This window comes from Synechococcus sp. CS-1328 (genome assembly GCF_025128095.1).
Lineage (GTDB): Bacteria > Cyanobacteriota > Cyanobacteriia > PCC-6307 > Cyanobiaceae > CBW1002.
In genome coordinates, this window is record NZ_JAHLYT010000071.1 from 1 (window position 1) to 430,965 (window position 430,965).

380 protein-coding genes, 2 tRNA genes, 1 other RNA gene, 1 pseudogene and 1 riboswitch are annotated in these 430,965 nt (G+C 65.3%); of the genes and pseudogenes, 184 read left to right on the top strand and 200 right to left on the bottom strand.

The window, feature by feature from the left end:
• Positions 1–947: DUF6444 domain-containing protein (locus tag KQ310_RS13445; RefSeq protein ID WP_259722242.1), on the bottom strand; the 947-nt coding region annotated here is incomplete at its 3' end.
• 2,019 nt (positions 948–2,966) lie between these two features.
• On the opposite strand from KQ310_RS13445, the gene KQ310_RS13450 reads away from it, so the two are divergent.
• Together KQ310_RS13450 and KQ310_RS13455 are read left to right on the top strand one after the other, a co-directional pair.
• A complete protein-coding gene (locus KQ310_RS13450) occupies positions 2,967–3,425 on the top strand; it encodes a hypothetical protein (protein ID WP_259722243.1) in 459 nt (152 codons plus the stop codon).
• Positions 3,426–3,465: 40 nt separating this feature from the next.
• Complete coding sequence (locus KQ310_RS13455; protein WP_259722244.1) at positions 3,466–4,131, top strand: hypothetical protein; 666 nt, start codon at positions 3,466–3,468, stop codon at positions 4,129–4,131.
• An 83-nt stretch (positions 4,132–4,214) separates the two neighbouring features.
• Here the strand turns inward: KQ310_RS13455 and KQ310_RS13460 are convergent, their stop codons facing one another.
• Both KQ310_RS13460 and KQ310_RS13465 read right to left on the bottom strand, forming a co-directional pair.
• A complete protein-coding gene (locus KQ310_RS13460; protein ID WP_259722245.1) occupies positions 4,215–4,646 on the bottom strand; it encodes a hypothetical protein in 432 nt (143 codons plus the stop codon).
• A 239-nt stretch (positions 4,647–4,885) separates the two neighbouring features.
• Positions 4,886–6,412, bottom strand: a complete 1,527-nt coding sequence (locus KQ310_RS13465) for a dienelactone hydrolase (protein WP_259722246.1) — start codon at positions 6,410–6,412, stop codon at positions 4,886–4,888.
• 139 nt (positions 6,413–6,551) lie between these two features.
• On the opposite strand from KQ310_RS13465, the gene KQ310_RS13470 reads away from it, so the two are divergent.
• From KQ310_RS13470 to KQ310_RS13480, 3 genes are all read left to right on the top strand, one after another.
• On the top strand, positions 6,552–7,313 hold the full coding sequence (locus tag KQ310_RS13470) for a hypothetical protein (protein ID WP_259722247.1): 762 nt from the start codon (positions 6,552–6,554) through the stop codon (positions 7,311–7,313).
• Positions 7,314–7,569: 256 nt separating this feature from the next.
• On the top strand, positions 7,570–9,264 hold the full coding sequence (locus KQ310_RS13475) for a SulP family inorganic anion transporter (protein WP_259722248.1): 1,695 nt from the start codon (positions 7,570–7,572) through the stop codon (positions 9,262–9,264).
• 133 nt (positions 9,265–9,397) lie between these two features.
• The gene (locus KQ310_RS13480; RefSeq protein WP_259722249.1) at positions 9,398–10,315 is read left to right on the top strand and encodes a polyphosphate kinase 2 family protein; all 918 of its coding nucleotides are present in this window, start codon (positions 9,398–9,400) and stop codon (positions 10,313–10,315) included.
• A 187-nt stretch (positions 10,316–10,502) separates the two neighbouring features.
• Here the strand turns inward: KQ310_RS13480 and acs are convergent, their stop codons facing one another.
• Positions 10,503–12,470, bottom strand: a complete 1,968-nt coding sequence (gene acs / locus KQ310_RS13485; RefSeq protein ID WP_259722250.1) for an acetate--CoA ligase — start codon at positions 12,468–12,470, stop codon at positions 10,503–10,505.
• A 167-nt stretch (positions 12,471–12,637) separates the two neighbouring features.
• Here acs and KQ310_RS13490 point away from each other — a divergent pair, with 167 nt between their 5' ends.
• Positions 12,638–13,279, top strand: a complete 642-nt coding sequence (locus tag KQ310_RS13490) for an HAD family phosphatase (protein WP_259722251.1) — start codon at positions 12,638–12,640, stop codon at positions 13,277–13,279.
• A 127-nt stretch (positions 13,280–13,406) separates the two neighbouring features.
• Positions 13,407–13,832, top strand: a complete 426-nt coding sequence (locus tag KQ310_RS13495) for a hypothetical protein (RefSeq protein ID WP_259722252.1) — start codon at positions 13,407–13,409, stop codon at positions 13,830–13,832.
• Between the two features lie 33 nt (positions 13,833–13,865).
• Here the strand turns inward: KQ310_RS13495 and KQ310_RS13500 are convergent, their stop codons facing one another.
• The 10 genes from KQ310_RS13500 to KQ310_RS13545 all read right to left on the bottom strand — a co-directional run bounded on the left by KQ310_RS13500 (position 13,866) and on the right by KQ310_RS13545 (position 24,706).
• Entirely contained in the window at positions 13,866–14,366 is a 501-nt protein-coding gene (locus KQ310_RS13500) for an ATP-binding protein (protein WP_259722253.1), read from the bottom strand.
• 3 nt (positions 14,367–14,369) lie between these two features.
• On the bottom strand, positions 14,370–15,389 hold the full coding sequence (locus tag KQ310_RS13505; protein ID WP_259722254.1) for a sugar transferase: 1,020 nt from the start codon (positions 15,387–15,389) through the stop codon (positions 14,370–14,372).
• A 113-nt stretch (positions 15,390–15,502) separates the two neighbouring features.
• Positions 15,503–15,979 carry a glycosyltransferase gene (locus KQ310_RS13510; protein ID WP_259722255.1) on the bottom strand — a complete coding sequence of 159 codons (477 nt, stop codon included), beginning with the start codon at positions 15,977–15,979 and terminating at the stop codon, positions 15,503–15,505.
• Positions 15,976–16,452 carry a UDP-N-acetylglucosamine transferase subunit ALG14 gene (locus KQ310_RS13515; protein WP_259722256.1) on the bottom strand — a complete coding sequence of 159 codons (477 nt, stop codon included), beginning with the start codon at positions 16,450–16,452 and terminating at the stop codon, positions 15,976–15,978. The genes KQ310_RS13510 and KQ310_RS13515 overlap by 4 nt, the downstream gene beginning before the upstream one ends.
• A gap of 3 nt (positions 16,453–16,455) precedes the next feature.
• Entirely contained in the window at positions 16,456–17,547 is a 1,092-nt protein-coding gene (locus tag KQ310_RS13520; RefSeq protein ID WP_259722257.1) for a glycosyltransferase family 2 protein, read from the bottom strand.
• 42 nt (positions 17,548–17,589) lie between these two features.
• Complete coding sequence (locus KQ310_RS13525) at positions 17,590–18,588, bottom strand: glycosyltransferase family A protein (RefSeq protein ID WP_259722258.1); 999 nt, start codon at positions 18,586–18,588, stop codon at positions 17,590–17,592.
• A 62-nt stretch (positions 18,589–18,650) separates the two neighbouring features.
• Entirely contained in the window at positions 18,651–19,469 is an 819-nt protein-coding gene (locus KQ310_RS13530; RefSeq protein WP_259722259.1) for a glycosyltransferase family 2 protein, read from the bottom strand.
• A 665-nt stretch (positions 19,470–20,134) separates the two neighbouring features.
• Positions 20,135–21,043 carry a glycosyltransferase family 8 protein gene (locus KQ310_RS13535; protein WP_259722260.1) on the bottom strand — a complete coding sequence of 303 codons (909 nt, stop codon included), beginning with the start codon at positions 21,041–21,043 and terminating at the stop codon, positions 20,135–20,137.
• Positions 21,044–21,579: 536 nt separating this feature from the next.
• Complete coding sequence (locus KQ310_RS13540) at positions 21,580–22,851, bottom strand: lipopolysaccharide biosynthesis protein (protein ID WP_259722261.1); 1,272 nt, start codon at positions 22,849–22,851, stop codon at positions 21,580–21,582.
• 763 nt (positions 22,852–23,614) lie between these two features.
• Positions 23,615–24,706: a polysaccharide pyruvyl transferase family protein gene (locus tag KQ310_RS13545; protein ID WP_259722262.1), complete on the bottom strand. Its 1,092-nt coding sequence runs from the start codon at positions 24,704–24,706 to the stop codon at positions 23,615–23,617.
• 300 nt (positions 24,707–25,006) lie between these two features.
• On the opposite strand from KQ310_RS13545, the gene KQ310_RS13550 reads away from it, so the two are divergent.
• The 5 genes from KQ310_RS13550 (at position 25,007) to KQ310_RS13570 (ending at position 32,919) form a co-directional block, all read left to right on the top strand.
• Positions 25,007–26,050, top strand: coding sequence for a polysaccharide biosynthesis/export family protein (locus KQ310_RS13550; protein ID WP_259722263.1), 1,044 nt, complete (start codon positions 25,007–25,009; stop codon positions 26,048–26,050).
• A gap of 56 nt (positions 26,051–26,106) precedes the next feature.
• On the top strand, positions 26,107–27,567 hold the full coding sequence (locus tag KQ310_RS13555) for a hypothetical protein (RefSeq protein WP_259722264.1): 1,461 nt from the start codon (positions 26,107–26,109) through the stop codon (positions 27,565–27,567).
• A gap of 13 nt (positions 27,568–27,580) precedes the next feature.
• Complete coding sequence (locus KQ310_RS13560) at positions 27,581–28,903, top strand: O-antigen ligase domain-containing protein (RefSeq protein ID WP_259722265.1); 1,323 nt, start codon at positions 27,581–27,583, stop codon at positions 28,901–28,903.
• 253 nt (positions 28,904–29,156) lie between these two features.
• Positions 29,157–31,709, top strand: a complete 2,553-nt coding sequence (locus tag KQ310_RS13565; protein WP_259722266.1) for an ATP-binding protein — start codon at positions 29,157–29,159, stop codon at positions 31,707–31,709.
• 31 nt (positions 31,710–31,740) lie between these two features.
• The gene (locus KQ310_RS13570; RefSeq protein WP_259722267.1) at positions 31,741–32,919 is read left to right on the top strand and encodes a SpoIIE family protein phosphatase; all 1,179 of its coding nucleotides are present in this window, start codon (positions 31,741–31,743) and stop codon (positions 32,917–32,919) included.
• A gap of 5 nt (positions 32,920–32,924) precedes the next feature.
• Here KQ310_RS13570 and KQ310_RS13575 read toward each other — a convergent pair whose 3' ends face one another.
• The 10 genes from KQ310_RS13575 to KQ310_RS13620 form a co-directional block, all read right to left on the bottom strand.
• The gene (locus tag KQ310_RS13575) at positions 32,925–33,248 is read right to left on the bottom strand and encodes an STAS domain-containing protein (protein WP_259722268.1); all 324 of its coding nucleotides are present in this window, start codon (positions 33,246–33,248) and stop codon (positions 32,925–32,927) included.
• Between the two features lie 68 nt (positions 33,249–33,316).
• On the bottom strand, positions 33,317–34,900 hold the full coding sequence (locus KQ310_RS13580; RefSeq protein ID WP_259722269.1) for a diguanylate cyclase: 1,584 nt from the start codon (positions 34,898–34,900) through the stop codon (positions 33,317–33,319).
• Positions 34,897–37,353 carry a type II CAAX prenyl endopeptidase Rce1 family protein gene (locus KQ310_RS13585; protein ID WP_259722270.1) on the bottom strand — a complete coding sequence of 819 codons (2,457 nt, stop codon included), beginning with the start codon at positions 37,351–37,353 and terminating at the stop codon, positions 34,897–34,899. Before KQ310_RS13585 ends, KQ310_RS13580 begins: the two co-directional genes overlap by 4 nt.
• 143 nt (positions 37,354–37,496) lie before the next feature.
• Entirely contained in the window at positions 37,497–38,432 is a 936-nt protein-coding gene (locus KQ310_RS13590) for a helix-turn-helix domain-containing protein (protein ID WP_259722271.1), read from the bottom strand.
• Positions 38,433–38,434: 2 nt separating this feature from the next.
• Complete coding sequence (locus KQ310_RS13595) at positions 38,435–38,815, bottom strand: hypothetical protein (protein ID WP_259722272.1); 381 nt, start codon at positions 38,813–38,815, stop codon at positions 38,435–38,437.
• Between the two features lie 105 nt (positions 38,816–38,920).
• Positions 38,921–39,892 carry a solanesyl diphosphate synthase gene (sds, locus tag KQ310_RS13600; protein WP_259722273.1) on the bottom strand — a complete coding sequence of 324 codons (972 nt, stop codon included), beginning with the start codon at positions 39,890–39,892 and terminating at the stop codon, positions 38,921–38,923.
• A gap of 32 nt (positions 39,893–39,924) precedes the next feature.
• Positions 39,925–40,740, bottom strand: a complete 816-nt coding sequence (gene murI, locus KQ310_RS13605; RefSeq protein WP_259722274.1) for a glutamate racemase — start codon at positions 40,738–40,740, stop codon at positions 39,925–39,927.
• Positions 40,737–41,852: an N-acetylmuramoyl-L-alanine amidase gene (locus KQ310_RS13610; RefSeq protein ID WP_259722275.1), complete on the bottom strand. Its 1,116-nt coding sequence runs from the start codon at positions 41,850–41,852 to the stop codon at positions 40,737–40,739. Before KQ310_RS13610 ends, murI begins: the two co-directional genes overlap by 4 nt.
• 20 nt (positions 41,853–41,872) lie before the next feature.
• Positions 41,873–42,691: a carbon-nitrogen hydrolase family protein gene (locus KQ310_RS13615; protein ID WP_197155148.1), complete on the bottom strand. Its 819-nt coding sequence runs from the start codon at positions 42,689–42,691 to the stop codon at positions 41,873–41,875.
• Positions 42,692–42,776: 85 nt separating this feature from the next.
• A complete protein-coding gene (locus tag KQ310_RS13620; protein WP_259722573.1) occupies positions 42,777–43,532 on the bottom strand; it encodes a 2-phosphosulfolactate phosphatase family protein in 756 nt (251 codons plus the stop codon).
• Between the two features lie 52 nt (positions 43,533–43,584).
• On the opposite strand from KQ310_RS13620, the gene KQ310_RS13625 reads away from it, so the two are divergent.
• The 7 genes from KQ310_RS13625 to KQ310_RS13655 all read left to right on the top strand — a co-directional run bounded on the left by KQ310_RS13625 (position 43,585) and on the right by KQ310_RS13655 (position 52,554).
• Complete coding sequence (locus tag KQ310_RS13625) at positions 43,585–45,198, top strand: UbiD family decarboxylase (RefSeq protein ID WP_259722276.1); 1,614 nt, start codon at positions 43,585–43,587, stop codon at positions 45,196–45,198.
• 19 nt (positions 45,199–45,217) lie between these two features.
• Positions 45,218–45,655: an Rrf2 family transcriptional regulator gene (locus KQ310_RS13630; protein WP_259722277.1), complete on the top strand. Its 438-nt coding sequence runs from the start codon at positions 45,218–45,220 to the stop codon at positions 45,653–45,655.
• A 102-nt stretch (positions 45,656–45,757) separates the two neighbouring features.
• A complete protein-coding gene (locus tag KQ310_RS13635) occupies positions 45,758–47,377 on the top strand; it encodes an NCS2 family permease (RefSeq protein ID WP_259722574.1) in 1,620 nt (539 codons plus the stop codon).
• Positions 47,378–47,442: 65 nt separating this feature from the next.
• On the top strand, positions 47,443–48,771 hold the full coding sequence (gene aroA / locus KQ310_RS13640) for a 3-phosphoshikimate 1-carboxyvinyltransferase (protein ID WP_399238387.1): 1,329 nt from the start codon (positions 47,443–47,445) through the stop codon (positions 48,769–48,771).
• A 5-nt stretch (positions 48,772–48,776) separates the two neighbouring features.
• Positions 48,777–49,799, top strand: a complete 1,023-nt coding sequence (locus tag KQ310_RS13645; RefSeq protein ID WP_259722278.1) for an MnmC family methyltransferase — start codon at positions 48,777–48,779, stop codon at positions 49,797–49,799.
• Between the two features lie 27 nt (positions 49,800–49,826).
• A complete protein-coding gene (gene glmU / locus KQ310_RS13650) occupies positions 49,827–51,176 on the top strand; it encodes a bifunctional UDP-N-acetylglucosamine diphosphorylase/glucosamine-1-phosphate N-acetyltransferase GlmU (protein ID WP_259722279.1) in 1,350 nt (449 codons plus the stop codon).
• A 16-nt stretch (positions 51,177–51,192) separates the two neighbouring features.
• Positions 51,193–52,554: a chloride channel protein gene (locus tag KQ310_RS13655; protein WP_259722280.1), complete on the top strand. Its 1,362-nt coding sequence runs from the start codon at positions 51,193–51,195 to the stop codon at positions 52,552–52,554.
• Between the two features lie 27 nt (positions 52,555–52,581).
• Here KQ310_RS13655 and murF read toward each other — a convergent pair whose 3' ends face one another.
• The 6 genes from murF to menD all read right to left on the bottom strand — a co-directional run bounded on the left by murF (position 52,582) and on the right by menD (position 60,093).
• Positions 52,582–54,027, bottom strand: coding sequence for a UDP-N-acetylmuramoyl-tripeptide--D-alanyl-D-alanine ligase (gene murF / locus KQ310_RS13660; protein WP_259722281.1), 1,446 nt, complete (start codon positions 54,025–54,027; stop codon positions 52,582–52,584).
• The gene (locus tag KQ310_RS13665) at positions 54,012–54,896 is read right to left on the bottom strand and encodes a hypothetical protein (RefSeq protein ID WP_259722282.1); all 885 of its coding nucleotides are present in this window, start codon (positions 54,894–54,896) and stop codon (positions 54,012–54,014) included. The genes murF and KQ310_RS13665 overlap by 16 nt, the downstream gene beginning before the upstream one ends.
• Positions 54,889–56,430, bottom strand: a complete 1,542-nt coding sequence (glgA, locus tag KQ310_RS13670; protein WP_259722283.1) for a glycogen synthase GlgA — start codon at positions 56,428–56,430, stop codon at positions 54,889–54,891. Before glgA ends, KQ310_RS13665 begins: the two co-directional genes overlap by 8 nt.
• Positions 56,431–56,574: 144 nt before the next feature.
• Positions 56,575–57,261 (bottom strand): L,D-transpeptidase family protein, encoded by a 687-nt coding sequence (locus KQ310_RS13675; RefSeq protein ID WP_259722284.1) that lies wholly within the window; start codon positions 57,259–57,261, stop codon positions 56,575–56,577.
• 91 nt (positions 57,262–57,352) lie between these two features.
• The gene (gene menB, locus KQ310_RS13680) at positions 57,353–58,183 is read right to left on the bottom strand and encodes a 1,4-dihydroxy-2-naphthoyl-CoA synthase (protein WP_399238619.1); all 831 of its coding nucleotides are present in this window, start codon (positions 58,181–58,183) and stop codon (positions 57,353–57,355) included.
• 17 nt (positions 58,184–58,200) lie between these two features.
• Positions 58,201–60,093 carry a 2-succinyl-5-enolpyruvyl-6-hydroxy-3-cyclohexene-1-carboxylic-acid synthase gene (gene menD, locus KQ310_RS13685; RefSeq protein WP_259722286.1) on the bottom strand — a complete coding sequence of 631 codons (1,893 nt, stop codon included), beginning with the start codon at positions 60,091–60,093 and terminating at the stop codon, positions 58,201–58,203.
• Between the two features lie 69 nt (positions 60,094–60,162).
• On the opposite strand from menD, the gene lepB reads away from it, so the two are divergent.
• Positions 60,163–60,786 carry a signal peptidase I gene (gene lepB, locus KQ310_RS13690; RefSeq protein ID WP_259722287.1) on the top strand — a complete coding sequence of 208 codons (624 nt, stop codon included), beginning with the start codon at positions 60,163–60,165 and terminating at the stop codon, positions 60,784–60,786.
• A gap of 34 nt (positions 60,787–60,820) precedes the next feature.
• Positions 60,821–61,180 carry a DUF760 domain-containing protein gene (locus KQ310_RS13695; RefSeq protein WP_259722288.1) on the top strand — a complete coding sequence of 120 codons (360 nt, stop codon included), beginning with the start codon at positions 60,821–60,823 and terminating at the stop codon, positions 61,178–61,180.
• 21 nt (positions 61,181–61,201) lie between these two features.
• Here the strand turns inward: KQ310_RS13695 and KQ310_RS13700 are convergent, their stop codons facing one another.
• The 6 genes from KQ310_RS13700 to KQ310_RS13725 all read right to left on the bottom strand — a co-directional run bounded on the left by KQ310_RS13700 (position 61,202) and on the right by KQ310_RS13725 (position 67,921).
• Positions 61,202–62,362, bottom strand: a complete 1,161-nt coding sequence (locus tag KQ310_RS13700) for a DUF4336 domain-containing protein (RefSeq protein ID WP_259722289.1) — start codon at positions 62,360–62,362, stop codon at positions 61,202–61,204.
• Between the two features lie 8 nt (positions 62,363–62,370).
• Complete coding sequence (locus tag KQ310_RS13705) at positions 62,371–63,225, bottom strand: metal ABC transporter permease (protein ID WP_259722290.1); 855 nt, start codon at positions 63,223–63,225, stop codon at positions 62,371–62,373.
• 1 nt (position 63,226) lies between these two features.
• A complete protein-coding gene (locus KQ310_RS13710) occupies positions 63,227–64,033 on the bottom strand; it encodes a metal ABC transporter ATP-binding protein (RefSeq protein WP_259722291.1) in 807 nt (268 codons plus the stop codon).
• On the bottom strand, positions 64,026–64,967 hold the full coding sequence (locus tag KQ310_RS13715; protein ID WP_259722292.1) for a metal ABC transporter substrate-binding protein: 942 nt from the start codon (positions 64,965–64,967) through the stop codon (positions 64,026–64,028). Before KQ310_RS13715 ends, KQ310_RS13710 begins: the two co-directional genes overlap by 8 nt.
• A gap of 270 nt (positions 64,968–65,237) precedes the next feature.
• On the bottom strand, positions 65,238–66,314 hold the full coding sequence (gene psbA / locus KQ310_RS13720) for a photosystem II q(b) protein (RefSeq protein ID WP_197155171.1): 1,077 nt from the start codon (positions 66,312–66,314) through the stop codon (positions 65,238–65,240).
• 248 nt (positions 66,315–66,562) lie between these two features.
• Positions 66,563–67,921 (bottom strand): YcjF family protein, encoded by a 1,359-nt coding sequence (locus KQ310_RS13725; RefSeq protein ID WP_259722293.1) that lies wholly within the window; start codon positions 67,919–67,921, stop codon positions 66,563–66,565.
• Between the two features lie 254 nt (positions 67,922–68,175).
• On the opposite strand from KQ310_RS13725, the gene KQ310_RS13730 reads away from it, so the two are divergent.
• From KQ310_RS13730 to KQ310_RS13750, 5 genes are all read left to right on the top strand, one after another.
• Positions 68,176–69,093: a cation diffusion facilitator family transporter gene (locus KQ310_RS13730; protein ID WP_259722294.1), complete on the top strand. Its 918-nt coding sequence runs from the start codon at positions 68,176–68,178 to the stop codon at positions 69,091–69,093.
• Positions 69,086–69,619, top strand: a complete 534-nt coding sequence (locus tag KQ310_RS13735; RefSeq protein WP_259722295.1) for a hypothetical protein — start codon at positions 69,086–69,088, stop codon at positions 69,617–69,619. Before KQ310_RS13730 ends, KQ310_RS13735 begins: the two co-directional genes overlap by 8 nt.
• Before the next feature lie 15 nt (positions 69,620–69,634).
• Positions 69,635–70,297 carry a hypothetical protein gene (locus KQ310_RS16060; RefSeq protein WP_399238401.1) on the top strand — a complete coding sequence of 221 codons (663 nt, stop codon included), beginning with the start codon at positions 69,635–69,637 and terminating at the stop codon, positions 70,295–70,297.
• Between the two features lie 5 nt (positions 70,298–70,302).
• Positions 70,303–71,316 carry a tryptophan--tRNA ligase gene (gene trpS / locus KQ310_RS13745; protein ID WP_259722296.1) on the top strand — a complete coding sequence of 338 codons (1,014 nt, stop codon included), beginning with the start codon at positions 70,303–70,305 and terminating at the stop codon, positions 71,314–71,316.
• A gap of 363 nt (positions 71,317–71,679) precedes the next feature.
• The gene (locus tag KQ310_RS13750) at positions 71,680–72,270 is read left to right on the top strand and encodes a muramidase (RefSeq protein ID WP_399238404.1); all 591 of its coding nucleotides are present in this window, start codon (positions 71,680–71,682) and stop codon (positions 72,268–72,270) included.
• A 2-nt stretch (positions 72,271–72,272) separates the two neighbouring features.
• On the opposite strand, the gene KQ310_RS13755 is transcribed toward KQ310_RS13750, so the two are convergent.
• Entirely contained in the window at positions 72,273–72,743 is a 471-nt protein-coding gene (locus KQ310_RS13755; protein ID WP_259722297.1) for an NINE protein, read from the bottom strand.
• 17 nt (positions 72,744–72,760) lie between these two features.
• Positions 72,761–73,126 (bottom strand): DUF2605 family protein, encoded by a 366-nt coding sequence (locus tag KQ310_RS13760; RefSeq protein ID WP_311134757.1) that lies wholly within the window; start codon positions 73,124–73,126, stop codon positions 72,761–72,763.
• A 302-nt stretch (positions 73,127–73,428) separates the two neighbouring features.
• Between KQ310_RS13760 and thrS the strand changes: the two genes are divergently transcribed.
• The 5 genes from thrS (at position 73,429) to KQ310_RS13785 (ending at position 81,199) form a co-directional block, all read left to right on the top strand.
• A complete protein-coding gene (gene thrS / locus KQ310_RS13765; RefSeq protein WP_259722578.1) occupies positions 73,429–75,159 on the top strand; it encodes a threonine--tRNA ligase in 1,731 nt (576 codons plus the stop codon).
• 11 nt (positions 75,160–75,170) lie between these two features.
• A complete protein-coding gene (gene glk, locus KQ310_RS13770; protein ID WP_259722298.1) occupies positions 75,171–76,196 on the top strand; it encodes a glucokinase in 1,026 nt (341 codons plus the stop codon).
• A gap of 68 nt (positions 76,197–76,264) precedes the next feature.
• On the top strand, positions 76,265–77,212 hold the full coding sequence (gene thrB, locus KQ310_RS13775; RefSeq protein ID WP_259722299.1) for a homoserine kinase: 948 nt from the start codon (positions 76,265–76,267) through the stop codon (positions 77,210–77,212).
• 185 nt (positions 77,213–77,397) lie between these two features.
• Entirely contained in the window at positions 77,398–78,984 is a 1,587-nt protein-coding gene (locus KQ310_RS13780) for an NAD(P)H-quinone oxidoreductase subunit 4 (protein ID WP_259722300.1), read from the top strand.
• A gap of 52 nt (positions 78,985–79,036) precedes the next feature.
• Positions 79,037–81,199 (top strand): M3 family metallopeptidase, encoded by a 2,163-nt coding sequence (locus KQ310_RS13785; RefSeq protein ID WP_259722301.1) that lies wholly within the window; start codon positions 79,037–79,039, stop codon positions 81,197–81,199.
• Between the two features lie 6 nt (positions 81,200–81,205).
• Here the strand turns inward: KQ310_RS13785 and KQ310_RS13790 are convergent, their stop codons facing one another.
• From KQ310_RS13790 to KQ310_RS13810, 5 genes are read right to left on the bottom strand one after another with little or no spacing between them, the layout of a single operon-like run.
• The gene (locus KQ310_RS13790) at positions 81,206–81,796 is read right to left on the bottom strand and encodes a triacylglycerol lipase (RefSeq protein ID WP_259722302.1); all 591 of its coding nucleotides are present in this window, start codon (positions 81,794–81,796) and stop codon (positions 81,206–81,208) included.
• Between the two features lie 11 nt (positions 81,797–81,807).
• Positions 81,808–82,179 carry a dihydroneopterin aldolase gene (gene folB, locus KQ310_RS13795; RefSeq protein ID WP_259722303.1) on the bottom strand — a complete coding sequence of 124 codons (372 nt, stop codon included), beginning with the start codon at positions 82,177–82,179 and terminating at the stop codon, positions 81,808–81,810.
• 10 nt (positions 82,180–82,189) lie between these two features.
• Positions 82,190–83,500: a glutamate-5-semialdehyde dehydrogenase gene (locus KQ310_RS13800; protein WP_259722304.1), complete on the bottom strand. Its 1,311-nt coding sequence runs from the start codon at positions 83,498–83,500 to the stop codon at positions 82,190–82,192.
• 7 nt (positions 83,501–83,507) lie between these two features.
• Complete coding sequence (locus KQ310_RS13805) at positions 83,508–84,446, bottom strand: ROK family protein (protein ID WP_259722579.1); 939 nt, start codon at positions 84,444–84,446, stop codon at positions 83,508–83,510.
• 52 nt (positions 84,447–84,498) lie between these two features.
• Positions 84,499–88,923, bottom strand: a complete 4,425-nt coding sequence (locus tag KQ310_RS13810) for a translocation/assembly module TamB domain-containing protein (protein ID WP_259722305.1) — start codon at positions 88,921–88,923, stop codon at positions 84,499–84,501.
• Between the two features lie 67 nt (positions 88,924–88,990).
• On the opposite strand from KQ310_RS13810, the gene KQ310_RS13815 reads away from it, so the two are divergent.
• From KQ310_RS13815 to KQ310_RS16065, 10 genes are all read left to right on the top strand, one after another.
• Positions 88,991–89,458: a Ycf51 family protein gene (locus tag KQ310_RS13815; RefSeq protein ID WP_259722306.1), complete on the top strand. Its 468-nt coding sequence runs from the start codon at positions 88,991–88,993 to the stop codon at positions 89,456–89,458.
• 4 nt (positions 89,459–89,462) lie between these two features.
• Positions 89,463–89,855, top strand: coding sequence for a DUF4332 domain-containing protein (locus KQ310_RS13820; protein WP_259722307.1), 393 nt, complete (start codon positions 89,463–89,465; stop codon positions 89,853–89,855).
• A gap of 120 nt (positions 89,856–89,975) precedes the next feature.
• Positions 89,976–90,248, top strand: a complete 273-nt coding sequence (locus KQ310_RS13825; RefSeq protein ID WP_259722308.1) for a hypothetical protein — start codon at positions 89,976–89,978, stop codon at positions 90,246–90,248.
• Positions 90,249–90,265: 17 nt separating this feature from the next.
• Positions 90,266–91,879, top strand: coding sequence for a CocE/NonD family hydrolase (locus KQ310_RS13830; protein WP_259722309.1), 1,614 nt, complete (start codon positions 90,266–90,268; stop codon positions 91,877–91,879).
• A gap of 60 nt (positions 91,880–91,939) precedes the next feature.
• The gene (locus tag KQ310_RS13835; RefSeq protein WP_259722310.1) at positions 91,940–92,725 is read left to right on the top strand and encodes a DUF3887 domain-containing protein; all 786 of its coding nucleotides are present in this window, start codon (positions 91,940–91,942) and stop codon (positions 92,723–92,725) included.
• Between the two features lie 75 nt (positions 92,726–92,800).
• Positions 92,801–95,110, top strand: a complete 2,310-nt coding sequence (gene glgB, locus KQ310_RS13840) for a 1,4-alpha-glucan branching protein GlgB (RefSeq protein WP_399238415.1) — start codon at positions 92,801–92,803, stop codon at positions 95,108–95,110.
• 310 nt (positions 95,111–95,420) lie between these two features.
• Positions 95,421–96,479 carry a uroporphyrinogen decarboxylase gene (gene hemE / locus KQ310_RS13845; protein ID WP_259722311.1) on the top strand — a complete coding sequence of 353 codons (1,059 nt, stop codon included), beginning with the start codon at positions 95,421–95,423 and terminating at the stop codon, positions 96,477–96,479.
• Positions 96,476–97,528, top strand: coding sequence for an NAD-dependent epimerase/dehydratase family protein (locus KQ310_RS13850; protein WP_399238419.1), 1,053 nt, complete (start codon positions 96,476–96,478; stop codon positions 97,526–97,528). The genes hemE and KQ310_RS13850 overlap by 4 nt, the downstream gene beginning before the upstream one ends.
• Positions 97,529–97,625: 97 nt before the next feature.
• Positions 97,626–97,967: a c-type cytochrome gene (locus tag KQ310_RS13855; protein WP_259722312.1), complete on the top strand. Its 342-nt coding sequence runs from the start codon at positions 97,626–97,628 to the stop codon at positions 97,965–97,967.
• A 200-nt stretch (positions 97,968–98,167) separates the two neighbouring features.
• Complete coding sequence (locus tag KQ310_RS16065) at positions 98,168–98,470, top strand: Nif11-like leader peptide family natural product precursor (RefSeq protein WP_399238625.1); 303 nt, start codon at positions 98,168–98,170, stop codon at positions 98,468–98,470.
• Here the strand turns inward: KQ310_RS16065 and KQ310_RS13865 are convergent.
• Entirely contained in the window at positions 98,431–98,673 is a 243-nt protein-coding gene (locus KQ310_RS13865; protein ID WP_259722314.1) for a hypothetical protein, read from the bottom strand. The two genes, KQ310_RS16065 and KQ310_RS13865, sit on opposite strands and share 40 nt — an antisense overlap.
• Before the next feature lie 227 nt (positions 98,674–98,900).
• Between KQ310_RS13865 and KQ310_RS13870 the strand changes: the two genes are divergently transcribed.
• The gene (locus KQ310_RS13870) at positions 98,901–99,242 is read left to right on the top strand and encodes a hypothetical protein (protein ID WP_259722315.1); all 342 of its coding nucleotides are present in this window, start codon (positions 98,901–98,903) and stop codon (positions 99,240–99,242) included.
• 27 nt (positions 99,243–99,269) lie between these two features.
• Here the strand turns inward: KQ310_RS13870 and KQ310_RS13875 are convergent, their stop codons facing one another.
• On the bottom strand, positions 99,270–100,052 hold the full coding sequence (locus KQ310_RS13875; protein WP_259722316.1) for a hypothetical protein: 783 nt from the start codon (positions 100,050–100,052) through the stop codon (positions 99,270–99,272).
• Between the two features lie 214 nt (positions 100,053–100,266).
• Between KQ310_RS13875 and clpB the strand changes: the two genes are divergently transcribed.
• The 3 genes from clpB to KQ310_RS13890 all read left to right on the top strand — a co-directional run bounded on the left by clpB (position 100,267) and on the right by KQ310_RS13890 (position 103,677).
• Positions 100,267–102,885: an ATP-dependent chaperone ClpB gene (gene clpB / locus KQ310_RS13880; RefSeq protein ID WP_259722317.1), complete on the top strand. Its 2,619-nt coding sequence runs from the start codon at positions 100,267–100,269 to the stop codon at positions 102,883–102,885.
• 97 nt (positions 102,886–102,982) lie between these two features.
• Positions 102,983–103,138, top strand: coding sequence for a hypothetical protein (locus KQ310_RS13885; protein WP_259722318.1), 156 nt, complete (start codon positions 102,983–102,985; stop codon positions 103,136–103,138).
• A complete protein-coding gene (locus KQ310_RS13890; protein WP_259722319.1) occupies positions 103,138–103,677 on the top strand; it encodes a hypothetical protein in 540 nt (179 codons plus the stop codon). The genes KQ310_RS13885 and KQ310_RS13890 overlap by 1 nt, the downstream gene beginning before the upstream one ends.
• Before the next feature lie 58 nt (positions 103,678–103,735).
• On the opposite strand, the gene KQ310_RS13895 is transcribed toward KQ310_RS13890, so the two are convergent.
• The 4 genes from KQ310_RS13895 to KQ310_RS13910 all read right to left on the bottom strand — a co-directional run bounded on the left by KQ310_RS13895 (position 103,736) and on the right by KQ310_RS13910 (position 106,703).
• On the bottom strand, positions 103,736–105,238 hold the full coding sequence (locus tag KQ310_RS13895; protein WP_311134745.1) for an FAD-dependent oxidoreductase: 1,503 nt from the start codon (positions 105,236–105,238) through the stop codon (positions 103,736–103,738).
• A gap of 283 nt (positions 105,239–105,521) precedes the next feature.
• Positions 105,522–105,806: a 4a-hydroxytetrahydrobiopterin dehydratase gene (locus tag KQ310_RS13900; protein ID WP_259722320.1), complete on the bottom strand. Its 285-nt coding sequence runs from the start codon at positions 105,804–105,806 to the stop codon at positions 105,522–105,524.
• A gap of 79 nt (positions 105,807–105,885) precedes the next feature.
• Complete coding sequence (locus KQ310_RS13905) at positions 105,886–106,215, bottom strand: hypothetical protein (RefSeq protein WP_259722321.1); 330 nt, start codon at positions 106,213–106,215, stop codon at positions 105,886–105,888.
• Positions 106,216–106,223: 8 nt separating this feature from the next.
• Entirely contained in the window at positions 106,224–106,703 is a 480-nt protein-coding gene (locus KQ310_RS13910) for a secondary thiamine-phosphate synthase enzyme YjbQ (RefSeq protein WP_259722322.1), read from the bottom strand.
• A 34-nt stretch (positions 106,704–106,737) separates the two neighbouring features.
• Between KQ310_RS13910 and KQ310_RS13915 the strand changes: the two genes are divergently transcribed.
• The 5 genes from KQ310_RS13915 to KQ310_RS13935 all read left to right on the top strand — a co-directional run bounded on the left by KQ310_RS13915 (position 106,738) and on the right by KQ310_RS13935 (position 111,729).
• Entirely contained in the window at positions 106,738–106,977 is a 240-nt protein-coding gene (locus KQ310_RS13915; RefSeq protein WP_399238429.1) for a hypothetical protein, read from the top strand.
• An 80-nt stretch (positions 106,978–107,057) separates the two neighbouring features.
• Positions 107,058–107,444: a thiol-disulfide oxidoreductase DCC family protein gene (locus KQ310_RS13920; protein ID WP_259722583.1), complete on the top strand. Its 387-nt coding sequence runs from the start codon at positions 107,058–107,060 to the stop codon at positions 107,442–107,444.
• Positions 107,445–107,602: 158 nt separating this feature from the next.
• Positions 107,603–107,905, top strand: coding sequence for a hypothetical protein (locus KQ310_RS13925; protein ID WP_259722324.1), 303 nt, complete (start codon positions 107,603–107,605; stop codon positions 107,903–107,905).
• 195 nt (positions 107,906–108,100) lie between these two features.
• A complete protein-coding gene (locus KQ310_RS13930; RefSeq protein ID WP_259722325.1) occupies positions 108,101–110,551 on the top strand; it encodes a phosphoketolase in 2,451 nt (816 codons plus the stop codon).
• Between the two features lie 14 nt (positions 110,552–110,565).
• On the top strand, positions 110,566–111,729 hold the full coding sequence (locus KQ310_RS13935; RefSeq protein ID WP_311134746.1) for an acetate kinase: 1,164 nt from the start codon (positions 110,566–110,568) through the stop codon (positions 111,727–111,729).
• 16 nt (positions 111,730–111,745) lie between these two features.
• Here the strand turns inward: KQ310_RS13935 and KQ310_RS13940 are convergent, their stop codons facing one another.
• Complete coding sequence (locus tag KQ310_RS13940) at positions 111,746–112,108, bottom strand: hypothetical protein (protein WP_259722326.1); 363 nt, start codon at positions 112,106–112,108, stop codon at positions 111,746–111,748.
• Positions 112,109–112,975: 867 nt separating this feature from the next.
• Between KQ310_RS13940 and KQ310_RS13945 the strand changes: the two genes are divergently transcribed.
• Positions 112,976–113,770: a hypothetical protein gene (locus tag KQ310_RS13945; protein WP_259722327.1), complete on the top strand. Its 795-nt coding sequence runs from the start codon at positions 112,976–112,978 to the stop codon at positions 113,768–113,770.
• Here the strand turns inward: KQ310_RS13945 and KQ310_RS13950 are convergent.
• Positions 113,721–114,092, bottom strand: a complete 372-nt coding sequence (locus KQ310_RS13950) for a PilZ domain-containing protein (RefSeq protein ID WP_259722328.1) — start codon at positions 114,090–114,092, stop codon at positions 113,721–113,723. The genes KQ310_RS13945 and KQ310_RS13950 overlap by 50 nt on opposite strands.
• Positions 114,093–114,386: 294 nt before the next feature.
• Here KQ310_RS13950 and KQ310_RS13955 point away from each other — a divergent pair, with 294 nt between their 5' ends.
• The 7 genes from KQ310_RS13955 to KQ310_RS13985 all read left to right on the top strand — a co-directional run bounded on the left by KQ310_RS13955 (position 114,387) and on the right by KQ310_RS13985 (position 123,076).
• Positions 114,387–115,094 carry a DUF4079 domain-containing protein gene (locus tag KQ310_RS13955; RefSeq protein WP_259722329.1) on the top strand — a complete coding sequence of 236 codons (708 nt, stop codon included), beginning with the start codon at positions 114,387–114,389 and terminating at the stop codon, positions 115,092–115,094.
• The gene (locus tag KQ310_RS13960; RefSeq protein ID WP_259722330.1) at positions 115,094–117,331 is read left to right on the top strand and encodes a cellulose synthase catalytic subunit; all 2,238 of its coding nucleotides are present in this window, start codon (positions 115,094–115,096) and stop codon (positions 117,329–117,331) included. Before KQ310_RS13955 ends, KQ310_RS13960 begins: the two co-directional genes overlap by 1 nt.
• 16 nt (positions 117,332–117,347) lie before the next feature.
• Positions 117,348–118,079, top strand: coding sequence for a pirin-like bicupin family protein (locus tag KQ310_RS13965; protein ID WP_259722331.1), 732 nt, complete (start codon positions 117,348–117,350; stop codon positions 118,077–118,079).
• Between the two features lie 101 nt (positions 118,080–118,180).
• Positions 118,181–119,899 carry an NAD-dependent malic enzyme gene (locus KQ310_RS13970; protein WP_259722332.1) on the top strand — a complete coding sequence of 573 codons (1,719 nt, stop codon included), beginning with the start codon at positions 118,181–118,183 and terminating at the stop codon, positions 119,897–119,899.
• 32 nt (positions 119,900–119,931) lie between these two features.
• Positions 119,932–120,324 carry a Hepatitis C virus core protein gene (locus tag KQ310_RS13975; RefSeq protein WP_259722333.1) on the top strand — a complete coding sequence of 131 codons (393 nt, stop codon included), beginning with the start codon at positions 119,932–119,934 and terminating at the stop codon, positions 120,322–120,324.
• Positions 120,325–120,400: 76 nt separating this feature from the next.
• Positions 120,401–122,569, top strand: a complete 2,169-nt coding sequence (locus KQ310_RS13980; protein WP_259722334.1) for a glutamine synthetase III — start codon at positions 120,401–120,403, stop codon at positions 122,567–122,569.
• A gap of 198 nt (positions 122,570–122,767) precedes the next feature.
• On the top strand, positions 122,768–123,076 hold the full coding sequence (locus KQ310_RS13985) for a hypothetical protein (protein ID WP_311134747.1): 309 nt from the start codon (positions 122,768–122,770) through the stop codon (positions 123,074–123,076).
• 1 nt (position 123,077) lies between these two features.
• Here KQ310_RS13985 and KQ310_RS13990 read toward each other — a convergent pair whose 3' ends face one another.
• The 4 genes from KQ310_RS13990 to KQ310_RS14005 all read right to left on the bottom strand — a co-directional run bounded on the left by KQ310_RS13990 (position 123,078) and on the right by KQ310_RS14005 (position 126,284).
• A complete protein-coding gene (locus KQ310_RS13990; RefSeq protein ID WP_259722335.1) occupies positions 123,078–123,560 on the bottom strand; it encodes a DUF2808 domain-containing protein in 483 nt (160 codons plus the stop codon).
• A 188-nt stretch (positions 123,561–123,748) separates the two neighbouring features.
• Positions 123,749–124,471 (bottom strand): M23 family metallopeptidase, encoded by a 723-nt coding sequence (locus KQ310_RS13995; protein ID WP_259722336.1) that lies wholly within the window; start codon positions 124,469–124,471, stop codon positions 123,749–123,751.
• A gap of 81 nt (positions 124,472–124,552) precedes the next feature.
• Entirely contained in the window at positions 124,553–125,809 is a 1,257-nt protein-coding gene (locus tag KQ310_RS14000; RefSeq protein ID WP_259722337.1) for a glutathione S-transferase family protein, read from the bottom strand.
• A gap of 133 nt (positions 125,810–125,942) precedes the next feature.
• Positions 125,943–126,284, bottom strand: coding sequence for a P-II family nitrogen regulator (locus KQ310_RS14005; RefSeq protein WP_259722338.1), 342 nt, complete (start codon positions 126,282–126,284; stop codon positions 125,943–125,945).
• A 295-nt stretch (positions 126,285–126,579) separates the two neighbouring features.
• Between KQ310_RS14005 and KQ310_RS14010 the strand changes: the two genes are divergently transcribed.
• Positions 126,580–128,031 carry an ammonium transporter gene (locus tag KQ310_RS14010; protein WP_259722339.1) on the top strand — a complete coding sequence of 484 codons (1,452 nt, stop codon included), beginning with the start codon at positions 126,580–126,582 and terminating at the stop codon, positions 128,029–128,031.
• 47 nt (positions 128,032–128,078) lie between these two features.
• Positions 128,079–128,513 (top strand): hypothetical protein, encoded by a 435-nt coding sequence (locus KQ310_RS15890; protein WP_311134748.1) that lies wholly within the window; start codon positions 128,079–128,081, stop codon positions 128,511–128,513.
• Between the two features lie 242 nt (positions 128,514–128,755).
• Here KQ310_RS15890 and KQ310_RS14020 read toward each other — a convergent pair whose 3' ends face one another.
• The gene (locus tag KQ310_RS14020; RefSeq protein ID WP_259722341.1) at positions 128,756–129,205 is read right to left on the bottom strand and encodes a pentapeptide repeat-containing protein; all 450 of its coding nucleotides are present in this window, start codon (positions 129,203–129,205) and stop codon (positions 128,756–128,758) included.
• A 218-nt stretch (positions 129,206–129,423) separates the two neighbouring features.
• Between KQ310_RS14020 and KQ310_RS14025 the strand changes: the two genes are divergently transcribed.
• Positions 129,424–129,813, top strand: coding sequence for a YraN family protein (locus KQ310_RS14025; RefSeq protein ID WP_259722342.1), 390 nt, complete (start codon positions 129,424–129,426; stop codon positions 129,811–129,813).
• A gap of 62 nt (positions 129,814–129,875) precedes the next feature.
• Here the strand turns inward: KQ310_RS14025 and KQ310_RS14030 are convergent, their stop codons facing one another.
• A complete protein-coding gene (locus KQ310_RS14030; RefSeq protein WP_259722343.1) occupies positions 129,876–130,145 on the bottom strand; it encodes a hypothetical protein in 270 nt (89 codons plus the stop codon).
• A gap of 93 nt (positions 130,146–130,238) precedes the next feature.
• Here KQ310_RS14030 and rsmA point away from each other — a divergent pair, with 93 nt between their 5' ends.
• The 7 genes from rsmA (at position 130,239) to KQ310_RS14065 (ending at position 136,270) form a co-directional block, all read left to right on the top strand.
• Complete coding sequence (gene rsmA, locus KQ310_RS14035) at positions 130,239–131,093, top strand: 16S rRNA (adenine(1518)-N(6)/adenine(1519)-N(6))-dimethyltransferase RsmA (RefSeq protein ID WP_259722344.1); 855 nt, start codon at positions 130,239–130,241, stop codon at positions 131,091–131,093.
• Between the two features lie 60 nt (positions 131,094–131,153).
• Positions 131,154–132,107 (top strand): 4-(cytidine 5'-diphospho)-2-C-methyl-D-erythritol kinase, encoded by a 954-nt coding sequence (gene ispE, locus KQ310_RS14040; protein ID WP_259722345.1) that lies wholly within the window; start codon positions 131,154–131,156, stop codon positions 132,105–132,107.
• Entirely contained in the window at positions 132,104–132,418 is a 315-nt protein-coding gene (locus KQ310_RS14045; protein WP_259722346.1) for a DUF3082 domain-containing protein, read from the top strand. The genes ispE and KQ310_RS14045 overlap by 4 nt, the downstream gene beginning before the upstream one ends.
• Positions 132,419–132,593: 175 nt before the next feature.
• Entirely contained in the window at positions 132,594–133,577 is a 984-nt protein-coding gene (locus tag KQ310_RS14050) for a pyruvate dehydrogenase complex E1 component subunit beta (RefSeq protein ID WP_259722347.1), read from the top strand.
• 1 nt (position 133,578) lies between these two features.
• Complete coding sequence (gene secD / locus KQ310_RS14055) at positions 133,579–135,096, top strand: protein translocase subunit SecD (protein WP_259722348.1); 1,518 nt, start codon at positions 133,579–133,581, stop codon at positions 135,094–135,096.
• On the top strand, positions 135,093–136,064 hold the full coding sequence (gene secF / locus KQ310_RS14060) for a protein translocase subunit SecF (protein WP_259722349.1): 972 nt from the start codon (positions 135,093–135,095) through the stop codon (positions 136,062–136,064). Before secD ends, secF begins: the two co-directional genes overlap by 4 nt.
• The gene (locus KQ310_RS14065) at positions 136,064–136,270 is read left to right on the top strand and encodes a hypothetical protein (protein WP_259722350.1); all 207 of its coding nucleotides are present in this window, start codon (positions 136,064–136,066) and stop codon (positions 136,268–136,270) included. Before secF ends, KQ310_RS14065 begins: the two co-directional genes overlap by 1 nt.
• A gap of 102 nt (positions 136,271–136,372) precedes the next feature.
• Here KQ310_RS14065 and KQ310_RS14070 read toward each other — a convergent pair whose 3' ends face one another.
• The 4 genes from KQ310_RS14070 to mnmH are packed head-to-tail and all read right to left on the bottom strand — an operon-like array spanning position 136,373 to position 140,037.
• The gene (locus KQ310_RS14070) at positions 136,373–137,404 is read right to left on the bottom strand and encodes an AI-2E family transporter (RefSeq protein ID WP_259722351.1); all 1,032 of its coding nucleotides are present in this window, start codon (positions 137,402–137,404) and stop codon (positions 136,373–136,375) included.
• A complete protein-coding gene (locus KQ310_RS14075; protein ID WP_259722352.1) occupies positions 137,401–138,474 on the bottom strand; it encodes an AI-2E family transporter in 1,074 nt (357 codons plus the stop codon). The genes KQ310_RS14070 and KQ310_RS14075 overlap by 4 nt, the downstream gene beginning before the upstream one ends.
• Positions 138,475–138,514: 40 nt before the next feature.
• The gene (gene psb28, locus KQ310_RS14080) at positions 138,515–138,883 is read right to left on the bottom strand and encodes a photosystem II reaction center protein Psb28 (RefSeq protein ID WP_259722353.1); all 369 of its coding nucleotides are present in this window, start codon (positions 138,881–138,883) and stop codon (positions 138,515–138,517) included.
• Positions 138,884–138,906: 23 nt separating this feature from the next.
• Complete coding sequence (gene mnmH, locus KQ310_RS14085; RefSeq protein WP_259722354.1) at positions 138,907–140,037, bottom strand: tRNA 2-selenouridine(34) synthase MnmH; 1,131 nt, start codon at positions 140,035–140,037, stop codon at positions 138,907–138,909.
• 80 nt (positions 140,038–140,117) lie between these two features.
• On the opposite strand from mnmH, the gene KQ310_RS14090 reads away from it, so the two are divergent.
• Together KQ310_RS14090 and KQ310_RS14095 are read left to right on the top strand one after the other, a co-directional pair.
• Entirely contained in the window at positions 140,118–140,858 is a 741-nt protein-coding gene (locus tag KQ310_RS14090) for a GUN4 domain-containing protein (protein ID WP_259722355.1), read from the top strand.
• Positions 140,859–140,890: 32 nt separating this feature from the next.
• Entirely contained in the window at positions 140,891–141,334 is a 444-nt protein-coding gene (locus KQ310_RS14095) for an ATP-binding protein (RefSeq protein ID WP_259722356.1), read from the top strand.
• On the opposite strand, the gene KQ310_RS14100 is transcribed toward KQ310_RS14095, so the two are convergent.
• Positions 141,300–141,578, bottom strand: coding sequence for a DUF6439 family protein (locus KQ310_RS14100; RefSeq protein WP_311134749.1), 279 nt, complete (start codon positions 141,576–141,578; stop codon positions 141,300–141,302). The two genes, KQ310_RS14095 and KQ310_RS14100, sit on opposite strands and share 35 nt — an antisense overlap.
• 60 nt (positions 141,579–141,638) lie before the next feature.
• Between KQ310_RS14100 and KQ310_RS14105 the strand changes: the two genes are divergently transcribed.
• Positions 141,639–141,899, top strand: coding sequence for a hypothetical protein (locus tag KQ310_RS14105; RefSeq protein ID WP_259722358.1), 261 nt, complete (start codon positions 141,639–141,641; stop codon positions 141,897–141,899).
• 27 nt (positions 141,900–141,926) lie between these two features.
• Here KQ310_RS14105 and KQ310_RS14110 read toward each other — a convergent pair whose 3' ends face one another.
• Complete coding sequence (locus tag KQ310_RS14110; RefSeq protein ID WP_259722359.1) at positions 141,927–142,985, bottom strand: class I SAM-dependent methyltransferase; 1,059 nt, start codon at positions 142,983–142,985, stop codon at positions 141,927–141,929.
• A 207-nt stretch (positions 142,986–143,192) separates the two neighbouring features.
• Positions 143,193–144,602: a type I glutamate--ammonia ligase gene (glnA, locus tag KQ310_RS14115; protein WP_259722360.1), complete on the bottom strand. Its 1,410-nt coding sequence runs from the start codon at positions 144,600–144,602 to the stop codon at positions 143,193–143,195.
• A gap of 203 nt (positions 144,603–144,805) precedes the next feature.
• On the opposite strand from glnA, the gene KQ310_RS14120 reads away from it, so the two are divergent.
• Together KQ310_RS14120 and KQ310_RS14125 are read left to right on the top strand one after the other, a co-directional pair.
• The gene (locus KQ310_RS14120) at positions 144,806–145,336 is read left to right on the top strand and encodes an allophycocyanin subunit beta (protein ID WP_259722361.1); all 531 of its coding nucleotides are present in this window, start codon (positions 144,806–144,808) and stop codon (positions 145,334–145,336) included.
• Between the two features lie 54 nt (positions 145,337–145,390).
• On the top strand, positions 145,391–146,581 hold the full coding sequence (locus KQ310_RS14125; protein WP_259722362.1) for an alanine--glyoxylate aminotransferase family protein: 1,191 nt from the start codon (positions 145,391–145,393) through the stop codon (positions 146,579–146,581).
• Here KQ310_RS14125 and KQ310_RS14130 read toward each other — a convergent pair.
• Complete coding sequence (locus tag KQ310_RS14130) at positions 146,499–146,996, bottom strand: nucleoside deaminase (protein ID WP_259722363.1); 498 nt, start codon at positions 146,994–146,996, stop codon at positions 146,499–146,501. The two genes, KQ310_RS14125 and KQ310_RS14130, sit on opposite strands and share 83 nt — an antisense overlap.
• A gap of 261 nt (positions 146,997–147,257) precedes the next feature.
• Between KQ310_RS14130 and KQ310_RS14135 the strand changes: the two genes are divergently transcribed.
• Entirely contained in the window at positions 147,258–148,673 is a 1,416-nt protein-coding gene (locus KQ310_RS14135; protein ID WP_399238459.1) for a pyridoxal phosphate-dependent decarboxylase family protein, read from the top strand.
• Between the two features lie 360 nt (positions 148,674–149,033).
• On the opposite strand, the gene KQ310_RS14140 is transcribed toward KQ310_RS14135, so the two are convergent.
• Genes KQ310_RS14140 through KQ310_RS14155 form a run of 4 tightly spaced genes read right to left on the bottom strand, consistent with a single transcriptional unit; the run spans position 149,034 to position 154,075 of the window.
• On the bottom strand, positions 149,034–150,638 hold the full coding sequence (locus KQ310_RS14140; RefSeq protein WP_259722365.1) for a DUF697 domain-containing protein: 1,605 nt from the start codon (positions 150,636–150,638) through the stop codon (positions 149,034–149,036).
• Positions 150,639–150,645: 7 nt separating this feature from the next.
• The gene (locus tag KQ310_RS14145; protein WP_259722366.1) at positions 150,646–153,000 is read right to left on the bottom strand and encodes a transglycosylase domain-containing protein; all 2,355 of its coding nucleotides are present in this window, start codon (positions 152,998–153,000) and stop codon (positions 150,646–150,648) included.
• On the bottom strand, positions 152,997–153,488 hold the full coding sequence (lspA, locus tag KQ310_RS14150; protein ID WP_259722367.1) for a signal peptidase II: 492 nt from the start codon (positions 153,486–153,488) through the stop codon (positions 152,997–152,999). The genes KQ310_RS14145 and lspA overlap by 4 nt, the downstream gene beginning before the upstream one ends.
• On the bottom strand, positions 153,485–154,075 hold the full coding sequence (locus KQ310_RS14155) for a biotin transporter BioY (RefSeq protein ID WP_259722368.1): 591 nt from the start codon (positions 154,073–154,075) through the stop codon (positions 153,485–153,487). The genes lspA and KQ310_RS14155 overlap by 4 nt, the downstream gene beginning before the upstream one ends.
• Before the next feature lie 187 nt (positions 154,076–154,262).
• Here KQ310_RS14155 and KQ310_RS14160 point away from each other — a divergent pair, with 187 nt between their 5' ends.
• Positions 154,263–154,523 (top strand): hypothetical protein, encoded by a 261-nt coding sequence (locus KQ310_RS14160; RefSeq protein ID WP_259722610.1) that lies wholly within the window; start codon positions 154,263–154,265, stop codon positions 154,521–154,523.
• 38 nt (positions 154,524–154,561) lie between these two features.
• Positions 154,562–154,780 (top strand): DUF3148 domain-containing protein, encoded by a 219-nt coding sequence (locus tag KQ310_RS14165; protein ID WP_259722586.1) that lies wholly within the window; start codon positions 154,562–154,564, stop codon positions 154,778–154,780.
• 47 nt (positions 154,781–154,827) lie between these two features.
• Here KQ310_RS14165 and KQ310_RS14170 read toward each other — a convergent pair whose 3' ends face one another.
• Both KQ310_RS14170 and KQ310_RS14175 read right to left on the bottom strand, forming a co-directional pair.
• The gene (locus KQ310_RS14170) at positions 154,828–156,129 is read right to left on the bottom strand and encodes a pitrilysin family protein (protein WP_259722369.1); all 1,302 of its coding nucleotides are present in this window, start codon (positions 156,127–156,129) and stop codon (positions 154,828–154,830) included.
• On the bottom strand, positions 156,129–157,424 hold the full coding sequence (locus KQ310_RS14175) for a pitrilysin family protein (RefSeq protein WP_259722370.1): 1,296 nt from the start codon (positions 157,422–157,424) through the stop codon (positions 156,129–156,131). Before KQ310_RS14175 ends, KQ310_RS14170 begins: the two co-directional genes overlap by 1 nt.
• A gap of 70 nt (positions 157,425–157,494) precedes the next feature.
• Between KQ310_RS14175 and KQ310_RS14180 the strand changes: the two genes are divergently transcribed.
• The 11 genes from KQ310_RS14180 (at position 157,495) to KQ310_RS14230 (ending at position 169,331) form a co-directional block, all read left to right on the top strand.
• Positions 157,495–158,235, top strand: coding sequence for a phycocyanobilin:ferredoxin oxidoreductase (locus tag KQ310_RS14180; protein WP_259722371.1), 741 nt, complete (start codon positions 157,495–157,497; stop codon positions 158,233–158,235).
• A 131-nt stretch (positions 158,236–158,366) separates the two neighbouring features.
• Positions 158,367–159,152: an HlyD family efflux transporter periplasmic adaptor subunit gene (locus KQ310_RS14185; protein WP_259722372.1), complete on the top strand. Its 786-nt coding sequence runs from the start codon at positions 158,367–158,369 to the stop codon at positions 159,150–159,152.
• A gap of 10 nt (positions 159,153–159,162) precedes the next feature.
• Complete coding sequence (devC, locus tag KQ310_RS14190; RefSeq protein ID WP_399238468.1) at positions 159,163–160,350, top strand: ABC transporter permease DevC; 1,188 nt, start codon at positions 159,163–159,165, stop codon at positions 160,348–160,350.
• A gap of 109 nt (positions 160,351–160,459) precedes the next feature.
• Positions 160,460–161,212, top strand: coding sequence for a DevA family ABC transporter ATP-binding protein (locus tag KQ310_RS14195; protein ID WP_259722374.1), 753 nt, complete (start codon positions 160,460–160,462; stop codon positions 161,210–161,212).
• A gap of 133 nt (positions 161,213–161,345) precedes the next feature.
• Positions 161,346–161,501, top strand: a complete 156-nt coding sequence (locus KQ310_RS14200; RefSeq protein WP_011293689.1) for a hypothetical protein — start codon at positions 161,346–161,348, stop codon at positions 161,499–161,501.
• Positions 161,502–161,682: 181 nt separating this feature from the next.
• Positions 161,683–162,615 carry a glycosyltransferase family 2 protein gene (locus KQ310_RS14205; protein ID WP_259722375.1) on the top strand — a complete coding sequence of 311 codons (933 nt, stop codon included), beginning with the start codon at positions 161,683–161,685 and terminating at the stop codon, positions 162,613–162,615.
• A 179-nt stretch (positions 162,616–162,794) separates the two neighbouring features.
• The gene (gene rpsB / locus KQ310_RS14210) at positions 162,795–163,511 is read left to right on the top strand and encodes a 30S ribosomal protein S2 (protein ID WP_259722376.1); all 717 of its coding nucleotides are present in this window, start codon (positions 162,795–162,797) and stop codon (positions 163,509–163,511) included.
• Between the two features lie 332 nt (positions 163,512–163,843).
• Positions 163,844–164,506 (top strand): translation elongation factor Ts, encoded by a 663-nt coding sequence (tsf, locus tag KQ310_RS14215; RefSeq protein ID WP_259722377.1) that lies wholly within the window; start codon positions 163,844–163,846, stop codon positions 164,504–164,506.
• 25 nt (positions 164,507–164,531) lie between these two features.
• Positions 164,532–166,055, top strand: coding sequence for a hypothetical protein (locus KQ310_RS14220; RefSeq protein ID WP_259722378.1), 1,524 nt, complete (start codon positions 164,532–164,534; stop codon positions 166,053–166,055).
• The gene (gene recG / locus KQ310_RS14225; protein WP_399238475.1) at positions 165,971–168,547 is read left to right on the top strand and encodes an ATP-dependent DNA helicase RecG; all 2,577 of its coding nucleotides are present in this window, start codon (positions 165,971–165,973) and stop codon (positions 168,545–168,547) included. The genes KQ310_RS14220 and recG overlap by 85 nt, the downstream gene beginning before the upstream one ends.
• A gap of 40 nt (positions 168,548–168,587) precedes the next feature.
• Positions 168,588–169,331: a M15 family metallopeptidase gene (locus tag KQ310_RS14230; protein ID WP_259722379.1), complete on the top strand. Its 744-nt coding sequence runs from the start codon at positions 168,588–168,590 to the stop codon at positions 169,329–169,331.
• Between the two features lie 14 nt (positions 169,332–169,345).
• On the opposite strand, the gene KQ310_RS14235 is transcribed toward KQ310_RS14230, so the two are convergent.
• On the bottom strand, positions 169,346–169,699 hold the full coding sequence (locus tag KQ310_RS14235; protein WP_259722380.1) for a hypothetical protein: 354 nt from the start codon (positions 169,697–169,699) through the stop codon (positions 169,346–169,348).
• Between the two features lie 86 nt (positions 169,700–169,785).
• The gene (sir, locus tag KQ310_RS14240; RefSeq protein WP_259722381.1) at positions 169,786–171,603 is read right to left on the bottom strand and encodes a sulfite reductase, ferredoxin dependent; all 1,818 of its coding nucleotides are present in this window, start codon (positions 171,601–171,603) and stop codon (positions 169,786–169,788) included.
• Positions 171,604–171,710: 107 nt separating this feature from the next.
• Between sir and glyS the strand changes: the two genes are divergently transcribed.
• Entirely contained in the window at positions 171,711–173,888 is a 2,178-nt protein-coding gene (glyS, locus tag KQ310_RS14245; RefSeq protein ID WP_259722382.1) for a glycine--tRNA ligase subunit beta, read from the top strand.
• A gap of 25 nt (positions 173,889–173,913) precedes the next feature.
• On the opposite strand, the gene KQ310_RS14250 is transcribed toward glyS, so the two are convergent.
• The 3 genes from KQ310_RS14250 to chlP all read right to left on the bottom strand — a co-directional run bounded on the left by KQ310_RS14250 (position 173,914) and on the right by chlP (position 177,655).
• On the bottom strand, positions 173,914–175,236 hold the full coding sequence (locus KQ310_RS14250; protein WP_259722383.1) for a HAMP domain-containing sensor histidine kinase: 1,323 nt from the start codon (positions 175,234–175,236) through the stop codon (positions 173,914–173,916).
• On the bottom strand, positions 175,236–175,913 hold the full coding sequence (locus KQ310_RS14255) for a response regulator transcription factor (protein ID WP_259722384.1): 678 nt from the start codon (positions 175,911–175,913) through the stop codon (positions 175,236–175,238). Before KQ310_RS14255 ends, KQ310_RS14250 begins: the two co-directional genes overlap by 1 nt.
• A gap of 338 nt (positions 175,914–176,251) precedes the next feature.
• On the bottom strand, positions 176,252–177,655 hold the full coding sequence (gene chlP, locus KQ310_RS14260; protein ID WP_259722385.1) for a geranylgeranyl reductase: 1,404 nt from the start codon (positions 177,653–177,655) through the stop codon (positions 176,252–176,254).
• A gap of 115 nt (positions 177,656–177,770) precedes the next feature.
• Here chlP and KQ310_RS14265 point away from each other — a divergent pair, with 115 nt between their 5' ends.
• From KQ310_RS14265 to ccsB, 8 genes are all read left to right on the top strand, one after another.
• Positions 177,771–178,490, top strand: coding sequence for a D-alanyl-D-alanine carboxypeptidase family protein (locus KQ310_RS14265; protein ID WP_259722386.1), 720 nt, complete (start codon positions 177,771–177,773; stop codon positions 178,488–178,490).
• Complete coding sequence (locus KQ310_RS14270) at positions 178,487–181,105, top strand: U32 family peptidase (RefSeq protein ID WP_259722387.1); 2,619 nt, start codon at positions 178,487–178,489, stop codon at positions 181,103–181,105. The genes KQ310_RS14265 and KQ310_RS14270 overlap by 4 nt, the downstream gene beginning before the upstream one ends.
• A gap of 254 nt (positions 181,106–181,359) precedes the next feature.
• A complete protein-coding gene (typA, locus tag KQ310_RS14275; RefSeq protein ID WP_259722388.1) occupies positions 181,360–183,168 on the top strand; it encodes a translational GTPase TypA in 1,809 nt (602 codons plus the stop codon).
• 7 nt (positions 183,169–183,175) lie between these two features.
• Positions 183,176–183,580, top strand: a complete 405-nt coding sequence (locus tag KQ310_RS14280) for a DUF309 domain-containing protein (protein WP_259722389.1) — start codon at positions 183,176–183,178, stop codon at positions 183,578–183,580.
• Positions 183,581–184,048: 468 nt separating this feature from the next.
• Positions 184,049–184,603 carry a hypothetical protein gene (locus KQ310_RS15895; protein WP_311134750.1) on the top strand — a complete coding sequence of 185 codons (555 nt, stop codon included), beginning with the start codon at positions 184,049–184,051 and terminating at the stop codon, positions 184,601–184,603.
• Entirely contained in the window at positions 184,600–185,328 is a 729-nt protein-coding gene (gene lptB, locus KQ310_RS14290; RefSeq protein WP_259722390.1) for an LPS export ABC transporter ATP-binding protein, read from the top strand. Before KQ310_RS15895 ends, lptB begins: the two co-directional genes overlap by 4 nt.
• A gap of 11 nt (positions 185,329–185,339) precedes the next feature.
• Positions 185,340–186,512, top strand: a complete 1,173-nt coding sequence (locus tag KQ310_RS14295; RefSeq protein WP_259722588.1) for an LptF/LptG family permease — start codon at positions 185,340–185,342, stop codon at positions 186,510–186,512.
• A 33-nt stretch (positions 186,513–186,545) separates the two neighbouring features.
• On the top strand, positions 186,546–187,460 hold the full coding sequence (gene ccsB / locus KQ310_RS14300; RefSeq protein WP_259722391.1) for a c-type cytochrome biogenesis protein CcsB: 915 nt from the start codon (positions 186,546–186,548) through the stop codon (positions 187,458–187,460).
• A 107-nt stretch (positions 187,461–187,567) separates the two neighbouring features.
• Here the strand turns inward: ccsB and rpe are convergent, their stop codons facing one another.
• A complete protein-coding gene (rpe, locus tag KQ310_RS14305) occupies positions 187,568–188,251 on the bottom strand; it encodes a ribulose-phosphate 3-epimerase (RefSeq protein ID WP_259722392.1) in 684 nt (227 codons plus the stop codon).
• Positions 188,252–188,536: 285 nt separating this feature from the next.
• On the opposite strand from rpe, the gene glpX reads away from it, so the two are divergent.
• The 7 genes from glpX (at position 188,537) to KQ310_RS14340 (ending at position 195,691) form a co-directional block, all read left to right on the top strand.
• Positions 188,537–189,541, top strand: a complete 1,005-nt coding sequence (gene glpX / locus KQ310_RS14310) for a class II fructose-bisphosphatase (protein ID WP_259722393.1) — start codon at positions 188,537–188,539, stop codon at positions 189,539–189,541.
• 35 nt (positions 189,542–189,576) lie between these two features.
• On the top strand, positions 189,577–190,887 hold the full coding sequence (locus KQ310_RS14315) for a glutamyl-tRNA reductase (protein ID WP_259722394.1): 1,311 nt from the start codon (positions 189,577–189,579) through the stop codon (positions 190,885–190,887).
• Between the two features lie 104 nt (positions 190,888–190,991).
• A complete protein-coding gene (locus KQ310_RS14320) occupies positions 190,992–192,287 on the top strand; it encodes a glucose-1-phosphate adenylyltransferase (protein ID WP_259722395.1) in 1,296 nt (431 codons plus the stop codon).
• Between the two features lie 162 nt (positions 192,288–192,449).
• Positions 192,450–193,868, top strand: coding sequence for an NADP-dependent phosphogluconate dehydrogenase (gndA, locus tag KQ310_RS14325; RefSeq protein WP_259722396.1), 1,419 nt, complete (start codon positions 192,450–192,452; stop codon positions 193,866–193,868).
• A gap of 61 nt (positions 193,869–193,929) precedes the next feature.
• Positions 193,930–194,646 carry a 6-phosphogluconolactonase gene (gene pgl, locus KQ310_RS14330; RefSeq protein WP_259722589.1) on the top strand — a complete coding sequence of 239 codons (717 nt, stop codon included), beginning with the start codon at positions 193,930–193,932 and terminating at the stop codon, positions 194,644–194,646.
• A gap of 42 nt (positions 194,647–194,688) precedes the next feature.
• Positions 194,689–195,270 (top strand): CIA30 family protein, encoded by a 582-nt coding sequence (locus KQ310_RS14335; protein WP_259722397.1) that lies wholly within the window; start codon positions 194,689–194,691, stop codon positions 195,268–195,270.
• Between the two features lie 4 nt (positions 195,271–195,274).
• Complete coding sequence (locus tag KQ310_RS14340; RefSeq protein WP_259722398.1) at positions 195,275–195,691, top strand: hypothetical protein; 417 nt, start codon at positions 195,275–195,277, stop codon at positions 195,689–195,691.
• A gap of 23 nt (positions 195,692–195,714) precedes the next feature.
• Here the strand turns inward: KQ310_RS14340 and ilvD are convergent, their stop codons facing one another.
• Genes ilvD through upp form a run of 3 tightly spaced genes read right to left on the bottom strand, consistent with a single transcriptional unit; the run spans position 195,715 to position 198,520 of the window.
• Positions 195,715–197,385, bottom strand: coding sequence for a dihydroxy-acid dehydratase (gene ilvD / locus KQ310_RS14345; protein WP_259722399.1), 1,671 nt, complete (start codon positions 197,383–197,385; stop codon positions 195,715–195,717).
• 45 nt (positions 197,386–197,430) lie between these two features.
• The gene (locus KQ310_RS14350) at positions 197,431–197,823 is read right to left on the bottom strand and encodes a hypothetical protein (protein ID WP_259722400.1); all 393 of its coding nucleotides are present in this window, start codon (positions 197,821–197,823) and stop codon (positions 197,431–197,433) included.
• A 34-nt stretch (positions 197,824–197,857) separates the two neighbouring features.
• Complete coding sequence (gene upp / locus KQ310_RS14355; protein WP_259722401.1) at positions 197,858–198,520, bottom strand: uracil phosphoribosyltransferase; 663 nt, start codon at positions 198,518–198,520, stop codon at positions 197,858–197,860.
• A 125-nt stretch (positions 198,521–198,645) separates the two neighbouring features.
• On the opposite strand from upp, the gene KQ310_RS14360 reads away from it, so the two are divergent.
• The 3 genes from KQ310_RS14360 to cobW all read left to right on the top strand — a co-directional run bounded on the left by KQ310_RS14360 (position 198,646) and on the right by cobW (position 201,287).
• Complete coding sequence (locus KQ310_RS14360) at positions 198,646–199,161, top strand: pentapeptide repeat-containing protein (protein WP_259722402.1); 516 nt, start codon at positions 198,646–198,648, stop codon at positions 199,159–199,161.
• 127 nt (positions 199,162–199,288) lie between these two features.
• Positions 199,289–199,435: riboswitch (cobalamin riboswitch) on the top strand.
• A gap of 77 nt (positions 199,436–199,512) precedes the next feature.
• Positions 199,513–200,148, top strand: a complete 636-nt coding sequence (locus KQ310_RS14365) for a HupE/UreJ family protein (RefSeq protein WP_259722403.1) — start codon at positions 199,513–199,515, stop codon at positions 200,146–200,148.
• A gap of 8 nt (positions 200,149–200,156) precedes the next feature.
• Positions 200,157–201,287 carry a cobalamin biosynthesis protein CobW gene (cobW, locus tag KQ310_RS14370; RefSeq protein ID WP_259722404.1) on the top strand — a complete coding sequence of 377 codons (1,131 nt, stop codon included), beginning with the start codon at positions 200,157–200,159 and terminating at the stop codon, positions 201,285–201,287.
• Position 201,288: 1 nt separating this feature from the next.
• Here cobW and KQ310_RS14375 read toward each other — a convergent pair whose 3' ends face one another.
• Entirely contained in the window at positions 201,289–201,669 is a 381-nt protein-coding gene (locus KQ310_RS14375) for a hypothetical protein (RefSeq protein ID WP_259722405.1), read from the bottom strand.
• A 100-nt stretch (positions 201,670–201,769) separates the two neighbouring features.
• Here KQ310_RS14375 and purS point away from each other — a divergent pair, with 100 nt between their 5' ends.
• From purS to KQ310_RS14390, 3 genes are all read left to right on the top strand, one after another.
• On the top strand, positions 201,770–202,027 hold the full coding sequence (purS, locus tag KQ310_RS14380) for a phosphoribosylformylglycinamidine synthase subunit PurS (protein ID WP_259722406.1): 258 nt from the start codon (positions 201,770–201,772) through the stop codon (positions 202,025–202,027).
• A gap of 75 nt (positions 202,028–202,102) precedes the next feature.
• Positions 202,103–202,756, top strand: coding sequence for a phosphoribosylformylglycinamidine synthase subunit PurQ (gene purQ, locus KQ310_RS14385; protein WP_259722407.1), 654 nt, complete (start codon positions 202,103–202,105; stop codon positions 202,754–202,756).
• Positions 202,757–202,768: 12 nt separating this feature from the next.
• Positions 202,769–203,776: an LD-carboxypeptidase gene (locus tag KQ310_RS14390; RefSeq protein WP_259722408.1), complete on the top strand. Its 1,008-nt coding sequence runs from the start codon at positions 202,769–202,771 to the stop codon at positions 203,774–203,776.
• Positions 203,777–203,933: 157 nt separating this feature from the next.
• On the opposite strand, the gene KQ310_RS14395 is transcribed toward KQ310_RS14390, so the two are convergent.
• The 5 genes from KQ310_RS14395 to KQ310_RS14420 all read right to left on the bottom strand — a co-directional run bounded on the left by KQ310_RS14395 (position 203,934) and on the right by KQ310_RS14420 (position 208,144).
• Positions 203,934–204,524, bottom strand: coding sequence for a peroxiredoxin (locus KQ310_RS14395; protein WP_259722409.1), 591 nt, complete (start codon positions 204,522–204,524; stop codon positions 203,934–203,936).
• A gap of 640 nt (positions 204,525–205,164) precedes the next feature.
• Positions 205,165–205,482 (bottom strand): hypothetical protein, encoded by a 318-nt coding sequence (locus KQ310_RS14405; protein WP_259722411.1) that lies wholly within the window; start codon positions 205,480–205,482, stop codon positions 205,165–205,167.
• Positions 205,483–205,565: 83 nt separating this feature from the next.
• Positions 205,566–205,874: a chaperone modulator CbpM gene (locus KQ310_RS14410; RefSeq protein ID WP_259722412.1), complete on the bottom strand. Its 309-nt coding sequence runs from the start codon at positions 205,872–205,874 to the stop codon at positions 205,566–205,568.
• Positions 205,867–206,817, bottom strand: coding sequence for a DnaJ C-terminal domain-containing protein (locus KQ310_RS14415; protein ID WP_259722413.1), 951 nt, complete (start codon positions 206,815–206,817; stop codon positions 205,867–205,869). The genes KQ310_RS14410 and KQ310_RS14415 overlap by 8 nt, the downstream gene beginning before the upstream one ends.
• A gap of 16 nt (positions 206,818–206,833) precedes the next feature.
• Positions 206,834–208,144, bottom strand: a complete 1,311-nt coding sequence (locus KQ310_RS14420; protein WP_259722414.1) for a glutamate decarboxylase — start codon at positions 208,142–208,144, stop codon at positions 206,834–206,836.
• 149 nt (positions 208,145–208,293) lie between these two features.
• Here KQ310_RS14420 and KQ310_RS14425 point away from each other — a divergent pair, with 149 nt between their 5' ends.
• Complete coding sequence (locus KQ310_RS14425; RefSeq protein WP_259722415.1) at positions 208,294–209,229, top strand: carbon-nitrogen hydrolase family protein; 936 nt, start codon at positions 208,294–208,296, stop codon at positions 209,227–209,229.
• 303 nt (positions 209,230–209,532) lie between these two features.
• On the opposite strand, the gene KQ310_RS14430 is transcribed toward KQ310_RS14425, so the two are convergent.
• From KQ310_RS14430 to KQ310_RS14470, 9 genes are all read right to left on the bottom strand, one after another.
• Positions 209,533–210,285, bottom strand: a complete 753-nt coding sequence (locus KQ310_RS14430; protein WP_259722416.1) for a SapC family protein — start codon at positions 210,283–210,285, stop codon at positions 209,533–209,535.
• Positions 210,286–210,348: 63 nt separating this feature from the next.
• Positions 210,349–237,561 carry a DUF4347 domain-containing protein gene (locus KQ310_RS14435; protein ID WP_259722417.1) on the bottom strand — a complete coding sequence of 9,071 codons (27,213 nt, stop codon included), beginning with the start codon at positions 237,559–237,561 and terminating at the stop codon, positions 210,349–210,351.
• Positions 237,562–237,829: 268 nt separating this feature from the next.
• Positions 237,830–237,903, bottom strand: a tRNA-Met gene (locus KQ310_RS14440).
• 78 nt (positions 237,904–237,981) lie between these two features.
• The gene (locus KQ310_RS14445) at positions 237,982–238,938 is read right to left on the bottom strand and encodes a M23 family metallopeptidase (protein WP_259722418.1); all 957 of its coding nucleotides are present in this window, start codon (positions 238,936–238,938) and stop codon (positions 237,982–237,984) included.
• Between the two features lie 212 nt (positions 238,939–239,150).
• On the bottom strand, positions 239,151–239,621 hold the full coding sequence (locus KQ310_RS14450; RefSeq protein WP_259722419.1) for a tRNA (cytidine(34)-2'-O)-methyltransferase: 471 nt from the start codon (positions 239,619–239,621) through the stop codon (positions 239,151–239,153).
• A 3-nt stretch (positions 239,622–239,624) separates the two neighbouring features.
• Positions 239,625–240,179 (bottom strand): bifunctional adenosylcobinamide kinase/adenosylcobinamide-phosphate guanylyltransferase, encoded by a 555-nt coding sequence (gene cobU, locus KQ310_RS14455; RefSeq protein WP_311134751.1) that lies wholly within the window; start codon positions 240,177–240,179, stop codon positions 239,625–239,627.
• Between the two features lie 7 nt (positions 240,180–240,186).
• Positions 240,187–241,332: a proton extrusion protein PcxA gene (gene pxcA, locus KQ310_RS14460; protein WP_259722421.1), complete on the bottom strand. Its 1,146-nt coding sequence runs from the start codon at positions 241,330–241,332 to the stop codon at positions 240,187–240,189.
• 45 nt (positions 241,333–241,377) lie between these two features.
• On the bottom strand, positions 241,378–242,088 hold the full coding sequence (psb32, locus tag KQ310_RS14465; protein WP_259722590.1) for a photosystem II repair protein Psb32: 711 nt from the start codon (positions 242,086–242,088) through the stop codon (positions 241,378–241,380).
• 43 nt (positions 242,089–242,131) lie between these two features.
• Complete coding sequence (locus tag KQ310_RS14470) at positions 242,132–242,539, bottom strand: tellurite resistance TerB family protein (RefSeq protein ID WP_259722422.1); 408 nt, start codon at positions 242,537–242,539, stop codon at positions 242,132–242,134.
• An 86-nt stretch (positions 242,540–242,625) separates the two neighbouring features.
• On the opposite strand from KQ310_RS14470, the gene KQ310_RS14475 reads away from it, so the two are divergent.
• A complete protein-coding gene (locus KQ310_RS14475; protein WP_259722423.1) occupies positions 242,626–243,321 on the top strand; it encodes a cofactor assembly of complex C subunit B in 696 nt (231 codons plus the stop codon).
• Here the strand turns inward: KQ310_RS14475 and lptC are convergent.
• The gene (gene lptC, locus KQ310_RS14480) at positions 243,227–244,591 is read right to left on the bottom strand and encodes an LPS export ABC transporter periplasmic protein LptC (protein ID WP_259722424.1); all 1,365 of its coding nucleotides are present in this window, start codon (positions 244,589–244,591) and stop codon (positions 243,227–243,229) included. The two genes, KQ310_RS14475 and lptC, sit on opposite strands and share 95 nt — an antisense overlap.
• Positions 244,588–246,201: a methionine--tRNA ligase gene (metG, locus tag KQ310_RS14485; RefSeq protein ID WP_259722425.1), complete on the bottom strand. Its 1,614-nt coding sequence runs from the start codon at positions 246,199–246,201 to the stop codon at positions 244,588–244,590. Before metG ends, lptC begins: the two co-directional genes overlap by 4 nt.
• A gap of 173 nt (positions 246,202–246,374) precedes the next feature.
• Here metG and KQ310_RS14490 point away from each other — a divergent pair, with 173 nt between their 5' ends.
• Positions 246,375–247,022: a Mo-dependent nitrogenase C-terminal domain-containing protein gene (locus KQ310_RS14490; protein ID WP_259722426.1), complete on the top strand. Its 648-nt coding sequence runs from the start codon at positions 246,375–246,377 to the stop codon at positions 247,020–247,022.
• The gene (locus KQ310_RS14495; RefSeq protein ID WP_259722427.1) at positions 247,012–248,838 is read left to right on the top strand and encodes an FAD-dependent oxidoreductase; all 1,827 of its coding nucleotides are present in this window, start codon (positions 247,012–247,014) and stop codon (positions 248,836–248,838) included. The genes KQ310_RS14490 and KQ310_RS14495 overlap by 11 nt, the downstream gene beginning before the upstream one ends.
• On the opposite strand, the gene KQ310_RS14500 is transcribed toward KQ310_RS14495, so the two are convergent.
• From KQ310_RS14500 to rpmG, 3 genes are all read right to left on the bottom strand, one after another.
• Positions 248,821–250,764, bottom strand: coding sequence for a ribonuclease catalytic domain-containing protein (locus KQ310_RS14500; protein WP_259722428.1), 1,944 nt, complete (start codon positions 250,762–250,764; stop codon positions 248,821–248,823). The two genes, KQ310_RS14495 and KQ310_RS14500, sit on opposite strands and share 18 nt — an antisense overlap.
• 110 nt (positions 250,765–250,874) lie before the next feature.
• Complete coding sequence (rpsR, locus tag KQ310_RS14505) at positions 250,875–251,096, bottom strand: 30S ribosomal protein S18 (RefSeq protein ID WP_010308434.1); 222 nt, start codon at positions 251,094–251,096, stop codon at positions 250,875–250,877.
• 123 nt (positions 251,097–251,219) lie between these two features.
• Entirely contained in the window at positions 251,220–251,414 is a 195-nt protein-coding gene (gene rpmG, locus KQ310_RS14510) for a 50S ribosomal protein L33 (protein ID WP_259722429.1), read from the bottom strand.
• Positions 251,415–251,526: 112 nt separating this feature from the next.
• On the opposite strand from rpmG, the gene pheT reads away from it, so the two are divergent.
• Entirely contained in the window at positions 251,527–253,962 is a 2,436-nt protein-coding gene (gene pheT / locus KQ310_RS14515; RefSeq protein WP_259722430.1) for a phenylalanine--tRNA ligase subunit beta, read from the top strand.
• 31 nt (positions 253,963–253,993) lie between these two features.
• On the opposite strand, the gene rlmD is transcribed toward pheT, so the two are convergent.
• Positions 253,994–255,451 carry a 23S rRNA (uracil(1939)-C(5))-methyltransferase RlmD gene (rlmD, locus tag KQ310_RS14520; RefSeq protein WP_259722431.1) on the bottom strand — a complete coding sequence of 486 codons (1,458 nt, stop codon included), beginning with the start codon at positions 255,449–255,451 and terminating at the stop codon, positions 253,994–253,996.
• A gap of 215 nt (positions 255,452–255,666) precedes the next feature.
• On the opposite strand from rlmD, the gene KQ310_RS14525 reads away from it, so the two are divergent.
• Positions 255,667–256,161 carry an allophycocyanin subunit alpha-B gene (locus KQ310_RS14525; RefSeq protein ID WP_259722432.1) on the top strand — a complete coding sequence of 165 codons (495 nt, stop codon included), beginning with the start codon at positions 255,667–255,669 and terminating at the stop codon, positions 256,159–256,161.
• A 1,939-nt stretch (positions 256,162–258,100) separates the two neighbouring features.
• On the opposite strand, the gene KQ310_RS14530 is transcribed toward KQ310_RS14525, so the two are convergent.
• The 7 genes from KQ310_RS14530 to KQ310_RS14565 form a co-directional block, all read right to left on the bottom strand.
• Positions 258,101–259,522, bottom strand: coding sequence for a J domain-containing protein (locus tag KQ310_RS14530; RefSeq protein ID WP_259722433.1), 1,422 nt, complete (start codon positions 259,520–259,522; stop codon positions 258,101–258,103).
• Positions 259,503–261,251: a DUF3370 family protein gene (locus KQ310_RS14535; RefSeq protein WP_311134753.1), complete on the bottom strand. Its 1,749-nt coding sequence runs from the start codon at positions 261,249–261,251 to the stop codon at positions 259,503–259,505. Before KQ310_RS14535 ends, KQ310_RS14530 begins: the two co-directional genes overlap by 20 nt.
• A 394-nt stretch (positions 261,252–261,645) precedes the next feature.
• Positions 261,646–262,449 (bottom strand): sigma-70 family RNA polymerase sigma factor, encoded by an 804-nt coding sequence (locus KQ310_RS14545; protein ID WP_259722435.1) that lies wholly within the window; start codon positions 262,447–262,449, stop codon positions 261,646–261,648.
• Positions 262,450–262,707: 258 nt separating this feature from the next.
• The gene (locus tag KQ310_RS14550) at positions 262,708–263,619 is read right to left on the bottom strand and encodes an ATP adenylyltransferase (RefSeq protein WP_311134754.1); all 912 of its coding nucleotides are present in this window, start codon (positions 263,617–263,619) and stop codon (positions 262,708–262,710) included.
• Positions 263,609–264,538 carry a SpoIID/LytB domain-containing protein gene (locus KQ310_RS14555; RefSeq protein WP_259722436.1) on the bottom strand — a complete coding sequence of 310 codons (930 nt, stop codon included), beginning with the start codon at positions 264,536–264,538 and terminating at the stop codon, positions 263,609–263,611. Before KQ310_RS14555 ends, KQ310_RS14550 begins: the two co-directional genes overlap by 11 nt.
• 95 nt (positions 264,539–264,633) lie before the next feature.
• On the bottom strand, positions 264,634–265,551 hold the full coding sequence (locus KQ310_RS14560) for a PhzF family phenazine biosynthesis protein (protein ID WP_259722437.1): 918 nt from the start codon (positions 265,549–265,551) through the stop codon (positions 264,634–264,636).
• Between the two features lie 28 nt (positions 265,552–265,579).
• A complete protein-coding gene (locus tag KQ310_RS14565) occupies positions 265,580–266,491 on the bottom strand; it encodes an NAD(P)H-dependent glycerol-3-phosphate dehydrogenase (protein WP_259722438.1) in 912 nt (303 codons plus the stop codon).
• Positions 266,492–266,561: 70 nt separating this feature from the next.
• Between KQ310_RS14565 and KQ310_RS14570 the strand changes: the two genes are divergently transcribed.
• Positions 266,562–267,329 (top strand): SDR family NAD(P)-dependent oxidoreductase, encoded by a 768-nt coding sequence (locus KQ310_RS14570; protein ID WP_259722439.1) that lies wholly within the window; start codon positions 266,562–266,564, stop codon positions 267,327–267,329.
• Between the two features lie 9 nt (positions 267,330–267,338).
• Here the strand turns inward: KQ310_RS14570 and KQ310_RS14575 are convergent, their stop codons facing one another.
• A complete protein-coding gene (locus tag KQ310_RS14575) occupies positions 267,339–267,737 on the bottom strand; it encodes a DUF2237 family protein (RefSeq protein ID WP_259722440.1) in 399 nt (132 codons plus the stop codon).
• Positions 267,738–267,853: 116 nt separating this feature from the next.
• On the opposite strand from KQ310_RS14575, the gene KQ310_RS14580 reads away from it, so the two are divergent.
• Entirely contained in the window at positions 267,854–268,084 is a 231-nt protein-coding gene (locus tag KQ310_RS14580) for a hypothetical protein (RefSeq protein ID WP_197159286.1), read from the top strand.
• A gap of 111 nt (positions 268,085–268,195) precedes the next feature.
• Here the strand turns inward: KQ310_RS14580 and KQ310_RS14585 are convergent, their stop codons facing one another.
• The 3 genes from KQ310_RS14585 to KQ310_RS14595 all read right to left on the bottom strand — a co-directional run bounded on the left by KQ310_RS14585 (position 268,196) and on the right by KQ310_RS14595 (position 273,327).
• On the bottom strand, positions 268,196–268,468 hold the full coding sequence (locus KQ310_RS14585; RefSeq protein ID WP_259722441.1) for a DUF4090 family protein: 273 nt from the start codon (positions 268,466–268,468) through the stop codon (positions 268,196–268,198).
• An 81-nt stretch (positions 268,469–268,549) separates the two neighbouring features.
• Complete coding sequence (gene metH / locus KQ310_RS14590; RefSeq protein WP_259722442.1) at positions 268,550–272,389, bottom strand: methionine synthase; 3,840 nt, start codon at positions 272,387–272,389, stop codon at positions 268,550–268,552.
• Between the two features lie 20 nt (positions 272,390–272,409).
• Positions 272,410–273,327, bottom strand: a complete 918-nt coding sequence (locus KQ310_RS14595; protein WP_259722443.1) for a branched-chain amino acid transaminase — start codon at positions 273,325–273,327, stop codon at positions 272,410–272,412.
• A 74-nt stretch (positions 273,328–273,401) separates the two neighbouring features.
• On the opposite strand from KQ310_RS14595, the gene cobN reads away from it, so the two are divergent.
• Positions 273,402–277,235, top strand: coding sequence for a cobaltochelatase subunit CobN (gene cobN / locus KQ310_RS14600; RefSeq protein WP_259722593.1), 3,834 nt, complete (start codon positions 273,402–273,404; stop codon positions 277,233–277,235).
• A gap of 26 nt (positions 277,236–277,261) precedes the next feature.
• Here the strand turns inward: cobN and KQ310_RS14605 are convergent, their stop codons facing one another.
• From KQ310_RS14605 to hemJ, 3 genes are all read right to left on the bottom strand, one after another.
• A complete protein-coding gene (locus tag KQ310_RS14605) occupies positions 277,262–277,792 on the bottom strand; it encodes a hypothetical protein (RefSeq protein ID WP_259722444.1) in 531 nt (176 codons plus the stop codon).
• Between the two features lie 28 nt (positions 277,793–277,820).
• Positions 277,821–278,504, bottom strand: coding sequence for a PHP domain-containing protein (locus tag KQ310_RS14610; protein WP_259722445.1), 684 nt, complete (start codon positions 278,502–278,504; stop codon positions 277,821–277,823).
• 72 nt (positions 278,505–278,576) lie between these two features.
• Positions 278,577–279,182 carry a protoporphyrinogen oxidase HemJ gene (gene hemJ / locus KQ310_RS14615; protein WP_259722446.1) on the bottom strand — a complete coding sequence of 202 codons (606 nt, stop codon included), beginning with the start codon at positions 279,180–279,182 and terminating at the stop codon, positions 278,577–278,579.
• A 182-nt stretch (positions 279,183–279,364) separates the two neighbouring features.
• On the opposite strand from hemJ, the gene KQ310_RS14620 reads away from it, so the two are divergent.
• Positions 279,365–280,537: a DUF6398 domain-containing protein gene (locus KQ310_RS14620; protein WP_259722447.1), complete on the top strand. Its 1,173-nt coding sequence runs from the start codon at positions 279,365–279,367 to the stop codon at positions 280,535–280,537.
• Between the two features lie 81 nt (positions 280,538–280,618).
• Here the strand turns inward: KQ310_RS14620 and KQ310_RS14625 are convergent, their stop codons facing one another.
• The 5 genes from KQ310_RS14625 to KQ310_RS14645 form a co-directional block, all read right to left on the bottom strand.
• Positions 280,619–281,203, bottom strand: coding sequence for a thiamine pyrophosphate-binding protein (locus tag KQ310_RS14625; protein WP_259722448.1), 585 nt, complete (start codon positions 281,201–281,203; stop codon positions 280,619–280,621).
• A 449-nt stretch (positions 281,204–281,652) separates the two neighbouring features.
• Positions 281,653–282,858 carry a cyclophane-forming radical SAM/SPASM peptide maturase GrrM/OscB gene (gene grrM / locus KQ310_RS14630; RefSeq protein WP_259722594.1) on the bottom strand — a complete coding sequence of 402 codons (1,206 nt, stop codon included), beginning with the start codon at positions 282,856–282,858 and terminating at the stop codon, positions 281,653–281,655.
• Positions 282,852–283,265 (bottom strand): GrrA/OscA1 family cyclophane-containing rSAM-modified RiPP, encoded by a 414-nt coding sequence (grrA, locus tag KQ310_RS14635; RefSeq protein WP_259722449.1) that lies wholly within the window; start codon positions 283,263–283,265, stop codon positions 282,852–282,854. Before grrA ends, grrM begins: the two co-directional genes overlap by 7 nt.
• A 59-nt stretch (positions 283,266–283,324) precedes the next feature.
• Positions 283,325–284,143 (bottom strand): extracellular substrate binding-like orphan protein GrrP, encoded by an 819-nt coding sequence (grrP, locus tag KQ310_RS14640; RefSeq protein ID WP_259722450.1) that lies wholly within the window; start codon positions 284,141–284,143, stop codon positions 283,325–283,327.
• A 215-nt stretch (positions 284,144–284,358) separates the two neighbouring features.
• Positions 284,359–284,991 (bottom strand): hypothetical protein, encoded by a 633-nt coding sequence (locus KQ310_RS14645; protein ID WP_259722451.1) that lies wholly within the window; start codon positions 284,989–284,991, stop codon positions 284,359–284,361.
• Positions 284,992–285,143: 152 nt separating this feature from the next.
• Here KQ310_RS14645 and KQ310_RS14650 point away from each other — a divergent pair, with 152 nt between their 5' ends.
• Together KQ310_RS14650 and KQ310_RS14655 are read left to right on the top strand one after the other, a co-directional pair.
• Entirely contained in the window at positions 285,144–285,824 is a 681-nt protein-coding gene (locus KQ310_RS14650) for an EF-hand domain-containing protein (RefSeq protein ID WP_259722452.1), read from the top strand.
• Positions 285,825–286,353: 529 nt separating this feature from the next.
• Positions 286,354–287,469: a Rieske 2Fe-2S domain-containing protein gene (locus KQ310_RS14655; RefSeq protein WP_259722453.1), complete on the top strand. Its 1,116-nt coding sequence runs from the start codon at positions 286,354–286,356 to the stop codon at positions 287,467–287,469.
• Here the strand turns inward: KQ310_RS14655 and KQ310_RS14660 are convergent.
• The 5 genes from KQ310_RS14660 to KQ310_RS14680 form a co-directional block, all read right to left on the bottom strand.
• Positions 287,457–288,449 (bottom strand): aromatic ring-hydroxylating dioxygenase subunit alpha, encoded by a 993-nt coding sequence (locus KQ310_RS14660; protein WP_259722454.1) that lies wholly within the window; start codon positions 288,447–288,449, stop codon positions 287,457–287,459. The genes KQ310_RS14655 and KQ310_RS14660 overlap by 13 nt on opposite strands.
• A 221-nt stretch (positions 288,450–288,670) precedes the next feature.
• Positions 288,671–290,221, bottom strand: coding sequence for a cryptochrome/photolyase family protein (locus KQ310_RS14665; protein ID WP_259722455.1), 1,551 nt, complete (start codon positions 290,219–290,221; stop codon positions 288,671–288,673).
• Positions 290,205–290,495: a hypothetical protein gene (locus KQ310_RS14670; RefSeq protein WP_259722595.1), complete on the bottom strand. Its 291-nt coding sequence runs from the start codon at positions 290,493–290,495 to the stop codon at positions 290,205–290,207. The genes KQ310_RS14665 and KQ310_RS14670 overlap by 17 nt, the downstream gene beginning before the upstream one ends.
• Positions 290,496–290,560: 65 nt before the next feature.
• Positions 290,561–292,699, bottom strand: coding sequence for an excinuclease ABC subunit UvrC (gene uvrC, locus KQ310_RS14675; RefSeq protein ID WP_259722456.1), 2,139 nt, complete (start codon positions 292,697–292,699; stop codon positions 290,561–290,563).
• 28 nt (positions 292,700–292,727) lie between these two features.
• Positions 292,728–293,222: a flavin reductase family protein gene (locus tag KQ310_RS14680; protein ID WP_259722457.1), complete on the bottom strand. Its 495-nt coding sequence runs from the start codon at positions 293,220–293,222 to the stop codon at positions 292,728–292,730.
• Between the two features lie 97 nt (positions 293,223–293,319).
• Here KQ310_RS14680 and coaD point away from each other — a divergent pair, with 97 nt between their 5' ends.
• The gene (gene coaD / locus KQ310_RS14685) at positions 293,320–293,811 is read left to right on the top strand and encodes a pantetheine-phosphate adenylyltransferase (RefSeq protein ID WP_259722458.1); all 492 of its coding nucleotides are present in this window, start codon (positions 293,320–293,322) and stop codon (positions 293,809–293,811) included.
• Position 293,812: 1 nt separating this feature from the next.
• Positions 293,813–294,772, top strand: coding sequence for a hypothetical protein (locus KQ310_RS14690; protein ID WP_259722459.1), 960 nt, complete (start codon positions 293,813–293,815; stop codon positions 294,770–294,772).
• Positions 294,773–294,816: 44 nt separating this feature from the next.
• On the opposite strand, the gene KQ310_RS14695 is transcribed toward KQ310_RS14690, so the two are convergent.
• The 5 genes from KQ310_RS14695 to dapF all read right to left on the bottom strand — a co-directional run bounded on the left by KQ310_RS14695 (position 294,817) and on the right by dapF (position 300,067).
• Positions 294,817–296,151, bottom strand: a complete 1,335-nt coding sequence (locus KQ310_RS14695; RefSeq protein WP_259722460.1) for a D-alanyl-D-alanine carboxypeptidase/D-alanyl-D-alanine-endopeptidase — start codon at positions 296,149–296,151, stop codon at positions 294,817–294,819.
• 67 nt (positions 296,152–296,218) lie between these two features.
• Entirely contained in the window at positions 296,219–296,746 is a 528-nt protein-coding gene (locus KQ310_RS14700) for a DUF4330 domain-containing protein (protein WP_259722461.1), read from the bottom strand.
• 147 nt (positions 296,747–296,893) lie between these two features.
• A complete protein-coding gene (locus tag KQ310_RS14705) occupies positions 296,894–297,583 on the bottom strand; it encodes a DUF1995 family protein (RefSeq protein WP_259722462.1) in 690 nt (229 codons plus the stop codon).
• 26 nt (positions 297,584–297,609) lie between these two features.
• The gene (locus KQ310_RS14710; RefSeq protein ID WP_259722463.1) at positions 297,610–298,884 is read right to left on the bottom strand and encodes a cysteine desulfurase family protein; all 1,275 of its coding nucleotides are present in this window, start codon (positions 298,882–298,884) and stop codon (positions 297,610–297,612) included.
• Entirely contained in the window at positions 298,865–300,067 is a 1,203-nt protein-coding gene (gene dapF / locus KQ310_RS14715) for a diaminopimelate epimerase (RefSeq protein WP_259722464.1), read from the bottom strand. The genes KQ310_RS14710 and dapF overlap by 20 nt, the downstream gene beginning before the upstream one ends.
• 81 nt (positions 300,068–300,148) lie before the next feature.
• Between dapF and KQ310_RS14720 the strand changes: the two genes are divergently transcribed.
• Entirely contained in the window at positions 300,149–300,391 is a 243-nt protein-coding gene (locus KQ310_RS14720) for an Hfq-related RNA-binding protein (RefSeq protein ID WP_259722465.1), read from the top strand.
• A 64-nt stretch (positions 300,392–300,455) separates the two neighbouring features.
• A complete protein-coding gene (gene leuS / locus KQ310_RS14725) occupies positions 300,456–303,161 on the top strand; it encodes a leucine--tRNA ligase (RefSeq protein ID WP_399238634.1) in 2,706 nt (901 codons plus the stop codon).
• A 3-nt stretch (positions 303,162–303,164) separates the two neighbouring features.
• Here leuS and KQ310_RS14730 read toward each other — a convergent pair whose 3' ends face one another.
• Entirely contained in the window at positions 303,165–304,766 is a 1,602-nt protein-coding gene (locus KQ310_RS14730; protein ID WP_259722466.1) for a glucose-6-phosphate isomerase, read from the bottom strand.
• A gap of 266 nt (positions 304,767–305,032) precedes the next feature.
• Between KQ310_RS14730 and KQ310_RS14735 the strand changes: the two genes are divergently transcribed.
• Entirely contained in the window at positions 305,033–305,845 is an 813-nt protein-coding gene (locus KQ310_RS14735) for a helicase DnaB (RefSeq protein ID WP_259722467.1), read from the top strand.
• A 95-nt stretch (positions 305,846–305,940) separates the two neighbouring features.
• Here the strand turns inward: KQ310_RS14735 and KQ310_RS14740 are convergent, their stop codons facing one another.
• Genes KQ310_RS14740 through KQ310_RS14750 form a run of 3 tightly spaced genes read right to left on the bottom strand, consistent with a single transcriptional unit; the run spans position 305,941 to position 309,000 of the window.
• Positions 305,941–306,879, bottom strand: coding sequence for an N-acetylmuramoyl-L-alanine amidase (locus tag KQ310_RS14740; RefSeq protein WP_259722468.1), 939 nt, complete (start codon positions 306,877–306,879; stop codon positions 305,941–305,943).
• Positions 306,876–308,642, bottom strand: a complete 1,767-nt coding sequence (locus KQ310_RS14745; RefSeq protein WP_259722469.1) for a M61 family metallopeptidase — start codon at positions 308,640–308,642, stop codon at positions 306,876–306,878. Before KQ310_RS14745 ends, KQ310_RS14740 begins: the two co-directional genes overlap by 4 nt.
• 13 nt (positions 308,643–308,655) lie before the next feature.
• Positions 308,656–309,000 (bottom strand): DUF1257 domain-containing protein, encoded by a 345-nt coding sequence (locus tag KQ310_RS14750; protein WP_259722470.1) that lies wholly within the window; start codon positions 308,998–309,000, stop codon positions 308,656–308,658.
• A 130-nt stretch (positions 309,001–309,130) separates the two neighbouring features.
• Between KQ310_RS14750 and purN the strand changes: the two genes are divergently transcribed.
• Positions 309,131–309,739, top strand: a complete 609-nt coding sequence (gene purN / locus KQ310_RS14755) for a phosphoribosylglycinamide formyltransferase (protein ID WP_259722471.1) — start codon at positions 309,131–309,133, stop codon at positions 309,737–309,739.
• On the opposite strand, the gene argC is transcribed toward purN, so the two are convergent.
• The gene (gene argC / locus KQ310_RS14760; protein ID WP_259722472.1) at positions 309,678–310,766 is read right to left on the bottom strand and encodes an N-acetyl-gamma-glutamyl-phosphate reductase; all 1,089 of its coding nucleotides are present in this window, start codon (positions 310,764–310,766) and stop codon (positions 309,678–309,680) included. The two genes, purN and argC, sit on opposite strands and share 62 nt — an antisense overlap.
• A 68-nt stretch (positions 310,767–310,834) precedes the next feature.
• Here argC and ribBA point away from each other — a divergent pair, with 68 nt between their 5' ends.
• Positions 310,835–312,505: a bifunctional 3,4-dihydroxy-2-butanone-4-phosphate synthase/GTP cyclohydrolase II gene (gene ribBA / locus KQ310_RS14765; protein ID WP_399238536.1), complete on the top strand. Its 1,671-nt coding sequence runs from the start codon at positions 310,835–310,837 to the stop codon at positions 312,503–312,505.
• On the opposite strand, the gene KQ310_RS14770 is transcribed toward ribBA, so the two are convergent.
• Positions 312,489–312,929 (bottom strand): peptidylprolyl isomerase, encoded by a 441-nt coding sequence (locus KQ310_RS14770; RefSeq protein WP_259722598.1) that lies wholly within the window; start codon positions 312,927–312,929, stop codon positions 312,489–312,491. The genes ribBA and KQ310_RS14770 overlap by 17 nt on opposite strands.
• Before the next feature lie 194 nt (positions 312,930–313,123).
• On the opposite strand from KQ310_RS14770, the gene mtnP reads away from it, so the two are divergent.
• Positions 313,124–314,056: an S-methyl-5'-thioadenosine phosphorylase gene (mtnP, locus tag KQ310_RS14775; protein ID WP_259722473.1), complete on the top strand. Its 933-nt coding sequence runs from the start codon at positions 313,124–313,126 to the stop codon at positions 314,054–314,056.
• On the opposite strand, the gene murQ is transcribed toward mtnP, so the two are convergent.
• Genes murQ through dnaK form a run of 4 tightly spaced genes read right to left on the bottom strand, consistent with a single transcriptional unit; the run spans position 314,026 to position 318,987 of the window.
• On the bottom strand, positions 314,026–315,066 hold the full coding sequence (gene murQ, locus KQ310_RS14780) for an N-acetylmuramic acid 6-phosphate etherase (RefSeq protein WP_259722474.1): 1,041 nt from the start codon (positions 315,064–315,066) through the stop codon (positions 314,026–314,028). The genes mtnP and murQ overlap by 31 nt on opposite strands.
• The gene (locus KQ310_RS14785; RefSeq protein WP_259722475.1) at positions 315,063–315,467 is read right to left on the bottom strand and encodes a DUF3110 domain-containing protein; all 405 of its coding nucleotides are present in this window, start codon (positions 315,465–315,467) and stop codon (positions 315,063–315,065) included. Before KQ310_RS14785 ends, murQ begins: the two co-directional genes overlap by 4 nt.
• 59 nt (positions 315,468–315,526) lie before the next feature.
• Positions 315,527–316,570, bottom strand: a complete 1,044-nt coding sequence (locus tag KQ310_RS14790) for a DnaJ domain-containing protein (protein WP_399238541.1) — start codon at positions 316,568–316,570, stop codon at positions 315,527–315,529.
• 32 nt (positions 316,571–316,602) lie between these two features.
• The gene (gene dnaK, locus KQ310_RS14795) at positions 316,603–318,987 is read right to left on the bottom strand and encodes a molecular chaperone DnaK (protein ID WP_259722476.1); all 2,385 of its coding nucleotides are present in this window, start codon (positions 318,985–318,987) and stop codon (positions 316,603–316,605) included.
• Positions 318,988–319,149: 162 nt separating this feature from the next.
• Between dnaK and pstC the strand changes: the two genes are divergently transcribed.
• The 4 genes from pstC (at position 319,150) to KQ310_RS14815 (ending at position 322,314) form a co-directional block, all read left to right on the top strand.
• Positions 319,150–320,103, top strand: a complete 954-nt coding sequence (pstC, locus tag KQ310_RS14800; RefSeq protein ID WP_259722477.1) for a phosphate ABC transporter permease subunit PstC — start codon at positions 319,150–319,152, stop codon at positions 320,101–320,103.
• Between the two features lie 61 nt (positions 320,104–320,164).
• Positions 320,165–321,076: a phosphate ABC transporter permease PstA gene (gene pstA / locus KQ310_RS14805; RefSeq protein ID WP_259722478.1), complete on the top strand. Its 912-nt coding sequence runs from the start codon at positions 320,165–320,167 to the stop codon at positions 321,074–321,076.
• A 58-nt stretch (positions 321,077–321,134) separates the two neighbouring features.
• On the top strand, positions 321,135–321,950 hold the full coding sequence (gene pstB, locus KQ310_RS14810; protein ID WP_259722479.1) for a phosphate ABC transporter ATP-binding protein PstB: 816 nt from the start codon (positions 321,135–321,137) through the stop codon (positions 321,948–321,950).
• An 85-nt stretch (positions 321,951–322,035) separates the two neighbouring features.
• A complete protein-coding gene (locus KQ310_RS14815) occupies positions 322,036–322,314 on the top strand; it encodes a hypothetical protein (protein ID WP_259722480.1) in 279 nt (92 codons plus the stop codon).
• Between the two features lie 220 nt (positions 322,315–322,534).
• Here KQ310_RS14815 and KQ310_RS14820 read toward each other — a convergent pair.
• Positions 322,535–322,621 (bottom strand) — tRNA-Ser (locus KQ310_RS14820).
• Between the two features lie 91 nt (positions 322,622–322,712).
• Between KQ310_RS14820 and KQ310_RS14825 the strand changes: the two genes are divergently transcribed.
• The 7 genes from KQ310_RS14825 (at position 322,713) to KQ310_RS14855 (ending at position 328,702) form a co-directional block, all read left to right on the top strand.
• On the top strand, positions 322,713–323,081 hold the full coding sequence (locus tag KQ310_RS14825; RefSeq protein WP_259722481.1) for a 2Fe-2S iron-sulfur cluster-binding protein: 369 nt from the start codon (positions 322,713–322,715) through the stop codon (positions 323,079–323,081).
• Complete coding sequence (locus KQ310_RS14830) at positions 323,078–324,025, top strand: inositol monophosphatase family protein (protein WP_259722482.1); 948 nt, start codon at positions 323,078–323,080, stop codon at positions 324,023–324,025. Before KQ310_RS14825 ends, KQ310_RS14830 begins: the two co-directional genes overlap by 4 nt.
• Before the next feature lie 47 nt (positions 324,026–324,072).
• Positions 324,073–325,251 (top strand): ATP phosphoribosyltransferase regulatory subunit, encoded by a 1,179-nt coding sequence (locus tag KQ310_RS14835; RefSeq protein WP_259722483.1) that lies wholly within the window; start codon positions 324,073–324,075, stop codon positions 325,249–325,251.
• 73 nt (positions 325,252–325,324) lie between these two features.
• Positions 325,325–325,549: a ferredoxin family protein gene (locus KQ310_RS14840; protein ID WP_259722484.1), complete on the top strand. Its 225-nt coding sequence runs from the start codon at positions 325,325–325,327 to the stop codon at positions 325,547–325,549.
• Between the two features lie 216 nt (positions 325,550–325,765).
• Positions 325,766–327,715, top strand: a complete 1,950-nt coding sequence (gene htpG / locus KQ310_RS14845) for a molecular chaperone HtpG (protein ID WP_259722485.1) — start codon at positions 325,766–325,768, stop codon at positions 327,713–327,715.
• A 119-nt stretch (positions 327,716–327,834) separates the two neighbouring features.
• A complete protein-coding gene (gene rpmB, locus KQ310_RS14850; RefSeq protein ID WP_197155889.1) occupies positions 327,835–328,071 on the top strand; it encodes a 50S ribosomal protein L28 in 237 nt (78 codons plus the stop codon).
• A 70-nt stretch (positions 328,072–328,141) separates the two neighbouring features.
• Entirely contained in the window at positions 328,142–328,702 is a 561-nt protein-coding gene (locus KQ310_RS14855; RefSeq protein ID WP_259722486.1) for a peroxiredoxin, read from the top strand.
• Positions 328,703–329,290: 588 nt separating this feature from the next.
• On the opposite strand, the gene KQ310_RS14860 is transcribed toward KQ310_RS14855, so the two are convergent.
• The gene (locus KQ310_RS14860) at positions 329,291–329,899 is read right to left on the bottom strand and encodes a hypothetical protein (RefSeq protein WP_259722487.1); all 609 of its coding nucleotides are present in this window, start codon (positions 329,897–329,899) and stop codon (positions 329,291–329,293) included.
• A 511-nt stretch (positions 329,900–330,410) separates the two neighbouring features.
• Between KQ310_RS14860 and KQ310_RS14865 the strand changes: the two genes are divergently transcribed.
• On the top strand, positions 330,411–331,259 hold the full coding sequence (locus KQ310_RS14865) for a metallophosphoesterase (RefSeq protein WP_259722488.1): 849 nt from the start codon (positions 330,411–330,413) through the stop codon (positions 331,257–331,259).
• A gap of 133 nt (positions 331,260–331,392) precedes the next feature.
• Here the strand turns inward: KQ310_RS14865 and csaB are convergent, their stop codons facing one another.
• Complete coding sequence (gene csaB / locus KQ310_RS14870; RefSeq protein WP_259722489.1) at positions 331,393–332,433, bottom strand: polysaccharide pyruvyl transferase CsaB; 1,041 nt, start codon at positions 332,431–332,433, stop codon at positions 331,393–331,395.
• A 56-nt stretch (positions 332,434–332,489) separates the two neighbouring features.
• On the opposite strand from csaB, the gene KQ310_RS14875 reads away from it, so the two are divergent.
• Genes KQ310_RS14875 through psaK form a run of 3 tightly spaced genes read left to right on the top strand, consistent with a single transcriptional unit; the run spans position 332,490 to position 333,500 of the window.
• On the top strand, positions 332,490–332,855 hold the full coding sequence (locus KQ310_RS14875) for a DUF2499 domain-containing protein (RefSeq protein WP_259722490.1): 366 nt from the start codon (positions 332,490–332,492) through the stop codon (positions 332,853–332,855).
• Positions 332,852–333,187, top strand: coding sequence for a DUF3593 domain-containing protein (locus KQ310_RS14880; protein WP_259722491.1), 336 nt, complete (start codon positions 332,852–332,854; stop codon positions 333,185–333,187). The genes KQ310_RS14875 and KQ310_RS14880 overlap by 4 nt, the downstream gene beginning before the upstream one ends.
• Before the next feature lie 55 nt (positions 333,188–333,242).
• Positions 333,243–333,500 carry a photosystem I reaction center subunit PsaK gene (gene psaK / locus KQ310_RS14885; protein WP_197155898.1) on the top strand — a complete coding sequence of 86 codons (258 nt, stop codon included), beginning with the start codon at positions 333,243–333,245 and terminating at the stop codon, positions 333,498–333,500.
• 110 nt (positions 333,501–333,610) lie between these two features.
• Here psaK and KQ310_RS14890 read toward each other — a convergent pair whose 3' ends face one another.
• Positions 333,611–334,810: an NAD(P)/FAD-dependent oxidoreductase gene (locus KQ310_RS14890; RefSeq protein ID WP_259722492.1), complete on the bottom strand. Its 1,200-nt coding sequence runs from the start codon at positions 334,808–334,810 to the stop codon at positions 333,611–333,613.
• Between the two features lie 28 nt (positions 334,811–334,838).
• A complete protein-coding gene (gene dxs / locus KQ310_RS14895) occupies positions 334,839–336,758 on the bottom strand; it encodes a 1-deoxy-D-xylulose-5-phosphate synthase (protein ID WP_259722493.1) in 1,920 nt (639 codons plus the stop codon).
• Positions 336,759–336,845: 87 nt separating this feature from the next.
• Here dxs and ilvA point away from each other — a divergent pair, with 87 nt between their 5' ends.
• From ilvA to KQ310_RS14915, 4 genes are all read left to right on the top strand, one after another.
• Complete coding sequence (ilvA, locus tag KQ310_RS14900; protein WP_259722494.1) at positions 336,846–338,561, top strand: threonine ammonia-lyase, biosynthetic; 1,716 nt, start codon at positions 336,846–336,848, stop codon at positions 338,559–338,561.
• Between the two features lie 103 nt (positions 338,562–338,664).
• Entirely contained in the window at positions 338,665–339,213 is a 549-nt protein-coding gene (gene scpB, locus KQ310_RS14905) for an SMC-Scp complex subunit ScpB (RefSeq protein ID WP_259722495.1), read from the top strand.
• Between the two features lie 24 nt (positions 339,214–339,237).
• Positions 339,238–339,534, top strand: a complete 297-nt coding sequence (locus tag KQ310_RS14910) for a YggT family protein (RefSeq protein WP_197155902.1) — start codon at positions 339,238–339,240, stop codon at positions 339,532–339,534.
• Positions 339,531–340,019, top strand: coding sequence for a hemagglutinin (locus tag KQ310_RS14915; RefSeq protein ID WP_259722496.1), 489 nt, complete (start codon positions 339,531–339,533; stop codon positions 340,017–340,019). The genes KQ310_RS14910 and KQ310_RS14915 overlap by 4 nt, the downstream gene beginning before the upstream one ends.
• Positions 340,020–340,029: 10 nt before the next feature.
• Here the strand turns inward: KQ310_RS14915 and KQ310_RS14920 are convergent, their stop codons facing one another.
• Positions 340,030–340,551 carry a hypothetical protein gene (locus tag KQ310_RS14920; RefSeq protein WP_259722497.1) on the bottom strand — a complete coding sequence of 174 codons (522 nt, stop codon included), beginning with the start codon at positions 340,549–340,551 and terminating at the stop codon, positions 340,030–340,032.
• Between the two features lie 40 nt (positions 340,552–340,591).
• On the bottom strand, positions 340,592–340,921 hold the full coding sequence (locus KQ310_RS14925) for a nucleoside triphosphate pyrophosphohydrolase family protein (protein ID WP_259722498.1): 330 nt from the start codon (positions 340,919–340,921) through the stop codon (positions 340,592–340,594).
• A 62-nt stretch (positions 340,922–340,983) separates the two neighbouring features.
• On the opposite strand from KQ310_RS14925, the gene pyk reads away from it, so the two are divergent.
• The 4 genes from pyk (at position 340,984) to ftsH (KQ310_RS14945) (ending at position 346,530) form a co-directional block, all read left to right on the top strand.
• Positions 340,984–342,750, top strand: a complete 1,767-nt coding sequence (gene pyk / locus KQ310_RS14930; RefSeq protein ID WP_259722499.1) for a pyruvate kinase — start codon at positions 340,984–340,986, stop codon at positions 342,748–342,750.
• A gap of 18 nt (positions 342,751–342,768) precedes the next feature.
• On the top strand, positions 342,769–343,998 hold the full coding sequence (locus KQ310_RS14935; protein WP_259722500.1) for an ABC transporter permease: 1,230 nt from the start codon (positions 342,769–342,771) through the stop codon (positions 343,996–343,998).
• A gap of 175 nt (positions 343,999–344,173) precedes the next feature.
• On the top strand, positions 344,174–344,446 hold the full coding sequence (locus tag KQ310_RS14940) for a DUF1830 domain-containing protein (protein WP_259722501.1): 273 nt from the start codon (positions 344,174–344,176) through the stop codon (positions 344,444–344,446).
• A gap of 101 nt (positions 344,447–344,547) precedes the next feature.
• On the top strand, positions 344,548–346,530 hold the full coding sequence (gene ftsH, locus KQ310_RS14945) for an ATP-dependent zinc metalloprotease FtsH (protein WP_259722502.1): 1,983 nt from the start codon (positions 344,548–344,550) through the stop codon (positions 346,528–346,530).
• Between the two features lie 281 nt (positions 346,531–346,811).
• Here the strand turns inward: ftsH (KQ310_RS14945) and clpP are convergent.
• Positions 346,812–347,408 (bottom strand): annotated as a pseudogene (gene clpP, locus KQ310_RS14950) (ATP-dependent Clp endopeptidase proteolytic subunit ClpP); the annotation flags it as partial.
• 119 nt (positions 347,409–347,527) lie between these two features.
• Between clpP and psb29 the strand changes: the two are divergent.
• A complete protein-coding gene (psb29, locus tag KQ310_RS14955) occupies positions 347,528–348,259 on the top strand; it encodes a photosystem II biogenesis protein Psp29 (RefSeq protein WP_259722503.1) in 732 nt (243 codons plus the stop codon).
• Here the strand turns inward: psb29 and KQ310_RS14960 are convergent.
• A complete protein-coding gene (locus KQ310_RS14960; RefSeq protein ID WP_259722504.1) occupies positions 348,222–349,661 on the bottom strand; it encodes a hypothetical protein in 1,440 nt (479 codons plus the stop codon). The genes psb29 and KQ310_RS14960 overlap by 38 nt on opposite strands.
• Before the next feature lie 249 nt (positions 349,662–349,910).
• Positions 349,911–350,012, bottom strand: a complete 102-nt coding sequence (gene petN / locus KQ310_RS14965) for a cytochrome b6-f complex subunit PetN (protein WP_197159300.1) — start codon at positions 350,010–350,012, stop codon at positions 349,911–349,913.
• 261 nt (positions 350,013–350,273) lie between these two features.
• Here petN and clpS point away from each other — a divergent pair, with 261 nt between their 5' ends.
• Together clpS and KQ310_RS14975 are read left to right on the top strand one after the other, a co-directional pair.
• A complete protein-coding gene (gene clpS, locus KQ310_RS14970; protein ID WP_259722600.1) occupies positions 350,274–350,579 on the top strand; it encodes an ATP-dependent Clp protease adapter ClpS in 306 nt (101 codons plus the stop codon).
• A 35-nt stretch (positions 350,580–350,614) separates the two neighbouring features.
• Positions 350,615–350,890, top strand: a complete 276-nt coding sequence (locus tag KQ310_RS14975) for a DUF2103 domain-containing protein (RefSeq protein ID WP_259722505.1) — start codon at positions 350,615–350,617, stop codon at positions 350,888–350,890.
• A 16-nt stretch (positions 350,891–350,906) separates the two neighbouring features.
• On the opposite strand, the gene KQ310_RS14980 is transcribed toward KQ310_RS14975, so the two are convergent.
• A complete protein-coding gene (locus KQ310_RS14980) occupies positions 350,907–351,347 on the bottom strand; it encodes a hypothetical protein (protein ID WP_259722506.1) in 441 nt (146 codons plus the stop codon).
• A gap of 38 nt (positions 351,348–351,385) precedes the next feature.
• Here KQ310_RS14980 and KQ310_RS14985 point away from each other — a divergent pair, with 38 nt between their 5' ends.
• Complete coding sequence (locus KQ310_RS14985; RefSeq protein WP_259722507.1) at positions 351,386–352,033, top strand: NAD(P)H-dependent oxidoreductase; 648 nt, start codon at positions 351,386–351,388, stop codon at positions 352,031–352,033.
• Positions 352,034–352,101: 68 nt separating this feature from the next.
• On the opposite strand, the gene KQ310_RS14990 is transcribed toward KQ310_RS14985, so the two are convergent.
• From KQ310_RS14990 to KQ310_RS15005, 4 genes are all read right to left on the bottom strand, one after another.
• On the bottom strand, positions 352,102–353,475 hold the full coding sequence (locus KQ310_RS14990) for an APC family permease (RefSeq protein WP_259722508.1): 1,374 nt from the start codon (positions 353,473–353,475) through the stop codon (positions 352,102–352,104).
• A 46-nt stretch (positions 353,476–353,521) separates the two neighbouring features.
• Positions 353,522–353,703: non-coding RNA, 6S RNA (gene ssrS, locus KQ310_RS14995), on the bottom strand.
• 6 nt (positions 353,704–353,709) lie between these two features.
• Positions 353,710–355,053, bottom strand: a complete 1,344-nt coding sequence (locus KQ310_RS15000) for a 5-(carboxyamino)imidazole ribonucleotide synthase (RefSeq protein ID WP_311134755.1) — start codon at positions 355,051–355,053, stop codon at positions 353,710–353,712.
• A gap of 72 nt (positions 355,054–355,125) precedes the next feature.
• On the bottom strand, positions 355,126–356,055 hold the full coding sequence (locus tag KQ310_RS15005) for a carbohydrate ABC transporter permease (protein ID WP_259722509.1): 930 nt from the start codon (positions 356,053–356,055) through the stop codon (positions 355,126–355,128).
• Between the two features lie 9 nt (positions 356,056–356,064).
• Here KQ310_RS15005 and recQ point away from each other — a divergent pair, with 9 nt between their 5' ends.
• The 3 genes from recQ to KQ310_RS15020 all read left to right on the top strand — a co-directional run bounded on the left by recQ (position 356,065) and on the right by KQ310_RS15020 (position 360,128).
• The gene (gene recQ / locus KQ310_RS15010) at positions 356,065–358,026 is read left to right on the top strand and encodes a DNA helicase RecQ (protein WP_259722510.1); all 1,962 of its coding nucleotides are present in this window, start codon (positions 356,065–356,067) and stop codon (positions 358,024–358,026) included.
• Positions 358,027–358,055: 29 nt separating this feature from the next.
• Positions 358,056–359,240 (top strand): 3-dehydroquinate synthase, encoded by a 1,185-nt coding sequence (gene aroB / locus KQ310_RS15015; protein WP_259722511.1) that lies wholly within the window; start codon positions 358,056–358,058, stop codon positions 359,238–359,240.
• 228 nt (positions 359,241–359,468) lie between these two features.
• Positions 359,469–360,128, top strand: coding sequence for an SDR family oxidoreductase (locus KQ310_RS15020; RefSeq protein ID WP_259722512.1), 660 nt, complete (start codon positions 359,469–359,471; stop codon positions 360,126–360,128).
• A 60-nt stretch (positions 360,129–360,188) separates the two neighbouring features.
• Here the strand turns inward: KQ310_RS15020 and KQ310_RS15025 are convergent, their stop codons facing one another.
• Positions 360,189–361,433 carry a class I SAM-dependent methyltransferase gene (locus KQ310_RS15025; RefSeq protein ID WP_259722513.1) on the bottom strand — a complete coding sequence of 415 codons (1,245 nt, stop codon included), beginning with the start codon at positions 361,431–361,433 and terminating at the stop codon, positions 360,189–360,191.
• 48 nt (positions 361,434–361,481) lie between these two features.
• Between KQ310_RS15025 and KQ310_RS15030 the strand changes: the two genes are divergently transcribed.
• Complete coding sequence (locus KQ310_RS15030; RefSeq protein ID WP_259722514.1) at positions 361,482–362,459, top strand: TPM domain-containing protein; 978 nt, start codon at positions 361,482–361,484, stop codon at positions 362,457–362,459.
• Between the two features lie 120 nt (positions 362,460–362,579).
• Here KQ310_RS15030 and KQ310_RS15035 read toward each other — a convergent pair whose 3' ends face one another.
• The 3 genes from KQ310_RS15035 to KQ310_RS15045 form a co-directional block, all read right to left on the bottom strand.
• Positions 362,580–363,335, bottom strand: coding sequence for an endolysin (locus KQ310_RS15035; protein ID WP_399238572.1), 756 nt, complete (start codon positions 363,333–363,335; stop codon positions 362,580–362,582).
• A 384-nt stretch (positions 363,336–363,719) separates the two neighbouring features.
• On the bottom strand, positions 363,720–364,892 hold the full coding sequence (locus tag KQ310_RS15040) for a hypothetical protein (protein WP_311134756.1): 1,173 nt from the start codon (positions 364,890–364,892) through the stop codon (positions 363,720–363,722).
• Positions 364,847–365,767: a TIGR04168 family protein gene (locus KQ310_RS15045; protein WP_259722604.1), complete on the bottom strand. Its 921-nt coding sequence runs from the start codon at positions 365,765–365,767 to the stop codon at positions 364,847–364,849. The genes KQ310_RS15040 and KQ310_RS15045 overlap by 46 nt, the downstream gene beginning before the upstream one ends.
• A 169-nt stretch (positions 365,768–365,936) precedes the next feature.
• Between KQ310_RS15045 and nadA the strand changes: the two genes are divergently transcribed.
• Positions 365,937–366,863 carry a quinolinate synthase NadA gene (nadA, locus tag KQ310_RS15050; protein WP_259722605.1) on the top strand — a complete coding sequence of 309 codons (927 nt, stop codon included), beginning with the start codon at positions 365,937–365,939 and terminating at the stop codon, positions 366,861–366,863.
• Positions 366,864–366,891: 28 nt separating this feature from the next.
• Here the strand turns inward: nadA and KQ310_RS15055 are convergent, their stop codons facing one another.
• Positions 366,892–367,959: a class I fructose-bisphosphate aldolase gene (locus KQ310_RS15055; RefSeq protein WP_259722515.1), complete on the bottom strand. Its 1,068-nt coding sequence runs from the start codon at positions 367,957–367,959 to the stop codon at positions 366,892–366,894.
• Between the two features lie 109 nt (positions 367,960–368,068).
• On the opposite strand from KQ310_RS15055, the gene KQ310_RS15060 reads away from it, so the two are divergent.
• The 4 genes from KQ310_RS15060 to KQ310_RS15075 are packed head-to-tail and all read left to right on the top strand — an operon-like array spanning position 368,069 to position 372,255.
• Complete coding sequence (locus tag KQ310_RS15060; protein ID WP_259722516.1) at positions 368,069–369,097, top strand: ligase-associated DNA damage response exonuclease; 1,029 nt, start codon at positions 368,069–368,071, stop codon at positions 369,095–369,097.
• Entirely contained in the window at positions 369,094–370,605 is a 1,512-nt protein-coding gene (locus KQ310_RS15065) for a mechanosensitive ion channel domain-containing protein (protein ID WP_259722517.1), read from the top strand. The genes KQ310_RS15060 and KQ310_RS15065 overlap by 4 nt, the downstream gene beginning before the upstream one ends.
• A gap of 40 nt (positions 370,606–370,645) precedes the next feature.
• Positions 370,646–371,044: an SDR family NAD(P)-dependent oxidoreductase gene (locus tag KQ310_RS15070; protein WP_259722518.1), complete on the top strand. Its 399-nt coding sequence runs from the start codon at positions 370,646–370,648 to the stop codon at positions 371,042–371,044.
• On the top strand, positions 371,029–372,255 hold the full coding sequence (locus KQ310_RS15075) for a cation:proton antiporter (protein ID WP_259722519.1): 1,227 nt from the start codon (positions 371,029–371,031) through the stop codon (positions 372,253–372,255). Before KQ310_RS15070 ends, KQ310_RS15075 begins: the two co-directional genes overlap by 16 nt.
• Here the strand turns inward: KQ310_RS15075 and mfd are convergent.
• Positions 372,221–375,835 (bottom strand): transcription-repair coupling factor, encoded by a 3,615-nt coding sequence (gene mfd / locus KQ310_RS15080; RefSeq protein WP_259722520.1) that lies wholly within the window; start codon positions 375,833–375,835, stop codon positions 372,221–372,223. The genes KQ310_RS15075 and mfd overlap by 35 nt on opposite strands.
• A 103-nt stretch (positions 375,836–375,938) precedes the next feature.
• Between mfd and KQ310_RS15085 the strand changes: the two genes are divergently transcribed.
• Positions 375,939–376,844, top strand: a complete 906-nt coding sequence (locus KQ310_RS15085; RefSeq protein ID WP_259722521.1) for a hypothetical protein — start codon at positions 375,939–375,941, stop codon at positions 376,842–376,844.
• Between the two features lie 43 nt (positions 376,845–376,887).
• The gene (locus KQ310_RS15090; protein WP_259722522.1) at positions 376,888–377,628 is read left to right on the top strand and encodes a hypothetical protein; all 741 of its coding nucleotides are present in this window, start codon (positions 376,888–376,890) and stop codon (positions 377,626–377,628) included.
• Between the two features lie 19 nt (positions 377,629–377,647).
• Here KQ310_RS15090 and KQ310_RS15095 read toward each other — a convergent pair whose 3' ends face one another.
• Complete coding sequence (locus tag KQ310_RS15095) at positions 377,648–378,463, bottom strand: hypothetical protein (protein WP_259722523.1); 816 nt, start codon at positions 378,461–378,463, stop codon at positions 377,648–377,650.
• Between the two features lie 71 nt (positions 378,464–378,534).
• On the opposite strand from KQ310_RS15095, the gene KQ310_RS15100 reads away from it, so the two are divergent.
• The 3 genes from KQ310_RS15100 to KQ310_RS15110 are packed head-to-tail and all read left to right on the top strand — an operon-like array spanning position 378,535 to position 380,435.
• Positions 378,535–379,356, top strand: a complete 822-nt coding sequence (locus KQ310_RS15100) for a TerC family protein (RefSeq protein ID WP_259722524.1) — start codon at positions 378,535–378,537, stop codon at positions 379,354–379,356.
• A 13-nt stretch (positions 379,357–379,369) separates the two neighbouring features.
• Positions 379,370–379,717 (top strand): DUF6464 family protein, encoded by a 348-nt coding sequence (locus KQ310_RS15105; protein WP_259722606.1) that lies wholly within the window; start codon positions 379,370–379,372, stop codon positions 379,715–379,717.
• Between the two features lie 16 nt (positions 379,718–379,733).
• Positions 379,734–380,435 carry a hypothetical protein gene (locus KQ310_RS15110; RefSeq protein WP_259722525.1) on the top strand — a complete coding sequence of 234 codons (702 nt, stop codon included), beginning with the start codon at positions 379,734–379,736 and terminating at the stop codon, positions 380,433–380,435.
• 207 nt (positions 380,436–380,642) lie between these two features.
• On the opposite strand, the gene KQ310_RS15115 is transcribed toward KQ310_RS15110, so the two are convergent.
• From KQ310_RS15115 to KQ310_RS15125, 3 genes are all read right to left on the bottom strand, one after another.
• Positions 380,643–381,143, bottom strand: coding sequence for a hypothetical protein (locus KQ310_RS15115; RefSeq protein ID WP_259722526.1), 501 nt, complete (start codon positions 381,141–381,143; stop codon positions 380,643–380,645).
• On the bottom strand, positions 381,118–381,411 hold the full coding sequence (locus KQ310_RS15120) for a hypothetical protein (RefSeq protein ID WP_259722527.1): 294 nt from the start codon (positions 381,409–381,411) through the stop codon (positions 381,118–381,120). Before KQ310_RS15120 ends, KQ310_RS15115 begins: the two co-directional genes overlap by 26 nt.
• 218 nt (positions 381,412–381,629) lie before the next feature.
• On the bottom strand, positions 381,630–382,340 hold the full coding sequence (locus tag KQ310_RS15125) for a response regulator transcription factor (protein ID WP_259722528.1): 711 nt from the start codon (positions 382,338–382,340) through the stop codon (positions 381,630–381,632).
• Positions 382,341–382,534: 194 nt separating this feature from the next.
• Between KQ310_RS15125 and KQ310_RS15130 the strand changes: the two genes are divergently transcribed.
• The 4 genes from KQ310_RS15130 (at position 382,535) to KQ310_RS15145 (ending at position 387,040) form a co-directional block, all read left to right on the top strand.
• Positions 382,535–383,902, top strand: coding sequence for a DEAD/DEAH box helicase (locus tag KQ310_RS15130; RefSeq protein WP_259722529.1), 1,368 nt, complete (start codon positions 382,535–382,537; stop codon positions 383,900–383,902).
• Between the two features lie 89 nt (positions 383,903–383,991).
• Entirely contained in the window at positions 383,992–384,174 is a 183-nt protein-coding gene (locus KQ310_RS15135; protein WP_259722530.1) for a hypothetical protein, read from the top strand.
• 489 nt (positions 384,175–384,663) lie between these two features.
• Positions 384,664–385,596 carry a polyphosphate kinase 2 gene (gene ppk2, locus KQ310_RS15140; protein WP_399238640.1) on the top strand — a complete coding sequence of 311 codons (933 nt, stop codon included), beginning with the start codon at positions 384,664–384,666 and terminating at the stop codon, positions 385,594–385,596.
• Positions 385,562–387,040: an NAD(P)/FAD-dependent oxidoreductase gene (locus tag KQ310_RS15145; protein ID WP_399238585.1), complete on the top strand. Its 1,479-nt coding sequence runs from the start codon at positions 385,562–385,564 to the stop codon at positions 387,038–387,040. The genes ppk2 and KQ310_RS15145 overlap by 35 nt, the downstream gene beginning before the upstream one ends.
• Positions 387,041–387,083: 43 nt before the next feature.
• Here the strand turns inward: KQ310_RS15145 and fmt are convergent, their stop codons facing one another.
• From fmt to KQ310_RS15200, 11 genes are all read right to left on the bottom strand, one after another.
• Entirely contained in the window at positions 387,084–388,202 is a 1,119-nt protein-coding gene (gene fmt / locus KQ310_RS15150; RefSeq protein WP_259722531.1) for a methionyl-tRNA formyltransferase, read from the bottom strand.
• A 21-nt stretch (positions 388,203–388,223) separates the two neighbouring features.
• Entirely contained in the window at positions 388,224–389,597 is a 1,374-nt protein-coding gene (locus KQ310_RS15155) for a TldD/PmbA family protein (RefSeq protein ID WP_259722532.1), read from the bottom strand.
• A 3-nt stretch (positions 389,598–389,600) separates the two neighbouring features.
• Positions 389,601–390,971 carry a TldD/PmbA family protein gene (locus KQ310_RS15160; RefSeq protein WP_259722609.1) on the bottom strand — a complete coding sequence of 457 codons (1,371 nt, stop codon included), beginning with the start codon at positions 390,969–390,971 and terminating at the stop codon, positions 389,601–389,603.
• 253 nt (positions 390,972–391,224) lie between these two features.
• Complete coding sequence (gene acsF / locus KQ310_RS15165; protein ID WP_259722533.1) at positions 391,225–392,334, bottom strand: magnesium-protoporphyrin IX monomethyl ester (oxidative) cyclase; 1,110 nt, start codon at positions 392,332–392,334, stop codon at positions 391,225–391,227.
• Positions 392,335–392,481: 147 nt separating this feature from the next.
• Positions 392,482–392,967 (bottom strand): DUF2996 domain-containing protein, encoded by a 486-nt coding sequence (locus tag KQ310_RS15170; protein ID WP_259722534.1) that lies wholly within the window; start codon positions 392,965–392,967, stop codon positions 392,482–392,484.
• Between the two features lie 46 nt (positions 392,968–393,013).
• Positions 393,014–393,574, bottom strand: a complete 561-nt coding sequence (locus tag KQ310_RS15175) for a hypothetical protein (protein ID WP_259722535.1) — start codon at positions 393,572–393,574, stop codon at positions 393,014–393,016.
• A 57-nt stretch (positions 393,575–393,631) separates the two neighbouring features.
• Complete coding sequence (locus tag KQ310_RS15180; RefSeq protein ID WP_259722536.1) at positions 393,632–394,225, bottom strand: flavin prenyltransferase UbiX; 594 nt, start codon at positions 394,223–394,225, stop codon at positions 393,632–393,634.
• 28 nt (positions 394,226–394,253) lie between these two features.
• A complete protein-coding gene (locus KQ310_RS15185) occupies positions 394,254–396,647 on the bottom strand; it encodes an RNB domain-containing ribonuclease (protein ID WP_259722537.1) in 2,394 nt (797 codons plus the stop codon).
• 234 nt (positions 396,648–396,881) lie between these two features.
• Positions 396,882–397,253 (bottom strand): TMEM165/GDT1 family protein, encoded by a 372-nt coding sequence (locus KQ310_RS15190; RefSeq protein WP_259722538.1) that lies wholly within the window; start codon positions 397,251–397,253, stop codon positions 396,882–396,884.
• 27 nt (positions 397,254–397,280) lie between these two features.
• Complete coding sequence (locus KQ310_RS15195) at positions 397,281–397,646, bottom strand: TMEM165/GDT1 family protein (protein WP_259722539.1); 366 nt, start codon at positions 397,644–397,646, stop codon at positions 397,281–397,283.
• On the bottom strand, positions 397,643–398,002 hold the full coding sequence (locus KQ310_RS15200) for a YkgJ family cysteine cluster protein (RefSeq protein ID WP_259722540.1): 360 nt from the start codon (positions 398,000–398,002) through the stop codon (positions 397,643–397,645). Before KQ310_RS15200 ends, KQ310_RS15195 begins: the two co-directional genes overlap by 4 nt.
• On the opposite strand from KQ310_RS15200, the gene KQ310_RS15205 reads away from it, so the two are divergent.
• Both KQ310_RS15205 and psb30 read left to right on the top strand, forming a co-directional pair.
• Entirely contained in the window at positions 397,995–398,156 is a 162-nt protein-coding gene (locus tag KQ310_RS15205; RefSeq protein WP_259722541.1) for a hypothetical protein, read from the top strand. The two genes, KQ310_RS15200 and KQ310_RS15205, sit on opposite strands and share 8 nt — an antisense overlap.
• An 88-nt stretch (positions 398,157–398,244) precedes the next feature.
• Positions 398,245–398,352, top strand: coding sequence for a photosystem II reaction center protein Ycf12/Psb30 (gene psb30 / locus KQ310_RS15210; RefSeq protein WP_197156052.1), 108 nt, complete (start codon positions 398,245–398,247; stop codon positions 398,350–398,352).
• Positions 398,353–398,734: 382 nt separating this feature from the next.
• Here the strand turns inward: psb30 and KQ310_RS15215 are convergent, their stop codons facing one another.
• The 3 genes from KQ310_RS15215 to recJ all read right to left on the bottom strand — a co-directional run bounded on the left by KQ310_RS15215 (position 398,735) and on the right by recJ (position 402,522).
• Positions 398,735–399,145 carry an EAL domain-containing protein gene (locus KQ310_RS15215; RefSeq protein WP_259722542.1) on the bottom strand — a complete coding sequence of 137 codons (411 nt, stop codon included), beginning with the start codon at positions 399,143–399,145 and terminating at the stop codon, positions 398,735–398,737.
• Between the two features lie 117 nt (positions 399,146–399,262).
• Positions 399,263–400,588 (bottom strand): chloride channel protein, encoded by a 1,326-nt coding sequence (locus tag KQ310_RS15220; RefSeq protein WP_259722543.1) that lies wholly within the window; start codon positions 400,586–400,588, stop codon positions 399,263–399,265.
• Entirely contained in the window at positions 400,588–402,522 is a 1,935-nt protein-coding gene (recJ, locus tag KQ310_RS15225) for a single-stranded-DNA-specific exonuclease RecJ (protein WP_399238598.1), read from the bottom strand. Before recJ ends, KQ310_RS15220 begins: the two co-directional genes overlap by 1 nt.
• A gap of 55 nt (positions 402,523–402,577) precedes the next feature.
• Here recJ and KQ310_RS15230 point away from each other — a divergent pair, with 55 nt between their 5' ends.
• Genes KQ310_RS15230 through KQ310_RS15240 form a run of 3 tightly spaced genes read left to right on the top strand, consistent with a single transcriptional unit; the run spans position 402,578 to position 404,851 of the window.
• Positions 402,578–403,333, top strand: a complete 756-nt coding sequence (locus KQ310_RS15230) for an HAD-IA family hydrolase (protein WP_259722545.1) — start codon at positions 402,578–402,580, stop codon at positions 403,331–403,333.
• Between the two features lie 13 nt (positions 403,334–403,346).
• Positions 403,347–403,694, top strand: a complete 348-nt coding sequence (locus tag KQ310_RS15235; protein WP_259722546.1) for a DUF565 domain-containing protein — start codon at positions 403,347–403,349, stop codon at positions 403,692–403,694.
• Between the two features lie 38 nt (positions 403,695–403,732).
• Entirely contained in the window at positions 403,733–404,851 is a 1,119-nt protein-coding gene (locus tag KQ310_RS15240) for a hypothetical protein (protein ID WP_259722547.1), read from the top strand.
• Here KQ310_RS15240 and rpmF read toward each other — a convergent pair.
• A complete protein-coding gene (gene rpmF / locus KQ310_RS15245) occupies positions 404,815–404,991 on the bottom strand; it encodes a 50S ribosomal protein L32 (protein WP_259722548.1) in 177 nt (58 codons plus the stop codon). The genes KQ310_RS15240 and rpmF overlap by 37 nt on opposite strands.
• 247 nt (positions 404,992–405,238) lie before the next feature.
• Here rpmF and ftsH (KQ310_RS15250) point away from each other — a divergent pair, with 247 nt between their 5' ends.
• Positions 405,239–407,035: an ATP-dependent zinc metalloprotease FtsH gene (ftsH, locus tag KQ310_RS15250; RefSeq protein ID WP_399238643.1), complete on the top strand. Its 1,797-nt coding sequence runs from the start codon at positions 405,239–405,241 to the stop codon at positions 407,033–407,035.
• A 42-nt stretch (positions 407,036–407,077) separates the two neighbouring features.
• Here the strand turns inward: ftsH (KQ310_RS15250) and KQ310_RS15255 are convergent, their stop codons facing one another.
• From KQ310_RS15255 to thrC, 4 genes are all read right to left on the bottom strand, one after another.
• Complete coding sequence (locus KQ310_RS15255; protein WP_259722550.1) at positions 407,078–407,461, bottom strand: PAS domain S-box protein; 384 nt, start codon at positions 407,459–407,461, stop codon at positions 407,078–407,080.
• Positions 407,458–408,438 carry a cupin gene (locus KQ310_RS15260; protein ID WP_259722551.1) on the bottom strand — a complete coding sequence of 327 codons (981 nt, stop codon included), beginning with the start codon at positions 408,436–408,438 and terminating at the stop codon, positions 407,458–407,460. Before KQ310_RS15260 ends, KQ310_RS15255 begins: the two co-directional genes overlap by 4 nt.
• Positions 408,439–408,545: 107 nt before the next feature.
• Positions 408,546–408,821, bottom strand: coding sequence for a MoaD/ThiS family protein (locus KQ310_RS15265; RefSeq protein WP_259722552.1), 276 nt, complete (start codon positions 408,819–408,821; stop codon positions 408,546–408,548).
• Positions 408,822–408,860: 39 nt separating this feature from the next.
• Entirely contained in the window at positions 408,861–410,159 is a 1,299-nt protein-coding gene (gene thrC, locus KQ310_RS15270) for a threonine synthase (RefSeq protein ID WP_259722553.1), read from the bottom strand.
• 157 nt (positions 410,160–410,316) lie between these two features.
• Here thrC and KQ310_RS15275 point away from each other — a divergent pair, with 157 nt between their 5' ends.
• Positions 410,317–413,202: a UPF0182 family protein gene (locus KQ310_RS15275; RefSeq protein WP_259722554.1), complete on the top strand. Its 2,886-nt coding sequence runs from the start codon at positions 410,317–410,319 to the stop codon at positions 413,200–413,202.
• Between the two features lie 44 nt (positions 413,203–413,246).
• Positions 413,247–414,212, top strand: a complete 966-nt coding sequence (locus KQ310_RS15280; protein WP_259722555.1) for a GGDEF domain-containing protein — start codon at positions 413,247–413,249, stop codon at positions 414,210–414,212.
• A gap of 78 nt (positions 414,213–414,290) precedes the next feature.
• On the opposite strand, the gene fba is transcribed toward KQ310_RS15280, so the two are convergent.
• From fba to KQ310_RS15355, 15 genes are all read right to left on the bottom strand, one after another.
• Positions 414,291–415,364: a class II fructose-bisphosphate aldolase gene (gene fba, locus KQ310_RS15285; protein ID WP_197156084.1), complete on the bottom strand. Its 1,074-nt coding sequence runs from the start codon at positions 415,362–415,364 to the stop codon at positions 414,291–414,293.
• A gap of 221 nt (positions 415,365–415,585) precedes the next feature.
• Entirely contained in the window at positions 415,586–416,719 is a 1,134-nt protein-coding gene (locus tag KQ310_RS15290) for a Gfo/Idh/MocA family protein (RefSeq protein WP_259722556.1), read from the bottom strand.
• Between the two features lie 36 nt (positions 416,720–416,755).
• A complete protein-coding gene (locus KQ310_RS15295; RefSeq protein WP_259722557.1) occupies positions 416,756–417,172 on the bottom strand; it encodes a hypothetical protein in 417 nt (138 codons plus the stop codon).
• Positions 417,173–417,178: 6 nt separating this feature from the next.
• Complete coding sequence (gene accD / locus KQ310_RS15300) at positions 417,179–418,057, bottom strand: acetyl-CoA carboxylase, carboxyltransferase subunit beta (RefSeq protein ID WP_259722558.1); 879 nt, start codon at positions 418,055–418,057, stop codon at positions 417,179–417,181.
• 27 nt (positions 418,058–418,084) lie between these two features.
• Positions 418,085–418,939 carry an A24 family peptidase gene (locus KQ310_RS15305; RefSeq protein WP_259722559.1) on the bottom strand — a complete coding sequence of 285 codons (855 nt, stop codon included), beginning with the start codon at positions 418,937–418,939 and terminating at the stop codon, positions 418,085–418,087.
• Positions 418,940–418,955: 16 nt separating this feature from the next.
• A complete protein-coding gene (locus tag KQ310_RS15310; protein ID WP_259722560.1) occupies positions 418,956–419,330 on the bottom strand; it encodes a hypothetical protein in 375 nt (124 codons plus the stop codon).
• A 71-nt stretch (positions 419,331–419,401) separates the two neighbouring features.
• Entirely contained in the window at positions 419,402–420,304 is a 903-nt protein-coding gene (locus KQ310_RS15315) for a phosphoribulokinase (RefSeq protein ID WP_259722561.1), read from the bottom strand.
• Positions 420,305–420,385: 81 nt separating this feature from the next.
• Positions 420,386–421,465, bottom strand: coding sequence for a 3-isopropylmalate dehydrogenase (gene leuB, locus KQ310_RS15320; protein ID WP_259722562.1), 1,080 nt, complete (start codon positions 421,463–421,465; stop codon positions 420,386–420,388).
• Between the two features lie 55 nt (positions 421,466–421,520).
• Positions 421,521–422,558 (bottom strand): UDP-3-O-(3-hydroxymyristoyl)glucosamine N-acyltransferase, encoded by a 1,038-nt coding sequence (lpxD, locus tag KQ310_RS15325; protein WP_259722563.1) that lies wholly within the window; start codon positions 422,556–422,558, stop codon positions 421,521–421,523.
• Between the two features lie 44 nt (positions 422,559–422,602).
• Positions 422,603–423,757, bottom strand: coding sequence for a glutamate 5-kinase (gene proB, locus KQ310_RS15330; RefSeq protein WP_259722564.1), 1,155 nt, complete (start codon positions 423,755–423,757; stop codon positions 422,603–422,605).
• A gap of 36 nt (positions 423,758–423,793) precedes the next feature.
• Positions 423,794–424,333, bottom strand: a complete 540-nt coding sequence (locus KQ310_RS15335) for a YqeG family HAD IIIA-type phosphatase (RefSeq protein WP_259722565.1) — start codon at positions 424,331–424,333, stop codon at positions 423,794–423,796.
• Positions 424,333–424,884, bottom strand: a complete 552-nt coding sequence (locus tag KQ310_RS15340) for a DUF3727 domain-containing protein (protein WP_259722566.1) — start codon at positions 424,882–424,884, stop codon at positions 424,333–424,335. The genes KQ310_RS15335 and KQ310_RS15340 overlap by 1 nt, the downstream gene beginning before the upstream one ends.
• 21 nt (positions 424,885–424,905) lie before the next feature.
• The gene (gene ruvX / locus KQ310_RS15345; RefSeq protein WP_259722567.1) at positions 424,906–425,379 is read right to left on the bottom strand and encodes a Holliday junction resolvase RuvX; all 474 of its coding nucleotides are present in this window, start codon (positions 425,377–425,379) and stop codon (positions 424,906–424,908) included.
• 65 nt (positions 425,380–425,444) lie between these two features.
• Positions 425,445–426,476 (bottom strand): hypothetical protein, encoded by a 1,032-nt coding sequence (locus tag KQ310_RS15350; protein WP_259722568.1) that lies wholly within the window; start codon positions 426,474–426,476, stop codon positions 425,445–425,447.
• A 391-nt stretch (positions 426,477–426,867) separates the two neighbouring features.
• Positions 426,868–428,088, bottom strand: coding sequence for a F420-0:Gamma-glutamyl ligase (locus tag KQ310_RS15355; RefSeq protein ID WP_259722569.1), 1,221 nt, complete (start codon positions 428,086–428,088; stop codon positions 426,868–426,870).
• 125 nt (positions 428,089–428,213) lie between these two features.
• Between KQ310_RS15355 and KQ310_RS15360 the strand changes: the two genes are divergently transcribed.
• On the top strand, positions 428,214–429,593 hold the full coding sequence (locus tag KQ310_RS15360; RefSeq protein WP_259722570.1) for a PhoH family protein: 1,380 nt from the start codon (positions 428,214–428,216) through the stop codon (positions 429,591–429,593).
• A 3-nt stretch (positions 429,594–429,596) separates the two neighbouring features.
• On the opposite strand, the gene KQ310_RS15365 is transcribed toward KQ310_RS15360, so the two are convergent.
• Positions 429,597–430,367: an SIMPL domain-containing protein gene (locus KQ310_RS15365; RefSeq protein WP_259722571.1), complete on the bottom strand. Its 771-nt coding sequence runs from the start codon at positions 430,365–430,367 to the stop codon at positions 429,597–429,599.
• A gap of 93 nt (positions 430,368–430,460) precedes the next feature.
• On the opposite strand from KQ310_RS15365, the gene KQ310_RS15370 reads away from it, so the two are divergent.
• Complete coding sequence (locus KQ310_RS15370) at positions 430,461–430,787, top strand: type I restriction-modification system subunit M N-terminal domain-containing protein (protein ID WP_259722572.1); 327 nt, start codon at positions 430,461–430,463, stop codon at positions 430,785–430,787.
• Positions 430,788–430,965 lie beyond the last annotated feature (178 nt).

A 430,965-nucleotide genomic window follows, 5' to 3' on the forward strand; every position in this document is an offset into this window, starting at 1 on the left:
AAGGCATCCCCCAGCAGCGCGATCGCAGCGGCTTTCGAGCGGCTCAGGCTCTGCATGTAGCCACAGGCTTCCGCGAAGCGGTACACCGTCACCAAGGCGGTCACCATGACCCACTCCCAGCCGCGCCGGCCATCGGGGTTGTCCCCGTCGGCATGACCGGTGGGGGCACCGGTTTCATCGACATAGACCACCGGCTGCTGACGGGCAAAAGCAAGGGCCTCCTGAATGGGCTGCTCCAGCGCCGCGCTGATCCGCTGGCGGATGGTGGCCATCGCTCCACGGCTGTAGACGAAGTCTTCTCCGAAGGAGTACTGCACCCCCAGCAGCTGATCCAGCAGCGCCTGGGTCTTGCTGAAACTCAACGGGAAGGCACTGCCCAGCAAACCCACCAGAGCACTGAGCCGGGGGCCGTAATGGCTCGCTTCCACCTCCGCCGGTAACGAGGCACAGGTGCTGGTGGAACAGCAGGGGCACACCAACCGGTGCAGCCGGTGTTCGATCACCACTGGTGTGATCGGTGGAATCTCGATCACCTGATGGCGCAGCGGCACTGGATCCACGCCTTCCAACAGCTGACCGCAACGGCGGCAAGCCTGGGGGTGGTGCTCCACCACCTCATCCACCCGCTCGATCGGCAGCAACTCCGGCCCAGATCCGGGATGGCCCGGCTGGCCGCCGCGCTTGCGACCACTGCCCTTGCGCCGCTCTGGCGGCTTAAACCCCGGCCTATCGCTGGAGGGAGGCTTGGAGGAGTTGCGGGAGCTGCGGCCGATCCGCTCGCGCAGATGGGCCAGTTCAGTCGCCAGGGCGGTGAACTGGATGCGGAGCTGCTCGATCTCCTGTTGTTGCCTCTGGCACTGACTGACCAGCTCAAGAAATCCAGCCTTCACTCCCACCGGGGTGGCGGCCCAATTGGCTTCTGAAATCCCGGCCGGTGGGGTGGTCATCGCAAGGAGTCTCTGACTGAGATGCAAACGGGAATCAGAACGCCGACAAGGGTTCAGCAGAGACCAAGTTCGCCGCGAGCTGCCCCGACCCCTGAACGCTTACAGCTGCCCATTGCTATTGAGTCATAACCGACTGGCCTGGGCTCCATAACCCTTGCCGCAGAGAGGCGAAGACTTTGCCGGATCTTTGGCAGAGATTATCCGGGAATGGCCGTGTTCGAGGCCAGCCCCCACGGGAACATTATTCGAGCAATTGTTAAGAAGGCTAAAGATTTCACGCCGAGGTAAATCAATCGGTAGCGTGCGCAATAAGCCACTAAGTGCCAGAGAGATGACTCCTCAGGTCCAGGTTACTCTTACATCCGATCTGCAGGCTTATCTTGCAAATCTTGCATCCATATCTTCGGTAGACCCTAACTCTCTCATCAGCATTAACTTCGGGGGTGGCACAGGTTGGAACTTTGGGCCTACTAGTACACTGTCGCCCAATACATGGTATTCACTGTCTGAACTGCTGAGCTCGTCGTCCTACGGGGTCACACAGTCTGGGGCGACATTCACTTTCCCTGCGACTGGCACGGGCACGACCAATGGAGCTCCCAACGGTGGAGTCATTCAGTTCTCCATTGCAACAGCGTCAAGTGCTCCCAAGACGGGTGTGGCCAATCCTGGAGTTCAGGATATTCAGGTGTACAAGGGCTCGCCTTTTTATGCCGTTGCTGGAGTGGAAGCGGCTTATGATCCTAATTCTAACCCGGGAGCGCAGCAGGATGCTGATATCTCATTTATTAATTATGGTTTGACTCCGATCCAAATTCAGGGGCTGCAAAGTGACGGCACTCTGAATCCTAATCAAGTCATTGATGCCGGAATTAATAAGGGCTCGGCTCTGTATACCAATGCTTATTATTCGGCGCTCACTGCGGGTGACAATGCCCAAAACGCCCAGGGTACTGGCAATATTGTCCCTCCCGCGAACCAAGGCGTCTCGGGAACGCCTGGCTCAATCTATACTAATTATCAAAACTATCTGATCAGTGTTGATAGCAGCAATACGTCAGGTGTTGCCCAAGGCGATGTCTGGATAAATTATACCGATGGTGGGGCGACTCCAGGCACGCAGGTGGACGCCTATGCCCAGCTCTATGGTTTTGACGACTCAAATCCCGACGATGGTTATATTATTCTGTCGGGCACTGCTACTGCTACAAATCTTCCCTTCTCGGCACTTTTGCCTTGGAGCGCGGACACTCTTGCGACGCTGGGGCTGTCCCCATCCACAGCATTGTCAACATACCTAGAAGAACCTGCGGCCATCAATAACAATGGTGCTTCGCTCCTCTTTGTAGATCAGGCTTTTGACTTTTCATCAGACGCTCCCGGCACGTTTTTTGCGAACGCGACAACGATCAATAACTCTGGCGCCGCGAATGAATGGACGACGCTAAATAACTCGGGGGCGCAGGCGGTGGGAGATCTGATGTATATGATTACATATGGATATCTTGGTTCTTCGGTTTCAGATAATGGCCAGATGTTCATGGCTGGCAGCAATGGAATCAGTTTCGCGGAGGTCTGGCCAGTTCTGACTAACACGACGAATGGAGGAAGCGTTGTCAATGACGGCACCCCGGCCCCCAGTACGCTGGGGGCAATGCCGTCTTCGGCGCTTTACTTCAGTAAATCAATTGACTCAACACAATACACAGCTCCGGTTTTCAGTGGCTATTGGGGTGCATGGGCTCAGCCACAGGCTGCACAAAGTGGCGCCGAAGACTACTGGAACCAATATGCGTTCCTGTTGAAAGGTTATATACCTGATCAGCTTAAAGACTTTAGCTCTGATCCTAGCAATCCCAGTGCTGGCATTCCCAAGAATGCGACGAGCCAGCCTTTGCTCGACCTTGGTGTTTATACGTTCGCGATGGATGATCGGCTAGCCCAGGCCACCATAGATGCGACCAATGGAATAGCCATCACCCTGGATGCTCCATTCACTGGGGCAGCTGGTATCGATCCATGGCCAAGCCCTGCACCGACACCAACGCCTACTCCAACCCCTACGCCGACACCTACACCAACGCCTACTCCTACTCCTACTCCAACCCCTACGCCGACACCTACACCAACGCCTACTCCGACGCCAACTCCAACCCCTACGCCGACACCAACCCCTACGCCGACACCTACACCAACTCCAACTCCAACGCCGACACCAACTCCAACTCCAACTCCAACCCCAACCCCAACCCCAACCCCTACGCCTACACCAACCCCTACTCCGACGCCTACTCCGACGCCAACTCCTACACCAACGCCAACCCCTACTCCTACGCCGACACCAACTCCAACTCCAACTCCAACCCCTACTCCTACGCCGACACCAACTCCAACTCCAACTCCAACTCCAACTCCAACCCCTACTCCTACGCCGACACCCAGTCCAACTCCTCCTCAGCCCCCCTCGCCAACGCCTGATGACATCGTATCGGGAGATATCATCATCACTGTGTATGACGTGCCCAATAGCACGAGAGTCGCTGACCTAAGCAGTTTGAATGTCAGTCAGAATTCGGGGGTTACCAATGTAGTCTTTACCCAGTCATTCGACAATGTTGCCATTATTATTGAAAATGGAGGTATAGGCGTCTTTCGGACAGAGGCAAGTGATCCGATCACTGGTGCACGCGTATTCTTTCTTGAGGGTGGAAGTCTGACATTCCGTGATGGATTTAACTTTGTCGATCAGGGCGTTTTCATGAGCGATGCTGGCGACAGGCTGGAGTACAGGGACAACGCCATCAAGCGTGGACTGGTTGAGCTTGGGGAGGGAGGGGATAAGGTGATCTTTAGAGATGGATCCCTCAAGGGGATTGAAGTCCTCTTCGGGGATGACACGTCAAAGGACTTTGCAAAGTTTGTTGGTTCCGCCAAGGTCAAGGGTGTTGCCGTGAGGGAATTTGGAATTCAAGACAAGGTAAGAATCGACAAGAAGACTTACTCGTATCAAGATCTTGCTGATCTGGCCGGCGGCAAGGGCGTCGTCAAGATTGAAGGTATACGTATATTTTTGGCGGAGGCTTCGCCGCCGGTTGATTCGGTAAGTCCATTTGCTTCTGCTGCTTTCCCGCCGCTGTCCGTGTCTGGTGATGCTTTGGCTCCCTTGCCGCCGGTCTTGGCTTGAACGCAGGGGAACTTCGTTTGGCGGATTCGTGGGGGTCTGAAGAAGGCACTGCCCGACTGCAGACCCCATCGTCCATCACTCCTTCAGCGTCTGCGCTCGCGCTGCACCACACGCCGGAACAGACGGTAGCCCTTGCGCACCCCATCCAGCACGGCGGCCGGGGCCCGCAGGCGCAGTGGCGCGATCAGGGGGCGATAGAGCCGGTGATAGGCCCAGCGCCGGTCGCGCCAGGCCCAGCAGGGATCCGGATTGAGGAAGTCCGAGATGTCCACGATCAGGCCCCGGTCCTGATGCAGCATCCCGTTGCGGTCGTGTACATCGTGGGCGTGGAGTCCGCGGCTCACCGGATAGGCGAGAGCAGCGTCGATGTCCTCGATCGGCTGGGGTGGGATGAACACCCCGGCGCGCAGGCAGTCGTACAGGGTGATGCCCCGCAGGCGCCGCAGCACCAGATAGCTCTCGCCCACGTGAAAGCAGCGGGAGAAGGCGGGATCTTCCCCGATCCGCCGGTACACTTCCGCCTCCTGCTCGATCCCCGGCCGGTCCGGTGCGGGCGGCGTAGTTGCCGCAGCCGATCACACCCCAGGGCTCCGGCAGGTTTGCCACCCGCACCGGATCGTGGGGATCCACACACCGCACGTCCAGCTGCGGCAGGAGCTGCTCTTCCACAAGGCCCAGCAGATCGTGGATGCGATGGAAGGCCGTGGGTCGTTCACCGAGCGCTCTGCTGCGGGGAGAACCTCGCTGGCACCCATCAGGGCGCCGGCACGGCCGGGAGCTGGGGGGTCACATCCACCAGGGCGAAGCTGGTGTCACCCCAGCCATCCGCTGGCAACAGTGGTGGTGCGCTGGGTCCCGGTGCGGCAGCCGGCCCCGCCGCGAAGGCACCCTCCGTCCAGGCCAGAAGCAGGCCACGCAGGGGGCCGCCTCCGTCGGCTTCGATCGAGCGAAGGTTGAAATGATCTCCCCCCTGGGCCAGCACAAGGCGATGGCCACCGCCGGTGTTGCGAGCTTCCTGGGCCATCGGTGTGATTGCCTCGGGCCCTGCCGGTACCACCCAGTCCTTGCTGCCGCTCACGAGCAGGACCCGCCCATTCATCGCCTTGCCTGCACCGACATCAAACAGCAGGCGCATCGGCGGGCTCACCGCCACCACGGCCGTAACCCGGGGATCAGCCCCGCCGGCCCGGTTCGCGCTGGTCAGGAAGCTGCACTGGAGCACCCAGCTGAGGTTGCGAGCCGGATCCCTCAGGTTCTCGCAGGAGCGGCCCAGCTGGGTGGCGCTGGGCCGGGCCCCGGCCAGCTGCAACACCGTGGTCGCCCCCCACGACTGACCCATGGCCACCACCTGATCCGTGCGCACGGGGGCCGGCAGAGCGAGGCTGCCGGCGTCGCCGGCATCGATCGCCGCTGACACATCCAGGGGGCGCAGCCGCAGGTCGTCGGGGTTCGGCGGTGGCACTCGACCGGCGAGCATGGCCTGCTGCTGGGCCTGGTCGCTGCCGGGATGGCGGGGCAGCAGCACGGTGTAGCCGTGGCTGGCCAGGTGGGCGCCCCAGCCCTCGAAGTTCACCGGATCGTCCCAGAGTCCATGGGAGATGACCACCAGACGGCCGTTGCCACTGCTGCTGGGCGCCATCGTGATCACCTGGACCGGCTCGGGGCGGTGCGAGACGGGGATGGCCACCTGCTGGCGGATCGGCTTGAGAGGCCCTGGAAGGCTGAGGGCCGGATCGATGCCGGCCGGTTTGCCGCTGCTGATCAGGCTTTCGGCGGGTTCCTGCTGACGCACCAGCCGATCAAGTCCGAACACCGCCTGATCCAGTTCGATCGAGGCGCTGCGTCCGGGGAGCACCTCAAGCACATCCAGCAGGCTGAGGTGGCCCTTGGCGGAACGTCGTTCGAGCGTCGCCACGATCTGCTCAGGATCGGCAGGGGTCTCCAAGCCATCGACCCGCACCAGTGCCTCCAGAATCAGCAGCACCTGACGCATCAGGGGCGAGCCCGCCGACTCCTTGGCGATGGCACCGACGGGAATGGGCAGGGGGGCCTGAAGCAGGGAGATCAGCCGGCTGCCGAACTTGCCATCGGTGGCTTGGTTGAGCTGGGCCAGGTCGCTGGTTCCGGTCAGCAGGCTCTGGGGATCACGCAGCTCCGCCACCCGCACACTGACGCTGGTGTCGACCAGGGGAAGGCGGATTTCAATCAGCTCCAGGGCCTTGGCCGGTGGAGCCAGCATCAGCCCGAGGGCGAACAACGGGATCGGGCGCAGGAGCGGCATAGTGAGATGGATGGCAGGACAGGCAACCTGCAGGGGAGCCAGCAGACCTTTCAGTCTCTGGAATGGGAAGAATCTGGCATGGCCTCACGCGGCCAGGGCCGACCAGGTGTTGCTGGACCAACCAAGCCAGATGTGCGCAATGAAAGGCGAGCCTGACGCACACTGGAGTCAATCGTTCCTGCGCCTCAAGCAGTGGCCCCAGACAACGGCCACAGGATCAGTGAATCAGTTCATCGGATTCCACGTCATGATTGACCACAATCCTCAGATACGGAAGATTCTAGGACCTCTGGCGGCAACGGTGATGGCGTTGGCGCCGGCAGCTGCCGAGGCGGCTCCCTACGGCACCTGGCTGTCCCAGCCTCAGATCTGGTTTCATTCCACCAAGGGCAGTCTGAGCCAGGTCATGGCCCAGATCCGCAGCGAAAACTATCAAGTCGTCTTTCTGGATTACCGAAAAGTATCGGATTCCATGCAACAAGAGGTTGCGCGAGAAGCCCGACGCCATGGTCTGATGCCCGTGGTCTGGGTGCAGTCACCCCAGTATCGCCGCATGAGCATTCGAGACCTGGTGGTTGAAGCCCGCCACGCTGACGGAATTCAGGTGGATGACCATTTTTTCGCAAATTACAATCAGTCAGACTTTTATGTGCTGCGAAGGGCCTACACAAATCCCATTTTCTGCAGTATTCAGCCCTTCCAGGCCGGCTTGGCTCCACACGGTGGGTGCAATCAATTGGATGTGCAGTGCTACACGCCCGAGACGTTCCAGAACTGTGTCAAGCTCGCGGACAAGATGGGCGCCGTCGTGAGTTTATCCACGGCGAACACCCTGAGTCGTCAGGCAGCACTTGGTGGGCGACGGTTTAATACGTTTCTCTGGCCTGGCCTGAGAGACTGAAGAACTGAACAGAGGGCTGAGCTGAAGAGTTGAGCTGAAGAGATGAACTGAAAAGCTGAACTGAAGAGCTGAACCGCAGAGCTGAACTGAAGAGATGAACTGCAAAGTTGAACTGCAAAGTTGAGCTGAAAAGAAGAACTGATTCAATTGGACCTGGCTTCCAGTCGGGCCCTGCTGTTGGCCGTCGTACAGAAGTGCCTGGCCCGGCGTTCCACCGCTACGACCCCAGCCTCGATCCCACCACCGCCTCCACCCCGTGACCTCCCTGCTCCAACGGCTGCCGCGACCGGCTGGACTGCTGCCGCTGCAGCCCCATCAGCTGGCCGCCGATGTGCTGGCCGGGCTCACCCTGGCGGCCCTGGCGATTCCTGAGGTGATGGGCTACACCCGCATTTCCCAGACCCCTGTGGTGACGGGGCTTTACACCATGTTGCTGCCGATGGTGGCCTTTGCGCTGCTGGGCGCCTCGCGGCATCTGGTGGTGGCGGCGGACTCCGCCACCGCGGCCATCCTGGTGGCCACCCTGGCCGGTGTGGCGGCACCGGGTTCGGCCCCCTATGGGGGGCTCACCATGGCGGTGGCTCTGGTGGTGGCGGTCTTTCTGTCGCTGGCAGCTGTTCTGCGGCTTGGCTTCCTGGCCGACTTTCTGTCCCGCAGTGCTCTGATTGGACTGCTCTCCGGCATCGGCGTGCAGGTGGCGGCTGGCGAGCTGCCTGGTCTGTTCGGTCTGACCAAGCAGGGCCATGGCGCCCTTCAGCAGATCCTCTCCGCGTTTGCTCGGCTAGGCCAGAGCAGGATCGACCATCTGCTGGTGGCTGTGGGGGTGATAGCTGTGATCGTGGGATGCAGGCGGCTCAACCGGCGGCTTCCCGGTGCCCTGATCGCTGTGGCTGGCTCGATCCTCGTCAGTGGGCTGCTGGATTTTCCCGGCAAGGGGCTCGACGTGGTGGGCACCGTTCCCGGCGGTCTCCCCCATCTGGTCGTTCCAGTCGTCCGTGCGTCCCAGTGGAACGCTGTGCTGGTCAGTGCCGCCTCCTGTTTTGTGGTGATCCTGGCCCAGAGCTCCGCCACGGCCCGGGCCTATGCCCAGCGCTACCGGGAACGCAGTCTGGAAAACCGGGATCTGGTGGGGCTGGCTGCCGCCAACCTGGCCGCCGGGCTGAGTGGCACCTTCGTGGTGAACGGCAGCCCCACGAAGACCGAGATCGTCGATTCTGCCGGCGGGCGCAGTCAGTTCGCCCATCTCACGGCAGCAGCGGTCGTGCTGTTGGTGCTGCTGTTCTTCACCAGGCCGCTGGCGCTTCTGCCGGCCGCCGTGCTTTCCACGATCGTGTTTCTGATCGGTGTGAAGCTGATCGACTCGAAGGGCCTTCAGGAGCTGTGGCATCTGCAGCGCAATGAATTCGTGATCGCCGTGGCCACACTGATCACCGTCGCCCAGGCCGGTGTGATGCCGGGCATCACGCTGGCCGTGGTGCTCTCCCTGATCGAGCAGGTTCGCCACACGTACCGCCCCCGCACGTCTCTGTGGACTCCGAATCAGGACGGCACGGCCCTGTGCACGGTGCCGGTCAGCCCCGGGGTGCTGGCTGCGCCAGGGATTCTGGCCTACCGCTTCGAGGCCAACCTGTTCTATGCCAATGCCAATCGCTTCACGCAGGAATTGATGGCGATCACCAGTCAGCCGGATGCCGTGATCCGCGGCCTGGTGGTGGATGCCTCCGGCATTGATGATATCGACTACTCCGCTGCCAAGGCCCTGCTGGAACTGCGTGACGATCTCAGCCAGGCAGGGATCCAGATTGCCCTGGTCACCAGTTCCACGGCCATGCTGGAGGAGCTGCACCGATTTGGCATGGGGATGGGATATGGAGACAACAGTGTTGGCATCTATGCGACAGTGAAGCAAGCGATTCACGCACTATCTGCACGTCTTGGCGCAATGACCTGACCTGCAGGGCTGCCTGTCAGGGCTGGCGTTTGCTTCAAGGCCTGCATCAACAATAACTTTGTGGCCCTGCTCCATCGAGATCGCCCATCACCCCATAGGTTGGATGTCAGGAGTGGTTGGAACTAAACCCACCATGAACAAAGATCAGAAGGCACTGATCCAGCGAGCCAAGAACTTCGCCAAGCCCTACCTTGTCGAAGATGGAGAGTCGTTCCGGCTCAGGGATGTTGACCCCGGCGACACGCTCCATTTCGAACAGGAAGACAAACCCCAGGCCAAGGAAGCCCTGGCGCTGGGCGTGGAGCTGCTGGCGGCGTTTCAGGACATGCTCTATGCCCAGGACCGATGGGCATTGTTGCTGGCTTTTCAGGCCATGGACGCCGCCGGTAAGGACGGCACCATCAAGCATGTGATGAGCGGGGTCAACCCCCAGGGCTGCCAGGTCACCGGCTTCAAAGCCCCCTCAGCCCTGGACCTGGATCACGACTTTCTCTGGCGCTGCAATCTCGCTCTACCCGAGCGGGGGCGGATCGGCATCTTCAACCGCAGCTACTACGAGGAGACCCTGGTGGTGCGTGTCCATCCCGAACTGCTGCACCACCAAACGCTGCCGGAGCAGTTGATTGGCAAGCAGATCTGGAATGAGCGATTCCGCGACATCCGGCACTACGAACAATACCTTTCCAGCAACGGCATTGTTGTGCGCAAGTTCTTTCTGCACCTGTCCAAGAAAGAGCAGAAGAAGCGCTTTCTGGAGCGGCTTGAGACGCCTGAAAAGAATTGGAAGTTTTCCGCAAACGACATCAAGGAGCGCGCTTACTGGGACGACTACATGAAAGCCTATGAGGACATGATCCGAAACACTGCAACCAAGGCCGCTCCTTGGTATGTGGTGCCAGCCGACAACAAGTGGTTCACGCGGATCGTGGTGGCGGCAGCGATCATTGAGACTCTCGATTCACTGGACTTGAAGTATCCTGTGGTCAGTGAGGAGGCTCGTCAGCATCTCGAGTCCGCCAAGCAGCAGCTGCTCAATGAAGACAAATCCTGACCCTGACCCTGTCTCTGAAGAGCTCCCCCCCTCCAATCATGAAGACCATGGCGATCAGGCTCCACAGGCTGGCTGGTCTGAAGCTGAACGTGAGACTTTATCAGGAACAGAAAAAAATCCTGGACGGGCTTTCTGATCATGGATCTTCGCGATTCCCTTGATGGAGCTCAACCATGTACGCCACCCGTCACACCCTCAGCTGATCCAGCACTGAGCGATCCTCCAGGGTTGAGGTGTCGCCGCTCACCTCCTCACCAGCTGCCAGGGCCCGCAAAATCCGGCGCATGATCTTGCCACTGCGGGTCTTGGGCAGGGCATCGGTGAAGCGGATCTCATCGGGCCGGGCGATCGGGCCGATCTCCTTGCCCACATGGCGTCGCAGTTCGGCGATCAGGGCCTCGTCGCCCTGGCGGCCGGCATCGAGGGTCACGAATGCCACGATGCCTTCACCCTTGAGCTCGTCAGGGCGGCCTACCACCGCCGATTCAGCCACGGCCGGATGGCTCACCAGGGCCGATTCGATTTCCATCGTGCCCAGCCGGTGGCCCGACACATTGATCACGTCGTCGACCCGGCCCATGACCCAGTAGTAACCATCGGCATCGCGGCGGGCGCCGTCACCGGCGAAATAGAGCCAACTGCCATCGGCCGGGCGAATGTGCTCCCAGTAGCTCTTGCGGAAACGCTCCGGATCACCGTGCACCGTGCGCATCATCCCGGGCCAGGGACGCCGCACTGCCAGGTAGCCGCCTTGATCCGGCCCCTGGGACTGACCCTCCAGATTCACAATGTCGGCCGCGATGCCCGGCAGGGGCAAGGTGCAGGAGCCCGGCTTGGTGGGGGTGGCGCCGGGCAGGGGGCTGATCATCACGCCGCCGGTCTCGGTCTGCCACCAGGTGTCCACCACCGGGCAGCGGTCGCCGCCAATCACATCCCGATACCACATCCAGGCCTCGGGGTTGATCGGTTCCCCCACGCTGCCGAGGATCCTGAGGCTGCTCATGTCGTACTGGTCGGGCACAGCGCGGCCGTTCTTCATGAAGGCGCGGATGGCGGTCGGGGCTGTGTAGAAGATCGTCACCTTGTGCTTCTCGATCACCTCCCAAAAGGCCCCTGGCTTGGCGGGGCGTGGAGCGCCCTCGTACATCACCGTGGTGGCGCCATTCGAGAGAGGCCCATAGACGATGTAGGTGTGACCAGTGATCCAGCCCACATCCGCCGTGCACCAGTGGATGTCGTTCTCGCGCAGATCAAAGATCCACTGAAAGGTGAGGTGGGCCCAGAGGTTGTAGCCGGCGGTGGTGTGCACCACTCCTTTGGGTTTGCCGGTGGATCCTGAGGTGTAGAGCACGAACAGGCGGTCTTCACTGGCCATCGGCTCAGCGGGGCAGTCGCGGCTCTGGCCCTCGACCAGGTCGTGCCACCACTGATCACGGCCGGCTGTCATCGCCACCTCCTGGCCGGTGCGCCGCACCACCAGCACCTGCTCCACGCTTGGGCAGGCACCATCGAGCAGGGCCTCATCCACGGCTGGTTTGAGGGCCACGGCCTTGTCCTTGCGGAAGCCGCCATCGGCGGTGATCACCGCCTTGGCGGCGCCATCGTTGAGCCGATCCCGCAGGGCATCGGCGGAGTAGCCGCCGAACACCACCGAATGGGGGGCGCCGATGCGGGCGCAGGCCAGCATGGCGATCGCCGCCTCCGGCACCATCGGCATGTACAGGGCGACCAGATCGCCCTTGCCGATGCCGACCGCCTTCAGGGCATTGGCCGCCTGGCATACCGCGGTGTGCAGTTGCCGGTAGCTGAAGCGGCGCACATCGCCGGGCTCTCCCTCCCAGATCAGGGCTGTCTTGTCGGCCGTGGGGCCGTCGAGGTGCCGATCGAGGCAGTTGAAGCTGAGGTTCGTGGTGCCCCCTTCAAACCAGCGGGCGAAGGGAGGGTTGCTCCAGTCGAGCACCGTGTCGAAGGGCTCGAACCAGTGCAGGTGCTGGCGCGCCTGCTCCCCCCAGAAGGCATCGGGATCGGCCTCGATGCGAGCCACCAGGGCCTCGTAGGCCTCCATGCTGCCGATGGCGGCCGAAGCGGCCAGCTCCGCTGGCGGCGCGAAGACCCGCTGCTCCTGGAGCACCGATTCGATCGTGGTTTCGCCCATCGCACCCAACCTGCCGGCCAGATGGCATTCAAGCGAGGCGGCCCGAACGAAGCCCGTGGGGTGACACGCTTGTTCAACTGTGCGGCAGCAGGCAGCAGGCAGCAGGCAGCGGCTGCAGGCTTAGGCAGCGGCTGCAGCGATGCGACCTCAGGCGCGAGGATGCGCCCATGGGTTCCCCTGCCGCCTGCCTGTTCGACCTCGATGGTCTTCTTCTCGATACCGAGCCGCTGCACGGCCGGGCCTGGCGCGAGGCGGCCCGCCATTTCGGTGGGGACCTCTCCGAGGCCCAGCTTCTCGACCTGCGTGGCAGGCCACGGCTGGATTGCGCCGAGCGGGTGCGATGCATGCTGCCGCAGCCGGTCAGTGTGGAGGCCTTGCTGGCGGTGCGTCAGCCGATCGCGGAAGCTCTGCTCGGCCTGGCCCCGCCGATGGCCGGTGCCCCCGCGCTGGTGCAACGTTGCCACCAGCTCGGCATCCCGATGGCCCTGGCGACCAGCAGCGCCGAGGCCTCTGTGGCGATCAAGGCCGCTCCCCATCCCTGGCTTTCGTTGATTGTGGAGCGGGTGTATGGGGACGATCCGCAGCTGCGCCAGGGCAAACCGGCGCCGGACATCTTCCAGCTGGCTGCTGAACGCCTGGGGGTGACTCCCGGCGACTGTTGGGCCTTCGAAGACTCCCTGGCCGGTTGCCGCTCTGCCCTGGAAGCCGGCTGCCGCGTGCACGTTCTGGTGCCACCGGGATCCACCTGCACGGCCTACCCTGCCGGTGTGGTCTGCCTGACATCTCTGGAGCAAGTCGATCTGCCCTGAGCGTTCTCTGCCGCGGCTGCTTCTCTTTCTGGTCCCGCTGATGATGATCGGGGCCTGCGGGCTGCGCCTTGCGTCGTTCTTCCCTCCCAGTGATTTGATCCTGCCCTCGGTTCCGCCTGATCAGCAGGTGCGCGGCACACTCTTCTCCACCCATCACGATCGGGTGTCACCCGGTTGTTCCTGGGGGTACTGGTATCTGCAGCACAGCAAGAAGGTCTGGTTCAAGGTGCCGGATCCGGACCGGGCCCGGCAGAAGCGGCCCGTGTTCACCTACCAGGGCAGTCCGATCCTGCACGTGAGCCAGGTTGGGGCCGCTCAGGGGCGCCATGTCTACGCCGGCCGGCCTCCGGTGGTCTGGGGTGATTACGTGGGCTATGGCTGGGCCAAGGGTCCGCAGGACACCAACCTGTTCATGGAACTCTGGACGCGCTGGACCTGGTTGCACCCGGAGGCCTGCGGCCGGCCGGACTGGTTCCGCGTCGATCTGTTCGCTCCGCCAGCTGATTCAGCTGACGTCACAACACAGGCCTCATCTCCGCAAGCATCCTCCTGATTCCTGGCTGGTTCTTACTCCAAGCCAATGCATTCAGCTGAGGGAGTGTTCCAGCACCAGCACGTTGCCGCCTTCGGGTAGCGCGTCGTAGCGGATCGACCAGCCGAAATCCTGCTGCAGTTTGCGCAGCATGATCAGGCCCCAGTGAGCATCACGCACCGGCAGGATCGGCAGGCCGTCGTCATCAAGGCTGGGAAGATCCTCGGCGCCATCGGCAGAGTCTGGGCCCTCTTCCGGTTCGCTCCAGGCGGCTTCCAGGTCAAACGGGCTGCCCTGGTCGCGGATGCAGAGCCGCAGGCTGCCGCTGACGCATTCGAGGCTCACCACCACCTCCGGTGGCGGCACCAGTGCCACATGGGCGTGACGCACCGCGTTGGTGAAGGCCTCCACCAGGGCTGTCTGCGCCTGAATCCACAGCATGGGATCGATCTCGGCGGGTTGATGGTGCTCGAACCAGTCGAGCAGCTCAGGGATGGCATCGAGGTGGCTGGCGAAGCGACGCTCGCCATCGCCGCCGCGGCCTGGGAGAGCCATGGATCAGGCGGCTCCGGAACGCTTGCTGAAGATCACCAGGAAGGTGCGCACGATCAGCTTGAGGTCATAGGCCAGGCTCCAGTTCTCCTGGTAGCGCAGATCCATCTTGATCACGTCTTCGAAGTCGAGAACCTTGGAGCGGCCGTTCACCTGCCATTCGCCCGACAGTCCCGGCCGCACATCGAGCCGCTGCCAGTTGGGAACGGCATAGCGGTCGACCTCGTCTGCGGTGGGCGGTCGGGTGCCGATCAGGCTCATGTCGCCGATCACCACGTTCCAGAACTGGGGGATCTCATCGAGGCTGGTGCGGCGCAGGAAGCGCCCCACCCGCGTGATCCGGGGGTCGTTCTTGTTCTTGAAGAAGGGACCGCTGGCCTCGTTCTGCACCGTATCCCGCAGGGCTTCGGCATTCACCACCATCGAGCGGAACTTCCAGAGGCGGAAGCGCCGACCCATCCAGCCCAGCCGCACCTGGCTGAACAGGATCGGCCCTGGGCTGTCCAGCCGGATCGCCAGGGCAATGAAGGGGAAGAGCAGGGCGGTGACCGCCAGCCCGATCAGCCCGCCCACGATGTCGATCAGGCGTTTCGGCGCCGACCGCACCGAGGGATGGGTCACCGCCGGCCGCTCCTTGGTGTTCACCGCCTGGGTCGGGTTCACGGCCTCGGTGCCTGAGGCCAGCGGTATCACCTTGTCCAGGCCCGCCAGCGAGAGGGCCAGCTTCACCTGGGTGCCGGCGCTCCAGGCCTCCACCGGCACCGAGCGTGAACGGGCCTGCTTGAGGTTGGTGATCAGGGAACCGAGCCCGCTGCTGTCGATCAGATCGGTGCGGCTGAAATCGAGCACCACCCGGCGCGTCAGTGGGTGCTGGGGCAGCAGCAGCTCCAGGCATTGCCGAAAGGGCACCGCCACCGCCACCGTGAAGCGCCGCGGAAATCCCAGCACCAGGGTGTCGCGGTGGGATGTCACCGAGACGGCACTGCTGGGGAAATCCGAAGGGGCCTCAGGGGTGGTGCTGGCCATGGCAGTCGGAGGAGATGGATTGAAAGTGTTGGTGTTGAGAGGCCGTGGGGTGAAGACGGTGCTGGAAAGAGTCTGGCGGTTGGGCCGTGACAAGGCGCCTGGAGAGGCAGGCCTCAGGCCGGGAACCGTTCGCTGAGCTGGCTGCACACGGCGGACGCCGCCGCCACCGAGAGATCGCTGATCGACACCTTGCGGGGATTGGCGAGGAAGCGCACCAGATCGCCCGGCCCCCAGGCGATCGGTACCCCCACCGAGCCGAGGGCCTGGGCCAGTTCCACCTGGTGATCGTCCACGTGTTCGCGGTAGCGCTGGCTGCGCGGCACCAGGATGAAGGGGGTCTCGAGGGTGTCGAGCAGCAGCACGGTGCCCTCCCCGCAGTGGGCCACCACCAGCCGCGCCTGACGGATCAGATCCTCGAAGTCCTGCTCCTTGAGGAAGCGATACACCTTCGCCCCGGCCGGCAGAACGGTGCAGGTGCCGTATTGCACCACCACCTCCTCGCCCACCAGATCTTCCGTGAGCAGATGGTCCAGCCAGTGCATCAATCGCTCGAAGGGGAACTTCTCGGTTCCCACGGTCACCAGAATCATGCGGATGCTCCTTCGATCGATGCGGCATCCGCGGGGGTGATCAGCACGGCCCGGGGGTAGCGGGCCTGCAGCTGAGGCCAGTGCACATAAAGCACATCGAGAAAGGGCAGCACCAGCCGCGCTGAGAGGCTCAGGGTTTCGATGCGGGTGATCGATTCCACGAACACGGTCTGATGGCCGAGCAGCTTGCCCAGAATCAGGAAGGGCACCGCCACGCCGGCGCCGGTGGAGAGGATCAGATCGGGCCGCTGCTGCCGCAGCACCGTCCAGGCCAGCAGGGCATTGCGCAGCAGGTTGGGCAGGTTGCGGTTGGTGGGGCTGTGGGCCCAGCTCACCTGTTCCCCGTCCAGGGCCTGACGGGTGGTGGCGGTATCGAAACTCACCCAGGTGCGCTGGTGGCGGCGCCAGAACGGCTCCAGCTGGAACAGCCCCTTGAAATGACCGCCGGAGGAGCAGACGAGCAGCAACTGCATGGTTCAGGCCCCCCGCGATTCAGAGCTGCTGGCGCGGTGCCGGCTGGACTGCAGAGCGATCTTCAGACGCTGCATCAGTCCTGTGATCCGCATCATTGAGGTCTCCAGAAGCCTATAGAGCGCCTTTGGCAGCAGGGCTCCCAGGTAACCAGCTGCCAAGGTGATCAGGGTGCGCAGCGGTTCCTCCCGCAGCAGAGCCGGATAGGTGCGCAAGGCCCGGTGGCAGAGCCGCACCCCGAGGCGAGGCTGGCCCTCGCGGATCGATCGGCGGGCCAGATAGCGGAGCTGGTAAGCCCGGGCCCGATGGCCGTAGCGCTGGATCAGGTCGGGGGCGTAGCCGGCTGTCTTGTCGAGTACCCGCTGCCAGCTGGCGAACTGCTTCTCGATGTTGGCCGAGAGACCGCCGCTGCTGATCCGGTAAAGGGTGAGCGCCTCAGCGAGACCTTCGATCGTCCATTGCGTCTGAAGAGAGATCCGCAGCCAGCATTCGATGTCTTCCGACTGGCGGAAGCTGTCGTCGAACCAGTAGCTCTCCGGCGTGCCATAGAGGTTGGCCTCAAAGCGAATCCCATCCAGCACCTCACGGCGCATCACCACGCAGGAACCATTGCTGATCGGATTGCGGCAGAGAATCAACTCGGGGGTGATGTGCTGCAGCGGCGGCGTCTGGTAGATGCCGAGGGGCTGGCCCTGGTCGTCGATGAAGGCGGAACGGGAATAGCTCACCCCCACCGCCGGATTGGCCTGCAGGTGCTGCACATGCCGCTCGATCTTCTCGGGAAGCCAGAGATCGTCGCTGTCGAGAAAGGCCAGGATGGCCCCGGTGGAGTGGCGGATGCCGGTGTTGCGTGCCCCCGCCAGACCGCGATTCTTCTGCGGCACGATCTGGATGCGGCGATCGCCGGTGCTGCGGCAGATGGCCACCCCGTCGTCGGTGGAGCCGTCGTCCACCACCAGGATCTCGAGCTTGGTGTAGGTCTGGGCCAGCACCGATTCCAGGCTGGCGGCTACGGTGCGGGCCGAGTTGTAGAGCGGCATCACCACAGACACGAGTGGCTGGGCTTCCGTCTGGAGGGGTGGGTCGGATCGGGGCACGACGGCGCTGGTGGAAAAAGGACAGGTGCATAAACGCGATGGTCAGGGCCGCGAAACCGGGCCGGCGCGGCTGGATCGTCTGCCCAGCCGCAGCCAACGCTGCAGGCTCGCAAGGATCAGGCGCGCTAACACGGCCACTGCCGTGAGTCCGGTGCGGCGGGGCTGGCGGATCAGCAGGGTCCAGTCAGATCGGAACGCACGGATCATGAAATCGGCCCCCAGCGCTGGATCCCCCTGCAGCCGCAGGGAGCGACGGGCCAGATAGCGGAGATGGACGGCCTGGGCCGCCGCGAAGTGGCGCGCCACCACTTGGGGCGCATAGCCGCGGGCTTCGGTGATCAGGCGAAGCCAGCCCTGTTCCATCCGCTCCAGGCTGGCGGAGAGGCCACCGGCTGAGGTGCGGTAGTAGGTGAGCACCCGATCGATCGGTTCGATCCGCCAGCCCCCTTTGCAGGACACCCGCAGCAGCCACTCGAGATCCTCGGAGTAGCTCATGTCCGGCACGAATCCGCCCACCGTCTCGAACACCTCCCGCCGCAGCACCCAGTTCGAGGTGGTGGTGGTGGGGTTTTCGCAGAGGAAATCAGCCGGGCTGAGGAGACAACTCGGGTGGGAGGCGATCTTGCCGGTGGGCTGCCCTTCCGGGCTGAGAAATTCCACCCGGGCAAAGCTCACCCCCAGGTCGGCATCGCTCTGGTGGCGCTCCACATGGCAGCGCAGCTTGTCTGGGTGCCAGAGGTCGTCGGCGTCGAGGAAGGCGATCAGGGGCGCCTGGCTGGCGGCCACCCCCCGGTTGCGGGCGATCGAAACACCGGCGTTGGCCTGGCGCAGCAGGCGGATCCTGGGATCGCTGCGGGCCCTCTCGGCCACGAGGGCGGCGCTGGCGTCTGTGGAGCCGTCGTCAACGGCGATCAGTTCCCAGTTGGTGAGCGTTTGCTGCTGAACCGTGCCGAGGGTTGCCTCCAGATGGGTTGCCGCGTTGAAGACAGGCACCACGACAGAGATGTCAGGACATTTTGTTTCCCGCCTTGGTGTCGTCACGGCTGTTGGGTCCGATCTGAGTGCTTGTCCTGAATTCGAATGGTTTGTATTGCCACAGATGCTCAGGAAAACCTATGCAGGAGGCGCTTCAAGCGGCCGCAGAGTGTGATTCGAACCATGCGGAAGCGCTTACGGTAATAATTGAACTGGTTCAGCTTTGGGGGCACCCCTTCCTGGTAGGAATGAAGCCCTTTCGACGGAAAGATCCTGCTCTTCCAGTCCCCTGAGCCGACGTGTTTGAACTGCGCATGCCCCAGAATCGACTTCAGTTTGGCCTTGATTTGATCGGGTGTTCGATAGGAGTAGTGCCGATTAAAGATTCTTTCTGAGCAAACTTTTGTCAATCCATTTGGCCACTGAGGGGCAACATCTTCCTCCCATGCCAAATCACGTTGATTACGAAAGAAGCGGTATTCCCTCCAGTTGATTGAATAAAATCTGCGCCTCTCGGTGATTGGCGTGTTCTGGACCTCTTTCTCGATGTCCCAGTTCTTATAATCAGAATCCGTGTAGTAGAACTGCAGCTGCCATGCGGTCACGAAGTCTGCATGTTCGTTGTTTGCCTTTGCGAGCACGGGCCGTGGGTCCCCCACCACGAATTCATCTGCATCCAGCCGCAGCCACCAATCCTGATCCGATAGTTCCCGGTGGTGTTTGTTGTATATGATTGAGCGCATTCCATCTCGGAATACCTCTGTGATCTGCCCTTCAATCACGATTTGCTCGTGACGTGAGGCCAGATCATTCACGATTTCCCAGGTGCCGTCTGTGCTCCCGTTATCGAGAATGAAGATCCTGTCGCAGAATTGCAGAGCATGCTTCAAGCAGTCTGCGATGACATCTGCTTCATTCTTGATCAGACAGATTGCGTAGATTGTCACGGGCACTGGTGGGGCAGTGTGGAGAGAAGTAAATGGGTGATCCGTGAAGGCAAATGGTGCTCAGGTCAAAGGGGATTCCGGCAGTTCCATGATCTCATAATTCAGAGAACTGGACTCTGGATCCTGGGAGTTTTTCACTGCCGGGCTCTGGTGCGCCAGAGACGGGATGCTGCTGTCGATGCTGATCTTCGGCTTGTCTGGGAGATCCCTGCTTGCGATGGACAGAGGATAAGCGAAGAGCTACCTCCTTGCCTGCCTTTAAACGCCTTGCTGGAGAACTCAGCAAGGGCTTGGTTGGGCGGCAGGGCTCATCAGTGCAGTGGCTTGGAGCCGATGCGGGGCCATAGATCGAAGCATCTCATCCTGGCTCTTTATCCACGACTCCTGATCCAGCTCGTACGCCGCGAATCACAGAGGATTTACTGTGAACAGGAATGATCACAATCAACATATCAGCGTGGACTCCCAATATGTTTCACCCATCTACCGCAAGGAGATCCGTGAGCGCGCTGATACCCAACCAGATTCTGCCTGGTCATATTCTGCGTGTAGCATTAATCAGCCGACCAAAGGCTAATCCCAATGCCAGAACTCCAGATTGGAAGGCAAGGAATCAGAAGGGAGGGGTGAAACCTCTAGGCATCCTGTTTCATCTTGATCAAGTCTTAAGTCGAACGCATCATTCGCCGAAGCTTCCCTTGGATCATTTCGAAAGTGGGGATAGAACGCACAAACTTCTGATAAGCAGCTGCTACCCCCAAGAGTTTGGCAGGACGCTGGCCAGCGAATGTGGTTCGATCCAAGATCTCAAACCATTGATCTTTGAAGTTGGCGTCATAGTCAGCATGCCAGGGCTTCACTTTACCCAAGAAATGGATAATTCCATCTGAGAAGCTAGGATCGGCTTTGCCCTTGGAAGTGTTCCACTTCGGATCGAGAGTTAGCCAGTCATCGGCTAACACCATATTCAGCGCATCCTGATCCATTTGGTCAAGCAAATCATGCTGTTCTTCGGCCACCCTCAAAGCCTTGGCCTGGATCTCGCGCTGTCGCCAGGCATCAAGATCAAGCACAATAACTCCTGAGTTAAAGTAGCGAAGAGGATTCTCTAATTTAAGTTTATCCCGCAGACGCTGTTGCTGATCTGGCGTGCCAATACCACCGTCAATCACGCAGGCACTGGATTTTCCCTGCAGATCAAGATCTTGCAGGCTGTTTAAATCTGAACAAACTATCAAGTCCGTATCCAAGTAGATACAGCGTGATATGCCATCTAAATATTCTGGAATGAAAAACCGAGCATAGGGAGACTTGCTCTTGACGAGCAGAGTGGTTCGAAAACCGCTTAACTGCTCGAGATCAAAATCAAAGAACTTAACTATACCGAGATTCGTTGTCTGCCAGGAGCTGGTGAGTTGCTGTTTGTCCTCTAAGGACAAATCCACGCTGATAACGTAGACATTTAGAGTTGTGCTGCAGGTTTCCAGCGCGGAGCGAACGGTGACTGCTGCCCCCCATACATAGTTGGCTGTCGCCACGATAACTATATTAACCATTGAGCTTCTGATGGCCATGCTGCCTCAGCTTAGCTAAGCGCGCTGATTCAGGCTCGTCACCAAGGCCGATTGGTGGAAAATGCTTACTCATCCTTCAGGAACCCACTTGTGTCTATTCCCACGCCGCCCGTGTCATGGACTGCGAGGGCGGTGTGTGGAGTGGCAACACTCCTCGGCTCGAGTGAGCCTGTCATAACAAGCCAACAGGATTCCGAGAATGGATGTGTTCCTGTTCAGAGCCAGGTGGGAATCTCTCGGAGATCAGCATGATTCCGCCCTCTTGTAATCACCATTATGCTCCATGGTGCCTTCGTTCTATCCGCCAATGAACCAGCAAGATCGCCTGATCCTTGGAGGAAATCCAAAGACTTTGATGTGTCACATCGCCCAACTAGATGTTGCGATTACAGAGAGTGGAAGACTGTGTTTCATGGATTCTTGAGCAGTCTTGTCTCTCTTTCCATTCTTGCTTTACTTGGTTTGTCGGCTGACTGTCGTTGAAACAGAGTCCTAATGGAAAGCCGATCTTTTCAAGGATCATTGCATCAGTTGCTTCAGGCTGAGGCTGTTGCCTCCGTGAGCGTCTTTTTGAGTAGATTCTTGGCCATCAGCACATAGATTGGCTGAAGCGTGAGATGGGCTGCGACGACAGCGACTGCAACTCCCAGTATGCCCCAGCGCGTCCCAATCATGATGGCTATGGTTAACGCAACAGTGAAGGCAATATTCCAATTGAGATCAACTTGTGGCAATCCTACTGCCCGGTAAAGCATCGATGCAGCATTGGCAAAGGGCCGCGATAAAGCGGACATGCAAATCAGGATCAGGATTGGAATGGCTCCAGCGTCGACCCATTTATGCCCAAAGACAATAGGAACGTAGAATGGTGCCAAGCTGCACTGAAGCACAACCAGTGGCACCATGACTTTCGCAATTATGATGAGATTCTTGTTGAATCTCTGATTTAGCTGCGCGGGAATGCTCCGCACATCGCAGAAGTCTGAATAGAGCGAAACAGAAAGAGCGCTGATCACGCTAACGCTAAGACCAAGGCCAGCGTTGAATGCAAAATAGTACACTCCAAGTGCCTGTAGACTGATCATTCGACCAACCAAGAGATAGTCCACGCTCTCGCGAAATGTATTCATCAATTCAACCCCAAGGATGCGACTCCCAAAGCTGATGACATGAGACCAGCGCTTCAGAGTGAACTGTCGTGCCGGTCGCCATGGTTCAAATCGCAGCATCATGGCTACCCAGACTGGGGCTACCAGAAGTTTGGGTAGCACAATGGCCCACATTCCCCATCCCAGCAGAGCAAGAGTGCCGGTTAGGAGGTTATCTGTGACCACTGAGACGAGGTTGGTCAGGCTGAAGAACTTGAGCCTGTTCTCACGACGCACTATTGCTGTTTGCACCATTGCAAACGGGTAGATCAGATAGCTGAAGCTCACCAATATGATCGGCAGGATCAGGCTTGAATCGTTGTAAACTTTGCTGATTGCAAATGAGGCAGCAATCTGGATCAAGCACAGGCTGAGCCCGATGACCCAATTCAGGCTCCATGCTGTCTGGCACACCTCACTGAGTTCTTCGTCATCGGCCTGGACAATCTTATCTCCAATACCATTGCGAGTAAAGACACGAACGAACTCGCTGGTCATCAATACAATGGCCGCTAATCCATAGTCGCTGGGAGTTAAGAGCCTTGCCAGTAAGACTGTCGCCAGGAGTCGGGAGACACGGATTCCCAATTCGCCAACACCCATCCATCCGATGTTGCGGATGAAGCGATCTTTGGGAATGAGGCTCTTTAGTAATCCCATCAATATTCTCCACTCCGACAAGTGAATTGTTGTCGTGGCACGTCGTCATCATGAGGTGCCCACGTGAACCCACCTGAATGTCTACGGGCTTTGGTTCGGAACGTGAAGGGCATGGCACCAGCTGCCATTGCGCCTTCTACTGACTTCATTTTCACCACTCCCCAAGACAAGGCATGGATTCCTAGTGGGTCAGTCTCTTGCTTACCCTGTTCGATGGGAGGCGTTGTCGAAATGCAATCGTCGTCAAGAGGCATGTGAGCACTTGCCATGGTGAGGTTCAGAGATACCTCAGAGGGTCGAACATGGCTGCTCGTGAGTCGGAGTAATCGCCGCATTCTGCCGCTATTCTGCATGGAAAAATCGGCCAGCTCTCTGCTCCTGTATGTTGATGATTTGCCTAAGCTAAACATGGAATGATGCAGTGGTACATGCGCCATTGCGGTCGGGCCTCCACTGGCTTCTACAGTTGAATTCTGAGTCTTGTGGCTTGGTGAACAGCATGAAGATTGCTTCATCAGTAATTCAAATCTTTCTATATCGTGAAATTGTTCTCTGTTGAGGGGATCTTCAAGGTGATTCTTGGCTTGTTGCTTAGACGCTAATCTCTCTTGGCTCATATCTTGGTGCCTCCTGACACAGAGATGCCGGCTTCCCCATCCACACGACTTTCCCACCCATCGGCACTCCTCCCACGTGTGGAAGGTAAGCTGCTTTACCCAGAGGAGGCCCCTGCCCTGACTCCGTTCAGGAGGCTGAGCTGGACTCATGCGAGACGCCCTGCGATCGCATTGGCCAGCTGCTTGCCAGGCAGCTGATCCAGGCACCACCGGAAGTCGCTGTTGACCTGCTCGCGGATGGTGCTGTGATCGAAGCTGCGTCCAGAAGAGGCCAGGATTGTTGGCATTTCCGTTGCAGGATTGAACTGGCTTAAATCGCATCCTGGAAGCTCAAGCCGATGACAGAGGTCACGTCCCTTGTTGGAATAATGAAGGTGAAAGGGTACGCGGCCAGCTGCCAGGGATAGGACAGCCGTATGGAATCGAACGGCGATCACGAGATCCACTAAGGAGAACAGGGCCATGGCGAGTTGCCAACTTGGCACACTCTGATCGTCCAGAAATGGATCAAAAATCTCCGTCCCTGGCGCTCCGCGCTGGATTGCCTGAGCAACATCAAGATCGTTGTCTGCTCCATAGGCACGAGACTGGATAAGGATCAGTGGTTGGTATCCTTGCTCCTGCAACTTTAGGCTAAGTTGCGTCATCCTCTCGATGAACTGAGCATTGTCGTGGCTATACATGCTATCGAAGCCACGTACAGAAAAAACAGCTGTTTTGGCTGGATCTATGGCTTTTTGGCTGAGTATTTTCTTTGCAGTCTCTTTGGCTGATGCCGAGCCTTCCAGAACAAAAGCAATGTCATAGGAAAGGCGGGCATCAACGCCGGCTTTGCGCAACTTTTGATAGCTCTCTAAATCCCGTACGCAGACAGCGGCTAGATTGAGCAGACATTGGCGAAGTAGGAAAAAGCTGAGCCCGTGGCAGGAGCGTGGTATGGACTGTCCGAAAAGGATTGTATGCAGTGGCTTCCTACGCAGTTCAGCCAGATTCAGCAAGAATGCTTTGGTAACCAACCATTCCCTGGAGTTGTTGAAGATATCACCCCCCACACTGATGTAGGCGGCACAGTCACGGGGGCGTTGATCTAGAAAGTTGATCCCCAGGCTTGGATCAGGAACCTTGTCTTGCACGCAGGCCACCAGCTCAACCTGTGGCAACAGCTTGCGAAAAGCGCTATAGATAGCAGCATCGCCTAAGTTCAGAGTGCTGTAGGCGTTGATCAGACCGATTTGCACGATAGATCTTCATCAATGATGGGTGTTCAGTGAGCAGACCATTCTCCTTCAATACTAGCCTGCCATGATTCCGACTCCTTTGCGATGCGAATTGTCGAGAGTTTTGTATAGATAAACAAAAGCTAGAGGGTTGCCTTGCTGGGAGGCCTGCTCAGGACCCTGCAGGCGATGAGATTCATGATGGTGCTGACTGATCACTTGCCATTCTCGCGCAGTGATCAAGCCCCTGGCTTGCCGAGATCAGATGCGCTAAGATTCTTTGAGAATTCCCATCAAGGAAACCCTTCTAAGTCGACACACATGTCGAAAACCCTGGTCTGGCTTGTAGGAGTTCTCTGCATTTTTTGCATTGCAGGAGAATCTTTGGCTCTACCGATCTCGCCAGGGGATCGGGTTAAAATCACAATCCCGGAAGGAGAAGAGTTCAGCGGAATCTTTGAAATTAATCTCAACGGAGAGCTGGAGCTTCCCTATGCCAAGGGAATCTATGCTGTCGGCCTTGAGCCTCAACAGCTGCAGCAGCGCGTCTATGAGAGCCTCGTGCAACAAGGATTTTTCCAACCAGCTTTTCTGAGAGTCAGCCTGAGTGTGGTTCAGTGGGCACCTGTGCCTGTTTTTGTCACTGGATCCACATTTCAGCCTGGTCGCGTTCTGATTAATGAATGGAGCCCCGCCGAGCAATCCCAAACTCCTGTCCCTCTCTCTGGACAGGCTCCGCTGAATCGCATGCTGACCACGGCTCTTCGACGTGCGGGTGGCATCACTCCTACCGCCGATGTGACAGCCGTGGAATTGAAGCGAGGTTCGCGCAAGCAACGGATTGACCTGACTGGAGCCTTCACGGGTGAACCATTTGATGATATTCCACTCATTGCTGGTGATCAAGTGATTGTTCCCGACACTGGTGTCGTGAACCCGATGATTGTTCGACCGTCCGTTGTGACTCCCAATGAGATTCATATCAATATTTCAAACCTCACGGTTCCTGCGGCCGGCAACTCTGTTGCTGCAATTGGCAATGATGCTCAGAAGTTTCCTTATGGGGCTCGTTTCTCCCATGCGGTTGTCTCGGCGAACTGTGCTGGTGGAACGATGGTTACCAACGCTCGACGCCGAGCTGTTTTGGTGAGAACGGAAACAACCACTGGCAAGACAACTGTTTTCGAGCGGGGTATAGAGCAGGTACTTCGTGATTCTACGGACAGCAAGAATAACCCTTATCTCATGGCCGATGATGGAGTTGCTTGTTATGATTCCGGCGTGACAAACTTTCAGGCTGTTCTTGGTATTATCACTCAATTCCTGACCCCTGCTGCACTGATCTATGACCGCATCCTGCCATAAGTCTAGTGAAGAATCCAGCTCAGTTCATTCGTCAATTTAAGCCGCGAGTTCCGGCGGTGCCGGAGCCTCTGCGCAAGGCAGCTCGCCTGTTTACGGAGCAGTTTCGAAATATTCCCGGTCTCAAGGTTCCCAGTCCCAAGGGCTGGTGGCAAGGGCTGAGTCGTACCGATAAGCTTCGCTGGAGCCGCTATCTCTTTGTCAGCACATGCACGAACGGCCTGATATGGAGCTCCAGTATTCTCTATCTCTTGCTTACAAAGCCTGTTTATACCAGCTCTTGGGCTTTGATTTTACCTGGAAGTGAAAATGCTGTGAAGCTAAGCTTGCCTGAAATTGGGCAAGCCACAGCATCCAGTGAATCCCTTGGCTTGGCGACTTTTGATCCACGTGCGAACTATGAATATATTTTCGTAAGTGAGCAGGTCTTGGCTCGAGCTGCCAAGATCGCCAAGATTCCTAAGGAGAAGTTTGCTGAGCCCCGCATTAAGAATATTGATAACACCACGCTGATGCAGATTGATGTCACCGGCCCCTCTCCTGAGGATGCACGGAAACGTGCGTACGCCTTGTATGAGGCCTTGGTGGAGCGCCTCAGTGAGTTACGGGCGAGTGAGATTGATCAGCGGCAAGTTCCAACACAAAAGATTCTGCTTGAAACTCAACGCAAGCTTGAAGATGCCCAGAAAAAAGTATCGGAATACAAGCGTCAGTCTGGTCTTACGTCTATAGAACAGGTGGAATCTCTATCGGCTAACATTGAACAACTTCGCAAGCAAAGGGCTGAACTTGCGGCTCAGCAAGCCCAGGCCGAGAGCCGCTTGCAGAAATTGAGCAGCAACCTGGGGCTCTCTCCATCTGAGGCTGCCGATGCCTTCAAGCTACAGGTGGATCAGATTTTTCAGCAGACGTTAAAAGACTATAGTGAAGCTACTGCTATCCTGAAAGTACAACTTTCTAAGTTTGGTCGTAATAACCCCCGCATTCTCAAAGAGATCAAGCGCCAGGATGCTGCCAAGAAAGCAATGGACCAGCGTGCCATCGTTTTGCTGGGTCGCCCTGCATCTGCCAGAACCCTCATCCGCTTGGCATTGGCAGGGACCACTTCGGGACGTGATTCCCTTTTCCAGAACTTGGTGAATTACCAGTCAGACGCTTCAGGTGCTGCATCTCAGGTTCGCAAACTCGACCAGCAGATTAATTCCTTGGAAGGGCGATTGAGGTGGATGACGCAGAGGCAATCTACCCTGGAAAACCTGAAACGAAATGAACAGATCGCAGAAGCAGTCTTCGCTTCCACGCTAGCCAAACTCGATCTTGGCCAAGCTAATATCTTTGCGGCTTTTCCACTGGTTCAGATTGCTGTGGAGCCAAGCCTCCCGGAGAAGGCTACTTCGCCAAAGAAAACACTGGTTTTAGCCGGTTCAGCTTTCGGCTCCATCCTGACCACCGCAGGACTTTGGATCCTATGGATTCGTAAGCCCTGGATCAAGAGAGTTTCGAAATGGATCTCTACTTAGCGAGGAGGCTGTCTTGGGATTAAAAACAATTCTTTCAAAGGTCTTTCAGTCTGAAGACGATCTTCAGCCCCAGAACTGGCCTGAGCGCCTGGTTTGGTGGTCCATCATCTGTACATTCCCGATCTGGATCATCGGTGGCCTGTATGTCGTCGGGTCCGTTCTCTGCTGGCTCCTCCTTGTTTGCTTGTTGATCAAGATCCTCGCTCGCATGGATCACCCAGAGGAGAACGAGGAGATTTCGATTTCTCCAGTGATCTGGCTTTGGATCATCGGGATGATAATTATGCAGGTTGCCCTGATTGCAGGGCACGTAAATTTCAATCTGGGAACTGGCGCGATCATCAAATCTACGATTGGTTGGGCCAAGGGCTGGGCGGCTCTTGCCCTTTATCCCCTGGCCGGAGCGCTGCCGATCCGGAGCAGCATCCCTACGCGAGCAATCTGCATCGTGGGGTTCCACACCCTCCTCATCATGCCGGTGCTTTTGATTACTCCCAATCTCCATCTGCCCGAGGTGCTTTATGTTTCTCCTTTGAGAGCTGTAGGAGGTCCTGGCAATGAGTTCTTTGACGTGCCCCTTTATGAGATTGATGGCAGTACTGGTGATCTCCGTTGGAGGCTATTTGCTCCATGGGGTCCGGCGCTTGGGTTCGTTGGAAATGTGAACTTTACTATATGCCTGCTGGAAAAGGATCGAAAATGGAAAATCCTCGGCATCATTGGTTCCATTCTGATGGCTTTCGTCTGCAAGTCGCGTCTTGCCCAGCTCGCCATCATTCTGATTCCCTCCGCTACTTTTATTATTGGCAGGCTTCGCCAGCCATTCATGCTCATTTCTTTGGGTGTTGTTTCCTATCTCGGGGGAATCTTTGCTACTTCCATTCTCACTGCGATCAGTGATTACTGGGAAGGTTTCAAGGGTGCCAGGGCTGGCTCCACCCGGGTTCGTTTCGCGTTGAAACGAATCGCCTTCCACCGCTGGGAGACAGAAGCGCCGATCTGGGGGCATGGAGTTGTGGAGGGAGGCCCGCACCTTGTGGAGTACATGGCAATCGGCTCGCATCACACCTGGGCTGGAGTTCTGTTCGTGAAAGGAATCGTGGGCTTTGTTGCTCTGGCTGTTCCCATGCTGGCTACGGCTCTTGATCTTTTTCGTCGAGCGGCCAGTCCTCGCTACCAACTTGGCTCGGCCGGACTGGGAATGATCATTATTTTATTTATGTATACATTTGGTGAGAACCTCGAGATTCTGGTGTACCTGTATTGGCCGGGAATGCTTATCATGGGTATGGCGCTCCAGGAGAAGCCCATGCCACGAGCTACGATTGTCTCCTGATGCTGGTTTCCTGCTCTGTGCAGAATCTGCCCAGGCACCTATCCGGTTCTGCATTGTTGCGTCCGGGAGGAGGGAATGGCTCCGCTGCCTTGGCTCTGCATTCCACCTCGGGTTTGGCCTTTCCTTTCGGTGTCCCTCCTGAAGCGCGATGGATCCCCGCCCTGTTGCTTCCTTTGATCTGTTCGTCTGAACACACCCTGCGATCGGTCGAAGGGCCTGGTTCTCTCTGCCTCTGCGATGCTGGCTGGGGACCATGACCTCTGGAGCAGGCCTTCCACGGATAGAGCGTCTTGAGCACTGGCGCGATGCGTCCATTCCCGATCTGATCCGGCAGGGAATGGATCCCTCCCACATCGCTGAGGTGGTCCTTCAGCAACTGGTTGCTCTCCTGCCTGAGGTTCTGTTTGCTGTGCTCACGGCCAAGCCAGCGGGCGGATGGGAGCTTCTGTCGAGCCTGCCCCGAAACGATGCTCCCCTACCACTGGGCAGTCTCGACCTCGGAGCCGTTCTGGATCTTCAGCCCCCGGAGACGTGTCTCCCTCTGACCCTTGCGCAGTTACCAGCGGATCAGCAGGGGGTCTGGCTGGCGGTAGGGATCACCGATGCTCTGCTCGCGCCGATCCGGCATCACGATGGCATCTGGGGCGCGTTGCTCGCAGGCAGGAAACAGCTCCATTCCTCTCCCTGGTCGGCTCTGGAGCGCTCCCTGATCCAGGAACGGGCCTCCCTTCTTTCGCTTGCGGTAGAGCACCACGCGCTGATCTGCCATGACCGGGATGCCATCGATGCCCTGCAGCAACGCAATGCCGAGCTGACTGACGCTCGGCAGACGGCGGAGCTGGCCAGCCAGGCGAAGGATGCCTTTCTGGCGGCAATGAGCCATGAGATCCGCACGCCGATGAACGGCATCATCGGCATGACTGACCTGCTGCTCTGCAGTTGCCTGGATGAGGAGCAGCTTGATTCCGTGCAGACGATTCGCAGCAGTGGCCAGGCTCTGTTGACGATCATCAACGATATTCTCTGTTTCTCCAAGATTGAATCCGGCAAGCTGGATCTTGAGCACCGCATCTTTGAGCTGCGCTCCTGCATTGAAGACGTGCTGGATCTTCTGGCCGATGAGGCTGCTCGCAAGCACAACACTCTCACCTATTGCCTGGATTCTGGTGTTCCCTCCCACATCCTTGGCGATGCGGTGCGCTTGCGTCAGATCCTCACCAACCTGGTGAGTAATGCCGTGAAGTTCACACAGCGAGGTGATGTGCGCGTTCAGGTGTCGGTGCTGGCCCTCCCCGACAAACTTCAGCTCCCCTTCCGTTCCCGCGTGCGGCTGCGGTTCTTGATCGTGGACACGGGAATTGGTATTGCCGTTGAACAGTTGCCCATGCTGTTCCAGCCGTTCGTGCAGGCCGATGCATCGATGACCCGCCGCTTCGGCGGTACCGGCCTCGGACTGGTGATCTGCAAGCGCCTGTGCGAGTGCATGGGTGGTGACATCACGGTGAGCAGTACCCCCGGCGAGGGCTCCAGCTTCTGCTTCACGATCGAAGCCGAGGTGGATGAGTCGGCCTGTCAGGCAGCAGCCTGGGAAACCACCTTGCCTGCGGGCACCCGTGGGTTGCTGGTCTCTACCAATCGCAGTCAGCTACTGGCCCTTGAGGATCAACTGGGCAGCCTCGGTGTGGAGACTCTGGTGGCTCGCTCCCTCATCGAGATTGCCGAACCCCTGGCGTCTGGTGCTCCGTTTCGGTTTGTGGTTCTGGACGACGCACTGGATCTCTCCGAAGCCGCTCCCACCACGCTGATGGCGCAGTTCCGTCAGCTCAGGGGTGCTGAGTCGTTGCCGCTGATCCTGCTCACATCCCGTCGCAGCGGCCTGGGGGAGCTGCGCTCGCTGGTCGATCCGCATACCTTCCTGCTGCCCAAGCCCTGCCGCTTCTATCAACTGGCCAACATGCTGCGCCAGCTGCTGGCGACAGCCGTGACGCTCCACCCCTCCAGTGCTTGGCCGCCAGGGTTGGCGGATCCGCTGCCTGGACCGCCAGCTCCGGCCTCGGTCGAGCGGCTGGCCGATCGACGGCCCCTGCGCCTTCTGCTGGTGGACGACATCCTTGTCAACCAGAAACTGGTTGCCAGGATGCTGACCCATCTCGGCTACGAGGCTGCGATCGTCAACAATGGGCAGGAAGCCCTTGAGGCTGTGGACCGGGACCCCTACGACGTGGTGCTGATGGATGTGCAGATGCCGGTACTGGATGGACTGGAGGCCAGTCGTCGCATTCGCGGTAGCTCCAGCCTCTCCTTTCAGCCCTGGATCATCGCCATGACGGCCCATGCCCGCGAGGAGGATCGCCAGGCCTGTCTGGAGGCAGGCATGAATGATTACATCAGCAAGCCGATGACCCTCGACGGGCTCAAGACTGTTCTGGAGCGCTATCAACCGATGACCACACCGTCTTCCTCCTGCCTCGATGCAGCCACCTGGCAGCAGCTGCTCGATCTCACGGGCGACAGCCCCGCGGAACTGGTCGATATGTTCCTGGAGGACAGCTTGCAGATTCTTGGCCGGCTGACGGCCGCATCCAGTCAGCAGAATGCCGCGGCGCTGTCTGAGGCGTGTCACGCCCTGCGTTCTCCGAGCGCGACGCTCGGCGCGGTGGTCCTGGCTCAGTTCTGCCGTGATATTGAGGAGCGGGCGCGCGATGGTGACACTGCAGCGGCTTTCGCCCTGGTGCCGGCCCTGCTGGAGGAAGCGGGGAAGGTGATGGCTGAACTGCGTGCGATCCGTACGGCGTGCGATCCATGAGGCTGATGATTCCTCAGATTCGGCTTGAATTATGACGCAGGATTCTGACGTTCCACTCCGGATTCTGTTGATCGATGATGATCGTCTGATCCTTCGGGTGATGGAGAAGGTTCTGAATTCGGCGGGTTATACGGTGTTCACCAGCCCGAGTGGCGCTGATGGACTTGAGCAGGTTGCTCGGAATCAACCCCAGATTGTGATCTGCGACTGGCAGATGCAACCGATGGACGGTCTTGAGATCTGCCACCGGATTAAGTCGACGCCTGGCTCGCAGGACACCTTCTTCTGCCTGCTCACCTCCCGATCCAGCCTGGAAGACCGGGTGACCGGACTCGATGCCGGGGCCGATGATTTTCTCTCCAAGCCGGTGGCGCCCGATGAGCTGCTGGCCCGTGTGCGTTCGGCTGTTCGGCTGGTGCGGGCCAACGAGCGACAACGCCTCCTGCTGGAGCGACTGCAGCGGCAGACCGATCACCTCAATGCCGAACTGGCCCAGGCGGCTGCCTATGTGAATTCCCTGCTTCCCGGCATCCTCGCTGGCTCTCCCCGGATTCAATCGCTCTATCTGCCCTCCACCCAGTTGGGTGGCGACTGCTATGACTATTACTGGCTCGATGCCGATCATCTGCTCCTGTATCTGCTTGATGTGAGCGGCCATGGGCTGTCGGCGGCCCTGACCTCGATCTCAGTCCACAATCTGCTGCGCTCCACGGCCATCTCTCGCTCCACCCTTCTGGATCCAGCGTTGTTGCTCACCACGCTGAATGGCATGTTCCAGATGGAGAAGCAGAACTCCCAGTACTTCACCATGTGGTGCGGGATCTACCACGCTCCTTCACGCCAGCTCACCTATGCCAGTGGCGGTCATCCCCCCGCGCTTTGCTTCTCGCCCGCCGCGGATCGATCACTCACGGTGTCGCGCCTGACAACCGGGGGAATGGCAATTGGACTGTTTGAGGATGCCGATTACTCCGCCAGTGTGTTCGAAGTCCCTGCCCACAGCAGTCTGTTGCTCTATAGCGATGGTGTTTACGAACTGCCCTGCAACGATGGCAGCGTCTGGACCCTGGATGGCTTCGTTGGTCTGGCGTCGCAGTTGCAGAAGGAGCATCCCGATTCGATCGAAGTGTTGATCGCTGCCCTGCGAGGCATCGCCAGCAAGGGTCAGTTCAACGACGATTGTTCGATCGTGCAGGCTGCCTTTGCGTGATTCTGCTACGTGGCGGCGTCCAGGGAGTCTTCGCACTCCTGACGTGATTCGAAAATCCGGAACACCTTGTCGGTGCCGGTGAGCTGCAGCACCATCAGGAGCTGGGTGCAGAGCCCGCTGAGGAAGAGATCACGTTGCTGCTGCCGAGCCAGTTTCAGCGCCACCACAAGATGGCCGAAGCCACTGCTGTCCATGAAGGTGAGCGCGCTGCAATCAACCAGCAAGGGCTGGCTGGTGGTCTCGAGGGCCGTGCGGATCTGCTCCTGAAGCATTTCGCCGAACTCGCCATTGAGGATGCCGGTGGGGGAGAGAACTTGCACAGGGCTCATGGGGACGATCGGCGAAGGCGGGATGGATGTGTGCAGGAGCGTAGGGGGGATCCCGGTGAACGACGGCATCAGCGCCAGCGCTCGACACGGCTGGAAGGCCGGCCGTTCAACTTGATGCGGTTGCGGCCGGTCTGTTTGGCCAGCGTCAGGGAGGCTTCCGCCCGGGAGAAGAGATCGGCGAAGCCGGTGTCTGTGTCGGCGATGGACGTGAAGCCTCCGCTTGCCGTCACGAAGATGGGCAAGCCGCTGGCGTGAAAGTTGTTGGAGGCGATGCACTCGCGGATGCGCTCAGCCAGCTGCGCCGCCCCCTGTGCTCCCGTTTCCATCATCAGCACGCCAAAGCTGTCACCCCCGAGCTGGCTGAGCAGATCCTGGTCGCGCAGTTCCTCCCGAATCAGCTGGGCCACGGTGGCGATCACGCTGTCGCCGCTGGCGCGGCCCCACTGTTCATTCAGCAGTGCCATGTGGTCGAGGTCCAGCAGCAGCAGGGACAGTGGGCGACAGAACCGCCTGGCCCGCTCGTATTCGTGTTGACCCGCATCGAAGAATCCCTGCCGGCCCAGTACAGCGCGCGGTCCCTGCTGGTGAGTGCCGGAGGCGGGATCCACCTGGCGTGCCATCACTCTGGCCAGAGACTGGAGACTGCTCTGAACTGGAGCGGAACCAGCGACGGCTGGCTCGGCCACCGGCTCTGGCGGTGCTGCTTCCGGTTCCTGGCTCAGTAGCACCAGGGACCGATCCCAGAGCTCGTTGAAGTTGTGGTCAGCCGCAGTGATCGTCGCCATTGTGGCTGCCACGGTTGGGGTAACGGCTGTTGACACCAGACCACGCAGCCGTTCTCCCACGGGCCCGGCTTCGTTGGCGTCGGTTTCGATCAGCAGCACGCAGAACTGGTCGGCCGCTGGCGACGCCACCCGATCGTGGTCGCGCAGTTCCTGCTGAAGACTGGCGACCACCTGCCGGCGCAGGGCCTCCTGCAGTAGTGGTTGGCTGAGGCTCAGCTGCAGCAACGACAACGGGCGTTGGAAGCGGCGGGAGCGCTCGAATTCGTTGCTGCCGGTTCTGAGGAACTGGAAGAGCTGCCGCTCATGTTCCGGCAGGGTCTCCACCTGACGGCGGTGCTGTTCGAGCTGCTCCATCACCATCTGGGCCAGATTGCGCAGCAGGGTGCGTTCGGCGGCCTTGAACTGGCGTGGTTTGCGATCGATCACACACAGGGTGCCGAGGTTGTGACCGTCAGCGGTGGTGAGAAGGGCTCCGGCATAGAAGCGGATCGAGGGGTCATCCCGGACGAGTGGGTTATCACGAAAGCGCTCATCGAGGCTGGCGTCTTCCACCACCAGTCCGTCTGCTTCACAGATGGCATGGGCGCAGAAGGCCACCTGGCGGTCCGTCTGCCGCGCCTCCAGTCCGGTGCGCGACAGAAACCACTGGCGATCCTCATCCACCAGCGAGATCACGGCGATCGGAACGCCGAACAGCTGGCTGGTGAGCTGGGTGATCTGATCGAAGGCCTCACTGGGAGGCTGGTCGAGGATCTGATAGTGCCGCAGGGCCTGCAGGCGGCCGGTTTCATCGGGCGGGATCGGAATCGGCCTGTCGGCACCCGCGTCTGGTGAAGGGTCGGCGGTTGTGGAGCTGCCGTGATTCACCGTGATCGCACTTTGGCAGGGACTGCTTCCGTGGCCTCGACAGGCCTGCCCATGAATATTAGGCGGCCCTCCAGCGGACCCAGCCACAGGCTCACGGCCAGCCAGTGGATCAGCACCGGTGGCCACAGGGATCCGGTGGTGGCGAAGGCCACCAGGCAGACCACGGCCAGCCCCAGGCACTGGCTCAGGAAGCGGCCGTCATTGAACACACACCGGGCCGCCGGATACCAGAGGGCCGCCGCCAGGGGGTGATAGAGCACGAACAGGCCGGTGGAGAGAGCTCCCCAGGCCAGTCCCGTGGCAAGGGAGGTGCCGCTGTCGGGCTGGGGCAGCAGGGCCACCCGGAACAGCAGTTCCTCGCCGATCGCCGGCATCGGCAGCAGGGCCAGGCTGGAGGCCAGCCCCGGCAGCAGCCTTGGCCAGCTCCAGTGGCGGGGCAGGAAACCATTCCGCCGTCCGCAGGCCAGCGCCACCGCGCCGTAGCTCACCAGCAGGCCCGCCGTGAGCATCACACCCGCGGGCGTGAGGGGGGTGAGCAGGGCCGAGCCGGTGCGGGCCAGCAGGGTCGCCAGGGGCGGGATCTGGCCCAGCAACAGGGTCGGGGCCAGGGGTTCGAGGCTGGGATCGCCGCCGGCCAACTGGTTGGTGCGCAGCAGCAGCAGCGGTGAGCCATGGCGCAGAAACAGGCTGGCCATGGCGTCGTGGGCACCGCGCGGCAGCAGCGACCGCCAGCTCAGCAGGATGTCGGCCGGCGACTGACCGCGCCGGAACGAGCTGGCCTCGGCCCCGGTGAGGCCAGCTCGACTGATCGCCACCTCCACCCGCTCGGCATTGCCCTGCCAGTCGGAACGGGCCATCCCCAGGGGGGTGAGCAAGCGATCCAGGTCATCGGCCAGCTCCTGCTGCTGGCGGAAGGCTCGGCTGCTGGGGTGGTTGGGGTGGGCCTTCAGCCAGGCGAGCAGGGCCGGATCCGCCTGCACCTGGGTGCGCAGCCGGCGCAGGGCGGCATAGAGCGCCTGGCTGGAGTCCTGCACGCACGAGGTGGCCGGGGTGACGCTGGACAGGCCGGTGCCATCGCCGCTGCGGTAGCGGGCCATCAGCACCTCCGCCTGAAGCCCCAGTTCATCCAGCAGAGACAAACGGGTGCCACCGATGCGCAGCTCGCTGAAGGTGTCCTCGGGGATCAGCACATCGGAGACCGGCCGGCTGCCCAGCCAGCCCCGTTGCAGATCGCCCATGTACGCCGACCAGTCCTGGGTGCCGGCGACGATGCCGTTGGGGTTGTTGGCGTAGATCTGGTGGTAGCGGATCGCCAGACGCGGCTGGCCAGTGAAGGGGTCTTCCACCACGCTGGCCTCACCCAGCGCAAAATGGCCCATGATCGTGGTGCTGCCCCTGGCTTCTCCGCCGGGGCCGCCGATGCCGCCGAACAGGTGGAGCACCAGGGCCCGGCGGCCGATCGTCCAGGGTGTGCCACCTTCTTCTGCCCCAGCTGGGGCTGTTGCCCCGCCCGTGGCCGCCGCCAAACCCATCGCATCAGATGAGCCTTGCAGCAGGACCCGCCCGAGGCTGCCGCGCCGCTCCGGAGTGTGGAGCCAGTTCCCCTCGCGCAGATACCGCAGCCCCGCATTCAGGCCCGGCACCTGTTGATCGGCGCCGGGGAGGATCAGCTGGCGGGGCTCCAGGGCCTGCACGGTGAACAGCCCGGTGGCGTCCGGGGCTCCGTAGAGGTACCAGCCATCCCTACCGGCCGGGCTGCTTGCCAGCCCCCGGGGTGTCGACAGCCAGCGGCCGTTGCGATCCCGGGGTTGCTGGGGCAGGCGCACGGTCTGCTCGGGGCCATCAAAACTGCCGCTGTGGCGGTTGAAATGCTGCACGAGCAGGCGCTCGCCGTTGGGCCCGCTCTGCTTCACGATCCACACCAGCGCCACCCAGCGACCGGTGACCTGCAACGGTGGCCGGCCGATGGTCAGGGTTGGCGGTGCCCCTGGCTCCACCTCCACCTGCTCCAGGCGCACCTGTAGATCGTCGTTGGGCCGCGCCCCCGCCAGGCTCTGCAGCGGACCGACCCGGCGGCGCCCATCCAGCCGGCGCGGCACCACATTGCCGGCGGCCTCGGCCTGATCGGCAGCTGCGCCCAGGTGAATGTCGGTGCGGACGGCCTCCACCAGAGCCCGCAGCCGGGGAGTGTCCCGCCAGGTCAGACGCAGGGTCTGGCCCTGCAGCTGGCGGTAGGCGGCGGGGGCCTGTTCCAGCTGGATCCAGACCCAGTCGTGGTCGGGCCCATGGCTGGCGGGGCCACGGCTGTCGGCGCCATCGCTGGCCTGCGGCAGGATCAGGCGACCGATCCAGTCGCCATTGGATCGGTACAGCTCCGGATCCGGCCGTTGATCCAGCGGGTGGAAGGCCGGCTGGTTGAACGGTGCCTTCTGGGCCAGGTCGTAGCTGGACACACCGCTCGGTGGTTGCGATCCATCTGGGGAAGGCCCGTCGCCGGCCCAGCTCGCCAGGCCGATGCACAGTGCTCCGGTTAGCAGAAGCCCGAGGATCCGATGGATCGTTGCTCGGTAGGGCCTGGTAGGGATCGGATCTGGCGTCAGGAGGGCTCCTCGAGACGTTGGCCTTCGGTGAGACGTTGGCCTTCCGTGGAAAAGCGATACCAGATCAAGTCGTTGATGCGGCCCAGTGGCTCGGCGGTCTGGCCGCCGCGCTCCACCATCAGCAGATCCGGCCGACCGGCCAGCACCTCCAGGCCCTCGCCCAGGGCGAACTGGCTTGAGCCCTTGAACAACCCGCGGTAGAGGCTGTTGCCCTTGCTGTCTTTCACTTCAAGCCAGGTGGGTTCGCGGCTGCTCAGCCGCAGGCTGGTCCTGGAGGCCCTGGCTTGATCCGCCGCCTGGGATCCGCTGCCTGCGGCCGGCACCGCATCGCCACCACGCAAGCCAGCGCCGCCCCAGCGCTGCCAGGCCAGGCCCGCCCCCACCAGGGCCACCAGCAGCACCGCCAGGGGCAGAAGCCGCCCGATCCATGGGGAGGCATCAACTGGCGTGGTGGGGCTGGACTGGATGGGTGAGCTTGGAGAATTGGGTGGCGAGCTTGGCGTGGCAGGCCCGGTTTGGACCTGGACCTGCGGCGCGGGGCTGCTGGCGGGGCTGACCGGGTGCTGGGGCATCACGGTTGAGGCGCTGGCGGATCCAGCCGGGCGGTGAGTCCCAGGCCGGATGTCGAGCAGCGGCTCAATCACGGCGTTGGCATCCAGTCCGAGGCGCTTGGCGATGCGCCGGGCCTGGGCAATCACGTACACCATTTCGGGAAGATGGGCACGGTCGCCCTGTTCCAGGGCCTCCACCTGTTCGGCTCGCATGTACAGCTCTTCGGCCAGCGCCGCGGTGGTCAGTCCCCGCGCTTCGCGCCCCTGCCTTAACTGCTGACCCATCGTCCGCAGGATCTTCTCCGGATCGGGTGGGGTGTCATGGCCGCCCAGGAAGGCGGAGGCAGCAGTGGCCTCAGAGTCGCGCGGGTTCTGGGTCACGATTAACGGGGAGTGCCGTTGTAGTCCACCTGGCGAATCTCACTGCCGTCGGGCGAGATTAGGATCGTGGTCTGAACGGTGGCGGGCTTGTTCATGGTTTGCCAGCCGGGACCGCCGCCCAGAAATTCGAACAGATAGCCCTGATCCGTGCTGCGGATCAGGCAGTCGCCCCCGCCGATCTGGTGCATGCAGGCGGCCGTGTTGTAGCGACTGAGCCCGCCATTGATCCGTTCGGCCTCCATTCGGGCCAGGTTGGCGGCACGAACTCGGCTGGCGTCCATCTGCTGGGCGAATCCAGTCGATGCGCAGACCATCAGCAGCGTGGTGGCTGCGGTGGCTGCGACAAGCGGAAAGTTCCTGATCGAGAACGAAGGCAGGCCCATGACGAAGAAGAGCGGTTGCCCGCGTTCTAGTTCCGTGATCCAGCGACGTCAGTCGGAAAGACTTCCAGCAAGACCTCCGGCAAGACCTCAGCGGTCGACGCGACCTCAGTAGAGGCGGCTGAGCACAAACTCGGGCAGCGCCAGCAGGGCGGTGCTGGCTTCTGAGGCCGGCAGCCACTGAAGCGCTTCATGGGCTTCGCGGCTGAACTGCTCGGCCAGGGCGCGGGAGCGGGGAATGGCCTCGCAGCCCCTGACCAGGGCCAGGGCCTGGTCCAGATCGCCCGGCTCACAGAATTCACGCTCAATCAGGCCTGCGAGGGCCGGCCTCTCCTCGAGGGCGTAGAGCACGGGAGCGGTGAGGTAGCCGGCGGCCAGGTCACTGGCGGCGGGTTTACCGAGCTGCTGGTCGCTGCCGGTGAAATCGAGGATGTCGTCCACCACCTGGAAGGCCAGCCCCAGCTGGCGACCGAAGCGGTACAGGTCTTCAAGGCGTGGCTGGGGCAGCTCGGCCAGCACCCCGGCGGCGCGGGCACTGTTGGCAATCAGTGAGGCGGTCTTGCAGTAGCTCTTCTCGAGGTAGGTCTCGAAGCTCTGGCCGGTGTCGTAGCGGAACAGCCCCTGACGCACCTCCCCGTCCGCCAGGTCCATGATCACCCGGCTGAGCAGCTTCACCACCTCGAGGTCGTCGAGGTTGGCCAGGTGCCAGCTGGCCTGGGCGAAGAGGAAATCGCCCGCCAGCACTGCCACCCGATAGTTGAAGCGGCTGTGCACGGTGGCTACGCCGCGGCGAGTGGCGGCTTCATCCACCACGTCGTCGTGCACCAGCGAGGCCGTGTGGATCATCTCGGTGATCTCGGCCAATCGCCGATGGCGGGAGCCGAGCGCCCCCTCCGGATCGATGGCACGCGAGAGCAGCAGCACGATGCCGGGCCGCAGGCGCTTGCCGCCGGCGGCGAACAGGTGCTCAGCGGCAGCCTGCAGGATCGGATGACCGGCTCCGATCAGGCTGCGCAGATCGGCAAGCAAGGCGTCGAGATCGGCCTCGACCGGCTGAAGAAGTTCTGCAACCGTGGCCACGACACCTCCCTGGTGAGCTGATCCTAGAAGGATCAGGAGGGCGTCCGGAGCTCCACTCTCTCCACCCGTGGACGCCGCTCCAGCCAACGGGTCGCGGCCTTGGCGAAGCCACTGGCCGAGCCGGTGACGCAGTAGCGGTAGAGCAGCCTCGGCGGGTCGATCGGATCGTCCTCCAGGTCCACTTCCGGCGAATCGCCCAGGTTGCCGAGCAGGGGGCCCAGGCGCCGGGCAGCGGCCTGGGCCGGATCCACCAGACGCATGCCTGCAGGCAGCAGACGGCGCAGCAGGGGGCGCAGCAGGGGGTAGTGGGTGCAGCCCAGCACGATCGTGTCCACCTGAGCGGCGATCATCGGTTCGAGGTAGCCGCGGGCGGCCGCTTCCAGGGCTGGATCCTCCAGATTGCCGGCCTCGATCAGGGGCACGAAGGCCGGGCAGCCCACCTCGATCACCTCGGCCGTCGGCCGGCAGGCATGAATCGCTCGGCCATAGGCCGCGCTGCCCGCCGTGGCCGGGGTGGCCAGCACACCGATCCGGTCGCTGCTGAGTTCGCTGGCGACACTGTCGATCAGGCCCACCACCGGCACGCCCGCCTCGGCCACGGCCACATCCAGGGCCAGGGCATTGGAGGTGTTGCAGGCCATCACCAGCACACCCACCCCCTGCAGCCGCAGCCAGTGCACCACCTCAGCGGCGATGGCGCGGATGTCCTCGGGGGTGCGCTCGCCATAGGGAACCCGGGCTGTATCCCCCAGATACAGACAGGGGGAATGGGGGTAGAGCGACTGGATCTGGCGCAGCACGGTGAGCCCACCCAGACCACTGTCGAACAGGCCGATGAGGAGGCTCAAGAGCGTTGCAGGTAATCGAGGATTCCGGCCGCCAGGGCCAGGGCCATGCGGCGCCGGAAGTTCGGATCGGCCAGGCGAGGGGCGTCGATGTTGCCGGTCACGAATCCCATCTCCACCAGCGAGGCCGGCATCACGGTGCGGCGGATCACGTAGAAGCGGCCGGTGCGGACACCCCGATCCGGAGAGCCTGGGGAGATCGCCAGCATCTGGCGCTGCAGCGACGCCGCCAGCTGTCTGGAATCGTTGCCCTGGAAATAGAACGTCTCGATTCCGTTCACATCCGGCCGCGCCATGCTCAGGGCGTTGGCGTGGATGCTGACGAACACGTCGGCCCGGTTGCTGTTGGCGAGGGTCACCCGCGGCGGCAGGTCGACGTCCACCTCCGAGGTGCGGGTCATCAGCACCTGCACGCCCCTGGCCTGGAGCAGTTGCGCCACCTGCAGACCGACATCGAGCACCACGTTGGTTTCGCGCAATCCGCCGATCCCCACCGCGCCGGGATCGGGTCCGCCATGGCCTGGATCCAGCACCACCTTGAAGCGGCCCTTCGGCACCACCGGCAGGCCATCGGCGGAGAGGGGGGTGGTGGCCGAACTGAAATTGCCGCCACCACCACCACCACCACTGCTGCCAGTCCATCCCGAGCTGGCAATGGTGGGAGCCTCCATATTCCCCTCGCCCAGGGCCACTGCAGCGCGGGTCTGAACGCCCCGCAGATCCATCCGCCAGCGGTCGCGGGAGGTGCCCACCAGCCTCAGCTGGCGGGGATCGAGGCGGGTGCCGGGCTGGAATTCCACCACCAGACGGGTGGTTCCGGAGTCGGGCCTGCCGATTCGGACCTCCCGAATGGCACCGCCGCCGCTGATCGTCCGGCTGCGTTGGGGGGCGCCGGGCAGATCCACCCAGATCCGGGGGCCGCGGCCGCCGGAGCCCTCTTCGAAGAAGGCCTGGAGCTGCACGCCCGGGGTGGTGCGCAGCTCCAGGATCCCCTCACGGCTGATGCGCCAGGCGCCCAGGCTGCTGGCGGCCCAGGCGGGCAGGGCCGCGAGCGCCACCAGCAGCGGAGCGAGCAGCAGCGACAGGCGCTTGGGCGTCATCCGGAACAGGGGCATGCGTAATACAGGCATGCCGATCAGAACAGCGCCGGTTGGCGGTGCTGGAGGCTCGGCATCTGAGCCCGTACCCGGCCTTCGTGATCCCGATCCACCGGTGCCACGGCCAGGCCGGGGGCGACGCCGGCGTCGGCCAGAACCGTGCCCCAGGGATCGATCACCAGGGCATGGCCGTGGGTCTGACGACGGTCGTAATGAAGGCCGGTCTGGGCCGGGGCCACCACATAGGCGGTGTTTTCGATCGCCCGCGCCTGCAGCAGCACCTGCCAGTGGTCCTTGCCGGTGAAGGCGGTGAAGGCCGCCGGGATCATCAGCAGTTCGGCTCCCGCCTGGGCCAGGTGGCGATAGAGCTCTGGAAAGCGCACGTCGTAGCAGATCGACAGACCGATGCGGCAGAGGCCTGGCACATCCACCACGGGCGGAAGCTGCTGGCCGGGCTGCACCGTGGCCGACTCGCGGTAGGTGATGCCGTCCGGCAGGTCGACATCGAACAGGTGGATCTTGTCGTAGCGGGCCAGCAGCTGCCCTTCCTTGCCCACCAGCTCGGCCCGGTTGAAGGTGTGACCCGGCCCGGCGGGCACAGGAAAGCCGCCACCGAGCAGGGTCACCTGGTAGCGGCGCGCCATGGTGACCAGGAAGCGACTGCAGCGCTCGGCCAGGTCGGCGGCCAGGTCGATCCTGGTGGAGTCCTCCCCCATGAAGGCGAAGTTCTCGGGCAGGCCCACCAGCTCGGCGCCGCGGCGGGCCGCCAGTTCGATCTGTTCCTCGGCAGCCGCGAGATTGGCGTCGGGATCCGGAGTGCTGGTGAGTTGCAGTGCTGCCGCCAGAAAACTGCTCACCCGTCATCCCGTCACGACCGGCGAACTGTAAGGGACATGCCCAGCCCCTTCCAGCCCGCCGCTCTCTTCAATGAGAAGGGCCGGTTCAGCTGGCTTCCAGCACCCCTGGAGCGCTCTGCCGCGGCACGATCGTGAGGGTGTCGACCGCGGCGCAGCAGGCGAAATCTTCGTCGTGGTTGCCGAGCCCGATCAGCCTCTGGCCGTGGCTGGCGGCCCGCAGGCAGGTTTCGGTGTCGTGGCGCCACTGCTGCCAGAGGGCAAGGGCGGCGAGCATTTCGTCATTGCCGCAGCGCACGCCCATGTGGGGGGCCACCGCCAGCTCCATGGCGGCCGAGGCCACCGCGCCGGCCGCCAGGCTGTCTTCCAGGGAATAATCCCCCTCCCAGCCGCTGCCCACGATCCAGACCCGCTCGGCGCCGGTCTCCACCAGGCGCCGGGCCACGGCGCTGCGGTTGGGCAGGCAGGCGGTGAGCAGCTGGGGCACCGCCTGCACCGCCGCCAGGGAGCGGGTGCCGTTGGTGGTGCTCATGAAGATGCGCTTGCCGGCCACCAGCTTCGGCACCACGGCCAGGGGCGAGTTACCCAGGTCGTAACCCTCCACCCGCTTGCCGCCGCGCTCGCCGGCCTTGAGGCGTTTCTCGGCGGGCCAGGCGGCGGCGGCGGTGTTCAGGGGAGCCAGGTCGGCGAAGGCCTGGATCGCTTCGGCGCCGTTCTTCAGGGACCAGGCGATCGTGGTGGTGGCCCGCAGCACATCGATCACCACCGCGGCATCCGGGCCGCCCTCCGCCACGGACGTCACCGGGGGGACGCATTCGGAGGTATGGAAATAGGACAGGAGCACGGCCGCGGTCGCCACAGGGGTGCGTCACAGTAGGCACCGCAAGGGATTGGTGATGGTGCGGAGCAGCGGCGTAGAGGCTGGCGGGTCGGCGGTGGATGCGGGGTCATCCCGGGGCTTCACCGGCGCCTCCCGCCGCGATCTGCGCGGTTATCTCACCCTGCTGGAGCAGCGCGGTCAGCTGCGCCGCATCACCGCCCCGGTGGATCCCGATCTGGAGCTGGCGGCCATCGCCGATCGGGTGTTGAGCTGCGGCGGGCCGGCCCTGTTGTTCGAGAACGTGATCGGCAGCACGATGCCGGTGGCCGTGAACCTGCTTGGCACCCAGGAGCGGGTGTTGTGGAGCATGGGCATGGAGCGGCCCGAGGAGCTCGAGGCCCTCGGCGAGCGGCTGGCCCTGCTGCAGCAGCCCCGCCCCCCCAAGGGCATGCAGGAGGCGGCCAGGTTCGGCGGCCTGCTCTGGGATCTGGTCAAGGCCCGCCCCGATCTCGACCTCACCCCCCCCTGCCACCAGCAGGTGTTCAAGGGGGACCAGGTGAATCTCGATGCCCTGCCCCTGCTGCGGCCCTGGCCGGGCGATGCCGGCGGCATCATCACCCTGGGTCTGGTGATCACCAAGGACCCGGAAACCGGGACCCCCAACGTGGGTGTGTATCGGCTGCAGCGGCAGTCGATCAACACGATGACGGTGCATTGGCTGAGCGTGCGGGGCGGCGCTCGCCATCTGCGCAAGGCGGCGGCGCTGGGCAAGCCGCTCGAGATCGCGATCGCCATCGGGGTGCACCCCTTGCTGGTGATGGCGGCAGCGACGCCGATCCCGGTGCAGTTGAGCGAATGGCTGTTTGCCGGTCTTTACGCCGGTGAGGGCGTACGGCTGGCCAGGTGCAAGACGGTGAACCTGGAGGTTCCCAGCCACAGTGAGCTGGTGCTGGAGGGCACGATCACCCCCGGCGAGGAGCTGGCCGATGGCCCGTTCGGCGACCACATGGGCTTCTACGGCGGTGTCGAGCCCTCACCGCTGGTGCGGTTTCAGTGCGTCACCCAGCGGCGCGACCCGATCTACTTCACCACCTTCAGCGGCCGGCCCCCCAAGGAGGACGCGATGCTGGCGATCGCCCTCAACCGCATCTACACCCCGATCCTGCGGCAGCAGATCCCGGAGATCATCGATTTTTTCCTGCCGATGGAGGGCCTCAGCTACAAGCTGGCCGTGATTGCCATCGACAAGGCCTATCCCGGCCAGGCCAGGCGCGCCGCCATGGCCTTCTGGAGCGCCCTGCCGCAGTTCACTTACACCAAGTTCGTGGTGGTGGTGGATCAGAGCATCAATATCCGCGATCCCCGCCAGGTGATCTGGGCGATCAGTGCCCAGGTGGATCCCCAGCGGGATCTGTTCGTGCTGGAGAACACCCCGTTCGACAGCCTCGACTTCGCCAGCGAGCGGCTGGGTCTGGGCGGCCGCCTGGCGATCGATGCCACCACCAAGATCGGCCCCGAGAAGCGCCATCCCTGGGGTGAACCGCTGCGCCGCCCAGCCGAGCTGGAGGCCCGCCTAGATGGCCGCTGGCAGGAGCTGGGGCTGGCGGACGTGGGCCAGAGCCAGCCCGATCCGGCCCTGTTCGGCTACACGCTCGAGCACGTGCTGGAACGGCTGGCCAGCCTGCGATGACACCCCCGCGGCCAGGGCCATGCTGAAGAAGGGTGGGCTGTACGCCCTCAAGGCCTTGCTGAAGCTGGCCCTGGCTCCGCAGGTCTGGCGATCCTGCACTGAGCTGGCGGCGGCTCTGGAGCTGCCCGCGCCGATGCTGGAGCAGCAGCTCCTGGGGCTGCGCCGCGCCGGGCTGCTCGAATCCCGCCGGGGACGTCGCGGCGGTTTCCGCCTGGCTCTGCCAGCGGAAGAGATCCCCTTGGCGGCCATTCTGGCGGCGGTGGCGGCCGACCCCAGCGAGGACCCCGCCTCCCTGGAGCTGCCCAAGGCCAGCGATCGGGTCACGGCGGCCCTGGAGCAGCGCCTGCGCCGCGCCATGGAGCGGGAGCTGGGCCGTCTCACCCTGGCTGAACTGTTGTTCGATCTGCGCAGTGCCGAGGCTTCGATCGGGGAGGAGCAGGGCCTGCTGCTGGGCTGATCGGCTCGACTGGCCCGTTTGGCTGATCGGTTTGGCTGATCGGTTCAGAAGTGGCACGATCGGCCCGCTCCGCGGCCGCGCATGTCTTCCTTCCCTCCCGCCATGCCGCCCACCGCTGCGGGGCCGGTGTTGTCCAGCTGCTCACACCGCTGGTGGGTGCGGGGTGATCTCGATGGCTTCCTTGGCCTTGGCCTCGACAACCTCATCCAGATCCTGCTGATCCTGGGCTTGTGCCGGGGGGTGCTCGGCTATCCCGATGCCCTGCTGTTCGGCACGATCCTGCCGGCCACGGGCGTGAGCCTGGTGGTGGGGAACGCGGCCTACGCCCTGCAGGCCTACCGCCTCGACCGGCGGGAGGGACGCTCCGATCGCACCGCCCTGCCCTACGGCATCAACACGGTGAGCCTGTTCGCCTACATCTTCCTGGTGATGTTGCCGGTGAAGCTGACGGCGCTTGGGATGGGCCTGCCGGAGGACGCCGCGGTGCGGCTCTCCTGGCAGGCCGGCATCGTCGCCTGTCTTGGCTCCGGCCTGATCGAGGCGGTGGGGGCGTTCGGCGTCGCCGGTCTGCGGCGCTGGTTGCCCCGGGCGGCGCTGCTGTCCACCCTGGCGGGGATCGCTCTGGGTTACATCGCCCTGGGCTTCCTGCTGCGCACCTATGCGCGGCCGGTGGTGGGCCTGCCCGTGCTGGCGGTGATTCTGGTCACCTATTACGGCCGGATCCGGCTGCCGATCCCGGGCGGTCTGCTGGCGGTGTTGCTCGGTTCGGTGCTGGCCTTTGCCACCGGGTTGATCCGGCTCGATCCCATCCTCTGGGCCGGCAGCCTCGCGGCCGTGGGGCTGCACCTGCCCCAGCTGCAGCTGGCCGGGCTCTGGCAGGGGCGCGATCAGTTGCTGCCCTGGCTGGGGGTGATCGTGCCGATGGGGCTGTTCAACCTGCTGGGGTCGCTCCAGAACCTCGAGAGCGCTGATGCCGCCGGGGATCGCTACCCCGTGCGCAGTTCCCTGCTGATCAACGGAGTCGGCACCCTGGCAGCGGCCGCCCTGGGCTCCTGCTTTCCCACCACCATCTACATCGGCCATCCGGGTTGGAAGGCGATGGGCGCCAGGATCGGGTACTCCTGGCTGAACGGGCTGGTGATGGGCTTGGGCTGCCTGCTGGGCCTGTTCGGCCTGGTGGGCCAGGTGGTGCCGATCGAGGCCGGCATGGCGATCGTGCTCTACATCGGCCTGGTGATCACGGTCCAGAGCATTCAGGCCACGCCGCCGGCCCATGCCCCGGCGGTGGTGCTCGGTCTGTTGCCCGGCCTGGCCGGCTGGGGGGCGCTGCTGCTCAAGGCGGGCCTGCGCGCCGGCGGTGCGGGCACGGCCCTGGTGCCGTTCGGGCCTGCCCTGCTGGAGCCCCTGCGCCAGGCGGACATCTGGGCGGCCGGGGCCTTTGCCCTGGAGCAGGGGCAGATCGTGGCGGCGATGCTGCTGTCGGCCCTGCTGGTGTATGTGATCGAAGGTCGCTTCAAGGCGGCGGCCCTCTGCGCGGCCATCGCCGCCCTGGCCTCCTGGTTCGGCCTGATCCATGCCTGGCGCTTCACCGCCGCCGACACGGCCCTGCAGCTCGGCAACGGCGCCGGTGCAGAGTGGGCCATCGGCTATGGCCTGGTGGCCCTGATCCTGGCGGCTGCGGCCCTGGTCGCCCGGCGAACCGGCGATTCCAACCCCGGCTGAGCCCTCACAGCGGGAGCTCGCAGCGGGCTCTCCATAGGATCAGCACCCCGCCCCGCCCGGTTCCCTTGACCTCCGCCGCCGCCGCGATTCCAGCCCCGCTGCACCTGCCGGCCGGAGGCTCCCTGCGGGGCACGGTGCGGGTGCCGGGCGACAAGTCGATCTCCCACCGGGCCCTGCTGTTCGGTGCCATCGCCGAGGGGGAGACCCGCATTGACGGGTTGCTGCCCGCTGAGGATCCGCTCAGCACCGCAGCCTGCCTGCGGGCCATGGGGGTGGAGGTCTCGCCGATCGAGGCCGGCCAGCCGGTGCTGGTGCAGGGGGTGGGCCTGGATGGGCTGCAGGAACCTGGCGATCTGCTCGATTGCGGTAACTCCGGCACCACGATGCGGCTGATGCTGGGGCTGCTGGCGGGCCGCTGCGGGCGCCATTTCGTGCTCAGCGGCGATCGTTCCCTGCGGGGCCGGCCGATGCGCCGAGTCGGTGAACCCCTGGCCAGCATGGGTGCCCAGATCCATGGCCGCAAGGGCGGCAACTTTGCGCCGTTGGCGGTGCTGGGTCAGCCCCTGCGCGGCAGCACCATTTACACGCCGGTGGCCTCGGCCCAGGTGAAGAGCGCCATCCTGCTGGCGGCCCTCACCGCTGAGGGGCCCACCACCGTGATCGAGCCGGCCCAGTCGCGCGATCACAGCGAACGGATGCTGCGGGCCTTCGGCGCCCACCTGGTGGTGGGTGGCTCCGCCGCCAACGACGTGACCGTGACCCCAGGCCCAGCGCTGCGCGGTCAGAGCGTGGTGGTGCCAGGCGACATCAGCTCCGCGGCCTTCTGGCTGGTGGCCGCCGCCATCACCCCCGGCGCCGTGCTCACGGTCGAAAATGTGGGACTCAATCCCAGCCGCACCGGCATCCTCGAGGTGTTGCAGCAGATGGGTGCCGCCATCGAGGTGCGCCATGCCCGAGATGTGGCGGGCGAGCCGGTGGGGGATCTGCACGTCTGCCATGGCCCCTTGCAGGCGTTCGACATCGGCGGCGATCTGATTCCCCGTCTGGTGGATGAGATTCCGGTGCTGGCCGTCGCGGCCTGCTTTGCCGAGGGGGTCAGCCGCATCCGCGATGCCGAGGAGCTGCGGGTCAAGGAGACCGACCGGCTGGCGGTGATGGCCCGCCAGCTCGGCGCCATGGGCGCTCGCCTGGCGGAGTTCGCCGATGGTCTGGCGATCACCGGTCCCACCGTGCTGCGCGGCACCGCCGTGGACAGCGAGACCGACCACCGGGTGGCCATGAGTCTGGCGGTGGCGTCGCTGGTGGCAGAGGGTGCCACCAGCCTGGCGCGGCCCGAGGCGGCAGCTGTGTCGTATCCGGGCTTCTGGGACGATCTGTCTCGCCTGCGGGCCTGAGATCCGTGGCCACCTCAGCGGCCACTTCAGCGGCCGCTTCAGCCGCGAACAGCACGGCCTGCTCCCGGCACGCCCTCTCCAGCAGCGCGCTCCAGCCCCGTTGCACCGGCGACGGCAGTTTCAGCCTCTACAGCACCGCGTTCGGTGAGGGGTTCCACAGCGCCGAGGGCGCCCTGGCTGAAGCCCTGGCCAAGTTCGTGGGACCGGCCGAGCTGGAGCGCTTCCCGGCCGGCCGGGAGCTGCTGGTGCTCGAGTGCTGTGTGGGCACGGGCACCAACACCGCCGCCCTGATCGAGGCCGCCGCCGCCCGGGGCCTGCGGCTGCGCTGGTGGGGCCTGGAGCTGGACCCCGAACCGCTCGCCCTTTCCCTGGCCGACCCAGGCTTCCGCGCCCAGTGGCTGCCCTCCACTCTGGCAGTGCTGGAGACCCTTCACGGACAGTCGGATCAGGATTTGGCCTCGCAGGATTCAGGTTTGCTGGATCCGATGTTGCGCGGATCGATGCTCTGGGGAGATGCGCGCCGCAGCCTGCCTCGGCTGGCTGCCGAGCTGGCCGGCCGCTGTGATCTGGTGCTGATGGATGCCTTCTCGCCAGCCCATTGCCCGCAGCTCTGGACGGAGGAGGTGCTGGCTGCGATGGCGAGCCTGTTGGCCCCCCATGGGCGCTGGCTGAGCTACTGCTCGGCGGCGGCCGTGCGCCAGGCCCTGCGTCGGGCTGGTCTTCATCTGACCACGATCCTTTCGCCCACGGGTCCGGCGGTGCTGGGCGAGACCTCTGCGCGCCGCCGCTGGAGCGGAGGCACGGCCGCCAGTCCAGAGCCGCTGCCCCCCTCCGTCTGGCTGCGGCCGCTCACGCCGATGGAGTGGGAGCACCTCACGACCAGTGCCGGCCACCCCTACCGCGATCCGAGCGGCTGCTCCACGGCGGCCGCGATCCAACAGCATCGCCAGCTGGAGCAGGCCGCTGGCCGTGCCGAACCCAGCAGTGCCTGGCGCCGTCGCTGGGGCCTGGAGGGTCACCGCCGGTAGATTCCGCCGCAGACGCCGCCTTCACTGATGCTCGCCGTTGCCGTTCTGGCCGCCGGAAAGGGCACCCGTATGAAGAGCGATCGTCCCAAGGTGTTGCAGCCGCTGGCCGGCGCCACCCTGGTGGAGCGGGTGCTGCGCAGTTGCCGAACCCTGGATCCGCAACGGCAACTGCTGATCGTGGGCCACCAGGCCGAGCTGGTCGAGCGGGAACTGAGCCATCTGAACGGTCTGGAGTACGTGCTGCAACAGCCGCAGAACGGCACCGGCCACGCCGTGCAGCAGTTGCTCGAGCCTCTGGCCGGCTTCAGGGGCGAGTTGCTGGTCTTGAACGGCGATGTGCCACTGCTGCGCCCGGAGACCCTGGAGCAGCTGCTGGCCCGCCATCGCCAGAGCGGCGCCGCCGTGTCCCTGCTCACCGCCCGGCTCGACGATCCCAGCGGTTACGGCCGTGTCTTCGCCGATGCCGACGGGCAGGTGAGCGCCATCGTGGAGCATCGCGACTGCAACCCGGCCCAGCGGGACAACAACCTGATCAACGGCGGCATCTATTGCTTCGACTGGCCGAAACTGGCGGCGGTGCTGCCCCTGCTCACCCCAGACAACGACCAGGGGGAGCTCTATCTCACCGACACCGTGGCGCTGTTGCAGTCAGCCGTGCATCTGGAGGTGAGCGATCCCGATGAGATCAACGGAGTCAACGACCGCCTGCAGCTCAGCCAGTGCGAAGCCGTGCTCCAGGACCGGCTGCGGCGCTACTGGATGGCCGAGGGGGTCACCTTCGTGGATCCACCCAGTTGCACCCTCAGTGATGGCAGCCGTTTCGGCCGCGACGTGGTGGTGGAACCCCAGTGCCATTTCCGCGGCAGCAGCGTGATCGGCGATGGATGCCGCATCGGCCCGGGCTGCCTGATCGAAGACTCCGAACTCGGTTGTGGCGTGGAGGTGCTCCATTCGGTGCTGCGCGGCGCCGTCGTGGCGGATGGCTGCGCGATCGGTCCCTTCGCCCAGCTCCGCGCCGGCAGCACCTTGGCGGCTGGCTGCCGCGTCGGCAACTTCGTGGAGATCAAGAACAGCGTGCTGGAGGCGGAGGTGAAGGTGAATCACCTCAGCTATATCGGCGATGCCGATCTCGGCGCCGGCGTGAATGTGGGTGCCGGCACGATCACCGCCAACTACGACGGTCTCCGCAAGCACCGCACCGTGATCGGCGCCGGCAGCAAGACCGGGGCCAATTCGGTGCTGGTGGCCCCGATCAGCCTTGGGGAACGGGTCACGGTGGGGGCGGGCTCCACCCTGACCAGGGACGTGCCCAGCGGTGCCCTGGCGATCGGCCGGGCCCGTCAGTGGATCAAGGAGAACTGGCCCGGTCCTGTCTGATCGCAACGGTCCCATCGTGCTGCTTTCCCTGCCCCTGCTGCTGTCGTTGCTGCTGTCCGCTGTGGTGATCACGGCGGCGGAGCAGCCCTATCAATGGCTGTCTGCGCAGGGATTCCGCCTGCAGCGACTGTGGCCCCTGGGTGGGTCCGAGGCCCTGCCGCTCTGGCTGCCCCTGATCACCCTGGCGGGCACGCTGCTGTTCGTGCGGCTGGCCTGGGGGCCGTTGGCAAGGGGCCGTGGAGGGGGGCTCACGGGGCTCTTGCTGCTCCAGCGCCCGGAGCCCGAGGCGTCCGACGGCAGCGGTACCCCTGACGAGAGCGCCTTCCTGGCCAGCCTCGACTGGCGGGTTCAGCTCGCACGGCTGCCTTTGCTGGCTCTCACCCATCTGGCGGGGTTGTCGGTGGGGACCGAGTCCCCGTCTGCGGCGCTGGGCGCCTCCTGCCTGTTGGGCCTGCGCCGCTGGCTCACTCCGCTTCGCCTGCTGCCCACCTCGCTGCTGGTGGCGGTCGGAGGAGCTGCCGGCCTTGGCACCGCGTTCCGCTCCCCCCTGCTGGGGGTGGCCTATGGCCTCGAGGAGCTGAGTGCGGCCAAGGGATTTCCCCTGATCTTCCCCACCTTGTTGCTGGCGGGTCTCGGCACAGTGCTGTCCGAAGCCTTCGGCTCTGCCTCCGAGGCTCAGCCGGCCCGGCTGGCGGCGCTGGCCCAGCTGCCCCTGGGGCGGCTTCTGCCTCCGGCCCTCTGGCCCACTCTGCTGGTTACCACGCTGGTGATGGGTCTGCTCGGGGTGGTGTTCGTGCGCTTGCTGATTCCCTGCAGCGCCTGGGTGGCCGGCGTGCTGCGCAGCCACCCCTGGCGGTCGGCCCTGGCGCTGGCCATGGCCTTTGCCCTGCTGGCCCTTGCCAGCGGTGGTCTCAGCCTCAACGATGGCTCCCTCTCCCTCGGCCCGGGCCTGGCTGGTGACTCGTCCCCGCCGGTCTGGGCGGGCTTGCCCCGTCTGCTGGGTCCGCTGCTCAGCATCTCTGTCGGGGCTCCCGGCGGCTTGATGCACGACACCATGAGCCTCGGTGCGGTGCTGATCGCCCCATGGATCCAGGCCCTGCCAGCCGATCAGCAGGCGGCGGTGGCGGCGGTGGCTGCTGCGGCGCTGTTCAGCGGTGCCTGCCGCACCCCCCTGTTCTGCGCAGTGTTTGTGTTCACCTTGCAGGGTGATGCCCAGCTGTTGCCCTGGCTGCTGGTGGCCGCGGCCCTGGCCGCGGCAATCGGCGAGCGCTGCGGCGGCTCCACCTGGAACACCTGCCAGGTGGATCGGCTGCTGGCCTCCCGCCGTCAGCGATCACAGCCCGAACCCACCCAACCCGAACAACCCCAGCCGGGTTGAGCGAACCCAACGGGCTGAAGGCTTCGATCAGCTCCAGCTCTCCTGCTCCAGAGACGGCAACAGCCGTTCCAGAGCCACGCCACGACTCGCCTTGAGCAGCACCACATCGCCGGCGTTGAGCCAGCTGCGCAGTGGTTCAAACGCTTCGATCGCCTCAGCGACGCGCGCCAGCCGGGGCAGAGACCGCGCCGCTTCGAGCATGGCCTCGCCTTCCGCGCCACCATCCACGATCACCAGTCCATCCAGCCCCAGGGCCGCGGCGCGTTCGGCCACCTGCTGATGCAACGCCAGGCTCCGATCACCCAGCTCCAGCATCGTGCCGAGCACGGCGAACCGGCGCCCCGGTTGGCCTGCCAGCAGCTCCAGGGCCGCCAGCACCGCCTCCGGCGAGGCGTTGTAGGTCTCATCCAGCACCGTGAGGCCACCCATCTGCCGCCGCCTGTTGCGGCCCCCGGGCACGTCCACCTCCAGCGTCGTCAGGGTGTCGGGCGCGATGCCCAGTCGCTCGGCCACCGCCAGCGCCAGCAAGAGGTTTCTGGCGTTGTGTCGTCCCTCCAGGGGCAGGCTCACCGACTGGATCCGGCCGTTGTGATGCACCTCCAGGCGACTGCCATCGCCGCTGAGATGACCGATCCAATCAGCCGGTGGCAGTGGTTCAGCGGCAGGGTCGCTGCTGAGGGCCACCCGCCAGACCGCGCCGGACCAGACCCTGGCCAACGCCGTCTCCAGCAGCGGATCCCCCGCCGGAATCACCAGCAGGCCGTCGGGTTTGAGGCCGAGGCAGATTTCACACTTGGCCTGGGCGATCGCCTCCCGGCTGCCGAGGCGGCCGATGTGGGCCGTGCCGATGTTGGTGATCACGCTCACATCGGGAGCCGCGCAGCGGCTGAGCCGTTCGATCTCGCCCATGCCGCGCATGCCCATCTCCACCACCAGGGCGGCGGTGGATGCGCGGGCCTTGAGCAGGGTGAGGGGCACGCCGATGTCGTTGTTCTCGTTGCCGCTGCTCGCCACCACCGGCCCCAGGTCTGCCAGGGAAGCGCGGATCAGCTCGCGGGTGGTGGTCTTGCCGGCGGAGCCGGTCACAGCCACCACGGGGGCTCCCAGCTGCTTGCGCCACAGCGATCCCAGCTGCTGATAGGCCAGCAGCGTATCCGCCACGATCCAAAGGGGCCGCCCCAGGCCCGCCAAGTGCTCTCGCTGACTCTCCGTCAGCCGATCGGCCTGGGCAACCGCCGCCGCTGCGCCGCCGCTGGCCAGGGCCTGCTCAAGGAAGGTATGGCCATCGAAGTGCTCGCCCACCAGGGGCACGAATAGATCTCCTGGCTGGAGGCGACGGCTGTCGGTGCAGATGGCATCGGCTTCGATGCAAAGCTCCGTCAGCCCTGCCCCGGGCTGGACGTCCTGATGCTCTTCTGGTGCCTTTAGGGGTTCCCCCCAGAGCTCCTCCAGTTCACTCAGGCGGATCGCCATGGGGGCAGCAGGCCAGGATCGAGCAGGATCATGCCGGATCCGAGCCTGGCGGAGTGCCCCAGCAGGCGCCCATGGATGTCGCGCAGCTCCAGGCGATCGAAGCCCTGGCCCTGGGCGTGCTCCCACCAGCGCTCGGCCAGCTGCTGCCGTTGCTCCGACCGCAGCTGGCCGTAGGACGCATCCAGCCGCAGGATCACAGCGCCGAGCTCCGGCTGCTCGATCAGCTCCAGCCAGGTGGCTGGTCCATCGATCAGGCCTTCGCCATCGTCGGCGTAGCCGTTGTCCGCCTGGCTGGCCCTGGTCGGGGTGTCCGTGGTCGAGGTGTCCGTGGGCTGCGGGTCGGCTGATCCGGGGATCTCCTCCGATTGGGGCAGCTCCTGATCCGTGCCGCTGGCTGTTGCTGTCCCCTTGGCGGCCTCGATCGTCGCGCTGTCCTGCTCACGCGTCGCGCTGCGCTGCTGGCTGTTTGTGTTGAGCTCGATCGGGGGCTGCTGGGCTTGGGTGCCTGAGCTGTCACCACCACTGGCCAGCGGGGTGCTGTCGAACACCCCCTGGGCAGCAGGAGTCGGAGTCGCGGCTGGGCGGTGCTGCAGAGTCCAGACCAGCAGGCCGCTGAGCGTCAGCGCCACCGCCAGGATCAGCGGCCAGAACAGGGGGGCAAGGTCGCGGGGCCAGGGCCCCGGTCGCGGCAGATCGCCGCTGTTGTTGCGTCGCAGGAGCTCCCGGGCCAGCAGCCGCAGGCTGGCCGCAAGGGCCGTCAGGTCGCGGCCCAGCAGCCGCCACGGACTTTCGTAGACAGCCGGCAGGGGGGCGGTGTCGGTGGGGCGAGACTCCAGGGCGACCGGTTCGCCCCGCTCCCGTTCACCCATTGAGGCGGCGGCGTAGCAGGTTGAGCGGATTGCGGCTGCCGCGCCCTTCCTGGGTCAGGGAGGCATCCGCAGCGGGTGCCTGGCCACCCCGCAGGCTGGGATCGGCATCCTGGCCCTGGGAGAAGCGCTCCACGTCTTCGGCCAGGGGGGTGGGTTCCTTGACGCCGCAGACATCGCGGTACATGGCGTCGTATTCGAGGGCGGAGCGGCTCCAGCTCATGTCCTGGGTCATGCCGCGGCGCTGCAGCTCCTCCCAGCTGCTCTGGTGGCGGTAGGCCTCCCAGGAGCGCACGATCGAGGTGAAGAAGTCGACCGGCTCGTAGCGATCGAAGCAGAAGCCCGTGCCTGTGCCGCCGATCGGATCATGGGGCGGCACGGTGTCCACCAGTCCGCCGACCCGGCGCACCACCGGCACCGAGCCGTAGCGCATCGCCAGCATCTGGCTGATGCCGCAAGGTTCGAAGCGGCTGGGCATCAGGAATGCATCGCTGCCGCCGTAGATCAGCCGTGACAGGGCGTCGTCGTAGGTGAGAAACACGGCGAAGCGGCCAGGATGGCGGGCCGCCATCTGCCACAGCCCCGATTCGTAGCCGCGATCGCCGGTGCCGAGCACCACGATCTGGCTGTCGGTGTAGGCGAGCACCCGGTCTGCCACCTGCAGCAGCAGATCCACCCCCTTCTGATCCACCAGCCGGCTGACCATGCCCATCAGGTAGGTGCGCGGGCTCAAGGTGAGACCCATGCGTTCCTGCAGCGCCTGTTTGTTGCGCGCCCGCGGGCTCAGATCGGCCGGCGTGAAGGTGGCCGGCAGGGTGGGATCGGTCGCCGGATTCCAGTCTTCCGTGTCGATGCCGTTCAGGATGCCGCGCAGTTTGCCGCTGATGTAATTGAGCAGTCCGTCGAGGTGTTCGCCGTACTGGGGCGTGCGGATCTCAATGGCATAGGTGGGTGACACGGCGTTCACCCGATCGGCATAGAGCAGGGCCGCCGCCATGGTGTGATCGCCCTGCATGTACCAGGGGCACCAGGTCATCCGCTCCAGCTTCCAGCGCCATGGACCCTGGTACTTGAGGTTGTGGATGGTGAAGACCGTGCTGATCTCGGGGTCTTGATGCATCCACACCGGGATCATGCCGGTGTGCCAATCGTGGCAGTGCAGCACCTGCGGCTTCCAACCGCCGTTCCAGGCGAATTCGGCGGTGGCGCTGGCGAAGAAGGTGAAGCGCCAATCCTCATCCTCACCGCCATAAATCCGCTCCGGATCGAACACCGGATGGCCCACCAGATAGATCGGCAGTCCGTTGGTGGGATGACGGGTTTCGAACACCGAGAAATCGGTGCCCATCGTGTGTCCACGCCAGATCGGTTCGTCTGGAATCGACAGAAGACTCCAGAGCTTGCCGTAACCCGGCATGATGATGCGCACGTCGTGGCCAAGCGCAGCCAGGGCTGGGGCCAGGGAGCCCACCACGTCCCCCATGCCGCCCACTTTGATCATGGGCGCGCATTCTGCGGCGGCGAACAACACCCGCATCGAAATCCTGCCAGAGGTGGCGGCATATTACGGGCGCCGTCCAGCACGAGATCCCCGGGGTCTGTGCCGATCTGTCCGGGAGCATTGGTCAGCGCAGCAACGTCAGCGCAGCACCGTCATCGCAGCACTGTCATCGCAACTCCGTCAGGGCAGCACTGTTACGGGGGTTCCGAGCTGCACCAGGTTGTACAGCGCCTGCACGTGTTCGTCGTAGAGGCGGACGCAGCCGTGCGACACCGCCTGGCCGACGCTGGCGCGGTTGGGTGTGCCATGGAAGCCGGCGGTGACGCAGCCCTGCACCACCAGGTTCTCCTGGCCGTTGAAGCCGCGGCGGCCCTTGCAGTCGCGATAGAAGCCGATCCAGCGGCTGCCGAGCGGGTTGGCCGGTCCGGGTTGAATCAGGCGACCGTTGGCCGGATGCTGCCAGACCGGGTTGGTCCGCAGCTCCATCACCTCGAACCGGCCCACGGGGGTTTCCCATCCCGGCATGCCGACCGCCACTGGAAAGCGCCGGATTTCCTGGCCGTTCTCGAGCACCAGCAGGCGTCGCTGGCGGCGATCCAGAACCAGCTCCCGTCCACCAGGGGGCTGATCAGCTGGTTCCGTCTGGGGGGAGGGCTGCGTCACGGCCTCGGCTGAGGCTGGGGTGGCCACGGCCACGACCTGGTTTGTGCCAATCACCTCGGTGCTGGTACTGGACTGGGTGCTGGCACCGGCCTCAGGAGCGATCCATGCCGCGGTCAGCCCCAGGCTGATCAGTCCAGCCAGGGTGCTCCGGGGCAGCCCGCGGTAGATCGGGCGAGCCTTTTGATACGGCTGGCTGCCCGGCATCGGCAATGACCACAGCGGCGTTTCAGAGAGCGGTTCGGATCGGTGGGCGGGGCGCACTGGCTGGGACAGATCCGATGGCAGTGATCAACCTTCAAGGTAGCCAGGCTGAGGAGGAGAAGTCGGGCTCGCGTTTTTCGAGGAAGGCGTTGCGACCCTCCTGCCCCTCCTCGGTTCTGTAGAAGAGATGGGTGGCCTGGCCCGCCAGTTCCTGCAGGCCGGCCAGGCCGTCGGTTTCGGCGTTGAAGGCGGCCTTGAGGCAGCGGATCGCCGTGGGGCTGTGGCGCAGCACCTGGCGGGCCCAGCTCACTCCCTCCGCCTCCAGCTGCTCCAGGGGCACCACCTGATTCACCAACCCCATCGCCAGGGCCTCCTGGGCGTTGTATTGCCGGCAGAGAAACCAGATCTCGCGGGCCTTGCGTTGCCCCACCACCCGGGCCAGGTAGCCGGCGCCGAAACCGCCGTCGAAGCTGCCGACCCGGGGCCCGGTCTGGCCGAACACCGCGTTTTCCGCCGCCAGACTCAGATCACAGAGCAGATGCAGCACCTGGCCGCCGCCGATGGCGTATCCGGCGACCAGGGCAATCACCACCTTGGGCAGGCTGCGGATCAGCCGTTGCAGGTCGAGCACATTGAGGCGAGGCAGGCCCGTCTCATCCAGGTAACCGCCGTCACCCCGCACGCTCTGGTCGCCGCCGGCGCAGAAGGCCCAACCGCCATCGGCCGCCGGACCGGCACCTGTGAACAGCACCACGCCGAGGCGGGGGTTGTCGCGCACCCGGGAAAAGGCGTCGCAGAGTTCCTGCACCGTGCGGGGCCGGAAGGCGTTGCGTTTATGGGGCCGATCAATGGTGATGCGGGCGATTCCCTCATCACTGATCTCGAAACGGATGTCCTCATACGACCCGGCGCTCTGCCAGATCACCGGCTGGGGGGTCGTGCTCAAGAGGGATCGGGTCGTGCTGCCGCCATTGTGCGCAGGTGCTGGCGCAGGCTGGCATCAGCGCGGCGGTCGGTCCTCAACCGCACCAGGGCCATGGATTCGGGAAGGGCCCAGGCCAGGTTCTCCTCCAGCTCGCTCCAGCTCTGAGCCGAACGGGCCGGAACTCCGTGGGCGGCGGCCAGGGCACAGGGATCCACCGCCTGCGGCATGGCGAACAGACGCTCGAAGTCGAGGGCTGCCTCGTCGCTGGGTCGAATCGAGAGCTGCTCGAAGATGCCGCCGCCGTCGTTGTCGATCAGCAGCACCGTGAGCCGGCCCCGCAGCTGCTGCTGCCAGAGCCAGCCGTTGCTGTCGTGCAGCAGGGCCAGATCGCCGCAGACCAGCACCGCCGCCCCCAGGGCTTCGGCGATGCCGCAGGCGAGCGAGAGGGTGCCGTCGATGCCGGAGGCGCCCCGGAAGGAGAACACGGGGCGGGGTGGGGCGCTCGGCGAGCCGAAGCTCTCCCAGTCCCGCACCGGACTGCTGTTCGCCAGTAGCAGCGGCAGATCGGCCGGCAGTCGCTGACTCAGCCACCGCGCCAGGCCAGGTTCGTTGAGTCCGGAGTCAGGGTCTGGCTGGAGCGCCTGATCCAGCCACGCCTGCAGCGCCTGTTCCGCCTGGTGCCATTGCCTCCCCAGGGCCAGACAGCCAGGCGCGGGGGAGCCGGATCGCCAGCCCGGTGGGGCGGAGGCCAACCAGGAGACCAACCCCCCATCCCATTGCAGGGCTCCGCTGCCGAGCGGATCCAGGGGCCGTGGTTCCGATTCGCTGATCAGCACCTGCCGCTGCTGGCCAGTGCTCAGCCACTGCTGCAATCGGCGGCTGGCGGGAAGTGGACCCAGCCGCAGCACCTGCAAAGCCTGTTGATCTGGGCTGGCCAAAGCGCTCTGGTTCAGCAGCAGGTCGTAGCTGCTGATCAGCTCCAGATCAGGGCAGCCGCGCAGGCTGGAGAGGGCATCGGCCAGCACCGGCCAGCCGCTGCGTCGTTGCCAATTGCGCAGCGCCTCCAGGAAGGCTGGAAAGGCTGCCATCGGGCCGCGCCAGGGGCCCGCCACCACCACCCCGGGGCGGTCGGGATCCAGGTGGGGTGCTTCACCAGGTGAATCGGTCAGAGAGCTGTGGTGGGTGGCCGCTGGCTCGGCAGGTTGCCCAAAGAGCTCGGCACGTTGCCGTGCGGGCTGGAGGGCCGGCTCAGTCTTTCGGGGATTGGAAACTGATGGATCGAGAGGATCTGCAGGTGCTCGATCCTGCGCCTCTGGAAAGCTTGCCGCCGCCAAAGCCAGCAGGTCGGTGGCGCTGCCGTGCAGGGGGTCGCTGATGGGCAGATTCAGATGCACCGGTCCTGATGGAGCAGGGGGTCCGGCGGTGGCGGCCATGGCCTGCCACGCCAAGCTGCGCAGCGCCGCCTCGCTGGCATCGGCCAGTCCCGTGGGCGGGCCTTCTCCATACCAGCGGCAGTTGGCGCGCAGGAAATCCTGCTGGTTCACGGTCTGATTGGCACCGCACCCCTTCAGGGCGGCGGGTCGGTCGGCCGTGAGCAGCAGCAGGGGGATGGCGCCGTAGTCGGCCTCCACCACGGCCGGCAGCAGATTCGCCACCGCCGTGCCGGAGGTGGTGACCACGGCAGCGGCCCGGCCCTCGGCCCGGCTCAATCCGAGGGCGAAGAAGGCCGCCGAGCGCTCGTCGATCGCGGTGTGCAGCCGCAGGCCGCGATGTTGCTGCAGCCCGGCGGCCACCGCCAGGGGACCGGAGCGGCTGCCGGGACACAACACCAGATGCTGCAGGCCAGCCCTCTGCAGCTCCGCCAGCAGGGTGAGGGCCGCCTGCAGGTTGCGCTGGGCTGCGGCCGCCACTGGCGTTGCCTCCGTTGGTCAAGATGGGCCGATCATCCTCACCGGCCGGCGCGCCCCCGGGTTCTCGCGATGCCGAGCAACGAGTCCACCTCTCCGATCGCAGCTGAGGGCGCGAGCTGGTGGCAGCCCGTGCGGCGCCAGTTGCAGTCGCTGCTGTTGTGGCTGCTGCTGGCACTGCTGCTGCGTTGGTGGGTGCTGGAACCGCGCTGGATCCCCTCCGGCTCGATGCTGCCCACCCTGCAGCTGGAGGATCGGGTGCTGGTCGAGAAGCTGCGCGCCCGGCTGGATCTGCCCCTGCCCCTGGGCACGATCGTGGTGTTCCATCCCCCCACACCTCTGATCGCGGCGGGTTACGACCCCAGGGCTGCCCTGATCAAGCGGATCGTGGCAGAAGCCGGCGATCGGGTTGAAGTGCGGCAGGGCCGCCTCTGGCGCAACGGCGACCCCGTTTCGCTCGATTGGGCACCCGAGCCGATCGATTACGACCTGCCGCCCCTCACCGTGCCCGCCGGTCATCATTTCGTGCTGGGTGATAACCGCAACAGCAGCCTCGATTCCCACCTGTGGGGAAGCCTGCCGGATGACTGCCTGATCGGTTCGGCCCTGTGGCGTTACTGGCCGTTGCAACGCTTCGGATCGTTGCCGCGATTGCCGTCCGCTGATCTCGATGGTGCTAAGGAACAGTTGGGTTAGGGTGCAGGCGTGTTCCAGAGCACCCCGGAGGGAGATGTTCAACCCGGAGTTCCTGAAGACCGATACCGAAGCGATCAGCAGCAATTCACTGATTCAGTACCTGCAGGAACAATCCCCGGATGTGCTGCAGCGCGTGGCGCGCTCGGCCAGCCCGGACATGCAGGAAATCATTCGCCACAACGTGCAGGGTCTGCTCGGTATGTTGCCGGGTGAACAGTTTGAGGTGAAGATCCAGGCCAGCCGCGACAACCTCGCCGGTCTGCTGGCCTCGGCGATGATGACCGGCTACTTCCTGCGCCAGATGGAGCAGCGCATGGAACTGGATGCCTCCCTGATCGGCATCGGAGGTTTCGACGACGACGAAGAAGCCTGCCCAGGCGAACTGAAGCTCTGACACCCATCCCTGACCCCTGAGTCAGGGATCCTCTGGAACCAGCCCCAGGCGCAGCAATTGCTGATCGATGCTGGCGAGCACTTCCCATCCGCCGGTATCCGGGGCCCAGTTGCGCTGCTGAAGCTGGCTGGCCAACCGTTCCAGATCAGAGCTGCGGCAGGCCACTGGCGCGTCGTAGTGGGCAGGGATCAACCACCCCATCTCACTCCATCGGGCCAGCTGGTTCAGCCAGTCCACCAGCGCCTGGCGGCAGCGCGGAAACACCAGCCGCTCCAGCACCGGGGCCACCTGCAGGCTCTGGCCGCCCTGCAGAGTCTCGAAGTCCTGCTCCCAGCCCGGTTGCCAGCGGAAGGGATAAAAGCCGAAGTGGGCCCGCCTCTGGCGCAGTCCTGGCGAGAGGCTGTGACGCAACACCTCCCCCAGGGGAGGCACGCTCACACTGGCGGGACGGAGGTAGGAGGCGAACAGCACCAGCCGCTTCCAGCCGCGTTGCCGTTGGGCCGGGCTGTCGACCAGGGGATCTTCAGCCCGCTCACGGGCGTGGAACAGCAGAGGAGTCGGGTCGGCGTCGAACAGCTGCGGTGGCTGAGCGCCGATGCTCACCAGCGCGTCGGTGATCAGCACGCTGCCGCTGGCGCGGTGCAGGCAGGCCACTTCCTGGAAGGTGCCCAGCCCAAGATTGAGTGGGCCGAGACTGCACCACTCCAGCTCACCGGGATGGGGATAGCCCTCGTTGCCGAGGATGTGGGTGCGCCTGGCAGGAAATCCCAGCCAGCTCAGCGGCAGATTCAGCGGAAAGCTCCACTGACTTGAACTGACCCAGATCTGCGCGTTCGGAAAGGCGCGGGCCATGGCCGGGACCGGCAGCTTGTGCTCGAGGCCGGAACTGGTGGGCAGCACGATCGTGCGCACCGGTCCGTGGATCTGCTCCAGGGCAGCCAGGTGGCGCAGCACGTCTGGCGTTGGTGCCACCGGCGCGTAGAGCAGCAGCCCCTGCTCCAGCCGCAGCACCGTCATCCGGATCGGCACGGCCACGTAGTAGATCCCCTGCAGTTGCTCAAAGCTCCACACCTGATCGGCGATCAGCTCGCGCACCAGGGTGCGGCGCTGGCCGTAGGGGTAGAGGGGCAGCAGCGGCCACCAGGGCCAGCGTTGATCCGCCACGGCTTCGGCCACTGTCATGGCGGCTGTCATGGCGCCTGAGACCGGTTGCGCCGGTGGGCCAGCAGCCCATGGCGGGGTGCGAACAGCAGGGCCATCAGGAAGAGGCCCGTCTGCCACAGAACGATGCAGCCGGCTGTGGAGGCATCGAACCAGTAGCTGGCATACACCCCCAGCAGGCTTGCCAGGGCGGCGCTGGCCATGGCCAGCCAGCACATCCGGTCGAATCGATCGGTGAGCAGGTAGGCGGTGGCTCCAGGGGTGACGAGCATGGCCACCACCAGGATGATTCCCACGGTCTGCAGGCCGGCCACCGCCGCCAGCGACAGCATCGAGAGCAGCAGGTAGTGGAGCACTCCGGTGCGGATGCCGATCGAACGGGCGTGGGTCGGATCAAAGCAGAACAGCACCAGATCGCGGCGGAAGACCAGCAACACCGCCAGCACGATCAGCGAGATCACCAAGGTCTGGATGACGTCCTCCGGCGAGATGCCCAGGACGTTGCCGAACAGAATATGGGTGAGATCGATCGTGCTGCGCACCTTGGAAACCAGCGTGATTCCCAGGGCGAAGAAACCGGTGAACACCAGGCCGATCACCGTGTCCTCCTTCACCCGTGTCTTCTGCTTGATGAAGCCGATCGAGGCCACCGAGCCCACACCGAACACAAAGGCACCGAGGGCGTAGGGCAGCCCTAGGGCGTAGGCGATCACCACGCCCGGCATCACGGCGTGGGACACCGCATCCCCCATCAGGGCCCAGCCCTTGAGGGTCATGAAGCAGGAGAGCATGCCGCAGACGCTGGCCACCAACAGGCTCACCAGCAGCGCCTTGACCATGAAGTCGTGTCGCAGGGGCTCCAGCAGCAGGGTGGCGAGATCCATCTCAGGAGCCCTCGCTGCCAGTGGCCGGTCCCATCACGGGCACCCCGCCACCGAAGGTGCGGGCCAGATTCTCGGGGGTGAACACTTCGGATGTTTCGCCGTAGGCCAGCACGGTCTTGTTGATCAGCACCACCTGATCGCAGAAGCTGCGCACGTGGGCCATGTCGTGCGTCGAAATCAGGATTGAGCGACCCTCCTGGCGGAACTGCAGCAGCAGGTCGACGATCAGTTTTTCGGTCCGGATATCGACTCCATTGAAGGGTTCATCCAACAGCAACACCGAGGCGCCCTGGGCGAGGGCGCGGGCCAGAAAGGCCCGCTTGCGCTGTCCGCCGGAGAGCGAACCGATCTGACGGTGGCGCAGGGCCCACAGCTCCACCCGCTCCAGGGCATGACGCACGGCGGCATGGTCGGCGGGACGGGGGATGCGCAGCAGATTCATGGCGCCATAGCGCCCCATCATCACGACGTTCTCCACACTCACCGGGAAGTCCCAGTCGACCATCTCGCTCTGGGGCACGTAGGCCACGGCGTGCTGGCGCTGCGCATCCCGCACCTCCAGGCCATTGATGCGGATGCGGCCGCAGGAGGGCTTGATGAAGCCCATCAACGCCTTGAACAGGGTGGATTTGCCGGCCCCATTCATGCCCACCAGACCGCAGATGCTGCCGGCCGGCAGCACCAGGCTGGCACCGTGCAGAGCAACGCTTCCGTGATAATCCACACTGACGTTCTCCACGTCCAGCCGCAGGCCTGAGCGGAGCTGGCCTGCCGTGCTGTGATCGGCACCCCAGGCGGCGTCAGCCATTCGTGAGCCCCTTCACGATCAGATCGACGTTGTGTCGCTGCAACTCCAACAGGCTAGGCGCGGGACCCGTGGACTCCGAGAGCGAATCGACGTAGAACGTACCGCCAAAGCGGGCTCCGCTGGCCGCCGCCAACTGGCGCATGCTCTTGTCGCTGACGGTGCTTTCGCAGAACACCGCAGGCACCTTGCGCCGGCGCACTTCGTCGCTGAGACGGGCCTGTCGCCGCGGGGTGGCCTCTCCTTCGCCGTTCACCGGCCAGAGGTAGCCCTCCTGCAGTCCGTAGTCGCGGGCGAGATAGCTGAACGCCCCCTCGCAGGTCACCAGCATCCGCTGGTTGGGCGGCACACTTGCCAGGGAGCGGCGCAGATCCTGATCCAGCTGGGCAAGCTTCAGCTTGTAGGCCTCCGCATTACGGCGGTAGGTGGTGGCTCCGGCTGGATCTAGGTCGATGAAGGCGTCCCGGATCGTGTCCACATAGTGCTGGGCACGGCTGGGCGACATCCAGGCATGGGGATTGGGCTTGCCTGGCTCTGTGCTGCTGGCGGGCTCCAGACCATCGCTGCGAATCGGCAAGGGATCGATCCCCTGGCTCACCACCACCCGGCGAGCCCCCTGGATGGTGTCGGTGAAACGCTGGGACCAGCGCTCCAGATTGAAGCCGTTTTCCAGGACCATCACGGCACCCTGGGCGCGGCGCAGATCGCTGGGCGTGGGCTCGTAGTGATGGATTTCGCTGCCCACCTTGGTGATCGAGGCCACTTCCAGTCGATCTCCGGCCACGTTGCGGGCCATGTCCGCCAGCACCGTGAAGGTGGTGAGCACCAGGGGACGCCCCTCGGATGCTGAGGGTGAGCCTGCTGAAACCTGTCCCTGTGGCCGATCCTGCGATGGTGCTGTGCATGCCGCCAGCAGCAGCAGCAGGGGGAGTGCCAACAGGGCCAGGCCGGCTCGCCTGGGCGGTCTGGCCTGGTCAGCCTGGTGTCGATCGACGAAGCACGGGGATGGCACGGTGGACCTGGAAGCCGGAAAGGTTGCCGGCATGACCGGGATGAGCCTAGGCAGCCTGGGGGGCAGACCCCGCCGCTGAACCAGCCACGGGCAGGCAGCAAAAAGCCCCGCAGGGGTGAGCCTGCGGGGCCATGGGCGGAATCGAGACGCTTCGCTTGGACCGTTAGGGATGAGCCCGGTAAAGCGCCCTCGTGATCAACCGATGGTGGGTGCCGTCAGTGCCACGGGTGCGGCGCTGCTGGCGGCCAGGTCGAGCGGGAAGTTGTGAGCGTTGCGCTCGTGCATCACTTCCATGCCCAGACCAGCGCGGTTGAGGATATCGGCCCAGGTGTTCACCACCCGGCCCTGACCATCCAGGATCGACTGGTTGAAGTTGAAGCCGTTCAGGTTGAAGGCCATCGTGCTCACGCCCAAGGAGGTGAACCAGATGCCGACCACCGGCCAGGCAGCCAGGAAGAAGTGGAGGCTGCGGCTGTTGTTGAAGGAGGCGTATTGGAAGATCAGGCGACCGAAGTAACCGTGGGCAGCCACGATGTTGTAAGTCTCTTCCTCTTGGCCGAACTTGTAGCCGTAGTTCTGGCTCTCGCTCTCGGTGGTTTCACGCACCAGCGAGGAGGTCACCAGGGAGCCGTGCATGGCGGAGAACAGACTGCCGCCGAACACACCGGCCACACCCAGCATGTGGAAGGGGTGCATCAGGATGTTGTGCTCAGCCTGGAACACCAGCATGAAGTTGAAGGTGCCCGAGATGCCGAGCGGCATGCCATCGGAGAAGGAGCCCTGACCGAAGGGATAGATCAGGAACACGGCGAAGGCGGCCGACAGCGGAGCGCTGTAGGCGACGCAGATCCAGGGACGCATGCCCAGGCGGTAGGAGAGCTCCCACTGCCGGCCCATGTAGGCGGAGATGCCGATCAGGAAGTGGAAGACCACCAGCTGGTAAGGACCGCCGTTGTACAGCCACTCGTCGAGGCTGGCGGCTTCCCAGATGGGATAGAAGTGCAGGCCGATGGCGTTGCTGGAGGGAACAACAGCACCGGAGATGATGTTGTTGCCGTAGATCAGGGAGCCGGCGACCGGCTCACGGATGCCGTCGATGTCGACGGCGGGGGCGGCGATGAAGGCCACCACATAGCAGATGGTGGCAGCCAGCAGGCAGGGGATCATCAGAACACCGAACCAACCCACGTAGATGCGGTTGTTGGTGGAGGTGACCCACTCACAGAAGCTTTCCCAGCTTCCGCTGCGGCCGCTGCGGACGGCAGTGGTCATGAATGAAGAGGACGGATGGGATGGAGGAATGGTGCCCGCTTGTGCGCTGATCGCTGCCGATCCCATGGGGAGGCAACAGTGATGGCGACACACGGGACAACCCGATCAGCCGAAGGGATGATCCCGAACGGTTAGAAAAACGTTACGTGAACTGGACAGAACATGCTGGTGATCAGCCGCCTGGGAAATACATCGTTTCGTTGCTTTAAGTTGCGTTACTTAAGAAGTAACAATCCTGTTACATGAGTTCAGCTTGAGGCCTGCGGCAGGGCTGATCCGGCGCCGTTGATGCGGCTGGACTGCTGCTGCACCCAGCTGCGCCCCTGGTGCAGGAAGGCTGCCCAGTCGAGTTTCTCGGCCTCGGCGGCCCGGGCGACCAGCAGCGGTGCCTGGCGCTTGATCCGTTCCAGATCAGGGGCGGCCACTCCGGCGGTGAGGGCCAGCATGTCGGCCATGGCATGGCCCACGACCCGCGTCAGGTAGGCCGCGCTGACCGCCTGCACCGTGCCACCGATCAACCAGGTGGCTCCATGCAGCTTGATCGCGGCGGCCAGGGCCTGGGTGCTCCACTCCACCACGCCCTGAGCCAGAGCCGCTTTGCCCAGCTCCAGGGCCGCCTCGCGCAGCTGCGCCATCGACCAGGAGCAGCCCCAGAGGCGAGCCATCTCCTGCAGCATCAGGCCGTTGGCCACCGCCAGCACCAGCAGATCCAGGCTGGGCAGCGGAGCGGCGAAGACCCCCGCCGCCACGATCCACTGGGTGCGCTGCTGCAGCTGGATCCAGCGCTGGCGGCGCAGCTGTTCCAGATCGGCCTGCCAGCGGCGATGCAGCAGGCGCAGGCTGCGCAGCCGGGCGTCACGACGCAGCTGCAGCGGGCGTTGCCGCAGATCCAGCGCCAGCGGTTCCAGGGCCTCCGCCAGCGCAGGGCTCGACCCATCCCAGAACAGGACACGCGCCGCTTGCCCCTCAGGCAGTTGGGCGGCCAGCTCCTGCCGCATACGCTCCGTCTCCGTGGACCCTTGGAACGTGGCCAGCAGCCACAGGCAGGGGCAGTCGTCCAGGCCTTCCAGCCAGCGCAGATCGGCGGCACTGAGGGGCAGCCGCAGGTGGTAGAGCAGCACATCGCAGCGCTCGAACAGGGTTGGCCAGCGCCAGTCCGGACTGCTCGCCGGCAGGGGCCGGGCCCAGTGCAGCGCCAGGGAGGTCCGGCCCCGCAGGGCGTCACGCATCGGCGCCATCACGGCGGCATCGGGAAGCTGAACCCCCACCAGCGCCAGGCTCAGGCCTGGCTCCTCCTGGCTGGAGCGCCACTCCTGCAGTTCGCGCCGCCGCTCCTGCTGCCGCGGCGCCTCCGCTCCTTCCAGCTGAACAAACTGCTCGATCAGGCCCTCGCAACGTTGCAGCAAGCCGGTGGCGGTGGCCGGCAACCTGGCGGTGACCGTTCCCCTGCCCGAGAGCCAGACCAGGCCAGCGGCGGCGGCGGCGGCCGGCAGCGCCGCGGCGATCAGCCCATGGCCGAGATGACCAAGCACATCGCTGACTACCCAGCCGCTGCCCACCACGGCCACCACGGGCAACCAGGGCCCTCGCCCCAGCAGACTCCGCACGGCTGGACCGAGCGCCGAAGGCTCGGTCGCCGGTTCGGTTACCGCTGAATCCGTGGCGGCACCAGGAGCAGCTGGGCTGGGGTGGTCTGCGCTGGTCACGAAGGGACGGCTGGGACCCGAACATGCCGAATCTCTAGCTCAGCCGCCTCCGGATCAGCCGCCCGTTGCGCCGGCCACCACCGCTGGCTTCCGTGAGCACCGTGTTCTGGGGATTTGCCAATAGGTTTGGTGGCCACGCGCATCGAGATCCGGACATGGCCGTCGGGGCAGGGTCCGACAATCGCGGGCAGGTGCAGCGGGTCCTGTTGATCGCCCTGGCGGTCAACGTGGTGATGAGCCTGCTGAAGCTGATGGTTGGACTGTTCACGGGGTCCCTGGCGGTGCTGGCGGATGCCATGCACAGCGCCACCGATGGCCTCTCCAGCCTGCTGGGCCTGTTCACCAACGGCCTTTCCGATCCCCGCCCCGATCGGGATCATCCCTATGGCCACCACAAATACGAGGCTGTCGGTGCCCTGGCGATCGCCGCCTTCATCCTGTTCGCGGCCTTCGAGATCCTGCAGACGGCCGTGCAGCGGATCAGCGTCGGTCTGACGCCGTTGCGGGTGGACGCGCCGGAGCTGCTGCTGCTGCTGCTGGCCCTGGGTTTCAACATTCTCCTGTCCAGTTACGAGCACGGCGAGGGACGCAGACTCGGCAGCCGCCTGCTGATCGCCGACGCGCTGCACACCCGCAGCGACATCTGGACGACCCTGGTGGTGCTGGTCGGTCTGTGCGGTGCGGTGTTCCTGCGCCAGAGCTGGCTGGACGTGGCGCTGGCGATCCCGCTCTGCGTGCTGCTGGTCAAGGTGTGCTGGTCGGTGATCACCACGAATCTCCCCTGGCTGGTGGACCAGATCGCGATCGCTCCGGAGGCCATCCATGCCGTGGCGATGGCCGTACCCGGAGTGCTCAACTGCCACGACATCGCCAGTCGTGGTGTGCTCGGTCAACAGGTGTTCATCGACATGCACCTGGTCGTGTCGGCCAACGATCTGCCCACGGCCCATCGCATCACTGAGTTGGTGGAAGAACACCTGGAGGAGCGTTTCGGTCCGGTGCGTTGCACCATCCACCTCGAGCCCCCGGAATACGCGAGTGCGGAGATCACCTTCCGAGGAACCCATGGCTGATCTCCTGCCTGGGACTCCACCGCTGCTGCGGCCGGGCCAGATGGCGCTGGTGAACCGTCTGATTGCCGACCTGCGCGCCGCTCCCGCCTGGCATGGTCAGTTGCCGGTGCTGCTGCTGGACCGCTGCTGGTTGCGGCTCGAGGTGGTTCCGGTCGAATCCCTGGCCACGGCCCTGCCTCCCGATGGCAGCGGCGAAGCTCCTGAGCTCGCACGATTCCGCCAGCTCCGGGCAGAGGGCCTGGAGGACTGGGCGGCACAGCTGCAGTGCTGGGAGGAGTTTGACCTCCTGCCGTTCCAGCAGGCCCTGCAGCGCTACTGGACCCGGCAGAGGCGCGGTGATGACGGCTGGACCCTGCCGGCCTACCTGGAGTTGTTGCGCTGCTACCGCCGCAGCCTCGAGTGTGGTGTTCCTCACCTGCCCCTGCTGGTGCTGCCCCGCCGCGGCAGCGGTGAGACCCACCGTCTGCACTGGCTGCAACGACCGTTCGCCTCCACCTGTCCGTCGATGCGGCACACTTGCGCCTGACTCAGGGCTGCGGCAATGGCCGACGACACCACCCCCTCCATTTCCAAGGACCGGCACGACGCACCCAGCCGTGGTGGCCGCCCTGGTCCCAACCGTGAGCCCGGTGGTTTTCGCATCCGCCTGAGTGACAACGAGATGCGCTCGGCCCGGGCTCTGCAGGAGGCCTTCGGTCTGCGCTCCACCGTGGCCGTGCTCGGTTTTGCGGTGCGCAGCCTGGGCCAGATGCTGGAACAGGGTCAGCTGGAGGCACTGCTGGCCGAGCAGCGCGCCCAGGGCGATGCCCGGCCATCCGGCGATGCCCGCCCTGCGCGCCGCAATGAGGTTCGTCGTGGCGAAGGCCGTCCGGCCCCGGCGGCCCGGGCCAACCCCTTTGCTCGTCCGGCCCGCCCCGCCGCAGCGCCGAGCGAAGAGGAAGTGTCTCCTGCCGATGCTGCGGACGAGGATCAGCTGATCAGCGCGGAGACCGACAGCAGCGAATCCACCGATTCGGAAGCAGCAGCTGTTGAAGCAGTGTCTTCGGAAGCAGTGTCATCGCTAGCAGCGGCTGACGAAGCGATGTCTGACGAAGCCGCTTCCTCGGATCCAGTGGCGTCTGAAACGGTGGATGCAGGACCCGTGGATTCAGAACCTGTGGACGCAGATCCCTTGGCTGCTGAAGTGGCCACAGCCGCCGGCTGACGGAGATGGCGCGGCCGCGGGTTCTCTCCGGTGTCCAACCCACCGGAGCCTTGCATCTGGGCAACTGGCTCGGCGCGATCCGCAACTGGGTCGGCTTGCAGGACAGCCACGACACCTTCTTCTGTGTCGTGGATCTGCACGCGATCACCGTGCCCCATGACCCGGCTCGGCTCGCCGAGGACACCCTCACCACCGCGGCGCTGTATCTGGCCTGCGGCATCGATCCGCAACGGTCGACCGTGTTCGTGCAGAGCCACGTGGCAGCCCACAGCGAGCTCTGCTGGCTGCTGAACTGCGTCACCCCGCTGAACTGGCTGGAGCGGATGATCCAGTTCAAGGAGAAGGCGGTCAAGCAGGGCGATAACGTCTCCGCCGGTCTGCTGGATTACCCGGTGCTGATGGCGGCAGACATCCTTCTCTATGACGCTGACCTGGTGCCGGTTGGCGAGGATCAGAAGCAGCATCTCGAGCTGGCTCGGGACATTGCCCAGCAGCGGATCAACAGCCGCTTCGGCAGTGAGGAGGCGCCGCTGCTGCGGGTGCCTGAACCTCTGATCCTCCAGGACGGGGCCCGGGTGATGAGCCTCACCGATGGCCGCAGCAAGATGAGCAAGAGCGATCCCAATGAGGGCTCCCGCATCACCTTGCTCGATCCCCCCGAGCTGGTGACCAGAAAAATCAAGCGTGCCAAGACCGATCCCACCATGGGGCTCGAGTTCGGCAACCCCGAGCGTCCTGAAGCTGACAACCTGTTGGGCCTCTATGCGGTGCTGAGTGGCCTGGGGCGCGAGGCGGCCGCCGCCGAGTGCGCCTCCATGGGATGGGGCGCCTTCAAGCCACTGCTGGCCGAAACGGTGGTGGAGGCCCTGCGCCCGGTCCAGGAGCGCTACCGCGACCTGCGCAGCGACCCGAGCCAGTTGCAGCAGGTTCTGGAGCTGGGCCGAGAGCGGGCCGAGGCCGTGGCCAGCACCACCCTCCAGCGCCTGCGCGATGCGCTGGGGTTTCTTCCGCACCTTTGAATCGATCAGGTGAGCAGATCAGCGGCCGAGGGTGCGAAGGCGTCATCAATTGTGATCTTTTGCTGATCGAAGCGTTGTTCGCTGATCAGTTCAGCTGATTGGAACGCCAGCCCCTCTTGGCTTTGATGGCCAGGAAGCGGTGGCCATGGCCCACCCGTGGAGTCCCTTGGCTCAGCTTGTGTGACGGTTTGCTCACGGGGTCTGGACTCATGATCCCCAGTCCGAAAGCACGCCGTGAGCACTTTGTCCACCCCCCAGGTCATGGGGGTGGCGGCCCCTCCCGGCTAACCGTCAGTCTCTCTGGACTCGCGATCAGCCCTTCTGATTTCTTCGACCCGATCCCGTTTCTCCCTGCTGCTGGCCTTGCCGCTCCTGCCCTTGGTGGCGCAGGCCTCCGGCCGGCAGCCCGAGGCGGTTCTGGCCGTGCCCCAGCACCAGGCCGCTGCCGCTGCACTGGCCGGGGGCCAGGCCACCACTTATGCCATCAGTCCAGAGCGCCGCGCCCTGCTCAACACCATCCGCTTCGCGGAAGGCACCTGGGTGGGCGGCAGCCATGACGGTTACCGGGTGCTCTACGGAGGTGGCCGCTTTGCCAGCCTGGCGCGCCATCCCGAGCTGACAGTCAAGCGGCGCTATACCAGCGCCGCCGCTGGTGCCTACCAGTTCCTGCCGGGGACCTGGCGGGAAGCACAGCAGCGCCTTGGTCTCCCCGACTTCGGTCCCGCCAGCCAGGATCAGGCCGCCCTGTTCCTGGTGGATCGCCGCGGTGTTCTCGATCAGTTCGACCGCAAGGGCCTGGATGCCACGGTGCTGGCCCGCCTGGCGAACGAGTGGGCCTCCCTGCCGGCCAGCCATGGCGGCAGCGCCTATGGCCAGCCTGTGAAGCGGGCAGACCAGCTGGTGCGGTTCTATCGGGCCGATCTGCAGCGGCAACGGCAGGAAGGACAGGCCTGAGCTCAGAATTCGCGGTAGACCACCCGGCCGCGCTCATCGTTACCGACGTCGAGCAGGTGTTCCCCCATCAGCCGATCGATCTCCCGGCGCACCGTGCTGACGTCATCGTCCCGGCCCAGCTCCAGCGCCAGCATGGCGTCGTTGATGGTGAACCCCTTCGATCCTGCCTGGCGGGCCAGAACGAGTAGCTGACGCTGCAGGTTGGGGGTCTTGATCGCATCGGCGGCCGCGAGGGCCTCATGCACGGCCAGGGGTTGATTGGCCGTGCTCACCAATTCGGGCATCAGGAACAGATCCACGAGCTGGCCGATGCCGCAACACCCCAGGGTGAGCAGCCACAGGGTGCCGCTCACCGGCCGTCGGGTGTAGAAGCGCTGAAGCCCGCAGACGCCCATCAGGCCCAGGGCCCAGAGCACGTAGCCCACGGCAACGTGGCGGCGTTCCGGAGGCAGCACCGGTGAAAGGGAAGGCATGGACCTGTGAGTCGAGGTCAGGAAGCTGCAGGAACCACAATGCCGGCCTGGCGCAGCAGACCCGCCAGGGTCCAGACCCGCAGCACCAGCTGGTGCCAGGGAGCCAGGACGTCCATGTCCAGGGCCATGGGGGTCGAAACAGCGGCCCGCAGGGCACGGGCGGCGGCCACGTCTTTGAGAGCCTGTTCCAGGGAGTCCGCCAGGGCCTGGCGCTCGGTGGCCGGCATCACCGCCTCTGGACAGTGCTGCAGCAGCACCAGGCCGCGCTGCAGCCAGTTGCTGAAATCGTCCATCAGGGGATTGAGCAGACCGTTAAGCAGTGCACCTTCAGGAGAGCCAGCCGGCAGCGGACCTGGCAGCGGCCCCAGCGGTGGCCCTGGCAGTGGCCTTGCCAGTGGATCCGAGAGTGGATCCGAGGGATCAGGAAGCGCGGACTGGCCCATCAACCCAAGCTAGGCAAGATCACTCCAGCCAGACCGATCGCTGCTGTTCATGGCTCGATGGAGCTGCGTAGGATCCACCTTCGACCGACTCCTGTGCCGTGACCGTGACCCGCTCCGCCGATCCTGCACCGAGCGGAAGCGGCAGCACCACTGGCACGGAGCAAGCCGTTGAGGCAGCGGCCGCTCCGCTGGTTCTGCCGAAAACGAGCGAGAGCGAGCAGCTGCTGAGGATTCGCCACTCGATGAGCCATGTGCTGGCCATGGCGGTTCAGAAGCTGTTTCCCAAGGCGCAGGTCACCATCGGCCCCTGGACCGAAAGCGGCTTCTACTACGACTTTGACAATCCCGATCCCTTCACGGAAGCCGATCTCAAGGCGATCAAGAAGGAGATGATCCGGATCATCAACCGCAAGTTGCCGCTCGAGCGCATCGCCGTGAGCCGTGAGCAGGCCGAAGCGAAGATCCAGGCCCAGAACGAGCCCTACAAGCTGGAGATTCTGGCCGGCCTCACCGAGCCCATCACCCTCTACACCCTGGGAGAGGAGTGGTGGGATCTCTGCGCCGGCCCCCATGTGGCCAACACCAGCGAACTCAATCCGAAGGCCTTCGAGCTCGAAAGCGTTGCTGGGTCCTACTGGCGTGGGGATGAGACCAAGGCCCAGCTGCAGCGCATCTATGGCACCGCCTGGGAGACCCCCGAGCAGCTGGCGGAGTACAAGCACCGCAAGCAGGAGGCCCTGCGCCGTGATCACCGCCGCCTCGGCACCGACCTTGACCTGTTCGCGATCGAGGATGAGGCCGGAGCCGGCCTGGTGTTCTGGCATCCGCGTGGTGCTCGCATGCGCCTGCTGATCGAAGACTTCTGGCGCGAGGCCCACTTCGCCGACGGCTACGAGCTGCTCTATACCCCCCACGTGGCCGACATCAGCCTGTGGAAGACCTCCGGCCACCTCGACTTCTACAGCGAGAGCATGTTCGGGCCGATGCAGGTGGACGAGCGCCAGTACCAGCTCAAGCCGATGAACTGCCCGTTCCACGTGCTCACCTACGCCAGCACACTGCGCAGTTACCGCGAGCTGCCGATCCGCTGGGCTGAGCTCGGCACCGTGTATCGCTACGAGCGGCCCGGCGTGATGCATGGCCTGATGCGGGTGCGGGGCTTCACCCAGGACGACGCCCATGTGTTCTGCCTGCCGGAGCAGATCGGCGATGAGATCCTGCGGGTGCTGAATCTGACCGAAACGATCCTGTCCGCCTTTGATTTCCGCAGCTACGAGATCAACCTCTCCACGCGGCCGGAGAAATCGATCGGCGATGATGCCGTCTGGGATTTGGCCACGCAGGGCCTGATCGAGGCGCTGGATCGCAAGGGCTGGGCCTACAAAGTGGATGAGGGCGGTGGTGCCTTCTACGGGCCCAAGATCGACCTCAAGATCGAGGACGCCATCGGTCGGATGTGGCAGTGCTCCACCATCCAGCTCGACTTCAATCTGCCCGAGCGTTTCAACCTGGAGTATGTGGCTGCCGATGGCAGCCGCCAGAGGCCGATCATGATCCACCGCGCCATCTTCGGCTCGCTGGAACGGTTCTTCGGCATCATGATCGAAAATTACGCCGGCGATTTCCCCTTCTGGTTGGCGCCCGAGCAGATCCGCCTGCTGCCGGTCACCGATGAGGTGCGTCCCTACGCCGAGGCGCTGTTGGCCCAGCTGAAGGTCGCCGGGGTGCGCGCCACGATCGACCACTCCGGCGATCGTCTGGGCAAGTTGATTCGCAATGGCGAGCAGATGAAGATCCCGGTGCTTGGGGTGATCGGCGCCAAGGAGGCCGAGGCCGGTGCGGTGAGCCTGCGCAGCCGCCGCGATGGAGATCTGGGCAGCGTGGCGGGGTCGGATCTGATCACGGCTGCCAGCCTGGCCAATCAGCAGCGAGGTGCCGCTCTGGCCCTGGCTGGCCATCCGATCCAGGCCTGAGGCTGGCAGGCATGACCACCCTGTTAGCTGGTGACATCGGCGGCACCAAGACGCTTCTGGCTCTGTACCGCAGCTCAGCGGATGGACTGGAGTGCTTGCGGCAGCAGCGTTTCGTCTCTGCCGCCTGGCCCGATCTCGCGCCGATGGTGCAGGCGTTTCTGGAGGGAGAGGAACCGCCGGACGCCGCCTGCCTGGCCGTGGCTGGACCGGTGCAGGCTGGCCGGGCCCAGCTCACCAACCTTCCCTGGCAGCTGAGCAGTGAGGCCCTCGCCCGCGAGTGCGCCATTCCCAGGCTCGAACTCGAGAACGATTTCGCGGTGCTGGTCTATGGCCTGCCCCATCTCGGCGCCGATCAGCAGGTGAAGATCCATCCGGGGCTGGCCGAACCTGGGGCACCCCTGCTGATCGTGGGGGCTGGTACCGGACTGGGTGTGGCCTACGGGGTTCCCACCCGTCAGGGCCTGCAGGCCATCGCGAGCGAGGGAGGCCACGGCACGTTCGCGCCGCGCACCGAGTCCGAATGGCAGCTGAAGTGCTGGCTGCAGGCAGACCTCCAGCTGGAGCGGGTCTCGATCGAGCGGGTGGTGAGTGGCACCGGGCTTGGCCACGTGGCCCGCTGGCTGCTGGCTGAACGGCCGGCCGCCCAGGGCCATCCCCTGGCCCTGGTGGCCCAGCGCTGGCAGGCGGCCCTGCAGGGAGACAACTCAGAGGCACCTGAGGATCTGCCAGCCGCCACGGCCCGCGCCGCCGCCGCCGGCGATGCTCTCGCCCTGGAGGCCCTCGACCTGTGGCTGGGGGCCTACGGCAGCGTCTGTGGGGACCTGGCCCTCACCGGCCTCAGCCGAGGAGGCCTCTGGCTGGCTGGCGGCACTGCTGCAAAGTTGCTCGTTCCACTGGGCTCAGCAACGTTTCGGCAGGCATTCCTGGCCAAGGGGCGCCTGCGTCGCCAGCTCGCCTCCCTGCCGATCACGGCCGTGGTGGATGAAGGCATCGGTCTGTTCAGCGCCGCCTGCCGCGCCCGCATGCTGCTGCACTGATCCAAGCCTGCTGCCCCAGGGAATGGGACACTGGCCCCACAGGACCAGTGCGCGGAAGACAGACACCGATGGTGCGTCCCCAGATCGGCCAGGGCGTGTTGGTGGATGTGCCCGCCACCACAGCCAACATCGGCCCCGGCTTTGACTGCCTGGGCGCGGCGCTTCCACTCGACAACCTCTTCGAGCTGCGCTGCATCGAAGGGGGCAGTGATCGCTTCGATCTGATCATCGAGGGCAGCGAAGGCGCCCACCTGCGCGGTGGGCCCGACAACCTTGTGTATCGCGCCGCCCAGCGAGTCTGGCGGGAGGCCGGTGAAGAGCCGGTGGCCCTCGAGGCTCGCGTCCGCCTGGCGGTTCCTCCGGCCCGTGGCCTGGGCAGCAGCGCCACGGCGATCGTGGCGGGCCTGGTGGGCGCCAATGCCCTGGTGGGTGAACCCCTCAGTCAGGAGAAGCTGCTGGAGCTGGCCATCGACATCGAGGGCCACCCCGACAATGTGGTGCCGTCCCTGGTGGGTGGCCTCTGCCTCACCGCCAAGGCTGCGTCGCATCGCTGGAGGGTGGTGCGCTGTGAGTGGTCGGATCTGGTCAGGGTCGTGGTGGCGATCCCCTCGATCCGGCTGACCACCAGCGAGGCGCGCCGGGCCATGCCCAAGAGCATCCCGATTCCCGATGCGGTGATGAATCTCGGTGCCCTCACCCTGCTGTTGCAGGGGTTGCGCACTGGCAACGGCGATCTGATCACCGATGGCATGCACGACCGTCTGCACGAGCCCTACCGCTGGGGGTTGATCCAGGGGGGCCGTGCCGTGCGGGAGGCGGCGATCGTGGCTGGAGCCTGGGGCTGTGTGATCAGTGGAGCGGGTCCCACGTTGCTGGCCCTGTGCACAGACTCTGTGACCGAGGCGGTGGGCCAGGCCATGGTGACCACCTGGGAGCGGGAGGGGGTGACGGCCCGCTCCGACGTTCTTGGCATCCGCCACCGCGGCAGTCAGTGGGAACCGCTGCCCCTGCGCTGAGCTGGCCATATCCCAGCTGTGGCAAGGTGCTGGCCCGGTTTCGGACTGGCAGGTCAACCCTGCGGGCTGAGTATTTCTGCTTATGCTGAGATCGGCCTGCTGATAGATTCCTCGCAACCTTCGATTCGTGCCACAAGCCTTGTGGCTCGGGGTCTGGGAGCACAACAACAAGTCGCTTTCTGGTGATGGACGCCAACCTCTTCCTGCTGGTCGCGTCCTCCCCCCCCGTGTTCGATTCCGCCACGTTTCCCTGGCTGAGCCTGATCGTGCTGCTGCCGGCAGCGGCGGCCCTGGTCATGCCCCTGCTGCCGGGTGATGGCAGCGATCCCCGTCTGCCGAGGGGCATCGCCCTCGGGGTGCTGCTGTTGGATTTCGCCCTGATGCTCTGGGTGTTCAGCCGCCACTTCGATGGCGGCCTCAGCGGTCTGCAGCTGGTCGAGCGGGTGCCCTGGGTTCCCGCCCTCGGCCTGGAATGGTCGCTGGCCGCCGATGGCCTCTCCGCTCCCCTGGTGGTGCTGAGCGGTCTGGTCACCTTTCTGGCGGTGGCGGCCAGCTGGTCGGTGAACCGCAAGACGCGCCTGTATTTCGCGCTGATGCTGATCCAGGCCTCAGCCCAGGGACTGGTCTTCCTCTCCCAGGATTTCCTGCTGTTCTTCCTGGCCTGGGAGCTCGAGCTGGTTCCCGTCTACCTGCTGATCGCGATCTGGGGTGGCAACCAGCGCCAGTACGCCGCCACCAAGTTCATCCTCTACACCGCCACGGCCTCCCTGCTGATCCTGATCAGTGGTCTGGCCCTGGCCCTCTCCGGTGATGGGTTCACCCTCAATCTGTCCGAGCTGGCCGCCCGCTCCCCCGGCGGCACCTTCGGGTTGCTCTGCTACCTCGGTTTCCTGGTGGGCTTCGGCGTAAAGCTGCCGATTTTCCCCCTGCACACCTGGCTGCCGGACGCCCACGGCGAGGCGAATGCGCCGGTCTCGATGCTGCTGGCCGGCGTGCTTCTCAAGATGGGCGGCTATGCCCTGCTCCGCTTCAACGTCCAGATGCTGCCCGAAGCGCATCTGCAGCTGGCTCCGGCCCTGATCGTGCTCGGGATCGTCAACATCATCTACGGCGCCCTGAACGCCTTCGCCCAGGACAACGTCAAGCGCCGCATCGCCTGCAGCTCGGTGAGCCACATGGGTTTTGTGCTGCTGGGCATCGGTGCCATTGATGCGCTCGGCATCAGCGGTGCCCAGCTGCAGATGATCAGCCACGGCCTGATCGCCGCCGCCATGTTCTTTGTCACCGGCGTGTTCTACGAGCGCACCAAGACCCTCTCGATCCCGAACATGGGCGGCCTGGCCAAGGCCCTGCCGATCACCTTCGCCTTCTTCCTGGCCAGTTGTCTCGCCTCCCTGGCTCTGCCGGGCATGAGCGGCTTCGTCAGCGAGATCACCGTCTTCCTGGGGGTGACCGCCAATGACGGATTCACGGTGGGATTCCGGGTGATCACGATCGTGCTGGCGGCCATCGGCCTGGTGCTGACACCGGTGTATCTGCTCTCGCTCTGCCGGCGCGTCTTCTTCGGACCCAGAATTCCGGCCCTGGCCGTGGTGGGCGACATGAAGCCGCGCGAGCTGCTGATCGGCTTCAGCCTGCTGGTTCCCACCCTGGTGATCGGCTTCTGGCCGCGCGTGGCGATCGACTTCTACGAAGCCAGCACCAATGCCCTGGCCACCGAGCTGGCGGATCAGGCCCAGATCGCCCTGGGTCGGTTGACCGCCCTCGGCTGAACCACAGCCGCTACGCCAACCCTGTGGAATGGGAGCCAGCCAGCTCCCTGCCATGACGCCCAGCGCCGTTGCCATTGCCGATTCCAGCCTGCCGTTGCTGGTCGGCCAGGGACTGCCCCAATTCGATGCGATCACACCGGAGCAGGTGGATCAGGCCATCCCGGCGTTGCTCGAAGAGCTCAACGCTGGCCTCTCGGCCCTGGAAGACCAACTCAGCTCCCGGCTGCACGACGGCGTTCCCCTGGTCTGGAGCGAGGTGATGGATCCCCTCCAGCGGCTGGGGGAGCGGCTGCGCTGGAGCTGGGGTGTGGTGAGTCATCTCAACGGGGTCTGCAACACACCGGAGCTGCGACAGGCCCACCAGCAGCAGCAGGGGGCGGTGGTCGCCTTCGGCAACCGCGCTGGCCAGAGTGCCGCCGTTTATGCCGCCCTGCAGGCGCTGGAAACGCAGCATCAGAACGCCGCCGAGGGATCCGCCCAGCTCCTCGATGCCACCCAGCAGCGCATCCTCACCGCCGAACTGCGGGACATGCAGCTGCGCGGCGTAGGTCTGGAGGGCCCGGCCCAGGAGGCCTTCAACGCCGCCAGTCAGGAGCTGGCGGAACTGGCCACGACCTTCAGCAACCATGTGCTCGACGCCACCAACCAGTGGAGCCTGCTGCTCAGCGACGAGGCCGATCTCGACGGCTTGCCCGCCAGCCTGCGGGAGCTGCTGGCCCAGGCGGCCCGCGAGGCCGGCGACAACTGCGCCGATGGCAGCCCCGCCACGGCGGCCGAGGGCCCCTGGCGCCTGGGGCTCGATGCGCCGCGCGCCTTTCCTTTGCTCAAGTACAGCCGGCGCCGTGATCTGCGCGAGCGGGTCTACCGCGCCCAGGTGAGCCGAGCCTCCGGTGGCGAGCTCAACAATGCCCCGCTGATCGAGCGCATCCTCACGCTCAAGCGCGAGCAGGCGGAGCGGCTTGGGTTTGCCAACTGGGCCGAGGTGAGCCTGGCCGCCAAGATGGCGGATTCCGTGGAGGCGGTCGAGCGCCTGCTGGAGGAACTCCGCGTTGCGGCCTACCCGGCGGCCCAGGGGGAACTGCAGGAGCTGGCGGCCTGCGCCAGCCGCCACGGCGCCGCAGAGGCCAACGATCTGCAGCCCTGGGACGTGAGCTTCTGGGCGGAAGTGCTGCGCCGCGAGGCCTTTGATCTCGACAGTGAGGCCCTGCGCCCCTGGTTCCCCCTTGAGCAGGTGCTCCAGGGGCTGTTCGATCTCTGCCAACGCCTGTTTGCCATCCGGATCGAGGCGGCCGATGGGGAGGGGCCGCTCTGGCACCCGGACGTGCGCTTTTTCCGGGTGCGGGATGACTCCAGTGGCGAGCCGCTGGCCTGCTTCTATCTCGATCCCTTCAGCCGCCCAGGCAGCAAGCGTGGCGGTGCCTGGATGGATGACTGCCTGGGCCGCAGCCGCAGCGAGGCGGGCCAGCCCGTGCTGCCCGTGGCCTATCTGATCTGCAATCAGAGCCCACCGGTTGGGGAGGTGCCCAGTCTGATGACCTTCGAGGAGGTGGAAACCCTCTTCCACGAGTTCGGCCACGGCCTGCAGCACATGCTCACCACCGTCGAGCGACCCCAGGCGGCCGGCATCAACAACGTCGAATGGGACGCGGTGGAGCTGCCCAGTCAGTTCATGGAGAACTGGTGCTACGACCGCGCCACCTTGATGGGCATGGCCCGCCACTGGCAGAGCGGCGAGCCCCTGCCCGAGGCCGACTACCGCAAGCTGCTGGCGGCCCGCACGTTCATGGGCGGCAGCGCCACCCTGCGGCAGGTGCACTTCGCCCTCACCGACCTGCGGCTGCACAGCAGCTGGACCCCCAGCTGTGGCCTCACCCCAGACCAGATGCGACGGGCGATCGCTCAGACCACCACAGTCCTGGCACCGATCGACGACGACGCCTTTCTCTGCGCCTTCTCCCACATCTTCGCGGGGGGGTATGCGGCCGGCTACTACTCCTACAAGTGGGCCGAGGTGCTCAGCGCCGATGCTTTCAGTGCCTTTGAAGAGGTGGGCCTGGATCAGGACGATGCGGTGGTGGCCACCGGTCGCCGCTTCCGCGACACCGTGCTCAGCCTCGGGGGCAGCCGCTCGCCGGCCGACATCTTTGTGGCCTTCCGTGGCCGTGCCCCCAGCACCGACGCCCTGATTCGTCATTCGGGCCTGGTGTCGGCCTGAGCTGCTTCACTCCTGCAGCAGCAAGGCTGTCAGGGGCGTCAGGGCGGCGGGATCGGTGAGCAGTTGCCGGTGCGTCCAGACCGGCAGCTCCTGGCGCGTTCCCAGCGGCAGCACGGCTCTCCAGCCCGGCACCACCATCAGGTCCCAGCGGCAGAAGAGGCTGTGGCACTCCACGGCCTTGAGTGTCGAGAGATCGCGATTCAGCTGACGCAGCAGCGGGCTACCGGGCTTCATCTCCGCCAGGCCCGGCATCAGCGCCTGGGGCCAGGGCAGGGCCAGGAGGCTGCCTTGCTGGGGGCTGCCAAGGCTGATGAAGCGGAGAGTGCGCTTGTAACCACCCAGCCGTTGCAGCCAGAGGCGGGCAATCACACCACCCATCGAAAAGCCGAGCAGATCGATCGGCAGATCGGGGCCGTAGGCAGCCACGATCTGTTCGCCAAGCCGTTCAGCGAGCACGGTCAGGGACGTGTGGCCGCTGCGATGGGGCAGGTGAGGCAGGAGCCGCTCGCTGCGGTGTCCGGCAAGGGCTGCTTCGAGGTGGCGAAACAGGCGCGGGGTGTCCCACAGCCCATGCACCAGCACCAGGGGCCGGCTCACCGCAGAGGGGCTCAACGCAATTCCGTGGCCGGCCAGTGGCGGGTCAGCTCCACGGCCACGTGTCCTGTGAATCCCGGAACCGGTGCCTGGCACTTGCAGAGTTCCAGCCGCATCGGCACGGGCCCATAGATCTGTTCGAGCCGATCGAGCATGCGGCTGGCGTAGTGCTCGATCGTGAGGCAGCACAGCTGGTTGGCCTGCTGCTGCAGGGCACGGATCGCCAGGCTGTAATCGAGCGTGTCCTCGAGTTGATCGCTCTGGCTGGCTGCGTTCAGACCGGCGTCGAGGCTGAACGAGACCGTGAACCACTGGCCCAGTTGTCGCTCCTCAGCCAGCACACCCACGTGGGCCCAGAGCCGTAGATCGCGCACGTGGATGAGCATGCGGGGCTGTTCAGAGGGGCAGGGGATGGTGCAGGAAGTGGCGCGTGCCACTGCTGTAATCGGCGGCGATGTGACCCTCGCCGCGCAGGCGGTAGCGGTAGGTCACCAGCCCCTCCAGCCCGACCGGGCCCCGGGGTGGCAGGGTCTGGGTGCTGATGCCCACTTCCGCTCCGAAGCCATAGCGGAAGCCATCGGCGAAGCGGGTGGAGCAGTTGAGATACACCCCGGCGCTGTCCACCGCCGCCAGGAACCGATCAGCCGCGACGGGATCGGTGGTGCAGATCGCATCGGTGTGGCGCGATCCGTACTGGCGGATGTGCTCCAGGGCAGCCTCCAGATCCGGCACCACTTTCACACTCAGCACCAGATCGGAATACTCGGTGCGCCAGTCTTCTTCCGTGGCCGCCATGCTGATGCCGAACTGGCAGGAGGCCGGGTCGCCGCGCAGCTCCACCCCGGCGGCGGCGAAGGTGTCGATCGCCTGGGGCAGGAAGGTGGGGGCAATCCCCTCATGCACCAGCAGGGTTTCGATCGCATTGCAGGCCGCCGGGTACTGGGTTTTGCTGTCCAGGGCCACCCTCAGCGCCTGGGCCGGATCGGCGGCGGCATCCACGTAGAGGTGGCAGATGCCATCGGCATGGCCGAGCACGGGGATGCGGGTGTTGTCCTGGATGAAGCGCACCAGGGCATTGGAGCCGCGCGGGATGATCAGATCCACCAGCCCATCGAGCTTGAGCAGGGCCAGGCTTTCCTGGCGGGTGGTGAGCAGGTCCAGCACCTCCGGGGACACGGCACTGCTGCCCAGTCCCCGCTGCAGGGCGTTGAGGATGGCCTGGCAGCTTCGGCTGGCTTCACGACCGCCCTTGAGGATGGCGCCGTTGCCGGAGCGGATCGCCAGCGCGGCGATCTGCATCACCGCATCGGGCCTGGCCTCGAAGATCACCCCCACCACGCCGAGGGGCACGCTCACACGCTCCAGCACCAGGCCCTGATCGAGCTCGGTGTGAAGTTGGCGTCGGCCGATCGGATCGCTCAGCTCCGCCACCTGCCGAACCCCGGCGATCGCGGCGGCGAGTTTGGCGGCATCCAGCTTGAGCCGGGCCACCAGGGCCGGCGCCAGTCCGTCGGTTGCGGCGACCTCGAGATCCTCCTGATTGGCCGCCACAATCCGGTCGGCCTCGGCTGCGAGGGCGTCGGCCATGGCGTGCAACGCCGCGCGGCGGGCGTCGTCGTCGAGCTGGCTCAGGGCTGTGGCGGCCCGGCGAACGGCGGCGGCGCGGTGCAGCAGTTCCGGGCTCGGATCGGGGATGGACGGGCTCATCGGTCCATCATCCCAAGCCGCTTGCTTCTGCTGAGTCGAGCTCCGCTGTGCCCTCATCCATCGAGCCGAAGCGCTCAAGGGCCAGCAGGGCGGCCCCCAGCCGGCCGGCGCCATTGCCAAGTTCGCAGGGGCGGATGTCCAGGCCCTCGCGGCTCACCGGCAACACCCGTCGGGTCACTTCCTCCCACACGGCTGGCAGGAAGTGGTGGCAGGCGCCGCTGAGGCCGCCGCCGATCAGCACCCGCTCCGGCGTGAACAGGTACAGCAGTGACGTGATCCCCACCCCCAGCAGCCGCCCGTAGGCACTCCAGACCTCGATCGCCGCAGCGTCGCCGCCATCGGCCCGTTGGCAGAGCTCCTGGGGTGAGAGGGGGCTGAGCCGCTGCAGGCCGCTGATGCTGCAGTGCTGTTCGAGGGAGCCGCGGTTGCCGCTGTTGCAGTCCGGTCCATCCGGATCGAGGCAGATCAGGCCCGGTTCGGCAGCGGCGCCGCGGTGGCCGAGAAACAGGTTGCCCTGCAGGATCACCGCCCCCCCCACACCGGTTCCGAGGGTGAGCAGCACCACGTCACGGCAGCCGCGCGCCGCACCGAAGCGCAGTTCCCCCAGGGCGGCGCAGTTGGCATCGTTGGCCAGGGTGATGCGGCGCTCCAGCATCGGCTCCAGCCAGTCGGCCAGTGGTACGCCCTGCCAGCCGGGCAGGTTGATCGCGATGCGGGCCACACGACCCGCCTGGTCGCTGGGGCCGGGGTGGCCGATGCCCACCCACGGCGCCAGCCGCTGTGGGTCGATGGTCTCCACAGCTTCGGCGATCGCCATGGTCACGGCCCCAGGCATGGCCGGCTGGGGCGTGGCCAGCTCCGCTTCCGCCAGGCAGCGGCCGTCCTGGTCGAAGCGGCCGAGCTTGATCGCGGTGCCGCCCAGGTCGATCCCGATCAGTTGGACCATCGCCGCCACGGCAGAGCTGGCTGATCCTGCCGCGCCGCCCTCAACACCAGGATCAGAAACGGAAGAACAGCTGCATCTGGGTCTGCCAGGCTCCCTGGGTGTCGAAGGAGCCCTGCAGGTTGATGTTCTCGGAGGCCTTGTAGTTCAGCGTCACCTGCGGCGGGATGTCGGAGCGGTTCGGTGCCACCAGCACCGCGGCGTTGAAGCGCTCGGTGATGTCGAGGCCGATCTCCGAGCCCAGCACCAGTTGCGGCGGCAGTTGCCGCGAGCGCAGCTCCTCGGCCTGGGAGACCACCGGGCTCACGTAGGTGGGGTAGAGGGCGAAGCTGACCCGCTGGCCGAAGGCATCGCTGAGTGACCCCAGCAGCGGCGAGAGCAGCGATTGTCCCAGGGCTGTGGCCAGGGCGGCGCCGGCATTGCCGCCGCTCAACCCGGCCAGGGAGTTGCCGCCGATCAGGGCCACCAGCCGCTCCTCCGGCAGGGGCGGATCACTGGTGAGCCGTAGGTTCTCGGCGATGCGATCGGCAGGCCCGCTGACGCTCACGGTGATCCGCACCAGCTTGAGCTGGTTGAAGGAACTGAAGCCTCCCTGGGCCTCCAGTTCCGCCAGGCTCAGCCCCGCACCGGTGTTGGCGCCCAGGTTGCTGGAGAGATTTTCGGAGACCCGGGTGCGCAGCGCGATGTCCAGGTAGGGCAGCAGCCCCAACGACGGTGTGAACACTGCCACGTTGGGGGCATCGGGGTCGAGGTTGAAGCTGGTGGTGAACAGGTTGAGCCGACCGCCCAGCAGCCGCACCACGCCGGTGGCCTGCAGGCTCGGATCCAGCGGTCCGTTCAGCCGCAGGGAGCCACCGGTGCTGAAGTTGGCCACGTTCGGAACGGTCACCTTGAGATCGGGACCGAGCCGCAGGGTCAGATCCCTGAAGCGCAGGTAGGGGAAATTCGGGATCGCCTTGCGCAGGGCGTCGCTGGTGCTGCTCTCCACCTCCGGGCCCAGCAGCACCAGCGGCTGGTCAAAGGCCCAGTTGCGCTGCAGCAGTTCGTTCACATCCGGGTTGGCACCTGCGGCTGGCTTGGCGGTGTCGGAATCGCCCCCATCGCTCGATTGGTCTGCCCCTGCGCCATCACCGCCGGCAGCCACCTGGCCCGGCTGGACATTGACGCTTCCCTGCCGGATCGCCAGATTTCCGCCCAGCAGTGGAGCCCGCAGGCTGCCGCCGAAGGCCAGTTCACCGTCGCTGAAGGCGTCGATGCGCTGCAGCTTGAAGGGCACCTGCTTCAGGGTCAGGGTGAGGCTGGGTTCAGGCGACACCGGTCGCACCAGACCAAGTTTTCCCTTGCCCTCGACCAGACCCTTCTCGCCCACCCGGGCAGTGAGTTCCTGCAGCAGGAGCTCCTCGAAGTCGAACAGCATCGTGGCCTCGAGGGCTTTCACCGTCTGGCCGATGAAGCGCAGTTCGCCCTCGCGCAGCCTCAGGAAGCCGTTGGCGATCGGATCGGCCAGGCTGCCCCGCACCAGCAGCTGCATGTCGGCGCTGCCCTTCTTCCAGTCGAGCGACGACCCGGCCAGGGTGGTGAGGAAGCGGAGGCCATCGCCGCGGCTGGCCAGACGCACCTCCAGACCCTGTGCCTGGGGATCGAGCGGGATGCGGCCGGTGAAATCGACGGCGCTGCTGGCCCCGGCGGCGCGCAGGGCCAGGTCGGTGTCGAGGAAGCCATCCTTGAGCAGAACGCTGCCTCGCTCCAGCTGCAGATCGGCTTCGCCCAGATGCCCCTGGTTCAGGGCCAGCTCGGCCTCAAGCTCCGGTTGGCCGCTGCCCAACCGGTAGCGTCCCTTGGCCGAGAGCGACCCCTGCAGGCTTCCGGGTACGGGGGTGAGCAAGGCCAGCAGGCTGAGCGGCAGGCTGGCCAGATCGAAGCTGCCTTCGCCATGGCGGATGGGGCCCTGCAGACTCACCACAAAGGGGTCCAGGGCCAGGGCCTGGTCCTCGGTGGTGCCCCGCAGCCAGAGATGGCCTTTGGCGCTGAGGTCGACGTGGGTTCGGGCCAGGTCCGGACCGCTGAAGGTGAGATCGGTGTCCACCAGGGCCTGGGTGGCGGAAAGGCGGTCCTGCAGGTCCTCGGGAGTGGAGCTGGCAACCGCCAGGTTTAGCCGCTCCCGCGCGTGCTGCAGGGCGATGAGCTGGTCCTGCAGGCTCCCCCCCAGCTGATCGATCATCAGATTGCCGAGGTCTGCGGCACTGCCCCGCGGCGGGCCTTCCTCGCCACGCCAGAGGGGCAGGGCCTGGGCCAGCTGGCGGAACAGATCGGCAGTGAGCCCCCGTCCCTCCAGTTGAGCCCGGTAGGCACCCTGCCAGCGGCCGGTGAGGGTGGCGGCGATCGAGCCGCCCGCCAGGGGGTCCAGATCAGCCGTGAGCCGGTAGCGGCGGTCGGCATAGCGCAATCCGGCCTGCAGCTCCTGGGCCCGCACGCCCAGAAAGACCGGTTGGGCGAGGGTCACCCAGCCGCCGAAGGCCAGCGGTTGCAGGGCCAGGGTTCCATCGCCGCTGAGGTCGCCCTGCAACGGCTGGGGGTGCTTGCGGGGGCCCACGGCCAGGGTCAGGCCCTGAAGAGGCAAGGCGCTGGCCTGCCAGCGATAGGCGCTGGGACGGCCCGTCAGGCTGAGTGTTCCGCCGCCGCGCTTCAGTTCGAGGGCCACCGGCATCCAGGAACGGTCCAGTCGGGCCATGAGGCTGCCGCTGCTGGGGGTGCTGGCCTCCATCTGCAGGGCACTGCTGCCTGCACCCGTGCCTTTGAGCTGGCCCTGCCAGGTCTCGCTCAGGCCGAGGGGCCCGGCGCCGGGGCCAGCCAGCTCGAGGGCGAGGTCGGGGCTGAGATCCTGCAGCGGGCCGTGGATCCGGCCGGAGGCGCTGAGTTCGCCCCGCAGGCTTGTGCCGACGAGGGCATCCAGCCGCTGCAGGGGAAAGGCTGTGAGCTGCAGCTGGGCGTCCAGCGGGCCGGTGCGCAGGCCGCCCCCCGGGGACGGCTGCAACGGCAGCTGACCGCTGGCCTGCAGGTAGGGACCCCTGAGGTCGTCCAACCGCAGCAACCCCTTGCGCCATACCAGGGAAGCCCGCAGGTCTCCCGTGAGGGGATTGGTGAGCCGGGGCACCTGCACCGCCAGCGCCGGTGCGGCCGCAGTCCCGCTCAGCTGCAGGCTGCCCGCCAGGGTCTGCTCCGTCAGCCAGGAGGGGGCGCTGGGCGGCAGAGGCAGGTCGCTGGGGTCCAGCCGCCAGGTGCCGTTCAACGCCAGCAGCGGCCCCACCTTGCCGGAGGCCGTCAGCTCGGAGCGGCCGCCCCGCACCTGCAGGGAGGAGAGCGCCAGGCCCTGATGGCTCCAGCGGCCGGCCGCCGTTCCCTGCAACGCAGCCAAGGCCGCCGAGCTGCGGCTGGTCCGAGCCAGGCGAGGTGGTTGGGCCTTGAAGCTGAGGCTGAGCTGCTGGCGGGGCAGGTGGGCCCGCCCGGCCAGGCTGCCGCTCCAGCCTCCGAATCCCCAGGTGCTGCGCTCCAGCACCATGCTGTCGCCCTCGCAGCGCAGGTCTGCGGTGGGGCTGCTGAGGTCGGTTGCGGCTGGCGTTGCCGTGCCGGTGGCGCTGCCGGGGCTTGCTCCAGAGGGGCGCCAGCGCAGCTGCTTGAGACTCATGGCGCCGCGGCAGCTGGGCCGTCCCTGGCTCAGGGCCAGCACCAGGCGGCCGTCCAGCTGCCCGGTGGTGCGGCCCTGCATGGGCGTGAAGCGCTGCAGGAGTTGCACCGGCAGGCGTTGGAGGTTGAGCTGTGCCTGCCAGCGCTGGCTGTCCCAACGCCCTCCCGCCTCGATCGCCACCAGCCCCGGCCCCTCGGCTGGCTGCAGGCGGCCGCTCAGATCGATCCGGCGCTCCTGGAGCAGCAGGCCGACCCGGCCGTCGAAGCGCAGGTCGACGCCGGCAGGGGCAATCCGCAGCCGCGCCGGATCGGCGAGCTGGATCCGCAGGTCCAGCGATGGTGGCGTCTGGCTGCGAGTCGCAGTGCCCAAGACCCAGTACTGGCCGCGCGCGTTCCGGTGGAGATCGGCTTCGGCACCGCGCAGCTGCAGATCCAGCACCGGAGCCCAGCGCTGCAGGCTCGCGAAGGGGTCGAGACCCACACCCAGCCCCGCCACCCTGGCCTCGGAGCGGTCCTGGGGACCCGGCCCCAGGCGCGAGGGTCCCACCTGAAGCCCCGACAGGCCGATTCCCTGGTACGGACCGAGCTGCAGCGGATGGCCCAGCACCTGGCTCAGCTGGCGCTCCAGCTGGGGTTTCCAGTGGTCGAAGACGCTGCGGGCCAGGTGATCAGCCCCAAACCAGGCCAGACCCGCGGCAGTGCCAAGCCCCAGCAGCCACGGCAGGCGGCGGGAGAGGGGTGTCGTCGTCGGTAACCAGCGGGCCTCCGATAGTGATGAATCCGGCAAGCCCGCCATGCCCCTGGGTCTGCCCGTGTCTGCGACGGGCGCAATATAAAAGTCATCTCCCGCTTGACCAGCCCCCATGCCTGCCGATCCGATCCTGTTCACGGCGGGCCAGTGGCTCGGCGCCGCCAGCGGTGTCCTGGCCCTTCTCACCGGGATCGGCTTCCTGTCCGGCTGGGGGATCCGCTTCCGCCTGGTGGGGATCACCAGCTTCACGGCCCTGCTGTCGCTCTCCTGCCTGGCCTTCGCCGTGAGCTACAGCCCGCGGGTGTCGATCGAGGGGGCGGTGTCCGTACCCGTGGTGTTCGATAACGGCGGTGGTCTGGTGATCGCCGCGGCGCCCGCCGATCTGGCCCCGGCCGCGGTGGCCCCGACCCTGGAGCAGCTGGCCAGCAACCTGCGGGGCAGCGGCCGCAGTTCCGCCGATGGGCTGGTGCGGGTCAGGCTGCGCGGTCTCGAAACCGTGGCGCCGGGTCTGAGCCGTCCGGTGGTGCTGGGTGAGGCCACCCGCAGCTTGCGGGATGGTTCGGTCGTGCTGGCGGGCTGATCGCTTGCTGCCCCTGCCCCGCCACTTTCATCGCGAGCAGCGACGGCTGGAGCAGGCCGGCATCGTGGCCTGGGACCAACTGGCCGGGCTCGAGGATCGTGCCCTGCGGGATCTCGGCAGCGGCGGCGGGGCCAGCGAGAGGCAATTGATCAAGCTGCGTGCCCAGGCGCGACTGGTGTGCGAGGTGGGCCTTCACCCCTCGGAGGCGGCGCTGCTGCTCTACGCCGGCATTGCCGATCGCCGCGGCCTTGCCCAGGCCGATCCCCAGCGCCTGTGGGTGCAGATGGGCCGCCTGCAGCGCAGCCTCACCGGCATGGCTGTGCCGGCGTTGGAGCTGTCCACGCTGCGGCAGTGGATCGCCGCCGCCCAGGCTGGGCCAGGTCGCTCCCGGAACTGACACCCGCACCAGCCCGCTGCTGCCCGCCTCTGCCTGGAATGGAGTCAGCCCCCGATGGGTGGCCCCATGCCGCATCGCCCCAATCCTCTGAACCCCTCCCGCCCTGCCGAGCACCGCTGCTTGAATGTTGCCGGAGCTCTGCTGCTTGGCTTTGTCGCCATCTGCCTGGGCAGCGCCGCCCAGGCTGCCTCGCCCCTGCTCGAATCGGTGAAGCAGAATCCTGCCCTCGCCCAGAGCATCTGCGCTCAGCTGCGGCAGTTCAACAGCCAGGGCCTCTCTGCCACCTCGCCCCAGGCGGTGAGCAGCATCGCCCAGCAGCGTGGTCTCACCCCCGTCGACGCTGAGGTTCTCACCACCTACGTGATCGGGCTTCACTGCCCGGACGTTCGCTGAGCTCCGCGCCACTGGTCGTGGCGTGGGAGGACCTCCGTCTGCGCTGCCGCGATGGTGTGAGCCTGGCGGCCCGGCGGTGGCGGCCGCAGGGATCCGGCTCCTGGCCGGTGCTGTTGATGCGTCAGCCCTATGGCAGGGCGATCGCCTCCACCGTGACCTACGCCCATCCCTCCTGGTATGCCGCCCAGGGCTACCAGGTGGTGGTGGTCGATGTGCGCGGCAGGGGGGAGTCCGATGGCCAGTTCCGTGGCTTCGCTCAGGAGGCCGCCGATGGTGCCGACTGTGTGCGCTGGGCTCGCCACCTGGACCACGCCAATGGCCGGGTGGGCACCTACGGCTTTTCCTACCAGGGGCTCAGCCAGTTGCTCTCGGACGGAAGCGCCCCGCACGACGTCCCCGATGCCCTCGCACCGGCCCATTGCGGTCTTGATGAGCGCTGCCACTGGGCCAGTGAGGGGGGCGCGCACTGGTGGGCCCTGGGGCTGGGCTGGGCCCTGCAGCTGGCGGCCCAGGGTTGTGCGCGCCGCGATGACGGCGACGGCTGGCTGGAAATCCGCCGCAGCCTCGACACCGGCACCTTTCTGCGGCAGGGCCTGTCTCTACTGCAGCGCCATGACCCCGACGGCATGGGTCTGGCCTGGTTGGGCCGTGATCCGGCCAGCTCCGAGGGCTGGACCCGCCATCAAGCCCCTGTGGAGCTGCTGCGCCGCCCGATGCTGCTGATCGGCGGCTGGTACGACCCCCATCTTCTCGGCGTGCTGGATCTGTGGCGGCAGGCGCGTGCCGCGGGGGGCGATCCCTGGCTGCGCATCGGCGCCTGGTCGCATCTGGACTGGCGGGGCGGGCTCGATGCCCTGCAGCTGGCCTTCTTTGATCGGCACCTGAAGGCAGCGGCCGGCCCACCGCTTCGCCCGGAATCCTCCCCGCCGCCGTTGCTGCTCGAACGCCTCGGTGACGGTGCCTGGCTCTCGCCCGATCCTGCCGTTGCCTGTGGCCCTGCCTGGCGGCTCCGCAGCCGGGGTCTGGCGGCCATCTGCGCCGATGAAGGTCTGCTGCTCCCCTATGAAGGCGCCCCCGAGCCTGAGCGCGGTGCCGCCAGCCTGACCCTGGTGCACGATCCCTGGAGGCCGGTGCCCGGCCGGGGCGGCCACCTGGGCCTCGATGCCGGTCCGGCCGATCGGGCTGATCTGGACGCCCGCAGCGATGTGGTCTGCTTCAGCACGGCCCCCCTCAGCGAACCGCTGGAGCTGGTCGGCCAGCCCGAACTGCGCATCGTCGTGGCTGCGGATCAAGCCAGCTACGACCTCTGCGGTGCCCTCTCGGTGGTCGCGGCGGATGGCGTGGGGGTGCGGCAATCGAGCACCGGGGTGCTCCGGTGCCAGGCCGACTTCTCGGGGCCGCCGCAGCCCCGCAGCCTCCTGTTCCAGCCAGTGTTGCTGGCGCTGCAGCCCGGCGAGCGCCTGCGCCTGTCCCTGGCGGCTTCCGCCTGGCCGCAGATCGGCGTCAATTCCGGTGACCTGGAGGTTCCGCCCGGGCCTGTGACCCACCGCCATCGGGTGATCACCCTGACCTTCGAGCTGGCCGGGGCCCAGTTGCGTCTGCGCCCCCTGGCCTCAGCCCGCCCGGATTAGGCCAACGCGTTTCGACCTGCCCGGTTTCGGCCAAACTGTCGCCACCCTGCCCGCGCCGCTGTGCTTCCTCGCCGTTCCGCTCTGCCCCTCTCGCTGCTGCTGCTGGGTGGCCTGGTGGCCCCGCTCAGCGTCGGGGCTCAACCCGCCGCTGCAGGCCTCGGCTTGGCGGAGTGGAGCGGTGGTGCTGCCTCCGCCCTGGTGGCTGAAGCCTCAAGTCCGCAGCGCAAGCAGACCAAACAGAAGTTGCGCCAGGCCGCCGAGCAGATCCTGCTCGCCATCCGGCAAAGCGATGCCAAGGCCCTCTATGGCTACCTGGCTGAGCCGGTGCGGCGCTTCACCACTCCTGCCGCTGTGCAGCAGCGCCTCGCCTCGCTGGGGGGTGTGCGCAGCACCCGGATCGAATCCCTGGTGCTCGGCGCCGATGACGGCACTGTGGAGGCCGAACTGGTCACCCCAAAGGGCACCCGGCCGCTCATGTTCATCCTGGATGGAGAGGGCAGGATTCTCGGCTGGGAGCTGGATCGCAGCCAGATCCCGGTGGAGGCCACCGCCGTGACATTCATCGAGGAGCTGGCCGCTGGCCGGGTGGTGACGGCCCGCAGCCTGATGTCCGCCGCCATGCAGGAGGAGATGCTGCCGGCCGCCTTGCAGGAGCGCTGGCAGGGTCTGCAGAAGCTCACCGGTCCGTTCCAGCGGGTGCGGGGCAGTGTCTTCGCCGGTCGGGATGAGATGCAGCAGCTGGTGCTGGTCACCACCCAGTTCGGGCGGCTCACCGACAACCTCTTCGTGATCCTCAACCTGCAGGGCCAGGTGATTGGGGTCGATTTCCCCCGCGACGCCTTCTGATCCTCAACGGCAGGGCCCAGCCGCCGCTTGGCCTTGGAAAAGCGGCTTAAGCTCCGGCCCAGCACGTCAATGGATATGGCCCTGGTCTGCCTCGATTGGATGGTTGAAGATGGCCAACGCTTGGCCGAGTGCAGGCACGATCACCCCCTCGCCGTTCTTGGACCCCAGCCCCTGCCGGAAGGGGGCTGGGTGGTGCGGATCTGGATGCCCGAGGCCGATCAGGTGGAACTCCTGTCCAATGGCCTCTGCCTGGCGATGGAGACCCCCAACCATCCCTGGCTGTTCGAGGCTGAGGTCAGTGTTGATCCGGGCTGCACCTATCAGGCCCGGGTGCAGCGCGGCGGCATCGAGCACGTTCAGCACGACCCCTGGGCCTTCCGGCAGGAATGGATGGGCGAGATGGACCGCCATCTCTTTGCCGAAGGCAACCATCACCACATCTGGCATCGCATGGGAGCCCACCCCGGCGAGCGGGATGGCGTCGCCGGGGTGCAGTTCTGCCTCTGGGCACCCAACGCCCGAAGTGTGGCGATTCTGGGCGACTTCAACAGCTGGGACGGCCGCCACCTGCCGATGCAGTCGCGGCTGGGCGGCTGCTGGGAACTGTTTGTGCCGGGCCTGCATCGCGGCGAGCTCTACAAGTACGAGATCCGCACCCAGGCGGGCCACTGCTATCAGAAGGCCGATCCCTACGGCTTCCAGCACGAGGTGAGGCCCAACACCAGTTCGCGGATCGCAGGGCTGGCCAGCTTCGCCTGGAACGATGCCGACTGGATGGCCCAGCGGGATTCAGCCAATCCGCTCGATCAGCCGATCTCTGTCTACGAGATGCATCTGGGCAGCTGGATGCACGCCAGCGCCGATCAGCCCTATGTGGAGTCCGATGGGTCGGCGCGGCAGCCGGTGCCGGCGGCCGATCTCAAACCAGGAGCGCGGCTGCTCACCTATCCGGAGCTGGCCGATCGGGTGATTCCCTACGTGAAGGCCCGCGGCTTCACCCACATCGAACTGATGCCGATCTCCGAGCATCCCTTCGATGGCTCCTGGGGCTATCAGGTGACCGGCTGGTATGCGCCCACCAGCCGCTTCGGCAGCCCGGATGAGTTCCGAGCCTTCGTGGACCGCTGCCACGCCGAGGGCATCGGTGTGATCCTCGACTGGGTTCCGGGCCATTTCCCCAAGGACGGCCATGGCCTGGCCTTCTTCGACGGCCAGCACCTCTACGAGCACGCCGATCCGCGCATCGGCGAGCACAAGGAATGGGGCACGCTGATCTTCAACTACAGCCGCAATGAGGTTCGCAACTTCCTGGTGGCGAATCTGGTGTTTTGGTTTGACCAATTCCACATCGATGGCATCCGGGTTGATGCGGTCGCCTCGATGCTCTATCGCGACTACCTCCGCCCCGATGGAGAGTGGCTGGCGAATGAGAATGGTGGCCGCGAGAACCTCGAGGCGGTGCGCTTCCTGCAGCAGGCGAACTACGTCTTGTTCCAGCATTTCCCAGGCGCTCTCTCGATCGCCGAGGAATCCACCACCTGGCCGATGGTGACCCAGCCCACCAGCATCGGTGGCCTTGGCTTCAACCTGAAGTGGAACATGGGCTGGATGCACGACATGCTCGATTACTTCGAGCTCGATCCATGGTTCCGGCAGTTCCATCAGAACAACATCACCTTCTCGATCTGGTACACGTACACCGAGAATTTCATGCTTGCCCTCAGCCACGATGAAGTGGTGCATGGCAAGAGCAACCTGCTCCACAAGATGCCCGGCGATGACTGGCAGAAGTTTGCCAACGTGCGAGCTCTGCTCACCTACATGTGGACCCACCCAGGCAAGAAGACGATCTTCATGGGCATGGAATTCGGCCAGCGGGCCGAATGGAACGTCTGGGGAGACCTGCAGTGGGATCTGCTCCAGTTCGAGGCTCACCTTGGCCTGCAGCGGTTGGTGGATGATCTCAATGCCTTTTACAAGGCGGAGCCAGCGCTGTGGCGAGACGACTTCAATGAATACGGTTTCCAGTGGATCGACTGCAACGACAACCGCCACTCGGTGATCAGTTTCATGCGGCGCGACAGCAGCAGTGGCGGTTGGCTGCTGGTGGTGGCGAACTTCACCCCCCAGAGCCACTCCCATTACCGGGTGGGAGTGCCGATCGAGGGCTTCTACGCCGAAGTGTTCAACAGCGACAGTGCCCGCTATGGCGGCAGCAACCTCGGCAACCTCGGCGGCAAGTACACCGATCCCTGGAGAATCCATGGCTATGAGAACGCCCTCGATCTTTGCCTGCCGCCCCTGAGCGTGCTGGTTCTTCGCCGTGATGAGGCCCGCAGTCAGTTATCCCAGGGCGTTGACGCTGACGCCCCAGTCGAAGCCTGAGTGGCGATTGCTCTTGCTCATTGCAGAGATTCGTCGGCAAGACTTCCTGTCAGGTCCTGGTCCTGGCGGGAGGCCCTGCATCGCAACATCGACCACCGCCCCCAGTTGATTGATCAGGCCATCAAGCCGCACGGCGCTATGAAAGTAGTGTCCTAGGAAAGAAGAACCAACTCGACTATTGATACACTTTATGTCAACTTCTTCTGGCGGGGGAGGCGTGACGGCGGCCATGGCGACCCCTGAAGATGAACGCCCGGCTGCGGCTCTCAGCTAGGTTTCCGATCGCGATTCCCCTGCCCAGACGACCCCCATGGCCGACACCCTCCCCCTGCTGCTGCGCGCCGCCCGAGGTGAGCAGGTGGAGCGTCCGCCGGTGTGGATGATGCGCCAGGCCGGCCGTTACATGAAGGTCTACCGCGACCTGCGGGATCGTCATCCCGGCTTCCGCGAGCGTTCCGAGAACCCGGATCTCTCCTATGAGATCTCGATGCAGCCCTTCCACGCCTTCCAGCCCGATGGCGTGATCCTGTTCTCCGACATCCTCACGCCCCTGCCCGGCATGGGGATCGACTTCGACATCATCGAGAGCAAGGGGCCGATCATCGAGCCCGCCATTCGCTCCCAGGCCCAGGTGGACGCCCTGCGTCCCCTTGATCCCGCCGAGGCCCTGCCTTTTGTCGGTGAGGTGCTGTCTCGCCTGCGCCAGGATGTGGGCAACGCGGCCACCGTTCTCGGTTTTGTCGGGGCGCCCTGGACCCTGGCTGCCTACGCGGTGGAGGGCAAGAGCTCCAAGACCTATTCCGTGATCAAGGCGATGGCCTTCCGGGAGCCGGCGCTGCTGCACCAGTTGCTGGGCCACCTGGCGGATTCGATCGCCGCCTATGTGCGCTACCAGATCGACTCGGGAGCCCAGGTGGTGCAGCTGTTCGACTCCTGGGCCGGTCAGCTCAGTCCGATCGATTACGACGTCTTCGCGGCTCCTTACCAGAAGCGGGTGATCGATCAGGTGAAAGCCACCCACCCCGACACCCCCTTGATCCTCTACATCTCCGGCAGTGCCGGCGTGTTGGAGCGGATGGGCCGCACCGGTGTCGACATCGTGTCGCTCGACTGGACCGTGGACATGGCCGATGGCTGTGCCCGGCTGCCCCAGCACCTGGGTGTGCAGGGCAATGTCGACCCCGGCCTGCTGTTTGGCACCCCGGAGGCGATCCGCGAGCGCATCCTCGACACCGTGCGCAAGGCCAAGGGCCGCAAGCACATCCTCAACCTCGGCCATGGCATCCTGCCGGGCACTCCCGAGGAGAACGCCCGCGTCTTCTTCGAGACCGGCAAGTCCGTCAATGAGCTGCTCGGAGCAGCCGTTTGAGCACCACGGCCACCGAAGCCGGCCCTGCCATCGCCGATCCCGGCGTGCCGCCCAGGGCTCGGATCCTGATCACCGGTGCCAGTGGCTGCGTTGGCCAATACATCACCGAAACCCTCTACCGCAACAGCGATGCGGAACTGCTGCTGCTGCTGCGCGATCCCGTCAAACTGAAGGTCGTGGATCCCAGCGATCCCAGGATCACCCTGTTGGTGGGTGATCTTCGTGATCTGGAGCCCCATGCCGACGCCATCGCCAGCGCCACCCGGGTGATTCACACCGCCACGGCCTGGGGCGATCCGGAGCGGGCCCGCCAGGTGAATGTGGTGGCGGTGAAGCGGTTGCTGGACCTGGTGGATCCGCACCGGCTGGAACAGGTGATCTACTTCTCCACCGCCAGCATCCTGGATCGGCAGCTGAAGCTTCTGCCGGAAGCCATGGCCTATGGCACCGAATACATCCAGACCAAGGCCCAGTGCCTCGAACAGCTTGAGCACCATCCCCTGGCTGAGCGGATCGTGGCCGTTTTCCCCACGCTTGTGTTCGGTGGGAGGGTCACCTCCGGTGATCCCCATCCCACCAGCTATCTCACCGCGGGCCTGAAGGAGGCCCTTGGCTGGTTATGGCTGGCCCGCTGGCTGCGCACCGATGCCAGCTTCCATTTCATTCATGCCGCCGACATCGCCACGGTCTGCGCCCATCTGGCCACCCACCCGCACGAGCCCAATCCCGAGCCTGGCCAGGGTGTGGTGAGACGCCTGGTGCTGGGTCAGGCGCCGATCCAGATCAACGACACCGTGCGAATCCTCTGCCGCTGGCGGCGCTGCTGGTGGCCCTCGATCGGGGTTGATCTGCAGGGCTGGCTGATCGAGGCCTTGATCCGCCTGCTGCGGATCGAGGTGAATGCCTGGGATCGCTTCTCCATCCGCCAGCGCCACTTTGTGCATGAGCCGGTCAGTCCGCCGGAGCGCTTCTGCCGGGTGAGCCTCGCCCCCACCCTGGAGGCGGTGCTGGAGACCGCCGCCGTTCCCCACCGCGGCCGGCTTGACTGAAGCAGGCTGCAAGCACAAGAAAATGTTGCAGATCTGCCCTGCAGCCGCAACATTGCCGACCCCTGCCCCTTAGTTTTGTCTGGTTGCACCTGCTTTGATGCGCCGTCTATTCTCCCTGCTTGCTCTGTGCCTGGCGCTGGTGCTCGGGGCAGCACCAAGCTTCGCCGCCGATGCGGCCCATGGTGGCCAGATCTTCTCCGCCAACTGCGCGGCCTGCCACATGGGTGGCGGCAACGTTGTGAACGCTGAGCGCACTCTCAAGCAGGATGCCCTTGAGGCCTACCTGGCTGACTACAGCAGCGGTCACGAAGCGGCCATTGCCGCTCAAGTTACCAAGGGCAAGAACGCTATGCCGGCGTTCCTCGGCAAGCTGACCGAGACCGACATCGCGGATGTTGCCGCTTACGTTGAAGAGATGTCCTCTAAGGGCTGGGCTTGATCTGCTTCTGGCTTCTCGCCAATCACGAGCTCAATTCGGGTGTGATCAGGCAATCGTTTGCCTCGATCACACCTTTCTTGTTTTCCCCTCCGATTTACCCTTCGATCCTCGACCGGTGATCGGCCTATTGCCGTTGATGTCGATGGCTGGCACCGGTTTGAGTGGCCCGTCATCCTGACCTCAGCCAGGGAATCCAGGCGATGTCACGAGAGCAACTCATCCGGCTGGTTGCCGATGCCGAACGCGATCCCGCCCTTCGAGAGGAACTGAGGGATTGTTTCGCCGCGGGCCAGAGCTGGAGTGCTGTGGTTGGCAAGGCACGCTTGCGCGGCTACGAGATTCAGGTCACGGATTTGCAGGATGCCCGTTCGGCTGATCATGCCGCCAGCTTCCTGGAAGCCAGCAGGGTCTCGGCGATCGGGCCGCTGTGGGGTTCCGCTCCGGTGTTGCCCAGTCAGGCCGCTCAGCTGGCGGCGCGACGGCAGGCGAGCACCGCCAGATAAAGCTCTTCGGGTACCTCGCGAATGTCGTATTCGCTGGGAAGCACGCCATGCACGTGTTGATGAACGGCCATCCAGCAGTTCCTCTCTGGATCGGCTGCCGTGGCATCAAAGGCCCGCGAGGCCTCGACCAGATCCTTCACCAGTTGCGCGTCGGGGACAGGGGGTTCTGCCAGGTCTGGCTTGGGCGGAGGGCTTGAAGACATGGTGGTTGCAGAGACGATGGGTTCAGAAACGTTGAGTTCGGGGACGTTGAGTTCAGAGACCTTGGATGCAGTTGGCTTCGTTTGGCTTCGTTGCAAACACGCTGGTTGTCGCCTGAGTTGGTTCTGACACCGTTAGTTCCGACACAAATGGCTCGGACCTGGCAGGGCAACCCCCACAGGATCGCCAATCCGGCCCATCATGCCCAGAGTGGCCCTTGATGTGGACGATGGGACTTCGCTCAGGCCTGGTGAGCTTGCTGGTCGCGGCGGCGCTGTTGCCCCTGCTGCGGCCGGCATCCGCCCTGGCCCAGAACCAGCCCTACGCCGTCCAGGGCCTGCCCGCCTACCCACCCTGTCCCCTGGTGGTTCCCAAGAGCCAGTCCCTGTTTCAGCCCCTGCGGCTCAGGCCCAGCCAGGTTGCCTCCAAGAACGCCCTCGGCTGCCTCTCCCAGGCCGATGCCATCTATGGCCCTAATGGTTGTCCGACTCGTCTGTGCCCGCGTGACAGCGGCGCCTTCCAGCTGACCCCTCCGGGAGCAGGAGCCCCCATAGCGCCGGCTGCCCGTTGAGCTTCCGTGCTGCGGCAAGCCGGCTTCTCAGCTGCCGCTGCCGTAGGCCACATGGCAGACGGTATTGAGCAGCTGCGCCTGGTCGACGGTGTCAGGAACCTGGCCGTTCAACAGCCCGGCCTGGCAGTTGGCCGCTCCCATCAAGGTGGCGCCATCGTCCATGGAGTAGCTGAAGCTCACTCCGTAGGTGCCAACCGGATCCACAGAGCCGTAGTTGAGCTGGATGCTGGTCTGGGGCACCACGATCACGGGTGATTGCTGTTGTGAGGCCGCATTCACCAGGCTGGTGATGGCAGCCCCTGTCGCCAGTCCGGCGACGCCCCAGGCGGCTGCATTGTCACCCCACCAGCCCCAGGTGGAGGGTTGCCAGCCAAACCAGCCGGTGTTCCAGGGTCGGTTGTTCCAATAGCCGCCATTGGCCCAGTTGGAATGCCAGCCGTTGTAGGGGCGGTTATAGAAATTATTCTCGACGTTCAGATTTCGGTTGAAGTCGTTGTTGTCCCAACCTGGACGTGCGCCAGGGCCGTACATCGGGTGGTACCCCCGGTAGCCGCCGCGCCAGGCGTCGCTCTCTCCATGCCAGGCCGCTCCACCACCACTGAAGTGGTAGCCGCCGCCTCCACCGCCCCAACCCCCATGGCCGCCGCCACCGCCGCCGCCGCCACCTCGGGCCTGGGCACTGATCACCGAGAGATTGAGAACTGCCACCAGGGCCAGGACTCCAGCCCAGCGGGTTCCGGATAAGCAGCGGCGCGGCAGACGGGCCATGGCGGGAGCAAAGCGACGGGAGACCGGAGTGCGCACACTCATGCACCACAGCTAGCCACGATTGTGCGATTCGCCTATCTGGCCTCGCAGGCGCCACTCGACACGGGTCCCTCCCGGATCGGTTCTCTCGCCATTTCGCTACGGCCTGCCCAACCTGAAGGAGGAGCACCGACCGATCCGGTTCGGTGCTCCTCTCCCTGGGCTCTGTTGTCTGCCCATACGGTTTTCTCAAGCACCCGATCAGGAAGGTCTCGCCATGCATCCCACCGCTGAGCTGTTCACCGAGAAGGCCTGGGGCGCCGTCGTGGCGGCCCAGCAGCTGGCCCAGCAGAAGCGCCAGCAGCAGATGGAAACCGAGCACCTGTTCTCGGCTTTGCTGAGCCAGCAGGGTCTGGCCGGCCGGATCCTCGAGAAGGCCGGCGTGGATGTGGGAACCCTCAGCCAGAAGGTGGAGGCTTTTCTGGGGTCTCAGCCCAGCCTCGGGGCTGCCCCCGAGAGTGTGTATCTGGGCAAGGCGCTGAATGCCTGCTTTGACCGTGCCGATCAGGCCAAGGCCGATTTCGGCGACCACTACATTTCGATCGAGCATCTTCTGCTGGGCCTGGTGGCGGATGATCGCTGCGGCCGCCAGCTGCTCAGCCAGTGCGGCGTCGAGGCCAAGACGCTGAAGGCCAGTATTGAAGCCGTGCGCGGCAGCCAGACAGTGACCGACCAGAATCCCGAAGGCACCTATGAGTCGCTGGAGAAGTACGGCCGCGATCTCACGGCCGCAGCCCGTGAAGGCAAGCTCGATCCGGTGATCGGCCGCGACGAGGAAATCCGCCGCACGATTCAGATCCTGTCGCGCCGCACCAAGAACAATCCCGTCCTGATCGGTGAACCCGGCGTCGGCAAGACCGCCATCGTCGAGGGTCTGGCCCAGCGCATTGTCAATGGTGATGTGCCCCAGGCCCTGCAGAACCGCCAGCTCGTCTCCCTCGATATGGGTGCCTTGATTGCCGGTGCCAAGTACCGCGGCGAGTTCGAAGAGCGGCTCAAGGCCGTGCTCAAGGAGGTGACTGCCTCCGAGGGCCAGATCGTGCTGTTCATCGACGAGATTCACACCGTGGTGGGGGCCGGTGCCACCGGTGGCGCCATGGATGCCAGCAATCTGCTCAAGCCGATGCTGGCCCGGGGCGAGCTGCGCTGCATCGGTGCCACCACGCTGGATGAGCATCGCCAGCACATCGAGAAAGACCCGGCCCTGGAGCGCCGCTTCCAGCAGGTGTTCGTGGATCAGCCCACGGTGGAGGACACGATCTCGATCCTGCGGGGCCTCAAGGAGCGCTACGAAGTACACCATGGCGTTCGCATCGCCGACAACGCCCTGGTGGCCGCCGCCGTGCTGTCGAGTCGTTACATCGCCGATCGTTTCCTGCCGGACAAGGCCATCGACCTGGTGGATGAATCCGCTGCACGCCTGAAGATGGAGATCACCTCCAAGCCCGAGGAGATCGATGAACTCGATCGCCGCATCCTGCAGCTGGAGATGGAGAAACTCTCGCTCGGCCGGGAATCCGATCCAGCCAGCAAGGATCGGCTCGAGCGCCTCGAGAAGGAGCTGGCGGATCTGAGTGAGCAGCAGAGCGCCCTCAATGCCCAGTGGCAGGCGGAGAAGGGCTCGATCGATGAACTCGGTGCGATCAAGGAGGAGATCGAGCAGGTTCAGTTGCAGGTGGAGCAGGCCAAGCGCAACTACGACCTCAACAAGGCTGCCGAACTCGAATACGGCACCCTGGCTGAACTCAACAAGAAGCTAGCTGCCAAGGAGGCCGTGCTCAACGCCGGTGATGGGGAGAAAACCCTGCTGCGGGAGGAGGTCACCGAAGACGACATCGCTGAGGTGATCGCCAAGTGGACCGGCATTCCGGTGGCCAAGCTGGTGCAGAGCGAGATGGAGAAGCTGCTCAACCTCGAGCAGGATCTGCACACCCGCGTGATTGGTCAGCAGCAGGCTGTCACGGCAGTGGCCGATGCAATTCAGCGCTCCCGGGCTGGCCTGAGTGATCCGAACCGGCCGATCGCCAGCTTCCTCTTCCTTGGTCCCACCGGCGTCGGCAAAACGGAGCTGTCCAAGGCGCTCGCCTCGCAACTCTTCGATTCGGAGGAGGCGATGGTGCGCATCGACATGAGCGAGTACATGGAGAAGCATGCCGTCAGCCGCCTGATCGGAGCTCCTCCGGGCTATGTGGGCTACGAAGAGGGTGGTCAGCTCACCGAAGCGGTGCGGCGCCGGCCCTACGCGGTGATCCTGTTCGACGAGGTGGAGAAGGCCCACCCCGATGTGTTCAACGTGATGCTGCAGATCCTCGACGACGGCCGCGTCACCGATGGTCAGGGACGGACGGTGGACTTCACCAATACCGTGTTGATTCTCACCAGCAACATCGGCAGTGCCTCGATTCTCGATCTGGCCGGCGATCCCGCCCGCCATGGCGAAATGGAGAAGCGGGTGAATGAGGCCCTGCGCGGCCACTTCCGCCCCGAATTCCTCAACCGCCTCGATGAATCGATCATCTTCCACAGCCTGCGCTCCGAGGAGCTGCGCCGCATCGTGGAGCTGCAGGTGCAGCGCCTGCGCCTGCGGCTGGAGGGCCGCAAGCTGGGGCTGAGCCTGAACGAGGTGGCCCTCGACTGGCTGGCCGCGATCGGCTACGACCCGGTCTATGGGGCCCGGCCCCTGAAGCGGGCGATCCAGCGCCACCTTGAGACGCCGATCGCCAAGGCGATCCTGGCCGGCACTTTCCCCGAGGGCAGCACGATCCAGGTGGAGGTGGTGGAGGAGCGGCTGCGGTTCAGCGCCACCGAACCGGCCCGGCTGCCGGCGCTGGTGTGAGCCCGGGGGCCCTGACCAGGGGCGGCGGCGGGAGCGACGCACGGTCCAGGCTCACATCAGCGTCGTCAACCTCACCGCCCGGCACGCCTTCATGCGCATGAAGCCGATCCACCTCTGGGGCCTGCTCGACTACTCGACCCCTGCGCTGCGGCGCCACTGGTGCGAGGAGGAGCTGAGGCTCAACCGCCGACTGGCGCCGAATGTCTACCTGCGGGTGGCCCGCCTGGGACCGGAGCGGGAGCCGGTGGTGTGATGCGCCGCTTCGCCGACGCCGACACCCTCAGCGCGCGGCTGGCCTCGGTGCGGCCTGGGGCTGCGGAGCTCAGGTTCCTGGGGGAGCGGCTGCGGCGCTTCCATGCCGACCCTCCCCTCGCGGGCGCTGAGCGAGTCGGAGATCTACCGCTGCGCCAGCGACTGCGGCTGCGCGCGCCGGTTGAGACGTTCGACCTGCGCGGTGACGGGGTACGCCTCAGCACCGCCAGCGGTCAGCGGCTCGACGGCTGGCGCCCCTATGCCGGCCCCGCCATCAAGTATTTCTCGGTGGTCGATCGGCCCTTCTGGCTCGAGGAGGGGCTGGGCCCTGATGCCCTCAGCGACACGCCGGTGGGCGAAACCTGGCACGCTACTGATGGGCAGCGCCGGCGGCCACGGGATCCCGCCTGCCTGACCGTGTTTTCGGGGGGGCCTGCACAGCGGCGCCCAGGTGGCCAGGCGCCTCGCCCAGCGTCTGAACCTGCTCTGAACCGATCGGAACTGATCAGGTCTGGGCTGAACCGATCCGGTCTGGGCTGAACCGATCCGGTCGGGGGGGCATCGGGCCGGGGGAGCTGCGGGCCGGAGGCCAGATGGCTCAGGACAGCAGCGACTGGACGGTGGCGGCCGCGTCGAGACCCGCCTGAATCGCACCTTCATAAAATCCCGCCCATCGGGTTGAGGACTCGGTGCCCGCCCAGACGATGCGGCCCACCGGTTCCCGCCAGGCAGGACCGAAGCTCGTCCAGGCCCCCGTCGTCATGTAGGAGGTGAAGGCCCCCGTGGTCCAGCTTTCCTGTCCCCAGTTGGTCTCCACGTAGTCCGCCGGCTCTCCGGCCCGTTGCCCCCAGAACTCCACCAGGTCCGCCAGGACGGCGCTGCGGCGTTCCCGGGCGTTCCTGAGGCCGAGGGCGACGGCACGATCGGCAGCCACAAAGGAGGCCAGAACTCCGGGGGTTCCCGAGGGCGGCGATGAATCGGCCGTTAGCTCGACGGTGGGCAGATTGCCCTGGGCGTAGCCGTTGAGACCCTGCTCACGCCACCAGGCCGTGGGGTAGACGGTGAGGATCTTGAACATCGAGCCCATGGGTGAGCGCTGCATCAGGCCCGAAACCCTGGCGGGCAGGCCGGGCTCGAACACGATCCGCGTACGCAGGGCCGGCGGCAGCGCCACCACCACGGCACGGCAGCTGTGGCGGCTTCCATCGGCAGCGTGAACCAGGTAGCGGCCATCAGCCTGACGCACCACGACCTGGGCAGCGGCGTTGGTGCGGATCCGACCCTTGATCTGAGCGGCGAGCAGGCTGGGCATCTGTCCGGCCGCCCCGTAAAGCAGCCAGACTTCCGGGGTCTCTGCCTGGGGGGAAGCCTTCTGGGTCTGGGCCAGGTGCAGGATCGAGGAATCGGCGGGCTCGAACCCACCGGAGCCTCCCACCCGCGTGTACCACTTGAGGATGTAATGGGCCAGCTCCGAGTCGGTGCGGCTGCGCATCCAGCTGTCGATCGTCTGCGCATCGAGAGCCCGGGCGCCCGGCGTCAGCCAGGGTCGCTCCGCATCGACGGTCTGCGCCAGCTGGAGGAAGTCGCGGTGCAGCTGCCGGGCGGCCTCCCGATCCTTCACAGGCACGGGGAGATCGTCGTAGGCCACATCCAGGAAAGTGCCCGCCCAGTCGCCGAGCATGGGAGCCACCACTTTGCGACCGTTCCAGATCAGAACTGTCTTGCCTTCGAAGTAGCTGTCAAACGTGCGAATGCCCAGTTCCTTGGCCAGGGACTGGAAGCGAACGTGGGTTTTGCCCATCCACTGGCCGCCCAGGTCGAGCCACCAGTTCTGGATGGTCTGCTGGCGCACGCAGCGCCCGCCGATGCGGCCGCGGGCCTCCAGAACCGTTGTGGTGCGGCCCTGGCGCTCCAGCTCCCGCGCGGCGATCAGGCCGGACACCCCGGCACCGATCACCACCACGTCGACGGAGGAGGGTGCGGCGCCCTGGCCAGCGGTCTGGCTGCCGGTCTGTGCCCGGCCGGCCGAGGGGGCCATCGCGGCGGCTCCGGCAAGCCCACCCGTGGCCGCCCCCAGAAAGAAGCGCCGTGAAACTGCCATGACTCCCCAGTGACTGACGCCAGTGTTAGGGGAATGCCGGGGGTTTGCTCGGGGCCTGAGGGGCGCTGCAGCGTCTGTTGACAATACTTATGGCATGGCAGCCTCCCCAGGGATGTCGATCCGATCCCCTCGGAAGGCGGCCTCCGGAAGGTGGCCTCCGGGAGGCGGACGTCTGAAGGTGGCCGTAGGAAAGCGGCCTTCGGGAGGCGGTCGCCGGAAAGCTGTCGTCGCTGAGACTCTGCCGGCAGGAACCCAGCACCGCCTGGGACAGACCGGCGGAGGCTCAGAGGAGCGTCCCGATCCGTCGGGCCAGTTCCACATCCAGATCGGAGAGGCCCCCCGCATCGTGGGTGGTCAGGTCGATCACCACCCGGTTCCAGACGTTGCTCCACTCAGGGTGATGGCCCATGGCTTCGGCGATCAGGGCCACCCGTGCCATGAAGCCGAAGGCTTCGTTGAAGTCGGCGAAGCGCAGGTCGCGGTGCAGCTTGCCGTTCACGAGGCTCCAGCCGGGCAGCTCGCTGGCCAGGGCGCTGATCTGCTCCGGGCTGAGGCGAGCGGCGGCCATGGGACGTCAAGGGGCGGTCACAACCCAGCTTGGCGCAAGCGACCGGCTTGAAGGCGCCCCCTCGCCGTGGCCGGGGCCGTCAGGCGGGATCCGCCAGATCATGGAGCCGATCGATCAGCAGATCCACCTCCGTGTCATCGGCGGGATCCAGCCCCAGGGCGGTGCGGCGCCGTACCTCGCCGTTGAGACGTTCGGCGTTGCGCCGTGCCAGCAGCTGGGAGGTGGAGGCGGCCGTGGCGGGGAGCGCTGCGGGGACCGCGGCTGAGACGGCTGAAGAGACGGCGGGATGGGACGCGGCGGTCTGCGGAGGGTGGCGCTCCAGGGCCTGCACGAGGGAGCTCATCACCTGCCGCAGGCAGGCGATCTCCGCGCGCAGGGCCGCCAGTTCCAGAACGAGGGGATCCGCCATGGGGTGCCTCAGGAGCCGATCAGATGGACGCTCAGATGCCGCTGTTGGGGGGCGGTGCGATGTTCCCACAGGTAGATCGCCTGCCAGGTGCCCAGCACCAGCCGGCCAGCGTCGAACGACAGCCCCAGGCTGGTGGTGGTGAGGGCGGTTCGGATGTGGGCGGGCATGTCATCGGGCCCCTCGTCGTCGTGCAGGTAGGGGCGCAGCTCGCCGCGGCCGCTGAGGGATCGGGCCCCTTCGCGCGGCACCAGCGCCCGCAGGTGGGCGGCCAGATCCGTCAGCACCCGCGGGTCGGCGTTCTCGTTGATCGTGAGGCTGCAACTGGTGTGCAGGGCCACCAGGGTGACGAGACCGGTGCGCAGGCCGCTGCTGGCGATCGTGTGCTGCAGGTTGGCGGTGAGATCGGTGAAGCCGTCGCCGCAGGTGGTGACGCTGAGGCGGTGCAGGCTCTGGCGGAGCACGGATCGAATCGGGCGGTTGCGCTGCATAGCATCGGATCAGAAGCCGACTCCCAATCCCTCGATGCGCAATCCGTTTCCATGGATGCTTGGCCTTTCGGTTCTGGCGCTGCAGGCCCTGCCGGCTCAGGCCCAGCGGGTGGTGCCCAAGCTCGGCTCGATCTGCCCGATGGGCTACGTCGATACGCTCAATGGCAAGTGCAGCACCCTGGGGCTGATGAACTACACCGTGCAGCCCACCAACGGTGAGGCCTGCCCGGAAGGTTGGATGAACGTGGGTGGGAGCTATTGCCGCAAGAAGTGAGCCAGACCCCTCTTCAGGCCGTCACCAGCGATCCCGGCTTCCCACTCCCCGCCCCCGGTGCCGCTGCTGCAGACCTCACGATCCTCTACGACGGAGGCTGTCCGCTCTGCCTGCGGGAGGTGCGCGTCCTGGGTGGCCGTGATGGTGACCGCGGTCGTCTCGCGTTTGTCGATGTCGCTGCGGTCGATTACGACCCCTCCAGCCACGGCGCAATCAGCTATCGCGACGCCATGGAACGCATCCATGGACTGACCGTCACTGGTGAGGTGGTGCGTGACGTGGAGGTCTTTCGGCGGGCCTATGAGCTGGTGGGGCTGGGCTGGCTCTATGCCCCCAGCCGCTGGCCGCTGTTGCGTGGGATCGCCGATGGCCTCTATCGCCTCTGGGCCCGCTGGCGGCTGCGGCTCACCGGCCGTCCGTCCCTCGATCAGCTCTGTTGTGAACGCGAGGGTCGCTGCCGCCTCTGACGCGGCATGTCCTGCAGGACGCGCGCAACATCAATGTGCGGCAACAGGCCACTTTCACAAGCTGGATCGATCGACGTGGGGACCCGCCTGATGATGCTCGCCTGGCCATCGATCAGGCAGGCCGCGCGGTTGAGCAGGAGCTGCGCGAACTGCTGGAGATGCTGCGTCGGTCTCTACGGGGAGCCGGTCTGCCGGCTGCTCTCCAGCCGCCCCCACGGCGGCCACGCCAGCTCGCCAACCTCCAGGCCGATCTCGACCGCACCGAGACCCACCTCGATCAGAGCCATCTCGACCATCTGCAGCGGTTGCACGAGCGCTGCGAGGAGGAGCCCGATCGCCTGGCCACCCTGATCGGCTCCAGCCAGCTTGTGGAAGAACGGCAGCAGTTTGCCGTTCTTCTCGACGGTGGGGTGATCAGGGCCGTGCAGCAAGACTGGGCTGGGCTCTCCGCCATCAGGTGATGCAGGAGGTGGCTCAGGGCCATCGAGCGGATTGGCTACCACCTCGACCATGCTGCGCCTGCTTCCCAGGACACCGGTCGAGCCATGGCATGAATGGCCCCTCCTCCTTGGTCAGGCAAGGCTGATGAACCCAGGGATCCTGCGGCGTCCTCTGAGGACGCGACCATCCTGTGGAGAGATCCCCTCAGCTTCGTGATGGCCACACCAGCTCAAGCCACATCCCTCCCTCCGGTGGTCGCCGGCACCGATGCACCGCCGGAGGACGTGAATCCCTCCCAGGAACTGGAGCTGCTGGATGCCTGGTGGCGCGCCGCCAACTATCTGGCGGTGGGCATGATCTATCTGCGCAGCAATCCGCTGTTGCACCAGCCGTTAAGGCCGGAGGACATCAAGAACCGCCTCTTGGGCCACTGGGGATCCAGTCCTGGGCAGGCATTCATCTGGGCCCACGCCAACCGGCTGATCCGCCACCACGATCTCGACATGATCTACCTCTCGGGTCCCGGCCATGGGGCCCCCGGGGTGCTGGCTCCCACCTATCTGGACGGAAGCTACAGCGAGATCTATCCCGATAAGTCGCAGGACGGCGAGGGGATGGCCCGTTTCTTCAAGCAGTTTTCCTTCCCGGGCCACATCGGCAGCCACTGCACCCCGGAAACCCCCGGCTCGATCCATGAGGGGGGTGAGCTGGGCTATGTGCTCTCCCATGCCTGCGGGGCGGTGTTCGACAACCCCGATCTGATCGCCCTGGCCTGCGTGGGCGATGGCGAGGCAGAAACGGGACCGCTGGCCACCTCCTGGCACATCAACAAATTTCTCAACCCGATCCATGACGGCGCCGTGCTGCCGGTGCTGCACCTGAACGGCTACAAGATCGCCAATCCCACCCTGCTGGCCCGGATCCCGCGCCAGGAGCTTGAGAGTCTGATGCGGGGCTATGGCTGGAACCCTCTGTTCGTGGAGGGAGATGACCCCATGGCCATGCACCAGCTCATGGCGGCGGCGATGGATCAGGCGATTGAAACCATCCTGGCGATTCGCGCCGAGGCGCGCAGGAGTGGCGAAGCGACGCGGCCGGCCTGGCCGATGATCGTGCTGCGTTCACCCAAGGGCTGGACCGGTCCCGCCTATCTGGGGGAGAAGAAGCTGGAAGGGTTCTGGCGATCCCACCAGGTGCCGCTGGCCAAGCCCCGCCACGATCCTGCCCAGCTGCGTCAGCTGGAGGATTGGCTTCGCAGCTACCGACCCGAGGAGTTGTTTGACGCGGAGGGCCGGCTTGATCCTGCATTGCAGGCCCTCTCCCCGCGGGGCCGGCGGCGGATGGGATCGAATCCCCATGCCAACGGCGGCCTGCTGCGGCGGAAGTTGCGTCTGCCTGATTCGCAGACCTACGCGGTTCCGGTGCAGGCACCGGGCCAGAGCGAAGCGGAGAACACCTATCCGCTCGGCGAGCTGCTGCGTGATGCCATTGCCACCAATCCCGACAACGTGCGGGTGTTCGGACCGGATGAAACCGCATCCAATCGCCTGCAGGCGATCTATGAAGTGAGCAAGAAGGTTTGGATGGAAGAGTTTCTGCCGGAAGATCTCAACGGCACCGAGATCAGCCGCGAAGGGCGCGTGGTGGAAATGCTGAGTGAGCACACCTTGGTGGGCATGATGGAAGGCTATCTGCTCACCGGACGCTATGGCTTCTTTCATACCTACGAAGCCTTTGCTCATGTGATTGCCTCAATGTTCAACCAGCACGCCAAGTGGCTGGAATCCTGCATTCACCATGCCCCCTGGCGGGCTCCGATCGGTCCATGGAACTGCCTGATCTCCTCCACCGTCTGGCGGCAGGATCACAATGGCTTCACCCACCAGGATCCCGGCTTCATTGATCTGGCTGGCAACAAGAGTGGCGAGGTGGTGCGGGTCTATCTGCCCGCGGATGCCAACTGCCTGTTGGCCGTGGCGCAGGAGGCGATGCTGGAAACGAATGTCTGCAATATCATCGTCTGCGATAAACAGAAGCATCTGCAGTATCTCAACTACGAGCAGGCCCGCCAGCATGTGGCCAAAGGGATCGGCCTCTGGAGCTGGGCCAGCAACGACGACTTCGGCACTGCACCCGACGAACCTGACGTGGTGATGGCCTGTGCCGGCGACATCCCCACCAAGGAGACCCTGGCGGCGGTGGAGATCCTGCGGCGCGAAATTCCCCAGCTCAAGATCCGGGTCCTGAATGTGGTGAAGCTCTTTGCCCTCACCGATCCTCTGGAACATCCCCATGGCCTCAGCGATCGGGACTTCGACAGCCTGTTCACCACGGATCGGCCCGTGATCTTCAATTTCCATGGCTATCCCTGGCTGATCCACCGCCTCACCTACCGCCGCACCAACCACCCCAATATCCATGTGCGCGGCTACAAGGAGAAGGGCAACATCAACACGCCCCTGGAGCTGGCGATGAACAATCAGATCGATCGCTTCAGCCTGGTGATCGACGTGATTGATCGGGTTCCTGGCCTGGGCTATCGCTCCGCCCATGTCAAGGAGCGGATGAAGGAGGCGATCCTGGCCAACCGCGAATACGCCCATGAGCACGGCATGGATTCTCCGGAGGTCACCGACTGGCGCTGGTCGTTGCCGCTGGAGGCCTGACCGCAGGACCCGTCATGGCGATCTCCCCCGCCTCCAACGCTGCCAGGCCCTGGATCGCGCCTGACTCTCAGCCCTCGGGTGAGCTGGAGGGACTGGTGCTGGTGTTGAACGCGGGCAGCTCCAGCCTCAAGGCCTGTCTGATCGACGCCCTCGGGCAGGTGCTGTGGCGCGACCAGACAGCCTGGGCTGCCAGCGGCGCTCTGACGGAGCCTGCCGCGCAGGGGGAGGCTCTGTGGTGCTCCACCCTGGACGGCTGGCTGGCAAAGCGGCTGGAATCCTGGAGCCCGCAGCTGGCGTTTGTCGCCCATCGGGTGGTGCATGGCGGGGATCGTTTCCGGCAGCCCACCCGGATCGGATCACAGCTGATCGCTGCCCTGGAGGAGCTGATCCCCCTAGCGCCCTTGCACAACGGCCCCGCCGTGGCGGTGATCCGCTGGCTGGCGGACCGTTTTGGTGGGCTTGAGCAGTGGGCCTGTTTCGACACGGCGTTTCACAGCACCCTGCCCCCGGTGGCGAGCACCTATGCCCTGCCCCGCGTCTGGCGGGAGCTGGGTCTGCGGCGCTATGGCTTCCATGGCCTCAACCACCAGCATGTGGCCGAGGTCGTGGAGGAACGGATGGGCGGGCAGCGGAGCCTGCCGATCCGCTTGATCAGCTGCCATCTCGGCGCCGGTTGCTCCCTCTGCGCCATCCGTGGCGGCCGCAGCATTGACACCACCATGGGCTTCACGCCCCTGGAGGGCCTGGTGATGGCGACCCGCAGCGGCAGCGTCGATCCCGGCCTGCTGTTGCATCTGCTGCGGCTGGGCGTGGATGGGGACGAGCTCGAGCGGCAGCTACAGGGGGCCAGTGGGCTGCAGGGCCTGTCGGAACTGAGCGGCAGCATGGAAGAGCTGCGCCAGGCTGCGGCTCGCGGCCATCAGGGGGCCGAACTGGCGATCGGCGTGTTTCGTCACCGCCTGCTGCAGGGCATCGGCTCGATGGCGGCCAGCCTGGCAGGGGTGGATGTGGTGGTGCTCACCGGTGGCATCGGCGAGCACGACCTCCGCCTCAGGCAGGAGCTGGAGGAATCCCTGGATTGGCTGCGCCCCCTGGAGATCCTCGTGGTGCCTGCCGATGAGGAAGGCCTGATGGCACGCAGCTGCCGCCAGGCCGCCACCGGCAACCCTCCGCTGTAGCCAGGGCTGGACAGGTTCAGCGGGGGCGGCAGGGGCCGTCCCGATCGGAGCGGAACACCACCTTCAGGCCTGGGGACAGTGTTTCGACCTCGCTCAGCAGACCTTCGAGGGCCAGTCGGGTGTTGCGGGACCCTCCTGCCATGGGCTCGCCGCTCATCAACACAAGTTCGAGTTCGTAGCCATCGGAGCGGGGTTGCACGTCGCCGAAGAGCTGAACCTTCAAGCCCACGGGAGCCTGCACGAAGCTTCCGCCCAGGTGCGTGGCACTGCGCTCGTCCACGGCGGCCTCCAAGGCCTGCAGCACCGGCTCAAGCTGGGGGATCAACTCCCCGGCCGCACAGGCGACGACGGGCTTCAGCACCACCATCAAGCGGGCCATGGTTCGGGGCGAGGGCCTCCCAATCTTGCCGGAGCGCCTTGCCCGGGGCAGGCCCAGCGAAGCGGGACAGGCTGAGGCATCAATACCTATGGACGGAGCTGGGGGGCGGAGCAATACTGAAACCATCAAGATTCGGAGGCCCAGAGATGGATGAAACTCCACCGCGTCATCAGTCCTGAGCCAGCTGACATCCTGCGTCCTGCTCCAACAGTCTCACCAAGATCACCCTCTGCACGATGGTTTGAATCTCTGGTCTTCTGACCGATTCTTCTCTGGCTGAGCCAGGGAACATCGCCAGGATCCAGGATCCGTCATCGCCCTTCGCATCGTTACAGGTGCCCCTGGGCTCCAGCAGATGTTCGCCTGGACACACCGGCCCCAGGTTCGCAAGTCAGTTGCTCTGTTTCGTCTGCTCTCGTTGTTTCATTTGACCGTTCAACACCGTCGTTTGCTTTCTGCCTTCTTGTCAACGTTTCAGTTTTGACAGCACAGCCCCGGAGGTTTGCAAGCTCAGAATCAGGATTCAGACAATTCATTGTGAAGCACCTGAGCTGTTGGTCTTCTCGCGCCATTCTGGCCTGGGTTGAATCAGCAAAGGCTGTCGGCGCTTCGATTGGGTCACACCTTGACCCTCTGATAACACAGACAGGCAGTGATAACTGGCCCGAACCTCGGTGCCGATTTTGTCCTGCTGATCGTTGAGGTCCGGTGCTGCCTGCATCGGGCCTTCTGCGTTTGTGGGGACTGCTGGGATGGCCCTCAGCCACTGAGGCCCGATGACGCCTGCCTTGGGAGGAATCCATTCTCTCGAAGCACTGCTAAGGATGGGTGGACAGCACAGGATTGGTGGATCGGGGCGTTTGGAGCATGGGCAGCGATCGTCTACGGCTGGATCGAGGCGACTATCCCCTGCTCAGCCGCCAGCCGATGGAGATGCCGCCGCAGCTGGATCGTTCGGCCCTGATCAGCACGTTCCTGATGCAGCACGACATCCATGTGGTGGAGCCCGAGCGCGACATCACTGGCGCAGAGGACAAACGCGTGGGCGATGGTTCTGGTCGCGGTACCGTCAGGCGCCGGCTGCGTCGGGTCCTGAATACCAGAAGCGGTACACTGCGTCGCCGTGGCGGCGCTGGCCCATCAGCAACGGAACGGATGGATGCCTTGCACAGTGAGGCGGCAGAGCGTGCCCGCGCTCGGGTGAGCGGCAGCAGCACCCACTGGCACCAGTGGGCTCTGGACCATCCCGACTGGCCAGGATTTGTGGAGGCGTATGAACGCTCTTACGCCGCCAAGGTGGAGGAGGTTGGGCGGCACAACACTGCGTTCCGGGAGTGGCTGCAGTCGCCGGCCGGTCGCCGGGAGGTGCGTGCGATCCAACAGCACCGGCAGGCGTATCAACGCCTCCATCAACCTCTGGGGGGGCAGATCCAGCCCCGATTGGTCGCCTCGATCGGCCAGGGACGCCTGCTGGGGCTCATCCTGTTGGCGGGGCTTGGAGTCCTGCTGGCAGCTGGCCGACTGTGGTGGGTCGCCATCCTGGTACTTCTGGTTGTCGGCCTCGGCTGGTGGGGGATCGCCATTCGCCAGAGGATCGACGGGCGCCGAGGGTTCAGATCAGCCGTCCCCCCGGCGGACGGACCGACTCATGGGGAGCCATGAGCACGTTGAGAAAGGTCTGGTTGAAATCAACCTTCTTGGTGAAGCGGCAGCCGGCGTAGGTGCCACCGGCTTCCCTGTCCACCCACATCACCAGGCCTGCGGTCAGGATCACGCTGCTGGTGGTGGGATGGGAGATCAACAGGGAGCCCCTCTGGCCGGCATGCACCCCTTCACCAGGAGGAAACAACATGCAGCATCCCGACCAGCTGATATCCCAGAGTCGACCGTGGAGATGGACGTTGTTGACAGTGAAGATCCCCCCGATCCAGATCGTGATGGCCGGCAGAAGAAATCTCTCTTCTCGCCGGGGCTGCTCGACCATGGAATCGGTTGGGATCTGACGGTATCGGGCAGCCGACCCTACGGTTCTGTAGGCGGCGCCCCCCTTATACTGTCTGAAAGGCAGTGATGCCTGCTTCTGAGCACAGTGACAACCCACCTTCTGGACAGGTGCGCGTTGGAGAGTGCACGATCAACACGCTTACGATCGCAGGCCAGGGAGCTGCCTGCATGGACGATTGGTTGCCCGCAGGGGCCATCTTCAGCCTGCAGGCCGAATCCGTTGCTGAAGCTGAGCGGTACTCCTCCTACGGTTCGCTCCATCCAGGCTTCCACCATGCAGACGATCGACTGGTTGTGGCTGCTGCATCCCGTGCTGGCCGTGGTGGTGGTCTATCCACTGCTGGGCATGGTGCTGCGTCTGGCTCAGCAGACCCGCCAGCGGCGCCTTAACCAGGCCAAGACGCCCCCCACCAGTGGGCGGGATCATGCCGATCTGGGCCGTTGGCTGGCCGCCAGCGTCGTGGCCATCGAACTGGTGGCGCTCAGTGTGGTCATCAGCACGAAGCATCCCCTCTCCGCCTTCGAGGGCGGCCCGGTTCGCCTGTTCCTGCTGGTGCTGGTGCTGCTCGGCACAGCCGCCTCTCTCGTGCTGCTCTGGCGGGCCAAGGCCGCGCCCTACAGGGCCGCGTTCGCCCTGTTGTGCTGGATCGGTGTGATTGGCCTGGGCATGCAGCCGGAGGTCTGGCGCCTCAGCGATAACCCCCTGGAGCCGGCCTTCTGGCAATCGCACTTCTGGGGCGGTGTGAGCCTCACCGGCCTGCTGCTGTTTGGAGTGGCGGCACGCCCTGAGATTCTTCGCAGCCTCCGCTGGCGTCGGCTTCACCTCAGTGCCAGCGCTTTGGCGGGCCTGCTGCTGCTGGCCCAGGGCATCAGTGGGCCCCGTGATCTGCTCGAGATCCCCCTGAACTGGCAGAAACCCGCGATCGCGTCCTGCGACTTTGCCCGTCAGGTCTGCTCGCCGCCCCAGCCGCCGGCCGGTTGATGCGCCTTCCCTGGGCTGTGGTGCTGCTCACCGTTCTGGCAGCGCGCTATCTGATCTGGCGCTGCGGCAGCACACTCAATCTCAGTTCACCGCTGGCCACTGGCCTGAGCCTGCTGCTGCTGGCGGCGGAGTTGCTGCTGCTGGCCACCACCTTCCTGCAGCTCTGGTTCACCCTGGTGCCGCCACCGCCGGTGGCGGCCAGCGTGGATGCTGCAGCCGACCGGCTGTGGAGCCGGCTGCAGCGCCGGCTGGCCGAGCAGGCACAGGTTTCAGCGGCTGGCCGGCTGGAGTCGCCTGTAGCTGTCCCATCCAGGCAGGCCTCTGGGCAGGCTGGGAGTGGCCAACCGTCGGTTCTGGCACTCCGCGGCGAGGCGCCGATGGTCGCGGACCTCTCGTCAGCCCCCCTTCTGTGGGTGGACGTGTTCGTCCCCAGCTATGGCGAGCCCCTTGGGTTGGTGGAGCGCTGTCTGCGCGGTTGCCTGGCGATGGACTATCCCCTCAAGACCGTCTGGTTGCTGGATGACGCTGCCCGCCCTGAGCTGGAGCTGCTCTGCCACCGGCTGGGTTGCCGCTATCTGAGCCGCGAGGAACGCCTCCATGCCAAGGCCGGCAACCTCAACCACGCCCTGCAGCACAGCCGCGCCGAGCTGGTGGCGGTCTTCGATGCCGATGTGGTGCCACTGCACGGATTCCTGCGGCGCACCCTCGGCCTGTTCGACGACCCCGGCGTGGGGTTTGTGCAGACCCCGCAGAGCTACATGAATGCCGATCCCGTGCTGCGCAATGCGTCGATGGAGCGGTGGCTGCTGCCAGACGAGGAGACGTTTTACCGCTGGATCGAACCCACCCGCCAGGCCCTCGGTGCCGTGGTCTGCGCCGGCACGTCCTTCGTGATGCGACGCAGCGCCCTTGAGCAGGTGGGTGGCTTTGACACCAGCACGTCGTCAGAGGATCTGGCCACGGGGATCCAGCTCACGGCGGCCGGCTACCGCAACATTTTTGTGGCCGAAAAGCTCAGTGCCGGCCTGGCGCCGCTCACGGCTGCCGCCATGACCCGGCAGCGCTGCCGCTGGGCCAGCGGCACCTTGCAGATCCTGCGCACCGGTGCCAGTCCCTTCCGCATCCGTGGCCTGACCCCATTGCAGCGCCTGGCCTACCTCGAGGGGATCCTGCACTGGTTCAACGTGCTGCCCCAGCTGCTGCTGTTGCTGTTCCCGCTGAGCCTGGGTCTGCTGGGCGTGGCACCGATCCGGCTCACCGCTGCCGGCCTGCTCAGTCAAGCGCTGCCGTTCTTTCTGGCGCAGATGCTCCTGAGCCGCTGGTTGAGCGGCCAGGCCCGCACGGCCCTGTTACCGGAGCTGTACCGCTGGCTGTTTGTCGTTCCCCTGGCCGGCGCCGTGCTGGCCACGCTGCTGGGGCGCCCCCTGCAGTTCCATGTGACGCCGAAGCAGCGGCCCCAGGGACGCCGGCTTGGACCGTCGTTGCGGTTGCTGCTGCCCTTGTTGTTTCTGCTCAGCCTGCAGACGATCGCGTTGCTGCATCTGCTGCCGTGGGGCCACCCCAGCCCGGCACTGGTGGCGTTGGCTCCGCTTCCGCCCGCCACCCGGGCCGTGACCACGGTCTGGGCCTGCACCAACCTGCTTCTGCTGCTGCTGGCCGTGCGCTGCTGCTGGGATCGCAGCGCCGACAGCGATCTGCCCTGGTTCCGGCTCGAGCCGCAGCCGCTGATCCAGCTGGTGCCGAACCAGCTGATGCCGATCCAGGAGGGGGCTCCGTTGCCACCGCTGAGCCTGCGGGTGATGGCGATCAGCGAAGAAGGGATCGAGCTGGCGGGGCCTGCTCAGTCATCCCCGGCAGCAGCAGCCTGCATCGTTTCACCAGACGTTCCCTGGACTGTGGAGGGCTTGCCTGGTCTGGACGCAGTGCCCCTGGAGCTTCTGGAGTCGCCGCTGGTCATCTCCTCGCGGGGCGAGCGGCGGCGAGATGGCTGGCGGTTGGCGGGGCGCTGGGGAGCACTCTCGCCGCAGCAGCGGGACCAGCTTCAGACCCTTCTCTACCGCCGTGATCGGCTCTGGCCGCAGCGCAGGGCGCCCTTCGAGCTGCTGGCCCTGCCGGCGGTGCTGCGGTTGCTGCTGCGCCCCTGCGGGCCCGACACCTGGTTTCAGCGCAGCCTGATCCCCCAGCGGAGCTGGGCTGAAGGCTTGCCAGACACGGCAAGGGATCGCAGAGTTCACTGAAGTCCGTATAACCCCCATGCCCGCCGCTCCCCTTGAGGCCAGACCCTCTCCGCTGCTGCTCTGTCGCCGCGCTGGTGAGCGCTTCCACAGCAGCTTCGACTGGCTGGAGAGCTGGCACACCTTTTCCTTCTCGCATCACTTCGATCCCGCCTGGATGGGCTTCGGTCCGCTGAAGGTGATCAACGACGACACCATCGCCGCCGGCCGGGGCTTCGGCATGCACCCCCACCGCGACATGGAGATCATCACCGTGATGGTGCAGGGGGAGCTGCACCACCGCGACTCGATGGGCCACACCGAGATCCTGCGGGCTGGCGAAGTCCAGCGGATGAGTGCCGGCACCGGCGTGGTCCACAGCGAGATCAATGACGGTTCCACGCCCTGCCGGCTGTTGCAGATCTGGATCGAGCCCAGCCGCCTCGGCATTCCCCCCGCTTATGAGCAGAAGCCCTTCGCCATCGGTTCAGACTGGACCCCTCTGCTCGATCCGGAAGGGTCTGGTGGTGCCATGGCGATCGAGCGCCCGGTGCGGCTCTGGCGGGCCCGGCCCCAGCCGGGCGATCGACTGGCCAACCCGCTCGCGCCCGGCAGCCAGGGATGGGTCCAGATGATCGAGGGGAGCCTGGAGATTGCCGAGGCTGGCGCTTCTCTGCTGGCGGGTGACGGCCTCGGCTTTGACGCCGCCTCGATCGAGGCCTTCCGTGCGGGCCGTGAGCCTGCCGACGTGCTGCTCTTCGAGCTGCGTTGATCGCCCAGCCCAGGCCCATGGCAGGGTGAGGACCCCCGCCGGCAGCGCTGTCGGTTGCCAGGTCGTCTCCGGTGTCTGTTCCTTCTCCCGCGATCCATCCGGTGCAGGCCACGCGTCTGCGGGGGGCTGCCGTGCTCGCCGATCCGCTGCTCAACAAGGACACGGCCTTCACCAGGCAGGAGCGGCGGGAGCTCGGCCTCGAGGCGCTGCTCCCCTGGCAGGAGGAATCGCTGGAGCTGCAGGCCGAGCGTGCCTGGCAGGTCTTTGACGCTCTCGACGACAACCTAGAGAAATTCGCCTTTGCGGCTCAGCTGCGCCAGAGCAATCTGGTGCTGTTTTACCGCTTCCTCAGCGATCACATCGAGGCGGCGCTGCCGGTGGTCTACACCCCCACCGTGGGGCGCGCCATCCAGCGTTTCGGCCACCGCTATCGCAGTCCCAGTCAGGGGGTCTATCTGGTGCCGTCCCAGCAGGACCGGCTGGAGACCTTGCTGCAACAGGCTGCGGCGGGCCGCTCGGTGAACCTGGTGCTGGTGACCGATTCGGAGGGCATCCTCGGCATCGGGGATCAGGGGGTGGGGGGCATCGAGATCTGCCTGGGCAAGCTGGCCGTCTACACCCTCTGCGCCGGCCTGCATCCGGCCCAGATGCTGCCGGTGGTGCTGGATGTGGGGACTGACCGCCAGGAGCTGCTGGATGACCCCCTCTATCCCGGGCTGCGGCAGCAGCGGCTGCGGGGAGAGGCCTACGACCGGTTCATCGAGCGCTTCGTCTGCGCGGTGGACAGCACCCTGCCGGGTTGCCTGCTGCACTGGGAAGACTTCGGCACCCACCAGGCGCGCCACAACCTGGCGCTCTACCGGCAGCGGATTGCCAGCTTCAACGACGACATCCAGGGCACCAGTGGGGTGGCCGCAGCGGCAATCCTGGCGGCCTGCCGCGGTCAGGGGCGGCAGCTGAGCGGGCAGCGGATTGTGGTGTTCGGCGCTGGCACCGCCGGCTGCGGGATCGCCGATCGGCTGGTGCGGTTGCTGCGGGGCGAGGGGATGGGGGAGGCGGAGGCCAGGGCCCACATCTGGGCGATCGATCGCGACGGCCTGCTACTGGATGGTGACGAGGGTGAGGCCGCTGCGGCCTTCGGCCGTCCCCGCCAGGAGGACGGCAGCTTCCGCCGGGATGCTTCGGGCCGGATTGGCCTGCTGGCGGTGGTGGAAGCGGTGCGGCCCAGCGTGCTGATCGGAACTTCCACCGTTGCGGGGGCCTTCACTCAGGAGGTGGTGGAGGCGATGCTGCGTGGCCTCGACGGCGACGGGTCAGGCCGTGGGTCCACCCTGCCGGGTTCCGTGGTGCCCCGTCCGGTGATCCTTCCCCTCTCCAACCCCACCAGCCTGGCTGAGGCCACCCCTGCCGACCTGCTGGCCTGGAGCCATGGGCGGGCCCTGGTGGCCACGGGTAGCCCCTTTGATCCCGTGGTTGTCGAGGGTCAGAGTCGACGGATCGGGCAATGCAACAACTGTTTCCTCTATCCGGGTCTGGGTTTCGCTGCGGTGGCGGTGGGCGCGCGCCAGGTGAGTGAGGCGATGATTGAATCCGCCACCCTGGCCCTGGCGGAGAGGATCCCGGCGGCCAGGGATCCGGACGCGCCTCTGATGCCGGCGCTTTGTGAGGTGCAGTCGATCTCCGCCTCGGTGGCCGAAGCCGTGGCCCTCATCGCCGTGGCCGAGGGCCTGGCCTGCCATGCCACCACGGAAGCGGAGGCCCGGGCCTGTCTGGAGGCGGCGCGCTGGAGCGCAGACTATGGCCCGGTGCAAGCCATCTGATCGTTCCCCCTCCGCACTGAACGCGCCCCCCCATGCAGGATCCCCCAAGCGGCTATCAGAGCCTGGCCTGGGCCGGACTGATCGCCAACATCCTGGCGATCCCGCTCGGCCTGGCGGTGATTCTGTTGGATCCTGACCTGAAGGTCGCCAATCTGGTGGTGATCAGCAGCGCTGTCCTGCCCACGATCGCCGTGGGTCTTGTGGCCTGTATCGCCCTGCTGCGCTGGCGACGCTGGGGTCAGATTCTGGCGATCGTGGCCCTGTCCATGAGTCTGGCGACCAGCCTCTCCTATGGGATCGTGCGGCTTGCCCTGGTGGCCTCCGGTCGACCGCTGCTGGCCCTGCTGCTCCCCCTGGTGTGGATCGCCAACGTGGCGGTGCTGGTGTACTGGTGCCGGCCGGTGCATCGCCACTACCTGGGCTGAGTTCTGTAGCAACCGCTGCAAGGAGAGGGAGGGGTTCCGGGATTGGATGTCATCCATCCGCCTCTCGTTCTTCACCATGCCCAGCCCCCAGCGCTTCGCCGTTGCACAGCAGATTCAGCAACGACAGCCGGTGGCCACCGCTCCGGTCCAGAGCCTTGAAGAGCTCTGGTGCAGCGACGTGTTCACGCTTGCCAAAATGAAGGCGGCGATGCCGAAGGAGATTTTCAAGTCGGTGCAGCGCACCATCAAGAACGGCAGCAAGCTCGATGTGTCGGTGGCCAATGTGGTGGCCCAGGCGATGAAGGATTGGGCCACTTCAAGGGGAGCTCTCTATTATTCACACGTTTTTTATCCACTTACCAACTCCACCGCCGAAAAACACGATGGTTTCATCTCCCCCCAGGGAGATGGCAGCGCCATCACCGAATTCACCGGCAAACTTCTGGTGCAGGGCGAGCCGGATGGCTCCTCCTTCCCCAATGGCGGCATCCGCTCCACCTTCGAAGCCCGCGGCTACACCGCCTGGGATATCACCAGTCCGGCCTATCTGATGGAGACGCCCAATGGCGTCACCCTCTGCATCCCCACCGTCTTCGTCTCCTGGACCGGTGAAGCACTCGACAAGAAGACCCCCCTGCTCCGATCCAACGCTGCCGTCAACGCCCAGGCCCAACGCCTGCTGGGCCTGCTGGGTGAGACCGAGATCGCCCCGGTGAATTCCAGCTGTGGTGCCGAGCAGGAGTATTTCCTGATCGATAACGCCTATCTGCCGCTGCGCCCCGACCTGCTGCTGGCCGGTCGCACCCTGTTCGGCAAATCTTCTGCCAAGGGTCAGCAGTTCGATGACCACTACTTCGGCGCCATCCCCGAACGGGTGCAGGTGTTCATGCAGGACGTGGAGCGCCAGCTCTACAAGCTCGGCATTCCTGCCAAGACCCGCCATAATGAGGTGGCTCCCTCCCAGTTCGAGCTGGCTCCCTACTTTGAGGCGGCCAATGTGGCCACCGACCACCAGCAGCTGACCATGACCGTGCTGCGTAACACGGCCAAGAAGCACGGGATGGCCTGCTTGCTGCATGAGAAGCCATTTGCCGGCATCAACGGCTCTGGCAAGCATGTCAACTGGTCGATCGGTAACGCCACCCAGGGCAACCTTCTCGATCCCGGCAACACACCTCACGAGAATCTGCAGTTTCTGCTGTTCTGCGGTGCGGTGATCCGCGGTGTTCATCTGTATGGCCCCCTGCTGCGGGCGGCGATTGCCACAGCCAGCAATGACCATCGCCTCGGGGCCAACGAGGCACCCCCGGCGATCATTTCGGTCTACCTGGGCAGCCAGCTGGAGGATGTGTTCACCCAGATCCGTGAAGGGCGCCTGAGCAGTTCCGCGATCGGCGGCATGATGGATTTCGGCGTGGCGACGCTTCCCGAATTTCCCAAGGATGCCGGCGACCGCAACCGCACCTCCCCCTTTGCCTTCACCGGCAACCGCTTCGAATTCCGTGCCGTGGGCTCGGGTCAGTCCGTGGCCGGACCACTGGTGTCTCTGAACACGATCCTGGCCGATTCACTGACCTGGGTGTCCGATCAGCTGGAAGGCAAGCTATCCGGTGGAACCTCGTTGGTAGAAGCCGGTCTGGCGGTGCTCAAGGAGATCATGGAACAGCACGGCAACGTGGTGTTCGGTGGCGATGGTTATTCCGATGCCTGGCATCGCATGGCTGTTGAGGAGCGAGGGCTGGAAAATCTTCGCACCACAGCGGATGCCCTGCCGGTGCTGCAGCGCGCTTCCACGCGTGAACTGTTTGAGCACACCGGTGTTCTGACACCGGTCGAACTGGAGAGCCGTTTCGAGGTCTACGCAGAGCAATACGTTCTTGCGATTGAAGTGGAAGCCAAGCTGGCCGTCCAGATTGCCCGGTCTCAGATTTACCCTGCCGCCATGCGCTATCTGGGTGAATTGGCCGGTTCGCTGCAGTTGCAGACCGCCATGGGCCTGCAGGTGTCTCCTGAAACCCAGAATGCGGTGGCCTCCCTCAGCCAGACCTTGATGGAAGTCAGCGGCTCCCTCCAGGCGGCGATTGATCAGCCCCCCCACGGCACTGAGGCCCACATGCGTCACTGTGCTGAAACTCTGCTGCCCTTGATGGCAGACCTGCGCGCTGCAGTGGATGGGCTTGAAGCCCTGGTGGACGACGATCTCTGGCCCCTGCCCTCCTACCAGGAGATGCTGTTCGTGCGTTGAGCCTGACCTGAGCCCAGCCTTAGCCGGAGATCCCGTTGATCTCAGCCCCGAAGCCTCCCTTCGGGGCTTTTTAATGGCCGAGCGCTGGCGCCTTGGCGTCGTGAGCTTCTGAAGATGTCGTAAAGGTGACAGTCAGCAGCTGTCACAGGAGCCATGATCGTTGATGGCCTTTCTGTGTGCTTGCCGATGTCTGCTTCGATGTCGCCTGCCAGCGCCTCCCGTTACCCCTCCTCGCGCAGCAGCCTCTCAACCTCCGCCCCACCGCGTCCATTGGAGCGCGGTGGTGGCTTCAAGTCGGTCAGCCCACGCCTGTATCGGTTGGTTGATCTGCAGGGCTTGCCCCACCCGGTCCTGGATGATCTCTACGACTCGCTCGAGGCGGCCTGGAGTGAAGCGATCAGTTGGTGGCAGGAGATGGGTGGTTCCGTCGGCAGCCCCGTTGGTATTGGGGTTGAGGTGAGCACAACCAATGGTGATTGGCGGACGTTGAGATACCCCGGTTGTTGAATCAGTAACGGTCAATTGAGTAGATCCGCAAGGTTCCTGATCCAACAGCTGCAGAAACTGGATTAGGTCCAGCCGGTATAGCCTCCACCTGGAACATATAGGTGTCGGCCTGAGCAGGGTTATGCCAGGGCCTCAGGACCACCGTGATCATGTTCCCCGGCGGGATCGGCTCCGGAAACTGCAGGCTGAAGCGGCGGCGTTCCTGGTCAAAGCTGGCTTGCACGGCAATCGGAGCCCCTTCCTGTCGGGGCTCCCCCAAAAAGGCACGGGTTCTCTCCGGGCTGAAGGGGAATTGCCAGTCGGCACCACGGGTCTGCTGGATGGTGAGACCTGCCAGAGCGGCGCCTGCATCCTCGGCAAGGGTGAGGGTGAAGTAGTACTCAGCCCAGCGTTCGAACACATTGGTGGTGTAACTCCTCAGATCGACTTTCCAGGGAGCTCTGAGGAACACGCTGCTGCCGCGCAGCTCGGCAGCTGCAACCATCGAGGGCTGCAGTCCTGGCCCGCAGGCCAGACAACACAGCAGCACAACTCCAGGGTGGCACCGTTTCCAGAGCCGCCCCAGACCGCTTGCTGCCAGACGGAGCTCGAGAGGCTTTTGACCCTGGGCGTTGCCAAGCTTCTCCATGGTGTGCTGGAGGAACCGAAGCCTTTTGCTGTGGAGGGTCGTGGTCATGGCGCGGCCACGCTGGGCTCCGTGAGCGAAGCCAGCCGTCCCGGTGCTGATTCGGGGAGGGGCGGCAGAACGGGTGGAGGAATCAGCCGAGTCAGATGGGGCGTGGGGTCGATTGCCTCGACCCCAACTCCGCCACGACGGCGCAGTTCAAAATGGAGATGCGGACCGGTCGCCTGCCCGCTCATGCCAACCCGGCCGATCGGCTGGCCAGCCTGCACCGCATCACCAGGTTGGAGAGGCGTGGTGTCAAGGTGGGCGTACAGCGTCTCGAGTCGGTCGGTGTGAGCCAGCACCACGGTGAGGCCATAGCCACCAACCTCTTCAACCAGAACAACCCGTCCTGCAAGGCTTGCCCGAACGGTTGTGCCACGGGGTGCGGCGAGGTCGAGGCCCGTATGCATGCGCCAGGCGCTGCGGGCTTCGGAAAAGCGCCAGCCCCAGGGGTCCGTCTGCTGGGTCGCACCGGCCAGGGGATCCAGCAGAGGGGGGATGGGATCCGTCCCTGGGGCCACAGGGTTGTGGCGCGCAGCCAGGTCGTCGCGTGCAGCCAGCTCGACCGACGGGCCAGCAGTCGGCAGGACGTCGGCCACGGTCAGACGGGTGGGGATGATCTCGGGTCTGGTGGGAATCGCTTGTTGAAGAAGCTCGTCGTCGGCAGCCCAGGCCGGTGTCGCGACCAGGAGGGCAAACAGCAGGGCCAGCGTGCAGGCAGAGGCCATCACAGCACCCGTTCGCGAGGAACTCCAGAACCTCCGCAGGTTGCGCTATCTGCGTGTCACCGGCCAGCGGCAGGGACAGCTTCAGCGACTGGTTGTCAGGAATGGGCGCGGATCCTGATCGCGGCGATGGTGTTGCGGGATGGCTGGGGGCTGTTCATCGGGGCTGAGAGGATCGAGCCGTGCTGTGTCCTCCAGGGCCTGGCGCAACAGCCGGGCTGAATGGAGAGGCATGTCACGGGGAACGCTGATGTGATCCCGCAGGTCGCGAAGCCGCACGGCACAGCCCGGAGGCGGGACGCAGGCCGAGCCCTGAATCAGGCGCGTCAGGGCGGCGCGCAGGGCCTGATCAAAACCGCTGTTGGCTGGATGGCGCTCCAGCAGCACGGACCGATGGCGCAGAACCCTGGCCAGAGCGACGGCGGCGGCATCGTCTGGAGCGGCTGCGGAGGTCTCGGGATCGGGCAGCTGGACCGGCCAGGGCCCCTGATCGATGCGTCGGGCGATGGCCTGCTGTTCAGTAGTGCCACTGGGATAACAGCCTCCCATCTGGGGGGGCAGATCGTGGGCGTGGGTGTGACTGTCGCTCTGGGTGCCGAGGTAGGTGGCGCGTTGCTCGAGGGCCTGGAACCAGCGATCGATGGCGGGATGCTCCTGACGCAAGGCGTAGGCCTTGTAGTAGAGCAGGCTCGCCGCCATTCGCTCGAGATAGGGCACGAACACGAGGTCGGCGGTGCTGAAGCCATCCAGAAAGAAGGGACCCTGAGTTTGCTGCAGGGCTGTTTCCATGTCCTTGGCAGCACGGCGATACCCATCACGTCGGCGGCTTTCTTGCTCGATCGAACGGCTCGGTTCACAGAGCCATTGACACCAGGATCGAAAGATCAGGCGTTCCAGCCGCCGCAAGGGCAGCACAGCTGGATCGTTCATGCCTGGGCCCAATGGTCCAAAATTGGCTTCCAGAGCTTCGAGGATGTGGTCGCTCTCGGTGACCAGCTGTCCATCGATCTCCAGCGCGGGCAACATCCCTGAGGGAACCCGTTGGCGGTACCACGACTCCTTCTCGCCGTAGCAGAACATCGTGACCTTGCGGATGCGATAGGGAACCTGCCGCTCCTCCAACCACAGCCACACCTTCTGACAGTACGGGCACCAGGCGTGGTGGTCGCGGTACAGAGTGACCCGAACGGACGTCTCAGGCTGCCCGAACAGCCTCAAGGTCGACTGGGAATTGGTTGGACCTTCGACTCGATCCGCCTCGATCGGAGCGAGCCTCTGCAGGGCACCCCAGTCGAGCGGCAGGTCGACTGGCCATGGGGTAGACGAAGAATCTCTGCTCATGAGACGCATCATCGAGCATGGCGCCTGTCGGCGTGACTGGCGCAAAAAAAACCACTCCCTTAGCCCCGAGTGACTTAAGGAGTGGACCGTACAAAAAATTCAGGGGCTCAGCGGTGTCTCCAAGATAAGGATCTCACATGAGGGTGACATCTCCAGACTCACCAGTACGGATACGAATTGCATTTTCAACGTTGGTGATGATGATCTTACCGTCGCCGATCTCACCGGTCTGGGCGCTCTTGAGCAGAGCTTCAACCACTTTGTCGCAGCTCGCATCGGTCACCACCAGGGTGAGCAGTGTCTTGGAGAGAAGTCGTGCTTCCACCTTGACGCCGCGGTAGACCTCGGTGTAACCCATCTGCTTGCCGAAGCCCTGCACGGTGGTCACGGTTATCCCATTGATGCCCACCTCCACCAGTGCGTCCTTGACGGAGTCGAGCTTTTCGGGACGGATGATGGCCTGAATCTGTTTCAAGGCTTTGGCAAGTGGCTGGAGTTCTATTTTGTCAGGGTTCGGCGCCGGATGTGTAGCCAATGTTGCCAGACGCAATGGCAGATGCTACGAATCGCTAACCGGAGGTCCGCCCGAGCAGGACTGGCTCGGAGCTTGCGGCTTGAGGAATGACAGGCCCATCGGGGCATGGATTGGCAATTTGGTAGCGACCGACACTTGGCAAAGGTGCCTTAGCGAGCACTTTTGGACCTCAGGGAAGAGCTTCGTGCTTTCCACTCCCGTGCAGCCTCTGCTTTTTTTCGAGTCATCACGCTCCATGACAGTTGCTCCGCACGCCCCCAGACGCCACGCCTCGAGGCGTCTGCAGGAGGCGAGTCTGAATGAGGCCCCGGCCCTGCTTTTGCGCAGGCTCCGTGGTCTCACATCCCAGCGCGGCCTGATCTGGCTGGCCTGCGTGCCCCTGGCCCTCTTCGGTCTGGGGGTGTTCAACCTTTCTGCCCACGCCGCTGAGCTACCTGAGCTCACGTTGGCATTCCTCTCAAACAATTTATTCATCTTCATCTGCGCGATTCTGGTGATCTTCATGAACGCCGGTTTCGCCATGGTGGAGGCGGGAATGTGCCGGCAAAAGAATGCCGTCAACATCCTGCTCAAAAACCTGATTGTTTTTGCTCTGGCTGCGAGTGCTTACTGGTTGATCGGATTTTCGCTGATGTACGGCGATCCGGTTGTTTCCGGTTGGCTGTTCATCAAGAGCACCTTCTTTTTCTTTGATCCGACGGTCACTCCGGACATGGTCAAAGATGGTGCGCTTGTGCCAAGCGTTGACTTCCTCTTCCAGGTTGCCTTCGCGGGAACATCAGCAACCATCGTTTCTGGCCTTGTAGCTGAGCGCATCAAGTTTAAGGAGTTCGTTTGGTTCTCCTTGATTCTTGTTGCCTTCATCTATCCAATTGCTGGTTCCTGGAAGTGGAACGCCGAAGGCTGGTTGAACAAACTGGGCTTCATTGACTTCGCCGGCTCCACCCTGGTTCACTCAGTTGGTGCCTGGGCTGGCTTGGTTGGGGCGATCATTCTTGGTCCCCGTATCGGCAAGTTCGTGGGTGGTAAGCCCATGGCTCTGCCTGGCCACAACATGGCGATTGCCACCTTGGGCTGCCTGATTCTCTGGATCGGCTGGTATGGCTTCAATCCTGGTTCCGTTCTCTCGATGAACGAGACAGTTCCCTATGTGGCGGTCACCACCACTTTGGGTGCGGCTGGCGGAGCCATCTCAGGCACCCTGTTGTCTGCGATCCGTGGCGGCAAGCCCGACCTCACGATGACCGTCAATGGCATCCTGGCTGGCCTCGTTGGTATCACAGCCGGGTGCGACTCGTATTCCATGGTGGGGGCCTGGGTGGTTGGCTTCATCGCCGGTGGTCTGGTGGTCTTATCCGTTGCTGTTGTGGATGGCCTCAAAATTGACGATCCCGTGGGTGCCTGGTCCGTTCACGGCACCTGCGGCATCTGGGGAACCCTTGCAGTTGGTCTGTTCCATCAGGGAAACGGCCTGCTCTATGGCCATGGTTTCAACCAGCTGGGTCTTCAGATCCTGGGGGTTGTTGCCTATGCCATCTTCGCGATTGTCACCTCCTTGATTGCTTGGTCAGTGCTTGGAGGAATGACCGGAGGCATCCGTGTTCACGAGTCTGAGGAGATCGAAGGTCTCGACATCAGCGAGCATGGTATGGAAGCCTATCCCGACTTTGCTCCTTCTGCAAAGTGAGTATCTTTAAAGTGAGTGTCTGCCAAGTGATTGATCTGGATTAACACTTGCTTTCATCAACTTCGTCGCCGATTCTGGTTCTTCTGGAGCCTGAATTGGCGACTTTTGATTGTTGTGTCTGCATCTGTGGCTCAGATGGTTTCCTCTGCTCAATCTTTGCTGTCTCCTTGATCGCCTTCAGGCAGATGTTCTGGTCTCTGGCAGAAGCTTGCTCGGCGAGTCCGCGATCAGATCTGTCTTGGTTGCCAGGGGCTCAACGCTCAGGCATCGTCGTCTTCAAGCAGGAGCTGCTGGAAGGCGGCATACAGGTCGGGATGCTGCTGGATCAGTCCAGCCCCTTGGCGACCGGCTTGCGCAGTGGGTTGAACGCGCCGCTGGGAATCGCCTTTGCTTCGTCGATTGGCGTTCCTGGCGTCAGTGTCCTTGCTTCCGCTCGAGGCAGCCTGCAGGGAATCTGGCTGATTGGTATCGAGAACGCCTGATTGTTGACCCTCCATTTGGCGCAAGCGATCCATGAGATGGGGGGGCACCGTCCCGTCTGGACTGACCCGCATCAGCTCGCGAAACAGTTCGGCAGGATCTTCTTCAGTTTCGATCCGATGTCGCCGTTCGCTGGCCTTGGGGCCAGAGGCTGGCTTGGGCTGAGGCACAGGCAGGGGTTGGGGCAAGGCTCGTCCCAGTTCCTTCAGCCGTTCCAGGCTGTGGGCATCGAAGCTCATGGTGTTCAGCAGCCCAGGGTGTCGCGGGTCTGGCGCCCGGTCACCGGGTTGGTGCCGGCGGCTGAAGCACAGAGTGCCTTGCGTGCATCGGCGCGCAGGGGAACATTGGTGAAGTCGGCACCGTCGATCTCCACACTCTGGAAGCGGGTGTTGAAGGCAAAGGCATCTTCCAGCACCGCATCGCGAAGATCGGTTCCATTGAAGACCGCCGAATCCAGGGTGGCCTCGCGCAGATCAGCGCCGCGCAGGCTGGCGTCCTGCAGTTTGGCTCCGAACAGGCTGGCGCCGCGGAGATCGGCGCCAGTGAAATCGGCATCGCGCAGGTTGGTGAGGTTGAAGGTCACGCCGCGCAGGTCCGCCTCCCGGAAGTCCGCACCGATCAGCACCTGCTTGGCATAGTCCATCGCCGCCGGCGCTGGCGTTGCCCAGCTCAGGACACCCAGCAGCAACACCATGGCGCTGAGGCAGCCGGCCAGCACACCTCTCCAGAGATCCCTGCTTCGCCCCGGGGTCTGGCAGAACGCAGGGACCAGCGGGGTCGGAGACGCTCCTTGAGAGGCCCTGGCCATGGCGAATCGTCGGGTTGTCCAACCCTAGGAACAGTGCGGGACGGATCCTGCCGCTCTGACAGCTCTGGGGAACTCTCCCCTGGTGACCTTCCTGGCCTGGATCGATGGGACCGCCCCGCCCCTGCAGACCTTCCACCCAGGAACGGGGCCAGGGGGCGGAAGCCTGGGCGGCGCTGCTGCTGCAGCGGCATGGCTGGACCGTCCTTGCCCGCAACTGGTCCTGCCGTTGGGGAGAACTGGATCTGGTGCTGGCAAAACCGCGGCGCCTGCTGCTGGTTGAGGTGAAAGCCCGTCGTCGTTCCGGCCGCGATGGAGCCGGCGTGGCGGCCTTCGGCGTGATCAAGCGGAGGCGGCTGGCTCGGGCCTGGGCCTGCTGGCAGGCTGCCCACCCCCATCTGGGCGATCGACCGGTGGAGGTGGTGCTGGCCCTGGTGCCGCTGCCGGTGGGGCTGGCTGCAGTGCGCTGGCTGCGGATCGAGGGTGGTCTGGGTTGAGGCTGATCTGGTTTGAGGTTGAACTGGTTTGAGCTTCAACTTGTCTGGGTGATGCCTGGTTGCTACGGCGCCGGGGTGGGGGTCGGGTCGGTGGTGTATTGCACCGAGCAGCGGTAGCGGGTGTTGTCAAAGCCCACGCCGAATTCCTGGCAGCGCTGGCCGGTCAGCGTGGCTCCGCTCGGCATCTGCTGCATGGCCCGCTGCAGGGCATTGGCTTTGTTCCAGACCGATTCAGCTGTTGCACTGCCGGCCTGAGCCGGCGACGGCGAGAGCAGCACCGCCCCGATCAGAGCAACGCCGAAACAGATCAGAGTCGAAGGGTGGCGGAGCATGACAGAACCCTCGTGGCGACAAGCGACGCTACGTTCTGCATAGCCAGGCTCGGCACGCGCCGCCGCAATCTGGATGCCTGTTCCCGGTCTGCCATGACATTCGCTGCCCACCGGGCGCGCAAACGCTTTGGCCAACATTGGCTGATCGATCAAGCTGTGCTGGATCGCATCGTGGCCGCCGCTCAGCTGGGCGCTGCGGATCGGGTCCTGGAGGTGGGCCCTGGACGCGGCGCCCTGACCGAGAGGCTTCTGGCTTCGCCGGCGGCCTCGGTGCAGGCGGTGGAGCTGGATCGGGACCTGGTTCAGGGATTGCGACAGCGCTTTACGCAGGATCCTCGTTTTCACCTGATCGAGGGAGATGCCCTCGTGGTCGACCTGCCAGCGGCCGACAAGGTGGTGGCCAACATCCCTTACAACATCACGGGGCCCCTGCTGGACAGGCTGCTGGGCCGCCTCGATCGGCCCGTGGACCCGCCCTATGCGGGTCTGGTGTTGCTGGTGCAGCAGGAGGTGGGCGAGCGGATACGGGCCCATCCCGGCAGCAGTGCCTACTCGGCGCTGAGTGTGCGGATGCAGTTGCTGGCCCATTGCCACTCGGTCTGCAGCGTGCCGCCGCGGTGCTTTCAGCCGCCGCCGAAGGTGATGTCCGAAGTGATTGCCCTGGAGCCGCTGGCGGCTTCCGAGCGCCTTGAGCCACGCCTGGCCCGGGCTGTGGAGTTGCTGCTGCGCCGCTGCTTTGCCGCCAGGCGCAAGATGCTGCGCAACAGCCTCTCCGGCCTTGTGGGTGGCCAGGAGTTGTTTGCCGTGGCGGCAGAGGCCGGGATCGACCTCCAGGATCGCCCCCAGATGCTCGCTCCCGCCCAATGGGTGGCTCTGGCCACGGCTCTTGAGCCTCGCGGCGTGCAGGCCGAGCCCTGCGGATCCGCCTCCCCCTCCAGCGAGTCCTGACCCAGCTCCTGCAGACTCAGGCTCAGTCCACGCGGCCGATGGCGCCGCCCGCCTGTTGCCATGGCAGAGCTCAGTGTGCGGGCCCCCGCCAAGATCAACCTCCACCTGGAGGTGCTGGGCTGTCGGCCGGATGGCTTTCACGAGCTGGCGATGGTGATGCAGACCCTTGATCTGCACGACAGGCTGCATCTCCAGACGCGCTCAGACGCCACACTGACGCTCTGTAGTGATCGCTCGGATCTGCCGAACGATGGCAACAACCTGATCATCAAGGCGGCCGATCGTTTGCGACAGCACGTCGGCCGGTCTGATCTTGGCGCCAGCATGCGACTGGAGAAGCGCATCCCGATTGGAGCGGGTCTGGCGGGAGGCTCCAGTGACGCGGCAGCGGCCCTTGTGGGCCTGGATGCCCTCTGGGATCTGGGTCTGGGTCGCTCCGAGCTCCTGCATTTGGCTGCGGAGCTCGGCTCCGACGTGCCCTACTGCCTGGCCGGCGGCACCCAGCTCTGCTTCGGGCGTGGAGAGCTGCTGGAGCCGGTGTCCTTACCCGAGCCGCTGCCCCTTGGCGTGCTGCTGATCAAGCACCCTGAGGTGAGCGTCTCGACACCCTGGGCCTACGGACTGTGCCGCCAGCTCAGGCAGGCCAGCTACCTCGAGGGCGAAACTGCCTTCGAACAACGCCGCCAGGCCCTGCGCCAGGGGCCCCTGCTGGCGGCTCTGCAGGGCCAGGCCCCCTGGCCGCCCCTGCAGAACGACCTCCAGACCGTGGTGGAGCCAGAGGTGGCCTGCGTCCGTGAGGGGCTGGAGCTGTTGCGGCAGGCCCCTGGGGCCCTGGCGGTGGCGATGAGTGGGTCCGGTCCCAGCCTGTTCGCCCTGTTCAGCACGTTGACCGAAGCGGAGCGGGCTCTGGAACACGGGGGAGGGGCGCTGCGAGCAGGCGGCTTTGAGGCCTGGTGCTGCCGCTGCAGCGGCTCCGGTGTCAGCCTGGACCCAGTCGCCGCCGCCGACCGATGAGCGAACCCGAGGCCACGCCCTCCACAACCGACCAGCCCCGCAAGGGCCCGCTCAGCTTCCTCTCGGGTGCCCTCACCAGTGCCCTGCTCGGCTGGCTCAGCCTGGGGGTGAGCCAGCGGGTCGTGGGGTACTACATCGACCATCCGCCCAGCTACGGCTCGGCGATGGCCCAGAGCATCGCCACCGCCGTGAAAACCCTGGTGGTGGGCATGTGCTTTCTGGCGACCTTCAGCTTTGGCTTCATCGGTCTGGGGCTGTTTCTGGTGTTCCTGCGCAGCCTGCGCCCAGCCGGAAGCGAGCAGACTCCTTAAGCTCGGGGACCTCGCACGGTCTTCCCTGATGGTGGACCTGATCCGATGACTCCCCACGACCTGGGCCTGCTGGTCACGCTGCTGCTGCCGGGCCTGCTGCTCTCGGTGCTGCTGCTGAGCACTTTTGCTGCGGGCGGCTGAGATAAGTTGGCGCGAATCTGGACCCCGCTCGGCAGTGGCTGAAACTCTTCTGTTCAACGCCCTGCGCGACGCCATCGACGAGGAGATGGCCCGAGACCCCTACGTCTGCGTCATGGGTGAGGACGTGGGCCAGTACGGCGGCTCCTACAAGGTCACCAAGGATCTCTACGAGAAGTACGGCGAACTGCGGGTGCTGGATACGCCCATCGCCGAAAACAGCTTCACAGGCATGGCCGTGGGAGCTGCCATGACGGGCCTGCGGCCGATCGTGGAAGGCATGAACATGGGCTTCCTGTTGCTGGCTTTCAACCAGATCTCCAACAACATGGGGATGCTGCGATACACCAGCGGCGGCAATTACACCATCCCCACCGTCGTGCGCGGCCCTGGTGGGGTGGGGCGGCAGCTGGGTGCCGAACACAGCCAGCGGCTTGAGGCCTATTTCCATGCGGTGCCGGGCATCAAGATCGTGGCTGTGAGCACCCCCACCAATGCCAAGGGCCTGATGAAGGCGGCCATCCGCGACAACAATCCGGTGCTCTTTTTTGAGCACGTGCTGCTCTACAACCTCTCCGAGGACATTCCCTCCGGCGACTACGTCTGCGCCCTCGACCAGGCCGAGCTGGTGCAGGAAGGCAGCGACGTGACGATCCTCACCTATTCGCGCATGCGTCACCACTGCCTCAAGGCCGTGGAGCAACTGGAGGCCGAGGGGGTCAGCGTCGAGCTGATCGACCTGATCAGCCTCAAGCCCTTCGACATGGAAACCATCACCCGCTCGATCCGCAAGACCCATAAGGTGCTGGTGGTGGAGGAGTGCATGAAGACCGGCGGCATCGGCGCCGAACTGATCGCCCTGATCACCGAGCACTGCTTCGACGATCTCGATGCCCGGCCGGTGCGGCTGTCCTCCCAGGACATCCCCACGCCTTACAACGGTGCCCTTGAAAACCTCACGATCATTCAGCCCCACCAGATCGTGGACGCTGCAAGGCAGCTCAAGGCGGGCCTGATCTGAGATGGCACGTCAACAGGGGTGGTTCGCCTTGATCCTGGCCCTGGCGATCGCCGCCGGAGCCCTCCTTGCCAGTTATCCCTTGCAGCTCGGTCTCGACCTGCGCGGCGGCAGCCAGCTGACCTTGCAGGTGCTGCCGGCCGGTGCCATCAAGACCGTGGAAAAAGAACAGCTGGAGGCCGTCAAGGAGGTGCTGGAACGCCGCATCAACGGTCTGGGTGTGGCCGAATCCACCCTCCAGTCGGTGGGCAACGACCAGATGGTTCTGCAGCTGCCCGGTGAGCAGGATCCCAGCCGTGCCGCCAAGGTGCTCGGCACCACGGCCCTGCTTGAGTTCCGCACCCAGAAGGCTGGCAGCGAGCAGTCCATGAGCGGCCTGCTGGCCCTCAAGCGCCAGTCCGAAGCTGTGCTGCGCAGCAAGGAGCGCCGCACCGCCACCGTCAACGAGCCACCCGCTGCTCCTGGAGCACCAGCCCCTCCGCCACCACCTGATTTCAAGCCGGAAGACCTGGCCGAGGCGATGCGCAGCATGGGCATCACCGTTCCAGCCGGCAGCAGCGAAATCGATCAGCTCAAGTTGCTGCTGGATGCAGCCAACCGCCGCATTGTTGACCTGTTTGAACCCACGGGCCTGACGGGCAAGGATCTGGTCACGGCCGGACGCCAGCAACAGCAGAGCGGTACCGGCTGGGAGGTGACCCTCGGGTTCAATCGCGAAGGTGGCGAGAAGTTCGCAACCCTGACCCAGTCGATCGCCGGCACCGGACGCCTGCTTGGCATCGTGCTGGATGGCCGCTCGATCAGTGAGGCCACGGTGGGACCCGAGTTCAAGGCTGCCGGTATCGCCGGTGGCTCCGCCAGCATCACCGGCAACTTCAGCGCCGAGGAAGCTCGGGATCTGGAAGTGCAGCTGCGCGGCGGCTCCCTGCCCCTGCCCGTGAAGGTGGTGGAGGTCAGAACCGTTGGTCCATCCCTTGGGGCCGAAAACGTCCGCACCAGCCTGGTGGCGGCGCTCTCCGGCCTGGCTCTGGTGGCGGTCTTCATGGTCTGGGTGTACCGCCTGCCGGGCCTGGTCGCGGTGATGGCCCTGAGCCTCTACGCCCTGTTCAACCTGGCGATCTATGCCCTGATTCCTGTAACCCTCACCCTGCCAGGCATCGCTGGGTTCATCCTCTCCGTCGGCATGGCGGTGGATGCCAATGTTCTGATCTTCGAGCGGGTCAAGGAGGAACTGCGCCAGGGCAACACCTTGATCCGCTCGATTGATTGCGGTTTCTCCCTTGCCCTCTCCTCGATCCTCGATGGTCACGTCACCGGACTGATCAGCTGCGTCGCCCTGTTCGCGCTCGGCACTGGTCTGGTCAAGGGCTTTGCCGTCACCCTGGCGATCGGTCTGCTGCTGAGCCTGTTCACCGCGCTGACCTGCACCCGCACCCTGCTGCGGTTGCTGATGAGCTATCCATCCCTGCGCCGTTCCACCTACTTCCTGCCTGCCACCCAGCTCCCCGGCACCGCCGCATGACCGCAAGCCTTCCGTCCCTTCCTCCCCTTCGCTTTCTCCGCATCAGCCGGCATCGACGCGTCGCCTGGATCGGGTCTGGATTGGCCTGCCTGTTGAGCGTGGTCGGCCTGGCGATCTGCTGGGTCACGCCCTCGATCGGTGCGCCACTGAAACCGGGCCTCGATTTCACCGGCGGCACCCAGATCCAGATCGAGCGGCAGTGCAACCCAGGCCCCTGTTCTGCGATCAATGGACAGGAGATCCAGCAGCGGTTGTCCAGGATCAGCCTCCCCACCGAAGCAGGGGAGCAGGCACCGAACATCTCCAGCGTGGCGGTGCAGGTGCTGGATCAGGGCAAGTCTGTGGTGTTGCGACTGCCGGCTCTTGCTCCAGCCCAGAGCGCTGCGGTGATTGTGGAGATGGCTGCCGATGTGGGTCCCCTCGATCAGACCGGCACGTCGGTGAACACGATCGGGCCGACGCTCGGAGCCCAGCTGTTGCAGGGCAGCCTGCTTTCGCTGCTGGTGAGCTTTGCGGCGATCGCGGCCTACATCACCCTCCGTTACGACCGGGTTTTTGCCTTTCTTGCCCTTCTGGCCCTGGGCCACGATGTGTTGATCACCTGTGGGGTGTTCGCCTGGTTGGGTCTGCTTCAGGGCATTGAGGTCGACTCGCTTTTTGCCGTGTCTCTGATCACCGTGGCCGGCTATTCGGTGACAGACACCGTGGTGGTGTTCGATCGGATTCGCGAGCAGAAATCCTTGCTGGGCCAGTTTCCCATCACCGATCAGGTGGACGTGGCTGTCGATGCCACCCTCACCCGCTCGCTCTACACCTCACTGACCACCTTGTTGCCCTTGGTGGCCCTGATCTTCTTCGGTGGCAGCAGCCTGTTCTGGTTCGCTGTGGCGCTCACCATCGGCATCTCGGTGGGGAGTTGGTCAAGCATCGGCATCGCTCCGACGCTTCTGCCTCTCCTGTCCCGTTGATGGACACCCCGGTGCGGCGAAGCAAGGCAGGTCTGCTGGTGCCGATCGCCCTGTTGCTCTTTGCCCTGGCTGATCTACGGGTGGAACTGCAGCTGTTGCTGGATCATCTGACCGTCACGGCACTGGGTTTCGCGATCGGTGCCCATCCCCTGGCGGTGTTGGTGCTGCTGCTTCAACCGTCGCTTTGGCGGCATTACCGACGCTGAGTGCTGGCCAGCATGGCCTCCAGCATCCAGATGGGTTAAGTCAGACCCTCCAGAACGCTTCAGCAAGGAAAATCCAGAAAGCTTCAGCTAAAGCACGTTCAGTCAACTCGCTTCATCACTGGGCGGCCGGTTTCCATCCCAGCGATCCATGATTTCGGCCACCACCACCTCCTGGCCGATCACCTGCAACACGACCACCAACGGCAGGGCAATTAGCACGCCCGGCAGGCCCAACAGGGCTCCAAGGCAAAGCTGGGCCATCAGGGCCACGGTGGGGAGCAGGTTCACCGTGCGGCTGAGCAGCACCGGCGTGAGCAGAAAGGCCTCGCCGTTCTGCAGCACCAGCCGCAGCACCAGCACCTGCAGCACCTTGGCGGGCGAGACCAGCAGGGCCATCGCCAGGGGCAGCAGGGTGGCGGCCGTGGGCCCAATCGTGGGGACGAAGGTGAGCAGGGCGCAGACCAGCGCACTGAGCAGGGCCAGCGGCACTCCCAGCAAGGCGAGTCCGGCCCAGGTGAGCAGACCCACCACCACGGCCGACAGGGTCATCCCGGCCAGCCAGCCCCCCAGGGCCTCTCGGCAGTCGCCCAGCAACTGGCGCATGCGCAGCCTGTAGAAGCGTGGTGTGGCGGCCACCACCAGGCCTTGATGGCTGCGGGGATCCAGGGCCAGCAGGATGGAGAGCAGGACCATCAACACCAGCTGGATCGTGCTGTTGGCGGCGCCACCAGCCACCCCGATCAGCTGGCCGCCGAGGGGCTGCAGCTTCTCCCAGGTGCTGCCCTCCAGCAGTTGTTGTTCAAGCCGGGTGAAGCCGGGAACGTTGGCGGCGAGGGCGGCCAGCTTCTGGGTCAGGGCCGGCAGCAGCTGGGTGAGGTCGTTCACCTGGGTGAACAGCTCCGGCAGGAGCAGGCCACCCAACTGGGTGCCAGCCACCAGCAGCACCACCAGCACCAGAGCGAGGGCCGTTGGCCGGTTCAGGGGCAGCAACCGACGCAGCAGCGTGATCGGGACGTCGAGCGCCACTGCCAGGACGATGGCGCCGAATAAAATCAGCAAAACCCATCGCAGCTCCCAGGCCAGCAGGCCCAGCACGATCAGGGAGAGAGCACCGAGCAGTGTGCGCGAACTCATGACGCAGTGGCTCGTTGCAACTTCCAGGGATCGAGGACGTCACGAATCACGATTTCCCGCACCATCACCTGCAGGCACACGGCCAGTGGCAGGGCCAGCAGCAGGCCTAGGGGGCCGAACAACACCGTGAACAGCAACTGGGCGATCAGGGTGAGGCCCGGCAGCAACTGGAGCTGGTGGTGCATCACCGAGGGAGTGATCACATAGCTCTCCAGGTTCTGAATCCCCACATACAGGCCCAGCACCGCCAGGGCCTTCCAGGGGCTCTCCAGCAGCGCTACGGACATGGGAAACAGGGTGCTGAGGGTGGGACCCACGTTGGGGATCACGTTCAACAGGCCAGCCAAAAGGGCATTGGCGGCCACCAGCTTCACCCCGAGCAGGGAGAGGCCGATGGCCGCCAGCACTCCCACGCAGGTGGAGCTGATCAGGACCCCCACCATCCAGGCACTGAGGGCATTGCCGCACTGAATCAGAACGGCGCGGAATCGCCTCCGATAAAACGACGGCACCAGCAGCAGCAGGGCCTCCCGGTAGGCCTCAGGCTGGCTGGCGATCATCAGCGCCACCGCCACCACAAACAGGGTCTGGATCAGGCCGGTGCCGACGTTGCCGGCCAGTCCGAGAATGCGGAGGGCACCGCCGCTGACCTGGCCGGCCAGATTGCCGGCTGGATTGGCCCCCTGCAACCCCTGCTGCAACCAGTCAAGGGCACCATCGCTGCGGCCATAGAGCATCCTGCTGGCGCTGTCCATGGCCTGCCGCAGCAGTTCCAGCAGGGCGCGCCCTGCCTGGGGGATCTTTTGCAACAGCTCAGAAAACTGCCCCACGAAGGCGGGGATCACGGCGGTACCGACCACCAGCACCACGACCAGCAGCAGTCCGAGGCTGAGCAGAAGTGCCAGGGGCCGCGGGCAGCGCAGCCGACGGCGCAGCTGGCCCACCAGGGTGCAGAGCGCCATCGCCAGCACGATCGCAGCGAACACCAGAACCAAGGCCTCCCGCAGGCTCCAGAGGAGCAGCAGGGAGGCAACCAGGGCGGCAAGCCCGAGCCACTGACCGAACGTCACGATCCCATCCTCTTGTGGTGGAGCCTGGGCTCAGTTGGGATCAGGAGTCTTCGTCCTCGACCTCCTTCTCCTCCTGGCCCGAGAAGCCCAGACCATGGCTGTCGGCATAGCGTTCAGCAAAGCGCATGAACCGCTCGAAGTCTGCGGTGTTCTTCCAGGTGTAGGTGGCCTCCAGGGCACTGGCCTTGCCGTTCACGAAGCGGGCCTTGACCTCGCGGGTCACCATCTCGCCTTCTTCGTCCTGCATGAACATGCCGGTGATATCGCCCATCGCTTCGGGAGCCAGGGCCTGGGGCTCCTCGAACACGAACAGGGCCTGACCGGTGCGGCCATCGCGGGAGCGGGTCAGACGGATATCGGGCACCACCGGCTCATCCACACCACGGAAGAACTGAATGGCGGCACCCATGACGGCTCGGGCAAAAACTGATCCTAGGCAGGCACTGGCTCGGCGCCCAGCAGGTGGCGTTCCAGCCGAATGGCGGCGGCCGTGTCACTCAGGCCGCTGAGATCGAGGCGTCCGAGGCTGGGCGCAGGGTGACGATCCAGCTCGTGGTCGTAGCAGCGGTCGTAGTAGTCGAGCATGGCCTTGCAGGCGCTGGCCCAGTTCTGCGCTGCGATTGCCTTCAGGGCAGTGTCCGTGCGCTGCGGACCCAGCCGGCGAGCGATCCGTTCGGTGGCCTGGCGCAGGCCGTCAGGATCCTGGCGGCCGTAAACCGCCACCAACCGCTCGATCCGCTCCGGCTCGGAGCGCTGGATCTCCAGCACCGGCGCCTGCACCATCTGCTGCCAGAACGCCCGCGGAATCCGGCAGCGTCCCACCTGGGCGCTTTCGGCCTCCACCCAGATGGCGTTGGCGTTGCGTTGGTGCAGCAGCGCCAGCGCCAGTCGATTCTCAAAATGTTCGCTGCTCGGCTGTTCCGGTTGTCCCAGGCCGCCGAAGCTGCTGCCGCGGTGATGGGCCAGGCCCTCCAGATCGATCACCGCCAGGCCCCGGGCGGCCATCGCCTCCAGCAGATCGGTCTTGCCGCAGCCGGTGCGTCCCCCCAGCAGCTGCAGCGGCCAGGGCTGCTCGAAGCTCTGCAGCACCCAGCGACGGAATGCTTTGTAGCCCCCCTCCAGCAGGACCACCGGCAGATCCAGGGTGGAGGCCAGCCAGGCGACACTTGCCGAGCGCATGCCCCCTCGCCAGCAGTGCAGCCGCAGATCGGACACCTGCCCTGCTCCGCTGCAATCGGCGCTGGCCAGTTCGCTCAGCCTGTCTCCCAGGTCCACCAGCCTCGGACCGACCAGCTCCAGCCCGCGCCGAACCGCACTGGGGCGGCCCTCCTGTTTGTACAGAGTGCCGATCTCGGCGCGCTCTTCATCGCTGAACAGGGGCAACGAGCAGGCACCGGGGATGTGGCCCTGGCGAAATTCGCCGGGGCTGCGCACATCCACCACCGGACCAGACGCCGCCAGAAAAGCACTGACTGGCAGTGCAGCAGGGCCTACGGGATTACTGGCGATCCCAGGCAGAACCGTGGGATCCAGGGCAACGGATCGGTTGTCGCGGAGGCTCATGGCGGTGGGGCGCTGCGCGTCCTCAGACCCGACTGACATAGTGGGCCCACACTGGCGCCCCCTCTGGCTGGTTCCCCACCATGCTCTCCGGTTCCCCGGTTTCCGTCGCCGCCAGTGCGGCGCCTGATCAGCTGCTGGAGCGCTTCCTCTCCGCCTCCCCGCGTCAACGGCGCAGCCTGCTGGGCCAGCTGGAGGGCCGCGCTTCCGAGCTGGCTCCGCTGATCGGTGACCGCCTCGATGGCTGGGATGCCACCGGTGACGACTGGGCCCTGGGTTTTCTGCTGCAACTCCTGCTCAAGGCAGGCGATCAGCCGCTGCGCGAACAGGTGCTGGCCCGCTACCCGGACGGCTGGCTGGCGGTGACCAGCGGTGCAGGGCTGGACTACGCCCCGCTGCAGCACCATCTGATGCTGCAGCACTTCGAGGTCGCCGATCGGCTCACCAGTGAGTTGTTGCGCCAGCTCGCCGGCAGCGGCGCCGTGCAACGGGGCTACGTGTATTACAGCGAGGTGCCAGCCATCGCGGCCGTTGACCTGGAAAGCCTCGATCGGCTCTGGCAGGTCTATTCACGTGGTCGCTTCGGTTTTTCCGTGCAGGGTCGCCTGCTGGCCGCCTGTGGCGGGCGCTGGGAGTTGCTCTGGCCTCGCCTGGGCTGGAAGCACGAGGGCCTCTGGACGCGCTATCCCGGCTCCTTCACCTGGTCGATCGAGGCCCCCGAGGGGCACATGCCCCTGGTCAACCAGTTGCGAGGGGTGCGGCTGATGGATGCACTGTTGCAGCATCCCGCCCTGCGACAGCGCATCGAGAAGGCCGCGGGGTAGGGTCAATTCCGGCAGCTGCGGATCCAGATCTGTTGGCGTTGCGTTGGTCCGATTTCATCACTCCCTCCACGTTGCAGCTGGCTCCGCTGGTGGAGTTGCTGCTGGAGCCGGTGCGCTGCGAGCGCACCCTTGCTGAGTTGCACCTGGGTCTCCAGGAGGCCCTGGTGAACGCTGTGCGCCATGGCAACGGCTGTGATCCGCGCAAATGCCTGCGGATTCGCCGCATCCAGACGCCGCGCTGGCTGGTCTGGCAGGTGCAGGATGAAGGACCTGGTGTGCCAGCAGGCCATCGCGGCCATGCCTTGCCCGACCACGAGGACACCCCCTGCGGCCGGGGCCTGTTCCTGATTCACCATTGTTTTGATGATGTGCGCTGGAGCGGTCGCGGCAACCGCCTCCAACTGGCCGTTCGGCGCTCCCGCTTCAGCGCCCCTGGCCGCCTCAATGCCCGTGGCTTGGACAGCCCGGATCACTGATCTCCTGGCGCAGCCAGGCCAGGCCATGCTCCAACAACGCGATCGCCCGCTCCCGCGCTGCGGTTGAGCTGGTCGAGGCCGGGCTGTCCTCTCCGAGCAGCTGCACCAGGGCCGCCGCAATCTGCTCGGCGCCACGGCGCGGCCGTTGGGCCTTGAGGGCGTGCCAGTCGCGATCCCCGATGCTGAGACTGCGATGCAGAGCCACGGCTTGCTCCAGGGCCTGCGGGGGCCAGTCCCGTTTCACATTCAAAGCAGCTGACTGGGTCACTGGACAACACACAACGGCGGCGCCCATCCTGGCGGGATGCCTCACCCCACGCGCCGCACCCGCCCGATCGGTGCCCTGCATCAGCTGGCTGCCGTGCTCACCATGGCCAGCGCAGCACCTCGGCAGCTCGGACAGGCCGCCTGGCAACGTCGCCAGCGGCAACGGCTCGCCATTGCCCAGCGTTTACTCGATCCCCTGCCCCAGGGGCTGCGGCAACCCCAGCCCGGACGCCACTTCTGGGTGGGCCTGCGAGGCGCCGGTGCCGGCCTGATCCTGGCCTGGTGGCTCCAACGCTGAGCTGCTCCCGCCGGAAGGCGGTTCGGCTCAGAGCGGTTTGCGGGCGGTCCAGACGCGGGTCATGAAATGGGATTCGGCAGCGATGGCTTCGAATCCGGCCTCCGTCAGCCGCGCATCGATGTCGTCCTCGATGTAGTGCCGGAAGTAAGGCTCGTGGAAGACGCGCCGGAAATTTTCCATCGGCACGGCGAACTCCGGGGAATCGTTCAGTTGCACCGAATCAGCCAGCACCAGCACGCCGCCGGGCTCCAGCACCCGCTGGATCTCGTTGAGCACAGCCTGCCGCGCCGACCCCGGCAGTTCATGCAGCAGGAACACGCAGGTGGCTCCCTGCAGGCTGGCCTCGGCGAATGGCAGAGCTTCGGCATTGCCCTGGATCAGCTGGGGCAGCTCGCCAGGCAGCTCCGCCAGCCAGCGATTGGCCTGCCGCAGGTAGGCGGTGGAGAGATCGAGCCCGATCAATTGGGCCTCGGGCAGGGCACCACGCAGCTGGCGCAGGGTTCGGCCGGTGCCGGTGGCCACATCGAGCACCCGCAGACATCCTGGCGGCCGATCCCCGAAGCTCTTCAGGGCCTGAACCAGGGGCCGCAGCACCCGGCGCCGCATCGGATCAGCGGTGCCGTTGAACAACAGTTCCACCTGCAGGTCATAGAGGGCGGCGGAGTGGTCGCTGAGGTAGCCGTCGGTCTGGTGATGGAAATTCTGGAGGTAGTACTCGGGGTAGGCAGCGGGATCCACGTTCTGAGGCAGGTCGCGCACCTTGCGCTCGCGCCGACGGTTCCAGGTGGCAGGGATATCCAGCCACACCAACGGGTAACGACTGGCCCAGTCGAACCAGGGGGCATCGAACAGCAGGGAGGCCGGATAGAGGCCCTGTTCCGCTTCCTGCCAGTCCCGATCCAGCAGACGATTCATCGACGCCTGCAGCATGGCCAGCAGGGCGGGCGGCACCGGCACGGTGCGGGCGCTGACCTCAGGGCTGAGCAGGTCCATGAGGCGGCTGCTCACTTCCTTGTGGGCCAGCCCGACCAGACTCTTGCCCTGCTGCAGGGTGTGGTACGCCAGCTTGGTGAGCTGATCGGACATGGAGGGGCCGGAGCGAAGACAGATTGGTTTATTTCAGCGGATTGGAAGGCTCTTCCGTGAGCCAGGCTCCTGACCAGCTTCGCGATCTGATTCGTCCCATAGACCTGCCCCTGCTAGAGACATGACCCGTCTTGAGATCGGACCCACCTGGCGCGCTCACCCGCTCTGGGATGCGATCCGCCCTGCGATGCGATCAAGTCTCAGAACTCAGGCGTCGTAGTAGAGGCTGTATTCGTAGGGGTGGGGCCGCTGACGGAGTTGCTGCACCTCCGCGTCCTTGAGCGCGATCCAGTTGGCGATCAAATCCTCGCTGAACACTCCGCCAGCCAGCAGGTAGTCCTTGTCAGCATTTAGGGCCTCGAGAGTGCGGCTCAGGGAGGCTGGAACCGTTGCAATCCTGGCCAGTTGATCGGCCGGCAGTCCGATCAGATCCCCATCGATGCCCTCACCGGGATCGATCTGGTTCCTGATGCCGTCCAGTCCGGCCATCAGCATCGCCGAGAGGGCGAGGTAGGGATTGGCCAGGCCATCGCCGGATCGGAACTCCAGCCGTTTGGCCCTGGGGCTGGGGCCTGTGATCGGAATGCGCACCGCCGCTGAGCGGTTGGCCTGGGAATAGATCAGGTTCACCGGCGCTGCGATGCCCGACACCAGCCGCCTGTAACTATTCGTGCCGGGATTGGTGAAGGCCAGAAAGCTGGGGGCATGGCGCAGCAAACCACCGATGTACCAACGCGCGGTCTGGGAGAGGTTGGCGTAGGTGCCCTCCCCGAAGAACAGGGGCTGGCCAGCCTTCCAGAGACTCTGGTGGACAGGCAGTCCCGAGCCGTTGGCGCCATGAACCGGCTGCGGCATGAAGGTGGCCGACCGTCCATATTTTCTGGCCAGATTGCGCACCACATAGCGGGTGGTCATCAGGTTGTCTGCCGCCCTGATCAGTTCCGTATCCGTCATGGCCAACCTCTGCTGGCCCGATGCCGTCACCGCCTGGTGATGCCTTTCAATCGGAACCCCGAGCGAGCCCAGCAACAGCACCAACTCGCTGCGCATGTCCTGATCGGTGTCGTGCGCAGCCACAGGGTCGTTCCACGGGGCTCGCCAGGGGCCCTGCTTGCCATGCATCCCGTCGCCGTTGTTCCAGGCAGCCTCGCTGGACTTGTTGCTGTAGCAGCTCGCCTCGCTGGAGCTGTCGCGCCCATCGTCAAAGAGGAAGAATTCCGGTTGGGGCCCGAAATAAGCCGTGTCGGCAAGACCGGTCGAGCCCAGATAGGCGAAGGCCCTCTGGGCCAGGGAGCGGGGACAGCAGCCAGTGGGCTTGCCGCTGCGGCGCTCCTGGATCGAACAGATCAGGCTGAGGGTCCTGTGGCTGTGAAAAGGATCAATCCAGGCGGTGCCGGGATCGGGCACCAGCGCAATCTCTGAGTCCTGGAGAGGATTCCAGCCACGCAACGAGGAACTGTCGAAGGCGAGCCCGTCAGCAAAGGCCCGGGCATTGACCTGGTCAGCGCAGACGGTGAGGTGCTGCCATCTGCCGTGCAGATCAGCGACTTTGAGGTCGATCAGCTCGATTCCCTCGTCCTTGATCAGGCTCAGGACGTCCCGGGTGGTTTGGGCCATGACGGAGTGGTGGTGGGATCCCGCACAGACCACGGGTTGACTGGACGGTAGGGATCGCCCCGAAGCTCACGCGCCAGCCCGGTCCCATGGTCCCGCTTTGCGTAACCGTTTCTGTCAAGTTGCCGAGAACACCGCTGGCAGCAGGAATGTGGCTGGTTGGTGAGTGCTAGTTTCCGCTGCAGGTGCGTCGATCTACAACACCCATGCGCGATGCCATCACTGGTTTGATCGGCCGTTACGACCAGCTTGGTCGTTATTTCGATCGCGATGCCATCGACCGCATCAACGGCTTCTACTCCCAGTCCGCCCTTCGTCTGGCGGCCGTGGAGCTGATCAACCGAGACGCTGCCGAGATCGTGCGCGAAGCGTCGCAACGGCTCTGGAAAGAGGATCCTGAACTGATCCTGCCCGGCGGCAATGCCTACACCACTCGGCGTCTGGCTGCCTGTCTGCGGGACATGGACTATTTCCTCCGCTATGCCAGCTACGCCCTGATCGCTGACGACGCCACGATCCTCAACGAACGGGTGCTCAATGGTCTGGATGACACCTACAAGAGCCTGGGGGTTCCCACCGGTCCCACCGTCCGGGGGATCGCCCTGCTGGGCGTGGTGGTGTGTGAGCAGTTGTCCGAGGCCGGCGTTGCCGACGCAGCCCTGCTGGACTCTGTGGTGAAGGCTCCCTTTGATCACCTCTGCCGCGGTCTGGCCTCCACCAACGTGCGTGCCCGCTGATCAGCGGCGTCTCCCTGTTTAGGCTCACCCGTCTCACCCCAACCGCCCTCGGTCTTGGTCTCCACTCCTGCCCGCCAGCTCGTCGGCGAACATCCCGTCAGCGAGGCTCACCGCTGCACGCTCGGCCCGATCGCCACTCCGGATCGTCTTCTGCTCGGACCCGGGCCCTCCAACGCGCACCCCACGGTGCTTCAGGCCCTGGCCCGGATGCCGATCGGCCATCTCGATCCGCTCTATGTGGAGCTGATGGGTGAGGTGCAGGAGCTGCTGCGCTACGCCTGGCAGACCGACAATCGCCTCACGATTCCCATGAGTGGCACCGGCAGTGCCGCCATGGAAGCCACCCTGGCCAACACGGTGGAACCGGGCGACAAGGTGCTGGTGGCCGTGAAGGGCTACTTCGGCCTCCGACTGGCGGATATGGCCGGCCGCTACCGGGCGGAGGTGGCCACGATCGAACGCCCCTGGGGGGAGGCGTTCACCCTGGAGGAGATCGAGGCGGCGCTGCAACACCATCGGCCCGCCATCCTGGCCATGGTGCATGCCGAAACCTCGACCGGGGTCTGCCAGCCCATGGAGGGCATCGGTGAGCTTTGCCGTCAATACGACTGCCTTCTGCTGCTCGACACCGTGACTTCCCTTGGGGCGATCCCCGTCTTCCTGGACGACTGGAAGGTGGACCTGGCCTACAGCTGCAGCCAGAAGGGCCTCAGTTGCCCTCCAGGCCTCGGTCCCTTCACCATGGGTCCCCGGGCTGAGGCCAAACTGGCGGCCCGGCGGGACAAGGTGCCGAACTGGTATCTCGACGTGAGCCTGCTGAACCAATACTGGGGCAGCAACCGGGTGTATCACCACACCGCCCCGGTGAACATGAACTTCGGCATGCGCGAGGCCCTGCGTCTGCTGGCGGAAGAGGGTCTGGAGAATGCCTGGGCCCGGCACCGGGCCAATGCGGAGCGCCTCTGGAACGGTCTGGAGCGTCTGGGTCTGGAGCCCCATGTGCCTGAGGCGCTGCGACTGCCCACCCTCACCACCGTGCGCATCCCGGAGGGCGTGGATGGCAAGGCCTTCAGCCTCCACCTGCTCAACACCCATGGCATTGAGGTCGGTGGTGGGCTCGGTGTGCTGGCCGGCAAGGTCTGGCGCATCGGTCTGATGGGCTTCAACAGCCGCGCCGAGAACGTCGATCGGCTGCTGGATCTGTTCGAGGCCGAGCTGCCTGCCTTCCGCTCCGCCGCTGCCTGAACCAGGCCGTGAGCTGAGCTCCAGCCTGCTCACCGCGCACCCCGCCCACCACGGTCATCGCGTGGTGGGCGCTGGGATCGCTGGCCAGATCCAGGCACCCCCCCAAGGCGCCCCGCTTGGGATCCGAGGCGCCATAGACCACCCGCCCGACCCGCGCCTGCACCAGGGCGCCGGCACACATCGGGCAGGGCTCGAGGGTCACCACCAGGGTACAAGCGTTGAAACGCCAGTCGCCAAGCAGCAACGCAGCCTGGCGCAGGGCCACCAACTCGGCGTGGCCCAGCGGGTCCTGATCGCGATGGCGGCGGTTGCTGCCCCAGCCGATGCAGCGTCCCTGGGCATCTAGCATTACAGCAGCAACAGGAATCTCACCGGTCTGCCCGACAGCTGCTGCATGGCGCAGCAAGCGTTCCATCCAGCTCTCCAGCCTGGTGTGCTCGTTAGTGGCTCGTGACGCCAGATCGGCAGGGCCGTGGTTCGGATCGGGCGGGAGATCAGAGTCACCTGAACCCAGCGGATCAGGGCGGAGCTGTTGGGTCGGCAAAGGCTGGTGGTGCCGGTCGTCCCGACGGAGTATCGGCACCGATCGTGGCAGCGAAGCGCGGGCCTGACCAAACCTGGCGTCTGACCATGCTCCTCCCCTCAGGTGAGAATGGGGAAACTTGACTGTCCGCCGTTGGCCAGCGCGCCACCAGCTCTGCGGGCCGCTTCGCCCCTGCCCTTTGCCGATCCAGCCCAGCCGGATGCGGCCCTGGAGTCGTTTCTGCATCGGGCTGCCAGCCAGCTCACGGCCTGGATGGGCAGCAGCCTGGCCCGCTCGCCCCTGCCTGGTCTGAGTGTGCTGCCCAGCGCGGCTCCTGAGGCACTGGGCCTGCCTTCGGAAGCCTTGCTGGCCGATCTGCAGCAACTGATGGATGGGGCCTACAACCCCCACCACCCCGGAGCCCTGGCCCACCTCGACCCCCCGCCCCTGGCGGCCTCGATCGTGGGGGATCTGATCTGCGCCGGCCTCAACAACAACCTGCTGGCGGAGGAGCTCTCCCCCAGCCTCAGCCGGCTGGAGCGCAGTCTCTGCAGCTGGCTGGCCGAAGCGATCGGTCTGCCGGCCGGTGCCGGTGGCATCCCGGCCAGCGGTGGCAGTCTCAGCAACCTGATGGCGCTGGTGCTGGCACGCCACCGCGCTGGGCTGGCCTGTTGCGGCCAGGCGGTGGTGCTCTGCAGCCAGGACGCCCATGTGTCCCTGGCCAAGGCCCTCACGGTGATGGGACTGCCGGCCACGGCCCTGCTCACGCTGCCGACCAATGCCTCGGGCGGTCTTGACATCGAGGCCCTGAAGGCCAGGCTGGAGACGCTGCGAACCCAGGGAGTGCCGGTGCTGGCTGTGGTGGCCACCGCCGGCACCACCGTACGGGGAGCGGTGGATCCCCTCGAGCCGATGGCGGCTCTGTGCCGGCGCCAGGGGATCTGGTTGCACGTGGATGGGGCGATCGGAGCGGTGTTCGCCCTCAGCGATCGCCACCGCCACCGGGTGGCGGGTCTGGCTCAGGCGGATTCGATCACCCTGAATCCCCAGAAGCTGCTGGGGATCACCAAAACCTCCTCCGTGCTGTTGCTCGCCGATCCGGCGGGGCTGGAGGAGGTGTTCGGCACGGGGCTTCCCTACATGGAGCCCAGCTGGGGGGGCAGCCATGGCGGTGAGGCAGGGCTGCAGGGCACCCGCCCTGCCGAAATCCTCAAGCTCTGGCTTGGCTTGCGGCAACTGGGCCTGGAGGGGATCGAAGCGGTGCTGGATGGCGCCATTGAGCGCCGCCGACATCTGCGCCAGCAGCTGGCCTGTGGTGATCGGCTCGACCTTCAGGATGGCCGGCTGCACCTGCTCGCCTTCTGCCCCACCGGCTATGACGCCGCGCAGGCCAACCACTGGAGCGCCGAAACCCGCCAGCGCCTGCTGGCCGAGCAGTTGATGCTGTCGCGGCCCCTGTACGGCGGCCGCCATCACCTCAAGGCCGTGCTCGGCAACCCCCACACCAGGGCTGAGCACCTGGAGCGGCTGGCGCAGCTGGTGCACGCCTCGCTTCTGCCGCAGCCCTGAAGACGATCCAGCCTGATCGCTATTCCTTCTTTCCATTCCCATTTTTTTTCATTCCAATTCCCAATCCCATTTCCTTTCCCTCTCCTTCTTCGTCCCTCTTTCCAGCCGCCATGGACCCATCCGCACCGGAGACGCCCGACAAGCTCTCTTCCGCTCCGTTTCGTTCCGGCGATGCCGCCCGTGCGGATTCTGTCCGCTTGGACGATGCCGGCCGCTCCGAGGCTGCCGCCAGCTCCACCAGGGCCACAGCAGCGGCTGATCCCCCTGGCGGTGTCGAACGGGATCGGCGCCGTGGACAGTGGGTGGCCGTCGTCACCGGGGCCTTGTCGATCCTGATCGGGGTGGCCTACCTGGTGTTGATCACGGTTCTGGATCGTCAGGGTCCCTTGCTGCCGCCTCCGCCGGAGGCCTTCGGCGTGGCGGCAGTGCGGTCTGTTCCGGTCGCTGCAGGGGCTCCACGACGCGGCGCAGGGCCAGATCGAGGAAGCGGCGCAGGGCTCCTTCGCGCCGGTTGAGCTCGAACTGGCGTTGCACCACCTCCTGAAGGCCGCCATCCCCCCAGTCCTGGTCCTGATCGAAGTAGGTGATGAAGCTCCGCCCTGCCACCCGGGTCAGCCAGGCGGCACTAACCGCCTGAATGGCGCGACCCACGAGCAGGGTCGGCAGCTGCAGGCTGAGAGCCCCGCTCAACAGGCTCACGCCCCCCTTGATCAGCCCCAGCCCCGCCAGGGTGCGACCCACCGAAAGAGCCAGATCCTGGGCTGAAGCGCGGCTGAGCGTGATGCCGTAGATCCGGCCGATCTCCACCACCATCTGGGCATTCACGGCGGCGGCACCGAGCAGATCCACGCCTGGCAGGGGCGTGACCGCCAACACCCCGGCACTGATCCACATGTAGCGATCCACGATTCGGTCCGCATCGCTGCGGCGCTGGCGGGCCAGCAGGGCGCGGCTGGCCTCACTGAGCCGGCGGCTCTGCAAGAGGATGTTGTCGGCGATCAGCTCTTCGCCATCGCTGTGCAGCACCGCCGCCAGGCGGCCCAGCAGGGCGTCTACTTCAGGCGGTGGCTGCAGCGGACGGCCCCCTGGCATCGGCACGCTCTGGGGGGAGGCACTGGCACTGACCACATCAGCGGCGCTCAGCCGGCCCTGGCAACGCTGCCGCAGCAGTTCCAGCAGCCGCTGTTCCTCCTGTTCACCACGAAGGTCGCACTTGTTCAGCACCAGCAGCAGGCGTTTGCCCAGCCCGGCCAGGGTGTCGAACACCTCCAGCTCGCTGGCCCGCAGATCGCCATCCACCACGAGCAGCAACAGATCGGCCCGGGCCGCTTGATCGCGGGCGGCCTGCTCCCGACGCCGCCCATCGACGCCGGCCTCCAGGATGCCGGGGGTATCCACCAGGATCACGGCCCGGCGCAATCCCCGCAGCCGCAGCCGGTAGCGGTTCGAGCCGGCGGTGGATCCCATCGGGGCCCCCACCTCGCCCACCACCTCGCCCAGCAAGGCACGGATCAGGGAGGTCTTGCCGGCCGACCCGCTGCCGAACAGCACAATCACCAGATCGCCGCGCTCCAGCTCGGCCTGCACCCGCTCGCGCTCCTGGCGCAGGGCCTCGCGAGCCACCGCATCCCGCACGCGATCGAGGGTGGCGTCAATCGAGGCCAGCTGGCTCTGGGCTGCCTCCTGGCGATTGCTCGGCGGCGGTGGGAGCTCACCAGCAGGGGAGCCGCTGCGGCTGGAACGGCCGGAGCGCCGTCCGCCCTGGAGCCAGGGCCAGACCAGCCGGGCCAGCAACAGCAGCAGCCCGGCCAGCAGCAGCAAGGCGATCGGACCCACCAGCCAGCCCGGAAGCCAGTAGCTCAGCTGCCAGAGCAGCTGATTGACGGTCTGCAACACCATGCCCACCAGCACCAGCACCGCCAGGGCGACGAGCAGCCAGATCCAGGGCCTGGCGGGCAGCTTCATGGGGTATTCATGGCGTTGGACTCGTGGTGCCAGAGCCTCGGACCAGATCGCCCCAGAGGCCCGCGGCCAGAGCGCTGCTGGCGTGGGTGGGGCGGTTGTCGTCATTGCCGAGCCAGACGCCAATCACCCAGTGGCGCCGCGGCTCGAAGCCCACGAACAACAGATCCCTGCCCTCGTTGGTGGTGCCGGTCTTGCCGCCCTCCTGCCCCCCCAGGTAGGCCTCGCTGCCGGTGCCACTGCGCACCACCGCACGCAACAGATCCTGGAGGGCGCGGGCCGTGGCTTCGCTGCTCACCCGCCTCCCAGGGGAAACGGTGGCGGTGGGCTGACGCCCTCCTGGATCGCTCTCGCCACGGCCACTGCCCGCAGCACTGCCTACCGCACTGGCTTTGCAGCGCTGGAGGGTGGCGGGATCGGCCAGCCGTGCACCCCCGCCACAGAGTTCCGCATCGGTGAGGCGGCGGATCGTGCTGGGCTGATGCCAGAGGCCGTCGTTGGCGATGGCGGCGTAGGCACCGGTGAGTTCCAGCAGCGTCACTTCGCTCTGCCCCAGGGCCAACCCCGGCACGGCCGCCAGGGGGCTGCTGATGCCGAGCACGCGGGCCTTGTTCACCACCGCCTCCAGGCCGACCCGCTGGGTGAGCCGCAGGGCAGCGGTGTTGCTGCTGCGCGCCAGGGCCTGCCGCAGGCTGAGGCTGCCGCCGCAGTTGCTGGCGAAGTACTGACCACGCCATTGCAGGGGGCCACAGCCGACCCGATCACCCGGCCTGGCCCCCTTCTCCAGGGCCACCAGATAGGGCACCAGCTTGAAGGTGCTGCCCGGCTGGCGCAGGGCCATCGAGGCGCGGTTGAACTGGCTCTGGCGATAGTCGCGGCCGCCGGTGATGGCGAGGATGCCACCGCTGCGGCTGTCGAGCACCACCACGGCACCCTGGCTGACGCCGCTGAAGGCCGGCCGAGCCAGGGAGTCGCGCAGCTGCCGTTCCACCCGCTGTTGCAGGGCCGGATCGAGGTGGGTATCGATCAGAAAGTTGCCTTCCTGCGCCACCTCCTGCCCCACCAGGGCCTCCAGATCACGGCGCACCTGATCGCTGTAGAAGGGGGTGTTGCGGCCAGGTCCGTTGGATCGGCAGGCCTGGGGCGCGAGCTGCACCGGCTGGCGGCGGGCCCGGCGGGCCGCATCGCGACCGATCCGGCCGGTGTCGGCCATCTTGGCCAGCACGCGGTTGCGGGAGTCGAGGGCAGCTTCGGGGGCCACACAGGGATCGTTGCCGTTGGGTGAAGGCAGCAGCCCCACCAACAGAGCGGCTTCCTCCAGCTCCAGACGCGCCGCTGGTTTGTCGAAATAGTGGCGGGCGGCGTCCTCGAAGCCCCAGCCCACCCCGAGATAGACACGGTTGAGATAACTGAGCAGCAGATCGGCCTTGCTGAAGCGGGCTTCCAGCTGAAGGGCCACCAGCAGCTCCCGCCACTTGCGACCCAGTGTTTCCCCCTGTCCCACCTGCTCCGGGTACAGGCTGCGGGCCAGCTGCTGGGTGAGGGTGCTGCCGCCTTCCAGCACGCGGCCGCCCACCAGGTTGGTCACCAGGGCCCGGCCTGTTCCGATCGGATCCACCCCCGGATGCCACCAGAAGCGGCTGTCCTCACTGGCCAGCAGAGCATCGATCAACACAGCCGGATAGTCCTGCAAGGCGGCCAGCTCGCGATGCTCCACGCCCTCCGCCGAGCTGAGCGGCCGGTTGTTGCGGTCGTAGAGCGCCAAGGGTCCGCGCACGTTGGCCAGACTGCCGCGGATCGGCGCCTGCCACAGAGCCAGGCCCAGCAGCAACACCCCGCCGCCGGCCAAGCCAGCCAGGGCCAGGCAGGCGCCCCGCAGCAGGGGTGCCAGGCGGCGCTGCATCGGCTGGCGGAACACCAGCAGCGGCACCGGCCCGCGTTCTTCCGGGCCGAAAGCCACGGTGTCGCCGTCTTGCAGCAGCAGCTCCTGCACGCGCCGCCCCTGCCACCAGAGGCCGTTGGTGGAGCCGGCGTCCTGAAGCAGCCAGTGCTGACCGCGCCATTCCAGGCGAGCGTGCTCACGACTCACGGCCGGGTGATCGATCACGATCTCCAGGTCGGGATCCCGGCCGAGGCGCCAGAGGCCGCCATGCAGGTTGATCGTGCGCTCAGGTTTGGTCTGCTCAGCCTTGGTCTGCTCAGGCGTGGTGCTTTCAGCCTCGGCTTGTGTTCCTTCTGCAGCTGAGGCCGAACCCGGATCCTCTGGCCCAGGAGATCCGGTGCCCTGGAGCTGCAGGCGATCGCGCCTGAAGCCATCGAGCAAGTAGAGCTCCAGCTGCGCCGCTGCCAGAGAGGTCCTGGTCATGCCACCGAACGGGGCCGGCCAAGCAGATCCAGCAGGAAACAGGCCACGGCCACGTTGATTGCCACGTCCGCCAGGTTGAACACCGGAAAGCTCACCGGCACGAACTCAAGAAAATCCACCACGGCTCCGAGGCGCCAGCGATCGAGACCGTTGCCGATGGCTCCCCCCAGCAAGCATGCGCAACCGGCTGCTTGCCAGACCCCCATGCGGGGCTGGGCCAGAAGCCAGAGCACCAACCCCAGGGCCACCAGCAGGCTCACCAGACCCAGAGCAACGGTGGAGCCGGTGAACAGGCTGAAGGCTGCTCCGGTGTTGAACACCAGGCGCAGCTGCAGCAATCCCGGAAGCAGGGTCTCCATCTGGCCGGCGGCCAGCTGCTGCATGGCCCAGTGCTTGCTGACCTGATCCAGGATCACCAGCACAGCCGCCAGCCCCAGGAAGAGCAGCTGGCGGCGGTTGGGACGGCGCCAGAGGGTTGAACGGGTCATGAGGGCAGGAGCAGCAGGCGCCGCAGCAGCAGGGCCACCACAGCAACAGCGCAGCAGAGCAGCAGCTGGGGCAGGAGGGGGCCGATCGAATAGCTCATCAGCAACGGCAGCAGGGTGCCGCTCCAGCGGCCTGCCAGAGCACCGAGCAGCAGGTTGGCGATGCCGCACAACTGAATCACCAGCAGGCCGATGCCGGCGGCACCGGCCAGGGAGAGGGGGTCGTTCATGCCCGGCTGGCGGGCCAGACGGCCGGTCAGCCAGGCCGCCGGCAAAAATCCGGCCAGATAGCCGAAGCCGGGATCCAGCACATAGGAGGGACCACCACCGCCGTAGAACACCGGCAGCTGGAACAGCCCCACGCTGAGGTAGGCCACGGCCGCGAGCATGCTGCTGCGCGGGCCGCAGACCAGCGCCGTGAGCAACAGGCCGGGGACCTGCAGGGTGATCGGCAGGCTCACCAGCGTCCAGGTGCCCGTGAAATCGTTCAGACCTCCGGAGGGAAGGGGAACGGCGGCCTGGATCAGACCACCAACCAGGATGAGCAGGAGTCCGGCGATGGCGCCGCTCCAGGTGGCAAGGGCCCGCAACGGCACAACCAAAGGGCTGGCGCCATCCTGCTGCAGCTAGGTTCAGCTGACCAGACACTCTTGGGCCAGACAGGTTCGGGGGCGGAGTTCAGGCCCATGCCATCCAGACAGCCCGAACAGCCAACCGCGCCAGGCCAAGAGGCGCAGATTGACGCTGCGGCCTCGGCTGGCAGGGACAGGGAGCTCCGTGGGCCTGAAAACGCAGACCTCGCTACGGCGGTACCCGAACATTCAGCTCGTCGAGAATCAGCGCGCGAAATTTCAGCCCTGGAACATTCCGCACCCGAAGACGCGACATCTGAACACCCTGGATCTGAAAACGCTCGAACAGAAGACCCGGCAACCGACGATGCCGTCACCGCAGACGGATCAACCGCAGACGGATCAACTGCAGACGCGTCAACCGCAGACAGATCAAGCGCAGACAGATCAAGCGCAGAATCAGTAGCCCCGATCCCCCTGGAGCCTGAACCCTCCCCAGTCCGGATTGGTGCGACGGTCGAGTTGTGCCGGCCCTTGCGTTATCTCAAGACCGCCGACCCGATGCCGATGCTGCGCCCCCCCGATCTGGTCGATCCAGGCGAGGTCGGCACGGTCACGGCCATCCGGATGATGGGTCAGGTGACGGTGCGCTTCCGTCGCGGCAGCTTCCTGATAGCCAGCGATGACCTGAAGATCTGTGGTCCGTCTGAGGCACTCCGCTGACCCTCTCAGGTCGATCAGGTCAGGTCGACACAGTCAGCTCGACAAAGTCAGCTCGATAACGGGTGGGCGGCCCAGGCGGCTGCGGCCCCCTCCAATGCCGCAGCCGGTCCGCAGAGGCTGAGATGGGGCCGGCGCAGGCAACGCTGGGCCGCTGCCTGCAGGGCTGCACCATCGAGCTGGCCGGCTCGCACCAGGGCCTGGTCCACGTAATCCGTGGGCAGTCCATGGCCCAACACCAGAGCCAGACGGTCGGCGATCTGGCCGCAGGTTTGCCGGCCCATGGCGTCCTGACCACGGAACTTGGCCAGGGCGAGCTCCAGCTCCTCAGCGTCCAGGGGGTGCTCCAGCAGCCGCTGCCACTCGTCCAGCAGTGACCGGCAGGCATCGGCGGAGCGATCGGCCGACGTGGAGAGGTGAAACACGAACGGGGCTGCGCCGCGGCGGGCGGGCAGGTGCACACCCACGTCGTAGGCCAAACCCTGCTCTTCGCGCATCACCACGAACAGGCGGCTGGACATCCCCATGCCCAGATGGCTGTGCAGCAGTCGCAGGGCCAGTCCGTCCTGTTCGCCCAGGGGCACGGTGGCGGCACCGAGCATCAGCACCATTTGTTCGGTGTCCTGGGAACAGAGGGCCAGGCGCTCCCCCGGCTGGCCCACCGGACCCGCCCCCTTCAGCGGCGCCTGGCTGCTCCAGGGTGACGTCTCCAGGCTGCTCTGCAGAAGCGTGATTAACGACTGGGGCACATCACCGCAGAGCACCAGCACGGCGCCGTGTACCCCAAACTTCTGGCGCAGCGGATCGAGGGCCTCCAGCTCCAGGTCCTGCAGATCCGCCTCGACCCCCAGGGGGTCGTGGCCGTAGGGCCCGTTCCCATACAGCTGCTGGCGCAGACGGTCGTGGCAGAGCTGAAAAGGATCCTCCTTCTGGCGTTGCAGGGCCTGCAGATTGAGCTGCCGCTCCAGCTCAAATTGATCGGCCCGCAGCCAGGGGCTCTGCACCATGGTCAGCAGCAGCGGCAGGAGCAGATCGGCATCCTCCCGGGCGCATTTGAGGCTCAGCAGCAGGTTGTCCTCGGTGGCCTCGCAGCGGAGCGCGGCGCCACATCCCTCCACCAGATCGGCGAGGGCCTCCGGACCCAGGTCGCCGCAGCCGCGGGTCATCAGGCCGGCCAGGATCTGGTGGGCACCGCAGGCCCCCGCTGGATCGAGGCTGCTGCCTCCCCGGATCCAGAGCCGTGCTGACAGGATCGCTGGCCCGGGGCGATGGACCACCGCCAGGGGCAGGCCGCCCGGCAGAACCATGGTCTCCGGCGTGGTGCGGAACAAAGACAACGTCGGGAGGGGCATCAGGCGGGAACGGCCTCCAGCACGCAGGCCAGGGCCGGATCAAACAGGGGCAGCATGCTCTGCTGCAGGCGAGCGGGGCTCCAGGTCTCGAGCAGCTGCAGGGGTTGCTCGAGGGGAGCATGGCGGCCCCAGAGCCCATTGGCGCCGATCAGTCCCGCCACCCCACCGGCGGCTTCAAGCCCGAACCGATAGGCATGGGCCACCAGGCGCCGGCTTCGTTGCCACTCGGCCTCCGGCAGGGCCGTCTCGCCCAGCTCCTGCCATACCTGGCTGATCACCAGGCGCACCTCCGGCAGATCCTCGGGCTCGCACACCGCTTCCAGCAGCGCCAGGCTGCCGCACTCGAGCACGTGCAGGTCGAGATCCACGCTCTCGACGATCCGCAGGTCTTCCCGCAACCGATCCACCAGCCGGCTGCGACGCCCCTCCGCCAGCACGGTGGTGAGCAGGTCGGCGCCCATCACGGCCTCCTGCTCAACGGCCGCCGGCAGAGCCCAGGCCATCAGCAGGCGGGCGGCTTCCAGCCTGGGGATGGCGAGACGCTGGACTCCAGGCCGGAGGCGCAGGGCCGGTGGCGTTGGTGTTGCGCTGCTGGCGTTCAGTTCGGCCAGGGCACTGCCGCTCAGCCGATCCAGCCGATGCTCCGCGGCCAGGGGGCCCGTCTCCAGGCTTCCGCTGAGGGCCAGGATGCAACGGTCTGCCCCATAGAGCCGCCGCTGGAATTCACCCATCACAGCGGGCGTGTGCTGCAGCAGGGCCTCGCGGCGGCCCAGGATCGGCAATCCATAGGGGTGATCCGGGCAGGCCAGAGCGAGCAGGCGCTGCATGGCGATCTCCTCGGGCTGGTCTTCGCTCTGGGCCAGTTCCTCCAGCACCACCTGGCGCTCCATGGCGAAGGCCTCCTCCTCCAGGCGAGGGCGCAGTACCAGATCCAGCAGCAGATCAAGGGCCTGATCGGCAGCGTCGGGGGGAATCAGCACGTGGTAGTGCACGTCATCGAAGCCTGTGGCGGCATTGCTGCTGCCACCCAGGGCCTCGATGCGCCGGTCGAACTCACCGGCATCCAGGTGGGCACTGCCTTTGAACACCATGTGCTCGAGAAAGTGGGCCACACCGCTCTCCTGCGGAGTCTCCCAGGCACTGCCGGCCCGGCACCAGAGGTTGAGGCAGGTGAGCGGCGCGTCCGGCAGAGACAGGCTGACCACCGGAGCCCCGTTGGCGAGATGGTCGAGCTGAGGGGGCGCCAGATCCGGCAGCAGCAGCGGCGACGCCCCCTGGGGCACGGCAACGGGCACGGTGGCAGACGCATGGCAGGATCTGCATTCTGCTGCTGCCACCGGCGGCACGCGCCCGTCCCTGCCGCCCATGCCCACCACCGAGGCCCAGCGCGCCGAGGGTGTCCATCCCCTGGTGGATGCTCTGGCCGAGAGAATCCGCCAGCAGTGGGCGCTCCTGCCGGAGCTGGCCCCGCTGGCGGTGGACCCAGCCCTGGAAGCCATCACCGGCAGCCTCGATGGAGAACACCTGTTCATCCGCAACGAGCTGCGTCACTGCCGTGGGCTGCGCAAGCTGCACCTGGAAACGGCACGGTTGGGTGCCGGCCTTCAGATTCTCCACTGCGTCTTTTTCCCGGATCCTCGCTACGACCTGCCCGTCTTCGGTGCCGACATCGTGGCGGGGCGCGGCGGAGTATCGGCCGCCATCGTGGACCTCTCTCCGGTGAGCGGCGATCTCCCCGATCGAATCGATGCAGCCCTGGAGGGGCGAGAACGCCACACCTATGAAGGCGAACGGGAACTGCCGCCGTGGGGCTCGATCTTTTCGCGGCACGTGCGCTTCGTGCGGCCGGCCAATCCCCAGGAAGAGGAGTGGTTCATCGAGGAGGTGGCCTGTTTCCTGCAGATCCTGGGTGAGGCGATCAGGGGCACGGAACCACAATCCAGCCATGATCCCGATACGATCAAGCGCTGGGCTGGTCAGCTCCACTATTGCAAGCAGCAGAAACAAAACGACAAGACCAGACGGGTCCTGGAGAAGGCGTTCAACCCCGAATGGGCCGACCGCTACATCGAGGAGCTGCTGTTCGACGACCCGGCCCCGCTTTGAGTCTCGAAGGGCTCCGCTCTCGGCCACTGGTCCTGGGTCTTGGCCTGCTGGTGTTGGTGCTCGGCGGGGTGATCCTGTTCCGACAACGATCCACCCCACCTGTCCGACCTGCTCCGGCTCCTGCGAGCGCCATGACCCAGAAGCTGGAGGCGGTCTCCGCCCTGGGCCGGCTTGAGCCGGCCGGTGATGTGCGCAAGCTGGCCGAACCGATGAACGGCATGGGGGGCAGCCCACGCATCAAGACCCTGCTGGTGGAGGAAGGCGACGCGGTGCGGCGCGATCAGGTGCTGGCCACCTTCGACAGCCGCCCGGGCCTCCTGGCTCAGAAGAATGTGCTCACCACCCGGATCAACAGTCTCCAGAGCCAGCTGGTGCTGCTGGAGCGGGAAACCAGCCGCTACCGCCGCCTCGCCAGTGCTGGAGCCACCGCCACCGGTGATCTGGAGGTGCGGGAGATCAAGCTGCTCGAATTGAAAGGCAATCTCGAGGAGGCCCGCTCGGAGCTGCGCCGGGTTGATACCGACCTGGTGGACAGTGAACTCAGGGCCCCGATCGATGGCACAGTGCTGCACATCTGGACCCGGGCGGGCGAGCGTCCGGGGTCGAACGGCATCCTCGAGCTCGGCGGTGGCACCGGCATGGAGGCGATCGCCGAGGTCTACGAGAGCGATATCGACCGGATCAGGCTCGGGCAGAAGGTGCGGATCACCAGTGAAAACGGCGGGTTCAGCGGCAGCCTGGCCGGCCGCGTGATCCGGATCAGCCCGCAGGTGCGCCAGCGCGATGTGCTGTCGACCGACCCCACCGGCGATGCCGATGCCCGGGTTGTGGAGGTGCGTCTGGCCATCGATCCAGCCGACATGGAGCGGGTGCGTCGCCTCGCCGGCCTCAAGATCGTCACCCGATTCGAGAGCTGAGGTGGATCGGATGCAACCCCTGGCGGCACTGGCTTCGCTGTGGTCGTCCAGGCGCATTCCGATGTCCTGGCTGCTGCTCACCCGTCAGCCGGCCCGGCTGGCCGTGGCCCTGGCGGGCATCAGCTTCGCCGGCATCCTGATGTTCATGCAGTTCGGCTTCCGCGACGGACTGTTTGATGCCAGCGTCACGATCCACAAGCTCTTCGATGCCGATCTGGTGCTGCTGAGCCCCCGCTCCAGCAGTTCGGTGAGCATGGCCGGTTTTCCGCGGCGCCGGCTGGTACAGACCCTGGCCGATCCCGATGTGGCTGGGATCACCCCGGTGCACTGGAGCCTGCTGCTCTGGCGCAATCCCCAGACCCGGGCCACCCGCTCCCTGCTCACCCTGGGCTTCGAACCGGACGATCCCCTGTTCACCGACCCCAGCCTGGCCGCCAAGAGCCAGGTGCTGACCCAGCGTGGACGGGTGCTGTTCGATGAGCTGTCCCGGCCGGAGTTCGGCCCTGTGGCCGAGTGGTTCCGCCAGGGCCGACAGGTGGAGAGTGAAATCTCCGGCAAACGGGTGCGGGTAGCAGGCCTGGTGGCTCTCGGTACCTCGTTCGGAGCCGATGGCAATCTGCTCACCAGCAGTGAGACCTATCTCAGCCTCCTGCCCGACACCCCTCCGGGCAGCATCGAAGTCGGTCTGATCCGCCTGCGACCGGGATCCGATGTTGCTGCTGTGCAGCGTCGCCTGCAAGCAGCCCTGCCGCAGGACGTGCGCGTCTACACCAAGCAGGGCTTCATCAACTTCGAGATGAACTACTGGCGCGACAGCACCTCGATCGGCTTCATCTTCACCCTCGGGGCGGCGATGGGCTTCATCGTGGGCTGTGTGATCGTCTACCAGATTCTCTATTCCGACGTCAGTGATCATCTGCCCGAATACGCCACCTTGATGGCCATGGGCTATCGCCTCTCCACCCTGCTGGGCGTGGTGGCGCGTGAAGGCTTCTTTCTGGCGATCCTCGGCTACCTGCCTGCCTACGCCGCCGGCGAGGGCCTCTACGTGCTGGTGCGCAACGCCACCAACCTGCCGGTGGGCATGGACACAGCTCGGGCGGTGCTGGTCTTCGCTCTGATCCTGGTGATGTGCATGGGCTCAGCGGCCCTGGCCATGCGCCGGCTGGCCGATGCTGATCCAGCTGAAATCTTCTGACCCTCTCCTCTGAATCTCCCTCTTCTGAATCTCTTTTCTGACGCTTTCTGTCTTCAGGACCACTCTTCAGGACCTCTCTTCCGTCCGCTTCCGTTCCCCTTCCCCGGCCATGTCCGTCGACCCTCTTGCCACCGCGACTGCGCCCCAGCAGGGTGGCCCCAGCGTGGCGTTACGGGGGCTGAGCCACTGGTACGGCAGCGGCGCCATGGAGCGGCAGGTGCTGCAGGGGATCGATCTGGAGATTCATCCCGGCGAGGTGGTTCTGCTCACGGGGCCATCCGGCTGCGGCAAGACCACCCTGCTCACCCTGGTGGGGGCGTTGCGCCAGGTGCAGGAGGGTTCGGTGCGGGTGCTCGGCCAGGAGCTGCTCGACTCCAACAGGCGCCAGCGCCAGCGACTTCGCCGTCAGATCGGCATGATCTTCCAGGGGCACAACCTGCTGGGCTTCCTCAGCGCTGAGCAGAACGTGCAGATGGGCTCCGATCTGCTGCCCGATCTCGGCTATCGCGCCCGCCGCGACCAGGCCCGTGAATGGCTGCGGGCCGTAGGACTGGGAGATCACCTCGGCAAGCTGCCCCACGATCTTTCCGGTGGCCAGAAGCAGCGCGTGGCGATCGCGCGTGCCCTGGCCTCCCATCCGCGCCTGCTGCTGGCCGACGAGCCCACCGCAGCCCTCGACAGCCGCAGCGGCCGTGAAGTGGTGGAGCTGCTGCGGGGGTTGGCCCGCGAGCAGGGCTGCGCCGTGCTGATGGTGACCCATGATCCCCGCATCCTCGATGTGGCTGATCGTCTGGTGCGGATGGAGGATGGCTGCCTGCAGGAGCAGGAAGACATGCGGCCGCTAGTGAACGCCACGGCTTAAGGGCTTAAGCCAAGTCCTCAGCAGGTCCTTGAGCGGGGTCTCAGGAGGGCAGGCTTACGGGAATCCCCAGCCAAGTGCTGACGGTCGGTTGGCTAGGGTTGAAGTTCAGCCATTTCCACTTACCGCAGGCCGTATGTCCAAGCGCAGGAATCTCAAGAAGGAAAAGCAGGAACGCAACCGCGCTTACGCGCGCAAGTTCAAGAAGCGCAAGCTGCGCAACGACGGCCGCGGTGAAGGTGCCGGCAATGGCGTGACCGGCACGGCCAACAACGGCGGCGCCGCTGATTGAGTCCAGCTGCTTGCTGGACCCAGAGCGTCGAGGATCCTGCGGGATCCTTTTTTTTCGCCCAGCTGTGTGCCCGGCGCCCTGCCGGCCGAGGCTTCGGCCTCAGCGGCGCGCCTCCTGTTCTGCGCCTCGCTGCTGCCTCTGGTTCTGCAGAGCCGAGGCCCATCCCCCCTCCTGAGCGGCCATGTTTCTGAGCGTCGTCATCCCCACCTACAACCGCCTGCCGATCCTGCGCAAGTGCCTGCTGGCGCTCGAGGCCCAGCAGCTGGAAGCGCCGGTTGAGGATTTCGAGGTGGTGCTGGTCGACGACGGCTCCACCGATGACACCGTCGCCTGGCTCGAGCAGCAGGCCGATGCGCTTCCCCATCTCCGTCTGGTTCGCCAGGAACACGGAGGCCCGGCCGAAGGCCGGAACCGTGGTGTCGATCACGCCCGCGGCGACGTGATCGTGTTCATCGACAGTGATCTGGTGGTGCTGCCAAACTTTCTCTGCTGCCATGCCCGCGCCTTGCAGCACAGTTGGCAGGGCCGCGGCAACAAGCTCTGCTTCACCTATGGCGCCGTGATCAACACCGCCAATTTCGAGGCGCCCACCAGCGAACCGCACAAGCTCAACGACCACTCCTGGGCCTATTTCGCCACCGGCAACGTGGCGATCGATCGGGAGCTGCTGGAGCGCTCCGGCCTGTTCGACACCAGCTTCCGCCTGTATGGCTGGGAGGACCTGGAGCTGGGGGAACGGCTGCGCCGGCTCGGTGTGGTGCTGGTGCGTTGTCCAGAAGCCGTGGGCTATCACTGGCATCCGCCCCTGAGCCTTGAGCAGATCCCTGACCTGATCCGGGTCGAACGGGAGCGGGCCAAGATGGGACTGGTGTTCTTCCGCAAGCACCCCACCCGGCGGGTGCGCTTCATCATCCAGTACACCTGGCTGCATCGCGCCCTCTGGGAGCTGCTCACGGTTGGTGGCCTGCTCAATGAACGCAGCCTCAGACCCTTGCTGGCCTGGCTAATTCGCCACGGCAAGGCGGGGCTGGCGATGGAGCTGCTGCGGCTGCCGCTCAACCGCATCGGCGTGCGGGCGCTCTATGGGGAAGCGCGCCAGGCGGGTCTGGCCTGAGGGGCTGCGGAGCCAGCAACACCATTTGATACGGTGTCAAGGTCCCATTCACCGCACACCTGTCCGTTTCGGGTGATCGGGCATGACGTTGCCAACCTCGCCTTCCAAGGCAGTTGGCCTATTGCAGTCGTGCCAACGGATCCCAGGCAGGTGGAGGCCAACCCGAAACTTCCCGATTCATGGCTGTTGTCACCCTTTCCGAAATGATGGAGGCGGGTGCCCACTTTGGGCACCAGACCCGCCGCTGGAATCCCAAGATGTCGCGCTACATCTATTGCGCGCGCAATGGGGTCCACATCATCGACCTTGTGCAGACTGCCGTCTGCATGAACAACGCTTACAAGTGGGTGCGTAGTGCCGCCCGCAGCGGCAAGCGTTTCCTGTTCGTGGGCACCAAGAAGCAGGCCTCCGAAGTGATCGCCATTGAGGCCACACGCTGCGGTGCGTCCTACGTCAATCAGCGCTGGCTGGGCGGCATGCTCACCAACTGGACCACGATGCGGGCCCGCATCGACCGCCTCAAGGACCTGGAGCGCATGGAGAGCTCCGGTGCCATCGCCATGCGCCCCAAGAAGGAGGGAGCTGTCCTGCGTCGTGAACTCGAGCGCCTCCAGAAGTACCTGGGTGGACTGAAGAACATGCGTCGCCTTCCGGACGTGGTTGTTCTGGTGGACCAGCGCCGCGAGACCAACGCGGTGCTCGAGGCCCGCAAGCTGGATATCCCCCTGGTGTCGATGCTCGACACCAATTGCGATCCTGACCTCTGCGACGTGCCGATTCCCTGCAACGACGACGCCGTGCGTTCGGTGCAGCTGGTGCTGGGCCGCCTCGCCGATGCGATCAATGAAGGCCGCCACGGTGCCCAGGACCAGCGCGGCGGCGACGACGAGGGCTGAGTCGTCTGCTTTGAAGTCTTCTCAGTTGATGTTTCTCCGTTGAAGTCGCCTTATCAGAGTCGTCTCCTTTGAGTGGCTTCAACTGAGGAGTTTCATTAAAGTGACTTCAGAGCATCGTCGTCTGAGATGTCCACCTTGATGGTGGACCCGATCCAGAACGGAGAGTCCGGTGGATTCTCCTTGATTTCCATTTCGTTTGTTCAGAGACTCGGGCGCTTCGCCACGCCAGCTCACTGGTCCATCGCATTAACGCTGACTGGTGACACGGGTCTGCCGCAACGCCCAGGCGGCTTTCAGAGACTGGGCACCTTCCCTTCCCCTCCACCCCACCCATGGCTGAGATTTCAGCGAAGCTTGTCAAGGAACTGCGCGACAAGACCGGCGCAGGGATGATGGACTGCAAGAAAGCCCTGGCCGAATCCGGCGGGGACATGACCAAGGCCAGCGAGTGGCTGCGCCAGAAGGGCATTGCCAGCGCCGAAAAGAAAGCTGGCCGCACGGCCGCTGAGGGTGCCATCGGCAGCTACATCCATACGGGAGCCCGCGTCGGCGTGCTTGTGGAGGTGAACTGCGAGACCGATTTCGTCGCTCGCGGTGAGGTGTTCCAGGAACTGCTGCGCAACGTCGCCATGCAGATCGCCGCCTGCCCTGGCGTGGAATACGTGGCCGTCGACAACATCCCTGCCGAGATCGCCGAACGCGAGAAGGCGATCGAGATGGGTCGCGATGACCTGGCGGGCAAGAAAGAGCAGATGAAGGTGAAGATCGTCGAAGGGCGCATCGGCAAGCGTCTCAAGGAGATGGCCCTGCTGGAGCAGGCCTTCATCAAGGACAACACCCTGACCGTGGCGGAACTGGTCAAGCAGGTGGCCGGCAAGGTGGGCGAAAACATCCAGGTGCGTCGCTTCACCCGCTACACCCTCGGTGAAGGGATTGAAGTGGAACAGTCTGACTTCGCCGCCGAAGTGGCCGCCATGTCCGGCAAGGCAGCCTGAGCCGCTGATCACTCCCGACTCACCGATGTCCCTGCTCGAAGCCAGACGAGCCCGTCTGGCCCTGATCGACCAGGTGAAAGGCGACAATGCCAAGCGATACAGAGCCCTGGCCCTGTATCTGCAGGTGCTGCGCGAAGGCCTGCTGAACCGGATTCAGCAGGCCTGTTTTCATCTGGCCACGCAGGTGTATCCCCAGCGCTATGCCGCCCTGCGGCCGCCCCAGCGTCTGGAACTGCATCGCCGTCTTGAGGCGCTGGTGGAACGGTGCAGCACCCTGCTCACGGTGGAGCAGCTGGCGGTTCTGGCTCACCAGCAGGCCCAGCAGAAGATGGCGCGCAGCCAGCGCCAGCAGCGCCGTTTTCTGCAGTCGCTGCGCGACTCTGCCGAGCAGACCGTGCAGCGGCCTGAGCGAGATCAGGTTGAACCACTGCCTCAGGGGTCGATCCGACTAGGGCTCGATTTGCCCCTGTCCACCGATCTGTTGGCCGGCCAGGAGCTGTTCACCGCCGGGCTCCCCTCACGGGTGCCAGCAGCGGACGCAGCGGCCCATGGAACGGATCTCTTCGATCAGCCTAGTGACGCTGAGGGGCCTGTTGATCCAGACAGTCTTGTTGATCCAGACAGTCTTCTTCATCCAGACAGTCTGATGGATCTTGATGCTCTGGATCGTGATGATCTGGACACCGATGATCTGGACAGCCATGTGTTTGACCTTGACGGCCTCGTGGACGGCCTCGACGGGGATGACCTGGAGAGCACTGAAGCGGAGTCCACCGGGTCCATGGATCCAGAGTCCGAGGCCTCCCATTCGGCCTTGATGAAAGCTTTTGGGCAGTTGCTGGAGGCCTCCCTGCGCGATGGTCCCGCCGGCTTGAGTGGCCGGGCTCGATCAGACCGTGCCGATGATCCAGATGAGTCTCAGTCGGATCAGCTGCGCTCGGATCAGCCTGAGAATGATCATTCTGAGTCAGATCAGTTTGAGTCAGATCAGCCTGAGTCAGATCAGCTTGCGCAGGCCTCCTCCGCACCAGAGTCTCTCTGGACTCAGGGATCGTTGCCCACGGATCCTGTGGCGCTGACGCTCTGGTTCGAGGGCATGGAGACGGCGCTGACGCGCCGACTGCGCAATCTCTCCCATGCGATCAATGTGGAGTTGCTGCGCCTGGGGCTGATTCGCAGCCTGCTGCCTGTGAACCTGCTCGATGCGGTGCTGCAGGGCCAGGTGGATACCCTGCCGGCGGGGCCCAACCTGGTACGACTGGCTCTGTCGTTCCCCGATCCAAGCGGTCAGGGCAGTCTCGAATCGATCGCGCTGCTGTTGCGTTCGGCAGATCTCGAACTGGAGCTGCCCAGCTTGCGAACCTGCCGGCGGCGGCTGGAGCAGGTGCTGCAGGAGGATCGCAGAATGGCCGAGCAGTTTCGCCGTCTGGAGCGGCGGATCCAGGTGCTGGAAGCTGAGGTTCTGTGGCTGGAGGACAACAACAGGCTGAAACCAACCCAGGAGCCATCCCCGCAGGAGATCTCCCCGCAGGAGCCACCGGCGAGCTGAACACGGAGCGCTGGCTTCGGGATCTGCAACAGGCCCTGCGCCTGGAGGTGGAGCGGGGGTGTGGCGATCTGATGGGCCGCCAGCAGAGCTTCAGTTCCTTTGCGGCGGAGTGTTGGCAGACAGTGCCTCTGTCGCTCCAGTCGGAGGAACGGAGCCAGGCCCAGAGTTTTGCCGAGGCCTTCGCTACCTATGGCCAGTTGAGTGTGGCTCGGCGCCAGGGCCTGGTGCGCCGCTGCCGCCAGTGGCTGCACGACTGGCAGCGGAGCCGGCAGCCAAGCACCCCCGTGGCTCCACCCAGGCTGCGACTCGCCTCCGATCCCTCCCAGGCCCCACGCCGTGGCTCCGGGGGGCTGAAGCTCGATACCCCCCTGGCTGAGATGCCAGGCGTCGGGCCGAAGACCGCCGCTCGCCTGGCGGCCCTGGGACTGCTGCTGGCCAGAGACCTGCTGCACTACTACCCGCGCGATTACCTCGACTACGCCCATCTGGTGCGCATCTCGGCTCTGGAACCGGGCCGCACCGCCACGATTGTGGCCAGCGTGCGGCGCTGCCATGCCTTCAACAGTCCACGCAACCCCAACCTCTCGATCCTGGAGCTGCATCTGCAGGACTGCACCGGTCGTCTGCGGGTCTCCCGTTTCTTTGCCGGAAGACGCTTCTCCTCACCGGGCTGGCTGAAGGGCCAGCAGCGCCTCTATCCGCCGGGAGCTGATGTGGCTGTGAGCGGGCTGGTCAAGGACAGCCCCTACGGCCCCTGTTTCCAGGATCCGCTGATCGAGGTGCTGGAGGACCCCCGTGCCCTGGTGCGATCCGAGCAGATCGGGCGCATGGTGCCGGTCTATGGCCTCACCGAAGGGCTGGGCGCCGATCGGTTGCGTCAGATCGTGGCGGGGGTGCTCGGCCTGGCGGCGGCTCAGCCCGATCCATTGCCCCTGGCGATCCGTCAGCAGCACGCGCTGATCGAACGGGCCGACGCCCTGGTGGCGATCCACCGTCCAACCGATGCAGCCCAGCTGCAGGCGGCGCGGCGGCGTCTGGTCTTCGATGAGTTCTTGCTGCTGCAACTGGCGCTGTGCCGGCGGCGGCTGGAGTTCCGCAGTCGGATCGCACCGGTGCTGCAATGTCCGGCCGGCGGCGGCGATGGCGCCACGGATGGCACGACCACCACTCCCACGTTGGTGGACCGCTTCCTGGACTTGCTGCCCTTTCCCCTCACCGGGGCCCAGCAAAGGGTCTTGAGCGACATCCGCAGCGACCTGGCTCGCCCCCAGCCCATGGCCCGCCTGGTGCAGGGGGATGTGGGCAGCGGCAAGACCGTGGTCGCCCTGGCGGCCCTGCTGATCGCCGTCGAGGCCGGTTGCCAGGGGGTGCTGATGGCTCCCACAGAAGTGCTGGCCGAGCAGCATTTCGCCAAGATCGGTGCCTGGCTGCCCCAGCTTCATGTCAGCAGCGCCCTGCTCACCGGCTCCACTCCGGCGGCGCGGCGGCGGGAGTTGCTCCAGGACCTGATCAATGGCCAGCTGCAGGTGCTGGTGGGAACGCATGCGCTCCTGGAAGACCCGGTGCAGTTCCAGCGGCTGGGTCTGGTGGTGGTCGACGAGCAGCACCGGTTCGGGGTGCGTCAGCGCAACCGCCTCCTGGCCAAGGGCCTGCAGCCGCACCTGCTGACGATGACGGCCACGCCGATTCCCCGCACCCTGGCGCTGTCGCTGCATGGCGATCTGGACGTGAGCCAGATCGACGAGCTTCCCCCCGGTCGCCAACCGATCCGCACCCGCTGCCTGCGCGCCAGCCAGCGCCATGAGGTGCATGCGTTGATCCGCGAGCAGGTGGCCCAGGGGCAGCGCGCCTACGTGGTGCTGCCCCTGGTGGAGGAATCGGAAAAAATCGACCTGCTCTCGGCGGTGGCCGTGCACCGGCAGCTCCAGGAGGAGGTCTTCCCCGATCTGCAGGTGGGTCTGCTGCATGGCCGGCTCGGCAGCGACGACAAGCAGAGGGTGCTCACGGCTTTCGCCACTGGGTCCTGCCAGGTGCTGGTCAGCACCACGGTGGTGGAAGTGGGTGTGGATGTACCGGAGGCGAGCGTGATGGTGATCGAGCATGCCGAGCGCTTCGGCCTGGCCCAGCTGCACCAGCTGCGCGGCCGTGTCGGTCGGGGCAGCGCCGCCTCCCATTGCCTGCTGATCCATGACGGCAACAACGCCATGGCGCGGCAGCGGCTGGAGGTGCTGGTGGGCAGCAGCGATGGCTTTGCCATCGCCGAGATGGATCTGCAGTTGCGTGGGCCTGGTGCGGTGCTCGGGACCCGGCAGTCCGGTCTGCCGGATCTGGCCCTGGCCAGCCTCACGGACGATGGCTCCGTGCTGGAGCTGGCCCGGGATGTGGCCCAGGCGGTGATTGCAGCGGATCCCAACCTGGAGCACCATGGCGGCCTGGCCAAAGCGCTGGCGGAGCAGCGGCAGCGGCAGCTGGAAGCGGCCCGCTTGAATTGAGCGGCTGGCAAGTTCCGCCAGTCCGCTGCCTGATTCCCTGATGCTGCGTCCCTGGAGTGCCATCCCGATCGATGACGCTGGCGAGCCGCTCGAAGCCCTGCCGATGGCGCTGCTGCGGCTGGAACCCCATCCGTACCAGGTGCTCGGCGCCCCCTATGGCACGGCGGAGGGTCCCTTTCGCCTGCGTCGCGGCGTGATCGAGCGGCTGCTGCAGGCTCAGGAGCAGCTGCAGCGCCACGAGCCGGGCTGGAGGCTTGCCATTTTTGATGCCTGGCGGCCGGTGGCCGTCCAGCGCTTCATGGTGCGCCACACCGTGATCGAGGAGTGTGGCCGACTGGGCTTGGATCCAGCTCCTGCGCTGGCCCTGGTGCAGGGAGACGCAAAGGCCGACGCCATTGTCCCTGCCCAGCGGCAGGTGGTGGAGCAGGTGGGCCGCTTCTGGGCCCCGCCCAGCGACGATCCGGCCACGCCACCGCCCCACAGCACCGGAGCTGCGGTGGATCTCACCCTGGCGGACTCGGCCGGAGTTCCCCTGGCCATGGGGGGCGCCATCGATGCGCTTGATGTTGTGTCAGAACCCGATCACTACCGGGCCGCCGCAGAGCGAGACCCCACGAGTGAGGCGGCCACCTGGCAGCGGCGACGCCAAGGGCTACGCCAGGCGATGGAGGCGGCCGGTTTCCGGCAACACCCCAATGAGTGGTGGCACTTCAGCCACGGCGACCAGCTCTGGGCCTGGCGCCAGGGAGCGGCGCAGGCCCGTTATGGGCGGTGTCCCGATTGATGGGCTGTGCTGGCCTAACGGGCTGGAGCTGGAGCTGGGGCTTTGCCCAGACCGAGCTTGCGGCGCAACTGGGCGGCGTCGCTGGCACTGAGCAGGCCCTGGGAGAGGCACCGCTCGATCGTTCGGCTGGTGATGTCGGCCTGCATCCCGCGCAGCTTCTGTTTCACAGCCTCAGGCTGGTCGGCGAAGGGCGCCAGATGCCTCTGGTACGCCGCGGTGATCGTGCTCACCTGGCAGGTCTGCTGATCGGGCTGGTAGATGGTGGGCTTGCCGGGGGGACGGGGCGGTTTAGCCGGTTCCGCCAGGGCTGCCGATCCGATCGACAGACAGACAACCACCAGGAGCAACAGCTGCCGGGCCCGGGGCATCTGACGGCGCTGGCTGGAACGGTGCTGCTGCATGACACGGAGCGGCAAAAGGAGATAGCAACGGATATGGGCTGACCTGAGCTGTCTCAGAGGCTGGCAGCGGTCAGCAGGTCGCGCACGGCGGCATCACCTTCTCTGGCCACGAAGTCGCCGAAGCTGCGCCGCCCGCCGCGTTCGGCCCAGGCGCTGAGTAGCGGCTCCAGGGTGGCCTCAAGATTCTCAAGAGGCATGCGCTCCAGATAGGGCTGGGCCAGCCGGGTGAGGTTGGGCGAGCCGCCGAGCCAGAGCTGGTACTGATCGACGCCGCTGCCCACCAGCCCGATCTCCGCCATGTACGGCCGGGCGCAACCGTTCGGGCAGCCGGTCATGCGCACCAGAATCTGCCGATCGATGCCGAGCCGACCCAGAAGTGCCTCCAACCGATCCAGTACCGCCGGCAGGATGCGCTCCGATTCAGTGATCGCCAGTCCACAGGTGGGCAGGGCCGGGCAGGCGATCGCGTGGCGGGCCAGCAGCGGTGGCGTTTCCGGCGTTTCGAAACCGAGATCTGCCAGGGCCAAGCGCAGGCTGGCCCGCTGGCTGGTGCCGATGTTGCAGAGCAGCAGGTCCTGGTTGGGGGTGAGGCGCACCTCCAGCTTGAAGGTATCGACAAGCTTGCGGAGGCCCACCTTGAGATCTCCCTCGAGGCGACCACAGAGGATCGGCAGGCCCACGAACCAGAGGCCGCTGCTCTGGCGATGCCAGCCGAGGTAGTCGGTGAGTTTGGTGGTGGGCTCCTGGCGCAGACCTTTGATCGGATGGGAGAAGTAACGCTGCTGCAGCTCGTCGCGGAACCAGGCGATGCCGCGGTCGTGGATCAGATATTTCATGCGCGAGTGGCGCCGCTGATGGCGGTCGCCGTGATCGCGCTGCAGGGCAACGATCGCCTGCAGAAGATCGAAGATCCCATCCGCCGCCACATAGCCGAGCGGATCGGCGATGCGGGCAAAGGTCTCCTCCTTGTTGTGGGTGCGGCCCATGCCGCCTCCCACATAGACGTTGCAGCCCTGGGGACGGCCGGAAGGATCGGTGAACAGCACCAGGCCCACGTCCTGGGTGAGCAGGTCGACGGAGTTGTCACCGGGAACGGTGACCGCCACCTTGAACTTGCGCGGCAGATAGGTGGTTCCGTACAGGGGCTCTTCGGGCGTACCGCTGTAGATGTGGCCGTCCACCTGCCGCTGCCGCGCCTTGCGGACCGGAGCCGCCGCTTTGATGCGGTAGCTGAGGTCGCCATCCACCCAGAGGTCCAGGTAGGTGCCCTCCGCCGCCTGGGGGGCAAGCAGGTCAGCGATCTGATCGGCCAGCTCTCGGGCCGCTGGATAGCCACCCTTCTCGAAGGGAGCGGCAGGGGCCATCACATTGCGGTTGATGTCACCGCAGGCCGAAAGAGTGGAGCCCATGGATCGGATGATCGTGCCGATCACCTCCTTGATGTCCCCCTTGCGGATCCCATGCATCTGGAAGGCCTGGCGGGTGGTGATCCGCAGGGTTTCATTGCCGAGTCGGTCGGCCAAGGTATCCAGGGCGAGATAGAGATCGGTGGGGATCCGACCACCCGGGTTACGCAGGCGCAGCATCAATTGCCAGTCCTTCTCCTTGCCCTTCTCGCGGTTGTCGCGGTTGTCCTGCTGGTAACTGCCGTGGTATTTGAGGATCTGAACCGCGTTCTCACTGAAATGTGAGGCTCCATTGACCAGTTCCGTGGCCAGAGGTTCTCGGAGGAAGCCGCTCTCGCGTTTGAGACCCTCGAGTTTGGAGGGGGATTTGGCGGCAGCAGCGGGGTTCAGGCTGGTCTCGGATCCCGTCTCTGCCTCAGGGGTCGACACCGCCGACGCGCTGGCGGGGGCCGTCGTCTTGGGCATTGCGGATCCGGCAGGCACGGGAGCTGATGAAACTAGCGAATGGTGTGCCAAGAAGAGGGTCCATCCCCACACCGTTCAATACAGTCGCAGATTGCTGTGGCCGAGGCGTGTCCACCTTCCTGCTGGAGATCGGTACCGAGGAACTGCCCGCCGACTTCGCTCAATCCGCCCTGTGCCAACTGGAGCAGCTGGTCAGCGCCGATCTGCTGGCCAGCCGCCTCAGCTTTGAGCGGGTGCGCTGCCTCGGCACACCGCGGCGCCTGGCGGTGCTGATCGATGGACTCGCCGAGCGGCAAGAGGATCTGGAGGAGGAACGCAAGGGCCCCCCTGGAGCCCAGGCCTTCCGGGATGGTGCGCCCACGGCGGCAGCCCTTGGCTTTGCCCGCCGTTGTGGTGTGGCGGCCGAGCAACTCGAGGTCCGGGACACCCCCAAGGGCCCCTTTGTCTTCGCACGGATCCTCGAACCGGGCCGCGCCGCCGCCGATCTGCTCACCGACCTGGTGCCGGCCTGGATCAACGGACTGCAGGGCCGTCGTTTCATGCGCTGGGGCGAGGGCGATGGACGATTCAGCCGGCCGATCCGTTGGCTGGTGGCCTTGCTGGGCGAGAACGTTCTGCCGGTGACCCTGTCGGGCAGTGATCCCCAGGTGATGGCGGGAAGCCGCAGCCGCGGCCATCGCCTCTCCGGCGCCGATGTGGCCATCGCGTCAGCAGAGTCCTATGAGGCAGCTCTCGCGGCAGCTGGTGTGGTGGTCGATCGCCAGATCCGTGCCGATCAGATTCGCCGGATGATCGAAGCGGCCGCCACCGCCTTGTCGGCCCAGGCCGATCTGCCTGAGGAGTTGTTTGAGGAGCTCACCGACCTGGTGGAGGCACCGCTGCTGATCGAAGGGGCCATCAGTGATCACTCCCTTGACCTGCCGCCCGAGGTGCTCAGCACCGTGATGCGGGCCCATCAGCGCTACGTGCCGCTCTATCAGCTCAAGGCGGAGCGCGATCCCCTGGCCCTGGAGGCCCGCTCCAGCCTGCTGCCTCGGTTCCTCTGCATCGGTAACGGCCTGCCCGAAGCCACAGACACCGTGCGCCGGGGTAACGAGCGTGTTCTCAAAGCCCGCCTCGCTGACGCCGCCTTCTTCCTCGCGGCCGACCGGGCCGTGGCCAGCATCGATCGGCGCGATCAGCTGCACCGGGTGGCCTTCGCCAAGGGGCTGGGCAGCCTGCGGGATCGCTGCGAGCGGCTGGAGTGGTGCACCGATGAGCTGCTCGAGCAGCTCGATCTCCCTGCCGTCACCGCGGATCACGCCCGCCGTGCCGCCCATCTCTGCAAGCACGATCTGGTCAGCCAGATGGTGGGCGAGTTCCCCGAGCTGCAGGGGGTGATCGGCGGGAAATATCTGCTGGCCGAGGGTGAGCCTCGGCCGGTGGCCCTGGCGGTGTTGGAGCACTACCTGCCCAGGGGAGCCGGCGACGATCTACCCGGCTCCGATGCCGGAGCCCTGGTCGCCCTGGCTGAACGGCTGGAACTGCTGCTGAGCATCTATGCCAAGGGAGAACGCCCCAGCGGCTCCTCCGACCCCTACGCCCTGCGCCGCGCCGGCAACGGCCTTCTTCAGATCCTCTGGGAGCGCAACTGGATTCTCGATCTGAACGCCCTGCTTGATCGGGCCACGGGCCATTGGGCTGAGTTGCTGCCCCACTTCGCGGTGGATCCGCAGGCTCTGGCCGCCGAACTGGGCGACTTGCTGCGGCAGCGTCTGATCAGCCTGCTGGAGGAGGAGGGCATCGATGCGGATCTGGTGCAGGCGGTCGCCGGGGATGCGGTGGCTCTGGAGCGGGTGCTCAGGGATCCGGCCGATGCCCGCCGACGGGCCGAGTTGCTGCGCAGTCTTCGGGGTTGCGGCACCCTTTCGGCCCTGCAGGCGGTGGTGACCCGAGCCGCCAGGCTCGCCACGAAAGGAGATCTGGACCCCGAGGTGTTGAATCCGGTCGGAGTTGTGGAGGCGCAGCTGTTCGAAACCAGCAGCGAAGCCGCCATGCTGGCGGTGCTGCAGCAGCTCGCACCCCTGGCGGTCGCCAGCTCCCTGAGCGGCAAACAGGACGGCTATCAGGCACTGGCTGATGGCCTGGCGGGCAGCGCCGAGGTTTTGGCCGCCTTCTTTGATGGCGACGACAGCGTCCTGGTGATGGTGGACGACCCGGCCGTGCGCCGCAACCGCCTCAATCTGCTGGGGGTGTTGCGCAATCAGGCCGCCGTGCTGGCCGATTTCAGCCGGATCAGCGGCTGACGCCAGCATTCGCGCCTGGTTCTCTTCAGGGAGGCGAGGCCGATGGACCAAGCGTTGACGGCTGCAGGGGCAGGAACACCCGAAAGCAGCTGCCAACCCCGGGTTCGCTGCTGACCTCAATCCGACCGCCATGGGCTGCGCAGATGCCGGAGGCGATCGCCAACCCCAGGCCATTGCCCTCCCCACTGCGATCAGGCCGGGCTCGCCAGAGCCGGTCGAACACCCGCTCCATATGCTCAGGCCTCAGACCGATGCCTGTGTCCTGCACCGACACGACTGCACAGCCTCCACGCCGTTCGGCACTCAGGCCAATCTCCCCTCCTCTCGGGGTGTAGCGGCGGGCATTGTCGAGCAGGTTGCGGAACAGGCGCTGCAGCAGCACCGGCTGGCCGTTCACGAACAGCTCCTCCTGCAGTGACGTGACCAGCCGCAGTCCATCGCGTGTGAAGCCATCCCGCTGCAGATCCACCTTTTGGTCCAGAGGCCGTGTGAGATCAACGCTGCTGGGGTGCTGAATGGTTTCGCCGTCGTGCCGGGCCACCAGCAACAGGTCATCCACCAACTGAATCATCTGATCGATGGCGCTGGCCATCGCCTCGAACCGCCGCCGCTGGTTGGAGGCTTCGGCCGGTGCTTCCAGCAGCCCCATGTCGATATTGGCCGCCAGGGCCGCCAGCGGCCCGCGCAGCTCGTGGGACGCATCGAAGCTGAACTGGCGCAACCGATCGACATGCCGCTCCAGGGGACGCAGGGCAGCCTGGGTCAGCACCACCGCACTGACGGCGCACAGGAGCAAGGCAACGGTCACCGCGGCGGCCAGGGCCAGATCCAGGTGCCCCAGTCGCTGCTGCATCAGCTCCAGGCTGGTGCTGACCCTCAGCCAGGTGGGCCTGCTGCGGACCCCCGGCTTTCCCTGCTCACCCCCGAGGGGGCGCACCAGGGCCAGGGCGGTGTGTCCCTCCTGCCAGAGCAGGGTCGCTCCAGGGGCTGGCAGCGCAAGCGGAGCAAGCCGAATCGGCTCCCCCAGCCGCAGCAGCGGCCCACCGCCAGGCGCCTGGAACCACTCCACCTGCTGGTGGGCTTGCCGGAACCCCCGATCGATCGCCTGAGCCGAGGCAGCCGTCGCTGATGCCGGCATCGGCAGCTGGGACAGCTCCGAAGCCACCACAGTGAGTTCCTCGCGGATGCCCGTCCATTCCCCGTCGCGGGAGATTCCGCGTACCACGATCGCCATCACCAGCAGAATCCCCGTGAGACTGCTCAAATAGAGCAGAAACAGATCACGCTGATACCGGCGCAGGGGCTGGGTGCGAGATCGAACCCTGGCGGTGGAGACCGATCGGCTCATCACTGTTCCTCTCGCATCCGATAGCCAAGGCCATGCAGGGTTTCGATCGGATCCTCACCACAGGTGGCACGCAGCTTGCGGCGCAGATTGTTGAGGTGGGTTTTCACGGTGTCTTCACCGGAGTCCGCGTCCATCGACCACAACTGATCGAGGAGCTGGGCCCGGCTGACCAGGCGACCGGGATGGCGCAGGAACCACTCGAGCAGGCGCAGCTCCCGCGCCGTGAGCTGAATCGGCTGTCCATCCCAATGGACTCGCCCTTCTTCGCTATCGAGGTTCAGCTCTTTCCAGTTAAAGATCCTGCCGCGGAAGGGACGATCACGGCGTCGTTCCAGCGAGCGGATCCGGGCGGCCAGTTCCACCATCCGAAACGGCTTGACAAGATAATCATCGGCACCGTCCTGCAACCCCTGAACCAGATCATCGAGCCCATCGCGGGCCGTGATCATCAGCACCAGCGTGTGCCGCCCCTGACGCCGAAGCTGACGCACAATCGAGAGGCCATCCAGGCCGGGCAGCATCCAATCGAGCAGGGCCAGGTCCACCTCGCACTCCAGCAGGGTGTCCAGGGCGGCCTGTCCATCGCTCACCCAGGTCACCGCATGGCGTTCATGCTCCAGGAATGCCACCAACGGGTCCGCCAGGCGGCTGTCGTCCTCAGCCAGAAGAATGCGCATGGGCCATCGTCTGCAGGACCGCCTCCTCCGTAGCCAGTCAAACCCAAAAAAATGGCCCCGGGATGCCGGAGCCGTGTTGCTGCTGGTTCACCAGCCCTTGCGAGGGTGGGAGCGATAGGGCTGAACTCCAATATTGGGGGGTTGCAACAGTGAATCCGGGCGCAGAGGGGACAAAGCGTGGGCTACGGCTTCGCCGAGCCAGGTACCAACCGAGTTGAAGGTTCTGATCATTCCGGCCTGATTGGGGAAGGACCTCCTCAGCCTTGATCAGCTTCGGCAAGAATTCGGCAAGCCAACCGGGCCATGGCTGGTTCAGTGGCCCGGTCTGCCGTCAGGCATCACTTGCCGGCCAGAGCCGGTTCCCGTTCTTCGCTTTTGCCTTCGACGGTGCTGCTGCTGGTGTCAGGACGCGCCAACGGCTTCTTCTGATTCGCCACCTTGATGCCTCCCTTGATCGCGCTCACGGCCAGAAGCGCCTGGGCCTCCTCCTCAGATCGCACGGCACTGGGGACCGGCTTATAGGCTCCAGGCGCGAGGGCATTGCCGCGCAGCACAGCACCCAGGGTGAGCAGGGTGAGCTTGAGCTGCTGCCAGGGATTCATCGCCACGACGCGCTTATAGAGATAGCTGTCGAAGGTGAGTCTCTGCACGTCTTTGTCGTCGCACATCTCGACGAAGGCCTCGCGGGCCGCATCGTTGCGATAGAAGATGTTCTGCAGGATCTCGAGAACTTTGTACGTGGTGCCGTACTTTCGGTCCCACTTCTTCAGATATTTCTTCAGATCAGCTTCGCCGGGAATTCGGGTTCCACCGGCACTGGCAGCCACGATCTCCTCTGCGCACATGCGTCCACTCTTGGCAGCGAAGTAGATGCCTTCGCCCGAGCTCTTTGTCACATAGCCGGCAGCATCGCCCACCAGGGCCATGCGTCCCACGACACGGCGAGGACGGGGATGCTCAGGGATCGGGTGGGCTTCTACCTTGATCACTTCACCGTTGAGCAGGCGCATCTTGGCCCGCTCGCGAATGCCGACCTGCAGCCCCTTGATCAGGGACTGGTTCTCCTGCATAGTGCCGGTACCGACCGCCACATGGTCGTATTTGGGGAAGACCCAGGCGTAGAAATCGGGGGACACATCGGTGCCCACATACATCTCTGCCAGATCTTCGTAATAGGCCATCTCCTCGGGCGGTAACTTGATCCGCTCCTGGAAGGCGATGGCCACGTTGTAGTCCCCGGCATCCATCGCCTTGGCCACCCTGCTGTTGGCGCCATCGGAGCCGATGATCAGATCCACTTCCAGGGTCTTGGCCTCACCGGTCGCCTCGCCGGAGGCGTAGTCGGAATAGGTGAGGGTGTAGGGACCCTGGCGGGCCACACCGGTGTCGATCTTCGTGACCAGCCCATTAATCAGGTGAGCGCCGAGATCAGCAGCACGGTTGCGCAGGAAGGCATCCATCACCTCGCGCCGGCACATGCCGATGTATTCATTCTGATTGTCCAGATGAATGTCCACCTCGCGATTCGAGGGGGAGATCATCCGCATGTTGCGCACCTTGCGGTCGATGATCGACTCGGGCAGATCAAACTCCTCGACCATGCAGAGCGGAATCGCTCCGCCGCAGGGTTTGGCATTGTCGAGTTTTCGCTCGAACAGCCAGGTCTCGATTCCCGCCTTGGCGAGCACTTCCGCAGCACAGGACCCACTTGGGCCACCGCCCACTACCGCAACGCGCAACATCTTGAAACCTGCTCCGCCAGAAGGATCCTCGGCTGGAAGCTAACACCGTTGCCGAGCCGTTCGGGGGGTTGCAGGGAGCTGTCCGTACGATTGTTGAAACGCTGTCGATGGAGGGGTGCCGGCACCCGTGATCGGTGAAGACATTCCCCTGGCCCGGCGATCGCCTGCGACTCTGGCCCGCCGGCCCTCCAAGCGCACCGCCTTTGTAGGACTGGTCCTGGGCCTGATCGGCGCCACCGCCGTGCTGCTGCTGGTGCCAGGACCATGGCGCCGCTGGTTGGAGCCCCTGCCGGTGGAGGGTCTCAATGCCCGGCTCAGTGCGGACGGGCGCCTGCTCGGCCATCACCCCTACCCCGAGGTCTCCCGCGACCAGCTGGTGGAGCTGTCGCCAGGGCTGGAGTTGAAGCCGGAGGCTGCCGCTGCCGTGGGTGCCATGCAACGGGCAGCCTCCGCCGATGGGGTGGATCTGGTTGTGCTGAGCGCCTTTCGCTCGATTGCGCTGCAGAAATCGATCTTTTTTGATGTCAAGGCCGAACGCAACCAGAGCGCCCAGGAACGGGCTCGCGTCAGTGCGCCGCCAGGATTTTCCGAGCACAGCACCGGCTATGCGGTGGATCTGGGTGATGGCCGCGACCCCGCCGCCAATCTGTCCGTGGCCTTCGATCGCACCGACGCCTTCCGCTGGTTGCAGGCCAATGCCGCCCGCTTTCACTTTCAGCTCTCGTTCCCGCAGGACAATCCCCAGGGTGTGAGCTACGAGCCCTGGCACTGGCGCTTCGAAGGATCAGCGGACGCCCTGAAGCTGTTTGAACCCGCCCAGAGGCTGGCGCCATGACCACCAACCCTGCCTCGGCCATCCGGGCCCCGCTGGCGATGCCGGAACTGCTGGCGCCGGCGGGCTGCTGGGCATCGCTCAAGGCTGCCGCCGCCAATGGTGCCGACGCGGTGTATTTCGGTGTGGAGGCCTTCAACGCCCGCCTGCGGGCCGAAAACTTCAGCCGCCAGGATCTGCCGGAGCTGATGGACTGGCTGCACCGGCGCGGAATCCGGGGGTTTCTGACCCTTAACGTGCTGATCTTCCCCGATGAGCTCGAGCAGGCGGCCGCCCTGCTGCTGGAGGCGGAGGCCGCGCGTGTGGATGCGGTGATCGTGCAGGACGTGGGTCTGTGCCGGCTGGCGCGCCAGGTCGTGCCGAACTTGAGCCTGCATGGCTCCACCCAGATGTCGATCACCAGCGCTGCGGGAGTGGCCCAGGCCGAGGCGCTGGGGTGTGATCGGGTGGTGCTGGCCCGCGAGCTCAGCCTGCGGGATCTCAGCCGGATCGATCGGCAACAGCGCCAGCGCGGCATGGCGATGCCCCTGGAGGTGTTCGTGCACGGAGCCCTCTGCGTCGCCTATTCGGGCCAGTGCCTGACCAGCGAGGCCCTGGGCCAGCGCAGTGCCAACCGCGGGGAATGCGCCCAGGCCTGCCGCCTGCCCTATCAGTTGATCGTGGATGGGGTGGAACGGGATCTGGCAGATCAGCGGTATCTGCTCTCGCCGCAGGATCTGGCCGCCTGGGAGCTGTTGCCGCAGTTGGTGGACACCGGTGTGGCCAGCCTCAAGATCGAGGGGCGTCTCAAGGACCCCACCTATGTGGCGGCGGTGACGTCGGCCTACCGCCAGAGCCTCGATGGCCTGGCAGGGGTGATGTCCGGTTCGGAGCTCTCTGCCGATCAGCCCCACGAGCCTTCCAGACGCCAGGACCTGGAACTGAGCTTTTCGCGGGGGCTCTCCAGCGGCTGGCTGGACGGTGTCAACCACCGCACACTGGTGCATGGCCGCTGGAGCAAGAAGCGGGGCCCCCAGATCGGCCGCTACCGCGGCCAGGAAGCGCGTAGCGGCTGGTGGCTGTTGGACACCAGCACGCCGCTCAAGCCTGGAGATGGGGTGGTGTTCGAGCTGGCGAGCTCCGCCCCCCTGGTGCCACCGGAGGAGATCGGCGGGCGGGTGATGGCAGTGGAGCCGCGCGGTGAAGGCCGGCTGGCCCTGCGGCTCGGCCCGGGGCGGATCAGCGCCGAGAAGCTGCAACCTGGCTCCCCCTGCTGGTTGAGCAGCGATCCCGCCCTGGAGAAGCGCTGGCGGCGCCTGGCGACGGCGGACACCCCGGAGCTTGCCCGTGCTCTGCACCTGCGTGTGGGCGGTGCCCTCGATCAGCCCTTGCAGCTGGACCTGCTGGCTGTTGATGGCACTGGGCCCCTGCCTGAGCCCCCGCTTCAGTGGTTCACTGATGTGCCCCTGCAGAGCGCCAGGGGGCCGGGCCTGGATCGCCAGCGGCTGGAGCAACAGCTGGGCCGGCTGGGCGGAACGGGATGGCGGCTTGGCTCGCTGGAGGTGGACCTGCCAGCCGGGCTGTTCCTGCCGGTCACCGAACTCAATCGCCTGCGCCGGCAGCTGGTCGAGGTGCTGATCCCACTGCTGGCCGATGGATTTGGCTCCAACCGGGAACCGCAGTCGCTGGAGGCCAGCCCCTCTGCTCAGCTGTGCACGCCAGCCCAGGCCGTTCAGGCCTGGAGTGCCGCCGAGCTGCAGCCGAGCTCCAGCTCCGAGCCGGAGCTGGTGGTGTTGGTGCGCAGCCTCGAGCAGTTGCAGGCCCTGCAGGGATTGCCCGTGGCCCAGGTGATCGCTGATCTGGAGCAACCGGCCGACCTGCGCGAGGCCGTGGCGATCGGCAGGGCCTGCTGGCCAGGCGGCATCTGGCTGGCTGGCGCCCGCATCACCCGCCCCGACGAAGCCTGGAGCCTGGAGCCCCTATGGCGAGCCCAGCCCGATGGTTTCCTGGTGCGCAACGCCGATCAGCTGGAGCGGCTGACGCCCCTGGCCCCCTGCATCGGTGATTTCAGCCTGAACGTGGCCAACCCCCTGGCGGCGCAGTGGTATCTCGAGCACTGGGGCCTGCAGCGGGTCACCGCCAGCTACGACCTTGCCCTGAGCCAGCTGCAGGACCTGATCCGCGGCTGCCCAGCCGGTCGGATCGAGGTGACGGTGCATCAGCACATGCCCCTGTTCCACATGGAGCATTGCCTCTTCTGTGCCTTTCTCTCCGACGGTCACGATCACACCGATTGCGGCCGTCCCTGCGAGCAGCACGAGGTGCGCCTGCGCGATCGCAGCGGCGTGGAGCATCCTCTGCGGGCCGATCTGGGTTGTCGCAACACGCTCTTCAACGGCAAGGCTCAGACCGCTGCCGAGGCCCTGCCCCCGTTGCTGGATGCAGGGGTGCGCCACCTGCGCCTGGAGTTGCTGGAGGAGAACGCCGAGGCGACACGGCGACGCGTCGACCTTTACCACCAGGCCCTTGACGGTCGCCTCAGCGGCCGTGATCTGTGGCGCAACGAGAATCTCGACAGTCGCCTTGGCGTGACGCGCGGCACCCTGCGGGATCGGGTCTCACGCCAGTCCCGAGACTGAGACCCGTCCAGAGACTGAGATAGGATGAACGTTCGCTCCATTGGTCATCGCTTGAGCTACGGATGCTTCAGTGCCCAGGCGCCCGCATTTCAGGATTCAGGGGTGTGACCCCCTGATCAGGGGGTCTGCGCGCTTGCGATGTGTGGTGTGGCCGGACATTCCGGCAACGCGGACATCCTGGAATTTCTGAACGACTCGGAAGACCGAACCCATAGGACCGAACCCATAGACCCCTCCATCACGAAGATCTGCCCATGAGCGGCGACATCAAAGGCGTCCCGATTCGCAATATTGCGATCATTGCCCACGTTGACCACGGCAAGACCACCCTGGTCGATGCCCTGCTGACCCAGTCGGGCATCTTCCGCGAAGGGGAGGCGGTGCCCACCTGCGTGATGGACTCCAACGACCTGGAGCGGGAGCGTGGCATCACGATCCTCTCCAAGAACACGGCGGTGGATTACAATGGCATCCGCATCAACATCGTCGACACCCCCGGACACGCCGATTTCGGCGGTGAGGTGGAGCGGGTGCTCGGCATGGTGGATGGCTGTCTGCTGATCGTGGACGCGAACGAGGGCCCCATGCCCCAGACGCGCTTCGTGCTCAAGAAGGCCTTGGAAAAGGGTCTGCGGCCGATCGTGTTCGTCAACAAGATCGACCGGGTCAGGGTCGATCCCGAGCAGGCGGTCGACAAGGTTCTCGATCTCTTCCTCGAGCTGGGTGCCGACGACGACCAGTGCGACTTCCCCTATCTGTTCGGCAGTGGCATGGGGGGCTACGCCAAGCCGGACATGGCGACTGAGAGCGACACCATGAAGCCGCTCTTCGATGCCATCCTGCGCCATGTTCCACCGCCGGTGGGCGACGCCACCAAGCCCCTGCAGATGCAGGTCACCACGCTGGATTACAGCGATTTCCTCGGCCGGATCATGATCGGCCGGATCCACAACGGCACCATCCAGTCGGGCCAGACCGCTGCCCTGATCCGCGACGACGGCAGCATCAAGCGCGGGCGGATCAGCAAGTTGCTGGGCTTCCAGGGTCTGCAACGGGTGGAGATCGAGAAGGCAAGCGCCGGTGATCTGGTGGCGGTGGCTGGTTTCGATGAAGTGAACATCGGCGAAACCATCGCCTGCCCGGATCACCCCGAGGCTCTGCCCCTGATCAAGGTGGATGAGCCCACCCTGCAGATGACCTTCGTGGTCAACGACTCGCCCTTCGCCGGCAAGGAAGGCAAGTTCGTCACCAGCCGCCAGATCCGCGATCGGCTCCAGAAAGAACTGCTCACCAACGTGGCTCTGCGTGTCGAAGACACCGATTCACCCGACCGCTGGGCCGTGAGCGGCCGGGGTGAACTCCACCTGGGCATCCTGATTGAAACGATGCGACGGGAGGGTTACGAGTTCCAGGTGAGCCAGCCCCAGGTGATCTACCGCACCATCGATGGCACGCCCCATGAGCCGTTCGAAGCGCTCGTGATGGATGTACCTGAAGAATCGGTTGGCGCCTGCATCGAAAAGCTGGGCATCCGCAAGGGCGAGATGCAGAACATGGAAACCACCAGTGATGGCCGCACCCAGCTGGAATTTGTGGTTCCTTCCCGGGGCCTGATCGGCTTCCGTGGCGAGTTCATCCGTGCCACCCGTGGCGAGGGGATCATGAGCCATTCCTTCCTCGACTATCGCCCGATGCAGGGCGACCTGGATGCGCGCCGCAGCGGTGTGCTGATCGCCTTTGAGGAGGGTACGGCCACCTTCTATGCGCTCAAGGGCGCCGAAGATCGTGGTCAGTTTTTCATCACCCCTGGCACCAAGGTGTACAAGGGCATGATCGTGGGTGAGAACAGTCGCACCCAGGATCTCGAGCTCAACGTCTGCAAGGCCAAGCAGGTCACCAACATCCGCTCCGCGGGTGCCGAGGTGCTGGATACCCTGCAATCGCCGATCCAGATGACCTTGGAGCGTGCTCTCGAGTACATCGGTCCAGACGAGATGCTCGAAGTGACGCCGGAGTCGATCCGTCTGCGCAAGCTTCCCGCCAAGAAGCCTGCCAAGCGCTGAGTCCGGTGTGAGCGGTGCCGCTGCCGAGCCGATCGATCGCGATCCGCACGAATCCGAGCTGATCGACGATCCGCGCTTCGACGAGGCCGTGCGCTTGTTCAATGCGGCCGAGTGGTACGCCTGCCACGACGGTTTCGAGGAGCTCTGGCATGAAACCCAGGGCCCCCTCAGACCCGTGCTGCAGGGGATCCTGCAGATTGCCGTGGCCCAGATCCACCTGGGTCGGGGCAATCTCAGAGGGGCCACGGTGCTGCTGGGTGAGGGCGTGGGTCGCTTGGGGCCCTGCGGCCCCACAGCGTTGAACCTGGATCTTGAACGGTTGCTCCAGCCTGCCCTCGCCCAGCTGCAGACCCTTCAGCTGGGCGGTGAACCCCCACCTCTGCCGGTTGACAGCTTGCATCCGTGCGGCTGAATCCACCACCCACGAACGGCCCGCCGGGACCTCTGTAAATTGTCGTGCTCTGCTGCCGTGGCGCTTCTCTTGCGGTTGGATGTTGGCCACGGCCCGGATACGGGCGAGCACCTTGCTGCCGGTGAGATCCCGGAACCCCGAGATAGAGCGATTCCGACCCCATCAACGCGACGGAGACTCCTGCGGGTCAGGGTCCTGGCGCTTCTGTTTGGCCAGGCCTGCTGGTTCGGAGGGATGGTCAAAGCTCAGGATGGACCTGTCGTTTCTGGCGAGGTGCCTGGCGAGGTGCTGCAAGGGGTCATGGCATCCCCGTTCACCACACCCCAACCAGGAACGTCTGATCCGCAGGGCCTTGCACGGCCGGCAACCGAATCAGAAGCCACTCCATCAGAACGTCCGCCAGCAGACGGTCTGCAACGCGCCATTCCAGAGGCAGGAGTTGCCCAACCCCAACCCGCAGCTGGGACATTGCCGGCACCACCGGCAACCCCGGCCCCTGCATTACCTGCCAAAACACCCACCACCGGTCTGGTCACGATTGAATCCGACCTGCAACAGGCCGACAACCGCACCGGCGTGATCACGGCCACAGGCAACGTTCGCATCGTCTACCCCGATGAGCGGGTCGTGGCGACAGCCCGTCAGGCCCAGTATTTCAGCCAGGAGGGTCTGGTCATCCTCAGCGGTGATGTGGACGTGATCCAGAGCGACGGCCATTCGATCAAGGCCGAGCGCGTCTACTACTGGGTGGAGAACGAGCGCGTCAAGGCCGAACCCACGGGGGGGCAGCAGGTGTTCAGCAAGCTGAAGGTCGATGCCCTTCAGAAGCCTGCCGCCGGTGCTCCCGCAACGGAAGGCAAGGGCAAGGGCAAGCCTGCAGGAGCGGCACCAGGCAACGGTGCCAAAACGCCCGGAACAACCGCCTCTCCCCAGCCCAAAAAGGAAGGAGCTGCCAAAAACCCAGCGCCAGCACCCGCTCAGTCTGGTCCGGTCGAATCCCCCTCGGACGCCAACCAGCCATGAGCCTGGTGGTGCAGGAGGCGGCGCTCACCATCGCTGGCCGACCGTTGGTGCAAGACGTGAGCCTGGAGCTTGCCCCCGGGGAGGTGGTCGGTCTGCTTGGCCCCAATGGTGCCGGCAAGACCACCACCTTCAACCTCGTCACCGGCCTGCTGCGGCCAGATCGGGGGCAGGTGCTGCTGGATGGGATGCCTGTTCAGAAGCTGCCGATGCCGCGTCGCGCCCGACTCGGCATCGGCTATCTGCCCCAGGAAGCGAGTGTGTTCCGCACACTCACGGTGCGCGAGAACCTGCGGCTGGCCCTGGAGCAGAGCCGCACACCCCGCAACCTGCGCCGGCAGCGGCTTGAGACCCTGATCGAGGAGTTTCACCTGGGTCCGTTCCAGAACCGCAAAGGATTTCAACTCTCCGGAGGCGAGCGCCGTCGCACGGAGGTGGCGCGCGCCCTGGCCGTAGGGGCGTCAGGTCCGCGTTATCTGCTGCTTGATGAGCCATTTGCCGGGGTTGATCCGATGGCCGTGTCCGATCTGCAGGAGCTGATCGGCAACCTGCGCCGCCGCGGCATGGGCGTGCTGATCACGGATCACAACGTGCGCGAGACCCTCTCGATCACCGATCGGGCCTACATCCTCACCGAGGGTCGCATCCTCGCCTCGGGCACCTCCAGCGCGATGGCCAATGATCCGCTGGTTCGTCGCCACTACCTCGGCGAGGCCTTCCAACTGTGACCGCCGTCTCGATGCTGCAGCGCTTTCGCCGTCACCCGTTCCGCTTCAGCCTCGACTGGCTGCCCCTGATGGATCGCTGGCTCATCGCTGAGCTGGTCGGTCCGCTGCTGTTCGGCATCGCCGCCTTCACGGCCGTCTCGCTGTCCGTGGGGGTGGTGTTCGAACTGGTCCGCAAGGTGGCGGAGGCCGGCCTGCCGCTCAGCGCAGCCATGCAGGTGCTCGGATTGCGGCTGCCGGGCTTCCTGGTGCTGTCGTTCCCCATGGCCACCCTGATGGCCACCCTGCTGGCTTACAGCCGGCTGTCCGGCAACAGTGAACTCACCGCTCTGCGCAGCGTCGGGGTGAGCACCAAGAGGATGGTGGCACCGGCCGTGGCCCTGGCGGTGGCCATGAGTCTGCTCACCTTTGTGTTCAACGATGTGATCGTGCCGCGGACCAACCTCTCCGCCTCGATCACGCTGGATCAGGCCCTCGGCAAGGCCATCGCCGCCGAACGGGGACGGCACACGCTCTATTCCCGTTTTGGCCGGATCTCGCAACCCGATGGGGAGAGCGTGCGGGGTATGACCCAGCTGTTCTATGCCCAGGAGTTCAGCGATGGGGAGATGAAGGATGTCACCCTGATTGACTTCTCCCGCACCGGCCAGCGTCAGATGCTGATGGCCAAAACCGGCCGCTGGAATGAAGCCAAGGCGATGTGGGAGTTCCGCAATGGCCGCATCGTCAGCGTCGATGAGGCGAACGACACCACCACCTCGGCCAATTTCGACCGCTACTTCTATCCACTCAGCCGGGATGTCGAGGAGGTGGCCAAGCTGCCCACCGATGCCAATCTGATGACGGTGGGTCAGGCCCGTCGCGCTGAAAGGCTGCTGCTGGCAGCCAACAACAAGAAGGAGGCCCGGCGGTTGCGGGTACGCATCCAGGAGAAGTTCGCCTTCCCCGCCATCTGTCTGGTGTTCGGCCTGATCGGCAGCAGTCTGGGGGTCCGTCCGAATTCCCGCACCAGCCGCAGCCAGGGGTTTGGCATCAGCGTGCTGCTGATCTTTGTGTACTACCTGATGTCGTTCATCTTCAGCTCGCTGGGGATCACCGGCACCCTCTCGCCCCTGATGGCGGCCTGGCTGCCAGTGGGGATCGGATTGGCCGGTGGACTGGTGCTGCTGCGTCAGGCCAGCCGCTGAAGCGGCAGACTGGCGCGGTCGCTGCTGTTTCTGGTGATTGATCCGGTTCTTGGTCTTGGGCTCACGGCCTTCGGCCTGCTCCTGCTGGTGCTCCCGCTCTCCTTCTGGTCCCTCAGCGCTGGCCGCAGAAGTTCAGCGGTGACCCTGCTGGTGGCGGCCGCCAACCTCTGCCTCACGGCCCAGCTGGTGCTGCGCTGGTGGGATTCAGGCCACTTTCCGATCAGCAACCTCTACGAGTCGCTCTGTTTCCTGGCCTGGGGTTGCACGCTGACCCAGCTGCTGGTGGAGCGCTCCTGGCCCTCCCCCCTGGTGCCCGCGGCCTCCACGCCGATTGCCCTCGGCTGTGTGGCCTTCGCCAGCTTCGCCCTGCCGGACACGATGCAGGAGGCTTCGCCGCTGGTGCCGGCCCTGCGCTCCAGCTGGCTGATCATGCACGTCAGCGTGATCATGGTGAGCTATGCGGCGCTGCTGGTGGGCTCACTGCTCTCCATTGCGGTGCTGTTCACCGATCGCGGCAATGATCTGGTGCTGCGGAGCAGCTCGATCGGCACGGGTGCCTATCGGAAATCCCAGCTGGTTGGTGCCGGCGCGCCCACCGCTGTGGAATTGCACAGCACGGGTTTTGCGATCAGCGAGCAGCTCGACAGCCTCAGCTATCGCACGATCACCGTGGGCTTCCTGCTGCTGTCAGTGGGCCTGGTCAGTGGTGCCGTCTGGGCCAACGAGGCCTGGGGCAGCTGGTGGAGCTGGGACCCCAAGGAAACCTGGGCCCTGATCTGCTGGCTGGTCTATGCGGCCTATCTCCACACCCGCTTGATCCGTGGCTGGCAGGGTCGTCGCCCGGCGCTCGTGGCCTCCGCGGGTCTGGTGGTGATTGTGGTGTGTTACATCGGCGTCAATCTTCTCGGCATCGGCCTGCACAGCTACGGCTGGTTCCTCGGGGCTTGAAGCCATCACGTCACGGGGCGTGCGCTCGGTCAAACCACAAAAAAGCCCCCTGCCTGCAGGGGGCGGAGCACTGGCTTGAACCGGATGTCAGGCAGGCGCCAACCCGTTCAGACCAGCGCCGGCTGGGGCCGCTTGCTGTTGCGGATTCCGGTGATCGCTTCGGCATAGCTGGGCTGATTGAACACCCCTGAGCCACTCACGATTGCGTTGGCTCCCGCCTCGATCACCATCCAGGCATTTTCGGCCTTGATGCCACCATCCACCTCGATCCAGGGATCCAGGCCCTTGGCGTCACACATGCGCCGCAGATCACGGATTTTCTGCACCTGGCTCTCGATGAAGCTCTGACCGCCAAAGCCGGGGTTGACGCTCATCACCAGCACCAGGTCGCAGAGCTCGAGGCAGTACTCGAGGGTGTCGATCGGGGTGCTGGGGTTCAACACGGCCCCGGCCATCTTGCCGAGATCCTTGATCTGGGCCAGGTTGCGATGCAGGTGAGGGCAGGCCTCGACCTGAACGCTGATGATGTCGGCGCCGGCCTTGGCAAAGTCAGCCACGTACTTTTCCGGCTCCACGATCATCAGGTGCACATCGAGCGTCTTGGCGGTGACCGGCCGCAGCGCCTGAACGATCAGCGGACCGATGGTGATGTTCGGCACGAAGCGCCCATCCATCACATCCACATGGATCCAGTCGGCACCGGCTTCGTCGACCGCACGCACGTCGTCGCCGAGGCGGGAGAAATCGGCCGACAGGATCGATGGGGAGATCACCAGGGGCTTGGTGCTCATGGTTGGGACCTGTCGTACGAAGGGGTGCGCCAATTGTAGGAAGCGGCCCCTCCCGGCCCTGGCCGCAGGGCCATGCAAGGGCCTTGCGGTGGGCGCTGATACAGTTGGCCCGCTTCAAGTCTGAGAGGCCCTGCAGCGGCTGGAACCTTCCGCCGAGACCGGCCCATCCGCCGGACCTGGCCCTGGTCTCCGAAGCGTCTGCACAGCAGCTCCGAGGTTTGGCGTTTCCCCGCCTGCCCGGTCTGCCGGTCCCCTCGTTGAGGCAGTCACCCCTGCCGCACTGCTGTGGATCGCACTCTTATCCAGGAAATTCTCGAGGTCGTCGAACAGGCCGCCATTGCCTCCGCTGAGCTCACCGGCCTGGGCAAGAAGGACGAAGCCGATGCAGCCGCTGTGGAAGCCATGCGCAAGCGCATGGGCCAGATCGAGATGCAGGGCCGCATCGTGATCGGCGAAGGCGAGCGCGACGAAGCGCCGATGCTCTACATCGGTGAAGAGGTGGGCAGCGGCACCGGTCCGGGAGTCGACTTCGCCGTCGATCCCTGCGAAGGCACCAATCTCTGCGCCAACAGCCAGCGTGGCTCCATGGCCGTGCTCGCCGCCTCCGACCGCGGTGGCCTGTTCAATGCGCCCGACTTCTACATGAAGAAGCTGGCCGCTCCCCCGGCCGCCAAGGGCAAGGTGGACATCCGCAAGAGTGCCACCGAGAACATCGCCATCCTCAGCGAGTGCCTGGGGCTCGCCACCAGCGAGCTGGTGATCGTGGTGATGGACCGCGCCCGCCACAAGGACCTGATCGCCGAGATCCGCACCACCGGCGCCCGTGTGCAGCCCATCTCCGATGGGGATGTGCAGGCTGCCATCGCCTGCGGTTTCGCCGGCACCGGCACCCACTGCCTGATGGGCATCGGTGCGGCACCCGAGGGTGTGATCTCCGCCGCCGCCATGCGGGCCCTCGGCGGCCATTTCCAGGGTCAGCTGGTCTACGACCCGGCTGTCGCCCAGACGTCGGAATGGGCCGACTACACCAAGGAGGGCAACATCGCCCGCCTCAACGAGATGGGCATCACCGACGTGGACAAGGTCTATGAGGCTGAGGAGCTCGCCTCCGGCGAGAACGTGGTCTTCGCCGGCAGTGGCATCACCGACGGCCTGCTGTTCAACGGGGTGAAATTTGAGAAGGACTGCACCCGCACCAGTTCCCTGGTGATCAGCACCCTCGACAGCTCCGCCCGCTTCACCGACACCATCCACATGAAGCCCGGTGCCCAGAGCATCGCTCTGCGCTGATCAGCCCAACTGCCCACGCCATAAGGTCTGCCTCCATGCACATTGCCGTTGTCGGCCTGAGCCACCGCACGGCTCCTGTGGAGATCCGGGAGCGTCTGAGCATCCCGGAGCAGACCATGGAGGCCTCTCTCCAGCAACTGCGATCCGATGAGCAGGTGCTGGAGGCCTCCATCCTCAGCACCTGCAACCGGCTGGAGATCTATGCCCTGCTGCGGAATCCCGACCAGGGCATCTCGGCGGTGGGCTCCTTCCTCAGCCGCCATTCCGGTCTGAGTGTCGATGAGCTCAGCCCGCATCTCTTCACCTTTCATCACGAAGATGCCATTGCCCACCTGCTGAGGGTGGCTGCCGGGCTCGATTCGTTGGTGCTGGGCGAGGGCCAGATCCTCTCCCAGGTGAAGAAGATGGTGCGGCTCGGGCAGGAACACCGCTCCCTCGGTCCGATTCTGAACCGCCTGCTGAACCAGGCGGTGAGCACCGGCAAGCGGGTGCGAACCGAAACCAATCTCGGCACCGGGGCCGTGTCGATCAGCTCGGCAGCTGTCGAGCTGGCCCAGTTGAAGGTGGGCCAGGCCCGTGGGGTGGACGAACTGGTTCCGCTCGACCAGGAGCAGGTGGCGGTGGTGGGGGCCGGACGCATGGCACGGCTGCTGCTGCAGCATCTGGCGGCCAAGGGCTGCCGGGGTGTGGTGCTGCTCAACCGCACTGTCAGCCGGGCCGAAACCCTGGCGGCCGACTTTCCGGATCTGCCTGTGCAGTGCCGACCCCTGGTGGACCTGGATCACTGCCTCAGCACCTGCTCGCTGGTCTTCACCAGCACCGCAGCCGACGACCCGATCATCGATGCGGAGCGGCTGAATCGGCTGAATCGCCGCTCCAGCCTGATGCTGGTGGACATCGGTGTGCCTCGCAACATCGCCTCTGATGCCGGTGACCTGGGCGGTGTCGAGGCCTATGACGTGGACGACCTGCAGGAAGTGGTGACCCGCAACCAGGAGGCCCGCCGGGAAATCGCCGCCGAAGCTGAGGGGCTGCTGGAGGAGGAGTCGAGGCTGTTTCTGGAATGGTGGGATGGCCTGGAAGCCGTGCCTGTGGTGAACCGCCTGCGGATACAGCTGGAGGACATCCGCGAGCAGGAGCTTCAGAAGGCCCTCAGCCGGATGGGTCCGGATCTTTCGGCCAGGGAGCGCAAGGTGGTGGAGGCGCTCAGCAAGGGGATCATCAACAAGATCCTCCACACTCCCGTGACCAATCTACGGGCGCCCCAGCCGCGCCAACAGCGCCACACGGCGATGCGGGTGCTGCAGGATCTGTTTGAGCTGGTCGATGGCGGCAACGAGACCTGATCTGGTGATCTGGGACAGGCATCGAAGTGCTGCGGAGACTCGCCTGATAGCAGGTCACTCAAGTACGGTCGACCAAGACGACGAACATTGAGAGGAGCGGATTCATGAAGCGAGTTCTGGCAATTATTCTCGGCGGAGGAGCCGGAACTCGCCTGTACCCGCTCACCAAGATGCGGGCCAAGCCTGCTGTTCCTCTGGCTGGCAAATACCGTCTGATCGACATCCCGATCAGCAACTGCATCAACTCGGAGATCAACAAGATCTATGTGTTGACCCAGTTCAACAGCGCCTCGCTCAATCGTCACCTCACGATGAGCTACAACCTCTCAGCTGGCTTCGGCCAGGGTTTTGTCGAGGTGCTGGCGGCCCAACAGACCCCGGACAGCCCTAGCTGGTTTGAGGGCACGGCCGATGCGGTGCGCAAATATCAGTGGCTGTTCCAGGAATGGGACGTGGATCACTACCTGATTCTGTCCGGAGACCAGCTCTACCGGATGGATTACAGCAAGTTTGTGCAGCACCATATTGATACCGGTGCCGATCTTTCGGTCGGGGCTTTGCCGGTCAATCCAGCCGACGCTGAGGGTTTCGGCCTGATGCGCACCAATGCCGCCGGACAGATTCTGGAATTCCGCGAGAAGCCCAAGGGTGAGGCTCTTGAAGCGATGCGGGTGGATACCAGCAGCCTCGGCCTCTCGCAAGAGGAAGCCGCCAAACGGCCCCATCTGGCGTCGATGGGGATCTACGTGTTCAGCCGGGACACCCTGTTTGATCTGCTGGCAACCCATCCCAAGTCCACCGATTTCGGCAAGGAGATCATTCCAGCCTCCCTGGAGCGGGGCGACAAACTGCAGAGCTTCCTGTTCGATGATTATTGGGAGGATATCGGTACGATCGGCGCTTTCTACGAGGCCAATCTTGCGCTGACCGATCAACCAAATCCTGCCTTTTCGTTCTACGACGAAAAATTTCCCATCTACACGCGCCCTCGCTACCTACCCCCCAGCAAGCTCTGGGATGCTCAGGTCACGCAGTCAATCATTGGTGAAGGATCGATGCTGAAAGCCTGCAGCATCCACCACTGTGTGCTCGGAGTTCGAACCCGTGTGGAAGACGAGGTCGTTCTTCAGGACACCCTGGTGATGGGATCCGATTATTTTGAATCGATGGAAGAACGGCTGGTGCTGCGCGAGCGTGGCGGCCTGCCGATCGGTATCGGCAAGGGCACCACGATCAAGCGGGCCATCATCGACAAGAATGTGCGAATCGGCTCCAATGTGGCGATCGTGAATAAGGATCAGGTCGAGGAAGCCGATCGTCCCGAGCTGAATTTCTATATTCGTAATGGCATTGTGGTGGTTGTGAAAAATGGCACGATTCCCGATGGCATGGTGATCTGATCATCAGCCAGGCCGTATCGCTCTGCGGCTCAGGCGACCAGCCGCCCAGGCCAGGAATCGCTGACATCCCAGCCCAATCCTGTGACAACCCTGACCATTGGCCCTGAGCCTGGCCACACTTGAGGCCTACGGTTTTTCAACCGGATCCTCAATTTCGAATTCATGAGTAAGGCGCATTTCGGCCTCATCGGTCTCGGCGTGATGGGAGAGAACCTGGTGCTCAACGCCGAGCGCAATGGCTTCTCCAGCGTCGTCTACAACCGCACCACCGCCAAGACCGACGAGTTTCTGGCAGGCCGCGGTTCCGGCAAGGACATCGTGGGCGCCGCCACCCTCGAAGAGTTTGTGGCGGCCCTGGAACGGCCGCGCCGCATCCTGATGATGGTGAAGGCGGGGGCACCGATCGACGCGATGATCGCCCAGCTCTCCCCACTGCTCGAGGAAGGCGACCTGCTGATCGATGGCGGGAATTCCCTCTACACCGACACTGAACGGCGGGTGGCGGAGCTCGAAAGCAAGAGTTTCGGCTACATCGGCATGGGTGTGAGCGGCGGCGCCAAAGGCGCGCTGGAGGGCCCGAGCATGATGCCGGGAGGCACCCGCGCTGCCTACGACGCGATTGAGTCCCTGGTGCGCAAGATGGCCGCCAAGGTTGAGGACGGCCCCTGTGTGACCTACATCGGGCCCGGCGGTGCCGGCCACTTCGTCAAGACCGTGCACAACGGCATTGAATACGGAATCGAGCAGATCCTGGCCGAGGCCTATGACCTGATGAAGCGGGTGGCCGGCCTCCATGGGGATGCCATGGCCGACGTGCTGGGTCAGTGGAACAGCATGGAGGAGCTCGCCTCCTTCCTGGTGGAGATCACCGAAGTCTGCCTGCGCACCAAGGATCCCGAGAGCGGCGCCGATCTGGTCGAGTTCATCGTCGATGCGGCCGGCCAGAAGGGCACCGGCCTCTGGACGGTGGAGAGCGCCCTGCAGATGGGGGTGCCGGTTCCGACCATCTACGCGGCTCTCAATGCCCGTGTGCTGAGTTCGTTGAGGCCGGAGCGCCTGGCGGCCGAATCCGTGCTGGCGGCACCGGCACCGCACAGCTTTGATCTGGGCGAACCGGCCACGGGCATGGAGCCCCTCAGGGATGCCTGCATCCTGGCCTGCATCGTGAGCTACGGCCAGGGCATGGCTCTGCTGCAGGCCGCCTCGACGATCCACGACTACCAGCTCGATTTCTCGGCCATCGGCCAGATCTGGAAGGGGGGCTGCATTATTCGGGCCCGCCTGCTCCAACGGATTCAGGATGCCTATGCCACCGATCCGAACCTACCCAACCTGATGCTCGATCCCTGGTTCGCCGAGCAGGTGAACCGCCGCCTGCCGGGCTTGCGCCAGGTGGTGGCCGGCGCCGCTCTGGCAGGCATTCCGGTGCCCTGCCTGAGCAGCAGCCTCGACTACATCGACAGCTATCGCAGCGGACGTCTGCCCCAGAACCTGGTCCAGGCCATGCGCGACTGCTTCGGCTCCCATACCTACGAGCGCACGGACCGCCCGGGGAGTTTCCACACCGAATGGCTGGATTGAAGACAAGCCAACCGAGGGCACCACGATGGATCGCAACACAACGGCGCTGGAGCTGCCTGCCATGACCACCTATCGCCTCGCCGTTGCCTCCTCCGCGGACGACCTCGCCCGCCGGGTTGCTGAGACGATCGCCTCCCGCCTCGACCTGGCACTGGCCGAACGCGACCGTGCCCTGGTTGCCCTGGCGGGTGGCGAAACACCGCGGGCGGCCTACACCCGCCTGGGGCAGGAACACCTGCCCTGGGAGCGGGTCGATGTGCTGCTCGGCGATGAGCGGATGGTGCCCCCGGAGGATGCGGCCAGCAACGCGCGCATGTTGCGGGAAACCTTGCTGGAGAGCGGGCCCGGTCACGGCGCCCGCTTCCACCCGGTTCCCACCGAGGTCGGCTCGGCTGAAACCTGCGCCGAGGCCTACACCGCCCTGTTGGCTCAGCTCAGCCCCGGTGCCATCCCCATCTTTGATGTGGTGCTGCTGGGCCTGGGCGACGACGGCCACACCGCTTCCCTGTTTCCTGGGACGGCAGCCTGCCTGGAGCGGGTCAAGCCGGTCACGATCGGCGAAGGCAAGGGGCTGCCGCGCCTCAGCCTCTCCGCGCCGGTGCTCTCGGCGGCACGGCAGGTGATCTTTCTGGTGAGCGGCGCCGGTAAGGCGGAGGCCCTGCGGCGCTTGCTGGATCCCAAGGAATCCGTGGAGCGCACCCCGGCCCGGCTGGTGAGTCCAGCCACCGAGGTGCTGATCCTGGCGGATGCCGCTGCCGCCGGCACGGCAACCGCCTGAGAGGCGCCAGGATTGGCTCAAACCAGTCCTGGTTCCTTCGTCATGGCGTATTCCAGCCCCTCCGCCGCAGAGTCCGCCTCGCTCACCCTGGTGGCCGGCGATGGCTTCAGCGGTTGGCATGCCCTCAACGACACCGTGATGGGGGGCCAGAGCCGCGGCAGCACCCAGGCAGGCAGCGGTGGTCTGGTGTTCGATGGCGAGGTGATCGAAGCGGGCGGTGGCTTCATCAGCTGCCGCTCCCCTGTGTTCGGGCCGCCGCTCGATCTGTCGACCTACGCGGCCTTTGAACTGGATCTCCGTGCCGATGGGCGCCGCTACAAGCTGGCGGTGGCCTGCGCCGATGGCCTGGGCGGCATGACCGAGCTGATCCCCGGCGGTCTGCGTTGGGTCGCGGAGTTCGCCACCCAACCCGCCGGTGAGCTCAGCCGGATCAGGATTGCCTTTGCTGATCTGCGGCCATCGGTACGGGCCAGACCCCTGGGGTTGCCGCTGCGCTTCGATCCCAGCCGGATCACGCGGCTGCAGCTGCTCCATTCCCGTTTTGCTGATGATGGGGGCTCCAACAGTGGCTTCCGTGCCGGGCCGATCCACCTGGTGATCGAAGCGATCCGGGCCGTGGCCTGAGGCGATGGCCACCGATCTGGCCCGGCTGGTGGCCGCCGCCGCCGACCTCTGCCGCAAGCCCCTGCGCCATGCCGTGCTGTTGGATCGCGAGTCTGATCGCGAGGCTGATGGGGAAGCTGGCCGGCAGGACAACGACCTTGACGACTGCTGCCTGCGCCTCGAGGCCCGGGCGATCGATGGGAAGCGCCGGCCGGAGGAGGACCTGGACCTGGAGCTCTACCGCAGTGCTGGAACCCTCAACCTCACCCTGGCCTGGCGCCACGACCCGGATCGACCGATGCTCTGGCATGGCAACCACCCGGTCTGGATGGATGGGGTCACCGGCCTGCGTTGCGAGCGGCCCGCCGACGGCGCAGGGCTGGAGGCCCTGGCCCGGCGGTTGCGAGCTCTTCTGGGTTCCGCAGCAGACCCTCAGGCTTGAACCTTCCGAGCTGAGCGCAAGGCTCAGACCGGATCGGTCACAGCCCCGAGGCTGCTGCTGCTGACCAGCCTGGCGTACTTGCCCAGCACACCCGTGCGGTATCGGGGTTCAGGCTTGACCCAGGCGGCGCGGCGGCGCTCCAGTTCAGCCTCATCGACGTTGAGCTGCAGCAGCAGCTGCCTGGCATCCACGGTGATGCTGTCGCCCTCCTCCACCAGAGCGATCGTGCCTCCCACGGCGGCTTCAGGGGCGACGTGGCCCACCACCAGGCCGTAGGAGCCACCGGAGAAGCGGCCGTCGGTGATCAGGGCCACCGATTCGCCCAGACCCTGGCCGATGATCGCGGCGGTGGGGCTGAGCATTTCGCGCATGCCCGGACCGCCAACGGGGCCTTCGTAGCGGACCACCAGCACGTCCCCGGGTTGAATCTGGCCATCGAGGATGGCGGCCAGGGCGGCTTCCTCACTTTCGTAGACCCGGGCCGGGCCGGTGATCACCGGGGTCTTGACCCCTGAGATCTTGGCCACCGCACCTTCCTGGGCCAGGTTTCCCTTGAGGATGGCCAGGTGTCCCTTGGCATAGAGAGGGTTGGAGAGGGGACGGATCACGTCCTGATCGGCAGCCGGCTGGCTGGGAACGTTGGCCAACACCTCGCGCAGGGTCTTGCCTTCAATCGTGCGGCAATCGCCATGCAGCAATCCGGCATCCAGCAGCAGTTTCATCACCTGCGGAATGCCACCGGCCTGGTGAAGATTCACCGTGACATAGCGGCCGCTGGGTTTGAGATCGCAGATCACCGGCACCCGCTGCCGGATCTGCTCGAAATCATCGATCGAGAGTTCCACCCCAGCCGTGCGGGCAATCGCGAGCAGGTGCAGCACGGAATTGGTGGAGCCGCCCACCGCCATGATCACGCTGATCGCGTTCTCGAAGGCCTCGCGGCTGAGCAGGTCGCGCGGGCGGATGTTGTTGGCAATCGCCTCCACCAGCACCTCGGCCGATCGGGCCGCACTCTCGGCTTTTTCCGGATCTTCGGCCGCCATGGTGGAGCTGTAGGGAAGGCTGAGGCCCATCGCTTCGAAGGCCGAGCTCATCGTGTTGGCGGTGAACATGCCGCCGCAGCTTCCAGCGCCAGGGCAGGCGTTCTTCTCAATCGCCACCAGTTCCTCCTCGGCGATGCGTCCGCCGGAGAACTGACCCACCGCCTCAAACGCACTGACCACGGTGAGATCGCAGGGGCCGAGCTTGCCGGGCTTGATGGTGCCGCCATACACAAAGATGGCGGGGATATTCATGCGGGCCATGGCCAGCATGGCGCCTGGCATGTTCTTGTCGCAGCCCCCGATTGCCAGCAGTCCGTCCATGCTCTGGGCGTTGCAGGCGGTTTCGATCGAATCGGCGATCACCTCCCGGCTGACCAGGGAATATTTCATCCCTTCGGTGCCCATCGAGATGCCATCGCTCACCGTGATCGTGCCGAAGGTCTGGGGCATGGCCCCGGCGGCATGGGCGGCCTGCTCGGCGCAGCGGGTGAGATCGTTCAGACCCAGATTGCAGGGCGTGATCGTGCTGTAGCCGTTGGCGATGCCGATGATCGGTTTATTGAAGTCGCCGTCACCGAAACCAACGGCCCGCAGCATGGCCCGGTTGGGCGAACGCTGGATGCCCTGGGTGATGGCAGCGGAGCGGAGCATGGCGGGCGGGCGGAACTGGCTGTGAGAGCAACCTACCGATCCGGCTCAGCCCTCTCCGTTGGAGGCGCGATTCATCGGACGCTTGCCGTTGGTGGTGAGGCTTTCGAGCTGTCGCCGCACGTCTTCGATTGCCTGGTTGAGCTGCTGCACCTTGTCGTGCAACTGGGCCTCACTGGCACTGCCATGGGCTGGTCTGGAGGTCAGGCCTTCCTCCGCAGATCCGCTGTCCCCGGCTCCGGCGCCCTGCAGGCGTGAGAGGCGCAGCAGCCGCTCCTGCCGCAGTCGCTGGCGGCGGCGATCCGCTTCATTCAGCAGCCACCAGCCCAGCCCCGCAGCCCCCAGAGCCGCACCGGCGAAGGCGCTGAGCACCAGGCTGCTTCTGCCATAACCAGGGTTGCCGCCTGCATCCGGACCCGAGGAACGGCGAGAGGTGGACATGGGCTCTTCCGGAACGGGAGCGACGAACCCGAGCCTAGGCAGCTCCCCCGAGGTTGCCGAACAAGCGAAGGACAACGTCGCCGATCCCCGGCGAGAGCCTGCCGGCTGGATCCAGCTCAGCGTCGATGCAGGCGCAGTAAACGGTGAGATCCGGGAAGGCTTCGGCGATGGCACTCAGACCGGGACGGGCCGCCAGGGTGGAGATCACCCGCAGCCGCTGGCCCTCCACGCCGCGCTGCTGCAGGCGCTGCAGCACGGCGATCAGGTCGCGCCCATCGCCGATTTCCGGGGCGTAGACCAACACCCCCACCCGGGAAGCGATCACCGCGGGCAGGGCATCGATTGCCCAGAACAGATCGCCGGAGCCGGTGGGTTGCACTGCCACATGGGCCACCGTGGCCACGGGCAGTACGGTCTGGCCGCCCTGCCAGAGCCCCAGCCCGCCCCGCAGCATCGGCACCACCAGCACCGGCACCGAGGCATCCACCACCGTGCCTTCGCTCGAGGCCAGGGGCGTCTGCACGGTCACCCGCTGATGGGGCAACCAGTCGCGCAGGGCTTCGTAGGTAAGCCAGCGGCCCAGCTCGGCCATGCCGGTGGCAAAGAGGGCGGGCGGGGTCTGGGCATCGCGCAGCAACGTGAGCCAGTGGCCGATCAGGGGATGGGGTGGCACCACCACCCGCAGGGACATGCTCATGAACAGGAGGCAGTTGCCAGGGATGCTCGCGCTGGCGAACCCCTTGGCATAACTTGAAGGGCCACCGTACCCGCGCCGTGATGCTCCGCCGTTGTCTGCGGTTCCTGGCCTGCTGTGGTGGCTGGATGCTCTTCAGGAAGGTCCCACTTGCTCTGCTGCTGAGCACGTCCGTGCTGCTCGCCGGACCCGCCTGGCTTGGCGGAGCGCTCTCGGCTGAGGCGATCACGGCGCCGGAGCTGCGCGGTCAACGCACCGTGCAGGACCTGCAACCGGACATGCACGGCCGCGACCTGAAGCAGCAGGAATTTCTCAAGGCCGAGCTGCAGGGCTACGACTTCAGCGACACCGATCTGCGGGGTGCCGTGTTCAATTCCAGCAATCTGCGCGGCGCCAATCTGCAGGGGGCCGACCTGGGCGATGTGGTGGCCTTCGCCAGCCGGTTTGATGGTGCCGATCTGCGGGACGCCAGGCTGCGCAACGCCATGCTGATGCAGAGCCGCTTCCGCGATGCCGAGATCAGCGGCGCCGATTTCAGCGATGCGGTGCTCGATCTGACCGAACAGAAGGCCCTCTGCAAGCGGGCCACCGGCTCCAATCCAGTCACAGGCGTCAGCACAGCCGAAAGCCTGGGTTGCCGCTGAACCAAGCAACCGGAGGCCCATCAAGCGGAGGCCCGTCAAGGCAGGACCCATCAAGCCGAGACGAACCGAACCCCTCGATGCGTTGCATTGCCATCACGAACGCTGCAAGTCCCACTGCAGGTCTGACCGCATAGATTCGAGCACCGGTTCCGGAGGGGAACAGCCTCCGGAGGTAACGGGGAAAGTCCGGTGAAAATCCGGCGCTGTCCCGCAGCTGTGATGGCTCCAGTCCTGGAGCCCAGCCAGAACGCCCACCGGTTGTTCTCTTCATCCCGGCGCGGACCGGACCCCTGCATGTTTTTTCCTGGCTCCCAGGAGGGCTCCGGCCCCCTCTGGATTCGCACGCAACATTTGCCGGCCCCGGTTGCCACAGGCAGCCGGCTCCGTTCCCGTCTTCTGCCGCTCTGTGGCCTGCCGATCGTTCTGCTGGGCGGTCTGTTGCTGGCGGGGCCGGCACAGGCGCACCATTTCATGGAGCTGATGGGGCTGAAGCCCACGCCGATCAATGGATTGATCAGCGGCCTGGCCCATCCGCTTCTGGGTCCCGATCATCTGCTCTTCCTGTTGGCCCTGTCGCTGGTGGGATTGCAGCAGCGCGCCACCTGGATGTTGGCCCTGCTGGCCACCGGTCTGGGCGGCAGTGCTCTGGGGCTGGCCTTGCCCCACCTGCCAGGAGCCGAGGCTGCCGTGGCCTTCACCCTCACCCTGGTGGGCCTGGTTCTGCTCGACAGGCTGCCCCGCTGGGTTCTGGTGCCTGCCTTTGGCTTGCATGGCTACGTGCTCAGTGATGCCGTTCTGGGTTGGACGGCTGGTCCGACCGGCAGCTATCTGATCGGTCTGATGCTCAGTCAGATGGCTCTGCTGCTGGTGTCGCTCTGGGCGATGCGCCACACCGCTGCCAGCCTCACCCCGACCCGCCAGCGCCTGATTGCGGCCGGGCTGATCGGCTGCGGTGGCGCCTGGGCCTGGTCGAGCCTGGTGGGCTGAACCCAACCATGGCCCCTGTACATTCCCGCCTTCCGGTCACGGTGGTGACCGGCTTTCTTGGTGCCGGAAAGACCACCCTGCTGCGTCATCTGCTTCTGAACAGCGGTCAGCGCCTCGCCGTTCTGGTCAACGAATTCGGTGATGTGGGCATCGATGGATCGCTGCTGCGCGATTGCGGCTTCTGCCCGGAGGAGGAGGCCGAAGGCCGATTGGTGGAGCTGACCAACGGCTGCCTTTGCTGCACCGTGCAGGACGACTTCCTGCCCACCATGGCTCGGCTGCTGGAGCGCTCGGACCAGCTCGACGGCATCGTGGTCGAAACCAGTGGCCTCGCCCTGCCGGCTCCGTTGGTGGATGCCTTCCGCTGGCCTGAGATCCGCACCCGCACCCGGGTCCATGCCGTGGTCACGGTGGTGGATGGTGAATCTCTGGCGGCTGGCAACGTGGTGGCGGATCCGGCTGTGCTGGAGGCCCAACGCCTTGCGGATCCAAGCCTGGATCACGCCACGGCGATCGAGGACCTGTTCGAAGACCAGCTGGAGGCGGCCGATCTGGTGCTGATCAGCCGAGCCGATCGGATCAGCCCCGACGACCTGGCGCGCCTGCGCCAGCAGCTGCAGCCACGCCTGCGCAGGGGCACGGCCGTTCTGCCGATGCAGCGGGGTGTGATCAGCCCGGAGCTGGTGCTGCAGCTCCGCCGGACAGACGAGACTCAGGCTCGGCCTCAGGGCGAGCACCACCACGACGGTGACGACCATCACCACGACCACGACCACCACGGCGACCATCACGACCATGCCCATGTGGCGATGGGATCGGCGGTGTTGCGCCTGGCCGGCGACTGGTCGCGTCAGCAGGTGGAGGTCGCCATCGCTGCGCTGATCCAGAGCCAGGGGCTGATCCGGCTCAAGGGTTGGTTGTGGCAGCAGGGCCGTCCACGCCCCCTGCAGATTCAGGCCGTGGGCCCACGGCTGGAGTGCTGGTACGAAACCGCCCCCTCCAGCCAGCTGGCCGGCGAGCCTGGGCTTGAACTGGTGGCCCTGGGGCTGGGTCTCGACGCGGAGGCCTGCAAGGCCTGCCTGCTCGATGCGCTCCACTCTGCCCCTGCGCTCCCCTCTGCCCCTGCACCAAGACGGTGATTCAGTCGAGGGGGATATCACCTCGGGCGCAGAGTCCATCCCAGCAGAGGGAAGCATCCGCGCTCCAGGTGCTCTCCACCTCGCGCCAGTCTCCAGGGGCCTGGTCCTGGCGCATGCGCACGCTGCCGGAGCCGTCGTGCTGGAAGTCGAAGCGGCGCTCACCCACCTGCAGCTGCCAGCGCTCACCGATGCTCATCACTGTCATCGCGCAGGGTTGCCAGGGCCCGTCGGCCAGGCGGCAATCAAGACTCACGATCGGAGGGCTGGAGCTTGGTTCCGGATCGGAGCCGGCAGGACCCGCCTGGGCCGGCAGTGCAGCGATCGGCCCGAGCAACAGCGCCAGCATCACCACCGGTTGCCATAGATCCAGCGATGGAGACACGGGCAGCACGGCGGCGCAGCTGGTACCCCTTCAAGCTGATTACCGCGGCTGTCAAGGGGGCGGTGGGCTGCCAAGATTTAACAAATCTCCGACAGCCCCGGTGCCCCTCTACAGCGCTCGCGTTCAGGTGTCCCTGCGCCCCTCGGTGCTCGATCCGGCCGGCGAAGCCACCCGGGCCGCTGCCGCCCGCCTGGGGGTCGAGGGGGTGACGCGGCTGCGGATCGGCAAGGCGATCGAGCTGGAGCTGGAGGCGCCCGACCGGGCCACGGCCCAGGCCCAGGCTGAACTGCTCAGCGATCGTCTGCTGTCCAATCCGGTGATCGAGAACTGGACCCTTGAACTGCAGGAGCTGGGCTGATCCAGGCGGCTCCACAGCCCCTCGGACCAGGCTCGGCATCCATCCCTCGCATCACCCGCACCCCACTTCTCCCTCATGACCATCGGCATCGTGGTGTTCCCCGGTTCCAACTGCGACCGGGATGTGCGCTGGGCCATGGAGGGCTGCCTGGGTCGCCCCACCCGTTTCCTCTGGCATGAGGAGCGCGATCTCTCCGGGCTGGAGGCGGTGGTGCTGCCCGGAGGCTTCAGCTATGGCGACTACCTGCGTTGCGGCGCCATCGCCCGGTTCGCGCCGGTGCTGCAGGAGGTGCTGTCCTTCGCGGAGCGGGGCGGACCGGTGCTGGGCATCTGCAATGGCTTTCAGGTGTTGACGGAACTGGGCCTGCTGCCTGGGGCGCTCACCCGTAACGAGAAGCTGCACTTCCTCTGCGAACCCAGCCGCCTGGAGGTGCAACCGGGTCACTGCCGCTGGCTGGGCGGCTATGACGCCTGTGAGAGCATCACCCTGCCGATTGCCCACGGTGAAGGGCGCTATCAGGTGGAACCCGAGCGGTTGAAGCAGCTGGAGGATCAGGGCTGCGTCGTGCTGCGCTATGCCGATAACCCCAATGGCTCCGTGGGTAACGTGGCCGGCCTCACCAATGCCGGCGGCAATGTGCTCGGTCTGATGCCCCACCCGGAGCGGGCCTGCGATCCGGTCACCGGGGGCATCGATGGCCGGCGCCTGCTGGAGGCGGTGGGCTCCTGAGCCGGCCTGCGGATGACGTTGCACCGCCGTTCCTTTCTGGCCGCGCTGGCCGGGGCTGGTGGTGTGGGGATGGCAGCGGCAGCGCGGGTTCCAGGGGTTGCCCCAGCAGACGCCCTTTCACAACGGCCCGCCGTGCAAGCACCGGCCCTGCCCATGCCACCGCCCCTGACGGCCGGCAGCCGGCTGGTGGCGATCGCGCCCGGAACCTGGTGGGAGGATCCCGAGCCGGAGCAGGCCAACCTGGAGGCTCAAATCGGGAACGCCGGCTGGGAGCTGCTGGTGCCGGTAGCGACGCGTCAGCGCTGGCACTGGTTTTCGGGCACGGACCGCCAACGCCGTCAGGCCTGGGAGCAGGCGATCGCTGAGCAACGGGCGGAGGGCGTGCTGGCCGTCACAGCCGGCTGGGGCAGTGCCCGGCTGCTCGAGAGTGGCTGGCAGCCGCCGCCTCGGCCGATCTGGCTGATGGGCTTCTCCGATGCCAGCGCCTTGCTGCTGGCCCAGTGCGCGGCCGGTCTGGGCGGCGCGATCCATGGGGGCCTGCACGGCGATGCCGGCCAATGGCAGCGATTGGTGCGGCTGCTGCGGCGCCAGCCGGTCGAGCCCCTCCAGGGACAGGGCTGGCGCAGTGGCATCGCGGAGGGGCCACTGGTGGTGACCAACCTCACGGTGGCGACCCATTTGATCGGCACTGCCTGGTTGCCGGATCTGCGGGGGCGGATTGTGGTCTTTGAGGATGTGGGTGAGGCCCCCTACCGGGTGGATCGGATGCTCACCCAATGGCGCACCGCCGGGTTGCTGGCGGGGGTGGCCGGGATCGGACTGGGCCGGTTTCAGTGGACGCCGGACGACGTGATGCCTGGCGATCTCTCGATGGAGGAGGTGCTGCAAGAGCGCTTCGGCGATCTGGGCATCCCCTTGGTGGGCCGGTTGCCCGTGGGGCATGGCAGGCCGAATCTGGCCCTGCCCCTGGGACATCGGGCCCGGCTGGATGGCAGCGCCGGAACCCTGACATTGCTGTGAAGCAGCGCTGCGGCGCCAGCAGACATGACGCCAGACATGAAAAAGGGCCCTCGAGGGGCCCAGAGGGTGAAACAGAAACGAGCTGTTGCTGAAGGAGTCAGCAAAGTGGCAACCAGTTCAGTAGTCCCCGCTTACAACCGTGCTGGCTCAGGTGTGATCAGTTCACAGCAGCAAAGAAGTCCTTGCTCTTGACCGGATCAGGATTCATGGTCTTATCGCCAGGCATCCAGTTGGCGGGGCAGACTTCATCCGGATTGTTGCGGATGTGCTGGAAGGCCTGCAGCAGGCGCAGGGTTTCATCCACACTGCGGCCAACGGGCAGGTTGTTGATCGTGCTTTGCATGATGACGCCATCAGGATCGATGATGAACAGACCACGCAGGGCCACTCCGGCCTCTTCGTCGAGCACCTCGTAAGCGCGGGCGATGTCTTTCTTCAGGTCTGCCACCAGGGGATAGGCGATATCGCCGATGCCACCGCTCTTGCGCTCGGTCTGAATCCAGGCCAGATGGCTGAACTGGCTGTCGACCGAAACACCCAGAACCTCGCAATTGCGGCTGGAGAATTCGCCGTAACTGTCAGAGAAGGCGGTGATCTCCGTGGGGCACACGAAGGTGAAGTCGAGCGGATAGAAGAACAGCACCACGTACTTGCCGCGATACTGGGACAAGGTGACGTCCTGGAACTCCTGGTCGATCACGGCGGTGGCCGTGAAATCAGGAGCGGGCAGACCGACGAGCCGGGACATGGCGGAAGCGAAGTGGGAAGCAGAAGGTGCGAAAGTCCAACCGGCACCTGGAGGGAAACTCGAAGCGAGGACTCAAAATCCCTGGCTCTGACATCCTGCCAAAATGAAGTCGTATCGGCTTCCAGTTGGACTCCAACAATTTATCACGGATCCCACGCGCCTCGGCGAAGCAGGACCTAACGGCGCCGCCATAGGGTGGTGTTCCAGAACGCGATGACCCCATGGCTTGGGATCCACTGATCCTCCGTAAATTCAGTACCACCGGCCATTTTCGCCTTCTGAACCAGCTGCGCAGCGAACTGCAGGCCCATCCCCTGGAGCGCCAGGTTGAGACAGATCCAGCCGCTGGAGCTGGACGAGGCAAAGCGGTGATCCGTACAGTGGCCGTGCGTCGGGGCGGCCAAAGCCAAGGTCGAATCCGCCGGCCCCAGGCGCGTATGGACAGTGGTGGCGCAAGCCTGGCCTCCGCAGACGCCGGGCAGTCCTTCCGTGATCGGCTGAACGCCATCGAGATGCGTTGATGGCCGGCAGTATGTAAATCGTTGTTAGCGGATCCTGCAGGGTTACATCCACACGATTGAGAAGCAGATGGCTTGGCAACTGAATTCTTGAAATTACCGCTTCCTTTCCTGGAGCATCGTCAGTCATTCAGCAAGTCAAAAATGGCTTTCTGCAGATCTTTCGACTGCTCCAGCTGGTCGAACACCCAGGCCATCGCCGTAGCCGGCTTCTCGAAACCAAGCTCTTTGCAGAGACGCTGAATGATGACAGAGTGATCCTCATAGAGCGAAAGATCACTGACGCTCCGCACGTTGAGGTGGCCGCCAACAAACTTCTGAGTGGCGGATTCATGCAGATCTGATTGATCCAGATCGGATTGATCCAGATCGGATTGATCCAGATCTGATTGATGCAGATCTGATTGACCCGGGCAGAGCTCTGAAGATTCCATGGCCATCAGGGCAGATTCCCAATTTTAGATCAACACTCCCAACCGCGTTGCCAATCCACTAAGTTGCGTGCGTGCTCCAGACAGCCGCCTCAGCGAGGAAGCAGGCATTCCAGCTCGCGCAGGCGATGCTCCAGCGCCTCGATTCTTTCCAGGTAGGTGAGGGCAAGGGCCATGCCGGGTGGGTTGAGCCCAAACGTATTGCGCAGGTTTGCAGCACGGCGCGCCTGGTGAATCGTGCAGGAATGGAAGCTCCAGCCCGATGCACTCACGCTGGTTTCAAACACACCGAACTGCACCAACTCCATCACTTCCCCATGCTCCAGGCCTGAGGCCGCCAGCAACTCCTCCAGCTCGACGCGGCTTTCGCTCTCCACCGGAATAAGCAGGTCATCAGCCATGGGTCGTTGCTCCAGGGAATGAGGTGCGCGGGTTGAAAGAGCTGGCAGCAGCCAGCTCACGATAGAGCTCCCGTTCGCGCTCGTCGATCTGCTTCGGCATCACGATCTGCAGCACGCAATAGAGATCGCCATCCCCCTCCTTGCGCTTCGGCAGCCCCTTGCCCGCCAGGCGCAGTTTCAGGCCCGTCTGAGCGCCCTCCTTCACCGTGACCCGCACGTGGCCATCGAGGGTGGGAACCACGATCTCTCCACCCAGGGCCGCTTCCCATGGGGTCACCGGCAGCTCGAGGTAGAGGTCGTGCCCGACTGCGCGAAACAGGGGATGGGGCTGGAGGTGGATGTCGAGGTAGACGTCTCCGGCCGGTCCGCCGCCACTGCCTGCCAGACCCCGCCCCGGAATCCGCAATCGCTCGCCATCGGTCACTCCCTTCGGCACGCGAATGTGCACTGTGGTTGATCCACGCTCCACGGTCCCGTCAGGGCGCAGGTGCGGCTCCTGACGCTCCAGGGTCACCTGGGTGCCGTGGCACACCTCCTCGAGGCTGAGGTTGGCCACAGCCTCCACATCCTGGCCGCGGATCGGGAAGCCAGGCCCACCTTGGTGCCGCCGCTGCGCCGAACGGAAGCCCATCTGCTCGAACAGATCGGCAAGATCGACCTCCTCACCGGCCTGGCCCTGCCAGAAACGGGCATCCCAGTCTGGTGATGGTCGGAAGTCGTCACCGGGGAGATGGCGACCCAGTTCGTCGTAAGCCCGGCGCTTTTCCGGATCAGACAGAGTCTGGTTAGCCTCACTGATCTCTTTGAACCGCTCTTCTGCTCCCTCTTCCTTCGAAATGTCCGGGTGGTATTTGCGGGCCAGTCGGCGGTAAGCCTGTTTGATCTCGTCCTCGCTGGCGCCACGCTCAACGCCGAGAATCTGATAATAATCTTTAAATTTCATTGGGACTCACTCCTGATCAATGCCGGAAGACAAGTTCGTCGCTCGCTGATGGCAGAGGTGTCTCAGCCGTGGCCAGCCAGTCAAGATTCCGTTGCACGTCTGTCAGCAACTGGTCGGCCATGTCGTGATTGAAGCCGGCTCGAATCACAAAGCGCAGCACGGCACGATCCTGCAGGTTGGCCGGAAGTGTGTAAGCCGGTACCTGCCATCCGCGAGAGCGCATCATTCTTGAAAGATGAAACACCGTCCAGTTCTTGATACTGGGATCACACTCCACCGCGAACACGGGCAATTGGCCGCGTGGATGGCTCACCAATCTCAGGGGTTCCATCGCGGCCAGGCCATCCGCCAGGTGGCAGGCAATCGCCTCGAGAGAGGCCATGCGCTGGCAATACCCCTGTCGCCCCAGGTGCAGGAAGTTGAAATACTGACCCACAACCTGGGCGCCTGAGCGTGAGAAATTGAGTCCGATCGTCGGCATCTCACCACCGAGGTAATTGACATTGAAGCGCAGCTCTTCCGGCAGATGCTCGCCACTGCGCCACAGCACCCAGCCCACCCCGGGTAGCACACCGCCATACTTGTGGCCGCTGGAACTGATCGAAACCACCCGTGACAGCCTGAAGTCCCAAGCCCAATCCGGTGAATTGAACGGAGCCACAAAACCACCGGAGGCCGCATCCACATGGATCGGAATGTCAAGACCGTGGCGCTGGTGCAGGTCATCGAGAGCGGTCTGCAGGGTATCGATGGGTTCATAACTGCCATCGAAGGTGCTGCCCACGATGCCCACCACACCGATCGTGTTCTCGTCGCATTGCTTCAGGGCTTCCTCGGGCGTGAGGTGCAGCCGGTTCTGCTCCAATGGCACCAGCCGCGGTTCCACATCGAAATAGGTGCAGAACTTGTCCCAGCAGACCTGGGTGTTGATCCCCATCACAAGATTGGGGCGTGAGGCGTCCAGACCAGCTGCCCGGCGACGCTCCCGCCAGCGCCACTTCAGGGCCAGTCCACCCAGCATGCAGCCTTCACTGGAGCCTGTGGTGGAGGTGCCAATCGCTTGAGCAGGATCGGGCGCATGCCAGAGATCGGCCAGAATCCGCAGACATCGCTCCTCCAATTCAGCCGTCTGTGGATATTCGTCTTTATCGATCATGTTCTTGTCGGCGCATTCCTCCATCAGGCGCCGAGCCTCGGGCTCCATCCAGGTGCCCACAAAGGTGGCCAGATTCAGCCGTGCATTGCCATCCAGCATCAGATGGTCGTGCACCAACTGGTAGGTCAGGTCTGCCGGCAGGCCTTCCTCGCTCAGTCGGTCGCGGGGCACCTCAGCAGACGGCTTCTGATGACGGAGGCGGCTGCCAAGCTGGGACGTGAGATCCAGCTGAGACGAATGCTTGCGCTGGGTCACTGGAGATTGCCTGCAGGGTTCTCTCAGTATTTAAGTCGGAAGGCATCACCCCAACGCATTAGCCCATGCTTCCTCACCATCGCCTGCTCAGCTACACTCTGACCCAGCCGCCAGCGGCCGGTGAGGGCATCAGGCTCGGCCTCTGGCAGGGCACCGGGTCGGCAGCCACGGCCGATGCGGTGGAAGAGAACCTCCAGCGACTGGAGCAGGTCTGTGCCCATGCCGCCAAACTTGGGGTGCAACTGCTGGCCTTCCCGGAGCTCTACCTGAGCGGGTACATCGTGACGCCGGATCTGGCCCGGCAGCTGGCGGAGCCTGTGGATGGCGCCAGCCTCCAGAGGGTGGCGGCAGCCGCCCGTCTCAACGGGCTGGCGGTGGCCTGCCCCTATCCGGAACGGGCTGTGGTGGCCGGGGAGGAACGATTTTACGACGCCATTGCCTTGTTCAATGGCAACGGGCATCTGTTGCGCAATTATCGAAAAACCCATCTCTGGGGACCGGATGAAAAGCGGTGCTGGCATGCGGGATACCTGCATCCAGATGAGGGCCCTGCCTTCTCGGTCCACCCTGTGAACGGAATCTCCGTGGGCTTGCTCAACTGCTACGAAGCCGAATTTCCCGAGCTCTCCCGGCGACTGGCACTGGAGGGAGCGCAGCTGATCCTGATTCCGACAGCCGCCGACACCTGGGCCGAGCTGAGCACCGGCCAGCGCACAACCCTGCCCTACCCCGATGTCTCCCGAACCCTGCTGCCCGCCCACGCCTTTCAGAATCGTTGCTTCGTGGCTTACGCCAACCGCTGCGGTGAGGAAAGTGTCAATGGCCAGGTGAAGGCGGCGTACCTGGGCAACAGCATCATCTGCGGTCCCCACGGCGATGTACTCGTGGCTGCCCGAGCCGAACCTACCCTCTTGATTGCAGACTGCATGCCAAGTGAGTACGGCCCGACCCATCCGGAAAACACCAACTACCATCAGGATCGGCGCGCAGATCTATATTAGCGGTGCCGCAAAGGCCTACCGCCTCACACCCCCGGCGCCGAGCCCAGAAAAACGCAGCGGAGCGGGCGCTGCGCCAATCAGCATCCGACTGTCCCGCGATGAGGAACGATTCGGAAGCTGATTGGGGAGAGAGGCTGTCCCGGCGCCTGAACAAGTACAGATAAAGGACTTGTTATGACAATGACGACACGAAGCACATCAACAACGAGTGTGTCGATGTGAACACCGTGGCATCGACGCCGATAGTTGCATGGTCATGCAAGAGAACAACTCAGCATCAGCATGTGCGCACCAGGGTAAATATTATACAGGCAAGTGCTGATCAGTTGTTGAAGCTTGGATCCCGCCCATGTTGCCAAGCGTGTTAAAATTACGCAGGGAAGCAAGATGATGGCAGATCATTTCATAAACACCAGTGCGGACAAGGTCAAGTAGTACATCTGAGGAAAGGGTCAACACCCTGGAGCGCTCGACGGTGTAGAAGCCATTCATGGCCTTCGTCTGCCCATTGGGAAGCTTGGCTTCGGCTTCCTTTGGTTCAAGGAGATTGAGCTCTTTGAGTCGCTTGCAGATGACCTTTGTGCGCTGGTACTCAGCCTGGAACTGACTCAGAAAGCGGAGAATGCCGTCAGTATAATCGCTGGCCTTCCCGTCATCTCCGATCAAAGCAATGCCTTCGTGATTCTGGTTGAAGCCGGGATAGCTTTCATCGATACACAAATATGCCTTGTCTTGGTCGCCAGCTTGCGACAGGACAAAAGGATACCGACGAATGAAGGCGGGAACATACTTTCCTTCCCAGTGACCATCGGGAGAAAGGTATAGATTTTCAGACTGCTGAAGACCAAGAAGAATAACTGGCATGACATCATCGTCTGTCCCAACGAAGACAATTGGATAGTCGCCAGCTGCATTGAGAAATTCAATGGCCATCAAGGGCACGGCATTGGTAGTTTTGGCGAAGGAGTAGTCCTTGACGGGGACAATATGCCAATCCTTGTGGCGCTCGGCTGAAAGGGCGCTGACATCGTTATAGAAGAGAAGCTGGGTTGCCATGGGCCAGTTGGTGGTTGGTTAGGAGTAAGAAGACTAAGCTATTGAAGTTGTGGCTCAATCGTTTCAGCGTTGCTTGCCCAACGCGAGATCAAGCAGACCTGATAAGCGTTGCACAAGCCAGTTTTCCTGAGTGTTCTCAGATCTGCTTGATGCTTCAATGGCCTGCTGGTTGAGCGATGAGTTCTCCCTGTTCTTCACCTTGGATTCGCCCTTCTTGGATTGAGGAACGTCTGGTGCCTGTGTATCAGTGCTGATGGGGCTGATAAGGTTGGAAGCCTCTGAGACATGAAGCTGAGCAACTGGCAGCACTGCCACATCCTCAACTCGACGCAGACCCACCGCCAAATCAGCCTGCATCACACCAGCATCGGTGTGTTCCAGTTCCAGGGCATGGCCCAACTCATGGAGAAGAACGCTGAGCAGATCCATCCGGCCGGTTGCGTCCTCAGCTCTCGAAACTAGAATTCCATCGAGAAATTGATATTCCTCATCCGTGAGAGGAGTGCTATCAACAAACCAGCCAAACCCAGCCGCATTTGAATCAATCAGGATCTTACCCGCCTGATAAGCGCCCAACTGAAGATCCGGTAGATCAGCAATCACCACTCGGATGCTGTACAGCATCGCAAGGTCGTCGGCTGAGAGGCCTGGAGCCAAGCGCTCGATTGCTGCCCTGACCAGAGGCTGGAGTGCCTGATCCGTGACCGGTGCTATGGGTGGCAGCACGGAGGTTGGTCCTGTGCTGGCAGTGAGCATAAGAGCCTTCTTGGCCTGGCCGTTATTCGTAACAACGGGAATACTCACACTGCTACTGCTACTGCTGGTTGTAACGCTATTGGCGGGTGCAGTCGAACCCTGCAGGGCCGGAGTCTTGCCAGGGGTGCTTCCATCGATCGTGACCACTTTGGAGCTGTCATTTTCGGGCGCGCCCTGGGTGTCACGACCGGCTCTTCCATTGCCGGGCTGAGGGTCGCGGGGGCTACCAGTGTCACCACTGCTGGAAAGACCCAGCTCACCATTAGGCTCACTGAGGCTTTGATCCGCACCACTGGCCATACCCAGATCGGTGAGGAACTGTCGGATGGCGGGGGATGAAGCCCGGTTCACCGTGGGGGCACCAAAGGGGCTGAAGGGGACCAGGAAAGAGTTAAACTCGCCCCTCCAATCGAACATCCGGTCGTTACCGGTGTTGCCAATCAGCACATCGAGTCCGTTACCACCAAAGACAAAGTCTCCATCTGCGAATTCAGTAGAATCGGGAGCATCATTAAGCCCACCATTGGTATCGAGGTTGTCGTCGGCATTCATCAGGTCGTCACCAAGACCACCGAAGAGGCGATCGTTACCGGTTCCGCCGACGAGCCAGTCATTACCGGTGTCGCCGAAGATGTGATCTTTCCCATCTTCGATCTTGGCACCGGAATCATCCACGGCTTGGAAGTTGAGCAGGAACCCATTGATCTTCCGAAGCGGATCATTGGCGTCGTAGAACGACAATGTCTGTGTAGCTGCGTCGTAGCCGATCGGAGCATCATCGACCTGAGGAGTAACATCTACATAGAACGACCCTAGGGCCTCTGCTCCGGATACGGCATCATCACCAGCTCCGGCATGGATCCAGTCGTCGCCCAGGCCGCCATAGATGATGTCGTGCCCACCACTTTCCCAGGCGAGAAGCTTGACATCCTTCCGCAAGAGACCAGTGATATTGACCACAGCTCCGATGAATGGCCCCGGCAGGGAAAGAGTCGACTGAAGATTGGGCTGGGTCAGGCCGTTAAGAGGTTCAGTGCTGCCATTGCGACTTGTCAGGAGGATGCCGTCATCGCCCACGATGCCATCGACACCGCTACCACCGAAAAGTCGATCATGTCCGCTCCCACCGTAAATGTCATCATCCTGTCCATCCCCATAAAGGACATCGTTGCCAACCATTCCATGAATGATGTCATCACCTGCTTCACCGTGAATCAGATCCGAGGATCCAATATCGCTGGACACATCACCACCAAGGGTGTAGTCAAGTAATTGATAAGCGCGGGGGATGATGTTCTGAGAAGAGTCATAAATATCGTAATTGAAACTGAGATACTCGGCCTCGACGTTGCCGTTCAGCTTGACAAGACGATAGATGTTGCCATTGTCGCCGAGGATCATGTCAGCATCGCGTGCATGTCCGCTGCTGGCAGTATCGCCTGCATCGTTGCGTGAGATCTCTGTACCGGCACCGCCGAAGAGCAGGTCGGCTCCGTCGTTGCGCTGCGTGGCCAAAACCAGCCCGTAGAGATTGGAGTTGCCGCCGATGATGTCGTCCTGGCCAAGGTTGCCGAAGATCACATCGTTCTCGCCGCCACCCTCGATGTAGTCGTCGCCGTCGCTGACGCCCTCGAAAGAGGCAACCACCACCAGTGCTCCGTTCGCATCGCGGGACGCGCTGACGCCGTTGCCGGCCAGCTTGCCCAGGATGGAGCCATCGCCCTGGATCGTGTCGTTGCCGCGCTGGCCGAAGATCGCGTCGTTGTTGGCGCCACCAGCGATGGTGTCATCACCGAACAGGCCGTCCAGCCCATCCCCGATGGTGATGGTCCAGTTACTCCAGTTCGGCACATCAGCCGCGGGGCCGGAGAACTGCTTCGACAAATCGACCAGCGGGTTGCCATTGTTGTTGTAGAGCAGACCGCCGGTCAGCGAGCGGAAGCGCGGGCTGGAGTTCTCACCCGCTGCACGCCCGGTCAGTACAACCTGATCACCGAAGACGAGATCGTTATTCTCGTCGCCGTCGATGATGTCGTTGCCAACGCCACCGATGAGAATATCGTCGCCTGCATTGCCTTCGATCGTGTCATTGGCACCTGTTGTGTTCTGGGTATCAGTCGTCGAGATACTGGCCGCGCTGAGCACCGTGGGCATCAGAACCACACCAACCAGTTCACCGTTGTCACCGATGCCAAGATCCTGACCACCGCCAAGGATGATCCAATCGGCCTCATGACCACCAAGCACGATGTCGTCATTGATGCCGGTGGTGATCACGTCGGCTCCGCCGTCAGCGAGGGTTACGGTCTCGATACGACCCAGAGTGAGTGGCAGGGATCCGAACGGCATGCCGTCAAGGCTCGCCGCGGTGATCCGGCCGCTGTCGCCGATCACGAGGTTGCGGCCGTTGCCGCTGTTGATCGTGTCAGCGAAGCGGCCGCCGAGCACGATGTCATCACCACCCAGGGAGGTGATCGTGTCAGCACCGCCAGCATTGGTGGTGGAGAGGCTTTCGATCAGGTCGATATCTGCTGCATTGGTGTCAGCACCCGGAGTCGAGCTGCGCTCAGCGCGCACGTAGTCGATCTTGCCGTCATCGCCCAGGACGATGTTGTGGCCGGCATCGACCGCGATCGTGTCACCCTCATGGCCGCCCAGCACGATGTCATCGCCTGTGCCGGTGGTGATCTGATCGGCGCCACCATCACCGAAGGCGATGGTTTCCACCAGACCGACGGTGATGGGCAGTGCCCCGAAGCGGGCCAGATTGGAGTCGGCGGCGGTGATCCTGCCGCTGTCGCCGATCACGAGGTTGCGGCCGTCGCCGCTGTTGATCGTGTCAGCGAAGCGGCCGCCGAGCACGATATCATCACCGCTGCCGGTGGTGATCGTGTCTGCCCCTCCATTGCTTGAAGTGGACGTGGTCTCGATCAGGTCAATATCTGAGCGATCCTGATCAGCCACGACGTAATCGATGACCCCATGGTCGCCAATGATGATGTTGTTGCCATTTAGGTCGTCAATCTTGTCGCCTAGATGGCCGCCCAGGAGGATGTCGTTATCGCGGCCGCCATCAATGGTGTCGCTGCCACCTTTGCTCTCGATCGTGGTTTCGATCCGCTCAATGCCAGCCGTGCTGTTGATGCGGCGGATGCCAGCCGCCAGAGTGATGATGCCCTGGTCTGCCAGGATCACATCATTACCATCACCGCCGGAGAGGTTGTCGGAACCGGGTTCTGGAGTGGTCAACACCGTGAACATGGCCGCATCATCGCTCAGCCCATAGTTCTGGACTCGTCGGTTCGGCTGTTGATCTTCGGCGAATAGCCGCAGATTCATATTGAATGCAGCATCGCCGTAGATGTGATCGTTGCCGGCTTCCCCACTGACGGAGTCGTTACCGGTATTCCCCGCTATTTGGTCATCCCCTTGGCTGCCTTTGATGGTGTCGTTGCCTTCGCTGCCATCAATGATCACGCCCACGAAGCCATCGGTGTTGGCGGCCATGGCGGAGGCGTCGATCACATCGTTGCCCGGGTTGTTGAAGCTGGTGCCGTTGGGGGACACGGCGCCTGTGCTGTTGCTGTAGCGCAGCCGGTCATTGGATGTATCGCCATAAACCACGAGCGCACCTTCACCGCGGTCATTGATGGTGATCGTGTCATTCCCACCGCCGCCATGGATCGCGAGAATGGAGCGGGGATCCTGTTGCAGGTCGAGATCCTTCTCGTCGCGGTCAGCGGTGGTCTCGACAACCAAGGTTTCGTTGCCTTTACCGAGCAGAAGCTCAGTGGTTTCAAAACCATTGAAGCTGATACCACCGGAGTAGTAGCGCCAGATTGGAGCTTCATCGGTTCCTTCATTCACCTTCATGTCGCCGCCCATGCCGAAGCCGCTCAAGGTCAGACCAGGATTGGAGATGGTTCTCCCTTCGCTGTCTGTCTCCCTGTAGCTGAGGAGACCACTGTCAGCATCCTGGTTGTCGGGGTGGAAGATGGTGAGAGAATCGATGTCGTCCCATTCATCGGTTGGCAGCAACTCGCTTTCGCTTGGCTTGTTCAACTCACCGGGGAGCAGAACAGGTGTGGCAAAGCTGCGGTCGACCTCAGAGCGGCCACCCTCAATGATCAAGGCACCCTTGATCTGATCGAGGTTCTGGTCGCGGGTGGCGAACTTCTTGAGACTGCGATCTTCTGAGGATAGAGAGATGTTGGAATTGGCACCAACGCCGATTGTGTTCCAGTTGCCGTAAGTTGCTGGGTCGAATGTGACGGTATAGGTATAGGGAGTTTCAGTTGAGGCTTGGTTGAGAAGTGTGGTGGTATCCGTTTCGATCGCAAGATTGACCGTTGTCCCCGCCGATGGCTGCTTGGTGAGACGAACGCGGTAGGCATCATCGCCTCCAGCGCCCGTTGTTACTGCTGTGAACCCGTCACTTTCCTGAATGATGACCTGGGCAGCGTCGTCGTCATAGACCGTGACGTCAAGATCAAAGGTTGTGGCAACATTTGCGTAGTTGCCGTCGGCCCTGGACGAAGTGAGCGAATGTCCAATCTTCACGTCCTTCTTCCCATCCTCCGTGGTGTTGACAACGGCAGAGACGGTGACAAATTGGGCTTGATTCCAGTTCTGATTCGTAAATGTCAGCGTGTTTGTGTTGGTGGTTGTGAAGACGCCGTTGGACAGGGTCACCGTGACGATTTCATCAACTTTCGGCGCTGCCGTGAGGCTGATCGAATAGCGATCCGTGAATCCGTTGGCCCCTTCCAGCACCTCGGTGGTGGTGCCGCTGAAGCCCGAGTTATCGGCATCGATGGGGCGAATGTCAAGGCCGGCTTTGTCATTGTCGATGATATTGACATAGACATCTTTGAGTGCAAGGCCGTCAAATCTTTCGTCGCTGCTGATGATGCTGTGGCTGATCAGGGCAATGCGTTCACCCTCGGCGGCGTTGTCGTTCTCAGCTTGAATTTCAATGTCAATCTCTTCTTCCCAGTTGTCTTCGTCAACAGTTAACACAAGGGCACTGGTGAATTCTCCGATTCCTTTGCGTCGGATCAATAGGCTACGACCACCATTGGCCAGGTCCGTGGTGCTGGTGGGGCCAGCCGATACGGTGAGATAGACCGGTTGGTCGGGGGTTGGTTGTTGCAGCAGATGGATTGTGTAGCTGGAGAGAAGACCAGTCTCGCTGACCAGCAGTGGCTGGGTGGCCTGCTCGATAGCCACCAACCCACCTGTGGACGGTGAGCTGAGCAGCGTATCCACACCCGGCACGCCCACCGGTGCGTAGCTTGGATCGGTGCTGCTGAGCGTGTGGGTGATCAAGCCCGAAATCGCCTGGAGCTCGGCGCTCACGATCGGGGCGGTCACATCGCCCATCACCTTAATCTGATCGCTGCCAAGACCTCCGATGATCTTGGTGACCACAGCTTCATTGGTGCTGAGGATGAAGATCTTGTCGTCGCCCTCGAGGGCATCGAGCTCAGCCTGTTCGATGTTGTCGAAGCGCACATTGAGGCCGGCACCAAAGATGCCATCGCGCGTCACGACAAAATTGTCGTTGAACGGTGTGCCGAGCACAACGACGGTATCGAAGCCCTGGCCGCCGTCAATGTTGACGGGGGCGTTGATGGCATAGGTGATTGCGTCATCTCCATCACCTCCCTTGGCTTCGCTTTCCCCTTGCTTCGCTTCTGGGTTGGTTGGATCCGTATCGATCGTGACGAAGGCGCGGATCACGAAGGTGTCGTTGTCGCTTTCACCTTCCATGCGGAGGGTGCCCACATTGCGGTAGACGTTGAAGGTGTCGTCGTCATCGCCGCCAAAGGCCGTGGTGGCGTAGCTCACACCACGGCTCACGTAGGCGATGCCGTTCAACGGCTCATCACCACTGTCTGCGATCGCCTGGAGGATTCTCTGGCGCGTGGCTTCAGACAACGTGTCCGTGACGGGATCAAACCCCACCGGATTGAAGATGATCTCTCCTGTGTTGGGGTCACGGATGACGCCAATGATCACCGGTGTGACGTCAAAGCTGTCTCCTGGCTTGACGTTTGCCAGGGCATCACGGCGGGTGCCGAAGATCTGGCCAATCTGGAAGGTGTCATCTCCATCACCGCCATCAAGCGTGGTGATGGAGCTGTTGTCGTCCATCACGATCTTGTCGTCACCACTGAGAGCATTGATGCGTAGACGGCCGTTGATGTTCTTGTCGTAGTTGACGCGCTCGACATTTGTGAAACCTTGGCTGTCTGGGTCTGGTTCAAACCCATTGAGCAGGGCAACGAAGTTCTCACGCCCGAGGAAGGTGTCGTCTTGCTCGGTTCCATTGATGATCAGCACATCGGCGCCGCTGTCGGGAGCGCCGTTGTCGATCACGTTCACCAGGGCATTGCCCGTACCGGCCAGATTCACCGTCGTCTGGTCAGAACCTGATTCACCGTGCAGGTTGAGCAGGGCGCCGATGCCGTTGTTGTTGGTGCGTGTGAAGAAGCCATCGATCGGTTCCCTCTGCACGTTGACCTCCATGACGTCGTTGCCGGCCTGGCCGTGGATGGTGGTGAGCCCGCTGATCGTGTTGATCGCGATCGTGTCGTCGCGCTGGTTGGTGGCCTCGGTGCCGTCGCCGCCAAACACTTCTGTGCTGGCTGTGTGGGTGCTGTCGATCAGGAGCACATCGGCGCCCGTGCCGAGCCAGAGCTTGAGGGCTTCGAGGTTGCTGTAGTCAACGCCAGCGCCGAGGCCAAGACCCCGCAGGCTGTTGCCCGTCAGGGTGCCTGCTTTGGCGATGGTGTTGCCGGAGTCGTCGATCGAGAGCACATCGTTCTCATCTGCGTTCTCATTCGTGGCTTCTCCACCGTCGATCACCATCATGCCCTTGACTCCATCGACCTTGCCGATCGTGGACGCCACAGGGGTGGCAATGCCGCCGACTCCTGGCCCCTGCAGACCATCGGGATACTCTTCGGGCAACAGGGTCGCATCGGCAAGATCCAACTTGTCGTCGTTGGCTTTGCCGTAATCGCTGATGTGGATCCGGTCACTGCCGGCCTGGCCATAGATCGTGACCGTGCTGCCGGTGTTGGTGCCGCGCACACCGATGCTGTCGTCGCCGTCTTCGGCGTAGATCGTGAGCTGGCCATCGGCGTCGTTGATCTGGATCTGATCGGCACCAGAGCCGCTGAACACGTTGGTGGCCGTGGTGTGGGTGGCATTCACCAGCAGATGGTCAGCCTCTGCACTCATCCAGAGATTCAGCGTTTCCAGATTGCGGTAGTTGATGCCCTGCTCCAGCTCCATGCCCCGCAGGCTGAAGGTGCTGGCGTTCACCTGATCCAGGATCCCCGTCTTGGCGTTGGCCGCAGCGGAGTCGTCGATGTTGAGCTGATCGCTGGATCCATCGCCACCCGCATCATCGCTGCCACCATCGACCGTGAGCAGGCCATTGATGTTGGTGATGGTGCCCGTGGGAGTGGTGGCGCCATCGGTGCTGGGGCGCGACGGGGCCTGATTACTCACATTGGTGGTGTCACTCCCTGCACCGCCTTCCACCAGAACGGTTCCGTCCATGGCACGGATGTTGACGGTGTCGATTCCGTCATTCCCCTGGAGGGTGGTGCTGCTGCCTGCGTTGGTGCCGTTGACCGTGATCGTGTCGTTGTCGGCCTGGCCTTGCACCAGCAGGACGTCGTCGGCACTGTTGATCAGCACCTGGTCGTTGCCGACGCCGCTGCGCAGGGTGGTGTCCTTCTGGAAACCTGGCGTAGCACTCTTGTGGGTGCTCTCCACGGTGAAGGTGTCAACGCCGCTGCCCAGGCTGATCAGCAGGTGCTCGATGGTGCCGTACGTGATCGTCCCCCCCATGCCGAGCCCGGTGATCGTGGTGGCCGTGAGGGAGCCGCTGCGATCAACAGTGTCACCGGTGTTGTCCACAGTGAGGTGATCGCTGCCACTGGTGGGCAGATCGCCGTTGATCGTGAGATTGGTCTGGATTCCCTGCACGTTGCCGCCGCTGTTCGTGCTGCGGCTTGCGAGGGTGCCTGCCGCCTGGCTGCCCACGTTGATGGTGTCGGAATCGTCTCCTGCCTCCACGAGGGTGACATCGTTGAGGGCCTGGATGTTGACCACGTCAGCGCCTTGATCGCCCCTGAGCGTGAGCGGGGTGGTTGTTCCGCCGGTGCCGGTGGCGAAGACATTGATGATGTCGTCGTTGGCCCCGGCGTTCACCGTGGTGGTGCCGCCGATGCCACGGATGTTGGTGGTGTCCTCGCCGTCGCCCGTGTTGACGGTGACCACGCCAGCGCTGGTGTCGAGGCTGGCTGCAAGGTTCACCACGTCGTTGTCGGCGTCACCATTGATCAGCACCGCACTGCCGCTGCCGGCACCTTGGAGATTGATGGTGTCAGCACCCTGTTGCCCGAAGACGGTGAGATCGTCAGCAGCGTCGATGATGGTGATCTGATCGCTACCGGTGCCGCTGGACAGTGAGGTGGTCTTGCGTGGACTGCCGGAGTGCGTACCCTCAACTGTGAAGATGTTGCCGCCGCTGCCTAGGTTGATTTTGAGATCTTCAATCGTCCGATAGGCGATCGACCCTGTCATGTCCAGACCCGTGATGCTGTCGTGGGTTAGTACGCCCGTGTCGGTGTCGGTATCTCCGGTTTCATCAACTACCACCATGTCGCGCTCGCTGCCGTTGTTGCCACCCTCAAGGGTGAGCAGAGCCGCGATGGCATTGACGTTGCCGTCGATGTTTGTAGATGTGGTGGCCTTGCTGCCGACGTTGAAGGTGTCTGCCCCGACGCCACCCTGGATGCTGACGCCAGCGGCGATGGCCTGAACGTTGAAGCGATCGGCGCCAGCACGACCATCGATGTTGAGTTGCTGCACCGAAGCATGGGTGCCCAGGATCGTCAGATCGTCAGCACCGCTGCCCAGGTTGAGGTTCACCTGGCCAAGGGCGGCAAAGCTGATCTGCTTGCCGACGGGAACACCGACGGGCATGCCGAATTCACTGAGAACAGCCGCAGCCTCAGTGCTGGCGATCGTGCCGAGGTTGTTGGTGCTGTCACCACTCTTGTCGATCGTGAGGCTGTCGCCGGCATCGCCGCCACCGATGATGCTCAGGTTGGCCTTGATGCCTGTCAGTGCCCCATTGCTGTTGGTAGACGATGCGTTACTGCCCACGTTGATCGTGTCCGCATCTCCTTCACTCTCGATGCGGGTATTGATCGTGATGGAGTTGATATTGAAGAGATCATTGCCCGCCCCTCCTCTGACAACGAATTGGTCCTGACTACCCTGACCCGATAGTGCGAGGCTGCTGAGGCTGCTGGTTGGACCGGCGGTCAGTCCCCACGTTGCCGTGGTGGTGTCCACCAAGCGGGTGCTGGCAAGCGCAGGCGAATCCGTCAAGCGCTGGACCGTGGATGGCTCAAGTAGAGGAGCTGCATTGATCGTCACGCGATCGGCAGCACCTGATTGAATCAGGGTGACCGTGTCAGCCAATTGCTTATTGTTATCTTCGCGCAGATTGACCTCAAAACTGCCGACAGCGCTGCGGGCTGTGTCGTCGATGATGACCCTGTCAGCCCCATCGGCGGGAACGATCAACAAGGTCTCCACACCCAAAGCCGTGCCCATGTTGGCTTGTGAGCCGGGTTCGGTGTTGTAGATTCCCAGCGAAGTGCCTGTTCCAGCGAATCGCAGGACGTCTGACTTCGAGGTGCCTTTCACTTCGATCTTGTCGGCTCCATCACCACCAGTAATCGAGTCGCCAAGCAGATCGGTGATGATCCCGTAGATTGCGTCGTTGCCCGAGCCGCCTTCAATTGAATCCCCTCCGGCTCCACCTTCGATGTAATCATCGCCTGCACCACCCTTTAACGTGTCAGCGTTTGATCCACCGAAGAGGATGTCGTTCCCATCTTCCCCATCAAACACAACACGGGCGCTGCCAGCGGAGGCCAGAACGTCGTTGCCGGCACCACCTGTTGCGGTTGTTTGGATGCCGAATCCCTGGGTGAGGATCAGCTTGTCATTGCCGGAGCCAAAGTTTGCAGAAACACTTTGAACTCCAGAGTAAGTCTCTGTGTAACCGAACGCCTGAACGAGTACTTTGCTATTACCTAGATCGGTGAGTTGATAGTCTTCATTGATCTCAGTCTTGGCGACTGTGCGTAGACTGCTTCGCGCCTCTCCAACATTAAGATTGAGGACGCCGATCTCCACCTTGGCCAGCCTGGGTGGTGGCGTGGGGAAGATGCTGCCAGGAATGGTAATCGAGGCTACGGTGCCTCCACCGCAGGCCTCATCAAAGAACAGATCAACACAGCCTCGGGCATAGAGCTCCAACGTTGTTGTTGTGCTGCCGAAGACGGCCTTACCACCAAGGGTGACAGAGGCGCCGATACCGATGCCAATGATCTCGAGCCTGACCGATCCACCAACCTCAACTGTGAGGGTGTAGGTATCCCTGGTCTCATCAAAGATGTAGTTTTGGCCACTCTTGATCAGGGAGACAGTGCCATACACCTCGCCTGAAATCGAGAAGCCGGGGATGCCAAAGTACAGGCCCCCTCTCACGGAAATGCTGAACTGACCATCGGATTGGATCCAGCCACCGGCGGAGATGTCGATAGGGCCAAGGTCGCCACGGAGATTGGCACCAATTCGCCAGGTGCCTTCTCCTCCAGAACCAATATCGATATCAAAGTCACCACCGATCGAAACCACCTTGGCAACAGTGAGATCTCCAGCCATGCTGAGCTTGAAGATATCGACTGCACCCTTCGTATTGATCAGCAAGGAGCCTGATGCATCCAGGTTGAGCATCGATGTCACGTCGGCTTTGAGCGTCACGGCGGCGGTCAGGGCAATGCCGGTGCGATCGATGGAGATGGCACCCTTGGCTTCGAAATCAAGCGCGATGCCGTCGGTGCCGATCGAGAAGCTCAGATCGGCAAATAACTCAACGCTGTTGGCATCAATCCCGATCCCACCCGTGATCTGCGCCTCGGCAAAGCCGGCGAAGCTGACACGTCCGGACAGGACGGCCGTGATGTAGGGAGAGGGCGTACGGGCGTATTCCGATGCGCTGAGGTCACCACCGTTGAGCAGTTTGTTGATGGTGCTGGTTTTCGGTATGCCATCACTGCCCACAATGATGGGCTTGCGTCCATCGATGCTGTATTGATTGTTGTTGCTTCCACCCAGGCGATCAAGCAGATTGCCCGCCAGGCTGTTGACCCCAATGGCCTCGGCCTCAAGCCTGCTGATGATGGTGTCGGGCAGTGTGATGGTCTGGGTGACGCCGGTGGTATTGATCAGCAGCCTGGCGGAAACATCCAGATCGATGACCGATAGGTTGAGGCCCAGATCAATATCGAGGTCTGCCGCAAAGCCCTGGTTGTTGATCACCACAGCACCGAGGGCGCTGATGGCCACCAAGGGGCTGCTGCTCTTGCCGATGTCGGGGCCTACGCGCACATCAACGTTGGCAAACAGGGCAAAGCCTTCGTTGTCCACTTCCAGGAAGAAGACCCCTTGCATTTCTGCCAGCTTGGTGGAGCCGGCCTTGACGGTGAGCGAACCCACCATCTCCACATCGATCTGGAACTCCTCGAAGCCCAAGACGATGGGGGACTCGGGATTGCCTGTGTTGACCAGGAAACCCTGTTCAGACCAGTAGTCACCGTAGTTGTTGTTGTTGCTCTCGTAGTAGTTTCTGGCGCTCTCCTTGAAATCAATCGCGCCGACGCTGGCACCGTCTGCGCCAACTCCTACGCCGAGATTGATCTTGGCCGAGAGATAGACATCCAGATCGATGATCTTCTCGAGTTCGCCGACGGTTTGCAGCGAATCGAGGGAGAAATCGAGGGCGGCATAGGCGGCTGGATTGTTGAGATCCGTTGATACACCAACAAACAGGCCCACATTGAGGTTGTTCAGGGCCAGGCCACTGGCATCGGGATTGATCGAGCCGTCGGCTTTGATGTAGGGCCCATCCCAACCGATGAAGCCGAACACATCTGAGGCCCCCACCGTCATGGTGGTGACCTCAACGGTGTCCAGATTGCCGTCTTCATCCCGGACCAGTTGGCCGTCCATATCCCGGATGGCCACCTCCTGGGTGGGCCCGAGTTCAAAGGCGAAGTTGCCCCTGAGGGTGACAATATCCAGCACATTCAGGTTCAGCATGCCCTGGGCGCGCACCAGGGCGGAATCCATGCTCAGGTAGACCGGTGCCGTATCAGTTCCGGTTTTCACCTCATAGCCCAGCGGATCAATCTTCCCGTCTTCGTCGACATCGGCTGCCGTGGCAAGATCCAGACCGTTGGCACTACCTAGCAGCAGGGCCGCTTCGGCCACGCTGATCATGCCATCGAGGTCATCATCCAGGTAGGTGAGCAGATCGTCGTGATTGAGGATGGTGTTGCTTTCGCGTGTATCCTCACGGATTGCGGTGATTGGCGCTGCAACGGCGAGTGATTTCAGTTCACCCAGAGTGATCACCTGGTCAGCGCCGCCAAACAACGCATCCTCTTCGCTGGCAAACTGACTTGTGCCGGCAAAGTCAACAACGGGGAAGATCGGAACACCATAAATGCTTGGTGTTGATTGGTTGACCTCGATCAACAGGTTTTCGGCGTCAACTGTGACCCCATTGATTCCTTCCAGGCTGATGCCCGTGGCACTGCCTTTCATGGCGAAGTATTTGGACGGATCCAGTTTCAGCTCAGGCCTCATGAAGGCCATGCCCACATCCAGATTGTTGATCAACAGGCCTACGGACCCGTCACGGAGGCTTTCCTTCGTGCCATCAAAGGTATCGATGAAGCGATCGGTCGATCCAGTGGGATCAGCATTGGGATCTTCAACGGGATCTCCAGTAATGCCAACGAAGGCATTTAGAGAACCTCCGATCGTCATGAACGACAACGTCTTGGGACCCGTGACGTTGGCGGCCAGATTGGTCAGCAGATCACTGTCAAAGCCAAGGTCATCCGCCGCACCGATTGCCGCATCAATGGCACCGGAAGCCAGACCGCCGGTGAGTTCAACGGTCTGGGTGCGTCCCATTTCAAAGGCCAGGCTGCCCTTGAGGTAGACGAAGTTGGCGATCTCTACCTTGGCTTCTGCGACGCTGGCACTGATCAGTTCATTCTCGAATCCCAGAGTGCTGCTTGTCTCTCCTACACCTGTTTCGACGATATAGCCATCTTCCGACCAGCCTTCGGTGTAGGTTTCATCCGCTTGCAGATTGGCCTCTGCACTCTTGACGAAATCAATGGTGGAATTGTTGAGAATTGCACTTGCGGCTGGACTCAGGGCACCCCCAAGGTTCAGGTTGACATCGACGCCGGAAACATCAATGTCGAGAATGCCTGCGCCGCCATCGGTGAAGCCGGCTTCATCAATCTGCAGACTCAGGGCCGTGTAGGTGGGCAGTTGCTGGCTGACGATGGGCTTGAAGATGCCGAGCGCGAGATCGACATTGGACCCGTAGAGGCCGATGGCACCGAGATCACGCAGGTCTTCTGCGAGGTTCTCTCCTGCAAAGAGATCGTCGATATCATCACCATCCACTCCCGGCAGGCCAACGAACAGATCGGCCGAGTTGATGCCCAGCTTCGTGACTTCAACATCCATCCCCGACACGGTGCGGAAGTCGTCCGAGAATTGAAGGCCAGCAAGGCTCTCCAAACTATCGAGAACAGGCGCCAGCTGCGCGTCCAGGCGGTTGTAGAGGCCATCCAGCTTCAGCTGGATCTGGTTGAGAACGGGGATCAGCGCAGCATCAATCTTGGCACCGATGGTTGCGGCGATGCGATCCGTTGTGGATGTGATGGTCGTTGACAGTGTGCTGCCGACCTGCTGGATGGCATCATCGATCGCGCCGCCGAGATAGGAATTGATCGCCTTGGCGAGCGACTCTTTGACGGGTTCGACAACATTACCCAGAATGCTGGCCATTGCCGGAGGTAGTACACCGCTGGCGATCCCATCGAGCAGGGGTTTAAGGAGGTCATCGGCAATCGTTGCGGCAATCCCTGTAGATACAGCTCCTACATTGTTCTTCAGCCTCTCTGTCAGGGCGTCCTGCGCATAGCTGATTGCGCTGGTGATCTGCTCATTGAGTTCGTCCTTGACTGTTTCGACTAGCTCGTCAATCTTGTTTTCAAGCGTTGTCCGGGCCAGCTCGACGGCAGCTTCAAACTTGGTTCTCAACAACGTTCGCGGATCGCTTTCCTTCAGATCCAGAAGGAAGCCATTCACAACCTCTGCGAGGTCACTTAACTCGAGGTCCGAACCGGAACTCGCCAACGCTGTCTCCACAGCCGATAGCAGGCTGCTGGGGATGCCTGAATTGACGACGACAGATGTTCGCGAGCCCAGCTCAAAGGAGAGATCGCCATTCAGATAGGCAAACCCTGCCAGATTCACCAGCACATCATCGGCGGCAACCAGGATCTTGCGTTGGTCAAAATCGAGCACTTGATCCGTGCTCGTACTGGTTTCAACAAGCAGTCCTTCCTCTCCTTCCTCGCCCAGCGCCGAGAAGTTCACCACCTCAGAGGCATCCGTGGCGCCACCACCACTGGCGATGTTCAGTTCGATCTGGATGGCACCGGTGCTGATCTGCACATCACTGGTGCCCACCAGGCCGGCCTGGGCTCCGGTGGCACGCATGCCGATGTACTTGGTGCTTGGAGCGCCAGGAGGTGTTTGCGCATCCTGCAAGATGGCCAGGGCGAGATCCACATCCGTGAGCGCAAAGCCAACGGCATCGGGATTGGTTTCGGTTGCCAGGTCGATCGCACCATCCCCGTCGCTGTCGGTGGCGTAGGGGCCGCCCGTACCGACAAACACACTGGCGTCTTTAGCTCCGATCTTCAGCAGCGACGCCTCTGCGATGCTGCCACCTCGGGAGAGCTCCACATCCTCGAGTACCTGGCCTTTCTCGAAGGAGAATCCACCCGTGAGCGAGACGTAGGAGCCGATCTGCAGGGTGGCATTGTCAACCGATGCACGCAGAACTCGTGTTTCAGCGTCAAAGACGACACTGTCATCTCCGAAGACATCCAGAGGTTTGACTGCATAATTGATCGCGGAGCTCTTCGTGGTTCCTACATCAACTCCAGGCCCAGAGACTCCGTTGTATTCAATGCTCACCCCGGAGGCAGACAGCTGGAAATCGTCGATGCCAACGAAGCCGACGAAGTCCGCAGATGCCTTCAGCGCCGTATATTTCTTCGCCTTTGGCACATTGTTCACCACCTCGCGGCTGACGACGAGCGCGAACATGCCGTTCTCAATAGCCAGTCCAACGGCCTCTGGTCGGCCTTCCAGGCCATCATTGACATTCTCGTAGACCCCATTTCTATCTGCGTCGACAAAGTAAGGGCCATCGCCCACGAACAGATCCACATCCCTGGCGCCGATCACCAGGGTGTTGACATTGTTCAGGGGAACTCCGTTATCCGAGCCAACTCCAAGGGTTACAGAATCCCCGACCCGCCGCTCCAGAACCAGGCCGCCGGAGACGTGGACGAAATCTCCGATCGTCAAGCTGGCATGGTCGATCGCCACCCGTTCGGTGGGGGAGGAGAAGCTGAACTCCATCTCCTCGCCACCGGTTTCAACGATGAAGGGGTCTTCAAAGGCGGTGAAGTCGATCCCCACCTTGCTGGCAGCCCCAGTTTTCATGACACCACTGTTGATCTGAACCTGATACCCCGAGGCACTCAGTGGTGAATCGGCAGCAGATCCCAGATCGATGCCCACCAGTTCGGCCGTATCCAGTGAGGCGCTGATAGCGTAATAGCCATCGGAGCCGGGAGTCAGTGGATTGAACAGGGCGACGGCCAGTTGGCCGCCGCTGATCAGCAGGCCGGAAGGTTCCTCCGTCTGATCCTCCACCGACTTGCTGAAGTCGTACTCGCCCTCACCGGCGAACACGTTGAGGTCGTCAAAGCCAAAGGTGACGACATTTACCACCTCTTTTGTCTGGGAGATGTCGGAGAGGGTGACGGTTCGGCCGTCCTGCTTGGACATGGCAAAGGAGCCATTGATCTGCAGGAAGCCGCCCACCGAGAGGGTCAGTTCTTCGGCAGATACGCTGATCAGCTTGCGGTTAAATCCGTCGTAGTCGAAGTCGTCTTCCGTTGCTGTCGTAAGGGCGTTGGTGGCGTCGAAGTCGATCACTCGACCGCGGACGTCGTTGCCGCTGTTGACTTGAATCTTGAGATTGTCAACATCGACATCAAAGATCGTTGGATCCACACCGATCAGGTCAATCGCGCTTGCCGATGCATTCAGGGCGAAGAAGCTGGATCGATCATTCGCAACCTCCGACTTGAACAAATTGAGTTCGATGTTCAGATTCTCAATGGCAATGCCTGCGGCACCTGCTTCCTCCGTGGTTCCATCGGCCTGGAAGTAGGGACCACCCGTGCCGATGAAGATGTTGGCGTCTGTGGCCGTCACCGTGGTGACGGCCATTTTCTTGACCAGGCGAGGATCGTCTTGAGCACCGGTGGTCGGCTGGGTGAGGACCACATCCACACCGCTCTCGGTTTTGAACGTGAGCTCGGATTCGATGTAAACGTATTCATCGATCGCCAGCACGGCATGGGTGCTGACTTCCTTCAGGGCACGGTCGTAGCTGATGGTCTCGCTGGTACCATCATTATCGAAATCGATGTCTTTCTCGAACAGAACGAAGCTGCCGTCCAGGGCCTTGGTGTTGACTTTGACCCTCAGCATTTCACTGCTCAGTGTCAGGCCGTCAATGCCTACGAGCCCCGCGCTGGCTGTTTCGGCGTACACCACATCCCAGCTGCGTGCCGTCTGGCCTGCGATGGGATTGGCTTCGGTGTAGCGATAGAGAACGAAGTTGACATCCTCAAGGGCAAGGCCGGCGGCCTCGTAGTTGATGCTGCCATCGCCTTGCCGATAGGGGCCTCCAGTTCCGGCAAAGGCCTGGGCCCCGGTGACCTGCACACTGCGGATGCTGACAGCTACATCTTCCTGAACAACGCCGTTGGCGGAGATGTCAATCGTGCCCGAGCCAAGCTCCAGCCCGAATGTGCCACTGACGTAGAAGTACTCATCGATCGTGAGGGACGCATCCGCTTCAAGGTTGATCCCTCCTGAACCCATGGACAGGGCAATCGTGGTCGGGTTGCCATCCTCGTCGAGGAGGCCGCCGGTTTCGACCTCCAAAGACCCACCAAAGCTCTCCCTGAAGTTGACCGCCTGATCACTGGTATCGAGTGGGTCTGCGCCAAAGACGGCGTTGTAGCTGGCCGAGATGTTCGAGATTTCGCCGCTGACACCACCACTGCCGCCTGCGATCTCTCCGCCAGCTACCTTGAAGCCGAGCCAGCTTCGGGTATCGGTTGGATCTGTGCTGGTGTAGTAGGCCAGGCCGATGTTGACATTGGCGTCGCTGCCATAGGAGATCAGGCCGTCATCGACGCCGTCAGCATCTTCGTCAGGGTTGCTACTGGTATCCGTATCGATCGTGATGGCAGCATTGCTGATGCCCACCTCAATGGCGTTGGCATCTTCCACGACCTCATCGTTGGCCAGGACAAGATCGGCCGACCCGATGCGGACGGCCACACTGCCGCTCAGTGCCACGCTGAGGGTGTCCACCGCCAGGCTCAGGGTCACCGTGCCCCTGGCCTTGATCTCGGCCTCACTGCTGGTGAGCTCGATGGCCGGCGTACTGGTGCCTGTGCTCACGGTGAAGTTCTGCACTGGTCCGGATCCCTGCGTGTAGCCCTGGCTGAAATCAACGACGCGGCGGGGATTGAGCACATCGCTGCCGCCGTTACCAGAGATGGCCACGTTCGTGATCGTCAGGCCGAACGGATCAAAACCTGTAAGGCCCACTGCAGCGATGCTGGCTTCGAAGGCGTAGTAGCGGCTGGCATCGGCGGCATCGTCCGGTGTCAGCAGAGACAGGCCGAACGTGGCGTCGTTGACGACCAGGCCCTTGTCATCGGCTGTGTCGATCGGGTCGTCGCCTGGATCGCCGATGAAGGCGCTCAAAGTGGATCCACCGATGCTCAGCATCGACATGGTCTTCTCGGAACCATCGCTGAGGGTGGCCGTGATGCTGCCCTTGCGCTCCAGGGCCACACTGCCTTCGATTGTCACAAACTCGCCGATGGCGATCTCCACCGTGCCGCTCGCCCGAAGGCCATCGCCGTTGAAGATGGGGTCGAGGGCTCCCGTCGTGGGATCAATGCCAAGCAGCATCGATGTGCCGATCCCGGTCGGGATCACGATGCCGCCGCCTGCTCCTTCGCCGAAATCTGTCGCGTTGAAGTCCACCGCCGCCGTCGTGGCAGTTCCTCCTCCAGAAGGAGTGAGTGAGCCGCTGTTGACGGTCACGCTCATGTCCGTGACGGACATTGTTAGGATGTCCTCCAGTCCTACCAGGGCACCACCGCCGGTTCCCTGCAGAGCGTAGAAGCTGCCGCTGGGACCGGTCGCGCCCGGTGCGGTACGCATCAGAGCGAGGCCGAGCTCATCGATCTCGAGGGCGACACCGGTGGCTGAATCAGATGTCCCATCGTCAATGAAACCATCGCCGTCTATGTCGGTCGCTGTGATCTGATCAGCATTGTCGCTGCCAATGAGTGCTTGGGCTTCGTCAACGCTGATCCGGTCGTCGTCGTTTGTGTCCAGGAAACTCAGTAGGTCATCGAAGCTGACGACGCTGGAATCATCTCCACTCGCCAAGGCAGGGATGCCGGAGGAAACGGTGACCGCCCTCAGCTCACCGAGAGTGATGATTTTGTCGTCTCCACCCAACAGAGTGCCCACTTCATTCTCAAGGAAGTAGGGGCCACCCGTGCCGACGAACACCTTCACATCACTGGCGCCGATCTTGAGTACGGAGACGTCCAGTGTGGTGCTGTCGGCATCCGCAAGAACAACCTCCTGGAGTGCGTCCGATTGCTCAAAAGCGAAATTGCCCTGAACCTGGATGAATTCGGAGATGGCGATGCTCACCGAACCCGCCACCGAGAGCACCTGGGCGGTGCTGTCAAAATCCATCACCACCTGATCGCTGCTCTGTGGGCCCGTGGTCACCACCAGCCCTTCGAGGTCCCCATCGAGCCCCTCGGAGAGCGGATCGGTGGACAGGTCCTTGAAGTTGAGGGCGTCGATGGGTGCAGCACCATCACGGCCGCGGTTGACTTCCACCGCCACCGAGCCCGAGAGGGTGATGTCTTCGACGCCGATCAGGGCAGCGTTGCCGCTGGCCTTGAGGGACAGGTAGCTCCTGGTGTCTGCTACGCCTGCCACTGGCACCGGCGCGATCAAGGCCAGCGCCAGCTCGTCGACGCGGATGGCCACACCGAGGGCACCGTTGTCTTCCAGGTCGCTGTTGCTGTCCACCTGCTGATCACCATCGCTGTCGGCTGGCCCCGTGCCGACGAAGGCTTGCAGATTCTTGGCGCCCAGGGTGAGAGCGGAATAGCTTGCCGCCGGACTACCCCCAACGCCATCCAGATCTAGGGTGAGTGTGCGCTGCTCGAGCGCGACCGAGCCGCTGATGGTGATGGCGTCGTCGACGGACACCAGCAGGTCGCCGGCGACACTCAGCGCGGTGCCGCTGCTGAGCTCAGCGAGCCCGGTGTCATCGAGACCGAAGAGGTCATCGTTCTGCTCGGCCAGGGCCTGCCAGTCGATGCGCTCAGGGGTTGTCGAACTGTCGGGACCGTTGAACAGAACCTTGAGGTTGTTCACTTCGATGGTGATGCCATCCGGCAGGCCTACGGGCGCCATCGATTCGATGCTGCCGGCCAGACCCAGCCAGCTTCTGGCTGCGCCACCTCCGGCGGTTGGCGGCACTTCCCGCAGCATGGCCAGATCGAGATTGGCGCCGCTGATCGAGAAGCCGACGGCCGCAGCGGTGTCGATGCCGGTGACGGCTGAATCGGCATCGCTGGCGTCTTCACGGGTGAACTCAGCACCGCTGCCGACGAAGACATCCAGATCCGACAGTTCAACCAGCAGCAGGCTGGCGTTGTCCACTTCAATGTTGCCGTCGTCGATGCTGAGCCCGGACTTCAAACTGACGCCGATGGAGCCCTTCGCCAGCACCACACCCTCGAGATTGAGCGCCACATCACCGCTGACGCTGAGATCGGTGGTGCTGGTGAGGGCCTGGATCTCCTCCGCCAGCCCGTTCAGTGGATCATCGGGGTTGGCGGCCTCGACCAGGTTGGACCAATCGAGCCGGCTGCTGCTGGTGGGATCGGCTTTGTTGTAGAGCACGTCCAGGGAGCTCACTTCCAGCAGATCGCTGGGCAGGCCCTCCAAATCCAGCTTGCCCACACTGGCGGCGAGACCCATCCAGCGGCGCCGTTGGCCGGCCGTTTCGCTGACGGTGGCGATCTCCAGGTTGGCCTGCTCGATGCTGAAGCCAGTGGCGTTGGCCAGATCGAGGCCCTGGATGGTGCCCCCGCTGTCCTTGTCCCAGGCGCCGCCAGTGCCCACGAACAGATCCACCTCTGTCAGGGAGATCGTCTGCAGGGTCACGCCACTAAGCGGCGTGGTCGTCAGGTCGGTGCCGTCGGTCAGCTCCAGCCCGGTCTGTTCGAGGAAGGAGAAGCCGCCTCGGGCCAGCACGAAACCGTCGAGGTTGATGGCCAGTTCACCTCCGATCGAGAGGCTCGCTGCGGTGGCTTCGCTGATCGCCGTGGCGGAGAAGGTGTCATCCGTTGGCGTCAGGTCCACCATGGTGGTCCAGTTGAGGGCGGCCGGCGCACCAGCAGGTGGCGTCCCCCCGCTGACGCCATTCTTGAGAACGCTCAGGCTCGTTGCGGTGATCTCAATCCCCTCGCCCAGACCATTGAGTTCGGCACCATTCACTTCGGCTTCAAGTGAATAATATTTGGCTCCACTGGCCTGGATGCTTGTGTAGGTGAGGCTGCCTTCATCGATCGAGAAGTTCACCCCATCCGCTGCGCCGACCCGCAAACCCTTAGAAGGGCCAGCGTCGCCATCGGGATCGCTGATGCTGATGGTGAGTTGCAGCAGCTCCGCATCATCGAGATCGATCGCTGGCGTTGAGGCCGCGGGATCGAAGCTGACGTCCACCTGCTGAAGGGTGAACTCGAAAGCGCCATTGACTTCGATGGCATCGAATGCCTTGAGATTCAGCTCACCGCCAATGCGCGTGAACTCACCTGTGTAGGCCAGTTCCCTGGGATCGCTGGACTGCGCAAAGAACGTCGGATTGTCGTCTCCGAGAGTGGTGGCCCAGTCCAGGGCGCTGGCGGCCGTTCCATCGGAGGCGGCGCCTGACGCCCTGTTGAGCTCAACAGCGATGTTGGTGGCTTGAACCTCAAACTCTGGTGGCAAGCCAAGCAGTTGTGCACTTCCCAGCTCGGAAGTGATGGCCATGTAGCTGCGTGAATCCCTTGTGGATGAGTCTGCAGCCTGCAGCATTGCCAATCCGAGCCGTCCATCCGCCACGGCAAAGCCTGTACCGACGTACAGGCTGGGATCTTCAGCTATGGCATCAAGGTCGGCTTGGTTGAAGATTCCATCACCTTCCCCAGTATCGACATCACCGGCCACATCAATGTCAGCTGAACCTGCATAGGCGAAGAGATTTTCAAGTTCAAATGTCACTAGATCAAAATCTTCTGCTGGAGCTCCATCGCCGAGAGTGACCTTGCGACGCTTCATATTGAACGTTGCCTCGGCCATTAGGAAGGAAATGACCTGAAGGCTGAGATCACCCGATGCCCCCAGGATCTGTCCCTGATCTCCTTCAAAATCGAGAACAATTTCATTTGTTATATTAGATTCGGAGTCATCGATCACGGCCGACAGGAATTCGCTGCCTCTCTGGCTTCCTCCAGGGTTGAAATCCAGCACCAACGAGCTGTCTGTTGATGTTGATGTGTTGACTTCAAGGTTGAAGTCCTTCAGTGCAATCTTCACATCATCAAAGCCCACCAGTTCTGCGCTGCCACCGCTTGATTTCAGGGCTCTGAAGCTTGTGGCGCCATCACCAACTCCATCGGTGTAGGTAAGCAGGCTGAAGGCGATTCCCTCCATTCTGATGCCTTGGCTATTGCCATCGTCTCTTTGTTCAGTTGCGTCTAGCTTGTCGGGAAAGACGTTAGAGGCTGGGTCTAGGTATCCAGCAAAGACATCGATATTGCTGCCGCTGATCACACTATAGGCCGCTTCGTCCACTGTCCTGCCATCACTGATCGTCAACGGCCCTTGCTGCTTCGAGAAGGTCAGATCTCCTGACATCCTGAAGTAGTTGTCGATCGAGAGACTGCCGCTGAAGGTGATGTCAAACAGCAGGGGGGCAGAGCGGTCAAAGATGTCATAACTGTCGATAATTACTCCGAATGTTCCCGTGAAGACAAGGAAGTCGTCGGTTGTCCGGATGCTGCCCGTCGCTTCTATCTCTAAATCAAGATCAGATACCGCCGAGACTTCTATCCTCAACGAGTCGAGGTCGGCATAATTAATTGGCCTTGCTACGGCAGGATTGTCAATCGCCAGGACCGGAGCGGCTGCGAACTGAACTTCGTAGGTATCGGGTATGAAGACGCCAATGAAACTGATGCGGAAGACAGGTGGTTGCCCCGATCCGGAGATCAGCTCGACTTCATAGACTCCGTTGGTGACGATAGCATTGAGAGCCGTTGCGATGTCCGTTTCTTTGTCTTCGTCCGTTTTTGTGGCGTCGTAGTCCAGGCTTACGATTGTGGAGCCGACCTTGATCGTGTAGGACCCTGTTTCAGCCAGAACGCTGAGCTTGTCACCGTTAATAGTGGCCAGTTCCTGATTGGTTGTTGTCAGGGTTGGTGCTTTTGTGAGTGCATCAACCACAACCACACCACCCCAATCATTCACCGACGATTGGTTGTTAAGGATTGCTTGGAGTTCTTCTGCACTTGGTGCAACTCCTCCTTCACCAAGCGAGATCTCAGATCCATCAAAGCGGATCTTCCACTCTGATTGAGTGGGATCAAGTGTAAGTAATGAACCGGTGACCGTCGTCCCAGCGTCAGACGTAATTGCTGGCGGCTGGCTGAAGCTGATGGAGAAGGTGTTTGGTTCGGCCCCCTCCGTGACGCTGAACCTTCGAGCGCCAAGGTCTGGGCCATCGTTGAGGGCGGTCTCAAGGTTTTCGGCGGTATTGGTTGAGGTTGCACCGATCAGATCACTGCTCAGAGTGACGGAACTATCTCCCCAGCGGATCTCGTACTCGCCCGCCTCGCCCGTGAGGGTGAGCGTATAGGCCTTGGCCGTCCCCGTCACGGGGCTCAGTAGGGCCACCTTGTCGTTGTTCGTGATCACCACGCTGACATCCACGGCCAAGCCAGCGTTGATCGTTGCGTCCAGGCTCCCTGTGGCTCCAGCCAGGTCTGCCGTCAGCTCAGCTGTGGCATCGGTGAGGCTGATCGAGGCATGGGCATCGATCTGATCAAACTGGACGAAAAAGTCTGAGGCCTCTGGTGTTTGGGGAGCGATTCTCAAGCTGCCAGGCGCCAGTGTGGCGCCAGCACTGATGGAAATCTCATAACCAACAGTGACTGCGGTGACAGCATCAGTGACTGTGGTGACAGTAATGTTGTCTCCACCGATTGATCCCCATGCTCCAAGGGCCTCTTCGACCTGTGTCGCATCGAGTTGGGTTGACAGTTCGGCATACTCACTGCCATCCGTGATGACGTAGACGCCGCTGGTGTCACTGACTAGTAGCGTGTAATTGCTGACAGTGCCGCTTGGAGCGTCTGCAGTGATCGTGGCCACGTCTGTCGCCAGACGCGACAGATCAAGGCCGAACGAGAGGCCAAGATCCAGCCAGGCTTCTACTTCTGCTTCAAGGCTGGCATTGAGACTGAGTCCGGCTTCTTCCAGCCCGTCTCCCAGGCTGAAGGTCTTGGGATCGATTGATTGCTCAAATCTGACCGTATCCAGTGTGAACTTGATTCCATTCTCATCAAGATCAACCTGTACGTTGACGTCTATGGCATCGGAGAGAAAACTGGCTAGGCTGGTCTGAATTTCTCCGGCTAGAATGTCGCGCAGACCATCGAAGCTCGGCAGAGCATCTACGACAGCGGCATATGTCAAGCCGGATGCTTCGCTATAGGCTGATGCGGTGATCGATGCTGTTGAGAGTTCCTGATCAGCTACGGTTATATTTGCTAGTTCACCGGTGGCATCGCCTGACAGTGTGATGTTGAAGCTTCTTGGCCCCGACCCTGAAGGGTTTTCGATTACGGCTACATTGTCAGCTCCTATCGATGTGAGCTCTCCGATTGCAACGGCAATCGCTTCTGCTGTTGCCGTAGCTGCAAATACTGTGTATTCAGTGAGGTGCTGAAGCACTACATAATCACCACTGGCATTCAGAGTCAGCGTGCCGTCAGTGCCGAGAGTTGCTGCGTTAACTGTTTCAATGCTGAGTTCAGGTAGTGCCTCCAGGAATCCCTGGGTGCCAATCCGGAATTCCCGTAAGGTCGCGTCAGCGTCACTGACCTCATAAACACGGGATTTGCCCTGACCAATACTGTTGAAGTAGCCTAGGATTTGCTCGATCTCCTCGGCGCTTGCGCCTTTCTTGATCAGATGGGCTTCTTCGCCATCACTCAGGATCAGAAAAGCACCCGTTGCCGTATCTAAATTGAGTGTTGTTGTGGTGAGATCTCGCTCGGCCAGATAGTCGACAACCGATGAACCGGCACCGATCACTCCCTCGATGATGGATCCCACATCGAGGATTTCCTCGAGCGTGCCTCCGATCAGTGGCAGTGGTGTTTCGGAGCTGAAGGCATCCTCTCCCAGGATCGAGTTCGCCAGTTCCGTTGCTTTGGTCCCCAGTTCTGTCAGACCATCCTGGAGGGAACCCGCCAGGTCATGGATCAGGTCGAGGGTCGTGGTGAGTGCAGTGCCGGAGACGGTGATCGAGTTGGTGCTTTTGATGTCCTGCCAGTCCAGGTTGAACGACTGGGTGGGGATGTCTCCGAGGGCTGAGGCAATCTGGATCGATGATGCACCGAAGACAAGATCGTGAACGTCATCCCCAGCTCCCGATGGATTCAGATCGCTGAAATCCACCGTGATTGGGCCGGATGCCTGCGATGACCCTGTCGACAGACTCAGCGTCAGTCCGGGATCAATCTCCAGACTGATCCCGCTGGCCTCAAAGCTGGCCAGACCCAGATCCCCCGCCAGGGTGAGGGCGCTGACATCCACACGGATCCCCGACAGGGAAAGGTTGAGGCTCCAGGCATCGAGTGCTGTGCTGGCTGAATTGAGGGTGAAGGATGCGCTGGCCCCCAAGGAGATTGAGGCCTCTACCGGGCCTTCCACCGTGATCGGGCTGCCTTCACCCAGTGAAAGATCCAGGGAGTCGTCTACCGTTTGATTGAGGCTCAGGCTCAGGATCTTGGTTGTTGAATCCCAGCCGAAGTATTGTTGTGAAGTGGTGTCGAGGAGTGTATTGAGTTCAGTATTTAGGTTGTTAGCTACAGCTGAGGCATCCGTTCCAGTTGCGGACTCAAGAACGTTCTGTATGGCCGCTAGAATTCCTAATTCCCCAGTCCCTGCCAGGGCAGCAGCCGGATCAAGAGGAAGCCCGAGGCCAGCTGCATCGAGCTTTGTGAGTACCGAGTCGATCGCCGTTCTGATGCTTGCCCAGGGCCCATCAGCCAAGAGCCCTTGATAGTCAGGCGTCAGCACAGTGGTTTCAATGCTTCCCACCTGGCTTTCCAGGAGCCAGTTTCCTCCCAGGGCTGTTGCTCCGGTGAGATCACTGGAGGCTGCCACATCAGCTCCGCTGAGCTGAGCCAGGGTTGTCATCAGCGACTGGCCGGCTTCCCCCGCTCCGATCTCGCAGCCGTAGAGCAGGATGTCTGCCGTGTCCCGCAGGGAGCTCTTCCAGGAGGAGATCAGGTCTGCCTGGTCTTCCAGGCTGCTCTGGGTCAGCCGATCGCCACCCAGCTCCAGTACCCCGCTGCTGCCGTGGCCCACGATATGGATCGCTGACAGATCGCTCTGTGTTGCGAGCATCGCGGTGATCTGCTGCAGGCTGTTCTGCAGCGGATCCAGCATGGTCACTGTCGTCACCGAAGGATCTCCGGCCTGCTGGATCAGCTCCACCAGTTGGCTGGAGGTGCTGAGCCCCCCATCCACGAACACCTGCTGGCTTGGCAGGAGTGCGGCAACGGGTTCCGGCACGGAGTAATCCGAGAGCCAATCCCCGTTGGTTGTGATGCCGGCTGCGTTGCCGTTCTCCCCAGCTTCCAGTCCGCTGATCAGGGTTGCTTCTCCGGTCCCTGCGTCCTGCAGCAGGGGCACCGGTTCGGTGAGTTGCAACAGTGTGGACTCGTCCAGCAACGGCAGGAACGAGGCGGGTGGGGGCGTGGCTGTCCAGGAGTCGAGAGGAACGATCCCGCCTGGCTCCATCGGATTGGTCTGAAGGGTCAGATCCTGTTGGATGAAGTCCATCGGTTGGCCCTGTCTCGCTTCTGAATTATGGCAAGGGGATCGTTCAGTACTTTCACACGTAGCAATCTCATAAGCGCAATGCGCTGATTTACCTACGAGTCAGATAGTACAAACGTATTCCTTCGCATCTATTCATACCATAGTCGATTCTCAGGAGTGGCTGCGCCCAGGGATCCATGCTGGAGCCTCATGTCTTACCACTCCATGACTGACTTTGTCAGGATGGAATTAGATTCACGCCAAAAGAATCTGTTTCGGTTCTGAACAATGGCTCGGGGGAGACTTGAACTCCCGACCTTGGGGTTATGAATCCCACGCTCTAACCAGCTGAGCTACCGAGCCGTGCCTCTCCAAGTGTAATGGATCACCGTTCCGCCATTACCGCTCCTGCTGACCCGCAGCTTGGGAGCAGATTGATGCTCAGGCCCGGGGCGGCAGGAACTCCAGGGGGTTGGAGGCGCCCTTGGAGGGGGGATGGATTTCGAAGTGGAGGTGGGGACCGGTGCTGCGGCCGGTGCTGCCCATCTGGGAGATCTGGGTTCCCTGGGCCACCTCTTCGCCAACGCGCACCATCAGGCGACTGTTGTGGGCGTAGATGGATTGGCTGCCGTCGTCGTGGGTCAGCTCCACCAGGTAGCCGTAGCCCCCGTCGTGCCAGCCAGCAAAGGTCACACGACCGGAACGGGCGGCCACAATCGACGTACCGACGTTGTTGGCCACATCGATGCCCTTGTGCATGCGGCCCCAGCGCCAGCCGTAGCCCGAGGTGAAGGTGCCCTGGGTCGGCCAGATCCAGGTGGTGCGGCCCGCTTCATTGCCGCTGCCAAAGCGCCGATCCGGTCCGAGATCGGGCTGATCGGGCCAGCTGAGGCCACCACTACCGACGGGCTTGAGGCCCAGCACCATGCGGGAGCGTCCCGGAGCGGACTGGACTAGGCGCACCTGGCTGCCGGCCACCAGACGGGCCGTCTCAAGGCCTGGATTGAGCCGCAGCAGCTCCTGCAGGGTCACCCCGTAGCGCTGGGCGATCTTGATCAGGGTGTCGCCGAAGCGCACCACACCGGCCTGATCCAGCGGAGGGGGCTGCTGCAGAGGCGGGATGCGGCGCAGCTCACTGGTGTCGAGTGCCAACAGAAACTTGGCCTGACGGCTGCTCTGGGACGGCAGCACCAGCCAGTCGCCGGAGCCGAATTCGTGGTCTTCATTGACGTCGTTGAGCTTGGCCAGCCGGGACTCGTCAACGCTGAGATCTCTGGATAGATCTTCAATTGTGACGGGCTGGCGCACTTTCACCCAGAGCTTGTCAAGACTGGCAGGGGGCAAGGACGCAACCATCACGTCCTCGACGCGATCACCGGTCCAATCGGCGCGTGCCATGACCCCGACAACGGGAATCGTGGCAATAGCGGGTAAAAGGATCAGCCAAGGCTTCATGGATGTTTCAGTTCATTCGGACAAGACCCGGTAGAGAAGCCACTATCTCCGGTTGGCGCAGACAGTAGCGCCCCGAACCCTTGGCTGCAAGCAAGCATGGACACCAAAATTGGCTGTCTCAGCCTAAGAACGGTTGCCAATACTGGTGTTCGGCATCAAGGAAACTGCCGCAAGGCCTCGAACAGCACGACCCCTACCGCTACCGACAGGTTGAGACTCCTGACGCCACCAGACCCATGGCGCTGGCTGCAGGGCATGGGAATGGTGAGACAGACGTCCGCCAGGGCCTGAACCGGGTTCGGTAATCCGTCTGTTTCCCGGCCAAACAGCAGCCAGTCGTCGTTCCGGTAGGCCAGATCGGTGTAGGCGCGTTCGGCATGGCTGCTCAGGGCCAGCAGGCGACCACCACGACGCGCTCGCTCCTGCAGGAATGCCTCCAGGTCGCCATGGCGGTGCAGGCGCACCCATGGCCAGTAGTCCAGACCAGCCCGGCGCAGCTGCCGATCGTCGATCTGAAAGCCCAGTGGTTCGATCAGGTGCAGCTCTGTGCCGGTGGCGGCGCAGGTGCGGGCCACATTGCCGGTGTTGGGCGGAATCTGGGGCTGAAACAGGACCACCTGGGGCATGGCTCAGGTCTCCGGCAGCTCTGGCACGGGCTGGCTCAGGGCAAGCAGATCCACAGCCCGGCCCTGCAGCACCAACCAGGCCGCCGTGCACAGAGCCATCAGCCGCTGCTGCAGATGGCCCTGCCGATCGCGGAACAGCCCGCCGATCTTGGTGGCGGGCACCACGCCCCAGCCCACCTCCTCACAGACGAGCACAACGGGAGCCTCACAGTCGCGGATCGCCACCAACAGGCCCCCGCAGGCCTCCTCCCAGGTGTCCCGGTCCCAGTCGAGGCCGGCCGTCACCCAGGTGCCGAGCGAATCGACCAGCCCCAGTTGATCGGATCCCAGCTCCCCCAGCGCCTCGGCCAGGTGCCGCCCCACCTCGCGGCACTGCCAGCTGGAGGGGCGGCGGTTTCGGTGCAGCGTCAGCCGGTGCTGCCAATCGGGATCGTCTGGCAGGGTCGGCCCAGTGGCCAGATACACCACCTGGCGCCCCGAACTGGCAGCCAGGTGCTCGGCCCAGCGGCTCTTGCCGCCACTGCTGGGGCCACTCACCAGGGTCAGAGTGCCGCTCAAGCCCGCGTCAGCCCCCACCATTCATGTTGCGCAGGGTCGCCACCGACGATGGGGAGACGCGGTTGAGATAGCGGAAGATCCAGTACTTGAAGATGGTCGCCAACACCACCGGGAAGGTGGCGATGAACAACATGATGAAATTCTCCCGGGCCGGCAGTCCCAGGTGGTTGGCCACCCCATCGAGCAGGACGGTCCAGCCCTCAGGGCTGTGGAACCCCACGAAGATGTCGGTGAACAGGATGATGGCGAAGGCCTTGGCACTGTCACTCAGGCCGTAGACCAGCTCATCGAGAAAGCTGCGCAGCACCTGCAGGTCCCGCTGCCCGAACACGCAGACGCCGATGAATCCCAGCAGGCCGCCAAGGTCGGCCAGCACGTTCTTGACGGCGTGGGTACTGTCCTGATCCGCCTCATCCTTGAGATCCTGAGCACGCTCGGCCAGCAGGTCATGGAGTTCCTCCCGCGTCGGCAGGGCTTCTCCCTTGAGCAGTGCGTCGAACTCGATCTCCTCCCGATACACCCGCAGCTTCTCCACAGCCCGCTCCTCGAGCTGGGGCTTGGGATAGGTGAGGAAGGCGTTATCCGGCGCGAAACGATCCACCAGCGGCGAGACCACATAGGCGCGGCTCACCTGTTGCATCAACACCGGCACCAGGATCAGCAGCAGCAGGATCCGCAGGGAGACCAGGGTGGAATCGCGGCGGCGACGGAAGCCGGCCAGCACTGAGGCCTCGGCTTCAGGATCCAGCTGGCGCCGCACCTGATCCACCACCCCGATCAGGCTGCGCGGCAGCACCTCCGGTGATCGGCTGATCTTGGGCAGGCGTTGCTGGCGCTTGGCATAGCGCCCGACCACAGACTCGATCAGCTGCACCTGCCGCAGATCCTGGCCCGACAGTTCCTGGCGGTAGGGCTCGATCATGTCGAGGGCCGTGCGGCAGAGCTGCAGGGAGACACGAAAGCGGCGCAGCACCTGGGCCTCCACGGAGCGGGGAACGCTCAGTTCAAGCTCAGGCCGCACGGGCCTGTCGTTGTAGTACTCCAGTTCGATGCTCTGGATCAGAAGCGCAGCTTCATAGCCGCGGGCCAGGTCACTGCTGAAATCCTTGGCCTGGGCGCGGCCGAAGGTTCCGATCCAGTCGGTCAGGCCCATGGAGTGGCGATGTCGATCGTGAGCACCAATCTTCGGCTGCCAAGCTCAGCGTGAGAAGACCCACCAGGTCAGCATCGGCACAAGTGTGCCCACCACCAGCAGCACGATCACCCAGGTGAAGGCGTTGCTGCTGGCTGTCTCCTCACGGCTGGGCACGTTGGAGGGCAGGCTCACCACCTCGGCCTCGGCCGCGTCACCGGGATCCTCACCGCCCTGCAACACCAGCGCCAGGCGATCCAGAGCCTCGATCGACGCCTGCCGGTAGCGGGCCCCATCCCGCAGTGGCGCCGCCATCGTGCTGCGGGCGGTGCTGGTGAGCAGATCGCGGGGCAGCTGCCCATTCAGGGCAGGATCCACCACCACAGCAGCCGTGTTGGTCTGGCTGTCGATCAGCAGCAGCAGCAACGGATCTGGACTGGCAGCCTGCTTCCAGCGATCGATCAGCTCTCGGCCCACCTGCGGCAGGGAGAGGCCGTAATCCAACCGGTTCAAGGTGACCAGCCGGGCATCGATGTGAGCCTCTTCAAAGGCCGCAAGCCTGATCTCCAGCTCGGAACGGGCCGCGCGGCTGAGCACGGAGGCGGTATCCAGCACGTGCTCGCCGGTCGGTAGTTCCGGCAGATCCCCCGCCGAAACCGCCAGTGCCGCCGGTACCGGTGCCAGCCACAGCAGCAGGGCAGCCGCTACGGCCAGGAGCCAGTGGTGCCAGGCGGGGTTGGCGTCAGGGCGGGGACGGGAACCAGCAGGAGCGGGCAGAACCACCTGGCGGGATGCGAAGTGCGCTGGTTCCAGTCTGCACTCAGCCGGCCAGGCTGTCGCGATTCAGCACGGCGATCACGTCGAGGATCTGGGCGGCGCGTGCCTCGTCGAGGCTGAATTCACTGGCCAGTTGCTCGAGCAGCTCCTCCTCGGCGGGCTGCACAACGCGGTCGCAGCGCACCAGCTGGGCGGCCATGGCCAGGCAGGTTTCCTGTTGTGCAGGATCCAGCGCCGGGATTGCCTCGCGCAGCAGGGTGCGCCAGTCGGACTGGCGCAACTGGCTGAGCAGGCCATCGAACAGATCCCCCATCGCCTTCTCATCCAGATTGCGGTAAGGGCTGCGGAACTCCAGCTGGCTGCGCAGCGCCCGGGCCTCGTCGCGGCCCAGGGTGCCGTCACAGGCCACCGCCGCCAGGGCAACCGCGGCAAAGGCCTGACTCGGAGTCATGGGAAGAAGGAAGAACAGATCCCATTGCAGCAACGACTTGCGGATCCGGCATCCTTGGCGATCGATCCTCCTGCGCCCGCTTCCCCATGGACCTTCCCCTGCCGGCCCGCGTCAGCCTGGGAGTCGGGGTGCTGGGGCTGGCTCTGCTGGTGACCAACCAGCTCACGGCCGGGCCTCCGTCTCCCGCCCTGGAGCGAGCCTCGGTGCTGGCCAGCCTGCTGGCGGTTGGGCTGATGCTGGTGGGCGTGCTGTGGACCAGGGCCATCCCCGAGGCCTCCGAACGGGTCGCCCTGGAGGGGGAGCAGGGGCTCCAGCTGAGTCAGGAGTGCTCCGAGCCCCTGGCACGGGAACTGGCCTGGGGCAGCCAGATGCTGCTCACCGCAACCCCGGCGGCCGTGGTGCTGATCCACTGGCGTGGCACCACCTTGTTACGACGAGGCCTGCTCCAGAGCGACGCCTTCATTCCTGGGGCGATCTGCGAGCGCAGCCGCCGCAGCGGCAAAGCCGTGTCGCTGGTGAACCTCAAGCTCTACCCGGGCCGGTCCGAATTCGAGCCCCTGCTGGCCGGTGTGCCATCGGTGCTGGTGCAGCCGATCGGCGATCAGGGCTGGATCCTGCTGGGGGGCTGGTCACCCCGCTGTTTCAGCCGCAGCGACCTCGCCTGGACGGAGGGCTGGGCCCGCAAACTCAAAGACGAATTGGCTCCGGTTCGCGTTTCGTCGTCTGACCCGACCCCTTCGGAATCGTCAGTTGCGTCTGCACCCGGGCACCAGGAGTGGTGAACACCGCCAGCCCCTTGCGCCCCATGCGACCCCGCAGCTTCTGGCTGCGGGTGATCTGGTTGTTGGCCTTGCGGCGCAGCACCACATCGCCATCGGCCTCGATCGTCTGGGTCTTCCAGTTCCACTGGCACCGCTGCGCCCGTAGCGATTCGTCAGGCTGATCCAGCTGGCAGCCCCGCGGAATCGTGGCCAACTCCTTGTCGAGCTGCACCTCCAGGGCCTGACCACGCACCTGCAGATCGCCGAACTGGCCCTCGATCGGCAGGTCTGTGCTGGCAATCTGCTTGTCGAGATCGAGCAGGGTGGCCTGAGTGAGCAGGCGTGATTTGTTGGTCGGGTCTTCGAACAGCACGGGAGCCTGCAAGCGCAACACCTGCTGGATCGTGTTGCCCTCCAGGGCAGGGGACGTGAGTGTCTGCACCACCCCTGGTTTGAGGGTACGGGTACCCCGCAGGGGGCCGATGGCGATCAGGCGACCGCTGCCTGGGTACCAGTCGGCCGTGGTGGCGTGGATGATCACATCCGGCTTGCGCTTCGGCAGAGCGGGAGCCGGAGTGGCGTAGGCGCGGTCGGAGGCTGATCGGTTCGCCTTGCTGCCGTCCTTGCCATTGCCGGAGGCTTTGCCATCAGCTTTGGCTTGCACCCCTTTGCCTTCGCCCTTGCCTGCTTCTTTGCCATCGCCTTTGCCTGCACCCTTGCCTTCGCCCTTGGCGGCGCGGCTCCAGTGCTGCAGCTCGGGCTGACCGCGCAGCTCCAGCTTGTCCTGGTCGAGCAGAAAGCGGGCCCGTTGCGCCACCAGGCGGGTGTCCTGGTTGGTGGCGCTGGGACGCAGATCGATCTCCATCAGTTGCCGTGAGGGAATCCAGCGCACCCGTTCACCTTCGATCAGCACCGGCTGGCTGCCGAGGCGCTGGATGCGGATCGCCCCTTCCAGCTGAATCACCTGGCCATCGCTGAGCACGGTGCCGCTGGTGGCCTCAATCCGATAGATCGGCTTGCCTTTGGCATAGATCAACCCCCGCGGCGAGCGAGCCCGTGCCACGCGGCGATTCAGGTCGTAGCGGGCCTCTGGGCTCCTGAGCTCCCAGGCGGGACGGCCCTTGGGATCCCGCTGGCGCAGATCCAGGGAGCGGAACACAAAAGGCTGCTGAGCCTCTGCCTGCTCCGGCAGATTCGGAGCGCAACCGGCCAGCAGGGCGGGCAGCAGGACAAGCGCAAACCGGCTGGGGCGGGGCCCCCGGCGGGGAAGGCGGTGGGGTGGGCAGCTCACAGGGGTGAGTCCAACTCCAGTCGTCCCATCACGGGAGAAGGTTCGGGCAGTTCCAGACCCGGCTGCAGGCGGCCCCACTGCTGGGCTGCCTGCCAGGCCGTTGCTGCCATGGCAGTGGACGCAGCCTCCGGCGATGCGGTCGCAGGCGATGACGAAGCCTCTGTGCCGGATTCAAACGACTCCTGGCCGAGTTGCTGCAGCATGCGATCCGATAACTCCGGCAGCAGCGGCGCCAGCAGCACACCCACCCAGCGGGTGGCCTCGAGCACGGCGTAGAGATCGGCGGCCACCACCTCGCTCTGGCCCTCCTGCTTCATGCGGCTCCAGGGAGCCCGCTCGTTGAGGAAACCGTTGGCTGCGATGGCCAGGCTCAGCACGGCCTCAGCTGCCGTCCGGAAATCCAGAGCCTCAAGAGCGGCAGCGCCGCGATCAGCCGCCTCCTGGGCGGCCAGCGCCAGGGGATGGGCCGGATCTGCGCCGGCTCCAGCAGGCGGCACGCCCCCTGCAAACCAACGCCGCGCCATCGAGGAGGTGCGGTTGAGCAGGTTGCCGATCGTGTTGGCGAGATCGTTGTTCACCAGATCGCTGAAGCGCTGCTGCTGGAAGTCACCGTCGTCGCCGAAGGGGATGTCGCGCAGCAGGTACCAGCGCACCGCATCACGGCCGCAGCGCTCCAGCAACACCACCGGATCCAGCACATTGCCGAGCGACTTGCCCATCTTCTGGCCCTCGCGGGTGAGGAAGCCGTGGCCGAAGACCCGCTCCGGCAGCGGCAACCCGGCCGACAGCAGCATCGCCGGCCAGTAGACAGCATGGAAACGCAGGATGTCCTTGCCGATCACATGGAGCTGAGCCGGCCAGCCACGCTGGAGGATCTGCTCCAGCACCACCGGTTCGTCCGGTTCGAGCAGGGCGGTGAGATAGCCGAGCAAAGCGTCGAACCACACATAGAAGGTGTGGCCCGGGTGACCGGGCACCGGAATGCCCCAGGGCAGATCGATGCGGGAGATCGAAAAGTCGCGCAGCCCCTGGGCCACGAAGTTCTCCACCTCCCGGCGGCGGCTGGCGGGCTGGACGAAGCCTGGGCGTGCAATCAGCTCTTCGATCTGTGCCTGATAGCGCGACAGACGGAAAAACAGGTTGACCTCATCGCGCCATTCCAGGGGGCGCTGATGAATGGAGCACTCGGGATCTTCGGCGCCGGGGGCGTCATCCTTGAACTCCTCACAGGCAACGCAATACCACCCCTGCTGGCGGCCCTCCACCACATCACCACTGGCCTCCACCCGCGCAAAGAACTGCTCAACCAGTTGTCGGTGGCGGGGATCGGTGGTGCGAATCAAGCGATCGTTGCTGATCTGCCAGCGCGACCACAGATCCCGATAGGCCGCACTGATGAAGTCGCAATGGGCCTGGGGGGTGAGGCCGGCCGCCTCGGCGGTGCGCTGGATCTTCTGGCCGTGCTCGTCGCAACCGGTGATGAAGTGCACCTGATCGCCGCAGAGACGGCGATGACGGGCGATGGCATCACAGGCCAGGGTGGTGTAGGTGCTGCCCAGGTGCGCCCGGTCGTTGACGTAATAGAGCGGAGTTGTGAGGGTGTAGGACATCGGCCGGAGGCTGGTGGCGGGGGACCGGAGTGGCGGGAGAATGGTTCTCGCTGCGCCGCCCTCTCAGACCTGCGCCCGCGGCCCTGCGTCGGGGCCGGATCCTACCGAGAGCCCCCTGGCGGCTTCCTGACATGAATCGCCGCTTCTTTCCTACCCTTTTTGCCTTGCCTGCCATGCCGGAAGGAACCGAGACCACCGGGCTCTGCAGCCTCGATGCCGCGCTCAGCCCGGCTTGCCAGCGCATCTGGCTCGGGGCGCTGCACCAGCTCGCCCTGGCGGATGGCGATTTCTCCGAGGAAGAGCAGCACCTGCTCAACCATGAGCTCAAGGCTGAATTGCCCGAAGACTCGTGGGACGCCATCCACCAACCCGGCGACGGCGCCTTGGTGCATCGCTTCGGCGTGGGCAGCGAGCTGGCCGAGCAGTTCCTGCGCAGCGCCGTGATGGTGGCCCTGGCCGACGGCCATATCAGCGAGCCGGAGCTGGAGCTGTTGCGGCGCTGGAGCCGCGAGCTGCAGGTGGCTGAGGCGGTGGTGGCCCAGCTGAACGTGGACGTCTGCGGCGTGCCCCATCCCCAGGCCCTCGACGGCCTGCGTCAGTGGCTCGATGGGGTCGAGCCCCACGATCCGGCGGTGGCGCGCTTCCTGGTCAAGCTGATCCCGGCCCAGTGCCCCTTCGAGCGGGATGTGGTGCTGTTTGGCCGCAAGCTGGTCCACATCCCGCCGATGTGCAAGATCAACCCCCTCTATGACCAGCTGGTGGCCCTGCGCTTCCGTTGCCTCTGCCGTCTCGAGGAGCCGGACAGCCGCGATGCAACCTGATCCAAGCGACGGCCTCACCCCTCAGGTGCTGGTCTGGGGCGGCGGCAGCGGCGGCGTGGCCGCCGCCCTCCAGGCGGCCCGCAGCGGCGCCGACACCCTGTTGCTCACCCCCACCTCCTGGCTGGGCGGCATGCTCAGCGCAGCCGGCGTCTGTGCACCGGATGGCAATGAACTCACTCCCTGGCAGAGCGGCCTCTGGGGCGCCCTGCTGCGGGCCCTGGAGCAGCGCGAGCCCAGTGGCCTGGATCACAACTGGGTGAGTTGTTTCGGGTTCCGGCCGCAGACGGCTGAGTCGGTTCTTCAGGAGTGGGTGGCTGCGGAGCCCCGGTTGCGCTGGTGGCCGGGCTGTCGCCTGCTGGAGGTGCAACGCCGCGGTGATCGGATCAGCGCCGTGCGCGTCCAGGTCGGTCCTGAGGGCGGAGCGAATCAAGACGAGCGCCCCTGGATCCAGCCGCAACTGGTGATCGACGGCAGCGACCGCGGCGATCTGTTTCCCCTGGCAGAGGCCCCCTTCCGGCTGGGCTGGGACGCCGCCGAAGACCACGGCGAACCCAGCGCCCCCAGCCGCGAGCGGTTGACCGGCGATCCGTTCTTTCGCCACCAGCCGGTGCAGTCACCCACCTGGGTGGTGATGGGCCAGCTGGATCAGGAGCGTCTGCCACTCGCCGCCGCGGAGCCGCCTGCACTGGCGGAGCCGTTTGCGCAGGCCTGCGCACGCTTTGGCCTGGAGCGCACCCTCACCTACGGCCGCCTGCCTGGCGGGCTGCTGATGCTCAACTGGCCGCTCGGCGGCAACGACTGGCACGACGGCCTGGAACGGGCCTTCACTGGTGATCGTGCCCAGGACAACGAGCTGGAGCGGGCCATGCAGGCCCACAGCCTGGCCTTCCTGGCAGCCCTTGAGCAGGCCTGCGAGGGAGCTCTGGTGGCGGGCGATGCCTTTCCGGGAGCCGTGGCCTTGATGCCCTACTGGCGGGAAGGGCGCCGGCTGGTGGGTCGGGATCTGGTGCTGGAGCAACACCTGCTGCCCCAGGGGGAGGGTGCCTCGATCGCAGCCTTGCCCCTGGATCCAGGCGGCGCGATTACGGCGATCGCGGTGGGGAACTACGCCAATGACCACCACTACCCAGGCGGTGACTGGCCTCTGGCGCCCAAGAGCTGCCGCTGGGGCGGCCGCTGGAGCGGCACGCCCTTCGCGCTTCCCTACGGCGCCCTGGTCAGCGCGACGGTGAGCAACCTGCTCGCCGCTGACAAGTGCCTCAGCGTCAGCCACATGGCCAACGGCGCCACCCGGCTGCAGCCGCTCGTGCTCAACATCGGCCAGGCCGCCGGACTGGCTGCCGCGCTCTGCCTGCGCCACGGTTGCACGCCAGCCGAGCTGCCGGTCCGGACACTGCAGGAGGCCCTGATTGACGACCACCTCGCTCCCGCCACCCCCGTGCCCCTGTGGGACACCCCCTGGCACCATCCGCAGCGGCGCCAGCGCCAGAAGCAGGTGCTCGATGATCCCTCGCTGCTCTCGGCAACAGGAACCTGGAGCGCCCCTGCCGGCCCGGCGCACGCCGGCCACCAGCCACCAGCCTCACCCCACGAGCGGCTCTGGCAGGGAGAGCTGCGGCTCGATGGCCAGGGGGGTTACCGGCTGCGCGTTTCCGGCCCAACCCCGGCCCAGCCTGGCCGCGACTGGCCCTTGATCACCCTGGAGCCAGACCTGCATCAGTGGCTGCTGCAGCTCGCAGGCCCGCGGTCGGTGCGGCTGATCGCCCATGCCAACCCCTGGGGGCCCTGGCTGCGGGCTTCACGCCTGGCCGACTGAGGCCCGGCCCTGCAGACGCAGCTGATCGCGCAGGGGATCCACCTCGAGCACCCGCAGCAGCAGCGCATCGCCCGGATTGCTGCCTTCGGGGCATTCCGCCACCAGATCCATGGCCAGGTCTTCGACATGCACCAGGGCCAGCCGCTCATGGGGGCGTAACCAGCGCAGAAACACCCCGGGCCACTGGTCACGCTGATGGGCCGCAAACCACACCTGCTGCCAGTGGCGGTGGTCTTCACGGCTGATCTGAATCCCCTGCTTGACCGGATCCTCCAGCTCGCTCAGCAACGCCGCCACGTCCTCCTCCGGCAATGGCGCCTGATCCGACAGGGCGGCCTGCAGCTGGCGCTGCACGAGCAGGTCGCCGTAGCGGCGGATCGGTGAGGTGGCCTGCGCGTATCCCTCCAGAGCGAGGCTGAAGTGCAGAGCCGGTTGGGTGCCGGTGTGGCTGCGGCTGAGGCAGCGCTTGATGGCGGCATGGCGCACTGGCCCCGGTGCCAACGCCTCAAGCTCGGCCGTTGACGGCAGCTCAGTCGGAAGTTGGCTGCGGTAGGGAAGTGCCAGGCCCTCGCGGCGACCGAACTCGGCCACCACCGCCCCCGCCAGGATCATCGCTTCGGCCACCAGCAGCCGCGATGGACCCGGCTCGACGATCTCCAGCACCGGCTCGTCACCGGCGGCGCGGATGCGGCCTTCGGGTTGGTCCATCATCAGGGCGCCGTGCTGCTGGCGCCAGCCACGCCGGCGCAGCAGCAGCTGATGCAGGCAGAGCAGGTCGGCCTCCTGCGGCGGCGCCAGTTCGATCAGGTCGTCGGCGTCGTCGTAGGAGAGGCGATAGGTGGGTTGCACCCAGCTGCGCTGCAGGCCGAAGTCGGCCACGGCCCCGGCGGCATCGAGCTCCACCCAGAGGCTCCAGGCCGCACAGCGGCGGCCCTGCACCAGGCTGAAGGGCCCGGTGGAAAGGCACTCGGGAAACATCGGCAGGGTTCCACCGGCCAGGTAGAGGCTGCTGGCACGGCGTCGGGCCTCGAGGTCAAGGGGTGAACCGGCCGGCACCAGCCGATCCGGATCGGCCACATGAATCCAGAGGCGCTGCACACCACCCGGCAAGGTCTCGAGCGAGAGGCCGTCGTCGATGTCGCGGGTGTCGACATCGTCGATCGTCACCATCCGCAGCCCGGTGAGATCCCGCCGATGCTCATCGCCGGGCTGGGGCTGATCCGCCTGGGCGACAAGCTGTTCGGCCTCCGTCAGGAGGTCTTCGGAGAAGCCGTGCTGCCAGTGGCTGCGGGCAAGCGAGGGCAGGTGATGCGGCTGCCAGAGCCCAAGGTCCACCATCAGGTGGCGGATCGCTCCGGTCTCGGCAGGGCAGTGGGCCACCTGCAGCGCCTGGCGCAGCTCCAGCGGCAGGGGGTCGGTGCTGTCTCCCCCGGCCCAGAGCATCAGCAGCTCCAGATCGCGGCGATGCTCGGGATCGAGGGTTGCAGGATCCAGCGGCTGACGCCGCCGCAGGGCCTCATGCCAGTGGCGGCGGCGCTCCAGCACCAGGCGTTCACGCCGCCGGTCGCGCCGCAGCCGCCGCAGTTCATCCACCGGCCGGGGTTCCACAACCCCGTGCCGCCAGCGGAACAGCAGCTGCTCGCCCTCCAGCCAGAGCCAGCAGGCGGCGAGCAGGGCGGGGTTGGCCCCATCGCCGAGCAGGGAGACGAAATCCGTGAGTGGCTGGGGCTGCCCGTCTTCCACCAGGAGGTGCCAGGCCTCGCCCAGCTGCCGCCGGGACGGCAGAGCCTCGGCCACAACGTCGGCGGAGAGCTTCCATGGCGAAGCCCCCAGACCCGCAGGAACATCAGCTCCTGAAGGCAGGGGGATCAGCAAGGTGATCAGACGCAGCGGCAACTGCTGCGGTCGTGCCAGAAAGCCGGCCACGACCTGAGCTTTGCCAGACTGCAAACCTCGAACAAGGGCCAGCTGGGGCCCCTTGTCCGTGCTCAGTCCGACCAGATCGCCGGGTTGGAGGGTCCGGGAAGCCAGAGGGATCAGCCCTCGGGATTCACAAAGGGAAGCAGGGCCACGATGCGGGCACGCTTGACGGCGTTGGTGAGATCGCGCTGCTGCTTGGCAGTGAGGCCCGTCAGACGGCGGGGCAGGATCTTGCCACGCTCAGTGATGAACTTCTTGAGCAGATCGACATCCTTGTAGTCGATCGGGTCACCCGGCTTGATCGGGGAAAGGCGCTTCTTGAAAAAGGAACTGGCCATCGAAAAGAAAGAGAAGACGAGAGAACTGCGGCTGCAACGGCAACCCTGAGCTCCAGCCCGCAGGCAGGAGCGGCATGGCAAATCAGGATGGGGCGGAACCAGGGCGCTGATTCCGCCCGGAGCTCACTTGATTTCCTTGTGGTTGGTGGAGGTGTTGCAGTGGGGGCAGAACTTCTTCAGCTCCAGCCGTTCGGTGGTGTTGCGGCGGTTCTTCTGGGTGGTGTAGCGGGACACACCAGGAGAGCGCTTGGCGGGGTTGGACCGGCATTCGGTGCACTCGAGAGTGATCACGATCCGGACGCCCTTGTTTTTGGCCATAAAGGACGTTGCGCCGCGTGTGCGATGCGAAGTGACAAACGAAGACTTTACCGCGTGATGGTTCCCTACCCCTCCGCTCCCTAGGATCGACGGCCGTTGATGGACTGGGTGGATGCGGGTCTCGCTCCAGTGGTTGAAGGAGCTCGTGACCTGCGAGCCGGACGATCTGCAGCCGCAGATCCTGGCCGAGCGGCTGTCGGTGGCCGGGTTCGAAGTCGAGGAGATTCATGACCTGGCGGCCCAGGCCACTGGGGTGGTGGTGGGGCTCGTGGCCGATCGCCAGCCCCATCCGGATGCCACCAAACTGAGCGTCTGCCAGGTTGATGTCGGCAGCGCTGAACCGCTGCAGATTGTCTGCGGTGCCGCCAATGTCAGAGCCGGAATCCACGTGCCGGTGGCCCTGGTGGGAACCACCCTGCCAGCGGTGGATCTGACGATCAAGCCGGCCGAACTGCGGGGTGTGGCCAGCAGCGGCATGATCTGCTCCCTGCGGGAACTCGGCTTGGCCGACGCCAGCGATGGGATCGCCGTTCTGGATGATCTGCTCACGTCCGTGCCCCTGCCGGGCCAACCGGTGGGGCCCCATCTGGGCCTCGACGATCAGGTGCTGGAGCTGGCGATCACGGCCAACCGGCCGGATGGTCTGTCGATGCAGGGCATTGCCCGTGAGGTGGCGGCTCTGTTAGAGGCCTCCACCAGCCTGCCCCCAGCCGCGCCGGCGATCGAGGCCGCACCGCTTGCGGTGGATTCAGCTTCAACAACGGCGATCGAATCCGGAGGACTGTTCAGCGTCACAGCCCTGAAGGGCGTGCGAGTAGCACCCTCACCGCAGTGGCTGCAGCAGCGTCTGGAGCGCGCCGGCATTCGACCGATCAACACCGTGGTGGATATCACCAATCTGGTGATGCTCGAAACCGGTCAACCCCTGCACGCCTTCGACAGCGAGCGCCTGGCGAACAAGACCGCTGGCCAGGCCGAGCCGGCAGCCCTGGGGTTGCGGCAGGCCCGCAGCGGGGAGTCGTTCACCAGCCTCGATGGCGAGTCGCGGACCCTGGATGAGGAAGCCCTGGTGGTCACCTACGCCGATCAGGCGATTGCCCTGGCCGGCGTGATCGGCGGCCTTGAGGAGGCGGTGCAGAACGACACCACCTCCCTGTGGCTGGAAGCCGCCGTGTTTGCGCCCCAGGCTGTGCGGCGGTCGGCCCGCAGCCAGGGTCTGCGCACCGAGGCCAGCCTGCGCTTTGAGAAGGGTCTGCCACGGGAAGCCACCCTGGCGGCGGCGGATCGGGCCGTGCAGCTGCTGATTGAGCTGGCCGGCGCCGAACTGGAGGGCCGTTGGCTGCATCAGCGGCCCCAGGAGCCGGTTCAGCCCCTGGCGCTGCGCCGCGATGCCCTGCACAACCTGCTCGGGCCGGTGGTGGTGGACGGCGAGGAAGAGGATCTCGAGGAGGGGCGCATCGCGGCCACCCTCACGGCCCTGGGTTGCGTGGTGACGGATACCGACGATGGCTGGAGTGTGGTCGTCCCCCCCTCGCGCCGCATGGACCTGCAACGGGAAGTGGATCTGATCGAGGAGGTGGCCCGCCTGGTGGGCTACGACCAGTTCGCCTGCCATCTGCCCGACCCCCTGCTCCCCGGCGGTCTCGAACCTGCCCAGCTGGCCGAGCGCCGGCTGCGCTGCGCCCTCTGCGCCGCTGGTCTGCAGGAAACCTGCAGCCTCTCGCTGGTGCCCCAGGCTGCCGGGCGACTGCCGCTGGCCAACCCGCTGCTGGCGGATTACGGCCATCTGCGCGACAACCTGCACGAGGAATTGCTCCAGGCTGCCCGCCGCAATCTTCAGGCCTCCCAAAGCGGTTTCTGGGCCTTCGAGATCGGTCAGGTCTTTGATGCCGATGGCGTCGAGCGGCAGCAGCTGGTGGGGGTGCTGGCCGGCGAACGCCGCGCCGAGCGCTGGACCAGCATCGGCAAACCCCAGCCGCCTGGCTACTTCCAAGCCCGGGGCGTGTTGCAGGCGGCGCTGCAGACCCTGAAGCTGCCCGTGGAGGATCGCCCGCTCAGCGATCAACCTCTGCTGCATCCCGGTCGCGCCGCCACGGTGCTGGTCGAGGGCCGCCCGGCCGGCTGGTTCGGCCAGCTGCATCCCGAGCAGGCCGACCAACACGACCTGCCCGAGGCCACCTACCTGTTCACCCTGGCCCTGGAGCCGCTGCTCAGCGCCGCCACCCGCCGCAACCGCTGGCAACCCGCCTTCGCTGCCTTCGCCACTGTGCCGGCCTCCGAGCGGGATCTGGCCCTGGTGGTGCCCCAGGCCACCCGGGCGGCCGACCTGCTCAGCACCATTCGCAAGGCGGGCAAGCCCCTGCTGGAGCAGGCGGAGCTGGTGGATCGCTACGAGGGCACGCAGCTGGGAGACGGCCAGTGCAGCCAGGCCTTCCGGCTGCGCTACCGCGATCCGAAGCGCACCCTCACCGACGATCAGGTGGATGCGGCCCAGGCGAAGATCCGTGCGGCCCTCGAAAAGCAGTTCGGTGCCCAGCTGCGCAGCTGAGCCTGCGTTCACCGCCTGGGCATCGCTGAGCTCATGGGCACCGCTCCAGCACCACCAGGGTCTCGACGTGGCTGGTGTTGGGGAAAAAATCGAGGGGCTGCACGCTCACCAGCCGGAACCTTGCAGCTTCCGGCTCGGCCATAGCCTCAGCATCGGCACTGGCCTCACCTTCGGAATGGGACTCTGCCTCAACCTCGCCGGATGGATCCGGTTGGGGAGCCGGACCGGTGCCGCAGAGCCGACCCAGATCCCGGGCCAGGGTGCCTGGGTCGCAGCTGAGATAGAGCAGCAGCGGTGGCGGTGCGTTCAGGATGGCCTCCAGCACCGGCGGCTCCAGGCCCTTGCGGGGCGGATCGAGCAACAGGGCGTCAGCGCCGGGAAGGGAATGGGTCAGGGCCTCGGCCACATCGGAGTTGTTGAAGCGCGCCAAGGCACTCAGCCCGTTGGATTCAGCGTTGCGGCGGGCCAGTTGCACCGAAGCCAGGTGAGCCTCGATGCCCTCGACCCGATAGCCGGCGGCCGCGATCGGAAGGGTGTAGGTGCCGATGCCGCAGTAGGCGTCGATCACGGAGCGGCTCGTGCCAGCGGCTTTCAGGGCAGCCAGAAGCAGGGGCACGACCCGCTCAGCCTGCACCGTGTTCACTTGAAAGAAGGTGTCGGCGGCAATGCGGTAGCGCAGGCCAGCAAAGCGTTCCTCCAGCCAGTCCCGCCCGCAAAGCGTGCGGGTCTCACTGCCCATCAGCTTGTTGTTGGGCTCCGGCTGGAGATTGAGCGACACCCCCACCACCTCGGGCCAGCGATCCATCCAGCTGCTCGCCAGCGCATCAAGGCCCGGCAGGTTGTCGTTGCTGGCGATCAGGGTGATCAGCACGTCGCCGGTGTGGTGGCCCACCCGCAGAGCCAGATGGCGAAGCCCGCCGCCACTGCGGCCATGGCGATCCACCGGCCAGGCGGCTTCTTCCAGATCCTCCTTCAACGGTTCGATCAGCCGATCCAGTCGGGCATCCAGCACCGGACAGTGGTTCATGTTGACGATCTGATGGGAGCCGCGCCGGTAGAAACCGGCCCGCAGCCGCAGTTCGTCGGTGAGCTCCAACGGAATCACGGCGCGGTTGCGGTAACCGAGCGGTGACTCGGCTGCCAGCAAGGGCAAGGGCGGCATCTCCGTTCCACCGAGGCGCCGCAGTACTTGCCCCACCATCCCCTGCTTCCAGGAGACCTGGGCAGCATCACTGCAATGCTGCAGGCTGCAGCCGCCGCAATTGTCCGAGAGGATGCAGGGGGGCTGACGCCGATCGGGGGACGGGCGTTCGATCCCCTTGAGTTCGGCCACTAGGTGGCGTCGGGCCTGGTGCACCACCCGCACCCGGACAAGCTCGCCGGGCAGAGCGTCGGCCACGAAGACCACCTGATCGCCCACACGGCCCACGCCCTGGCCATCGCGGCCCAGATCGGCAATCTCCACCGAGAGCAGAGACCCCACTGCCACGCGGGCCTCAGTCTGATGGTCCCTGGATTTCGACACGGGCGGGAGGCAGACACTGGCCTTGATCATCGGCCCTTAGCCACGCGGCCTTGGTGAGGGGCGGAACCAAACAGCGCCCCCTCGATCGGGGTGGATGCAAAGGGGCGTAACACGTTCGGCTCAGGAGGCGTTCCAGAGGCGAGATCTCGATAAGGTGGTGCGTGCACGTGGCAGCAGAAATGAGCGTCGTTCGGGATCTGATCCTCCAGGCCGATGATCAGCTTCGTTATCCCACGGGCGGCGAGCTGCGCTCGATGGTGGACTTCCTCACCGGTGGCAGCCAGCGCCTGTCGATCGTGAAGGTGCTCACCGACAACGAGAAAAAGATCATCGATGAGGCAGCCAAGCAGCTGTTCTCCCGCAAGCCCGACTACGTGGCCCCAGGCGGCAACGCCTACGGCCAGAAGCAGCGAGCCCAGTGCCTGAGGGATTACGGCTGGTATCTCAGGCTGGTCACCTATGGCGTTCTGGCCGGCAGCACCGAGCAGATCCAGAAGATCGGTCTGGAGGGCGCCCGCGAGATGTACAACAGCCTTGGGGTTCCCATGCCGGGCATGGTCGAAGCCATGCGCACGCTCCGGGAAGCCGCCCTGTCGCTGTTGAGCACCGAGCAGGCCGCCACCGCCGGTCCCTACTTCGACTTCCTGATCCAGGGCATGCAGACCACCACCTGAACCAGCAGCAGGGCCCAACTCAACTTCTGCACCACCTTGGCCGCGTCCCTTCGGGCGCGGCTTTTTGATGGCTGACCGATCGAGCCCGGTCAGCAGCCGTCACCCTGAGTGCCGGTGCTCGCCACGGCATGACATCCACCCAAGGCCGCTCGAGCGTGGGGGCAGGGCAGCTTCCCAGGATCAGCCCCGCAGAGCTCACCAGGAGGCGATCCACGGGAGAGCAATCCAGTCGTGGTCATCTCGGATGGGTCGCAGCCCAAGTCTGAAAAGTGGACCAGTCTGAGACTACTGCGCTCGTCCTGCTGTCGCTTGTTGTCTGCATGGCGCTGTCGCTTGCGTGCCGCCGACGACACCTGCATGACGCTGGCTCCCGTTGGGCGTGCCAACAATATTTGCTGTGTGATGCAATGCGACGGCCGGCGGATCCGAGCAGTCGCCACGGGCGTGATCCTGCACGTTTGGCAATCCCAGGCCGCGCACCCAGGGCTTGCGGAAATCCTCAGGAGCAGCTCTTTGCAGAGGAACAGCCATTTGCATAGATCCAGGACGAGACACAGCCTCAGACCCATAAGCGGTCTAATTCGAGATAATCAAGATAGTGGTTGGCTTGTTGTTGGCCGGCCTCGCACGGATGTCCGGAATCGCCGGGTCCTGCGCGACTCCTTGTTCCGTCGACCCTGTCCTGAAAAGGGGGGATTCAATCATCAGCCTGCAATCCATCGACTGAGCCAATGCTGTGCCGATGCCGTTCGGCCGAGCGCCAGTCGAGTCGTCCAGATCTGTTCGCCCAGATCTGCTTGCGTACCTGCTTCGTAAGCAGGTACGCAAGCACCCAGAACACTGATGCTGAAAGGGCTCTGGAGTACCCCACCATGGCTTGGACACGCACCCATTCCTCGACTGGACAAAAGGTGATGCTGGGGCCAGGGTCGCTCTGCCCAGAGGATGCCTGCAGGCCTTCCTCCAAGCATCGGCGTCACCAGATCCTGAACTTCAGGCCAGCGGGCCAAGTCAGTTCCGCAGCAACGCTGAGGTTTCGGACAACTCCGCCACAATGTTCCGTGGAGACGGCAGCTGGATTTCACGAATTTTTGCAATGTAGTGATCAAGGCTGGTCGATGATGTCCACAAGAAGAATTGCAAGCGAATCCATTCCTTACGTCTCAGCCAAGCAACTCTTCAGCCAAAAGAGGAAGAATCTCCGTGAACCGTCCAGTCATTGTGAAGTCGTGCTCAACGAGCATCGCTTGATCACGGTCTTACACTGCACTGATGAGACTATAATCGAGTCTTGTAGCGCGGCCAAAAAAAGAAGAGTGAGACTCCTGCATCGCATCAGAGTCCCATCAGTAGTCTTATTCAGCTTCTCGGATGCGATGAGCGAGCAGTGCCTGCGACGCGCTTGATCGAACGCCAGTGAATGGTCGGCGCCAATGGTCGAAGTCGGCTGCAACGATCAGCTTCAACGATCAGCTTCAACGATCAGCGTCAATGGTCGGCGTGAATGGGTCTTGAGACCTGCTGAAGGCACCAGCTCCAGGTGCTGCAGGCCCCGCCCAACCTGTCTCACCCGTCCTGTCTCGCCGATTCGATCCAACCCGACCAATTGAGCAGGAGCTCCGGTAAGGCCAGCTGAACGGCGACGATGAGGTCGGCGAGCAGCCAGCCCAGAGAGTCGGATCGATTGATCACAGCCAGAATTAAGCATCTTGAAAAAGACGCGTTATAAGACTAAGTACGAGACCTGGACGAGACAAGTAAGAGGTGGTGATTGCTGCAGCGGCGACCTCCCATTGGTAGCTGCAACTGATCCATGCGGTTGTTCAAGGCAGGGGATCGCTGCAGTGGATCGGCTGCATGGATCACAACGCCCCGATGGCGCCATCGGGGCTGGAGCGAGGAGTGGCCCCGCATCCAGTGGCATGCCACAACAGAGTGCTCAGCTTGAGCCGCGGTAGAGCTCCTTAAGCAGGTGATAGGCCTCATTGAGGCGTCGCATCGCATCCACGGAGCCGCCTGAATCGGGATGATGGAGCACGGCCATCTCGCGGTAAGACTCCCGGATCTGGCGGAGGCTGAGCTGATGTCCGGGTGCGGTGGGCAACTGCAGCAGCTTGAGGGCGCCATGCAGGGTCATCGTGTGCTCAAGGGTGAGGAATGACGTACCCGGGCGGCGTCTGCGAAACCGATGCACAAACCGTCGGATCAGAGTGGGAAGGCGTAACTCCAGCGTGGCGGCACTGAAGGGGTCTTCCAGCAGCCCCGCCATCACCATGACCCGCTCGAAACTGGCCGGACCCGCCTCCCAGCTGGGGGCAAACCCACGCACCAACGCACTGGCCAGCGACCAGGTGAATGCCCGTCCTTCGCTCTGGTCGGCGTGCGGCCAGATGTCCTGAGCCAGCCAGACCATCGCGGCTTCGAGCACGGCCTCATTGGGATCACTGCCGTAGAGATCACTCCAGTGCTGGGCAGCAGCACGGAGGGCCTGCTGGATCGCGACCGCCGGCACCGTGGGCAGGGATTCGTCCGTCTGGATCGAACCGGGCCTGACCCGCAAACTACGGCGCAGTTGATCGGAGCGGCGCTGAACGAAGCCAGGCAGATCGATGCCGCCAACGCTGCCGCCGACGCTCGAGGCGGAGGCAGCGTCCGGCGTGGCACGAGTCGATGCGGTCGGATCGGCCGTGGTTCGCAGAGCCACCTGCCTGCGGGGCACCAGCACCAGGGAGCCACGTGCATCGAGGGCGGTGCTGAACGCCTCCTCCTCCAGATCCTCGATCTCATCGTTCTGTGGGCCCGAACCCTGAGGCTGTTCCTTGCGCTGGCCAGCCACGACCTTCGGCTCCGCCGCAGGAATCCCATCGTTCGGGACCTGCGCGTCAACGGGGCTGGTCCAAGGCTGCGAACCAGCTGCCGCGTTCGCCAGGGCCTCTGGTGGCACCGCCGCGTCGTCACGACTGGTCTCGGCAATGCTGCTCTCATCAACGTTGTCAGTGGCAAAGCTTTCTGTGACGACTGAGTCGGCCACAGCCCTGACCGCCGCCGCCAGCCGAGCCGACAGGGCTGTGTGCTCCTCCGTGGCTTCCTCAGGAGTGGAGTCGGCCGGAAGGGTCCAACTCCCACCTGAAAGATCCACGGCCTCAAGCGCCCCTTCCGGCAGGTCATCCTCGAAGAGGCCCTGCAGCAGACGCACCAGGATGTCACCACGGCTGCGCAGCCCCCACTCCCCCCGCAGGGTGTCGATCTGCGCGACCAGCTCAACCGGCAGTTCCAGACTGATTCTGCGCCGCTCCCCCTGGGCCGAGTCCACTACTGGTTCCACCGGCGGCGTGCTGAGGTCAGCGGCCCACGAGGCCACGCATGATCTGCTGCTGAGCCTCCACGGCGTCCTGATAGCGCTCAATCAAAGACTGGCTGACCCTGACCGGTGGAAGGACCACGGGGACTGGTGTCGCCGTTGCTGATCGGATGTTGCTGGGGGGGACGACCCTCGCTGCTGCTGGATTCGACTTGGGCTGGATGGTGGCCGCCGCCGCCGATCGCGACGGACTGACGGAATGGTTGATCGGCGGCAGGGGCGGGGCCGGTGGCACCCAGTGGTGAGCTCCTGGGGCTACGACCGGACGGGGCTGTGCCACAACTGGGCGGGGCAGCTGAGGTTGGGCTGGTTGAAGAGTTGGGGCAGGCGTCGCGGCGGCTCCATTGGTTGCCACGGCAGGCGGAACAGCCGGTGGTGGAGCGTTGGGACGGGTGACCGTGGACCGGGCCAGTTCCAGTTGTCGCTCCCGCTCCTGCACAAGGGCCAACTGGGAGCTGGGCACCACGCTGAGCAGATGGCCAGGGGTCGCATCGGCGGGATACACCAGGCTCACCCGCACGGAATTGACCACCCCGGGATGCAGATTCAGGGTGGTGAGCGAGAGGCTCTGACCAGAGCGCAGACCGACATGCATTTCCTGCAGACCATCGGCTGTCGTGACCTGCAATGAGCCGCGGAAGGCGGTGAAGTCTCTACCGCCACTGGGCGACGGGTGGCTCATCACCAGCTCATACGGTCCATTGCCGGTGAGCTGTAGGTCGATATCGAAACGCACGCCATAGGTGCCCACATTGTCGAGGGAGGAATCAATCATCCGGGTCGCCAACGCATTCACCTGCACATCACTGGTGCCGAAGTGATGCCGGAACGTGCTGGTCAGCGGTACGTGCAGAGGTCCCTGGCTGCTGAGGTCGTGGCGAAGGTTGGCCTTGTAGGCATCTCCCAGGGCCACGCCCCCAACGCGGGAGAAAATCTGGCGGTTCTGGATGTCGGCGATGCGATTGAGATACACCCGCCCCGGTGCCAGACGGCCCTGATCCAGCATCGCCAGGATGTCCCGATCACTGTTGGGATCCTTCGCTGCCACCACAGCCACCTGGAAGGGGCCATCGCTATGGCCACGTAGAAGGGCATTGGCAATTCCGAGGGCCGGAAGGGCGGTATTGAACAGCACAACACGGCTGCGAGCCGGGATGGTGATCTCATCGGCGAGATTTCGGTCCAGACGGCCGCGCAACATCTGAACCGCCGTGGCATCGCCAGGACCCGTGTTCCATGGCCTAGGCCCCAGGGGCTTCACCCCCATCAGATTGTTGGCCAGATAAGGCGCTTCGAAACTATTGCGCACGGCACCATTCGCAAAGCGGATGTGGACGGGGCGCACGCCGGGATTGATCAGGATCGCCGCCAGGGTGAGCTGGGCGCGGCGATCCTGCGGAGAGATGTTCTTGCGGTTGGGGGGAAAGTACTTGTGGTGGATGTGCAGGCCGAAGTCGCCGTTGAACGAGAATTCGGAATTGCGCAGGGCCTGGCCGGTCTCAGCGGCGATCGACCTACCGGGGGTGGTGGTGATCAGGATGCCAGGACCCTCGACCTCCTCCGGCTGGTTGGAGTGGAGCACGGGCACATTGTTGAAGGTGCCGTTGAGAGGGCGTGCTCGCTGACCCGCCATCAGCGCCACATAAGCCGAAGCCGCCGGAGCCTGCAGGAGCACCGACGAAGCGAGCAGGACAGCCGAAACGGCGGGCAGGACTGAAACCAGCTGCATAGGACCAGCGGGACTGACCTTTCTCAAGCTGTGTCTTGCGACTGGCAACGGCACATGATCAGGGATTTTCTTTGCGGTTGGGATCGAGGCTTCCGGCTTGGCCCAGAATGGGGCCACTGTGCCTGAGGGAAGCCAAGGTGAACGGCAGGGTCCGGCGCAGCATCGCAACCATCGCTGGGGGACAGGGAGGTGGTGGGCAGGTCTCGGAGGCGTTAAGCCGCAGGCTAGAACCAAACAGATCCACAGAATTTTCTCATGTTTCCGCCCTTCCCCTGCTGCGCCTCTGAGGAGGACAGCCGCACCAGCCGGCGGCGGTACCAGGAACGCAAGCTGCGCATGCTGTCCTTCTGGCGCGATGGAATCGAACGTCAGCTGGCGGCCCTCACGGCGGCGATCAACACCCTGGAAGCGCAGATGCGCCGAGACCAGCCCCTTGATCCTCAGGATTGAGCCCCAGTTGCCCCCAATGGCAGCGCAACTGATCCAGCGCCCCGAGAAACCAGCGGCGGGCTGTCATCGGACTCACCTGCAGCTGCCGCGCGACGCGGCGATAGCTCCAGCCTCCGAGCACGATCTGACGCACCAGGGTGGCCAGGGCCGGGTCGAGGTTGGCCAGCAGTCGCTCCACTGACGTCGGGCTGCTGACGTCGAAGGCCGTCAGGGCAGGAGCACTGCCTGAGACTGTTTCCCAGCTGGCATCAGGCATGGCAGTGGGTTCGCTCCCGGCCAGACCCTCCAGCGAAGCGGCACGCTTGAGTTGCTCCGCCTGGCGCAGCACATGCCACTGCTCAGGGCTGAGGCCCAGAGCCCGGCGCAGCTCCTCAGAGCCCGGTGTGCGCCCCTGCTGGCTTTCGATCTCGCGTCCAAGCACCCGCAGCCGGTCGAGCATCTCCACCTGGCGACGGGGAAGCCGTACGCATCCGACGGAATCGCGCAGGTAGTGGAGGATGGCGCCCCGCACATGGGGCCGGGCAAAGGCCTCAAAAGGCACAGCACGGTCCTGGTTGTAGAGCTCAGCGGCGCGCAGCAGCCCCAGCATCCCGACCTGCAGGAGGTCGTCCAGGGGCTCGCGGCAGCAGCGGGAATAATGCAGGGCCAGGGGCCGCACAATCTGGCGGTACTGGAGCACGCGTGCATTCCGGCGCTGCTCAGCGGTGGATGGAGCGGCGGCAGGTGCTTGCAGACAACGGCGAGACATCGAATCGGAGGCGAACGGCCATTGGAGAGCACCGTTGGGGGTCTCCTCGGTTCACTCAGCCGCAGCCGGGCGTCGCCCTCAACCGCGATTCCACGGAATCAACCGGTTGAAGGGGCAAGATTCCGTGAAACCACGCCCATCGGGCTATCGATCCAGCCGCGAGCTCCGGCGATGACAGCCGGAAGTGGCCGTTCTGGAGAGGCTGGTCGGGAATGTCAGGTCGGCAGTGGTCAGCCTGCAGTGATCAGTCCGCAGTGATCAGCCTGGAGTGGTGAGTCCCTGGATCTGGGGCTCAAGCAGCAGCTCGGGCGATGCCGCCACCTCTTTCAGCAATCGCCAGGGGCCCTCTGTCTCGATCCAGTCCAGGCGGGAGGATGGACCACAGAGCAGGCAGCCGGCGAAACCGAGGGCATTGACGCTGAAACCGGCCGCATGCTCCCGCACCCGCCGCACGGTCAGGAACCAGTCGTCATCGAAGAGCAGGTTGTAGGGGTGACGCGGCTGACGATCGGGTTCCGGGCTGCCCAAGCCGAGGGCCCGGCAGTGGTCCAGGTAGAGGCTGGGCAGGTCGGAGCAGCCGAGTGGATCGTGGCGGCGGCTGAGCCTGTAGGCCCAGGGCCAGGCAGGGGCCAGGCCCTCGAGCTGGCTGCGCAGCCTCGGAGCCAACGGGCAGCTCGGTTCGCCGGAGTGGCGCGGCAACAGCTGCAGGTGCCGGTGCGGCTGGCTGGCCCCGGCTTCGGCGCAGCTGTTGAAGAACCAGAGCCCGCCGGTGTCGCCGGCCACGTGGGCCACGCTGGCCCAGTCGCTCTGCTGCAGCCAGCCGGCCTGAGGTTGCCACTGGCTGGTGATCAGCAGCAGATGGCCCCGCTGCACGGGGAATTTGTTGAGCAGCACCACATGGCTCTCGCCCAGCAGCTCCACCTGCAACAACGGTTCCCAGGGCAGGAATGGGTTCGGCTTGGGCCCGCCCGCCCGCAGATGCTTGGGGGTGCTGGAAAGCAATCGACGCAACACGAAGGGGGCGCTGCTCGGATGGGGCACCCGCTCCGTACGCAGTGGCACCAGGGCACCGGAGGCCACGGCCCGCTCAGAGACGGCCAGGGCCCGACGCCAGAGCCGAGCGGCGCGCTGCCCGGGACGGGTGCCCCGCATCAGGGAGTTACCCGGCACCGGCCTTGAGGCGGGCCAGGGAGGCACCCTGGTAGTAGCGGCCGAGGATCTGGTTGTACCGCAGACCCTGCTCGGCCAGATCCTGGGCACCGTGCTGGCTCATGCTGGCGCCGAGATGGCCGTGGGCCTCAGAACTGATCTGCTGCGTGGAGGCATAGAGGCTTTCGACGATCCCGCCCTGGTAGCTGAGGATCAGGCCGGTGGTGGAAGAGGCAGCCTGCCGGGTCCGTTCGCTGACGCTGGCCAGGCCGCGGTAAGCCTGCCAGCGGGTGGTATTGCCCAGGTGCCAATGGCGGCTGGCCGGCCGGGCCATGTGGGCCAGGGCATAGGAACGGGCCGCCACGGCCTGGGCCCGCAGGGCCTCCATGTTCCAGCTGCTGGGCATTTCCGCCCCCACCACCGAGGCCACGTAGTCCTCAAGCGAGAGATGGTTGATCAGCTCCACGCCGCCGCCATTCAGCAGAAGCCGCAAGCGGCCTGCGTAGGCCTGGCCATCGACCAGCAGCGCTCCGGAGTTTGACTGCAGCCAGGCTTCCGCCAGGCCGGAGGGCAGAGCCCCCACGGCCACGGCCTCGCCAGGGGAACCCTGCTGCAGGAGGCGGCCGTCGCGGCTGAGCAATTGCCAGGGGCCGCTGGCCCCCAGTCGGGGCTGGCCGGAGGCCCCCAGTAAGGCCACGCGGATCTCCAGGGCCACCGGTGAACCGGCCCCAGGCTCCACCAGATCGAGGCGCTGGGACGCCGCACTGGCGGCCCGCTCCGCCTGGAGCCCGCGCAGCTGGTCCTGGGTCGGCGCCATCCGCTCCTCACCGCCAGCTGCGGTGCCGGCCGCGCTGCGGGAGGCCGTCGTTGTGGTGGGGCTGGCCACCAGGGCTGCAAGCAGGCGATCGTCGTCGGCAGCGCCGCCGCGGCTACTGGCCATCAGGCCCTGGGCCGCAAAGCCGACAGCGAGAGCTGCCGCCGCCAGGGGGCCGGTCAGCAGCAGACGGCGACTGAACGGAGGCAGCCAGGGCAGGTTCAGGCGGTGGCCCAGAGTGCTGCCCAGCTCTCGGCACCGCTGCCATCGGGTTCTGCGTGCAAGCTGCCGTTCCACAACAGATGGCCCGTACCGGTCAAGCGGATCATGCCTGAAGATGACGCCTCACAGAGCATGCCGCCTGGCCGGCTGGAACACTGCCAGCCCACCACCGGCCGGTTGAGGCGCTCGATCCAGTAGGGGGCCACCAGGGCATGGGCGGATCCGGTGACCGGGTCCTCATCGATGCCGAGCCCCGGGGCGAAGAAGCGCAGGCGGTAGTCAGCAGGGCGGCCACCGACCAGCTCGCGAGAAAAGCCGCCAGCGCCCTCCGCGTGGCTGGTCTGGGCGCACTCCTGCATCAGCACCAGCCCTGCCCGCACCTCCCCCTGCAGCTCCGACGCCAGACCATCCAGCTGCCCCAGCTGGGCCGCCGGCGGCAGCAGCGCGACGGAGTATCCCAGCGCGGAATGCCAGTACTGCTCCACGCCTGAGCCGAGTCGCCGATCCAGCAGCGCCGCCAGCGGATCCGGCAGCTCTGCCGGCTGCAGCGGGGCACTCGGGAGCTCGATCCGTCCACGGCCCGGATCGTCTTCCGCCAGTTGCACGACCAGGGGACCACTGCGGCTGAGCAGGGCAGTGGACGCACCGGGTGCCAAAAGACCCCAGGCCCCCAGCGCCAGCAGCGCAGCCAGGGTGGCGTGGCCGCAGAGCGGCACCTCACAGCTCGGGGTGAACCAGCGCAGGGCCCAGCCGCCGCCGGGCGCTGGCAGCAGAAAGGCCGTTTCCGACTGGCGCAGGCTGGTGGCCACCCCCTGCAGCCAGGCGTCGCTGGCGGGCCGCTCCAGCCGCACCACGGCGGCACCATTGCCGGCCAGGGGCCGTTCGGCGAAGGCCTCGATCAGCAGGGCTGGGAGCATCACGCAGGCGCGAATGGAGGGTGGCAGATCACTCTGACGTGAGCTGCCGTTCCATTAGATCCGCCACGGCCCGGCGGGGGGTCGTCCGGCCCTCGAGCACCTGCACCACCTGATCACAGATGGGCAGATGCCACCCATGCTGTTGGGCCAGCCGCAGCACGGCCCTGGCGGTGGCGCGGCCCTCCACCGTGGCCCCGATCCGCTCGATGGCGGCGGCTTCGTCCAGCCCCTCCGCCAGCAGAACGCCGCAGCGATAGTTGCGGCTCAGCGGGCTGGTGGCCGTGGCCAGCAGATCCCCCAGGCCCGCCAGGCCATAGGTGGTGGCGGGATCGCCCCCCATGCCGTGCACCACCAGGCCGAGTTCCGCCAGCCCGCGGCAGAGCAGCGAGGCGCGGGCATTGGCGCCCAGGCCAAGGCCGTCGCAGATGCCGGCCGCCAGGGCCATCACGTTCTTGAGGGCACCGGCTGCTTCGACGCCGATCGGATCGGCATTGGTGTAGAGGCGCAGGTTGTCGCTGCTCAGCTCCCGTTGCAGATGGCGGGCCAGCGCCGCCTCCTGGGAGGCCAGAACGCTGGCGGCGGGCAGACCCTGCTGCAGCTCCGTGGCCAGGTTGGGACCGCTCAGCACCGCCAGAGGTGCGATCGCGAGGTGTTGGCGCCAGAGCTGGGTGGCGGTGCAGAGCCGATCCGGATCGAGACCCTTGCTGCAGCTCAACAGGGGCAGGTCTTCCGGCCAGGCGGCGCTCAACTGGCTCGCCAGGGGCTCGATGCCGGCCATCGCCACGGCCGCCACCACCAGATCCCGATCGCGCAGCAGCGCCTTGGCATCGCCGCCATCCCGGCGCGACCAGACCACGACGTGATGGCCGGCGCGGCGCCACAGATCGGTGAGGGTGGTGCCCCAGGCACCGCGGCCCAGAACGACAAGCCTCAGAGCCATGCGCAAACGGACGAGAAGCCGCGACTGCCGCGGTGGGGCCGTCATCATGCGCCATCCAGGGTTCCCTGCCATGCCGACACCGCTGCAGCACTACGCGGCCTTGGCCCCGTTGGAGAGCTGGCAGGGGGAAGCGCTGGTGGTTGGAGCCGGAGGCATCGGCATGGCCCTGCTGGAGGCCTTGCAGCAGCGTGCTCCCGGGCTGAGGCTGCGGGCCGCCGGCCGCCATCGGCCCGATCGCCTGCCGGAGGAGGTGGTCTGGCTGCCTCTGGACCTGAGTGACGACCTCAGCCTGGTCGCCTTCGCCGAGCAGATTCAAGCCACGGCGCCGACCCTGCGGCTGGTGATCAACACCGCTGGCCTGCTGCACGGCGCTGCTCTCCAACCGGAGAAGCGGCTCAGCCAGGTGAACCGCAAGGCCCTGGAGCACAGCTTCGCGGTGAATGCCTTCGGGCCCATCCTGTTGGCTCAGGCCGTGGAGCCCTGCCTGCCGCGCCGCGAGCTCTGCCATTTCGCCAGCCTGTCGGCCCGGGTGGGCAGCATCGGCGACAACCGGCTCGGCGGCTGGTACGCCTATCGAAGCGCCAAGGCCGCCCAGAACCAGCTGTTGCGCACCCTGGCCCTGGAGTGGCAACGACGGCTGCCGCTGACCTGCGTCAGCCTGCTGCACCCCGGCACCACGGCCACGGACCTCTCAGCCCCCTTCCGCGGCTCCGTGCCAGCCGAGCAGTTGTTCACACCTCGGCGAGCTGCCGATCACCTCCTGGATGCGATCAGCGGCCTTGGGCCCGAGCAGAGCGGCAACTTCTGGGCGTGGGATGGCACGGCGATCCCCTGGTGAGCAGGCGCCTCAGACGGCGTGCTCCCGCAGCACCTCCAGCGGAATCAGTTCAAGGGTGGAGCGTTCGCAGGCCGCCAGCCGCACGGGCGGCGCCATGCCGTCCTCGTAGGCCTCCAGCCAGCGGGCTGCGCAGACGCACCAGGCATCTCCCGGCTTGAGGCCGGGAAACTGGAACTCCGGAACGGGCGTGGTGAGGTCATTGCCCTGGGCACGGGCATAGGTGAGGAATGCCTCGCTGACCACGCAGCAGACGCTGTGGCGGCCCAGATCGGTGGGATCGGTGCGGCAGTAGCCGTCGCGATACCAACCGGTCAACGGGGAACAGCCGCACAGCTCCAGGGGTTCATCAAGCACGTTGCGCGCCTCGGAGGCGGAGACCAGGGGCGAGTCGGGGACGGAGCTGGACACGGCCTTAGGGGGTCGGTTGTGCCGCAGTCTGACGAAGGACTGGCACAAGCTTTCCCCAGGAGGTTGACGGCATCCGGGGGGTAGGCGTTAAAGGTCGTTGATTGCCACCCCCCTTCATGAGCTGGGATTTCACCGAAGACGCGGCCTTCATGGCCCTGTGCGACGCCTACAAGGAGAGCGGTGAACCCTCCGCCATGGAGTTCCTGGCCCACGGCGAAGGAGCGTTTCACTTTCAGGAACTGACCCAGAACGCTGCCGGTGAGGGGGTTGATCTGAGCGACTCGACCGAGCTCGAGGAGTTCCAGCAGGAGGTGATCGACACGCTCGAGGCCATGTGCGCCGACTGAGCTGGCCCGATTGGGTCCCTGACCGGGAGGGCCTGGGAACTGAGGGCCAGTGACCTGAGGGCCATGGACACGCGGGTCTTGGACACGAAGGCGGAGCCGCGGGAGCAGCGCTCAGGAATAGAAGAAGGCAATCTCCTTGTCCTTGAGGCCGTCCCAGCCTGCAGCCTTGAGACGGGCATCCAGACTGGCCTGATCAAAGTGTTTGGAGCCGGTCTTGACGATGCGGTTCCGCATCGACTTCTTGACGCCGCTGCGGGAACGCTGGCTTTCGAGCTCCATCACCTCGTTGTAGAGCGCCACCATCTCTGCAGGAATGGGGGTGCCGTCGAGATCAAGCCCGGAGGCAATGGCGGCATCAACGCCACCGGGACCGGCAATGTCCATGGGTCGCAAACTTAGAGGCGGCAAAAGCCTGCCATGACCCAGGAGCAGCAGGCTCAGCCAAGGGCAGCCTGCAGGCGGAGGTCAGGCGCTGAAATAGCGCGCCTTGCTGTGCAACGCCACCAGGGCGGTGGTGCTCTGCTCAGGCTCCAACTGGTCGCTCTCATCCATGGACAGGCCGATGCGCTCGGCGCCGAGCCAGGCCAGCTGGGGACGGGAATCGGCCACATTGGGACAGGCCGGATAGCCGAAGGAATAGCGGCTGCCGCGGTAGCGCTGCGCCAGCACATCCCGGAGGGCCCCGGGCTCCTCGGCGGCGAAGCCCAGCTCCATTCGGATGCGGGCATGGACCCACTCCGCTAGAGCCTCGGCCATCTGCACGGCAAGGCCATGGAAATAGAGGTAATCGGTGTATTGATCCGCTAGGAACAGCTGCTGCGCAAACGTGGTGGCCCTCTCCCCCATGGTCACCGCCTGCATCGGCATCATGTCGGCAGGACTGGGCTCTCCATCAGCACCGATCACCAGATCGCGGTAGAAATCGGCGATGCAGTAGCGGTTGCCAGCCCGCTGACGCGGCAGTTCAAAACGACCCAGTTCAATGCCAGCCTGACTGGGGCTGGCCGATTCAGCAAGACCCGTGGGATCAAAGATCACCACGGCATTGCCGCTGCGGCCGCAGGGGAAATAGCCATAAGCCACCCTCGGGGTCAGCAGGCTTTCGTTGATGCATCGCTGCTTCCATTGCAGCAGCACCGGCTCAGCCTTCTCGACCAGCATGGCCTCGTAGTCGGCGCGCGATTGCTGCTGGGTTTTGCGCAATTGCCACTGGCCAGCGAACAGGGCCTGGCGATCGAGGTAGGCAAACACCTCCTCAAGGTCGATGTCGGTTTCGCTGAGGACTCTGCTGCCCCAGAATGGTGGCGCAAGGGCCGGCTCTTCAGGCACCATCGCCGAGCGATGGTCGTTGGGACCTGCTGAACTGGTGCCATCAGGCTGATCAACACCAGAGCCCGGTTCGGAAGCGGAATCATCAGATGTCTGAGCCGAAGATGTCGCGCTTGAAGGTGTGTCAGCTGAAGGTGTTGCCTTCTTGCCAGCGGTGGCTTCAACCTCGGAATTGCCCAGTCCGAGTCCATCGGGGATGCCCGCAAGGAAACCCTTCTGATCATCCCAGGTGCCGGCGGACTTGGCGTCCATCAACGCATCCATGAAGCGCAGATCGGCAAAGGCATCGCGGCCATACACCACCAGGCCGCGATAGGCGGCGCGGCAGTCGCCATTGACAAAGCGTGGCGTCAGAGCAGCACCGCCGAGAATCACGGGCACACCAATACCAGCCTGATTGAAGGCCTCGAGATTGTCCTTCATGAAGGCCGTGGATTTGACCAGCAGTCCGCTCATGGCAATGCAATCGGCATTGTGTTTATGCTGGGCCTCAATGATGGCGTCACAACTCTGTTTGATGCCGAGATTGATCACCTCATAGCCATTGTTGGTGAGGATGATATCCACCAGATTCTTGCCGATGTCGTGGACGTCACCCTTCACGGTGGCAATCAGAAACTTGCCCTTGCTGCTGCTCTCCCCCTCCTGCTTCTCCATGTGGGGCTCGAGATAGGCCACCGCCGACTTCATGGTTTCAGCGCTCTGCAGCACAAATGGCAACTGCATCTGGCCGGAACCGAACAGTTCACCCACCACCTTCATGCCATCCAGCAGGAAGGTGTTGATGATCTGCAACGGCGGATAACTGGCCAGGGCTTCCTTAAGGCTGGGCTCCAGGCCGATCCGTTCCCCATCAATGATGTGCTGTTTCAGCCGCTCTTCGACTGGAAGATCGGCCAGCGATGGGCCCGAAGCCCGCGCCTCACGGGCGCTCACTCCTTCGAACAGGGTGGTCAACACCGTGAGCGGATCGTAGTTGCAGACGGCTCCAGCTTTTGCCGCCTCCGTCGCCGACAAGCCAGCCTCGATCGTGTCGACGAAGCGACGGCGATCGTGAATCAGATCGCGGCAGACCTGCTGGTGCTCCTCACTGATCTTCACCAGCGGCAGGATCTTGGCCGGGCTGACAATCGCGGCATCCATGCCGGCCTCGCAGCAGTCGTGCAGGAACACGGAGTTCAACACGATCCGTGCAGCCGCTGACAGCCCAAAACTCACATTGCTGACACCCAGCACCACATGCACGCCCGGCAACTGCGTACGGATCCGGCGGATCGATTCGATCGTGGCGGCAGCATTGGGCCGATCCTCCTCGATGCCGGTGGAGATCGGCAGGGCCAGGGGGTCGTAGAAGAGTTCATGGGCAGGGATGCCGAACTCCAGGGCATCGCGGTAAGCGCGTTGTGCAATGGCGAACTTGCGCTCCGCTGTGCGTGCCATGCCCTCTTCATCGATGGTGCCGACCACCACTCCAGCGCCGTAGGCCTTGGCCAGCTCCAGCACCTTGAAGAAACGCTCGTCGCCGTCTTCGTAGTTGGTCGAGTTGAGGATGCACTTGCCACCGGCCACCTTGAGGCCCGCCTCCATCTTCTGCCACTCGGTGGAATCGAGCATCAACGGCAGATTGACATTGGTCACCAACCGGCTCACCAGTTGGTGCATGTCGCGTTCACCATCGCGGCCCACGTAATCGACGTTGACGTCGAGCACGTGGGCGTTCTCCTTCAGCTGGTTGCGGGCCACACCCACCAGACCGTCCCAGTCTTCCTCCGCCAGCAGGTCGCGCACCTTCTTGCTGCCACTGGCATTGAGCCGCTCGCCGATGATCAGGAAGGACTTGTCCTGGTGATAGGGCGTGGTGCCGTAGATCGAGGCGGCAGACGGCTCGTAGCGCAGCAAGGGTCGCGGGCCGCTGTGGGTGGCATCCGCATCAGCTACCTGGGGTGCATCGGAACGACGCACCTCGCGGGGGGCTGGGCTGAGTTCGGCCGCCAACTCCACCAGGGCGCCGATGTGAGCGGGGGTGGTGCCGCAGCAGCCTCCGATCACCTGCACGCCGAGATCTTCGACGAAGTGCAGCAGCTGCAGTTTCATCTCCAGCGGTGTCAGCCGGTAATGGGCTACCCCGCCGATGTTCTCGGGCAGACCTGCATTGGGGATGCAGCTCACGACGAAAGGACTGTTGGCGCTCAGGTAGCGGATGTGCTCCTTCATCTGCTCCGGCCCCGTGGCGCAGTTGAGGCCGAGCACATCAATCGCGAAGGGCTCCAGGATCGCCACCACGGCGGCCATGTCCGAACCCACCAGCATCGTGCCGGTGGTCTCCATGGTCACGCTGACCATCAGCGGCCGCCGCTCGCCTGTGACGCTGAATGCCGCCTCAAGGCCCTGCAAGGCCGCCTTGATCTGGAGGACGTCCTGGCAGGTCTCGACGATGAACAGATCCACATCACCCGCCAGCAGTCCCTCGGCCTGCTCCTGGAAGGAGGCTCGCATCGTCTCGAAGTCGACGTGGCCCAGGGTGGGCAACTTGGTGGTGGGACCCATCGAACCCGCCACGAAGCGCGGCTTGTCGAGGGTGCTGTAGGCGTCCGCCATCTCACGGGCCAACGCGGCGGCCTGTTTGTTCAGGGCGAAGGCCTGATCGGCAATGTCGTACTCAGCCAACACCAGCGACGTGGCACCGAAGGTGTCGGTTTCGATCACATCGGCGCCAACCTCGAGGAACTGGCGGTGCACCGCTTGCACGGCATCGGGTCTGGTCATCACCAGAATCTCGTTGCAACCCTCCAGGGCAGCGCCACCGAAATCCTCGGCAGTCAGAGTCATCTGCTGCAGCGAGGTGCCGGTGGCACCGTCGAACACCAGCACCGGACGCTCAGGACCGTGCAGGTGTTCCAGGAAGCCGATGCGCTTGGGCTGAGGCCCTGCATCAGCGGAGCCTGCTGTGGAACGGGAGGGGGCGGTGCTGACCATCGTGAATCTCCTCCTGTCCCTCAGGACTCAAGGCGAATGCGGGTCACCCAGTGGTCATAGGCGGGATCGCGGCCTTCCGTGATCAGGGTGAGGCGTTCGCGCAGCCGTTCCATGATCGGTCGTTGACTGGGGAGGTCGGTGGTTTCCACCCGCCGAACCGGTGTGACCCGCGCTGCGGTTCCGCTGAGAAACACCTCATCAGCCACGAAAAGCTCGGTCTTGTCGACTGGCCGCTCCAGGGTGGGGATTCCCATGTCGCGGGCCAGTTCCAGCACGCTGGCCCGGGTGATGCCCTCGAGGATGTCCTGATCCACGCCGGGGGTGATCAGCACGCCGTCGCGCACGATGAATAAATTCATACCGCTGGCTTCGCTCATCTTGCCGCGGCTGTTCAGCAGCAGAGCTTCATCAAAACCGCTGCGCACCGCCTCTGTTTTCGCCAGGGAACTGGTGATGTAGGCGCCGGAGATCTTGCCGCGAAGCGGCGTGGAGCGATCTTCCTGACGGGTCCAGGAGCTGATGCGGCAGCTCACCCCTTCGGGGGACAGATAGTCGCCCAGCTCAATGCCGTAGATCAGAAAGTCGGTCTGGATGTCGTGCAGGCGCGGGGCGATGCCCAGATCGCTGGTGTAGACGAACGGCCGCAGATAGACAGGACAGGTGGGCTTGTTGGCCTGCAGAAACGTATGGATGGCTGCGTGGATCGTCTCCTCGCTCAGCTCCGTCAGCAGCAGCCGGGCGCTCTGACTGAGGCGGCGGGCATGGCGATCGGCACGAAACAGCAGAATCTCACTGGCATCACTGGGATTGGGGATCGCCCGCATCCCCCCGAAGGCGCCGGTGCCGTAGTGGAGTGCATGGGTGGCCACCGACAGGGTCGCCTCTGCAAACGGCACGCATTTACCGCCGAACCAGGCATAGGGCAGGAACTGATGCATCGGACCGGCGTTTCTGGAGCGATCTTCTCACTGCCAGGCCCCCAGCCGTGCCCGCAAGCACCCAGGATGAGGCCATGCATCGATTGGCCACGGTTCCAGGTTCAGCCGAGGAAGCGGCTCAGGGAGCGTTCGTGGAGCAGCCACCGGCGCCGGTGCTGCTGCTCACCAGTGCCGACACCGACATCGTGGCGCTGGAAGCCCTGCTGCTGGCTGAGCCGGATCTGCTCGGCAGTGACCTTCGCGCCCTCAACCTGGCGGCGCTGGTCCATCCGGCCGTGATCGATCACTACGTCGCCAGCACGGTGGCAGCGGCCCGGGTGGTGGTGGTGCGCCTGCTGGGTGGGAAGGGCCACTGGAGTTATGGCCTGGAGCGCCTGCAGGAGTGGTGGCAGCAGGATCCAGACAGGCGAGCGCTGGTGGTGTTGGCCGGCACCGCCGACGAGGATCGAGCCCTGGCGGACCTGGGCAGCGTGCCACCGGCTCTGGCCATTGGCCTGGCCGGCTGCCTGCGGGAGGGGGGGGCGGAGAACCTGCGCCGGATGCTGTGCAGCCTGCGATGCCTCCTGGAGGGGCAGGAGGTGGTCCCGCCGCAGCCCAGTCCGCTGGCCGATCCCCTGCCCCACGACTGGCAGAACGATCCGGGGCCGCGGGTGGGGCTGCTGCTCTACAGGGCCCTGTACCAGGCCGGCGATCTGGCCCTGGTGGAGGACTGTCTCAAGGCCTTGCGGGGGCAGGGCCTCTGTCCCCGGGCCCTGTGGGTCAGCGGACTGCGGGATGCGGTCGTGCAGCGGGGCGTGGCCGACCTCCTGGGCCGCGAACAGGTGCAGGCGGTGCTCTGTGCCACTGCCTTTGCCTCAGTGAGCGTCTCGGAGGCTGGCCTGGGGGCGCCGCTGTGGGAGGCCCTGAATGTGCCCGTGCTGCAGCTGCTCACCAGCGGCCAGCCGCGCGCCACCTGGCAGGCCAGCAGCATTGGCCTCGGGCCAGTGGATCTGTCGCTGCAGGTGGCACTGCCGGAATTGGATGGCCGGCTCACCACCCGCATCGGCGCCTTCAAGGAAACCGAGCAAGCCAGTGAACGGTTGTCCGTGGCCTTGCCGCGTTACCGGCCCGACCCGGAACGGTTGGCCTGGATCGCCCAGCTCACGGCCCACTGGATCCGCCTGCGGACCACTGCCGCCGCGGCGCGGCGCGTGGCACTGGTGCTGGCCAACTACCCCACCCGCAACAGTCGCCTGGCCAACGGTGTCGGGCTGGACACACCAGCCAGCGCCGCCCTGATGCTGCAGTGGCTGGCGCAGGCCGGCTACGACCTGGCTGATCCCGATCTGGACCTTGCCCATGGGGCAACCCGGCACGATCCGGCACTGCCTGCCGATGGCGATGCCCTGATCCAGCGCCTGCTGGCGGGCCGCAGCAACGACCCCGAGAGCGGTCACCGGCCGGCCCTGGAGCACCTACCCCTGGAGCACTACCTCCAGTGGTACGCAACCCTGCCGCCGGCAGGACGGGAACGGCTGGAGGTCGTCTGGGGTCCGCCGGAGCGGGATGCTGGCCTGGAGGCGGCCGGCTTTCCGATCCGTGGATTGCGCTTCGGGCGGGTGGTGCTGCTGATCCAGCCGGAACGCGGCTATGACCGCGATCCCAGCCTCAGCTATCACAGCCCCGATCTGCCGCCCACCCATGCCTACCTGGCCCAGTACCTGTGGCTGCGGCAGAGCTTCGAAGCCCACGTAGTGGTGCATGTGGGCAAGCACGGCAATCTCGAGTGGCTGCCCGGCAAGGGCCTGGGCCTCTCGGCCGACTGCTACCCGGAATGGGCCCTGGGGCCGATGCCGCACCTCTATCCCTTCATCGTCAATGACCCGGGGGAGGGGTCGCAGGCCAAGCGCCGGGCCCAGGCGGTGATCCTCGATCACCTCACCCCACCGCTGGGCCGGGCCGGGCTCCATGGCGAACTACAGGCGCTCGAGGCACTGCTCGACGAATACTGGGAGGCCTGCCAGCTGGGCAGCGAACGAGCCATCTCCCTGCGCAAGCGCCTGGCGGAACGTCTGGAAGGGCTTGAACTGCCCCTTGAGCCCAGCAATCGCCAGGAAGGATCGGCTGTGATCCGGACCCTTGAGGAGCGCCTTGAGGCGGCCGATGGCTACCTCTGCGAGCTGAAGGAGGCTCAGATCCGCCTGGGGCTGCACACCTACGGCACCTTGCCGGCCTCAGGCAAGCTGACCGAGCTGCTGCTCTGCCTGGCCCGGGCCCCGCAGGACCGCCAACCGGGTTTCACCCAGGCGCTGGCCCGGGACCTCGACCTCGAGCTCGACCCCTGGAGCGATCCGGAGGAGGCGCGCCTGAGTGAGAACGACCGGCAACGCCTGCAGACGCTGCAGGCTCAGCAGAGCTCTATGCCCCTGCGCCACGTGGGCGATGGCGTGGCGCTGTTGGAGCAGGCCGCTCTGGCTCTGCTCCAACCGCTGCTGGTGGAGCATGAAGTCGGTCATCCCGGGGCCAGAGCTGGGGCCCAGCCGCTGGTGCGGGGCGCCAACACGTCAGCCGCCCTGGAGAGGGTCCAAGCCGTTCTGCTGCCCCGACTGCTGGCCTGCGCCGATGGTGAACAGCAGGCCTTCCTGCGGGGCCTGGCCGGCGAGCGCATCGCCGCCGGGCCATCCGGTGCCCCCACCCGTGGCCGCCCCGATTTGTTGCCCACGGGCCGCAACTTCTATTCCGTCGATCTGCGGGGCCTGCCCACCGAAGCGGCCTGGGATCTGGGACGACGCAGTGCCGCCTTGCTGCTGGAGTTGCACCTGCAGGAGGAGGGTGACGACCTGCGGAGCCTGGCCCTGTCGGTGTGGGGCACGGCGACGATGCGCAACGGTGGCGAAGACATCGCCCAGGCCCTGGCCCTGCTGGGGGTGCAACCGGTCTGGGACGGGCCGACCCGGCGGATGGTGGATCTCGAGCTGATTCCCCTGGGCGTGCTGCAGCGGCCACGGGTGGATGTGACCCTGCGGATCTCGGGGCTGTTCCGCGATGCCTTTCCCCAGTTGGTGGGCTGGTTCAACCGGGCCACGGCCATGGTGGCGGCACTGGATGAACCTGAAGAGTCCAATGCCCTGGCGGCGGCGGCCCGCCGTGAGGGCCACAGCGGCCGTGTCTATGGATCGGCGCCAGGGGCCTACGGCGCCGGTCTGCAGGGCCTGATTGACAGCGGCCAATGGGAGGAACGCCGCGATCTGGGCGAGGCCTTCCTCAACTGGAGCCAGTGGCGGTATGACGGGGACGCCGGTCTGGGCAGCTCAGCCGGCTCGACGGCTCTGGCCCCAGGCGCGATCGAAGCCTGCAAGGACCGAACCGGCCTGGAGGAGCGGCTGCGCCACGTTGAGGTGGTGTTGCACAACCAGGACAACCGCGAGCACGACCTGCTCGACTCGGATGATTACTACCAGTTCCAGGGAGGCCTCAGCGCCGCCGCCGAAGCGATCAGGGGTTCAGCTCCAGCCCTTTGGTTCGGCGACCACTCCCGCAGCCAGCGGCCGCGCCTGCATCGACTGGAGCGTGAATTCGACAAGGTGCTGCGCAGCCGTGTGCTCAACCCCCGTTGGATCGATGCCATGCAAGAACACGGCTACAAGGGGGGATTCGAGATGGCAGCCAGTCTGGATTACCTGTTCGCCTACGACGCCAGCACCGGACGCGTGCCCGACTGGAGCTACGGAGCTCTCTGTGATCGCTGGCTGGGGGATGCCAGCGTGCGGCAGTTTCTGCAGGGCGCTAACCCCTGGGCCCTGCGTGACATGGCCGAACGGCTGCTGGAGGCCCACCACCGTGGCCTGTGGCAAAGCGCGAGCCAGAACCAGCTGGAACAGTTACGCCAGCTGGTTCTGGACAGTGAGGCCCTGATCGAAGCCCGTTAGGGGCTGGTCAGGGCCCCAGTCGCCTCTCAGGCATTGAGATCCTTGACCATGGCCTTGAAAGGATCGATCGATCCGGGCTTGCCCTGCTGACGGGTGATCGCCGGTTGGGCGTTGGCGTCGGTCTCGGTCTGCTTTTTGGCTGCGGCGGCCCCACCCGGGACGTTGACGCCGGTCACGGCCGAGCCCTTGAGCCGCTGTTCCAGCTCAGCGGCCGACATCTGCTTGGCAAAGGTCTTCTTGACCGGCTTGGGCACACCACCGGTGAGGTTCACATCGGTGCTGGCCGAAGCCGTGCCGGGGATGCCTTCAGAGGCCCGTTCCAGGCGCGCCTCCATCGAGGCCACCTCCTGCACGATCTCCTTATTGCCGGGGTTATCAGCGGTACCCGGGAAGGTGTGGCGGATCGTGTTGGAGCGCCGCATGAAGTTCACATCCCCCATGCTGGTGGAGGCGTCGGGCTCGAGGAAGAAAGCTTCCGCTTCTTTCTTCGGTTTGGTGGCCGGCTTCGAGGCCGCCGGAGCGTTACGGGAACCGAGCAGACGATCGAAGAGGCCCATCGGCGTTGAAGAAAGGCGTCAGTAAACCCTAGCGGCCTCGCAGCTCCAACCCATGGGTATCGGTACCACAACTCTGTAAAAGGCCACGTTCAGCCAGAGCGGCGGCGATCGCCTCGCACACCAGCGGTGTCGGGGCCCAACGACCCTGCATGGCGTAGTCGTACCAGGCCTCGGCCCCGTCGAATCCCTGGGCGGCGGAGGCGGTGAGCAGGCGCTGGTGGCTCAGCCGGTAACGGGCCGGATGGGCCAGCAAGGCCAGACCTCCAGCGGCGCGGATGGCTGCCACCACGGCCTCGGAGCGGAGCGCCGGTCCGACCACCGCCTCGCCGCGCAGGTAGATCGCAAGAGCCGGGTGGTCAGGGGTGAAGCCCAGGGCCAGCACATGGACCAGACAACCCTCCAGCAGGCAGCTGATCTCAACGCCGCTCCAGAGGGTTGGAACAGGCAGCCCGTCTGAAGCCAGTTCGTTCAGGGCAGCCAGCACCTGCGGGTAGGCCGCCATGGCGTGATGATCCGTCACCGCGAAATGCTGCAGACCGATCGCAGCGGCCTGGCGGGCCAGCTCGCGGGGATGCAGGCTGCCGTCGCTGCAGGTGGTGTGGCAATGAAAATTGAGCCGACCCGGGCAGCTGTCTGCGGAGACCGTTCGGAGCACCCTGGCCAGAGGGTGGGTGGCCGCCTCGGGACGCAGCTGGGGGAAAGAGGTCACCATCAGCAGCGAGGCCGCGGCTTCGACGCGGTAGGAAGAACGCAGACTTGATAACCAGCCTGGCAGGGCATGCCGTCAGCCGACCAGCGGGTCCCCCGCCTCGACCGCCAGCCGCTCGGCCCGCAGGCGGCGCCAGCGGGCATAGAACTGAATCGAGGCGGCCATGAACACCACCAGGGCCACGATGAACCAGGTGGCGGCGCCGGTGGGGAACTGGTTCTTGAACACCACCAGCATCACCACCACCACCAGCAACAGGGTGGGCAGCTCATTGAGGGCCCGCAGCTGCTTCGGGCTCCAGCCGCAGTTGCCCTGCTGCAACTGACCCATGAGCCGATAACACAGAGCGTGGTACGCGAGCAGCGCCGCCACGAAGGCGAGCTTGGCGTGCATCCAACCCTGATGCAGCCAGGCGGGATTCACGCTCAGCAGGCCGACTGCACAGACCACCGCCACGACCATGCCGGGGGTGGTGATGATGTTGGCCAGACGGCGCTCCATCAAGGCGTATTGCTGCTGGAAGGCAGAGCGCAGGCTGGGTTCGAGCTCCTCAGCCTCGCGGTGGTAGATGAACAGACGCACCAGGTAGAAGAGCCCGGCAAACCACACCACCACCCCCACGATGTGGAGGGTCTTGAACCACAGATAGGCCTCGGGCGGCCAGGCAAAGGCCAGGGGCATGCAGTCTTGGGGCGCGTGGGCGCAGGCTAGGACCCGGCATCCGTGATGATGGACAGGGTCGCAAGTGCTGCGTGACGCCTCCCCGACACCGCCCCTCCGCCGGTTCTGGGCGAGGCAGGAAAGCAGCGCCAAGGCAGGACGGCGCCCACGAGAGATCGGGAGGGTCTCCCGAACAGCTGCGGGTGCACAGCTACCTCACCCTGGATGTGACCCCCGAGGCGATGGGGAGCTTTTTCGAGGCCACAGCGGAGCTCTATGAACGGTCTCCCTGGCGGCTGTTCCCGAGCAATGGGCACCTGTTTCAGGTGACGTGCTCCGCCCTTGGGTTTAGGAAATGGGCAGGAGCGGTGCTGGGCCAGGGGGGCGAGAGCTATGGGGTGCTGCTGTTCGATTCGCCAGCTGCCTTTGACCGTTATGTGGAGCTTGGGGAAATGGCCTCACGCAATGCCGTGATGTTTCCGTTAGCGGTACCCCGCCACCGGGCGATCAGCTTCGATCCAAAGCGGGCGCTGCCGCCCTCGCTACGGCGAGAGATCGAGCAGCACCAGTGGCGGGTGGCGCGGGGTGATGCCTACCCCTCGCCGATGCTGATTGAGCCGGACATGAGCCTGGCGCCCCCTGCCGAGTCGGACCTGCGCCGCCTCGAGGCCGTGGCACGAGTCCTGGTGCAACTGATCGATGCAGTGCCGGACCTGCCACAGCGCTGGGATGGAGGCGAAGGCCTTCGCAAGCGCTTCCGGGTGCCTGTACAGGGGCAGGAGGTCTCGATCACGATCTCTCTGGTGATGGAACCGGAAGAGGAACTGCCCGGAGTCGAGGAGGATTTTCCTGCCGAGCAGCGGATTCCCAACGCGCTGCGCCAGAAGGTGGAGTCGCTGATGGCGGCGATCGATCCGTTCTGCCGCGATCGACTGGATGGGGAGTATCGCCAGCTTTGCTACGCAGCGGTGGCGGCCCTGGCCCGCAAGCGCCCCTCACCCCTGCTTGGCGGCCGCGAGGCCTCCTGGTGCGCCGGTGTGGTGCATGCGATGGGCATGGTGAATTTTCTGTTTGATCGCACCCAGACCCCGCACTGCAAAGCAACCGAGATCTACGCCTACTTCGGGGTTTCGGACCAGACAGGCCAGAGCCATTCCAAGAAGGTTCGCGACCTCCTGAAGATTGGCCAGCTCGATCCTCAGTGGACCAGGCCCAGCCGGATGGACAGCAATCCCGTCGCCTGGCTCGTGCAGGTCGATGGCTTCCTCCTCGATGCCCGCAGGCTTCCGCTGGAGTTTCAGATTGAGGCCTGCGCCCTTGGCCTGATTCCCTACGTGCCGGCCCTGCGGGCGCAGGGGGGAAACGCAGAGGACTGAAACGAGTCCGGCCCCAGGTGGCTGGCGGCCCCAGGTGCCATCGTTGGCAACTACGCCGCATCAGTGGTGAGATGCGTTGCATCAGTTGGGTTTTGGCGTCGTCAGCTTGTAGCCACTATCGATGGTGGAGGCAGCCAGCGGCTGACTCTCTTCCCCGGAAATCATCACCTCAATGTAGGCCGCGCCGTCGTGGTCCTCAGGGACCCTGCGTTGACGCTTGATCGCTGTGATCGGTGGCCCGGAGATGGGTGTGCCGAGCACCGTCATAATCCCATGCACTTCTGAGATCACGATGTAGGCGGGCATGCATTGGCGCAGGGTCTCTCGGATCACCCGTGCCAGTTCATCGATGCAGTTGTCAGGGTTGAGCACGGCGCTCACGCAACAGGCGGCAGCCGAGAGGGGTTGAAAGCGGTCGTAGACGTTGTCGCCCAAGTTGTGGTGGGTGATCAGACCCAGTTTCTGGATGCGCTCGCCTGGCATGCCCACGTGGTGATAGACGGGCAGACGATGGGCTTTGCTCCCCATGACCCCGTTGATGGCTGATAGTTCACCCACTCCATAGGTGGTGGAGAGCATGGCCGCCCCGCGGATGCGGGCATAACCATCCGCGGCATAGGCGGCGTTGAGCTCATTGGCACAGGCCAGCCAGCTCAGGTCTGGCACGGCTTCAGCCTCAACATCAATGGAAAAGGCATAATCGCCCGGTATGCCGAAAAATGATTAATGCCCAGTTACGCCAGACGAGTCAGTACATGCCGAGCAACGGTGAGCTGAGACATTATCGGATCTACATCAGACCATACATAGCCTTGCTCTTAATCCAGCTTGCCAACAACTCATCGTTAGGGTTCGTCAGGCAAAAAGGAAGGGTTGCTGACAGGCACAAAAGTTATCGAACGCGACATCTTGATTCCAAGGAATAACAATGACTTGCTCGGGGGGATGGGCTTGGCTAGCGTGGAAAATGAGCTTCGTGACCAAGAGAAGAAGGTCTCCTTGGTACAGCATAAGCAGCCAACCCTCAAGATGCCGATTCAAACACTTCCGTTGCAGTCGTAACGACATTCTGTGGCGCATGACTACCCTCATCCAAGGCAGGGGCAAGCTGGCGTTCAGGTTTCGCCCGGTACCGGAACGGGAGGCAATGGCTGCAGGGGCGGTCCTTGCTCGAAGCGCTCCAGGAGAACCTGCACGGGAATCTTGGTTCCGAAGCGGCAGGCGTGGGTCTCACTCGCCCGTAGGCTGCCATGCTCCCAGAACTTGTTGCTGCCGTTCCCACCTCCGCAGAAGCCGAAGGTCTCACAGCTCTGGTGGCAGTTTGCCACGCCTTCCGCCATGTCGCCCCATAGGCGCTGGAAGCGATCGGTCTTGGTGGATTCCACCAGGGACATCTCACGCAGATTGCCAAGATTGAAGCTGCCGTAGGTGTCGCTGGCCACCGAAAGCAGCTCGGGATCAAAGGTGGAGAAGTTCCCCTGGGCATCGACGCTGAGGATCGAGAAGGGCCGGTTGAGTTCGTTCTGTTGCATCCGGCGCTGATCCTGGATCAGCCCGATCACCTGATCAAACTCCCGCAGGATGACGGGAAAACCGTCTTGCTCACTCAGATGCCAGAACGTCCGCAGAAAGTGCCGGTATTGCTCCTCCCGTTCTTCCCCCTGCATCGAGGAGGTGGTGTGGATCCCTTCCTGTTCCTCCACGTTGAAACCAACAGCACTGATGCCGTTGTCCCGGAAGAAGCGGTAGATCCGCTCCGGCTGTTCCATGGCGGCAGCCGTGATCACGGCAATGCAGTGGAAGGGCAGGTCATGGCGATGCAGGGACTCAATCCCCTTCATCGCCAGGGCATGGGACCCCTGGCCGTTTCGGAATCGGCGGTTGGCGTCGTGAATGTCCTCGGGGCCATCCACGCTGATGCCCACCACGATTCTGTTGCGCCGGAAGCACTCACACCAGGCGTCGTTGATCAGGGTGGCGTTGGTCTGCACATGCTGCGTGAAGTCGATCTCCTCTGCCTGCCACTCCATCAACGACCGTTGAATGATTGCCGTGGCTTGGTCGTACCAGCTGCAGGGCAGGGTGAGCGGCTCACCGGCGTGCCACACCAGGGCAAACTCCGGGCCGCAATAGGGGCTCTCCAGGATGCGCTGCATCAGCAGCGGAAGCAGTCTGAGGTCGAAGTCCCGTTTCTTCTGTCGATCCGGCAGATAGCAGTAGGAGCAGTCGAGGTTGCACAGCGAGGTTGACTGCACCACCACCAGGCCGATGGGGCCGAAGCGGCTGAGATCGGGCCCGGGAGAAGAGGCTCCGATCACCAGTTGACGAACGTACGACCAGACCCATTCCGCCAGGAATCACCACCACCGTTGCGCCAGGCGGAACTGGCGCCGTTGCCCCAGCCGCCGCGGTACGACCCATTCCCCCAGGTGGGGCGGCTGTTGCTCCACTTGGCCCCACCCTTGCCATTGCTCCACTTGCCGCTGCCATGGGTGTTCTTGAAAGCGTGACCACCGCCGTTACCCCACTTGCTGTTGGCAATCTGCTCGCCCTCGAAGGCAGTGGGTCGCAGCAGGTTGCTCCAGTCGCCATTTCTGACGGTCTCAATGCGGCTGTCGAGGCTGTTGGCAGGATCCGGCTCGCCGTAGACGAGCGAGGCCTCGGCGCTCTGGCAGAGAGCGGCACTGCAGGCCAGCAGAACCTGGAAGGCAATCAGGGAGCGTTTCATCAGGACAGAAGGGTGGGGACGGTGATGGCACTCAGGGGGAAGGAATCAGAACGGGAGCATCACTCGGCACCCTGCTTGTCCGGCGGCTTCACGGTGGTGGAGATCTCTGCCGTGGAGGTCAGGATCAACTGGTAGAAGTCGCTGATCTGTTCTTCAGAGAGTTTGATGGCGCTGCCTGGACCCACCCAGCGATTCACCATCTCGCGGGATCCGCTGTCGCCGTCCACATAGGCCTGCATCATCTGGGCGATGGCCAGGTTGGCGGCGGTCAACAACCTGGGATTGTTCTGCGCCACGATGCAGCCGATGCCGGATCGGCCATAGGGGTAGGTGGGTACCAACACCTTGTTGCCAGACCCGCGGTTGGCGGCAAGCCACAGACTTGAGCCGGCCAGGATCTCGACGCTGTTGTCGTTCAGAGCGGCCAAGGCCTCGGCCGGAGTCTTGAATCCTCTCAGCCTGGCCGCAGGCACCACGCTGGCGATCACCTGGGCCGCCGCAGAGTTCTCCACCACCCCCACGGTTCTGCCGCCCAGGGAGTCAGGCGTGCCATCCACACCGGCGGGCGCCAGCAGGCGGGTGCCACCGATGGCGAAGGGAAGGGTGAAGAGCACCTGCCGGGTCCGCGGCCATGTGAAGGCCACGCCGCAGGCGATGTCGGCCTTGCCGGTGGTGATGGCGTCGAGTCCCTGATCGATGCTGGCTGCTGGCATGAAGCGAAGGCTCGTGGCCGCCGCTTCATCTCTTACAGCGTTCAGCACATCAACCGCGAGACCCTCATAGCTGTCGCCCCGCTTGTCGATGAACGGCAGAACGGCATCGAACACCACGGCCCTGAGTTCGCTCGTCGCGGGCCGGGACTGGCTTGCAGGCGGCATCAGGCCGGTCAGCAGGACGAGAGAACCCAGGGCAGGGACGAGCCGGGAACGCATCGGAATCCGCTGAACGACGCTCCATGGCTAACCGGAGCCGTTGGTGCCAGCCGGCAGGGCATACATATTGAAAGGAAGGCTGGCCAGGGCCGGTGCTGCCTGACTCGGCCAGGCTGCAGAGCGTGGACCCTCGAAGGCCGACCCCGACCCGATCCATGCCGTCAGCGTGGCAGAGGCACCTGTGGCAAGGGCGACGAGGCCTGCCGGAAGCAGAGGGCCTCGAACAGTTGGCTCTGGCTGAGACTCTCCACCCTGGGCGCAGCCTCCGGCCTGTCGTAGTGCAGCACGAAGATCTGGTCGAACTCCATCGGACCGATGGGGGGCATGGAAGGCCAGCCAAGCCCCCTGGCCAGGTCGGGCATTCTGCGGTGCTCCCAGAACAGCACCACGTTGCCGTCGCGGTAGGCGGGTTGGCGAAGGATCTCCTGTCCATCGAGAAAGGAGTCGTCCTGTGAGACCTGGGCGGACGAGATGTTGATCCCGGTGGCCACCGCCAGGGGAACGGCGCTCTGGTAACTGCGGGCGTTCTTGCTGGTGACGGGGTTAAGAAAGAAGGTGCGGATGTGGGTTGGGCCACCGAAGCAGGCGGGAATCAGGCGTGCCAGGTTGATCGCCCGCAGGAAACCGTTGGGGGAGAGGTTGTAGTTGTCAGCACCGGAGGCCACCTTGTCACCGTGGCGCAGCAGGATCACCTGACGGGGTGTGGCCCAGGCAGGTGCCAGGTTGGCGGTGCCGAGCACCAGCGCCAGGAGAGTTCGGTAGGCGAGATGGCAGGACAAGCCGTGGGCAGCCATCGCAGGCTGTCCAGAATCCATGCTGACGTTGAAGATGGCACATGGGCGAGCCCAGAACCTTTGCATCTGGCCTTCGGGGTGAACCCCATGTTGGCGGCCCCATGGGTGCGCCGTCAGGGCCGGTAGTTTGAGCCGATCCCCTGGACCCGTGGATGTCGAGCGGCTCTGAACGACCTGAGCTGCCGGCGCCTCAGGCCCCGGCAGGGAACCTGCCGGCCCAGCTGATCCGCCGCTATCTCCGCCTGTTCGCCTTCTACGACCGCGATGGCGACGGACGCCACACCCTGCGGGGCGATTTCGATCCGGTGGCTGCTCAGCTTGCTAAGCGCTGGCAGGGTCGATGCACCCCCTCCCCGAATCTGCTGCAGCTTCTGCTCGACACCTACCGGCACGAAAATTCGCGTCGAGACAGCGACCAAGACGGACAGGTGAGTCAGGAGGAGTTCGTGGCCTCCCACGCCCGGGTGCTCGCTGCCTTCCAGGCTGACCCGGACGGTGCACGGCGGTTCATCGTCCGGTCCGCCGGTGGCTTTTTCGACGTGCTCGACCTTGATGGCGATGGCATGCTCTGCCTCGACGATCTGGCGGCTTTCGCCGCCGCCTACGGCCATCCCAGCGACGGCATCGCCGCCAACCTCGATGCGATGCTCGCTGCCCTGGGACTGCCGGCAGGCCTTCTGCCACGTGAGGCCTTCCTGACGCTGGTGGAGCAGTACTGGTTCGATCCCTCCCCGGAGGCGCCTGGCAGCCACCTCTTTGATGGAGTGGGTCTGTCCGAGCCGAGCCCGAACCAGCACCTGCACCAGCACCAGCACGGTGACGATCCCGACTGACTACCGCTCAGCCAAGCCATCCGGCACCCAAACTTCAAGCAGTGCCCCCAATCGGCGCCTGACAGGCGTGGGCTGGATGGGCCTGATGTCTGAACGGATTGGAAGGGCTGGACTCTGACCCCGATCAGTTGAGTTGAGACATCGACGTGCTGATCACAGCTCAATGTCTCGCCAAGGATTGATCCAGATCGTTCTGAATGGCAGCATTCTGAGCCACTGAGTGCTTTGATCATGCGAGAGGCAGCTCAGCAGCAGTTGTCAGCCATGACCCTGCCTTTCGACAAGTCGGCTATTTCATGAGGGTCTATAGCTCTTGGTGGCCGATCCCACTTGATGACTAGACTCTTATGATATCATTCTTCTTTTAATATTCTTTCTCATTTAAGAGTCCTACTCTTATCCATCCGTGTGCTTCGGCCTATCCGTTTCTCCCTTTCAGCTGGGTTTGAAACATAGTCCCACCTGTTGATGCGCCCGCTGAAAATGCAGCACCTCTCTCCGTAGGATGACTCTTTCGTTGTCAGAGGCAGTGCCCCCGTCCCTCGATCTCGATCGACCCTGGCTGTCGGAGCGGCTGGTGGCCTGGCCGATCCTGTCGAGCGCCGATCTGCCAACGGAATCGGCGCTCAGTCTGCGGGTGTTCGCGTTGCCCCTCCTGCTGGTCCGGGGAGCCGACGGCAGGGTATCCGCCCACCTCGATGTCTGCCCCCACCGGCTCGTGTCCTTCTCCTGCGCCGGCACGCCACCGCGGGTGCAGGGTTCGGTCGTCCGGTGCCCCTATCACTACCAGGAGTTCGATCAGGCAGGCCAGTGCGTGCGCACGCTTCATGGCGAAACCGGCCGCGCCGAGCACCTGGTGACGCTGCCGCTGCGGGAGTGGGGTGGGTTCCTCTGGCTGCCGGCGGGCAGGCGCCTGTTCGCCTCGGCCGATCCCGCCGCCTGGCTCGCTCCTGAAGTGGAGGCGGCCCTGCAGGACGCGCAGCTGCCGGCGGAATTCGCCGGTGAGTTGCTCGATTCCAGCCGCACCGACGCCCTGCCGCTGTTCCACTACCGCTATCCGAAGGGTCCCTGGGGCCTGGTGGTCACCAGCGGCATCGATCACACCCATGGCTTCCACGTTCACGCCATCGCCCGTACGGTGCATCAGCTGCGGCGCTGGTTGGGCCAGGAGACCCTCAGCGGCATGCACATGGTCTGCGACGACGCGGAACGCTCGGTGCTGGTCACCTACGACCAATACCGCGACAGTCTGCAGGCTTACTGGAAGGTGGGCGCTGCCCCCAATCTCTGGCTCAACAAGCTGGATGATGGTCTGCATCTGGCGGTGCTGTTCGTACCCGACGATCGCGGCAGCACCACCCTGCGCGGCACCCTGTATGCCGGTGGTCGCTGGCGCTCCCTGCTGGAGAACGGGCCGGCGCTCAAGGCACTGCGGGATCTCTCCAATCACAACAACGACGAGGACCGTCCCTTCATCGAAAGCCAGGCGGAGCTGCTGGGTGGCGGCCGCATTCCGGTCGGTAATGCCAGCGTCAATGACGCGCCGGTGTATCGCTTCTTCCGCTACCTGGAGGCGATCACCGGTAGCCCGATCGCCTTCGGCCACAAACCCCACCCCCGCGATCTGCTGGTTCAGAGCGACTGAATCAGCTCCCTCAGTCGCTGGCGCATCAGGGCGATCGGCTGGTCGGCTTCGATCAGATGCTCTCCTGCTGGCCAGGGTTCGAGCACGGCGGCCATGGCGGTGAGGATCGCCCGGTCCTGATCGATCAGGCCCCGCTCGAACCGCACCATGGCGGCAGCCGGCACCTGCTCTTCGGTGTCGTTGCGGAAGTAGAAGCGGCTGATTCGCGTGTCCTGAGGATTGGTGGGCACGGCGTGCAGCACGATCCGCTGCCTCAGGCCATTCGGCCATTCCAGCTCCAGGCTGAGGCCGAGCGGCGCAATCCAGCTCACCTGCCGCTCCACCGTCAAGGTGTCCGTGTCCTGGTCGAGGGTGTCTTTGAGCACGGCGTTGTTGTGCACCTGCAGGGGGATGCGGAAGCGGAAGCCGTCAACGGTGTCCTCGATCGGCCCTTCGATCGGATCGGGCTGGGCCGTGGTGGCCTGCAGCAGCCCGCGGTGCACGAAGTAGTGGTGGAAATTGTCGAGCCCGTTCTCAATCACCCGGAAGGGCGAGCAGGGCCAGAGTTCCCAGAAACCATCGATCAGGCGGTGTGAGGGGTCGTGCTCCTCGGGAAAGCTGGGCAGTGGCAGCCGCGGCTGGTCCGACAGGCACACCCACACCCGGCCATAGCGCGCCTGGGCCGGATAGGTGCGCAGCCGGCAGGCCTCGGGGATCGGCCGCTGCGGCTGCTGAGGAATGGCGAGGCAGCGACCGTCGCCTGAGAATTCCCAGCCGTGGTAGGGGCAGTGGAGGCTTCCGTCCGCCCCGATGCTGCCACTAGAGAGCCGCGCTGAGCGGTGCGGACAGCGATCGGGGGCGGCGTGGGGCGCGCCATCGCCGCCGCGCCAGATCACCAGCGGCTCCCCGAGCAGTTCCACGGCCACCGGATCGTTCCCAAGCTGATCAAGCGGCAGCACCGGATACCAGAAGGGACGCAACCGGGCGGGATCGAGGGGCATGGCGGGGTGGCGCACAAGTGTGGCAGTGATCAATTTTGGATCCCGGCGGAGGTGGCATCTCGCGGTCTCGGGTGGGTCGGGCTCGGTGGTCTGGTTGGCCCAGGAGCATGGGCTCGATAGCTGGAGACCTGAAGCGATGAATCCTGAGGGCCTCAGCTGGGATCCCGATGCATGGGTGTCTTTCGGACCCGACCGCCACCTTGATCGCCGAGAGGCCAGCCCTAACCGTGCAGCGCCGCCGTCGCCCGGATCTCAGCCAGTTCCTCGGCAGGGATCTTCTCTAATTGGCGCAGCACAAGCGACATGCGGCCATTGCGGCTCAGTTCGTTGTGGTGGCGGGCGAGGAAATCCCAGTAGTGGGCATTGAGCGGGCAGGCCTGCGGGCCGATGCGCTGGCGGGGGTCGTAGCGACAGCCCTGGCAGTAGTTGCTCATGCGGCGGATGTAGTTGCCGCTGGCGGCATAGGGCTTGCTGGCCAGGCGTCCGCCATCAGCGAACAGCGCCATGCCCAGCACATTGGTCTGCATCACCCAGTCGTGGCCGTCGATGAACATCCGGTGGAACCAGGCGGTGAGGGCCTGCGGATCGAGGCCGGCGATCAGGCCGTAGTTGGCCAGCACCATCAGCCGCTGAATGTGGTGCGAGTAGCCGGTGGCCTTTAGCTCCGCCAGCACCGTGTCGAGGCAGGCCATGCCGCTGCCGCCCAGCTCCTCGAAGAACGCCGGCAAGGGTCGCTGATGATCGAAGTGATTGCTGGCGGCATAGGCCTCACCAAACCAGTGGTAGAGGCCATGGGTGTACTCACGCCAGCCGAGGATCTGGCGGATCACCCCCTCCAAACCCGCTAGGGGCGTGCCCCGCTCCAGGCCCGCCGCCTCCAGCCGGCGGATCACTTCCAGCGGATGGAGCAGCCCCAGGTTGAGATAGGGCGAAATCAAGGCATGCCAGAGGGTGGGCTGCCCCTGCACCATGGCGTCCTGATACGGCCCGAAGCCATCGAGACGGGTAGCGATGAAGTGCTCCAGCACCGCCAAGGCCTGCTGCCGGCTCACCGCCCAGCCAAACGGACGCGGACTGCCCGGCAGCGGCGGCAGACCATCAGCCCTGCGCTGCTCCTGCAGCTGCTCCACCCGCTCAATCACCGCCTCGGTGATCGCATCCGGCGCAAAGACCAGCGGAGACGGACCCGCCAGTCCACGGGGCGGCGCCTTGCGGTTCTCAGCATCGAAGTTCCACTGGCCGCCTAGGGGACGGGCCGTCTTGCCCTCCCCCTCCAGCAGCACTTCAAAACGGCGGCGCCCCTCGCGGTAAAAAAATTCCAGTCGCAACTGCTTCTGGCGCTCGGCCCACGCCGAGAATGCCTCCCGGCTCCAGAGGAAGGCGTTGCTCGGCAGCCAGACCAGGCGCACCGGGAGCCTCAGGGCATCGATCGCGCGGCGGAACTCCCGGTCCGCGGGCTCCATCAGGCGCAGCTCCTCGATCCGGTGCTCGGCGATCCAGCCCCGCACCGCCTCGCAGGAGCTGGCCGCCTCACGGTGATCCACCTCCCAGCCCGCCTGCCGCAGGGCGACGGCGAAGTGCCGCTGGGCGCTCCACTGCAGCACCAGCTTCTGGCAGTGAGACGCCCGGCGGCGGAGGACCGCGGCGCTCTCGACCAACAGCACCCGCGCCTGCCCGGGGCCCGTGCTGGCCAGGGCGGCCTGATCGGCGCTGAGCTGATCAACCAGCACCCATACCCCCAGTCCGGTGGTGGGGTCAGCCAATCGGCTCACCGCTGAGGCGACAGGCGCGGCGGGTCAGCGCCGCCACATAGCCCCGCTCCACCGGTCCGGTCGCCGGGCTGAGGCGACCGTCGCGACAATCCACCACCAACCGCTCGTGGTGCCCCTGCTGATCACTCATCCGCAGGCGCAGCTGGAAGTGGTGCTTGGCACTGCGGGTGATCTGCTCAGCGCAGACGGGTCCGATACAGAGGCCCGGCGCCGCCAGGGCCTGCGGTATCAGGGCCTGGGGTGCCAGGGCCAGCGGCACGGGCAGGGGCAGCAGAGGCAGGGCCACCGCCAGAACACTCAGCAGCAGCAGACCATTCAGCAGCAGGCCAGGGATGCGCCTCAACCGGCGAGCTCCAGGGGGGTCCCATTCTCCTGGCTGCCGCGATCAGGAGCGGCATCGGTGAGGCGTGGATCCCGATCCGCTGCTGGTGCTGTGTCGGTGTTGATGTCGCTGTTGATGCCGGTGGTGTCAGCATCCGCATCCGGGTGGAAATAGGCCCAGACCTGCTGCGCCAGGGCCGGTCCCACCCCCGGAGCCTCCGCAATCCGCTCGGCACTGGCCAGCTGAATGGCATCAATCGAGCGGAAGTGAGCCAGCAGCTCCTTGACGCGCTTGGGACCCAGGCCAGGAATATCGGAGAGGCGCGAGCGCTTCATCCGCTCCCCCCTCTGCTGACGGTGGAAGCTCACGGCGAAGCGGTGGGCCTCATCACGCAGGCGCCGCAGCAGCTGAACACCCAGCTGCTCGGGCTCGCTCTCGAGCGGCTCCCGGGCACCGGGCAGGAACACCTCCTCCCGCTGTTTGGCCAGGGAGCAGACCACCAGGTCTTCGTCGAGATTCAACTCCCGCAAAGCCTCCATCACCGCCGAGAGCTGGCCCTTGCCGCCGTCGATCATCACCACATCGGGCCAGTCATTGAGCCCGCCGGTGTGCAGCGCCGAATCGGCCGCCCGCCGCAGCTCGCGCAGATCCGCCCCCTCGGCCTTGGCCTGGGCCCAGCGGCGGAAGCGGCGACGCATGATCTCGGCCATGGCCATGAAGTCGTCGGAGTGGCCGGAGCGGATCGAACTGCTCTGGATCTTGTACTTGCGGTAGTGCTGCTTGGCCGGCAGGCCATCGAGAAACACCACCTGCGACGCCACCGCATCACTGCCCTGGATGTGGCTGATGTCGTAGCCCTCGATCCGGCGGGGTGGATGGGCTAGATCAAGCAGCTGGGCCAGATCTTCGGTCGCCAGCGTGTTCTGTTCACTGCTGCGCTGGGCCCGCTCCAGTTCATAGCCGGCATTGCGAACCACCAGCTCGATCAGCTCGGCCTTCTGCTGCCGCTGCGGCACCACCAGCTTCACCCGGCGGCCGCGCCGCTCCGCCAGCCATTCCTCAATCAGGCTCTGCTGGGGCAGGGGGTATTGCAACAGCAGCTCCGGCGGGATCTCCACCGCTTCCACCTGGCTGTAATGCTCCTCGATCACCCGCTGCAGGATCCGGCCGAGAGCCTGCTGCAGCTCAGGAGCGGCTGGCAACTCGCCGCCAGCTCCTTCCTCCGCAGCGGGAAGCGCCACCGCATCAGCAGTGAAACCGAGCCGACCCACCAGCTTGCCGGCCCGCATCTGGAACAGCTGCACCGCCGCCAGCCGGTCATTCGCCGCCAGGGCCAGCACATCGCGGGAGACGGAACTGTCCCCCAGGCTCATCTTCTGATCGGCGGTGAGGTTGGCCAGACCCTGCAGCTGGTCGCGCACCCGAGCTGCCGCCTCGAAATCGAGCCGCTCGGCATAGCGCTCCATCTGGACCTGCAGCAACTCCAGAAGCTCATCATTGCGCCCCTGAAAAATCATCGCCACCTTGCGCAGGATGTGGTGATAATCGTCCGAGCTGATCTTCTCCTGGCAGACACCCGGGCAGCGGCCGATATCAAAATTCAGGCAGGTGCGATCCCGATGCAGCGGCAGGGGCCGTTGCCGCAGCGGAAACACGCGCTTGACCAGGCCCAGGGTGCGGCGCAGCAGGCCCACATCCACATAGGGGCCGTAGAAGCGATCCAGCGGGCTGCGCAAGCGGCGGCGGCGGGTGATGAACAGCCGCGGATAGGCCTCGCTCCAGGTGATGCAGAGATAGGGATACTTCTTGTCGTCCTTAAGCAGCACATTGAAGTGCGGCTGGTTCTGCTTGATCAGGTTCGACTCCAGCGCCAGCGCCTCGGCTTCGCTGTCGGTGACGATGAACTCGATCTCACACACCTGCCGCACCATCAGGCCGATGCGGGGGCTGTGCCCCTGGGAGGCCTGGAAGTAACTGCGCACCCGGTTGCGCAGCAGCTTCGCCTTGCCGATGTAGAGGATGCGGTCGTCGCCGTCGCGCATCAAATAGCAACCTGGCTCCGCAGGCACCGCCTTGAGGCGGGCCCGCAGACGCTCAGGCTGCTGGATCAAGGGGCGCTGGGTCGCACCGGCGGGCTCGGGGAGGGACTCAGCCAAGGGGCAAACCACCGGGTGCTGCGGGGGATCAGCCGCCGTACTGCCAGCCGGTGCTGCTCAGCTCCAGGGCACTGGCATCGCGGTGCAGCACGGCGCTCTTCACCTCACCCACGAACACGGTGTGATCGCCGTGGGCCACCTGACCCACCAGCTCACACTCCACACCGCCCAGGGCCTCATTGAGGATCGGCAGGCCGAGGGGGCCAAGGCTGAACGGTGCCGCATCAAAGCGGCCACCCATGGCCTTCTGGGGCTTGAAGAACACGGCCGCCAGATCCTTCTGATCGGAGCTCAGCACGTTCAAGGAAAACCGGCCGGTGCGCTGGATGATGCCGTTACTGGTGGAATCGGCCCGCACGGCCATCACCACCAGCGGCGGCTCAAACGATCCCTGGGTGACCCAGCTGGCGGTGAAGCCATTCACTTCCTCGCCTTCGGTCACACCGCAGATGAACACCCCATGGGGGATTTTGCGCAGCAGCACCTTCTTGGCTTCCGCGTTCAGGCCGGGCTGGTCGGACATGGCAGGGGAGGGCGCGGACGCCCGCGGCTGTCCTGACTCTAGAAAGCCATCCGCAGGTGAAGCAGCCCATAGGCTTGCTGCCAGCAGGAACGGAGCGATGCGCGCCCTCTATCCCGGCAGCTTCGATCCCCTCACCTTGGGCCACCTCGACCTGATCGAGCGATCCGCCGGCCTGTTTGACGGCGTGATGGTGGCGGTGCTCCAGAACCCGGGCAAGCGACCCGCTTTCAGCCTGGAGCAACGCCTGGAGCAGATCCGGGCCGCCACCGCCCACCTGGCCGGTGTGGAGGTGGGCAGTTTCGACGGGCTCACCGTCGACTTCGCCCGCCAGTGCGGCACCGCCGTGATCCTCAGGGGGCTGCGGGCCCTGAGCGACTTCGAATTCGAACTGCAGATCGCCCACACCAACAAGAGCCTGGCGCCGGCGGTGGAAACCCTCTTCCTGGCCACCGCAGTGCACCACAGCTTCCTGAGCAGTTCAGTGGTGAAGGAGGTCGCCCGCTTCGGTGGGGATGTGCGCCACATGGTGCCGGCGGGAGTGGCGGAAGATCTGGCCAGGCTCTTTAATCGGACATCCCCGACGGCCTGAGATGTCCGAGTTGCGCATCACCGTGCTCGATCAGCTGGAGCAGCTTGAGGAGCTCGTGCTCGATGGCAGCCGCATCCCCTTCAGCGGCGGGCGGCTGGTCAACGAGCAGGACGCCATCGAGCTGATGGATGCGCTGCGGGAGGCTCTGCCTGGTCAGATCGAGCAGGCGGACGAGCTGATCCGTCAGCGGGAGAGCTTCATCGAGAAGGCCCGCCAGCAGGCTGAGGAGATCGTCGCCCAGGCGCGGCGGGAGCGGGAGCAGCTGATTCAGAGCGCCTCTGTGCGCCAGGAAGCGGAACGGCAGAGCTCCGAGATGCGCGAACAGGCCCGCCAGCAGTGTGAGCAGGTGCTGTTACAGGCCCGCCAGCAGGCTGCCCAGGCCGAACAGGAGCACCAGGCCAGGCTTGCCCAGATGGAGCAGCAATTCGCTGCCAGGCGTCAGCACCTTGAACAGGAAGCCCAGGGACGGCGCCAGCAGATGGAGCAGGAGGCGACCGAACGCAACCGCCTCCTGCTGGAACAGCACGAACGGACCCGCCAGCAAAGTCTGCAGGAACTGGAGGGCATTCGCCAGGAAGGTCTGCGGATCCAGCGGGAAAGCCAGGCGGAAGCCGAACGGCTGCAGAACGATGCCCTGCAGTTCCGCCAACAGACCCAGCAACAGTGCGAGCAGCTGATCGCCCGCAGCCGCCAGGAGGCGGCCTCTGTGCAGGAGGGGGCCAATCGCTATGCCGAGCAGGTGCTGGGGGAGCTGGAAGGCCGCCTCAAGGACCTCAGCCAGGTGGTGCTGGCCGGCCGCCGGGAACTGGTGCGCATGCAGACCGAGGAGTCCGTCACCGCCAGCCGGCCAAGCTCCTCGGCGGCAGCTCCAGCCGAGGGTCCCGAGGGCTCCGGCGGATCGGTCAGCCGGGCCCGCCGGGCCGCTGGGCGGCTGCGACAGGTGGCTGGCGGCAGAGGCTGACGACATACTGCCGCCCTCGCCTTCACTACCAGCTAGACGGCTGACTAGACAGCTGGGCAGAGCCCGGCCGTCTGGGCTTGGCGCAGCACCTGACCGATGGTGGTGTTCGGAGCTGATGCCCCATTCGAGATGGCACTCACGTAACGGGTCCCGTCCGGCGAATCGAGCACGCCGCTGATCGAACGCACGCCGCTGATCGTGCCGGTCTTGCCGTGGAAATGGCCCTGCAGCGGTGTGCCCACATAGAGGTTGCGCAGGGTGCCGCGTTGACCCGCGATCGCCATCGAGGCCACGTACTGGCGGCCGTAGGGGTGCTGATCCATGCGCAGCAGCAGGGCCGCGAGCAGGCGGCTGGTGAGGCGGTTGGCCCGGTCCAGACCACTGCCGTCCACGACCCGCAATCCCTCGGTCGGCAGGCCCTGTTCGGTGAGCCAAAGGGTCGCCGCCTGCCGGGCCTGATCAAGATCCCAGGTGCCGCTGGCCTGGCGCAGCAGCACCTCGGCCGTGAAATTGTGGCTCTCGGTGTTGGCCAGGCTGAGCAGCCCGTACATCGGCAACGAGGCCTCCTCATGCAGCAGCACCGCATCGGCAGGCAGGGGTGTGGTGGCTGACACCAGAGCCAGGCGCGCCTTGCCGCCCTGCTGGACCATCAGCTTCTGCAGCAGCGCCTGCAGACGGGCCGGCGGGTTGGCCACGGCATCGTGAATGGCGTTGCTGGTGACCGCCAGGCGCGTGATCGGGGCGCCATAGGCATAGGCCCGATCGGCCGGATTCCAACCTCTGGGCCACCAGGCCTGGGCCGGCTCCTCGGCCAGTTGCAGGGTCACCAGGCCGGACGACTCGCCTGGCCCGCCACCGGAGCCAAGGGCCAGCTTGGCGAAGCGCTGAAGCTGCGGCACCGCCAGATCGGGATCACCCTCGCCCGTGAGGCGCAGGGTGCCATCCGGCAAACGCCATAGGCGGGTGCTGAGGTGATAGTCCGGACCGAGCCGATCGAGGGCGAAAGCGGTGCTGATCAGCTTCTGGTTGGAAGCCGGAATGCGGGGCTGGGTGCCGTTCACATCGGCCAGCAAACGGCCGCTGGAATCTGCCACCGAGACGCTCCAGACCGACCGTTCGCCGCCCAGGGCGGCCAACAGCCGTTGCTGCAGGGCAGGACAGCTCACCTGGGTCTGAAGCCGCGGCAGACCGACCGGTTGCGGGGTGGCGGGCAGGCTCAGGGCCGGGACCGGCTGCAGAGCCACCGGAGGCGGCGCGGCCAGAACCGCCGGCCGCTGCTGGGCAACGGCGCTGAGCGGCGCGGCCAGGAAGCTGAAGGCCGTCAGGGCCAGGACAGACCGTTGGGACAGGCTCAGGCGCTGCGATGACGGCTGGGACAAGCTCAGCCATGGCGACGGGTTGAGCGGGGTCGATGGATTGGATTTGAGCGAGGAATTCGAACCCATCTCAACCCTCCCCGACCTGGAGGCCGGTCACGACACCCTGGACGCGGTATTGCTTGCCCTCGAGCTCCACCGGAGCACCGATCTTGAGGCTCTGGTTGCCGAAGACCACCCCACCCTCACCCTTGCGGCCCTGGCCTTCCAGCACGAAGCGGGCATCAAAACGACCGAACACGGCCTGGTTGGGATCGATCGCCGTGACCACCGAGCCATTCGGCTGCACCGCCACCAGACGGCTCTGCAGCGGGATCAGCTTCTGGATCGCCACGGTGCCGTGGGGCTGGTTACGGATCACGATCGCCACCTTGCCCTCCTTCTCGGCGGAGGCGAGCAGGGCCGCGGGATCAGCCACGGGCACGCCACGCACGTCGACCATCACCGTGACGGTCTGCAGATCACCGGTGGCCTGGGCCACGGCACTGCTCAGTTTCGGGCTCCAGATCACGCCGGCAGCGGCCAGCAGCACGGCAACGGCTGCACCCGCATCCACCAGGCTCCAGCCGCGGGGTCGGGATGCGGGGGAATCAGCCATGGGCCTCAAGCTTTGCGCGCAGTGTAAGGAGGGCAACCAGGGCCCTCAAGCCCCGAGGCGAAAGCGGGAGTGCTGGTTTCCATTGCATAGACCAACTGGTTTCCGTGGCGCAGGCCCACTGGCTTCCGTGGTGCGGATTGGCTGGCCTCAGTTGCGCAGGCCTTCGATGAACTGATCCAGCACCCGCATCTGTCCGCCCAGATCGAGACCCCCCTCTCCGGCCAGGGCCAGGGCCTGCTGCTCGGCATCGGGCTTCTGTTCGAACGTGGTGCAGAGGCGGTAGCCATCGGGATCGAGGCGGTAGAGCTCCCAGGGGCCGGGGTAGCACCGTCTCAGGGTCGCCTCCGCCTGGGGAAGCAGCGCATAGGCGCTCTGCCAGCCCGCCAGGAAGCCGCGGCGCCGCTCCCGGGCGACGCTACCGATCCCCACCGCCGCATCCTCCAGGGAACTGTTCACCAGCACCACGGCGCCGCGATGGCCGCCACAGACCTGCTCCACCAACTCGTATTCCGCCTGGCTGGCTCCCACCAGCAGCAGCAGCTCCTGGCCCGGGGCCTCACTCTGGCGGCGGATCTGGTCGCTGAAACTGGCGATGCAACCGGCCAGATCAGGAGCATCCCGCTTCGCCAGGGCGGTAGCGCCAGCATCACCGAACAGCAGGCGCAGCTCCTGGCCCGTCTCCTGCATCGCCGAGGCCAGCCGCAGCACCACCGGCAGCACCCGCAATCCTTCGAAGCGCCACTCCAAGGTCCAGCGGCCCTTGGCGTCGGCGAGGAGCGCGGCCTTCAGCGCCTCGAGGGCCTGCAACTCGGCGGCGCGCAGATCGGCGGGAAGCATCGGCAAGGGGCGAGATCGGCGCGACCCTACCCAGCCCGCCCGTCAACGCCGGCTGAACCCGCTGCGAGGTCGGCACGGGCCCACTGCAGCGCCGCCGGGAATCCCTCCAGATCGGCCTGGCTCAGCCAGGGGCCAAGACTGAGACGCAGGCCGCTGGCCGCCTCATCCGGGCTGTACCCCATCGCCAGCAGCACGGGGCTGGCATCCGGACGCAGCCGCAGAGATTCCCCGTCGGGGACCGCGGTGCGGGATGACCCGGTGCGCCCAAGACCTTTGCGGGCAGAACTGCTGCAGGCCGAACCGCTGCTCACCGCGTAGCCGTGGCGCCACAGCGCCCGCACCAGATCCCGGCCCGCCAGGGGGCGGCCAGCGGCATCGGCGACCAGGAGGCTGATGTGATGGGGCAGGCGTCCATCGGGATCGGCGGGATGGGGCCCACTCAGGCGCACTCCCTCGAGCTTCAGCAGTGTCGCCAGCAGGCGGTTGCGCAGGGGGAGCAGCGGATCGAGGCCGCCATGGCGGTGCAGCCGCGCGGCGGCCAGATCCAGCGCGGTGGCGAAACCGGCGGCGAGGCCAACCGGCTCGGTGCCGCCACGACGCCCGCCCTCCTGACCGCCGCCGCCGATCAGGGGGTCGATCTCCACCCCCGGCGCCAGGACCAGAGCACCGATCCCCCGTGGTCCCTGCAGCTTGTGGGCGGTGAGGCTGAGCAGGTCGACCGGCAGGCGGCCCAGATCGATGCCGCGGTGGCCCACCACCTGCACCGCATCGGTATGGAACGGCACTCCAGCGGCTCGGCAGCGGGCGCCGATGGCCTCGATCGGCTGCAGCGCCCCCACCTCGCTCTGGCCCCAGATCACCGAGACCAGCCGGGTCGGCGGCTGAAGCAGCTCCTCGAGCCGATCCAGGCGCACCACCCCACGCCGTTCGACCGGCAGGGCCTGCACCTGCCAGCCACGGGCCTGGAGCCGGGCTGCCGCCGCCGCCAGTGCGGGGTGCTCCACCGCGGAGATCAGCAGCCGGCCCGGCTGCATCCGAGCCGCCATGCCGAGCAGGGCCGCATGGTTGGCCTCACTGCCGCCGGAGACGAACACCAGTCGATCGGGCTCCACCCCCAGATGGGTGGCGATCGAGACCCGGCTGCGCTCCAGCCGCTCGGCCGCCGCCAGGCCGTAGCCATGCAGGCTGGAGGGATTGGCCCAGGCCTCCGCGTCAGCGGCAGCCATGGCCGCCAGCACCGCCGGAGCCGGCGGAGTGGTGGCACAGGCATCGAGGTAGACCTCAGCCGCCAAGGGGACCATTCGCTTCGATCCGGGCCCGGGTGCGGTCGTCCAGGGAGTTGGTGGCGATCGCGACCAGGTCGTCGAGGGAGCGGCTTTCCAGCAGGGCCGCCACGCGGGCGCGGGCCTCGGCGCTGGGGCAGGCATCCTGCCGCACACAGCCGTTCACGCAGACCACGGCACAGTTGATCTCGGGCAGGGAAGAAACAGCTGTGGTGGCCGAAGCCACCGGTTCTGGAGCCGCAGCATCAGCGGCGGGATCACCGACGAATCCAGCGGAATCCGCACGAGGAGATGGGGACGGTTCGACAGAACCCTGCTGGTCCGGATCGTGCTGATCAAGATCCAGCAGGGCCGGAGCCACCACGCCGTCGAAGACGGCCTCGGCCGGGCCGGTCATGAACAGATGGTCCGTGGCCTCGTCCCAGTCGATCTCCAGGGGGCCGCCGGGCAGATCGAGCCGGGCGCGGCGTTCGCTGAGGCCGAGCCGGTGGCAGACCACCAGGGTGGCGCAGGCACCGGTGCCACAGGCCAGTGTGGGCCCGGCACCGCGTTCCCACACCCGCATCACCAGGTGGCTGGGGGAGAGCACCTGGACGAAGTGAACATTGGTGCGGGCTGGAAAGGCCGGATGCACCTCCAGCGCCGCGCCGAAGCTTTCCAGCTCCACCAGCGCCACATCGGTGACCGGAATCACCACATGGGGATTGCCCATGCCGGCGGCGCCGACTGAAAAGGTATACCCAGCCGCCTCCAGATCCCCCTGGGGGATGCCGGCCTCGCCCACGGGCAGGGTGGTCGGGACCGCCTCGGGGTCGAGCAGGGGCCTGCCCATGTCCACCCGGATCGTGCCGCCCTCCTGCAGTTCCGGCACGATCCGGCCCGCCAGGGTCTCGATCTGCCACTGGCGGCCCGGTTCATCGCCATCGCTGTCCGCCAGGAAGCGGGCCAGACAGCGGATGCCGTTGCCGCACATCTCCGGTTCGGTGCCATCGGCGTTGAAGATCCGCATCCGCAGCTCTCCCCCCTGGCCCGGAGGCAGGGCCAGGATCACCCCATCGCCGCCCACACCGAAGCGCCGATCGCAGAGACGGCGCACCAGCTCGGGGGTGAGGCCCAGGCTGTCGTCCTCCTCGGCGGCGTTGCGCCCGTCGAGCATCAGGAAATCGTTGCCCAGGCCTTGATACTTGCTGAACTGGAGCACGATGGTGCGCGACAGGAGCTGAGGGTGATCCTAGGAAGGGCGCCCCACCAGCCCGGCAGCCGACCAGCCCGTGCGCCCGCCATGGACAACCCCTTTACAGACCGTCGCGGTCAGATTCTCGACACCACCCAGCCGGGCATCCGCCACATCCAGGACATGATCCGGGAACACAAGCCGGTCAGCGTGCTGATGCAGAGCGGCAGTGAGATGGAGGGAATCATCCTCTGGCAGGACGTCGAATACATCGGGCTGCAGCACGAAGACGGCCGGCCACTGGTGCTGATCAACCGCCACGCCATCAGCGTGCTGCGCGCCCTCGGTTGACCGACGGGATCAGCCGGGACCACCAGGCTGAACCAGCAGGCCTGTGGCACGATCACAGGCTGCCCTGCGGCCCGTCTTCCACGGCCGGGACCGCGCCGTGACCGACTCCGCCGTGAACGATTCCTCCCGTTACCAGCCGCAGGCCCTCGAAACGCGCTGGCAGGAGCTCTGGGATCGCCACCAGCTGCATCGCACGCCGGAGCCAGGCAGCGGTGAGAGTTTCTATGCCCTGTCGATGTTCCCCTATCCCTCGGGGAATCTGCACATGGGCCATGTGCGCAACTACGTGATCACCGATGTGATCGCCCGGGCGGCCCGGATGCGGGGCAAGGCGGTGCTGCATCCGATGGGCTGGGACGCCTTCGGCCTGCCGGCCGAGAACGCCGCCATCGAGCGGGGCGTGGAGCCCGGTGCCTGGACCGACCAGAACATCGCCTCGATGCGCGAGCAGCTCAAGCAGCTGGGCCTCTCGATCGACTGGCAGCGCGAGGTGGCCACCTGCCATGCCGATTACTACCGCTGGACCCAGTGGTTGTTCCTGCAGTTCCTTGACGCCGGTCTGGCGTACCAGAAGGACGCCACCGTGAACTGGGACCCGATCGACCAGACGGTGCTGGCCAACGAGCAGGTGGACAGCGAGGGCCGCTCCTGGCGCTCCGGCGCCCTTGTCGAGAAGCGCAAGCTGCGCCAGTGGTTCCTGAAGATCACCGCCTACGCCGACCAGCTGCTCGACGACCTCGACACGCTGCAGGGCTGGCCGGAGCGGGTGCGCACCATGCAGGCCAACTGGATCGGCCGCAGCACAGGCGCTGAACTCAGCTTTGAGGTGGTGGACGCCAAGGGAGAGGCGAGCGGCGAACTGATCAGCGTGTTCACCACCCGTCCGGACACGATTTTCGGCGCCAGCTATGTGGTGCTGGCGCCGGAGCACCCCCTGGTGGCCCAGCTCACCACTGCGGAGCAGTCGATCCACGTCGAAGCCTTCTGCGATCTGGTGAGCCGCCAGAGCGAACAGGAGCGCACCGCCGAAGACAAGCCCAAACGGGGCGTGCCGATCGGTGCCATGGTGCGCAACCCCGCCACGGGTGGCCTGATCCCCCTCTGGATCGCCAACTATGTGCTGGCGGAGTACGGCACCGGCGCCGTGATGGGCGTGCCCGCCCACGACCATCGGGACTTCGTGTTCGCGCGGCAGTACGAACTGCCGGTGCAGCAGGTGATCATTCCCGAGGGCAGTGATGAACACGCCTTCGAGGGAGGCGCCTGGACCGAATCGGGCGTGCTGATCCATTCCGGCCCCTTCGATGGGATGCGGAGTCGCGAGGCCAAGCAGGCCATCACCGAGGCGGCGGAGCAGCAGGGATGGGGCACGGTCAAGGTGCAGTTTCGCCTGCGCGATTGGCTGATCTCCCGCCAGCGCTACTGGGGCTGTCCGATTCCGGTGATCCACTGCGAGACCTGCGGCGTGGTGCCGGTGCCGGCCGAGCAGCTTCCGGTGGAGCTGCCCCAGGGCATTGCTCTGGCCGGCAGGGGCGGCTCGCCCCTGGCCCAGCTGGAGCACTGGGTGACGGTGGACTGCCCCTGCTGCGGCAAACCCGCCCGCCGCGAGACCGACACCATGGACACCTTCATGTGTTCGTCGTGGTATTTCCTGCGCTACAGCGACGCCAGCAACACGCAAGTCCCGTTCAGCCGCGAGGCGGTGGATGCCTGGTTGCCTGTGGATCAGTACGTGGGCGGCATCGAACACGCCATCCTGCATCTGCTCTACTCCCGCTTCTTCACCAAGGTGCTGCGTGATCGGGGCCTGCTGGGCTTCGATGAGCCCTTCAGCCGCCTGCTCACCCAGGGCATGGTGCAGGGGATCACCTACAAGAATCCCCACAGCGGCAAGTACATCGCACCGGCGGATGTGGCTGACCCCACCGATCCGCGCGACCCGAACTCTGGCGAAGTTCTGGAGGTCTTCTACGAGAAGATGTCGAAGTCAAAATATAATGGTGTTGATCCTTCCGTGGTGATCGACCGTTATGGCGCCGACACGGCGCGCATGTTCATTCTCTTCAAGGCGCCGCCCGAGAAGGATCTCGAATGGGACGACGCCGATGTGGAGGGCCAGTATCGCTTCCTGCAGCGGATCTGGCGCCTTGTGGAGGCCGCCTCGGAGCGAGGACTGAGCCTGGCCGCTGGGGCTGGCAGCTCGGAGGCTGTGGCGGCGGCGATCGCGGCGGCAGGGGGCAGCCCTGACCTCCTGGACGACGAACGGGAGCTGCGCCGGGCGGTGCATACCGCCATCGCCGCCGTGACTGACGACCTGACCGGCGAGGAGTTGCAGTGCAACACAGCCGTTTCGGAGCTGATGAAGCTCAGCAATGCCATGGCCAGCCACCTGGCGGCCAGTGGCGACGTCTTCGCCGCCGAAGCCCTGCGCACCCTGCTGCTGCTGCTGGCCCCCTTCGCGCCCCATCTGGCCGAGGAGCTGTGGCTGAACCTCGGCGGCCGCCGCGACAGCGATGACCTGGCCAGCACCAGCATCCACGCCCAGCCCTGGCCCACGGCCGACGCCTCAGCTCTGGTGCGCAGCACCATCCCGCTGGTGATCCAGGTCAAGGGCAAGGTGCGCGGCAACCTGGAGGTGCCGGCGGATGCCGATGCCGCCACCCTGGAACGCCTGGCCCTGGCCAGCGACATCGCCGCCAAGTGGCTCCAGGGTCAGCCACCGCGCCGGGTGATCGTGGTGCCGGGCAAGCTGGTGAACCTGGTGCCCTGAGGCTCAGGCGCGACGGAACACCAGGGAGGCCGGCTCGCCCCAGTTCCCATCCGCCTGATAGCCGCGGTCGTTGCCGCAGAGGTGACGCAGGATCCAGAAGAGCGGTTCGGGACTGTCCGATCCGAGTTCGTTCTGGAGGGCGGCCAGGGAACGGGGCTGGCCATCGGCCAGGGTGCCTTCGAGCCGCTCCTGCAGCGACAGAATCACCGCGGCCGCCTTCTTGCCGGCCTCGACTCCGGGCTGGTCGTAGGCATTGATGTTGACCAGTTCGGCGTAGAAGCCCACGGCCCGCTCGAACAACGCGATCAGGGCACCGAGAGCTCGGGCATCGAAGCGGCGCAGGGTGATCGCCATCGATTGCCGACCTCCTTCCATCAGGGCTGAGCGGGTGCCCTGCAGGAAGCCCTCGAGAAAATCACCGGGCCGATCCCCCTGAACCGGTTCGATGTCGGTGGCATCATCGAGGGCTTCGATGAAGATGACGAAGAAGTTGTCGACTCCATCGCGGAGTTGCTGCACGTAGGCGTGCTGATCGGTGGAGCCCTTGTTGCCGTACACGGCAATGCCCTGGTTGACGATCAGGCCGTCTCGATCGCGCTGCTTGCCGAGCGACTCCATCACCAGCTGCTGCAGATAGCGGCTGAACACCTCGAGGCGATCGCGGTAGGGGAGCACCACCATGTCGCGGGCGCCATGGCCCTCGCCGGCCTGGTACCAGGAAGCAGCCATCAGGGCAGCAGGATTGCTCTCGAGGCTGGCCACCCGCGTGGCTTCATCCATCGCTGCGGCACCGCCGAGGAAGGAGCGGATGTCGGCTCCCGCCAGAGCCCCCGGCAGCAGACCCACGGCGCTGGTGATGCTGGTGCGCCCGCCAACCCAGTCGAACATGTCGAAGCGCTGCAACCAGCCCTCCTGTTCGGCGAGGCGATCGAGCTGGCTGCCCCGCATGGTCACGGCCACGGCCTGGGCGGCCCAGGTGCCGCCGCGGCTCTCGAGGCGGGCGCGGGCCTGCTGCATGCCCAGCCTCGGTTCCGGCGTTCCACCGGACTTGCTGACCACGATCACCAGGGTGGTGGCCAGCCGCTCCTCCAGGGCCCGCAGGGTGCGGCTCATCCCCTGGGGGTCGACGTTGTCGAAGAAGTGAAAGGGCAGGCCCGCCTCCTGCTCCTGCAGGGCGCGGATGATCAGCAGCGGCCCCAGACCCGAGCCACCGATGCCGATCCAGAGCACATCTGTGAAAGGGCGGCCGCACGGGGCCATCAGCTCACCGGCGAGGATGCGGCGTCCAAAGGTCTCGATCTGATCGACTTCGCTGGCAATGTGGGCGCCGCTCTCGGCATCGGGGGCCAGCTGCGGTGCCCGCAGCCAGTAGTGCCCCACCATCCGCTGTTCGTCGGGATTGGCGATGGCGCCATCCTCCAGGGCCGTCATCGCCTCAAAGGCCTGGGCAAAGCGCGGACGGAGAGCGTCAAGGCTGGGCTGATCGAGCGCCATGCGGCTCACATCCAGCCAGAAGCCAAGGGCCTCGTCGTGCCAGAGCAGGGCGCAGAAGCGGTCCCACTGGGTCGCCGGATCGTGGCCGTTGAACGCGGGAAGCTGGGACATGGGGCCTGGAACCGCCTGCGGTGATCAAATTGACGGTATCGGGGGGGCGAGAAGAACCGCAACTGCACACTCCTGAAGGGAGATGGGGACGAATCTCTTTACACTTTCTCTCAAGAACTCCCCCCCACCCCTCAGGACTCTCCCCCTTCGTGCTGCGCTTCCTGCACCATCGCGTTTCCGGAGAAGCCTCAGGGGCCCCTTCTCTCCGCTCGGAACCGGGCACCGTCAAGCAGGTCGTACCGCCCTCCGGCAGACGTGAGAACAGGATGCGACGTCGCGAGCTGGTTGCCGCCACGGCTCTGATCGTCATGGCCCTGGGGGGTCTCGGAGAATCAAGACACCCCCTTCCCTTCCTGATCAGCGACTCGGCTCAGTCCGGCAGCCTCAGCGGCGCCAGCCGCGAGGCCATCGGCTCCGTCAGTGAGGGTCAGCGGGTCAATCCGATCGATTTCACTCCCGAGGAACTGCGGGAGTTGCAGAAGCGCTTCGGGGTGCATGGACCTCAGCCGCCCCTGGCGCAATTGCTCACGGAGGGCCTCGACCAGCTCGAACCGCTCCGCTCTCACACCCTCACCCGGCTGGAAGAGCTACGGCCGGTGATCCTGAGTGAATCCCTGCGCCGCAAGGTCAATCCGATGCTGGTGGCTGCGGTGCTGTTCGATGAGATGCAGCATGCCAAGCCCGGCGAAAGCCACCCGATCGCCGCCCACTCCGGCTTGTTCAGCACCCTCGGCCCCGCCCAGCTGGGGTTGGGGGAAATGGTGCACCAGGGCCTGCTCTCGCCCGATGCGACCCAGGAGGAACTGGAGGCGGCGCGCGATGCCTTGCTGGATCCGGAGCGCAACGTGACCCTCTTGGTGGGCAAATTCGAGCGACTCCAGAAGGAACTCAAGCTGGGCAGTCCGTTGCCGCCGATCGCGAGCCGCTCCCCCCACGAAGCCAAGGCCCTCGCCACCCTGGCCTACCTGCACAACGGCAAGCTCGACTACCCCTCTCGGGTGCTGCGCTACATGCAGGACCCCGCACTCCACGCCCTCCTCTACGGCAACCGCCGCAAGCAACCCGCTCCCCTGATCTGAGCTGGTCTGACCAGGTCTGATTTGATCTGATTTGATCTGATCTGATCCAGCAGTCCTCGTGGTCCAGCCTCGGGTTGGAGACCGATGCGGTGGATTCAGCGGGAGGGGCAGAGCATCCCCAGCGCCGCCAGCCGCACTTCCAGCGCACGCCAGTCAAAGCTGCGGGGATCGGCTCGCTCACCGCCGAGATCGACGTAGCGGTGGGTGGTGATGTTCTGGGGCGGGAAGTCGAAACGCCGCATCCAGTCGGTTAGCACCACCGCCATGGCGTCGTACTGGGCGGAGCTGTAGCCGCTGTGGCCGGGGCCATCGTCTTCACCGTCCAGCGGGGTTTCGAGGCTGAGATGCAAGGCGAAGTTGTTGACCGAACCACTCACCTTGGGATTGGTGATCACCCAGAGACCGTTGAAGGCGGAGTTGCCGGCCCCGAAGGCCCGCTGGGACGGATCCACCGTGTTGATCACCGCCCCATCTCCGCCGATCAAGGTGTGATAGCTGACCTGATCGTCGTCGTTCGGATGGGGGGTGACGAAGGTGTTGAGGGCTGAGCCGATGCCGTAGACGGTTTCGTGCAGCACCACCACCTTCGGGGTGGGATCCACCGGATTGCCGAAGGCATCGTGATCGAAGCGGCTGCCGAAATTGCTGGGATCGATCTGCACGCGCTGGGGGTTGTTCTGCAGAACGGCCAGGCGGTTCTCCAGCCGTTGGCGCAGGGCTGCCGGAGCTGGCGCGCAGGATGGGCGCAAGGGGGAGCGCCAGACGTGCCCCTGGGGTGGTGGGGGAGCCTGACGACGACCCGACGCTGGCGCCATCGGCGCCTGGCGCACCTCCTGCAGGATCTCCAGCAGAGAGGGGCTGCCTTCGGCACCGGTGGCGGAGGCGATCAGCTGGCGCGCCATCCAGCCCAGCCCTCCCAGGCCCAACACACCGGCAGCACCGATGGCCACCAGGGCCGGGGGGGCGATCACGGTGGCAGTGGGAGCCGTCCGGCGGCGCCAACGCCGCCGCAGCGCCACGCGGGCCCGCCTCATGGCACCACCCCGAACCAGGCCGAGCGTTGGGCGAGGGCAGCGGCGGCGGCGGTGGGATCCGCTTGCAGAGACCAGGCCTTCACCGCCGGCGGCCAGGGCTGCAGCCAATGGGCACGCACCAGTCCATCGCGGCAGACCAGCAGCTCCAGGGCTGGGATCTCAGCAACCAGGGCCCCAGCCTCGGCTGCAGCTGGGTTCCACGCCGGGCGAAGGGGATCGTTCCAGATCGCCTCCAGATCCGCGACAGCCCGGAGTCGCTGCCCATCCACCGCCAGCAGTTCGTCGCCTACATCGAGACCAGCCTGTTCGGCCGGGCCGCCCCGCACCACCCCCTTGACACGCAGAACCCCGGGGCCAGTCTCATCCAAACTGAGGCCCAGATCGGGGAGATCTTGCAGCTCCGGCAGCAACTGCAGGCCCACCGTGGCGAGGTAGCCATCCAGATCGGGTTCATCCACCTCGGCGCTACCCTCCAGCCAACGGGGCAACAGGTGGGCCAGATCGGCAGCCTCAGCGGTGAAGGCCTCGAGCAGATCGGCCTCGCGGTACCCCCGTCCGCAGCGACCGAGCGCCGTCCAGAGCCGGCGCAGCACCTGGGCCAGGCAGGAGCCGGAGCGCCGCAGGTGCAGATCCAGCACCAGGGCGAGCACAGCACCCTTGAGGTAGTAGCTCACCTGGTTGTCGGGGGAATAGGCATCGGCCCGGTAGAGCTTCACCCAGGCCTCTTCACTGCTGCTGCGCAGGCTTTGCACCCGCCGCCCTCGGTTGAGGCGATAGCGGCTGAGATCAGCGCCGAGATCCTCCAGCAGGGCCGCTTCGTCGCTGCAACCGGCCAGCAGGGGCAGGAATTGGTCGAAGTAGCTGGTCACCCCTTCGGCAAACCAGAGGGTGGGCACGATCGCGGCGCTGCAGTAGTCGATTGGCGTCAGTTCCGCTGGTCGCAGGCGCCGCACGTTCCACTGGTGCAGGTACTCATGGGCCACGAGCTGCAGCAACTTGCGCCGGCCATCGGGCTTGGCCAGAGCACGGCGGCCGTACTGGAGCACGGTGCTGCGGTCGTGCTCAAGGCCGCCATAGCCGTTGTCCAGCAGGTGGAGCACGAACAAATAGTCCGGCGCTGCCGGTGCCGCTTCGCCGATCAGGCGGCAGCAGGCGAGGCAGACCATTTCCACATCGCTGAGCCAGGCCGGATCAAACGCCGGTAGATCACCGCCCCAACCCACCCAGCGGTGGGGCACCCCAGCGACGGTGAAGGCATGGCTGGGGTGGGGGCCGGCTTCGACCGGCGTGTCGATCAGCTGATCGGCATCGGCGGCGCACCAGCGGCCCTGGTCGTTGCGCGGCAGGGGCACGAAGGGCTCCCACCCGTCTGGCAAGCGCAGCTCCAGTTCATGGGGAGACCATCGCTCGCCTTCCAGCAGCAGCAGCACCGCCGCCAGAGCGAGAAAGCCGTGGTCGCCGCAGAGGTGACAGGTGCGTACCGTCAGCTCGGTGGCCTGCAGGGCATAAGCGATCGTCAGGTCTTCCGGACCCACCCCATCGAGCTGCCAGAGGCTCGGCCCCAGCCGGCGGGGCTTCAGGACTCGGCCAGCCTGCAGCACCTCCAACCCTTCCAGGTGGCGCACGTACTCCCGCAGCAAATAGGAGCCGGGTGTCCAGCGCGGCAGGCTGAAACGCAGGCAAGCCGATCGGGGCTTGAAGGCCAGCCTGGCCCGCACCAGGTGCTGATGGGGCTCCGAAAGATCCAGCGTCAGCAAAGGCACCGGCAGCCGCGGATCAAGGAACGAGCGTCACGCTGGCACCATCCAAAGAGGACTGGGCCTCCAGCAGGGCCAGCCGGCTGGCGTAGCGGCGGGTGAGATCGGAGAGCAGGCGCTGCAGCGTGTGCGAGCGGCTGATCCGCTGGAGATCGCCCACCAGAGCGAGGCTGCCATCCGCCGCGGGAGCCCAGCCAAGAACGCCGTGGCTACCCAACTCCACCTGCAGCTGCACCGGCTCACTCTCGCCGGCAAAACCCTTGAGAACACCACCCCAGCGGGGCTCAAAACCCATGGAGGTCAGACTGGCTGCCAGGCAATCGGCATCGCGCAGCACCGTGGGCAGGATGGAGAGATGGGACATGGACGCCAGGCCCGCTTGGTTGAACCCTAGCGATTCCGGACTGGCAATCCAGTGGCCATTGCCACAACCACCATCCCAATCCCAGCCCCGATCCGAGTCGGAGCGGCACCCTCCCCTGCGGCTGGGGGTGATGGCTTCGGGCAACGGCACCAACTTCGAGGCTCTGGTACACGCCTGCCGCAGCGGGGCGCTGAACGGCAGGGTGGAGCGCCTGGTGGTGAACAACCCCGGTTGCGGCGCGGCGCAGCGGGCCGAGCGGCTGGGCATCCGCTGCCATACCCTCGACCATCGGCTGCAGCCCAGCCGCGAAGCGCTCGACCGGGCCCTGAGCGAGAGCTTCCAGGACGCTCAGGTGGACCTGGTGGTGATGGCGGGCTGGATGCGGATCGTCACGCCGGTGCTGATTGCCGCCTATCCCGATCGGCTGGTCAATATCCACCCCTCGCTGTTGCCCAGCTTCCGCGGCGTCGATGCGGTGGGGCAGGCCCTGGCGGCAGGGGTGCGGCTGGCGGGCTGCACCGTTCACCTGGTCTGCGAGGCGGTGGACAGTGGCCGGATCCTGATCCAGGCCGCCGTTCCGGTGCTCGACGGTGACGATCGCGCCAGCCTCGCCGCGCGCATTCAGGTGCAGGAGCACCGCATCCTGCCGCTGGGGGTCGGCATCGCCGCCCAGCGGCTCAGGGATAGAACGGCAGCAGGGGCAGCCCGGTGGCGGCCGGCAGACCCGCCATCAGGTTGAGGCACTGCACCCCCTGGCCCGCCTGGCCCTTGATCAGGTTGTCGACGGCACTCATCACGATCAGCTGGCCGGTGCGGGGATCCACCTGCACGCTGATCAGGGCGCGGTTGGTGCCCCTTACCCATTTGGTCGAGGGATAGGTCCCCACCGGCAGCACCTCGACGCAGTCGGCATGGCGGTAGGCGGCGGCGAGCACGGTGGTGCAGTCGTCGGCGGTGAGGCCCGGATCCCGTAGCCGCCCGTACACCGTCGCCAGCAGCCCCCGCACCATCGGCATCAGGTGCGGCGTGAACTGCAGCTGGATGGCGCGCCCGGCGGCCTCACCGGCCAGCTGCTCGATCTCACTGGTGTGGCGGTGACCGACCACGCCGTAGGGCGCCACCGCTTCGCTGGCCTCGGCCAGCAACAGGTGCTCCTTGGCGGCCCGGCCACCGCCGGAGGTGCCCGTCTTGGCGTCGATCACGATGCCGCGGGTCTCGATCAGACCCTGCTGCAGAAAGGGGAGCAGGCCCAGCAGGCTGGCGGTGGGGAAGCAGCCGGGCGCCGCCACCAGTCGGGCGCCGCGAATGCGCTCTTCCGCCCACTCCACCAGGCCATAGACCGCCTCCTGGCACAGATCGCTGTCGCTGCGGGGAACCTGGCGCGCTTCGGCGGCATAGACCTCCTGCCATTGGCTGAGGGAGCGGTAGCGGTAGTCGGCGGAGAGGTCGACCACCTTCACGCCCCGCTCCAGCAAAGGCGGCACCAGTTGGGCCGCCAGGCCATTCGGCAGGCTGAGCACCGCCAGATCCGCCGCCGCCGCGATCTCCTCGGGGTCGGGTGACTGGACCACGGGATCCCCCGGTAACGGCAGGAACGGCACCAGATCCCGCCAGCGCTTGCCGGAACTGCGTTCACCGCCGAGATAGGTCACCTGCAGCTGCGGATGCTGATGCAGCAGCCGCAGGGTCTGCAGACCGCCGTATCCGGTGGCTCCGATCACCGCCACCCGGGCAACGGTCGCGGCAGGGACGGAGGAGGGAGCCATGCCGAATTGGCGGGAACGGCAGATCGTACCGGGCTCTATAAAGGACTATTGCGACTCGGTCGCTGGCCTTGACCGCCCTTTCCGAACCGTTCCAGATCGAGACCATCGCCTTCGACGCCATCGCCGACGCCCTGGCGGCCATTCGCAACGGCGAATCGATCGTGGTGGTGGACGACGAAAACCGCGAAAACGAAGGCGACCTGATCTGTGCCGCCCAGTTCGCCACCCCCGAACAGATCAACTTCATGGCCACCGAGGCCCGGGGCCTGATCTGCCTGGCCATGGAGGGGGAGAGGCTCGATGCCCTCGATCTGCCCCTGATGGTGGATCGCAACACCGACAGCAACCAGACCGCCTTCACGGTGAGCGTCGACGCCGGACCGGAAAACGGCGTCAGCACCGGCATCTCTGCCGAGGACCGGGCCCGCACCATCCAGGTGGCGATCCATCCCCACTCGAGGCCGGCTGATCTGCGGCGCCCTGGACACATTTTCCCCCTCAGGGCCCGCCAGGGCGGGGTGCTGAAACGGGCCGGCCACACGGAAGCGGCCGTGGACCTGGCCCGCCTCTCTGGCCTATATCCCGCCGGAGTGATCTGCGAGATCCAGAACCCGGACGGCTCGATGGCCCGCCTGCCTCAGCTGGCGCGCTACGCGCGGCTGCATGGCTTGCGGCTGATCTCGATCGCCGACCTGATCCGCTACCGACTCGACACCGAACGCTTCGTGCGTCGCCAGGCGGAGGCCGCCCTGCCCAGCGCCTTCGGCACCTTCCGCGCGATCGGCTACCGCAACGAACTCGACGGCAGCGAGCACGTCGCGATCGTCAAGGGCAGCCCGGAGACCTCCACCGGCCCGGTGCTGGTGCGGGTGCACTCCGAATGCCTCACCGGCGACGCCTTCGGCTCGCTGCGCTGCGATTGCCGGCCCCAGCTGGAGACCGCCATGCAGATGATCGAGGCCGCCGGAGAAGGCGTGGTGGTGTATCTGCGCCAGGAGGGCCGCGGCATCGGACTGATCAACAAGCTGCGGGCCTACAGCCTCCAGGATGGTGGCCTCGACACCGTGGAAGCCAACGAACATCTCGGCTTTGCGGCAGACCTGCGCAACTACGGCGTCGGCGCTCAGATTCTCAGCGACCTGGGCGTACAGCGGCTACGGCTGATCACCAACAATCCCCGCAAGATCGCCGGTCTGGGCGGCTATGGGCTTGAGGTGGTGGATCGGGTGCCCCTGGTGATGGATGCGGGTCAGCACAATGCCGCCTACCTCCAGACCAAGCGCACCAAGCTCGGCCACCTGATGGGTCGCGACTCCCAGGGACCCACGGCGGTGCTGGCCTGGCGGGGACAGAGCGATGAAGCCGGGCTTGCCAGGCAGCTGGAGGGCCTGGAGGTCTGGGCCAGCCGCCGAGGAGTGTTGCTGGAGCGGGAGGAGCATGTGCGTCTGCTGGCCCTGCTGGAGCAGCCGCAGCTGGCGGTGCTGCTCACGGCCCCAGCGGGCGAAGCCCTGGAGGCCGAGGCGCTGATGGAGGCCTTACGGCTGATGGCGAGCTGGGAGGCCACCGCGGCCGTGAGCCTCCTCCTGGCCCCGGACGCTCAGCGCACCGCCCACCCCAGCGCCCTGCTCGAACCGGAGCATCGGGACCTGGTGGCCCTGCGCAACGCCCCGGCCAGCAGGCTGGCGCTCGAACCCAATGCCTTCCTGCATTGGACCGCGCCGGTCACTTCTGAATGGTGACCGTGTTGATGCGGCTGCCGTTGTGCAGCGCCATCACCACATCCATGTTGCCGGTCTGACCGAACACGGTGTGCACCCCATCGAGGTGGGGCTGGACGCCATGGCAGAGGAAGAACTGGCTGCCACCGGTGTTCTTGCCTGCATGGGCCATCGAGAGGCTGCCGGCCTGGTGCTTGTGGGTGTTGATCTCACAGGGGATCGTGTAGCCGGGGCCACCGGTCCCGGCCATGCCGCGGGCACCTTCGCGGGAATTGGGGCAACCGCCCTGGGCCATGAAGCCATCAATGACGCGGTGGAAGGCAAGGCCGTCGTAGAAGCCCTCTTCGGCCAGCTTGACGAAATTGGCGACGGTGCCCGGTGCATCGGCATCGAACAGTTCCAGCTCGATCGTTCCGGCGTCGGTCTCCATCACGGCTTTGGTCACAGGGAAACAAGCGGAAAGGAGGACTGTATCGAGCTCGGCCTGCGCTGCCGGGTCGTCGCAGCGGGGGATCACCGCCCGGTCGTCGCACTCCGGTGCCGTGGGGTAGAACACCCCCAGTGTTTCCACCAGTCCCGGCCCGCAGGGCTTGACTTCTTCCAGGCCCAAAGGCTCCTACCTCGCCAGATTCCCTCACGATGGCCCCACGTTCTGCAAGCACCACCTCACGGGACGACCTGGCCAGCGCCCGGATCGGCGTGCTGGGCGGCAGCGGGCTCTACGCCATGGATGGGCTGGAGGACGTCCGCGAGATCACGGTTGAAACCCCCTACGGCCCTACCTCCGATGATCTGCGGCTCGGCCGGATCGGCAACGCCGAGGTGGTGTTTCTGGCTCGCCACGGCCGGTATCACACCTACACCCCCACGGAGGTGCCCTACCGCGCCAATCTCTGGGCCCTGCGCTCGCTCGGGGTGCGCTGGATTGTGTCGGTCTCGGCGGTGGGGTCGCTGCAAGAGCACTTCCGCCCGCTCGACATGCTGGTGCCCGATCAGTTCATCGATCGCACCCACCAGCGGCCGCTCACCTTCTTCGGTGAGGGTGCCGTGGCCCACGTGGGTGTGGCCGATCCCTTTTGTCCCACCCTCAGCCGTCTGCTCTCCGACGTGGGTGACAGCCTGATGCCAGGAGGCCGGGCCCTGCATCGCGGAGGAACCTATCTCTGCATGGAAGGACCCGCCTTCTCCACCCGGGCGGAATCGGAGCTCTACCGCAGCTGGGGCTGCTCAGTGATCGGCATGACCAACCACAGCGAGGCCCGACTGGCCCGGGAAGCGGAGATGGCCTACGCCACCCTGGCGATGGTGACCGACTACGACTGCTGGCACAACGACCACGCCTCGGTCAGCGTCGAGATGGTGATCGAGAACCTGAGAGCTAACGCGACCCTGGCCCAGCAGATCGTGCGCATGGCCGTGGAGCGGCTCGGGGAACTGCGCCCGCCCAGCACGGCCCACCATGCCCTGCGCCATGCCCTGATGACGCCCGCCGATCAGGTCCCCCCCGAAACCCGTCGCCGGGTCGACCTGTTCACCGCCCCCTACTGGGGTGCGTTCGAGCCGGCGGCCTGAACCCCGGGCGCCAGTTCCACCCCTGCAGCGGCCAGGGTGGACCTAAGAGAGGGACCATGCTGATCCAGCAGGCCGCGAGCCTCGTCAAGGCATAACGCTGCGGAAGACTGGGCAGAACCCTGTTCAGGGCAGGGATCACTGGCCGTTTCCCTGCTGGCGGTGATCAGGGCCGCCAGCAGCAGGGCCAGCTTCACGGATCCTCCGGCCAGATCCAGCAGCTCGGCACCCTGCTGCCGGCCCACGCCAGCCAGATCCCGCAGGATGCGCAGGGCCCGATCCTCGAGCTTGCTGTTGGTCACCGCCACATCCACCATGCGGTTGCCGTGCACCTTGCCCAACCGCACCATCACGCCGGTGGAGAGGATGTTGAGCGCCATCTTCGTGGCGGTGCCAGCCTTGAGACGGGTGGAGCCAGTGAGCAGCTCCGGCCCCGTGAGCAGGCGGATATCGAGGTCGCAGGGCATGGGGGCCTGGGCGGCGGGCACGCAGGCCATCGCGATGGCCAGGGCACCGATCTCGCGGGCGTAGTTGAGCCCGCCATGCACGTAGGGGGTGGTGCCCCCTGCGGCGATCCCCACCAGGCAATCAGCGCCGCTGAAGCCACGGGCCTCAAGATCCTGGCGGCCCGCCTCGGCCAAATCCTCCAGGCCTTCCGAGCTGCGCAGCAGAGCCGCAGCACCGCCGGCCAGAACCCCCTGAACCAGCTCGGGCGGGGTGCAGAACGTGGGCGGGCACTCCGCCGCATCGAGCACACCGAGTCGGCCTGACGTGCCGGCACCCAGGTAGAAAAGGCGGCCGCCGCCGCGCAACCGATCGCTGATGGCATCGATGGCCTGAGCGAGGACCCCGGCGGCGGCGACCACAGCCTGCTGGGGGCCACGCTCGTTCTCACAGAACAGGTCCACAAGGGCGTCGGTGGATAGCCGGTCCAGCCCTTCGCTGGCGGGATTGGGCTGCTCGGTGAGCAGATGACCCCGATCGCTGCCCGGGCTCGCTGGCTCTGGACTCACAGCAGCCCCTCCAACTGGCGGCGGAAGGCCTCCAGGTCGGCGTTGCCGGAGCTGATCGTCTCTGGAATCGCCTGCTCCAGCTCCTGCTCCTGCCACTGGCTCACGTCCATGTTGCGTTCGGGCGGCGCGATCAGAAGCCGTTCCTCGGCGGACTGGGGCAGGAATCCGGCCGGAACGAAGCGGGCCTCGTAACCGGACTGATCACAGAACATCTCCATCTCCTCCCGGTCCAGCGCTTCCACCGTGGGAGCGGGGAAATCCTGGGCCTCCAGCAATCCGGCATAGCGCTCGGCGTCGTCGCGATCCTCAAACAGCAGCACCACGGTGCGACCGCTCACCTCCAGGGAGTGGATGCCTTCACTTTCGCTGCCGGCATCGAAGAGCAGAACGTGCACCGCCATGGCAGGCCAACCAGAACCACGTCAGTGTCTCACTGCTCCGAATCTCACTGATCCGCGCCTCACTGCTCTGAGGCGGCCTCGGCGGCCAGCTCCCGCAGCCGGCGGTAGAGCGCCTGCTCCGCATCGCTGAGCAGCTCGGGCACCACGACCCGAACCTCCACGATCTGATCGCCGCACTGCTCCCCGAGGCGCAACCCCCGGCCCCGCAGGCGCAGCAACCGCCCCGACGACGACCCTGGCGGAACCCTCAGCTTCACAGGTCCGTTGAGGGTGGGCACGACCGCGTCACAGCCCAGGGCGGCATCGGGCGGCTGGAGCTCCAGTGCATAGGACACACGCAGCCCATCGACCCGCAACCCCTCGGCGGTGCGAACGCGCAGCTGCAGGAAATGGTCGCCGCCACCGGGGGCCACCCCGGCCAGCCGCAGCCGCCAGCCATCCCCCGCCAGGGGCGGCGTGCTCACCTCCACCACTGTGCCGTCTGCCAGCTCCAGCTGCACCGGTGCGCCGCTGAGCGCCTGCTCGGGGGTGAGATCGAGCACCGTTTCCTGATCCTCGGCAAACAGCACCGGCGGCGGCGACGGCGCGGCGGCCGTCACCTCACCGCTCGGACCCTCAAGACTGGGATCCTCGGAACCGGGATTCCCATCCATGCGGCGACCGGCACCGAACGGGCGCCCCCATGATGCGGCTGCTGCGGAAGGTTGGGGCCCCGGCGCCTGGGTGGTGCCTGGAGCGTCCATAGGTTCCGTTTCCTCAACCTCTCTGCGCCGGCTGCGCCCACGACCGAACAGGGTCTCGAGGTAGTCCTGGAAGTCCGGGAAACCCGTCGCAAAGGGATCGGAGGAGGACGCCCCGGCCGCGCTTCCCTCGCCGGCTTCCCAGGCCCGGCGGCGCTGCGGATCGGACAGCACCGCGTAGGCCTCGTTGACCAGCTTGAAGCGCTCCTCCGCCACCGGATCATTGCCGTTCAGGTCGGGGTGCCAGCGGCGCGCCTGGGCCCGGAAGGCCCGCTTCAGGCTGGGGGCGTCGCTGCCCGGCTCCAGCCCGAGCACCCCCCAGTGGTCAGGGGCGCTGCCGGCACCCGTCATTGGCATCCCCATCGCTGGCATCCCGGTCTGCGCGTCTCCCAGGCTCAGATCTCGCCCCAGGGGTCATCGTCACCCCACTCGGAGCGCGGCGGCCGGCTGGGGGGACGCGGTGCGGCGCGCTTGCGGCTCTCGTCCAAGCGATTGTCCGGATCCCGGCGGTTGGGATCGCGGTAGCCAGATGAGCGATCTTCAGAGTTGCGATCGCTGGCATCGCGATAGGCAGACTCGCGAGAACCATTGTCGCGGTAGGGGGGAGGTTCGGGGTAAGCGGTTTGTGGGTAGCCGGTCTGGGGGTAGCTGCTCTCTGGATAGGAGCGATCCATTGGGGCACGATCAACGCTTAGGCCCTGCTCACTCGGGAAGCCTCCGGAGCCGGACCAGCTGCTGTCCCGACGCAGCGCCGGTTGGCGATCGAGACCCACGCCACCCAGGCCGCCATAGGAGCTGGATCCATAAGAACTGGCGCCATAGGAGCCGGAGCCCCAGCGATCGGCATCGGAGCGACCAGGACGGCCCGGGCCATCCCAGTCGTCCCAGTCGTCGTCGGAAAACAGTTCATCCTTGAGGGAGCCGAGCGTGTTCTTGAGGCCCTGCAAGGGGCCGCTCTCGGCCTTGCGCTCGCTCAGCAGGCGGCGATTGAGGCCGAACAGGGCCTCCTGCAACTGACTCACCGCCAGATCCAGTTCGCCGAGATCACCACCCGCCAGCTGATCCTGCACATCGCGAACGGCCAGCTCCACCGCCCGTTGCTGCCGCTCCGCCCCATAGGGACCCAGCTCCAGGGCCGCATCCCGCAGCCGCCGTTCGGCCTGAGCCACCAGGGTCTGGGCGCGGTTGCGGCGATCGACCTCGGCCCGTTTGCGGCGATCCTCGCCGGCCTTCTGCTCGGCCTCCGCAAGCAGGCTTTGAATCTCGTCCTCGCTGAGGTTGGACCCCCCCTGGATCGACACACTCTGCTTGCGGCCTGTGGTGCGGTCGGTGGCTGAGACCTGCAGCAGACCATTGGCGTCGATGTCGAACGACACCTGCACCTGGGGCACCCCCCGCGGCGCTGGCGGAATGCCGGAGAGGCGAAAACGCCCCAGCGACTTGTTGCCCTCGGCCATCTGCCGCTCCCCCTGCAGCACATGGATCTCCACGGAGCTCTGGTTCGATTCCGAGGTGCTGAACACATCGCTCTTGCGCACCGGAATCGGCGTGTTGCGCGGGATCAGCACCTTCATCACCCCGCCGATCGTCTCCAGGCCAAGGGACAGGGGCGTGACGTCGTTGAGCATCAGATCGCGCAGCTCACCGGTAAGGATGCCGGCCTGCACAGCGGCTCCGATCGCCACCACCTCATCGGGGTTGACCGACTGGCAGGGTTCCCGCGGAATCAGGGTGCGCACCATCTCCTGCACCATCGGCATCCGGGTGGAGCCCCCCACCAGCACGACGTCGTCGATGTCTTCCGAGGCCAGGCCCGCATCCCGCAGGGCCCGCTGCACCGGCCGTAGCAAGCGATCGAGCAGATCCGGGCAAAGGCTCTCGAACACCCGCCGCTCCAGGGTGGTCTCAATGTGCAGGGGACCATCCGGACCCGTGGCGATGAAGGGCAGGGAGATGGGCGTGCTCTGCACGCCACTGAGCTCCTGCTTCGCCTTCTCCGCTGCCTCGGTGAGCCGCTGCAGCGCCTGACGATCGCGGCGCAGGTCGATGCTGTGCTCGCTCTGGAAGGCATCGGCCAGCCAGTCGACGATGCGGCGATCCCAGTCGTTGCCGCCGAGCTGGGTGTCGCCGCTGGTCGCCTTCACATCGAAGACACCATTGGCGATGCGCAGAACCGACACATCAAAGGTGCCTCCTCCCAGATCAAAGACCATCACCCGCTTGGCACTGCTGCGATCGAAGCCGTAGGCGAGGGCAGCGGCGGTGGGTTCGTTGAGGATTCTCTCCACGGCGATGCCCGCCAGCCGGCCCGCATCACGGGTGGCCTGGCGCTGGGCGTCGTTGAAATAGGCGGGCACGGTGATCACCGCCGCCTCCACGGGCTCGCCCAGGTAGGTGGCGGCATCGTCCACCAGCTTGCGCAGGATGCTGGCAACCAGCTCTTCGGGGGCGTACTCCCGCTCGGTGGCAGGGCAGAGCACCCGCACATTGCCGGCCTCGTTGGCCCGCACCGTGTAAGGCACCGCCAGGCTGCCCTCATCGAGCTCATCCCAGCTGCGCCCCACGAAGCGCTTGAGGTTGGCAAAGCTGTTGCGCGGGTTGAGCACCAGCTGACGCCGCGCCAGCTGCCCCACCAGCAGCTCCTGATCGCGGCTGAAACCCACCACCGAGGGGGTGGTGCGACCGCCTTCGGCACTGGCGATCACCTGGGGACGGCCACCTTCCAGCACCGCCACCACCGAGTTGGTGGTGCCCAGGTCGATGCCCACGATGCGGCCCATGACTTCCCGTTGCGCGCCCCAAAGCTACCGACTCCCGCCGTGGGCACTCCGTTCAGGCGGAGCGGAGCCTTTAATCGGCCTTTAAACGGTGGGGAGAACCCATTTCCTTAGATTCGAGCCGCGGTGCCGTTCGCACATCACCGTGTTCTGCTCCGCCCCCCCATGACGACGGATTCCAGTAACGACGCCTTCACCCTCCGTCGTCGTCCGCCCTTAGAGCGGTTCTTGGACACCGGCTTCCGCCAGCTCACCCTGGCCCTGGCTTCGGTGGTGGCGTTGCTCCTCCTGGGCATTTTTCTCACGATCGCAGAAGGAGCCCACGAGGCGATTGGCACCTTCGGCGCGGGATTCCTGGTCAGTTCCGCCTGGGATCCGGTCAATAATCAATACGGAGCCTTGGTGGCCATTTACGGCACGATGGTGTCGTCCCTGCTGGCCCTGGCCATCGCCGTTCCTCTGGGCGTGGGAACAGCGATCTTCATCACCGAAGACCTGATCCCCACCCGGCTGCGCAGTGCCATCGGTCTGATGGTGGAGCTGCTGGCTGCTATTCCGTCCGTGGTCTTGGGGCTCTGGGCAATTTTCGTGATGGAGCCCGCTATCCGTCCTGCCCTTGAGCTGCTGCATCGGCTGCTGGGCTGGACTCCGTTTTTCGACACGATTCCGCAGGGACCGGGCATGGCTCCCGCAATCCTGATTCTGGTGGTGATGATCCTGCCGATCATCACGGCCATCTCCCGAGATGCGCTCAACCAGGTGCCTCTGGAACTTCGTCAGGCCGCCTACGGCATTGGCAGCACCCGTTGGGGCGCGATCTTCAACATCATTCTTCCGGCGGCGATCTCAGCCATTGTCGGGGGTGTGATGCTGTCCCTGGGCAGGGCCATGGGCGAGACAATGGCCGTGACAATGATCATCGGCAATTCGCTCAACTTCAGCTTCTCGTTGCTGGCTCCCGGCAACACCATTTCGGCCATGCTCGCCAACCAGTTCGGCGAGGCCTCCGGCATTCAGGTCTCGGCACTGATGTATGCGGCCCTGGTGCTGATGGTGCTCACCTTCATCGTGAACGTTTTGGCCCAGATGTTGGTGCGGCGCTTCAGCTTGCGCTACTGAAACTCACTCCACTTTCAGATTTCCGCCAGCTCCAGGCATTCTCCTCAACGGCTTCGTCTCCATGAGTATCAGCACCATCGGCGCACCCCACGAAGATCTTTTCGACCGGCGGCCACTGAGCTTCGATCGCCGGCTGAAGCGCAACCGAATCAATCGTGTGCTCACTGGCGTTGCGGGCATGTTTGCCACCATCGCCATTATTCCCTTGGTGTTGGTGCTCTTCTACGTGCTGGTTCAGGGGGGCAGTCTGATCTCCCTGAGCCTGTTCACCGAGCTGCCGCCGCCTCCCGGCCTTGATGGTGGGGGCATCGGCAATGCCGTGGTCGGCACCCTGGTGGTCACCCTGGTGGCCGCCCTGGTGGCGATCCCTGTGGGCGTAGGTGGTGGAATTTATCTGAGCGAATACTCGATGGGCGGCTGGTTCGCCCGCTTCGTGCGCTTCGGCAACGACGTGCTGGCTGGGGTGCCATCGATCATCTGCGGCGTCTTCGTCTACGGCGCGATCGTGGCCACACGGATTCTCTTTGACCGCAGCTACAGCGCCCTGGCCGGTGGCCTGGCCCTGGCGGTGCTGATGCTGCCCACCGTGATCAAGACCACCGACGAGGGGCTGAAGCTGGTGCCGCAGGAACTGCGCTGGGGCGCCTATGGAGTCGGAGCTTCCCGCTTCGTCACGATCGTGCGCATTACCCTGCCTTCCGCCTTCACGCCAATCGCCACGGGCGTTGTGCTGGCGATCGCCCGGGCAGCAGGGGAAACGGCGCCACTGATCTTTACCGCCCTGTTCTCCCCCTTCTGGCCGGAGAGTCTGCTGAGTCCGATCGCCACGATGTCGGTCTTGATCTTCAATTTTGCGATCATGCCGTACGAGGCCCAGAACGCCCTGGCCTGGGCCGCCTCCTTCGTCTTGGTGGTGATGATCCTGATTGCCAATCTTCTGGCCCGCTGGTTCAGCAGCTTCGCCCAGAGATGAACGACCTTCTTTCTTAGCAGTTTCCCTCCCCTTTTTCCCGTTTCGCTGCTCTCCTCCGATGACCTCCACCCAGCAAAAACCTAAGACTTATGCAAACGACGTTTGCATGTCTCTGGAGAATGTGACCATCTCTTACGGCAACTTCGAGGCGGTCCGTAACGTCTACATCGACATCCCCCACGGCCAGGTCACGGCCTTCATCGGTCCATCCGGTTGTGGTAAGTCCACAGTGCTGCGCGCTCTGAACCGGATGAACGATCTGATCCCGGGCTGCCATCTCAAGGGCCGGGTGATCTTCGACAACTACGACCTCTACGAACCGCATGTGGATCCGGTGGAAGTGCGGCGGCGGATCGGCATGGTGTTTCAGAAGCCCAACCCTTTCCCCAAGACCATCTACGAGAACATCGCCTTCGGTGCCCGGATCAATGGCTATCGCGGCGATATGGATGAACTGGTCGAGCGTTCCCTGCGCAAGGCCGCCGTGTGGGATGAATGCAAGGACAAACTGCAGGAGAGCGGCCTCGCCCTCTCTGGCGGCCAGCAGCAGCGCCTCTGCATCGCCCGCGCCATCGCCACCGAACCGGAGGTGATCCTGATGGATGAACCCTGCTCAGCTCTGGATCCGATCTCCACACTGAAGATCGAGGAGACGATGCACGAGCTCAAGCGCAGCTACACGATTGTGATCGTCACCCACAACATGCAGCAGGCCGTGCGGGTGGCGGACATGACCGCCTTCTTCAATGCCGAGGCCGTGGAAGGAGGCTCCGGCAAGGTGGGCTATCTGGTGGAGTTCAGCGAAACCGAACGCATTTTCAACGCCCCGGCGCAGCAGTCCACGCAGGACTACGTCTCTGGCCGTTTTGGCTGACACAGGCTTCGGCTGAGGCAGGCTTCTGCTGAAGCTCTGGCGCGGCGAAGCTTCACCATGGACGGGCACCCCGTGCCGACTGGCCATGGATCCCCTCACGATATTCGGGGTGGCGGCGGTCACGGTCATGTTGATCGCTTACATCCAGGAAGAGCGGGCGGCCGCCTGGATCCTGGTGTTTGCGGTCGGCTGCCTGGCCTCCGGCATCTACGGTCTGCTGGCGGGTGCCTGGCCCTTCATGGTGGCCGAGTTGCTCTGGACTGTGGTGGCCTACCGGCGCTGGCGGCGGCGGCGGATCCGGGAGCGTTCAGCGGCCATGGAAGCCAACCACCTGCAGCAGGTTCATCAGTCAAAACCGGACTGATCGCGCAAGACGTTGCATCTTGGCTGGTGATGCTCTGCAGGAGCGACTGTGGCGAGAGACCACTCGAGCGCAATCTGAAGCGCAGTCCAAAGCTCAGTCCGAAGCGCAATCCGAATCAACTCAGACCACGATCGCCCCGATCAGGAGCAAGCCTGAACCATCTAAAGATCGCCCCGAAAAGTCATAAAAAAGCCGGCCTTAAGAGCCGGCTGGGGGGTAACGGAGAGGGAGGGATTCGAACCCTCGATAGAGTTGCCCCTATACAGCATTTCCAGTGCTGCGCCTTCGACCACTCGGCCACCTCTCCGGGGGCAAAATGGGGCAATCCGGTGGCAATGTAGCAGCCGGTCCGGCGGCTCCTCGTCCTACGGTCCCGCTCCTCCAACGTTGTCCTCTTCATGACCCGCAGCCATCCGATCACGATCCACTGGCGCCAGGCCAACCGGGTGATCCGCCGGGAGGTGCCGGAAGGGGAGTACATCCTGCGCAGCTTCGAGCAGCAGGGTGAACCCTTGCCTTTCAGTTGCCGTAATGGCTGCTGTACGGCCTGCGCCGTGCGGGTGCTGTCCGGTGAGATCGACCAGCGCGAAGCCCTGGGGCTGTCGCGGGAGGTACGCGCCAAGGGCTACGGCCTTCTCTGCGTTGCCAGGGCCCTCGGGCCCCTGGAAGTCGAAACCCAGGACGAGGACGAGGTCTATGACCTTCAGTTCGGTCGCTTCTTCGGCCGTGGCAAGGTGCGTCCCGGCCTGCCCCTCGACGACGAATGAGCGGTTCCACCAGCTCCCTTCCCAACGCCCCGTCGATCGTGCCGGCCGACGGTGCCGTGACGTCGCCGCGGTCTGTGTCTAATGCTGCCCTGGCTGCCTCGGGGCTGTCGCTCGGCGAGCTGGAGCGGTTGGTGGCGATCGCCCGCCGCGCCGCCGAGGCCGGGGGCACCCAGTTGCGGCGCTTTGATGGTCAGCTGGAGCAGGTCCGCGAGAAGGGCCGCGCCGGCGATCTGGTCACCGAGGCTGATCTGGCCGCCGAAGCGGCCGTGCTGGCCCTTCTGGAAGCGGAAACACCCCAGATCGGAGTGCTGGCCGAGGAGAGCGGCCGCCGCAAACGCTCAGGCGAACTGGAATGGTGCGTCGACCCTCTGGACGGCACCACCAACTACGCCCATGGCTTTCCGTTCTATGGCACCTCCGTGGGCCTCACCTGGCAGGGCCAGCCGCTGCTCGGTGCCCTGGCCGCACCGGGCCTCGATCAGCTGTACTGGGCCGCACCGGGCCTCGGCTCCTGGTGCAACGGCCACCGGCTGCAGGTGAGCCCCTGCGAACGCCTCAGTGACGCTCTGCTGACCACTGGCTTCGCCTACGACCGCAGCACCCGGCTCGACAACAACTACGCCGAGTTCGCCTACTTCACCCACCGCAGCCACGGCGTACGGCGCGCTGGTGCCGCCGCCCTGGATCTGGCCTTTGTGGCGGCGGGTCGGCTGGATGGCTACTGGGAGCGCGGCCTGTCCCCCTGGGATCTGGCCGCAGGCGTGGTGCTGGTGGAACAGGCCGGTGGCCTGATCAGCAGCTACGACGGCAGTCCCTTCGATCTCAGCAGCGGTCGACTGATCGCCTGCGGCCCCCAGCTGCATGGCGCCCTGGTGGCAGGCCTGGCCGCCTGCCGTCCGCTGAGCGGCGCCAGCTTCGGTGCCCCTGAGCTGGATGGGCCCTGACGGGGCAGTCCATAGGATCGCCCAGCCTTCTTCCTCGCCCGATCGCCATGGCTCTGCAACCCGCCGCCGGCGCCCGGGACCGCCACCCGCGCGAGGTGGAGAGGAACCGCAGACTTGTGGAGCTGCTGGCCGGTGTCTTCCGGCTCTGGGGGTACCAGGAGGTGGACCCCCCCACGATCGAGCGGATCGACACCCTCGAAGCCGGTGGTGCCATCGCGGCCAGTGAGATGGTTCGGCTCGCCTCAGACGATCCGCTGGCCCTGCGTCCTGAGCTGACCGCCTCAATCGCCCGGGCCGCCAGCACGCGCCTCGCCAGCCGGCCTCGTCCGCTGCGGCTGTGGGCCAGCGGCAACACCTTCCGCACCGCGATCGCCGATGGCGGCGATCAGCGGATCAGCGAACAGGTGCAATGCGGCGTTGAGCTGCTGGGGGAGCCCTCCGCCGCCGCCGATACGGAACTGCTGCATCTGCTGCTCGCTGCCGCCGCCACCCTGGGGCTGCAGCCCCACCACCAACCCCGGCTGCTGGTGGGCCACCACGGCATCCTCTCGGCCCTGCTGGCGTCGATCCCTGCCGAGCAGGCCGGAGCCGTGCGGCAGGCCCTCACCAGCTTCGATCCCCTCGCCCTGGAGCAGCTGCCGCTGCCGGGAGGGCAGCGCAGCCAGTTGCAGCAGCTCATGCGGCTGCGGGGAGAACCCACGGCGGTGCTCTACCAGCTCGAGCAATGGCTCGGGCCGATCCAGCCGCTCAACGAGCTCGCCCAGACCCTGGCCAGCGTTGCGCCGACGGCGGCATCGCTCGGGGTGACCCTGCAGCTCGATCCCACCTTTCAGCCCCACTTCGCCCTCTATGACGGCCTGGTGATCAAATTGGTCTGCCAGGCCACGGACGCCCCCCGCGACATCGCCAGCGGTGGGCGCTACGACAAGCTCGTGGGCCGCTTCTGCAGCGATGCCGGCCAGGCGGCAGGGGTTGGTTTTGCCTTTGCGATCGATGCCATCCGTGATCTGCTGGCCAGTGCTGCCTGCGGCGCTGACGCCGAGCCACGCTGGCTGGTGAGCTGCCGGACCAGCGCCGGCCTGCCGAAGGCGTTGCAGCGGCTCCAACAGCTGCACGCCGCCGAGGAAGCGGCGGAACTGGGCCCGAAGCCCTGTGCCAGCCAGGCCGAAGCCGACGCCATCGCCCGTGAGCGCGGCTGCCATGGAGCCATCTGGTTGCCGGACTGAACGCCGGAGGGTCGCGGAAGCACAGCGGCCCAAAGCCGATCCTTAGGATCAGCTCCCACTGGTTCGACCCTGCATGGCCCACACGATCGTCACCAATGTGTGCGAGGGCGTGGCCGACTGTGTCGATGCCTGCCCGGTGGCCTGCATTCATCCCGGCCAGGGGGCCAACAGCAAGGGCACGGCCTTCTACTGGATCAATTTCGACACCTGCATTGACTGCGGCATCTGCCTGCAGGTGTGCCCTGTGGACGGGGCCATCCTTTCGGAGGAGAAACCCGAGCTCCAGCGGGCAGGCTGAGCCCTGCGGGGATCCAACGGCCGCGTGCCAGCCAGTGCCCTGGCGCCCCACCCCAGAGCAGGGACTGGATGGTGCGCTGATTGAGTCGCTCGGATTGCCGCCAGACCAAGACCTTCACCAGACATGTGCTGGCAAGTTCGGAGACCCCTCCCTCTGGTGGCTTGAGCAGCCCGCGGTCCGGCCTCTACGGTCACTGGCAGTGATCCAACCCTGACCATGCCGGTGCTGGAAGAGACAGGCCAGATTCAGATCCATACCGAAAACATCTTCCCGATCATCAAAAAGGCCGTCTACAGCGGTCATGAGGTGTTCCTGCGGGAACTGGTGAGCAACGGCGTCGATGCCATCAGCAAGCGCCGCATGGCCGCTATGGGCGGAGATTGCAGTGAAGGTCCGGAAGGCATGATCCAGATCCGTATCGATCGGGAGGCCAAGACCCTCACAATCAGCGACAACGGCATCGGCATGACTGCCGATGAGGTGAAGCGCTACATCAACCAGGTGGCCTTCTCCAGCGCTGAAGACTTCCTCGAGAAATACAAGCAGGAGGATGACGCCATCATCGGCCACTTCGGCCTCGGCTTCTACTCCAGCTTCATGGTGGCCAGCCAGGTGGAGCTGGTCACGCTCAGCGCCCGCGAGGGAAGCGAAGCGGTGCGCTGGAGCTGCGATGGCTCGCCCAACTTCAGCCTCGAGAGCGCCGAGCGCAGCGAACCGGGCACCGATGTGATCCTGCACCTGATGGAGGAGGAACTCGAATACATCGAGCCCTCCCGCATCCGCACCCTGATCACCACCTACTGCGACTTCCTGCCGGTGGCGGTGCAGCTCGAAGGTGAAACGGTGAACAAGCGGGAGGCACCGTGGCGCAAGAGCCCCCGCGAGCTGAAGGATGAAGACTATATCGCGTTGTACCGGTATCTCTACCCCTTCCAGGGCGATCCGCTGCTCTGGGTGCATCTCAATACCGATTACCCCTACAACCTTCAGGGAATCCTCTACTTCCCCCGCTCCAGCGGCCGGGCCGACTGGGAGAAGGGAGAAATCCGGCTCTACTGCAGCCAGGTGTTCGTGAGCGACTCGATCAAGGAGGTGGTGCCGCGCTATCTGCTGCCCCTGCGGGGCGTGATTGATTCGCCGGATATCCCTCTGAACGTGAGCCGCTCGGCCCTGCAGACCGACCGACGAGTGCGCTCAATCGGCGGCTTTGTGGCTAAAAAGGTGGGCGACAGGCTGAAGCAGCTGCATCGGGACGAACCGAAGCGCTACGCCGAGATCTGGGAATCGCTGGCACCGTTCATCAAGATCGGTGCCATGGAAGACGAGAAGTTCGCCGACCAGGTGGCTGATCTGGTGCTGTTCGGCACCACGGCTTCCGCGGCTGAATCCCCTTCCAGTGATACGGATGACAACGCCGCAGCCGAGGCAACTGCCCTTGATCCCATCCCCACCGATGGGAAGATCTACACCACGCTCTCCGGCTATCGGAGCCGCCTCGCTGCTGACAACGGCAAGCGGATCCTGTATTGCACCGATGAAGCCGGCCAGGCCGGGCCACTGGCCCTGTGGCGCAGCCAGGGCGCCGAGGTGCTGCTGGCGGACACCTTCATCGACACCCAGTTCATTCCCTGGCTGGAACACCGCCACGAGGAACTGACCTTCCAGCGGGTCGACGCCGAACTCGACGACAGCCTCAAGGAACAGGAGAGCGAGCTGGCCGATGCCGATGGCAAGGACGCCTCCGAGAAATTACGCGACCTGTTCCGCAGTGCCCTGGCCGACGACAGGGTGACCATCCAGGTTCAGGCCCTCAAGGGCGACAGTGCCCCGGCCGCCCTGATCCTGTTGCCGGAACAGATGCGCCGCATCAACGACATGGGCGCCCTGATGGAACAGCGCTTGCCGGGTTTGCCCGATCATCACGTGCTGCTGATCAACCGCCGTCACCGGCTGGTGGAGGGTCTGCTGAAGCTTTCCGCTGGAGCGGTTCTGACCTCGCCCGCCGCTGCGGCCAGCTCCCCCAGCCAGCAACTCTCCAGCGACCTGAGCCGCCACATCTATGAGCTGGCACGACTGGCGGTGGGAGGCCTGGAGCCGAACCAGCTGGCCGGCTTCCAGCAGCGCAGCGGCGACCTGATGGGCCGGCTGATGGAACGGGGCCTCTGAGCTGGATCCGGCCCTGCGGGCCAGCTTGAACCAAGGCTCCACCAGAGGCTGGAGCCCTTTTGCTAAAGTCTTCGCTTGGGCATTGATGCCCGAGCGTTGTGTTGTTTCGGTAGAACGTCATGTCCCGGGTTTGTCAGCTCACCGGCAAGCGCGCCAACAACGGGATGGCCGTCAGCCACTCCCATGTGCGCACCAAGAAACTTCAGCAGGTGAACCTCCAGGAGCGTCGCCTGTGGTGGGCCGAGGGCAAACGCTTCGTGAAGCTGCGGGTGTCCACCCGTGCCCTCAAAACCATCCAGAAGAAAGGCCTGGGTGCCTACGCCCGCGAACTGGGCGTCAACCTGGCCAAGATCTGAAGAGTGTCATTTTAAGCCGCCCCCATGGGGCAGCTGAGCCTGACGCAGCCTTCAAGTTCTGAATCCCGCCATGCATCGCCGACCCCTTCTTCAAGGCCTGGCCATGGCAACCCTTGGCCTGCTTGGACGTCCCAGGCAGGCTTTTGCAATGGGCGGCACCCTTCCTTCGCTCGAGACGGTGGCTCCGGCCTTCGATCTTGAGGGAGTCGTGGCTGGATCCACCATCCAGCGCAATCTCACAGACTTCGCCGGCCGCTGGTTGGTGCTCTATTTCTATCCCAAGGATTTCACCGGTGGTTGCACGCTCGAGGCTCGTGGCTTTCAGCGTGACCTGACTGCCTTTCATGCCCTGGACGCCGAGGTGGTCGGCATCAGCGCCGATGATCCCGAGGCCCACGCGTCCTTCTGCGACAGCGAAGGACTGGCCTTCCCTCTGCTCTCTGATCCGGGTGGCACCGTCAGCCAGCGCTACGGCTCCTGGATCGCCCCTTTCTCGCAACGGCATACCTTCCTGATCGATCCTGCCGGCATCCTGCGGGAGCGCTGGTTCGCGGTTCGGCCCACCCTGCACAGTCAGGAGGTGCTGGCCACACTGCAAACTCTTCAGGAGAGCAGCCAAGACGAGGGGTGAGTTGGCTACGGGATGTCATGTCGTACCGGTCAGACAATCTGCCGCATCTCTCGCGAGTACAACACACCGGCCTCACAGAAATGCTCAAGACCTTCTCAGTTTGGCTGATACAAGGATTGTGGTGACATGGATAGGCATCAAACCGGAGAGCTGGGCAGGATTTCCAGAACCGGTTCCCCACTCCATGGCACTCTCCAGCGGAAACTCATCCATCAAGTCCTCGAGCCTGCATCCCCAGGCCCTTGTCATGCGATGGCTAGCTGAACCGACTTATCACGAACTTCACTCATGGTAGTATAACTTCCGCAAAAAGATGTCGGCGAGTCAATTCATTTCCAGGCGAGACTCTTCCTTCGTTGTTGTCTGCCAAAAGTCAACTGAGACTTCGATTCACCAGCAATTCCTGCTCGGCAAACATCTAATAGCAGTAGTTACGCTCTATTCTGCTTATCCATCACCTGCCTCAAGGGCGCCTCGAAAAGTCGCCCTCGCCGAGACTTCCGGATCGGGGCGGCTCAGGCTTGGGACATGAGCCTGAGTCAGCTCAACCACGGGGAATTGGGATGATTGGAGGTGCCCGCAAGCCATTCAGGCAATCACCGGATCAGTCTCTGGGCCCCAGATCTTAACCAACGCCGCCAGATCATTCGCGCTGAACCATGGATTGCTCGCCATAGTTGCGTCGGTATTGTAGCTCATTGCCGTACTCGCTGTGGTGAAGGCCGGATTCCATGGATCGTCGAAGGGATGACGTAGCCCGAGGGCATGGCCGACCTCATGCACGATGGATTCCTTATCGCTTGAGCAGATACTGTTGTCGCCAGAAGTCTGTTTCCAGAGCAGATCGAACTTATTTCCCTGGCGTAAGGCCATCCCCAGATTGGCCTTGTTGCCACCGATGTTGTCAACGCTGTAGAAGTCGATCAGAGAGCCTTGCTTGTCTTTCTGGCGTGCAAAGTCAACATTGAGGATCGGATCCAGTCGACTGAATACACTGTCGATGAAGAGACGTTGCTGTTTTGAGGTGCCTAGCGCGTTCATCTTCGAACCGGGCAGGCTCACTGCAGCTGCTTTGACCTGGATGTAGTACCCCACCGCTTCCGTGGCCATGCCACCGAGAAAGATTGGCCCCTCGCCTGGCAAAGCCAGTGAAATTCCGGTGATCAGATCAACCTCTTCCATGGCGCTGGCCGGCATTGCCTGCCCTTCGCTTCTGACGCCCCTATGTTAGGCATTCAGCAGGGACGGTGCTTTGCCAGTAGCCCTGAGCAACAAATGATTGGAACAAACAATTGTTTCAAACAAGAGACTGGTGCCTGAGTAGATGATGGCCGAATGTCTAAGACTAGCTGTTTAAACATTTAGCAAATCAGCTTCCCTTGAGGCAGTCGGCCGCATCATGAGTTCAACACTCGCAAAGTATCGACAAGTGGATCTGGTCAAGCACTTGCTGCGGCTGCGTTGGAATTCCGTAACCAGGGCTTGGCCCGATGAATCGTCCAAGCGACCCTCCATCGGCTCGGCGAAAGCTGGGCCTGCCTTGTCGCAGGTCAGTCATTGGCTGGGGTGCTGCGCTCTGCGCCCCAGCCTCGACCAGGGGCAGACAACTCCTCTCTAGGGTGACAAGCAGCCTTTTTGCCAGATGGATCCTTTGCCCCGGAGTCTGCACCGACCGTTAACGCGGCTCCGCCGCCGCCAGCTGCTCAGGATGCTGCCGGTCCTGGGCATTGTCCTGGCAACAGCTCCCTGGATCATTCCCCGGGCAGGTAGCTCCGCCGGGCAGGTGTCGCCCACAGGATTGCGGGTGCTGGCCATCGCCGACAGCGGCAGCGGCAATGCCAACCAGCAGGCCGTGGCCGATCGCATGGCCGAGTTGCATCGCCGCGAGCCGGTGAATCTGGTGCTGATGGCGGGAGACAACATCTACCCAGACGGCAACCTCAAGCTGGTGCAGTCGACCTTTGAACGTCCCTACAGGTCCCTGCTCCAGGCTGGGGTGCCCTTTCATGCAGTGCTCGGCAACCACGACATCCGCACCGCGAACGGAACTCCGCAGCTCCAGTACAAGCCCTTCGGCATGGCGGGACGCTGGTACAGCCTGCGACGAGGGCCGGTGGAGTTCTTTCTGCTCGACACCAACGTCAACGTCGACTGGAGCAGACAGTTGCCCTGGCTTCAGGGTGCCCTGGCCTCCAGTACGGCCCCCTGGAAGGTGGTGGTTGGCCACCACCCCATCTACTCGTCAGGTCATTACGGCGACCAGCCGCAGCTGATCAGTCGACTGACGCCTCTCTTCAAACGCCACGGCGTGCAGCTGTACATCAACGGCCACGAGCACAACTACGAGCGCACGAAGCCGATTGATGGCATCACCTATCTCACCGTCGGTGGTGCCGGGGCCTGGCTGCGGCCTGTCAAAGCCAACGCCCGCAGCGCAAGGGCCGCAAGTGTCTACAGCTTCGCTGAACTGGATTTCACCCCCACCCGTTTGGATTTGCAGGCCTGGGACAGCAAGGGACAGCGCATCGATCAGGTGCAGCTGACGGCGCAACCCTGAGTACAAGCCCAGCGTTGTCAGCTCATGATCCCCCCGGGGATCCGATGGCAGCTGGCAGACCAGCCTGGAGGATTGCAGGTTGAAACCCCCCTGACAAGCTGTTCGCGTCTGCAACCATGCCACTCGCGATTCATCAGTGGAGGGCCTCGACCAGGAGCTGCTGGTGTACAGCTGCGTCAGCGCGCTGAGATTCGATGCACTCGCGCTCCATCGGCACATCCAGCACGGCGCGCCAGGAGGCGAGCAGGGCAGCAGACTCGGGCATGGCAGCCAGGTCCTGGCAAGGGCACCCGATCGCCGCTGCAGCGACGGCCACCTTGGGGTCGTAGCTGAGGGCCGCACAGGGAGCTCCGGCCAGGGCCGCCAGGATCAGCCCATGCAGGCGCATGGCGATCACCAGACCGGCCTGGGCGAACACCGCCATCGCCTCCTCAGGACTGTTCACCGTCAGCTCGCGGCTGCGCTCCAGCAGGGCAGGCGGCACCAATCGCTCAGCCTCAAGCCGCGCCAGCAGACCCCGATCCTGGTGCCGGTGAAACGGCATCCACAACACGGAGCGATCAGCCGACAGGGCCAGGGCTGCCACAGCCTCGAGATAGGGGCGCCAGGCCTCTCCCCGCAGCTGCTCCACCGGTCGCCAGCAGAGCACGATCGCTCGCTCCTGCAGGGTTTCTGAAGGGGGTGTGGCCGCCAGCCCCCAGACCGGATCGCTGCCCACCACACCCTTGGCACCAAAGCGCCTGGCCAGACTGGCCGAGTCTGGGTCTCGCCAGCTGATCGCCGTGGCCCTGGGCAATACCAACGCCACCAGTGCGCCACTGCGACGGCGGCGCAGGGGTCCGAGGCCCTGACCCCAGAGGATCACCGGTTTCCCCTGCCAGCGAGCCTTGAGGATCAGAGCCGCGTAATACAGCAGGCTGCGAAAGCTGGTCGAGTCCTGCAGCAGACTGCCGCCGCCGAACACCAGGGCATCGCAGCGATCCAAGGCCCGCAGCACCCCAGCCACCCCCCGCCGTTGCACTGTCTCCACGCCGAATCGGTGCTGAACCTCGGCTTCGTCGTGGGCGGTGACCAGGGCGCTCCAACCTGAGGGGAGCTGGGCCAGCAGGGCCTGAAGCAGGGCGTCATCGCCGAGGTTGTGCTCGCCGTAATAACCGCAGAGCAGGGCCTGCATCGAACACGCACCCGGGCAGGCTCCGTACATTACGGATCACCGTGGGCTCCCCTGCCATGCATGCTCTCTCCCTGCCCACCTGGTGGATCCACATCACCTCGGTGCTGGAGTGGATGGCGGCGATCGTGGCTGTGATTGTCTGGGGGCGTCGCCGCCAGGAGGGGGGCTGGCGCTGGCTGGCCCTCGCCATGCTGCCGGCCCTGGTGAGCGCCATGGCGGCCTGCACCTGGCACCTGTTCGACAACACTTCGGACCTGGATGGGCTGGTGGTCTTTCAGGCGGGATGCACCGCCCTCGGTAACGCCGCCCTGGCGTTGGCGGCCTGGAATCTGTGGCGCCACCAACCCCTGCCGGCAGGGGCCGCCGACCTCACCAGCTCCGGATCCGCCAGCAGCCCCACCCTGCCGACCAGCCAGCCATGAGCGTCCTGACCCTGCTGGCCCGTTTCGATCCGGCCCCCCTGTTCGTGATTTCATTGCTGCCGTACCTGGCCTTCCTGTGGTGGGCGGCACGGATTCGTGGATTCCCGTGCCTGGCCCTGCGTGGCTTCCAGGCCACGCTGCTGTTCGTGGCGATCACGATCGTGGCGGCGGTGATCGCCCAGGTGCGCTTCGACGACCAGCTCGCCAACGTCGACCCGCTCCACGGCGGGGCTGAGAGCTTCCTCACCATCAGCAACCTGCTGGTGCTGCTTGGCTTCGCCGGCGTGGGCAGCGTCCGCCAAAACGGCGCCGGTGGCATGAACAAGTCTTAAGGGGAATCGGCTGGAGGCTGCGCTGCCCGGAAGATGGGACGTCGGCTTTTGCTCCATGATCGCTCCGCTTCTGGCTCTGGCCCCTGCCTCTATCTCCTGGTCCCCGAAAGTGGCCCTGGTGATGATCGTCTGCAACGTGATCGCCATCGCGATCGGCAAGGCCACCATCCAACAGCCCAATGTGGGCGCCCAACTGCCCAACTCCGCCATGTTCGGCGGCATGAGCCATGCCTCCCTGCTGGCCACCACCAGCCTGGGTCACATCTTCGGCATCGGCGCCATCCTCGGATTGGCCTCCCGCGGCGTGGTCTGAACCCGCCGATCGAGATCACAGGCCAGATCCCTGGCCTGCTTGCGGCCCCCAAGGGGCCGCTTTTTGATGGGAACCGACCCGAGGCGGATTCCAGCCAGACGTCGCCGTTGTCAGCGCCAGCCCAGTAGGTAGGGCAGGGCCCGCAGGCCATAACGCTCAAAGCGGTAGTCGAACAACAGGGCGGACAGATCGGCGGCCTGACAGGTCTCGAGGCCGGCCAGCAACCTCTCCAGACGGTGATCAGCGCGGCGATCCCGCAGCGCCAGCCAGGTGCGACGGGCCAGCCGGCCGCTCAGGGGCCAGCGCCAGCCGAAGTGCTTGCTCAGCTGCCGCTGATAGCGCCTTCGCAGCCGATCAGGATCGCGCTCCTGCAGCAGCAACGGCGCCAGCAGGCCAGCGCTGGCCATCGCATGGCGGATCCCTTCACCGCCGAGCAGGTTGGCGGTGCTCACCGCATCGCCCAGGCCGATCAGGCGCCCGCGGCCATGGGGCTCGCAGCGATCGATGCGGCTGCGGATCAGGCCGCCGTGGCGGTCCAGCACTCCGGCACCGTCCAGGTCAAGGCGATGCAGCAGGGTCTGCAGATCCGGCCCGAGGGGGCGCTGTCGGAAGGATGAGGCGCCGCGGACCGGCTGATCCAGGCGGCAGACCCCCAGCTTCAGACGGCCGCACTGCATTGGAAACACCCAGCCATAGCCCTGGGGCACCCAGTCGCTGCCGAGCAAAAAAGTGAGTTGCTCGGCCCAGCGCTGCCACTGTGATGGCTTCACCTGCAGCAGCCATTCCACGCCACGCCCCACCACCAGATCCGGCGGATCGCCCAGCAGGGCACGCCCCTGGCCGCTGGCATCGACCACCCAGCTGCTGCGCACAGCCACAGGGCGACCATCGCTTTGGCGCAGGTGGGTGAGCAGACCACCAGACACCTCTTCATAGCCAAGGGCCCGAAGGCCCAGCTCGACGCGTCCACCCCAGCCGCGGCACTGCTCCGCCAACCAGAGCCGCAGGGCGCCGAAGTCGAGCACGACCCCCAGGGGCAAGGCCGAGCTCCAGTGGCGCGAGGACTGGCCTGGACCGATCAACTGCCAGCTGCGCCAGCGACTGGCCACCACCTCGGCCGGCAAGCCGAAAGACTCCACGGCCTCAAGCGGCATGGCTGCACTGCTGAAGGCCGCCCGGCTCAGATCGGGCAGCTGATCCACCAGCAGCACATCCACGCCCCGGCCGGCGAGCAGCCTGGCCAGGTGCCCCCCAGCCGGCCCTGCTCCAACGATCAGCACGTCGCAGGTGAGACCCTCGCAGTCGATCACTGCGCAGTTGTTCAGGGATTCACCAGGCTCAGACCGGAAGAGCCTGGCGTTCCGCGGCAACGAAGACGCCCGCAAAGCGCTGCTGGATCCGTTCCGCCATCTGGGGTGGCGTCAGACCCAGGGTCAGCTTGCTCTGCTCCGGGGTGGCGTGATCCACAAGCACATCCGGGATACCGAGGCGCAGCACGGGCACCAGCACATCGTGGTCGTTGAGGCTCTCCACCACCGCCGCACCGAAGCCACCAGGCAGGGCACCTTCCTCCATGGTCACCACCCGACCGATGCGGCGGGCCAGCGGCACGATCAGGGCTTCATCGAGGGGGCGAAGGAAACGGGCATTGACCACGGCGGCCCGGATTCCCTTCTCCTGCAACAGGCCGGCGGTGGCCATGGCTGGCGCCACCATGGCTCCATAGGCCACGATCAGCAGGTCGTCGCCATCGGTGAGCAGTTCACCCCGGCCGATTTCCAGAGGCTCCCAGCCCTCTTCCATCAGCGGAGCACCTTCGCCTTCACCGCGAGGGATGCGAATCACGCAGGGGCCGGTGTGGTGGATGGAGGTCACCAGCATGCGCTGCAGTTCGGCCTCATCCTTTGGGGCCATCACCGTGAAATTGGGCACGGCGCGGAGGTAGCTGATGTCGTACTGGCCCTGGTGGGTGGGGCCGTCGGCTCCGACGATGCCGGCCCGATCCAGCACAAAGGTGACGGGCAGGTTCTGAATACCCACATCGTGGATCAGCTGGTCGTAGGCACGCTGCAGGAAAGTGCTGTAGATCGCCACCACCGGTCGCAGGCCCTCGCAGGCCATGCCGGCCGCCATGGTGACAGCGTGCTGCTCGGCAATGCCGACATCGATGTATTGCTTGGGCAGGGCCTTCTCGAGCAGATCCAGCCCGGTGCCGGTGGCCATGGCGGCAGTGATCCCCACCACGCGCGGATCCTGCTCACAGATCTTGACCAGGGTCTGACCGAAGACCTTGCTGTAACTGGGCGGCTTCGGCTTGCTGGAGGGATAGGCCTTGCCGCTTTTGAGATCGAAGGCCGACTGGGCGTGGTAGGCCACCTGATCGGCTTCGGCATAGGGATAGCCCTTGCCCTTGGTGGTGGCCACGTGCACCAGCACGGGACCCTCGGTGCGATGCGCCAACTCGAAGGTGCGCACCATCTCGGGGATGTTGTGGCCGTCGATCGGGCCGATGTAGGTGAAGCCCAGTTCCTCGAAGACCGCGCCCACCTTGGGAACGGCCAGGCGGCGCATGCCCTCCTTGATGCGCTCCAGCTCCGGCGGCAGTTCGCCGTGCAGGAAGGGCAGATGGCGGATCGCCTCCTCGGCGTTGCCGGAGAGGAACTGAACCGGCGGGCTCAGCCGCATGCGGTTGAGGTAGGTGGAGAGGGCTCCCACCGGCGGGCTGATCGACATGTCGTTGTCGTTCAGCACCACCAGCAGGCGGGTGCGGGGGAGGTGGCCGGCGTGGTTGATCGCCTCCAGAGCCATGCCACCGGTGAGGGCGCCATCACCGATCACCGCCACACATTTGAAATCCTCGCCACGGCGATCACGGGCCAGGGCCATGCCCAGGGCAGCCGAGATCGAGGTGGAGGCGTGGCCGGCACCGAAATGATCGAAGCGGCTCTCGCTGCGCTTCAAATAACCGGCCACCCCGCTCTTCTGGCGCAGGCTGTCGAAATCGTTGTAGCGGCCGGTGATCAGTTTGTGCGGATAGGCCTGATGGCCCACATCCCACACGATCCGGTCTTCATCAAGGTCGAGGGTCTGGTAGAGGGCCAGGGTGAGTTCCACCACCCCAAGACCAGGACCGAGGTGGCCGCCGCTGGTGGACACCACCTCCAGGTGGCGCTCCCGAATCTGTCGTGCGATCGCCTCCAGGTCAGCGGTGCTGAGCCCATGCAATTGATTGGGGTGACTCAGCTCGCTGAGATGCATGCCCTGGCTCTCTCGTGAAGGGCAATCTAGGTGGTCGTTCCCGCGGGACGGCGACATCCGCTACAGGGGGTTGCGACACTGACGCGCATGATCGATCCACGCTCCAGCGCCCCCACGCCCCGCGCCGTCGCGTCCCAGACCAGCGGCAGGCCGACCATCGGCGAGCAGGCCATCGGCAGCGAGGCCAACACCAGCGATGTCAACGGCAGGGACGAGCCGTTGCCTGAAGCGAGCAGTTACCTGCAGCGCATCCTGCGGGCGCGCGTCTACGACGTGGCGATCGAAACGCCGCTCGATGCGGCCCCCAACCTTTCGGACCGGCTCGAGAACACCGTGCTGCTCAAGCGCGAAGACCTGCAGCCGGTGTTCAGCTTCAAGCTGCGGGGCGCTTACAACAAGATGGCGTCGCTCTCTGCCGCTGAGCTGGAGCGGGGGGTGATCGCCGCCAGCGCCGGCAACCATGCCCAGGGCGTGGCCCTCGGGGCCCGCAAGCTCGGCTGCACCGCGGTGATCGTGATGCCGGTCACCACGCCGGAGATGAAGGTGCGGGCCGTGGCGGCCCGCGGCGCCGAGGTGGTGCTGCATGGCGACAACTACGACGCAGCCTGCGCGGAAGCCCAGCGCCTGGAGATCGAGCGCGGTCTCACCTTCATCCACCCCTTCGACGATCCGGAAGTGATCGCCGGTCAGGGCACGATCGCCTTCGAAATCCTGCGGCAGTGCTCCTCACCCCCCGATGCCATCTACGTGGCGGTGGGTGGTGGCGGCCTGATCGGCGGCATCGCCGCCTATGTCAAGAGCCTCTGGCCCGCTGTGGAGGTGATCGGCGTGGAACCCACCGACGCCGATGCCATGACCCGCTCCCTGGCTTGCGGAGAGCGGGTGATCCTGGAGCAGGTGGGCCTGTTCGCCGATGGGGTGGCGGTGCGGCAGGTGGGGCTGCACACCTTCGCGCTGGCGCAGCGCTACGTGGACGCGATGGTGACCGTGGGCACCGACGAGATCTGCGCCGCCATCAAGGACGTCTTTGAGGACACCCGCTCGATCCTTGAACCGGCCGGAGCCCTGGCGGTGGCCGGCATGAAGGCTGACGTGGCACGGCGTGGCCTGAAAGGGCGGACCCTGGTGGCCGTGGCCTGTGGCGCCAACATGAACTTTGATCGGCTCCGCTTCGTGGCGGAACGGGCCGAACTGGGCGAGGAGCGCGAAGCGATGCTGGCCGTGGAGATTCCGGAACGGCCTGGCAGCCTGCGTCAGTTCTGTGAGCTCCTGGGGGGTCGCAGCCTCACCGAGTTCAGCTATCGCATGGCCGATCCTCGGGTGGCGCACATCTTCATCGGGGTCCAGATCCGCGGCCACAGCGACACCCAGCAGCTGATCGGCGAACTGCGAAGCGGTGGGTTCGCCTGCCTCGATCTTTCAGACAACGAACTGGCCAAGCTGCACCTGCGCCACATGGTGGGGGGACGCCTGCCCGCCGGTGCCGTGGCCGCCGCCGCCCAGAGCGAGGAGCTGCTCTACCGCTTTGAGTTCCCGGAAAAACCGGGTGCCCTGATGACCTTCGTGCAGGCGCTTCATGCCAGCTGGAACATCAGCATCTTTCATTACCGCAACCAGGGCGCTGACGTGGGGCGGATCGTGGTGGGTCTGCAGGTGCCCCCGAACGAACAGGCCGCCTGGGAGCAGTTCCTGGCAGGCCTGGCCTATCGCCACTGGGACGAGACGGGCAATCCCGCCTACCGGCTGTTCCTGGGAGGCGATCAACCTCCCAACAGGCTGGAGCAGCCCACGGCCGGCGTATAGGCCATGTAGAGGAGGTGGGATCGGCCGCCAGGGCTGGCCTTGCCAGCTCCGCTAGGTTTCGGTGACGACCGCAGCGCCGCCCTTTCTCCCTGCTCTCGCGTCGATGGCTCGAGACACCCTCTCCTTGCCGGCCCGCCTCGAGGCGATCCTCTACCTGAAGGGGCGCCCCCTCAGCCTGGCTGAACTGGCCGCGATCGCGGCCACCAGTCCGGAGGAGACTGAGCTGGGCCTGATCACCCTGATGGCCGACTACGCCCATCGTGATACGGCCCTCGAGATCCGCCAGGAGGGCAAGTGCTATGGGCTGCAGCTCAAGGACAGCCTCAGCGATCTGGTGCAGAGCCTGCTGCCGGTGGATCTGTCCACCGCCGCCCTGCGCACCCTGGCCACGATCGCGCTGAAGAAGCGGCTGCTGCAATCCGATCTGGTGGAGCTGCGCGGCTCCGGCGCCTACGACCACATCAAGGAGCTGCTCGCTCAGAATTTCATAGAACGCAAACGCCAGAGTGATGGGCGCTCCTACTGGATCAGCCTGAGCGAGAAGTTTCACCGCACCTTCGCCGTGCTGCCGGCCCGGGCTGACGAGCAGGGAGCGGCGAACGGGGAATCCCCACCCTCTCCGGATCGGGCTCCGGATCGGGAGGCTGCATAGAGTCGAGCCGACGGCACCCGACCCATGGAAATTCTCAGCCTGCTGCTGGCCGTACTGGCCAGAACCCTTGAGATCTACACGCTGATCCTGCTGGTGCGGGTCCTGCTGAGCTGGTTCCCCAACCTGGACTGGAGCAACCCGCTGCTCTCGACCGTGAGCTCGATCACCGATCCCTACCTCAATGCCTTCCGGGGCCTGATCCCACCCCTGGGCGGCCTTGACCTCTCGGCCATCCTGGCCTTCATCGCCCTGCAACTGCTCCAGAGCCTCTTGGGCGGTGCCAGCGCCTCGCTGATGGCCCAGGCGTCCATGTACGGATGACCCTCACCTTCGTTCCGATCCACGTCTTCCGGCACACCCCGCTGGTGACCTTCTTCGATGCCAGTGTTCCCCACAGCAATGGCACGGATGTGGTGGTCCACGAGGGGCCGGCCGTTTCTCCTCCCGACGACGAGGATTTTCCGCAGTTCTACCGGCACCAGCACCAGGTCGATCACAACCTGGTGCTCAGTGGCAGCCGCAGCTTCGTGCTGCTCAACCCCTCCTGGGATCAGCCCCACCATGTCGTGCACCTGCAGCGGGCCATGGGGGCCCTGCAGATCCCGATCGGCACCCTGCATCGCTCGATTTCGGGGGAAGCGGGCAGCATCGTGCTGAACCAGTCGGTGCGGGATCCCCAGTTCAGCTACGCCACTGAATTCATTCCGCTGAGCCTGCGGGAACGCCAGGATCTTCAGGATCTGCTGGCCTTGAGTCCGTGGATCTGGAGCTGGCGCGATGGCCACATCCACCGCGACCACCTCTGAGCAGCAGCACTCAGGCAGGGTCGACAGGCTCCAGAGCCTGCTCAAGCGGCAGCAGTTCATCGTTCTCGCCCGCACGCCGCCGTACCGGCGTGCTGAACCCCCGTGCCTTGACATGGCGAACCTGCAACGGGCCAGGGGTTCCAGCCGGCACAGCCAGACGCAGGCCGAAGGCGGAGTCTCCGGGCGGCACATCACCGATCGAGCCCACCCGGCTGCGGTTCTGGAGCACCGGCTCGCCGCTGGCATCGAGGATCACGGCGTAGACATCCGTATCCACCACCTCCCGGCGGCTGGGGTTCGCCACCACGCCCCGCAGGGCATAGCAGCTGGCGGTGCCGCTGCGTCCCTGCTCCGGCTGGGCACCCACATCACCGCGGGGGCAGGGCTCCAGCACCACCTCGCGCACCCCCAGCTCGGCCGCCAGCGCAGGGGTAACGCCCCCCAGCAGTGAGCCCAGCAGCAGCCCCACGACCAAGGCACGCCGCAGGAACCGCAAGGACGTCCTCCAGGACGCCGCCAGGGATCGGTGCATGGCAGAGGCGCAAACTGCGTTCCGGTCTACCGAATCCGCCCTAGCGATCGTCGCCGCTGCCGCCGATCACGTCGCGGGCTGCCCGGCTGGCCAGTTTGGCGAGATTGGCGGCGGCCACCTCCTCCAGATCGAAACCCAGCTCGGTGGCCAGTTGAGCCACGTACCACAGAACATCCCCCAGCTCCGCCTTGAGGCCCTCTCGCACGGCGTCGTCGAACACGCCGCCGCGATCCCGCAGCACCTTCTTCACCTTGTCGGCCACCTCGCCGGCCTCACCACAGAGGCCGAGGGTGGGATAGATCGGGTTGGCACCAGCATCGGGGTAATGGGCCGTGGCCCGTGAGCGCTGCTGATAGCTGCGCAAATCCATGACTGGAGATCGTGAGGTTGGATGGTAGTTTCCGGCTGTCACCGATGGTTCTGTCCGGTCCCATGCGTCGCACCAAGATCGTGGCCACCATCGGGCCCGCCACCGAATCGCCGGAACGGCTCAGGCAACTGATCGAAGCTGGCGCCACCACGTTCCGGCTCAATTTTTCCCACGGCGATCACGCCGACCACGCCACCCGGATCGCCACCATCCGACAGGTGGCGCATCAGATGGGAGCCAACATCGGCATCCTTCAGGATCTGCAGGGTCCGAAGATCCGTCTGGGGCGCTTCGTCGGCGGCCCGATCACGTTGGCGAACGGCGATCGCTTCAGTCTCACCTCCAGGGATGTGAGCTGCGACCAGACCATCGCCACCGTGACCTACAACAAACTCGCCGACGAAGTGCCCTGCGGCAGCCGCATCCTGCTCGATGACGGCCGGGTCGAGATGCTGGTGGAGGAGGTGGATCAGGCCCAGCAGACCCTTCACTGCAGCATCACCGTGGGCGGGGTTCTCTCCAACAACAAGGGGGTCAACTTCCCCGACGTGCAGCTTTCGATCCGGGCCCTCACCGACAAGGATCGCGAGGATCTGGCCTTCGGACTGCAACAGGGCGTCGACTGGGTGGCGCTGAGTTTTGTGCGCAACCCCTCAGACATGCAGGAGATCCGCGATCTGATCCACAGCCAGGGTCACAACACGCCGGTGGTGGCGAAGATCGAGAAGTTCGAGGCGATCGATCAGATCGACGCCATCCTTCCCCTCTGCGACGGGGTGATGGTGGCCCGCGGTGATCTCGGTGTGGAGATGCCCGCCGAGGAAGTGCCGTTGCTCCAGAAGGAGCTGATCCGCAAGGCCAACAGCCTCGGCATCCCGATCATCACGGCCACCCAGATGCTCGATTCGATGGCCTCCAGCCCCCGGCCCACCCGCGCCGAGGTGAGCGATGTGGCCAATGCCATCCTCGACGGCACCGATGCGGTGATGCTCTCCAACGAGACCGCCGTGGGGGACTTTCCGGTGGAGGCGGTGGCCACCATGGATCAGATCGCCCGCCGCATCGAGCGCGATTACCCGCGCCGCACCCTCGACAGCCATCTGGCCAACACCATCCCCAACGCGATCAGCCAGGGGGTGAGCAGCATCGCCCGTCAGCTTGGTGCTTCCGCCATCCTGACGCTCACCAAAAGCGGCGCCACGGCCCGCAATGTCAGCAAGTTCAGGCCGAGCACGCCGATCCTGGCCATCACCGGCGACGTGAGGGTCGCGCGGCAACTGCAACTGGTCTGGGGCGTGACGCCCCTACTGGTGAAGGAGCAGAACTCCAGCACCAGTACTTTCAGCATGGCGATGGGCATCGCCCGCGAGATGGGTCTGCTCAGCGATGGCGATCTGGTGGTCCAGACCGCCGGCACCCTGGCCGGCATCAGTGGCTCCACCGACTTCATCAAGGTGGGGATCGTCTCGGCGGTGCTGGGCAAGGGCACCGGCGTCGGTGGGGGCTCGGTGAGTGGCCGGGTGCGGCTGGCCAGAACCCCGGAAGAGGCAGCCATGCTGCAGGTGGGGGAAATCCTGGTGGTGCCGGAAACCTCCGCCGCCTATGTGGACGCGATCCGCAAAGCCAAGGGGATGATCACCGAAACCGTGGGGACTGACAGCCATGCCGCCGTGATCGCCGAGCGGATCGGCATCCCGGCGATTGTGGGTGTGGCCAATGCCACCAAGGATCTGCGGCAGGGGGAGATCGTCACCCTGGATGTGCCGGAGGGGCTGGTGCACCGCGGGGCCCGCAGCCACAACTCCGACGGCTATCGGTCCATCCTGTAGGCCGGCTGCATCCCCGCCATGGCCTCGAGACTTCCCCTGGCCGAAACGGTCGGGATGGCGCTCACCACCCTGCGCTCCAACCGGCTGCGCAGCCTGCTCACCATGCTCGGCATCGTGATCGGCAACGCCTCGGTGATCAGCCTGGTGGGGGTGGGCCAGGGAGCCCAGAACCTGGCCGAAGGTCAGCTCAGCACCCTTGGCGCCAACGTGCTGTTCGTGGTGCCGGGCAACAACGACACCCGGCGTCAAGGCATCGACTTCCCCAAGACCCTGGTGCTGGATGATGCCGAGGCGATCGCCACCCAGGTGCCGAGCGTGCGGCGGGTCGCGCCCCAGATCACCCTCAGCGAAGTGATCCAGGCCGGCGGTCTCAGCACCTCCGCATCGGTGTCGGGGGTGACGCCGGAATTCCTGACGGTGCGCAGTTTTGATCTGGCCCAGGGGCGGTTCTTCAGCAGCGGCGATCTGCGCTCCGCTCGCAACGTGGCCGTGATCGGCCCCGATCTGCGCGACAAGCTGCTGCCCAACGGCAGCGCGATCGGCCGGCAACTGCGCATCCGCGATCAGTCGTTTGAGGTGATTGGCGTTCTGGGAGCCAAAGGGGCCGTGTTCGGTTCCAATCAGGACGAAGCCGCCTACGTGCCCCTCACCACGATGGTGAGCAAGCTGAGCGGCCGCGATCCCACCTATGGGGTGAGCCTCAATTTCATCAGCGTGGAAGCCGGCGACGACGACAGCATCAACGCCGCCAAGTTCCAGATCACCAACCTGCTGCGCCAGCGCCACCGCCTGCTGCGCGAGGACGACTTCGCCGTGCGCACCCAGAAGGATGCACTGACGATCGTGAGCACGATCACCGGCGGGCTGACCCTGATGTTGGCGGCGATCGGAGCCGTGTCCCTGCTTGTGGGTGGCATCGGCATCATGAACATCATGTTGGTGTCGGTCAGCGAGCGCACCCAGGAGATCGGCCTGCGCAAGGCGCTCGGGGCTCGCAGCAGCGATGTGCTGCGGCAGTTTCTGGTGGAATCCCTGGTGCTCTCCAGCCTCGGCGGCGTGATCGGCAGCGCCGTGGGCCTGGCGGCGGTGGCGGTGGTGGCGGCCTTCACACCCCTGCCAGCGGCCGTGGGGGCCGGCACGGTGTTGATCACCGTGGGGTTGTCTGGATCGATCGGCCTGTTCTTCGGGGTCGTTCCGGCCAGGCGGGCGGCACGGCTGGATCCGATCGTGGCGCTGCGCAGCCTCTAGATCTGCTTTCTCACCAGGTCATTCAGCGAACAGCAGCTCCTGTCAACCCCAGGATTGGCCTGTCAACACCGAAGAAACTGTTAAACCCGAAAAAACGTGGCCATCGTCACCAAACCGAGACCGGGTTAATGGGTTGATGGTTTCAAGACTCCCAATTGTCCTGGCCTTGGAACTGATGTCCTGCGGATATCGCAACACCACAGAGCGCATGGTGATCGTTCGCTGCTGTGGACCGGATCAGTTTTACCTGGAACGCGTGGTGTTCCCCTTTGAGCTGCTCAGCTTTCACTGCCCCCCCGAGGGCGACGTCGAGATCTGGACCCATGGGCTCGGGGGACCGGAACTGCTGGAGCGGCTTCAGGGTCGTGAACTGCTGATCGAGCAGCCCTTCACCCCAGCCGCCATGAACGTGACCACCGAGGCCACCCCCTGGCTTCAGACCGGTTGAGCCGGGCTTCAGGCTTGCCGAGAGAGGGTCAGATCCATCGCATGACGTTTCCCCAGCAGAGCCTGGTGCAGCGTTACAGTCGGTAAGAATTATTCTCAGGTATGAACCAGCGCTGGCGTCTGATCGCTCTCTGGCTGCTACCGCTGGCCGTGGCCGGCTTCCTGGCCTGGCAACTCCTGGGTAGCGGGGTCACCTCCCGGCTCCAGCCCGATGGCCCCACAGCAGCACCCCGCAACACGGCGGTTGCCCGCATGAGTTACGGGCGCTTTCTCGACTATGTCGATGCCGGTCGTGTCACGGCTGTCGACATCTTTGATGGCGGCCGCAGTGCCGTGATCGAAGCCGTTGACCCCGACCTCGACAATCGGGTGCAGCGCCTCCGGGTGGATCTTCCCGGCGTTGCCCCGGAGCTGGTCAACAAGCTCAAAGAGCAAGGCATCAGCTTCGATATCCATCCCCCCAAGAACGCTCCACCTGTTCTGGGCCTGCTCGGCAATCTGCTCTTCCCACTGCTGCTGATCGGTTCGCTGATCTTCCTGGCCCGCCGCTCCTCGGGCATGCCCGGTGGTCCTGGCCAGGCGATGCAGTTCGGCAAGACCAAAGCCCGTTTCGCCATGGAAGCTGAAACCGGCGTCAAGTTTGATGACGTGGCCGGGGTGGAGGAAGCCAAGCAGGATCTTCAGGAGGTGGTGACCTTCCTCAAGACCCCTGAGCGGTTCACCTCGGTGGGAGCAAAAATCCCCAGGGGTGTGTTGCTGGTGGGCCCTCCCGGCACCGGCAAGACCTTGCTGGCCAAGGCGATCGCCGGCGAGGCCGGGGTTCCGTTCTTCTCGCTGTCGGGTTCCGAGTTCGTCGAGATGTTCGTGGGCGTTGGCGCCAGCCGGGTGCGAGATCTGTTCAAGCGCGCCAAGGAAAACAGCCCTTGCCTGATCTTCATTGATGAGATCGATGCCGTCGGCCGCCAGCGTGGTGCCGGCATCGGTGGCGGCAATGACGAGCGGGAGCAGACCCTCAACCAGCTGCTCACCGAGATGGACGGCTTCGAGGGCAACAGCGGCATCATCATCATCGCCGCCACCAACCGGGCCGATGTGCTCGATTCAGCCCTGATGCGGCCGGGTCGTTTCGACCGGCAGGTGCAGGTGGATGTGCCTGACATCAAAGGTCGCCTTGCGGTGCTGAAGGTTCACAGCCGCGACAAGACCCTTGCCGATGATGTGAGCCTCGAGATCATTGCCCGCCGCACGCCGGGTTTCTCTGGCGCGGATCTGGCGAACCTGCTTAACGAGGCGGCGATTCTCACGGCCCGCCGGCACAAGCAGGCCACCGGCCTCGCAGAAATTGATGACGCCGTTGATCGGGTGATCGCCGGCATGGAGGGCAAACCGCTCACCGATGGCCGCAGCAAGCGTCTGATCGCGTATCACGAGGTTGGCCATGCCTTGGTGGGCACCCTGGTCAAAGCCCACGACCCCGTGCAGAAGGTCACCCTGATTCCCCGCGGCCAGGCCCAGGGTCTCACCTGGTTCTCCCCCGATGAGGAGCAGATGCTGGTGAGCCGGGCTCAGCTGCGGGCCCGCATCATGGGAGCCCTGGGCGGTCGGGCTGCCGAAGATGTGGTGTTCGGCCATTCGGAGGTGACCACCGGAGCTGGTGGCGACATTCAGCAGGTGGCCTCCATCGCCCGGCAGATGGTGACTCGCTTCGGCATGAGTGATCTGGGCCAGGTGTCGTTTGAGGCGGGTAACCAGGAGGTGTTCCTGGGCCGCGACCTGATGACCCGCAATGATGGCTCCGACCGGCTGGCCAGCAAGATCGACGATGCCGTTCGCCAGATCGTTCAGACCGCCTACACGGAAACTGTTGCCCTGGTGGCACAACACCGGGACTGCATGGATCGGGTGGTGGAACTTCTGATCGAGAAGGAATCCCTTAATGGTGAGGAATTCAGGGCCATCGTCTCGGAGTTCGCTCAGATTCCCGAGAAAGAGCGCTTCTCTCCACTTCTGCAGACCGAAGCTGTCAGCCAGGATGGCTCGCCTGCCCCTGGGACCCTTGAGCCGGAACCAGCGGCTCAGGCCTAGACAAGCTCCCTGTGGCTCGTTCTGACTGACAGTCGACAGCGATCCAATTCTGAGTAGGGAGAAATAAAAAGCCCGCCGTTAGGCGGGTTTTTTTCATTGGTATGGAATAAGCATTGGGATGACACTCCCAGAGCCGCTGATTGAGTCAACGAATCAAGAGAAAGCCTGAATGGCCATCACACAGGGCATGGAACTGGATCTCAAGGAGCGCCGACACGGAGTGCATCAAAGGCACGGACCGAGGGAGCCCCTCCAGACCATCCATCGCCACGTTGAGCGCCTCAGAGGGCGCGGACAGGGCGCTTGTCGATGACCTTGTCGATCAGGCCGTAGTCGACAGCTTCTGCTGGAGACATGAAGAAATCGCGATCGGTGTCTTCTTCGATTCGGGGGAGAGGCTGGCCGGTGCGATCGGAGAGCTCCTGGTTGAGCTTCTTTTTGAGGTAGAGAATCTCATCCGCCTGGATGCGGATGTCGCTGGCCTGGCCGCGGGCACCGCCCAGGGGCTGGTGGATCATGATCCGTGAATGGGTGAGGCTGCTGCGCTTGCCCTTGGTGCCGGCGCAGAGCAGGAAGGCACCCATCGAGGCCGCCAGGCCAAGACACACGGTCTGCACGTCGGGTTTGATGTGCTGCATCGTGTCGAAGATGCCGAGGCCGTCGTAGACGGAGCCCCCTGGAGAGTTGATGTAGAGGAAGATGTCCTTATCCGGGTCCTCGGCCTCGAGGAACAGCAGCTGGGCCACCACGCGGTTAGCAGATTCGGCCGTGACGGGTTCGCCAAGGAAGATGATCCGCTCGCGCAGCAGGCGCGAGTAGATATCGAAGGCGCGCTCTCCCCGTCCCGACTCTTCGATCACGATCGGGATCATGGGCTGGGAACGATGGCTGGCGCGATCCTACTGAGCCAGGAGTGGCAGCGGAATCGCCGCAACGCCGGTGCAGCCGAGCCTTGCAGGCAGCAGCGCTATGGTCGGAAGAACCCTGCCCGAGGAGCGTGAGCGCCTGCCTCACCGTCGCCGACAGCAAGCGCGTGTTCCATCACGCCTTCCCCCATGTGATCGCGCCTCTCTACCGGCGCATGGTGGATGAACTGCTTGTGGAGCTGCATCTGCTCAGCCGGCAGAAAGGATTTCACCAGGATTCCCTGTTCGCCGCCGGGTTGCTTCAGGTGTTTGACGGCTTCTCCAAGGGCTACCGGCCCCCAGAGCAGCGCGAGAAACTCCTCGAAGCCCTCTGCAGCTCCTCAGGCTTCGACTCCGCCAAGCTGCGCCAGCGACGCGATCAGGCCATGGCCGCCATGGGTGATCACAGCGTCGAGGAGGTCAAGCAATGGATTGAGCAGCAGGGCGCCGGTGCACCCGAGCCTGTTGCCACCGTGCTGGCCAACGTCAAACGTGCTGATTTTCACTACTCCCGCCTGATGGCCGTCGGTCTGCTGAGCCTGCTGGAGAAAGCTCGCGGCGCCGAGTCCCTCGATCCCCAGGCCCTGCGCCAGTCGGCCCACGAGGTGGGTGAGTCGATGGGCCTGCTGCGTGAACGTCTCGACAAGGACCTGACGCTCTACACCAGCAACCTCGAGAAGATGGTTCAGGCAGTGGAACTGATGGAGGAGACCGTCGCCGCTGATCGGCGTCGCCGTGAACGCCAGGCGACCGCCACCGAGCAGGAACGGGTGATCGCCAGTGAGGTCACGGGTTCAGATCAAGGCGTCCCGTCAGCAGGCTGAGAGGATCGGGATTGCGGCCCGCCTGATCCGCCAGGGCCGTGACCTCCAGCCGCCTGGCGGAACGGATCACGGCCGGCAGAGCGGGGGGAAGCAGCCCCCGTCCCTCCAGCTCGGCGGGTTGCAGACGCAGGCTCAGCTGGGTGATACGGCTGGCAACGGGCGGCAGGGCCTGAGCCAGGGGAGGTTCCTGAACGGGAGTCTTGGGAAGGGGTCCCAGGAAGAACTGCAGCTCAGGAGGGGCTCCACGAACGCTCAGCCAGCGCCAGCCACCGATCACCACCCCATCCTCGCGGGTCCAGGTGGCTGTGGGGAGAGGGTCGGCCGTCGCGACAGTCACAGCCTGCAGCCCCTGCTCTTCCAGGGCGCTCCGCAGGGCCGAGAGGATCGCGATCCAGTCCTTGCGATCGGAACCCACAGCCAGCTGCAGTTCCAGGGCAGCCTGGAACGGACCTTTGGCAAGGGGACGCACCCGCAGGCGGAAGGGAGCCTGCCGCAGCAGCGGTAACTGGGCCGGGCCGAGGCCGTAACGAGCCGCCAGCGGATCGCGGATCAGTTGCCGTGCCAGCAGCGACTGCAGCACCAGATCCAGAGAGGATCCCCGCAACTCCAACAGGACATCGGATGCCAGGGGAGCTGCTGCAGCGGCCTTCGCGCTGGAGGCCAAAGCAGAACCGGGCCCGGAAAGCAACCCCGTGGCCGCTGCCGCCTCTCCAGTCCAGGCCAGTCCGGCGCCCGCCAGGTTGAGATTCAGGCAGCCCTCCTGGAAGCGCTGCAGCAGCGGAGCCAACGGTCCAGCGATCTCCGCCAGGGCGGTGGGAGTCCAGAACACGGCCTGGGAGGTTTCCAGTCGCTGACGGCAGACCTGCTCCAGGCCGCGCAGGGTGCGGGGACGGGAGCTCAGCTGCTGGCTCAGCCACTGGCGGGTGAGGGGGTCGGGCGCCAACAGGAGCAGATCATCCACCACCAAGGCCTGAGCCGGCCTGGAGGCGGGCGGTACTCCGGCCAGGGCCGCCGCCGGAAGGGCCAGCACGGCACCGCCCTCACCATTGCGGCTCCAGAGCTGCCACCAGGGAGTGCGCTGCTGCCGCCAGACGCGCTCGGCCAGGGGCTTGCCCAGGCGTTGCTGCCAGAGGGCCGGTACGGGCCGCTGGGGGGTGGCGGCAAAACTCTGGATCAGGGCAGCGAGGGCCATGACCCGCTCGAGCCCCTGGGCGCGGGGCCGGGGCTGGCGCTGCAACTGCCAGACAGGAACGGCAATCAGCAGCAACAGGGTCAGTGCTGTGATCCGAAGCGGTGGCCTGGGAAGACGAGGCCGGACCCAGGAGGGTCGGGCCAGCGAGGGCAACCGGTCGATCAGGAGCAGGCAGCGTCTGCTGGCGCGCTGCCAGAGAGCGTGGTTCACCTTGGAGGCTTCGGAGCGGCCGAACGTGCAGCGGCAACGGCAGACTTTGCTCTGCCGCCTCCCCTGCTGGCTTGGCCCGCTTGGCCCGCTTGGCCGCGGTCGTGGGCATAACGTCGCCGCCGGTCGCGCCATTCAATGGCCGAGAGGTAGATCACCCCAACGCTCACGAAGAGCAGCAGAGCCACAGCGGTCAGCGCCAGCAGGTTGGAGCCGCCGAGGGTCGCTTCAGGCACGAGAAGGAAAGGGGGTTCAGAAATTCAGGGTGCCGTCGCCATTGCGGCCCCAGACCACCATGGCGATCGAGAAGCTGAAAATGGCAGCAAGCGAAGCCCAGCCGAGGGTGATCAGCATCGGATCCAGAATTGGCGTGAGCAGAGTTTACCCAAGCATGGGTCAGCCCCCTGGCACAGCCCGATGCCATCGAGGCCCACAATGGAGGTCGATCCCCAGCCTGGCCTCAGTCCAGCCGCCCTGATTTCACAGTTCCGGCCCGTGTCAGGGGCCCTGCCGTCTCCGCACGCTTGTTCCATGGCCCTCGGTTCCTCGTCGCCTGTCGGTTCCTCGTCGCCTGTTGGTTGCCCTTTGCCTGTTGGTTCCGCTTCGTCCCTCGGCCTGACCCGTGCCACCGCCGCCACTCCAGGCACGGCGACACGGTCGGCCACGCTGCTGGAGCGGGCTCCTTACCCCGAAGCGCGGGTGGTTGTGCTCGACGACGACATCAATACCTTCCAGCACGTGGTCGAGTGCCTGGTGCGTCACATTCCCGGCATGCTCACCGATCGAGCCTGGGACCTGGCGCACCGGATCGATGCTGAAGGTTCGGCGGTGGTCTGGACCGGTCCCCTGGAACAAGCGGAGCTCTACCACCAGCTGCTCGCCGCCGAGGGCCTCACCATGGCGCCATTGCAACGGGACTGAAGCTGGGGTCCACGCCATTGCGGAGGGAGCAAGCCATGGGCCGTGTGGTGATCACCCACAGCACCTATGTGGAAGGGCTGGTCCCCCTGCTGCGCCAACTGGCCCGCCAGCCGGGCATCGACACGGTCACCCCGGCGGTGATCAGCCGGGTTCGGGGGCGAAGCCCCTTGCTGCGCCTGCGGGTCTCGACGCCGATCACGGGGGGGCACAAACTGGTGGCACGCCGCGGCAGCATGGCCCAGGAGGTGTTCGTGGTCACCAGCTGGAGCCGCGAACGCCTTCAGGAGGCCCTCGACATCCTGACGGCCTGACATCAGCCAGGAGCCGTCAGCCATCCGCCATCAGCAACTCTCCGCTGCTGCTGCGTTCAAACACCGCCGGCGCCGTGAAACGGGCATAGGCACCGCCCTGCCGGAACCACTCCTCCTCCACCAATTGCAGCTCCTGGGGCTCGATCTGCCACTGCTCCGCAAGGTAGGCGCTGTAGCTGGCCAGAGGCAGCTGGGGAGCCTGCCAGTGCACCACCGCAAAGGCGAGGGCCCGCACCCGCACCACCCCCTCACTGCTCTCCTGGATCTCCTCCTCAAGCAGAAAGGTGCGGAATCGGCCCACGGCCTCACGGCCCTCCAGGCAGTACTTGCGCAGGTAGAGCAGACGAGCCCTGGGGAAGACGGGCCCGGGAGCCAGGCCAAGCAGCTGATTGAACGCGTGCTGAAACTCACCCATCACCACAATCGGGGATTCGACCTCCAGAATGATGCGGCCCATCACCCCCCACGTGGTGAGGGTTGTTGCCCTCCGACCCAATGTCTCTGCCTCCGTCTGAGCTCCTGCAGGCCCTGAACTGGCGCTATGCCACCAAAGTCTTTGATGGGTCGCGCCGCATCGACGCCCAGACCTGGGCAGCCCTTGAGCAGACCCTGGTGCTGAGCCCGTCCAGCTACGGGCTGCAGCCCTGGAAGTTCCTGGTGATCACTGATCCGGCCCTGCGCCTGCAGTTGCGTCCCCACTCCTGGGATCAGAGTCAGGTCACCGACTGCTCCCACCTGGTTGTGTTCCTGCGCCAGCAGAGCATCGGAGCCGCGGAACTGGACCGACTGATTCAATGGACCAGCGAGGTGCGGAGCGTACCGGTGGAGCAGCTGGCTTTTTATCGGGAGATGATGCAGAAGGATCTGGTCGACGGGCCCCGCAGCCAGCAGATCGAACGCTGGACCAGCAATCAGGTCTACATCTCCCTGGGAACCTTCATGACCGCCGCCGCCCTGCTGGGGGTGGACACCTGTCCGATCGAAGGCTTCAGCCCCACGGACTACGACCGCATCCTGGATCTGGAGAGCAGTGGCTACCGCTCCTGCGTGGTCTGCGCGGCTGGTTATCGCCAGGCAGACGACAAATACGCCAGCCTGGCCAAGGTGCGCTACCGCTCCACCAGCCTGATCGAGCGGCTCTGAACATAGCTCACGGTGCTCAGCCGCCTGCTTGCAGCCGATTGATTCAGCTGCTGCTTTTAGCGATGGATTCAGCTGATCGAGGGCCTGAGCCGGCGAAATGCCTGATGTAAGGGCCAGCTGAGCAGGATCAACCCCACGGCCAGCAGGCTGTTGCGCGTGTCGGACACAACCTCCCCCACGAGGAAAGCCAAGGAGGTGACCCCCACCGTGGCCGCGGTGACGGGATAGCCCCAGTCGCGGAAGGGCCGAGCCAACTCCGGATCCCGCCAGCGCAGCACGAACAGGGCCGCGATCCCGGTGGCATAGAGCAACACATACAGGAAGGCGGCCATGCCCAGCAGGATGGCGAAGTCGCCCACCAGCAGCAGAACCGCCGCCGTCGACGTTGTGATCCCCAGGGCGAGCAGTGGTGTTCCGGCGGAGCTGACCCCTGCCACGGCATCGAGGAAGAGGCCGTCTCGGGCCAGGCCGTAGAGCACCCGCGGGGCCGCCATGATCACGGCATTGATCAGGCCCAGACAGGAGATCAAGGCCAGCACCGTGATCAGTTGCGCCCCACCGCCGCCGAACAACAGGCGGGCCGCATCGGCAAGGGGGAGCCGCGACCCGGCCAGCTCCGGCAGCGACAGCACCTGCAGCAGCGCCAGGTTGACCAGCACGTAGAGGCCCGTCACCGCCAGTACGCCACCGACCAGGGATCGGGGCAGGGCAGCGGCGGGATCGGAAAACTCTTCCGCGAAGTAGATCGGGCTGTGCCAGCCGTCGTAGGTGGTGATCACCGCCTGAAGGGCAAAGACAAGGCCCACGGCCAGGGCCCGACCCTGAAGTGGGGGCAGCGCGGCAGGATCCGCCAGTGCCCCGGTCGCTATTGGGGCCGCGGTGTTGGCCGCGTGTGGTGCGAACCAGAAACAGGCGGCGATCAAGATCAGGAACGCCCCGGCCTTGGCAAGGCTCAGAAGCTTCTGGCTGAGGCTGCCCGCCGCCAGGCCGAGCAACTGGACCAGGGCGAAGGCCAATAACACCGCCAAGCCGATCACCTTGCTGCCGAATGGCAACCGGGGCAACAGCGCTGCGCTGTACTCCCCGATCGTGACCGACACCCAGGCCAGACCGGCGCACTGACCCAGCCAGTCGATCCAGCCCACCGAGAAGCCGGCCTGATCGCCGGCAGCCCGTCGGGCATAGACGTACCAGCCACCGGCCGAAGGCAGAGCTGCGGCCAGCTCAGCCACTGCCAGGGCGCCGAACAGGGAGTAGATCCCACCGCCCAGCCAGACCAGCAGCATCAGGGGAGCACTGCCCAGCTGGGCCGCCACCAGGCCCGGCGTGCGCAGGATCCCAGCGCCAATCGAGCTGCCCACAGCACCGGCGATGCCAAAGCTGGCTCCGAGGATGTGGAGCAACGAGCCTTGGCTGGGGGGGGACTCAGAGGAAGAAGGCACCGCCAGGAACTCCCGATTGAATCCGGGGTTCCGGGAACCCGGAATGGGGTGGACCGCCATGCCGTCTTGCCCCAGTGTTCGACCTGGAAGAACCAGGAGGGGGGTCAAAGGCGGGGCTTCGTTTCCGGCTCGAGGCCGGTTTACGTTGCCGACGCTGCAGACCCCCCATATCGAAGGGGAGTCAGATCAGAAAACTGTGAAAGGCAGTCACCAACACAGCAGCCCAAACGCATGTTAAGCGGAAATCGGTGCCTTCAGAGCGGTCTCCAGCGCTTCCGGCTTCACCGGCGGCAGGGGCCAGATCGTGCGCACCTCCGCCAGGCGCCGCTCCGCCTCGGTGGCCCGGGCCTCGTGGCTGGCTCCCTTCAGCAGCAGGGTGACGTGACCCAGCTTGCGGCCGAGGCTGCTGCCGGTCTTGTCATACCAATGCACATGGGCTGCAGGCAGTTGGGCCAGGGCAGCCCGCTGGGGGCCGTAGTCGGCATTGCCTTGCTCGAATCCGAGCAGGTTCACCATCAGGGCACCGGGCACCGTCAGGTCGGGGGAGGCGATCGGCAGATCGGCCACGATGCGCACCTGCTGGGCGAACTGGCTGGTGCGCGCCGCCTCGATCGTGTAGTGGCCGGAATTGTGGGTGCGGGGCGCGATCTCATTAATCAACAGCCCGGCGGGGCCATAGAAAAACTCAATCGAGAGCACCCCCACGTAGTCCAGGGATGTGAGCAGGGAGGAGGCCACATTGCGGGCATAGGCCTGCACCGCCTGGGGTACAGCTGCTGGAGCCAGCACCCAGTCGCACACCTGCTGATGCTGGTGGGTCTGCACCACCGGATAGCAAAGCACCCGGCCCTTGCGGTCACGGCAGGCCACCACCGAGAGCTCCTGCTCGAAGGCGACGAACTCCTCCACGATCCAGGTGGCTGGATCCACCCGTTCCAGCAGCTCCTCAAGATCCTCAGGGCCCTGGAGCAGGGCGGTGCCCTTGCCGTCGTAGCCGCCGCGCGCCGCCTTGGCCATCAGCGGGTAACTGAACCCCTGCGGCAACCTCGGAGAGCGGGGATCGATCGGCGCGGGCCCGATGCCACCGGTGTCGGCGGAGGGCGGAGCGGCATCAGCGGAGCCGGCAGGGCCAGCGGCGGGGCCTGCAGCCGCGGCGGCCGGCACCGGCAGGAGCAGCGGCAAGGCCAGATCCATCGAGAACCAGCGGGGTGACGGCAACTGAAGCCGCTGCTGCAGCTCCCGCTGGCTGCGCTTGCTGATCAGGGGCTGCAGGGCCTCCAGGCTGGGCATGAAGCGGATGCCATCGGCCGCCAGGGGTGCGAGCGCCTCGAGGTCGAGCCACTCGTTCTCAAAGCTGATCGCGGCGCAATCCTGTGCCAGGCGCCGGGTGGCGGCCGCATCCCTGAGGTCGGCCAGCACCAGTTCAGCGGCCAGGGGGGCAGCCGGATCGCTGGCCGAGGGAGTCTGCACATGCAGGGGCACCCCCAGCTCCGCCGCAGCCTGGGCCAGCATCCGGGCCAGCTGGCCACCGCCCACCACGCCGATCGCGGCTGATTTGGAGTCGTCCAGTGGAGTCATCGCACCTCGTGGGATCGGGGCTGCCGGATCAGGGCGGCGGGATCGGGCCAATCGATGATCCTGCCACTCCGCTCAGGTCAACCCCCGATCACCGGCGAACAGGTAGCGCAGCAGGCTGAGTAGCAGCACCGCCAGGAAGAGGGCCAGACCCACCGTGCAGGCGTAGCTGATCTCCAGCTCGGCGAAGGCCTGGTCGTAGACGTAATACACCAGGGTGCGGGTGGAATCGGCCGGGCCGCCCTGGGTCATCAGGTAGACCTCCTCGAACACCTTGGTGGCGGCGATCGCCGAAATCACCGCCACGAGGGTGAGGTAGGGGCGTAGCAGCGGCAGGGTGATGTCGAGATGCTTGCGCCAGCCAGTGCTTCCATCGAGTTCGGCGGCCTCGTAGAGATCGGTGGGGATGCCCTGCAGACCCGCCAGGAAGATCACCATGTAGTAGCCGAGGCCCTTCCAGAGGGTCACGAGCATCACCGAGGGCAGGGCCAGCGCAGGCGACGACAGAAAAGCGATCGGCGAGAAGCGCTCCCCCAGCAGGGCCACCAGCCAGCCATTGATCAGGCCGTTCTCGGCATAGAGCCAGCGGAAGGCGATCGCCGCCACCACGATCGACACCAGTACCGGTGTGTAGAAAGCGGCGCGAAACCAATGGATGCCCGGCAAGGACTGGTTGACCAGAACGGCCAGGGCGAGGGCACCGAGCACGATCGGCGGCACTACCCCCACCAGGTAGAGGAAGGTGGTGCCGCTCACCCGGAAGAACATCGGATCGACGAGCAGGCGGCGCAGGTTGGCCAGGCCGATGAACTGCAGCGGCTCGTTCACATCCAGCCCCGACTGGGTGAAGCTCATCAGCAGCGCCATCGCCGCTGGGATCAGCACCGACAACGCCAGCAGCAGCAGCGCCGGCGCCAGGAAGCCCCAGGCGCTGCGGGCACCGGTCCCCGGAGCAGAGGCGGCGGCCGGCGGCCTTGGGGAATCCTGAGGGAAAGACCGTGTCATGGCGCCATTGTGGAAGAGAGCAACGAACTGACCGCAAGCGTGTCGCAGGGCAACGACAAGGTGGAGGGTGCGGACCTGGCCGAAGGAGCTGCTCGTTGCGCAGCCAGTTCCGCTGACTGGGGCGCTGACCGGGGCGCAGTCGCTGATCCGCTGCAGGTGCTGCAGCAGGTGTTTGGCTACGCCAGCTTCCGCGGGCCCCAGGAGGCGATCGTGCGCCACGTGATCGACGGTGGCTCGGCCCTGGTGCTGATGCCGACCGGCGGTGGCAAATCCCTCTGCTTTCAGATCCCGGCCCTGTGCCGGCCGGGGCTGGCGGTGGTGGTCTCGCCCCTGATCGCCCTGATGCAGGACCAGGTGGAGGCGCTGCGTCAGGCCGGTGTGGCGGCGGCGGCGCTCCACTCTGCCCTCGATCCCCAGGAGAGCGCCTCCCTCTGGCGCCAGCTGAACGAGGGGACGCTGGATCTGCTGTACGTCTCTCCGGAGCGGCTGCTGAACGGTGACCTGCTGGAACGGCTGGCGGAGCGACAGCTGGCCCTGTTCGCCATCGATGAAGCCCACTGCGTCTCCCAGTGGGGACACGACTTCCGGCCCGAGTACATCCAGCTGGGGATCCTGGCGGACCGCTTCCCGCAGGTGCCCAGGCTGGCCCTGACCGCCACCGCCGATCCCCGCACCCGTGAGGAGATCGTCGAACGGCTGGGCCTGCAGCAGGGTCGGGTGTTCCTGGCCAGTTTCGATCGGCCCAACATCCGCTATCTGCTGCGGGGCAAGGAGGAGCCGAAGGCCCAGTTGCTGCGGTTTCTGGAGGAGCACCGCGGCGATTCCGGCATCGTCTATGCCCGCTCGCGCAGCCGGGTGGACCAGCTGGCGGCGGCGCTGCAGGGGGCCGGCTTCAACGCCGTGGGCTATCACGCCGGCATGGAGGCCGCTGCCCGCAGTGCTGCCCTGGATCGCTTCCGCCGCGGCAGCGGTGTGGTGGTGGTGGCCACGATCGCCTTCGGCATGGGCATCGACAAACCGGACGTGCGCTTCGTGGCCCACGTGGATCTGCCCAAGAGCCTGGAGGCCTACTACCAGGAGACGGGCCGGGCCGGCCGCGATGGCCTGCCGGCGGTGGCCTGGATGATCCACGGCCCCGGCGATGTGCCCCAGCTGCGCCGCTTCATCGACGACTCCGAAGCCCCTTTGGCCCAGAAACGGATCGAGCACGGCAAGCTCGACGCCCTGATCGGCTTCACCGAGGCCGCCAGCTGCCGCCGCCAGGTGCTGCTGCGCCACTTCGGCGAAGCGCTGGATCAGCCCTGCGGCAACTGCGACGCCTGCCTCGAACCCCAGACCCGCCATGACGTGACGGTGGCAGCCCAGAAACTGCTCTCGGCGGTGCACCGCACCGGCCACCGCTTCGGCGCCGCCCACCTGGTGGATGTGCTGCTGGGGGCCAGCACCGAACGGATCCGCAGCCTCGGCCACGACAGCCTCAGCGTCTACGGCATCGGCACGGAGCTCGACAAGGAACAGTGGCGAGCCCTCATCCGCCAGCTCGGTGCCCTGGGCCTGCTGCAGCCGGTGCCGGAGGGCCACGGCGGCCTGCGCTGGGGGGCCGAGAACGCCGTGCGGCCGGTGCTGCGCGGTGAGACACCCCTGGAGTTGCCCCTGCCACCGCCACGCAAGGAGCGGCGGCGCAGCAGCGGCCGCAGCAGCTCGGCGGGGGCGGCCGCTTCCACGGACTGGGGCGAGGCCGATCCGCAGCTGGCGGCGGCCCTGAAGAGCTGGCGCACCGACCAGGCCCGCCAGCAGGGGGTGCCTCCCTATGTGGTGTTCCATGACCGCACCCTGCTGGAGCTCGCCGCCCGCCGGCCCAGCAGCCTGGCGGAACTGGGCAGCGTCGGTGGCATCGGCGCCGCCAAGCTGGAGCGTTACGGCGCCGCCCTGCTGGAGCTGCTGGACTCCTGCGCCAGCCCGCCGCCGTAGCCTCAGGGCCCATCAGCCGCGCCACCGCGATGAGCACCGCCCTCCAGCCCCTGCGCACGATCGAGGTGGCCCTGGAGCAGAACGGTTACCCGGTGGTGATCGGCGCAGGCGCCCTGGAGCTGCTTGGGGAGCAGATTCTCGAGTGTGGGGTCAGGGCCGGCACCAAGGTGCTGGTGGTGACCAATCCGGTGGTACAGGAGCACTACGGCGCCACCGCCCTGGCGAGCCTGTCGGCCGCCGGCTTCGAGGCCAGCACCCTGGTGATCGAAGCCGGCGAAGACCAGAAGACTCCCGCCACCGTGGCCCTGATCCACGACGCCGCCTTCGCCCGCAAGCTGGAGCGCGGCTCGCTGATCGTGGCCCTCGGCGGCGGCGTGGTGGGCGACATGGCCGGCTTCGCGGCCGCCACCTGGCTGCGGGGCATCGCCGTGGTGCAGGTGCCCACCACCCTGCTGGCGATGGTCGATGCGGCGATCGGCGGCAAGACCGGCGTCAACCACGCCGGCGGCAAGAACCTGATCGGCGCCTTCCACCAGCCGAAGCTGGTGCTGATCGATCCGCTCACCCTGGCCACCCTGCCCGAGCGGGAGTTCCGGGCGGGCATGGCCGAGGTGATCAAGTACGGCGTGATCGGCGATCCCGAGTTGTTCAGGGCCTTGGAGGCCGCCGCCGCCGCCCCGGTCGGTCCTGCACCCGCAGGTCTGGCCAGCCGCGAGGCGGTGGGTCCGGCCCTGCTCGACACGCTGCTGCTGCGCTCCGCCGCCGCCAAAGCGCGCGTGGTGGCCGCCGACGAGCGGGAAGGGGGCCTGCGGGCGATCCTCAACTACGGCCACACCCTCGGCCATGTGGTGGAGACCCTCAGCGGCTACGGCACCTACCTGCACGGCGAGGCGGTGGGGCTGGGGATGCTGGCCGCCGGCGCCATTGCCGTGGAGCGTGGTCTGTGGAGCGCAGACGACCAGGAGCGGCAGCGCCACCTGATCGCCGCCGCCCAGCTGCCCCTGGCCTGGCCGTCACTGGAGCCGCAGGCGGTGCTCGCCTGCCTGCAGGGCGACAAGAAGGTGAAGGAGGGCCGCGTGCGGTTCGTGCTGCCCACGGCGATCGGCACGGTGGAGATCCGCGACGACGTGGACACCGCCACGATCCTGGCGGCCCTGGATCGGATCGCCACACCGGAGCCGGTGGGTTCACCGGAGCTGATCAGGGCTGCTTGATGAGTGCCGTTTGATCAGGGCTGCTTGATCCGAGCAGCTTGATCAGGGCTGCTTGATCAGGGCTGCTTGATCAGAGCAGCTTGATCAGCTCCCCTTGATCACCTCCCCTTGATCAGCTCCGATGGATCCGTTCTGATTGATCCGTTCTGATTGATCAGCGCCTGTTGGTGATCAGCAACACTCAACATCGGCCTGGGCTTTTTAGGGTCTGGCAAAGCGATCGGAACCATGACCCTGGCGGTGAGCGGCGCTTCCGGCAAGACCGGTTGGCGGGTGGTGCAGGAAGCCCTGAGACGCGGCCAGGCGGTGCGGGCGATCGTGCGCCCCGATTCCCAGGTGCCTGCTGGGCTTGAGGGGGCGGAGGTGGTGCGGCTGCAGCTCCACGATCAGGCCGCCCTTGCGGCGGCACTCAGCGGCTGCGACGCCCTGGTGATCGCCACCGGCGCCCGGCCATCGGTGGATCTGTTCGGTCCATTGAAGGTGGACGCCCTGGCGATCCGGCACCAGATCGCCGCCTGCCGCGACGCCGATGTGCCACGGGTGGTGCTGGTGAGTTCGCTCTGCGCCGGCCGCTGGCTGCACCCGCTCAACCTGTTCGGCCTGATTCTGGTGTGGAAACGGCTCGGTGAGACCTGGCTGGAAAGCAGCGGCCTCAACTGGACCGTGATCCGGCCCGGGGGGCTGAGCGAGCGGGAGGAGGGTCTGGAGAGCGAGGGTGTGCGGTTCAGCGGCCCCGACGAGCAGGAGAGCGACAGCATTCCCCGGCGGCTGGTGGCCAAGGTGTGCCTCGAGGCCCTCGACACCCCGGCCAGCATCGGCCGCATCGTGGAGATCACCAGCAGCGCCGGCCTGCCGCCCCAGACCCTGAGCGCCTGGCTGAGGCCCTGAGAGAGCAGCGGTCTCTCAGGCTGAGCTTCCGGAGGGCATGGGGCTCAGGGCTGCTGCGGCTCAGGGATGACACAAAAAGGCTGGGGCAGGCAACGCGCCCGGCTCGCCCTTGCTGAAGGCCAACCAGCGGAAATCGCCGAGGGCGTGGGGATCGACCAGCCGCAGCAAGGCCTCGCGGCGGGCCAATAAGCCGGCCAGATCGGCGCCGCTGCCCTGCTGCAGGCCATGCAGCCGTTCGGCAAGGCCCAAGGCCAGCAAGGCCTCGCCCTGGCGGCACTGCCCCAGGGGCTGCCATCCCTCCGCCAGGGCCGCCGCCTCGACGCTCTCGAGGCAGAGATGGGCGGTGAGATCCCACTGGCCAGGGTCCCGCAGCGGATCGGCGCTGGCCGTCTGGTCGCGGTAGGCCATCAGGGTGCCGTCCTGGCGGTGGGGGGCGTAGTAGCGGCGGGCCTCGAGGGCGTAATCAATCACCAGCAGCCGGCCCCGACTCAGGCCTGCGGCACAGCTGCGCAGCCAGGGGGCCAGCTCGGGATGCAGCTCCGTGCACCAACCAGCAGGCAGGGGCGGAACGGCGGGGCCGGCAGCGGCGTCGCTGGCCCTGGGCTGGAGCCCCAGGGCTGCGAGTTGCGCGAGAGCCTCTGGCTCCAGGGGTTCGCCGGGCTCCAGCCGCAGCGCGAGCCCAGCGCTGCCCCCCTCGTGCAGGGCCACCACCTGCTGGCGCCAGAGGGCCCCGTCCCAGACGATCCGATCCACCGCCAGGGCATCAAGCACCTCGTGGGCCAGCACCACCCCCTGAAGCGGCCGCGCCGCCAGCTGCTCGAAGCTGGCCCAGCGCAGCGGCAGGCTGAGGCCCTCGAGCTGGCGGCGCTGGCGCTCGACCATGCCGGCATTGGGCTCCACCAGCACCAGTTCGGTGCGGGCCGCCAGCTGGGGCCAGTGCTGCTGCAGTGCTTCGGCCAGCTGGCGGGCCAACTGACCCTCGCCGGGGCCCGTTTCCACCAGGGCCAGGGGCCCACTGGCCTGGGCCGCCAGTTCCTCCAGCCAGGCGGCCAGCTGGGGAGCCAGCAGCGCCGCGAATTCGCCCCCCAGGGAGGGGGCTGTGGCGAAATCACCGCGGGGACCGATGCGCAGATGGCCGCTGCCATAGGCCCCGTGCTCGGGATCGTGCAGCGCCCAGGCCATGAAGGTGCGGAAGGGCACCGAACCGGCGGCGCTACGCAGCCGCTCCAGCAGCCAGGCCGGCGGTGGGGAAGCCGCTGAATCGGAACGGGCGGAGGCGGGCCGGGGAGCGGGGGGGCGGGTCACGTCAGCCGGCCTGGACGGAGAGAATGCAGAGCTACTGAAGCAGTCGGCATGGGCAGCATCGAGACGATCGGGGCTGAGGGGATCGGGGCTGAGGGGATCGGGGCTGAGGGGATCGGGGCCAAGAGGATCGGGCCTGAGAGCATCCGGCAGGAAAAGAACACCCGGCTGGACCAGAAGCGTGACCGTGGAACCCTGCGGCAGCGGCTGTCGGGGTTGGCGCTGGGCCTGTTGCTGCTGCTGGGAACCTTGGGGTTCGCCGGCCTCGCCGCCGCGCCGGCCTTCGCCTACGACAACCCGGATCTGCTGCCCGATCACCCCACCCCGGTGATCGATCTGGCCAAGGCCCTCACCGACCAGCAGCGCAGCAGCCTCGAGCAGCAGCTCGAGGGCTTCGAGCAGAGCAGCGGCTGGAAGCTGCGGGTGCTGACCCAGTACGAGCGCACACCGGGGCTGGCGGTGCGGGATTTCTGGGATCTGGATGAGCGCAGCCTGCTGCTGGTGGCCGATCCCCGCGGCGGCAACCTGCTCAACTTCAATGTGGGTGAAGCCCTGTTCGCCCTGATGCCGCGCACCTTCTGGGTGGAGCTGCAGACCCGCTACGGCAACCAGTACTACGTGCGCGATCACGGCGAAGACGGCGCCATCGTGGATGCGCTCACCGCAGTGGAGGGCTGCCTGGAACGGGGCGGTTGTCAGGTGGTGCCGGGCCTGCCTCGCGAGCAATGGCTGCTCACCCTCTCCACCTCCATCCTTGGCGGCGTGATTGCGGGAATCGCGGCCTATCCCCGCAAGGAGGGGCGCCGGGTGGAATGGGCCTGGGTGATGCTGCTCTCTCCCCTGTGGCTGATCCTGTTCGGCGCCCTGGGGCTGGGGCCGGTAGTGACCCGCACCAGTGATCTGCTGCCGGTGGCCCGCAACACCCTGGCTTTCCTCGGTGCTGCCGTTGCGGCTTATCAGATCGCCGGCGCCACCATCGGTCGCCACAAATTGCCTGCGGATGGGCCCGATTCCGGCTCAGACACCTGAGCCGGACGGACTGCTGCCTCAGTTCCGGATTTCTGCCTCGGATCAAAAAAACCGGCAGCGCCAGTGGAGTTGGCGTGCCGGTTCAGAACGGGAAGGAACGGTCTGGCGAAGGTTTGACGCTCAACGCGCCGAGCCCACGGCCTCAAGGCGGCACTGCAGGGAGTCGTCGTCGCAGGCGGGACTGGCGGGAGCTGAGGCCAGTTGCAGCTCACTCTGCTGTTCGCTGCGCAGACGGGCCAGGTTGTCTTCGTAGAAGCGCCTGAGGTCGTTGTAGCGCTTCACGGGTTGGCCGTAGAAGCTGGCACCCGCCATGGTGGGGAAGGACGCCCACTCCGGAGCGAGCTTGGCCACCAGTTGCGGGCTCAGGTCACCCTGATCAGCCAGGGCCAGGGCCCCACGGCGCTGCACCAGGAAAATGGCGGCCTGGTCCTGGGCCTGGGCATTGAAACCCACCAGGCCGAGGGCCTGACTGGCCATCGTCCAGGTGAAGGGCATGAACTGGTAGGCACCGGCGGCGGCACTGGCGTAACGGGCCGAGCGCACCACGCGGTTGGGATGGCGCTCAAGGCTGTCCATCAGCCCACCACCAAACATGATCCAATAGCCGAGATCACCACCGTTTGCCCAGGTGCCCTCCGCATAGCGGATCGTGTTGAGCAGGGCGCGGCGCTCAGGGGTGATGGCGTAGGTGGCCGGAGCCGGCGGCGGGGTCGACGGCAGCACCATCCGGGTGGAAATGCGGGGCGCCGGAGCCTGCGGCAGGGAACTCCAGGGATCGGTGACTTCGGTGGCTCTTGCCGGGGCTGACAGGACAGCGGCGCTGGCAGAACCCAACAACGAAAGGGCCGAGATCAGGGAGAAGGAGCGACGAAGCAAAACGGATGCAGCGAAGGACAGGTCAAGGCAGGGCAAGGAAGCAAATCCCTTAGCCGTGGAATGGCGCAGTCCGCATGACGCATCACGCGGAAATGAAGAAAAGGGAATAGGGAAAGGCTGGAATAAACAGGTGAACCTTACTTGTTGGCAGATTGAGATCGAGAGATGGGCCGAATCCAGAAGCAACCTGCCGATCCATCGCCGGCGGATGACTCCGAGATCAACCTGGAAGCATGAGACTCAATGCGGCGCCAATTTGGCTAACGACGGCCCCGAACGCGATCGTGATCGTGACGGTCGCACGAGTGTCCACTCGTATCAGAAACGACAGCGCGGCATTCAAAGCACCGTCCTGACAGGATTTCGGGGGTTTGAGGGTACAGATCATCCAATTGTGTGCCCCGCATACATCGGTACTGCTGATCTTTCCTCGGCAAAGGTAACGATCGCTGCAGCGGCCTCAGCGGCCCCCTGGGTTGGCAGCGGGGTTCCGCTGGGAGGCAGCAAGGGCTGATCCAGTTGCCAGTCGCCGCTTCGCAGCTGCTCCTGGCTGAGCAGCCGATGCCAGCCGATCCGTTGCAGATCCGCCTCCAGCACCGCCGCCTCGGCAAAACCCTCGCGATGCACCAGGTGGATGCCCACGTTCTGGCTGAGGGCCTCGCAGAAACTGCTGTATCCCGGTTTGGTGATCAACCGGCCGATCAGGGGCATCGCATCGAGCGGCCGCACACCAGGCGGCAGCAGCCGGCCATTGGGTGCGGCCGTCATGGCGGGATCCGGCCCAAGGAACACATGCTCGGGCCAGTGGGCCAGCAAGGCCGGATCGAGCGGGAAGCCCATGCCGCCGAAGCTGATCAGCACACAGCGCTGCCGATCGGGAGGCAGCTGCAGTCGCTCCGCCAGATCGGCCAGGTCGAGCCGGGGGCTGCTGCTGGTGAGGCCGATCGCCCGTTCGGGCAGGTCCCAGGGCATCGGCATGGCCAACGGACAGCGCAGCAGCAGATCCCCACGGCGGTACAGGGTGCGGCAGTGCTCGGCCCACCCTGCGAAACGCTCGGCCTGCTCCGGCTCCAGCTGGGGATCAGCGGCCATCGGCCCGTAGATCGCATCCCAGCCGAAGCTGGCCAGCCAGACCAGGGGCAGACCCGTGCGGCTGGCCAGCCGGGCGGCCGCCGGCGGCACATCGCCCAGCACCAGAGCTGGCTCCCCCTGCTGCACCAACCAGGCCGCCTCCCGCTCCAGCTGGCCCGGCAAGGCCCGTTCCACCTGCTCGAGGGCTTCGAGAGTGGCGGCTGGATCGGCGCCGAGGGCATCGGCCTGAATCACCCCCACATCCCAGCGGCAGCGGCGCTGCTCATGGGGGACAGGCCCAAGAGCCAGCTCCAGGAACGAGGCGGGCAGGGCCGTGCTGAGCACCAGCCGCCAGTCGGGCCGCAGCTTGGCGAGTTCGGCCAGCACCGAGGCCGTGCGGGAGCCATGCCCGAACCCGTGGGCGCTGACGCAGGCCAGGATCAACATGAACGGCAGGCCGTGCTGTCGGAAACCACTGCGGAGCATGCCGCGGCAGGAGCGGCCAGGGGGGTCGTGCCGGTGGCTGGTTCAGCCCGCCAGAGCTTCTGTTCGTAGAGCAGGGAGCCATCCAGGCCATACCAGCGGTGGCTCACGGCCGCCAGCTCCACCCCCCGGAATTCGACCCAGCTGAAGTGCCGCAGGGTGCGGCCGGCCTGATCCTCGCCATGGCGGGGGACACAAGCGGTGTTGAGGTAGGCGGTGCCGCTGCGATCGCGGCAAAAGCTCTGCCGCTCCCCCTGCCCGCGCCTGAGGGCATGGTGCATGTGGCCGAACACCACTAGGGGAACGGACCGCTGACGGCGAATCCCTTCCAGGGCCAGGGCCAGATCCTGGTCGCCCCAGTCGCCGGCGGAGGCCTTCCAGTCGCGGCCACAGGGATCGCCCGGTTCACTGCCCAGGCCACTCGGACCACAGTGCGAGAGCACCAGCAGCGGCAGGGAGGGATCGGCGGACAACGCCGCCTCACAGATGCGCCGGGCCGATTCCTGCATCTCCACCGGTCCGAACACCGCCCGCACGGCGCGCGACAGGTGAAATCCACCGCCGGCACTGCCGGGTCTCGCCCCCACCACGGCCAGGCCGGGGGGAGAGAGCTGCCGCAGATCCCAGCCGCAATGGAGATCACCGAGCAGGTCCAGCTGGCGTTGCAGGGTGCGGCCGCTGGAATCGTGGCCGCTGTCGTGGTTGCCGAGGATGCAGGCCAGCGGCAGCTCCAGCCGGCGCAGCAGGGAGGGGATGCGGGGCTTGCCGTCGCTGAAATCCCCCACCAGCAAGAGCGCATCGGGCCGGATCAGCTCCAGCAGGGCGTGGTCGCTCTGGTCCCACTGGTCGTGGGGATCACCGGCGATGGCGATCCTCAGCAGTGGGCCGGAGGACGCTCCCGATGGGGAGCCACCCGACGGGGAGACGCCTGCTGCGGTGACCGATCGTTCAGCCAATGCGGATCCCTAGGCTGGTGGCATCCTGCCTGCCCCGAGGTTCCGGTTGGTTTCAGCCGCCCAGCTCACCTCCGAAACCGACACCCAGGAGGTGCCCAGGGATCTGGCGGCGGCGATCCGGGAACTCTGCAGTGAACGCCGGGCCGTGATCCTGGCCCATTACTACCAGGACGACGCCATCCAGGACGTCGCCGACTTCATCGGCGATTCACTCGAACTCTCCCGCAAGGCGGCCAGCACCGACGCCGAGGTGATCGTGTTCTGCGGCGTCCATTTCATGGCCGAGACCGCGAAAATCCTCAATCCCGGCAAGACCGTTCTGCTGCCAGACCTGGAGGCCGGCTGCTCTCTGGCGGATGCCTGCCCGGCCGATGGCTTTGCCGCCTTTCGCGCCGAGCATCCCGAGCACATCGTGGTGAGCTACATCAATTGCTCCGCGGCGGTGAAGGCCCAGAGCGATCTGATCTGCACCAGCAGCAACGCCGTGCATCTGGTGCAGCAACTGCCGGCCGACCAACCGATCCTGTTTGCTCCCGATCAGAACCTGGGCCGCTGGGTGCAGCGCCAGAGCGGCCGGGAGCTCACCCTCTGGCCAGGCAGCTGCATCGTGCACGAGACCTTCAGCGAACAGGCGCTGCTGCAGCTGCAGCTGGAGCACCCGGACGCCGAGGTGCTGGCCCACCCCGAGTGCCAGGAGCACCTGCTGGACCTGGCGGACTTCATCGGCTCCACCAGCAAGCTGCTGCACCGCGCCGCAGCCAGCCCGGCCCAGGAGTTGATCGTGCTCACCGAGCCTGGGATCCTCCACCAGATGCGCAAGGCGGCGCCCTCCAAGACGTTCTTCGAGGTGCCGGGAGCCGATGGCTGCAGCTGCAACAGCTGCCCCTACATGCGGCTCAACACCCTGGAGAAGCTGTGGCGCTGCCTGCGGGATCTCAGCCCGGCGATCGAACTCGATGAATCCATCCGCCAGAAAGCCCTGATGCCGATCCAGCGGATGCTGGAGATGAGCCACTGAGCAGCCCCCTGGAGATTGCCTGGGCTGCTCAGTAGTTGTAGTTGGCCACGTAGAGAGACGTGCCATCGGAAGGCTGGGAGCCAACGTCATAGATCCCACGAGCCGCCTCCCCATTGGCCCGGGCCCGGGCCAGCAGAGCGGCGTGGCCGGCCTTGATGTCAACGCCGGCCCAGTGCTTCAGGCACGACTGCTGCATCGCCCGACCATAGGAAAAGCCCAGATGCCAGGGAGCCCGATCGGCGGCGGCATTGATGGCATTGAGGTAGAGGCTGGCCTCTTCCTCACTGAGGCCACCGGAGAGGAACAGGATCGCCGGCACGCAGGCGGGCACCGTGCGCTCCAGGGTGCGCAGGGTGTAGGCGGCGGCCTGCTCGGGGCTGGGGGCCTGGGCGCAACCCATGCCCGGCAGGGTCATCGACGGCTTCAGCAGGCTGCCCTCGAGGAACACCCCGTTGATCGCCAGGGCCTCGTAGACAAGACGCAGCACCCATTCCTGCACCGCGGCGGTGGTCTCGATGTCGTGGTCGCCGTCCATCAGGATTTCGGGCTCCACGATCGGCACCAGTCCTTCCTCCTGCACGGTGCGGGCGTAACGGGCCAGGCCCCAGGCGTTCTCGCGCACGCAGAGCTCCGACGGGCAGCCATCGGCGGTGATGCGCAGCACCGCGCGCCATTTGGCGAAGCGGGCACCGCGTTCGTAATAGCGGGCGGCCCGCTGCTGCAGACCCTTGAGACCGGTGCACCAGCTCTCACCGGACAGCCCGCCGGGCAGGGGCTCCACCCCCTGATCGACCTTGATCCCCGGCACCAGACCCTGGGCCTTGAACAGATCAAGAATCGAGCCACCGTCCGGGGCGTCCTGAAACAGGGTTTCCTCGTAGAGGATCACGCCGCTGATCGCGTCGCCCAGGCCGGGGGCGGTGGCCAGCAGGGTGCGGTAAGCCTGGCGATGCTCCTCGGTGTTCTCCACACCGATCGCCGCAAAGCGCTTGCCGATCGTGCCGGTGGATTCATCGGCCGCCAGCAGACCGGTGCCCGGAGCCGCCAGGGCGGCCGCCGTGCTCGCCAGCTCCTCGCGAAAGGCCTCAAGCGCCATGGCCCTGTTGCATCAGATAGTCCATGGCTAGAGGGGCTGCAGCGCGCCGTCAACGGCACGGCATCGCCAGGATGTGTCGGTCGCGCCAGCGCCCTGTTCGATCAGCGCCATGCCCCTGCCGCCGGATGGTCTGCTGCAGCTCACCCCCGAGGGGCTGTACTGCCCGGCGGCCCGGGCCTGGATTGATCCCTGGCGACCGGTGCCGCGGGCGTTGATCAGCCACGCCCATGCCGACCATGCCCGCCCCGGCTGCGGCGAATACTGGGCGATCGGCGCCAGTGAGGCGATCCTGCGCCAACGGCTCGGCAGCGCCATTCAGCTGAACCGCGTCGAGTACGACCAGGAGCTCAGTATCGGCGCGGCGCGGGTGTCGTTTCATTCCGCCGGCCATGTGCTCGGTTCGGCCCAGGTGCGCCTGGAGGCTGGCGGCGAAAGCTGGCTGGTGAGCGGTGACTACAAACGCTGCGCCGATCCCAGCTGCCACCCCTTCCAGCCGGTGCAGGCCGATGTGTTCATCACCGAGGCCACCTTCGCCCTGCCGATCTACCGCTGGCGTCCCGGCGCCGAGCTGGCCGACCAGATCCGGCAATGGTGGCAGGCCGCACCGGAGCGTCCATCGATTCTGTTTGCCTATGCCTTCGGCAAGGCCCAGCGGATCCTGGCGGAACTTCACGCCATCGGCATGGGCGAGGAGGTGCTGCTGCATGGCGCCGTTCAGGCCCTGATGCCGGCCTACCGGGAGGCGGGCGTGGCGTTGCCACCCACCCAGCCGGTGAGCGGTATCCCGCGAAATGAGTCCCTGGCGGGGCGACTGGTGATTGCGCCACCGGCCGCCCATCGTTCAGCCTGGATGAAGCGCTTCCGACTGCCCCAGACGGCCTTCGTGAGTGGCTGGATGGCGGTGCGCGGCGCCCGGCGGCGGCGGGGCTTCGAACGTGGATTCGTGCTGAGTGACCATGCCGACTGGGACGGTCTGGTGCGCACCGTCAAAGACACCGGCGCCCGGCAGGTGTACGTGACCCATGGCAAGGCCGATGGCCTGGCCCGCTATCTGCGTGACGTGGAGGGCATCAGCGCCGAGCCGCTGGAGGGGCACATCGTGGCTGAACGGGGGGAGGATGGAGCCGAGCTGGATTGATCACCCTGGACTGGCTGCCACGGCTGTTCACCGCACCGCTGATTCCGCTGGGGCGGCACTCGCTGTCGTTGCTGTGGTTGCTGCAGGTGGGAGGCCTGCTGCTGGTCGTGACCGCGGCGGCACGACTGCTGCGCTTTGTGCTGGCCAAGCGGGTGTTGGTGTGGCTGGGCCTGCCGGAGGGGCGCCGGGAGGCGATCGGAACGTTGCTGGCCCTGGGACTGGCGGCGTTCGGCTACGTGGCCGTGGCCCAGGGCATGGGGCTCGATTTCGGGGCCCTGGCGGTGTTGTTCGGTGCCCTTGGCGTCGGTGTCGGCTTCGGATTGCAGGACCTGACCCGCAACCTCAGCAGTGGCCTCACCCTGCTGCTGGAGGGCAAGCTCAAGGTGGGCGATCTGATCGAGTTCGACTCCACCTGCGGCTACATCCGCGAGATCTCCTTTCGTTCCACGGTGATCCGCACGTTCCAGGGGTCGGAGATCGTGCTGCCCAACGCCATGATCACCAACGCCCCGGTGCACAACCTCAGCTATGCGAGCCCCGACGGGCGGGTTGATGTGGTGGTGAGCGTGATGCATGGCAGTGACCCCCTGGTGGTGACGGAGGCTCTGCTGGAGGCGGCGTTGGCGGAGCCACAGGTGCTGGTTGATCCGCCACCCAAGGTGGTGTTCCAACAGATTGGCACCCAGGGGCTGGAGTTCGAGCTGTGGGTCTGGACCACCGCCATCCACAGCCAGGCCCTGCTGCGCAGCGGCCTGAATTACGCCATTCAGCATGGACTCAGCGCCCGCGGGATTCACCTGCAGGGCGAGAAGCAGATGATGCAGCTTCTGCCCAGCAGGGTGGCGAGGCCGCAGGGCGGTGAGACGCCCACCGCGCCTGCACCGAAGCCGCCGCCGATGCCCCTGCCGGCACTGGAGCAGCAGCTGGCAGCGATTCCCTGTTTCAGCAATCTCGATGCCCGCAGGCTGCGTGAATTGGTTGGTAGTGGCGCCCGCCGACGGGTCTCAGCCGGCGAGGTGCTGATCCACAAGGGAGAAGACGGTCGGGCGCTCCATCTGGTGCTGGAGGGTCGCATCGCTGCCATCCATGAGACGGATCGCATCAGCCGCCAGCTGTTCAGCTTCGGTGAGGGTGAGTTCTTCGGTGAACTGCCCCTGCTGCTGCAGGTGGCTTACCCCACCACGATGTGGGCCACGGAAGACAGCCTTGTGTTTGAAATCCCCAGCGGCAGCTTCAGGGAACTGCTGGCGGCCAGACCCGACTTCGCCGAGACGGTGTCCCAGGCCGTGGCCCGCCGCAGTGATGTGCTGCGCAGTTATGAAGCCTGCCTGCGCGAACGGGGCCTGCTGGAGGATGTCGACCTCGTGAACCCGCTGCAGTGGTTCCGCGATCGGCTGCGACAGGTGCTGGTCAACCGTGCAGCCGACACCACCGATCGGCTGTCCCGTGACCCGCCTGGTCAGCGGCAGGATTCTGCAGATCTGGAGAAATCCAGCCGGAGCCGATAGGGTCGGCCTTCAGAGCCCCTGCCCAGCCTCGTCATGGACGTTGATCGGCGCCATCGACGCCAGGCGGGCCGCGAAGCACTTCGATATTCAGGTGAACGCAATCTGCCCCACAGTGATCCTCACCGATATGGGTCACGCCATCTGGGATCAACCTGATCTGGAAGACCAGAGAATGCAAAAGGAGAAACGGATTCCCCTACATCGCTTTGGCGAGCCCATGGAAGTGGCAGATGTTGCCCTGTTCCTTGCCAGCGCCGCCTCAGACTTTGTTCATGGAGTATCACTTCCACTCGATGGAGGTATGAGCATCGACCCATATTGGTATCTGGAGCATCATGCGCAATCCGCAACCATCTGCCACCCACCCTGGCCAGGGCGATCGAAATCGGCGATGGTGATGCGATCGAATCGAACAAGCGTTCCTTGGCTGCTCCCCTGAACCTTGCTCACAACCTGTCCATCGTGGTGGTGGCCCTGGGTCTGGTGCTGACGGCCTGGATCCCGGCGATGCTGCCGTGGCTGCCACTTCCCGCTGGTGTTCTTGAGATGGCCCTTGGGGCATGGATCGGTCCTCAGGGTCTGCACCTGGCGAGTGTTGGTCCCTTTCTCACGAACATCTCAGCCATTGGCATGGGGATGCTGTTTCTCGTGGCAGGCCTCGAGATCCAGCCGGAAGTGCTGCGCGGCAAGCCGCTGCAGCGGGCCCTCATGGCCTGGTTCGCGTCCGCCGGTCTCGCCGTGGTCGTGGCGCTGCTGCTGGTGAGCTTCGCTGGTTTCGGCAATCTCCAGATCGTGGCTCTGGCACTCACCACCACAGCCCTGGGCATCCTGATGCCGGTGCTACGGGATCGCACCAACCTCCCCGAGAGCTACGCCCGCACGCTCATCAGCGTGGCCACCCTCGGAGAGGTGGCGCCCACCGTGATCTTCAGCCTGCTACTGGCAGGACAGCGGGCTCCAGAAGAGGCCATCATTCTCGTTGCCTTTGGCGCCATCTCGGTCTTGGGATTTCTGCTGGTGCGAAGGCATCAGTCCCGCTGGGAGGAACTGTTTGAGCACACCATGCACCGATCTGCCCAGTTGCCCACCCGCCTGGTGGTGGGCTCGCTGATCCTGATGGTGGTGCTCAATAACGTCGTTCAAATCAACCTGGCACTGGGGGGCCTTGTGCTCGGCCTGCTGGTACGTGAAGGCACCGCCCATCGGCATCGTCTCAAGATCGGAGAACGGCTTGATGGTCTGGGCCAGGCCTTTGCGATTCCGCTGTTTTTCATCGTCTCAGGAATGCAGCTTGATGTCCGAGCACTGGCTCAGGCGCCGAGCCTCTGGGGGCTGGTGCCCCTGCTGGCGGTAGGCATGCTGCTGGTGCGGGGGCTTCCCGTCTGGCTGCTGCTTCGAAAGCAGCTCAGGCCCAGATCGCGGCTCGCCCTGGCGCTCGACAACGCCACCCAGCTGCCCCTGGTGGTGGCCATAGCCGTGATGGCGCGTCAGGCGGGGCTGTTGACACCACCCGATGCCACGGTGCTCGTGGCAGCCGCGGCACTCACGGTGCTGCTGTTTCCGACCCTGGCCACCGTTTTGTTGGAGGGGGACAGACCCCTGGCCGCTGCCGAGCTCACAGGCTCAGCACCGCCTGGTTCTGGGCCTTGATCTGGGCGGCACGCTCAGTCTCGGTGAGGCCGTCTGCTCCCGGGATCTGGGCAGCCATCTGGTTCAGCCACTCCATCAGTTGCTCCAGCTGCTTGTCCATCGGCAACACACCCAGGCCGCGGGCCAACACCTTGGCCGTGCTGCCACTGCCGGCCTGGTAGACCAGCCGGCCATGCAGGTGCTGGGGCAGGCCCTGACGCAACAGCCGGAAGGCGGGTTCCTCCATCGGCGTTTCCAGGGCGATGTTGGGCTTCTCGGATTTGATCCGCGAGAAGCCGCAGGATCTGGCCAGCAGCTTCAGCTTCATCAGCTGCAGCAGGGAGATCACCGGTGCCGGAATGGCGCCATAGCGATCGACCCAGCCAGCGGCCAGCTCCACCAGGGCCTCCTGGTTGGAGCAATCAGCTGCCGCCCGGTAGGCGGCCATCTTTTCATCGTTTTCGGTGATCCAGTCCCCCGGGATGAAGGCGGTGATCGGGAGATCGATCTGGGTGTCGTCCACGGCGGGGATGTCCTGCCCCTGGATCTCGGCGAGGGATTCCTGCAGCATCTCCATATAGAGATCAAAGCCGATGGTTTCCATCTGGCCGCTCTGCTCCACCCCCAGCAGATTGCCCACGCCGCGGATCTCCATGTCGCGCATTGCCAGCTGGTAGCCACTGCCGAGCTGGGCGAATTCCTGGATCGCCCGCAGCCGTTGCCGCGCCGCTTCACTGAGGGACGCATCACCGGGATAGAATAGCCAGGCGTGGGCCTGGATGCCGCTGCGTCCCACCCGACCACGCAGCTGATAGAGCTGGGCCAGGCCGAACTTATGGGCATCCTCGATCAGGATCGTGTTGACGCGGGGGATATCCAGACCGCTCTCCACGATCGTGGTGCAGAGCATCAGATCGGCTTCACCGGCATTGAACGCCACCATGGCGCTCTCCAGTTCTCCCTCCGCCATCTGGCCGTGGGCCACCAGCAGTCGCAACCCGGGGAGCATCACCCGCAGCTGGGCCGCTACCTCGTCGATTCCCTGCACCCGCGGCACCACATAAAACACCTGGCCACCGCGATCCAGTTCCTGGCGGATGGCACTGCGCACCGCCTCTTCATCCAAGGAGGCCAGATGGGTCTTGATCGGGCGACGCATCGGCGGCGGTGTGGTGATCAGGCTCATTTCCCGCACCCCCGACAGGCTCATGTAGAGGGTGCGGGGGATCGGCGTGGCCGAAAGGGTGAGCACATCCACATCCTTCCGCAGCGCCTTGATCTTCTCCTTCTGATTCACACCGAAGCGCTGCTCCTCATCCACCACCAGCAGGCCCAGCTGCTGAAAGCGGGTGCCCTTGCCCAGCAGCTGATGGGTACCCACCACCACATCGACGGTGCCAGCGGCCAGTCCTTCGCTGATCGACTTGCGTTCGGTGGTGGTGCGGAAACGATTCAGCAGGCTCACCTTGAGTGGATAGGGGGCAAAGCGCTCACTCAAGGTGCGCCAGTGCTGCTGTGCCAGCACCGTGGTGGGTGCCAGCATCGCCACCTGCTTGCCCGCGGTGACGGCCTTGAAGATGGCGCGGATCGCCACCTCGGTCTTGCCGAAGCCCACGTCGCCGCAGACCAACCGATCCATCGGTTTGGACTGTTCCATGTCGCGCTTCACCTCCGCGATCGCCTTCACCTGATCGGGGGTGGGTTCGTAGGGGAAGGAGTCTTCGAGTTCGTTCTGCCAGGGGCCATCGGCGGGGAAGGCAAACCCCGGCGCCTGGATCCGTTCGGCGTAGAGCTTCACCAGATCGAGCGCCACCTTACGGATCGCCTTCTGGGCCCGCTCCTTGGCCCTGGTCCAGGCCACACCGCCCATACGGTTCAGATCCGGCGGGTTGTCGCTGGTGGCGCGATAACGGCCGAGGCTGCCCAGCTGATCGGCGGCAACACGTAGCAAACCATCGGCGTATTGCACCACCAGGTAATCGCGCGATTCACCGCTGATTGCCAGCTTTTCCAGCTTCAGGAAGCGGCCGATGCCGTGGTTGCGGTGCACCACGAAATCGCCCGGCTGCATCTTGTTCGGGTCAACCGTGCGGCTGGCGGCCTTGCGGCGGCGGCGCACATAGCCCGTGGCCGCCAGGGCGTGCTGGCCGAAGAACTCGCGATCGGTGATCAGCACCAGCTTCCAGGCCGGCAGCTGCAGGCCCTCGATCTCGGCGGTGCCCCGGGTCTTGAGCGCCACTGGGGTGCGCTGCTCGATCAACCGATCGATGGCCGGAAAGTCGGCCGGGTTGGGCACGAAGCGGGCGGTGCAGTCGTGTTCCTCCAGCAGGGCCACGGCGCGGCTGGGCTGGGCCGAAAGCAGCCACACCCGTGCCTTCTCGGCCACGAAGCCCTTCACCAGACCCGCCAGCTTGCCGAAAGCGTTGGGGTAGGCCGGCACCGAGCGGCTGGCCAGATCCAAGCTGTTGGGGTGGTTGTCGGTTTCGTGCAGTTCCGCCAGATCGAAGCCAGCGAAGCCATCGGTCTGCTCAAGGGCCTCAAGCGGCGCGCGGTGCAGCAGCGGCGGCAGCAGGGCGGCGATGGCGGCGGCATCGGTGTCGCCCGAGGCCCGCGCTAGTTCGTCGCAGACATCGCGGTAGTGGTCGCCGGCATGGTCGACCCAGAGCTGGCCATGGGAGAGGCAATGGCGCCGCTCATCCACCGCGATCAGGGTGTTGGCCGGCAGATAGCTGAGCAGGGAGGCGGGTCGCTCCCAGGCCAGACCCAGCAGGCGCCGCATCCCCTCGGGCGTGCCGCCTTCCAGCAACTGCTCGGTGGCCTCGGGGCTGAGCAGCTGCTCCAGCCCATCGGGCATCGACTCGCGCAGGGCCTCGGCGATCAGCGGGCCGTAGCCCGTGGGGGTGAGCCGCACCACGGCGATGCCATCGAGGGAACGCTGCGAGGCCGGATCGAACTCCCGCAGCTTCTCCAGCTCCTCGCCGAAGAACTCCAGCCGCACGGGCAGCTCGGCGCTCACCGGAAACACATCGACGATGTCGCCGCGGCGGCTCCAGCTGCCCTCCTGCTCGATCGTGGGCACCCGCTCGTAACCCAGGCGCGTCAGCGTTACAGCCAGCGCCTCGAGATCGACCGTGTCGCCCTTGCGCAGGCTCAGGCACTCGGCTCTGAGGGCCTCGGGCGGTGGCAGGTGTGGCTGGAGGGCCCGCTCCGTGGCGACGATGGCGAGGCGACGGGCGTTGCCCGGCTTCACTCCCTGTTCCGCCCCATCCAGCAGTTCGCTGAGCACCTGCAGCTGCCCCCAGGTGATCTCACTGGTGGGGTCAAAGGGCTCGTAGGGGCTGCCCTCGCTGGTGGGGTAGAGCTGGCAGCTGCCCCAGCCCATCAGCTCCAGCAGCGCCGCCCAGCGGCCCGCTTCCTCAAGGGTCGGCACCACCACCAGCAGCGGCGCGTCGGCGGCCCCCGCCAGGGCACTGCTGACCAGGGCCCGCGCCGCCCGGCCGGCGCCACTCAGCCGCAGGCGCTGGGGCCGTTTGCTGCGCTCCAGCACCTCACCGGTGAGGGTCGCCTGCTGCAGTTGACGCACCAGGGCGGTGAGGGGCATCGGGAGCTGGGGCGAACGACCCCAGATCTTCGCAACCGGTGGCGGGAATCGCGGTCTGATCAGGCTCTGGCCAGGTGGGCGGCGGCGGTGCAGCCTGGAGGACGTGATCCGAACCCCTCACCGATTCACCTGGCGCTGCCCTGCCGTCTCCCCTGAAGGGGCCAGACGTGGCGGTGGAGCTGCTGCGCTCGCAGGGTCCCTGCTCGCCCTGACCCCGTTACTGGCAAGCGGCCTCGGCCCTGGCGGGCCCTGGTTGCCCCTGGCCGGTGCAGCCCCGGGGCTTCGGCCCCAGGACGCAGCCCTCTCCCCCAGCCAGGACCCGCAGCTGTTTCGCCAGCTGGATCAGGGGGATGAACGCGGCCGGCCTCACGTGACGCCCATCCCCGGTCCCGGCGGCGGGATTGCGATCACCTACCGCAAGGAGCCCGGCGAGGCTCCGCTCACGGCGAGCCAGTTGCGCCGTCTGGTTGCCAATCCGCCGCAGTACGACAGAGAACGGGCCGTGATCACCGCCCTGCTGCAGACCCTGCGTCGCGTGGGCGTCACGCTGGTGCTGGGCCCGCCCCGCAAGAGCGGCGCCCTGGCCGAGTGGGAACCGAAGACGGCCGTGTTGCGCATCCGGCCGGACGCCGCCAACCGGGGCAGCCGCAGCTTCGCCCGCATGCTCAACCACGAGGCGATCCACGTGGCCCAGAGTTGCAGCACCGGCCAGTTGCGCGCCATGCCGAAGCCCCTCGGCCTGCCGCGCCCCGCCTCTGCAGTCCTCGATCGCCAGCTGTCCCACCCCGTTTACGCCAAGGCCTCGCCCAGCGAACGGATCGTGGAACAGGAGGCCTACGCCAACCACAACCAGCTCGATCTCAGCCTGCAGCTGCTGCGGCGGCACTGCCGGCCTGTGGCTGGCCAGACTGGAGTGAGCGAGTCCGGCAAGCGCGCCGGTTCCGGTCCTGGCCGTCTACCGCTGTCCCGCCTGCCAATCCCAGCCCCTGCGGGCCCACCGCCGCGCTGACGGCACCCTGCTCTGCGGCAGCTGCGGTCAGCCGCTGGTGCGGGTGTCCTCCTCAGGCCCCTGGCCCATGCTGGCCGGAACCCTGCTGCTGCTGGGCCTCGGGGCGCTCACCCTTCCCCGCCTGCTTGGGCCTGACCAACCCGCCGGCACCAATGCCGCCCTCGACGCCCGCGTGGAGGAAGGTCCAGCCGGTCTGGATCCCCAGGCCCGCGCCCAGTTAATGGACGATCTGGCCGCCGCCGACCAGGAGTGGATCCCCCGCGCCGAGGCCCTGCCCGAGGGCGGTACCCGCTACCTCTACAAGCGCCGCAGCGGCGATCCGGAGCTCTCGATCGCCGAGATCCAGGACCTGATCGATCGCCCCCCCAGCTTCCTGCGGGAGCGCAACGCCATCGTGGCGTTGCTCGACACCCTGGAGCGGGCGCAGGTGCGCGTCGATCTGGTGCGGCCCCATAAACAAGGGGCTGCGGGCGAGTGGGATCCCAGGGCCGGCACCCTGCGCATCCGCCCGGACGTGGTGGAGAAGGGAAGTGCTGAATTTGCCAAGGTGCTCAATCACGAGGCGATTCATGTGGCCCAGAGCTGCGGAAACGGCAATCTGCGCGCCGCACCGCGGCCGCTGGGACTGACCACGCGCATGGATCCCCAGCTGGAACGCAACCTCGATGAACCGATCTATGCCAAGGCCTCAGCCAGTGAGCAGGAACTGGAACGGGAGGCCTACGCCAACCAGCACCATCTCGAACTGGGCACCTCCCTGGTCGAAAGCCACTGCCTGAACTGAGCCAGGGCTGGCGTCTCGCTCAGGTCGCGGCCTGCTCGAGCATCGCGCTCTCCAGCTGCATGTTGAAGCGCAGCAGTTCGTCGTCGCTGAGTTGCTGACGGCTGCCACGACCGAACTGCTCCTCCAGAAAGCGCCGCCCCCGCTGGGCATCCCAGCCCAGCAGCTGCAGCAATCCATCGCACTGGCTGAGCAGATCGCGGCGGCGCAGCGGTAAAGGCGCGACCGCTGGATCGCAGGGCATCCCGAGACTCTCCACCGCCCGCAGGTAGGCGATCAGATCGGCGTAGGTGGTGAGGCGGCTACGGCTGGGATGGCCGAAGGCCCGCTCCAGGTAGAGGCTTTCCTGCTCCCGCTTCCAACCCAGGCGCTGCAGGGCGAGATCGAGCCGGGCCAGTTCGGCGCTCCAGTCTTCCGGATCCGGCGGCGGTTCGGCGACGGGCTCCGGTTCGCCGGCGGGCCCGAGGGGGGCTTCAGGTTCGGATTGGCCTGCGGGTGCGGCGGCGGGTTCAGATTCGGGTTCCACTGGTTCTGAGGCTTCCAGGCTGGCTGGCTCGGGCATCCGAACGGGTGCGGCCGGATCGGACCTGGACCGACCGGGGGCGAGCGAGGGACCGACAGGGCCGGATAGAGCGCTCGGATCCGGGCGAGGCTTTGCGGCGGCAACAGCCAGGGGCCCGATCTGGGCCAGCAGGCGGGCGCGGGCTCGGTCTTCCGCCTCTTCGGCCGTGGCTCCCTCCCCCAGGGCGCTGCCCAGGGGCACACCAGCGGCAACGGCATGGGCCCGCACCACCCGGGCGCCCACTTCAGCGTGGACCAGCTGGACCTCGAGCAACATCGAAGCGGAAGGGGGAAGGCGCGTTTCTAGAGTGACCCTTTCAGGCCCCGCTGCGGTCGCCGGGAAGCGCAATGGAAGCGGAGTCGATCGAGTCGATCACCCCATTACTGGCGTCGGCGGATCAGTGGGGAGAGGTGCTGCTGCTGCTGCCGCTGCTGCTGGCCCTGGAAGCGGTGCTGTCGGCCGACAACGCCATTGCCCTGGCCGCCATCTCCCGCCGGGTGGGCGATCGCGCCGGCCAGGAAAAGGCCCTCAACCTGGGCCTGCTCCTGGCTCTGGTGTTTCGTCTCGGCCTGATCGCCGCGGCGGAATGGGTGCTCGACTTCTGGCCCCTGCAGCTCCTGGCGGCCGGCTATCTGCTCTGGTTGAGCGGCAGCCAGCTGCTCGGACTTAACGCAGACGACGAAGAGCCGCAGGAGGGAGTCACGTCTGAGGCCCTGCCCGACCATGGCTCCCACCCCTCTAAAGGGCTCCAGCATCACCACGCCTCACTGGGCTCTGTGGTGGCCACCCTGGCCCTGACCGACCTGGCCTTCTCCCTCGACAGCGTTGCCGCGGCAGTGGCCGTGAGTGATCGGCTCTGGCTGGTGATGCTCGGCGGTGTTCTGGGGGTGATCGCCCTGCGGCTCACCGCCGAGCTGTTCATCCGCTGGCTGGGGGTGTTCCGCCATCTCGAGACGGCCGGCTACCTGGCGGTGGGACTGGTGGGCATCCGCCTGTTGCTGCGACTGGCGGTGCCCCAGGTGGTGCCGCCGGAATGGTCGCTGCTGATCGTGGTGGGGCTGCTGTTTGCCTGGGGCTTCTCGGCGCGCCGCCCGGTCGCTGCCCTGGAGACAGGCAGCCTGGACGCCGGAAGCCTCGATCTCGACGACAGTGGCCATGGCCGACTCTGAACCCGCCAGCCGCCTGTGGGTGGAGCTGCGGCAGATCGACAGCGACCGTCTGCTGGATCGGCTTGAGGTGGCCGAGCTCGGCGAGATCCCCCAACCCGGCCGCTGGATCACCTGCGGAGAGACCAGCTTTCTGGTGCTGCAACGCCGTCACCGCTATCAACTGCGCAACGGTCGCTACCAATTGGCGACCATCGCCCTGGAGGTGAAGGCCCAGAGCCAGCCCGCCGATGCCCGCTGGTGGCAGGGACGCTGGGTGATCGGTGATCCCTCCTGCCGCTTCAATGCCCGCACGCCCCTGCTGCGCTGCGCCGTGCTCCCGGAAGGCCCCTGTGACCGCTGTGCCCACTACACCGCCACCTGAACCGCCCCCTGACGTGTTGCCCGATCCGCTCAGCTGGCATCGCGTCATCCTGCGGCGGGGCTATGGCGTGGCCTCTGGGCAGGGCACCGGCAGCCCCTATCCCGCCGGCACGATCGCCACCCAGACGCCCCTGTTTGCCGAACACGGGATCGATCTGTCCCAGTTTTATCCCGGCACCCTCAACCTTGAGGTGGCCCCGGGTGAATGGAGGCTGCAGAAGCCGGATGCGCGGGTGGAGCATTTGCGCTGGAGCGCGCTGCATCAACCCGAAACCTTCTCCTTCTGGTGGGGACGGCTGCGGCTTCCGGATGCAACCTCAGGTGCAGCTCCGCATGCAGCCGAGCCCCTCACCTGCCTCGTCTATCACCCCCACCCCGAGACCAAGCAGCGCCATGAACAACAGCCCGGCGTACTGGAAGTGCTGGCCCCGTGGATGGAAGGTCTGGCGCCTGGGGCGACCCTGGAACTGGGGTTGGATCCGCTGCGCTGCCGCGTAATCCAGCCGGCTCGCCTGCGCGCCCGTCTGCTGGAGTTTCTCAAGTTCCGCGTGCTGGCGGCCCAGGAAACCTTCTTCGACGATCTGCGCCAGGGCAAGGAGCACCTGGATCTCGATCGCTTCCGCTCCTGGCTGGGGGCGGCGGGGTGGGGCGAAGCCCTCGACCTGCGCGATGCCGATCTGGCCGCCACCCTTGAGCAGGCCCGGCAGCTGTACCTGTGAGCAGACAGCAGGGACGGGTGGAAGGACCCAACTCTTTGATGCCGGGCCACTGCTCAACCCCGCCAGATCTCCAAGGCGCCACCCAGTTGCTCCGGCGTGACACCAGGCAGCACCACCACCTGCTGGTTGAACGGGAGCTGCAGCTGGCTGCCCCCATCCATGGCCACCACGCTGGCCTGCTGACCTTCCTGCCAGAACCCGCGCAGATCAATCCGGATCAGGGCCTGACGCCGCTGCCTGCAGCACCGGATCGCTGCCGTAGTCGCCCCAGAGGGTGGCAAAACTGCCACTCGCCTCCGCCAGACCGGAGTGGGTGGCCGTCACCTGGCCGAGCACGCCGGGGTTGTCCCGCCCCAGCGACCACATCGACAGCAGACCCAGGCCGCGGTCGCGGGCGAAGGTCTCGAGCAGGGCCGCAGCGGCAAGGCTGAAGGTCTCGCTGGTCACGTCGTTGACGCCGATCATCGGCGTGACCCCGAGCTGGTCCCAGCCAAAGCTCTGACCGTGGGCTGCGAACAGGGCATCGAGCTGGCCCTTGGTGGCCTCAGCGGCGTCGATGGCGTAGGGCCCCATTGATTTCAGGGCCGGCGGGGCGGCACTGTCGCCGTAGTCCATCGCCATCACACTCACCCCTGCCAGGTGGACGCCGGCCTCCAGGGCCAGGTTCACCACCTCCAGCCCTTCACGGGTGAGGCCCTGGGGCAGCACGGGCAGGGTGAACCAGACTTCCAGCGCTGGGAACCGGCTCTGCAGCCGGGAAAACGCCTGGCTGCGCAGCTCCAGGCTGGCTCGGTGGCGATCCCTCACCGAACAGCAGGGCCCCGGTCAGCGGGCCGGAGACGGCGAACCCCTCGGGGCTGCTGGCGTTGAAGCGCAGCGTGAGGCTCTCGCCCGGCCGCAAGGTGGCGTTCCAGGGGGCACTGCGCAGGGTCACCGTGGAGGTGCCATCGCCGTTGTCGACCACGGAGCTGTCCATGCTCCAACCCTGAAACTGTCTCACCGGAGTGGTGAAGCTGAAGCTCGCCGCTCATGCCGCCCCACCAGAGGTTGCCGTCCAGCGTGACGGCAATCGCTGCATTATTCGTGCTGTCCATCGCTGCCGTCTCGCCGTGTGACTTGATCGTCGGACGGCGCGACTGCCAGTTCCATCCTTCGATTGAAGGGTTATCCGCTCAGTGATGGGCGGGCCCAGCCCTAATGCACGTAGCCCTGGCGCAGACCCTCGGCTGCCGCGGCCGTGCGGTCGCGCACCTGCAGCTTCTGGATGATCGCCTGCACGTGACCGCGGGCCGTGGTTTCAGCGATGTGGAGCCGTTGTCCCATCTCCCGATTGGTGAGCCCCTGGGCCACCAGCTGCAGAACCTCCACCTCACGCTCGGTCAGTTCCCCCTGCGGGCTGCTGGCGCCACCCTCGAGCAGATGGCGGCAGATGGGGTCGAGAAACGGCTTCCCCGCCACGATGCTGGTCAGGGCCTCCAGCAGCAGGGCCGGACCGGTGCCGACCTGGCTCACCACCGCATCAGCGCCGCTGGCGATCGCCTCGCGAATCGGTTGGCGATGGAAGGTTGTGAGGGTGAGCAAGGTGCGCACCCGTCCGGAAGCGCGCTGCAACATCCGCACCAGATCAACGCCCAGACCATCCTCGAGTACCTCACTCACGAACACCAGCAGATCAGGGTGATCCGGTTGCTCGGCCTCCTGCCGCACATGCTCGAGCGCCTCGACGGTGGTGGTGCAGATCCCCACCAGATGCGCCGGTCCGGCATGGGGGTCCAGGGCGAAATGGGTGGCCAGCGCCAGGGCATAAGCCCGATTGCCGGTCGCGATCAGCAGCCGGAACCGTTCGGACAGGAGCCCCAGCTGCAGGGTTGAAGAGCAGAAGGCTCCATCGAGGCTGAATTCCATCCTGGGCCTGCCTGTCACGGCGCTGGGGGTCCGACCCGGAAGCCAGGGCCGGCGCCGAAGGTCCTCGATGCAGTCTGGCGGCCTCCCGTCAATCTGCAGGCCTTCAGTCAGGTATCAGGCCTCCAGTTGATCTTCCAACTTCGGGGCGTGGCCAGCTGTTCATCCAGCTCCTCCCGACCCCAACCCCTAGGGTGATGGGCCCTGAACGATTCCCCCTGCAGCGCTCTCCCGATCCCACCGGCGAGCCCCCCGCCGTCGACTTCGACTCGCTCGGGCTCGGCGAGCCCCTGCTCAGGGCTGTGGCCGACAAGGGCTATCGGGTTCCCTCGCCGATCCAGCGGGATTGCATTCCGGCGGTGCTGAGCGGCCGCGACGTGATGGCCGCCGCCCAGACCGGCACCGGCAAGACCGCCGGCTTCACCCTGCCGATGCTGGAGCGTCTGCGCCATGGGCCCCATGCCAGGGCCGGCGTGGTGCGATCCCTGGTGCTCACGCCCACCCGCGAGCTCGCCGCCCAGGTGGCTGAAAGCGTGACTGCCTATGGCCGCTACCTGGATCTGCGCTCCGACGTGGTCTTCGGTGGGGTGAAGGTGAACCCCCAGATCTCCCGTTTGCAGCGCGGCACCGACGTGCTGGTGGCCACGCCCGGCCGGCTGATGGATCTCCATCAGCAGAAGGCCCTCCGCCTGGATCGGGTCGAGATCCTGGTGCTCGATGAAGCCGATCGGATGCTCGACATGGGCTTCATCCGCGACATCCAGAAGATCCTGGCCCTGCTGCCGGCCAAGCGTCAGAACCTGCTGTTCTCGGCCACCTTCAACCCCTCGATCCGCCGGCTGGCCACGGGGCTGCTCCACAACCCGCTGCAGCTTCAGGCCTCGCCCGAAAATCGAACCGCCACCACGGTGGAACACATCCTCCATCCCTGCGACATGGGACGGAAACCGGATCTGCTCTGCCATCTGATCGCCAGCAATGACTGGCGGCAGGTGCTGGTGTTCTCCCGCACCAAACACGGCGCCAATCGCCTGGCCGAACGGCTCACCCAGGAGGGCATGGCAGCGGCGGCGATCCACGGCAACAAGAGCCAGGGGGCCCGCACCAGGGCCCTGGCGGGCTTCAAGAGCGGCGAGTTGCGGGTTCTGGTGGCGACCGATCTCGCCGCCCGCGGCATCGACATCCACCAGTTGCCCCACGTGGTGAATTTGGATCTGCCCAACCAGGCGGAGGATTATGTCCACCGCATCGGCCGCACCGGCCGGGCCGGCCACAACGGCCACGCCGTGTCCCTGGTGGCGGCGGAGGAGCATGAGCTGCTGCGTGCCATCGAGAAGATGATCGGCACCGCCCTGCCGCGCCTGGAGGTTCCTGGGTTTGAGCCCAAGGTGCTCTCAGCGGCGCCCCTCGACCTCAGCGGGGGCCGGGGCCGGGGCGGCCCACCCCGCTCAGGCAGCCGCAGGCCTTCATCGTCTGCACCGAGCGGCCGTCGTGGTGTGGGCGGCGGCGGGCGCTCCGAAGCAGGCCGCCCCGAATCCGGTCGGAGGCCCCAGCGACGGGGCTGAGCATCTGGCAAAACCGCAGTCGTTTTGACAGTGCGAATCGGCGGAGTGCGGTCAGATAACTTTGTCCCGCCTCCCGCCCTCGCAGCTCCATGCCCTACGAACCCGGAAGTACCGAATGCCGCGTTCTGATCGACTGCAAGGCCCAGATCGAATCGATGCTGCTGTCCCTGAATCGCATCTCCGAGTCGGCCCCCATCCGTGATCAGCTCGTGTCTGTCTACAGCCAGCTTGAAGGCCTGCACGACAGCCACCGCTCATCCACTCTGGTCTGAGCCCCTGACTCCTGACCTCTGAATCACTGGGGTTGGTGTTTGGTTGAGGCCAAACTGGGAGCCTTTGCCAGCCTGAGGCGTCCACCAACCAACCCCGACAGACGACAAACGACAAAAATTCATCTGAGCTGGTTATACTTATCCCTAGCTCCTCAGCCGGCTGCACCTTCCGTAGATCATCTGAATGCACAGGGGCCGGGGCCGCTTCAATCAGGTCGTGGCAAGGGGGGCCGGCGGCCTGTCCGACAAGCTCGGCAAGAACAAGAAACTTGATTGCGTCGTGATCAAGCCCACAGCAATCGCGGTATCGCAGCAGCTGTAGCGACGATGGCCAAAGACTGAAGGCCTAGAGTCTTAACTGAGTTGGCGTCGCCGAACACCTTCGTCCCCATGGCAGACCACGACTTGGACATGGACCTGACTGAAGAAGCCAAAGATAAGAATGAAAGCAAGAATAAACTGAAGAAAGAGGAAATGAAGAAAGAAGAGATGAAGAAAGAAAATAAGAAGAAGAAAAAGAAGAAAGTCAAAAATCTGGCCAGCAGCAAGAGCAAGCGCGACCACGACAAGACTGGTTCTCTCGACCGCTACCATCCATCCCCGATTCTCGACGACTTCTCCGCCCACTCCGAAGGCAAGCAGCCGAAGCTGAATCGCAAGTTGTACGAGAAGGAGCTGGAACGCCTGCAGGTGGAGCTGGTGAAGATGCAATATTGGATCAAACATGTTGGTTATCGCATTGTCATCCTCTTTGAAGGCCGTGATGCTGCCGGCAAAGGCGGCACAATCAAGCGCATCACCGAGCCCCTCAATCCACGCGGCTGCAATGTGGTGGCCCTGGGAACCCCGTCAGACAGTCAGAAGAATCAATGGTATTTCCAGCGCTACGTTGAAAACTTTCCCACCTCCGGGGAGCTGGTTCTGTTTGATCGCAGCTGGTACAACCGGGCCGGCGTGGAACGGGTGATGGGATTCTGCACGCCGGAACAGGTGGATGAATTCATGCTGTCATGCCCCGAGTTTGAGAGGATGCTGGTTAGAAGTGGTATCACCCTGATCAAGTACTGGTTCTCGGTCAGTGATGACGAGCAGGAAGTCCGTTTCCGCTCCAGGCTCCAGGATCCTGCCCGCCGCTGGAAGCTCAGCCCGATGGATCTTGAGTCCAGGGATCGCTGGGTGGAATTCAGCAAGGCCAAAGACGACATGTTCCTGCATACCAACATCCCGGAAGCTCCCTGGTTCACCGTCGAAGCCGATGACAAGCGTCGCGCCCGGCTCAACTGCATCCGCCATCTGTTGAGCAAGGTGCCCTACAAGGATATGACGCCCGAAGCCATTGAACTCCCGCCCCGGAAAAGCGTTGGCGATTACCAGCGGCCGCCAATGAATGAGCAGTTCTTCGTTCCTAACTGCTACCCCTGAGTCGGTCATGGCGAACCAGCACTACTACCTCGAACTCGATCCCCCCCAGGAGTCGCTGCGCAGCTGCCCCCATGTGGTGGTGGTCGGCGGCGGCTTTGCGGGTCTGAAGGTTTGCCACACCCTCAAGAACAAGGATGTTCGCGTCACGCTGATCGACAAACGCAATTTCAACCTGTTCCAGCCCCTCCTCTACCAGGTGGCTTCGGGGCTGGTTTCCGAGGCTGATGTGGCCTCACCTTTGCGCCAGATGGTGGGGCAGGCCCCCAACCTGCAGATCCTGCTGGGGGAGGTGGTGGATCTCGATGCCGACAAGCGCGAAGTGGTGCTCAACGATCGCCGCCTCTGCTACGACCACCTCATCCTGGCCAGCGGCTCGGGCAGCACCTACTTCGGCCGCGAGGAGTGGCGGCCGCTGGCGCCACCGATGAAGATCCTGGAGCACGCCGATGAAATCCGCCGGCGCCTGCTGATGGCCCTCGAGGAGGCGGAACAGACGCGTGATCCAGAGCGTCGGCGCTTTCTGCAGACCGCCGTGGTGGTGGGTGCAGGTCCGGCCGGTTGCGAACTGGCCGGTTCGTTGATCGAGCTGATGCACCGCTCCGTCCGCTGCGACTTCAAGCAACTGAAACGCGAAGACTGTCAGGTGGTGCTGCTTGATGCGGTGGATCGGGTCTTGCCGACCATGGCGCCAGCCCTGTCCGCCGATGCCGGTCACTATCTCACCAGTCAGGGGGTGGATCTGCGGCTCAACACCATGGTGGAGAGTATTCAGCCTGGCCGGGTTCTGTTGCGCAGCACCGCCACCAAGCTCGGAGACGAACTGGAGGCGGCAACCATCTGCTGGACGGCCGGCGTGCGGGCGTCAAGGCTGGGAAAACGCCTGGCGGACGCCACCGGCTGTGAGCTGGATCGCGGCGGTCGTGTGGTGGTCAACCCCGATTTTTCGGTGCCGGGCCATCCCGAAATCCGCGTAGTGGGTGATCTCTGCTGCTACAGCCACACCCAGGACAACAAGGCCGTACCTGGCATGGCCGGACCGGCCGTGCAGATGGGTGGCTGGGTGGCCAGCGACCTGCTCGCCAAGCTCAACGATCAGCCCCATGCACCGTTCCGTTGGACGGATCTGGGCAGCATGGCGGTGATCGGCCCCTGGTATGCCGTGGCGGATCTGCGCGGCCTGCATCTCACCGGACTGGCCGGCTGGATCGTCTGGGCCCTGGCCCATCTGGCCTTCATCCCCGACACGGAGAACCGGATCGCGCTGTTCAGCAAGTGGATGTGGCAGATCGCCACGCGCCAACGCACGGCCCTGCTGATCACCGGCCGTCCGGATCAGCACCTCGGTGTCGATGTGGGACTGATGCCTGCCGAACGTTCCGAGCGCATAGCGCCAAAAGTGACCCTGTCTGAATCCTCGGCTCAAGAAGAGGCAACAGCGGCCTGATCAAGGCTCAGACGCTGGTTGGGCCAGCGTGTCAGAGCCAGACTCAGACGCCGAAGCAATCCCCCGGCTGTGCCCCCAGCTGTTGCAGCAGGCTCTGGCCCGCCGCTGGAGCTTTGCCTTCCAGTTGCGCCGCGAGCAGCAGCACCGGACAACCGCCCGTAGCAATCACCAGCCCCACCCCCTGTTCCACGGCTAGCACCGTGCCAGGAACCATTTCCGAGGCAGGATCGGGTGCTCCTGACTGCGTCTTCGGGGCCTCTGGCAGTCCTGCCTGGCTCGGGTCTGCCTGAAGCACTGCAGGTCGTTGATCAGTTGTCGGTGGCTGACTCCAGCGATCGCATAACGCTGCCCCCGGTTCGCTGAGCTGGTCGCGCAGGCGCTGCACCAGGGGCTCGGTGGCCAGAAGCTTCAAGCGTTTCCCCCGCCACTGGCTCACGGCGCCGGGGTACAGGCCCATCACCTGGCGATGCAGGGTCAACGCCGAGCTGACCCAGTCGATCTGGAGGTCGTCTTTGGTGAGCATGCGGGCGTAGGTCATGCCCTCCTCGCTCTGCGTCCGCACCCCCAGCCGCTGCAATCGTTGCGCCTCCGGGCCGGTTCCGGCCGCCTCGATCAGGGGCAGGCTCTCGATCAGAAGTTCGGCGGTGAGCTGACTGAGCCGCTGACCGAGGTGCTCGGCGTTCTCGAGCAGACCAATTGGCAGACGGCGCTCCAACAGCACCGGCCCGGTATCGAGCCCCTCCTCCATCGCCATGATTCCGACGCCGGTCTCGGCATCCCCCTCGAGCAGGCACCACTGGATCGGGCCGGCGCCGCGCCAACGAGGCAGCAGGGAGCCATGGCCGTTCCAGCAGCCCAGCGGCGGATGGGCCAGCACTTCTGGCGGCAGAATCTGGCCGAAGGCCACCACCACATCAAGATCGGCGCCGAGGGCAGCCAGCTGGGCCTGACACTCGGGCTCGCGGCGGATCCGTTCGGGTGTGAACACCGGCAGGCCCAGCTCCAGGGCCCGTACCTTCACCGGCGAAGGCTGGAGCGCCTTGCCACGGCCACGCCGCCGATCCGGCTGGGTCACCACGCCAACCACGTGGTGGCCAGCCGCCACCAGGGCGTCAAGGCTGGGAATCGCATAGGCGGGGGTGCCCCAGAACAGGATCTTCATCGCCATCGCGGGCCCAGCGACTCAGGTGTCGCCGGTGATCGAGAGCCCTTCCACCCAGACATGCGGGCAGAGACCATCCGGGGTGATCACCGCCTCCCCTTCAAAGCCGACGATCGCCTTCAGCACCTGGCGGATGTCCCCGGCCACGGTGGCGGCCTCGATCGAGTGGCGTTCGCCGCGCTTCAGCAACCAGCCATCGAAGGGCAACGAGAAGGAACCCTGGCTGGCCTTGACACCGGCATGGAGCGCCGAGAGCGAGTCGATCCAAACGATCGGCTCTTCTGCGGTGAAGCGATCCAGACCCTGCTGACCGCCGCCGCTGCCGGGAGTGGCACCGATCTCGAACCAGTCGGGCCCCACCGACACCTTGGCGCCCATGCCGGCATGGCCCGTGGGGGCCACACCAAAGGCACGGGCGGTTGCCTCTGAATGAAGGAAATGGCGTAAGACGCCGCCTTCCATCAAGGCCAGGCGGGCCGTGGGGGTGCCTTCACCGTCGAAGGCGGAGGCGCCGATATTGCCGGGATGGCGCCCGTGGTCGTGCAGGTCAAGGAAGGGAACGGCAATCGTGTTCCCCAGCGACTCTCGGTTGCTGAGGCTGACGCCATCGAGCACGGCACGGGCGTTGAACAGGTTGCTGAAGGCGCCGATCAGATCGAGAAAGGCCTCGGGGCTGAACACGCAGGTGTAGCGGCCGGTCTCGATCGGGGCGTAATCGAGGTGGGACGCGGTGAGGCCGGCGGCCTCTTTGATGCAGCCGGCAATGTCGAGATCGCCGGCGCCATAGGCCAGGCGCACCGCGCCGGCACTGCGTGGTTTGCGGCCGGCTTCTTCGGCCCGGGCATAGAGATAGAGGCTGGCGGTGGTGAGCTGCTGCTGGCGGCAGGCACCGGCACTGTTGAGGTAGATGCGGTCGCTGCTGCGCTGGGCCAGGCCGTTGTAGGGAACGGTGTCGATGGCGGGATGGCTCTCGAGCAGCTGGTGCTCGGCATCCTTGAGGGTGGCGAGCAGATCGAGGATGCTCACCGGCTCCTTGATCGGTTGATCCAGAGGCTGCAACGGCGCAGTGGCCAGGGGGGAGAAGGCGGGGATGTCGTCGGCATTGCCAAAGGCGCTGGCCTCACTGGCACCGGCCAGAGCCCGCTCCAGGCCGGCATCGGACAGATCGGAGGTGCTGGTGATGCCAACCAGGCCGTCGTCGTTCCAGACCCGCACGGTGATGGAGCTGCGCTGGGCGCCTTTCATCTGCTTGGCCTCGCCGCGGTCCACCTGCACGGAGGTGTCGGTGCTGCAGGCGGCACCGAGGTCCCATTGGCGGATGCCCGAACGGGCGGCCATCTGATCGAGGCGGGAGCGGAGGGTCTCGGCGTCGAGACCGGAAGGAGAGCGGGTCATGATTCAGCGGCCTCCCACGGTGATCGAATCCACCTTGATGTGGGGCTGGCCCACGGTCACGAAGATGCTGCCGCTCACCGAGCCGCAGAAGCCCGCCGCCAATTCGAGATCATCGGCGCACATGGAGATGCGCGGCATCACCTCCTTGGCCTCACCGATCAAGGTGGCGCCTTTCACCGGCTTGGTGAGTTCACCGTTCTCGATCAGATAGCCCTCCTCCACGGCAAAGTTGAACTGGCCGGTGGGTCCAACGCTGCCGCCACCCATGGCCTTGCAGTAGAGACCCCGATTCACCGAGCCGATCAGCTCAGCGGGGGTGTGGGGTCCGGCGGCGATGTAGGTGTTGCGCATGCGGCTGGCGGCGGCAAACGAATGGCTCTGGCGCCGGCCGCTGCCGGTGCGCGCATGGCCGGTGCGCCGCTCGCCGGCGCGGTCGCTGAGGAAACGCTGCAGCACGCCGTTCTCGATCAGCACGGTGCGCTGGGGCTCCATGCCCTCGTCGTCCATCGAGAGGGAACCGAAGGCACCATCGCTGAGGCCTTCATCGATGGCGGTCACGGCCTCATGGGCAATCGCGGAGCCGACCCGGTCGGCGAAGGGAGTGGTGCCCCGCTCCACCTGGGTGGTTTCCAGCAGATGGCCGCAGGCCTCGTGGAAGATCACGCCACCGAAACGGTTGGCCAGCACCACCGGGCACTGCCCCGCCTCGACGTAGTCGGCGTAGAGCATCGTGCTGGCACTGTCACAAACCTCCTGGGCTGAGGTCTCGGCATTCCACTGGCGCAGGTCGTCCGGTCGGCCGGAGGTGCCGTAGCGGCGTCCCACCCCGGCGCGGTGATCGCCATCGGCGGCCAGCACATTCAGCCCCACGGATTGATGCAGCCGGATGTCGCGGGCAAAGGTGCCATCGCTGGCGGCCACCAGCACCTCCTGCCAATCGCGGGCGTAACTGCCGCGGCGGGCTTGGAGGTGGTTGCCGTGCCGTTGCAGCCGATCGGTGCCTTCCAGCAGACGATGGGTGGCTTCGCGCAGGTCGGGGCAACGGGCCAGCCAGTCGAGCTTGGCGGCAGCAAAGTCATGCAGACCGGGAAGGCCCTCGAAGGGGGATCGATCCGGGGCGCTGCGCACCAGAGCCAGCATGCCCAGTGCCTGATCGAGGGCGGCCATCAGACCCGCCGCACTGAGATCATTCGTGGAAACAAAGCCATCTCGTTCCCCGAGGAAGACGCGGATCCCGGCGCCCATGCCGAAGGCCGGGCTGACGTTGGTGATCGTGTCCTGTTCGGCGAGCACGCCGAGGTGGTCGGTGCGCTCGAGGAACACCTCCACCAGATCGGCACCGGCCCCGCGGCCGACACTGAGCAGCGGCTCCAGGCGGCCGCTCCAGCTGGCATCAAAACCGGAAGGGCCGGCACTCGCGTGCGGCGCATCGGCCGGTGGGGCGTTGCTGGGGAGGGACGCGACCAAGGAGGTGTCTTGCAGAAATCAAAAAAGCCATCACCGGCCAGTCGCAGCGGGCTGCAGACCAGTGGTGATGGCGGTGAGGCTAGCCAGCAGGCCGGGTTGCATGCAGGCCAAGGTCTATGCAGTCAGGGCTCGATCCAGGCGAGCTTCCATTCAGGCAGCCTCAGCGCACCGCCGGTTGGAAACGCTCGCTGCGGATCGGCGCCATCAGGAACAGCTTCGCCATCTCCAGGCCATTGGCCGCCCAGAAGGGCAGCTTGCGCAGGGCCCTGATCGGAGCGGGGAGCTCGGAGCTGTCGGCAGCGGCGAGGGCCGCGTTGTTCTGCACCAGGCGCTCAAGGCGCTGATAGAACTTGGGGTTCTCCACATCCAGCACCACGGGGAAGACGCGAGCTGAGGTCTCGTTGGTTTTGGCGATCACGTACTTGTCGTAATCGCGGGCATCCAGCCCCAGGGCCTCATAGAACTCCTTGCGGGCCACATCGCGCACATACATGGTGGCGAACACGGCCAACAGGAAGAAGCGGCACCAGAGGCGGGCGGTGAAGCCGCGCACGGTGTCGGGCTGGGCCTTCATCAGGGCATCAAAGAAGTCGCCGTGGCGGTTCTCGTCCTGGCACCAGTTTTCGAAGAAGTTGAAGATCGGGAAGATCTTGCTCTCGGGATGCTGCTCAAGATGCCGGTAGATGGCGATGTAACGCCAGTAGCCGATCTTCTCGGAGAGATAGGTGGCGTAAAAGATGAACTTCGGCTTGAAGTGGGTGTAAGCCTTGTTGGCGGTGAGGAAGCCAAGATCCAGCTGCAGCCCGAAATCGCTCATCGACTTATTGAGGAAGCCGGCATGGCGGGCTTCATCGCGAGCCATGTGGGCAAAACACTCAGCCAGAAGAGGATTCTTCTCCTTGATCCGGCGGCTGAGTTCCTTGTAGAGCAGGAAGCCGGAGAACTCGGAGGTGCAGCTCTGCTCAAGGAACTCGACGAACACCTTGCGGGTTTCAGGATCAAGCTTGTCGGCCGCGCCCTCAAACTCCTCGTTCCGCACGAAGTGGTGACGGTTGTAGTCCTTGCGGAACTCCTCGCAGATCGCCTCCAGCTCCACCTCGTTGGGCCGCAGATCCATCGCCGCCATGGCGTCGAAATCCGTGGTGTAGAAGCGCGGCGTCAGGATCGTGTCCTTCACCGGATCCTTGAACGCCGGCGCATCCGCGGTGCCGATGGCGGCATCCGGGATCGCGGCTGCGGCTGGGGCGGTCGTGGCAGCGGGTGGCACCATCGCGCAGGTCGGCATCGAGCGTGTGCCCATCGTAGTGGGGGCAACTCCGCTGCTGGCTGGATGTGACGGTGCGTCTCAATCTGCGTAGCACCGCTCAGCGATGTGGAATTGCTCAGCTCGGTGGCATGGACCACTGCAGTGGCCTGATCAGTTCGGACCCAGCCATTTCTGGCCATTCAGCCGCTGCACGAGGCGAGAGAGCAGCAGGGCCAGGGTGATCTTGCGCTCGTCGATCAGAAACGACTCCAGCAGGCTGGGCTCACTGCCGGACTCGGCCACTGCCACGGTCTTGGCGCTGGAGATGTCCGGCTCGGTGAAGCAGAGCCAGAAGCGACGATCCCCCGGCAGGCTGCCTTGCACCATCCAACAGGGGCTATCCACCACCGGCATCGGGCCTTCGCAGAAGCGAAGTTCCGGAGTTGGGCCGCCATAGGCTTCAATCTCCTTGGCCAGGGCCGGCAGCAGCAGGTCCGGCACGAAGCTGGCGAAGGGCTGGTCTTCCGGGGCAGGTGGCTTGGCCTTGGGTTTGGCCGCAGCGGCAGGGGCAGCGCTGGCGGCTGGGGTGGCAGGAGCCGGGCTGGCGGTGGGCTGGGGGGCGGGATTGGCGGAATCGCTCACCGGAGCTGGCCTCATGGCGGGGTGCTGGTTCGACTCTAAGCAGTCCTGACGGAGCACCTGCTCACCAGTCTTCACTGGGGGTCGTTCCCCAGTCGCCAAGGTCTGTGCTGGACCAACCCGCAGGGCTTGGAGCAGCAGGCCCAGGAGCGGTGGCCACTGGCGTCTGCTGGCGATCCTGAGAGCGGACAGATCCCGTTCCCTTCCGCACCACCCGATAAGGAATGCTCACCGTCGGCGGCGGCTCGCCGGGGGGGCGCCCCGGCCCGGCAGCGGTGGGGAGGGGGGCGTCCCAGGGTTCCTGGCGTTCAGCCCCATCCGACCAGGACTCCGAACCGGTCTCGGCACCTGTGCGGGGGCGACGCCTGGCGGCAAAGGGCGCCGATTCCGGCGCAGCGGGGCCGGCTGATCCCTCCCTAAGGGCCAGGGCCGTGGCGGTGGCGCTGAGCGCCGCTCCGGCAAGGCCGGCGGAGGCCAGCCACAGCCCACTCGCCAGCGGCGGACTGACCCAGAGCAGCAGCCGCAGCCGCAAGGGCGGACGCGGATTGAGGGCCGCCACCACGAGCACCGCCAGAAGGGGTGCCAGCAGGGGCAACAGCAGCAGGCGTCGCAGCAGCGGAGTCACGGCAGGAGATCAGCTCGGCAGGGGCTCAACACAGCACAGGGTCAACGCAACGCAGGGTCAATGCAGCGCCGACCGGCCCTGCCAGCGGTTGAGCGGGCCCAGGTCGTAACCGAGCACGTCGAAGATGCGAATCACCAGGAAATCCACCATGTCGTCGAGGCTGCGGGGCTGCTGATACCAGGCAGGAACGGGGGGCGCGATTCGGGCACCGGCCTCGGCCAGGGCCGTGAGATTGCGCAGATGCACCAGGCTCCACGGGGTTTCCCGCGGTGCAATCACCAGCGGCCTGCCCTCCTTGAGATGGACATCGGCGGCACGCTCCACCAGATCGAGGGCCACACCCGAGGCAATCCGCCCCACCGTGCCCATGCTCGCTGGCAGGATCACCATGCCGCGGGTGCGATAGCTGCCACTGGCAATCGCCGCACCCTGGTCGTTCCAGCGGTGGCAGCGGAGCTGGCCGCCACTGCAACCGGTGCGCTCGCGCCAGAACCGCTCCTGAAGGTCAGGCTCAGATGGAACCCGCAGGCCCAGCTCTGCCTGCCAGACCCCGATGGCGCCGCGGCTGGTGACCATCTCCACGGTTTCTCCGGCCTGCAACAGCAGCTGCAGGGCCCGCTCTGCCAGGGGCTGAGCGGAGGCCCCGGACACGGCTAGAACCACCGGCAGTGTCACGCGCTCAGTCCTGGCTGAGGTCGTCGTCGCTGGAGGATTCGTCCCCGTCAGCACCGAACTGGGAACTCTCGTCAGCAGAGGCGGCGAAGCCCGGGCTGTCGAAGGAGGTGGCACCCAGAGCATCAGGCCCGGAGCTGTTGGTCATCTCGCCACTGTCTGTCAGGGCATCGCCGTCGGGCAGCAACACCACCAGATCGATCTGATGGCGCAGGGCATCCACCTTCTGGATCTCCACCTCCACCGCGTCACCCAGCATGTAGGTGCGGCGGTTCTTGCGCCCCACCAATCGGTTCTGGCGGGCCCGGTACTCGTACCAGTCGTCCTTGAGGGAGCTGACGTGCACGAGACCCTCCACCTGGGAGGGCGGCACCTCCACGAAGAAGCCGTAGCTCTGCACGCCACTGATCACCCCCGGCATCACCTGACCCACCAGCGGCTCGGCCTGCCGCGCCTGGGCCATGGCGAGAGCATCGCTCTGCACCTCCTGCAGAAAGCGAGCCCGGCCCTGAAGCCTCTGGGCCAGGCCATGGGCGATGGCCTCCTGGTAGGGAGTCAGCTGGCTGGGCGTGAGCAACGACCAGTCGATCGTGGCGGAGCGGCAGGCATCACTGGCCAGATCGACGGTCACCTTGTGGCGCACCGTGGGGCGATCCTTGCCGTCGACCAGCAGGCTGGTGAGCAGCTGCTGGTTCCAGAGGTCGGCGTAGTGGAGACCGGGGCAGCACCAGGGAGCCACCGCAACCTCCTCGCCGGCCATCGCATTGGGACCCGGCACCTCGCTGATCTGAACAGACTCGAGCGTGTCGCGTAACTGCTGCTGCAACACCCGGCTTCGGTCGGTGGCGGCGAAGGCAGCGGCCAGCTCGGCGGCGCTGGCATTGCCTTCAGCTGAGAGTTCCAGAGGGATCTCAAGGGCCAGGGCCGCCTTGGCCACCTCGTTCAGTTCGCTCGCTTCGGCGGCTGGATTGATGGCATATAGGGCAGGCAGGTTCAGGGCGACCAGGTGGCCCCCCAGGGCCCGATGGGCCAGCAACACCGCTTCACGCAGCAGGGCCACGGGATGCTGCAGCGGGAGATCCACCATCCAGCCCTGGCTGGCGCCATCGGGGGCAGGGGTGAGCAGATCGCCAAGGCCGGGGATCGCGGGCATCGGCAGGGCCAGATCAATCGATCCACCCGCCAGGCGCCTCTTGCGCAGCAACTCGGCCACATCGATCAACTGTTCGATCAGCGGGAGGTGATCTTTGAGTGCCTTCAGACCAGCCGGCACCGTGCGGGCCTTGGGTTTGCGCTCCGCCAGGGCGGTGAAGGCAGCCAGGTCGACCCGGGCCGTGGGGCGAATCGTGCTGCGACAGAAGCGGTAATGCTCCAGCTCGCCTTCGGCGGAGAGCTCAAGAGCGACCGAGAGGGCCGACTCGCTGCGGCCGGGCTGGAAGCCACTCGCCTTGGCCAGCGCAGGGGTGAGCAGGGGCAGCCAGGAGGGACCGACGCAGAAGGCCTCGGCCTGTTCCCGCAGCCACAGATCCAGCGAGGAACCCGGGGCGAGGCGTTCCGCCACACAGGGGGCATGGACCCACAGCCGCCAGCCGGCGCCGTCGTCGCGGGGCTCCAGAGCCACCGCCGGCAGCCCCGGGGCCTCGCTGCTCCAGGCTTCCAGCAGCAGGGTGGTCTGGGCGGTGAGGTCGAGCCGATCCTTGGGTGCCGGGGTCTTGAGGGTGGCGCGTGGTGCGACGGGTCGCTCTCGCAGGCCATGCTTGGTGAGCAGCAGGTCGAGGTCGGCCTCCACGCCGCCGTGGATGGGCAGCTGGCGCTCCACGTGGCCCTGGGGAGCGAACTGGCCCACCGGGTAGCGGTCCACCATGACCTCAACCACCGAAGACTGGCTGGGGTCGAGGTGAACGGCATCAGCACTGGGCAGCTCCAGGCTGGTGAGCAGCCGATCGTCGAGCGGCACGGCCAGCAGCCGATCGTTCTGCTCCTCCACCTGGGCCAGGAGGCTGCTGGTGGCCCGCTCCAGGATGCATTGCACGCCCCCTTCGGGCGAGCGGCGCCGGCCACCCTCGCGGGTGACGCGCACCAGCACCCGATCGCCGTTCCAGGCGTGGTTGAGCTGGTGGTCACGGATGTAGATGTCTTCGCCGCCGTCATCCCGCAGGGCGAAGCAGAAGCCCTTGCTCGAGCAGCGCAGCCGCGCCTCGATCAGGGTGTCGTCCTGGCGCCGCAGCAGACCGGCCTCGCTCTCCTCCAGCAGTCCCAGGCGCACCAGACCATCGAGGCCGATGCGCAGGTGCTGCTGCTCAGGCTCTCCGGAGAGACCGAGGGCCTTCTCCAGTTGTGCCATGGGCACGGTGGTGTCGGGGGTGAGCTGGTCGAACAGGTCGGCGACCGTGAACTTCATGCGGCGAGGGTGCGCTGGTGGATCCGTGACGGCAAAAGGCACCGGAGCTGACCGGCCTTGGAGCGTGGGCGCGGCAGCGATGCTTTTCTCCACAAGACTTTAGGCAGCTGCCGACCCTCCCTCCCAGACAAGGCCGAACCATGGCCAGGGGACACCCCAAGCGACCAGCCAAGTCGACCAGCCAGGGGCAACCATCACAGCGCCGGATCGCGCTGAGACCGGGGATCGGATCCGTCAGCCCGGGGGCTCCTGACTGCTGGAAGCCACCCCATCATCGACACTCCCCAGACCTTCAGTGGCCAGAGCTTCGCCAGCGGTCTGTTCGTCCTCGCTGACTTTGGAGCGCTGAATCAGGCGCAGGCCGATCACCAGAAAACCAAGGGAGGCCACCAGTTGCAGCAGATCGGTGGGTACCACGCTGGACAGGGAGCCACCGGCAGCCGCCCCCAGCAGGCTGGCCAGCACCAGGGCCACGGAACTGCCGGCGAACACCGCCGTGGGACGACTGGAAGTGCCGCTGATCGTGACGATCGCCAGCTGGGTCTTGTCCCCCAGTTCCGCCAGAAACACCGTGGCGAAGGTTGAGGCCAGGAGGGCGAGCTGCATGGCAGGTGTGGGGTGACGACGGGGCCTTCAGGGCTGGATCTGGGGGAGATGCAGCAGGTCGGGGTGCAGAGACGAGAGGTGAAGCACGGACTGGCGTCCGAGCCATAGGCCCAGACCCACCATCACCAGCCCGGCCAGCCGCTCCAGCTGATGGGCCGGCATCACACTGGCCAGCCAGCGGCCCAGCACCACCCCCACCAGGCTGGAGCTGATCAGTGCCAGGGAGGCCCCGATGAACACCACCACCGGCTGACCGGACTGGGCCGACAACAGAAGGGCGGCCAGCTGGGTCTTGTCCCCCAGCTCCGCCAGAAAGACGGTGGTGGCAGTGGTGAGGAAGGCAGCTCCCCAGCTGCCGGCGTGGCTGGTGTCGCTGCCGGAGGTGCTGCTCATGGCCGTTGGCGAATGGCGCGCCGGAATCGCTTCATCACCCTGCCACGGCCGCCGTATTCACTGCGGATCTGCTGCTTGCAACAGGCGATGGCCAGCGCATCAGCCTCGTCGGCCACGGCACCGAACAGGCCCATGAGGTTCTCGACCCTGCAGAAATCAGGCCGGTCCTGGTAGATGCTGCAGCGACGGCCACCGGTGTCGTAGTGGATGCACCAGCCGTCTTCCCCCACCATGGCCAAGTAGGTGCTGCGCTGCTCGTCGCTGAGCGCCGCGATTGCGTCCTCTCGCAGGCTGGGATCGAGCCGGCAGCAGGCGCCGCAGGAGGCGATGCACTGCCAGTGTTCCGGCTTGCTCATCGAGACGTGGGGTGGTGAGGGTGTGGTGCCACAACTCAGCATGGCGGAGCACGGCAAGTCGCGGCACCTCAAGCCGCAGCACTGCAAGTCGCAGCACGACCAGCAGCGACCCCGCCAGACGGTGGGCGAACAGCCCACGCGTCGGCGGCAGTGACATCGCTTCACAATCGAGGCTCAGGGTCAGGACTTGTCCCAGGCGCTCCGTAGAGTGCCGAGCAAATCCTCAACCGGCTTGACCAGTCATGGGCATTGATTTCCACCTGATTGCGAACTTCGCCGCCCTGGCTCTGATCACCATTGCCGGACCGGCGGTGATCTTTATCCTCTTTTATCGTCGCGGCGCACTCTGAAAAAAAGTGCGCACAACGGATCAGATCCATTGATCAGAGACATTCCCCCGAGCCAAGAATGTCTCGATCGCCTAGAATATGAATTGATTATAAAATAGTATCAGCAATGCGCTGGTTTCAAAATCATTCGAGTCAACACATTTGCCTGCCAACATGGCAATCCATCAACTGCCGGCAGATTGAACTTCTTAGCGAAACGCCACATCTCTATCACTAACAAGCTATTCGAGTCATCTCACACTTTTAGCATGAGCTTGATTCCAGCTTGATTTAGGTTGTAGCAAGATTTGAGTTACTGCGCGATTGAAGTCGTCGCGTAATTACAATTTTGTCGTGATGGTTGGCGTGGCTTCCGCTCTCCGATCCAACCCTTGATTTCTGCCTAATTGTTGAGCGCAAACCCCAGGAATTGATCCGTGGGCATTGGCCTGACAAGTCCATATCCCTGCAGCATGTCGCATCCATAGTCGACCACCAGTTGGGCGGTTTCCATGTTTTCCACTCCCTCCGCCGTCACCGAGATGCGCAGCGAGTGGCCCATGTCCACCACCAATTTCATCAGACAGCGTGCGTCCTCATAGTCCAGGCTTGGAATCACCAGACCACGATCCTGCTTGATGCCCGTGGGTTTGACGGACATCAGACTGATCACGAAGGTGCGTCCTGTGCCGAAGACGTCCAGCTCGTGGGGAAAGAACTCACCTGTAGGGAGAGACCGTTGCTGGTCTCCAGCGTGACGTTCTGAAGACCTCGACCCCGCTACACCAGCTCGCCAGCAAGACGGCCGCCTCACCAGTGAAGAGCTGTTCGGGCAGGCTCTCCAACAGCTCCGGCAGGCTCAGCCCAAACAGGGATGCACAGTTCAACGATCTGCACCTCAGCTGACGCAACATTGATTCTCGGCGAAGCATCACGTCGAACCTTCGGCGGGTGGGTTCGGATCGTGCTGATCCAGGGCCGCCAGCGCGTGATACACCGGCAATTTCAAAAGGATCCGCCCTGCATAAGCCCCCAAGGCCCCTGCCAGCAGCAGGCCGGCCAGGAGCTGCTGATCCCCCGCCATGTGCAGGGCGAAGAGCATGCTCATCACGGGCAACTGGGTGGCGCCGGCCAGGGCCGCCACCATGCCGAGGGCCAGGCCCACGTGGGGATCGCCACCGAACCACTCGATCACCCCGGAGCCGTAGACGGCCCCCAGGGTGAAGGCCGGATCAATCAGCCCGCCTGGCACACCCGCCGCCAGCGGGATGATCGGGGCCAGAATCCTCAGCACCAACAGCCCCAGCCACTGCCAGCCGGTGGTCACGGGCTGTTGATCATCGATCATCCGTGTCATCAGGCGCTCGCCATCACCACCGCTGAGGCCGCCGCTGACCAGCAGCATCAGGCTGATCAGCAGCCCCAGCCCCAGCCCCCAGAGCCAGGGGTGGTGGAGCACCCGAACGCGCAGCTGCCGCGCTGTCGCCAGCAGCAACCAGGCGAACAGCCCCCCCAGCAGGCCGGCTGACAGGCCGATCGGCACCGCCCAGAGCAGAAGTTCGGTCTCGGGGGTGGCATTGGCCACCACGCCGAGTCCGTAGATGGGTTCGCCGCCCCAGTGGCTCACAAGGGCGGCGGCAGCACACACCATCAATCCCGGCCAGATCAGGGCCGCCTGGAAGCGGCCGGTGAGCTCCTCGGCCATGAACACCACCCCCATCAGAGGGCTGTTGAAGCCACCCGCCAGGCCGGCTCCGGCCGCGATCGCCAGCACGCCACCGGGCACCAGGCCCCGCAGCAGAGAGGGAAAGCGCCGCCGCAGAGCATGGGCCACGCTGGCACCCACCTGCACCACCGGACCTTCCCGTCCCAGCGAGAACAGGGCGAGGCTGGCGATCGTCCAGAGCAGGGAGCGCCGCCAGGTGGGCGTGGCCGCCAGCAGCACCTCCCGCCGCTCAGGGTCATGCAGGCTTTCCATCGTCTGTGGGATGCCCGATCCGCGGCCGTCCTTCCAGGGGCCCGCCTGCAGCACCAGCAGCAGGGGCATCACCACCAGGGGCGCCAGCGCCAACGCAAGACTGGGGGCCGACCAGGCACCTCCGCCGAAACCGGGCAGCCTCTCCAGCAGGCGATCCTGCCAGCGGTCCACCAGGTTCAGGGGCCAGCAGGCGGCCCCCACCATCAGGCCGAGAAAGCCCAGGTCGAGCAGGTGGCGGCCAAGATGCTGGATCTGGGCACGGGGGGTCGGGCGCACCATCAGGCCACCAGTCCCAGGGCCATCGCCGCCTCCTGGACCAGGGTGCGCAGGTACGGATGCTCGGGCCGGCTGCAGCCGCTGTCGCCGTCGGTGAGGCGACCATCGGGAAGTGACAGCAGCTTCTCCCCGGCGGCATTGCAGATCAACACCGCCTCCCCCTGGCGGCGACACCGGTAGGTGCGGTGCGCTCGTTGCAGCAGCACCTCCTCGGCACCGCTGGGTCGCAGCGCCACCAACTCCAGCTGCAACCGTTCGCTGCCCTGCCAACGGTTGTTACGAAGCTGGAAGGCCACATCCAACCGCGGCGGCACCACAGCCTCGCCCTGCCAGCGCCAGGCGATCGCCCGCAGGGCCGCCTCCCCCTGGCGCAGCTCCAGTTCGAGATGGCCACCGCGCAGCAACTTCTGGCTGCTCACCTGGCAGTCCGCGGCCCAGAACACCGGAGCGGCATGTCCGATCCCGAAGGGCTCGAGCCGCTGCAGTTGGCGCCAGAACGGCCGGTCGATCCGCTCCAGGCGCAGCAGCGCATCCGGCTCCACCAGCGGACCTCCGGACTGTCCCCCCAGCCAGGCGGCGGCGAGGCCATCGAGCCGTTCGTGCAGGGCTGCCACCCGTTCAGCCAGCACCGTGAAGCCACCGGCGGCGGGATGGCCGCCATGGCGCTCCAGCAGATCGGTGCACTCCTGCAGGGCCCTGTCCACGGCGAAACCACGCGGGGCCCGCACCGAGGCCCTCAACCGGCCATTCCCCTCGCCGGCCAGCAGGGCCACCGGGCGTCCATAGCGCTCCACCAGGCGCGAGGCGACGATGCCGATCACCCCGTGGTGCCAATGGCTCTGGGCCAGCAGCAGGAAGCGGCTGCCATGGGGTCCATCGGCGTCGACCAGGGCAATGGCCTCGGCCTCGATCGCGCCGCAGAGTTCGCGCCGCTGGCGGTTGAGGGCTTCGCAGTCGCGCGCCAGCTCCAGGGCTCGCTCGGGGTCGTCGGTGGTGAGCAGCTCCACCACCAGCTCGGGATCGCCGAGGCGCCCCACCGCATTGATCCGCGGAGCCAGCTGGAAGCCGACTACCTGGGCGTCCACAGCATCGTCCTCCAGGCCGGCCACCCGCTGCAGGGCCTGCAGCCCCGCCAGCCGGCTGCGGCGCAGCTGCGGCAGACCGTCCAGCAACCAGCGGCGGTTCACCCCCAGCAGGGGGGCCATGTCGGCAATGGTGCCGATGCAGAACAGATCGCGGGCGGCGTCCAGGCCCTGGCGGCTGCCCAGCTGCTGGCTGAGGGCCATGGCCAGCACGTAGGCCAGTCCAACCCCGGCCAGGCCACGGAAGGGGGACTCGGGCGGCGTGCAGGCCGGATGGAGCAGGGCCAGGTACGGCGGCCGCTGCTCAGGAATCGTGTGGTGGTCGGTGAGGATCACCTCCACGGCCAGCTCGCGGGCGCGATCGAGGGCCTCCGCGGCGGCGATGCCGTTGTCCACCGTCACCAGCAGGGCGATGCCCTCGCCGGCCAGCCGTTCCACCATGGCGGCGTTGAGGCCGTAGCCATCGTCCTGGCGGCTCGGAATCGCGGCCACCGGCCGGGCACCGAGGCGCTGCAGCACCCCCACCAGCAGGGCCGTGCTGGTCATGCCATCGGCGTCGTAATCGCCGCAGATCGCCAACCGTTCACCCTCGCGGCAGGCACGCTCCAGCCGCTGCACCGCCACGGCCAGATCGGCGAAATGGGCGTGGGGATCGGGCGCTGCCGGCGGATCGAGCAGGGCCTCGATCGCGGCGGCACTCTCGAGGCCGCGGCGACGCAACACCGCCAGCAGCTCGGCTGGCAACGCCTGGCCATCCAGCGAGGGCGAAAGATCGCCTGCCGGCAAGGGCGGCGGTAGCTGCCAGCGTTGCTCGGGACGCTCAGGGAGCAACGGTGCGGGGCGAAGGCTCCCCATTCTGCGGCGTTGCCGCAGGCCTGGCAGCCTGAGGGAAGACGTTGCCAGCCTGTCGATGCCACTGGAGGCCTTGCTCTGGGATGTGGACGGCACCATCGCTGAAACCGAGCGGGATGGACACCGGCCGGCCTTCAACGCGGCTTTTGCGGAGGCGGGCCTGCCCTGGCGCTGGGATGTGGACACCTACGGTCACCTGTTGGCGATCAGCGGTGGCCACGAGCGGATCGGCGCGTTCCTCACCGAGGTGGAGGGCGTCGCGCCGGACCCGGAGCGGGTGCAGGCGCTGCAACGCCGCAAGCAGCAGCACTACAGCCGCCTGCTGGGCGAGGGGCGGGTGGAGCTGCGACCCGGGGTGGTGCGGTTGTTGCGGCAGGCGGCGGCTGCGGGGCTGGCCCAGGCGATCGTAACCACCAGCGGGCGGGAGGCGGTGGTAGCTCTGATGGCGGCGCAGCTGCCTGAGGCGGTGAGTCTGCTTCCGGTGTGGATCTGCGGAGGCGACGTGACCCGCAAGAAACCCGACCCCGAGGCCTACCGGCTCGGCTGCGAGCGGCTGGGGGTGGCGCCCGGCCGCAGCCTCGCCCTCGAGGATTCCGCCAACGGCCTGCGGGCCGCCTGCGGAGCGGGGCTCACCTGCCTGATCAGCCGCAGCGCCTTCAGCGCGGCCGAGCCAGCCCAGTCCTTCGCCGAGGCCGCCGCTGTGGTGGATCACCTCGGTGAGGCGGGGCATCCCAACCGGATCGAGCGGGGGCCGGCTTGCGCGCAGGGGCAGATCACGCTCTCCTATCTGCAATCGTTGCTGGACCCGGCCTGAATCCGGCACGCCCATGACCCGTCTTCCCCTCAGCCAGACCCGCTGGCAACAGGCGCAGGACAGCTGGCTGCGGCAGCTGCGCGGTGCGGTGGCGGGGGGCTGGCGGGTGCGCAGCCTGGCCCTGCTGGCCCTGCTGATCGGCTTTTACCTGGGCCAGAACCTCACCTCCCTGCTCCTGCAGGAGGCCCCAGGGGGGAGGCCCATGGTGGTGCTGGTTTGTGTGCTGGGGATCGAGCTGCTGGTGCGGCTCCGCACCCGATGGGTCCGGCAGGAGCCGCCCCTGATCTGGGTTCTGGTTGACAACCTGCGGATGGGTGGGGTGTACGCCGTGGTGCTGGAGGCGTTCAAGCTGGGGTCGTGAGTCGCGTCGTGACCGATGGCACCGTGATCTGTTCTGGGATGACCGATTCGGAGATGAACGATTCGGGGGTGAAGGAATCCGCCGCTCCGATCTGGTTACCGGAACCGGCCAGGCTGTTTCCGGAACAGCCCTACAGAGACCTGCTGGCCATCAGCGGAGTCAGCGAGCCGGTCAACTGGGTGCAGGAGTGGAAGACCCAACTGACGCACCTGAGCCCAGCGCCGACTGCCCATCCATCGCTGCTCTGGGGCGGCTGGCTGCCGCTGCTGGAGCGCTGCCGCCAGCTGGTCGACAGCGGCGAGCGCCATGTGCTCGGCCTCAATGGCCCGATCGGCGCCGGCAAGAGCACCCTGCTGGCCCTGATCACACGCCTCGCCCGGCAGCTGGACCTGCCGATCGCGGTGGGATCGATCGACGACTTTTATCTGCCTTGGGCGGAGCGGAAGCAGGCCATGGCCGGCAATCCCTTTGGTGTGCTGCGCGGCCCACCCGGCAGCCACGATCCCGCCCTGGCCCAGGCCGCCATCGCCCATTGGCGCCGGGGCGGAACGCTGGTGCTGCCCCGCTTCGATAAACGGCTGCGGCAGGGGGAGGGAGATCGCTGCGGCCAGTGGCAAGGTGATCCGCAACTGCTCCTGCTCGACGGCTGGCTGCTGGGCTGCCGGGAGTTACCGGAGGCCAAGATGCAGCCCCTTCTTTCCAGCGAGAGTTTCGCGGCCGAAAAAAAATCCGCTGAAAAGCAGAGCGCATCGGCTGAACAATTGAAACCGATCAGTCCCATTCATCCAGAGCTGAGTGCCGAGGAACGGGCCTGGCTGCCGATCTGGAATCGCCATCTCAAGGCCTATCGGCCCCTCTGGCAGGAGCTGAGCGCTCTGTGGCAACTGCGCCCCCAGCACTGGAGCCTGGCGCGCCGCTGGCGCTTTCAGGCCGAGGCCAGACAACGCCGTCTGGGTGGATCGGCGTTACCCATGGACCGTCTGGAGGGGTTGGTGCGCTCCTGCCTCTGCAGCTTGCCGCCCAACTGCTACCAGAACCTGTCCGCTGAAGCGGTGATCCTGCTGGACGCCAGACGCCGCTGCCTCTGGAGCGGGCCCGGCCCTAGGGCCGGGGTCAAGCCTCAGTCTTCGCTGGTGTCGTCGTCGGCCACGGGGTAGACGAAGCCCTGGGCACGGCCACTCAACACGGCCTTGCCGATCGAGAGGGCCTTCTGGGCGGCCACAACGGCCTTGCCCTTCCAGGTGGCATGGCGCTGGTTGCGCTTGCCCTTGGAGGTTTTCTTCTTGGGAACAGCCATCCCTGAGTTTCCTTAGCAGCCAAACAAAGATCTTCCGTGGTCAACTTGCCTTTCGTCAAATCGCTAAGCTCGTCTTCAGAACGAAGATCCCGTGAGCGCCAGCCCTTCAACGGCCTCCCCGACCGGGGATCCCCAGTCCAAACCGAGCCAGGCTGCCGCCACTGGCGCAGAGGCTCCCGCCAAAGGCACCGCAGAGGCCTCTGCAGGTGCTTCGAATGCTGGCAAGAGCTCTGGCCGCCCCGCCGAGCTGAGCTACAGCCAGCTGCTGCGGGATCTGGACAAGGGCCTGGTCAAAGAACTGGAGCTGTCGCCACGCCAGCGCGAGGTGATCGTCACCTTCAAGGACGGCCGCAAGGAGTCGGTGGCGGTGTTCAGCAACGACCAGATGTTGCTGCGCGCCGCTGAGGAGGCGCGCGTGCCGCTCACTGTCCGCGACGACCGTAAGGACGAAGCTGCAGCTGGTCTGCTGGGCAATGTGCTCCTGGTGGTGCTGCTGCTCACCGGCCTGAGCCTGTTGATTCGCCGCTCCGCCTCGGCGGCCAACAAAGCCATGGGCTTCGGCCGCAGCCAGCCGCGGTTGCAGGAAGACGGCGCCGTGACGGTGCGCTTCGAAGACGTGGCTGGCATCGGCGAAGCCAAGGAGGAGCTGCAGGAGGTGGTGACCTTCCTGCAGTCGCCGGAGCGCTTTACCAGCCTTGGCGCCAAGATCCCGAAAGGGGTGTTGCTGGTGGGACCTCCCGGCACCGGCAAGACACTGCTGGCCAAGGCGATCGCCGGCGAAGCCGGTGTGCCCTTCTTCTCGATGGCGGCCTCTGAATTCGTCGAATTGTTCGTGGGCGTCGGTGCCAGCCGCGTGCGCGATCTGTTCCGCAAAGCCAAGGCCAAGGCGCCCTGCATCATTTTCATCGACGAGATCGATGCGGTCGGGCGTCAGCGCGGCGCCGGCATCGGTGGCGGTAATGACGAGCGCGAGCAGACGCTCAACCAGCTGCTCACCGAGATGGACGGCTTCGAGGAAAACTCTGGCGTGATCCTGTTGGCGGCCACCAACCGTCCGGATGTGCTCGATTCCGCCTTGATGCGGCCCGGCCGGTTCGATCGCCGTATCAGCGTGGACCTGCCGGACCGACGCGGCCGCGAGGCCATCCTGGCGGTCCATGCCCGCAGCCGGCCCCTCGGGCCCGAGGTGAGCCTCAGGATCTGGGCTAGCCGCACCCCTGGCTTTTCCGGCGCCGACCTGGCCAACCTGCTCAACGAGGCCGCGATCCTCACCGCCCGCAGACAGCAGACCGTTCTCGACGATGCCGCCCTCTCCGATGCACTCGAGAGGATCACCATGGGGCTGACGGTGGCGCCCCTGCAGGACGGAGCCAAGAAACGCCTGATCGCCTACCACGAGGTGGGCCATGCCCTGCTCACCACGCTGGTGCCCCATGCCGACAAGCTCGACAAGGTGACCCTGCTGCCGCGGGCTGGTGGTGTGGGCGGTTTTGCCCGCATGATGCCGGACGAGGACATCCTCGATTCCGGCCTGATCACCAAGGCCTATCTGCAGGCTCGCCTGGTGGTGGCCCTGGGCGGCAGGGCTGCCGAAATTGTCGTGTTCGGGGCCAGCGAGGTGACCCAGGGTGCGAGTGGAGATCTGCTGCTGGTCAGCCGGATCTGCCGCGAAATGGTCACCCGCTATGGCTTCTCCAGCCTCGGCCCGGTGGCCTTGGAGGGTGATGGCGCCGAAGTGTTCCTCGGCCGTGATCTGATCCACACCCGCCCCGGCTATGCCGATCGCACCGGTCGCGAGATTGATCTGCGGGTGCGCACCCTGGCCCAGGAGGCGCTTGATCAGGCGGTGTCACTGCTGCAGACACGTCGCCCCCTGCTCGACGACCTGGTGGATCGTCTGGTGGAGGAAGAAACCCTGCAGGGTGACGACTTCCGCCGGATCGTCGAGGCCTACGAGTCAGCCTCTTCGGCCAGTGTCAGCGAGCCAACCGACTCAGTGGCGGGAGACCTTGGAGCCTCAGTCTCTTCAGCCTGCAGGATCTGATCCGCCAAGCCTGGTCAGCGCGGACTGTTTATCTCGGACTGCTCAGCCCACGGTGGGCGGAGTGCCTTCGGGCAACGGTGTGAGCGTGGCGCCGAAGCACCAGTAATCGCCACTCTTTTCGGCCACGATGTAGTGCTCCGACACCACCTCGGCGCCGGAGCTGCAGACCGTGCGCAAACGCAGGGGATGGTTGAGCACCTTCGATTCTTCCGTGACCTGAAAGCGGGAAAAGCCGAGGTGATGGGAGAGTTTGAACGCATCCGGCAGGATCACACTGAGCGGCTTGGCGACCAGGTCGGCCTGATCCCAGCCATAAACCTGCTCAAAGCTGTCGTTCACCTCGAGGATCAGCCCCTGGTGATCGGCCAGGATGAAAGGCTGACCTGTGTGCCGCAACTGCTCAATGCTGGTCAGAGTGTCGTTCAAGGAGCGGAAAAGCGGATATCGAGGCTGCGCAGGTAAGTGTGCAGCCCCGCATCCTGAATCGGCAGCAACCGTGCCACCCCGCCACTTTCATTGACGTGGGCATGCCAGTGGCCAGGAGGCGTCACGAAGGCGCCACCCGGTTGCCAGTCAATCCGATGGGGGCGCAGGATCGTGCCATCCTCGCCAAGTTCGGTGCCCACCAGGGTGTAGCAGCCGGGGTCACAGTCGATGATCAGATCCAGGGCCACCGACTGATGGCGGTGAGCCGGTTGCACCGCTCCGGCTGGCACCACACCCACCATCGCCCAGAGGGTATGGCTCACGGTGCGGCTGGCGGGGAAGGCCGCATGCGCCAGCAACAGGCTGAGGCGATTGGCGCGGGCTGCGCTGGGATCGTTCAGCAGCTGCTGCAGCTCCCGCTCCAGCCGCTCTGCTGGAAAGTGGCAGGGGGAAAACCGTGCTGTTGTTGGCGCCACACCGAGATAGGCGAGCAGGGGGGCGTCATGCACCCAGTAGAGAACGCTGTCAGCCTCGGCCTGCAGCAGCGGATCCACGCCCGCCGGCAGGATGAACAGATCACCACGGCTCCAGCACAGGCTGAGAGCGGGTTCGCCCTCCTGCTCCGGGCGCTCCAGCTGGCCGCTGCCCCGCAGTACGTAGAACAGGGAGCTGGTGGCGATCGCAGCAGCCTTGAGGCCGTCGCCGGCCTTCAACCGCAGAAAGTGTGCCGCCAGGGCCGGGGATGTGGCCGGACCAGGCACACCAAGCTCAGCGCTGAGATCGAGGGGCAGGATCGCGGTGGGGCCATCGGCATGGATGGAGGGATCCCACTGCCTGTAGGGGATCGGCTCGGTCAGCCCCGGGCGAACCGGGTTGGCCGCTTGGCGATAGTCGTAGAGAAGGGCGTCGTCCTGCCAGGCGTGGCTTGGGCTCTGGGGGCGCGATTCGCTGCCTGGACCTCGAAGAGTGGTTTCCATCGGCTGAAGGGAACGCAGGAAGAACGGCACGATGGGCCTGGGATCACCCTATTGAGCATCCAGCCGGCCTGAGGCGCGGTGGCCGGGGACACCAACAGACGGGCCGGTCAGCCGCCCGCCACGGCCGGCACGATGCTGACTTCGTCGCCGTCCTTGAGCGGGGTGGTCTGGTTGTCGAGGAAGCGGATGTCTTCGCTGTTGACGTAGACGTTCAGAAAGCGGCGCAACTTGCCGTTCTCGTCACACAGGCGGGCCAGGATGCCGGGGAAATGGCCTTCGAGGGCCTGAAGCAACTCGTCAACACTGGTGGCATCCAGATCAACGCTGGCAGCATTGCTGGTGAACTTCTGCAGGGGGGTGGGGATCAGAACCTGAATCGCCATGGAGGAAAGAAAGAAGGAAGGAGACGAGGGAAGTGCTGATCAGCCGATGGTGTCCCAGTCGGCCCGGTGCAGGGCCTGGGCCCGCTCCCAGGCCCTGTTGAAGCTGTCCAGCTGGGCTTCGATCAGGAAGGGTTCACCGATGGCGGAGGCAATGGCCTCGGTGGTCTTGAGGCCATTGCCGGTGATGTAGGCCACGGTGGTTTCATTGGGGTCGATCTTGCCCTGCTCCACCAGCTTCTTGAGCACGGCAATGGTGGTGCCTCCGGCCGTTTCGGTGAACACCCCCTCGGTTTCGGCCAGCAGCTTGATGCCATCGACGATCTCCTCGTCGTTGACCGCAGCGATGTTGCCACCGGTCTTGTTGGCGATGTCGATGGCATAGGGACCATCGGCGGGGTTGCCGATGGCGATCGATTTGGCGATGGTATTGGGCTTCACCGGGGTGATGAAGTCGCGACCTTCGGCGAAGGCCTGGGCGATCGGTGAGCAGCCTTCGGCCTGGGCACCGCTGAAGCGCACCGGCTTCTCGTCCACCAGGCCCACCTTGATGAATTCATCAAAACCCTTGCGGATCTTGGTGAACAGGGAACCGGAGGCCAGGGGAGCCACGATGTGGTCAGGAAGTTGCCAGCCGAGCTGTTCGATCACCTCGTAGCCGAGGGTCTTGGAGCCTTCCGAGTAGTAGGGACGCAGATTGATATTCACAAACCCCCAGCCATAGGTGTTGGCCACCTCGGAGCAGAGGCGGTTCACCTGGTCGTAGTTGCCCTTCACCGCCATCAGGGTGGGGTTGTAGATCAGGGTGCCCAGCACCTTGCCAAGCTCCAGATCACTGGGAATGAACACACAGCATTCCAGGCCGGCGTGGGCGGCAATGGCGGCGGTGGAGTTGGCCAGGTTGCCGGTGGAGGCACAGCTCACCGTGGTGAAGCCCAGTTCACGAGCGCGGGTGAGCGCCACCGACACCACCCGATCCTTGAACGAGAGCGTCGGCATGTTGACGCCGTCGTTCTTGATGTAGAGGTTCTTGAGGCCGAGCCGGCGGGCCAGGCGGTTGGCCTTGAGCAGGGGCGTGAAGCCGGTGCCCACATCGATCGGGTCGCCTTCGATCGGCAGAAACTCGCGATAGCGCCAGATCGAGGTGGGGCCGGCCTCGATCGTGGCGCGGCTGACGCGGGCGCGAATGGCGTCGTAGTCGTACACCACTTCCAGCGGTCCGAAGCAGACGTCTTCGCAGACATGGCGGGCGGTGGCCTCATAGGCATGGCCGCATTCCTTGCAGCGCAGCCCCGTGAAGGTGGGCCCGGTCAGGGTGGAGTGGGAGAGGGTGACCGTCACGGCTACGACTGAAGCTGCAGAGAGGCTATCAGCGGTTTCCAGAAGCCTGTATCAATCCCGATCCTTAGGGTCGGGATTTCATATCGAAGTCGACTGCTCCAGTGCTGGTGCTGGCTGCAACGCGCCTGCCTACGCTCGATCAGCGATCCGCGTGCCCATGACAACGCCGCGGCTGTACGGCCTCTCCCTTCCCCAGCGCCTCCTCCTCTCTCTGGTGGTGGGGATGATCGGCATGCTGCTGCTCTGGAGCTCAGCGCGTCTCTGGATCGAGTGGCAGTGGTTCGCCCAGTTCGGTTTCAGCGGCGTGCTGCTGCTGCGCTGGAGCCTGCAGCTGGCAGGGCTCGGGGTGGGGCTGGCCCTGGCACTGGGGCTGCAGCTCTGGCTGGGTCATCTCTGGCGTCTGCCACGCCACGCACCGGAGCGCCACACCCTGCCGCCCCTGGCCTATGGAGGCGCTCTGACCCTGCTGGCCGGGCTGCAGGTGGTAAGCCTCACCATGGTGCTGTGGCTGGCCCGGCGGTTGCTGCTGGCCCCGTTCGATCCCAGCCGGCTGCACGGGCTGATTTCCCTGGAGCAGCCACCATCGTTGCCCATGCTGCTGGCGAGCGCCCTGCTGCTGCTGGCCCTGCTGATCCGGCCGCTGGTGACGGCACGGCTGGTGGCCGGTGTTCTGGGGGCCGCTGGAGCCCTGGCCCTGGCGCGGAGCTGGAGCCTCTGGAGCGTGGCCCTGGTGGCCCTTGATGCGGGGATCCGCGAACCCATGCTCGGCGCCGATATCAGCTTCGCCCTGCTGCGCTTCCCCGCACTCGCCTTCCTGCTCACCCTGCTGAGCTGTCTGCTGGTGGGTGGGCTGGCCTGCGGACTCTGGGGTCTGCTGGCCCGGCCACCGCAACTCAGTGACGGCCGTTTCGCCGGCTTCACGCCCCCCCAGCTCCTGGCCCTGCGCGCCCCCCTGGCGGCCCTGGCCCTGGTGGCCGCCGCCGCCTTCTGGCTTGGACGCCACCAGCTGTTGCTCAGCACCGTGGGCAGCGTGCCAGGGGCCGGCTGGTTCGATGTGCACGTGTCCTTGCCCTTGCGAAGCCTCGCCGCCCTGCTGGCGTTGGCACTGGCGGTGGTGATCCTGGTGCCCCTGCCGCGGCGAGGCCTGCGTGGTGCCGCCATCAGCTGCACGGCTGTCGCCCTGGCGGCCACCCCGCTGCTGGAGGCCCTGCTGCTGCCGCTGGTTCAGGTGCTGGTGGTCAAGCCGCGGGAGCTGGAGCGGGAGACCCCCTACCTGGAACGCTCGATCCGGGCGACCCGCCACGCCTTTCAGCTGGATCGGATCGCCAGCCGCAATGTCAACCCGCGCGACCGGCTGACCCGCGCTGACGTGGTCCAGGGTCATGCCACCCTGCGCAACATTCGCCTCTGGGACAGCCAGCCACTGCTGGCCACCAACCGCCAGCTGCAGCAGCTCCGTGTCTACTACCGCTTCTCCGAGCCGGCGGTGGACCGCTACGCACTGCGCCACAGCCAGGGGAGCGGACGGCAGCAGGTGATCATCACCCCACGGGAAATGGATCAGGCGGCGCTGCCCACGACGGCGCGCACCTGGCTCAACCGCCATCTGGTCTTCACCCACGGCAATGGCTTCACGGTGTCGCCGGTGAACACCAGCGGTCCGGATGGACTGCCCGAGTTCTTCATCAGTGATCTGGGGGCCTCCACCCGGGTCCAGGGCAGTCGCCAGCTCGGAATCAGCGCTGCCGCCGTGCGGGCCGGCATCCCGATCGGCCGACCGGCGCTCTACTTCGGTGCCCTCAGCTCCCCCTATGCCCTGGCGCCATCAAAGGTGGAGGAGTTCGATTACCCCCAGGGAGACGAAAACTTCTACTCGCGCTACACCGGCACCGACGGCGTTCGGATCGGCCATCCCTGGCAGCGGCTGGCGGCATCGCTCTACCTGAGTGAACCGAAACTGCTCAGTCAGGGGGCTGTGACCAGCTCCACCCGCCTGCTCCTGCGCCGCGAGGTGCGTGAACGGCTGCGCACCCTGGCGCCATTTCTTCGTTTCGACAATGAGCCCTACATGGTGTCTGTGCAGCTCAACGGGGACAGCAAACCCTTCTCCCGCGCGCAGCATCAGTACTGGATCGTGGATGCGTTCACCACCAGCCGCACCTATCCCTACAGCGCCGCCGTGCCAGGCGACCCGAACATCCGCTATCTGCGCAATTCGGTCAAGGCCGTGGTCGATGCCTACAACGGCTCCGTGCAGCTGTATGTGAGTGAGCCCACTGACCCGATCATCGCAAGCTGGCGGCGTCTGTTCCCGGGGTTGTTCCAGCCCCTCTGGAACATGCCCGAAGCCCTGCAGGCCCATATCCGCTATCCCTTGCGCCAGTTTGAGTTGCAGACGGCCCAGTTGCTCCGCTATCACGTGACCGATCCCCGCGTCTTCTACAGCGGCGACGACGTCTGGCAGGTGCCGATGGAGATCTATGGCAACAGCCAGGTGCCGGTGCGGCCGTATCACATCAGCGGCCAGGTGGCTGGCCGGCAACAACCTGAATTCCTGCTGCTGCAGCCGCTCACCCCCCTGGCACGCCCCAACCTGGCCGGCTGGCTTGCGGCCCGCAGCGATGCGCCCCACTACGGCGAGCTGCTGCTGCTGCGCTTCCCCAGCCAGACACCGATCTTGGGACCGGAGCAGATTCAGGCCCTGATCAACCAGCACCCCATGATCAGCCAGCAGTTCGGTCTCTGGGATCGGGCTGGTTCCCAGGTGATCCAGGGCAATCTGCTGGTGATGCCGGTTGGCGAGGCGCTGCTCTATGTGGAGCCGGTGTATCTCAAGGCGCGCAACGGCGGCCTCCCCACCCTGACGCGAGTGGTGGTGAGTGACGGCACCCGTATTGCCATGGAGGAAACTCTGGAGAAGGGGATTGAGGCCCTGCTGGATCCGCGCCGTTCCAGCCTGGCGGCCAAAGCGCCTCCGGTCGTTGGGGGAGCCACAACGGCCGCCGAGGGCACGACGGCACCAGAGGGCACGACGGATCCCTGACCAGCAGCGCCGATACCCTGAACCAACAGGCAGCGAGCGAGCGCATGGCCCCTGCGACGGTTGAGATCGGTGATCTGCGCGCCTTCGCCCTGCTCCAGGACGTCGAACCCCACATCCTGCGTGCGTTGCTGGAGGCCGCTGATTTGCAGGTGCTCGAGCCCGGCACCGTGTTGATCCAATGCGGTCAGATGCCGCCCCGGCTGCACTTCCTGCTCGAGGGCAGCCTCGCGGTGCGGCTGGAGAGCGCCCAATCGGAAAATGTGGCGCTGGTGGGGCCGGGCGAGAGCGTGGGGGAACTCTCGATCCTCGATGGCAATCCACCCTGTGCCTGGGTGGTGGCGGCCCTGCCCTGCCGCGTGCTCAGCCTCGAGGAGGACACGGCCTGGGCCTTGACCCGCGACTCCCACGCCTTCTGCCTGGCGCTGCTGCGCAAGTTGAGCGAACGGCTGCGGGCCAACAACATCACCGTGGAAACCTCGGTGCGGCAGCGGCGCCAGGCGGAGGAGGCTGCCCTGCTGGATGGACTCACCGGGGTCCGAAACCGCCGCTGGATCGAGGAGCAGCTGCCTGGCCTGGCCAGCGAGTCCAACGACACCATGGCCCTGGCCCTGCTCGACATCGACCACTTCAAACGGTTCAACGACACCTATGGCCATCAGGCCGGCGACGATGTGCTCGTCGGTGTGGCCCGCGCCCTGGAGGGTCAGCTCCGCCCCAGCGATGTGGTGGCCCGCTACGGCGGTGAAGAATTTGTGGTGGCGCTGCCCGGTGAGGGAGCGGAGGGAGCATCGATCGTCGCAGAACGGCTGCGGCGCAGCATCGCTGCGCTGGCGCTCCAAAGCCGCGATGGCCACAGCCTGCCTCCGATCACGATCTCAATCGGCCTGGCCTTCCAGCAACCGGGCCTGGCTTGCGGGGCCCTGGTCGCTGCTGCTGATCAGGCGCTGTACCAGGCCAAGGAGGGAGGGCGCAACCGGGTGGTGGTGGCAGGGGCGCCGCTGTTGGCATAAAAATGGGGAGCCAAGGCTCCCCTGAACGGTTCCAGACTGACCGGTGATGCCAGTCGGGCTGAGGCTGCAGATCCTGAATCAGGCGGCCACAGCAGTCTTGGGGTCGAGTTCGCCCTTGGCGTACAGAGCGGCGTAGTAGTTGATGTCACGCTGCTTGATCTTGCTGGCGTTGCCGGCGCACCAGAACTGCTGGTAACGATCGAGGCACACCTGCTTCATGTAGGCCCGGGCGGGCTTGTTGAAGTGGCGGGGATCGAAGTTGGCGGGATCCTTGAAGGCAGCTTCCCGCACGGCGGCGGTGAAAGCGAGGCGGTTGTCGGTGTCGATGTTCACCTTGCGCACGCCATTGCGGATGCCTTCCTGAATCTCTTCCACGGGCACGCCGTAGGTCTCGGGGATGGCACCGCCGTACTTGTTGATCATGTCCAGCCACTCCTGGGGAACCGAGGAGGAGCCGTGCATCACCAGGTGGGTGTTGGGGATGGCCTTGTGGATTTCAGCGATGCGGCTGATCGCCAACACTTCACCGGTGGGCTTGCGGGTGAACTTGTAGGCGCCGTGGCTGGTACCGATCGCGATGGCCAGGGCATCGACTTTGGTCTTGGCGACGAAGTCGGCGGCCTCGGCGGGATCGGTGAGCAGCTGGCTGTGGTCGAGCTTGCCCTCGAAGCCATGGCCGTCCTCGGCCTCACCCATGCCGGTCTCGAGGGAACCCAGGCAACCCAGTTCGCCTTCGACGCTCACGCCGATGGCGTGGGCCACATCGACCACTTCCTTGGTCACAGCCACGTTGTACTCGTAGCTGGCCGGCGACTTGGCGTCGGCCATCAGGGAGCCGTCCATCATCACCGAGGTGAAACCGTTGGCGGCGGCACCGAAGCAGGTGGCGGGGCTGTTGCCGTGGTCCTGGTGCATCACCACCGGGATGTCGGGATAGGTTTCCACGGCTGCCAGGATCAGGTGCCGCAGGAAAGCCTCACCGGCGTACTGGCGGGCACCGCGGGATGCCTGCAGGATGACGGGGCTGTCCGTCTCATAGGCAGCCTCCATGATCGACTGCACCTGCTCCAGGTTGTTGACGTTGAAGGCAGGGATGCCGTAGCCGTTCTCAGCGGCGTGGTCGAGCAGCAGCCGAAGCGGAACGAGCGCCATGGATAGAACCTCGGATCGGTGGGAGCGGGACTGGGTGACACCAGGGGACAGGAAGGGCCGTGCTCGGGGGGAGCCGTGCTCTGAGGTGGTCCGGCTCAGGAGCCGGGCCAGGATCGGTCAACCCGCCTTGGTCTGGCGGCGAGTCTAGGGGATCCCCCTCAAGACCCAGGCCCGCACCAGTGCCTGACTCAGCGGTAGTGGCTCAGGGATCAGGAATCCGGTCAGGGATCAAGCGACAGGGAGGCCTCGCCCGAGGTGCCCTGGCGCGCCCAGTCGCAGCAGCGCTGGCTCGCCACCGCTTCCGCCAGCCCCGGCAGCATCGGACGGCCCTCCCGGATCGCCTCGGCCCACCATTGTTGAATCCGCTCCACCGGCGCCACCCGCCCGTCCTCCCAGGTGCGGGCAAAGGCGAGTGACGGATCGGCAGGGACCGGGCGCAGGGCCTCTCCCGGCCGGGCCATCCACAGCTGGAATCCGTGCACATAGTCGCTCTGGTTGGACGAGCCCAGCACCAGGGTGGCCTCGCTTCCGTAGAGCTCGATCCAGTAGCCCCGGCCCTGACGGGTCACCGAGGCCAGCGTCACCTGGGCCGGGGTGCGGCCGCCAGCGGCGGTGGCCAGCTCCATCTGGAGCAGGGCGATGTCTTCGGCATCCACCGCCGCTCGGCCCTCCTCCGGTCCCGGCAGGGGACGCTCGCTGATGGCAGTGCTGAGCTGGGCCCGCAGGCTGCGCGTCGGGCCCACCAGCCAGTGGAGCGTGTCGAAGGCATGGGTGCCGAGGGCGCCCAGCACCCCGCCGCCCTGCTCCACCTGGGAATACCAGGTCCACGGACGCTGGCCATCGGCGCGGCTGCTCATCAGCCAATCCAGCTTCACCAGCCAGGGATCGCCGAGCACGCCCTCCGCGATCAGGGCCGCCATCTGCTGAAACAGCGGCACAGCCCGGTATTCGAAATCCACCGCCACGCAGCAGCGCTGCCGCAGGGCAAGGCGCTGCAGCTCCTCGATCTGGGCCGCCTCCAGGGCCACGGGCTTCTCCAGCAACAGGTGCTTGCCCGCCAGCAGGGCGCGCCGGGCCAGATCAAACCGGGGGCCCGGCGGGGTGGCGATCACCATCGCCTCGATCTGCGGGTCGCCGAGCAGGGCATCGAAGTCGGTGTGGCCAGGAAGTTCGGCGCGGTGGCAGGCCTGCTCCAATCGCTCGGCCCGCGGATGCCACAGGGCCACCGGTTCGGTGAGCAGGCCACTGCGCAGGGCGGGCAGATGCACCGTCTCCCCGAAACCCAGGCCGGCCACGGCCACCCGCACCGGCTGGCTGGAGCGGCGGCTGCCAAGGGTCGACAGAGCAGAACGCATCGGGGGGGTGTAAAAGGACAGACCGGCTGCAGCCGCTCAGGCCGGCAAGTCGGAGCCTGCGGCGCAGACGGTGTCGATCATGGCGTCGAGCAGCTGATCCGCACCGGTCGGCTGCCATTCGGCATTGAAACGGCGCAGGCCGTTGACGGAGGTGTCGCGGTAGAGCTCCTGGCCGCAGTCGAGCTCCATCACATAGAGATCGCCGAGGCGAGGGCGACCATGCTCGTCCGGGGGCGGCAGATGGCGTGACAGCACACTGAGGTTGCCGTCACGGGTGCGGCGCAGACTGCCCGCGTCCCACCACTGCTTGCCTTCCTCGGTGGCGGGCAGCTCCCGCCAGTCGACAGGACCGGCCAGGGCGGGCAGGGCCGGCAGAACAAGCAGCAGCAGCAGGGCCAGGCTCAGGCCGAGGCGGCCCAGAGGGCGGATCCAGCAGCGCATCACATCGGCCATGGAAGTTCAGGACAGGGACAGACAGGATTTGGGCGCATGCAGGCGCAGCAGGCTGGACAGGGTGCTGCGCAGCTGGGGACGGGGCACGATCGTGTCGACGAAGCCGTGGTCCTGCAGGTATTCGGCGGTCTGGAAGCCATCGGGCAGCTTCTCGCGCAGGGTCTGCTCGATCACCCTGCGACCGGCGAAGCCGATCAGCGCCTTCGGTTCCGCCAGGATCAGGTCACCCAGCATGGCGAAGCTGGCGGTCACCCCGCCGGTGGTGGGGTGGGTGAGCAGGGGGATGTAGAGCAATTCAGCCCGGCGGTGCCGCTCCAGCGCCCCGGAGATCTTGGCCATCTGCATCAGGCTGAGCATGCCTTCCTGCATGCGGGCGCCGCCGGAGGCGCAGACGATCAGCACCGGCAGCTGGCGATCGGTGGCCTTCTCGATCAGGCGCGTCAGCTTCTCGCCCACCACCGAGCCCATCGAACCACCCATGAAGCGGAAGTCCATCACCCCCAGGGCGAGGGGATGGCCATCGAGGCGACACAACCCCGTCACCACGGCATCGCGCAGGCCGGTGCTGAGCTGGCTGTCGCGCAGACGGTCGGCGTAGTTGCGACGATCCTTGAAGGCGAGGGGATCGGTGGGGGCCAGCTCGGTGTCGAGGGGCTCGAAGCTGCCTTCATCGGCCAGCAGCCGGATGCGCTCCTCGCTGTCGATGCGGTGGTGATAGCCGCATCCCTTGCAGACGCTGGCATTGGCCTGCAGATCCTTGCGGTAGGTGACCAAGCCGCACTCGGGGCACTTGCTCCACAGCCCATCGCCTTCATCGCTCTCCTGGTTGACGCGCACCACTGGGGCAGCCTTGCGGCGGTCAGCGAACCAGTCGAACAGCGACACGGGAAAACTCGGAGGACCTGATCACATTTAAGGACCGGGCCAGCCCAGCAGCTGCAGCCACAGGCCATGGCCGCCGATCCACACGAGCACGCCGCCGCAGGCCAGGAACGGACCGAAGGGAAAGGGTTGCTGCGGACCCAGCCGGCCCACCAGGCGAGCCAGGCCGCCCACCACAGCGCCTCCACCGATGGCCAGCGCCACGGTCAACCCCAGGCCGGTGGGACCGAGCCAGGCCCCCAGCAGGGCGGCCAGTTTGGCGTCGCCCAGGCCCAGGGCAGGGCGACCGAGCAGCCGTTCGGCCAGGGCACTGGTGCCTTCGAAGGCCAGCAGACCTAGGCCGGCCGCGAGCAGATGCTGAAACAGCAGCGCCCGGCCGACCACCTCACCCTGGCTGAAGCCGATCAGCGCTGTGCAGGCCAGACCGACCACCAATCCCCAGCGGCAGAGGGGTTCAGGCAGCCAGAGAGCGTCGAGGTCGACCAGCACCAGCGGGATCAGCCAGCTGACCAGCAGCCAGCCCGCCGCCACCAGCATCCAGGAGGCAGGGGCCTGCCCCAGACCGGCCGGCTGGGCGAACAGCATCGCCACCCAGAGGCCGGCGCAGAGCAATTCGACCAGCAGATAGCGCGGGCTGATGCTGTGGCGGCAGTAGCGGCAGCGACCGCCGAGCCACAGCCAGCCCAGCACGGGCACGTTCTCGAACCAGGCCAGCGGGGTGCCGCAGTGGGGGCAGTGGCTGCCGGGATGGATCAGCGACTCCTGCCGCGGCAGGCGAAACGCCACCACCTGCAGAAAGCTGCCCACGCAGGCACCGAGCACCGCGGCAAGGAGGGCCAGGGTCGAGGGCGCCAGGATCAGGGGCGACCCGTTGCTGCTGAGCATGGCTGACGCGGCGGGTTCAGGGGCGCAGGTTGGGGCGCGGATTGCGCAGCCGGGTGGAGGCGGTGCGGTTGGGCCGGCCCCTGATCATCTCAATCGGCACGAAGTGCTCCTCCGGCAGCAGCACCGGCAACTCGAACACCACACGCGGCGGAACCGGAGCCTGCTGCCAGATGATGCCAATCGGTTCAGCCCCAGCCGGGCATTGCTCGAGGTAGTGGAAGTAGGCACGGCGGGCGTCTTGAAACACCTGGCGGCTATCGATCTGATCCAGCCGCAGTTCCGGACGCGCAGACGAGCCAGTGGATCCATTGGCTCCCTGGATCAGGAAGGAGGGGGAAGAAGTGGCACGTCCGGTGAAGGGAATCGGCCTCACCTTGTCCGACTGGTTCACCCACCTTAGAGCTCTTGGCAGGGGTGAGACCAATTTCGTTCGCCCCCTGGAATCCCGACTGGAGCTGGGGCTCAGGCGAGCGTCTTCTTGTCCTGGATCATGCGGTGGATGATCGGGGTGAGGATCAGCTCCATCGCGAAGCCCATCTTGCCGCCGTTCACCACGATCGAGGTGGGGGTGGACATGAACGAGCCGTGGATCATATCGAGCAGATAGGGGAAGTTGATCCCCCACTTGTCGCGGGCCACCTTGCGGAAGTGGATGATCACAAAACTCTCATCCGGGGTTGGGATCGTCTGGATGAAGAAGGGGTTGGAGGTATCCACCGTGGGGATCCTCTGGAAGTTGATGTCGGTGAGGCTGAACTGAGGGCAGATGTGGTTGATGTAATCAGGCATGCGGCGCAGGATCGTGTCCACCGTGGCCTCGGCCGAGTAGCCGCGCTCCTGGTTGTCGCGGGCGATCTTCTGGATCCACTCCAGGTTCACGATCGGCACCACGCCGATCAGCAGATCCGCCAGCTTGCGCAGGTCATAGCCCTCGCCCACCACGCCGCCGTGCAGGCCCTCGTAGAAGAGAAGGTCGGTGCTGGCGGGAATCGGTTCCCAGGGGGTGAACTGGCCCGGCTCCAGGTTGGTGCCGAGCCGGCCGTTGTGCTCGGCTGCCTCCTCAACGGAGTGCAGGTAGTAGCGCTTCTCGCCACCGCCGGTCTCGCCGTAATTGCGAAACAGCTCCTCAAGCTTGTCGAACCGGTTGGCATCGGGACCGAAGTGGGAGAAGTTCTCGCCCTTGGCAACGGCGGCGGCCATGGCCTCCTTCATCTCAGCCCGCTCGTAGCGGTGGTAGCTGTCGCCCTCCACCACAGCCGGGGTGATGCCCTCGCGCTTGAAGATGTATTCGAAGGCGCGCTTGACAGTGCTGGTGCCTGCGCCGGAGGAACCGGTGACTGAAACAACCGGATGACGCTTCGACATGCGCAAGGATCCAAAAACCGACCGTGAGTTTGTCAGGTCGCCGGACCGATTCCCCCATCCCCGGGGGCAACCGTTGCAGGATCAGGCTTCCAGGGCCGCCAGCAGCTGCTCACCCATGGCGCGGCAGCCCAGCTGGGTGCAGCCGTCGGCCATCAGGTCGCCGGTGCGGTAGCCGTTGGCCAGGGCCCGGTCCACGGCGCTTTCCAGGGCTGCGGCGGCCTCTTCCTGCTTCAGGCCCACCCGCAGCATCATGGCGGCGCTGAGCACCATGGCCATCGGATTGGCCTTGTCCTGCCCGGCGATGTCGGGGGCTGAGCCATGCACCGGCTCGAACAGCCCCGGCCCCTCCGATCCGAGCGAGGCGGAAGGCAGCATGCCGATTGAGCCGGTCAGCATGGCGGCCTCGTCGCTGAGGATGTCGCCGAACAGGTTGCCGGTGAGCAGCACATCAAACTGCTTCGGCGCCCGCACGAGCTGCATGGCGGCGTTGTCGACGTACATGTGGCTGAGCTCCACGCTTGGATAATCGCTCGACATCGCGGTGACCCGATCGCGCCAGAGCTGGCTCACATCGAGCACATTGGCCTTGTCGACCGAGCAGAGCCTGCGGCCGCGCTGCATGGCCAGATCAAAGCCCACCCGAGCGATCCGGTCGATTTCATGGTCGGAATAGACCATGGTGTTGAAGGCCCGCACGTGGCCATCGGCCTCGATGCGGCCCTTGGGCTGACCGAAATAGATGCCGCCGGTGAGCTCCCGCACCACCATCAGATCCACACCTTCGATCACCTCCGGCCGCAGGCTGCTGGCGTCAGCCAGGGCGGGAATGATCGTCACCGGCCGCAGGTTGGCAAACAGCTGCAGCCCGGCCCGCAGGCCCAGGAGGCCGGTCTCGGGCCGCTGCGAGCGGGGCAAGGCATCAAAGCGGGGGCTGCCGATTGCCGCCAGCAGCACCGCATCGCCCGCCTTGCAGGCCGCCAGGGTGCTGGCGGGCAGGGGTTCACCGCAGGCGTCGATGGCGGCACCACCGATCGGTTGCTCGTCGAAGACAAGGCTGAAGCCATGGCGGTGGCTCACCACCTCCAGCAGCTGCCGGGCCACCGCGGTGATCTCCGGGCCGATGCCATCGCCGGGGAGCAGGGTGATCCGGTAGGTGGTCATGGTGGGCCGGAGGAGCGACGAGCGGGCTGGGCGCGAGGCTACGCCGCGACCTTGCTCAGTTCGCGCTGTTCCTGAGCTGCCGCAGGGTCTTGGCCATCTCCGGCAGCTTGTTGAACGCGGCCGAACAGCGCAGCCACAGCCGGTTGGGGATGGCGGGGTAGCCGCTCACCACCTCGCCCGCAGCCACCTCGCCGTGGATGCCGGACTTGGAAGAGGCGATCGCCCGATCGCCGATCACGGCCTTGTTGGCCACGCCCACCTGGCCGGCCAGGATCACACCGTTGCCGAGCCGCGCACCACCGGCGATGCCCACCTGGGCTGCCAGGGCACAGTCCCGCCCGGTCACCACGCCGTGGCCCACGTGCACGAGGTTGTCGATCTTGCTGCCGGCACCGATGCGGGTCTCGCCCACCGAGGGGCGATCGATGGTGCTACCGCAGCCCACTTCGACACCATCTTCGAGCACCACCAGCCCGGTCTGGGGCATCTTGCGCCAGCCGGCGGCGGTGGGCACGAAGCCAAACCCCTCCGAGCCGATCACAGCGTTGGAGTGCACCACGCAAGCGCGGCCGAGGCGGCTGCCGGGATGGAGCACGGCGTTGGCATGGATCTCGCACCCCTCGCCGAGCTGCACGTCGTCGTAGAGCACCACGCCGGGGTGGAGGGTGCTGCCACTGCCGATGCTCACCGCAGCGCCGATCACCACATGGGCCGCCACGTGCACAGCCTCCCCAAGCTGGACGCTGGGATCCAGCACGGCGCTGGGATGGACCCCCGCAGGCAGGGGCCGCCGCGGGTAAAGGGCCTCTAGGGCTTCAGCGAAACCCAGGCGCGGATCGGCCAGGGCGACCCAGGCCAGGCCCCGCTCGCTGGCCTGGTGCTGCAGATCGGCGTCGACCGGGAGCAACACGGCACTGGCACCGGTGGCAGCCAGGGCCGCCGCCAGGGCGTTGCCGGGCTCCAGAAAACTCAGCTGACCACCAGTGGCCTGATCCAAGGCTGCAGCGCCGCCGATCTCCGGGTCTGCGGCCAGATCGCAGGGAGTGTTCTCCACCACCTGGCTGAGCTGGCCGAGCAGCTGGCTGAAACGCATGCCTGGGAGGAGGGATCGAGGCCGGATCGTAGGGCTGGGCTCCGTCAGGCCGGCGGCGGCACGGTGGTGAGCACCAGATGGTCGCGGTGCACCACCGCATCGCCCACCGCATCACCTCCTGCCCCGAGCCGGCTGCGCACAGCCTCGCTGCTGAGGCCCACCACCTGACGCAGCTCATCGCTGCTGAGACTGCAGAGACCGCGGCCCAGCTCCCGACCATCGGCGGCCAGCAGGCGCACGGCCTCACGGCGGCGGAAGTCGCCCTCCACCGCCCGGATCCCCACCGCCAGCAGGGAAGCCCCCTGATGGACCACGGCCCGCTCGGCGCCGGCATCCAGGGTGAGGCTGCCCTTGGCCAGCAGGGCATGGGCCAGCCAACCCTTGCGATCCGGCAACGGAGAGGCGGAGGGATGGAACACCGTGCCTACCCGCTCACCGGCCAGCAGGGCATCGAGCACGGCGGGATCACGCCCATCGGCCAGCCGCACGCGGATGCCGCTGGCCGTGGCGATCCGGGCCGCCGCCAGTTTGGTGGTCATGCCGCCGGTTCCCCAGCGGCCACCTCCTTTGGCCACGCCTCGGAGGCTCTCCAGCTCCGCCAGATCGCGCACCTCATCAATCGGAACCGCCTCGGCATCGCTGCGGGGATCGCCGGAATAGAGGCGGTCCACATCGGTGAGCAGGATCAGTTCATCGGCATTGATCGCCACCGCCACCAGGGCCGAGAGGGTGTCGTTGTCACCGAAGCGCAACTCCTCGGTGGCGAGGGTGTCGTTCTCGTTCACCACCGGCACCACTCCCCAGGCGAGCAGCTGCTCCAGGGTGCGGCAGGCGTTCTGGTAGCGCCGCCTCGAGGCCAGATCGCCGCGGGTGAGCAGCACCTGGGCCACCCGCGCCCCGCGCACCGCGAAGGCGTCCTGATAGAGGGCCATCAGTTGCCCCTGGCCCACCGCCGCCGCCGCCTGCAGCGCCACCACTTCACTGGGCCGCTGTTCCAGCGCCAGGGTGCGACAACCCAGGCCCACGGCCCCACTGGTTACCAGGGCGATCGCATCGCCACGGCGCTGCTGGCGGCTGAGGCTGGCGGCCAGGTCGTGAACCACGGCGGTGGTGGGCCGATCGGGCTGTCCCTGCAGGGTGCTGGTCCCCACCTTGATCACACGACGCAGGCCGCCGCCTGCAGGACTGCTGTTGGTCATCCGCCTAGAGGGTGAGGCGCACGGGTCGGCATCCGATCAGGCCAGGGGGGTTCCGATCCAGCGAGCCAGGCCCAGCTCGATCCGCTGCAGGTGATCCTGCCGGCATGGCTCGCCGTTCGGATCGATCGGCCGCACCAGCACGGTGTAGAGACCCAGCCGATTGCCCGCCAGTACATCCGTGAACAGACGATCCCCGATCAGGGCCACCTGCTCGGGGGGCAGATCAAGGTCCGCCAGCACCCGCCTCAGGGCGGCGCGGCGCGGCTTGCCCGCCGAGGTGGTGAAGGGCAGACCCAGCTGCTTGGCGAGCCCGCCGATCCGCCGCCGTGAGGGGTTGTTGCTGAGCAGGTGTAAGGGCATCCGGGCCTGGGCGCGCCGCAGCCACTGCTCGGCCCGGGCTGGCAGCTCCGAGCGGTGACGCGGCAGCAGGGTGCGGTCCACATCGAGCACGAGAGCGCCGATCGAGTGGTCCTGCAGCCGCTCCAGCGAGAGGTCCACCAGGGTGCCAGGCACCAGCAGATCGGGTGTGAGCAGCCGCGGCAGGGCGGCAAGGCTGGCCGAATGCCGGCTGGACATCAGTCCCCCTGCTCCCGCTCCTCCAGTTCCGCCTCGAGCCGAGGCTGAATCCGCTCGAATTCCTCACCTTCCACCAGCACGGCTTCGCTGCCGCTCATCCGTGCCACCACGAAGAAGGGATCGAGGGGAATGAACAGCCCGTACTCCTGACCATCCGCCATGAACTGGATCAGGGGCTCGTACATCTCCGTGTCTTCGTCCTCCTCCTCCTCGTCGTACTCCTCGGGATCGGGCTCGTCGAGTTCGCCGCTCACGGTGAGGGTCACGGCCGAGCGCACCAGGGTCAGGTCGTGCTCCTGCAGCACCACATCCGCCACCGAGAAGATCTCCTCGTTGCCCTCGATCGTGTCGATCAGATCCGGATTGGTCTCGTCTTCGGTGAGCCGGAACAGGCACACCGGGGTGTCCACCGGGGTGAGCAGGCCGTAGTCGTGGCCATCCAGCGGGATCAGCTGCTCGAGGAAGCAGAGCAGTTGCCGCTGTTGGCTGTCCCGCACGAGCACCGTGGGCACATCACCGGAGGACGGGGTCGTGGGTCCGTCGGGACTCATGGGGGAGGAGCGTTGTCCCTCTCAGGATGGATCAGCGTGGTCCGACCTGCAGAAATTCGGGGTCGCCGGCTGGACCGGTTCGGGTCCCTCCGCCAGCCATTGCTCCAGCAACAGGGCGGCGGCAGCGCTGTCCAGGGCGCCGCTGCGGTCGCCGTGCAGGCCATGGAGCTCGGCGGCGGCCCAGCTGCTGGCGAACTCATTCACCAGGGCCAGCGGCAGGTTCAGCTGCCGGGCCAGCCGTTCGCCATAACGGCGGCAGTGGACCGCCTGGGCAGTGGGTTGCTGCTGCTGATCCAGCGGCAGCCCCACCACCAGGGCCTCAACGCGCCGCTGGCGAACCAGCGGTTCCAGCACGGCCAGATCCGCCGGGAAGGCCCCGCGCCGCAATGGTGGCAGCGGTGTGACCGTGAGACCGAGCGGATCACAGCCGGCCAGGCCGATGCGCCTGCGGCCCACATCCAGGGCAAGCACCGAGCGGCGACGGGGGACAGGCATCCGGATGGAATTCAGGCTTCGCGGAGGGCGATGGCGTGTCTTAAGGGCAGGGGTTGAGGCGTGGCTCAGTCGGGCCGCAGCGGGGAGGGGACCGGTCGCCGGCGGGGCTGCAGCGGTTCCAGCAGGGCGGTGAGGCGCTTCATCGCCGGGTGAACCGCGGCCGGTTCCTGGCGGCGCCAGACGCTGCGGGCCATCAGGATCCGTTCGCCGCACGCTTCCGCGCCGAGGCGCTCCAGCCACTGGTGCGGCGAGGGCTGGGTCACGTCGCAGGCCAGCCACAGGGGTGCAGCCGGCGTGAGCCCGGACGCCAGGCGATGCAGCAACAGTTCGGTGGCCGGGCCGACCAGCTCCACCCAGCCCGGATGCACGCTCAGTTCAACATCGTGGCCGCCGCCGGGATGGTCGCCGAGCCAGCGCACCCCCGCCACCGCCTGATCCCGACAGGGATCGACCAGCATCCAGCCGCGGTTCTGGCTCTGATCCAGCAGATCTTCGGGGCGGCGGTCGAGCAACTGACGCAGCTGGGCGGGGCAGGAGGCTTGCTCCAGATGCCAGAGCAACGGTCCGGTGCGGCGCTGCAGGCGGCGTAGCTGCAGCTCCGCTGGAATGGGTTGAGAAGCCTGTTCCTGGGGTTGCCAGCGCCAGATCCGGTCGGTGCGCAGCGGCTGAAAGCCCTGTTCGCGCAGCTGGGCCTGGCGATCGGTGTCGAGGCTGGCGGCGCTGGCGATCCAGCTGGTGGCTCCAGTGGTGCGCTGGATCGCCTCCCGCAGCAGGGCCACGGCGACGCAACGGCGACCCGGATCCCCCTCCAATCCCCGGGCCAGCCGTAGATGTTGCACCTGCCAGCAACTGCCGGTGCGGTTGAGCGGACGCACCACGACAAGACCCAGCGGCAGGCTGGCGCCCGCCAGGGTGCGGGTCGCCACCAGCACCTGGGGTGCCAGGGGCTGGCGGGGGGTGAGGGCATGAATCAGCCGGGCCGGCAGGGCCAGCAGCACGGCCCGCTGCAGCAGCGGCTGCAGGGGCTGGAAGGCCGGATCGTCCAGCAATGGCAGATGCCAGGGCTGCAGCGGCTGCACGCCCCAGTCAGCGGGCATCCCTGGCGATGGCGGCGTAGCCGCAGGATGATCACCAGACCGTGGGCTTCCCTCACCCGAGTTGGTGGCATGCCCAGAGGAGGAACGGGCGGAGGTCGAACGCCCAGAGCCCGTGGGATCAGCCGACCCCGATGGCTTGCCGCTGGCTCTGGATGTGCCATTGGCCATTGGTGGGCCACTGGCGATGGGACTACCGCTGGCAATGCCATTCACAAAGGAGCCCTGCTGAAGCACCGACGACTCACTCATCAACGGAACGTCACACACCAGCGATGGCGCAGGGACCATCAGCGCAGGCTCTGGCCCAGCGATGGGCATCCGGCTGTTGCGGCTGATTGCGGCTGGCACGGCGTTCCCGCAGCGTGGCGACCCTCGCAGGCCTGGTTGCAGTTTAGGCCGGGCGTACGAGCACAAGCGGCGTGCGCTCGTTGGCATTACCGGCCGGATTGGGCCGCAGGGCTCGCTGCAGCAGGGCCTCATCGCAGCCCTGGCTGGAAGCCAGCACCTTGACCCGACCCAGATCATTCACATCCACAACCGCCACACCCACACCGAGGGCGGCAGCCAGGCGTTCACAGACGTCCTCGGGCTGATGGGGGCCCAGCACGATCGTCTGGTCGTAGGGGGGGGTGGTGCCGGTGATGTCGTCGATCAGGCGTGCCTGATCCCCGGCCAGCCGGTAGAAGCCACCCTTGAGACCCACCAGCTTCATGGCCGATCCCGCCAGCCAGGCGCAGAGCACCCGCGCCGGACCCACCACATCGATCAGGGTCTGCAGCCCACAGGCACTCGCCAGGCTGCTGGTGGGATGGAACACGCGGCAGAGCAGACGGGCCAGCATCGAGGGCTGCACCGTGGCGGGATGGTGGTAGCGGCCCTGCATCACCGCCAGGGGCGTCTCGCCGATGGTGAGGATGTCGCCGGGCTGCAGCAGGGGGCCGGCATAGCGCTGCAGCACAGCCTCGGGATCGTCCAGCACGCCTAGCAGATGGGTGCGGATCGGCAACACCCGGCAGCGCTCACCCTCTCGCCAGGGGGCCTCGGCCTTGGTGAGCACACCAGGCTTGCGCAGGGGGACCAGCAGTCCGTCGCGCCGTTCGAGCCGGCCGAAGGGGCCGTAGTTGATCCAGAGCACTTCCAGCCAGAGGGTGTCGAGCAGGGAGCGGAGGTCCTGGTCTGCCGCTGCGCTGATCCGCACGGACACCTCGACTTCGGTGCTCTTGCGGCCCTTGAGGATGTAGGCAAACCAATAGCCATCCGAGCGGGCCTCCTCATCCGGGTGATGGGGGGTCACCCGGGTGGACACGCGGAGAGCGGAGAGATCACCGCGGCCCAGCAGCACGGGATTGACCCGCAGCTCCGGCACGAACACCTCCATGCGCGGATGGGGATTGCGCAGGGTCAGGCTGCCGCTCAGCTCGACACTGCCGCCGCTGGCTCCCTCGGTCTGCTCAGCGGAACCGCCCCCGGTGTTGAAGCGCTGCACGCGCCAGGCCCCGGAGCTCAGCCGCAGGGGCGATGCGGGCCTCAGGCGGTGGCGCAGCTCCAGCCACAGCAGGGTGAGGCCGAAGGCGAGGGCCACCAGCAGGATCGAGGGGAGCAGCACGGGCAAGGGCGGGGAAGAAGGAGCAGGGAATCGGCGCCGCCGATCCGATTCGCTACGAGGCGCGAACGGCCGGAGCGTAGATGGCCTGGCCGCCCTAGCTTCGCCAGCACCGCTCGGGCGAGAGCTCCGGTATGCGCAAGACCTTCGTTCTCGACACCAATGTGCTGCTGCACGACCCCGAGGCGATGCGGCGCTTTGAAGACAACAACGTCGTGATTCCGATCGAGGTGGTCGAGGAGATCGATCGCTTCAAGAAGGATGCCTCCGAAAAGGGACGCAATGCCCGCCAGGTGTCCAGGCTGCTCGACGATCTGCGCAGCCGCGGCAATCTCTCGGAAGGTGTGCCGATCGACGGCGAGGAGGGCGGACTGCTCAAGGTGGTGTTCTGCCGCAGTGAAACCCTCAGCCAGCTGCCGCCGGAACTGAAGGGTGGCAATGGCGACAACAACATCCTTGCGGTCGCCCTCGAGCAGCGGCTCTCGGAAGTGATGGGCAGCCAACCTCCGGTGGTGCTGGTCACCAAGGACACCAACCTGCGCATCAAGGCCGATGCGGTGGGACTCACGGCGCAGGATTACACCACCGACAAGGTGGATATCGCCGATCTCTATCCCGGCGTCTGCGAGATCTGGATCGACGCAGCCCAGATGGATCGGGTCAAAGGAGACGGGGGGCTGCCGGTCAAGGAGCTGCCGGAGGGGGCCATCCCCGGCGGAACGCTGCAGGCCAATGAAGGGGTGATGCTGGTGGATCCAGCCCAGCCCAGCCACACCCTGCTGGCCCGCTATGACGCGGCCGATGGGGCCGTCCATCCGCTGCAGCGGGTGCCGAAGGTGAAGCTGGGCCGGGTGCAGGCCCGCAACCGCGAGCAGACCTTTGCCCTCGATCTGCTGCTCGATCCGGCGGTGCAACTGGTGACGCTGGTGGGCAAGGCGGGGACCGGCAAGACCCTGCTGGCCCTGGCGGCGGGGCTGCATCAGGTGGCGGATGAGCACCGCTACGACCGCCTGCTGGTGACAAGGCCGGTGATCTCCCTGGGCAAGGAAATCGGCTTTCTGCCGGGGGATCTGGAGGAGAAGATGGGCCCCTGGATGCAACCGATCATCGACAACCTCGATTTCCTGCTCGGCGGCGAAGACCGCGGCTCGATGCGGGCCGGCCAGCGGGGGCCACGCAACAGCTGGGCGGATCTGAAGGGGATGGGATTGCTGGAAGTGGAGGCGATCAGCTACATCCGTGGCCGCTCGATTCCGCGCCAGTTCATGGTGGTGGATGAAGCCCAGAACCTCACGCCCCATGAGGTGAAGACGATCGTGACCCGCGTAGGTGAGGGCACGAAGATCGTGCTCACTGGCGACCCGTATCAGATCGACAATCCCTATGTGGATGCCGAAAGCAACGGCCTCACCTGGCTGGTGGAACGCTTCAAGGGCCAGCCCCTGGCTGGCCACGTCACCTTGCTGCGCGGTGAGCGCTCGGCCCTGGCCGAACTGGCGGCCAACATCCTCTGAAACTCACTCCACCCTGAACGTCACCCCCATGATCGCGGTGATGTCCTTGTCGATGGTGCGGGTGTCGTAGGAGCCGCCGTCGCCGATGTCGGTGGAGTTGGGGCGGGTGATCTGAAACAGGCCGGTGTCGGCGTTGGTGATCGCACCGATGCCGCTGCCGGCCTCGCGGGCGATGGCAACGGCCCGCTGCCGCGCATCACGGGTGGCCTTGGCGAGCATGTCCACCCGTTTCTCCGCCAGTTTGGTGAAGGTGTAGGCCGGCTCCTCGATCGTGAGTGGGATGCCCTCGCCGATCAGGCTGCCGATCCCGGCCGAGACCTGGGCGATCCGATCCACATCGGCGCTGGCGATGCGCAAGGTCTGGCGACTGGTCCAGGTCACCGAACGCAGCTCACCGGTGCTGGGATCGCGCACCTCCTCCCGTTCGGCGCGCACCGGATCGAGCGAGAGTTCCGACACCGCGATGCCCTGCTCCTGCAGCCAGGTGCGGCTGCGCTGCACCAGCGGCTGCAGGGCCTGCCACGACGCCTGCTGGCTACCGCCACCGGCGCTCACCACCACCGTCCAATCGGCAAAGTCGCTGCGGATGCGCTCGGTGCTGGCGCCGGTCACGGTGATGGCGTCATTGGCGCGCCGCAGCCCCTTCACCGCCACGGCGCTGGCTGTGACCAGGCCCAACCCCAGCACCGCCATGGCGAACACCAGGGGTGGGGTGCGCCGAACCAGGGCCAGGAAGGAGTTGGGGCGGCCCGGTTCCGGAGCAGCGGCGGCCATGGGGGTGGATCAGATGCTCCGATGCAAGCGCAGCCAGGTGGGAGTGCCCTCGGGCGTAAGGAAAGCTTCCCAACCCCTCAGTGCCATCGGGCAATGGCCGCAGCCACCGCAGCGGCCATTGCGGGGTCCGCGCCATTGCCCATTGCCCAGCCCACCATCGCCGCTGGCACCACGGCCGCCTCGGTGCTCACCGGCGAGCTTCGCCACCAGATCGACGGCATCTGGAATGCCTTCTGGAGCGGCGGCATCGCCAACCCGCTGGAGGTGCTGGAGCAGCTCACCTACCTGCTGTTCATCCGGCGGAGCTGCTCGCCATGGTGGTCGACCTGCTCGATGCGGTGCCGATGGCCGACCGCGACACCAAGGGCGACATCTACGAAGGGCTTGCTGAGGAACCCAGAACCTCTGCAGGGCAGTTGATTCCAGCGATAGTCTCGGGTTAGGATCAGGCGAAATCAGCCATTTCTGGCTTAGAAGAACTCGCTGGCTCGACAATGTACGTCTTTCAGAGTGCTGGCCAGCTATCGATTGAGGAATTCCATGTCCCCTTTGGAGGGAAGCTCGACCCAGGTAATCGCTGGGTCGTGCTTGCCGATGT

Bases quoted from the DNA above. Each gene is read 5' to 3' on its own strand.
- KQ310_RS13450 (WP_259722243.1), top strand. From the start codon at position 2,967: ATGGCCAAGCCCTGCACCGACACCAACGCCTACTCCAACCCCTACGCC.
- KQ310_RS13465 (WP_259722246.1), bottom strand. From the start codon at position 6,412: ATGCCGCTCCTGCGCCCGATCCCGTTGTTCGCCCTCGGGCTGATGCTG.
- KQ310_RS13470 (WP_259722247.1), top strand. From the start codon at position 6,552: ATGAAAGGCGAGCCTGACGCACACTGGAGTCAATCGTTCCTGCGCCTC.
- KQ310_RS13480 (WP_259722249.1), top strand. From the start codon at position 9,398: ATGAACAAAGATCAGAAGGCACTGATCCAGCGAGCCAAGAACTTCGCC.
- acs (WP_259722250.1), bottom strand. From the start codon at position 12,470: ATGGGCGAAACCACGATCGAATCGGTGCTCCAGGAGCAGCGGGTCTTC.
- KQ310_RS13490 (WP_259722251.1), top strand. From the start codon at position 12,638: ATGGGTTCCCCTGCCGCCTGCCTGTTCGACCTCGATGGTCTTCTTCTC.
- KQ310_RS13500 (WP_259722253.1), bottom strand. From the start codon at position 14,366: ATGGCTCTCCCAGGCCGCGGCGGCGATGGCGAGCGTCGCTTCGCCAGC.
- KQ310_RS13505 (WP_259722254.1), bottom strand. From the start codon at position 15,389: ATGGCCAGCACCACCCCTGAGGCCCCTTCGGATTTCCCCAGCAGTGCC.
- KQ310_RS13510 (WP_259722255.1), bottom strand. From the start codon at position 15,979: ATGATTCTGGTGACCGTGGGAACCGAGAAGTTCCCCTTCGAGCGATTG.
- KQ310_RS13515 (WP_259722256.1), bottom strand. From the start codon at position 16,452: ATGCAGTTGCTGCTCGTCTGCTCCTCCGGCGGTCATTTCAAGGGGCTG.
- KQ310_RS13535 (WP_259722260.1), bottom strand. From the start codon at position 21,043: ATGGCCATCAGAAGCTCAATGGTTAATATAGTTATCGTGGCGACAGCC.
- KQ310_RS13540 (WP_259722261.1), bottom strand. From the start codon at position 22,851: ATGGGATTACTAAAGAGCCTCATTCCCAAAGATCGCTTCATCCGCAAC.
- KQ310_RS13550 (WP_259722263.1), top strand. From the start codon at position 25,007: ATGTCGAAAACCCTGGTCTGGCTTGTAGGAGTTCTCTGCATTTTTTGC.
- KQ310_RS13565 (WP_259722266.1), top strand. From the start codon at position 29,157: ATGACCTCTGGAGCAGGCCTTCCACGGATAGAGCGTCTTGAGCACTGG.
- KQ310_RS13570 (WP_259722267.1), top strand. From the start codon at position 31,741: ATGACGCAGGATTCTGACGTTCCACTCCGGATTCTGTTGATCGATGAT.
- KQ310_RS13575 (WP_259722268.1), bottom strand. From the start codon at position 33,248: ATGAGCCCTGTGCAAGTTCTCTCCCCCACCGGCATCCTCAATGGCGAG.
- KQ310_RS13595 (WP_259722272.1), bottom strand. From the start codon at position 38,815: ATGGGCCTGCCTTCGTTCTCGATCAGGAACTTTCCGCTTGTCGCAGCC.
- KQ310_RS13610 (WP_259722275.1), bottom strand. From the start codon at position 41,852: ATGCCCCTGTTCCGGATGACGCCCAAGCGCCTGTCGCTGCTGCTCGCT.
- KQ310_RS13625 (WP_259722276.1), top strand. From the start codon at position 43,585: ATGGTGCGGAGCAGCGGCGTAGAGGCTGGCGGGTCGGCGGTGGATGCG.
- KQ310_RS13630 (WP_259722277.1), top strand. From the start codon at position 45,218: ATGCTGAAGAAGGGTGGGCTGTACGCCCTCAAGGCCTTGCTGAAGCTG.
- KQ310_RS13635 (WP_259722574.1), top strand. From the start codon at position 45,758: ATGCCGCCCACCGCTGCGGGGCCGGTGTTGTCCAGCTGCTCACACCGC.
- glmU (WP_259722279.1), top strand. From the start codon at position 49,827: ATGCTCGCCGTTGCCGTTCTGGCCGCCGGAAAGGGCACCCGTATGAAG.
- murF (WP_259722281.1), bottom strand. From the start codon at position 54,027: ATGGCGATCCGCCTGAGTGAACTGGAGGAGCTCTGGGGGGAACCCCTA.
- KQ310_RS13665 (WP_259722282.1), bottom strand. From the start codon at position 54,896: ATGGGTGAACGGGAGCGGGGCGAACCGGTCGCCCTGGAGTCTCGCCCC.
- glgA (WP_259722283.1), bottom strand. From the start codon at position 56,430: ATGCGGGTGTTGTTCGCCGCCGCAGAATGCGCGCCCATGATCAAAGTG.
- KQ310_RS13675 (WP_259722284.1), bottom strand. From the start codon at position 57,261: ATGCCGGGCAGCCAGCCGTATCAAAAGGCTCGCCCGATCTACCGCGGG.
- lepB (WP_259722287.1), top strand. From the start codon at position 60,163: ATGCCGAGCAACGAGTCCACCTCTCCGATCGCAGCTGAGGGCGCGAGC.
- KQ310_RS13695 (WP_259722288.1), top strand. From the start codon at position 60,821: ATGTTCAACCCGGAGTTCCTGAAGACCGATACCGAAGCGATCAGCAGC.
- KQ310_RS13700 (WP_259722289.1), bottom strand. From the start codon at position 62,362: ATGACAGTGGCCGAAGCCGTGGCGGATCAACGCTGGCCCTGGTGGCCG.
- KQ310_RS13705 (WP_259722290.1), bottom strand. From the start codon at position 63,225: ATGGATCTCGCCACCCTGCTGCTGGAGCCCCTGCGACACGACTTCATG.
- KQ310_RS13710 (WP_259722291.1), bottom strand. From the start codon at position 64,033: ATGGCTGACGCCGCCTGGGGTGCCGATCACAGCACGGCAGGCCAGCTC.
- psbA (WP_197155171.1), bottom strand. From the start codon at position 66,314: ATGACCACTGCCGTCCGCAGCGGCCGCAGCGGAAGCTGGGAAAGCTTC.
- KQ310_RS13730 (WP_259722294.1), top strand. From the start codon at position 68,176: ATGGCCGTCGGGGCAGGGTCCGACAATCGCGGGCAGGTGCAGCGGGTC.
- KQ310_RS13735 (WP_259722295.1), top strand. From the start codon at position 69,086: ATGGCTGATCTCCTGCCTGGGACTCCACCGCTGCTGCGGCCGGGCCAG.
- KQ310_RS16060 (WP_399238401.1), top strand. From the start codon at position 69,635: ATGGCCGACGACACCACCCCCTCCATTTCCAAGGACCGGCACGACGCA.
- trpS (WP_259722296.1), top strand. From the start codon at position 70,303: ATGGCGCGGCCGCGGGTTCTCTCCGGTGTCCAACCCACCGGAGCCTTG.
- KQ310_RS13755 (WP_259722297.1), bottom strand. From the start codon at position 72,743: ATGCCTTCCCTTTCACCGGTGCTGCCTCCGGAACGCCGCCACGTTGCC.
- thrS (WP_259722578.1), top strand. From the start codon at position 73,429: ATGAGCCATGTGCTGGCCATGGCGGTTCAGAAGCTGTTTCCCAAGGCG.
- glk (WP_259722298.1), top strand. From the start codon at position 75,171: ATGACCACCCTGTTAGCTGGTGACATCGGCGGCACCAAGACGCTTCTG.
- thrB (WP_259722299.1), top strand. From the start codon at position 76,265: ATGGTGCGTCCCCAGATCGGCCAGGGCGTGTTGGTGGATGTGCCCGCC.
- KQ310_RS13780 (WP_259722300.1), top strand. From the start codon at position 77,398: ATGGACGCCAACCTCTTCCTGCTGGTCGCGTCCTCCCCCCCCGTGTTC.
- KQ310_RS13785 (WP_259722301.1), top strand. From the start codon at position 79,037: ATGACGCCCAGCGCCGTTGCCATTGCCGATTCCAGCCTGCCGTTGCTG.
- folB (WP_259722303.1), bottom strand. From the start codon at position 82,179: ATGCTCATCCACGTGCGCGATCTACGGCTCTGGGCCCACGTGGGTGTG.
- KQ310_RS13800 (WP_259722304.1), bottom strand. From the start codon at position 83,500: ATGAGCCCGTCCATCCCCGATCCGAGCCCGGAACTGCTGCACCGCGCC.
- KQ310_RS13805 (WP_259722579.1), bottom strand. From the start codon at position 84,446: ATGGTCCAACTGATCGGGATCGACCTGGGCGGCACCGCGATCAAGCTC.
- KQ310_RS13810 (WP_259722305.1), bottom strand. From the start codon at position 88,923: ATGGCGGGCTTGCCGGATTCATCACTATCGGAGGCCCGCTGGTTACCG.
- KQ310_RS13815 (WP_259722306.1), top strand. From the start codon at position 88,991: ATGCCTGCCGATCCGATCCTGTTCACGGCGGGCCAGTGGCTCGGCGCC.
- glgB (WP_399238415.1), top strand. From the start codon at position 92,801: ATGGCCCTGGTCTGCCTCGATTGGATGGTTGAAGATGGCCAACGCTTG.
- hemE (WP_259722311.1), top strand. From the start codon at position 95,421: ATGGCCGACACCCTCCCCCTGCTGCTGCGCGCCGCCCGAGGTGAGCAG.
- KQ310_RS13855 (WP_259722312.1), top strand. From the start codon at position 97,626: ATGCGCCGTCTATTCTCCCTGCTTGCTCTGTGCCTGGCGCTGGTGCTC.
- KQ310_RS16065 (WP_399238625.1), top strand. From the start codon at position 98,168: ATGTCACGAGAGCAACTCATCCGGCTGGTTGCCGATGCCGAACGCGAT.
- KQ310_RS13865 (WP_259722314.1), bottom strand. From the start codon at position 98,673: ATGTCTTCAAGCCCTCCGCCCAAGCCAGACCTGGCAGAACCCCCTGTC.
- KQ310_RS13870 (WP_259722315.1), top strand. From the start codon at position 98,901: ATGGGACTTCGCTCAGGCCTGGTGAGCTTGCTGGTCGCGGCGGCGCTG.
- KQ310_RS13875 (WP_259722316.1), bottom strand. From the start codon at position 100,052: ATGAGTGTGCGCACTCCGGTCTCCCGTCGCTTTGCTCCCGCCATGGCC.
- clpB (WP_259722317.1), top strand. From the start codon at position 100,267: ATGCATCCCACCGCTGAGCTGTTCACCGAGAAGGCCTGGGGCGCCGTC.
- KQ310_RS13885 (WP_259722318.1), top strand. From the start codon at position 102,983: ATGAAGCCGATCCACCTCTGGGGCCTGCTCGACTACTCGACCCCTGCG.
- KQ310_RS13890 (WP_259722319.1), top strand. From the start codon at position 103,138: ATGCGCCGCTTCGCCGACGCCGACACCCTCAGCGCGCGGCTGGCCTCG.
- KQ310_RS13895 (WP_311134745.1), bottom strand. From the start codon at position 105,238: ATGGCAGTTTCACGGCGCTTCTTTCTGGGGGCGGCCACGGGTGGGCTT.
- KQ310_RS13900 (WP_259722320.1), bottom strand. From the start codon at position 105,806: ATGGCCGCCGCTCGCCTCAGCCCGGAGCAGATCAGCGCCCTGGCCAGC.
- KQ310_RS13905 (WP_259722321.1), bottom strand. From the start codon at position 106,215: ATGGCGGATCCCCTCGTTCTGGAACTGGCGGCCCTGCGCGCGGAGATC.
- KQ310_RS13910 (WP_259722322.1), bottom strand. From the start codon at position 106,703: ATGCAGCGCAACCGCCCGATTCGATCCGTGCTCCGCCAGAGCCTGCAC.
- KQ310_RS13915 (WP_399238429.1), top strand. From the start codon at position 106,738: ATGCGCAATCCGTTTCCATGGATGCTTGGCCTTTCGGTTCTGGCGCTG.
- KQ310_RS13925 (WP_259722324.1), top strand. From the start codon at position 107,603: ATGCTGCGTCGGTCTCTACGGGGAGCCGGTCTGCCGGCTGCTCTCCAG.
- KQ310_RS13930 (WP_259722325.1), top strand. From the start codon at position 108,101: ATGGCCACACCAGCTCAAGCCACATCCCTCCCTCCGGTGGTCGCCGGC.
- KQ310_RS13935 (WP_311134746.1), top strand. From the start codon at position 110,566: ATGGCGATCTCCCCCGCCTCCAACGCTGCCAGGCCCTGGATCGCGCCT.
- KQ310_RS13940 (WP_259722326.1), bottom strand. From the start codon at position 112,108: ATGGCCCGCTTGATGGTGGTGCTGAAGCCCGTCGTCGCCTGTGCGGCC.
- KQ310_RS13945 (WP_259722327.1), top strand. From the start codon at position 112,976: ATGGGCAGCGATCGTCTACGGCTGGATCGAGGCGACTATCCCCTGCTC.
- KQ310_RS13950 (WP_259722328.1), bottom strand. From the start codon at position 114,092: ATGGTCGAGCAGCCCCGGCGAGAAGAGAGATTTCTTCTGCCGGCCATC.
- KQ310_RS13955 (WP_259722329.1), top strand. From the start codon at position 114,387: ATGCAGACGATCGACTGGTTGTGGCTGCTGCATCCCGTGCTGGCCGTG.
- KQ310_RS13960 (WP_259722330.1), top strand. From the start codon at position 115,094: ATGCGCCTTCCCTGGGCTGTGGTGCTGCTCACCGTTCTGGCAGCGCGC.
- KQ310_RS13965 (WP_259722331.1), top strand. From the start codon at position 117,348: ATGCCCGCCGCTCCCCTTGAGGCCAGACCCTCTCCGCTGCTGCTCTGT.
- KQ310_RS13975 (WP_259722333.1), top strand. From the start codon at position 119,932: ATGCAGGATCCCCCAAGCGGCTATCAGAGCCTGGCCTGGGCCGGACTG.
- KQ310_RS13980 (WP_259722334.1), top strand. From the start codon at position 120,401: ATGCCCAGCCCCCAGCGCTTCGCCGTTGCACAGCAGATTCAGCAACGA.
- KQ310_RS13985 (WP_311134747.1), top strand. From the start codon at position 122,768: ATGTCGCCTGCCAGCGCCTCCCGTTACCCCTCCTCGCGCAGCAGCCTC.
- KQ310_RS13990 (WP_259722335.1), bottom strand. From the start codon at position 123,560: ATGGTTGCAGCTGCCGAGCTGCGCGGCAGCAGCGTGTTCCTCAGAGCT.
- KQ310_RS13995 (WP_259722336.1), bottom strand. From the start codon at position 124,471: ATGGCCTCTGCCTGCACGCTGGCCCTGCTGTTTGCCCTCCTGGTCGCG.
- KQ310_RS14000 (WP_259722337.1), bottom strand. From the start codon at position 125,809: ATGAGCAGAGATTCTTCGTCTACCCCATGGCCAGTCGACCTGCCGCTC.
- KQ310_RS14010 (WP_259722339.1), top strand. From the start codon at position 126,580: ATGACAGTTGCTCCGCACGCCCCCAGACGCCACGCCTCGAGGCGTCTG.
- KQ310_RS14020 (WP_259722341.1), bottom strand. From the start codon at position 129,205: ATGGTGTTGCTGCTGGGTGTCCTGAGCTGGGCAACGCCAGCGCCGGCG.
- KQ310_RS14025 (WP_259722342.1), top strand. From the start codon at position 129,424: ATGGGACCGCCCCGCCCCTGCAGACCTTCCACCCAGGAACGGGGCCAG.
- KQ310_RS14030 (WP_259722343.1), bottom strand. From the start codon at position 130,145: ATGCTCCGCCACCCTTCGACTCTGATCTGTTTCGGCGTTGCTCTGATC.
- rsmA (WP_259722344.1), top strand. From the start codon at position 130,239: ATGACATTCGCTGCCCACCGGGCGCGCAAACGCTTTGGCCAACATTGG.
- ispE (WP_259722345.1), top strand. From the start codon at position 131,154: ATGGCAGAGCTCAGTGTGCGGGCCCCCGCCAAGATCAACCTCCACCTG.
- KQ310_RS14045 (WP_259722346.1), top strand. From the start codon at position 132,104: ATGAGCGAACCCGAGGCCACGCCCTCCACAACCGACCAGCCCCGCAAG.
- secD (WP_259722348.1), top strand. From the start codon at position 133,579: ATGGCACGTCAACAGGGGTGGTTCGCCTTGATCCTGGCCCTGGCGATC.
- secF (WP_259722349.1), top strand. From the start codon at position 135,093: ATGACCGCAAGCCTTCCGTCCCTTCCTCCCCTTCGCTTTCTCCGCATC.
- KQ310_RS14065 (WP_259722350.1), top strand. From the start codon at position 136,064: ATGGACACCCCGGTGCGGCGAAGCAAGGCAGGTCTGCTGGTGCCGATC.
- KQ310_RS14070 (WP_259722351.1), bottom strand. From the start codon at position 137,404: ATGAGTTCGCGCACACTGCTCGGTGCTCTCTCCCTGATCGTGCTGGGC.
- psb28 (WP_259722353.1), bottom strand. From the start codon at position 138,883: ATGGGTGCCGCCATTCAGTTCTTCCGTGGTGTGGATGAGCCGGTGGTG.
- mnmH (WP_259722354.1), bottom strand. From the start codon at position 140,037: ATGAGCCTCCGCGACAACCGATCCGTTGCCCTGGATCCCACGGTTCTG.
- KQ310_RS14090 (WP_259722355.1), top strand. From the start codon at position 140,118: ATGCTCTCCGGTTCCCCGGTTTCCGTCGCCGCCAGTGCGGCGCCTGAT.
- KQ310_RS14105 (WP_259722358.1), top strand. From the start codon at position 141,639: ATGCCTCACCCCACGCGCCGCACCCGCCCGATCGGTGCCCTGCATCAG.
- KQ310_RS14110 (WP_259722359.1), bottom strand. From the start codon at position 142,985: ATGTCCGATCAGCTCACCAAGCTGGCGTACCACACCCTGCAGCAGGGC.
- glnA (WP_259722360.1), bottom strand. From the start codon at position 144,602: ATGGCCCAAACCACCCGGGACGTCCTGAGCCTGATCAAGGACGAGGGA.
- KQ310_RS14120 (WP_259722361.1), top strand. From the start codon at position 144,806: ATGCGCGATGCCATCACTGGTTTGATCGGCCGTTACGACCAGCTTGGT.
- KQ310_RS14130 (WP_259722363.1), bottom strand. From the start codon at position 146,996: ATGGAACGCTTGCTGCGCCATGCAGCAGCTGTCGGGCAGACCGGTGAG.
- KQ310_RS14140 (WP_259722365.1), bottom strand. From the start codon at position 150,638: ATGAAGCTGCCCGCCAGGCCCTGGATCTGGCTGCTCGTCGCCCTGGCG.
- KQ310_RS14145 (WP_259722366.1), bottom strand. From the start codon at position 153,000: ATGACCAGGACCTCTCTGGCAGCGGCGCAGCTGGAGCTCTACTTGCTC.
- lspA (WP_259722367.1), bottom strand. From the start codon at position 153,488: ATGACCCGTTCAACCCTCTGGCGCCGTCCCAACCGCCGCCAGCTGCTC.
- KQ310_RS14170 (WP_259722369.1), bottom strand. From the start codon at position 156,129: ATGCCCCTCCCGACGTTGTCTTTGTTCCGCACCACGCCGGAGACCATG.
- KQ310_RS14180 (WP_259722371.1), top strand. From the start codon at position 157,495: ATGCCCACCACCGAGGCCCAGCGCGCCGAGGGTGTCCATCCCCTGGTG.
- KQ310_RS14185 (WP_259722372.1), top strand. From the start codon at position 158,367: ATGACCCAGAAGCTGGAGGCGGTCTCCGCCCTGGGCCGGCTTGAGCCG.
- devC (WP_399238468.1), top strand. From the start codon at position 159,163: ATGCAACCCCTGGCGGCACTGGCTTCGCTGTGGTCGTCCAGGCGCATT.
- KQ310_RS14195 (WP_259722374.1), top strand. From the start codon at position 160,460: ATGTCCGTCGACCCTCTTGCCACCGCGACTGCGCCCCAGCAGGGTGGC.
- KQ310_RS14200 (WP_011293689.1), top strand. From the start codon at position 161,346: ATGTCCAAGCGCAGGAATCTCAAGAAGGAAAAGCAGGAACGCAACCGC.
- KQ310_RS14205 (WP_259722375.1), top strand. From the start codon at position 161,683: ATGTTTCTGAGCGTCGTCATCCCCACCTACAACCGCCTGCCGATCCTG.
- rpsB (WP_259722376.1), top strand. From the start codon at position 162,795: ATGGCTGTTGTCACCCTTTCCGAAATGATGGAGGCGGGTGCCCACTTT.
- tsf (WP_259722377.1), top strand. From the start codon at position 163,844: ATGGCTGAGATTTCAGCGAAGCTTGTCAAGGAACTGCGCGACAAGACC.
- KQ310_RS14220 (WP_259722378.1), top strand. From the start codon at position 164,532: ATGTCCCTGCTCGAAGCCAGACGAGCCCGTCTGGCCCTGATCGACCAG.
- KQ310_RS14230 (WP_259722379.1), top strand. From the start codon at position 168,588: ATGCTGCGTCCCTGGAGTGCCATCCCGATCGATGACGCTGGCGAGCCG.
- KQ310_RS14235 (WP_259722380.1), bottom strand. From the start codon at position 169,699: ATGCCCCGGGCCCGGCAGCTGTTGCTCCTGGTGGTTGTCTGTCTGTCG.
- sir (WP_259722381.1), bottom strand. From the start codon at position 171,603: ATGCCCAAGACGACGGCCCCCGCCAGCGCGTCGGCGGTGTCGACCCCT.
- KQ310_RS14250 (WP_259722383.1), bottom strand. From the start codon at position 175,236: ATGAGCCGATCGGTCTCCACCGCCAGGGTTCGATCTCGCACCCAGCCC.
- KQ310_RS14255 (WP_259722384.1), bottom strand. From the start codon at position 175,913: ATGCGCATTCTTCTGGCTGAGGACGACAGCCGCCTGGCGGACCCGTTG.
- chlP (WP_259722385.1), bottom strand. From the start codon at position 177,655: ATGTTGCGCGTTGCGGTAGTGGGCGGTGGCCCAAGTGGGTCCTGTGCT.
- KQ310_RS14270 (WP_259722387.1), top strand. From the start codon at position 178,487: ATGACCACCAACCCTGCCTCGGCCATCCGGGCCCCGCTGGCGATGCCG.
- typA (WP_259722388.1), top strand. From the start codon at position 181,360: ATGAGCGGCGACATCAAAGGCGTCCCGATTCGCAATATTGCGATCATT.
- lptB (WP_259722390.1), top strand. From the start codon at position 184,600: ATGAGCCTGGTGGTGCAGGAGGCGGCGCTCACCATCGCTGGCCGACCG.
- KQ310_RS14295 (WP_259722588.1), top strand. From the start codon at position 185,340: ATGCTGCAGCGCTTTCGCCGTCACCCGTTCCGCTTCAGCCTCGACTGG.
- rpe (WP_259722392.1), bottom strand. From the start codon at position 188,251: ATGAGCACCAAGCCCCTGGTGATCTCCCCATCGATCCTGTCGGCCGAT.
- KQ310_RS14315 (WP_259722394.1), top strand. From the start codon at position 189,577: ATGCACATTGCCGTTGTCGGCCTGAGCCACCGCACGGCTCCTGTGGAG.
- KQ310_RS14320 (WP_259722395.1), top strand. From the start codon at position 190,992: ATGAAGCGAGTTCTGGCAATTATTCTCGGCGGAGGAGCCGGAACTCGC.
- gndA (WP_259722396.1), top strand. From the start codon at position 192,450: ATGAGTAAGGCGCATTTCGGCCTCATCGGTCTCGGCGTGATGGGAGAG.
- pgl (WP_259722589.1), top strand. From the start codon at position 193,930: ATGACCACCTATCGCCTCGCCGTTGCCTCCTCCGCGGACGACCTCGCC.
- KQ310_RS14335 (WP_259722397.1), top strand. From the start codon at position 194,689: ATGGCGTATTCCAGCCCCTCCGCCGCAGAGTCCGCCTCGCTCACCCTG.
- KQ310_RS14340 (WP_259722398.1), top strand. From the start codon at position 195,275: ATGGCCACCGATCTGGCCCGGCTGGTGGCCGCCGCCGCCGACCTCTGC.
- ilvD (WP_259722399.1), bottom strand. From the start codon at position 197,385: ATGCTCCGCTCCGCTGCCATCACCCAGGGCATCCAGCGTTCGCCCAAC.
- KQ310_RS14350 (WP_259722400.1), bottom strand. From the start codon at position 197,823: ATGTCCACCTCTCGCCGTTCCTCGGGTCCGGATGCAGGCGGCAACCCT.
- upp (WP_259722401.1), bottom strand. From the start codon at position 198,520: ATGAGCATGTCCCTGCGGGTGGTGGTGCCACCCCATCCCCTGATCGGC.
- KQ310_RS14360 (WP_259722402.1), top strand. From the start codon at position 198,646: ATGCTCTTCAGGAAGGTCCCACTTGCTCTGCTGCTGAGCACGTCCGTG.
- cobW (WP_259722404.1), top strand. From the start codon at position 200,157: ATGGCCCCTGTACATTCCCGCCTTCCGGTCACGGTGGTGACCGGCTTT.
- purQ (WP_259722407.1), top strand. From the start codon at position 202,103: ATGACCATCGGCATCGTGGTGTTCCCCGGTTCCAACTGCGACCGGGAT.
- KQ310_RS14390 (WP_259722408.1), top strand. From the start codon at position 202,769: ATGACGTTGCACCGCCGTTCCTTTCTGGCCGCGCTGGCCGGGGCTGGT.
- KQ310_RS14395 (WP_259722409.1), bottom strand. From the start codon at position 204,524: ATGTCCCGGCTCGTCGGTCTGCCCGCTCCTGATTTCACGGCCACCGCC.
- KQ310_RS14405 (WP_259722411.1), bottom strand. From the start codon at position 205,482: ATGGCCATGGAATCTTCAGAGCTCTGCCCGGGTCAATCAGATCTGCAT.
- KQ310_RS14410 (WP_259722412.1), bottom strand. From the start codon at position 205,874: ATGGCTGATGACCTGCTTATTCCGGTGGAGAGCGAAAGCCGCGTCGAG.
- KQ310_RS14415 (WP_259722413.1), bottom strand. From the start codon at position 206,817: ATGAAATTTAAAGATTATTATCAGATTCTCGGCGTTGAGCGTGGCGCC.
- KQ310_RS14425 (WP_259722415.1), top strand. From the start codon at position 208,294: ATGCTTCCTCACCATCGCCTGCTCAGCTACACTCTGACCCAGCCGCCA.
- KQ310_RS14430 (WP_259722416.1), bottom strand. From the start codon at position 210,285: ATGGCAACCCAGCTTCTCTTCTATAACGATGTCAGCGCCCTTTCAGCC.
- KQ310_RS14435 (WP_259722417.1), bottom strand. From the start codon at position 237,561: ATGGACTTCATCCAACAGGATCTGACCCTTCAGACCAATCCGATGGAG.
- KQ310_RS14445 (WP_259722418.1), bottom strand. From the start codon at position 238,938: ATGGCACGCGCCGATTGGACCGGTGATCGCGTCGAGGACGTGATGGTT.
- KQ310_RS14450 (WP_259722419.1), bottom strand. From the start codon at position 239,621: ATGCCCCAGGTGGTCCTGTTTCAGCCCCAGATTCCGCCCAACACCGGC.
- pxcA (WP_259722421.1), bottom strand. From the start codon at position 241,332: ATGGGCCTGACCGACTGGATCGGAACCTTCGGCCGCGCCCAGGCCAAG.
- KQ310_RS14470 (WP_259722422.1), bottom strand. From the start codon at position 242,539: ATGACTCCGAGTCAGGCCTTTGCCGCGGTTGCCCTGGCGGCGGTGGCC.
- KQ310_RS14475 (WP_259722423.1), top strand. From the start codon at position 242,626: ATGGACCTTCCCCTGCCGGCCCGCGTCAGCCTGGGAGTCGGGGTGCTG.
- metG (WP_259722425.1), bottom strand. From the start codon at position 246,201: ATGTCCTACACCCTCACAACTCCGCTCTATTACGTCAACGACCGGGCG.
- KQ310_RS14490 (WP_259722426.1), top strand. From the start codon at position 246,375: ATGCCGGAAGGAACCGAGACCACCGGGCTCTGCAGCCTCGATGCCGCG.
- KQ310_RS14495 (WP_259722427.1), top strand. From the start codon at position 247,012: ATGCAACCTGATCCAAGCGACGGCCTCACCCCTCAGGTGCTGGTCTGG.
- rpsR (WP_010308434.1), bottom strand. From the start codon at position 251,096: ATGGCCAGTTCCTTTTTCAAGAAGCGCCTTTCCCCGATCAAGCCGGGT.
- rpmG (WP_259722429.1), bottom strand. From the start codon at position 251,414: ATGGCCAAAAACAAGGGCGTCCGGATCGTGATCACTCTCGAGTGCACC.
- pheT (WP_259722430.1), top strand. From the start codon at position 251,527: ATGCGGGTCTCGCTCCAGTGGTTGAAGGAGCTCGTGACCTGCGAGCCG.
- KQ310_RS14525 (WP_259722432.1), top strand. From the start codon at position 255,667: ATGAGCGTCGTTCGGGATCTGATCCTCCAGGCCGATGATCAGCTTCGT.
- KQ310_RS14535 (WP_311134753.1), bottom strand. From the start codon at position 261,251: ATGCAGCTGGTTTCAGTCCTGCCCGCCGTTTCGGCTGTCCTGCTCGCT.
- KQ310_RS14545 (WP_259722435.1), bottom strand. From the start codon at position 262,449: ATGTCTCGCCGTTGTCTGCAAGCACCTGCCGCCGCTCCATCCACCGCT.
- KQ310_RS14555 (WP_259722436.1), bottom strand. From the start codon at position 264,538: ATGGCCAGTAGCCGCGGCGGCGCTGCCGACGACGATCGCCTGCTTGCA.
- KQ310_RS14560 (WP_259722437.1), bottom strand. From the start codon at position 265,551: ATGCTCCCAGCCCTGCTGATCGAGGCCTTCGCCGAACGGCCCCTGGCC.
- KQ310_RS14565 (WP_259722438.1), bottom strand. From the start codon at position 266,491: ATGGCTCTGAGGCTTGTCGTTCTGGGCCGCGGTGCCTGGGGCACCACC.
- KQ310_RS14570 (WP_259722439.1), top strand. From the start codon at position 266,562: ATGCCGACACCGCTGCAGCACTACGCGGCCTTGGCCCCGTTGGAGAGC.
- KQ310_RS14580 (WP_197159286.1), top strand. From the start codon at position 267,854: ATGAGCTGGGATTTCACCGAAGACGCGGCCTTCATGGCCCTGTGCGAC.
- KQ310_RS14585 (WP_259722441.1), bottom strand. From the start codon at position 268,468: ATGGACATTGCCGGTCCCGGTGGCGTTGATGCCGCCATTGCCTCCGGG.
- metH (WP_259722442.1), bottom strand. From the start codon at position 272,389: ATGGTCAGCACCGCCCCCTCCCGTTCCACAGCAGGCTCCGCTGATGCA.
- KQ310_RS14595 (WP_259722443.1), bottom strand. From the start codon at position 273,327: ATGCATCAGTTCCTGCCCTATGCCTGGTTCGGCGGTAAATGCGTGCCG.
- cobN (WP_259722593.1), top strand. From the start codon at position 273,402: ATGCATCGATTGGCCACGGTTCCAGGTTCAGCCGAGGAAGCGGCTCAG.
- KQ310_RS14605 (WP_259722444.1), bottom strand. From the start codon at position 277,792: ATGGGCCTCTTCGATCGTCTGCTCGGTTCCCGTAACGCTCCGGCGGCC.
- KQ310_RS14610 (WP_259722445.1), bottom strand. From the start codon at position 278,504: ATGGTGACCTCTTTCCCCCAGCTGCGTCCCGAGGCGGCCACCCACCCT.
- hemJ (WP_259722446.1), bottom strand. From the start codon at position 279,182: ATGCCCCTGGCCTTTGCCTGGCCGCCCGAGGCCTATCTGTGGTTCAAG.
- grrA (WP_259722449.1), bottom strand. From the start codon at position 283,265: ATGAAACGCTCCCTGATTGCCTTCCAGGTTCTGCTGGCCTGCAGTGCC.
- grrP (WP_259722450.1), bottom strand. From the start codon at position 284,143: ATGCCGCCTGCAAGCCAGTCCCGGCCCGCGACGAGCGAACTCAGGGCC.
- KQ310_RS14645 (WP_259722451.1), bottom strand. From the start codon at position 284,991: ATGGCTGCCCACGGCTTGTCCTGCCATCTCGCCTACCGAACTCTCCTG.
- KQ310_RS14650 (WP_259722452.1), top strand. From the start codon at position 285,144: ATGTCGAGCGGCTCTGAACGACCTGAGCTGCCGGCGCCTCAGGCCCCG.
- KQ310_RS14660 (WP_259722454.1), bottom strand. From the start codon at position 288,449: ATGCCCCTCGATCCCGCCCGGTTGCGTCCCTTCTGGTATCCGGTGCTG.
- KQ310_RS14680 (WP_259722457.1), bottom strand. From the start codon at position 293,222: ATGTCCGACCAGCCCGGCCTGAACGCGGAAGCCAAGAAGGTGCTGCTG.
- coaD (WP_259722458.1), top strand. From the start codon at position 293,320: ATGCGCGCCCTCTATCCCGGCAGCTTCGATCCCCTCACCTTGGGCCAC.
- KQ310_RS14690 (WP_259722459.1), top strand. From the start codon at position 293,813: ATGTCCGAGTTGCGCATCACCGTGCTCGATCAGCTGGAGCAGCTTGAG.
- KQ310_RS14700 (WP_259722461.1), bottom strand. From the start codon at position 296,746: ATGGCTGATTCCCCCGCATCCCGACCCCGCGGCTGGAGCCTGGTGGAT.
- KQ310_RS14705 (WP_259722462.1), bottom strand. From the start codon at position 297,583: ATGCTTCCCGCCGATCTGCGCGCCGCCGAGTTGCAGGCCCTCGAGGCG.
- KQ310_RS14710 (WP_259722463.1), bottom strand. From the start codon at position 298,884: ATGGTCCCCTTGGCGGCTGAGGTCTACCTCGATGCCTGTGCCACCACT.
- KQ310_RS14720 (WP_259722465.1), top strand. From the start codon at position 300,149: ATGGACAACCCCTTTACAGACCGTCGCGGTCAGATTCTCGACACCACC.
- KQ310_RS14730 (WP_259722466.1), bottom strand. From the start codon at position 304,766: ATGTCCCAGCTTCCCGCGTTCAACGGCCACGATCCGGCGACCCAGTGG.
- KQ310_RS14735 (WP_259722467.1), top strand. From the start codon at position 305,033: ATGCGACGTCGCGAGCTGGTTGCCGCCACGGCTCTGATCGTCATGGCC.
- KQ310_RS14740 (WP_259722468.1), bottom strand. From the start codon at position 306,879: ATGAGGCGGGCCCGCGTGGCGCTGCGGCGGCGTTGGCGCCGCCGGACG.
- KQ310_RS14750 (WP_259722470.1), bottom strand. From the start codon at position 309,000: ATGTCCCATCTCTCCATCCTGCCCACGGTGCTGCGCGATGCCGATTGC.
- purN (WP_259722471.1), top strand. From the start codon at position 309,131: ATGGCTTCGGGCAACGGCACCAACTTCGAGGCTCTGGTACACGCCTGC.
- argC (WP_259722472.1), bottom strand. From the start codon at position 310,766: ATGGCTCCCTCCTCCGTCCCTGCCGCGACCGTTGCCCGGGTGGCGGTG.
- mtnP (WP_259722473.1), top strand. From the start codon at position 313,124: ATGGCCCCACGTTCTGCAAGCACCACCTCACGGGACGACCTGGCCAGC.
- KQ310_RS14785 (WP_259722475.1), bottom strand. From the start codon at position 315,467: ATGGCGGTGCACGTTCTGCTCTTCGATGCCGGCAGCGAAAGTGAAGGC.
- KQ310_RS14790 (WP_399238541.1), bottom strand. From the start codon at position 316,570: ATGGGGATGCCAATGACGGGTGCCGGCAGCGCCCCTGACCACTGGGGG.
- dnaK (WP_259722476.1), bottom strand. From the start codon at position 318,987: ATGGGCCGCATCGTGGGCATCGACCTGGGCACCACCAACTCGGTGGTG.
- pstC (WP_259722477.1), top strand. From the start codon at position 319,150: ATGACGACGGATTCCAGTAACGACGCCTTCACCCTCCGTCGTCGTCCG.
- pstA (WP_259722478.1), top strand. From the start codon at position 320,165: ATGAGTATCAGCACCATCGGCGCACCCCACGAAGATCTTTTCGACCGG.
- pstB (WP_259722479.1), top strand. From the start codon at position 321,135: ATGACCTCCACCCAGCAAAAACCTAAGACTTATGCAAACGACGTTTGC.
- KQ310_RS14815 (WP_259722480.1), top strand. From the start codon at position 322,036: ATGGATCCCCTCACGATATTCGGGGTGGCGGCGGTCACGGTCATGTTG.
- KQ310_RS14825 (WP_259722481.1), top strand. From the start codon at position 322,713: ATGACCCGCAGCCATCCGATCACGATCCACTGGCGCCAGGCCAACCGG.
- KQ310_RS14830 (WP_259722482.1), top strand. From the start codon at position 323,078: ATGAGCGGTTCCACCAGCTCCCTTCCCAACGCCCCGTCGATCGTGCCG.
- KQ310_RS14835 (WP_259722483.1), top strand. From the start codon at position 324,073: ATGGCTCTGCAACCCGCCGCCGGCGCCCGGGACCGCCACCCGCGCGAG.
- KQ310_RS14840 (WP_259722484.1), top strand. From the start codon at position 325,325: ATGGCCCACACGATCGTCACCAATGTGTGCGAGGGCGTGGCCGACTGT.
- htpG (WP_259722485.1), top strand. From the start codon at position 325,766: ATGCCGGTGCTGGAAGAGACAGGCCAGATTCAGATCCATACCGAAAAC.
- rpmB (WP_197155889.1), top strand. From the start codon at position 327,835: ATGTCCCGGGTTTGTCAGCTCACCGGCAAGCGCGCCAACAACGGGATG.
- KQ310_RS14855 (WP_259722486.1), top strand. From the start codon at position 328,142: ATGCATCGCCGACCCCTTCTTCAAGGCCTGGCCATGGCAACCCTTGGC.
- KQ310_RS14860 (WP_259722487.1), bottom strand. From the start codon at position 329,899: ATGCCGGCCAGCGCCATGGAAGAGGTTGATCTGATCACCGGAATTTCA.
- KQ310_RS14865 (WP_259722488.1), top strand. From the start codon at position 330,411: ATGCTGCCGGTCCTGGGCATTGTCCTGGCAACAGCTCCCTGGATCATT.
- csaB (WP_259722489.1), bottom strand. From the start codon at position 332,433: ATGCAGGCCCTGCTCTGCGGTTATTACGGCGAGCACAACCTCGGCGAT.
- KQ310_RS14875 (WP_259722490.1), top strand. From the start codon at position 332,490: ATGCATGCTCTCTCCCTGCCCACCTGGTGGATCCACATCACCTCGGTG.
- KQ310_RS14880 (WP_259722491.1), top strand. From the start codon at position 332,852: ATGAGCGTCCTGACCCTGCTGGCCCGTTTCGATCCGGCCCCCCTGTTC.
- psaK (WP_197155898.1), top strand. From the start codon at position 333,243: ATGATCGCTCCGCTTCTGGCTCTGGCCCCTGCCTCTATCTCCTGGTCC.
- dxs (WP_259722493.1), bottom strand. From the start codon at position 336,758: ATGCATCTCAGCGAGCTGAGTCACCCCAATCAATTGCATGGGCTCAGC.
- ilvA (WP_259722494.1), top strand. From the start codon at position 336,846: ATGATCGATCCACGCTCCAGCGCCCCCACGCCCCGCGCCGTCGCGTCC.
- scpB (WP_259722495.1), top strand. From the start codon at position 338,665: ATGGCTCGAGACACCCTCTCCTTGCCGGCCCGCCTCGAGGCGATCCTC.
- KQ310_RS14910 (WP_197155902.1), top strand. From the start codon at position 339,238: ATGGAAATTCTCAGCCTGCTGCTGGCCGTACTGGCCAGAACCCTTGAG.
- KQ310_RS14915 (WP_259722496.1), top strand. From the start codon at position 339,531: ATGACCCTCACCTTCGTTCCGATCCACGTCTTCCGGCACACCCCGCTG.
- KQ310_RS14920 (WP_259722497.1), bottom strand. From the start codon at position 340,551: ATGCACCGATCCCTGGCGGCGTCCTGGAGGACGTCCTTGCGGTTCCTG.
- KQ310_RS14925 (WP_259722498.1), bottom strand. From the start codon at position 340,921: ATGGATTTGCGCAGCTATCAGCAGCGCTCACGGGCCACGGCCCATTAC.
- pyk (WP_259722499.1), top strand. From the start codon at position 340,984: ATGCGTCGCACCAAGATCGTGGCCACCATCGGGCCCGCCACCGAATCG.
- KQ310_RS14935 (WP_259722500.1), top strand. From the start codon at position 342,769: ATGGCCTCGAGACTTCCCCTGGCCGAAACGGTCGGGATGGCGCTCACC.
- KQ310_RS14940 (WP_259722501.1), top strand. From the start codon at position 344,174: ATGTCCTGCGGATATCGCAACACCACAGAGCGCATGGTGATCGTTCGC.
- ftsH (WP_259722502.1), top strand. From the start codon at position 344,548: ATGAACCAGCGCTGGCGTCTGATCGCTCTCTGGCTGCTACCGCTGGCC.
- petN (WP_197159300.1), bottom strand. From the start codon at position 350,012: ATGCTGATCACCCTCGGCTGGGCTTCGCTTGCTGCCATTTTCAGCTTC.
- KQ310_RS14975 (WP_259722505.1), top strand. From the start codon at position 350,615: ATGGGCCGTGTGGTGATCACCCACAGCACCTATGTGGAAGGGCTGGTC.
- KQ310_RS14980 (WP_259722506.1), bottom strand. From the start codon at position 351,347: ATGGGCCGCATCATTCTGGAGGTCGAATCCCCGATTGTGGTGATGGGT.
- KQ310_RS14985 (WP_259722507.1), top strand. From the start codon at position 351,386: ATGTCTCTGCCTCCGTCTGAGCTCCTGCAGGCCCTGAACTGGCGCTAT.
- KQ310_RS15000 (WP_311134755.1), bottom strand. From the start codon at position 355,053: ATGACTCCACTGGACGACTCCAAATCAGCCGCGATCGGCGTGGTGGGC.
- KQ310_RS15005 (WP_259722509.1), bottom strand. From the start codon at position 356,055: ATGACACGGTCTTTCCCTCAGGATTCCCCAAGGCCGCCGGCCGCCGCC.
- aroB (WP_259722511.1), top strand. From the start codon at position 358,056: ATGAGCACCGCCCTCCAGCCCCTGCGCACGATCGAGGTGGCCCTGGAG.
- KQ310_RS15020 (WP_259722512.1), top strand. From the start codon at position 359,469: ATGACCCTGGCGGTGAGCGGCGCTTCCGGCAAGACCGGTTGGCGGGTG.
- KQ310_RS15030 (WP_259722514.1), top strand. From the start codon at position 361,482: ATGGGCAGCATCGAGACGATCGGGGCTGAGGGGATCGGGGCTGAGGGG.
- KQ310_RS15040 (WP_311134756.1), bottom strand. From the start codon at position 364,892: ATGCTCCGCAGTGGTTTCCGACAGCACGGCCTGCCGTTCATGTTGATC.
- KQ310_RS15055 (WP_259722515.1), bottom strand. From the start codon at position 367,959: ATGGCGCTTGAGGCCTTTCGCGAGGAGCTGGCGAGCACGGCGGCCGCC.
- KQ310_RS15060 (WP_259722516.1), top strand. From the start codon at position 368,069: ATGCCCCTGCCGCCGGATGGTCTGCTGCAGCTCACCCCCGAGGGGCTG.
- mfd (WP_259722520.1), bottom strand. From the start codon at position 375,835: ATGCCCCTCACCGCCCTGGTGCGTCAACTGCAGCAGGCGACCCTCACC.
- KQ310_RS15095 (WP_259722523.1), bottom strand. From the start codon at position 378,463: ATGTTGCTCGAGGTCCAGCTGGTCCACGCTGAAGTGGGCGCCCGGGTG.
- KQ310_RS15100 (WP_259722524.1), top strand. From the start codon at position 378,535: ATGGAAGCGGAGTCGATCGAGTCGATCACCCCATTACTGGCGTCGGCG.
- KQ310_RS15120 (WP_259722527.1), bottom strand. From the start codon at position 381,411: ATGGACAGCTCCGTGGTCGACAACGGCGATGGCACCTCCACGGTGACC.
- KQ310_RS15125 (WP_259722528.1), bottom strand. From the start codon at position 382,340: ATGGAATTCAGCCTCGATGGAGCCTTCTGCTCTTCAACCCTGCAGCTG.
- KQ310_RS15130 (WP_259722529.1), top strand. From the start codon at position 382,535: ATGGGCCCTGAACGATTCCCCCTGCAGCGCTCTCCCGATCCCACCGGC.
- KQ310_RS15135 (WP_259722530.1), top strand. From the start codon at position 383,992: ATGCCCTACGAACCCGGAAGTACCGAATGCCGCGTTCTGATCGACTGC.
- ppk2 (WP_399238640.1), top strand. From the start codon at position 384,664: ATGAAGAAAGAAAATAAGAAGAAGAAAAAGAAGAAAGTCAAAAATCTG.
- KQ310_RS15145 (WP_399238585.1), top strand. From the start codon at position 385,562: ATGAGCAGTTCTTCGTTCCTAACTGCTACCCCTGAGTCGGTCATGGCG.
- fmt (WP_259722531.1), bottom strand. From the start codon at position 388,202: ATGAAGATCCTGTTCTGGGGCACCCCCGCCTATGCGATTCCCAGCCTT.
- KQ310_RS15155 (WP_259722532.1), bottom strand. From the start codon at position 389,597: ATGACCCGCTCTCCTTCCGGTCTCGACGCCGAGACCCTCCGCTCCCGC.
- acsF (WP_259722533.1), bottom strand. From the start codon at position 392,334: ATGGTGCCACCCGCTGCCACGACCGCCCCAGCCGCAGCCGCGATCCCG.
- KQ310_RS15170 (WP_259722534.1), bottom strand. From the start codon at position 392,967: ATGAGGCCAGCTCCGGTGAGCGATTCCGCCAATCCCGCCCCCCAGCCC.
- KQ310_RS15185 (WP_259722537.1), bottom strand. From the start codon at position 396,647: ATGAAGTTCACGGTCGCCGACCTGTTCGACCAGCTCACCCCCGACACC.
- KQ310_RS15190 (WP_259722538.1), bottom strand. From the start codon at position 397,253: ATGCAGCTCGCCCTCCTGGCCTCAACCTTCGCCACGGTGTTTCTGGCG.
- KQ310_RS15195 (WP_259722539.1), bottom strand. From the start codon at position 397,646: ATGAGCAGCACCTCCGGCAGCGACACCAGCCACGCCGGCAGCTGGGGA.
- KQ310_RS15200 (WP_259722540.1), bottom strand. From the start codon at position 398,002: ATGAGCAAGCCGGAACACTGGCAGTGCATCGCCTCCTGCGGCGCCTGC.
- psb30 (WP_197156052.1), top strand. From the start codon at position 398,245: ATGGGCATTGATTTCCACCTGATTGCGAACTTCGCCGCCCTGGCTCTG.
- KQ310_RS15220 (WP_259722543.1), bottom strand. From the start codon at position 400,588: ATGGTGCGCCCGACCCCCCGTGCCCAGATCCAGCATCTTGGCCGCCAC.
- recJ (WP_399238598.1), bottom strand. From the start codon at position 402,522: ATGGGGAGCCTTCGCCCCGCACCGTTGCTCCCTGAGCGTCCCGAGCAA.
- KQ310_RS15230 (WP_259722545.1), top strand. From the start codon at position 402,578: ATGCCACTGGAGGCCTTGCTCTGGGATGTGGACGGCACCATCGCTGAA.
- KQ310_RS15235 (WP_259722546.1), top strand. From the start codon at position 403,347: ATGACCCGTCTTCCCCTCAGCCAGACCCGCTGGCAACAGGCGCAGGAC.
- KQ310_RS15240 (WP_259722547.1), top strand. From the start codon at position 403,733: ATGACCGATTCGGAGATGAACGATTCGGGGGTGAAGGAATCCGCCGCT.
- rpmF (WP_259722548.1), bottom strand. From the start codon at position 404,991: ATGGCTGTTCCCAAGAAGAAAACCTCCAAGGGCAAGCGCAACCAGCGC.
- KQ310_RS15260 (WP_259722551.1), bottom strand. From the start codon at position 408,438: ATGGAAACCACTCTTCGAGGTCCAGGCAGCGAATCGCGCCCCCAGAGC.
- KQ310_RS15265 (WP_259722552.1), bottom strand. From the start codon at position 408,821: ATGGCGATTCAGGTTCTGATCCCCACCCCCCTGCAGAAGTTCACCAGC.
- KQ310_RS15275 (WP_259722554.1), top strand. From the start codon at position 410,317: ATGACAACGCCGCGGCTGTACGGCCTCTCCCTTCCCCAGCGCCTCCTC.
- KQ310_RS15280 (WP_259722555.1), top strand. From the start codon at position 413,247: ATGGCCCCTGCGACGGTTGAGATCGGTGATCTGCGCGCCTTCGCCCTG.
- fba (WP_197156084.1), bottom strand. From the start codon at position 415,364: ATGGCGCTCGTTCCGCTTCGGCTGCTGCTCGACCACGCCGCTGAGAAC.
- KQ310_RS15290 (WP_259722556.1), bottom strand. From the start codon at position 416,719: ATGCGTTCTGCTCTGTCGACCCTTGGCAGCCGCCGCTCCAGCCAGCCG.
- KQ310_RS15295 (WP_259722557.1), bottom strand. From the start codon at position 417,172: ATGGCCGATGTGATGCGCTGCTGGATCCGCCCTCTGGGCCGCCTCGGC.
- KQ310_RS15305 (WP_259722559.1), bottom strand. From the start codon at position 418,939: ATGCTCAGCAGCAACGGGTCGCCCCTGATCCTGGCGCCCTCGACCCTG.
- KQ310_RS15315 (WP_259722561.1), bottom strand. From the start codon at position 420,304: ATGTCGAAGCGTCATCCGGTTGTTTCAGTCACCGGTTCCTCCGGCGCA.
- leuB (WP_259722562.1), bottom strand. From the start codon at position 421,465: ATGACCACCTACCGGATCACCCTGCTCCCCGGCGATGGCATCGGCCCG.
- lpxD (WP_259722563.1), bottom strand. From the start codon at position 422,558: ATGCGTTTCAGCCAGCTGCTCGGCCAGCTCAGCCAGGTGGTGGAGAAC.
- proB (WP_259722564.1), bottom strand. From the start codon at position 423,757: ATGACCAACAGCAGTCCTGCAGGCGGCGGCCTGCGTCGTGTGATCAAG.
- KQ310_RS15335 (WP_259722565.1), bottom strand. From the start codon at position 424,333: ATGTCCAGCCGGCATTCGGCCAGCCTTGCCGCCCTGCCGCGGCTGCTC.
- KQ310_RS15340 (WP_259722566.1), bottom strand. From the start codon at position 424,884: ATGAGTCCCGACGGACCCACGACCCCGTCCTCCGGTGATGTGCCCACG.
- ruvX (WP_259722567.1), bottom strand. From the start codon at position 425,379: ATGCCTGTCCCCCGTCGCCGCTCGGTGCTTGCCCTGGATGTGGGCCGC.
- KQ310_RS15350 (WP_259722568.1), bottom strand. From the start codon at position 426,476: ATGCCCGCTGACTGGGGCGTGCAGCCGCTGCAGCCCTGGCATCTGCCA.
- KQ310_RS15360 (WP_259722570.1), top strand. From the start codon at position 428,214: ATGCGCAAGACCTTCGTTCTCGACACCAATGTGCTGCTGCACGACCCC.
- KQ310_RS15365 (WP_259722571.1), bottom strand. From the start codon at position 430,367: ATGGCCGCCGCTGCTCCGGAACCGGGCCGCCCCAACTCCTTCCTGGCC.
- KQ310_RS15370 (WP_259722572.1), top strand. From the start codon at position 430,461: ATGGCCGCAGCCACCGCAGCGGCCATTGCGGGGTCCGCGCCATTGCCC.